This is a genomic window from Gellertiella sp. DMC107 (assembly GCF_056313605.1).
In genome coordinates this window covers 1-457,042 of record NZ_JBQUZZ010000004.1, presented here as the reverse complement: position 1 = coordinate 457,042, position 457,042 = coordinate 1, and the positions used below count along the sequence as shown (strand labels likewise).

Annotated in this window: 420 protein-coding genes, 3 tRNA genes, 1 pseudogene and 1 riboswitch (1 of these 425 cut by a window edge); of the genes and pseudogenes, 242 read left to right on the top strand and 182 right to left on the bottom strand. The window is 60.6% G+C overall.

The genetic code is table 11. From position 1 onward, the window contains the following. On the top strand, positions 1-37 hold the final stretch of the coding sequence (secB, locus tag ACT54B_RS15935) for a protein-export chaperone SecB (protein WP_476046147.1). 431 nt of this gene lie to the left of the window's left edge; 37 of the gene's 468 nt are visible here — the last part of the coding sequence; the start codon falls outside the window, past its left edge; the stop codon is at positions 35-37. A 65-nt stretch (positions 38-102) separates the two neighbouring features. Here the strand turns inward: secB and dnaQ are convergent, their stop codons facing one another. From dnaQ to ACT54B_RS15910, 5 genes are read right to left on the bottom strand one after another with little or no spacing between them, the layout of a single operon-like run. Next, positions 103-810, bottom strand: coding sequence for a DNA polymerase III subunit epsilon (gene dnaQ, locus ACT54B_RS15930; RefSeq protein WP_476046146.1), 708 nt, complete (start codon positions 808-810; stop codon positions 103-105). A 1-nt stretch (position 811) separates the two neighbouring features. Continuing rightward, positions 812-1,402, bottom strand: a complete 591-nt coding sequence (gene coaE / locus ACT54B_RS15925) for a dephospho-CoA kinase (protein WP_476046145.1) — start codon at positions 1,400-1,402, stop codon at positions 812-814. Between the two features lies 1 nt (position 1,403). Continuing rightward, entirely contained in the window at positions 1,404-2,276 is an 873-nt protein-coding gene (locus tag ACT54B_RS15920) for a shikimate dehydrogenase (RefSeq protein ID WP_476046144.1), read from the bottom strand. Then, entirely contained in the window at positions 2,269-2,865 is a 597-nt protein-coding gene (locus ACT54B_RS15915) for a Maf-like protein (RefSeq protein WP_476046143.1), read from the bottom strand. The genes ACT54B_RS15920 and ACT54B_RS15915 overlap by 8 nt, the downstream gene beginning before the upstream one ends. 26 nt (positions 2,866-2,891) lie before the next feature. Continuing rightward, positions 2,892-3,713: a pyruvate, water dikinase regulatory protein gene (locus ACT54B_RS15910; RefSeq protein ID WP_476046255.1), complete on the bottom strand. Its 822-nt coding sequence runs from the start codon at positions 3,711-3,713 to the stop codon at positions 2,892-2,894. A 404-nt stretch (positions 3,714-4,117) separates the two neighbouring features. Between ACT54B_RS15910 and hemE the strand changes: the two genes are divergently transcribed. The 8 genes from hemE (at position 4,118) to ACT54B_RS15870 (ending at position 12,826) form a co-directional block, all read left to right on the top strand. Continuing rightward, positions 4,118-5,152, top strand: coding sequence for a uroporphyrinogen decarboxylase (gene hemE / locus ACT54B_RS15905; protein WP_476046142.1), 1,035 nt, complete (start codon positions 4,118-4,120; stop codon positions 5,150-5,152). A gap of 6 nt (positions 5,153-5,158) precedes the next feature. Further along, positions 5,159-5,695 carry a protoporphyrinogen oxidase HemJ gene (gene hemJ / locus ACT54B_RS15900; protein ID WP_476046141.1) on the top strand — a complete coding sequence of 179 codons (537 nt, stop codon included), beginning with the start codon at positions 5,159-5,161 and terminating at the stop codon, positions 5,693-5,695. Positions 5,696-5,890: 195 nt separating this feature from the next. Further along, positions 5,891-7,156, top strand: coding sequence for a transcription termination factor Rho (gene rho / locus ACT54B_RS15895; RefSeq protein ID WP_476046140.1), 1,266 nt, complete (start codon positions 5,891-5,893; stop codon positions 7,154-7,156). A 71-nt stretch (positions 7,157-7,227) separates the two neighbouring features. After that, entirely contained in the window at positions 7,228-8,535 is a 1,308-nt protein-coding gene (gene mnmE / locus ACT54B_RS15890; RefSeq protein WP_476046139.1) for a tRNA uridine-5-carboxymethylaminomethyl(34) synthesis GTPase MnmE, read from the top strand. 69 nt (positions 8,536-8,604) lie between these two features. Further along, the gene (mnmG, locus tag ACT54B_RS15885; protein WP_476046253.1) at positions 8,605-10,467 is read left to right on the top strand and encodes a tRNA uridine-5-carboxymethylaminomethyl(34) synthesis enzyme MnmG; all 1,863 of its coding nucleotides are present in this window, start codon (positions 8,605-8,607) and stop codon (positions 10,465-10,467) included. A 24-nt stretch (positions 10,468-10,491) separates the two neighbouring features. Continuing rightward, positions 10,492-11,106 carry a 16S rRNA (guanine(527)-N(7))-methyltransferase RsmG gene (gene rsmG / locus ACT54B_RS15880; protein WP_476046138.1) on the top strand — a complete coding sequence of 205 codons (615 nt, stop codon included), beginning with the start codon at positions 10,492-10,494 and terminating at the stop codon, positions 11,104-11,106. 19 nt (positions 11,107-11,125) lie between these two features. Further along, entirely contained in the window at positions 11,126-11,920 is a 795-nt protein-coding gene (locus tag ACT54B_RS15875; protein WP_476046137.1) for a ParA family protein, read from the top strand. A 24-nt stretch (positions 11,921-11,944) separates the two neighbouring features. Beyond that, positions 11,945-12,826, top strand: coding sequence for a ParB/RepB/Spo0J family partition protein (locus tag ACT54B_RS15870; RefSeq protein WP_476046136.1), 882 nt, complete (start codon positions 11,945-11,947; stop codon positions 12,824-12,826). 14 nt (positions 12,827-12,840) lie between these two features. Here ACT54B_RS15870 and holA read toward each other — a convergent pair whose 3' ends face one another. The 3 genes from holA to leuS are packed head-to-tail and all read right to left on the bottom strand — an operon-like array spanning position 12,841 to position 17,032. After that, positions 12,841-13,887, bottom strand: a complete 1,047-nt coding sequence (holA, locus tag ACT54B_RS15865) for a DNA polymerase III subunit delta (protein WP_476046135.1) — start codon at positions 13,885-13,887, stop codon at positions 12,841-12,843. 3 nt (positions 13,888-13,890) lie between these two features. Beyond that, positions 13,891-14,412, bottom strand: a complete 522-nt coding sequence (locus ACT54B_RS15860) for a hypothetical protein (protein ID WP_476046134.1) — start codon at positions 14,410-14,412, stop codon at positions 13,891-13,893. Beyond that, complete coding sequence (gene leuS / locus ACT54B_RS15855; RefSeq protein ID WP_476046133.1) at positions 14,402-17,032, bottom strand: leucine--tRNA ligase; 2,631 nt, start codon at positions 17,030-17,032, stop codon at positions 14,402-14,404. Before leuS ends, ACT54B_RS15860 begins: the two co-directional genes overlap by 11 nt. Before the next feature lie 195 nt (positions 17,033-17,227). Between leuS and ACT54B_RS15850 the strand changes: the two genes are divergently transcribed. Both ACT54B_RS15850 and ACT54B_RS15845 read left to right on the top strand, forming a co-directional pair. Further along, a complete protein-coding gene (locus ACT54B_RS15850) occupies positions 17,228-17,887 on the top strand; it encodes a YggS family pyridoxal phosphate-dependent enzyme (RefSeq protein WP_476046132.1) in 660 nt (219 codons plus the stop codon). A gap of 187 nt (positions 17,888-18,074) precedes the next feature. Continuing rightward, the gene (locus ACT54B_RS15845; RefSeq protein WP_476046131.1) at positions 18,075-19,979 is read left to right on the top strand and encodes a propionyl-CoA synthetase; all 1,905 of its coding nucleotides are present in this window, start codon (positions 18,075-18,077) and stop codon (positions 19,977-19,979) included. An 83-nt stretch (positions 19,980-20,062) separates the two neighbouring features. Here ACT54B_RS15845 and ACT54B_RS15840 read toward each other — a convergent pair whose 3' ends face one another. Next, positions 20,063-20,767 carry a DUF1013 domain-containing protein gene (locus ACT54B_RS15840; RefSeq protein WP_476046130.1) on the bottom strand — a complete coding sequence of 235 codons (705 nt, stop codon included), beginning with the start codon at positions 20,765-20,767 and terminating at the stop codon, positions 20,063-20,065. A 295-nt stretch (positions 20,768-21,062) separates the two neighbouring features. On the opposite strand from ACT54B_RS15840, the gene acs reads away from it, so the two are divergent. Further along, the gene (gene acs, locus ACT54B_RS15835; RefSeq protein WP_476046129.1) at positions 21,063-23,012 is read left to right on the top strand and encodes an acetate--CoA ligase; all 1,950 of its coding nucleotides are present in this window, start codon (positions 21,063-21,065) and stop codon (positions 23,010-23,012) included. 85 nt (positions 23,013-23,097) lie between these two features. Here acs and ACT54B_RS15830 read toward each other — a convergent pair whose 3' ends face one another. Together ACT54B_RS15830 and ACT54B_RS15825 are read right to left on the bottom strand one after the other, a co-directional pair. Further along, positions 23,098-23,379 (bottom strand): excalibur calcium-binding domain-containing protein, encoded by a 282-nt coding sequence (locus ACT54B_RS15830; RefSeq protein ID WP_476046128.1) that lies wholly within the window; start codon positions 23,377-23,379, stop codon positions 23,098-23,100. A gap of 89 nt (positions 23,380-23,468) precedes the next feature. Then, a complete protein-coding gene (locus ACT54B_RS15825; RefSeq protein WP_476046126.1) occupies positions 23,469-23,693 on the bottom strand; it encodes a DUF1674 domain-containing protein in 225 nt (74 codons plus the stop codon). Between the two features lie 98 nt (positions 23,694-23,791). Here ACT54B_RS15825 and htpX point away from each other — a divergent pair, with 98 nt between their 5' ends. The 4 genes from htpX (at position 23,792) to purH (ending at position 29,637) form a co-directional block, all read left to right on the top strand. After that, positions 23,792-24,757 (top strand): zinc metalloprotease HtpX, encoded by a 966-nt coding sequence (gene htpX / locus ACT54B_RS15820; protein WP_476046125.1) that lies wholly within the window; start codon positions 23,792-23,794, stop codon positions 24,755-24,757. After that, positions 24,748-26,157, top strand: coding sequence for an RsmB/NOP family class I SAM-dependent RNA methyltransferase (locus tag ACT54B_RS15815; protein WP_476046252.1), 1,410 nt, complete (start codon positions 24,748-24,750; stop codon positions 26,155-26,157). Before htpX ends, ACT54B_RS15815 begins: the two co-directional genes overlap by 10 nt. Positions 26,158-26,257: 100 nt before the next feature. After that, positions 26,258-27,943, top strand: coding sequence for a heparinase II/III family protein (locus ACT54B_RS15810; RefSeq protein WP_476046250.1), 1,686 nt, complete (start codon positions 26,258-26,260; stop codon positions 27,941-27,943). A 77-nt stretch (positions 27,944-28,020) separates the two neighbouring features. Next, positions 28,021-29,637 (top strand): bifunctional phosphoribosylaminoimidazolecarboxamide formyltransferase/IMP cyclohydrolase, encoded by a 1,617-nt coding sequence (purH, locus tag ACT54B_RS15805; RefSeq protein WP_476046123.1) that lies wholly within the window; start codon positions 28,021-28,023, stop codon positions 29,635-29,637. A gap of 48 nt (positions 29,638-29,685) precedes the next feature. On the opposite strand, the gene ACT54B_RS15800 is transcribed toward purH, so the two are convergent. Beyond that, on the bottom strand, positions 29,686-31,080 hold the full coding sequence (locus ACT54B_RS15800; RefSeq protein ID WP_476046121.1) for an MFS transporter: 1,395 nt from the start codon (positions 31,078-31,080) through the stop codon (positions 29,686-29,688). A gap of 48 nt (positions 31,081-31,128) precedes the next feature. After that, complete coding sequence (locus ACT54B_RS15795; RefSeq protein WP_476046120.1) at positions 31,129-35,904, bottom strand: NAD-glutamate dehydrogenase; 4,776 nt, start codon at positions 35,902-35,904, stop codon at positions 31,129-31,131. Positions 35,905-36,173: 269 nt separating this feature from the next. On the opposite strand from ACT54B_RS15795, the gene pdxY reads away from it, so the two are divergent. Beyond that, positions 36,174-37,049, top strand: coding sequence for a pyridoxal kinase PdxY (pdxY, locus tag ACT54B_RS15790; RefSeq protein WP_476046119.1), 876 nt, complete (start codon positions 36,174-36,176; stop codon positions 37,047-37,049). A gap of 98 nt (positions 37,050-37,147) precedes the next feature. Continuing rightward, the gene (locus ACT54B_RS15785) at positions 37,148-37,789 is read left to right on the top strand and encodes a carbonic anhydrase (protein ID WP_476046117.1); all 642 of its coding nucleotides are present in this window, start codon (positions 37,148-37,150) and stop codon (positions 37,787-37,789) included. A gap of 60 nt (positions 37,790-37,849) precedes the next feature. Here the strand turns inward: ACT54B_RS15785 and ACT54B_RS15780 are convergent, their stop codons facing one another. The 3 genes from ACT54B_RS15780 to ACT54B_RS15770 form a co-directional block, all read right to left on the bottom strand. After that, positions 37,850-38,668 (bottom strand): lytic murein transglycosylase, encoded by an 819-nt coding sequence (locus ACT54B_RS15780; RefSeq protein ID WP_476046116.1) that lies wholly within the window; start codon positions 38,666-38,668, stop codon positions 37,850-37,852. Positions 38,669-38,816: 148 nt separating this feature from the next. Further along, the gene (locus tag ACT54B_RS15775) at positions 38,817-39,851 is read right to left on the bottom strand and encodes an aspartate-semialdehyde dehydrogenase (protein WP_476046115.1); all 1,035 of its coding nucleotides are present in this window, start codon (positions 39,849-39,851) and stop codon (positions 38,817-38,819) included. 290 nt (positions 39,852-40,141) lie between these two features. Beyond that, positions 40,142-41,068: a DUF535 family protein gene (locus ACT54B_RS15770; protein ID WP_476046114.1), complete on the bottom strand. Its 927-nt coding sequence runs from the start codon at positions 41,066-41,068 to the stop codon at positions 40,142-40,144. 321 nt (positions 41,069-41,389) lie between these two features. Between ACT54B_RS15770 and ACT54B_RS15765 the strand changes: the two genes are divergently transcribed. Beyond that, positions 41,390-43,312, top strand: a complete 1,923-nt coding sequence (locus ACT54B_RS15765) for an MFS transporter (protein ID WP_476046113.1) — start codon at positions 41,390-41,392, stop codon at positions 43,310-43,312. Between the two features lie 103 nt (positions 43,313-43,415). On the opposite strand, the gene ACT54B_RS15760 is transcribed toward ACT54B_RS15765, so the two are convergent. From ACT54B_RS15760 to ACT54B_RS15720, 9 genes are all read right to left on the bottom strand, one after another. Beyond that, positions 43,416-44,162: a phosphatase PAP2 family protein gene (locus tag ACT54B_RS15760; RefSeq protein WP_476046111.1), complete on the bottom strand. Its 747-nt coding sequence runs from the start codon at positions 44,160-44,162 to the stop codon at positions 43,416-43,418. Between the two features lie 108 nt (positions 44,163-44,270). Then, positions 44,271-45,383 (bottom strand): 3-isopropylmalate dehydrogenase, encoded by a 1,113-nt coding sequence (gene leuB / locus ACT54B_RS15755; RefSeq protein ID WP_476046109.1) that lies wholly within the window; start codon positions 45,381-45,383, stop codon positions 44,271-44,273. A 200-nt stretch (positions 45,384-45,583) separates the two neighbouring features. Further along, complete coding sequence (locus ACT54B_RS15750) at positions 45,584-54,076, bottom strand: glycoside hydrolase family 94 protein (RefSeq protein WP_476046108.1); 8,493 nt, start codon at positions 54,074-54,076, stop codon at positions 45,584-45,586. Positions 54,077-54,493: 417 nt separating this feature from the next. After that, on the bottom strand, positions 54,494-55,036 hold the full coding sequence (locus ACT54B_RS15745) for a YbhB/YbcL family Raf kinase inhibitor-like protein (protein ID WP_476046107.1): 543 nt from the start codon (positions 55,034-55,036) through the stop codon (positions 54,494-54,496). A gap of 33 nt (positions 55,037-55,069) precedes the next feature. Next, on the bottom strand, positions 55,070-55,690 hold the full coding sequence (locus tag ACT54B_RS15740) for a helix-turn-helix transcriptional regulator (RefSeq protein WP_476046106.1): 621 nt from the start codon (positions 55,688-55,690) through the stop codon (positions 55,070-55,072). 233 nt (positions 55,691-55,923) lie between these two features. After that, positions 55,924-57,537 carry a 5-guanidino-2-oxopentanoate decarboxylase gene (locus ACT54B_RS15735; RefSeq protein WP_476046105.1) on the bottom strand — a complete coding sequence of 538 codons (1,614 nt, stop codon included), beginning with the start codon at positions 57,535-57,537 and terminating at the stop codon, positions 55,924-55,926. Then, a complete protein-coding gene (locus ACT54B_RS15730; protein WP_476046103.1) occupies positions 57,534-58,724 on the bottom strand; it encodes a pyridoxal phosphate-dependent aminotransferase in 1,191 nt (396 codons plus the stop codon). The genes ACT54B_RS15735 and ACT54B_RS15730 overlap by 4 nt, the downstream gene beginning before the upstream one ends. A 55-nt stretch (positions 58,725-58,779) precedes the next feature. Next, entirely contained in the window at positions 58,780-59,415 is a 636-nt protein-coding gene (locus tag ACT54B_RS15725) for a TetR family transcriptional regulator C-terminal domain-containing protein (RefSeq protein ID WP_476046102.1), read from the bottom strand. Further along, positions 59,412-60,287 (bottom strand): dimethylarginine dimethylaminohydrolase family protein, encoded by an 876-nt coding sequence (locus tag ACT54B_RS15720; RefSeq protein WP_476046100.1) that lies wholly within the window; start codon positions 60,285-60,287, stop codon positions 59,412-59,414. The genes ACT54B_RS15725 and ACT54B_RS15720 overlap by 4 nt, the downstream gene beginning before the upstream one ends. Before the next feature lie 190 nt (positions 60,288-60,477). Here ACT54B_RS15720 and ACT54B_RS15715 point away from each other — a divergent pair, with 190 nt between their 5' ends. The 5 genes from ACT54B_RS15715 (at position 60,478) to ACT54B_RS15695 (ending at position 64,826) form a co-directional block, all read left to right on the top strand. Further along, a complete protein-coding gene (locus ACT54B_RS15715; protein WP_476046098.1) occupies positions 60,478-61,251 on the top strand; it encodes an ABC transporter ATP-binding protein in 774 nt (257 codons plus the stop codon). Positions 61,252-61,279: 28 nt separating this feature from the next. Next, positions 61,280-62,056 carry a transporter substrate-binding domain-containing protein gene (locus tag ACT54B_RS15710; protein WP_476046097.1) on the top strand — a complete coding sequence of 259 codons (777 nt, stop codon included), beginning with the start codon at positions 61,280-61,282 and terminating at the stop codon, positions 62,054-62,056. Positions 62,057-62,125: 69 nt separating this feature from the next. Then, entirely contained in the window at positions 62,126-62,851 is a 726-nt protein-coding gene (locus ACT54B_RS15705) for an ABC transporter permease (RefSeq protein WP_476046095.1), read from the top strand. A 1-nt stretch (position 62,852) separates the two neighbouring features. Next, the gene (locus ACT54B_RS15700; protein WP_476046093.1) at positions 62,853-63,662 is read left to right on the top strand and encodes an ABC transporter permease; all 810 of its coding nucleotides are present in this window, start codon (positions 62,853-62,855) and stop codon (positions 63,660-63,662) included. Next, positions 63,663-64,826 (top strand): M20 aminoacylase family protein, encoded by a 1,164-nt coding sequence (locus tag ACT54B_RS15695; protein ID WP_476046092.1) that lies wholly within the window; start codon positions 63,663-63,665, stop codon positions 64,824-64,826. Positions 64,827-64,898: 72 nt separating this feature from the next. Here ACT54B_RS15695 and ACT54B_RS15690 read toward each other — a convergent pair whose 3' ends face one another. Beyond that, the gene (locus ACT54B_RS15690; RefSeq protein WP_476046091.1) at positions 64,899-65,042 is read right to left on the bottom strand and encodes a hypothetical protein; all 144 of its coding nucleotides are present in this window, start codon (positions 65,040-65,042) and stop codon (positions 64,899-64,901) included. Between ACT54B_RS15690 and ACT54B_RS15685 the strand changes: the two genes are divergently transcribed. Continuing rightward, complete coding sequence (locus ACT54B_RS15685) at positions 65,032-65,163, top strand: hypothetical protein (RefSeq protein WP_476046089.1); 132 nt, start codon at positions 65,032-65,034, stop codon at positions 65,161-65,163. The two genes, ACT54B_RS15690 and ACT54B_RS15685, sit on opposite strands and share 11 nt — an antisense overlap. A gap of 309 nt (positions 65,164-65,472) precedes the next feature. Here the strand turns inward: ACT54B_RS15685 and ACT54B_RS15680 are convergent, their stop codons facing one another. Further along, positions 65,473-66,405 carry a DMT family transporter gene (locus tag ACT54B_RS15680; protein ID WP_476046087.1) on the bottom strand — a complete coding sequence of 311 codons (933 nt, stop codon included), beginning with the start codon at positions 66,403-66,405 and terminating at the stop codon, positions 65,473-65,475. Between the two features lie 150 nt (positions 66,406-66,555). On the opposite strand from ACT54B_RS15680, the gene ACT54B_RS15675 reads away from it, so the two are divergent. Further along, entirely contained in the window at positions 66,556-66,783 is a 228-nt protein-coding gene (locus ACT54B_RS15675) for a SlyX family protein (protein WP_476046085.1), read from the top strand. A 34-nt stretch (positions 66,784-66,817) separates the two neighbouring features. Here the strand turns inward: ACT54B_RS15675 and ACT54B_RS15670 are convergent, their stop codons facing one another. After that, positions 66,818-66,991: a hypothetical protein gene (locus ACT54B_RS15670; RefSeq protein ID WP_476046083.1), complete on the bottom strand. Its 174-nt coding sequence runs from the start codon at positions 66,989-66,991 to the stop codon at positions 66,818-66,820. A gap of 225 nt (positions 66,992-67,216) precedes the next feature. Here ACT54B_RS15670 and ACT54B_RS15665 point away from each other — a divergent pair, with 225 nt between their 5' ends. The 9 genes from ACT54B_RS15665 (at position 67,217) to ACT54B_RS15625 (ending at position 77,154) form a co-directional block, all read left to right on the top strand. Continuing rightward, positions 67,217-68,170, top strand: coding sequence for a sugar-binding transcriptional regulator (locus tag ACT54B_RS15665; protein ID WP_476046082.1), 954 nt, complete (start codon positions 67,217-67,219; stop codon positions 68,168-68,170). Positions 68,171-68,314: 144 nt separating this feature from the next. Further along, entirely contained in the window at positions 68,315-69,625 is a 1,311-nt protein-coding gene (locus ACT54B_RS15660) for an ABC transporter substrate-binding protein (RefSeq protein WP_476046080.1), read from the top strand. A 208-nt stretch (positions 69,626-69,833) separates the two neighbouring features. Beyond that, on the top strand, positions 69,834-70,706 hold the full coding sequence (locus ACT54B_RS15655; RefSeq protein WP_476046079.1) for a carbohydrate ABC transporter permease: 873 nt from the start codon (positions 69,834-69,836) through the stop codon (positions 70,704-70,706). Between the two features lie 3 nt (positions 70,707-70,709). Continuing rightward, on the top strand, positions 70,710-71,540 hold the full coding sequence (locus tag ACT54B_RS15650; protein WP_476046077.1) for a carbohydrate ABC transporter permease: 831 nt from the start codon (positions 70,710-70,712) through the stop codon (positions 71,538-71,540). Between the two features lie 11 nt (positions 71,541-71,551). Continuing rightward, positions 71,552-72,550, top strand: a complete 999-nt coding sequence (locus ACT54B_RS15645) for an ABC transporter ATP-binding protein (RefSeq protein ID WP_476046075.1) — start codon at positions 71,552-71,554, stop codon at positions 72,548-72,550. Beyond that, positions 72,547-73,323, top strand: coding sequence for an L-iditol 2-dehydrogenase (locus tag ACT54B_RS15640; RefSeq protein WP_476046074.1), 777 nt, complete (start codon positions 72,547-72,549; stop codon positions 73,321-73,323). The genes ACT54B_RS15645 and ACT54B_RS15640 overlap by 4 nt, the downstream gene beginning before the upstream one ends. A 26-nt stretch (positions 73,324-73,349) precedes the next feature. After that, entirely contained in the window at positions 73,350-74,837 is a 1,488-nt protein-coding gene (locus ACT54B_RS15635) for a mannitol dehydrogenase family protein (RefSeq protein ID WP_476046072.1), read from the top strand. A 30-nt stretch (positions 74,838-74,867) separates the two neighbouring features. Beyond that, positions 74,868-75,554, top strand: a complete 687-nt coding sequence (locus ACT54B_RS15630; protein WP_476046248.1) for an HAD family hydrolase — start codon at positions 74,868-74,870, stop codon at positions 75,552-75,554. Positions 75,555-75,576: 22 nt separating this feature from the next. Continuing rightward, the gene (locus ACT54B_RS15625) at positions 75,577-77,154 is read left to right on the top strand and encodes an FGGY family pentulose kinase (RefSeq protein WP_476046071.1); all 1,578 of its coding nucleotides are present in this window, start codon (positions 75,577-75,579) and stop codon (positions 77,152-77,154) included. Between the two features lie 229 nt (positions 77,155-77,383). On the opposite strand, the gene ACT54B_RS15620 is transcribed toward ACT54B_RS15625, so the two are convergent. Beyond that, positions 77,384-77,602, bottom strand: a complete 219-nt coding sequence (locus ACT54B_RS15620; RefSeq protein ID WP_476046070.1) for a hypothetical protein — start codon at positions 77,600-77,602, stop codon at positions 77,384-77,386. Between the two features lie 225 nt (positions 77,603-77,827). Between ACT54B_RS15620 and treY the strand changes: the two genes are divergently transcribed. From treY to ureG, 15 genes are all read left to right on the top strand, one after another. Next, positions 77,828-80,485, top strand: coding sequence for a malto-oligosyltrehalose synthase (gene treY, locus ACT54B_RS15615; RefSeq protein WP_476046068.1), 2,658 nt, complete (start codon positions 77,828-77,830; stop codon positions 80,483-80,485). A 77-nt stretch (positions 80,486-80,562) separates the two neighbouring features. Further along, positions 80,563-81,291 (top strand): SDR family NAD(P)-dependent oxidoreductase, encoded by a 729-nt coding sequence (locus tag ACT54B_RS15610; RefSeq protein WP_476046066.1) that lies wholly within the window; start codon positions 80,563-80,565, stop codon positions 81,289-81,291. Then, positions 81,257-81,463, top strand: a complete 207-nt coding sequence (locus ACT54B_RS15605) for a DUF2256 domain-containing protein (RefSeq protein WP_476046065.1) — start codon at positions 81,257-81,259, stop codon at positions 81,461-81,463. Before ACT54B_RS15610 ends, ACT54B_RS15605 begins: the two co-directional genes overlap by 35 nt. Next, a complete protein-coding gene (locus ACT54B_RS15600; protein ID WP_476046063.1) occupies positions 81,460-82,986 on the top strand; it encodes a cryptochrome/photolyase family protein in 1,527 nt (508 codons plus the stop codon). Before ACT54B_RS15605 ends, ACT54B_RS15600 begins: the two co-directional genes overlap by 4 nt. A gap of 152 nt (positions 82,987-83,138) precedes the next feature. Continuing rightward, positions 83,139-84,089 (top strand): helix-turn-helix domain-containing protein, encoded by a 951-nt coding sequence (locus tag ACT54B_RS15595; RefSeq protein ID WP_476046246.1) that lies wholly within the window; start codon positions 83,139-83,141, stop codon positions 84,087-84,089. Between the two features lie 236 nt (positions 84,090-84,325). Beyond that, positions 84,326-85,834 carry an aldehyde dehydrogenase gene (gene adh, locus ACT54B_RS15590; RefSeq protein ID WP_476046061.1) on the top strand — a complete coding sequence of 503 codons (1,509 nt, stop codon included), beginning with the start codon at positions 84,326-84,328 and terminating at the stop codon, positions 85,832-85,834. A gap of 64 nt (positions 85,835-85,898) precedes the next feature. Further along, positions 85,899-86,294, top strand: coding sequence for a DUF779 domain-containing protein (locus tag ACT54B_RS15585; protein WP_476046245.1), 396 nt, complete (start codon positions 85,899-85,901; stop codon positions 86,292-86,294). 164 nt (positions 86,295-86,458) lie between these two features. Next, entirely contained in the window at positions 86,459-87,454 is a 996-nt protein-coding gene (locus tag ACT54B_RS15580) for a YeiH family protein (protein WP_476046243.1), read from the top strand. Positions 87,455-87,623: 169 nt separating this feature from the next. Then, positions 87,624-88,454, top strand: coding sequence for an urease accessory protein UreD (locus ACT54B_RS15575; RefSeq protein WP_476046060.1), 831 nt, complete (start codon positions 87,624-87,626; stop codon positions 88,452-88,454). 9 nt (positions 88,455-88,463) lie between these two features. Next, entirely contained in the window at positions 88,464-88,766 is a 303-nt protein-coding gene (locus ACT54B_RS15570; protein ID WP_476046058.1) for an urease subunit gamma, read from the top strand. Positions 88,767-88,778: 12 nt separating this feature from the next. Further along, a complete protein-coding gene (locus ACT54B_RS15565; protein WP_476046056.1) occupies positions 88,779-89,084 on the top strand; it encodes an urease subunit beta in 306 nt (101 codons plus the stop codon). Position 89,085: 1 nt separating this feature from the next. Further along, the gene (gene ureC, locus ACT54B_RS15560) at positions 89,086-90,789 is read left to right on the top strand and encodes an urease subunit alpha (RefSeq protein WP_476046054.1); all 1,704 of its coding nucleotides are present in this window, start codon (positions 89,086-89,088) and stop codon (positions 90,787-90,789) included. Positions 90,790-90,793: 4 nt separating this feature from the next. Continuing rightward, on the top strand, positions 90,794-91,342 hold the full coding sequence (locus ACT54B_RS15555) for an urease accessory protein UreE (protein ID WP_476046052.1): 549 nt from the start codon (positions 90,794-90,796) through the stop codon (positions 91,340-91,342). Further along, a complete protein-coding gene (locus tag ACT54B_RS15550) occupies positions 91,332-91,979 on the top strand; it encodes an urease accessory protein UreF (RefSeq protein WP_476046050.1) in 648 nt (215 codons plus the stop codon). The genes ACT54B_RS15555 and ACT54B_RS15550 overlap by 11 nt, the downstream gene beginning before the upstream one ends. Next, positions 91,976-92,587, top strand: coding sequence for an urease accessory protein UreG (gene ureG / locus ACT54B_RS15545; RefSeq protein ID WP_476046048.1), 612 nt, complete (start codon positions 91,976-91,978; stop codon positions 92,585-92,587). The genes ACT54B_RS15550 and ureG overlap by 4 nt, the downstream gene beginning before the upstream one ends. A 262-nt stretch (positions 92,588-92,849) precedes the next feature. Here the strand turns inward: ureG and ACT54B_RS15540 are convergent, their stop codons facing one another. Continuing rightward, on the bottom strand, positions 92,850-94,079 hold the full coding sequence (locus tag ACT54B_RS15540; protein ID WP_476046047.1) for an MFS transporter: 1,230 nt from the start codon (positions 94,077-94,079) through the stop codon (positions 92,850-92,852). Between the two features lie 499 nt (positions 94,080-94,578). Between ACT54B_RS15540 and ACT54B_RS15535 the strand changes: the two genes are divergently transcribed. The 6 genes from ACT54B_RS15535 to ACT54B_RS15510 all read left to right on the top strand — a co-directional run bounded on the left by ACT54B_RS15535 (position 94,579) and on the right by ACT54B_RS15510 (position 100,694). Further along, on the top strand, positions 94,579-95,301 hold the full coding sequence (locus ACT54B_RS15535; RefSeq protein ID WP_476046045.1) for a FadR/GntR family transcriptional regulator: 723 nt from the start codon (positions 94,579-94,581) through the stop codon (positions 95,299-95,301). Then, positions 95,298-96,476 (top strand): PLP-dependent transferase, encoded by a 1,179-nt coding sequence (locus tag ACT54B_RS15530; protein ID WP_476046043.1) that lies wholly within the window; start codon positions 95,298-95,300, stop codon positions 96,474-96,476. Before ACT54B_RS15535 ends, ACT54B_RS15530 begins: the two co-directional genes overlap by 4 nt. A gap of 27 nt (positions 96,477-96,503) precedes the next feature. Then, entirely contained in the window at positions 96,504-97,766 is a 1,263-nt protein-coding gene (locus ACT54B_RS15525; RefSeq protein ID WP_476046041.1) for an ABC transporter substrate-binding protein, read from the top strand. Positions 97,767-97,856: 90 nt separating this feature from the next. Next, complete coding sequence (locus ACT54B_RS15520) at positions 97,857-98,777, top strand: carbohydrate ABC transporter permease (protein ID WP_476046241.1); 921 nt, start codon at positions 97,857-97,859, stop codon at positions 98,775-98,777. Positions 98,778-98,781: 4 nt separating this feature from the next. After that, entirely contained in the window at positions 98,782-99,615 is an 834-nt protein-coding gene (locus ACT54B_RS15515; protein ID WP_476046040.1) for a carbohydrate ABC transporter permease, read from the top strand. A gap of 11 nt (positions 99,616-99,626) precedes the next feature. Then, positions 99,627-100,694 (top strand): ABC transporter ATP-binding protein, encoded by a 1,068-nt coding sequence (locus ACT54B_RS15510; RefSeq protein WP_476046038.1) that lies wholly within the window; start codon positions 99,627-99,629, stop codon positions 100,692-100,694. Between the two features lie 21 nt (positions 100,695-100,715). Here the strand turns inward: ACT54B_RS15510 and ACT54B_RS15505 are convergent, their stop codons facing one another. Genes ACT54B_RS15505 through ACT54B_RS15495 form a run of 3 tightly spaced genes read right to left on the bottom strand, consistent with a single transcriptional unit; the run spans position 100,716 to position 102,763 of the window. Further along, positions 100,716-101,489 (bottom strand): sulfite exporter TauE/SafE family protein, encoded by a 774-nt coding sequence (locus ACT54B_RS15505; RefSeq protein ID WP_476046036.1) that lies wholly within the window; start codon positions 101,487-101,489, stop codon positions 100,716-100,718. Next, entirely contained in the window at positions 101,489-101,824 is a 336-nt protein-coding gene (locus tag ACT54B_RS15500) for a protein tyrosine phosphatase family protein (RefSeq protein ID WP_476046034.1), read from the bottom strand. The genes ACT54B_RS15505 and ACT54B_RS15500 overlap by 1 nt, the downstream gene beginning before the upstream one ends. 54 nt (positions 101,825-101,878) lie before the next feature. After that, positions 101,879-102,763: an MBL fold metallo-hydrolase gene (locus ACT54B_RS15495; protein ID WP_476046032.1), complete on the bottom strand. Its 885-nt coding sequence runs from the start codon at positions 102,761-102,763 to the stop codon at positions 101,879-101,881. 130 nt (positions 102,764-102,893) lie between these two features. Between ACT54B_RS15495 and ACT54B_RS15490 the strand changes: the two genes are divergently transcribed. The 4 genes from ACT54B_RS15490 to ACT54B_RS15475 all read left to right on the top strand — a co-directional run bounded on the left by ACT54B_RS15490 (position 102,894) and on the right by ACT54B_RS15475 (position 107,754). Continuing rightward, positions 102,894-103,217: an ArsR/SmtB family transcription factor gene (locus tag ACT54B_RS15490; protein WP_476046031.1), complete on the top strand. Its 324-nt coding sequence runs from the start codon at positions 102,894-102,896 to the stop codon at positions 103,215-103,217. Positions 103,218-103,325: 108 nt separating this feature from the next. Next, the gene (locus ACT54B_RS15485; protein WP_476046030.1) at positions 103,326-103,526 is read left to right on the top strand and encodes a YgaP family membrane protein; all 201 of its coding nucleotides are present in this window, start codon (positions 103,326-103,328) and stop codon (positions 103,524-103,526) included. A gap of 11 nt (positions 103,527-103,537) precedes the next feature. Beyond that, positions 103,538-104,509 carry an efflux RND transporter periplasmic adaptor subunit gene (locus tag ACT54B_RS15480; protein WP_476046029.1) on the top strand — a complete coding sequence of 324 codons (972 nt, stop codon included), beginning with the start codon at positions 103,538-103,540 and terminating at the stop codon, positions 104,507-104,509. Further along, positions 104,506-107,754, top strand: coding sequence for an efflux RND transporter permease subunit (locus ACT54B_RS15475; RefSeq protein WP_476046028.1), 3,249 nt, complete (start codon positions 104,506-104,508; stop codon positions 107,752-107,754). Before ACT54B_RS15480 ends, ACT54B_RS15475 begins: the two co-directional genes overlap by 4 nt. On the opposite strand, the gene ACT54B_RS15470 is transcribed toward ACT54B_RS15475, so the two are convergent. After that, positions 107,741-107,962: a hypothetical protein gene (locus ACT54B_RS15470; protein ID WP_476046026.1), complete on the bottom strand. Its 222-nt coding sequence runs from the start codon at positions 107,960-107,962 to the stop codon at positions 107,741-107,743. The genes ACT54B_RS15475 and ACT54B_RS15470 overlap by 14 nt on opposite strands. 203 nt (positions 107,963-108,165) lie before the next feature. Here ACT54B_RS15470 and ACT54B_RS15465 point away from each other — a divergent pair, with 203 nt between their 5' ends. Then, positions 108,166-110,235, top strand: a complete 2,070-nt coding sequence (locus ACT54B_RS15465; RefSeq protein WP_476046025.1) for a M13 family metallopeptidase — start codon at positions 108,166-108,168, stop codon at positions 110,233-110,235. Positions 110,236-110,339: 104 nt separating this feature from the next. Then, positions 110,340-110,867: a hypothetical protein gene (locus tag ACT54B_RS15460; RefSeq protein ID WP_476046023.1), complete on the top strand. Its 528-nt coding sequence runs from the start codon at positions 110,340-110,342 to the stop codon at positions 110,865-110,867. Positions 110,868-111,008: 141 nt separating this feature from the next. Here the strand turns inward: ACT54B_RS15460 and ACT54B_RS15455 are convergent, their stop codons facing one another. Then, complete coding sequence (locus ACT54B_RS15455) at positions 111,009-111,920, bottom strand: LysR family transcriptional regulator (protein WP_476046022.1); 912 nt, start codon at positions 111,918-111,920, stop codon at positions 111,009-111,011. Positions 111,921-112,019: 99 nt separating this feature from the next. Between ACT54B_RS15455 and ACT54B_RS15450 the strand changes: the two genes are divergently transcribed. Continuing rightward, positions 112,020-113,588 (top strand): proton-conducting transporter transmembrane domain-containing protein, encoded by a 1,569-nt coding sequence (locus ACT54B_RS15450; protein WP_476046021.1) that lies wholly within the window; start codon positions 112,020-112,022, stop codon positions 113,586-113,588. A 4-nt stretch (positions 113,589-113,592) separates the two neighbouring features. Further along, positions 113,593-116,004: a YbcC family protein gene (locus ACT54B_RS15445; RefSeq protein WP_476046020.1), complete on the top strand. Its 2,412-nt coding sequence runs from the start codon at positions 113,593-113,595 to the stop codon at positions 116,002-116,004. Between the two features lie 186 nt (positions 116,005-116,190). On the opposite strand, the gene lhpI is transcribed toward ACT54B_RS15445, so the two are convergent. The 4 genes from lhpI to ACT54B_RS15425 all read right to left on the bottom strand — a co-directional run bounded on the left by lhpI (position 116,191) and on the right by ACT54B_RS15425 (position 120,546). Continuing rightward, positions 116,191-117,870, bottom strand: coding sequence for a cis-3-hydroxy-L-proline dehydratase (gene lhpI, locus ACT54B_RS15440; protein ID WP_476046019.1), 1,680 nt, complete (start codon positions 117,868-117,870; stop codon positions 116,191-116,193). Between the two features lie 252 nt (positions 117,871-118,122). Beyond that, positions 118,123-119,478 (bottom strand): sensor histidine kinase, encoded by a 1,356-nt coding sequence (locus tag ACT54B_RS15435; RefSeq protein ID WP_476046017.1) that lies wholly within the window; start codon positions 119,476-119,478, stop codon positions 118,123-118,125. Beyond that, complete coding sequence (locus tag ACT54B_RS15430; protein WP_476046016.1) at positions 119,475-120,143, bottom strand: response regulator transcription factor; 669 nt, start codon at positions 120,141-120,143, stop codon at positions 119,475-119,477. The genes ACT54B_RS15435 and ACT54B_RS15430 overlap by 4 nt, the downstream gene beginning before the upstream one ends. Before the next feature lies 1 nt (position 120,144). After that, on the bottom strand, positions 120,145-120,546 hold the full coding sequence (locus ACT54B_RS15425) for a PepSY domain-containing protein (RefSeq protein WP_476046015.1): 402 nt from the start codon (positions 120,544-120,546) through the stop codon (positions 120,145-120,147). Between the two features lie 182 nt (positions 120,547-120,728). Between ACT54B_RS15425 and ACT54B_RS15420 the strand changes: the two genes are divergently transcribed. Both ACT54B_RS15420 and ACT54B_RS15415 read left to right on the top strand, forming a co-directional pair. Then, positions 120,729-124,778, top strand: a complete 4,050-nt coding sequence (locus ACT54B_RS15420) for a Pls/PosA family non-ribosomal peptide synthetase (RefSeq protein WP_476046013.1) — start codon at positions 120,729-120,731, stop codon at positions 124,776-124,778. Between the two features lie 16 nt (positions 124,779-124,794). After that, positions 124,795-125,370 carry a 4'-phosphopantetheinyl transferase family protein gene (locus tag ACT54B_RS15415; protein WP_476046012.1) on the top strand — a complete coding sequence of 192 codons (576 nt, stop codon included), beginning with the start codon at positions 124,795-124,797 and terminating at the stop codon, positions 125,368-125,370. A 146-nt stretch (positions 125,371-125,516) separates the two neighbouring features. Here the strand turns inward: ACT54B_RS15415 and ACT54B_RS15410 are convergent, their stop codons facing one another. After that, a complete protein-coding gene (locus ACT54B_RS15410) occupies positions 125,517-126,248 on the bottom strand; it encodes a GntR family transcriptional regulator (RefSeq protein ID WP_476046011.1) in 732 nt (243 codons plus the stop codon). 241 nt (positions 126,249-126,489) lie between these two features. On the opposite strand from ACT54B_RS15410, the gene ACT54B_RS15405 reads away from it, so the two are divergent. Together ACT54B_RS15405 and ACT54B_RS15400 are read left to right on the top strand one after the other, a co-directional pair. Further along, a complete protein-coding gene (locus ACT54B_RS15405) occupies positions 126,490-127,503 on the top strand; it encodes an SIS domain-containing protein (RefSeq protein ID WP_476046010.1) in 1,014 nt (337 codons plus the stop codon). Between the two features lie 99 nt (positions 127,504-127,602). After that, entirely contained in the window at positions 127,603-128,415 is an 813-nt protein-coding gene (locus ACT54B_RS15400) for a PfkB family carbohydrate kinase (RefSeq protein ID WP_476046008.1), read from the top strand. Between the two features lie 32 nt (positions 128,416-128,447). On the opposite strand, the gene ACT54B_RS15395 is transcribed toward ACT54B_RS15400, so the two are convergent. From ACT54B_RS15395 to ACT54B_RS15320, 16 genes are all read right to left on the bottom strand, one after another. After that, the gene (locus ACT54B_RS15395) at positions 128,448-129,194 is read right to left on the bottom strand and encodes an amino acid ABC transporter ATP-binding protein (RefSeq protein ID WP_476046007.1); all 747 of its coding nucleotides are present in this window, start codon (positions 129,192-129,194) and stop codon (positions 128,448-128,450) included. Between the two features lie 29 nt (positions 129,195-129,223). Beyond that, positions 129,224-130,195, bottom strand: coding sequence for an amino acid ABC transporter permease (locus ACT54B_RS15390; protein WP_476046006.1), 972 nt, complete (start codon positions 130,193-130,195; stop codon positions 129,224-129,226). Between the two features lie 22 nt (positions 130,196-130,217). After that, positions 130,218-131,498, bottom strand: a complete 1,281-nt coding sequence (locus ACT54B_RS15385; RefSeq protein ID WP_476046005.1) for an NAD(P)/FAD-dependent oxidoreductase — start codon at positions 131,496-131,498, stop codon at positions 130,218-130,220. Positions 131,499-131,562: 64 nt separating this feature from the next. Beyond that, positions 131,563-132,387 (bottom strand): transporter substrate-binding domain-containing protein, encoded by an 825-nt coding sequence (locus tag ACT54B_RS15380; RefSeq protein ID WP_476046004.1) that lies wholly within the window; start codon positions 132,385-132,387, stop codon positions 131,563-131,565. A gap of 215 nt (positions 132,388-132,602) precedes the next feature. Further along, positions 132,603-133,181, bottom strand: coding sequence for a YceI family protein (locus tag ACT54B_RS15375; protein ID WP_476046003.1), 579 nt, complete (start codon positions 133,179-133,181; stop codon positions 132,603-132,605). Between the two features lie 43 nt (positions 133,182-133,224). Further along, the gene (locus ACT54B_RS15370) at positions 133,225-133,986 is read right to left on the bottom strand and encodes a hypothetical protein (protein ID WP_476046001.1); all 762 of its coding nucleotides are present in this window, start codon (positions 133,984-133,986) and stop codon (positions 133,225-133,227) included. A gap of 332 nt (positions 133,987-134,318) precedes the next feature. Next, the gene (locus tag ACT54B_RS15365) at positions 134,319-135,956 is read right to left on the bottom strand and encodes a GMC family oxidoreductase (protein WP_476046000.1); all 1,638 of its coding nucleotides are present in this window, start codon (positions 135,954-135,956) and stop codon (positions 134,319-134,321) included. 65 nt (positions 135,957-136,021) lie between these two features. Continuing rightward, the gene (locus ACT54B_RS15360) at positions 136,022-137,521 is read right to left on the bottom strand and encodes an FGGY-family carbohydrate kinase (protein WP_476045999.1); all 1,500 of its coding nucleotides are present in this window, start codon (positions 137,519-137,521) and stop codon (positions 136,022-136,024) included. Continuing rightward, on the bottom strand, positions 137,511-138,359 hold the full coding sequence (locus ACT54B_RS15355; protein ID WP_476045998.1) for a class I fructose-bisphosphate aldolase: 849 nt from the start codon (positions 138,357-138,359) through the stop codon (positions 137,511-137,513). Before ACT54B_RS15355 ends, ACT54B_RS15360 begins: the two co-directional genes overlap by 11 nt. Beyond that, positions 138,356-140,077, bottom strand: a complete 1,722-nt coding sequence (locus ACT54B_RS15350; protein ID WP_476046239.1) for a glycerol-3-phosphate dehydrogenase/oxidase — start codon at positions 140,075-140,077, stop codon at positions 138,356-138,358. The genes ACT54B_RS15355 and ACT54B_RS15350 overlap by 4 nt, the downstream gene beginning before the upstream one ends. 75 nt (positions 140,078-140,152) lie before the next feature. Continuing rightward, positions 140,153-141,151 (bottom strand): aldo/keto reductase, encoded by a 999-nt coding sequence (locus tag ACT54B_RS15345; protein WP_476045997.1) that lies wholly within the window; start codon positions 141,149-141,151, stop codon positions 140,153-140,155. Continuing rightward, entirely contained in the window at positions 141,148-142,122 is a 975-nt protein-coding gene (locus tag ACT54B_RS15340; RefSeq protein ID WP_476045996.1) for a sugar-binding transcriptional regulator, read from the bottom strand. The genes ACT54B_RS15345 and ACT54B_RS15340 overlap by 4 nt, the downstream gene beginning before the upstream one ends. A gap of 32 nt (positions 142,123-142,154) precedes the next feature. After that, entirely contained in the window at positions 142,155-143,156 is a 1,002-nt protein-coding gene (locus ACT54B_RS15335; RefSeq protein ID WP_476045995.1) for an ABC transporter permease, read from the bottom strand. A gap of 12 nt (positions 143,157-143,168) precedes the next feature. Next, on the bottom strand, positions 143,169-144,689 hold the full coding sequence (locus tag ACT54B_RS15330; RefSeq protein WP_476045994.1) for a sugar ABC transporter ATP-binding protein: 1,521 nt from the start codon (positions 144,687-144,689) through the stop codon (positions 143,169-143,171). 85 nt (positions 144,690-144,774) lie between these two features. Then, a complete protein-coding gene (locus tag ACT54B_RS15325; RefSeq protein WP_476045992.1) occupies positions 144,775-145,782 on the bottom strand; it encodes a substrate-binding domain-containing protein in 1,008 nt (335 codons plus the stop codon). 189 nt (positions 145,783-145,971) lie between these two features. Then, entirely contained in the window at positions 145,972-147,801 is a 1,830-nt protein-coding gene (locus ACT54B_RS15320) for a HAMP domain-containing methyl-accepting chemotaxis protein (protein WP_476045990.1), read from the bottom strand. A 244-nt stretch (positions 147,802-148,045) separates the two neighbouring features. On the opposite strand from ACT54B_RS15320, the gene ACT54B_RS15315 reads away from it, so the two are divergent. Then, positions 148,046-148,489: an RrF2 family transcriptional regulator gene (locus tag ACT54B_RS15315; protein ID WP_476045989.1), complete on the top strand. Its 444-nt coding sequence runs from the start codon at positions 148,046-148,048 to the stop codon at positions 148,487-148,489. 145 nt (positions 148,490-148,634) lie between these two features. Here the strand turns inward: ACT54B_RS15315 and ACT54B_RS15310 are convergent. Next, a tRNA-Ser gene (locus tag ACT54B_RS15310) sits at positions 148,635-148,724 on the bottom strand. Between the two features lie 290 nt (positions 148,725-149,014). Between ACT54B_RS15310 and rplU the strand changes: the two genes are divergently transcribed. From rplU to ACT54B_RS15290, 4 genes are all read left to right on the top strand, one after another. Then, on the top strand, positions 149,015-149,332 hold the full coding sequence (rplU, locus tag ACT54B_RS15305; RefSeq protein WP_476045987.1) for a 50S ribosomal protein L21: 318 nt from the start codon (positions 149,015-149,017) through the stop codon (positions 149,330-149,332). 35 nt (positions 149,333-149,367) lie between these two features. Next, entirely contained in the window at positions 149,368-149,637 is a 270-nt protein-coding gene (gene rpmA, locus ACT54B_RS15300; protein WP_476045986.1) for a 50S ribosomal protein L27, read from the top strand. 130 nt (positions 149,638-149,767) lie between these two features. Then, positions 149,768-150,400 carry a GNAT family N-acetyltransferase gene (locus ACT54B_RS15295; protein WP_476046238.1) on the top strand — a complete coding sequence of 211 codons (633 nt, stop codon included), beginning with the start codon at positions 149,768-149,770 and terminating at the stop codon, positions 150,398-150,400. Beyond that, positions 150,397-150,975 carry a GNAT family N-acetyltransferase gene (locus ACT54B_RS15290; protein ID WP_476045984.1) on the top strand — a complete coding sequence of 193 codons (579 nt, stop codon included), beginning with the start codon at positions 150,397-150,399 and terminating at the stop codon, positions 150,973-150,975. The genes ACT54B_RS15295 and ACT54B_RS15290 overlap by 4 nt, the downstream gene beginning before the upstream one ends. Before the next feature lie 19 nt (positions 150,976-150,994). Here ACT54B_RS15290 and ACT54B_RS15285 read toward each other — a convergent pair whose 3' ends face one another. Next, complete coding sequence (locus ACT54B_RS15285) at positions 150,995-151,855, bottom strand: endonuclease/exonuclease/phosphatase family protein (protein WP_476045982.1); 861 nt, start codon at positions 151,853-151,855, stop codon at positions 150,995-150,997. An 84-nt stretch (positions 151,856-151,939) separates the two neighbouring features. Here ACT54B_RS15285 and obgE point away from each other — a divergent pair, with 84 nt between their 5' ends. From obgE to ACT54B_RS15235, 10 genes are all read left to right on the top strand, one after another. Continuing rightward, positions 151,940-153,010 (top strand): GTPase ObgE, encoded by a 1,071-nt coding sequence (gene obgE, locus ACT54B_RS15280; protein ID WP_476045981.1) that lies wholly within the window; start codon positions 151,940-151,942, stop codon positions 153,008-153,010. Between the two features lie 5 nt (positions 153,011-153,015). After that, on the top strand, positions 153,016-154,176 hold the full coding sequence (gene proB / locus ACT54B_RS15275; RefSeq protein WP_476045980.1) for a glutamate 5-kinase: 1,161 nt from the start codon (positions 153,016-153,018) through the stop codon (positions 154,174-154,176). Positions 154,177-154,210: 34 nt separating this feature from the next. Beyond that, on the top strand, positions 154,211-155,452 hold the full coding sequence (locus ACT54B_RS15270) for a glutamate-5-semialdehyde dehydrogenase (RefSeq protein WP_476046237.1): 1,242 nt from the start codon (positions 154,211-154,213) through the stop codon (positions 155,450-155,452). Beyond that, positions 155,452-156,084 (top strand): nicotinate-nucleotide adenylyltransferase, encoded by a 633-nt coding sequence (locus ACT54B_RS15265; protein ID WP_476045979.1) that lies wholly within the window; start codon positions 155,452-155,454, stop codon positions 156,082-156,084. Before ACT54B_RS15270 ends, ACT54B_RS15265 begins: the two co-directional genes overlap by 1 nt. A gap of 206 nt (positions 156,085-156,290) precedes the next feature. Then, positions 156,291-156,737: a ribosome silencing factor gene (rsfS, locus tag ACT54B_RS15260; RefSeq protein WP_476046236.1), complete on the top strand. Its 447-nt coding sequence runs from the start codon at positions 156,291-156,293 to the stop codon at positions 156,735-156,737. A 54-nt stretch (positions 156,738-156,791) separates the two neighbouring features. Beyond that, positions 156,792-157,274 (top strand): 23S rRNA (pseudouridine(1915)-N(3))-methyltransferase RlmH, encoded by a 483-nt coding sequence (rlmH, locus tag ACT54B_RS15255; protein WP_476045977.1) that lies wholly within the window; start codon positions 156,792-156,794, stop codon positions 157,272-157,274. A gap of 231 nt (positions 157,275-157,505) precedes the next feature. Next, the gene (locus ACT54B_RS15250; RefSeq protein WP_476046235.1) at positions 157,506-158,843 is read left to right on the top strand and encodes a murein hydrolase activator EnvC family protein; all 1,338 of its coding nucleotides are present in this window, start codon (positions 157,506-157,508) and stop codon (positions 158,841-158,843) included. Then, complete coding sequence (locus ACT54B_RS15245) at positions 158,833-160,155, top strand: S41 family peptidase (protein WP_476045976.1); 1,323 nt, start codon at positions 158,833-158,835, stop codon at positions 160,153-160,155. The genes ACT54B_RS15250 and ACT54B_RS15245 overlap by 11 nt, the downstream gene beginning before the upstream one ends. A gap of 123 nt (positions 160,156-160,278) precedes the next feature. Then, positions 160,279-161,508 carry a divergent polysaccharide deacetylase family protein gene (locus tag ACT54B_RS15240; protein ID WP_476045975.1) on the top strand — a complete coding sequence of 410 codons (1,230 nt, stop codon included), beginning with the start codon at positions 160,279-160,281 and terminating at the stop codon, positions 161,506-161,508. 18 nt (positions 161,509-161,526) lie between these two features. Next, positions 161,527-162,063 (top strand): RNA pyrophosphohydrolase, encoded by a 537-nt coding sequence (locus tag ACT54B_RS15235; protein WP_476045973.1) that lies wholly within the window; start codon positions 161,527-161,529, stop codon positions 162,061-162,063. A gap of 13 nt (positions 162,064-162,076) precedes the next feature. On the opposite strand, the gene ACT54B_RS15230 is transcribed toward ACT54B_RS15235, so the two are convergent. The 3 genes from ACT54B_RS15230 to ACT54B_RS15220 are packed head-to-tail and all read right to left on the bottom strand — an operon-like array spanning position 162,077 to position 167,854. Beyond that, the gene (locus tag ACT54B_RS15230; protein ID WP_476045972.1) at positions 162,077-165,412 is read right to left on the bottom strand and encodes an error-prone DNA polymerase; all 3,336 of its coding nucleotides are present in this window, start codon (positions 165,410-165,412) and stop codon (positions 162,077-162,079) included. Between the two features lie 11 nt (positions 165,413-165,423). Beyond that, positions 165,424-166,941, bottom strand: a complete 1,518-nt coding sequence (locus tag ACT54B_RS15225) for a Y-family DNA polymerase (RefSeq protein ID WP_476046234.1) — start codon at positions 166,939-166,941, stop codon at positions 165,424-165,426. After that, positions 166,892-167,854: a hypothetical protein gene (locus ACT54B_RS15220; RefSeq protein WP_476045970.1), complete on the bottom strand. Its 963-nt coding sequence runs from the start codon at positions 167,852-167,854 to the stop codon at positions 166,892-166,894. Before ACT54B_RS15220 ends, ACT54B_RS15225 begins: the two co-directional genes overlap by 50 nt. A 262-nt stretch (positions 167,855-168,116) precedes the next feature. Here ACT54B_RS15220 and ACT54B_RS15215 point away from each other — a divergent pair, with 262 nt between their 5' ends. Further along, positions 168,117-168,539: a metallopeptidase family protein gene (locus ACT54B_RS15215; protein ID WP_476045969.1), complete on the top strand. Its 423-nt coding sequence runs from the start codon at positions 168,117-168,119 to the stop codon at positions 168,537-168,539. A 23-nt stretch (positions 168,540-168,562) separates the two neighbouring features. On the opposite strand, the gene ACT54B_RS15210 is transcribed toward ACT54B_RS15215, so the two are convergent. Together ACT54B_RS15210 and ACT54B_RS15205 are read right to left on the bottom strand one after the other, a co-directional pair. Next, positions 168,563-168,769, bottom strand: a complete 207-nt coding sequence (locus ACT54B_RS15210; RefSeq protein WP_476045968.1) for a DUF1737 domain-containing protein — start codon at positions 168,767-168,769, stop codon at positions 168,563-168,565. Then, on the bottom strand, positions 168,766-169,677 hold the full coding sequence (locus tag ACT54B_RS15205) for an HpcH/HpaI aldolase/citrate lyase family protein (protein ID WP_476045966.1): 912 nt from the start codon (positions 169,675-169,677) through the stop codon (positions 168,766-168,768). Before ACT54B_RS15205 ends, ACT54B_RS15210 begins: the two co-directional genes overlap by 4 nt. Positions 169,678-169,790: 113 nt before the next feature. Between ACT54B_RS15205 and ACT54B_RS15200 the strand changes: the two genes are divergently transcribed. Beyond that, on the top strand, positions 169,791-170,027 hold the full coding sequence (locus ACT54B_RS15200) for a hypothetical protein (protein WP_476045965.1): 237 nt from the start codon (positions 169,791-169,793) through the stop codon (positions 170,025-170,027). A gap of 120 nt (positions 170,028-170,147) precedes the next feature. Further along, entirely contained in the window at positions 170,148-170,753 is a 606-nt protein-coding gene (leuD, locus tag ACT54B_RS15195; protein WP_476045964.1) for a 3-isopropylmalate dehydratase small subunit, read from the top strand. Positions 170,754-170,816: 63 nt separating this feature from the next. Here leuD and ACT54B_RS15190 read toward each other — a convergent pair whose 3' ends face one another. Both ACT54B_RS15190 and ACT54B_RS15185 read right to left on the bottom strand, forming a co-directional pair. Beyond that, on the bottom strand, positions 170,817-171,743 hold the full coding sequence (locus tag ACT54B_RS15190) for a pyridoxal-phosphate dependent enzyme (RefSeq protein ID WP_476045963.1): 927 nt from the start codon (positions 171,741-171,743) through the stop codon (positions 170,817-170,819). Between the two features lie 169 nt (positions 171,744-171,912). Beyond that, positions 171,913-173,670 (bottom strand): glucan ABC transporter ATP-binding protein/ permease, encoded by a 1,758-nt coding sequence (locus ACT54B_RS15185; protein WP_476045962.1) that lies wholly within the window; start codon positions 173,668-173,670, stop codon positions 171,913-171,915. A 459-nt stretch (positions 173,671-174,129) separates the two neighbouring features. Here ACT54B_RS15185 and pyc point away from each other — a divergent pair, with 459 nt between their 5' ends. Continuing rightward, positions 174,130-177,588 (top strand): pyruvate carboxylase, encoded by a 3,459-nt coding sequence (gene pyc / locus ACT54B_RS15180; protein ID WP_476045961.1) that lies wholly within the window; start codon positions 174,130-174,132, stop codon positions 177,586-177,588. A gap of 140 nt (positions 177,589-177,728) precedes the next feature. Continuing rightward, positions 177,729-178,919 carry an MFS transporter gene (locus ACT54B_RS15175; RefSeq protein WP_476045960.1) on the top strand — a complete coding sequence of 397 codons (1,191 nt, stop codon included), beginning with the start codon at positions 177,729-177,731 and terminating at the stop codon, positions 178,917-178,919. 4 nt (positions 178,920-178,923) lie between these two features. Here ACT54B_RS15175 and ACT54B_RS15170 read toward each other — a convergent pair whose 3' ends face one another. Beyond that, on the bottom strand, positions 178,924-181,203 hold the full coding sequence (locus tag ACT54B_RS15170; protein ID WP_476045958.1) for a xanthine dehydrogenase family protein molybdopterin-binding subunit: 2,280 nt from the start codon (positions 181,201-181,203) through the stop codon (positions 178,924-178,926). A gap of 2 nt (positions 181,204-181,205) precedes the next feature. Next, entirely contained in the window at positions 181,206-181,664 is a 459-nt protein-coding gene (locus ACT54B_RS15165; RefSeq protein WP_476045957.1) for a (2Fe-2S)-binding protein, read from the bottom strand. 64 nt (positions 181,665-181,728) lie between these two features. Here ACT54B_RS15165 and ACT54B_RS15160 point away from each other — a divergent pair, with 64 nt between their 5' ends. The 3 genes from ACT54B_RS15160 to hisC are packed head-to-tail and all read left to right on the top strand — an operon-like array spanning position 181,729 to position 184,727. After that, on the top strand, positions 181,729-182,328 hold the full coding sequence (locus ACT54B_RS15160; protein ID WP_476045956.1) for a TetR/AcrR family transcriptional regulator: 600 nt from the start codon (positions 181,729-181,731) through the stop codon (positions 182,326-182,328). Between the two features lie 59 nt (positions 182,329-182,387). After that, entirely contained in the window at positions 182,388-183,638 is a 1,251-nt protein-coding gene (gene ispG, locus ACT54B_RS15155; protein WP_476045955.1) for a flavodoxin-dependent (E)-4-hydroxy-3-methylbut-2-enyl-diphosphate synthase, read from the top strand. 3 nt (positions 183,639-183,641) lie between these two features. Then, positions 183,642-184,727 (top strand): histidinol-phosphate transaminase, encoded by a 1,086-nt coding sequence (gene hisC, locus ACT54B_RS15150; RefSeq protein WP_476045954.1) that lies wholly within the window; start codon positions 183,642-183,644, stop codon positions 184,725-184,727. On the opposite strand, the gene ACT54B_RS15145 is transcribed toward hisC, so the two are convergent. Together ACT54B_RS15145 and ACT54B_RS15140 are read right to left on the bottom strand one after the other, a co-directional pair. Then, positions 184,693-185,346: a LysE family translocator gene (locus ACT54B_RS15145; RefSeq protein WP_476045953.1), complete on the bottom strand. Its 654-nt coding sequence runs from the start codon at positions 185,344-185,346 to the stop codon at positions 184,693-184,695. The two genes, hisC and ACT54B_RS15145, sit on opposite strands and share 35 nt — an antisense overlap. A gap of 170 nt (positions 185,347-185,516) precedes the next feature. Further along, the gene (locus ACT54B_RS15140) at positions 185,517-186,425 is read right to left on the bottom strand and encodes a polyprenyl synthetase family protein (protein ID WP_476045952.1); all 909 of its coding nucleotides are present in this window, start codon (positions 186,423-186,425) and stop codon (positions 185,517-185,519) included. A 144-nt stretch (positions 186,426-186,569) separates the two neighbouring features. Between ACT54B_RS15140 and mtgA the strand changes: the two genes are divergently transcribed. From mtgA to ACT54B_RS15120, 4 genes are all read left to right on the top strand, one after another. After that, on the top strand, positions 186,570-187,316 hold the full coding sequence (gene mtgA / locus ACT54B_RS15135) for a monofunctional biosynthetic peptidoglycan transglycosylase (protein WP_476046233.1): 747 nt from the start codon (positions 186,570-186,572) through the stop codon (positions 187,314-187,316). A gap of 71 nt (positions 187,317-187,387) precedes the next feature. Beyond that, positions 187,388-188,035 (top strand): glutathione S-transferase family protein, encoded by a 648-nt coding sequence (locus ACT54B_RS15130; protein WP_476045951.1) that lies wholly within the window; start codon positions 187,388-187,390, stop codon positions 188,033-188,035. Between the two features lie 161 nt (positions 188,036-188,196). Next, positions 188,197-188,382 (top strand): 50S ribosomal protein L32, encoded by a 186-nt coding sequence (gene rpmF / locus ACT54B_RS15125; protein WP_476045950.1) that lies wholly within the window; start codon positions 188,197-188,199, stop codon positions 188,380-188,382. A 155-nt stretch (positions 188,383-188,537) separates the two neighbouring features. After that, positions 188,538-188,945, top strand: coding sequence for a hypothetical protein (locus ACT54B_RS15120; RefSeq protein WP_476045949.1), 408 nt, complete (start codon positions 188,538-188,540; stop codon positions 188,943-188,945). Positions 188,946-188,972: 27 nt separating this feature from the next. Here ACT54B_RS15120 and phaR read toward each other — a convergent pair whose 3' ends face one another. Beyond that, positions 188,973-189,548, bottom strand: a complete 576-nt coding sequence (phaR, locus tag ACT54B_RS15115; protein ID WP_476045948.1) for a polyhydroxyalkanoate synthesis repressor PhaR — start codon at positions 189,546-189,548, stop codon at positions 188,973-188,975. Between the two features lie 237 nt (positions 189,549-189,785). Here phaR and ACT54B_RS15110 point away from each other — a divergent pair, with 237 nt between their 5' ends. The 4 genes from ACT54B_RS15110 to ACT54B_RS15095 all read left to right on the top strand — a co-directional run bounded on the left by ACT54B_RS15110 (position 189,786) and on the right by ACT54B_RS15095 (position 196,062). Beyond that, the gene (locus ACT54B_RS15110; RefSeq protein ID WP_476045947.1) at positions 189,786-190,967 is read left to right on the top strand and encodes an acetyl-CoA C-acetyltransferase; all 1,182 of its coding nucleotides are present in this window, start codon (positions 189,786-189,788) and stop codon (positions 190,965-190,967) included. 90 nt (positions 190,968-191,057) lie between these two features. Beyond that, complete coding sequence (phbB, locus tag ACT54B_RS15105; protein ID WP_476045946.1) at positions 191,058-191,783, top strand: acetoacetyl-CoA reductase; 726 nt, start codon at positions 191,058-191,060, stop codon at positions 191,781-191,783. Positions 191,784-192,687: 904 nt separating this feature from the next. After that, the gene (locus ACT54B_RS15100) at positions 192,688-195,738 is read left to right on the top strand and encodes a helicase-related protein (RefSeq protein WP_476046232.1); all 3,051 of its coding nucleotides are present in this window, start codon (positions 192,688-192,690) and stop codon (positions 195,736-195,738) included. Positions 195,739-195,741: 3 nt separating this feature from the next. Next, entirely contained in the window at positions 195,742-196,062 is a 321-nt protein-coding gene (locus tag ACT54B_RS15095; RefSeq protein WP_476045944.1) for a S4 domain-containing protein, read from the top strand. Between the two features lie 12 nt (positions 196,063-196,074). Here the strand turns inward: ACT54B_RS15095 and mog are convergent, their stop codons facing one another. Beyond that, the gene (mog, locus tag ACT54B_RS15090; protein ID WP_476045943.1) at positions 196,075-196,596 is read right to left on the bottom strand and encodes a molybdopterin adenylyltransferase; all 522 of its coding nucleotides are present in this window, start codon (positions 196,594-196,596) and stop codon (positions 196,075-196,077) included. Positions 196,597-196,916: 320 nt separating this feature from the next. Here mog and fdxA point away from each other — a divergent pair, with 320 nt between their 5' ends. From fdxA to ACT54B_RS15075, 3 genes are all read left to right on the top strand, one after another. Continuing rightward, the gene (gene fdxA / locus ACT54B_RS15085; protein WP_476045941.1) at positions 196,917-197,258 is read left to right on the top strand and encodes a ferredoxin FdxA; all 342 of its coding nucleotides are present in this window, start codon (positions 196,917-196,919) and stop codon (positions 197,256-197,258) included. A gap of 392 nt (positions 197,259-197,650) precedes the next feature. Further along, positions 197,651-198,220: a CarD family transcriptional regulator gene (locus ACT54B_RS15080; RefSeq protein ID WP_476046231.1), complete on the top strand. Its 570-nt coding sequence runs from the start codon at positions 197,651-197,653 to the stop codon at positions 198,218-198,220. Positions 198,221-198,370: 150 nt separating this feature from the next. Further along, on the top strand, positions 198,371-199,234 hold the full coding sequence (locus tag ACT54B_RS15075; protein ID WP_476045940.1) for an RNA polymerase factor sigma-32: 864 nt from the start codon (positions 198,371-198,373) through the stop codon (positions 199,232-199,234). 10 nt (positions 199,235-199,244) lie between these two features. Here the strand turns inward: ACT54B_RS15075 and ACT54B_RS15070 are convergent, their stop codons facing one another. The 4 genes from ACT54B_RS15070 to thiB form a co-directional block, all read right to left on the bottom strand. Beyond that, complete coding sequence (locus ACT54B_RS15070) at positions 199,245-200,753, bottom strand: M48 family metalloprotease (RefSeq protein ID WP_476045938.1); 1,509 nt, start codon at positions 200,751-200,753, stop codon at positions 199,245-199,247. Positions 200,754-200,945: 192 nt separating this feature from the next. After that, positions 200,946-201,674, bottom strand: a complete 729-nt coding sequence (locus ACT54B_RS15065; protein ID WP_476045937.1) for a thiamine ABC transporter ATP-binding protein — start codon at positions 201,672-201,674, stop codon at positions 200,946-200,948. After that, a complete protein-coding gene (gene thiP, locus ACT54B_RS15060; protein WP_476045935.1) occupies positions 201,664-203,286 on the bottom strand; it encodes a thiamine/thiamine pyrophosphate ABC transporter permease in 1,623 nt (540 codons plus the stop codon). Before thiP ends, ACT54B_RS15065 begins: the two co-directional genes overlap by 11 nt. Continuing rightward, a complete protein-coding gene (gene thiB, locus ACT54B_RS15055; RefSeq protein ID WP_476046230.1) occupies positions 203,287-204,288 on the bottom strand; it encodes a thiamine ABC transporter substrate binding subunit in 1,002 nt (333 codons plus the stop codon). Positions 204,289-204,360: 72 nt separating this feature from the next. Then, positions 204,361-204,474, bottom strand: a riboswitch (TPP riboswitch). A 138-nt stretch (positions 204,475-204,612) separates the two neighbouring features. On the opposite strand from thiB, the gene ACT54B_RS15050 reads away from it, so the two are divergent. From ACT54B_RS15050 to ACT54B_RS15015, 8 genes are all read left to right on the top strand, one after another. Further along, entirely contained in the window at positions 204,613-205,263 is a 651-nt protein-coding gene (locus ACT54B_RS15050) for a thiamine diphosphokinase (RefSeq protein ID WP_476045934.1), read from the top strand. 3 nt (positions 205,264-205,266) lie between these two features. Next, positions 205,267-207,093: an ABC-F family ATP-binding cassette domain-containing protein gene (locus tag ACT54B_RS15045; protein WP_476045933.1), complete on the top strand. Its 1,827-nt coding sequence runs from the start codon at positions 205,267-205,269 to the stop codon at positions 207,091-207,093. A gap of 248 nt (positions 207,094-207,341) precedes the next feature. Continuing rightward, positions 207,342-209,717, top strand: coding sequence for a methyl-accepting chemotaxis protein (locus ACT54B_RS15040; RefSeq protein ID WP_476045932.1), 2,376 nt, complete (start codon positions 207,342-207,344; stop codon positions 209,715-209,717). Between the two features lie 182 nt (positions 209,718-209,899). Next, positions 209,900-210,739 carry an AAA family ATPase gene (locus tag ACT54B_RS15035; protein ID WP_476045930.1) on the top strand — a complete coding sequence of 280 codons (840 nt, stop codon included), beginning with the start codon at positions 209,900-209,902 and terminating at the stop codon, positions 210,737-210,739. 62 nt (positions 210,740-210,801) lie between these two features. After that, complete coding sequence (metA, locus tag ACT54B_RS15030) at positions 210,802-211,725, top strand: homoserine O-acetyltransferase MetA (RefSeq protein ID WP_476045929.1); 924 nt, start codon at positions 210,802-210,804, stop codon at positions 211,723-211,725. Continuing rightward, positions 211,722-212,174: an N-acetyltransferase family protein gene (locus tag ACT54B_RS15025; RefSeq protein WP_476045928.1), complete on the top strand. Its 453-nt coding sequence runs from the start codon at positions 211,722-211,724 to the stop codon at positions 212,172-212,174. Before metA ends, ACT54B_RS15025 begins: the two co-directional genes overlap by 4 nt. An 8-nt stretch (positions 212,175-212,182) precedes the next feature. Continuing rightward, the gene (locus ACT54B_RS15020; protein ID WP_476045927.1) at positions 212,183-213,367 is read left to right on the top strand and encodes a vWA domain-containing protein; all 1,185 of its coding nucleotides are present in this window, start codon (positions 212,183-212,185) and stop codon (positions 213,365-213,367) included. Positions 213,368-213,376: 9 nt separating this feature from the next. Continuing rightward, positions 213,377-214,393 (top strand): aldose epimerase family protein, encoded by a 1,017-nt coding sequence (locus ACT54B_RS15015; protein ID WP_476045925.1) that lies wholly within the window; start codon positions 213,377-213,379, stop codon positions 214,391-214,393. A 106-nt stretch (positions 214,394-214,499) separates the two neighbouring features. Here ACT54B_RS15015 and ACT54B_RS15010 read toward each other — a convergent pair. After that, positions 214,500-214,574 (bottom strand) — tRNA-Gly (locus ACT54B_RS15010). Positions 214,575-214,854: 280 nt separating this feature from the next. On the opposite strand from ACT54B_RS15010, the gene ACT54B_RS15005 reads away from it, so the two are divergent. The 4 genes from ACT54B_RS15005 (at position 214,855) to ACT54B_RS14990 (ending at position 217,405) form a co-directional block, all read left to right on the top strand. Beyond that, positions 214,855-215,364 carry a prolyl-tRNA synthetase associated domain-containing protein gene (locus tag ACT54B_RS15005; RefSeq protein WP_476045923.1) on the top strand — a complete coding sequence of 170 codons (510 nt, stop codon included), beginning with the start codon at positions 214,855-214,857 and terminating at the stop codon, positions 215,362-215,364. A gap of 57 nt (positions 215,365-215,421) precedes the next feature. Next, positions 215,422-216,381 carry a thioredoxin gene (gene trxA / locus ACT54B_RS15000; RefSeq protein WP_476045922.1) on the top strand — a complete coding sequence of 320 codons (960 nt, stop codon included), beginning with the start codon at positions 215,422-215,424 and terminating at the stop codon, positions 216,379-216,381. 163 nt (positions 216,382-216,544) lie between these two features. Then, a complete protein-coding gene (locus ACT54B_RS14995) occupies positions 216,545-217,207 on the top strand; it encodes an LON peptidase substrate-binding domain-containing protein (protein ID WP_476045920.1) in 663 nt (220 codons plus the stop codon). Between the two features lie 9 nt (positions 217,208-217,216). After that, positions 217,217-217,405 carry a Trm112 family protein gene (locus ACT54B_RS14990; RefSeq protein WP_476045919.1) on the top strand — a complete coding sequence of 63 codons (189 nt, stop codon included), beginning with the start codon at positions 217,217-217,219 and terminating at the stop codon, positions 217,403-217,405. A 17-nt stretch (positions 217,406-217,422) separates the two neighbouring features. On the opposite strand, the gene ACT54B_RS14985 is transcribed toward ACT54B_RS14990, so the two are convergent. Beyond that, on the bottom strand, positions 217,423-218,637 hold the full coding sequence (locus ACT54B_RS14985; protein WP_476045918.1) for a ubiquinone biosynthesis hydroxylase: 1,215 nt from the start codon (positions 218,635-218,637) through the stop codon (positions 217,423-217,425). Positions 218,638-218,723: 86 nt separating this feature from the next. Between ACT54B_RS14985 and tesB the strand changes: the two genes are divergently transcribed. From tesB to ACT54B_RS14960, 5 genes are all read left to right on the top strand, one after another. Then, positions 218,724-219,599, top strand: a complete 876-nt coding sequence (tesB, locus tag ACT54B_RS14980) for an acyl-CoA thioesterase II (RefSeq protein WP_476045916.1) — start codon at positions 218,724-218,726, stop codon at positions 219,597-219,599. A 320-nt stretch (positions 219,600-219,919) separates the two neighbouring features. Beyond that, positions 219,920-221,335 (top strand): ammonium transporter, encoded by a 1,416-nt coding sequence (locus ACT54B_RS14975; RefSeq protein WP_476045914.1) that lies wholly within the window; start codon positions 219,920-219,922, stop codon positions 221,333-221,335. A gap of 219 nt (positions 221,336-221,554) precedes the next feature. After that, a complete protein-coding gene (locus tag ACT54B_RS14970) occupies positions 221,555-224,242 on the top strand; it encodes an FtsK/SpoIIIE family DNA translocase (protein ID WP_476045913.1) in 2,688 nt (895 codons plus the stop codon). Positions 224,243-224,323: 81 nt separating this feature from the next. Then, complete coding sequence (locus ACT54B_RS14965; protein WP_476045911.1) at positions 224,324-225,007, top strand: outer membrane lipoprotein carrier protein LolA; 684 nt, start codon at positions 224,324-224,326, stop codon at positions 225,005-225,007. Positions 225,008-225,013: 6 nt separating this feature from the next. Beyond that, a complete protein-coding gene (locus ACT54B_RS14960; protein ID WP_476045910.1) occupies positions 225,014-225,823 on the top strand; it encodes an exodeoxyribonuclease III in 810 nt (269 codons plus the stop codon). Positions 225,824-225,828: 5 nt separating this feature from the next. On the opposite strand, the gene ACT54B_RS14955 is transcribed toward ACT54B_RS14960, so the two are convergent. After that, positions 225,829-226,284: a cyclic nucleotide-binding domain-containing protein gene (locus tag ACT54B_RS14955; protein ID WP_476045909.1), complete on the bottom strand. Its 456-nt coding sequence runs from the start codon at positions 226,282-226,284 to the stop codon at positions 225,829-225,831. Positions 226,285-226,293: 9 nt separating this feature from the next. Continuing rightward, on the bottom strand, positions 226,294-226,977 hold the full coding sequence (locus ACT54B_RS14950; RefSeq protein ID WP_476045907.1) for a response regulator transcription factor: 684 nt from the start codon (positions 226,975-226,977) through the stop codon (positions 226,294-226,296). Between the two features lie 143 nt (positions 226,978-227,120). On the opposite strand from ACT54B_RS14950, the gene ACT54B_RS14945 reads away from it, so the two are divergent. Next, positions 227,121-227,663, top strand: a complete 543-nt coding sequence (locus tag ACT54B_RS14945) for a L,D-transpeptidase family protein (RefSeq protein WP_476045905.1) — start codon at positions 227,121-227,123, stop codon at positions 227,661-227,663. 14 nt (positions 227,664-227,677) lie between these two features. Here ACT54B_RS14945 and ACT54B_RS14940 read toward each other — a convergent pair whose 3' ends face one another. The 12 genes from ACT54B_RS14940 to ffh form a co-directional block, all read right to left on the bottom strand. Then, a complete protein-coding gene (locus ACT54B_RS14940; RefSeq protein WP_476045904.1) occupies positions 227,678-228,619 on the bottom strand; it encodes an IS110 family RNA-guided transposase in 942 nt (313 codons plus the stop codon). Between the two features lie 255 nt (positions 228,620-228,874). After that, a complete protein-coding gene (leuC, locus tag ACT54B_RS14935) occupies positions 228,875-230,284 on the bottom strand; it encodes a 3-isopropylmalate dehydratase large subunit (RefSeq protein WP_476045902.1) in 1,410 nt (469 codons plus the stop codon). 69 nt (positions 230,285-230,353) lie between these two features. Next, positions 230,354-230,476, bottom strand: coding sequence for a hypothetical protein (locus ACT54B_RS14930; protein ID WP_476045901.1), 123 nt, complete (start codon positions 230,474-230,476; stop codon positions 230,354-230,356). Positions 230,477-230,527: 51 nt separating this feature from the next. Continuing rightward, a complete protein-coding gene (locus tag ACT54B_RS14925) occupies positions 230,528-231,166 on the bottom strand; it encodes a class I SAM-dependent DNA methyltransferase (RefSeq protein ID WP_476045900.1) in 639 nt (212 codons plus the stop codon). Further along, complete coding sequence (locus ACT54B_RS14920; protein ID WP_476045899.1) at positions 231,163-231,984, bottom strand: amino acid ABC transporter permease; 822 nt, start codon at positions 231,982-231,984, stop codon at positions 231,163-231,165. Before ACT54B_RS14920 ends, ACT54B_RS14925 begins: the two co-directional genes overlap by 4 nt. Positions 231,985-232,021: 37 nt before the next feature. After that, positions 232,022-232,819: a basic amino acid ABC transporter substrate-binding protein gene (locus ACT54B_RS14915; protein WP_476045898.1), complete on the bottom strand. Its 798-nt coding sequence runs from the start codon at positions 232,817-232,819 to the stop codon at positions 232,022-232,024. 145 nt (positions 232,820-232,964) lie between these two features. Beyond that, positions 232,965-233,456 carry a 50S ribosomal protein L19 gene (gene rplS, locus ACT54B_RS14910; RefSeq protein WP_183366582.1) on the bottom strand — a complete coding sequence of 164 codons (492 nt, stop codon included), beginning with the start codon at positions 233,454-233,456 and terminating at the stop codon, positions 232,965-232,967. Between the two features lie 186 nt (positions 233,457-233,642). Beyond that, on the bottom strand, positions 233,643-234,365 hold the full coding sequence (trmD, locus tag ACT54B_RS14905; protein WP_476045896.1) for a tRNA (guanosine(37)-N1)-methyltransferase TrmD: 723 nt from the start codon (positions 234,363-234,365) through the stop codon (positions 233,643-233,645). After that, complete coding sequence (rimM, locus tag ACT54B_RS14900) at positions 234,362-234,931, bottom strand: ribosome maturation factor RimM (protein ID WP_476045894.1); 570 nt, start codon at positions 234,929-234,931, stop codon at positions 234,362-234,364. The genes trmD and rimM overlap by 4 nt, the downstream gene beginning before the upstream one ends. Before the next feature lie 80 nt (positions 234,932-235,011). Continuing rightward, positions 235,012-235,374 (bottom strand): 30S ribosomal protein S16, encoded by a 363-nt coding sequence (gene rpsP, locus ACT54B_RS14895; RefSeq protein ID WP_476045893.1) that lies wholly within the window; start codon positions 235,372-235,374, stop codon positions 235,012-235,014. A gap of 39 nt (positions 235,375-235,413) precedes the next feature. Then, entirely contained in the window at positions 235,414-235,734 is a 321-nt protein-coding gene (locus ACT54B_RS14890; RefSeq protein WP_476045891.1) for a chorismate mutase, read from the bottom strand. Positions 235,735-235,745: 11 nt separating this feature from the next. Further along, positions 235,746-237,308 (bottom strand): signal recognition particle protein, encoded by a 1,563-nt coding sequence (gene ffh, locus ACT54B_RS14885; RefSeq protein ID WP_476045889.1) that lies wholly within the window; start codon positions 237,306-237,308, stop codon positions 235,746-235,748. 339 nt (positions 237,309-237,647) lie between these two features. Here ffh and ACT54B_RS14880 point away from each other — a divergent pair, with 339 nt between their 5' ends. The 7 genes from ACT54B_RS14880 to ACT54B_RS14850 all read left to right on the top strand — a co-directional run bounded on the left by ACT54B_RS14880 (position 237,648) and on the right by ACT54B_RS14850 (position 245,541). Beyond that, on the top strand, positions 237,648-238,664 hold the full coding sequence (locus ACT54B_RS14880; RefSeq protein ID WP_476045888.1) for an MBL fold metallo-hydrolase: 1,017 nt from the start codon (positions 237,648-237,650) through the stop codon (positions 238,662-238,664). A 78-nt stretch (positions 238,665-238,742) separates the two neighbouring features. Beyond that, positions 238,743-239,642 (top strand): diaminopimelate epimerase, encoded by a 900-nt coding sequence (gene dapF / locus ACT54B_RS14875; RefSeq protein WP_476045886.1) that lies wholly within the window; start codon positions 238,743-238,745, stop codon positions 239,640-239,642. Next, on the top strand, positions 239,639-240,904 hold the full coding sequence (gene mtaB / locus ACT54B_RS14870; RefSeq protein ID WP_476045884.1) for a tRNA (N(6)-L-threonylcarbamoyladenosine(37)-C(2))-methylthiotransferase MtaB: 1,266 nt from the start codon (positions 239,639-239,641) through the stop codon (positions 240,902-240,904). The genes dapF and mtaB overlap by 4 nt, the downstream gene beginning before the upstream one ends. A gap of 21 nt (positions 240,905-240,925) precedes the next feature. Continuing rightward, positions 240,926-242,230, top strand: a complete 1,305-nt coding sequence (gene ftsY / locus ACT54B_RS14865; RefSeq protein WP_476045882.1) for a signal recognition particle-docking protein FtsY — start codon at positions 240,926-240,928, stop codon at positions 242,228-242,230. A 511-nt stretch (positions 242,231-242,741) separates the two neighbouring features. After that, positions 242,742-244,214, top strand: coding sequence for a multicopper oxidase family protein (locus tag ACT54B_RS14860; RefSeq protein ID WP_476045881.1), 1,473 nt, complete (start codon positions 242,742-242,744; stop codon positions 244,212-244,214). A gap of 158 nt (positions 244,215-244,372) precedes the next feature. Continuing rightward, positions 244,373-244,957 (top strand): septation protein A, encoded by a 585-nt coding sequence (locus tag ACT54B_RS14855; RefSeq protein WP_476046229.1) that lies wholly within the window; start codon positions 244,373-244,375, stop codon positions 244,955-244,957. After that, positions 244,954-245,541, top strand: coding sequence for a DUF2585 domain-containing protein (locus tag ACT54B_RS14850; RefSeq protein ID WP_476045879.1), 588 nt, complete (start codon positions 244,954-244,956; stop codon positions 245,539-245,541). The genes ACT54B_RS14855 and ACT54B_RS14850 overlap by 4 nt, the downstream gene beginning before the upstream one ends. 3 nt (positions 245,542-245,544) lie before the next feature. Here ACT54B_RS14850 and ACT54B_RS14845 read toward each other — a convergent pair whose 3' ends face one another. From ACT54B_RS14845 to ccmA, 5 genes are read right to left on the bottom strand one after another with little or no spacing between them, the layout of a single operon-like run. After that, a complete protein-coding gene (locus tag ACT54B_RS14845; protein ID WP_476046228.1) occupies positions 245,545-246,141 on the bottom strand; it encodes a DsbE family thiol:disulfide interchange protein in 597 nt (198 codons plus the stop codon). Between the two features lie 11 nt (positions 246,142-246,152). After that, positions 246,153-246,329 carry a heme exporter protein CcmD gene (ccmD, locus tag ACT54B_RS14840; protein WP_476045878.1) on the bottom strand — a complete coding sequence of 59 codons (177 nt, stop codon included), beginning with the start codon at positions 246,327-246,329 and terminating at the stop codon, positions 246,153-246,155. A gap of 2 nt (positions 246,330-246,331) precedes the next feature. Further along, on the bottom strand, positions 246,332-247,093 hold the full coding sequence (locus ACT54B_RS14835; RefSeq protein ID WP_476045876.1) for a heme ABC transporter permease: 762 nt from the start codon (positions 247,091-247,093) through the stop codon (positions 246,332-246,334). A gap of 46 nt (positions 247,094-247,139) precedes the next feature. Then, entirely contained in the window at positions 247,140-247,799 is a 660-nt protein-coding gene (ccmB, locus tag ACT54B_RS14830) for a heme exporter protein CcmB (protein ID WP_476045875.1), read from the bottom strand. Then, entirely contained in the window at positions 247,796-248,440 is a 645-nt protein-coding gene (gene ccmA, locus ACT54B_RS14825) for a heme ABC exporter ATP-binding protein CcmA (protein ID WP_476045874.1), read from the bottom strand. The genes ccmB and ccmA overlap by 4 nt, the downstream gene beginning before the upstream one ends. A 259-nt stretch (positions 248,441-248,699) precedes the next feature. Between ccmA and acnA the strand changes: the two genes are divergently transcribed. The 3 genes from acnA to ACT54B_RS14810 all read left to right on the top strand — a co-directional run bounded on the left by acnA (position 248,700) and on the right by ACT54B_RS14810 (position 252,955). Continuing rightward, positions 248,700-251,390, top strand: a complete 2,691-nt coding sequence (gene acnA, locus ACT54B_RS14820) for an aconitate hydratase AcnA (RefSeq protein ID WP_476045873.1) — start codon at positions 248,700-248,702, stop codon at positions 251,388-251,390. Positions 251,391-251,586: 196 nt separating this feature from the next. After that, positions 251,587-252,330: a DUF1223 domain-containing protein gene (locus ACT54B_RS14815; protein ID WP_476045872.1), complete on the top strand. Its 744-nt coding sequence runs from the start codon at positions 251,587-251,589 to the stop codon at positions 252,328-252,330. Positions 252,331-252,556: 226 nt separating this feature from the next. Continuing rightward, the gene (locus ACT54B_RS14810) at positions 252,557-252,955 is read left to right on the top strand and encodes a DUF2794 domain-containing protein (protein WP_476045871.1); all 399 of its coding nucleotides are present in this window, start codon (positions 252,557-252,559) and stop codon (positions 252,953-252,955) included. A gap of 81 nt (positions 252,956-253,036) precedes the next feature. Here ACT54B_RS14810 and ACT54B_RS14805 read toward each other — a convergent pair whose 3' ends face one another. From ACT54B_RS14805 to ACT54B_RS14795, 3 genes are all read right to left on the bottom strand, one after another. Further along, the gene (locus ACT54B_RS14805; protein ID WP_476045869.1) at positions 253,037-253,777 is read right to left on the bottom strand and encodes a Bax inhibitor-1/YccA family protein; all 741 of its coding nucleotides are present in this window, start codon (positions 253,775-253,777) and stop codon (positions 253,037-253,039) included. A 141-nt stretch (positions 253,778-253,918) separates the two neighbouring features. Beyond that, complete coding sequence (locus tag ACT54B_RS14800) at positions 253,919-256,465, bottom strand: ABC transporter permease (RefSeq protein ID WP_476045868.1); 2,547 nt, start codon at positions 256,463-256,465, stop codon at positions 253,919-253,921. After that, positions 256,462-257,163 (bottom strand): ABC transporter ATP-binding protein, encoded by a 702-nt coding sequence (locus ACT54B_RS14795; RefSeq protein ID WP_476045867.1) that lies wholly within the window; start codon positions 257,161-257,163, stop codon positions 256,462-256,464. The genes ACT54B_RS14800 and ACT54B_RS14795 overlap by 4 nt, the downstream gene beginning before the upstream one ends. Before the next feature lie 102 nt (positions 257,164-257,265). Between ACT54B_RS14795 and ACT54B_RS14790 the strand changes: the two genes are divergently transcribed. From ACT54B_RS14790 to rlmN, 6 genes are all read left to right on the top strand, one after another. Further along, positions 257,266-257,877 carry an arylesterase gene (locus ACT54B_RS14790; protein WP_476046226.1) on the top strand — a complete coding sequence of 204 codons (612 nt, stop codon included), beginning with the start codon at positions 257,266-257,268 and terminating at the stop codon, positions 257,875-257,877. Between the two features lie 67 nt (positions 257,878-257,944). Next, positions 257,945-258,520: an RNA 2',3'-cyclic phosphodiesterase gene (gene thpR / locus ACT54B_RS14785; protein WP_476045865.1), complete on the top strand. Its 576-nt coding sequence runs from the start codon at positions 257,945-257,947 to the stop codon at positions 258,518-258,520. Then, positions 258,517-258,846, top strand: a complete 330-nt coding sequence (locus ACT54B_RS14780; RefSeq protein WP_476045863.1) for a 4a-hydroxytetrahydrobiopterin dehydratase — start codon at positions 258,517-258,519, stop codon at positions 258,844-258,846. The genes thpR and ACT54B_RS14780 overlap by 4 nt, the downstream gene beginning before the upstream one ends. A 99-nt stretch (positions 258,847-258,945) precedes the next feature. Further along, on the top strand, positions 258,946-259,332 hold the full coding sequence (locus ACT54B_RS14775) for a YkvA family protein (RefSeq protein WP_476045862.1): 387 nt from the start codon (positions 258,946-258,948) through the stop codon (positions 259,330-259,332). 232 nt (positions 259,333-259,564) lie between these two features. After that, complete coding sequence (locus tag ACT54B_RS14770; protein WP_476045861.1) at positions 259,565-260,068, top strand: invasion associated locus B family protein; 504 nt, start codon at positions 259,565-259,567, stop codon at positions 260,066-260,068. Positions 260,069-260,264: 196 nt separating this feature from the next. Continuing rightward, entirely contained in the window at positions 260,265-261,503 is a 1,239-nt protein-coding gene (gene rlmN, locus ACT54B_RS14765; RefSeq protein ID WP_476045859.1) for a dual-specificity RNA methyltransferase RlmN, read from the top strand. 21 nt (positions 261,504-261,524) lie between these two features. On the opposite strand, the gene ACT54B_RS14760 is transcribed toward rlmN, so the two are convergent. Both ACT54B_RS14760 and ACT54B_RS14755 read right to left on the bottom strand, forming a co-directional pair. Next, positions 261,525-262,166, bottom strand: a complete 642-nt coding sequence (locus ACT54B_RS14760) for a LysE family translocator (protein WP_476045857.1) — start codon at positions 262,164-262,166, stop codon at positions 261,525-261,527. A gap of 73 nt (positions 262,167-262,239) precedes the next feature. Further along, the gene (locus ACT54B_RS14755) at positions 262,240-263,085 is read right to left on the bottom strand and encodes an SDR family NAD(P)-dependent oxidoreductase (RefSeq protein ID WP_476045856.1); all 846 of its coding nucleotides are present in this window, start codon (positions 263,083-263,085) and stop codon (positions 262,240-262,242) included. Positions 263,086-263,251: 166 nt separating this feature from the next. On the opposite strand from ACT54B_RS14755, the gene ACT54B_RS14750 reads away from it, so the two are divergent. Further along, positions 263,252-264,475, top strand: a complete 1,224-nt coding sequence (locus ACT54B_RS14750; protein WP_476045855.1) for an argininosuccinate synthase — start codon at positions 263,252-263,254, stop codon at positions 264,473-264,475. 69 nt (positions 264,476-264,544) lie between these two features. Here the strand turns inward: ACT54B_RS14750 and ACT54B_RS14745 are convergent, their stop codons facing one another. Beyond that, entirely contained in the window at positions 264,545-265,753 is a 1,209-nt protein-coding gene (locus ACT54B_RS14745) for a multidrug effflux MFS transporter (protein ID WP_476045853.1), read from the bottom strand. Positions 265,754-265,984: 231 nt separating this feature from the next. On the opposite strand from ACT54B_RS14745, the gene ACT54B_RS14740 reads away from it, so the two are divergent. The 4 genes from ACT54B_RS14740 to ACT54B_RS14725 all read left to right on the top strand — a co-directional run bounded on the left by ACT54B_RS14740 (position 265,985) and on the right by ACT54B_RS14725 (position 272,415). Then, the gene (locus ACT54B_RS14740) at positions 265,985-268,042 is read left to right on the top strand and encodes a M3 family metallopeptidase (RefSeq protein WP_476045852.1); all 2,058 of its coding nucleotides are present in this window, start codon (positions 265,985-265,987) and stop codon (positions 268,040-268,042) included. 143 nt (positions 268,043-268,185) lie between these two features. Then, a complete protein-coding gene (locus tag ACT54B_RS14735; protein ID WP_476045851.1) occupies positions 268,186-269,748 on the top strand; it encodes an alkaline phosphatase D family protein in 1,563 nt (520 codons plus the stop codon). A gap of 156 nt (positions 269,749-269,904) precedes the next feature. Then, complete coding sequence (gene typA, locus ACT54B_RS14730) at positions 269,905-271,725, top strand: translational GTPase TypA (RefSeq protein WP_476045850.1); 1,821 nt, start codon at positions 269,905-269,907, stop codon at positions 271,723-271,725. Positions 271,726-271,908: 183 nt separating this feature from the next. Continuing rightward, positions 271,909-272,415: an N-acetyltransferase family protein gene (locus ACT54B_RS14725; protein WP_476045849.1), complete on the top strand. Its 507-nt coding sequence runs from the start codon at positions 271,909-271,911 to the stop codon at positions 272,413-272,415. A gap of 3 nt (positions 272,416-272,418) precedes the next feature. Here ACT54B_RS14725 and ACT54B_RS14720 read toward each other — a convergent pair whose 3' ends face one another. Then, on the bottom strand, positions 272,419-273,033 hold the full coding sequence (locus tag ACT54B_RS14720; RefSeq protein ID WP_476045848.1) for a hypothetical protein: 615 nt from the start codon (positions 273,031-273,033) through the stop codon (positions 272,419-272,421). A gap of 177 nt (positions 273,034-273,210) precedes the next feature. Between ACT54B_RS14720 and ppa the strand changes: the two genes are divergently transcribed. Further along, complete coding sequence (ppa, locus tag ACT54B_RS14715; protein ID WP_476046225.1) at positions 273,211-273,750, top strand: inorganic diphosphatase; 540 nt, start codon at positions 273,211-273,213, stop codon at positions 273,748-273,750. 1 nt (position 273,751) lies between these two features. Here ppa and ACT54B_RS14710 read toward each other — a convergent pair whose 3' ends face one another. After that, positions 273,752-274,060 (bottom strand): DUF167 family protein, encoded by a 309-nt coding sequence (locus ACT54B_RS14710; RefSeq protein ID WP_476045847.1) that lies wholly within the window; start codon positions 274,058-274,060, stop codon positions 273,752-273,754. Then, a complete protein-coding gene (locus ACT54B_RS14705) occupies positions 274,060-274,392 on the bottom strand; it encodes a YggT family protein (protein WP_476045846.1) in 333 nt (110 codons plus the stop codon). Before ACT54B_RS14705 ends, ACT54B_RS14710 begins: the two co-directional genes overlap by 1 nt. Positions 274,393-274,496: 104 nt before the next feature. On the opposite strand from ACT54B_RS14705, the gene ACT54B_RS14700 reads away from it, so the two are divergent. Next, positions 274,497-275,735, top strand: coding sequence for an MFS transporter (locus tag ACT54B_RS14700; RefSeq protein ID WP_476045845.1), 1,239 nt, complete (start codon positions 274,497-274,499; stop codon positions 275,733-275,735). On the opposite strand, the gene ACT54B_RS14695 is transcribed toward ACT54B_RS14700, so the two are convergent. The 6 genes from ACT54B_RS14695 to hemC all read right to left on the bottom strand — a co-directional run bounded on the left by ACT54B_RS14695 (position 275,717) and on the right by hemC (position 281,431). After that, complete coding sequence (locus tag ACT54B_RS14695) at positions 275,717-276,457, bottom strand: glutamine amidotransferase (protein ID WP_476045844.1); 741 nt, start codon at positions 276,455-276,457, stop codon at positions 275,717-275,719. The two genes, ACT54B_RS14700 and ACT54B_RS14695, sit on opposite strands and share 19 nt — an antisense overlap. Further along, positions 276,438-276,923 (bottom strand): tellurite resistance TerB family protein, encoded by a 486-nt coding sequence (locus ACT54B_RS14690; RefSeq protein WP_476045843.1) that lies wholly within the window; start codon positions 276,921-276,923, stop codon positions 276,438-276,440. The genes ACT54B_RS14695 and ACT54B_RS14690 overlap by 20 nt, the downstream gene beginning before the upstream one ends. 24 nt (positions 276,924-276,947) lie before the next feature. After that, positions 276,948-278,510, bottom strand: a complete 1,563-nt coding sequence (locus tag ACT54B_RS14685; protein ID WP_476045842.1) for a heme biosynthesis HemY N-terminal domain-containing protein — start codon at positions 278,508-278,510, stop codon at positions 276,948-276,950. A gap of 10 nt (positions 278,511-278,520) precedes the next feature. After that, the gene (locus ACT54B_RS14680) at positions 278,521-279,699 is read right to left on the bottom strand and encodes a COG4223 family protein (protein ID WP_476045841.1); all 1,179 of its coding nucleotides are present in this window, start codon (positions 279,697-279,699) and stop codon (positions 278,521-278,523) included. A gap of 86 nt (positions 279,700-279,785) precedes the next feature. Continuing rightward, positions 279,786-280,496, bottom strand: a complete 711-nt coding sequence (locus tag ACT54B_RS14675; protein ID WP_476045840.1) for a uroporphyrinogen-III synthase — start codon at positions 280,494-280,496, stop codon at positions 279,786-279,788. 5 nt (positions 280,497-280,501) lie between these two features. Continuing rightward, positions 280,502-281,431, bottom strand: a complete 930-nt coding sequence (gene hemC, locus ACT54B_RS14670) for a hydroxymethylbilane synthase (protein ID WP_476045839.1) — start codon at positions 281,429-281,431, stop codon at positions 280,502-280,504. Between the two features lie 72 nt (positions 281,432-281,503). On the opposite strand from hemC, the gene tsaD reads away from it, so the two are divergent. Genes tsaD through ACT54B_RS14645 form a run of 5 tightly spaced genes read left to right on the top strand, consistent with a single transcriptional unit; the run spans position 281,504 to position 284,995 of the window. Next, the gene (gene tsaD / locus ACT54B_RS14665; protein WP_476045838.1) at positions 281,504-282,598 is read left to right on the top strand and encodes a tRNA (adenosine(37)-N6)-threonylcarbamoyltransferase complex transferase subunit TsaD; all 1,095 of its coding nucleotides are present in this window, start codon (positions 281,504-281,506) and stop codon (positions 282,596-282,598) included. Continuing rightward, on the top strand, positions 282,595-283,581 hold the full coding sequence (locus tag ACT54B_RS14660; RefSeq protein ID WP_476045837.1) for an NAD(P)H-dependent glycerol-3-phosphate dehydrogenase: 987 nt from the start codon (positions 282,595-282,597) through the stop codon (positions 283,579-283,581). Before tsaD ends, ACT54B_RS14660 begins: the two co-directional genes overlap by 4 nt. Before the next feature lie 13 nt (positions 283,582-283,594). Continuing rightward, on the top strand, positions 283,595-283,888 hold the full coding sequence (locus ACT54B_RS14655) for a YciI-like protein (protein WP_476045836.1): 294 nt from the start codon (positions 283,595-283,597) through the stop codon (positions 283,886-283,888). Between the two features lies 1 nt (position 283,889). Then, positions 283,890-284,330 (top strand): EVE domain-containing protein, encoded by a 441-nt coding sequence (locus tag ACT54B_RS14650; RefSeq protein ID WP_476045835.1) that lies wholly within the window; start codon positions 283,890-283,892, stop codon positions 284,328-284,330. Next, a complete protein-coding gene (locus tag ACT54B_RS14645; RefSeq protein ID WP_476045834.1) occupies positions 284,327-284,995 on the top strand; it encodes a class I SAM-dependent methyltransferase in 669 nt (222 codons plus the stop codon). Before ACT54B_RS14650 ends, ACT54B_RS14645 begins: the two co-directional genes overlap by 4 nt. Here the strand turns inward: ACT54B_RS14645 and ACT54B_RS14640 are convergent. Continuing rightward, on the bottom strand, positions 284,992-285,357 hold the full coding sequence (locus tag ACT54B_RS14640) for a hypothetical protein (RefSeq protein ID WP_476045833.1): 366 nt from the start codon (positions 285,355-285,357) through the stop codon (positions 284,992-284,994). The two genes, ACT54B_RS14645 and ACT54B_RS14640, sit on opposite strands and share 4 nt — an antisense overlap. A gap of 441 nt (positions 285,358-285,798) precedes the next feature. Here ACT54B_RS14640 and sdhC point away from each other — a divergent pair, with 441 nt between their 5' ends. The 18 genes from sdhC to ACT54B_RS14550 all read left to right on the top strand — a co-directional run bounded on the left by sdhC (position 285,799) and on the right by ACT54B_RS14550 (position 303,660). Beyond that, the gene (gene sdhC, locus ACT54B_RS14635; RefSeq protein WP_476045832.1) at positions 285,799-286,191 is read left to right on the top strand and encodes a succinate dehydrogenase, cytochrome b556 subunit; all 393 of its coding nucleotides are present in this window, start codon (positions 285,799-285,801) and stop codon (positions 286,189-286,191) included. A gap of 11 nt (positions 286,192-286,202) precedes the next feature. Then, positions 286,203-286,583, top strand: coding sequence for a succinate dehydrogenase, hydrophobic membrane anchor protein (sdhD, locus tag ACT54B_RS14630; RefSeq protein ID WP_476045830.1), 381 nt, complete (start codon positions 286,203-286,205; stop codon positions 286,581-286,583). 5 nt (positions 286,584-286,588) lie between these two features. Continuing rightward, entirely contained in the window at positions 286,589-288,430 is a 1,842-nt protein-coding gene (gene sdhA, locus ACT54B_RS14625; protein WP_476045829.1) for a succinate dehydrogenase flavoprotein subunit, read from the top strand. A gap of 15 nt (positions 288,431-288,445) precedes the next feature. Further along, entirely contained in the window at positions 288,446-289,225 is a 780-nt protein-coding gene (locus ACT54B_RS14620) for a succinate dehydrogenase iron-sulfur subunit (RefSeq protein ID WP_476045828.1), read from the top strand. A 220-nt stretch (positions 289,226-289,445) separates the two neighbouring features. Further along, positions 289,446-289,982, top strand: a complete 537-nt coding sequence (locus tag ACT54B_RS14615) for an AprI/Inh family metalloprotease inhibitor (RefSeq protein ID WP_476045826.1) — start codon at positions 289,446-289,448, stop codon at positions 289,980-289,982. 154 nt (positions 289,983-290,136) lie between these two features. Further along, complete coding sequence (zapE, locus tag ACT54B_RS14610; RefSeq protein ID WP_476045824.1) at positions 290,137-291,315, top strand: cell division protein ZapE; 1,179 nt, start codon at positions 290,137-290,139, stop codon at positions 291,313-291,315. Between the two features lie 164 nt (positions 291,316-291,479). Next, complete coding sequence (gene mdh / locus ACT54B_RS14605; protein WP_476045822.1) at positions 291,480-292,442, top strand: malate dehydrogenase; 963 nt, start codon at positions 291,480-291,482, stop codon at positions 292,440-292,442. A 35-nt stretch (positions 292,443-292,477) separates the two neighbouring features. Beyond that, positions 292,478-293,671 (top strand): ADP-forming succinate--CoA ligase subunit beta, encoded by a 1,194-nt coding sequence (gene sucC, locus ACT54B_RS14600; RefSeq protein WP_476045820.1) that lies wholly within the window; start codon positions 292,478-292,480, stop codon positions 293,669-293,671. 18 nt (positions 293,672-293,689) lie between these two features. Further along, on the top strand, positions 293,690-294,592 hold the full coding sequence (gene sucD, locus ACT54B_RS14595) for a succinate--CoA ligase subunit alpha (protein ID WP_476045819.1): 903 nt from the start codon (positions 293,690-293,692) through the stop codon (positions 294,590-294,592). A gap of 244 nt (positions 294,593-294,836) precedes the next feature. Next, positions 294,837-297,833 carry a 2-oxoglutarate dehydrogenase E1 component gene (locus ACT54B_RS14590; RefSeq protein WP_476045817.1) on the top strand — a complete coding sequence of 999 codons (2,997 nt, stop codon included), beginning with the start codon at positions 294,837-294,839 and terminating at the stop codon, positions 297,831-297,833. 3 nt (positions 297,834-297,836) lie between these two features. Beyond that, positions 297,837-298,139, top strand: coding sequence for a YciI family protein (locus ACT54B_RS14585; protein WP_476045816.1), 303 nt, complete (start codon positions 297,837-297,839; stop codon positions 298,137-298,139). Positions 298,140-298,184: 45 nt separating this feature from the next. Then, the gene (odhB, locus tag ACT54B_RS14580) at positions 298,185-299,402 is read left to right on the top strand and encodes a 2-oxoglutarate dehydrogenase complex dihydrolipoyllysine-residue succinyltransferase (RefSeq protein WP_476045815.1); all 1,218 of its coding nucleotides are present in this window, start codon (positions 298,185-298,187) and stop codon (positions 299,400-299,402) included. A 70-nt stretch (positions 299,403-299,472) separates the two neighbouring features. Then, positions 299,473-299,859, top strand: a complete 387-nt coding sequence (locus ACT54B_RS14575; RefSeq protein ID WP_476045814.1) for an MAPEG family protein — start codon at positions 299,473-299,475, stop codon at positions 299,857-299,859. 3 nt (positions 299,860-299,862) lie between these two features. Beyond that, complete coding sequence (locus ACT54B_RS14570; RefSeq protein WP_476045812.1) at positions 299,863-300,360, top strand: hypothetical protein; 498 nt, start codon at positions 299,863-299,865, stop codon at positions 300,358-300,360. Beyond that, a complete protein-coding gene (locus ACT54B_RS14565) occupies positions 300,357-301,106 on the top strand; it encodes an SDR family oxidoreductase (RefSeq protein ID WP_476045810.1) in 750 nt (249 codons plus the stop codon). Before ACT54B_RS14570 ends, ACT54B_RS14565 begins: the two co-directional genes overlap by 4 nt. Before the next feature lie 20 nt (positions 301,107-301,126). Beyond that, complete coding sequence (gene lpdA, locus ACT54B_RS14560; protein WP_476045808.1) at positions 301,127-302,533, top strand: dihydrolipoyl dehydrogenase; 1,407 nt, start codon at positions 301,127-301,129, stop codon at positions 302,531-302,533. 130 nt (positions 302,534-302,663) lie between these two features. Continuing rightward, positions 302,664-303,143, top strand: coding sequence for a cytochrome b (locus tag ACT54B_RS14555; RefSeq protein WP_476045807.1), 480 nt, complete (start codon positions 302,664-302,666; stop codon positions 303,141-303,143). Positions 303,144-303,147: 4 nt separating this feature from the next. Beyond that, complete coding sequence (locus tag ACT54B_RS14550) at positions 303,148-303,660, top strand: DUF2867 domain-containing protein (protein ID WP_476045805.1); 513 nt, start codon at positions 303,148-303,150, stop codon at positions 303,658-303,660. Here ACT54B_RS14550 and ACT54B_RS14545 read toward each other — a convergent pair. Next, entirely contained in the window at positions 303,644-304,720 is a 1,077-nt protein-coding gene (locus tag ACT54B_RS14545) for a TraB/GumN family protein (protein ID WP_476045804.1), read from the bottom strand. The two genes, ACT54B_RS14550 and ACT54B_RS14545, sit on opposite strands and share 17 nt — an antisense overlap. Positions 304,721-304,800: 80 nt before the next feature. Next, positions 304,801-305,718 carry a tyrosine recombinase XerC gene (locus ACT54B_RS14540; RefSeq protein WP_476046223.1) on the bottom strand — a complete coding sequence of 306 codons (918 nt, stop codon included), beginning with the start codon at positions 305,716-305,718 and terminating at the stop codon, positions 304,801-304,803. A 154-nt stretch (positions 305,719-305,872) separates the two neighbouring features. Here ACT54B_RS14540 and ACT54B_RS14535 point away from each other — a divergent pair, with 154 nt between their 5' ends. The 8 genes from ACT54B_RS14535 (at position 305,873) to ACT54B_RS14500 (ending at position 314,941) form a co-directional block, all read left to right on the top strand. After that, positions 305,873-307,000 (top strand): AAA family ATPase, encoded by a 1,128-nt coding sequence (locus tag ACT54B_RS14535; protein ID WP_476045802.1) that lies wholly within the window; start codon positions 305,873-305,875, stop codon positions 306,998-307,000. Then, positions 306,997-309,213, top strand: a complete 2,217-nt coding sequence (locus ACT54B_RS14530; protein ID WP_476045800.1) for a primosomal protein N' — start codon at positions 306,997-306,999, stop codon at positions 309,211-309,213. The genes ACT54B_RS14535 and ACT54B_RS14530 overlap by 4 nt, the downstream gene beginning before the upstream one ends. A 106-nt stretch (positions 309,214-309,319) precedes the next feature. Beyond that, positions 309,320-309,706: an AGROH133_08824 family phage infection protein gene (locus tag ACT54B_RS14525; RefSeq protein ID WP_476045799.1), complete on the top strand. Its 387-nt coding sequence runs from the start codon at positions 309,320-309,322 to the stop codon at positions 309,704-309,706. 269 nt (positions 309,707-309,975) lie between these two features. Further along, a complete protein-coding gene (locus tag ACT54B_RS14520; protein WP_476045798.1) occupies positions 309,976-310,536 on the top strand; it encodes a F0F1 ATP synthase subunit delta in 561 nt (186 codons plus the stop codon). Beyond that, the gene (atpA, locus tag ACT54B_RS14515) at positions 310,536-312,065 is read left to right on the top strand and encodes a F0F1 ATP synthase subunit alpha (RefSeq protein WP_476045797.1); all 1,530 of its coding nucleotides are present in this window, start codon (positions 310,536-310,538) and stop codon (positions 312,063-312,065) included. The genes ACT54B_RS14520 and atpA overlap by 1 nt, the downstream gene beginning before the upstream one ends. Before the next feature lie 30 nt (positions 312,066-312,095). After that, positions 312,096-312,980, top strand: coding sequence for a F0F1 ATP synthase subunit gamma (locus ACT54B_RS14510; protein WP_476045796.1), 885 nt, complete (start codon positions 312,096-312,098; stop codon positions 312,978-312,980). Positions 312,981-313,003: 23 nt separating this feature from the next. Beyond that, positions 313,004-314,437, top strand: a complete 1,434-nt coding sequence (atpD, locus tag ACT54B_RS14505) for a F0F1 ATP synthase subunit beta (protein ID WP_476045795.1) — start codon at positions 313,004-313,006, stop codon at positions 314,435-314,437. A gap of 96 nt (positions 314,438-314,533) precedes the next feature. Further along, positions 314,534-314,941: a F0F1 ATP synthase subunit epsilon gene (locus tag ACT54B_RS14500; protein WP_476045794.1), complete on the top strand. Its 408-nt coding sequence runs from the start codon at positions 314,534-314,536 to the stop codon at positions 314,939-314,941. Positions 314,942-314,992: 51 nt separating this feature from the next. Here the strand turns inward: ACT54B_RS14500 and ACT54B_RS14495 are convergent, their stop codons facing one another. Beyond that, the gene (locus tag ACT54B_RS14495) at positions 314,993-315,913 is read right to left on the bottom strand and encodes a LysR substrate-binding domain-containing protein (protein ID WP_476045793.1); all 921 of its coding nucleotides are present in this window, start codon (positions 315,911-315,913) and stop codon (positions 314,993-314,995) included. A gap of 108 nt (positions 315,914-316,021) precedes the next feature. Here ACT54B_RS14495 and ACT54B_RS14490 point away from each other — a divergent pair, with 108 nt between their 5' ends. From ACT54B_RS14490 to ACT54B_RS14480, 3 genes are all read left to right on the top strand, one after another. Beyond that, positions 316,022-317,164: an iron-containing alcohol dehydrogenase gene (locus ACT54B_RS14490; protein ID WP_476045792.1), complete on the top strand. Its 1,143-nt coding sequence runs from the start codon at positions 316,022-316,024 to the stop codon at positions 317,162-317,164. A gap of 78 nt (positions 317,165-317,242) precedes the next feature. Continuing rightward, positions 317,243-318,739, top strand: coding sequence for an aldehyde dehydrogenase family protein (locus ACT54B_RS14485; RefSeq protein WP_476045791.1), 1,497 nt, complete (start codon positions 317,243-317,245; stop codon positions 318,737-318,739). An 11-nt stretch (positions 318,740-318,750) separates the two neighbouring features. Then, positions 318,751-319,875: a mandelate racemase/muconate lactonizing enzyme family protein gene (locus tag ACT54B_RS14480; protein ID WP_476045790.1), complete on the top strand. Its 1,125-nt coding sequence runs from the start codon at positions 318,751-318,753 to the stop codon at positions 319,873-319,875. A 34-nt stretch (positions 319,876-319,909) separates the two neighbouring features. Here the strand turns inward: ACT54B_RS14480 and ACT54B_RS14475 are convergent, their stop codons facing one another. From ACT54B_RS14475 to secA, 3 genes are all read right to left on the bottom strand, one after another. After that, entirely contained in the window at positions 319,910-321,187 is a 1,278-nt protein-coding gene (locus ACT54B_RS14475; protein WP_476045789.1) for a GNAT family N-acetyltransferase, read from the bottom strand. 2 nt (positions 321,188-321,189) lie between these two features. Continuing rightward, entirely contained in the window at positions 321,190-322,611 is a 1,422-nt protein-coding gene (locus ACT54B_RS14470; RefSeq protein ID WP_476045788.1) for a lipopolysaccharide biosynthesis protein, read from the bottom strand. Between the two features lie 168 nt (positions 322,612-322,779). After that, positions 322,780-325,497, bottom strand: a complete 2,718-nt coding sequence (gene secA, locus ACT54B_RS14465; RefSeq protein ID WP_476045787.1) for a preprotein translocase subunit SecA — start codon at positions 325,495-325,497, stop codon at positions 322,780-322,782. Between the two features lie 238 nt (positions 325,498-325,735). On the opposite strand from secA, the gene ACT54B_RS14460 reads away from it, so the two are divergent. The 6 genes from ACT54B_RS14460 (at position 325,736) to ACT54B_RS14435 (ending at position 329,920) form a co-directional block, all read left to right on the top strand. Then, positions 325,736-326,587, top strand: coding sequence for a peptidylprolyl isomerase (locus ACT54B_RS14460; protein WP_476045786.1), 852 nt, complete (start codon positions 325,736-325,738; stop codon positions 326,585-326,587). A gap of 122 nt (positions 326,588-326,709) precedes the next feature. Continuing rightward, positions 326,710-327,951 carry a bifunctional glutamate N-acetyltransferase/amino-acid acetyltransferase ArgJ gene (argJ, locus tag ACT54B_RS14455; RefSeq protein WP_476045785.1) on the top strand — a complete coding sequence of 414 codons (1,242 nt, stop codon included), beginning with the start codon at positions 326,710-326,712 and terminating at the stop codon, positions 327,949-327,951. Positions 327,952-327,959: 8 nt separating this feature from the next. Then, complete coding sequence (locus ACT54B_RS14450; protein WP_476045784.1) at positions 327,960-328,730, top strand: GNAT family N-acetyltransferase; 771 nt, start codon at positions 327,960-327,962, stop codon at positions 328,728-328,730. Between the two features lie 13 nt (positions 328,731-328,743). Beyond that, positions 328,744-329,157, top strand: coding sequence for an 8-oxo-dGTP diphosphatase MutT (mutT, locus tag ACT54B_RS14445; RefSeq protein WP_476045783.1), 414 nt, complete (start codon positions 328,744-328,746; stop codon positions 329,155-329,157). A 150-nt stretch (positions 329,158-329,307) separates the two neighbouring features. Continuing rightward, positions 329,308-329,658: a hypothetical protein gene (locus ACT54B_RS14440; protein WP_476046221.1), complete on the top strand. Its 351-nt coding sequence runs from the start codon at positions 329,308-329,310 to the stop codon at positions 329,656-329,658. A gap of 88 nt (positions 329,659-329,746) precedes the next feature. Beyond that, positions 329,747-329,920 (top strand): Flp family type IVb pilin, encoded by a 174-nt coding sequence (locus tag ACT54B_RS14435; protein ID WP_476045782.1) that lies wholly within the window; start codon positions 329,747-329,749, stop codon positions 329,918-329,920. Here ACT54B_RS14435 and ACT54B_RS14430 read toward each other — a convergent pair whose 3' ends face one another. Beyond that, positions 329,921-330,787: an SAM-dependent methyltransferase gene (locus ACT54B_RS14430; RefSeq protein WP_476045781.1), complete on the bottom strand. Its 867-nt coding sequence runs from the start codon at positions 330,785-330,787 to the stop codon at positions 329,921-329,923. It lies immediately after the preceding gene. Positions 330,788-330,911: 124 nt separating this feature from the next. Here ACT54B_RS14430 and ACT54B_RS14425 point away from each other — a divergent pair, with 124 nt between their 5' ends. The 4 genes from ACT54B_RS14425 to ACT54B_RS14410 are packed head-to-tail and all read left to right on the top strand — an operon-like array spanning position 330,912 to position 333,223. After that, the gene (locus ACT54B_RS14425) at positions 330,912-331,640 is read left to right on the top strand and encodes a ComF family protein (protein WP_476045780.1); all 729 of its coding nucleotides are present in this window, start codon (positions 330,912-330,914) and stop codon (positions 331,638-331,640) included. 43 nt (positions 331,641-331,683) lie between these two features. Then, on the top strand, positions 331,684-331,944 hold the full coding sequence (grxC, locus tag ACT54B_RS14420; protein WP_476045779.1) for a glutaredoxin 3: 261 nt from the start codon (positions 331,684-331,686) through the stop codon (positions 331,942-331,944). An 8-nt stretch (positions 331,945-331,952) separates the two neighbouring features. Further along, positions 331,953-332,798: a carbon-nitrogen hydrolase family protein gene (locus ACT54B_RS14415; RefSeq protein WP_476046219.1), complete on the top strand. Its 846-nt coding sequence runs from the start codon at positions 331,953-331,955 to the stop codon at positions 332,796-332,798. After that, positions 332,795-333,223, top strand: coding sequence for a DUF1178 family protein (locus tag ACT54B_RS14410; protein ID WP_476045778.1), 429 nt, complete (start codon positions 332,795-332,797; stop codon positions 333,221-333,223). The genes ACT54B_RS14415 and ACT54B_RS14410 overlap by 4 nt, the downstream gene beginning before the upstream one ends. 4 nt (positions 333,224-333,227) lie before the next feature. Here the strand turns inward: ACT54B_RS14410 and ubiG are convergent, their stop codons facing one another. The 8 genes from ubiG to ACT54B_RS14370 all read right to left on the bottom strand — a co-directional run bounded on the left by ubiG (position 333,228) and on the right by ACT54B_RS14370 (position 341,417). Continuing rightward, positions 333,228-333,980, bottom strand: coding sequence for a bifunctional 2-polyprenyl-6-hydroxyphenol methylase/3-demethylubiquinol 3-O-methyltransferase UbiG (gene ubiG / locus ACT54B_RS14405; protein ID WP_476045777.1), 753 nt, complete (start codon positions 333,978-333,980; stop codon positions 333,228-333,230). A gap of 98 nt (positions 333,981-334,078) precedes the next feature. Next, positions 334,079-334,309: a formate dehydrogenase subunit delta gene (locus tag ACT54B_RS14400; protein WP_476045776.1), complete on the bottom strand. Its 231-nt coding sequence runs from the start codon at positions 334,307-334,309 to the stop codon at positions 334,079-334,081. After that, on the bottom strand, positions 334,299-335,129 hold the full coding sequence (gene fdhD / locus ACT54B_RS14395; RefSeq protein ID WP_476045775.1) for a formate dehydrogenase accessory sulfurtransferase FdhD: 831 nt from the start codon (positions 335,127-335,129) through the stop codon (positions 334,299-334,301). The genes ACT54B_RS14400 and fdhD overlap by 11 nt, the downstream gene beginning before the upstream one ends. After that, positions 335,129-338,011, bottom strand: a complete 2,883-nt coding sequence (gene fdhF, locus ACT54B_RS14390) for a formate dehydrogenase subunit alpha (RefSeq protein WP_476045774.1) — start codon at positions 338,009-338,011, stop codon at positions 335,129-335,131. The genes fdhD and fdhF overlap by 1 nt, the downstream gene beginning before the upstream one ends. A 52-nt stretch (positions 338,012-338,063) precedes the next feature. Continuing rightward, positions 338,064-338,291: a DUF4287 domain-containing protein gene (locus tag ACT54B_RS14385; protein WP_476045773.1), complete on the bottom strand. Its 228-nt coding sequence runs from the start codon at positions 338,289-338,291 to the stop codon at positions 338,064-338,066. Beyond that, the gene (locus tag ACT54B_RS14380; RefSeq protein WP_476045772.1) at positions 338,288-339,844 is read right to left on the bottom strand and encodes a formate dehydrogenase beta subunit; all 1,557 of its coding nucleotides are present in this window, start codon (positions 339,842-339,844) and stop codon (positions 338,288-338,290) included. The genes ACT54B_RS14385 and ACT54B_RS14380 overlap by 4 nt, the downstream gene beginning before the upstream one ends. After that, positions 339,841-340,320, bottom strand: a complete 480-nt coding sequence (locus ACT54B_RS14375; protein WP_476045771.1) for a formate dehydrogenase subunit gamma — start codon at positions 340,318-340,320, stop codon at positions 339,841-339,843. The genes ACT54B_RS14380 and ACT54B_RS14375 overlap by 4 nt, the downstream gene beginning before the upstream one ends. 203 nt (positions 340,321-340,523) lie before the next feature. Beyond that, complete coding sequence (locus ACT54B_RS14370) at positions 340,524-341,417, bottom strand: LysR family transcriptional regulator (RefSeq protein ID WP_476045770.1); 894 nt, start codon at positions 341,415-341,417, stop codon at positions 340,524-340,526. Positions 341,418-341,531: 114 nt separating this feature from the next. On the opposite strand from ACT54B_RS14370, the gene ACT54B_RS14365 reads away from it, so the two are divergent. The 3 genes from ACT54B_RS14365 to dxr all read left to right on the top strand — a co-directional run bounded on the left by ACT54B_RS14365 (position 341,532) and on the right by dxr (position 344,400). Continuing rightward, entirely contained in the window at positions 341,532-341,894 is a 363-nt protein-coding gene (locus ACT54B_RS14365; protein WP_476045769.1) for a VOC family protein, read from the top strand. Positions 341,895-342,367: 473 nt separating this feature from the next. Next, the gene (locus ACT54B_RS14360) at positions 342,368-343,135 is read left to right on the top strand and encodes an SDR family NAD(P)-dependent oxidoreductase (RefSeq protein ID WP_476045768.1); all 768 of its coding nucleotides are present in this window, start codon (positions 342,368-342,370) and stop codon (positions 343,133-343,135) included. A gap of 80 nt (positions 343,136-343,215) precedes the next feature. Then, positions 343,216-344,400 carry a 1-deoxy-D-xylulose-5-phosphate reductoisomerase gene (gene dxr / locus ACT54B_RS14355; RefSeq protein WP_476045767.1) on the top strand — a complete coding sequence of 395 codons (1,185 nt, stop codon included), beginning with the start codon at positions 343,216-343,218 and terminating at the stop codon, positions 344,398-344,400. 57 nt (positions 344,401-344,457) lie between these two features. Here the strand turns inward: dxr and hemA are convergent, their stop codons facing one another. The 5 genes from hemA to ACT54B_RS14330 form a co-directional block, all read right to left on the bottom strand. Continuing rightward, a complete protein-coding gene (gene hemA, locus ACT54B_RS14350) occupies positions 344,458-345,672 on the bottom strand; it encodes a 5-aminolevulinate synthase (protein ID WP_476045766.1) in 1,215 nt (404 codons plus the stop codon). A gap of 246 nt (positions 345,673-345,918) precedes the next feature. Next, entirely contained in the window at positions 345,919-347,442 is a 1,524-nt protein-coding gene (locus ACT54B_RS14345; RefSeq protein ID WP_476045765.1) for a methyl-accepting chemotaxis protein, read from the bottom strand. A 228-nt stretch (positions 347,443-347,670) separates the two neighbouring features. Beyond that, positions 347,671-348,468: an FAD binding domain-containing protein gene (locus ACT54B_RS14340; RefSeq protein ID WP_476045764.1), complete on the bottom strand. Its 798-nt coding sequence runs from the start codon at positions 348,466-348,468 to the stop codon at positions 347,671-347,673. Positions 348,469-348,482: 14 nt separating this feature from the next. Beyond that, entirely contained in the window at positions 348,483-350,831 is a 2,349-nt protein-coding gene (locus ACT54B_RS14335; protein ID WP_476045763.1) for a xanthine dehydrogenase family protein molybdopterin-binding subunit, read from the bottom strand. A gap of 69 nt (positions 350,832-350,900) precedes the next feature. Beyond that, positions 350,901-351,389: a (2Fe-2S)-binding protein gene (locus ACT54B_RS14330; RefSeq protein WP_476045762.1), complete on the bottom strand. Its 489-nt coding sequence runs from the start codon at positions 351,387-351,389 to the stop codon at positions 350,901-350,903. 274 nt (positions 351,390-351,663) lie between these two features. On the opposite strand from ACT54B_RS14330, the gene ACT54B_RS14325 reads away from it, so the two are divergent. The 3 genes from ACT54B_RS14325 (at position 351,664) to ACT54B_RS14315 (ending at position 358,279) form a co-directional block, all read left to right on the top strand. Next, on the top strand, positions 351,664-351,924 hold the full coding sequence (locus ACT54B_RS14325; protein ID WP_183366468.1) for a glycine zipper domain-containing protein: 261 nt from the start codon (positions 351,664-351,666) through the stop codon (positions 351,922-351,924). Between the two features lie 179 nt (positions 351,925-352,103). Further along, positions 352,104-354,029, top strand: coding sequence for an autotransporter assembly complex protein TamA (locus tag ACT54B_RS14320; protein WP_476045761.1), 1,926 nt, complete (start codon positions 352,104-352,106; stop codon positions 354,027-354,029). Between the two features lie 74 nt (positions 354,030-354,103). Beyond that, on the top strand, positions 354,104-358,279 hold the full coding sequence (locus ACT54B_RS14315; RefSeq protein WP_476045760.1) for a translocation/assembly module TamB domain-containing protein: 4,176 nt from the start codon (positions 354,104-354,106) through the stop codon (positions 358,277-358,279). 13 nt (positions 358,280-358,292) lie between these two features. On the opposite strand, the gene ACT54B_RS14310 is transcribed toward ACT54B_RS14315, so the two are convergent. Further along, a complete protein-coding gene (locus tag ACT54B_RS14310) occupies positions 358,293-358,721 on the bottom strand; it encodes an Lrp/AsnC family transcriptional regulator (protein WP_476045759.1) in 429 nt (142 codons plus the stop codon). A 130-nt stretch (positions 358,722-358,851) separates the two neighbouring features. Here ACT54B_RS14310 and rocF point away from each other — a divergent pair, with 130 nt between their 5' ends. The 4 genes from rocF (at position 358,852) to ACT54B_RS14290 (ending at position 362,267) form a co-directional block, all read left to right on the top strand. Further along, positions 358,852-359,790: an arginase gene (rocF, locus tag ACT54B_RS14305; RefSeq protein WP_476045757.1), complete on the top strand. Its 939-nt coding sequence runs from the start codon at positions 358,852-358,854 to the stop codon at positions 359,788-359,790. Positions 359,791-360,004: 214 nt separating this feature from the next. After that, on the top strand, positions 360,005-360,484 hold the full coding sequence (locus ACT54B_RS14300; RefSeq protein WP_476045756.1) for a chemotaxis protein CheW: 480 nt from the start codon (positions 360,005-360,007) through the stop codon (positions 360,482-360,484). A gap of 10 nt (positions 360,485-360,494) precedes the next feature. Beyond that, a complete protein-coding gene (locus tag ACT54B_RS14295; protein WP_476045754.1) occupies positions 360,495-360,815 on the top strand; it encodes a hypothetical protein in 321 nt (106 codons plus the stop codon). A 330-nt stretch (positions 360,816-361,145) separates the two neighbouring features. Continuing rightward, the gene (locus ACT54B_RS14290; RefSeq protein WP_476045752.1) at positions 361,146-362,267 is read left to right on the top strand and encodes a Gfo/Idh/MocA family protein; all 1,122 of its coding nucleotides are present in this window, start codon (positions 361,146-361,148) and stop codon (positions 362,265-362,267) included. A 495-nt stretch (positions 362,268-362,762) separates the two neighbouring features. Here the strand turns inward: ACT54B_RS14290 and ACT54B_RS14285 are convergent, their stop codons facing one another. Continuing rightward, on the bottom strand, positions 362,763-363,923 hold the full coding sequence (locus tag ACT54B_RS14285; protein ID WP_476045751.1) for a M20 aminoacylase family protein: 1,161 nt from the start codon (positions 363,921-363,923) through the stop codon (positions 362,763-362,765). Positions 363,924-364,086: 163 nt separating this feature from the next. Between ACT54B_RS14285 and ACT54B_RS14280 the strand changes: the two genes are divergently transcribed. Both ACT54B_RS14280 and ACT54B_RS14275 read left to right on the top strand, forming a co-directional pair. Beyond that, complete coding sequence (locus ACT54B_RS14280) at positions 364,087-365,256, top strand: D-alanyl-D-alanine carboxypeptidase family protein (protein ID WP_476045750.1); 1,170 nt, start codon at positions 364,087-364,089, stop codon at positions 365,254-365,256. A 3-nt stretch (positions 365,257-365,259) separates the two neighbouring features. Next, complete coding sequence (locus ACT54B_RS14275; RefSeq protein ID WP_476045748.1) at positions 365,260-366,423, top strand: CobW family GTP-binding protein; 1,164 nt, start codon at positions 365,260-365,262, stop codon at positions 366,421-366,423. 3 nt (positions 366,424-366,426) lie between these two features. Here ACT54B_RS14275 and ACT54B_RS14270 read toward each other — a convergent pair whose 3' ends face one another. From ACT54B_RS14270 to ACT54B_RS14250, 5 genes are all read right to left on the bottom strand, one after another. Then, the gene (locus ACT54B_RS14270) at positions 366,427-366,672 is read right to left on the bottom strand and encodes a sulfurtransferase TusA family protein (protein WP_476045746.1); all 246 of its coding nucleotides are present in this window, start codon (positions 366,670-366,672) and stop codon (positions 366,427-366,429) included. After that, complete coding sequence (locus tag ACT54B_RS14265) at positions 366,669-367,913, bottom strand: L,D-transpeptidase family protein (RefSeq protein WP_476045745.1); 1,245 nt, start codon at positions 367,911-367,913, stop codon at positions 366,669-366,671. Before ACT54B_RS14265 ends, ACT54B_RS14270 begins: the two co-directional genes overlap by 4 nt. Positions 367,914-368,126: 213 nt before the next feature. Next, positions 368,127-369,080 (bottom strand): acetyl-CoA carboxylase carboxyltransferase subunit alpha, encoded by a 954-nt coding sequence (locus ACT54B_RS14260; RefSeq protein ID WP_476045744.1) that lies wholly within the window; start codon positions 369,078-369,080, stop codon positions 368,127-368,129. A 71-nt stretch (positions 369,081-369,151) separates the two neighbouring features. Further along, a complete protein-coding gene (gene xerD, locus ACT54B_RS14255; protein ID WP_476045743.1) occupies positions 369,152-370,105 on the bottom strand; it encodes a site-specific tyrosine recombinase XerD in 954 nt (317 codons plus the stop codon). A gap of 10 nt (positions 370,106-370,115) precedes the next feature. Then, a complete protein-coding gene (locus tag ACT54B_RS14250; RefSeq protein WP_476045742.1) occupies positions 370,116-370,277 on the bottom strand; it encodes a hypothetical protein in 162 nt (53 codons plus the stop codon). A gap of 155 nt (positions 370,278-370,432) precedes the next feature. Between ACT54B_RS14250 and ACT54B_RS14245 the strand changes: the two genes are divergently transcribed. The 5 genes from ACT54B_RS14245 (at position 370,433) to ACT54B_RS14225 (ending at position 374,327) form a co-directional block, all read left to right on the top strand. After that, positions 370,433-371,026, top strand: coding sequence for a shikimate kinase (locus ACT54B_RS14245; RefSeq protein WP_476045741.1), 594 nt, complete (start codon positions 370,433-370,435; stop codon positions 371,024-371,026). Beyond that, positions 371,023-372,150, top strand: a complete 1,128-nt coding sequence (aroB, locus tag ACT54B_RS14240) for a 3-dehydroquinate synthase (protein ID WP_476045740.1) — start codon at positions 371,023-371,025, stop codon at positions 372,148-372,150. Before ACT54B_RS14245 ends, aroB begins: the two co-directional genes overlap by 4 nt. Next, on the top strand, positions 372,147-373,466 hold the full coding sequence (locus tag ACT54B_RS14235; protein WP_476045739.1) for an HlyC/CorC family transporter: 1,320 nt from the start codon (positions 372,147-372,149) through the stop codon (positions 373,464-373,466). The genes aroB and ACT54B_RS14235 overlap by 4 nt, the downstream gene beginning before the upstream one ends. A 65-nt stretch (positions 373,467-373,531) precedes the next feature. Next, complete coding sequence (gene copM / locus ACT54B_RS14230; protein ID WP_476045737.1) at positions 373,532-373,963, top strand: CopM family metallochaperone; 432 nt, start codon at positions 373,532-373,534, stop codon at positions 373,961-373,963. A gap of 31 nt (positions 373,964-373,994) precedes the next feature. Further along, the gene (locus ACT54B_RS14225) at positions 373,995-374,327 is read left to right on the top strand and encodes a four-helix bundle copper-binding protein (RefSeq protein ID WP_476045736.1); all 333 of its coding nucleotides are present in this window, start codon (positions 373,995-373,997) and stop codon (positions 374,325-374,327) included. A gap of 3 nt (positions 374,328-374,330) precedes the next feature. Here ACT54B_RS14225 and ACT54B_RS14220 read toward each other — a convergent pair whose 3' ends face one another. Then, the gene (locus tag ACT54B_RS14220) at positions 374,331-374,615 is read right to left on the bottom strand and encodes a BolA family protein (protein ID WP_476045735.1); all 285 of its coding nucleotides are present in this window, start codon (positions 374,613-374,615) and stop codon (positions 374,331-374,333) included. A gap of 224 nt (positions 374,616-374,839) precedes the next feature. On the opposite strand from ACT54B_RS14220, the gene ACT54B_RS14215 reads away from it, so the two are divergent. The 4 genes from ACT54B_RS14215 (at position 374,840) to ACT54B_RS14200 (ending at position 379,540) form a co-directional block, all read left to right on the top strand. Next, positions 374,840-375,454, top strand: coding sequence for a J domain-containing protein (locus tag ACT54B_RS14215; protein ID WP_476045733.1), 615 nt, complete (start codon positions 374,840-374,842; stop codon positions 375,452-375,454). A gap of 79 nt (positions 375,455-375,533) precedes the next feature. Then, a complete protein-coding gene (cobS, locus tag ACT54B_RS14210; RefSeq protein ID WP_476045731.1) occupies positions 375,534-376,523 on the top strand; it encodes a cobaltochelatase subunit CobS in 990 nt (329 codons plus the stop codon). Positions 376,524-376,640: 117 nt separating this feature from the next. Continuing rightward, on the top strand, positions 376,641-378,536 hold the full coding sequence (gene cobT, locus ACT54B_RS14205) for a cobaltochelatase subunit CobT (RefSeq protein WP_476045729.1): 1,896 nt from the start codon (positions 376,641-376,643) through the stop codon (positions 378,534-378,536). Between the two features lie 71 nt (positions 378,537-378,607). Continuing rightward, on the top strand, positions 378,608-379,540 hold the full coding sequence (locus ACT54B_RS14200) for an esterase-like activity of phytase family protein (protein ID WP_476045727.1): 933 nt from the start codon (positions 378,608-378,610) through the stop codon (positions 379,538-379,540). Positions 379,541-379,596: 56 nt separating this feature from the next. Here the strand turns inward: ACT54B_RS14200 and ACT54B_RS14195 are convergent, their stop codons facing one another. Both ACT54B_RS14195 and rpmB read right to left on the bottom strand, forming a co-directional pair. Next, complete coding sequence (locus ACT54B_RS14195; protein WP_476045726.1) at positions 379,597-380,232, bottom strand: VUT family protein; 636 nt, start codon at positions 380,230-380,232, stop codon at positions 379,597-379,599. 111 nt (positions 380,233-380,343) lie between these two features. Beyond that, positions 380,344-380,634, bottom strand: coding sequence for a 50S ribosomal protein L28 (gene rpmB, locus ACT54B_RS14190; protein ID WP_476046218.1), 291 nt, complete (start codon positions 380,632-380,634; stop codon positions 380,344-380,346). 253 nt (positions 380,635-380,887) lie between these two features. On the opposite strand from rpmB, the gene ACT54B_RS14185 reads away from it, so the two are divergent. Next, positions 380,888-381,661 (top strand): DUF3108 domain-containing protein, encoded by a 774-nt coding sequence (locus ACT54B_RS14185; RefSeq protein WP_476045724.1) that lies wholly within the window; start codon positions 380,888-380,890, stop codon positions 381,659-381,661. 17 nt (positions 381,662-381,678) lie between these two features. Further along, positions 381,679-382,317 carry a lysoplasmalogenase family protein gene (locus tag ACT54B_RS14180; protein WP_476045722.1) on the top strand — a complete coding sequence of 213 codons (639 nt, stop codon included), beginning with the start codon at positions 381,679-381,681 and terminating at the stop codon, positions 382,315-382,317. Between the two features lie 11 nt (positions 382,318-382,328). Here ACT54B_RS14180 and ACT54B_RS14175 read toward each other — a convergent pair whose 3' ends face one another. Both ACT54B_RS14175 and gloB read right to left on the bottom strand, forming a co-directional pair. Next, a complete protein-coding gene (locus ACT54B_RS14175) occupies positions 382,329-382,769 on the bottom strand; it encodes a cupin domain-containing protein (RefSeq protein ID WP_476045721.1) in 441 nt (146 codons plus the stop codon). Positions 382,770-382,780: 11 nt separating this feature from the next. Beyond that, positions 382,781-383,551 (bottom strand): hydroxyacylglutathione hydrolase, encoded by a 771-nt coding sequence (gene gloB / locus ACT54B_RS14170; protein WP_476045719.1) that lies wholly within the window; start codon positions 383,549-383,551, stop codon positions 382,781-382,783. Between the two features lie 54 nt (positions 383,552-383,605). On the opposite strand from gloB, the pseudogene ACT54B_RS14165 reads away from it, so the two are divergent. Together ACT54B_RS14165 and ACT54B_RS14160 are read left to right on the top strand one after the other, a co-directional pair. Further along, positions 383,606-384,402, top strand: a pseudogene (locus tag ACT54B_RS14165) (class I SAM-dependent methyltransferase). Between the two features lie 84 nt (positions 384,403-384,486). Further along, positions 384,487-385,413 carry a prephenate/arogenate dehydrogenase family protein gene (locus tag ACT54B_RS14160; protein ID WP_476045717.1) on the top strand — a complete coding sequence of 309 codons (927 nt, stop codon included), beginning with the start codon at positions 384,487-384,489 and terminating at the stop codon, positions 385,411-385,413. 9 nt (positions 385,414-385,422) lie between these two features. On the opposite strand, the gene ACT54B_RS14155 is transcribed toward ACT54B_RS14160, so the two are convergent. Next, positions 385,423-386,445 (bottom strand): DUF2125 domain-containing protein, encoded by a 1,023-nt coding sequence (locus tag ACT54B_RS14155; protein ID WP_476045716.1) that lies wholly within the window; start codon positions 386,443-386,445, stop codon positions 385,423-385,425. Between the two features lie 253 nt (positions 386,446-386,698). Between ACT54B_RS14155 and ACT54B_RS14150 the strand changes: the two genes are divergently transcribed. Further along, positions 386,699-387,244, top strand: coding sequence for a gamma-glutamylcyclotransferase (locus ACT54B_RS14150; RefSeq protein ID WP_476045715.1), 546 nt, complete (start codon positions 386,699-386,701; stop codon positions 387,242-387,244). Here ACT54B_RS14150 and ACT54B_RS14145 read toward each other — a convergent pair. The 4 genes from ACT54B_RS14145 to ftsE form a co-directional block, all read right to left on the bottom strand. Then, positions 387,220-388,005, bottom strand: coding sequence for a lysophospholipid acyltransferase family protein (locus ACT54B_RS14145; RefSeq protein ID WP_476045714.1), 786 nt, complete (start codon positions 388,003-388,005; stop codon positions 387,220-387,222). The two genes, ACT54B_RS14150 and ACT54B_RS14145, sit on opposite strands and share 25 nt — an antisense overlap. Before the next feature lie 90 nt (positions 388,006-388,095). Next, on the bottom strand, positions 388,096-388,830 hold the full coding sequence (locus ACT54B_RS14140) for a YdcF family protein (protein ID WP_476045713.1): 735 nt from the start codon (positions 388,828-388,830) through the stop codon (positions 388,096-388,098). A gap of 106 nt (positions 388,831-388,936) precedes the next feature. Then, positions 388,937-389,884: a cell division protein FtsX gene (locus tag ACT54B_RS14135; protein ID WP_476045711.1), complete on the bottom strand. Its 948-nt coding sequence runs from the start codon at positions 389,882-389,884 to the stop codon at positions 388,937-388,939. Between the two features lie 55 nt (positions 389,885-389,939). After that, positions 389,940-390,599 carry a cell division ATP-binding protein FtsE gene (gene ftsE / locus ACT54B_RS14130; RefSeq protein ID WP_476045710.1) on the bottom strand — a complete coding sequence of 220 codons (660 nt, stop codon included), beginning with the start codon at positions 390,597-390,599 and terminating at the stop codon, positions 389,940-389,942. 227 nt (positions 390,600-390,826) lie between these two features. On the opposite strand from ftsE, the gene ACT54B_RS14125 reads away from it, so the two are divergent. The 3 genes from ACT54B_RS14125 (at position 390,827) to ACT54B_RS14115 (ending at position 392,619) form a co-directional block, all read left to right on the top strand. After that, positions 390,827-391,519: a hypothetical protein gene (locus ACT54B_RS14125; protein ID WP_476045708.1), complete on the top strand. Its 693-nt coding sequence runs from the start codon at positions 390,827-390,829 to the stop codon at positions 391,517-391,519. A gap of 59 nt (positions 391,520-391,578) precedes the next feature. Further along, a complete protein-coding gene (gene hpt / locus ACT54B_RS14120) occupies positions 391,579-392,121 on the top strand; it encodes a hypoxanthine phosphoribosyltransferase (RefSeq protein WP_476045706.1) in 543 nt (180 codons plus the stop codon). A 138-nt stretch (positions 392,122-392,259) separates the two neighbouring features. Further along, the gene (locus ACT54B_RS14115) at positions 392,260-392,619 is read left to right on the top strand and encodes a response regulator (RefSeq protein ID WP_476045704.1); all 360 of its coding nucleotides are present in this window, start codon (positions 392,260-392,262) and stop codon (positions 392,617-392,619) included. An 18-nt stretch (positions 392,620-392,637) separates the two neighbouring features. Here ACT54B_RS14115 and ACT54B_RS14110 read toward each other — a convergent pair whose 3' ends face one another. From ACT54B_RS14110 to argH, 4 genes are all read right to left on the bottom strand, one after another. After that, positions 392,638-395,139: a TIGR02302 family protein gene (locus tag ACT54B_RS14110; protein ID WP_476045703.1), complete on the bottom strand. Its 2,502-nt coding sequence runs from the start codon at positions 395,137-395,139 to the stop codon at positions 392,638-392,640. Positions 395,140-395,266: 127 nt separating this feature from the next. Continuing rightward, entirely contained in the window at positions 395,267-396,535 is a 1,269-nt protein-coding gene (gene lysA / locus ACT54B_RS14105; RefSeq protein WP_476045702.1) for a diaminopimelate decarboxylase, read from the bottom strand. 27 nt (positions 396,536-396,562) lie between these two features. After that, positions 396,563-396,757 carry an LPS translocon maturation chaperone LptM gene (gene lptM, locus ACT54B_RS14100; RefSeq protein WP_476045701.1) on the bottom strand — a complete coding sequence of 65 codons (195 nt, stop codon included), beginning with the start codon at positions 396,755-396,757 and terminating at the stop codon, positions 396,563-396,565. Between the two features lie 119 nt (positions 396,758-396,876). Further along, positions 396,877-398,280, bottom strand: a complete 1,404-nt coding sequence (argH, locus tag ACT54B_RS14095) for an argininosuccinate lyase (protein ID WP_476045700.1) — start codon at positions 398,278-398,280, stop codon at positions 396,877-396,879. A 24-nt stretch (positions 398,281-398,304) separates the two neighbouring features. Here argH and tlpA point away from each other — a divergent pair, with 24 nt between their 5' ends. Then, on the top strand, positions 398,305-398,979 hold the full coding sequence (gene tlpA, locus ACT54B_RS14090; RefSeq protein ID WP_476045698.1) for a thiol:disulfide interchange protein TlpA: 675 nt from the start codon (positions 398,305-398,307) through the stop codon (positions 398,977-398,979). Positions 398,980-398,997: 18 nt separating this feature from the next. On the opposite strand, the gene ACT54B_RS14085 is transcribed toward tlpA, so the two are convergent. The 7 genes from ACT54B_RS14085 to ACT54B_RS14055 all read right to left on the bottom strand — a co-directional run bounded on the left by ACT54B_RS14085 (position 398,998) and on the right by ACT54B_RS14055 (position 404,537). Further along, a complete protein-coding gene (locus ACT54B_RS14085) occupies positions 398,998-399,870 on the bottom strand; it encodes a 3-hydroxybutyryl-CoA dehydrogenase (protein WP_476045696.1) in 873 nt (290 codons plus the stop codon). Between the two features lie 143 nt (positions 399,871-400,013). Further along, positions 400,014-400,943, bottom strand: a complete 930-nt coding sequence (locus ACT54B_RS14080; protein WP_476045694.1) for an electron transfer flavoprotein subunit alpha/FixB family protein — start codon at positions 400,941-400,943, stop codon at positions 400,014-400,016. Between the two features lie 25 nt (positions 400,944-400,968). Next, a complete protein-coding gene (locus tag ACT54B_RS14075) occupies positions 400,969-401,718 on the bottom strand; it encodes an electron transfer flavoprotein subunit beta/FixA family protein (RefSeq protein WP_476045693.1) in 750 nt (249 codons plus the stop codon). 163 nt (positions 401,719-401,881) lie between these two features. Continuing rightward, complete coding sequence (locus ACT54B_RS14070; RefSeq protein ID WP_476045692.1) at positions 401,882-402,691, bottom strand: rhomboid family intramembrane serine protease; 810 nt, start codon at positions 402,689-402,691, stop codon at positions 401,882-401,884. 81 nt (positions 402,692-402,772) lie between these two features. Next, on the bottom strand, positions 402,773-403,351 hold the full coding sequence (locus ACT54B_RS14065) for a cob(I)yrinic acid a,c-diamide adenosyltransferase (protein WP_476045691.1): 579 nt from the start codon (positions 403,349-403,351) through the stop codon (positions 402,773-402,775). Between the two features lie 133 nt (positions 403,352-403,484). Continuing rightward, on the bottom strand, positions 403,485-403,682 hold the full coding sequence (locus ACT54B_RS14060) for a twin transmembrane helix small protein (RefSeq protein WP_476045690.1): 198 nt from the start codon (positions 403,680-403,682) through the stop codon (positions 403,485-403,487). A gap of 21 nt (positions 403,683-403,703) precedes the next feature. After that, the gene (locus tag ACT54B_RS14055; RefSeq protein ID WP_476045688.1) at positions 403,704-404,537 is read right to left on the bottom strand and encodes an SDR family oxidoreductase; all 834 of its coding nucleotides are present in this window, start codon (positions 404,535-404,537) and stop codon (positions 403,704-403,706) included. Positions 404,538-404,624: 87 nt separating this feature from the next. On the opposite strand from ACT54B_RS14055, the gene ACT54B_RS14050 reads away from it, so the two are divergent. Beyond that, entirely contained in the window at positions 404,625-405,524 is a 900-nt protein-coding gene (locus ACT54B_RS14050; RefSeq protein ID WP_476045686.1) for a YihY/virulence factor BrkB family protein, read from the top strand. Here ACT54B_RS14050 and gluQRS read toward each other — a convergent pair. After that, positions 405,495-406,394, bottom strand: a complete 900-nt coding sequence (gluQRS, locus tag ACT54B_RS14045) for a tRNA glutamyl-Q(34) synthetase GluQRS (RefSeq protein WP_476045685.1) — start codon at positions 406,392-406,394, stop codon at positions 405,495-405,497. The genes ACT54B_RS14050 and gluQRS overlap by 30 nt on opposite strands. A 22-nt stretch (positions 406,395-406,416) precedes the next feature. Between gluQRS and ACT54B_RS14040 the strand changes: the two genes are divergently transcribed. Continuing rightward, complete coding sequence (locus ACT54B_RS14040; RefSeq protein WP_476045684.1) at positions 406,417-407,070, top strand: DNA-3-methyladenine glycosylase family protein; 654 nt, start codon at positions 406,417-406,419, stop codon at positions 407,068-407,070. 113 nt (positions 407,071-407,183) lie between these two features. After that, positions 407,184-407,741: an HNH endonuclease gene (locus tag ACT54B_RS14035; protein WP_476045683.1), complete on the top strand. Its 558-nt coding sequence runs from the start codon at positions 407,184-407,186 to the stop codon at positions 407,739-407,741. Positions 407,742-407,745: 4 nt separating this feature from the next. Here ACT54B_RS14035 and ACT54B_RS14030 read toward each other — a convergent pair whose 3' ends face one another. Both ACT54B_RS14030 and ACT54B_RS14025 read right to left on the bottom strand, forming a co-directional pair. Next, positions 407,746-408,255: a disulfide bond formation protein B gene (locus ACT54B_RS14030; RefSeq protein WP_476045681.1), complete on the bottom strand. Its 510-nt coding sequence runs from the start codon at positions 408,253-408,255 to the stop codon at positions 407,746-407,748. 15 nt (positions 408,256-408,270) lie between these two features. Then, the gene (locus tag ACT54B_RS14025) at positions 408,271-408,861 is read right to left on the bottom strand and encodes a YqaA family protein (protein WP_476045680.1); all 591 of its coding nucleotides are present in this window, start codon (positions 408,859-408,861) and stop codon (positions 408,271-408,273) included. Positions 408,862-409,199: 338 nt separating this feature from the next. Here ACT54B_RS14025 and ACT54B_RS14020 point away from each other — a divergent pair. Then, positions 409,200-409,284: transfer RNA gene (locus ACT54B_RS14020), tRNA-Leu, on the top strand. Between the two features lie 220 nt (positions 409,285-409,504). Here ACT54B_RS14020 and ACT54B_RS14015 read toward each other — a convergent pair. The 8 genes from ACT54B_RS14015 to ACT54B_RS13980 form a co-directional block, all read right to left on the bottom strand. Next, entirely contained in the window at positions 409,505-410,194 is a 690-nt protein-coding gene (locus ACT54B_RS14015; protein ID WP_476045678.1) for a response regulator, read from the bottom strand. Beyond that, the gene (locus ACT54B_RS14010; protein ID WP_476045676.1) at positions 410,191-412,884 is read right to left on the bottom strand and encodes a DUF4118 domain-containing protein; all 2,694 of its coding nucleotides are present in this window, start codon (positions 412,882-412,884) and stop codon (positions 410,191-410,193) included. Before ACT54B_RS14010 ends, ACT54B_RS14015 begins: the two co-directional genes overlap by 4 nt. A gap of 9 nt (positions 412,885-412,893) precedes the next feature. Continuing rightward, positions 412,894-413,469 carry a potassium-transporting ATPase subunit KdpC gene (kdpC, locus tag ACT54B_RS14005; RefSeq protein ID WP_476045675.1) on the bottom strand — a complete coding sequence of 192 codons (576 nt, stop codon included), beginning with the start codon at positions 413,467-413,469 and terminating at the stop codon, positions 412,894-412,896. A gap of 2 nt (positions 413,470-413,471) precedes the next feature. Beyond that, positions 413,472-415,505, bottom strand: a complete 2,034-nt coding sequence (gene kdpB / locus ACT54B_RS14000) for a potassium-transporting ATPase subunit KdpB (RefSeq protein WP_476045674.1) — start codon at positions 415,503-415,505, stop codon at positions 413,472-413,474. An 18-nt stretch (positions 415,506-415,523) separates the two neighbouring features. Continuing rightward, entirely contained in the window at positions 415,524-417,233 is a 1,710-nt protein-coding gene (gene kdpA, locus ACT54B_RS13995; RefSeq protein WP_476045673.1) for a potassium-transporting ATPase subunit KdpA, read from the bottom strand. A 23-nt stretch (positions 417,234-417,256) separates the two neighbouring features. Beyond that, positions 417,257-417,343, bottom strand: coding sequence for a K(+)-transporting ATPase subunit F (kdpF, locus tag ACT54B_RS13990; protein ID WP_476046217.1), 87 nt, complete (start codon positions 417,341-417,343; stop codon positions 417,257-417,259). 462 nt (positions 417,344-417,805) lie between these two features. After that, complete coding sequence (locus ACT54B_RS13985; RefSeq protein WP_476045672.1) at positions 417,806-418,666, bottom strand: NAD(P)-dependent oxidoreductase; 861 nt, start codon at positions 418,664-418,666, stop codon at positions 417,806-417,808. A 25-nt stretch (positions 418,667-418,691) separates the two neighbouring features. Beyond that, positions 418,692-419,303, bottom strand: a complete 612-nt coding sequence (locus ACT54B_RS13980) for an FMN-dependent NADH-azoreductase (RefSeq protein WP_476045671.1) — start codon at positions 419,301-419,303, stop codon at positions 418,692-418,694. Here ACT54B_RS13980 and ACT54B_RS13975 point away from each other — a divergent pair. After that, on the top strand, positions 419,302-420,303 hold the full coding sequence (locus ACT54B_RS13975; RefSeq protein ID WP_476045670.1) for a LysR family transcriptional regulator: 1,002 nt from the start codon (positions 419,302-419,304) through the stop codon (positions 420,301-420,303). The genes ACT54B_RS13980 and ACT54B_RS13975 overlap by 2 nt on opposite strands. A 140-nt stretch (positions 420,304-420,443) precedes the next feature. Here the strand turns inward: ACT54B_RS13975 and ACT54B_RS13970 are convergent, their stop codons facing one another. The 9 genes from ACT54B_RS13970 to ACT54B_RS13930 all read right to left on the bottom strand — a co-directional run bounded on the left by ACT54B_RS13970 (position 420,444) and on the right by ACT54B_RS13930 (position 430,284). Next, positions 420,444-421,961 (bottom strand): M81 family metallopeptidase, encoded by a 1,518-nt coding sequence (locus ACT54B_RS13970; protein ID WP_476045669.1) that lies wholly within the window; start codon positions 421,959-421,961, stop codon positions 420,444-420,446. Between the two features lie 24 nt (positions 421,962-421,985). Further along, the gene (locus ACT54B_RS13965; protein WP_476045668.1) at positions 421,986-422,933 is read right to left on the bottom strand and encodes an ABC transporter ATP-binding protein; all 948 of its coding nucleotides are present in this window, start codon (positions 422,931-422,933) and stop codon (positions 421,986-421,988) included. Continuing rightward, positions 422,930-423,895 (bottom strand): ABC transporter ATP-binding protein, encoded by a 966-nt coding sequence (locus ACT54B_RS13960; protein ID WP_476045667.1) that lies wholly within the window; start codon positions 423,893-423,895, stop codon positions 422,930-422,932. Before ACT54B_RS13960 ends, ACT54B_RS13965 begins: the two co-directional genes overlap by 4 nt. After that, complete coding sequence (locus ACT54B_RS13955; RefSeq protein ID WP_476045666.1) at positions 423,892-424,773, bottom strand: ABC transporter permease; 882 nt, start codon at positions 424,771-424,773, stop codon at positions 423,892-423,894. The genes ACT54B_RS13960 and ACT54B_RS13955 overlap by 4 nt, the downstream gene beginning before the upstream one ends. After that, a complete protein-coding gene (locus ACT54B_RS13950) occupies positions 424,770-425,696 on the bottom strand; it encodes an ABC transporter permease (protein WP_476045664.1) in 927 nt (308 codons plus the stop codon). The genes ACT54B_RS13955 and ACT54B_RS13950 overlap by 4 nt, the downstream gene beginning before the upstream one ends. Before the next feature lie 25 nt (positions 425,697-425,721). Further along, on the bottom strand, positions 425,722-427,305 hold the full coding sequence (locus ACT54B_RS13945) for an ABC transporter substrate-binding protein (protein ID WP_476045662.1): 1,584 nt from the start codon (positions 427,303-427,305) through the stop codon (positions 425,722-425,724). A gap of 52 nt (positions 427,306-427,357) precedes the next feature. Then, positions 427,358-428,290: a MurR/RpiR family transcriptional regulator gene (locus tag ACT54B_RS13940; RefSeq protein ID WP_476045660.1), complete on the bottom strand. Its 933-nt coding sequence runs from the start codon at positions 428,288-428,290 to the stop codon at positions 427,358-427,360. Positions 428,291-428,459: 169 nt separating this feature from the next. Continuing rightward, positions 428,460-429,719 carry a DUF763 domain-containing protein gene (locus ACT54B_RS13935; RefSeq protein WP_476045658.1) on the bottom strand — a complete coding sequence of 420 codons (1,260 nt, stop codon included), beginning with the start codon at positions 429,717-429,719 and terminating at the stop codon, positions 428,460-428,462. 58 nt (positions 429,720-429,777) lie between these two features. Continuing rightward, on the bottom strand, positions 429,778-430,284 hold the full coding sequence (locus ACT54B_RS13930; protein ID WP_476045657.1) for an MgtC/SapB family protein: 507 nt from the start codon (positions 430,282-430,284) through the stop codon (positions 429,778-429,780). A gap of 281 nt (positions 430,285-430,565) precedes the next feature. Here ACT54B_RS13930 and ACT54B_RS13925 point away from each other — a divergent pair, with 281 nt between their 5' ends. After that, positions 430,566-430,922 (top strand): YciI family protein, encoded by a 357-nt coding sequence (locus ACT54B_RS13925; RefSeq protein WP_476045656.1) that lies wholly within the window; start codon positions 430,566-430,568, stop codon positions 430,920-430,922. Positions 430,923-430,925: 3 nt separating this feature from the next. Continuing rightward, a complete protein-coding gene (locus ACT54B_RS13920) occupies positions 430,926-432,164 on the top strand; it encodes an RNA polymerase sigma factor (RefSeq protein ID WP_476045654.1) in 1,239 nt (412 codons plus the stop codon). A gap of 40 nt (positions 432,165-432,204) precedes the next feature. Here the strand turns inward: ACT54B_RS13920 and ACT54B_RS13915 are convergent, their stop codons facing one another. Further along, positions 432,205-432,921 carry a GntR family transcriptional regulator gene (locus tag ACT54B_RS13915; RefSeq protein ID WP_476045653.1) on the bottom strand — a complete coding sequence of 239 codons (717 nt, stop codon included), beginning with the start codon at positions 432,919-432,921 and terminating at the stop codon, positions 432,205-432,207. Between the two features lie 206 nt (positions 432,922-433,127). On the opposite strand from ACT54B_RS13915, the gene ACT54B_RS13910 reads away from it, so the two are divergent. The 18 genes from ACT54B_RS13910 (at position 433,128) to clpB (ending at position 454,680) form a co-directional block, all read left to right on the top strand. Continuing rightward, positions 433,128-433,961, top strand: coding sequence for a transporter substrate-binding domain-containing protein (locus tag ACT54B_RS13910; protein ID WP_476045652.1), 834 nt, complete (start codon positions 433,128-433,130; stop codon positions 433,959-433,961). A 68-nt stretch (positions 433,962-434,029) separates the two neighbouring features. Then, the gene (locus ACT54B_RS13905) at positions 434,030-434,806 is read left to right on the top strand and encodes an amino acid ABC transporter ATP-binding protein (RefSeq protein ID WP_476045650.1); all 777 of its coding nucleotides are present in this window, start codon (positions 434,030-434,032) and stop codon (positions 434,804-434,806) included. 12 nt (positions 434,807-434,818) lie between these two features. Further along, a complete protein-coding gene (locus ACT54B_RS13900) occupies positions 434,819-435,481 on the top strand; it encodes an amino acid ABC transporter permease (protein ID WP_476045648.1) in 663 nt (220 codons plus the stop codon). A 10-nt stretch (positions 435,482-435,491) separates the two neighbouring features. After that, positions 435,492-436,157, top strand: coding sequence for an amino acid ABC transporter permease (locus ACT54B_RS13895; RefSeq protein WP_476045647.1), 666 nt, complete (start codon positions 435,492-435,494; stop codon positions 436,155-436,157). 25 nt (positions 436,158-436,182) lie between these two features. After that, on the top strand, positions 436,183-437,061 hold the full coding sequence (locus tag ACT54B_RS13890; protein ID WP_476045645.1) for a dihydrodipicolinate synthase family protein: 879 nt from the start codon (positions 436,183-436,185) through the stop codon (positions 437,059-437,061). A 24-nt stretch (positions 437,062-437,085) separates the two neighbouring features. Further along, positions 437,086-438,324 (top strand): NAD(P)/FAD-dependent oxidoreductase, encoded by a 1,239-nt coding sequence (locus tag ACT54B_RS13885; protein WP_476045644.1) that lies wholly within the window; start codon positions 437,086-437,088, stop codon positions 438,322-438,324. A 15-nt stretch (positions 438,325-438,339) separates the two neighbouring features. Continuing rightward, positions 438,340-439,824, top strand: coding sequence for an aldehyde dehydrogenase family protein (locus tag ACT54B_RS13880; protein WP_476045642.1), 1,485 nt, complete (start codon positions 438,340-438,342; stop codon positions 439,822-439,824). Beyond that, positions 439,824-440,864, top strand: coding sequence for a proline racemase family protein (locus ACT54B_RS13875; protein WP_476045640.1), 1,041 nt, complete (start codon positions 439,824-439,826; stop codon positions 440,862-440,864). The genes ACT54B_RS13880 and ACT54B_RS13875 overlap by 1 nt, the downstream gene beginning before the upstream one ends. Before the next feature lie 4 nt (positions 440,865-440,868). Then, positions 440,869-441,627 (top strand): SDR family NAD(P)-dependent oxidoreductase, encoded by a 759-nt coding sequence (locus ACT54B_RS13870; protein WP_476045639.1) that lies wholly within the window; start codon positions 440,869-440,871, stop codon positions 441,625-441,627. A 12-nt stretch (positions 441,628-441,639) separates the two neighbouring features. Further along, a complete protein-coding gene (locus tag ACT54B_RS13865; protein ID WP_476045638.1) occupies positions 441,640-442,395 on the top strand; it encodes an SDR family NAD(P)-dependent oxidoreductase in 756 nt (251 codons plus the stop codon). 14 nt (positions 442,396-442,409) lie between these two features. Continuing rightward, positions 442,410-443,429, top strand: coding sequence for an Ldh family oxidoreductase (locus ACT54B_RS13860; protein WP_476045636.1), 1,020 nt, complete (start codon positions 442,410-442,412; stop codon positions 443,427-443,429). 296 nt (positions 443,430-443,725) lie between these two features. Continuing rightward, complete coding sequence (locus ACT54B_RS13855) at positions 443,726-444,655, top strand: HD domain-containing phosphohydrolase (RefSeq protein ID WP_476045634.1); 930 nt, start codon at positions 443,726-443,728, stop codon at positions 444,653-444,655. 213 nt (positions 444,656-444,868) lie between these two features. Further along, positions 444,869-446,143 (top strand): aspartate kinase, encoded by a 1,275-nt coding sequence (locus tag ACT54B_RS13850; RefSeq protein WP_476045633.1) that lies wholly within the window; start codon positions 444,869-444,871, stop codon positions 446,141-446,143. A gap of 82 nt (positions 446,144-446,225) precedes the next feature. Beyond that, complete coding sequence (ptsP, locus tag ACT54B_RS13845) at positions 446,226-448,493, top strand: phosphoenolpyruvate--protein phosphotransferase (RefSeq protein WP_476045631.1); 2,268 nt, start codon at positions 446,226-446,228, stop codon at positions 448,491-448,493. Positions 448,494-448,529: 36 nt separating this feature from the next. Then, a complete protein-coding gene (gene prfA / locus ACT54B_RS13840; RefSeq protein WP_476045629.1) occupies positions 448,530-449,609 on the top strand; it encodes a peptide chain release factor 1 in 1,080 nt (359 codons plus the stop codon). Then, positions 449,606-450,508 carry a peptide chain release factor N(5)-glutamine methyltransferase gene (prmC, locus tag ACT54B_RS13835; protein ID WP_476045628.1) on the top strand — a complete coding sequence of 301 codons (903 nt, stop codon included), beginning with the start codon at positions 449,606-449,608 and terminating at the stop codon, positions 450,506-450,508. The genes prfA and prmC overlap by 4 nt, the downstream gene beginning before the upstream one ends. Positions 450,509-450,988: 480 nt before the next feature. Then, a complete protein-coding gene (locus tag ACT54B_RS13830; RefSeq protein WP_476045626.1) occupies positions 450,989-451,768 on the top strand; it encodes a DUF4167 domain-containing protein in 780 nt (259 codons plus the stop codon). A 305-nt stretch (positions 451,769-452,073) separates the two neighbouring features. Next, positions 452,074-454,680, top strand: a complete 2,607-nt coding sequence (clpB, locus tag ACT54B_RS13825) for an ATP-dependent chaperone ClpB (RefSeq protein ID WP_476045624.1) — start codon at positions 452,074-452,076, stop codon at positions 454,678-454,680. A 71-nt stretch (positions 454,681-454,751) separates the two neighbouring features. Here the strand turns inward: clpB and ACT54B_RS13820 are convergent, their stop codons facing one another. After that, the gene (locus tag ACT54B_RS13820) at positions 454,752-456,695 is read right to left on the bottom strand and encodes a M23 family metallopeptidase (RefSeq protein ID WP_476045623.1); all 1,944 of its coding nucleotides are present in this window, start codon (positions 456,693-456,695) and stop codon (positions 454,752-454,754) included. Positions 456,696-457,042: the final 347 nt, after the last annotated feature.

Here is a 457,042-nt window from a genome sequence, read left to right as displayed (position 1 = left end):
GGCCGAAGAACAGCAACGCGGTCAGGTCACGAACTGAGATTTTCGGTTTTCGTCCCTATGAAGCCCGGCCATGGCTGGGCTTTTTTGTTGAAGGCCGGCGATTTATTCGGTGCCGTAGCGCGACCAAATGGCCTTGGCGCCCATTTTCGCAATCATGGCTTCATGGGCTGCCGCTTCCTCAGTCGTGAGGCGTGAAGGCAGCGGGCGCGGCCTCACGAGCACATCGAGGCTGATGGACGCGTCTTCCTCGATGACGACGGTGGTCTTTTCCTCGGTCGATCCAAGGACCAGGGCAGTCTGTCGACCGCCAATCATCTCGATGTAAACTTCCGCCAGAAGCTCGGAGTCGAGAAGCGCGCCGTGTTTCGTCCGGTGTGAATTGTCTATCCCGTAGCGCCTGCACAGCGCATCCAGCGAATTCGGGCCCATCGGATTCTTGCGACGGGCGAGCTGGAGCGTATCGATCACCTGGTCAGGGGCAATGGGCGGAATTCCGAGCCGGGCAAATTCCGCATTGATGAAGCCCATATCGAAGCTGGCATTATGTGCGATCCACATCGCCCCTTCAAAGAAGCTTATGATCTCCTGTACGACATGGGCAAATACTGGCTTGTCCGCCAAGAACTCGTCTGAAATTCCATGGACCGCGAGCGCGTCCGGATGAACCTTCGTCCCTTCCGGATTGATATAAAGATGCAATGTGCGGCCCGTGGGAAAATGATTGACCAGTTCGATGCCGCCGATTTCAATTATGCGGTCCGATTTGCTGTCGAGGCCTGTGGTTTCGGTATCAAAAATGATCTCGCGCATGTCAGGCCTTTTCACGGGTTATCTTATCGAGGATCGTTTCCACCTGCTTCCGGGCGTATTCAATGCCCTGACCGGTGTCGATGACAAAATCGGCTCTGCGTCGCTTTTCGTGGTCGGGCAGCTGGCGGGAGAGAATAAGCTCGAATTTTTCGGCTGTCATGCCCAGTCTCGCAAGAACACGCCGCCGCTGTTCCTCGGGATCGCAGGAAACAACAATCACCTTGTCCACTCTTCCCTCGCCCCCGACTTCGAACAGCAGGGGAATATCCAGTACGATGACCGGCGCGCCTTTCTCCCGGTTTTCCTCTACGAAGCGGCGCTCCCGTTCCTGGACAAGGGGGTGAATGATGGCTTCCAGCGTCCTGAAGAGAGCTGGCTTTTCTGTGAGTTGCCTTGACAAGGCCTGGCGATCCACAACCCCATCGACAACCGCACCTGGAAACGCAGCGCGCATGGCAGGGACGGCTTCCCCCTTATAAAGGTCATGAACGACGCGGTCCGCGTCGTTGACCGAGACGCCGGCCTGCCGGAACAAATCCGCCGTCGTCGATTTGCCCATTCCGATCGATCCGGTGAGACCAAGGATCTTCATTTCAATGTGCTTCCATGTCCGCGACGATGAGTGCCCGCAGCTCCTCATCCACCTCGGGTTTCCGGCCGAACCAGATCTCGAATCCCGGTGCTGCCTGGTGCAGGAGCATTCCCAACCCGTCCACAACGGCACGACCCTGATCTATGGCCTGCCGAAGAATGGGCGTGATCAGCGGCACGTAAACTATGTCGGTTACGACCGCATTTTCCTGAAGCGGCGAAAAATCGATCGAAGGGGCAGGTTCTCCGTCCATGCCCAGGGACGTTGTGTTGACGAATAGCGAGGCGGAGCGCATCACCTCGGTCAAGGCATCCAGCGGATGGGCGTAGACGTGCGGACCGAACCTGTCACGCATCTCCTGCGCACGGGCCAGCGTTCGATTGACCACATGCACCTCATCGAATCCGCGATCCCGTACGGCCTGGATGACGGCCCGGGCTGCCCCACCGGCTCCAAGGATGACCGCACGTCGGGACAACCCCTGTGACGGCCGGTCCCATCCCGGATGCCGCTGATCGAGATTGGCGATGAATCCCCGGCCATCGGTGTTTGTCGCGTGAACCTCTCCGTTCTCAAGCCACAGTGTATTGGCGACACCCAACTCCTCCGCCAAATCATCCGGCCTGTCCGCCAGGCGGAAGGCGGATTCCTTGTGAGGAATGGTGACGTTTCCTCCTACATAGCCGGATTCTCCGGTTTTCAGGTCCCGCATGAATTTTTCGAAGTCGGCTGGCTCGACGGGGTGAGCGACATAGGACCCCTCTATGCCAAGGCGATTCAACCAGTATCCGTGGATCATAGGTGAGCGGGAATGCTTGACTGGATAGCCGGCAACAAAAGCATTCTTGGTTAATGTTTCACGTGAATCACGCATCGATCTCCCCCAGCTCTCGCAATTTGTTAAGAAGTGGCAAAAGGGGCAAGCCCAGAATGGTGAAGTAGTCTCCGTCTATCCGGGAGAAAAGCTGAACTCCCTCGCCTTCCAGCTGATAGGCGCCGACACTGGAAAGCACTTTCGGACCGACACGTTCAAGGTGCCGTGCGATGAACTCAGGTGTCAGTTCGCGCACGGTCAATTCCGCATGGGATACGTGGGTCCAGACAATGTCCTGATCGCGCACCAGGGCGACGGCACTGCTGAGGCGATGGGTTTTCCCGGAAAAGGATTGCAGATGAGCAGCCGCTTCCGCCAGATTTCCGGGCTTGTGATAGACCCGATGCCCAAGCGACAGCGTTTGATCCGAACCAATAATCAAGCAGCCCGGGTGGCGGGCAGAAACATCCCTGGCCTTGGCAATCGCCAAGGCTATTGCCACCCTATCGGGACTTGCTCCGTCTTTTTCCAACGGCGCTTCAATGGCCCGTTCGTCAATCCGTGCCGGATCCACCGAAAATGCCAGGCCTGCATTTTCCATCAACTGCCGACGGAAGGGGCTTCCGGAGGCAAGAACCAAAGTGTGCATTGTCGACCCTCCTGGTGGCACGCGCCTTAACGCAACTTCGGCCGCAGGGCAACGATGGCAGCAGCCGTCTCTTCGATGGACCGACGGGTGACATCAATCATGGGCCAGTTGTTTCTGGCGCAGACAGCGCGGGCATACTTCAATTCCTCGGTAATCGTTGCCCGGTCCGTATATTGTCCGCCATGAAAATCGCCGGTGGTGCCCAGCACCCGGTTTTCTCGAACCTGAGAGATGCGGTCCGATGTGGCCGTCAGGCAAACGATCAGGGGCTTGGTTGACTTCACCAGAGCCTCGGGCAATGGCACACCCGGCACCAGAGGGAGGTTGGCCGTGCGGATTCCGCGATTGGCCAGATAGATGCTGGTGGGTGTTTTCGAGGTACGGCTGATGCCAATGATGACGACATCCGCGTCGTCGTAATCATCGGAAAGCTGCCCGTCATCGTGATCCATGGTGAAATTGAGCGCTTCAATCCGGGCGAAGTAGTCCGCATTCATGCGATGCTGTGCGCCAACCCGCCGTCGGGATGGTGCGCCAAGATAAGCCTGGAAAATGTCCATGACCGGTTCGATCACATTGACACAGGGAACGCCCATTTCCCGACACTTCTGATCGAGGAAAACAGCCAGATCCTTGTCCACCACCGTGTAGAGGACAATGCCGGGCGTCGCATCGATTGCCTCCAAAACCGCCAAGAGCTGTTTCCTGTTACGGATCAGCGGATAGACATGTTCGATGGGATGACTTCCGGGAAACTGGGCCGAGGCAGCCCGTCCCGCGGAGATCAGAGTCTCTCCTGTTGAGTCAGAAATCAGGTGCAGATGAAAGAAGTTTTTTCTGTTCTCCACGCTATCATCCGCTCGCTGTTGAAAAACCGGGACAGACAGACGTAAATCGTGGCGACCCGAACCGGCAAGGGGAAAAACCGGCATTTATCCACATTTGGCGTTCCTGTGGCCGGATGACGAGCCGGGCTGTTCATACTGGGGACAAGCTTTCCCATGTCTGGAACGATGCACAATCCATCCACAGCTTCCGCACATATATAATTCTCTTTAAATATCTGAAATTCATGGAGAATTATTCCTATCCAAGCTGTATCCCAGATGTTCGCTTTTGTTCTTTCACAGCGGTTCGGCACTCATGCGTCAAATCGCACAAAGCGTGCATTGCTTTTAATCCTTGATACTCACCGACTCTAAGAAATAGAAACCAATTAATATCTCTTTGTTTTTTTATGGGAGCCTCAGCCTTGAGCCAGACACAACGGAAAATCCTCGAGGTCTTGAGCGGAAAGACACTGACGCCTCCGCCCATATGGCTGATGAGGCAAGCCGGACGTTATCTGCCCGAGTATCGGGCCACGCGGGCGAAGGCGGGTAGTTTTCTCGATCTTTGCTATTCGCCCGAATATGCAGTCGAGGTGACGATGCAGCCGATCCGGCGCTACGCCTTCGATGCGGCGATCCTGTTTTCCGATATTCTGGTGATCCCCGATGCCTTGAAACGGAACGTGAGGTTTACCGAAGGTCACGGTCCGGAGATGGATCCGATCGACGAAGACGGCATCCGCAAACTGGAAACAGGGACGGTCTTTTCTCATGTCGAACCGGTTTTCGAAACGGTTCGGCGGTTGAGAACCGAACTTCCCGAGGAAACCACGCTCCTGGGTTTCTGTGGGGCTCCCTGGACGGTAGCGACCTATATGATCGCGGGGCATGGGACGCCCGATCAGGCGCCCGCCCGGCTTTTCGCTTATCGGCATCCGCAGGCATTCCGGTCCTTGTTGGCCCTCCTCGCGGAAATTTCGGCCGAATACCTCATTCGTCAGATCGATGCCGGCGCGGATGCAGTCCAGATCTTCGATTCTTGGGCCGGCGTTCTCGGTGAGGCCGAATTCGCGGAATTTGCTGAAATTCCCGTGCGGCGGATGATTGACATTATCAGGGCGGCTCGCCCGCATGCCCGGATCATTGCCTTCGCCAAGGGTGCGGGAGTGATGCTCAGGGATTATCGTCGCAACACAGGCGCGGATGCGATCGGCCTTGATTGGTCCGTCCCCCTCTCCTTTGCCAGGGATCTGCAAAAAGAGGGACCGGTGCAGGGGAACCTCGACCCGATGCGCGTGGTTGCAGGGGGCAAAGCGCTGGAGGATGGCATAAATGCTGTCCTGGATGCTCTCGGTCACGGTCCCCTGATCTTCAATCTGGGCCACGGGATTACACCTCAGGCCGATCCGGAAAACGTGACGAAACTTGTGGAACAGGTTCGCCGCTTCAAGGGCTGATATGTGATGGAAAAAGAAACCGGACTGAAGGCAGGCAAAAAAGCGCAGATTCGTGCTGCGATCGCTCTCGCCGCCTTTGGCGGTCTTGGTGTCTTCCTCCTGTGGGGCGACCCCGGAACCGTCTATCCATGGATCAAGGCGTTCCATGTGATCGCTGTCATATCCTGGATGGCGGGCTTGCTCTATCTGCCCCGCCTGTTCATCTATCATACCGACGCCGAGCCAGGCTCTGTCCAGGCGGAGACGTTCAAGGTGATGGAACAGCGCCTGCTCAAGGTCATAATGCGGCCGGCCATGATATTCTCATGGATTTTCGGCTTGTATCTGGCGTGGACGGTTCATCATTTTCAGGGCGGCTGGCTTCATGCCAAATTGCTTGCCGTGGTCTTGCTGACCATTACCCACGAATTTCTGGCAAAATCCGCACAGGACTTTTTTCGGGACGAGATTACGAGAACTGCGCGGTTCTGGCGTCTGGTCAACGAGATTCCGACGGTTCTGATGATTATCATCGTGATTCTGGTGATCGTACAGCCTTTCTAGCCCGGACCGGATAGGTCTCGACACCGGGCATTGTTCTTTATCGCCGCACCCCCCTTGCGGCGCATGCGCCTTGTCGCTATTTTCCGGCCAACTCTTCTTCGCGGCATGTATGCATTCCGTTGTCTGTGGCCCTTGATCCGCAGACCGAATTCGTAAAACACGCCTTCCCCAAATTCCCAAAATCATGGTCTGTTTATGGCTGAAATGAAGCTTCAGGATCTTAAGAACAAGACTCCGACCGATCTTCTGGCATTCGCCGAATCGCTGGAAGTTGAAAATGCGAGCACGATGCGCAAGCAGGAGCTCATGTTTGCCATCTTGAAAATGCTGGCGAGCCAGGATGTCGAGATCATCGGCGAGGGCGTCGTTGAAGTCTTGCAGGATGGCTTCGGTTTCCTTCGCTCGGCCAATGCCAATTACCTGCCGGGTCCCGACGATATCTATATTTCGCCCTCGCAAATTCGCCGCTTCTCGCTGAAGACTGGCGATACGGTCGAGGGTCCCATCCGCGGCCCGAAGGAAGGCGAGCGTTATTTCGCCCTTCTGAAGGTGAACACCATCAATTTCGACGATCCGGAAAAGATCCGTCACAAGGTGCACTTCGACAACCTCACGCCGCTTTATCCGAACGAGCGTTTCAAGATGGAGCTGGATGTTCCCACATCCAAGGATCTTTCTGCGCGGGTTATCGATCTTGTCGCGCCCCTCGGCAAGGGACAGCGTGGCCTGATTGTCGCGCCGCCCCGTACGGGTAAGACCGTATTGCTGCAGAATATTGCGCATTCCATCACTGCCAATCATCCCGAGTGTTACCTCATCGTTCTTCTGATCGATGAGCGACCGGAAGAAGTGACCGACATGCAGCGGTCGGTTCGGGGTGAAGTGGTTTCCTCCACATTTGACGAACCTGCCGTGCGGCATGTTCAGGTTGCCGAGATGGTGATCGAGAAAGCTAAACGCCTGGTCGAACATGGCCGTGATGTCGTGATCCTGCTTGACTCGATTACCCGCCTCGGTCGTGCCTACAACACGGTGGTGCCGTCTTCCGGCAAGGTCTTGACCGGCGGCGTGGATGCAAATGCCTTGCAGCGTCCGAAACGCTTCTTCGGGGCGGCTCGAAATATCGAGGAAGGTGGGTCCCTTACCATTATCGCGACGGCCCTCATCGACACCGGAAGCCGAATGGACGAAGTGATCTTTGAAGAATTCAAGGGAACGGGCAACTCTGAAATCGTCCTGGATCGGAAGGTTGCCGACAAGCGAATCTTCCCGGCGATGGATATCCTCAAATCCGGTACCCGTAAGGAAGACCTTCTGGTTCCGCGCCAGGATCTTCAGAAGATTTTCGTCCTGCGCCGCATCCTTGCACCGATGGGTACGACAGATGCCATTGAGTTCCTGATCGATAAATTGAAGCAAACCAAAAATAACGGCGACTTCTTCGACTCCATGAATACGTAAGGTTAGCCGGATTCATTTGTGTGAACGGGCCCTTCAGGGCCCGTTTCTGTAAGGGAGCTCGGAACGCTGATATGAACACCATCTATGCCCTCTCAAGCGGATCCCTCCCCGCCGGCATTGCGGTTATCCGGATCAGTGGCCCCCTCTGCCGGGACATCTTGATGGACTTGACCGGCATCATCCCTTCCCCACGAAGCGCAGTTCTGAGAACGATTCGGGATCGAAACCAACAGTCTGTCGATGAGGGCTTGATCCTCTTCTTCCCCGGCCCAAACTCCTTTACAGGCGGAGATTGTGCCGAGCTTCACGTTCATGGAAGCAAAGCGGTTGTTGCCAAGATTCTTTCCCTGCTCTCCGACTACCCGACTGCCCGTCATGCCGAACCCGGGGAGTTCACCCGTCTCGCCCTTCAAGCGGGAAAGATGGATCTGGTAGAGGTGGAGGGCCTTTCAGACCTTCTTTCGGCTGAAACCGAAATGCAACGGCGCCTTGCCATAGAACTGAGCCAGGGTCATCTGTCCGCGCTCTATCTGTCCTGGATGCAGCAGCTCACCCAAGCGAGGGCCATGATCGAGGCCGAACTCGACTTTGCAGATGAGGAGGACATTCCGGGTTCCGTATCGGACCAGGTGTGGCCGCATCTTCAAGCCCTGGAAGAAGAGATCCTCAGACATCTTGCATTGGCAAAAGTCGGTGAAATCGTAAGAGACGGCCTCAAGGTCGTCCTTGTCGGCGCACCGAATTCCGGTAAGTCGAGCCTATTGAATGCGCTCTCCAAACGGGACGTCGCGATTGTAACGCCCATCGCTGGGACCACGAGGGATGCATTATCCGTCGATTTGGATATCGATGGTTATGCGGTCACGGTTACGGATACCGCTGGTTTGCGCGATACGGATGATATCGTCGAGATGGAAGGGATCAAAAGAGCCCACCGCGCGGCTGAGGCTGCCGATCTTGTCCTTTACCTGCACCCTTGCAATGAGGCCTGGGAAGAACCTGAGGTGCAGGCCAGAAAGTGTCTGCTTGTCGGAACGAAATCGGATTTGGCGACCGAACGCCTTGAGCACCCCTATGATGTCGTGATATCGACACTCACGGGTGACGGGATGGATCGACTGCTCGCCGCTCTTGTTGCGGATATCAAGATTATCGAATCCAGAAACTCGCTTGCTATCCCTACGAGAGAACGTCATGTAAGCCTCCTGAAAGAGGCAGTGCATTATATGTCGCTAGCCCGCGATAAAACATTGGCGGATCTTTCGCTGAGGGCGGAGTATCTGAGATTGGCGTCTCACAGGCTGGGCAGCATTACCGGATTTGTCAACACAGAGGCTCTTCTGGACGTGATTTTCTCTCGATTCTGCGTCGGAAAATGATGATTCACGTGAAACACAAGATTCGATTCGGACTCGAAACGGGCGTTTCACGTGAAACGGATGGATACCATGATGAATAGGCGATTTGATGTGATCATCGTAGGAGGTGGGCATGCAGGTTGCGAAGCTGCGGCCGCCGCTGCCCGTCTCGGATGTCAGACGGCTCTGGTGACACATAAGAGCGAAAACATAGGCGTTATGTCCTGCAATCCCGCCATTGGCGGCCTGGGAAAAGGGCATCTCGTCCGGGAAATTGACGCTTTCGATGGCCTCATGGGCCGTATTGCCGACCGCTCCGGTATACAGTTTCGAATGCTGAACAGACGCAAGGGTCCAGCGGTCCGTGGACCCCGCACGCAGGCGGATAGAAAGCTCTACAGGCTAGCAATGCAGCATGCGCTGCTGGAGACCGCCAATCTGGACATCCTGGAGGGCGATGCGAATGGCATCATCCTTGAGAATGGATCGGTGCGGGGCTTGCAATTGGCGGACGGACGCATCTTGGATAGCGCGGCCATCGTGATCACCACAGGGACCTTTCTAAATGGATTGATTCACATTGGAAACGAAAAAATCCCAGCTGGACGCATGGGAGAAGCACCTTCTATCGGCCTCTCGTCCAGCTTGGCGAGGCTGGGACTGCGTCTAGGACGGCTGAAGACGGGCACACCGGCACGCCTCCATCGGGACAGCATTCGATGGGCGTACTTGGAGATGCAGGACGCCGATGAGGATCCTGTTCCGTTTTCATTCCTGACGGACAAAATAACCGTACCGCAGGTGCAGTGTGGAATCACCCGAACGACGTCTGCAACCCACCGCATCATCTCGGACAATTTGAAATTCTCCGCGATGTATTCCGGCCAGATCGAGGGCGTGGGGCCCCGCTATTGTCCTTCAATCGAGGACAAAATTGTACGCTTCGGCGAACGAGATGGGCATCAGGTTTTCCTTGAGCCGGAAGGTCTGGACGATCCGACGGTTTACCCCAATGGTATTTCGACATCCCTGCCGGCTTCTGTTCAGGAAGCTTTTATTCACACCATCCCGGGTCTGGAAGAAGCCAAGATCCTGCAGCCTGGTTATGCCATCGAATATGATCATGTCGATCCGCGCGAGCTTGACAAGACATTGGCGGTTAAAAAGGCAAAAGGACTATTTCTCGCTGGTCAGATCAACGGAACAACCGGTTACGAGGAGGCCGCCGCCCAAGGCCTTGTCGCGGGATTGAATGCGGCGCTTTTTGCCTCCGATAAGGCACCCTTAGTTTTCAGCCGGACGAATTCCTACATCGGTGTGATGATTGATGATCTGACCAGCCGAGGCATCATGGAACCGTACCGGATGTTCACCTCTCGCGCAGAATATCGCCTGACGCTACGTGCCGACAATGCAGACCAGCGCCTGACGCCGCTGGCTATAGAGCTCGGATGTGTGTCCCGCGATCGTATCAAACGGTTCACGGAATTTCAGACCGAGATGGACCGCGCCCGCCAAGAGTTACAGCAGGAAACCATAACGCCCAATTCGGCACGCAAGAATGGTTTGCAACTGAATCTCGATGGTCAACGACGATCCGCCTATGATCTGCTCGCGCATCCGCAATGCTCCCGTGCGGCGCTACAAGAAATTTGGCCTTGGCTTAAACACCTGTCCCCCCATATTCTTGAGGCTCTCGAGATTGAATCAGGCTATGCCGTCTATCTACAACGGCAGGAACATGACATCCAACAGGTCAAGCGCGATGAGGCAGTCCTGATTCCATCGGATTTCGAGTATCGTGACATCGCCGGTCTTTCGAACGAGCTCAAGATGAAGCTGGAAAAGAATCGTCCGGTGGACTTGGCCCAAGCTTCGAAAATTGACGGGATGACACCTGCCGCGCTGACGCTCCTTCTCGCACTCTTGCGCCGCCATGCCGATGCGGCGTGATTCAATTCAGACGAGTCTCTTAGCATGCAACTAAACGGGCAGCGTGTTTCACGTGAAACACAGGAAAGACTAGAGCAATTCGAGAAGCTATTTCTCAAATGGGCCAGGACAATGAACCTTGTGGCGCCCTCTACCAAGCAACAGTTCTGGGACCGGCATATAGCCGATAGTGCCCAAATCTATCAGCTCTCCGCAGGCCCAAAGGTCTGGGCTGATTTGGGGAGCGGGGGAGGATTTCCTGGCATCATTACAGGAATTCTGCTTGCCGAGCTCGAAGATGGATGGGTGCATCTTATCGAGAGTAACCAGAAGAAAGCTGCCTTTCTCCGGCAAGCGATAAGAGAAACTGGTGCGCGCGCCACCATCCACGCGAAACGTATCGAAGAGGTCTATGAAGATATCCCGGCTGTCGATGCGATAAGCGCAAGGGCGATCGCTGATCTTGATACGCTGTGCGCTCTATCTCTGCCCTGGGTGCAGCGAAGTGAACAGACGACCTGCTTTTTTCACAAAGGCCGGGATTACCAAAATGAAATCAACAAAGCGCGTGGCCGATGGTCTTTCGATCTGGTAAAACATGAGAGCAAGGTCGAGGCAGATTCTGTTATTATGGAACTTCGCTCGCTTCGATCCCTCTGAACGGAACTCAGGTGAATTTATGCGCACCGAAAAAAACCGGATAATCACGATCGCAAATCAGAAAGGTGGGGTTGGCAAGACCACGACAGCCATCAATCTGGCGACCGCTCTTGCTGCTATCGGTGAACGAGTTCTGATCATCGATCTCGATCCGCAGGGTAACGCGAGCACCGGGCTGGGAATTGATCGCAAGAACCGTGTTCATTCGTCCTATGACGTGTTGATCGGCGCGTCGACTGTCGGGGAAACTGCAGTTCAGACGGCGGTTCCGAATCTCTTCATCATTCCGTCCACCATGGATCTGCTCGGCCTGGAAATGGAAATTGCCAGCCAGCCAGATCGTGTGTTCCGCCTGAAGCGCGCGCTGCAGGGAGATGAGGCGCAGAGCTTCAATTACATATTGGTGGATTGCCCCCCGTCCTTCAATTTGCTGACCATGAATGCAATGGCGGCGGCGCATTCCGTTCTTGTCCCCTTGCAATGTGAGTTTTTTGCACTTGAGGGGCTGAGTCAGCTGCTCGAAACGGTCAATCAAGTCAGACGAACCGTCAATCCGACCCTGGATATTCAGGGTATCGTGCTGACGATGTTCGACTCCCGAAACAACCTGGCACAGCAGGTCGTCAGTGATGTGCGTAGCCATCTGGGGGACAAGGTGTACCATACGCTGATCCCCCGAAATGTGCGGGTGTCGGAAGCGCCTTCCTATGGAAAGCCAGCAATACTTTACGATCTGAAGTGCGCCGGTAGTCAGGCCTATTTGCAGCTTGCTTCTGAAGTGATCCAGAGAGAACGGCAGAGAAAAGCCGCTTAAACTGTTGATATTGTGGAGTAAACAATGAACGACGATCTGTCTAAGCGCAGGCTGGGGCGTGGTCTGGCGGCCCTGATCGGGGAGATGGACCAGCCTATTCAGGCGGAGACCCCGCAAAGCGGGATCAATCCTGATCGTCTCGTTCCTATCGAATATATTGCGCGTAACCCGCGCAATCCTCGCCGGTATTTTGATGAGGCCGAACTGCAGGATCTGGCCTCATCGGTTCGCCAACACGGCATCGTTCAACCCGTCGTCGTTCGCACCCTATCGGCGAACCAGTATGAAATCATCGCCGGCGAACGGCGCTGGCGCGCTGCCCAGCTCGCAGGCTTCACCGAGGTACCCGTCATTGTGCGGGACGTTGACGACCGCACGGCGCTCGAAATCGCCATTGTGGAGAACGTTCAGCGAGCTGATCTGAATCCGCTTGAAGAAGCTCTGGGCTACGAGCAGCTTATCTCGGATCATGGTTATACCCAGAACGATTTGGGTGAGATTATTGGCAAGAGCAGAAGCCATGTGGCGAACAGCCTGCGGCTCCTCAAGCTGCCGGATCCCGTGAAAGACATGCTGGCTGATGGTTCGCTCTCCGCCGGGCACGCGCGTGCCTTGGTGTCGACTTCGGATCCTGCAGGCCTGGCCCGGACCATCGTCACGAAGGGACTTTCTGTCCGAGACGCGGAAAAGCTAGCGCAGAATGATATCAAGGGCTTGACCTCCGCGTCCGCCAAGGCGGGGCGAACCGAAAAGGACTCAGACACGCTGGCTCTTGAGCGAAGCCTGAGCGATGCTTTGGGTTTGGAGGTCACCATTGTGCATAAAGGGCAGGCTGGCAGCATCAAGATCGGGTATCGTACGCTTGAGCAGCTTGAAGATATCTGCCGGTTGCTGGAGCGTCGCTGAACGATTCGGTGGCGTTATGATCGCACTGCGGTGCGGGCCGATTGCAATGTGATCGATAGAAGCAGCTGCAAGGCAATGCTCTCTTCCAAAGCCTGTCGCTGGCGCGTTTGCAAAACCGCCATCTGCAACCTGTTCATCTCTCTTTGCAGGGCCTGAGCGGTCCAGTTTCGAAGCGCTCTCTCCAGAATCGGCTTTCGTTTGAAGTGGATGGAGCGGCCGAGCGTCTGCATGACTTGTGCGGGCTGAAGCTTCTTTTCTTCCATCTCTGCCCGCATCTGGTCCAAAAGCTGAAATTGCCTCAAGCATCCCTGAAGCACCAGAAAAATGGGGGTTTTCGACTGAGAGATTTTTTCCGCCGCATGGAGAAACTGATCCCGGTCGCCGCTGAGAACCGCATCTATGGCTTCATCGGCAGATATGGCGCTGGCATCGCCGATGATATCGCGGACATGCTGTTCCTCGATAACCTGCATTCCCCTGCAATAGAGGGAGAGTTTGCGGATTTCATTGCGCGACGCTATTCGATCGCCGCCGAGGCTGGACACGAGCAGTTCACGCGCGTCGGGTGTCAGGCGCAGGCCGCTCTCCGCCAGTTCGCTATCGACCAGACCATTCAGGGCGCGCAGATCGTCGGCGTAACAAGCGATACTCGCGATGCGCGGGCTGGCATCGGCAATCTTGCGCGTGCCTGTCCCTTTCTTCAGGTCGCCTGCTTCTACAAGGAGCATGCTATCCCCGGGCGGGTCATTCGACAGGATCTGCAACGCCTCTACGAGCGGTTTTTCGTTCATCGCCCCTTTAATCCAGACGAGGCGACTTCCACCAAACAGTCCAAGCGACTGCATTTCCTCAACGATTCGGCCGGGTTGGGTGGATAGGTCTGCCGCATCGAGCTTGATAAGGGAGAAGGGATCGCTCAAATCCACCCCGGACAAGGCGGCTAGTTCAGCCGCTCTTTCCGATACAAGGCCGCGGTCTGGGCCAAATATAACGAAGATACGACAGCCAAGGGGCTTCTTTCGAAGAAGCCCCTCAAACTCATGATTCTTGACTTCGACCATGGCTCAACGGGACAGCGCAGTGGCGACATCAGCCCTTATCAGTTCTGCCAGTTCGCGGCTTGCGCGGTCCTCGGCGTCGCGGACAGCCCTCTTGTTGGCAAATTCCTGTATGGAGTAGTCCACCAGAGCGACGGCAGAACGGCGCCCGGACTTCAGGACCTGACGGTCGCTTTCGCGGATGACGCTGTAGGTTGCAGATACAGTGACCTTCGCTGCCCGCGCTGTATCTGAAGAGTTGATCAGCAACAGTTTGGCCACGCTGCTGGTCACGGCCAAGTCGACGCTATAATCGGCTTTTTCCGGCTCCCCTGCCCCGCCCGACGTCAGGAATATCAAGCGGTTGCGAACTTCCTGTTCGACACGGGACGTGGCTTCGGAAAAGGAAATCGACGCAAGTTTCGCGGCAGTCTGGCCCTCGCTGTCGTATAGAGGGCGCACCTGGCACGCAGAAAGAAAGCCTGCGCCCAACAGAGCGAAGGCCACGAGCGCATAGCGCCGCACGGTCTTGTTTTCATTAAACGACAATGTTTACGATCCTCTGAGGAACGACGATGACTTTCTTCGGGGCCTTCCCGTCCAGTGCCTGCTGGACCGGTGCAAGAGCCAGAACGGCGGCTGTCACCGCATTCTGATCCGCATCACGCGCGATTGTCAATTCAGCCCTTTTCTTGCCATTGATCTGTACGGGAAGAACAATTTCGTTCTCGGCCACGAGCTTCTCATCGAAGGACGGCCATCCAGCCGTGGCTACCATCCCCGATTTCCCCAGAACTCGCCAGCACTCTTCGGCCAGATGGGGCGTCATCGGCGCGATCAACTGAACCAGGATCATGGCTGCGTCCCGAAGGGCGCTCGACAAGGCGGCACTTGCCTGGCCGCCGGCGGCTGTCGTCAGCGGAGCTGCCAAGGCATTGACCAATTCGTAGATCCGCGCGACGGCCTTGTTGAAGGCCAGCTTGTCATAGTCACCCTGAACGGCCTTCAGGGTCCTGTGAGCGGCCTGGGAGACGGCCAGCGCCTCGCCTTCGGTTCCCGCAGCGGCCGGTACCGCCGTCAGGGCAGGGGCTGCTTCCGAGATCAGACGCCACACGCGCTGGACGAAGCGGTGGGCGCCTTCAACGCCTGCTTCCGACCAGATGACATCGCGATCCGGAGGGCTGTCCGAAAGCACGAAGAAGCGGGCCGTATCAGCACCGTAGGAGGCGATGATATCATCGGGATCGACCACGTTCTTTTTCGACTTCGACATCTTCTCGATCGAGCCGATCTTTACTTCTTCGCCGGATTCCAGATGGAAGGCGCGACGCTTTCCGTCGGTTTCCTCGATGCGGAGTTCCGCCGGGGAAACCCATTCGCGCGTGAGGCCCTCGCCGCGGCTGTAAGTTTCATGCACCACCATGCCCTGGGTGAACAGGCCCTTGAAGGGCTCCTTCAGGTCCAGATGGCCGGTTGCCTGCATGGCGCGGGTGAAGAAGCGGGAATAGAGTAGGTGCAGGATCGCATGCTCGATGCCGCCGATATACTGGTCGACCGGCAGCCAGCTGTTTGCCGCATCCGGATCGGTCGGGTTCTTTTCCCAGGGTGCGGTGAAGCGCGCAAAATACCAGCTGGAATCGACGAAGGTGTCCATGGTGTCGGTTTCGCGCCGGGCATCCTTGCCGCAGCAGGGGCAGGCCACATGCCGCCACGTGGCGTGACGATCAAGCGGATTGCCGGGCTTGTCAAAATCGATGTCATCGGGAAGCTTCACCGGCAGGTCCTTCTTCGGAACCGGCACCACGCCGCAGACCTCGCAATGAATGACCGGGATCGGGCAGCCCCAGTAACGCTGGCGGGAAATCCCCCAGTCGCGCAGCCGGAAATTCACCTTCCGCTCGCCCTGCGGAGCGCCGCGCAGAATCTGCCCGGAAATGCGGCTGGCGACAACCTCAAAGGCTTCTTCGGTCGATAGCCCGTTGAGCTCGCGCGAATTGATCATCACCCCGTCGCCGTCATAGGCGACGTCACCAACCGCGAAGGTCGACGCATCGCCATCGCGCGGCATGACGACCGGGACGACCGGCAGGTCGTATTTGCGGGCGAAATCGAGGTCTCGCTGGTCTCCGGAAGGGCAGCCGAAGATGGCGCCGGTGCCGTAATCCATCAGCACGAAATTGGCGACATAGACCGGCAGCTCCCAAGCGGGATCGAGCGGATGGCGCACCTTCACGCCGGTGTCGATGCCCTTCTTCTCGGCAGTTTCGAGCGCGGCGAGAGAGGTGCCGGCGCGACGGCACTCGTCGCAGAACTGGCGAACGGCCTCGTTTGCCTCGGAAACCGTCTTGGCGAGCGGATGATCTGCGGCAATCGCCAGGAAGGAGGCGCCGTAAAGCGTATCCGGGCGGGTCGTATAGACCGTCACCTCGTCATGGTCTTTGGCGGCATCGCCTGCCACCACGTCCCAGCGGATGGTCATGCCTTCGGAGCGACCGATCCAGTTCTTCTGCATCAGCCGGACCTTTTCGGGCCACTGGTCAAGCGTTTCCAGTGAATCAAGCAGATCCTGGCTGAAATCGGTGATCTTGAAGAACCACTGGGTCAGCTCGCGCTGTTCCACCAGCGCCCCGGAGCGCCAGCCGCGGCCGTCGATCACCTGCTCATTGGCCAGAACCGTCATGTCCTCCGGGTCCCAGTTGACCTTGGAGTTCTTCCGGTAGACCAGACCCTTCTCGAGAAAGTCGAGGAAGAGATGCTGCTGGCGATGGTAGTAATCGACATCGCAAGTGGCGAATTCGCGCGACCAGTCGAGCGACAGGCCCATGCTTTTCAGCTGGCCGCGCATGGTGGCAATGTTCTCATAGGTCCAGGCCTTGGGATGAACCTTGTTCTTCATGGCCGCGTTTTCGGCGGGCATGCCGAACGCGTCCCAGCCCATCGGGTGCAGCACGTTATAGCCGCGGGCGCGCTTGTAGCGGGCTACCACGTCCCCCATCGCATAGTTGCGCACATGGCCCATATGGATGCGGCCAGATGGGTAGGGGAACATCTCGAGGACGTAATATTTCTCGCGCGGATCGTCGTTGCGGGTTTCGAAAACCTTGTCTTCGTTCCATTTCGCCTGCCAGCGGGGCTCGGCGTCGCGCGGATTGTAACGTTCGTTGGCCATGTCGAGAAAATTCCAGAAAATCAGGGATGAATTGGGGCTGACCTTCACCACGAAACCGCCCGAGCGTCAAGTTTTCCAGCCCTGCTGCGGCAAAGTTTGCCGCCTCGCCGGGCATAGCGAGGCTTGGCATCTGCACCGCTCAGGTTTACTCAAGCCCATAGAGATGATGCAAAGCATTCACCAGCGAGGCATGGCATGACGATCGAGGCGCGGCTCAGCGAAGTCAGGGCGAAAATTGCGGCAGCAGAAAAGGCTGCCGGCAGGGCAAGCGGATCGGCAAGGCTTGTGGCCGTGTCGAAGACCTTCGGTGCGGAAGAAATCCGCCCGGTGATTGCTGCAGGCCAGCGTGTTTTCGGGGAAAATCGGGTGCAGGAAAGCCAGGGCAAATGGCCCGAGCTCAAGGCCGAGCAGGCCGATATCGAACTTCATCTGATCGGGCCGCTGCAGTCCAACAAGGCGGCCGATGCGGTCGCCCTCTTCGATGTCATCGAAACCGTCGATCGCGAAAAGATTGCCCGGGCGCTGGCAGCGGAAATGAAGGCGCAAGCGCGCCCTCTGCCCGTCTATGTGCAGGTGAATACCGGTCTTGAGCCGCAGAAAGCCGGCATCCCACCGGAAGAGGCGGTTTCCTTTGCCGGATTCTGCAAGAACGAACTTGGCCTCAACGTCATCGGCTTCATGTGCATCCCCCCGGCGGAGGAAAACCCAGGGCCGCATTTCGCCCTGCTTGCCAGACTCGCAAAGGAAGCGGGTCTCGACAAGCTCTCGATGGGCATGTCTGGCGATTATGAAACGGCCATTGCCTTCGGTGCAACCAGCGTTCGGGTGGGATCTGCAATCTTCGGCGCCCGCTGAAAAGAGGGGAACGAGCCCTCCAATTGCGGCCAAAAAGGCTGAAAGGTAGGAGCTTTCCCCCGGTCCTGGCCTCCTCCCCTGCTTTAGTATGGCTTTCCCTTGCCTCCGTTTCGCCCCTAAATTCGCGCCGATTTCGCGGGGGGCAGCCCCTGCCTGAGCATTCGGGTCGAGGAACCGGGAGGAACATATGGACAGCCTTTACAACCAGACCTACAGCGCATGGAGTGCCGATCCCGAGGCCTACTGGAAGGCACAGGCGCAGGCGATTCACTGGACCCGCCCGCCGGAGGTGGTCTTCGATGCGGCCTCCGGCGTCTATGGACGCTGGTTCCCCGATGGCGAAACCAATACCTGCTACAACTGTCTGGATCGCCATGTGGAAGCCGGACGCGGCGATCAGAAGGCCGTTATCTACGACAGCCCCATGACCGGCGCCAAACAGTCCTTTACTTATGCGGAGGTTCTGCGCGAGGTAGAGGCGGTTGCCGCTGCGATTGCCGCGCTCGGCATCGGCAAGGGTGACCGCGTCATCATCTACATGCCGATGATCCCGCAGGCGGTGTTTTCGATGCTCGCCTGCGCCCGCCTTGGCGCGATCCATTCCGTCGTGTTCGGCGGCTTTGCCGCACATGAACTGGCAACCCGCATCGATGATTGCGCGGCAAAGCTCGTCATTTCCGCAAGCTGCGGCCTGGAGCCCGGCCGCACCGTTGCCTACAAGCCGCTGCTCGACCATGCAGTCGACATGGCGGTACACAAGCCGGAGCATTGTCTGATCTACCAGCGCGACCAGCTGCATGCGCCCCTCCACGCCGGCCGCGACGTGGATTTCGAAACGGCCGTCGAGGCCGAGCGCCAGAAGGGCATGCGCGTGCCTTGCGTGCCGGTCAAGGCCACCGATCCCCTCTATGTGCTCTATACCTCGGGCACGACGGGCCAGCCGAAGGGCGTCGTGCGAGACAATGGCGGCCACATGGTCGCACTCGCCTGGTCGATGAAGAACCTCTATGGCGTCAATCCCGGCGAGGTCTTCTGGGCTGCTTCCGACATCGGCTGGGTGGTCGGCCATTCCTACATCGTGTATGGCCCGCTTTTGACCGGCAATACGACGATCATCTTCGAAGGCAAGCCGGTCGGCACGCCTGATGCCGGTACCTTCTGGCGGGTGGTCTCCGAACACGACGTCAAGGCGCTTTTCACCGCACCGACTGCCTTCCGAGCCATTCGCCGGGACGATCCAGATGGCGAGTACGTGGCCAAATACGATCTCTCGCGTTTCCGCACGCTCTTTCTCGCCGGTGAACGGGCCGATCCGGAAACGATCAAATGGGCCGAGAAGATGCTCAATGTCCCGGTTATCGATCACTGGTGGCAGACGGAAACCGGCTGGCCCATGGCCTGCAATCCCGTCGGTCTCGGCCAGCTCCCGGTGAAATATGGCTCCCCATCGGTCACCGTTCCCGGCTACAAGATCGAGGTACTGGATGACGAGGGCCATCCGGTCGGTCCCGATACGCTCGGCAATGTCGTGGTAAAGCTGCCGCTGCCGCCCGGTTGCCTCGTCTCCTTCTGGAATGCGGACGAGCGCTTCCGCTCCTCCTGCCTCGAGGAGTTTCCCGGCTACTACAAGACCGCCGATGCCGGCTACATGGACAAGGACGGCTATCTCTTCATCATGGCGCGCACAGATGACATTATCAACTGCGCCGGCCATCGCCTGTCGACAGGTGCCATGGAAGAAGTCTGCGCCATGCATCCCGATGTGGCGGAATGCGCTGTCATCGGCATCGCCGACGAGCTGAAGGGCCAGATCCCCTGCGGCTTCCTGGTGCTGAAGAACAAGGTGACGCGCGATGCGGCGCTGATCAAGAAGGAGATCGTCAATCTGGTGCGCGACGAGATCGGCCCGGTGGCCGCCTTCAAGACGGTCATGATCGTCGATCGCCTGCCGAAGACCCGTTCCGGCAAGATCCTTCGCGGCACCATGCAGAAGATCGCCGATGGCCTGCCGTGGAAAATGCCCGCCACCATCGACGATCCCGCGATCCTCGACGAGATCACCGGCCATCTGAAGGCCCACGGGCACGGCTGATCGCCGATACCCTGCCCGTACTCGCTAGCCAAAGAAAAACCCCGCCGAAGCGGGGTTTTTTGATGTCTTCCCGTCAGGCGATCTCAGTAGAGATCGTCTTCTTCGTCTTCCACGGGACGGTCCGACTTCAGCGACTTCAGCTTGGCGAAAACCGCATCGGCGTCGATTTCCTTTTCCTCGTCCTGGCTGTAGTCGAAGCCGCCCTTCTCGGTCTCGTAGGCCGGCTGCAGGGTCGCGCCGAGCTCGGCAGCGGTCGGCAGCGGACGGCTCTTGGCGGCCTTTTCCACTTCCATGTCCAGATCGATCTGGCTGCAGAGGCCGAGCGTCACCGGGTCCATGGCGGTCAGATTGGCCGAGTTCCAGTGGCTGCGGTCACGGATCTGCTCGATCGTCGACTTGGTGGTGCCGACGAGACGGGAAATCTGGGCATCCTTCAGTTCGGGATGGTTGCGCACCAGCCAGAGAATGGCATTCGGACGATCCTGACGCTTGGATACGGGCGTGTAGCGGGGGCCCTTGCGCTTGGATTCCGGTACGCGGACCTTCGGCTCGGAGAGTTTCAGCTTGTGGTCCGGATTGGCTTCGCCGCGGGCGATTTCATCGCGCGAAAGCTGACCGGTGGAAATGGGGTCCAGGCCCTTGATGCCCTGCGCGGCTTCGCCATCGGCGATGGCCTTTACTTCCAGCGGGTGAAGCCTGCAGAACTGCGCGATCTGGTCAAACGACAGCGCCGTGTTGTCGACCAGCCAGATGGCGGTCGCCTTCGGCATGAGCAACTGTTGAGCCATGGATATAGTCCTTCTGTCCGTCCGCGCCGGGGCCGCGGGCCGTGGTGTCACCACACTGATTTCCGGGAAATGCGGAGGCTTATAAACGCAAACGGGTCAAATTGCAATTGTTTGAGCAATGCAATGCATGCATAACGTCGGCGGGTTTTCGGCCATTCGTTATTCCCCAGCCGGTGACCTTTGTCTAATTGCGAGGGCGGTGCATCGTGATATGGTCCGCTCGACAAATGCGAACCGGGGGGTGAGCCCATCAGGAATGGAGCCCGGTCGCCTGCTGTGCCAAGAGGAGGAGTTCATGGCGTCGAAGACGTATCCGGTCCTGAAGTCGGCCAAAGCCCAAGCCCTGATTGATAATGAAAAGTACCTCAAGTGGTACGAGGAAAGCATCGACGACCCGGAAAAATTCTGGGGCAAGCATGGCAAGCGCATCGACTGGTTCAAGCCCTATACGAAGGTGAAGAACACTTCTTTCAAGGGCAAGGCCCAGATCAAGTGGTTCGAGGATGGGCTGACCAACGTCTCCTACAACTGCATCGACCGTCACCTGAAGACCCACGGCAACCAGACCGCCATCATCTGGGAGGGGGACAACCCCTATATCGACAAGAAGATCACCTATAACGAGCTCTACGAGCATGTCTGCCGGCTGGCCAACGTGCTGAAAAAGATGGGCGTGAAGAAGGGTGACCGCGTCACCATCTACATGCCGATGATCCCGGAAGCCGCCTATGCCATGCTCGCCTGCGCCCGCATCGGCGCGATCCATTCCATCGTCTTCGGCGGCTTCTCGCCGGAAGCGCTGGCCGGACGCATCGTTGACTGCGAGTCGACCTTTGTCATCACCTGCGACGAAGGCGTGCGCGGCGGCAAGCCTGTGCCGCTCAAGGAAAACACCGATATCGCGATCGATCTCGCCGCCAAGCAATATGTGATCGTACATAATGTTCTGGTCGTGCGCCGCACGGGCGGCAAGATCGGCTGGGCACCGGGCCGCGACCATTGGTACCACCAGGAAATGGCGACCGTGAAGCCGCATTGCGAGCCGGTGAAGATGAAGGCCGAGGATCCGCTGTTCATCCTCTACACGTCCGGTTCGACCGGCAAGCCCAAGGGCGTGATGCATACGACCGGCGGCTATCTCGTCTATGCCTCGATGACCCATGAATATGTCTTCGACTATCATCAGGGCGATGTCTACTGGTGCACGGCGGATGTCGGCTGGGTTACCGGCCACTCCTACATCGTCTATGGGCCGCTGGCGAACTGCGCGACCACGGTCATGTTCGAAGGCATACCGACCTTCCCGGATCAGGGTCGCTTCTGGGAAGTGATCGACAAGCACAAGGTCAATATCTTCTACACCGCTCCCACCGCCATCCGGTCGCTGATGGGTGCCGGCGACGAATTCGTCAAGCGCTCCTCGCGTTCCACGCTTCGCCTACTGGGTTCGGTCGGCGAGCCGATCAATCCCGAAGCCTGGGAGTGGTACTATAACGTGGTCGGCGAGCAGAAGTGCCCCGTGGTCGATACCTGGTGGCAGACGGAAACGGGCGGTATCATGATCACGCCGCTGCCCGGCGCGACCGACCTCAAGCCCGGCTCGGCCACCCGTCCCTTCTTCGGCATCAAGCCGGAGCTGGTGGACAATGAAGGCAATGTGCTCGAAGGTGCGACCGACGGTAATCTCTGCATCACCGACAGCTGGCCGGGTCAGGCCCGCTCGGTCTATGGCGATCACGATCGTTTCGTGCAGACCTATTTCTCCACCTACAAGGGCAAGTACTTCACCGGTGACGGCTGCCGCCGGGATGAGGACGGCTATTACTGGATCACCGGCCGCGTGGATGACGTTCTGAACGTCTCCGGCCACCGCCTCGGCACGGCCGAAGTGGAATCGGCGCTCGTCTCCCACCATCTCGTCTCGGAAGCCGCCGTTGTCGGCTATCCGCATGCGATCAAGGGTCAGGGGATCTATTGTTACGTCACCCTGATGGAGGGTCACGAGCCGACCGATGCGCTCCGTCAGGAACTGGTAAAGCATGTTCGCACCGAAATCGGACCGATTGCCTCGCCGGACAAGATCCAGTTCGCGCCCGGCCTGCCGAAGACCCGCTCCGGCAAGATCATGCGCCGCATCCTGCGCAAGATCGCCGAAGACGATTTCGGCTCGCTCGGTGATACTTCGACCCTTGCCGATCCGGCCGTGGTCGATGACCTGATCGCCAACCGGCAGAACAAGGGTTAAAAAGCAGAACGGGCGCTTCGGCGCCCGTTCTTTTCTTCGAGGGAAGTGCCCCCGGAACTTTGCCTGGGCCCACTGCTCTTGCCGATTACAGATCGCAACCAATCTCGGCCTCTATTGCCTGAACTTCCGCGCGGCTGGAGCAGACCGTTTCACAGGGAATGCCGTCCTGATCGCGATCGGCGCCGTAATAGCCACCGCACCAAAGAACCACTGCGTCATAGCAAGTGCTGGCCGATTTGCAGGTCAGCCGCACCGGGAGAACCGCAGGGCTTTTTTCCGTCCATGGCGTTCCACGTGGAACATCACCAGCGAGTGCTCCATTACCGGATACAAGTAAAGCTAGCAGAAGTTTTGCGATGCGGTTCATGGCGCCCTCCGAGGTTCCCGGGAGCAAGCATAGAAAACTCGGATCGCGTGTCTACATACTAAATAACCGGTATGGTTGTGGTTGCCTGCTCAAAAATCGATGGCGCGGCCATTGATCTCCCAGTCGCCGAAACGGGACGGATCCGCACCGCCGCGCCCGCCATATTCGGTAGGAGGAGCAGCGGCCAATTCTGCAGCCCTGCGGGCAGCTGCCTCCTCAAGTGCCCGATGGGCGGCCGCGGGCAGCTCCTTCGGCGTTTCCGGGGCCGGATGGGGAATGGCGGTCGGGTTGTTGTCATTTCCTGCGGAAGACATGGACCTGCTCTTTGTTGAAATCTGCGTTACCGTCCCCCAGTTTATAGGGTAAAGCATGGCCAGGAAAGAGATGGTCTGGGCAAAAGGAGCTTCGTTCGATGAACCTCGTGCGTACCGCGATGCTGTTGGCCTTCATGACGGCGCTGTTCATGGGGGTAGGCTATCTGATCGGCGGCCAGAGCGGCATGATGATTGCGCTTCTCTTTGCCGCCGGCATGAATTTCTTTTCGTGGTGGAATTCCGACCGTATGGTTTTGTCGACCTATGGCGCCCGGGAAATCAATGAGGAAAATGCGCCGGAATTTTTCCAGATGATCCGGGATCTCTCGCAGAATGCCGGCCTTCCGATGCCCAAGGTCTTTCTCTATGACAGTCCGCAGCCGAATGCCTTCGCAACCGGGCGAAACCCGCAAAACGCGGCTGTTGCCGCATCAACCGGATTGCTTCAAATGCTGAAACCGGAAGAAGTCGCTGGCGTGATGGCCCATGAGCTGGCCCATATCCAGAACCGCGATACGCTGACGATGACCATCACTGCCACGCTGGCAGGGGCGATTTCCATGCTGGGCAATTTCGCGTTCCTGTTCGGCGGCAGCCGCGATGGCGAGAACCGCAGTCCGCTTGGCGGGCTTGGAGTGCTGGTGGCCGTCATCGTGGCCCCGCTTGCTGCCATGGTGGTGCAGATGGCGATCAGCCGCACGCGGGAATATTCTGCCGACCGTCGGGGCGCGGAAATCTGCGGCAATCCGCTGTGGCTGGCTTCTGCGCTGGGCAAAATCGCGCGGGGGAAGGAGCATTATCCCAATGCCGATGCGGAGCGGAACCCCGCCACCGCGCATATGTTCATCATCAATCCGCTCTCCGGTGAACGGATGGACAATCTCTTCTCCACGCATCCGGATACGGAAAACCGCATAGCTGCGCTGGAGCGCCTGGCTTCGGAGATGGGAAGCGCCTCGACGCCGCGGCCCCAGACTGCTAATCCCACCCGAAAAGCCCGCTCCGTGCCCGATACCGCATGGGGGCGCGGTGATCCTCAGCAGCCCAAAGGACCCTGGTCTTGACCACAGATAAGCATCGCTCCTCCCGTCGACCTGCCAGCTCCAAAGGGGAAAAGGCGAAGGGAGAGCGGGTTGCACCCCGTGCCTCCGCCAAACCAGGACTGGAAGCCCGGGCAGCGGCAGCAAAAATCCTTGCTGCAGTGGTCGATCGGAAAGTGTCTCTTGACGGTATGCTGGATGCCCAAAACGGCAATCCCGCCTATCGAGCCCTCTCCGAACAGGACAGGGCGCTGGTCCGCGCGATGCTCAACGCGACGTTGCGACACCTGCCGCGGATCGACGACGCCCTCTCGGCGATGCTGGAAAATCCGCTGCCCGAAGGCGCAAGGGCATTGCACCATGTCCTTGCAATCGGCGCTGCCCAGATCCTTTATCTGGATATTCCGGATCACTCTGCCGTCGATCTTGCGGTCGAACAGGCCAATGCCGACCCCAGAAACCGGCGGTTTGCCGGGCTGGTCAATGCGATCCTGCGTCGTTTCGGCCGTCAGAAGCAACAGATCCTCGATCGTATGGCGGCTGTCCCGTCCATACCCGCCTGGTTCTTCGACAGATTGTCAGAGGTGTATGGTTCCACCGAGGCCCAGCGGATTGCCGAGGCCCAGCTCACGCCCGCTTCAATTGACATTACCGTCAAATCCGACCCGGAGCAGTGGGCCAGCACACTGGGTGGCGTCGTGCTTCCGACCGGTAGCATACGCCTGAAACCCTTCGATCATCCCGTCCCGCTCCTGCCGGGTTTCGAGCAGGGCGAATGGTGGGTTCAAGATGCTGCCGCCACCCTGCCAGCTGCCATATTCGGCGATCTGAAAGGGCGTCGCGTCGCCGATCTCTGCGCAGCGCCTGGCGGAAAGACCGCGCAGCTTGTCCAGGCCGGGGCCATCGTGACGGCGCTCGACCAATCGGCAAGCCGCCTCAAACGACTGCGGACCAATCTCGACCGATTGAAGCTCGACGCTACGCTGGTCGAAGCGAACATGCTGGACTTCCAGCCTGATGAACCCTTCGACGCAGTCTTGCTGGATGCGCCTTGCTCTTCCACCGGCACCACCCGCCGCCATCCGGATGTGCTTTGGACCAAGGGTCCCGCAGACATAGAAAAGCTGGCACAACTTCAAGCAAGAATGCTCCGCCACGCCTGCGATCTCGTTCGCCCGGGAGGTACCATCGTATTCTCCAACTGTTCGCTCGATCCCTTGGAAGGGGAGGATATGGTGTCGAACCTGCTGGCGGAGAGGGCTGATCTGGAGCGCATACCGGTAGATCCTGCGGCATGGCCGGGACTTGAGGACGCAATCTCGCCCGATGGAGCATTCCGTACAACGCCGGCGATGCTCGCCGACCTCGAGGGTGTCGCCGGTGGCCTGGATGGCTTCTATGCCGTCGCTTTGCGGCGCCGATAAGGGAGCCAAATACGGCGGCGCAATTGATAAATTCAAATCATGCCTTGAAATGGTGGGTGCCCCCGCGCATTGTCCCGGGGCGGGAATCAACTGTGACGGCATGCGGATCTTATCAGGCGGACAACTTTATCGGGCATATCTAACGGAGGCAGCTCGTCGGTTCCGTCGACGCATGGCATTGTTTCAATTGCGTTATTTCCGCGGTGCCGGGCGAACGCCGGACCGTCTCATCGTGGCGCCGACGGATCTCCGTCCGATCGATGCTTATGTGGCAGAAGAAATTCTGGAGGGCCGGTATCCTCTTGCGGGCCGGCTTCTGGAAACGAATGGTACCTCCCCTTTCTTCCTGGAGCTGCCGACCCGTGCCTTTGCGCTTCGGTTGCACGCCTTCAGCTGGATACGCCATCTCCGTGCCATCAAGACCCCGCAGGCTTCGACCACGGCACGCTCTATTGTCAATCAATGGCTGTCGACCCATGGGCGGGTGATTGATGGGCTGGCTTGGGAACCCGAAATCGTCGCCTCGAGGGTGATTGCCTGGCTCAGCCATTCCCCGGTCTTGCTGAGCGGAGCGGACACCGTTTTCTATCGCCGCTTCTGCAGAAGCCTGGCCTATCAGGGCCGCTATCTGGAGCATATGTGCGCCAGCTGCGTGGACCCGGAAACCCGGTTTCGAATTCGCATTGCCCTTGCGATGCTGGTGCTTGCGGTTCCCTCCAGAGCGGCCCAGATCCGACGGGCTTCCGCGCGGCTCGATGACGAAATCGAGCGCCAGATTCTGCCCGATGGCGGACATGTCTCGCGCAATCCCCGCACGACGCTCGATCTGTTGCTGGATCTGCTGCCGCTGAGACAAACCTATATGAATCTCGGTCACGATATGCCGGCACGGCTGATATCGGGCATAGACCGGATGTATCCTGCCTTGCGGTTTTTCCGTCATCAAAGTGGGGACCTGGCGCTCTTCAACGGTGCGACGGCAACACTCGCCAATGAGATGATGGCGGTCCTCCGGTATGACGAAACAGCCGGGCAACCGTTCAAAGCCCTCCCTCATATGCATTATCAGCGAATGACGGCCGGTCAAACGGTCGTCATCGTCGATTCCGGGATGGCGTCCGATCTGGAAACGTCGCGCACGGCCCATGCGGGCTTTTTGTCCTTCGAAATGTCGGCCGGGAAGAACCGATTTATCATCAATGCCGGATCGCCGCGCTTTGCCAGCAACCATTATCGACAGCTGGCGCGGACGAGCGCTGCACATTCCACCGTCATTCTCAACGAAACGTCCTCGGGACGTCTTTCGCCTTCGCCCTATCTCGGGCCGGTGATGGCGGAGCACCCCGATCATATTCGGGTCCAGCGGGAGGAAAACGAAAGCGGCGACGATTGCCTGGGTCTCAGCCATGATGGATATGCCGGCCTGTTCGGGCTGGTTCACCATCGGCATTTGCGGCTGTCGAAAAGCGGGACCAGGCTGGGTGGGCGCGACTTTTTCCGAAGGCCCGACGGCGCAGTGCCTGGGCCGGAGGAGACAGCCATGGCTGTGGCCCGCTTTCACGTGCATCCCGCTATCGACCTCATTCAGGCCAGCCGGGATTCCGTCTTGCTGAAAGCTCCCGATGGGGAGGCCTGGCTTTTCTCTGTCGAAGGACAGGAAGTGTTGATTTCCGAAGATATCTTTTTTGCCGACGCCTCCGGCATTCGTGCGTCCGAGCAGCTCGAAGTCCATTTTCCGCTGAATGCGGGTGCCGAAATCGACTGGCAACTCCTTCGGCAGCGATAGGCCGGTTTCCTCTTTCCGCCCGGTGTGCTAGGCGACGCCAGACCAGCGTTGAAAGCGGCTAGCGGCAGGAGAGACCCATGGCCATTGCATCGAAAAAGATCCCCGCCCCGGATAAGGTGAAGATCCGCACAGCCCTTCTCTCGGTGTCGGACAAGACCGGCATCGTCGAGCTTGCCCGATCGCTTCATGAAATGGGCATCCGGCTTCTTTCCACCGGCGGCACCCATAAGGCGATAGCGGCCGAGGGCATTCCAGTCACCGATGTGTCGGAGATCACCGACTTCCCGGAAATCATGGACGGACGTGTGAAGACCCTGCATCCAAAGGTGCATGGCGGGCTCCTGGCCATCCGGGACGACGAGGAGCATCAGGCTGCCCTGAGGGAACATGGCATCGGGACGATCGATCTCCTTGCGATCAATCTCTATCCTTTCGAAGAGGTTCGCGCCAAAGGAGAGGACTATCCGACAACGGTCGAGAACATCGATATCGGCGGCCCAGCAATGTTGCGTGCGGCCGCCAAGAACCATGCCTATGTCACCGTTCTGACCGACCCCTCCGATTATCCGGCGCTGCTGCAGAGCCTCCGCTTCGACGATGGCTGCACCTCGTACGACTACCGCAAAAGCCAGGCTGCAAAAGCCTTCGCTCGTACCGCAGCTTATGATGCAGCCATCTCGAACTGGTTCGCTGACGCGCTCGATATCGAGACTCCGCGCTATCGCACCATCGGCGGCGTCCTGAAGGAAAAGATGCGCTATGGAGAAAACCCGCATCAAAGCGCCGGCTTCTATGTTACCGGGGAAAACCGGAAAGGCGTGGCGACCGCTACCCTGCTGCAAGGCAAGCAGCTCTCCTACAATAACATCAACGATACCGATGCCGCCTTCGAGCTGGTGTCCAGCTTCCTGCCGGAAAACGGTCCCGCCTGCGCCATCATCAAACACGCCAATCCTTGCGGTGTCGCGGTCGGCTCCACATTGGCCGATGCCTATCGCCGGGCACTTGCCTGCGACCCGACCTCCGCTTTCGGCGGGATCATCGCGCTGAACCAGATCCTCGACGCGGACGCTGCGGAGGAAATCATCAAGCTGTTTACAGAGGTCATCATCGCGCCGGAAGCGAGTGCGGAAGCGGCAGCCATCGTTGCACGCAAGCCGAATTTGCGGCTGCTTGTCACAGGCGGATTGCCCGACCCCCGCGAGCGCGGGCTTTCGGCAAAGACCGTGGCCGGTGGGCTTTTGGTCCAGACACGGGACAATGGCATTGTGGAGGATCTCGATTTGCGCGTCGTTACCAAGCGCCCGCCGAGCGAAGCCGAGATCGTCGACATGAAGTTCGCTTTCAAGGTGGCCAAGCACGTGAAGTCGAACGCGGTCGTCTATGCCAAAGACGGAACCACCGTCGGTATCGGCGCCGGGCAGATGAGCCGCGTTGATTCTGCACGGATTGCCGGCATCAAGGCGGAGGAAGCCGCCCGGCTCATGGGACTGGAAAAGCCCCTGACCATTGGTTCTGCCGTCGCGTCGGAAGCGTTCCTTCCCTTTCCGGATAGCCTCCTTTCCATGGTGGAAGCGGGCGCAACGGCCGTCATCCAGCCTGGCGGTTCCATGCGGGACGATGAGGTCATCCGGACCGCCGACGAGCATGGCATCGCCATGGTCTTCACCGGCATGCGTCATTTCCTGCATTGAGCAGAAGAGACTGTTTCAATCGGGAAAAGGCCGCGGTAGCGGCCTTTTTCACGTGTCGTCCGAAGCGGTCGCCGGATAGGGCGTCGTCATGAGGACCAGAAGGCCGGCGACGAGGAAGAAAAGCAACGTGGCCATGCCCATGCGGGCCGAAGCCGCTGCATAGGTGACGAGCGAAAAGGCGAGCGTGGCCATGAAGCTGGTTGCTCTACCCGAGAGCGCATATATGCCGAAATAACGCCCTGCCTCATTCAATGTCACGCTGCGCGCGAGGTAGGAGCGGGACGAGGCCTGCACGGGTCCGAAGGAAATTCCGATCAGTAGCCCATACAGAATATAGGCCTTTTCTGCTGCCGTGCCGAACACGCCGCCGTTATCCTCCATCGAGAGGGGAAGGAACCCAAAGAGCGTATAGCCTGGCCCGGTCGAAATCACGCCCAGTGTTGCGGCGATCAGCAGGAGAAGGCACACCATCACCACCCGTTTCGATCCTACACGGGCATCCAGCCAGCCGGCTATCATGTTGCCGAAGATTGCCACGACGTTCAACATGATGCCATAGAGCCCGATTTCCATCGTCGCCCAACCGAACATTCCGGCAGCGAACGTGCCGCCAAGGATCAACAGGCCATTGACGCCGTCCTGGTAAAGCATTCGCGCGATCAAGAAGCGTAAAATTCCCTTTCGGTGCTTTAGCTCGCCGAGCGTTTTCTTCAGCTCCAGGACGCCACGGGAAATGGCGGCCCGCATCGGAAGACCCTTTTGCGCGTCGGGGGTAAAGAAAAACATCGGCAGAATGAAAAGAAGATACCATCCGGCCGAGATCGGTCCGGTTATGCGCGCATCCTCTCCCGTCTTGGGGTCCAGCCCGAACAGCGGATCGCCGCCAAGCAGGGTTTTTCCTGTTTCGAGGCTCCCGGCCAGGAAGGCAACGACGAAAATCAGGACGATCATACCGCCCAGATAACCGAGACCCCAGGCAATGTTGGACAGTCGGCCGACTTCCTCCTTCGGAACCAGGCGCGGCATCATCGAGTCGTTGAAAACGATCGAGAATTCGGCAGCGATCGACGCCAGGATCATGGCGATTACCGGGACCACCAGCGGTGAACCCGGCGCTGCCTGCCAAAGGGCGCAGAGGCTCAGGATCTTGATCAGCGCAAATCCGGCAATCCACGGCTTCCTCGCCCCTGACTGATCGGCAATCGAGCCCAGAACGGGAGAAAAGATCGCGATGATTACCGAGGAAATCGTTGCCATGTTGCTCCACATGGCCTGCGCCCCGATCGGATCACTGGTCAATCGAGCGACAAAATAGGGTCCGAAGATGAAGGTGGTTACGACGGTAAAAAAGGGCTGGGCTGCCCAGTCGAACAGCATCCAGCCCCATATGCCCCGTCGAGGCACTTTGCTTACCGCCCCTGCCCCGTATGTAGCATCCGTCACGTCATGCCCCCGCATCGCTTAACCGGTGCGGGGACTGTGTCATTTCGCTCAGGTCAAAGCAAGGTCGGCGAGCAAGCCGGCCGCTACGGTCAATTTGGCGACGGACGGTTCGCCGCTGTCACTCACGGCCTTGAGTTCGGCGGACAACCGGGCTGTCCGGCCTATGTCGGCCTGCAGCCATGCATCCAGAGGTGCCTTGTCCTTGCGATGACCTGCCAGCGCACCGATCACGATCCGCTGCCGGGCGGCAGCAATCTGGTCACGGGCTCTGGTCAGCGCCATCGCTTCATAGGCGTCATTGGCAGTGACATGCGTTGCGGCAGACAGGAGGCGCCCGATATGGAACCGCTGTGAAGCCGACATGTAAATCTCGGAGGCTCGAGCCAGACTGTCGCCGGTCCGTTCGCAAATCTGCATGATCTCCGGAATGATGAGGAGCGCCCGCAATTCTGCCACTTCCGCGGCCAGTTGGGGTGGAATGCCCGCTGACACAAAGCCGGATTCCGTTTCGGCAATTTCTACCGAGAGATCTGCCGGCATGATGCCGCGCAAACTGGGCTTCAGGGCCTTCACCGCCTGAGCAAGTTTCAAACTCGCCTCCTGCATGGTCAAGCCAGCGGTGCCGTTCTTCAGAAGCAGTCGTGTCAGATCGGCGAAAACGGCGCCGATTTCGGCATAGAAGCGGTTCTGTGCCTCACCCGAAACCTGACCATCCAGCTTGTCCGCCTCATTCCAGAGCCGGGCAAAATCGAACCCTTCACGGGCAAGCATGGCAGCACGGACCACGTCGGGCGGCGAAGCACCGGCATTTTCGGCAAGATTGACGACAAAACCCGGCCCGCCACGGTTTATCACTTCATTGGCCAGCAAGGTGGCGATGATCTCCCGGCGCAGCCTGTGTCCGGCAATGTCCCGGGCATAGGTCTTTTGCATTTTGGCGGGGAAATACCGGGTCAGAACCGGATTGAAGATGGGATCATCCGGCAGTTCGCTTGCGATCAGCTGATCGAAAAGCACCAGCTTGGCATAGGAAAGCAAGACGCCGATCTCGGGTCGGGTCAGAGGCTTGCGGACGGCATAGCGTTCGGCGAATGTTGCGTCGTCCGGCAGCATTTCCACCTTGCGATTCAGCTGGCCCGCAGCTTCGAGCACATCCATCAGCCGCCCCAGTTCAGGACCGTTGGCCACTCCTTTTCGAGAGATCAGGGAAATTGCCAGCGATTGAAGGTAATTGTTCCTCAGAACGAGGGTCGCAACCTCATCGGTCATGGAGGCGAGAAGCTGGTTGCGCTTTTGCCGCGTCAGGCGTTCATCGCGCATCGCCGAAGCCAGCGCGATTTTGATGTTCACCTCGACGTCAGAGGAATTGACGCCGGCGGAATTGTCGATCGCATCGGAGTTGCACCGCCCGCCTGACAGGCAGTAGGCAATACGCCCCTTCTGCGTGACGCCCAGATTGGCACCCTCGCCGATCACTTTTGCCCGGACTTCGGTGCCGAGCACGCGGATGGGATCATTGGCTCGGTCGCCCACTTCCGCATCGGTTTCACCGGGGCCCTTTATGTAGGTTCCGATACCGCCAAACCAAAGCAGATCGACCTGGCTCTTCAAGATTGCGGTCATGATCTCGAATGGTGTCGCGATGGTCTTGTCGAGGCCAATGGCCGCGGCTGCCTCATTGGTCAGCTTGACCGATTTTTCCGAACGGGAGACGATCATGGCCCCCTTGGACAGAACGGCGCGATTGAAATCCTGCCAGCTCGAGCGCGGCAAGTTGAACATCCGCTGCCGTTCCGCAAAAGTGCGGGCCATATCCGGGTCGGGATCGATAAAGATGTCGCGATGGTCGAAGGCTGCGACCAGCCGGATCTTCGGCGAGAGCAGCATGCCATTGCCAAAGACGTCGCCAGACATGTCACCCACGCCGGCCACGGTGAACGGCGTGGTCTGGATATCGATATCCATCTCGCGGAAATGTCGCTTCACCGCCTCCCAGGCGCCGCGGGCGGTAATGCCCATCTTCTTGTGGTCATAGCCGGCAGAGCCGCCCGAAGCAAAGGCATCGTCAAGCCAGAAGCCGGCTTCCTGCGCCAGCGCATTCGCCGTATCGGAGAAGGTCGCGGTCCCCTTGTCGGCGGCAACGACGAAATAGGGGTCGTCACCGTCCAGCCGCACCGTATCCTTTGGCGGCACAACGTCCTGACCATCGATATTGTCGGTGATCGACAAGAGCGTACGAATGTAGGTCTTGTAGGCATTGGTGCCCGCGGCGAAGATTTCGTCGCGGCTGCCGCCCGCCGGCAACTGTTTCGGGAAAAAACCGCCCTTCGCACCCACCGGGACGATGACCGAGTTCTTTACCTGCTGCGCCTTGACCAGGCCAAGCACTTCGGTCCTGTAGTCCTGGGCGCGGTCCGACCAGCGCAAGCCGCCGCGAGCAACCTTGCCGAAGCGAAGATGCACCCCTTCGACCTCGACGCCATAGACGAAGATTTCGCGGAAGGGCCGTGGTTCCGGAAGGCCCTCGAGGAGATGGGGGTCGAGCTTGAACGCCAGCATCGGGTTCGGAGTGCCATCGGCGCGGCGTTGGAAATAGTTGGTTCGCAAGGTCGCCTGGATCAGGTTGACGTATCGGCGCAGAATACGGTCCTCGTCGAGGCTCGGTACGGCGGCCAGCGCCGCTTCGATCTCTTCCAGATGGTCCGCAGTGCGTTTGACGCGGCTCTTTTCCGACAGCTTCGGGTCCAGACGATCGTGAAACAGACGGAAGGTTGCATCAGCAATCGCCGGGTATTTAGCCAGAGTCTCAGCGATGTAATCCTGCGAATAAGGAATCCCGGCCTGCCGGAGATAGCGGGCCAGCGCCCGAAGAACCATTGTCTGTCGGGCGGTCAGACCTGCCAGGAGCACCAGCCGATTGAAGGTGTCATTGTCGATCCTACCATGGAAGGCATCCAGAAAGGCTTCCGTCAGTGCCCCGCCGTGGCGCTCCAGGTCGACCGGTTCGCCTGTTTTTGGCTCAAGCTCCATCACGTGGAGCACCACGCGCCCTTCCTTGCCATCCAAGCCCTTGCAATCGATATCGAATGTTCGTTCGCTGATGACGTTGAATCCCAGATGTTCCAGCAGCGGAACACGCCTGGACAGAGCCAGGTCGGTCTTGGCATGAAACAGCCTCAACGTCAGAAGCTTCGGGCTGTCCGGCCGAGGCTTGAAGGCGATGCTGACCGGAGAACCGGTGAAGCAAGCCACAATATGCTCGAGATCGGCGACGGTTTCCTCCGGCGTAAACGCCTCTTCGAAGGCCTGGCTGACGGAAATGCGGGGTGCATCCTCTCCGGCCAGAGACTCGAAACGCTCCGCCCATCGGGCCGTAATCTCCCGAATGGCCTGTTCCAGTTTGCCCTGCGGAATACGCGGTGTCTTTCCCCCGCTGCGGCCGATGATGAAGTGCACGCGCGCGACGCCCCCTTCCGGGAAAGCCGGATAGTAGGCAGAAACACGGCCGTCATAGATGGTCTTCAAATAGTGTCCGATGCGCTCGCGGACGGCGGAATTATATTCCTCGCGCGGGACGTAAACGAGCACGGAGACGAAGCGATCAAAATGGTCGATTCGGGGCAGAACCCGAACCCGCGGTCGATCCGACAGATCGTTGATCTGTTCGCAGAAGCCGGCCAGCTGGCCCGGTTCGATCTGGAAGAGGTCATCGCGGGGATAGGATTCCAGCGTGTTGGCCAGCAATCGGCCAGAATGGCTGGCAGGATCGAAGCCGAAATGGTCGATAACCTTCTCGACCTTGCGGCGCAGCAGGGGAATCTGGGCTGCCGATCCGGTATAGGCCGTGGATGTGAACAGGCCCACCACCCGCAATTCGCCGATCACGTTGCCCGCCTCATCGAAGCGCTTGATGCCGACATAATCCATGTACGCCCTGCGGTGGACGACCGACTTTACATTGGCTTTCGTGACGATGATGAATTCCGGTCCCTGCAAGAACTCCAGGATTTCCGGCGTGGTGGTCACCGCATCCTTGCCCTGACGGAGCACGAGTACATCCGGATCGGCGAGGATGCCGAGCCCGCGGCCCTTGCCGCGCTCGACCTTCGCCTTGGGACCCTTGCCCGAATAGATGTATTCGCGCATGCCGAGAAAGGTGAAGTTGTCGCGACGCAGCCATTCAAGGAAGGCAAGGGTCTCATCCCGCTCAGCCTTCCGGCGGCCCGCCTGATGGGCGCGGAGCTCATCCACTGCGGTTTCGAGCAGCGACAGCATGGGTTTCCAGTCGGCAATGGCGCTATGGACCTGTTGCAGAACATGTTCCACCCGCTTTACCAGCTCTGCCGCCTGCGCAGGCGTGACGGGGGCCAGATGCAGCTGGATGTGGCTGATGGCGCGGGATTTGTCGCCGTCCTTTTCGGGATCGAAGGCAGAAAGCGTTCCATCCTCCGCCTTCACGACAATCGGATGGACCGCCAGGAAAATATCACGATGGGTGGAGGTCACTTCACCCATGACCGAGTCATACAGAAACGGCATGTTGCGATCCGTGACGCTGAGAACCGAAACCGGAATACCCCCGGGTTCCACGCCCTCGACCGGTCCCATCACCACCCGTGCCTGGTTGCCGTCCCACTGGTCGACCTCGCGGGCCGCATGCCGGGCCGCTTCAGCCAGCATCTCCGGACCGAAGGCTTCCAGATCGTCATTGCTCGCATGGCCGAAGAGAATGCCGGGATCCAGGTGACGGCTTTCCGAAGCCGTAGAGAGCTTTCGGGCGTTTTCAACGAGCTTGTCACGTTTCGGATGATTGCGGGCTCCCATGGGGTCTCCTCCTAACCGGGAATCTGTCTGGGCATGGTTTCGCAGAATCACGCCTATGCACTAGACATAGCGGGCAGTTCGCGCATTTTTTGACCAAAATTTCGATTTTTTACCTTCTAAACTCCATTTTTCCGCGAATTTCTTAAAAAATAGCGCCTGGTTTTGAGATTTTGTTTAAATTGGCTCAGAATCGAGGGCGTCTTTGAGCGTTGACTTCGCCAAATGAATCGACGCATGTCACGGTCGGCATATCTCACCGGGAGAAGGACATGAGGGCGACGGACAAGGGTGCGGTCATCGCGATTTCCAGCCATGTCGTCCGCGGTTCCGTGGGCAACCGAGCCAGCGCCTTCGCGCTGGAGACCCTGGGTCATCCGGTCTGGTCCTTGCCGACCGTGGTTCTGCCCTGGCATCCCGGACATGGACCTTCGACCCGAATGGTTTTCGGGGCGGAAGAATTCGACCGCACCATCGATGATCTGCTGCGTGCGCCTTGGCGCGGGGAAGTTCGGGCGATCCTCTCCGGCTATCTTGCCAATGCCGATCAGGCGCGCTCGATAGCGCGACTGGTGGAGGGTCTGCGCAGCCAGAACCCCGATCTGTTCTATGCTTGCGATCCTGTAATGGGGGATCTTGGGGGGCTTTACATCGCGGAGGAAACCGCCCTGGCGATCCGGGACCTGCTTGTGCCGCTTGCCTCGCTTGCCACGCCCAACCGTTACGAGCTCGCCTGGATGTGCGGGAGCGCCCTGGAGACCAATGCCGCCATCATGGAGGCTGCCCTGTCGCTCGGGCCACCCCGTATGCTGGTCACATCCGCTGTACCGATGATGGCGGGCGGTACGGGCAATCTCTATCTCTCGGGCAAGACGGCCCTTCTCGCTGAAAACCGACTGGTCGAAAATGCGCCGAACGGACTTGGTGACCTGATCGCCGCGCTTTTTCTTTCCCGCCTTCTCGATGGCATGGAGGAAGAACGGGCACTGCAGCTGGCAACCGCATCTGTGTTCGAAATTCTGGCACGGACCGCAAAAACCGGTGGCGACGAACTGGCGCTCGAAACCCACGCCTCCAGTCTTTCCACGCCCATGGCGATGGTGCAGATGCGCAAGCTCTTTCATCCCGCGCAGAGGCGCAGGACCTGATCCCTCGATATTCCCGGTCTGTCCATGTCGCGTAAAGGCATGTGAATGAGGCGGTCCCGGAGTTGATCTTGCAGCCCCCTGAGGATAGGGTCCGGCCTATGCACACGTTCCCAGAATATCTCATCGATGGCTACCGGAACTTCATGACCGGTCGCTACAGCAGCGAACAGGAACGCTATCGGGTTCTCGCCGATAACGGACAGCAGCCCAAAACGCTGATGATTGCCTGCTGCGACTCACGGGCCGCGCCGGAAATGATTTTCGATGCAGGCCCCGGGGAGCTGTTTGTCGTCCGTAACGTCGCGAATATGGTTCCGCCCTATGAGCCGGACGGCACCTATCACTCCACGTCGGCTGCGTTGGAATTTGCTGTCCAATCCCTCCGGGTGAAGGATATCGTCGTCATGGGCCACGGGCGTTGCGGGGGTATCCGGGCCGCGCTCGATCCGAATGCGGAACCGCTGTCACCTGGCGATTTCATCGGCAAATGGATGGGTCTTGTCAGCGCTGCTGCGGAACAGATCCAGATGAATGACGTCATGACCGCTGCGGAGCGACAAACCGCACTGGAGCGGGTGTCCATCCGCAATTCCATCCGCAACCTGCGGACTTTTCCCTGCGTCAAGATCCTGGAGGAAAAGGGCAAGATCGGGCTGCATGGCGCCTGGTTTGATATTTCGACCGGTGAGCTCTGGGTCATGGATGGCAAGACCGGCGATTTTATCCGCCCAGCCATCTGACACTGCTGAAATGGAGCCGGCAGAGCCGGCGCCATTGTCAGATGCATCGGCCTTTACGGCTTATTCGCCGTCGATCTGCTGCCCGATATAGGCAATCGCCTGCTGGTAGACGCTCGCCGCATTCCACCCTTGCAACGCGCCGAAATTCGGCTCGCCCGGCTGATAGCCGGCTCCAGCTCGCCAGCCGTGGCCACGCAAGAAATTCGCGGTGGATGCGAGTGCATCTGCGCGCGATCCGGCAAGGTTGATGCGGCCATCACCATCGCCATCGACGCCATATTTAACCACGTTGAGCGGAAGGAACTGGGTCTGGCCGATTTCGCCATGTGCGGCGCCACGGGCATCGGGGCTGAGATTGCCCTGGGCGACGAGCTTAAGCGCCGCATAAAGCTGATCGGTGAAATAGGCGGAGCGGCGGCAATCATAGGCCAGCGTTGCCACGGCAGAAAGCGTGTGCTCCTTGCCCATATAGCTGCCGAACCCGGTTTCCATGCCCCAGATGGCGATCAGCGGTCCAGCAGGAACCCCATAAGCCCGTTCGATGGAGGCAAACAGCCCGGCATTCGCCCGCTTCACACCCTTGCCACGCGAAATGATCGTCTGGCCGCCGCGCTTCTTCATGAACTGGTCGAAAGAGAGCTTGAAACTCTTTTGTCCACGGTCTGCGCGAATTGTGCCCTTGTTATAGGTCACGTTCGCAAATGCCCGATCCAGGACCTTGGCGCTCACGCCATTGGCTGCGGCTTCCTGCTTGAACTCCTCCACCCATGCCGGAAAAGCCCCACCCGTACTGCTGCAGGCGGCTGCCATCGCCATGCCGGGAAGCAATCCGGACAAACCGGACGCGATCAATACTGCCTTCAAAATGCCCCTGTTCATCCTCGACCCCGTCTCAAGATATCCGTCGGTTGGAACATCCACTTCCTCGGCCAACCCCTCGTCAGCCACTCCGTCCGGAAACAAAAAGCTCCGCAATACCATGCTGGAATTGCGAAGCTTTTAACCAAAACTCTTTACCAAATGGTAATCATGCCGCCTGCTTGCGCGATTTGATCAATCCACGATTGATGAGAAGTTCGGCAATCTGCACGGCATTGAGTGCGGCCCCCTTGCGGAGGTTGTCCGAAACCACCCACATGTTCAGCCCGTTTTCCACCGTGGCGTCTTCACGGATACGGGAGATGTAGGTTGCATCCTCACCGGCACTCTCGTAGGGCGTGATGTAGCCGCCGTTCTCGCGCTTGTCGATGACCTGGCACCCGGGCGCCTCGCGCAGAATGTCCCGGGCCTGCTCGGCCGTGATCTCGTTTTCAAACTCGATGTTCACCGACTCGGAATGGCCGATGAAGACCGGAACGCGTACGGCGGTGCAGGTTACCTTGATCTTGGGATCGAGCATCTTCTTGGTTTCGGCAAGAACCTTCCACTCTTCCTTCGTATAGCCGTCTTCCATGAAGACATCGATATGGGGAATGACATTGAAGGCGATGCGCTTGGTAAACTTCTTGTTTTCGATCGGATCCGCAACGAACACCGCGCGGGTCTGGTTGAACAGTTCGTCCATGCCCTCCTTGCCGGCACCGGAGACCGACTGGTAGGTCGAGACGACAACCCGCTTTATCTTGGCAAAGTCATGAAGAGGCTTCAGCGCGACCACGAGCTGCGCGGTGGAGCAGTTGGGGTTTGCAATAATGTTCTTCTTGGTGAAGCCTTCAATCGCATCCGGATTCACTTCCGGAACAATGAGCGGCACCTCGGCGTCGTAACGCCAGGCGGAGGAGTTGTCGATCACGACGCACCCCTGTTGGCCGATCTTCGGAGACCACTTCTTGGAAACATCGCCGCCAGCGGACATCAAGCAGATGTCCGTATCGGAAAAATCGTAGTTTTCGAGGTTCTTTACCTTCAGCACCTTGTCGCCGAAGGAGACTTCCGTGCCCAGGGAGCGGGCAGACGCGAGCGCGACAACCTCATCGGCCGGGAACCCACGCTCGGAAAGGATATTGAGCATTTCGCGCCCGACATTGCCGGTGGCGCCTGCGATTGCGACTTTGAAACCCATGATACTCGCTCTCTTTCTGTCTCTCCTCTTCGGTTGGGAGGGGAAAGCGACAAGACAGAGTCTTACCGTTTTCCTTGTCCCCAGCCTTGCCGGGGAGAGAGCGGCGGGCCAGAGACGTCAGACGGTTTTCGTCGTCGTTTTGGCCGTTGTTTTGGAAGAAAAGGAAAAAACTAGCCCCATGCCGGCAGCGGCTGCCGGGCAATGTCCCTCTGCAAGGATCAGCATAGAGCGAGGCATGTCAGGAAATTTCCTTGTTCTGGACGAGGTGTTTAAGAATTTTTGTGTCCGAGTCAAGCGTCTTTCGGACGCTCCGGTTCAAGCAGGCGGCTGCCGCAGGCGAAGAATGCCTGTTTGGCTTCATCACGACGCTTGTTGCCGGGGTCGGCTTCGGCGGGGTCCTTTGCAGGCAGAATGAATCCGAAGGGCCTGCCTGCCTCCCCGCCGCGCTCCAGCCAGTAATCGTCATAATCGGTCAGCATCCGCGACCGACGCCGCTTGGCCCGGTAATTGATGGGATGGTTCTCGTTGCTGATGGCCAGCATGTGGTTGGCGCCAAGAGAGCGGGCGACACCGGCGGCTGTCAGAAGCATCGCGTCCTTGGGCCTCAATCCCCCTATGTCACGCGTGGCGCTGACAACGGCCGTTTTCGGGACTTCCTTGCCGGGGCCCTGCAGGCCGCCAATCGCCACGGTCGGCTGTCCGGAGGCATCTCGAGCGAGCAGAAAGGTGATCCGGCACAGGATGATGCCACTGGACGCGCTTTCAAAGCCGCACGTCCACTCCCCCTCATGTCGGGTGCCGCACTGGTCGGCACGCCGCATCCAGACACAATATTCGTCTTTCTTGCCTTTTACCCGGCCCAGTTCCTGGCTTTCGCCGGCCCAAAGCGCTTGCCAGACGCAGTGATCCAGCCGGGATGCGGCAAGCCGGTAGTGCTCTTCCAGCAACGCTTCCCTTTCGGGCAGACTTCTATCCAGGGCGAAATAGGCGCCAAAAGCCTTGCGAACCAGTTCCAGTGGCGGTTCGCCCAAACCCTGTCGTGCAGAAAACTCCTCGATGAAGCCGATCCAGCGTGTGGAAAGCCCATACTGCCAAAGCGACCTGAAGAAGAAAACGACGGTGTGCTTCCAGGTATTCCGGCGTGCGAGCCGTCCCGTGTAGTCCACTATTTTCAGAAAGCCCGCGCGGCTTGGATGGATTTCTGTTGACTGCGGCATGGCTGCTTCTGAAAGGGGGCCTCGGGAATGTATCCCGGATCAAGGCTCTTCGCTAAGGCAAAGGCCTCTTCCGGTCAAGGGAGCCAATCCCCGCAACCGCTTCGCGCGCGCGGCTCTTTTTGCATCTGCAAAATAGTCTTATCTCCCTGTTTGCACTGCAAAATATACGACTAAAGTCATAAGTCGAAAGCATCTCTGACTCTCATACCTCTTTTCTGTCAGTCTTTCGTTAAGCGTGCCACATCCTGAGGGACAGCTTTCTGGAGGAGCTGAGCGGGCCGCTCTTTCGCCCTGTCAAGGGCATCTGCGGAGGACAATTTAATGGCTTATACAGCTGCTGCGGGGTCACCGACCCGCCCTATGACTGCCGAGGAAAGGAAGGTCATTTTCGCTTCCTCGCTCGGTACCGTATTCGAATGGTATGACTTCTATCTCTATGGCTCACTGGCCACGTTCATCGGCGCTGCCTTCTTCGCCGAATTCCCTGAAGCAACGCGCAATATCTTTACGCTGCTTGCCTTTGCTGCGGGCTTCCTGGTGCGACCGTTCGGTGCGCTGGTCTTCGGTCGACTGGGCGACCTGGTCGGCCGCAAATACACGTTCCTCGTCACCATTTTGATCATGGGTCTGTCGACCTTCCTGGTCGGTCTGTTGCCCGGCTCGGCAACGATTGGCATCTGGGCTCCGGTCCTGCTGATCGGCCTGCGTCTTCTGCAGGGTCTGGCGCTGGGCGGGGAGTATGGCGGTGCCGCCACCTATGTGGCTGAACACGCACCCGATGGCCGTCGCGGCTTCTACACCTCCTGGATCCAGACGACTGCGACGCTCGGGCTCTTCCTGTCGCTCCTGATCATTCTGGGCATTCAGGTCGCCCTCGGCAAGACCGCCTTCGCGGACTGGGGCTGGCGCATTCCTTTCCTCGTTTCCTCCCTGCTTCTGGGCATCTCCGTCTGGATCCGCATGAAGATGAACGAGTCCCCCGCCTTCAAGAAGATGAAGGAAGAGGGCAAGCAGTCCAAAGCACCGATCTCGGAAGCCTTCGGTCAGTGGAAGAATGCCAAGATTGCCATTCTCGCCCTCTTCGGTGCTGTCGCCGGTCAGGCCGTCGTCTGGTATTCCGGTCAGTTCTACGCCCTGTTCTTCCTGACCAACGTGCTGAAGGTCGATGCGCAGGCCGCCAACATCATGGTTGCTATCGCCTTGGCCATCGGGACCATGTTCTTCGTGGTTTTCGGCTGGCTGTCCGACAAGATTGGCCGCAAGCCGATCATCCTGGCCGGCATGATCCTGGCCGCCGCCACCTACTTCCCCATCTTCCATGCCATGACACAGGCCGGTAACCCTGCGCTCTACAAGGCCCAGCAGACGCCCGCCACCGTGACTGCCGATCCGGCTGACTGCCACTTCCAGTTCAACCCAACCGGCACGGCCAAGTTCACCTCGTCCTGCGATATCGCAACGGACTTCCTGACGAAGAACTCGGTTCCCTACACCATCGTGCCCGCAGCAGCCGGTACGCCGGCCGTCGTGAAGATTGGCGAAACCTCGATCGACAGCTTCGACAGCGTCAAGGCTTCAGAGGAAGTCAAGGCACAGAACCCGGACTTCGATGCGGCCAAGATTGCCGACGCCGTCAAGGCCAAGACCGGCGGCTTCCAGAAGAAGATCAACATGGCCCTTCAGGCTGCCGGCTACCCGCTGGTGCGTGATCCTGCCAAGGTTGCCGAAGCCAAGCTGGCCGGCTTCATCGAAAAGAACCCGGAACTCGCCCTCGACATCGCTGCTATCCAGGCGACCGAGAAGACGATGGTTCCGACCGCCGCCGCGATCAAGGACAAGATCGTGACTGCTGAAGAAGCGGGTGCTGCCACCGAAATTCCGGTCTATACCATCCCCGGCGCCGGCGCCTTCAAGATGGTCTCCGATCCGGCCCAGGTGAACTCGACCATGATCGTGGCCCTCCTGACCATTCTGATGATCTATGTCACGATGGTTTACGGTCCGATTGCCGCCATGCTGGTGGAAATGTTCCCAACCCGCATTCGCTACACCGGCATGTCGCTGCCCTATCACATCGGCAACGGCTGGTTCGGCGGCCTGCTCCCGGCAACAGCCTTCGCGATGAGCGCTGCAAAGGGCGACATCTACTATGGCCTCTGGTATCCGGTCATCATTGCCGCTGTCTGCGCCGTGATCGGCCTGATCTTCCTCAAGGAAACGAAGAACAACGATATCAACGCCTGATCGCGGAACATCCGAACAGGCCGGGCAGCCCCAAGCTCCCGGCCTTGCCCGGCGCCAGAAGCGCCGGGTTTTTTGTTTCTGGAGCCCGGGTGATGGCGACGAGTCAAAGCCTGCTACCGGGAAGGCCGGTTCGAAACAGCAGACCGTAGCGGGCAAAAACAATGGCCGTCATCAGCGAGAACCAGACGCCGAAAGAATATCCGCTGATGACATCGCTGGGATAATGCGCCCCAACCAGAGTGCGGGTGGCTGCCAGGAAAAACCCGAGGAGAAGGAAAGGCACGCGAAAGGCCGGGAAGAGAATGGCCAGCGCCATCGCGAGCGCTCCGTCGGTGGTGGAATGACCGGACGGAAAGCTCTCGAAATCATAGTCATGGGCAAAAGGATGGAAGCTCATCGTGCCCAGATCGTCCATATGCATGGGCCGGGCGCGCCCAATTGCGCGCTTGGCAAGATTGGACAGCAGTCCGGATGCCGCGACGGAAATGAAGACGAAGAGCGACGCATGAACGATACGGATGGCCCGAAAGCGCGACACGCGAGCGGTCAGGCGAGGGCCGGCCAGATGCGATCCCACCCCGATAATCGCTGCCGAGACCAGAATCCAGCCGGATTTACCGGCATCCGTGATATCTGCGGCGAAGTCCCGGAGCCAGGCCGGCTCTGTCTTCACCCATTCCATGGCGCTGCGATCCACGAAGAACGCAGCGACCGTGATCAAGACCAAGGTGATGACCGTCCAGCGCTTCCAGGAGATTCTGGGATGATGCGGGGAGAAGCGTTTGTAACGGCGATCGAGCTTCTGTCTGAAGCCCGGAGCTATGCGCGACTGATGGCGATCGTTGGACATGGTGGCCTCCGGCAGAAGCCACCCATTGTTTCAGCAAAAATGGCGGCCTGATGGTAAGCGCGGCCCGCAGGACCGAAATCTTATCCTCAAGCCGCGCTGCTTCGTTCCTTAATTGGAAATTTTGGCGAATTCCGCAAGGATGGCATCGCCCATTTCCGTCGTACCGACCTTCCGGCAACCGTCGGCCATAATATCGCCGGTCCGGATGCCCTGGTCGAGCACGTTGGCAATCGCCTTTTCCAGGTTGTCGGCTTCCTTGACGAGGTTGAACGAATACCGAAGGCACATGGCGAAGGACGCGATCATCGCGATCGGGTTGGCAATGCCTTTGCCGGCAATATCCGGTGCAGAACCATGGACGGGTTCGTACAGCGCCTTGCGCTTTCCGGTTTTTGCATCCGGTGCGCCGAGCGATGCGGAAGGCAGCATGCCGAGCGAGCCGGTCAGCATGGCGGCTACGTCGGACAGCATGTCTCCGAACAGGTTGTCGGTAACAATTACGTCGAATTGCTTCGGCTGACGGACAAGCTGCATGCCCCCTGCATCGGCCAGCATATGTTCAAGCTGCACGTCCTGATATTTCGCCTTGTGCGTCTCTGTGACCACCTGGTTCCAGAGAACGCCCGACTTCATGACATTCCGCTTTTCCATCGAACAAACGCGGTTGCCGCGGGTACGGGCAAGTTCAAATGCTACCGAAGCGATACGTTCGATTTCATAGGTGTCGTAAACCTGGGTATCGATCCCGCGTTTCTGGCCGTTACCGAGATCGATGATCTCCTTGGGCTCTCCGAAATAGACGCCGCCCGTGAGCTCGCGAACGATAAGGATGTCGAGCCCTTCCACCAATTCTGGTTTCAGCGAGGAGGCGTTGGCGAGCGCCGGATAGCAAATGGCGGGACGCAGATTGGCAAACAGCTTGAGGTCCTTGCGCAGGCGCAGCAGGCCGGCTTCCGGGCGAACTTCATATGGCACCGCGTCCCACTTCGGGCCGCCGACAGCACCGAACAGAACCGCGTCCGCATTCATCGCCTTGTCCATGTCCGCTTCCGAGATCGCCGAACCATGGGCGTCATAGGCCGAACCGCCGACGAGACCTTCATCGGTGACGAAGCCTGCGGACATGGTCTCGTTCATGAAAGCGATGATCTTGCGGACTTCCGCCATGGCCTCGGGGCCGATGCCATCACCGGGAAGCAGAAAAAGCGAACGCGTCGTCATGGAAAACCCTCGTGCAGTGTGTTCAAGTATTGCCGGTTTCATAAACCCGCTACCCCGACTGTCAAGCGCGGAAAAGGGCGTAAAAGCCCAGAAAACCCCGGATTTCATCGCTGAAAGCCGAGGAGTGCCAAACAAAGGCCGGGACCGCGATTGGCGGTCCCGGCCTTTTGTCGGTTGTCATCTGGCGCCGATCTTGTTCCCTAAAGTTCGAAGCCGGCGGTGGGCTCCGCAAGCAATTCGCCGTTCACACGTATCTCGAGCGCATTCCCGCTTTGCACCATGGTGACGTGACAAGTCTTGCCTTCCAGGGAAAGCATGACGTCTACCTTGTCCCAACCCGACGGAAGAGCCGGCGTCAGCAGAACGCGGTTGCCCTTCAGGGAGATGCCGAGGATCCCTTCAACGCCTGCCCGGTAGAGCCATCCTGCGGATCCCGTATACCAGGTCCAGCCGCCCCGCCCCGTGAGGTCCCCGGCGCCATAGACATCGGCAGCAACCACATAAGGCTCTACCCTGTAGGCTTCGGCGGCTTCCCGCGTGAGCGCATGATTGATCGGATTGAGCATCGAAAAGCAGCGATACGCCTCATCGCCACGCCCCAACCGCGCGAGCGCCAGAACGGTCCATGTGGCGGCATGCGTGTACTGCCCGCCATTTTCGCGCACGCCCGGCGGATAGGCCTTGATATATCCGGGGTCGTGATCGGTGTTTTCAAAGGGCGGAGTGAAAAGGCGGATCAGGCCTGCTTCCGGATCGACCAACTGATCCAGAACCGCATCCATTGCCATCGCCTGCCGCTCAGGTTCGCCTATACCGGACAACACACTCCAGGACTGTGCAATAGAATCGATGCGGCATTCCTCGGATCGGGCGGACCCGAGGGGCGTTCCATCGTCAAACGTACCGCGCTGATAGTGTTCTCCGTCCCAGCCCGCAGTTTCAAGGGCTGTTTTCAAACGCGGCAGATGGCTGTTCCACCGCTCGGCGCGATCCCTGTCACCTCTCGCCTCTGCTTGCGAAACGAAACGTTGCAGGGTGCCCGCCAGAATCCAGCCGAGCCACGTGCTCGTGCCCTTCCCCTCGATTCCGACGCGGTTCATGCCATCATTCCAGTCGCCGCCCAGAATCAGCGGCAAACCATTCTCTCCGGTTCGCAGGACGGCAAGATCGAGGCCCCGGGCAGCATGTTCGTAGATCGATGCGCTTTCGCCGCTGATATCGGGCTTGTAGAAAGCGTCGTGCTGCCCCTCTTCAAGACGCGGCCCTGACAGGAACGGTACGGTTTCATCCAGCAGGCTCATATCCCCCGTAGCGGTGATATAATGGTCGACCGCGTAAGCCAGCCAGACAACATCGTCGGAGATCAGCGTTCGCACGCCCGCCCCCGTCTCCGGCAACCACCAGTGTTGAACGTCGCCTTCCGGAAATTGCCGAGCCGCCGCATTGAGGATCTGGGCCCGCGCAAGGGATGGCTTTTGCAGGATGAAAGCCAGCGTATCCTGCAACTGGTCCCGGAACCCGAAAGCACCGCTCGCCTGATAGAAAGCGGCACGGGCGCGAATGCGGCAAGCCAGGGCCTGATAGGGCAGCCATCCGTTGATCATCAGATCGAAGGCACGATCCGGCGTCTTTACGTTCAGCGTTCCGGTAAAGGTCTTCCAGTCCGCGTGAATCTCCTTCAGCGACTGTTCGAAATCCTTATGCCTTACCCGGTCCAGCACCGCTTTGGCTTCCTCTGCCGATCCGGCATCGCCGAGATAGATATAGAGGTCGCTGGTTTCGCCGGGCCGCAGGGTGACATCAAAGCAGAGAGCTGCCGCCGGATCGCCGTCGAAATCGGCATTGTTCGAGAGGGTATGGCCCTTCCGGACGGCATCCGGAGAATGAATGGCGCCCTTGCCGATGAATTCCCGTCGGCTTCCGGAGAAACCGGCTGCGCCGAGGCTGCCGGCGAGGAAGGCCGATCGCCCCGAATAGTCGATGCTGTAGGGGTTCGTTGCAAAAAGTGCGTCTGCCTGCCCGTCATGAGAGGTCATGACATAGGGTGCCGTCTTCTGGCCATTGTTGCCCAAAACCCATTCTGCATAGGCAAAAACCCGGAGCTGTCGCGGTGCAGAGGTCGGGTTGCTCATGCGAATCCGGGAAATCTTGACGGGCTCCGCCGGATCCACCACCTGCAGGACCTCAAGGCTCAATCCGCCCTTTTCCGTGAGGAAAACGCTGTATCCATGGCCGTGGCGCGCCTCGAAGACCTGGTCTTCATCGCGGGAGAGGGCGGCAAACGGCACCATCACGTCGCCGCTGTCCTGATCAAGCACGTAGAAGGCTTCCCCGGGGCGATTGACAACAGGATCGTTCGTCCAGGGTGTCAGCTGATAGTCCCGTGAGTTGGCGCTCCAGGTAAAGCCGCCGCCTTCAGCGGGAACATGGAAACCGAAGGTCCTGTTGGCGATCACATTGATCCACGGATGAGGGGTCGCCTGGCCTCCCTTCAGCCGGGTCACATATTCGGAACCATCCCGGTTGAAACCACCGAAGCCGTTCCAGAAATCGAGATCGCCGCGGTCTGGGACGGGAGTCACGGTGCTCGCAACGACGGGCGACAAGGTGAGCTCGGGCTTCCGGTCGGCGTCCGCTGCGGGCAGTGCCTTGACGGGCGGCGGTGCAAAGAGCGCCACGCTGCGGTTGATCTGGTCGGTGATCGTACCATTCGCCGCGTGGAAGACGGCGCGGGAGGCTGCAATCAGGGCCTGCCAGGTCGCATTGTCCATCAGGTCGCGTCGGACGGCAAAGATGTGCTGGCGCAGGCCATCTGCCTGACCGAGGCGGCGGAAATTCTCGCAGGCTGCATCAAGGGCATGCTGCATGTCCTGGGCATAGGAGGCGGCGCGCTCGTTGATGATGACGAGATCGACGGTGAGGCCTCTCGACCGCAGATACTCCTGCGCCATCAGTGCCTCGCGAGCGATGCCCAGATCCATCTCGTCGTTGATGCGCAGCGCAATGATCGGAAAATCTCCGGAAATCGCCAGCGGCCAGAGCGCCGACTGGGACGCCAGACCCGCCGCAACGGTGGCCGGATCGGCCCTCAGATGCATGTCGGGATAGACCACATAACGACCGAGCAGCTGGAATGCCGCCGCCTGCCGGGAATCCACGCCGATATGGCGCATCTGCACCTGGGCTCGTGTCCAGGCATGAATCATCTCATGGCTGAACGCGTCAGGATGCCGGTAGCGGTCGATGGCCATGTCGATTTCCGCGCGGCTGGGTGCGGCAATCGTCCAATAGATGAGGCTCACCTTCTTGCCCGCCGGTACGCGGATCACGCGGCGAATGGAGAGAATCGGATCCAGCGTAAACCCGTCCTTTCCGGACAGGCTGGCGCCCGGATCGAAGGCGGCGGCTTCGGCAAGACTGCGCCCGCGGCCGATAAAGCGGCGACGATCCGTCTCGAACTCCGTCGGTCGGGGCGAACCGGAATTGTCCACCACCAGATGGGCCACCCACATGTCGGGTTCGCTTGGATTGCGCTTGTTGCGTACGGCCCGAATCACATCGCCACGCTTGCCGATTTCCGTCTTGACGAACATGCGCGAGAACAGGGGGTGGGCGTTGTCGGCTTCATCCGTGGAAAGCACGGGCTCCATGTAGGACGTGACTTCGATGAACCGGTCTTCGGCACTCATGTTGATGAGTGTCAGGCGACGGCCCTCGGCATCATGCTCTGTCGCGACGATGCATTCGAGTTCGCTGGTCAGCCTGCCGACGGTTTTGGAGAATTCCGCCTTGTCGTCGCCGAAAATGACGCTCGCCTTCTCCCCGTCCATGGATTTGGGCGCCACGGTCGACGACCACCACTGGTTCGACGCGAGATCGCGCAGGAAGACGAAGTTGCCCCAGTTGTCTTCGGTGGGATCGGCCTTCCACCGGCTGACGGTTTGGCCGTTCCAGCGGGAATAGCCGGAACCCGTGGCCGTCAGCATAACCGAGTAGTGACCGTTTGACAGGAATACCAGTTCTCTTTCGCGGTTGGCGGGATCATCGACCGTGCGAATCTGCGGTCGTGCCAGGTCCGCCTGGCTCGACCCGGGCTTGGACGGCTCCTGTTTGGCGCTCATGACCTTGACTTCGCGCGGCGCTTTTTCCTCGATCAGCAGTTCCGCAGCCTCGATGACCGGATCCGAGTGGAAAAGTTCGCGCAGCATGCCATTGAAAACCACATTGGCAACCGCAGCAACGGACATGCCGTGGTGATGGGCCATGTAATTTCGGACTACCGCACACCGGCTTCCTTCCGGCACGCGGGTCGGGGTGAAATCCACCGCATCATGGAAGCCATAGGGACCCAGGGCGCCGAGCTTCCTCAGTTCGCGAAGGTTCGCGAGGGCGGCCTCCGGTGCATATTGGGAGGCGAGCAGGGAGGCATAGGGAGCGATCACGGCATTCTCGCCCAGTCCCCGCTTCAGTCCGAGGGTCGGAACCCCGAAATTCGTATACTGATAGGTGAGTTCATGGTCGCGCGCGTTGAACGCCGCTTCCGATATGCCCCAAGGCGTTCCCAGTCGTTTGCCGTGATTGATCTGTTCCTGCACCACCAGATTGTTCGTCTGGTTGAGGATGCCCCCCTGTCGTTCCTGCATGACGAGCGGCGGCATCAGATATTCGAACATGGAGCCCGACCAGGAAACCAGGGCACCGCGAGAACCGACCGGAACGACCTGACGGCCAAGTTTATACCAGTGCTCCGTCGGCAGGTCGCCTTTCGCAATGGCAAACAGGCTTGTCAGTCTGGCTTCGGAGGCGAGTAGGTCATAGCAGGCTTCGTCCAGTTCTCCGGTCTCGACCCGATATCCAATGGACAGCAGGCGCCGCTCTTTGCGGAAAAGGAAACTGAAATCCATTCCGAAAGCGATGCCGCGCGTCTTGTCGCGCAGGAAAGCCAGCCTTTGGCGCAGTGTCTCGATATGGGCAATATCGAAGGCGGAATCCTTTTCATGGGCTTCGCAGGTGGTGACCAGCGAGCGGGCCCATGCGGTGACCTCGCGGCTTTGGGCAGACCCGATCTCGTGATCGAGATTGGTGGTGAGCTTCTCGATATCCCGGGCGAGACCCAGCAAGGTTTGGATCTGGGTGGAGGCCGAAACCTTTTCTCGCCGGACCGCAGACAGAGCCGACTGGAAACTGTCGATACATTCGTCGAGGCGGCGCCTCAGGGGGCGAACCGTCTTGCGGTCGTCAGGCAGGTCCTTGAGCACTTCCTTCAGAACGCCCAGCACATCTGCCACGCCATCAATCTGCGCCTGCATATGGGCGGAGGGTGCCTCTTCCCACTCGCGCAGGGCGGATGAGATGGCCACCAGATGGCCAGCCAGGTTGCCGCTGTCCACGGCGGATACATAGCGGGGACCCAGCGTATTCAATGTGTCGGTCAGATACCAGTTCAGCAGATGGCCGCGAAACTTCTCCATCCGGTCGATGGTGGATACGGTCTGTTCGATCCGTTCGATCGTTTCGGCAAAAGAAATCCAGCCGAACTGGCGGGCGGAAAGGATCGAGAGAAGATATACGCCAATATTGGTGGGCGAGGTTCGCTCCGCGAGGACGGGATGGGGGATCTCCTGGAAATTGTCCGGAGGCAGAAAATTCTGCCGGGCATCCACGAAGGTTTCGAAATAGCGCCAGGTCCGCCGAGCGATCTTTCGCAGTTCTGCAGATACCTCTTCGGAGACGACGAGACGGTCTTCCGTCTCTGCGGTCTGGCTTACATACCAGGCCACCGCAGGCGAAACGATCCAAAGGAAGACGAAGGGCAAGGCAACCAGAAAGCTCTGGTGGCCAGGCATGGCTGCCAGCGCCAAGCCGAGAATGGCCATTGCCGGCGCCTGCCACATGCTTTTGTAATAGTCCAGGATGGAGCCCTGGGCGGCCGATTGAACGCTGGCTGCCGTCTTCCATTCCAGAAGATATTTCCGGCTGATGAAGAGCCGGTAGAGGGACCGCACGATGGCGTCCAGCATCTTCCAGGCCGAATCGGCAATGAAGACCACCCGTAGAGCGACCTGCGCATTCGCTGCCCGGATGTCCGACCAAACGGTATAGAGATGGGCGCGCGCGACAATGTCGCTCGACCGCGGAATCAGACCCGAGATCAGCGACAATGTGGGCGCGACGAAGAGGCAGAATATCAGCAGGGCCTGCCACACCAGGGCATGGAAAGGCTCAAGCAGGTACCATCCGCAAATCGACGCGATGAACCAGGCGATGGGGATCAGCGACCGCCGAAGATTGTCGATCATCTTCCAGCGACCAAGGGCGCTGACACCGCGCCCCAGTTCCAGGATGAAGGGCAGAAGCTGCCAGTCTCCACGCACCCAGCGGTGTTGGCGCGAGACCTCCACCTCGTAGCGCACGGGGAAATCCTCGACCAGCTCGACGTCTGTCACCAGCGCGCAACGGGCCATGGACCCTTCGAGAAGGTCATGGCTGAGGATGGTGTTTTCCTCGATGCGCCCTTTCAGGGCAGCCTCGAAGGCATCGACGTGATAAAGACCCTTCCCGGTAAAGGTGCCCTCACCGGTCAAGTCCTGATAGACGTCCGAGACGGTGAAGACATAGGGGTCCAGTCCCCGATTGATCGAGTAGATGCGTTGGAAAACGGAGGCATCCACACCCGTCGTCAGCGAGGCGGTGACCCGCGGCTGCAACAGGCCGTAGCCTTCGACCACGCGCTTGCTGACGGGGTCGATTTCCGGGCGGTTGATCGGATGATGCAATTTGCCAACGAGCTTTGTCACCGCATCGCGCATCAGGCGCGTATCGGAGTCCAGCGTCATGACATACTGGATGCCTTCCGGAATTTCGTTAGCTCCTGGAAGGAACGTCGTATCCCGGTCGCCTCGCAGCAGCAGGTTCAGCTCGTGCAGCTTGCCACGCTTGCGCTCCCACCCCATCCAGCAGCCTTCCTGCGGATTATAGAGGCGGCGGCGGTGCAGGAGGAAGAAGCGCTGCATGGGATCGCCGGCATAGCGTTGCCGCAGGATGTCGATCTGCTGGCGCGCATAGGCAAAGACCGCGAGATCGGCTTCCGTTTCTTCCTTCTGGCTATCCGGCCAGTCGCTGACCAGGGCGAAATGGATGGCGCCATGCGGATTGGAAAGATAGTGAACTTCCAGATTGCGAACGAGCTCATCGACGCTGTCGCGACTGGAGATCAGGCAGGGAACCACCAGCAGCGTGCGCGCATCCTCCGGAACGCCGTCCTTGAATTCGTAACCGATCAGGCGGACCGGGGGCACCAGAAAAGTCACCAGCGTATTGAACAGGCCGGTGGCTCCTTCCGAGGCGGGGAGGGCCAGGAGGGCGAGCAGAAGGATCATCGCTGCAAGAGAAAGGCCGGTCGTCGACAGGAACAGCCAGGCGCACAGGAGAGCGATAAGCGTGAATGCGATGACAGGGCCGCCGATCGCGAACCAGTCGAACTTGCGGAAATTGCGGATGGATCTCTGAAGAAGCGGCGTGCTGTAGCCGATTGCCTTCTCCAGCTTCTTGCGTTGCGTTCCGACCAGGAAATCACCGAGGTTGGACGGCCGGCTGTTCATGCCGATCGGACCCGCTTCGGCGGTCATCTCGCAGGCTTTTTCAGCAATGGCCAGCTCTGTCAGTCCGGAGCGTTTGGCCAAGCGTTCGATGGTCCGGCGGTATTTGTTGCGGGATCCGGAGTCGAGATCACCATAATCGGTGCGGGCAAAGAGCAGCCTGTCAACAGCGCTCACCTCCTCCACCCAGACAGCCCATTCCGTATCGTTGATGTGGCGAAGGCCCTTGATGATGTTGCCCATCGTCACATTGCCGGAAGAGAGGCGGTTATGCTCCGCCATCAGAACCTCTTCCGCATCCGTGCCAGCCCGTTCCAGCCGGTTCTCAAGCCATGCAATGGCAAGGCTCGACGTTTGCGATCCATCCCGGAGCCGGTAGAGGAACTGTGTGGCAAAGGTGTTATCCTCCGCCAGCTGCTCCAGACTGTTCAGGTAGGATTTGCAACGTTCGGCATCGGAAAGGCGGATCAGCTCGTCGGCCGCCTCGTTTGCTCGCCGGCGCATCTGGCGAGAGCGCTCGACCCGGATCGAAATTCGCCGCAGGTTTTCGATCAGCACGTAACGGACCATGGACGGGATGGCCCAAAGCTCGCCAATCTTCAATGTTTCGACGGACTGGTAGCCTTCGACAATCGCCGACAGTCCGTCGCGAGACACGGCACTGTGCGTGTGAGCCACATAGAGCCAGGCAATTGCCAGAGTCCTCGGAATGTCCTGACCCGCCACCCGGATGACCGGCAGTTCCCGATAGAAACGGCGGGGGAAATCGCGGCGTACCTCCTGAAGGGCCTCTTCCACGATATAGTGGTTGTCGAGCAGCCATTCCGCCGCGGGGGTGATCACTGCCCCCGCCGCGACATCCGACGCGGTGGAGCGATAGACGCGCAGGATTTCCCGGTCGTTTTCCTTGTGTCGCCGGAAGAAGTCGAAGGGCGTGTAGGCCGGAAGGTGCATTTCGCCCGTCCGCGCCATATCAGCTCCCAGTGCGTGCAATTCTTCCAGGGAAAGATATGTCGCCCTGATCGAACCGTTGTGATCGATCTGCTTTGCTTCGGACTCGCGATTGGAGGCGGCGTGCGGATTTTGAAGGGACATGAGTTCCGATTCTGACTGCAAAGAGAGTGATCAAACGGCCACGCCATAGCCCGACACCTGCATCAGCACAACATGCCAGGCCGCTCTGCCGCAGGCCTATGTGCATGTTCCGGCGATCGGGCCGGAAGGAAGCGCAAGCAAGCCGGGAAATGGCGTTCGTCTCATGCCATGTGCAGGGAACATGGCAATTTTGCGCCAGCCGGCCGGTCAAGGCGCGCTGAGGGAGATTGAAGCAGTTTGATGCGAAGTCAAGGGCGGAGGTAGGGGCTTCTCTACGCCAAAAACGGACCAATCGAACCGGCGGGGACATGGATCGCGGTGTCCGATCGATCGCCATAAGCAGTGGTGTCCAGGCAATCCGGAACCAGTTGGCTCCAGATTGTCTGCGTTCTGGCCCGGTGCGCGAGGGGCGGTCGCTTACTGGCCGTAAAGGACGGTCATCTTTGCCGTTTCCAGCGTATTTGCCCCCAGGTTGAAGCCTAGCATCGCGGCGGAAGCCTGGTTATCGATCGCCAGCCGATCCACCTTGAGGGCATGGAGCGTGAAGATGTAGTGATGAGGTTTACCCGGAGGGGGGCAGGCTCCGCCGTAGCCCGGCTGGCCGAAATCCGTTCGTCCTTCCACTGCCCCTTTCGGCAGTTTGTCGGTGCCGCTGGCGCCTTTCTCAAGATCCGTCACCTCTTCGGGTATATTGAACACGGTCCAGTGCCACCATCCGGAGCCGGTTGGAGCATCGGGATCATACACGGTCAAGGCAAAGCTTTTCGTGCCTTCCGGTGCCCCGCTCCAGGAAAGCGAGGGCGAAACATTGCCCCCCTTGCAGCCGAAGCCGTTCAAAACCTGCTCGGCAGACAACCTGCCACCTTCCTGCATGTCGCCCGAGGTCAGCTTCATTTCCGCATGGGCGTGACCCGCGCCAAGAACGGCAACCGTAAGTGCGGCGAGAATTGATTTTTGCATGGTCGTACTCCTTGTCTGTAGACAAGGAGATTTTTACGACGGGATCTCCGGCCTCGCGCGCCCAGACCGATCGATGTCGGCGCTGATTCGATCAAAATGCTTGTCCTTCATCCGAATCTCATGCGGCTGGAGACCGAAACGGTCTCGAAAACGGCTGGCAAAGCGAGACGGAGATTCGTAGCCGACGGACAGTGCGACAGCGGCGACAGACCATTCGGTGGACTGAAGCAGCGAAAGCGCCTGGGTCATTCTGACATCGATCAGGATATCCAGAAATGTCAGTCCTTCAGCGCGTAACCGGCGCCGCATGGTCGGTTCGCTGATTGCGAGTTGTGACGCGAGGTGGTCTGCCTTCCAATCCTGATCCGGCGAGGCTTCCAGGACGCGGCGCACCTGCTCGCCGAAGCTTGGCGCCGGCAAGACGCAAAGCCGCAATCCCTCTTCTGCCAACCAGGTGATCAGCTCCGCGACCATCAGGTCCAGAACGGTTGAGGGTATTTTCTGTGAACCCTGCAATGACCGTGTCAACCGCTCGAAGCTCTCTCTCAGTCCTTCCGACGGGGTATCCAGCCCGATCCGGGGCGGCATCGCCGGCGGGGACAGGCCAGCCGTTGCTTCGGCCCGGGCAAAACGGGTGCGATCAATACCGATCATGCGAGCCTGGTAAACGCCGTCCTCCGGCGGCCGGTTTTCGACATGCAGAGGCAAGCGATCCGGGAGGAGACCGATTCCGCCCGCGGGGATCGTCACACGAAAGCCCTCTCCCGATACGGTTTTCGCGCCTGACTCCACCAGCACGACAGCGGGGACAGGGCCAACAAGAGCGTGAAAATGAGCCCTTCGATGTTGGCGCACCGTGAGAAGCGGAAGGGGCGCAGGCGGGCTCGTCATCGTAGCGAGCCGATGATGTGTTCTTCACAAACCTCGATCAGGCTTGGACCAACCTGCGCTGCGGCATGCTGCAGGGCCGTCTTGAGATCTTCCATGCGATCCACTCGAACGGAAGGCAGACCATAGGCTTCGCCGATCTTGACGAAATCCGGTGCAGACGGTCTGACCCCTTCGGGCGTAATCCCGTTATCGATCATATAGGTTTCGATTTCCCGGTAGCCGTCATTGTTCCAGACAAGGAAAATGACCTGCGCTCCGGCATCGCGCGCCGACCCGATCTCGGCGAGGGTGAATTGCAGGCCTCCGTCGCCCGTCAGGCAGACGACGGGTGTGCCTGGCTCGGCAAGGGCTGCTCCGATCGCCGCGGGCGGGCCATACCCCAAGGCCCCGAAGCCCGTGGCAGCATTAAACCAGCCGCGCGGCCTGTCGGCGTCATAAAATAGATTGCCCGCATAGATGGCCTGGGTGGAATCCCCCACCAGAATCAGGCCGGGAAGCGCGGATCGGATGGCCTCGAGAAAGGCGACTTCCCGCTGCATCTTCGGACTTAATTCTGCGCGTGCCGCTGAGCGAAGCGCCTGGGCGATTGCAGAGCCTTCGCCGGCGTTTCGGGACGTCTCGAGCTTCGGCAGCAGGTCCTCTATCGCATTTTCGACCGTGGAGAGGATCGGGAGCCGGCTGTGACAATTGCGGGCCAGTTGAGCCGCGTCCACATCCACATGGATCAGGTTCGAGAGCGTCGGAAATCCGCCATCGACATAGACGTCGTAGTCCGTAGGGCCCAGCTGGGTTCCGAGAGCCAGCACCAGATCCGAAGCAGCAATCTGACGCCGGACAGAATGCAGGCTTGCACTTGCGGGCACCGCAAGGGGATGACCGGGCATGATGCCGCGGGCGTTGGCGGTCGTTATCACAGGCGCGTCCAGCCTTTCGGCGAGGAGGCGGATCTCCGATGCGGCAGAGGAAGCACCCCCGCCGACGAGGAGGACCGGTGCGCGTGACGCGTTGCAGAGCTGGGCGGCTTCATCGATGGCCTTCCTGTCCCCCCGGGGCTGCAGGGCGGGTGCCGGCTTCAAGGCCGGAACGGCAATGGATGCCGACATGACGTCGGTCGGCACTTCGATATGTACCGGTCCCGGTCGGCCAGAGCGAAGCAGCGTGAACGCGCGCGCCATGACATCGGGAAGGTCGGAGGGTTCGAGAAGCGTATGGGTCATCTGGCAGAAACTTGCCATCATGGCCCGCTGGTCCGGCAATTCGTGCAGCTTGCCCCGGCCATGCCCGAGGGACGCACGAGCATTCACACCCGAGATCACCAGCATCGGAACAGAATCCTGCTGGGCTTGCGCCATCGCTGTAATGGCGTTCGTCAGCCCCGGTCCGGTGATCAGCAGACAGACGCCGGGTTTCCCGCTGACGCGGGCATAGCCGTCTGCCATGAAGGCGGCTCCCTGCTCATGTCTGGGCGTGATATGCCGAATGGAGGAGGCTGCCAATCCACGGTAAAGCTCCACCGTGTGTACACCGGGTATGCCGAAAACCGTATCGACATCATTGGCTTCCAGAATATCGACCAGCACTTCACCGACGGTTTTCATGGCGGCGCTCATGCTCTTCTTGCCTCTCCTGCACACAATTGACGGGCCAGCTCCGCCATGCGGCGGGTTGCCTCCTGCAATCGTTCATCCGGAACGGTCAGAGAAATCCGGATGAAATCCGTAGCCTGGTTTCCAAAGGACGAACCCGGCATCACCGCCACATGCTGCTTTTCGAGAAGCTCCCAGGCGAAGGCTTCACCTGATAGACCGGTTGCCCCAACGTCCACGAGAATGAACATACCACCCTCGGGCATCATCGTTTTCAGCAGGGGCTCGCCGGACAAGGCCTGCTCGACGATTTTTGCGCGGCGATGATAGTTTTCACGCATGATCGCTGCCGTCTCGAAGCGCTGCGAGACCGCCATCGCCGTCATGTCGGAAATGAAGGGTTGAACGCCAAACAGCATCGTTTCGGATACGGGGAGGACCCGCTGGCAGAATTCTTCGGGACCGGCAGCCCAGCCGCTTCTGAAACCCGGAGCCGCGTGGGATTTCGAAATTGACGAGACGACAATTGTCCTCTCCGCCAGGTCCGGCTCATCGAAGGGCGAGGCAAAGGTTTGCCCGAAAATCAGTTCTTCATAGACTTCGTCGCAGACAATCCAGAGATTGTGGCGGCGACAGACTGCTCCGATGGCGCGGATCTCCTCCGCGCTGAGCACGGCGCCGGTCGGATTGTGGGGTGTGTTCAGAAGAAGTACCCGGCTGGCCGGTGTGATGGCCCGCTCCAGGTCGTCAGCCTGAAGATGAAAGCGGCGGGATGCGGAAAGCGGAACGGGGACAAGTCGGGCGCCCGTCGAGGCGACCACACCCTCGTAAGTGGCGTAGAGCGGATCGCCCACCAGCACATCATCGCCTGCCTCCACCAGGCCCAGCATCACCGCAAAAAGCGCAGTCTGGGTTCCGGGGAAGCAAAGAATGTTTTTCTCCGTCACATCGGGGCGGCGCTTGCGGTATTTTTCCGTCAGCGCTTTGAGGACAGCCGGCTCCCCTCGCCCGTTGGAATAGCGGGTGCGGCCCGCATGCATGGCGCGGGCGCATTCTTCGAGCAATGCCTGATCCGGCGGCAGGTCCGGCTCGCCGATCGTCAGTTCGATGATCTCCGCACCTGAGGCCGCTTTTGCCCGCGCTGCGGCGTGAACGGCCCACTTGCCGGAACCGAGATTGGAAAGGCGATCCGTGATCGAGGCGTAGCGCATGGCGTCAGTCCTTTTAATGAAGAGGATAAACCTGTTGTTACCCGCGAAAGGCGGTTTATCCCGAGAGGCTGCCTTCCGGCACGCCGAGAATGGTCTCCGCCGAACGGAGGACGATTTGGGCTGCTTCCCCTTCCGCGAAGAGGCCGCGCGCCACGGAGTGCTCGAGCCAGAGGCCATCGATCAAGCCATTGATGGCAATAGCCTTTGTCCGCCTGACAGGCGCGGGATCCATCCGGCCCTCCTCTTCCTGGAAGGCGGCAAGCATGCTTTCGAGCTTTTCCAGAAAAGCCAGATAATGTTCCTGGTGGATGGCACCGAAAGCGGGGTCCAGATTCACGTGGCCGATAAATGCGGCCCAGACGGCGAATGTCCGCGCATTGGTCACGCTGTCGTTGAGGTTGGCGGCGATGAAATTTCGCAACCGATCTCGGGCCGAGAGACCGCCTGCTTCTGCCGCGGCCTCCACGCTCTGCTGCATCTCGCGCATGAGTTCGCGATAGGCTTCCTGGACCATCTGGTCCTTGCTTTCGAAGTAATGCCGTATCAGTCCACCCGTGACCCCTGCCCTGGCCGCGATCTGGCGAACTGTTGCCGCCCGCAGGCCCTGTTCAGCGATCACGTCAAGCGTCGCATTGACCAAGTCGCGCCGGCGCTCGACTTCACCTGCCCGATGGAACGTCCGTCGGTTCATGCGGCCCGCCACACCGGACGAGTAAGGCAGGTGGGGCCACCCTCACAGGCAATGCAAAGCGCATCGGCGTCGAAGGTTTCGACCGCACAACCGGCAGCTTCCATGACCGCGCGCGTGCCGGGGAAGCCGGATACGGCAATGACCTGCCGCGGCTTGACGGGAAGCACATTCAGGTTGAGACCGGAACTTGCGGCGAACTCGTCTTCCGGTGCATGCAGCAGCGTGATGCCGAGGTCGCGCAGCATGAGGTAGAAGGCGGCCGGCATGAGCGGTGCGTGAACAAGCGCCAGATCGTCGGCCAGCGGGCTCATGACCGACATCAGGTGAAGACAGGCCGCCTCGCCGGCCCAGAGCGGCAGGTCGAACGTCAGAACGGTGACACCCAGCGGCTTCAGGATGTCCTGCACCTGATCGATGCCGTGCTGGTTCGAGCGGACGCCGCGACCGATGGCGAGAAGGTGCTCATTGACCCAGATGCAATCGCCGCCTTCGACGGTGCCCGGCTCTTCCAGCCTGCCAAGGATGGGGATGCCAGCCGCCCGATAGGCCGCTTCGTGCAGGGCAGGTTCACCCTTGCGCAGCGGCTTGCCCATGTTGAGAATAATGGCGCCCTTGTCTGTCATCAGCGAGGGATCATGGGTGAACATCGCATCGGCCATGCCATCACCCTGGTCCTCCAGCCACAGGATCTCCGCACCGGACTTTTCAACAAGCCGGGAAAATTCCTTATATTGTTCAATAGCTTTTGGACCATTGAAGGTTGGGCCATAGTGCCAGGTCTTTGGATCGGCAGACTGTAGGCTCGGCCCGGGCCGGCGCATGAGGACCCGCCTCAGGGTGGTTGCCATGGCTTGCGAACCGAACTTCGACATTCTGGACTGTTCCCTCTTTTGTGGATCATCAGCAGCACTTTGTGGCGGCCTGGTGCTATTATACGCTTGAATAATTTTCGGACAAGTGCAAAACTCCCCATCAACAGCTCTCCGGACCAGCGACGGAAGGGCCGAAACAAAAGCTGGGGAACAGAAAACGGGCGCTGGTGCCCGGCAAGGGATGGGAAACATGAACGGACCTGAACAGGCCATTCAGGTAACGGATCTCCATAAGCGTTTTGGTTCGCTTGAAGTGCTGAAGGGTATCTCCCTTAAGGCGGCTCAGGGGGATGTCATCGCCATAATTGGCGGTTCCGGATCGGGAAAGTCCACCTTTCTGCGGTGCATCAACCTTCTCGAGCTTCCGACTGCGGGCCAGGTCCGGGTGCATGGCGAAACCATCGAGATGAAGCCCGACGGGCAGGGCGGACTCGTTCCGGCAAACCGCAAGCAGGTTCAGCGCATCCGGTCCCGTCTCGCAATGGTGTTTCAGAGTTTCAATCTCTGGCAACACATGACCGTTCTTCAGAACGTCATCGAAGCGCCCGTCCATGTCCTCGGCGTAAGCAAGGACGAAGCCGTTGCAACGGCTGAAGCGCTTCTCAAAAGGGTAGGACTCTTCGAAAAGCGGGATGCCTATCCCGCTTTTCTGTCTGGCGGACAGCAGCAGCGCGCGGCGATCGCCCGGGCGCTGGCGGTGCAACCACTCGCCATGCTGTTTGACGAGCCTACATCAGCCCTCGACCCCGAACTGGTGGGCGAAGTGCTCACCGTTATCGGCGATCTCGCGCGTGAAAAACGCACCATGCTGCTTGTAACCCACGAGATGAAATTCGCCCGCGAGGTGTCCAATCATGTGGTCTTTCTGCACAATGGTCTCATCGAAGAACAGGGTCCGCCGGAGCAAATCTTCGGCGCACCCAAATCGGAACGACTGAAGAAATTCATCAGCTCCATTCATTGAAAAGCGAAAAAAGCAAAGGGGAAACACCATGAAAAAGACGCTTTCGATTCTCGCTGCTGCTCTGGCGTTCGGGCTTGCGGCTGGCGCCGCCCAAGCCGAGCAGGTCAAGGTTGGCTTTGCCGCGGAACCTTACCCGCCCTTCACCTCGCCGGATGCAAACGGCAACTGGGTAGGCTGGGAAGTGGATTTCCAGAAGGCAATCTGCGCGGAAGCCAAGCTTGACTGCGTCATCACGCCGGTCGCGTGGGACGGCATCATCCCGGCCCTGACATCCAAGAAAATCGACATGATCATCGGTTCCATGTCGATAACCGAGGAGCGCCTGAAGACGATCGACTTCTCGGACAAGTACTACAACACGCCTACCGTGGTCATCGGACCGAAGGACCAGAAGTTCGATGCGACGCCGGAAGGCCTCAAGGGCAAGATCATCGGCGTCCAGGTTTCCACGATTCACCAGGCCTATGCTCAGGCGCATTTCGGCTCCACGGCGGCCGAGATCAAGGAATATCAGACCCAGGACGAAGCAGACCAGGATCTTGCTGCAGGCCGGGTCGATGCGGTCCAGGCGGATTCCATCGCGCTCGATGCTTTCCTGAAGTCGGAAGCCGGTGGCTGCTGCGAAGTGAAGGGTGTCGTGGAGGATGATCCGTCCATCCTCGGTCTGGGCGTTGGCGTCGGCCTGCGCAAGGGCGAAACCGAGCTGAAGGACAAGATCAACGCCGCCATCAAGACCATTCGTGCCAACGGCACCTATGATAAGTTCTCGAAGGCCTATTTCGACTTCGACATTTACGGCAAGTAAGCCGCAGTCGGCGGGTGCGCGGCCTTTCGGGTCGCGCACCGTTTCACTCGATCAGGGATCTCCGTACTCGTGGCTGCCGCGACACAATCCTATCTCGATCTTCTCGCGCTCGACGCACCCGGTTGGGGCGGCGTCATGCTTGTCGGGTTCCTCCAGTCTCTGAAGCTCGCCTTCGGCGGCTATGGCCTCGGTTTGCTGATCGGCATAGGCGGTGCCTGCGGCAAGCTTTACGGTGGCCCCATTCTCCGAGATCTCATGGAGATCTACACGACACTGATCCGGGCAATCCCGGAACTCGTGCTGATGCTCCTGCTGTACTACGCGGGCACGGACGCGCTCAGCCAGCTGCTGGCTTTGGCGGGATATGGTTCCGTCGACATCAATGCGCTCACGGCCGGTATTTTCGTCATCGGCGTCGTTCAAGGTGCCTATGCGACCGAGGTATTCCGCGGCGCGATCAAAGCCGTCCCGATCGGCCAGATCGAGGCCGCCCGGGCATATGGCATGTCGCCGCTTCAGGTGCTTACCCGCATAACGCTGCCGGCAATGCTGCCGCACGCTCTTCCGGGCCTGGCCAATCTCTGGATGGTCGCCACCAAGGATACGGCGCTGCTTGCCGTCATCGGCTTCAGCGAATTGACCCTTGTCACCCGTCAGGCGGCCGGGTCGACCAAGGCCTATATGCTGTTCTTTCTGGCTGCGGGGGCCATCTACCTCGCCTGGACGCTGGTTTCCAGCGTGGTCATCCGCCTTATCGAGAAGCGGGCCATGCGTGGCCTGGTGAGGACGGCCTGACATGACGCAACCCGCTTCTTCTGCTCAAGACACGTCCGCCAAACGTAGCCTGTTCGAGCCGCACCGGCTTGTCCTTGCGGCGATTTTCGCTCTTCTGATCCTATGCATCGTGTGGTGCATGCGCTGGGACTGGTTGCCCCAATATGCGGGCAAGCTGGCCTATGGCGTCCTGCAGACCCTGATCATGCTGTTTGCCACGGCGATCGTCGGCTTCCTCTTCGCGGTACCCATCGGATTGGTGCAGGTGACCGGGCCACGGCCGCTTTCCTGGCTTGCCCTGACCTTTTGCACCATCATTCGAGGAACGCCCCTGCTTCTCCAGCTGTGGATGCTTTACTACGGCCTGGGATCCCTTTTCGCGCAGTATCCGGAAATCCGCCAATCCATATTCTGGCCCTATCTTCGTCAGGCATGGCCTTACGGCTTTACAGCCTTGATGATTTCCTTCGCTGCCTATGAGGGCGAGGTGATGCGCGGTGCTTTCAAGGGAGTTCCACGCGGTGAGCTGGAGGCTGCCGCCGCCTTCGGCATGAGTCCCTTCAAGCTCTTCTGGAGGATCTGGCTGCCGCGGGCCGTGCATCGCGCCCTTCCCACGCTTAACGGCGAGACAGTCCTTCAGCTCAAGGCAACTCCCCTGATCGCCACGATCACCGTGGTCGATGTCTATGGTGTCATTTCCAGGGTCCGGCAGGATACCTATCTGACCTACGAGCCCTTGCTTCTGCTGGCCCTGATCTATCTATGCCTGACGGGATTGCTGATTTATGGCTTCCGTCTGCTCGAAAACCGGATCCCCACACGTGGTGCCTGAATGAAAATGAACGCTACCAACAGCATGCCCGACCTCGTCGAGATCCGGCATCATCTGCATCAATATCCAGAAATCGGGTTGTCCGAGTTCAATACGTCGGATTTCATCGCCGAGCGTCTGGTCGAAATGGGTTACGAGGTCACGCGGGGCCTGGCGAAGACCGGTCTCGTGGCGACGCTGCGCAACGGTTCGTCCGGCCGATCAATCGGAATCCGCGCCGACATCGATGCCTTACCCATTCACGAGGAGACCGGGGCCGCCCATGCGTCGAAGATTCCCGGCATGATGCATGCCTGTGGGCACGACGGCCATACGACCATGCTTCTCGGGGCCGCTCGAATGCTTGCCGAACGCCGCAGGTTCGAGGGGACCATTCATCTGATTTTCCAGCCGGCGGAGGAAAATTTCGGAGGCGCGCGGATCATGGTGGAAGAAGGTCTTTTTGACCGCTTCCCCTGTGATGCCGTCTTTGCGCTCCACAATGATCCCTCGCTTCCCTTTGGCCATTTTGCCTTTCGGGAAGGACCGATCATGGCGGCGGTGGACGAGTGCAGGATCACCGTGAACGGCAAGGGTGGACATGGTGCCGAACCGCAGGATACGGCCGATCCGATCGTGGCAGGGGCTGCCATCGTGATGGCACTGCAAACGATCGTCTCACGAAATATCCATCCGATGGATCCGAGTGTCGTGACCATCGGCGCATTTCACGCCGGGTCCGCAAGCAATGTCATTCCGGAAAGAGCGGATCTTGTGGTCGGTATCCGGTCGTTCGATCCCAAGGTGCGCGATGAGCTGGAGCGGCGCATCACGCAAATTGCCAAGGCGCAGGCGGAAAGTTTCGGCCTGACGGCCACCGTCAGCTACGAGCGCAGCTATGATGCCACCATCAATCACAAGGCGGAGACGGATTTTGCCCGGTCCGTGGCGCAGGATTTCGCCGGTGCGGAAAAGGTGGGTGACATGGCGCGTCCTTCCATGGGGAGCGAGGATTTTGCCTATATGCTCAAGGAGCGGCCAGGGAGCTATTTCTTCCTCGGTGCCCAGAAGAGCCCCGACGATCCGCAATTGCATCATCCAAAATTCGACTTCAATGACGATCTGCTGCCAATCGGCGCGGCCTTCTGGGTGGAACTGGCCGAACGCTATCTCGCCGCCCGCTAAGAGATGAGCAAGAAAAAGGGCGCGGCCTGAAAAAGACCGCGCCCTTCTTACCAATCGCGAAGCAGGATGGGATCAGGGGAAGATACCGGCCACGGCTGCTGCAACAAACAGGAAAGCCGCAGCGATCAGGGCGACGTTGAGCGCAAACTGGATTTTCTGTCGGCCAGTCCGTACCGGTGTGTAAACGTGCTTATCGGAAAAATCGATGTTCGACATGTCGTCTCCTTCGAAGAGCGTGGTTCCGGAGATGCGTGCGGCTTTTCCGGATCAAGCCCTGTTTGATTTTCCGGCCGTGCGCCTTGACGCCAAGCCCTTCCAATTCACCAGTAAAGATTGAACCAACGGGCGCGTGCAATCATCTCGCGCAAGGTCGGTGCCCTCTCCCCAGGTTCCGATGGCTCGGCAGGCTTGCCGGACGTCGCCTCAATTCCGTCATCTTGGGAGCGGGCGCGCGTTTGCGGGCTTTCGAGATAACCCAATGTCATTCCACCGAAATAGAACATTGTGAAGTCCCCCTGACCGAGCGGCCGAAACCACTCAATGACACAATCATGACACAATTGGGCAGGGAGTCAACTATCTCTACCAATCAGATAGGGATTTAACAAAAGATTTACAGGATGTGTCTGGAAGCTAAGGGAAATTTTTATTTGCTGGAGGGGGCCGGCTTTCGAACAGAGCCGGCCTGGCTGTCCCTCAATTGCCGCTCCCGAAGCACGATATAGACGCCTGCGCCCACGATGAGGACGGCCCCTGCATAGACCGGCATATTCGGGACGTCGCCAAAGAAAATGTAGCCGAAGAGGATAGCCCAGAGCAGCAATGAATACTGCAGAGGCGCCAGCGTCGATGCATCCGCCAGCTTGAGCGACCGGTTCACGAGAACATGCGCGCCCATGGCCACAACCCCGAGCAGGCAGAGGAGGGCCGTATCGTTGACATCAGGCATTACCCAGAACGTGGGAGCAATGGCCAGCCCCGCGAGGAGGGCCGCGATAATCTGCCAGAAAACCAGCGTGGTATCTGCCGTGGCCCGCAAGCTTCGGCCGAGAACGATAAAGGCGGCAAATGTAAGAGGACCTATAATCGACACGAGGGTCGCCAAACCCAGTTCACGGCTTGAGGGTTGAAGGGCGATGACAACCCCGATGAAGCCGACAATGATGGCACTCCACCGTCTCCAGCCGACATGCTCTCCCAACAGGAGGGGAGCAATGGCCGCCACATAGATAGGGCAGGCGAGCCAGAAGGTCATGACGTCTGCCAGAGGAAACTGGGACACGGCATAGTAGAAGCAGAAGATCTCGAAGGTCGAGAAACAGACCCGCAGAGCCTGCAGCGCCGGCCTTTCCACTTGAACCAGCGTCCTCACACCCTGTTTGGCGATAAAGGGAAGCAACAAAGCAAGCGCGGCAACACTGCGGATCAGCAGAACCTCGCCGATTGAGTAGGTCGAAACGAGCATCTTGCCCATCGCATCATTGAGGGCAAAGAGGAACATGCCGAGAAGCATCAGAAAGATGCCGCTTCCTGCCCAAGCGGGGAGAAAACGTGACGAGGGAAGAGGGGGCGGGGCCATGACGGAAATCCAGATGCTTTTCGCCTGGCATGTTGCAGATTCCCGGCATTCCTGCCAGACCCGTTTCCGCAAGGCCTGCGGTTTTGCGCGCCCTGCGGCCAACGACCAGCGCAGGGCCGGCCCTGGCTCAAGATAAAGGAGACGTGATCCATGCGTGAAGAGAGGGGTGCCTCGACCAGTGAAGAGCGAATCCTGAAACTGGAAGAAACAGTGGCGCATCAGTCACGGATGATCGACGATTTGTCCGGTGAAATCGCCACCCAGTGGAAGCAGATCGAACAGTTGCGAACCAAGCTGGACCGATTGACCGAGCGCTTCCTCAGCCTGGAAGAACAGGCGCTGGAGGCGCCCGCCATCACCCGGCCGCCTCATTATTGAGGCAGTCAAGCCTTACGCCACAGGCCTTTTCCTCTCAGTGCAGCGAGGCTGGGACGTCGTCCTGCGAGAACAAAGCCTCTTCCAAAGCAGCAAGCACAACGCCGCTGAGATACTGGAACAGGCCGTCATCCTCTGCTTTGGGGGCGCTTTTGGGGGTGCGTTCGACCAAGCCGGTCAATTCGATCATGGAAAAACATTCTTCAAACATTTATTTTCTCCTAATTTAGAAACTTTTATCCAACCTGAAGCTTGTGCGTGGCTTGCGTTCAAGCACGGGCTCAAGCTTTTGCTTGTCAGTCCCCCAGGCCCGATGATTGCCATTGCCTCTGTAGCGTTACCCCCCTGAAGGCTTTCCATCGGCCGCCCATTTGACAGCGCAGCGGAAACTTGGCAGCACTGACACACCAAGAAAAAGACATCGAGGGTCAGTGGCATGGCAAGACGATCGGAGAGTTTGGGACGGCTGGACGATGCGGCCCGTGCCGGATGGCTCTACTATGTCGCCGGTCGCACCCAGGATGAGATTGCGGCAGCCATGGGGATCTCGCGTCAGTCTGCCCAAAGGCTGGTTTCGCTGGCGGTCGCCGAGAAGCTCATCAAGGTCAGGCTCGATCATCCTATTGCGGCCTGTCTGGAACTCGCCCGTCGGGTCAAGGAAAAATATGGCCTTCTGCAAGTCGAGGTCGTGCCCAGCGATCCGCAGTCCACATCGACAACGGTCGGCATATCGGAAGCCTGCGCGGCGGATATCGAACGCTGGCTCCGCAAGACCGAGCCCGTCATTCTTGCCATCGGTACGGGACGGACGCTGAAGGCTGCGGTGGACCAGCTGCCATCCATAGAATGTCCGCAGCACCGGATCGTGTCCCTCACAGGAAATATCGGGCCGGATGGCTCGGCCGCCTATTACAACGTGATCTTCAGCATGGCCGATGCCATCAAGGCCCGGCACTATCCCATGCCCCTGCCCGTCTTGGTTTCCTCGGCACAGGAACGTGAACTTCTGCATCAGCAGGCGCTCATGCGGTCGGCCCTCGAGCTGGCTTCCCAGGCGGACGTGACGTTCGTCGGGATCGGTGAACTGGGGACGGATGCTCCCCTCTGCGTGGATGGATTTCTGGACCCGGAAGAAATGCTCGCCCTGGTCAAGCAAGGGGCCAGCGGCGAGATCTGCGGCTGGATTTTTGATGGCGAAGGCCAACTTTTGCGCGATCCTGTCAACCAGCGCGTTGCATCGGTGCCGCTTCCCTCAAGCGATCAGGCCTCGGTGGTCGGGGTGGCCAAGGGACACCGCAAGCACGCCGCCATCAGGGGGGCACTTCTGGGGCGCCTGGTGAACAGTCTGATTACGGATGAGGCAACTGCCGAGTTTTTGCTCAATTCGTGAGCAAAAATTTTATTCCTGATATCAATGGTTTAGCTCTGTATTTCGGCAGTGCAGCATAAGACATGCGTTGACTTTGGCTGATGATTGATGAGTATTTGCTCTCGAGCGAAGCGAATGCTCAGTTACTCTTCTGGGAGGAAGACCATGAAATTGAAGACCATGCTGCTTGGCGCTGTCGCGGCGCTGGCCGTTTCCGCCGTTGCGCAGGCCGAAACCCTGACGATTGCAACCGTCAACAACGGCGACATGATCCGCATGCAGAAGCTGACCGACGACTTCACAAAGAAGAACCCGGATATTCAGCTGGAATGGGTAACGCTTGAAGAGAACGTTCTGCGCCAGAAGGTGACGACGGACATCGCCACCAAAGGCGGTCAGTTCGACATCATGACCATCGGCACCTATGAAGTTCCGATCTGGGCGAAGCAGGGATGGCTGCTGCCGCTCGAGAACCTCGGCGCCGATTATGACGTCGATGATCTGCTGCCGGCGATCCGTTCTGGCATTTCCATGGATGGCAAGCTCTATGCAGCGCCGTTCTATGGCGAAAGCTCAATGATCATGTACCGGAAGGACCTGTTCGAGAAGGCTGGCATCACCATGCCGGATGCTCCGACCTGGGACTTTGTCGCCGATGCGGCAAAGAAAATTACCGACAAGGACAACGAAGTCTACGGCATCTGCTTGCGTGGCAAAGCAGGCTGGGGCGAAAACATGGCGTTCCTGACGGCCACCGCCAATGCCTTCGGCGCGCGCTGGTTCGATGAGAAATGGGCCCCGCAGTTCGATCAGCCCGAATGGAAGAACACGCTGGACTTCTACGTCAAGCTGATGAACGAAGCTGGCCCTCCTGGCGCCTCGTCCAACGGCTTCAACGAGAACCTCGCCCTGTTCCAGTCCGGCAAGTGCGGCATGTGGATCGATGCGACGGTTGCGGCTTCTTTCGTGACCAATCCCAAGGACTCGAAGGTTGCGGACAAGGTGGGCTTCGCGCTCGCTCCGGATACCGGCCTCGGCAAGCGTGGCAACTGGCTGTGGGCATGGAACCTGGCAATCCCGGCAGGCACCCAGAAGGCTGAGGCTGCCGAAAAATTCGTCGCCTGGGCAACCAGCAAGGCTTACACCGAGCTCGTTGCTTCGAAGGAAGGCTGGGCAAACGTTCCTCCGGGCACGCGCACCTCGCTCTATAACAACCCGGAATACCAGAAGGCTGCTCCTTTCGCGAAGATGACGATCGACTCGATCAACTCTGCGGATCCGACCAAGCCGACCGTGAAGCCGGTTCCCTATGTGGGTGTTCAGTTCGTGGCGATCCCCGAGTTCCAGGGTATCGGTACCGCTGTCGGACAGCAGTTCTCCGCGGCTCTTGCCGGGCAGGTCACCGTCGATCAGGCACTTGCGAATGCCCAGCAGCTGACCGTTCGCGAAATGACCAAGGCCGGTTACATCAAGTAATTGCTCTGCAGCTCCCAAGTCCGGACAGGAAGCCCTACAAGCCTGTCCGGAAGGGCCGCCGGTCTACCACCCCCGGCGGCCCGGATTTCCGGCAACCGCAGGCCCCTCTCCGGTCCCTGTCGCTCGCGGTCCTTGTTTCCGGGATCGTGGAATGGAAGTCGGGCCAGCCCGATGGCGGGCGGAATATTCACCCAGGGAAAACACTCCGATGGCGACGCTCCATACACGCTCTCATGCCCGTCTCATGATCGCGCCTTCTGTCCTGCTGCTTTTCGGCTGGATGATCGTGCCGCTGGTCATGACGATCTACTTCTCCTTCCTCCGCTATAACCTGCTGATGCCGGGTATGGAGGAATTTGCCGGCATCATGAACTATCAGTTCTTCCTGACGGATCCGGCCTTCTTCACGGCGCTTGCCAATACGCTGATCCTTACGGGCGGTGTGCTTCTCATCACCGTCATCGGCGGTATCCTGCTCGCGCTCCTGCTCGATCAGCCCATGTTCGGCCAAGGCCTGGTACGCATTCTGGTGATCGCGCCCTTTTTTGTCATGCCGACCGTTTCCGCCCTGGTTTGGAAGAACATGTTCATGAATCCGGTCAACGGCCTCTTGGCTTCCGTCTGGAAGTTCTTCGGCCTCGTGCCGGTGGACTGGCTGGCTGAAGTTCCGCTCCTTTCCATCATCATCATTGTCGCCTGGCAATGGTTGCCCTTCTCGACGCTGATCCTGCTCACGGCGCTCCAGTCTCTCGACGAGGAACAGAAAGAGGCGGCGGAGATGGACGGCGCCGGATTCCTCTCTCGCTTCATCTATATCGTGCTGCCCCATATGGCGCGGGCGATCACGGTTGTAATCCTCATTCAGACCATCTTCCTGCTTTCGGTCTTTGCGGAAATACTCGTGACCACCAATGGCGGTCCCGGAATCCAGACCACCAACATCACCTATCTCGTCTATGCGCAGGCGCTCCTGCAGTTCGATATCGGCGGCGCGTCCGCCGGGGGTATCGTCGCCGTCGTGCTCGCCAACATCGTTGCCTTCTTCCTGATGCGGATGATCGGCAAGAATCTGGAGGCTTGAAGCATGGCTAGAAAAGTCTCTCCCCAGCGAAAGCTGATATTTACCGTCCTGGCCTGGACGGTCGCCTTCCTGCTCTTCTTTCCGATCCTTTGGACGGTACTGACCAGTTTCAAGTCCGAAGCGGAAGCCGTGGCCTCCCCGCCGTCCTTCCTCTTCTTCGACTGGACCACGGAAAACTATGCCGAGGTGCAGAGCCGGTCGGATTACTTCAAGCACTTCTTCAACTCGGTGGTGATTTCGCTCGGTTCGACGCTGCTGGGGCTGCTGATCGCGATTCCGGCGGCCTGGGCGATGGCCTTTTCCCCGACCAGACGCACAAAAGATGTGCTCATGTGGATGCTGTCTACCAAGATGATGCCGCCCGTCGGCGCGCTGATCCCTGTCTACCTGATCTTCCGCGATACGGGCTTCCTGGACAGTCGGGCCGGGCTGGTGATCGTGCTGATGCTGATCAACCTGCCGATCATCGTCTGGATGCTCTACACCTATTTCCGCGAAATACCGGGTGAAATCCTGGAGGCGGCCCGTATGGACGGTGCCTCCCTCGCCAAGGAAATTGTCTATGTCCTCGCACCCATGGCGGTACCGGGCATAGCGTCAACCGTGTTGCTCAACATCATCCTGTCGTGGAACGAAGCCTTCTGGACACTGAATCTGACCGCGTCCAAGGCCGCGCCGCTGACCACCTTCATCGCCTCCTATTCAAGCCCTGAAGGCCTCTTCTACGCCAAACTCTCCGCCGCCTCGACCATGGCGATCGCGCCGGTGCTCATCCTCGGCTGGTTCAGCCAGAAGCAACTGGTACGCGGACTTACCTTCGGCGCCGTCAAATAAGGAACAAGAACATGGGCAGCATTTCCCTCAAGAGCGTTTCCAAGGTCTTCGGAGAAGCCGCGGTCATTCCCTCGCTCGATCTCGAGATCAACCAGGGCGAATTTGTCGTCTTTGTAGGCCCCTCCGGCTGCGGCAAGTCCACGCTTCTTCGCCTGATTGCCGGGCTGGAAGATGTGAGCGGCGGACGGATCGACATCGACGGGGTCGATGCGACCAGCCTGCCGCCGGCGAAGCGTGGCCTGGCCATGGTCTTCCAATCCTACGCGCTCTATCCTCACATGAGCGTACGCTCCAACATCGCCTTTCCCCTCAAGATGGCCGGGATCGACAAGGCAGAAATCGACCGCAAGGTGGCGGATGCCGCCCGGGTTCTCAATCTCACGGACTATCTCGACCGCAAGCCCCGCCAGCTTTCGGGAGGCCAACGCCAGCGCGTGGCGATCGGGCGGGCCATCGTCCGCCAACCCTCTGCCTTTCTCTTCGACGAACCGCTGTCGAACCTCGACGCTGCTCTGCGCGTCAACATGCGGCTCGAAATTTCCGAACTGCATCAGCAGCTGAAGACAACAATGATTTATGTCACGCACGACCAGGTTGAAGCCATGACCATGGCCGACAAGATCGTGGTGCTGAACAAGGGGAGGGTGGAACAGGTCGGTTCGCCGCTGGATCTCTACCGCAATCCCGCCAATCTCTTCGTCGCCGGCTTCATCGGCTCGCCCCGCATGAACCTGATCAGCGGTGAGACAGCCCGCCAACGGGGCGCAGCGACCATCGGCATACGGCCTGAACACCTCGATCTCTCCACCACGGAAGGGGAGTGGAAGGGAACGGTTACGGTCTCGGAGCATCTCGGCTCCGATACGTTCCTGCATGTGGATGTGCCGGGCGTCGGACATGTCAATGTGCGAACCGGCGGCGAGATGCCGCTGAAGCATGGCGATACGCTCTATCTCACGCCCCAGGCCTCCAGACTTCACCGCTTCAACGAACAGGGGCTTGCCCAATGACCGGTCGCCTCCAGGGAAAATCCGCACTCATCACCGGCTCGGCCCGTGGCATCGGCCGAGCCTTTGCGGAGGCCTATGCCCGCGAGGGCGCCACGGTCGCGATTGCGGACATCAACCGCGACCGGGCCGAAGAAACGGCCGCCGCCATCGGTGTTGCCGCTTACGCGATAGAACTGGACGTGACCGACCAGGCCTCCATCGACCGGGCTATTGCCTCGGTGGAAGAGCGGACCGGCGGGCTCGATATCCTGATCAACAATGCCGCCCTTTTCGATCTCGCACCGATTGTCGAGATTTCCCGGGATAGTTTCGCAAAGCTCTATGCGATCAATGTTGCCGGCACGCTCTTCATGATGCAGGCAGCCGCAAAATCCATGATCGCCCGGGGCCAGGGTGGCAAGATCATCAATATGGCCAGCCAGGCGGGACGCCGCGGGGAGGCGCTGGTGGCTGTCTACTGCTCCACCAAGGCCGCTGTCATCAGCCTGACCCAATCTGCCGGGCTGGACCTGATCAAGCATCGCATCAACGTCAATGCCATTGCCCCTGGCGTGGTTGATGGAGAGCATTGGGATGGAGTGGATGCCCACTTCGCCAAATATGAAAACCGTCCGCTTGGGGAGAAAAAGCGCCTCGTTGGCGAGGCTGTCCCCTTCGGACGCATGGGCCGAGCCGAAGATCTGACCGGCATGGCAATTTTCCTTGCAACGCCCGAAGCCGATTACATCGTCGCCCAGACATATAATGTCGATGGCGGCAACTGGATGAGCTGAAGCGTAAAGTAGCCGGAGACCCTCGGATGACCGACACACTCTCACTCGCCAACCTCGACAAGATTGCTTCTCGTGCAGCCGTGCCCGCCTATCGGCGGGAGCAGCTGAAGGCCGGGATCCTGCATTTCGGCGTTGGCAATTTTCACCGGGCGCACCAGGCAGTCTATCTGGACAGCCTGTTCAACGCCGGCGATGATCTGGACTGGGCCATTCTCGGGGCGGGCACCATGCCTTCCGATGCTGCCATGCGCGAAAAGCTGGCTGCACAGGATTATCTGACAACGGTGGTCGAACAGGACGTGAATGTCATGGCGGCACGGGTCACCGGCGTCATGACGGATATGCTGCCTGTGGGCGATGCCGATGCCATCATCGCGGCTCTTGCCGATCCAGGTATCCGGATCGTGTCCCTGACGATCACCGAAGGCGGATATTTCATCGACGCTTCGGGCGCGTTCAACCCGTCTCATCCGGCGATTGCTGCCGACGCGGCAGCCCCGGACGAACCGAAAACCGTATTCGGCCTTATTCTGGCGGGCCTCCGCGCGCGTCGGCAGAAGGGCCTTGCCCCCTTCACCGTCATGAGTTGCGACAACATTCCCCATAATGGAAAGGTGACCCAGAATGCGGTTGCCGGTCTTGCGGCGCTGGTCGATCCCGCCCTTGCCGAATGGGTGCGGACCAGCGTTTCTTTTCCGAACTCCATGGTGGACCGTATCACCCCTGCTACGGGGACCCGCGAAATTGATGCCTTACGCGACCAGTTCGGCATTGCCGATCAATGGCCCGTCTTCTGCGAGGAGTTCAAGCAGTGGGTGATGGAAGACCGTTTTCCCTCGGGCAGGCCAGCGCTTGAAAAAGCAGGCGTCACCTTCGTACCGGATGTCTCCCCCTACGAGTTGATGAAGATCCGGATCCTCAATGGCGGCCATGCGGCAATCGCCTATCCGGCTGCGCTTCTCGATATCCATTTCGTGCATGAGGCCATGGACAATCCCCTGATCCGCTCGTTCCTGGCCAAGCTGGAACGGGAGGAAATCATCCCCGTCGTTCCGCCGGTCCCCGATACGGATCTCAACGACTATTATGCGCTGATCGAACGTCGTTTCTCCAATCCGAAGATCGGCGACACCATTCCTCGCCTTGCCCAGGACGGATCGAATCGGCAGCCCAAATTCATCCTTCCATCCACGGCAGACCGCCTGGCGCGTAACCAGCCGGTCACCGGGCTTTCCCTGGTGTCTGCGCTCTGGTGCCGTTATTTCGAGGGGCATTCCGACAGCGGCAAACCGATTGCGTTCAATGATGTGCATGCGGAGCGACTGCAGAAGGCGGCGCTCGCTTCGCGAAGCGATCCCAATCATTTCCTTGCGGAGGATGATATTTTTGGCGCGGTCGGCAGAGACGAACGTTTCCGTGCCGCCTTTGCCAGGAACCTGGCCACGCTGCGCAGTCACGGCACGGCGGAAACCCTCCAGCGATATCTTGACAACCGCCTTGCGGCTGCGGAGTGATGGCGAACCGAGCTTGAGCACCCCATGATCATGAGCCCCGCCATCGCCCCATCGAGACCCGAGAAACTGGTTATCTTCGATTGCGATGGCGTGCTGGTCGACAGCGAGCCCATTGCCATCTCGGTGCTCGTCGATTCCATGAACCGGCTGGGGGCCGATATCACCCAGACCGAAGCGTATCGGCAGTTTTTGGGGCGCAGCCTCGCGACCGTAACCGAATGCTTGCGGGACAAATACGGTCTGCATGCCGATCATCGGTTTCTCGAAGACATGCGCCAGGCGCTCTACAGCCGGTTTGTCGCGGAGCTCAAACCCATCGAGCACATGGCGGAAACGCTCGACGAGCTGAAGATGGCCCGCTGCGTCGCCTCTTCCAGCCAACCGGAACGGATCCGGCTGGCGCTCCAAACCACCGGCCTTTACGACCGGCTGGCCCCGCATCTCTTTTCGGCCAGCATGGTAACGCACGGCAAGCCTGCGCCGGACCTCTTTCTCTACGCAGCCCGCGAAATGGGATACGAGCCGAAGGATTGCCTTGTGGTTGAGGATAGTCCCGCAGGGGTTCAGGCCGCTCAGGCCGCCGGAATGAAAGTTCTCCTTTTCACGGGCGGCACCCATGCGCTTCAGGAAACCTATCGTCAGGAAATATCGCGCATTTCCCCCAATGCTTCGTTTGACGCGATGAGGGATTTACTCCACCTTATCGACGAGATTTGAGCGAGGGGCAGGATATTCATCAATGCGTGATCACCTCGTCGCGGTGGACATTGGCACGGCAAGCGCCCGTGCTGGGATCTTCGATCGATCGGGCCGGCTGATCGCGAAGGAGGCACACCCCATCCTCCTCTACAGACCTGACGCTCTCATTGCCGAACAGGACAGCGACGATATCTGGAACGCGGTTTGCCGGAGCGTGCGTTCGGCTCTTGCCGCAAGCGGCATCGGGTCGGAGCGGATCGCCGCGATCGGATTTGACGCCACCTGTTCTCTCGTTATCCGCAACCCCGCTGTTCCCTCTTCTCCTGGACAGTCTGGCCTGGATATCATCTGCTGGATGGATCATCGAGCCCGGGAGGAAGCGCAGGATCTTTCCAGGAATGGAGGCCCCGTCGTCGCCCTTTCGAGCGGCCTGCTTTGCCCGGAAATGGCGTTGCCCAAACTCCTCTGGTTAAAACGCCATCGACCCGATCTCTGGTCTTCAACCGAGGGGATATTCGATCTCGCCGACTATATGACCTTTCGGGCTACGGGTTCACGGGCCAGATCCCTCTCGACGCTCGTTTCCAAATGGGGATATGGGGCCACGGATGGCTGGCCTTTTGAATTCCTCGACCGTGCCGGTCTTGGAGATTTGCCGGAAAGAGCTGGGATCGACGGAACGGTGCTTCCGGTTGGAGCGTCCCCTGGAGTTCTCTCTCCGGAGGCAGCGGCGGCCCTAGGCCTTGATACCGGATGCCAGGGGTCCGCCGGAATGGTGGATGCCTATGCCGGAGCGCTGGGTTTGCTGGGCGCCATGGCAGAAAAGGAGCGGGACAGCAGTGTGGCGCTTGTCGCGGGAACGTCGTCCTGCCTGATTACCTTGCATCGCAGCGAGCCCGCCCCCCATCCAAGCCTCTGGGGTCCGTTCGCCGATGTGAGCCTGCCGGGGTCTTATCTCCGTGAGGGCGGTCAATCGGCGGCTGGCAGCCTGCTCGATCATATGGTCCAGATGCACCCGGCGGGAGGCGAACCTCGCAAGGACCTGCATGAGCGGATCATGACCCGGATCGGGGCAGCGCTTGCGGAGCACGGACCCGGCTACGGGCTGCCTCTCTGTGTCTTGCCTGATTTTCATGGAAACCGCGCGCCGGAAGCAGATCCCTTCGCTACCGGAACCATATCCGGTCTGACGCTCGATACGTCTTTCGAGTCCCTCTGCCGTCTTTACTGGCGGACGGTCATCTCGCTTGCTTGCGGGCTGCGGCATATTCTGGACGCCTTTGCTGCCACAGGCAGCATACCGGACCGGGTGATGATGGCGGGAGGGCATGTGCAGAATCCGCTTGTCGTGCAAGCCTATGCGGACATGATCGGTCTTCCTGTCCATGTGCCGCGGATGAAGGAGGCAATTCTTCTCGGCACCGCCATCAATTCGGCTGCGGCTGCTGGAATTTACCCCACGGTGGCGGCTGCGGCCAAGGCGATGACGGGGCCGAGCGACATCACCATGCCCCGTCCGGCAACCCGCCTGCATTATGACGCCGATTACAGCCGCTATCTGCTTCAGCTGCGCCACAGGACCGAATTGACGTCCCTGTTGCCCGACCCGGTCGGGTAACCGTGCATGCGGCCTTTATCGGTCCTGAACAAATCGCCGAAAAGGTGTGTTGACGATCGTGTTTCCCTGATGACCTAGCGTGTCAGGATTCTCCGTTTCCGTCTGGGCGGGATGTTCTCGTTGCAATTCCCTCCTTTTCGTCTCTCCGGAACCCTTGCGGCTGCGATTCTCTTCTGGAACGGGGGGTAGGTGGGCACTCATGATGGTCGTCCTTTCCTAAAACGTGGATTCAAAGATCGGTTCGGCGATTGGCGATGTGATCATGGTACTGTTCGCTCTGGATATGGCGATTATCGGCACCGCGATCTCCGGGATGACGCGCCTTATCCCGGTTGGACAGCACGCGGTTTTCCGGCAGAACGCCCTCTTTCAGGGTCGTCATCGCGCCGCTGCTATCGCCCTTGCCTTGCGAGCCGGGGCCTATGTGTTTTTTGTCTGCGTGCGCCATGAAAATCTCCTTTTCGATTGAAGCCGCACCATACTCGCGAAGCGAGCTATGGAATTGAAATCATGGATAAATATCTCCTCGAAAGAGAAAACCGGGAAAGGTCCGCATTGGTTCCGGCAGGAGAGGCAATCCATTTGCGGGAACCTAAAGGCGCTTTTGTTGTTTCCCGTTGCCCGCTTCGGCCTGCTGCAGGAGCACGCATTGACTTCGATCAGGACGCCATCCATGCAAAAACCGCTTTCCACCTATCGGCTGCAGTTCCGCAACGGCATGACGTTCCACAAGGCTGAGGGGTTGATCCCCTATTTCGAGGATCTCGGGATCACCCATCTTTACGCATCGCCGATCTTTCGCGCGATGGAGGGGTCAACGCACGGTTATGACGTGACAGATCCGAACGAGATCGATCCCGCTCTCGGGGGCAAGTCTGCTTTCCTCTCTCTGGTATCGGCCCTCAAGCGGCGCGGCATCGGACTGTTGCTGGATATTGTGCCGAACCATATGGCCGCGTCGTTGCAGAATCAGTGGTGGCGGGACGTTATCGAATGGGGGCACGCCAGCCGCCACGCAAAGATTTTCGATATAGACTGGGAGCAACCTCTCACCCTTCCCTTTCTCGGCAGCAGCTTTCCGGCCAGTGTGGAAGAAGGTCACGTGCGTATCGCCGCCGACCGGGAAAACGGCTGTATCGCTCTTGCCTATTTCGACGATCTCTATCCGCTCAATCCCGGAACCTATGGCGCCCTGTTCAAGGATTTGCCGGGAGACCCATCCGAGACCATCACCCTTCTTTCGCAGCAGGCCTCCGCAGAGGCGGAGGAAATTTTCCATGCCGCGATCAGGGCGCTGTTGACCGGTCCGGGCGGGGAGGGGCTGGAGGCCCACATCGCTCGCTTGTCGGAGGACAAAGCCTTCGTGAAACGCCTTCACGACTTGCAGAACTATCGTCTGATGGACTGGCGGGAAGCGGCCAAAGGCTTGAGCTACCGTCGATTTTTTGAAATCGCGGGTCTGGTCGGGGTTCGCGTGGAGGATCCTGCTATTTTCGAGCGCATCCATGCGACCGTCTTCGATCTTATGAGTCATGGCCTTGTCGACGGTCTGCGGATCGATCATGTGGATGGTCTGGCCGATCCGCTTTCCTATCTGCAGCAACTGCGGGATCGTATCGGTCCAGAGCCCTATCTGGTGGTGGAAAAAATTCTTGGTGCCGGCGAAACCGTTCCGACATCGTGGCCCGTGGATGGGACGACGGGCTACGAGTTCATCAGTGCCGTCGGCAGCCTGCTGGCAGATCGACCGGGTATCGAGACATTGGAGGCGGCCTATCGGCGTCTTTCGCCGAATGCACCCTCCGCCGAAGCCGGCATCCGTGAAGCAAAGCAATTGATGATGAATGTGAATTTCGCCGGGGAAATTCATAATCTGGCTCGCCGAGCCCAATATCTGCTTGCGCGTCACGGGGAGCAGGAACCTGCGATCGCCGATATTCTTTCGGCGTTGAAGGCGCTTCTCGAAGCCTTCTCCGTTTATCGGACCTACGGGACCAAAAGTCAGATGCCACCGGAAAGCATCGAACACCTGGAACGGGCGGCGACCCAATGCCGTCCGGCGCTTCAAGGCGCGGTGCGTGACTGTTTCGACCGCATGCTTGCCCTTCTCCTTACACCGTCCCCCGGCGAATTGGCCGGTGAGTTCCGTCTGCGCTTCCAGCAGCTCAGTGGGCCGCTGATGGCAAAATCGATGGAGGATACGTTCTTCTATCGTCACAACGCCTTCATCGCATTCAATGAAGTGGGGGGTGAAGTCTGGTCGGAAGGCCGGACCTGGCCCGATTTTCATGAGAAGATGCTCTATCGGTATCGCTGCGAGCCTTTCACGCTGAACGCGACATCGACCCATGATACCAAACGTGGTGAAGATGCCCGGGCGCGACTGCTCAGTCTTTCGGAAGATCCCGAATCCTGGCTGAAGGGTTTGGACAGGTGGAGCCGAACGCTCCGGAAACACGTGGCGGAATACGGGAAGATTGCGCCTGAGATGGATTGGCTTCTCTTCCAGGCCCTCGCCGGCTCCTGGCCCGCATCGCCGAGCCCGCGGGAGGACTTCGCCTTTGAAGACCTGCGTGTACGCATGCAGAACTTTCTGGAAAAGGCTGCCCGAGAGGCCAAGCAATTTTCAAATTGGGATCACGTCAATTCAGACTATGAGAATGGCCTGAAGATGGCCGTGGAATGGCTTCTCGGGCCGCAAGCGCTTGCCTTCCGGAATGATTTCAGCGAGACGCTCGCCCCGTTCATCCGCGCGGGTTGCCGCAATGCCCTGTCCCAGACGATCCTCAAGCTGACGGTTCCCGGCGTGCCGGATATTTATCAGGGAAGCGAGCAGGTGGATTTCAGCCTGGTGGATCCCGATAACCGCAGGACGCAGGATTTCACCCGTCTGCATGACGATCTCCGGCAAGGCCTTCAGGCTCGGGGGCCGGAGTGGACAGAGGAGGGATTGCGGAGCGGCGTGCTCAAGCAAGATGTGATCCGTCGTCTTCTCCATCTGCGGCGCCGCTTCAGCCAGCTTTTCATGCATGGCGACTATCAGCCGCTCTCCATCGAGGGGCAGAATCGCCATCATCTCCTTGCGTTCCTGCGCCGTCATGAGGAGAGAAGCCTGATCGTCGCCGTTCCCGTAAAGACCCTGCGCCTGGAGCAATCGGGAGCTCTCGATCCCGGTGAAGGGCGGACCCGTATCGTCTTGCCGGACGACCTTCTGGGACAATCTTTCAGCGACCTGTTGACGGGCCAGTCTGTTTCGCTTGCTCAAGCCGGCGATCATGTTTCGGGCTTCGCAGCGGCGGGTTATTCCGTCCTGGTCAGCCCGCCCGTCTGATCCGATCCGTGGCCACTGGTCTTCCGCCGCAACCCGCCTATATCCGAGTCCTGTCATGAAGGAACAAGGAGGGGACAGTGGGGGCAAAAACTCTGATTCTGGGTGCAACCGGTGGAATAGGCAGCGAGACGGCTCGTCGGTTGAAGCGAGCTGGCCACAATCTGCATCTGGTGGGCCGCTCGACGGAAAAGCTCGCCGCACTGGGTCAGGAGCTCGATGCGACGACGAGTGTGGCGGATATCGAGGATGCGGATGCTCTGGGCAGGGCGATTGCCGATGCGGGGAACACCCTGGCGGGTCTTGTCTACGCGATCGGCACCATCAATCTGAAGCCCCTCGGTCGTCTTTCAGCAGGAGACTTCGAGCGGGATTTCCGGGTGAATGCTCTGGGTGCTGCCTCGGCGGTTCAGGCGGCGCTGCGCGCTCTCAAGGCCTGCGAGGGCACCGGCTCGATCCTGTTTTTCTCCTCCGTGGCCGTGGGACAGGGCTTTGCCTCCCATGCATCCATTTCCATGGCCAAAGGGGCCGTGGAAGGTCTGACCCGTGCTCTTGCGGCCGAACTTGCTCCGAAGATCCGGGTGAATGCCATCGCGCCTTCGCTGACCAGGACGCCCCTTTCCGCGGGCCTTACGGCGCAGCCTGCCATGGCGCAGGCTTTGGGCCAGATGCATCCGTTGGGCCGTCTCGGCGAGGCGGACGATATTGCAGCGCTCGCGGCTTTTCTTCTCTCCCCCGACGCGGGCTGGATTACCGGACAGATCGTCGGCGTCGATGGCGGTCGCGCCACCTTGCGTACCAAAGGCTGATCGCATGCCGCCCATGAGGAAAAAATCCGATCTGCCCGAAAAGACCTGTGCCCTGTGCCGCAGACCCTTCCAGTGGCGGAAGAAATGGGCCCGTGTCTGGGAGGACGTCCGCTACTGCTCCGACGCCTGCCGCCGCGCATCGAAACAAACGCACAAGGGGCAGACGGCATGACCGGCACGCTCCGACTCGTACTGGGCGATCAGCTGACGCGCAGCCTCGCCTCGCTCGAAGATCTTGATCGCAAGACCGATGTCGTTCTGCTCGCCGAGGTGATGCAGGAAGCCACCTATGTTCCTCATCACAAGCAGAAAATCGCGTTTCTCTTCAGTGCCATGCGACATTTCGCGGCCGAATTGGCGGACGAAGGCATAAAGGTTCGCTACGTCCGCCTGGACGACGCGGCCAATACCCAATCGCTCGGTTGCGAGGTTCGCCGCGCACTCTCGGAACACGGACTTTCCGCCCTTGCCCTCACCGAGCCGGGCGAATGGCGCGTGCGAAACATGATGCTGCAATGGCGTCAGGATCTGGGTGTCCCGGTGACACTTCACGACGACGATCGGTTCTTCTGCTCGCGGGCGGAATTTTCTGCCTGGGCACGCGGCCGCAGACAGTATCGCATGGAGTATTTTTATCGCGAGATGCGCCGGAAAACCGGTCTGTTGATGGAGGGCGACACACCCGCCGATGGGCTGTGGAACTACGACAAGGAAAATCGCCATCCCCTTCCGGACCGGCTGTTCCTGCCCAAGCGGAAGCGCTTTGCGCCGGATGCGATCACGCGCGACGTGCTTGATCTCGTGGCGCAGCGGTTTCCTGATAATTTCGGCGAACTGGAACCCTTCGGCTGGGCCGTCACCCGTGCGGACGCCCTCGCGGCACTGGATCATTTCGTCAAGGATTGCCTGCGCGACTTCGGCACGTTCCAGGATGCACTGCAAAGCGGGGAAGATTTTCTGTATCACGGGCTGATCTCGCCCTATCTCAATGCCGGCCTGCTGACCGCCCATGAAGTCTGTCGGGTGGCAGAAGAGGCCTGGGCGACCGGCCAAGCCCCGATCAATGCGGTCGAGGGCTTTATCCGGCAGATCCTCGGATGGCGGGAATTCGTTCGCGGTCTATACTGGGAAAGAATGCCCGACTATGCGAAAACCAACTGGTTGGAAGCAGAACGTCCGCTGCCGGCCCTCTATTGGACCGGCAAAACCGATATGCACTGTCTGGCGGACTGTGTGCGGACGACGCGCGAACATGCTTATGCGCATCATATCCAACGACTGATGGTGCTCGGGAATTTTGCGCTTCTCGCAGGGATTTCCCCCCAGCAGGTCGAAGAATGGTATCTGCTTGTCTATGCGGATGCCTATGAATGGGTCGAACTGCCCAATGTGCATGGCATGGTGCTGTTTGCCGATGGCGGGGTCATGGCCTCCAAACCCTATGCGGCCTCCGGAGCCTATATCGACCGCATGTCGGATTATTGTGCTTCTTGCCGCTTTGATCCGAAACGGCGCACGGGGGAAGGATGCTGCCCGTTCACCCTGCTCTACTGGAACTTCCTGCTCAAGCATCGCGAACGCCTCGCTTCGAATCCGCGTATGGCGCTCACGCTCAAAAATCTCGATCGGCTGTCCTTTCGGGAGATCGCCGCTATCCGGGAGGAGGCGGAGCGCTTTCTCGTTGCCCTCGCCTGACGGCCGTGTCGCAGATCTGCGACAGTTTCGTGGAAGAAAATATTCGCGCCGCGCCGCGCAGCGGTTTAATTCGATTGCGCATGGGCGCGGCTTCGGTCAAGCTTTTCGCCAGTCTTGAACAACCGCGTTCTCGGGAGGAGCCGGTGCAGGATATGATTCAGCATGCGGAGCAGGTCTATTCTGCCGCTCATCAAAAATCGGCAGCTGCCAGCTCGCCGGTCGTCGCCTCCTGGCGGAGGTGCATGACCATGCACCGTCTGCAACCGGAAGAGCGGCGTGCGCCCCTGAGGCTGACCGACGCGGAGTTCCGTTTCGCCTGCGAGGCGTCGAGCCGATTGGTGGCTGAGGCGCGGGAGGAGCTCGACCGCCTGTTCTTGACCGTCGGAAAAGCGGGGTGCTGTCTCTTGCTGACAGACCGGCACGGGATCGCGCTCGAAAGGCGTGGTGCAAGGGCGGATGACGGTGAATTTCACGACCTCGGTCTCTGGACCGGTGCCGTCTGGACTGAAGCCAGCATGGGCACAAATGGCATCGGTACCGCGCTCGCCGACGAACGCGCCGTGACCATCAGCAGGGATCAGCATTTCTTTTCGGCCAATATCACCCTGAGCTGCACCACCGCCCCCATCCGGGATCATCGTGGTCAGCTTGCGGCCGCCCTGGATATCTCGACGTGCCGAGACGATGTGAACGATATGACGCTGGCGATCCTGTCCCAGGCGGTCCGTGATTCCGCAATGCGCATCGAAACCAGCCTCTTCCGCAGCGCCTTTCCCGGGGCACGCTTCCTCATGGTGCCCGAGGCGACCGGACCTGCGCCCGCCCTGCTTGCTGTCGATCGGGACGATGTGGTCATCGGCGCGACGCGGGCCGCGCGGCTTGCCTTGAAGCTGGACGATCAAAGGATCGCCCAAGGTCTTGCCGCCGCCGATGCCTTGCGCGAGGAGCGCTCTCCTTCGACCGCCGACCTCATCGAAGCGGAAAGGGCCGCTCTGCGCAGGGCCCTGACCCGCAGCAAGGGTAATGTATCGCAGGCGGCGCTGGCACTTGGCATGAGCAGAGCCACGCTGCACCGCAAGATGAAAAGGCTCAACCTGCACTAAGCCCCCCGGCTCGGATAAACGCACTGTACGGCACCGAATGCGGTGCCGTTTTTCGTTTCTGGCGACCGTTTTCTCCTTCCGAGATCCTGTTCGGCATGTGGTGGCGGGCGAAAACTGTCGCAACGCTGCAACAGGGTGCGTTGCGATATCGGCACCCCTCCCTATCGATCCGCAGCAACTCCGGTCACATTTTCCCCACCGGTTCATCCGAGCCAGTTTCCACGGGAGGAAAAACCATGCTGCATCAGAAAATCATCGAATCCCCTTTCAAGACCCGCTACGGCAATTTCATCGGTGGTGAATGGAAGGAGCCGGTTTCCGGCCGCTACTTCGACAATATTACGCCGGTCACCGGTGGCAAACTCTGCGAGATCCCGCGCTCTGACGAGCATGATATCAATGCGGCGCTCGATGCCGCCCATGCGGCGAAAGACAAATGGGGTCGTACCTCCACCACCGAGCGCTCCAACATCCTTCTCAAGATCGCGGACCGTATGGAAGCCAATCTGGAGCTCCTGGCCCGTGCGGAAACCTTCGACAACGGCAAGCCTATCCGCGAAACCATGGCTGCCGACATTCCCCTCGCAATCGATCATTTCCGCTATTTCGGGGCTTGCATTCGCGCCCAGGAAGGCACGATCGGCGAAGTGGACCATGAGACGATCGCCTATCATTTCCACGAACCGCTCGGGGTCGTCGGCCAGATCATTCCGTGGAATTTCCCGATCCTGATGGCCGCCTGGAAGGTTGCGCCCGCCCTTGCCGCCGGCAATTGCGTTGTGCTGAAGCCAGCCGAACAGACACCGGCTTCCATCCTCGTGCTGGCCGAACTGATTGCCGATCTCCTGCCTCCTGGTGTTCTCAACATCGTCAATGGCTTTGGCCTGGAAGCCGGCAAGCCGCTCGCGACCAGTCCGCGCATCGCCAAGATTGCCTTTACCGGTGAAACCTCCACGGGCCGGTTGATCATGCAGTATGCCAGCCAGAACCTCATTCCGGTCACGCTCGAGCTTGGCGGCAAAAGCCCGAATATCTTCTTCGCAGATGTCATGAACGAAGATGATGCCTTCTTCGACAAGGCGTTGGAAGGTTTTGCCATGTTTGCGCTCAACCAGGGCGAGGTCTGCACCTGCCCGAGCCGTGCCCTCATCCAGGAATCGATCTATGACCGTTTCATGGAGCGCGCAATCAAGCGCGTCGAGGCGATCCGTCAGGGCAATCCTTTGGACAGCGCGACCATGATCGGTGCGCAGGCCTCTTCCGAACAGCTCGAAAAAATTCTGGCCTATCTCGATATCGGTCGTCAGGAAGGCGCCGAAGTGCTGACCGGCGGTGCCCGCAACGATCTCGGGGGCGAACTCGCGGGCGGCTACTACGTCAAGCCGACCGTTTTCCGCGGCCATAACAAGATGCGGATCTTCCAGGAAGAAATCTTCGGGCCGGTCGTGTCCGTCACGACCTTCAAGACGGAAGCCGAAGCCCTCGAAATCGCCAATGATACGCTCTATGGGCTGGGCGCGGGCGTGTGGAGCCGCGATGCAAACCGCTGCTATAATTTCGGCCGCAATATCCAGGCCGGCCGCGTGTGGACGAACTGCTACCATGCTTATCCGGCTCACGCGGCTTTTGGCGGTTACAAGCAGTCCGGCATCGGCCGTGAAACTCACAAGATGATGCTCGATCACTATCAGCAGACCAAGAACATGCTGGTGAGCTACAGCCCCAATGCGCTGGGCTTCTTCTGATCGTCAACCTTGGCGGAGGCCGGTTTGGGCCGGCTTCCGCCTTGTCAAAGGGGGTATCATGCGGATCGAGGATACGGTCAACGGCGAGCCCCGCGTGCGGGCAACCGAAGCGGCGCTTGAATTCCTGCGCGACATACAGGCAGACCACCCTGATATTGTCTTCCATCAGTCGGGCGGTTGCTGCGACGGTTCCTCTCCGATGTGCTATCCGGCTTCGGAATACCGGATCGGGGAAACCGACGTGAAGCTCGGAGAGGTGGGGGGTGTACCCGTCTATATCAGTGCCAGTCAGTTCGCCGTCTGGCAGCATACCCAGTTGATTATCGATGTGGTACCCGGCCGGGGCGGCATGTTCTCCCTGGACAATGGCCGGGAGCGGCGTTTCCTGACCCGCTCTCGCCTGTTTGGCGGGAACGCCGCATGTGCGATCCCTGCAAATCGCCGCGCCGATCCCGATTGAACCGCAATCGCTGCGCGGAACTGGACCTAAGATCCTCCAAATCTGGCTGTAAGCGAAGCCGGATCGCGCTTCTAGTGTGTCGATACCCTTGACCGATCGCGAGCGTGACCATGGAACCGGCTCTGGACGACCGACCAGCAAAGCCCGCCGCCTCCAGGCTGGCCATGGCCATCGAACGCCACGGCCCCGGGCTTGCCGTGACCGGTGCTGTTGCCATGGCCGCCCAGTTCTTGGCGGAACATTATGGCGCGCCGGCCATGCTGATGGCGCTGCTCCTCGGTATTGCCTTTCACTTCCTGTCAGAGGAAGGACGCTGCGTCGCCGGTATCGAGCTTTCGGCGAAGAAGGTCCTGCGTATCGGAGTGGCGCTGCTTGGCATGCGTATCAGCATCGATCTCCTGATCCAGCTTGGTGCGGAGACCATCCTGCTTCTGGTGGCGGGGCTGGTGGCGACCATTCTGTTCGGTCTTCTGCTTTCGCGGCTGTTTCGTCTGGATTGGCGGCTCTCCCTGCTAACGGCCGGGGCCGTCGCCATTTGCGGTGCATCGGCTGCAATGGCCATTGCCGCGGTTCTGCCGCGCGGTCGGCATTCCGAGCGCAATCTGCTGGTCACGGTCCTCGGGGTGACGGTGATGAGCACGATAGCCATGATTGCCTATCCTATTCTGGCGCATCGCATCGGACTTTCAGACAGGGCCACGGGTATTTTTTTCGGCGGCACGATCCATGACGTGGCCCAGGTGGTCGGGGCCGGATTTTCCGTGTCCCAAACGGCTGGCGAGACGGCAACGCTGGTGAAACTCATTCGCGTGACCATGCTGGCTCCCGTCGTTTTATGCTTTTCGCTGGTGCTCCGGAACATGCCGGCAGATGATCCGGAGATTGCTGCGAAGCGTCCGCCGCTTCTGCCGGGTTTCGTTCTCGCCTTTCTGATTCTGGCGGCGATCAATTCTGCGGGCTGGATTCCGGGCGCGGTAAGCGCTGCCGGACTTGAGGTTTCCCGGTGGGCGCTGCTGGCCGGAATTGTGGCCGTCGGTATGAAAACGTCGCTGAAAAGTCTTTTTGAAGCCGGTCGCACCGCTATCGCTCTTATCGTTGCAGAGACCGTTTTTATTGCAATTTTCATCCTCGCGGGCCTTTTCTGGCTCGATCTCGGATAAAGGTGAAGCGAAACTCCCCCTAACTTTCGCTCGGTCTACCCGTTCGACGGTCTTTTTGCCTGTTTTGCCCTCTCGATGGCGGTCACTTTTCGAACCCAGCTGCGTCTTGCAATGATCGCTGAAATACGCTCACTTGTGCGCTGCAATAGTTTTTGGCGAGGGCAAGTCGGTGCAGGCAGGGCTGCAGAAAAGCGGGAAGGATGCGGCGGCTCAGTCCGTGCTCAATGCCCGGCTTCACGCGGAGCGAGCCCGCGGCGCGGTCCGCCTTTCCGTCGCTGAAACCGGTCTCAAACATCACCGGGAAGAGGGATCTCTGAAGATCCGGCTTCCATCCGGCACCAGCCAGGCCATTCTGATCAATACCGCAGGCGGGATTGCAGGGGGTGATCGCTATCTGGTGCAGACAGAGGCTGGCGATGGCGGCCGACTTACTGTTGCATCGCAAGCCGCCGAACGGGTTTATCGCTCGCTCGGTCCTCCGGCGCAGCTCTCTGTTTCGCACCGGGTGGGCAGCGGTGCGCGGCTTAGCTGGCTGCCGCAGGAAACCATCCTTTACGATGGAAGCGGCCTTTTCCGTCGCCTTGACGTGGATCTTGAGCGGAATTCCTTCTTCCTGGGGCTCGAAAGCACGGTGCTGGGGCGCCGGGAAAGCGGAGAGAAGATCCGCCATATCGATTTTCGTGAAGAGTGGACGGTGCGGCGCGAAGGCCGCCTGCTGCATAGCGAGCGTATGAAGATTGACGGTCTCCCACCCCGGGGCAGCGCCGAACTTCGGGATGCGGGCGCCTTTGCGACCCTCCTGCTTGTCGCTCCCGATGCCGAAATCTATCCGGAGCGGTGCCGGTCTCTTCTGGGCTCCGCTGGCGGAGTCTCTGCCTGGGACGGGCGTCTCGTTATCCGGATTCTGGAGGAGGACGGCTTTCGCCTGCGGAAGCGTCTGCTTGCGCTGCTGGCCGTGCTTCTCCCGCTTGCCGAAATTCCCCGTGTCTGGCTTCTCTGAGGATCTTTCATGCAATTGACGCCCCGTGAAAAAGACAAGCTTCTGGTCGCCATGGCGGCCATCGTGGCACGCCGTCGGCTGGAGCGCGGCGTGAAGCTCAACTTCCCCGAAGCCGTCGCGCTGATTACCGATTTCGTGGTGGAAGGCGCGCGCGACGGGTCCAGCGTCGCGGATCTCATGGAGCAGGCCGCCCATGTGATCAGCCGAGACCAGGTCATGCCGGGAATTGCCGAGATGATTCCAGAGGTTCAGGTTGAAGCCACCTTTCCTGACGGCACCAAGCTCGTCACCGTCCACAATCCGATCCGCTGAAGGAGCCCAACCATGATTCCCGGTGAAATCCTTACGCCCGAGGGCGAGATCGAACTGAATGTCGGAGCCGAGCGGACGGTGGTCGAGGTCGCCAATACCGGCGATCGCCCGATCCAGGTTGGCTCCCATTACCATTTCTTCGAGGTGAACGACGCTCTTGCTTTCGATCGCGCGGCGGCGCGCGGCAAGCGTCTGGACATTGCAGCGGGTACCGCGGTGCGATTCGAACCGGGGCAGCGCCGCGAGGTGACGCTCGTGCCGCTGGGCGGCAGGCGCGCCGTTTATGGTTTCCAGCAGAAGATTATGGGAGCGCTCTGAGATGGCGAGAATTTCCCGTGCCACCTATGCCCAGATGTATGGACCGACCGTCGGCGACAGGGTGCGCCTTGCCGATACGGCCCTGCTGATCGGTATCGAGAAGGATTATACGATCCCTGGCGAAGAAGTGAAGTTTGGCGGTGGCAAGGTGATCCGTGACGGCATGGGCCAGTCTCAGGCCACGCGCGCCGAAGGGGCGATGGATACGGTCATTACCAACGCCGTCATTCTCGATCATACCGGCATCGTCAAGGCGGATGTCGGGCTGAAGGATGGTCGCATCGCTGCCATCGGAAAGGCCGGAAATCCCGATACACAGGATGGCGTTACCATCGTCATCGGCCCTTCGACGGAAATCATTGCCGGCGAAGGCCGCATCCTGACCGCTGGCGGTATCGACAGCCATATTCACTTTATCGCGCCGCAACAGATCGAAGAGGCGCTCTATTCCGGGATCACCACCATGCTGGGTGGCGGAACGGGCCCTGCCCACGGGACCCTCGCCACCACCTGCACCGGCGCCTGGCATACCGAGCGCATGATCGAGGCGGCGGATGCGTTTCCCATGAATATCGGCTTTCTCGGCAAGGGCAATGCATCGCTGCCGGCCGCACTGGAGGAAATCATTCTTTCCGGGGCCTGCGGCCTGAAGCTCCACGAGGATTGGGGGACGACACCGGCAGCCATCGATTGCTGCCTGTCCGTTGCAGACGAGTATGACGTGCAGGTCGCGATCCATACCGACACCTTGAACGAATCCGGATTCGTGGAGGCTTCGATCGCGGCTTTCAAAGGCAGAACCATCCATACGTTTCATACGGAAGGGGCGGGGGGCGGTCATGCACCGGATATCATCCGCGTCGCCAGCCTGCCGAACGTGCTGCCCTCGTCCACCAATCCGACCCGACCCTACACGATCAACACGGTTGCGGAACATCTGGACATGCTGATGGTGTGCCATCACCTGTCGCCGCGCATAGCCGAAGATGTGGCCTTTGCCGAAAGCCGTATCCGCAAGGAAACGATCGCGGCAGAGGACATTCTTCACGATATCGGCGCGTTTTCCATGATCTCCTCCGACAGCCAGGCCATGGGCCGCGTGGGCGAAGTGATCATCCGATGCTGGCAGACGGCACACAAGATGAAAGTCCAGCGCGGGAGCCTGCCCGGCGACGGGGAGACGGACAATGCGCGCGCCAAGCGCTATGTGGCAAAATATACCATCAATCCCGCAATCGCCCATGGTATTTCCCATGAAGTCGGCTCGGTGGAAGTGGGAAAGCGCGCCGATCTGGTTCTCTGGAGTCCGGCCTTTTTCGGCATCAAGCCGGATTTCGTCCTCTTGGGGGGATCGATCGCCGCGGCGCCCATGGGCGATCCGAATGCGTCGATCCCGACGCCGCAGCCGGTCCATTACCGGCCCATGTTCGCTTCCTATGGCAAGCTGCGCACCAATTCCTCGGTAACCTTCGTTTCGGAAGCATCGATGGTGGCGGGCTTGCGCGACCGGCTGGGTACGGCAAAGGCCATGGTGGCTGTCAAGAACACGCGGAGCGGCATTTCCAAATCCTCGATGGCCTTGAACGGGGCGACGCCCTATATCGAAGTGAACCCGGAGACATACGAGGTGCGCGCCGATGGCGAGCTTCTCGTTTGCGAGCCGGCGGAAACGCTCCCCATGACCCAACGCTATTTCCTGTTCTGATCCGATGACCCTGACCGCAAGCAAGATTTTGAAAGCCGGCGAAACGCAGCAGCAGCCTGCCTATCGCGTGACCCTCGATTCTCAGGACCGGCATTTGCGCAGAAAGCGCCTTCAGCTCAATGACGGGACATCCGTTCTCGTTTCGCTGGAGAAGGCCGTGCAGCTCGCAGACGGAGATTGTCTGGTTCTGGACAATGGCCAGCTGATCGAGGTGAAAGCCGCTCATGAAGATCTTCTCGAGATTACCGCGGCCAATCCGCGGGCGCTTCTGGCTCTCGCCTGGCATATCGGCAACCGCCATCTGGAAGCGCAAATCGAGGAACGCCGAATCCTCATTCGCCCCGACCATGTGATCGCTCACATGCTCGAACATCAAGGTGCCCATGTTCACGAGGTGCGGGAAAGCTTTGCCCCGGAAAATGGTGCCTATCATCATGACATTGGTTTCGAGCATGATTTCTCCCTGACCGGCACAGCCGATCACCGGGGTCATTCGCACAGCCATTCGCCTGCTCATCACCTGCAAGACGACGATGACGGCGATGAGCATTGAGGACAAGGCTCCCCTTCTGCAACTCCTGACCTTTCTTTCCCCTTCCTTTCCGACGGGCGCTTTTGCCTATTCGCATGGGCTGGAACACGCTATCCTCTCGGGTGTGGTGAGCGACGAAGAAAGCCTTGGAGAGTGGATTGAAAGTCTGCTCGAACGCGGTTCGGCCTTCAATGACGCAGTTCTCATCGCCCTTGCGACGCCGGACAATCTCGATGACCTCAATCAGCTTGCGCTTTCGCTCTGCGCAAGCCGGGAACGCTATCTGGAGACGGCGGCCCTCGGAGCGAATTTTGCGGCTTCTGCCGCGATCTTGCTTCCTCTGTCCATGCCCGTGGAAGAGATCGCCTATCCCATGGCTGTGGCGTCCGCCGGAATGGCGGCCGGGATCGGCAAGGACATTCTGATCGCAGCCTATCTCCATGCATTCAGTGCCAATCTGGTATCGGTCGCCGTCCGGCTGGTGCCGGTCGGTCAGCGCGCCGGCCTGGCGGTGCTGGCGCGTCTGCTCCCCGTCATCTCCGCCGTCGCGGAGCGCGCCCTCGACGCCGATCTCGAGGATCTGGGCAGTGCCTGCTTCTTTGCCGACATGGCCTCTCTCCAGCATGAATTCCAGGAACCGAGGATTTTCCGCACATGACGAATGGACCACTTCGCGTCGGTATCGGCGGCCCGGTGGGCTCCGGCAAGACGACGCTCACGGAAAAGCTGTGCAAGGCACTGCGGGACCGGTACTCCGTCGCCGTCATCACCAATGATATCTACACGAAAGAAGATGCGTTGATCCTGAGCCGGCTTCAAGCCTTGCCGGAAGAACGGATCATGGGTGTTGAAACCGGTGGCTGTCCGCATACCGCGATCCGTGAGGATGCCTCCATCAACATCGCCGCGATCCAGGAGATGACGAAACGTTTCCCGGATCTGGATGTCATCTTCATCGAATCCGGCGGCGATAATCTGGCAGCCACCTTCTCGCCCGATCTCGTCGATCTCTCGCTCTACGTGATTTCTGTTTGTCAGGGGGAGAAGATCCCACGCAAGGGTGGACCGGCCATCACACGGTCGGACTTGCTTCTGATCAACAAGGCCGATCTTGCGCCCCATGTCATGGCCGACCTCTCGATAATGGAGGCGGACACGAAGCGGGTGCGCGGTTCCCGGCCCTATGTCTTTACGGATCTTCTGCGCCAGAAGGGTTTGGATGATGTGATTGCCTTCCTGGAACGGGAAGGCGGTCTTCAGGCGTAAGGGAAGCCTTGCAAATCCGTCATGAAGCCGATGTCGGGCTTTGCCTCTGGGCAGGGCGAACGGTCCGTGGTTTTCCGGGGTATCTCGCGTCCCGGTTTCGTTTGGGCTTGCCGCTTTAAGCCGGTGAGCCACCGTTGCCGGCGAGAGCGGCGAAATGTCGATCTTGACCGTCTCCTTGATATCTCCCGCGACCCGTAAACGGTTTTTGGCTTGAATGCCGGCGATCTCACGGGGTCCAAACGTCTCTGGATCAATGCCGGCCTCACACTGCGGCAGGCACTCCATCCCGATCCGTCATCGGCATCGGGCGGAACATCATGGCTATGGCGAATGCGCCGAGCCCGACCGCCCATGAACCGACATAAAGCCAGGTGTAGGTGGCAAAATTATCGTAAATCAGTCCGCCGGCGATCGGGCCCAGAGCCATGCCGAGACTGCCGGCCATCGACATGCCGCCAATGACGGAACCCATATGCCGAAGAGGGAAGTTTTCCCGCGCCAGAACCGCATAAAGAGGCATGACGCCCGCATAGATGAAACCGAAAATTGCCGCCGCGGCATAGAAGCCGGTCAGCCCGCCGGCGAGCACATAGCCGAGCGCACCGAAGGATTGGGCAAGCAATCCGAGCACCAAAATGTTCCGCGCGCCGAAGCGATCCCCCAGCAAGCCGAAGGCTATCCGTCCTCCCATGCCGGCAAGGCCCTCGATACTGTAGATCGTCACCGCTGCCATCATCGGAATGCCGCAGGTGACCGCATAGCTCACCGTATGGAAGATCGGGCCGGAATGGGTGGCGCAGCAGAAGAAATTCGTCAGGAGCAGGATGATGAATTGCGGCGTGCGAACGATCTCTGCCAAAGTCATGCCGGGAGCGGTAGACGGAAGGGCAGGGGTGTCGGCCTGCGGTTGCGAAACAGCCTCAAGCTGCGGTGGCCTGCGGACCAGAAAGGACAGAGGAATCATCACGCCGCCGGCGATGAGGGCAATGATCTGCATCGCGGTGCGCCAGTCGTGGAAGGATACCAGCCAGGCGGCAAAAGGCGATACGATCATCGGAGCCATGCCCAGGCCAGCGGATACCAGCGAAACCGCCAGGCTGCGGTGCGTGTCGAACCACCCCGTGACGCTGGCCATCATGGGGGTGATGATCGCCGCAGCGGCCAATCCCATGCACAAGCCGAAGAAAAACTGGAAGACGACAAGGGATGGCGACAGGCTGGCCAGGGCCATGCTCCCCGCCAGCAGCAGCGAGCCTGCGAGAACCACAGGCCGGGGGCCTATTCGATCTGACAGGAGACCGCTGGCAATGTTCCCGAATGCCATGGCAAGGAAGCCCACCGTCATGGCGGCGGATATCCCCGTCACCGACCATCCCGTCTCCCTGGAAATCGGCATCAGGAATACAGGCAGCGAAAAGAGCGAACCGATGACCATGCAGCCGAGCAAACCGCCCGCCGCCACCATGATCCAGCGATAGGAAATGAAGGGCATCGGTGCCTCCGCAGAGTTGTACGATTGAGGAACCGATCCTGCGCGCCTTTCGGGGGAAGGAAAAGCGATTAAAATTGATGATTGGTAAAAACAAATGGAAACGGCAGGTCGCGCGGCGCCGAGGGCCAGCGTGACTCGCCCTCGGGCTTCCGGGAAAAGCAGCCATTTCCGCAAAATGGCTTATTAAATTTCAAATTGTATGTCCGCTTCTGTGGCTCCACGCAATTACTTTCCCGTGCATTTTCAGAATGACGGGCAAGTATGAAATAAGTCAAATAAATCAGAAATATCCAGGCTCTTTGGGGCGCTCCGCGCTTGGCGGATGATCGTTTTCTGCGATGCGGACCGTCGTGCAAAGACCATGTATACGAAAAGCTCGTGACCGAAAATCAACCCAAGGTAATTTTCATCTGCCGATGTTGACAAGAGGCGAGGGGTGAATAATGCTAAGATGTCAGACCAATTTAAGAGGTTGACGTCAGCGGGGGGAGCAGAAGCGATGACGCTCGAAACAAGCGCCAGGCCTTACATCGAGCCTTTGCCGCCCATCGACAGGGCGCGGCAGGTCACCGAGGCTCTGGCGTCCTATATCGATCGGGCAAATCTGAAAGCGGGCGATCGCCTGCCTGCGGAACGGGAGCTGATGGCCGCCCTTGCCGTCGGCCGTTCCACGATCCGGGAAGCCATTCGTCATTTTCAGGCGTTGGGGGTGATAGAGAGCCGGAAAGGAAGCGGCACCTATCTGCTGAAGCCAATCACGACGGCGACGGTCCATATGCCTCTCTCCTTTGATGCCGCGCATCTGCGGGACGTCCTCCTCCAGACGCTGGAGGTGCGTCGGGGAATCGAGTGCGAGGCCGGGATGCGCGCCGCGCTTCGCCGCACGCCCGAGGATCTCACGATCATCGAGGAAAAACTGATCGAGATGGAAAGGGTTCATCTCCTGAAGGGAACAGCCGGGGAAGAGGACCTCGCTTTTCACCTGTCGATCTATGATGCGACGCATAATCCTCTCTTCCGGCAAATTCTCGAGCAGATGCGGGAAGCCTTCGAGCGATTCTGGGAAAAGCCCTTCAATCGGCCGGATTTTGCGAAGCGTTCGTTTCCTTTCCACCGGACGCTCTTCAACGCCATCGTGGCTCGCGACCCGGAAGCGGCGCGGGCGGAAACTCTCAAGATTCTCGACGTTGTCGAAGAAGACATCAAGGAAATGTCCCGATGAGCGATGGAGTTGATCCATTCGATTTCGCCTCCCTCACGGTGGCGCATGACGAAGCGAACGCCTTCGACGCGGTGGTTCCGCCGATCGTCCAGACGTCTCTCTTCACCTTCAAATCCTATGACGAAATGGTTTCCACCTATCGCGGGGAAATTCATCGGCCGGTCTACACCAGAGGGCTCAATCCAACCGTTCGTGCCTTCGAAGAGATGCTGGCAAAACTTGAGGGAGGAGAGGATGCGCTGGGTTTTGCCAGCGGCATGGCGGCCATTTCGTCGACCGTCCTGTCTTTCGTCGAGCCAGGCGACCGCATCGTTGCCGTCCGGCACTGCTATCCGGATGCCTTCCGGCTGTTTGGAACGCATCTGAAGCGCATGCGGATCGAGGTCACCTATGTGGATGGCCGTGACGAGGAAGCCGTGGACCGGGCTATGGCCGGAGCCAAGCTTCTGTATCTCGAAAGTCCGACGAGCTGGGTAATGGAGGCCCATGACGTGGGGGCGCTGGCCGCGATTGCCCGCCGCCACGGCGCTGTCAGCGTGATCGATAACAGCTGGGCGAGCCCCGTCTTTCAGCGGCCGCTCACCCTCGGCGTCGATCTGGTGCTTCATTCCGCGTCGAAATATCTCGGCGGTCACAGCGATGTGGTGGCGGGAGTCGTCGCGGGATCCAGGGAACTCGTGGGCCGCATCCGTTCCGAAGCCTATCCCTATCTGGGCGGCAAGCTCTCGCCCTTCGATGCCTGGTTGCTGATCCGCGGATTGCGCACTCTGCCGATCCGCATGAAGGCACACGAGGCGTCGGCGCTGGAGATTGCCAAACGGCTTCAGTCTCTGGATCTGGTCGATACGGTCTTTCATCCGGCGCTGGCAAACCGGCTGCCACCGGGGCTGACCGGCACATCCGGCCTCTTCTCCTTCACCTTCCGGGAGGGTGTGGATATCCGGACCTTTGCCGACAGGTTGCGCCTATTCCGCCTCGGCGTGAGCTGGGGCGGCCATGAGAGCCTGATCGTTCCGGGCGAGGTCGTGCTGCAGCAGAAAGCCCAACCGAATTCCGCCCATGCCTTTGGCATCAGCTCCCGATCCGTGCGGCTGCATGTCGGGCTCGAAGGGACGGAAGCCCTGTGGCGGGACATCGAGGAGGCGATGGCCGCGGCCACTTCAGCAGAAAAATAAAGTCAGAACCCAGAGGAGGAACTAAGCATGAAAAGATTTGTGACTGCCGCCCTGTTGACTGCCCTTATGGGGGGAACAGCCTTTGCCGACACGACGCTGAAGCTCGTCGAGGTGATCACCAGCCCCGAACGCACCGAAACCCTGAAGTCCATCGTCGCCAAGTTCGAAGCGGCCAATCCCGGAACGAAGGTGGAGATCATCTCCCTTCCCTGGGGCGAGGCCTTCCAGAAGTTTGCCACCATGGTTTCCGCAGGCGATGTTCCCGACGTCATGGAAATGCCGGACACATGGCTTTCGCTCTACGCCAATAATGGAATGCTGGAAAATCTAGAGCCTTATCTCGCCAAGTGGGACAAGACCTCCGATCTCAGCGATCGTGCGCTTGAGCTCGGCCGCGACGTCGACGACAAAGCCTATATGTTGCCCTACGGCTTCTACCTGCGTGCGATGTTCTACAACAAGAAGCTGCTCGAACAGGCCGGTGTGACAGAACCTCCCAAGACCCTCGATGGCTTCATGGAAGCGTCGAAAAAGGTGTCGGCCATTTCGGGCAAGTATGGCTATTGCCTTCGCGGCGGTCCTGGAGGTCTGAACGGCTGGGTCATGTTCGGCGCCAGCATGGCCGGCTCCAACCAGTTCTTCAAGGAAGACGGTACGTCGACTATGAACAGCGAAGGATGGGTCAAGGGCATTACCTATCTCATCGATCTCTACAAGAACGGCTATGCGCCCAAAGACAGCGTCAACTGGGGCTTCAACGAGATCGTAGCCGGATTCTATAGCGGCACCTGCGCTTTCCTGGATCAGGACCCGGATGCCTTGATTGCGATTGCCGAGCACATGAAACCGGAAGACTACGGCGTGATGACCATGCCGAAGGGCCCAGACGGAAAAACCTTCCCGACCATCGGCTATGCCGGGTGGTCGATGATGGCGAGCAGCCAGAACAAGGAGCTTTCCTGGAAGCTTCTGGCCACGCTGGAAGGGCCGGAGGGCAACATCGAGTGGAACAAGCGCACAGGTGCCTTGCCGGCTCTGAAATCCGCCGAGAAGGACCCCTTCTATGACAGCCCGCAGTTCAAGGGCTGGTTCGAGGAATTGTCCGACAAGGATGCGGTTCCCACCGTCATGCCCACCTATCTCGAGGAGTTCGCCTTCTTCAAGGATTCGCTGGTGATCAAGACATCGCAACAGGCGCTTCTGGGCGATATCACCCCCGAGGAACTGGCGAACCAGTGGGCGGACTACCTGACCAAGGCGCAACAGAAGCATCTTGCCAAGACCAAGTGATGCTTTCTCCCGGACAGGAGCAGAGCGCGCGTGAAGACGCGCGTTCTGCCCATCCGCGAGTGCCCTGATGCCACCGACGGAAACCAGGCCATGATTTCAGCACACGCCGACGACAGACGGCCGCTCCTGGAGCGGTTCGCCCAGTCCATGGAACCCTATCTCTACAGTGCTCCGGCGCTGATACTCATCGTCACCATCATGCTGGTGCCGCTTGCGCTGGGGATGTCCTATGCGTTTCGCGATATCCAGCTCCTCAATCCCTTCTCTGGCGGCTTTATCGGCCTCGACCATTTTCGGGCACTGGGCCAGGATCAGGATTTTTACCGCGCGCTTCGCAACACATTATGGTGGACGGGTGCATCGGTTTTCCTGCAGTTCGTTTTCGGGCTCATCCTCGCCCTGCTTCTGGACAAGCCCTTTGCCGGGCGGGGCCTCGCGCAGGCCCTGGTCTTCCTGCCCTGGGCGGTACCGAGTTTCCTCGCCGGTCTGAATTGGGCCTGGCTCTTCAATCCGGTGATCGGGCCGCTGCCGCACTGGCTTTATGCGCTCGGGCTTCTTTCGGAGCCGAACAATATTCTGTCCGATCCGGATCTTGCCATGTGGGGACCCATTGCAGCGAATGTCTGGTGGGGAATTCCATTCTTCGCGATCACGCTTCTGGCTGCCCTGCAGGCCATTCCCCGCGATCTCTATGAAGCAGCCTCGATCGATGGAGCAGGCCCGATGCAGCGGTTCCTTTCGATCACGCTTCCCTTCCTGGCCCCGACCATTGCCATAACCGTTCTTCTCCGCACCGTCTGGATCTCGAATTTTGCCGATCTCATCGTCGTGATGACCAATGGAGGCCCGGCAGACCGTACCCAGATCGTGGCGAGCTACATTTTCACGCAAGCCTTCAAGCGGCTGGACTTCGGTTATGCCTCCGCCATTGCTCTCGTGCTCCTGGCGCTGTTGCTGGCCTATTCGCTCCTGATCGTGCTGCTGCGGCAGACCTTGCTGAACAAGGGGTAAGCCGATGCGACCCTCCCGAATCCTCGCTGTCGTCGCCCACCGCCTGGCCATCCTGGCTTATGCCGCCTTTTCGCTTTTCCCGCTGTTCTGGTTGCTCAAGGTCTCGGTCACGCCGAACGAGCTTCTCTACAGCGAAGGCGTGAGGCTCTGGCCATCCCATGCGACGCTTGAACATTATACGTTCGTGCTGACCCACAGCGCGTTTCCCACCTTCTTCAAGAACAGCCTGACGGTGGCGGGAGCGACCGCCCTGATTGTCACCGTTCTGGCCGCCTTGGCGGGATACGCGCTTTCACGGTTTCACTTCCGGGGGAAGTTCTGGATCGTCGGCCTGATGCTCGTCACGCAGATGTTTCCGCTGGTCATGCTGGTTGCGCCGATCTTCAAGATGCTCTCTCCGCTCGGGCTGACCAATAGCCTGACCGGATTGGTGATCGTCTATTCGGCCTTTAACGTGCCATTCGCCACCTTTCTCATGCAGTCCTTCTTCGATGGTATTCCGAAAGACCTGGAAGAGGCGGCCATGATCGATGGCGCAACCCGCTTCGTTGCCTTTCGGGAGATCATCCTGCCCCTCACCCTGCCCGGCGTGGCTGCCACGCTCGGTTTTGTCTTCACCGCCGCCTGGAGCGAACTGCTGTTTGCGTTGATGCTTGTTTCAGGCAACGACGCGGCCACGTTCCCGGTCGGATTGCTTTCCTTCGTATCCAAATTCTCGGTGGATTTCGGACAGATGATGGCTGCGGGCGTCCTGGCGCTTATTCCAGCCTGCCTCTTCTTCCTGCTGATCCAGCGTTATCTCGTCCAGGGCCTCACCGCCGGCGCGGTCAAGGGCTAAGGAGTTTGTCCATGGCATCCATCGAAATTTCCGACATCCGCAAGACTTTCGGCGCCGTCGCAGTGCTGCACGGTGTCGATCTTACCATCAGGGATGGCGAATTCATTGTCCTCATCGGCCCTTCCGGCTGCGGCAAGTCCACGCTTCTGCGGATGATTGCCGGGCTGGAGGACGTGTCTTCGGGGGATCTGTTGATCGATGGCCGCAAGGTCAATCATCTGGCCCCCAAGGATCGTGACATCGCGATGGTCTTTCAATCCTATGCGCTCTATCCCCACATGAGTGTGAAGGATAACATGAGTTACAGTCTCCGCCTGCGCAAAACGCCCCGTGACCGGATCGCGGATGTCGTGGGCAAGGCGGCGACCAAACTTGGCCTCGATCCCCTGCTGGAGCGGCGGCCCAAGGCTCTTTCCGGCGGCCAGCGTCAACGCGTCGCGATGGGCCGGGCGATCGTTCGCCAACCAAAGGCCTTTCTCTTCGACGAGCCGCTTTCGAACCTGGATGCCCGATTGCGGGAACAGATGCGAGCAGAGATCAAGAAGCTTCATTCCGAACTCGGTGCAACATCGATCTATGTCACGCATGACCAAATCGAGGCGATGACCCTGGCCGACCGAATTGTCGCCATGCATGGTGGGGTCGTGCAGCAGGTTGGTTCGCCGCTTGAGCTTTATGATCGCCCCGCCAATCTTTTCGTGGCGGGGTTCATCGGTTCGCCTGGCATGAACTTTCTGGCAGGACGGTATGAAGCCGACGGTGTGAGTGCCCGGGTGGTCCTCCAGGACGGCCTGTCCATTCCGGTGAAACCGGGCGTTCTTTCTCCTGGAAGCGCGGTCACGCTCGGCATCCGGCCCGAGCACGTGACGCTGGGCGATAAGGACGGCATGAAGGCTCGGGTCGAGCTGGTGGAGCCCACCGGCTTCGGGATCATACTGCATGTCTCCCTCAATGGAGAACCGCTCAAGGTCTTCACCCTGGAGCGCACGGCGCTGGCCTATGCGGATGAGGTTTCGATCCGCTTTCCGGTCGCCCATGTCCACCTGTTCGGAGCGGACGAGCGGCGCATCGACAGTTGAAGCGAGGGAAAAAATCGTGCCTTACGCTGCAGCCGCGAGAAGGGCGCCACTGCTCTTCCACAAAACATAGGCGGCAACGATGAAGATGAGAGCGGCCAGAATGGAACTCAGGGCTTGCTTGTAGCGGGCCAGGCGGGTTGCCAGGGCAAGTCCCACCATGCCTCCCAGGGTGCCGCCTGCGATGAATTCTCCGGCAACCGGCCAATCCACCAGGCCGGAAAAGGCATAGTTCAAGGCCGTCGCCAACCCGAAGGTACCGACGGACAGAAGCGACGTGCCCACCGCATTGATCATGGGCATTCCCGTCGCCGCGATGAGAGCCGGGACAATCAGGAAGCCGCCGCCGATGCCAAAGAAGCCGGAGGCGCCTCCCGTGCCGAGCGCCAGAACGGCAGTGCGCAGGCAGGTGCGGCGGTCAGGGGGTATGTCTCTGCCTGCCGTCTTTCTCGGGCGCAGCATCAGCAGCCCGACGGCCACCATGACCAGGCCGAAAAGAAAGAGCAAAGCCTGGCCATCCATCATCTTGCCGAGGGTCGAGCCGGCCAGCGTGCCGGCGACACCCACGACCGCGAATGTGGCGCCGCATTTCCAGCGGACATGTCCCTTTGCCGCATGGGCAGCGAGATTGATATAGGCATTGACCGACACCGCCAGGGCGCTGGTGCCGATGGCGGTGTGCGGATCTCGAACGCCGACCGCATAGAGGAGAAGCGGCGTGGCGAGAATCGATCCGCCACCGCCGACAAGGCCGAGCGTGAATCCCACCAATCCTCCGGATGCGATCGCTTCAAGCATCAAACGCGCTTTGCGAAATCGTAAGCGGCGGCGCAGCGGTTGCCTGAGGCGCAATAGGCGAGAACAGGTCCTGACTGCGCTGCGAGGATCGTTTTCAGCTTACGGGCCTGATCCGGTGTCATCGAGCCCGGTACGACCGGAAAATAGACGGCTTCCATCCCGGCCCCTTCGGCTGCCGACTTGACGTCAGCGAAGGCCGGCTGATTGAATCCCTCATTGTCAGGACGCATGCAGATCAGCATCTTGTAGCCGCGTGTCGCAATATCGGCGGCCTGATCGGGCGTGATCTGACCGGTGACGTCGAAGGTGGAGTCGATCTTTCGAGTTGCTACCATTTTGGTTCTGTTCTCCGTGAGAAAGGCGATCAATCGCTTGAGCATCGGTTTATCCTAGAAGGCATTGAGCGGGACTTTGAGGTAGCGGGTGCCGTTGGCCTCCTCCTCGGGTAAGGCGCCCGCTTTCATGTTGACCTGTATCGAAGGAATGATGAGCTTCGGCATGGATAGGGTTCGGTCGCGCGCTGTGCGCATGGCGACGAAGTCATCCTCCGATATTCCGTTATGGACATGAATGTTTTCGGCACGCTCGGCCTCTACCGTCGTTTCCCAACGGATTTCCCGACCGCCCGGCGCATAATCGTGACACATGAAAAGGCGCGTTGTGGGCGGAAGCGCCAGTATGCGCTGGATCGAGCGGTAAAGGGCTCGCGCGTCGCCGCCTGGAAAATCGGCACGGGCGGTTCCTCCATCCGGCATGAAGAGCGTGTCGCCCACGAAGGCTGCATCGCCGATGAGATGGGTAACGCAGGCGGGTGTGTGCCCGGGCGTGTGCATCGCCAGACCGGTCAGCCCGCCAATCTGGTATGTGTCACCGTCACGAAACAGATGATCGAACTGGCTGCCATCGCGCTGGAATTCGGTGCCTTCATTGAAAATCTTGCCGAACGTTTCCTGAACCGTGCGAATTTGCTCCCCGATACCGATGCGGCCGCCAAGCTGCTGCTGGATGTAGGGTGCCGCCGACAGATGATCCGCATGGACATGGGTTTCGATCAGCCACTCCACGGCCAGCCCTTCGGTCTTGATGTAATTGATGATCCTGTCGGCAGAATGATAGCTGATCCTGCCTGAGGCATAATCGAAATCCAGGACCGAATCGATGACCGCAGCCGACCGGGAGTCGGGATCGCGGACCACATAGGAGACGCTGTTCGTCGCATCGTCGAAAAATGCCTCGACCAAAGGTTTGCGGGCGCTTTCATTAGCGAAGGGCATCGTCTTCTCCTTAATATACGATACTTCGTAGATACATATATGTTTCGATTTTCGGTTGTCAACTCCTTCCCTTTGCATAAGGCTTTGCGGTGACTTGCCTCCCACGAAGAAATAATATATATACGTATATATGAAGATAAATCCTGAACAAATGATCTCGGGTGCGGATATGGCCAGCGATCTGTTGAAGTCGCTGTCCAATCGCCATCGCCTGCTGATCCTGTGCCGCCTCACGGATGGAGAGCATTCGGTGGGCGAGCTCGCGGACTTTCTGGGCATCCGGGATTCCACGGTCTCGCAACATCTGGCGCTGCTTCGCCGCGACAAGATCATCACCGGACGTCGGGACGGCCAGACGATTTGGTACAAGATCGCCAGCGAACCGGCACGAGCGGTGGTGGCCACGCTTTACGAGGCATTCTGCGGCGGGGCCGATTGCCGTGCTGGCGCTTAGGACCGGCACAAGCGGGGGCCTGTCTCTTTCTCGTCGCAGGACCGCTTGACAAGAGCCTGCGCAAAACCTACGTATCTTCGTAAGTATGAAATTTAAGGAGCTACTCCCATGAACATCGATCGCGCCGTCATGATCTTTGCAGGCCTGATGATATTCGTTTCCCTGTTTCTCACGCACTTCGTGCATCCTGGCTTTGTGTGGTTTACGGGCTTTATCGGACTGAATCTCATCCAGTCTGCCTTTACCGGCTTCTGTCCCGCCGCCATCCTGTTCCGCAAACTCGGTCTTGCGCGCGCCTCTGCTTTTTAAGGATAAGACAAATGAAAAGCGCCCTTGTGTCCGGCCTGTTCTTCCTGGCCTTTTCCCTCCAGGCCACGAACGCTGCTGAAATCAATGTCCGTTCGGAAAAGATACCGGAAATGAAAGCCGTGTACGGGCAGGTCGAGGCGCGGGATGCGGTTCTTGCGCGTGCGCGCATTCCCGGCACATTGGTCGAGCTGGCCGTGACGGAAGGAGATGTGGTGGCCGCGGGCGATGTGATTGCCCGGATTCAGGACGATCGCAACGAGTTTCAGATCAAGGCTGTGGATGCTCAGCTTCTGGGCCTGAAGGCCTCTCTGGGCAATGCCCGTGCCGACCTGGAGAGGGCGCGGCAGTTGCTGAAAACCGGGACGACCACCGCTCAGCGCGTGGACCAGCTTCAAACGCAGGTTGACGTCACCGAAAACCAGATCCGGTCCGCGGAAGCCAGTCGCTCGGTGCTGGTAGAGCAGTCGGCTCAAGGCGCTGTCCTTGCGCCGGCCTCCGGAAAAGTTCTCAAGGTGCCCGTCACACGATCCGCGGTGGTCATGGCCGGAGAAACCGTCGCCACCATCGGTGGTGGCGGCTATTTCCTGCGGCTTGCTATTCCGGAGCGCCATGCGGCTTCGCTCAAGCAAGGCGCAGACATTTCCATTGATGCGGCGGGCAAGCCGCTCTCGGGCAAGCTTGCCAAGATCTATCCCGAAATCCTGTCCGGAAGGGTAACGGCGGATGTCGAAGTGCCAGACCTCTCGTCCGATTTTGTCGGCGCCCGTATTCTTGTGGAATTGCCTGTCGGAGAAAGGGAGGCCATCCTCCTCCCCAAGCCGGCTATTGTAACCCGCTCCGGTCTCGATTTCGTCACCGTGCTCGAAAACGGCAAACCTGTCGAACGCGCGGTTATCACCGGCCAGCATGAAGACCCGGATGGCGCAGAACGCATCGAAATCCTGACCGGCCTTTCCGACGGCGAAACGGTGATCCTGCCATGACCCAAGATTTGCGTCCCGACACCCCCCCGTCCACCGATACGGCGGACGAGGCCTTTGGCAATCTCGGCATTGCCGGAAATCTGACGCGGCTCTTCATCAAGTCGCCCCTGACGCCCCTTTTTCTCATTGCCGCCTTCGCCTTCGGACTGGTCGCCTTGCTCACGCTTCCCCGTGAGGAAGAGCCGCAGATTTCCGTACCGATGGTGGATATCATCGTCCCGGCCCCTGGCCTTAAGGCCACCGATGCCGAGAAGCTTATAACCGAACCGCTGGAAACCATCGTCAAGAGCATCAATGGCGTGGAGCACATCTACTCCCAGTCGATGGACAATCAGGTGATGGTCACGGCCCGGTTTCTGGTCGGTACGTCTGCCGATGCCGCGGTCCTGCGTGTTCATGACAGGGTAAGGGCCAATATGGATCGCATCCCGGTCGGCATTCCGGAACCTTGGATTGTCGGCCGCGGGATCGATGATGTTGCGATCGTCACGCTGACGCTTTCTCCGAAGTCGGGTGCCTCCGGGAAAGTAACGGCCAATGATCTGACGCGGGTGATCCGGGAAGTCCGCAACGAAGTTGCCAAGGTCGAGGATGTGGGCCTCACCTATGTGGTCGGCGAGACCGGCGAGGAGATCCGCATCTCGCCGCAACCGGAGAAGCTCGCTCTCTATGGCGTGACATTGCAGCAACTGGCGGGGAAGGTTGCCGGTGCGAATGCTGCTCTCCCCGCAGGCAAGGTTCGCGACAAGGGCCAGGAAATCGATCTGATGGCAGGGGAAACGCTTGTTTCGCCGCAGGAGATCGGCAATCTCCTGCTCACAGCACGCGATGGCCGCCCGGTCTATGTCCGCGACGTCGCCTCCATTTCGCTGATCACCGACAACAGCAATGCGCTGGTCTCCACCCTGCGCAAGAGCGGCGGCAATGGGGCTGAACGGGTTCCCTCCGTCACTCTGGCGATCGCAAAGCGCGCCGGGTCGAATGCCGTGGTTGTCGCGGAAGCTGTCCTGGAGCGGGTCGAGGCCATCGAAGGACGCCTTATTCCGGAGGATATGGCTGTCGAGGTAACCCGCAATTATGGCGAGACGGCAAATGAGAAGGCCAACGAGCTTCTCTATCATCTCGGCCTGGCGACGATTTCCATCATTGCGCTGGTCTGGCTTTCCATCGGTCGCCGGGAAGCCTTTGTCGTGGCGATCGTCATTCCTGTCACGATCCTCCTCACACTCTTTGCCTCGCGCCTCATGGGCTACACGCTCAACCGGGTTTCGCTGTTCGCCCTGATCTTTTCGATCGGCATTCTCGTCGATGATGCGATCGTGGTGATTGAGAATATTGCCCGGCATTGGGGGATGGCCGATGGGCGGACGCGCCGGCGCAGCGCGATCGAGGCGGTCGCCGAGGTCGGAAACCCAACCATCGTCGCCACGCTCACCGTGGTCGCGGCGCTGCTGCCCATGCTCTTCGTTTCCGGCATGATGGGCCCCTATATGAGCCCGATTCCTGCCAATGCGTCGGCTGCGATGATCTTTTCCTTTTTCGTGGCTGTCATCGTCACGCCCTGGCTGATGCTGAAAGTGGCCGGTCATGCACCGGTCCAGCATGGCCATGACGGGGAAGCAGGCGGTCGCCTCGGTGCCCTGTACAGTGCGGTTGCCCGTCCCATTCTCGCGTCCAAAGCAAGAAGCTGGGCCTTCCTGCTGGGGGTCGGTCTTCTCACCCTCGGCTCCCTGTCGCTGTTCTATACGAAGAGCGTGACCGTCAAATTGCTGCCTTTCGACAACAAGTCCGAGCTTTCCGTCACCGTCGATCTGCCCGAGGGGGCTTCTACGGAGGCTACGGATGCGGTCGCGCAGGCAATCGGCCGCATTGTGCTTGGCATGCCGGAAGTGGTGTCGGTGCAGACTCATGCCGGAACCGCCGCTCCCTTCAATTTCAACGGACTGGTGCGCCATGCCTATATGCGCGCTGCACCCAATCAGGGAGATGTTGCCATCAATCTCACTCCCAAAGGCGATCGGGAGCGTTCCAGCCATGAGATTGCCCTGGATATTCGCCAGAAAATCGCGAGCCTGAGCGTGCCGGCCGGCACCAGCCTCAAGGTGGTCGAACCGCCGCCCGGTCCACCGGTCATGGCGACTCTGCTCGCTGAAATCTACGGGCCGGATGCCGACACGCGCCGCAAAGTCGCGGCAAAGGTCGAACATGCTTTCCGGTCTGTTCCGTTTATCGTCGATGTGGACAATTCCTACGGTCAGCAAGCCCGCCGCAAACGTCTGACCATTTCCACGGACAATGCGGAATTCTATCATGTCGAGGAGGGAGACGTCTTCGATACGATCGCCATCCTCGCCAATGGCAAAACGATCGGCTATTCGCACCGGGGGGGAGGACGCCCGCCCATTCCGATCCGGCTGGAACGGAGCAAGAGCGAAACGGTACTGGACGAAGCCTTTCTCACGACGCCGATGCCCGCCAATGTCCTTCCGGGAGACAAGGGCGTGGTCGAGCTCGGCGATGTCGTGAAGCTTTCCGATGAAACCACATCGCTCCCCATCTTCCGCCACAATGGCGTCAGCGCGGAAATGGTCACGGCTGAACTCGCCGGTGCTTACGAGGCTCCCCTCTACGGCATGTTGGCGGTGCAGGACGCCATCGACAGCGAAGACTGGGCCGGCCTGCCTAAGCCGATCCTGTCGCTGCATGGCCAGCCCAAGGATGAAACCGTATCAACCCTTCTCTGGGATGGGGAATGGGAAGTGACCTGGGTGACCTTCCGGGACATGGGCGCAGCCTTCATGATCGCACTGCTGGGCATCTACATTCTTGTTGTCGGACAGTTCGGATCCTTCAAGCTTCCGCTTGTCATCCTCACTCCGGTTCCGTTGACCTTCATCGGTATATTGGGTGGGCACTGGCTGTTTGGAGCGCCCTTCTCTGCAACCTCGATGATCGGCTTCATTGCCCTCGCAGGCATTATCGTGCGGAATTCGATCCTGCTTGTCGATTTCGTCCGGCACGCAGACCGGTCGGAGAAGAGCTTCACGGACATTCTGATCGAAGCGGGGGCCATTCGCTTCAAGCCAATCCTTCTGACCGCGCTTGCGGCGATCATTGGCGCGGCGGTTATCCTGACCGATCCGATTTTCCAGGGATTGGCGATTTCGCTTCTGTTCGGCCTTGCATCCTCCACCTTGCTGACGGTCCTGGTCATACCGGCGATTTACCGTGTCATGCGCACCTGAGGCCGATTTGCCTGCCACCGAGCCGCCGCTTGGCGGCTCGATATTTTTCAACCGGTCGTCTGGCTTTTGCCAGCAAATCGGTTGACCGAAAGCTGGTCGCAAGGCTGTCGATTGAATATAATTCCGAATTTAAACGATTAACCGGACCTTGTTTGTCATATTTTTGATAATCGATCCTGTTCTTTAAATGGTCTATATTGATCTTCATCAATTAACTCTTCTATGCATGAATATATCTCAGATTGAAAACTGATTTTTCATTCGTCTTCCCTACCCGCGCGTGCGAGATATTGCCCCTATCTGTTTGATCCCGGATGAAACGCATGGTCATGCGGGACGGGCAGTTCCGCGGCTTCCTGCATCATTCCAGGCAGGCCGGAGACAGAATCCGGGATCGGCGAGGAATAAGCGATGAACGTCTGGCTCAAACAGGTCTTCGCATTGGCCGCGATATCCTGGGCAACAACGGTGCAGGCAGGGGACGGAGACATTCCGACCATCGGTCCGGACCAGCTTTCCTTTTCCGTCGACAATATGGACCTGTCCGCAGAACCGAGAACCAGCTTCTATCGCTATGCTTCTGGAAAGTGGCAGGACAGGGCGGTCCGGCCGACCGAAAGAGCGTCGATCGGAGCCTTCGATTTCATGTCGAAGCGTTTGGTGGCCCAGCTGAAAAACGTGATCGAGGATGCGGCCACGCGGTCGTCGACAGCACCCAAGGGAAGCCCCGTTCAGCAGGTTGGTGATTTCTATCGTTCCTACATGGATGTCGCCGCCGTCGATACAGGCGGCCTCGCGCCGCTCAAGGCGGAATTCGACAGGATCGATGCCATCTCCGATCTGCCTGGTCTGTCTGCCTATCTCGGGCACTTCGTCACCGTTACGGGCGAAGTGGCGCTGGCTGGCATGGTGCCATCTCAGGACCAGCTCGATTCGAAGAAGATTTCCCTCTACGTGGTCAGCGGGAGTCTTTTGCTGCCCTATGAAGAGCTTTATGCCAAGCCTCCCGGTTCGCCCCTCGACAAAGCCCTTCGGGCCAATCTCACGGACGTGCTGGTCGCTGCCGGCTATACGGCCGAGGAAGGGGCCCGACTGACCAACATGGCTGCCGACCTGGAGAGGGAGTTGCATGCCGGGCAATTGTCTCCCGTTCAGGCGATGGATCCCCGCATCAGCTACAATCCCACGACCGTGAAGAGTCTTCAGAAGGAGGCGCCGGAAGTGGATCTGGCCCGGATGGCCGAGGGCCTCGGGATCGTCCTTCCGGATGGTCTCATCAAGCAGGAACCGCACTATCTCGAGCATCTTTCCGGACTACTCCAGGACCGGCCGCTGCAGGACTTCAAAGACTACCTGAAGCTCAAGCTCATCGCGAAATTCAAGCCATTCCTGGGCAGCCGTTTCGAGGCCTCAACCGCCGGCCTGATGAAGATCATCTACGGAATCGACAAGATGCCTCCGCGGGAGGAGCAGGCTCAGGGCGCCCTTCAGCTGTTCATCGGCCAGCCTTTGTCCCAGCTCTATGTCAAAGCCTATTTTACGGAAGAAACACGGTCAAAAGCCGCAGATATGGTCGCGCGGATCCGCAAGGCCTTTTTGCAACGGTTGCAGACACGCAGCTGGCTTACCCAGGAAACCCGGGACGCCGCATTGGAAAAGCTCAATCTGTTGAGTTTCAAGATCGGATATCCGGAGACGTGGATCGATTTCAGTCATGTCGATATTCGGCCGGACGACCTTGTCGGGAATGTCATGCGGCTGACCGCATTCGATGTCGGTCGGTCGCTGGATATGATCGGCAAACCCTATGTACACGACGATTTCGGTAACAGCCGGCACACGCTGCCCATCATCATCAATGCGGCTTACGATAGCCAGATCAACGGTTTTGAGGTTCCGGCAGCCATTCTACAGCCCGCGGCTTTCGAAGCGGACAAGGATGCCGCAACCTATTTCTGCCGCTTGGGCGCGGTGCTGGGCCATGAAATGACCCACGGCTTCGATAGTCGGGGCCGCCACTTCGATGCGATCGGCAACATGCGCGACTGGTGGACGAAGGAAGATGCTGCGGCTTTCGATCGAGAGGCACACAAGCTCGTCGACCAGGCCGATCAGTTCGAGGTGTTGCCAGGCTTGAAGGCGAACGGTGCCTTGAATGTCACGGAAAACATGGCGGATGTCGGCGGCATCAACTTTGCGTATGCGGCACTCATGGATTACCTCAAGGAGAATCCTTCCGAGAACGTGAAGATCGACGGCCTTACGCCTGCCCAGCGCTGCTTCATCTCCTGGGCGCAGTTGTGGTCCACAAAGCAGACCGAACAATCCCTGGTGAGCCAGGTCATGGGTGACAGTCACGCGCCCAATCTCTATCGGGCGACGGCGCCGCTGAAACACGTGGATGCGTTTTATGATGCCTTTGGCATCAAGGCTGGAGATCCCGAATGGTTGCCACCGGAAAAGAGGGTGAACGCCTGGTGAGGCGTTTCCGGCGAGATGTCCGGCCCGCGATGCTGATCCCGCTTGTGCGGGACCGGGGCAGGTCAGGGTCAATCCGACGTTTGTCAGGCAAAGGAGTATAAGTCATGATCCGTGTCGATTGGGGAAAGAAGCTGGCGCTTGCGATCGTGCTGCTGGCGGCAGGCGCGGCCATGCCCGCCCATGCCCGTGTGGTGGGCGATGGCGAACTGCAAAACTACTGCGCGGAAGAGGCAATGGTCCGGATGAATATCGGTCGTGAACGGATCAACATGCTGCCGGCGGAAGTGATCAAGGGCAAGTACCATGTTTATGGCGAAGCAATGACGGATTCCCAGGGGCTGGTGGGATTTGAGTGCCGCTTTGGCAAGGACCGGGTTCTGCAGAGCTTCAAGAGCAATGCCAGTGCCAGCAAGCCAGCGGCACAATCGGCAGCTCCGGCAGGCGTGCCCAAGGCTGCGCTGGACAAGTGCATGTACACGTTCGGTGTCCCGGCAAAGGTGAAAATGGTAAGCCCTCTGAAACCCGGCTATTTTGAAATCATCATTCGGGCGAAGGATGGCAGCCGGCAGGTGGCCTGCACCGTGTACCAGGATGGACAGCAGATAGAAGACTGGGTTGAAATGAAACCCTGAACCCGAGGCAAAGATCCGCTCGCCTCATCTGGCGGGCGGACGGCTCCAGTGCCGGGAGCGTGAATGACGCCACCCCAAGCCCGTTCCTGCAGCAGACGGGGAGAAGGCGGCGTCACCCAAGGCATCCTTTCCCATTCCATTTCAGTCGGGTGAAGATCCGGGGCCAGCCTTGGATTGCGAGAAAGAGCCGTCGATCAGGGCGACAGCGACGGGGTTCGGAAAGCGGCGGGCCGTGGTGACGGCGTAGAAACGCTCCCGAACATGGGGCAGGCGTTCAAGCTCGACCAGGGAACCGAGCTCCAGCTCGCCCTTGACCACAATGGGTGGCAGGACCGCAAGGCCGAGGCCTTCCCGGGTCAGCAGACGCATCATCGCCATGTCTTCGACTTCCGCGACGATCTGCGGCTTGACCGCAAGACGGGCCGCAAGGGCATCGAATTGCTGACGCACACCGCTGTCCGCCGTCGGGAGAATCAGCGGATAGCCGGACAGCAGGCCGGCGAGTGTTTCATTCGGATCGACACGGTCTGGCTGACCGACCAGGCTGACCTCCTGTGTATCGATGAGGTGCGCGACAAAGGGCGTGGACGCATCGGCGGCGGGTGTCTGGTTGAGCAGGATAATATCCAGGTTCAGGCTTTCCAGTCCGGCAAGCAGGTCGGCGGTTCGGCCGGAACGCAAGACAATCTCCACATCCTCCCTTCCGATGACGGGCCGAAGAAACTCCAGCTGGAAGTTTCTCGACAGGGTGGAAAGCGCTCCGATCCGCAACGGCCTTCGAATTGTGCCGGTTCGCTTCAGGGTCTCCATAAGCTCGTCCCCGGCGGAGAAAATCCGGTCCGCATGATCCAGCGCGATTCGGCCTGCCTCCGTCAGGATCAGCTGTCGTCCTCGGCGCTCGAAGAGTGCATGGCCAAGCCGGTCCTCCAACTGCCTGATCTGAATCGACAGCGCCGATTGGGACAGGTTGAGCCGTTCGGCGGTGCGCGTGAGATTTCCATCATGCGCGACAGCCCGGAAATAGCGCAGGTGATGATAGTTCAGTTCGCTCATTCCATCTATTTTATAGAACGAAAACTGAATAACAATGAATTTTTTTTACAGAAACTGCGCTGCTAGAGGAAGGCTTCTCCTATCCACGAGGGCTTTCTCATGCTTCATACCATTCCGTTGCTGGCGCCGCTTCTTTACCTGATGACGGCACTCCTTGCCGCGGCCGGACCCTGGAAACGACCGCGTCGCATTCTGTCGATCGGCAATGGTCTGGCGGGGGCCGCCTTTCTGGTTGCGCTGGCCAGCCTGCTCGTTCTGGTATCGGAAGGGCCGGGAACAAGCCTGGCGCTCGGAAGCGGTGCATTCGCCCTTAGCCTCCGCCATGACCTGCTGAGCCAGGTGATGCTTCTTCTCGTGACCTTCATTGGCTGGATCGTGTTGCGTTACAGCGCGACCTATGTCGACGGCGAGGCAAGACAGGGCCCCTTCACAGCCTGGATGAACCTGACGCTGATGGCTGTCTCGCTGCTGATGCTGTCGGGGACGCTTCTGCTTTTTGTCGGAAGTTTCGTGGCAACCAGCCTCTGCCTGCATCAGCTGCTTGTTTTCTATGCCGATCGTCCCGCCGCGCGGAATGCCGCCCGCAAGAAGTTTCTTCTTTCGCGCGTGGCCGATGTGGCTTTGATTGCCTCAGCGCTGGTGATGGGTGTCGGCTACGGCACCAGCGACATTGCCAGCATAGCGGAGGCCGCAAAATCTGGCATCGAGCCCCCCGGCACGGATCTTGCGGTTGCCCTGCTCGGTCTCGCCGCCCTGCTGAAATCTGCCCAATTCCCCACGCATGGATGGTTGACGGAGGTTATGGAGACGCCAACGCCCGTATCGGCGCTCCTTCATGCCGGACTGGTGAATGCCGGCGGCTTTCTCCTGATCCGTTTTGCCGATGTGGTGCTGCTTTCTCCCGTCACGCTTGCGGCTCTCGTCATGATCGGGGCCTTCACGGCGGTGTTCGGCGGGCTCGTGATGCTCACCCAGAGCGCCGTCAAGACCTCGCTTGCCTGGTCCACCGTGGCGCAAATGGGCTTCATGATCCTGCAATGCGGCCTTGCCCTTTTTCCCATTGCACTGCTCCATATCGTTGCTCACTCCCTATACAAGGCCCATGCCTTCCTCTCCTCCGGAGCGGCCGTGGAAGCCGTGCATGCGGCACGTCGCCCGGGTCCCGTTGCGGTGCCCAACGCGCGCGCCGTCGCCCGGGCCTTCCTTCTGGCGCTCGTGATCTATGGTTTGGCAGGCCTGGCTTTCGGGTTCTGGCACAAGCCTCCGCAGGCCCTGGCGCTCGGCGCGATTCTCATATTCGGGGTTGCTTACCTCCTGGCGCAAGGCCTGGCCGACACAGCTCCCCGCGCGCTTGCCTGGCGAACCTCGCTCTATGGTCTTGCCGCTTCTATCGGCTATTTCGGGTTACAATGGCTCACCTACCGCATAACCGCAGGCACCGTTCCCCTGCCGCCCCAGCCGGGACCACTTGAATGGGCGCTGATTGCGCTTGCCGTTACCACATTCGGATTTGTAGCGGTCGCCCAATCCCTGTTTCCATTATGGGCCTATCACCCGGCCGCGGCAGGCCTGCGGGTGCATCTTCAGAACGGCCTTTACATCAATGCGCTCGTCGACCGGCTTCTCGGTCACTTCAACCTGATGCCTGTACCCGCCCAGAAGGACTGATGCCATGAACCAGATTCCTCAATTCGAGCTCACCACAGCACAGAAACTGTCTCAGGCTGCAGAAAATTCAGGTCGGGCCATTCCACCGGCCTGGCCCCTGCAGGCGACAGTGGCGGTCAATCCGTTCCTCGGTCAGTCGACCCTCACTCTTGCCGAAACCTCGGAACTGATCGGCCGTTTGAGCGGCACCGATCTTGCGCCGCCGCGCGCCTGGTTTGCTTCGCGGATCAAACGGGGTTTTATTGCCCGGCGGGACCTTGCGGCCGCTCTGGAGAGGAGGCCCGTTTCGGGTATCCGTTCGCCCGAGGATCTCGCATCGGCGGCGGAACAGGAGAAAGCGCTCCCCGGCCGGATACCCGATGTGGCCATGCTTGCCGCCCGGGTCAGCGGAATCGATTGGCCGCGGATTGTGGTGGAGCGGATCGGCGCCTTTGCTGCAGGGTTCTTCGATGAAGGGCAGGCGCTTTGGGCAGCCCCCCGCGCAAAGGGTGCCTATGCCGCCTGGCGGCTGTTCGCGATGCATGACCTGACGCCCGAAATCGCAGGTCTGAAAGGCTTTGCCGCTGAGGTAGCCGAGCTGCCGCTCGCCGCGGAAGACGCCCTGACGGAAGCGAGCCAGCGTCTGAGTCTCGGAGACTTGCCCGGAAGCTATTTTCATCAGCTTCTCCTGGATCTCGGCGGTTACGCCCAATATGCGAGGCAACTGCAATTCAGCGCGGAACGCGACGGCATCCGTGATCGGACGATCATCGAGCTTCTGGCAATCCGCCTTGCTTTCGAGGCGGCGCTATTCAGACTTTACGGGACCGCTATAGGGGAGGACTGGAAGGAGGCCGTCTTTGCGCATCGGGCGCCCTTGAGGCCCGGCCGCGATCGGCTCATCGACGCGGCCCTTCTCGAGGCCGCGGAAATTGCCGAAAGCAGGCAGCGGATCACCGCTCTCGAATGGGCCGGAATGTCGTCCAGGCTGACGAAAAACGCCGTGCAACAGCGGCCATTGGTCCAGGCGGCCTTCTGCATCGATGTCCGCTCGGAAGTATTCCGCAGGGCACTGGAAACCGTCGATACCGGTATCGAAACGAAGGGCTTTGCCGGTTTCTTCGGCATGGGCATCTCCCATCGCCCGGCAGGATCCGATATAGCCGAACACCGCCTGCCTGTCCTGCTGCCTGCCGCTCGATACACCTGCGAGGCCGTGCCGGAAAACCGGGAGAAGTCGGAGAGGTATCGGGCGAGAGCGGTGAGGGCTTTCGGCCGTTTTCGCCAGGCGGCAGTTTCGTCCTTTGCCTTCATCGAAGCGATGGGGCCGGTCTATGCAGCGAAGCTTATCGGTGAAACCTTCCCCTGGTCACGGCGACCGAAGCAGAGTGGACGGCCGATCCCGGCCGCGCAGACGATCCTCGCCGATCAGGTCGACATGGCGTTCGGCGTGTTGAAAGCCATGATGCTCACCCAGAATTTCGCGCGGATCGTGCTTCTGGCCGGGCATGGGGCAACGAGCGCCAACAACCCCTTTCTGAGCGCCTTGCAGTGCGGGGCCTGCGGCGGGCATGCCGGAGACGTGAATGCCCGTCTGCTGGCAAATCTTCTCAATGATCGGGCAGTGCGAGAGGGCCTGGCTGATCGCAGTATCCGGATTCCTGAGGATACCCTGTTCGTTGCCGCAGTGCATGACACCACGACGGACGAGGTCACGATGTTCGAGAATGGCGGCGATCTTGTCGCTCATGCGGAGGATTTGCAGCGCCTCAAGGACTGGCTGCATATTGCCGGGAGGCTGGCGCGCGCCGAACGCGCCAAGCGATTGCCGCGGGGTGCCGAAGCGCCTCCCCGCAACCGGAGCCGCGACTGGGCGGAAACGCGACCGGAATGGGGTCTTGCCGGTTGTACGGCCTTTATTGCGGGTCCTCGTGCTCTGACGCTGGGGCATTCGCTGGAGGGCAAGGCCTTCCTGCACGACTATGTCTGGCAACGGGACGAAGGTTTTCAGGTTCTCGAATTGATCCTCACCGCCCCGGTGATCGTGGCAAGCTGGATCAACCTGCAATATTTCGGATCGTCCGTTGCGCCGGGAATATTCGGGTCCGGCAACAAGCTTCTGCATAATGTCGTGGGTGGAATCGGCGTGCTGGAAGGCAATGGCGGACCGATGCGCACGGGCCTTCCGTGGCAGTCCGTCCATGACGGCGACCAGCTCGTTCATGAGCCGCTGCGCCTGGCGGTCTATGTCAATGCGCCCGCCTCAGCCATTCTGGACATTCTGGCACGCCATGCCAGTCTGCGCCAGCTGGCGGATAATGGATGGATCAGGCTGTACTGCATAAACGAGGAGGGAGGACCGACGCTGCGCTATGCCGGCCATCTCGCCTTCGAGGAGCAGCCCGCCGATCTCTCCGGCTCACCAGCCAGCCGATAGGCCGGGACGCAGGGCTCGCCCTGACGACATAGGATCTTGCCCGGAGCGGTTTCGCTGCCTTGGAGGCGGCCAGGGGTTCCGGGCAGCGTGATCGAAGAAAAGGGGGGTGGCCGCAGGAGGCTGCCCTCATGGGACCCCTTCTTCGAAAGGTCCCAAGAGGGAGCCGCGCGAGCGCGCGATCAGGGCTTATTCCAGGAGCCAGCCGGGGAGATCGTGCCCAGCAAATCCGGACAGGGCCGTTCGGGCGCAATCCGCAAGGCCCGCAAAGCGGACAGCGCGGCCCGAAAGGCCTGGACCATAATGGGCGTATTTGCCTGAATTGGTCATGACTGTCCGGGCGTGAATGGGGAATACGGGTTCCGATATGGAGCACCAGCAAATGTCGGAGACGACCTGAACGCCTGCATTGGTCAGTATTTGAAGCGTACCTTCGGCGCGCGCTTTCGCCACCACATCGCGGCCCGCGGTCACGATCGTGGCAATTTTCACCGGTTCGCCGCCCAGCGCATCGGCAAGGGCGCGGCATTCCTGCAGCGATGCATGCGGGCTGCCGATAGCAACGAGATCGACATTTTCAGGACCTGCATTCAGTTGCGACCAAGCGGCGATCATGTCCGCTCGACGCAGTGTGACATGATCCGCCTCCGTTGCGATCCTGTGCGCTTCGGGCGTCACGCCCTCAATGTGCAGCATGGGCGCGGCCGATGTTGTCCCGAAGGCGGCGCACAAGGCCTTCAGGTTCTCCGGACTAGGCTCAAGGGGGGCGAGTCCCCGCAGCAGCGGAAGCCGATCCGGCGACAACCTACCGGCCAGATAGCCGATCAAAGGCCAGAAGGAATCGTCGATCCGGGCAGGGGCCTCAATGTCGATGATCCGCTGCGCCTGCCTGTTCCGGTCCAGATAGACGCCGGAGCAAGGCGCCCGACCGGTCATGGCAATACAAAGATCGAGAAAATCCGGATGCTTCGCCGTCCGCGCGCCCAACACCGTGTTTGCATAAATCACGGCGTTGCTTTCCGCCCAGGCAATCATCTCTCCCGTTGAGGGCGCACTATCGAGCAGATAGGGGGCACAGGTGAAGGTGTTCCGGCACCCCATGCGCACATAGGCGTCCGCCAATCCTTGCGCCGGTCCGCCGAAAGCGTCCGGAACGCCCTGGTCGCGCCAGTTCGCATGGTCCACCGAAATCGCATTCATCGTCGTCGGTATCCGCACTTCAGCCCCCATATCCGCCATCTTTTCCGCAAAGATGAGATTGGCAGGGCTGGCATAGATGCATCCGTCAATATGGGCCTGAGAGACATCCACGAGGCTTTCCGCGCCCTGATTTTCTGCCATCGTGCAAATGATTTCCATGGCCAGTTGGGCTGCCTTGCCATCGCGGCCGTTCAGAATGGCCCGGTCTTCGTCGGAAAGGGACAGTGTCGATCCGCCGGGGCGGGACAGGGAAATCTCCAGATCGGCCGCTACCACCGATGTCGGGCGGATGCTGGCCGTCCCGGCTTTGGCCAAGCTTTGCCAATCCTCCTGCGATAAACGCAAGACCGGCATCGGCTTGCCGAACATGCGCCCCGCAATGAGCGCTCCCAGCGTAACGACATCCTCAGGCTGCGCAAAAACGACCGCAGCGGGTGCCAGTCCGTTGAGCGCCAGATCCAGCAGCACCCCGGAACCGGTGCACGAGCCCCGGCTGGAAGGCATCAGCAGCACGCATCCCGCAATGGATTGGCCGTTCAAGGGGTGGTGGACGTCGATGATCCTGCCTGTTGCCGGGTCGACGCCACCCCAGAAGCTCAGCGGTTCCTCTGTGGCCAGAATGGGTCCGGTGGCTTCACCGGCCAGGATTGCCAGGGATTGCGTTTTCATGATCGGGCACTTTCGGCATTGTTTGCTTGGCAAGGGATGGCCAAAGGGAGGTCCCGTCGGCTGCCATGACCATCCGTGCTGAGCGCGAGAATTTCAAGACCTGAAGCGGCCCGCCGCAACGACCGCAACGATCGGCGAACCGCCATCGTGCCGACAGAAGCGAGCAACGCGCTCTTGCGGGAACGGGAATGAGGGCAGGTTTCGTTCGCGGTGTCGTGGACAGGACCGGGTAAAACGCACGGCCGAGAGATTTCAGAGATTTGCCTGCCGGCGAAGTGTGGCCGTCACCTCCAGCCCGCCCGCTGTCGAGCGCCCGAATTCGAGCTTTCCGTTATAGGCGTCGACAAGGTCTTTGACGATGGCAAGACCGAAGCCGGAGCCGGCGACCGCTTCATCCAGCCGGCGACCGCGGGTTACGTGCTCGACACCCGTATCATCAGGCAAGCCCGGCCCGTCATCACGGATGACAAGGAGGATGTCCTGATCGGTGGCGATCAAGCGCACAAAGACCTCGCTTCTCGCCCATTTGCGTGCATTGTCGAGAATATTGCCGCAAATTTCCATATAGTCCGCTTCGTCCATCGGGAGGAGGAGGCTTTCGGGCGCCTCCAGGGAAAAGCTGAGCCCCGAATGCATTGCGATCCTCTGCATCGTCGCAACCAGTTGCCGTGTCGGGCCGACAATATCGATACTGTTCGAGGAGCGCGCAGCCGCAAGCCCGGCGCGGGCCTGCGCGATTGTCCGGCGCACATGTGCATCCATACGCATCACCTCGGCTCTCAGGGCATCCCCGATCGTCCCGTCGCCTTTCCGATCCAGTTCGCGCGCGATCGTATCGAGCACGGCGAGCGGTGTCTTCAGACCATGGGCGAGGTCGCCTGCGCGAGCGCGGGCCGACGTCAACTGCGTGTCGCGACGCACGATCAGAGCGTTGAGGTCATCGACAAGGGGCTGGATCTCGGATGGATAGTCGCCTTCTATGACCTGCGCCCGCCGGTCATGGACGGCTCCGAGCGCTGCGCGAAGCCGGTCGAGCGGCGCCAGGCCAAACCGCAGAAACATCCAGACCGCGCCCATCAGAGACAGGGCGAGCACAGCCAGCGACGGCGCCATCGCATACAGGAATTCCCGGCGAGCTTCTGCGATCTGTGTGTCTTCCAGGGCCACGAGGACGGTCACGGCCTGCTCGCCCGAAGCAGTGGCGAGAATGACCGTTTCCTGTTCGCCGATGAGGGTTCTGCCGTTGGGGCCTGAAAACGTGGCTTTCTCCCCTTTTGTCAGGGCAGCATTCCAGGCCAGCTGCTGATCCCAGAGCGACTGGGAACGGAGCTCGACCTGACCCTTTCTACCCATCTGCCAGTAGAAACCACCATAGGGCTGGGTGAAGCGCGGATCTTTCGGCTCTTCCGAAAGGGTGAGCTGATCATCGGGGCCGATATCCAGATTGCCGACCAGGATGCGCATCTGATCTTCGACGTCGAAAAGGGCCACCCGCTCCACCGTTCGGCCGACGATGAATTCCATGCCGATCGCTGCCAGCGCAAATGCCACCAGAAGGGCGGCAAGTGCCCAGTAGGTCAACCGCAGGCGCAGGGAGCGCGCGGTCACCGGCGTCCCTCGGCCGGCACAAAATAACCCTGGCCCCGTCTGTTTTCGATCGAAGGTCCATCGAGCTTTCGCCGTAGCCGCGCGATGACAACCTCCACCGCGTTGGAGTCCCGGTCGATGTCCTCTTCGTATATATGCGCGGAGATTTCCGCAGGCGAGAAGACCTTGCCGGGATGGTGCATGAGATAGGTCAACAGCCGGTATTCCAGCGGGGTGAGCGATATCGGCATTCCCTTATGGGTAACGGTGCGTAGCCGCGTATCGATTTCGATGTCTCCATTGGAAAGAACCGGCGACGACTGCCCGCCGGAGCGGCGCAGCAATGCGCGCACACGGGCGATCAGTTCCTCCATCCGAAATGGTTTGGTGAGGTAATCATCCGCGCCCGAATCGATGCCGTCCACCTTGTCCCGCCAGCTGTCGCGAGCCGTCAGGATCAGAACGGGCATGCCCCGGCCGTTTGCACGCCAGCGCTTCAAGACAGAAAAACCATCCATACGGGGCAGGCCCAGATCGAGTATGACGAGATCGAAATCCTCGGTATCGCCACGAAACCACGCATCCTCTCCATCCCTGGAATGGGTGACCGCATAATTCTGCGCGGTGAGGGTCCGGCGAAGATCATCGGCCAGCCGCTGTTCGTCTTCCACGATCAGAACCCGCACGTCACTTCCTCTCCATGATTTTCAGGCTTTTGCCATCTATCTCCAGCTCGGCGCGCCGGCCATCCGCTTTCAGCAGTCGGACATGATAGATCCATCGTCCCTTCTGACGCCTCAACTTGATCGAGACGACCTCGCCTGCGGACGCCCTGCGGGCAGCGTCAAGCACCGATTTCAGCGGTTGCACCTCATGGGCTGCAACGAGATTGCGCACCAGGTCGTGAAAAGACAATTTTTGTTGATGCGGCCGTCGGGGAAGGGACTTTCCGGGACCTGGCGTTTCCGTGGTTGAACCGCTGGTCGTTACGGCTGACGGTTGACGCGGCGCTATGACCCCGTTGGCGGCCTGGGTTCCGGAGCCAGCCGACAAGATCGCAATCGCGACGATGACACGGATAAACGGCATGCGACCCCTGCGCTGACGGACTGGCCTGTAGTCCTTGAACAGACCCTATCCTAGTTCCCGGAAACTTACAAAACGTCGTCACGGCGTGTCAGGCGAAGGTAATGGCGACTTCGGTATGACGCTATCCAGACGGGGAGCAGGTGGGTTGTCCACCCTGGCGCCCTCCTTTGGGACATGCGGCCATGAATCTCATCAACAGCAGCCATCGCTTTACCTCAGCCCTTTCACCCGCAGCCTCCTTACTGCTCGGCGATAGCAGGCCGGAACTGCTTCAGGACCTTGTTCTGGCAGACCTGTTCCGCGAAGGATTGGAAGCCGGACCGGACCGCCCCGTCTATGTGACGACGTCTCGGCGCTATACCTATCGCGAGATTGACGAGCAGGCTTCGGCGCTTGCCGCCGGCCTGCAGCAGAAGGGTGTGGGGCCTCGGGATGTCGTCGGGCTATGGTTCGGCCGCGGGGTTTCCCTTCTCATTGCGCAACTTGCCATCACGCGTGCAGGGGCAGCCTGGCTACCCTTTGACGCGGATACGCCGGTGGAACGGATCCGCGCCTGCCTGCTCGATGCCGATGCGAAGGGTATTGTCACCGATGCGCAGAAGGGATCGGATCTTGCCGTCACCGGACTTACCGTCTTCGTCGATCGTGATACGGCCTTGAAGGGCGCCGTACCGGCGGATCCGCGGCGTCTTGGGCTTACGCCCGATTGTCCGGCTTATTACATCTACACGTCCGGCTCGACCGGTGCCCCCAAAGGCATCGAAATCACGCACCGAAACATCTGCCACTTCCTGCTCGCGGCCCGTGCGACCTATGGCGTGAAAAGTTCGGACGTGATGTTCCAGGGCGCCTCCGTGGCATTCGATTTGTCCATGGAGGAGATCTGGTTGCCTTACGTCGTCGGAGCCGCACTTTTCGTGGCGGATCCTTCCCTGATGTCGGATATTCCTGCTTTGCCTGCGGTCTTGAAGGCCCATGGGGTGACCGTCATGGACACGGTGCCGACGCTTTTGTCGCTGTTCCCCGAGGATATTCCCTCACTTCGCATCATCATCCTCGGGGGCGAGGCTTGCCCGCCCTCCGTCGCCGCACGCTGGTGCCGACCGGGTCGCCGGATTTTCAACAGCTATGGCCCGACGGAAGCAACCGTCGTGGCAACCGTGTCCGAGATCAGGCCCGGGCAGGATGTGACCATCGGTCGCCCTATCCCGAACTACAGTTGCTATGTCGTCAACGAGGCGCTCGAACTCGTGGCTGAGGGAGAGGAAGGCGAGCTGCTGATCGGCGGCCCCGGCGTGGCGCGAGGTTATCTCAACCGGCCGGAGCTTACGGCCGACAAATTCGTCGCCAATCCCTTTCCGCTTTCCAGCCTCGATCCGGTCCTCTATCGGACCGGGGATGCGGTTTCTGTCGATGCCGACGGCAACCTGCGCTTCCATGGCCGTCTTGACGATCAGGTGAAAATCCGCGGCTTCCGCGTCGAACTCGGCGAAATCGAAAGCAGACTGGCGCTCATGCCCGGGGTGCAATCCGCGGCCGTTATCCTGAGAAAGGATGATGACATCGAAAGGCTTGTCGCCTTCATTGTCTCGCAGGAAAAGGGCGCCCTGGATATCAAGCTCCTTCGCGCCAATCTTGCGCGGGTTCTGCCCTCCTACATGGTGCCTGCCCGTATCGTCGAAATCGACCGGCTGCCCATGCTGATTTCCGGCAAGACGGACCGTCGAGCCCTGGCGGCTGTTCCATTGGCGCAAGACACCCCTGCAAACGAGGCGGAAGCCGAGCCGAGAACGCCCACGGAGAATGCCCTTCTGGCGGCTGCGATGACCGTCTTTCCGGGAACCGCAATTTCGATGGATGCGGATTTCTTTACGGATCTCGGCGGCCATTCGCTTCTTGCCGCCCGCTTCCTGTCTGCCGTTCGCCAGACGCCGGCATTTGCTGCCCTCGGCCTGCAGGATGTTTATCGGGATCGAACCATCCGCGCGATGGCAGCACGGCTGGATAGGGACGCCAGTGCCGCCTTTGCTCCGACGGATCTTTCCTTCGAACCGCCCCCGCTTCTGCGGCGTTTTCTTTGTGGTGCGGCCCAGGCTGCGGCGATGCCGTTGATCATCGGTCTGATGACCGCACAATTCCTCGGCACTTTTATCGCCTTTATCCTGCTCAATGACACATCGATTGGCTTCTTTGCCGAAATGGCCCTCGTTTCAGGGATCTATCTCGCCATCAATATTGTCACGGCCGCTCTCGCCATCGGTCTGAAATGGCTGATCATCGGGCGAACGAAACCGGGCCGCTACCCGCTGTGGGGCACCTATTATTACCGTTGGTGGCTGACCCAGCGGCTGACGTCGCTCATCCATATGAAATGGGTACAGGGAACCCCCCTTCTCAACCTGGTCCTCCGCCTTCTCGGTGCCCGGATCGGAAAGGACACGCTGCTTTACGAGGTCGAGGCGGGCGCGATTGACCTGCTGACCATCGGCAGGGGGGTGTCGATTGGTGGCCATTGCGGATTTGCCAATGCTCAGGTCATTGGAAACGAACTGATCATCGACAGGATCGATATCGGTGACGATGCCTATATCGGCTCGTCCTGCGTGATCGGAGGCGGCTCCCGCATCGGTGACAGTGCCGAATTGGGCGACTTGACGGCCATCGGCATGAATGCGGTCATCGGTGCCCGGGAGAAGTGGGATGGCTCACCGGCAAAACGTACCGGTATGGTCGATGTGGAAGCCCTCGACAGTCCGGCCGAAGCCACTGTTCTCCGTCGCATCTTCAATATCGCCCTCTACGCGCTGTCCATCCTGTCCATTCCGGCAATCGGCATCATTCCGCTGGTTCCTGCCTTCCTTTTCATCGATCATGCCGGCACCGTCGTCGAAACCGCAACAGGGATGGACTATCGCTGGTTTCTTCCCATCATCGCCATTCCTGCGGCCTTGACCCTCACCGTGGTGACCGTGGCGTTGATCGTGGCCATCCGCTGGGTCGTTCTTCCCCGCCTCGATGAGGGAACATACTCGGTTCACAGCGGCATGTATGTGCGCAAATGGATCGTTTCGCTCTGCTCCGAAGTCGCCCTGGAAACGCTGGGCTCCCTTTATGCCACGGTCTATATGCGCGCCTGGTACCGACTCATGGGGGCGAAGATCGGCAAGGGATCGGAAATTTCGACGAGCCTTTCCGGCCGTTACGATCTCGTGGAAATCGGTGCCAATTGCTTCATTGCCGATGAGGTTCTGCTCGGCGAGGAGGACATGCGCCGGGGTTGGATGTCGGTCAAGCGCGTCAAGACCGGCGACCATGTCTTCGTTGGCAACAGCGCCGTCGTGCCTGTTGGTACGGACATCCCCGAGCGCACTCTCATCGGCATCAAGTCCAAGCCGCCGGCAAACAGCGCCATGTCCTGCGGCGACACCTGGTTCGGAAGCCCCTCCATCAAGCTTCCGGTTCGGCAGACCTTCGATGGGGGCGCGGCGCGCACCTTTTCGCCCTCCCGCTGGCGCCAGCTCGGCCGCGGTCTTTTCGAAGCGTTCTTCAATCTCTCGGTTCCGACTGTGTCCATGATCACTCTCGGCACCCTGTCCATCGACGCCCTGTCCGGTCCGCTGGAGCGCGGCAGCTATGGGGAGGCGCTGGCGCTGCTGCCCCTGCTTGGCCTCGGCATGTCGCTGGCCATGACCTTGATCGTCCTTGTCTTGAAGTGGACGATGATGGGGACCTATCGCCCCCAGGCCAATCCGATGTGGTCATGGTTCTCGCTTCGCACCGAAGCAATCGCGGTCATGTATTCCGGCATGGCGGCCCGCATGCTGCTCGATTTTCTGCGCGGAACTCCCTTCTTGCCCTGGGTGCTTCGTCTTTTCGGTGCCCGCTTTGGTCGCGGCGTCTATCTGGATATGACGGACATTACAGAATTCGATTGTGTTTCCGTGGGCGATTTCGCGTCGGTGAACGGCTTCGCTGCCCTGCAAACCCATCTCTATGAAGATCGCGTGATGAAAATCGGGCGTGTATCGGTGGAGCAGGGCGCTACGGTCGGTCCGGGTTCCACGGTTCTTTACGATAGCCACGTCGGTGCCTTCGCAAGGTTGGGGCCCCTCACGATCGTGATGAAGGGCGAGCAGGTCCCATCCCATACCGAATGGCATGGCGCACCGGCCGTGCGTCAGGCGACGCTGTCCGGCCGGGAGATGCAGATTGCCAATGTCAGCCGGATGTGATGTCCGGAACAAGCGGATGCGAATAGAATTGCCGGAGACGACCGTGGAGGTGGCTCTGGAGCACGGGGAAGGGCGGCCGGCGCGAAGCCGCTCGCTCGGCTTGATGCGCGACCTGGTCGAACAGGCTAGTGAGCGTGGCTCCAGCCAATGGTCGATTGAGCATGACCGTCATGGAGCCCCCTATGCGGCAAGGGCAGGGGTCCGGCAACGGCCCTATATCAGCATCAGCCGGACGGATGGTCTGACTGCTGTTTGTGCCTCAAGCCGGCCGGTCGGACTGGATGTCGAGCGAATTTCCGATCACGCACTCGACCCTGCACTGGCCCGACATTTCTTCTCTCCAGCCGAGCAGGACTACCTGAATTCCTGCCCACCGAAAGAGCGGGTGGTTGCATTTTTCCGGATCTGGACGCTGAAGGAGGCCTTCGTCAAAGTCAGCGGCTTGGGTTTCCGGATCGAACCAGTCTCCTTCTCGGTTGCAAGCGCAGGCCGGTTGTCTCTCTCTATCCCGTCCCTTGAGCACGGCCGTTTCTCAAGGCTGCACAGCCTTATCCTGGAAACCGGTCATGCCCTCGCTCTTGCCGTCGTCTGACGCACCAGTGCGTAAGGGAGGAAACCCACGCGGAGACATCCGGGCGATCCGTCGCCGTAAAAAAGGCGCCGCAGATCGTGTGGTCGAGCGGAGGTCGAAAGGGTTTTGACGCGTCGGGGTATACCGGTCCGCTTCCTTCCGAGACGCTATTTTCGGACCAGACTGAAGGTGAAATGGCTGCCGCGATGGTAATCAATCGCATAGACGACCGGTTTGCCATCGGCGTTGAAACAGGTTTCCGTGATCAGCAGGGCCGGACCGAAATCTCTCAGATCATTCCGCTCGATCACATCTGCGGGAAGCATGACCGCAGTCACGGAGGCGGCCGACATCCGGGGGCGTTGGCGATAAACGTCGAGGATGCCGAGCAGCGAGCCGCTCCAGTCAATGTCGTAAAGGCGCGCGGGAACCAGGCTGCGCGGCACATAGTCGATGCAATACATGATGGGGGTATCGCCTTCGAGCCTGAGACGCTCGATGCGGATGACCCGGTCTCCGTCCTTGAGGCGCAGATGTCGACCGATCTCCGGTTCCGGCGTTTCCTCGGAAATGGACAGGACCTTGTTATGCGGGGTGTAGCCATATTGGCGCGCCATATCGGTGACGCTTTCGAAGACCGTAATCGGTCGGTCCACATGAACAGCAGACATGGCAGAGACAAAGCGGCCCTTGCCGTGTTCGACATAAATGATGCCGTCCTGCTCGAGAAGCTTCAGAGCCTCGCGCAACGCCGGTCGGGAGATCTTGAAACGGGTGGTGAGTTGGGCTTCGGTCGGCAGTTTGGCCCCTGGCTGCAGATCCTCTTCCCGAATGAGTTCGGCAATGCGGTCGCGAAGCTGGACCACCAGGGTTCGTGTATCGCGAAGGGGTTCCTCCAAGATGGCCTCTTTTCTCGTGTCCTCTCCTTCTTCTTGTCTGACGATTCCGCAAAGGTCAAGCAAGGATGGGCGCCACACGACCCCGTGAAACCGGGACTGAGGATTGCTCCGCCGCCATAATGGAGAAGGTACCCTTGACAAGAAAAGGTCTAGATGTCAGTTGTCTTACAACATAGGTTCGAATATGGCGGGCGGGGTTGGTTCCTCTTCGCGTCAACCTTGATCATGGAGACTGACGGTAATGCTGAATTTCGATGAAGAACGGTTTCTGCGCATCCAGAACGGCGCGGCAAATCTGGCGGAGCGCTTCGATCAGGTCGTTTCTGGGTGTCTGGAAAAGGGCGCAGAGAATGTATTCTTTCTGGGCACTGGCGGTGCCGCCATCCTGATGCAGCCGGCCTTCCAGCTCCTGCAGGGCCATTCCCGTTTCCCGGCCTATATGCATTCCACGGCGGAGCTGGAGATTGGAGGTTCCATCAATCTCACAGCACGTTCTCTTGTCGTCATTCCGTCGCTGTCGGGCACCACCAAGGAAAGCGTGGCCTTGCTGGAAAAGCTGAAGCAGACGGGCGCGACGGTACTGACCCTGGTCGGCCACGAGGAAACACCGTTGGGCAAGGGCGGAGACCATGTCTTCGTCAACTTCGCTGAAGACGATACGTCGTGCGAATCCTTTTATCTCCAGTCCCTGTTTGTCGCGCTCTCCATCATGAAACACCGCGGCGAGATTGCAGATCATGCGCGGATCGTTGCGGAGCTGCGGATGCTGCCGGCTCTGCTGCTGGAGGCCAAACGGGCCTTCGAGCCGAAAGCCGATGCCTTCGCCCGCATTCTGGCGGCCTCTGATTATCACATCATCACGGCGGCCGGGAATGTTTGGCCCGAAGCCCATTATTACGGAATGTGTATCCTGGAAGAAATGCAATGGATTCGGACCCGTCCGGTTCATGCATCCGACTTCTTCCACGGCACGCTGGAATTGCTGGAAAAGGATGTCAGCGTCGTTCTTTTCAAGGGCGAAGACGCCTATCGCCCGCTCGCAGACCGGGTTGAGCGTTTCGCCGCCCAATATACGGATCGGCTGACCGTGCTGGATACCGCAGACTGTGCCTTGCCCGGCCTTTCGCAGGATGTCCGGGCGCTTGCCTCACCCATCCTGCTTGCCACGCTGCTGGAACGGATCAGCGCTCATCTCGAGGTGATGCGCAACCATCCGCTCACAACCCGTCGCTATTACAAGCGCGTTGCCTATTGATCGCCCGGCCGACTTGCGCGAAGCGATAGACCCCCAACTTGGCCGCAACCATCTTCAAGGATGGTTGCGGCCCTCTCGTTCAACAAAGACAGAGGCACTATGTCCCGCTTTCGTTTTGCCACGGTGGGCGATAATTGCGTGGATCGATTCCAGCCACCCATTGCCCGAGCCCTGATTGGGGGAAATGCCCTGAACGTGGCCGTGCAGCTCGCGCTCATGGGGCATGACGTCAGCTATTTCGGGGCCGTGGGTCCCGACAAGGATGGCGTTCGCACCCGGGACGCGCTGCTGAGCAATGGGGTGGGTGTGGAGCGTTTGCGCCTCACCGACATCCACACCGCCTTTACCGATGTGATCGTGACCGAGACCGGAGACCGGATTTTCGCTCATGAAGACTTCGGCGCCTGCCGCGATTACGTGCCCGACGAATCCGACATGGCTCTGCTGCTGGGCATGGATCACGTGCATATCGGCTGGCTACGGGATGGCGGAGAAACCCGCAGGCGGCTTGCGGCGGCAGGGGTCAGTGTCTCCCAGGACGTTACCGTACAGAATGACGCCGTTCATCGTGGCGTGGCGGGCCTATCGATTGCCTTCGGCTCAGCGGGTGACAACGTGTCCAGCGCGGATGACATGCTGGAGGCGTTGCATGCCAACGGTGCGCGCATTGCCGTCGTTACGCGGGGCGCGCTGGGCTCCGTGGCCTTCGACGGGTCGAGCCGGGCCGAAACCGGGATAAAGGCCGTGGATGTGGTGGATACGACGGGTGCCGGAGACAGTTTCATTGCCGGCTTCCTGAGTGCTTACCGGGCCGGCTTTCCCTTACAACGGGCGCTTGAAGCGGGCCGCGACCGGGCGGCCCTGACCTGCTGCCATCTGGGCGGTTTCCCTCAGGACCTGCAACCGCTCTGAGCCTTTCGCGCAATCTGGTGCCGACGGGTGCCTCAGTGCAGGATCTGGCTGAGAAAGAGCCGGCTGCGGTCGCTCCTGGGATTTCCGAAAAACTCTTCCGGCGGCGCTTCTTCGACGATACATCCGCGATCCATGAAGATGACGCGGTCGGCAACCTGCCGCGCAAAGCCCATCTCATGGGTGACACAGATCATGGTCATGCCTTCTTCTGCCAGCGCCACCATGGTGTCCAGCACTTCCTTGACCATTTCAGGATCGAGCGCCGAGGTCGGTTCATCGAAGAGCATGACCTTCGGCGCCATGCAGAGTGCCCGTGCGATAGCCACACGCTGTTGCTGCCCGCCGGACAACTGACCGGGATATTTGTGTGCCTGATCGCCGATGCGCACCCGTTCCAGGAAATGCATGGCGATTTCGGTTGCCTGCCTTTTCGGCATGCGCCGGACCCAGACGGGCGCCAGAATGCAGTTCTCCAGGATTGTCAGGTGCGGGAAGACGTTGAAGTGCTGGAAGACCATACCGACTTCGCGCCGGATCGCGTCGACGTTCTTCTCGTTGTCGGTCAGCTCGACGCCGCCGACAAGGATCCGTCCCTCCTGATGGGTTTCCAGCCGATTGATGCAGCGGATCAGCGTGGATTTGCCGGAGCCGGACGGCCCGCAAATGACGATGCGTTCCTTGCGGGCGACATCCAGCCTGATGTCGTCGAGGGCATGAAACTGGCCGTACCATTTGTGCACGCCCGTCAGCTGGATTTCCCAATCGTCGGCTTTATTCATGATGTCTTGTCCTTGAAGCAGGGTCGGGCTCAGCGCGCGTTGAAGCGGCCGAAGCGCTCTTCGATGCGCGACTGTATGAATTCCAGCGCGATCGAGAGGATCCAGTAGATCATCGATGCGGTGATCAACATTTCGATATGGCGAAACTCGGTCTGGCCCTGAGTGCGGGCGAGGTACATGATTTCCCAGACCCCGACCACCGATACCAGGGAGGAATCCTTCAGCATCGCAATGAACTGGTTGCCCGTCGGCGGGATGATGACGCGCATGGCCTGCGGCAGGATGACGAGAAACATGGTCTGGTTGGGGCTCAGGCCCAGCGCGGTTGCCCCTTCCGTCTGGCCGCGAGGAATACTTTCGATTCCAGCGCGAAAAATCTCCGTCATATAGGCACCGTAACAAAGCGACAGCGCCAGAATGCCGGCCGGAACCGCACTGATCACATAGCCGATCTGGGGCAGGCCCAAATATATGATGTAGATCTGCATGAGCAGCGGCAGCCCCCGGAACAGCGAGGTGTAGAAGGTGGCCAGCCCATAGATCACACCGTTCTTCGACAATTTCGCCATGGCGCCGGCGAGGGCTATGCCCGTGGCGAGGATAATCGAAATTGCCGAAATATAGAGCGTGGTGACGACGCCTTGGGAGATCAGAAAGCCAATCTTCTTCGCAATGAATGCGAAGGAGAGGTTGAAGGAGTAAAAGAAGAGCATCAGCAAGACGAAGAGCTCGATCCATACGGCCACCACCTGCTGACGCCGGGGCAGAAGCCGGAACGCCCGCCAGTTTGCGAGCAGGAGCAGCGTGATGGCTACCGCGGAAAGCGCCGTAGCTGTCCGCGGGTGATCTGCAAGCCAGATCGTTGCGCCAGGAAACAGATAGCCGAGCCAGGCCGCGCTGATGCCGATGGAATAGAACAGGCCGGCGAGAAAGCCCAGCAGAAGGCAAGCACCGACACGCTGGCTGGCCTTGGGGTAGGTGAGGATCAGTCGTCCGAGCATGTATGGGGTCCCCCGGTCAGGATCAGGCGGCGCGTTCGCGCCACCAGTCCTGCACCTGTAATGTCCAGTAGGTGAGTTGCGCCGTGGCAAGCCCGGCCACGCCGCCAGCCCAGACCAGTCCGAAAGGCTTGAACAGGCGGTAGCGGTCAGATTGACCGAGAATGGCTTCCGCGACGAGCTTGCCGCCGATCGCCGTGGTGTTCAGTCCATGTCCGCCGAAAGCGGTACAATGCCACACGCCCGGCTGCTGCTCGCCGATCTGGGGCATGAGGTGACGGGCGTAAGCCATCAGGCCGGACCAGGCGAGCTCCGTCCTGAGGGCTGCGAGTTCGGGATAGGTACCGACCATTTCGCGCCGCAGCTCCGCGGCGAGCGCCTCCGGTGATGCGGCTCTGGTTGTGATGCGTCCGCCCCACAGGATGCGTTTCCCATCCTCGACGAGACGGTAGTAATCCCCAGCGCGGCGATTGTCGCCGACGGCATCGCCCGTTGCGATCACCTTGGAAATGAGATCCGGCGCTTCTTCTGTCAGCATGACATAGGTCGCGATCGGCAACATGGAGCGCCTTAGCCGGCTATTCAGATGACCCGTATAGCCTCCCGTGGTGAAGACGACGTGGCGGGCCCGGACCGAGCCCGCGGCGGTGCTGACGATCTTTTCCGGCGCGTCGAGCTGGCAAGCCGTTGCGGGCGACCCTTCGAAGATCCGGCCGCCGAGCCGCTCCATCTCCGCCGCGATGCCGCGGAGATAATTGAGGGGATGCATGTGGAAGGCATGCCCGTCGCGTAGCGCCTGAAAATAGCGGCGAGAGCGCAAGCGGGCGCGCACATCGTCCGTCTCCAGATAGTCCAGCGGATAGTCATAATCGCGGGCCATCTTATCGGCATAGGCCTTCAGCCCGTCACCGTCGTCATAGCGCAGAACACTCATGATCCCGAGACGCGGTCGCGCGCCGGCGATGTTCAGGCGGTCGATGGTGCTGCGCACATAGTCCATACCTTCGATCGAGAGACGATGAAGGGCCGCGGCGGCCTCGGGGCCTGCCCTTGCCGCAATTTCCTCGTTGCCTGTGGAGTAGCCGGGGCTGACGAATCCACCGTTACGGCCCGAAGCGCCGAAGCCCAAGCTTTCCTGTTCGAGCAGGATCACGGATTGCCCGCCTCTCGCGAGTTCGAGCGCGGTCGTCAGGCCGGCGAGCCCGCCGCCGATCACGACCGTGTCGCAATCATGACGTCCGGACAGGGCGGGGCGCCCGGTCGTTTCAGCCCGCGTGCGGGAATAATAGGTGTCTGGATAGCGCATGGAGGCTCCCTATGCTTTGAAGGCGGGCGGCGCGACCCTTTGAAGATCCCGCCGCCCGGGAGCTTCAGTCGGCACTATAATCCTTGCCGTACCATTTGGTGGTCAGGCTTGCGAGCGTGCCGTCCTTCTTCATGTCGGCAATGATGGCTCCGACTTTTGCCGTCCATTCCGCATCGCCCTTTTCCGCAATGACGACCAGCGGTTCGCGGAAGGCATATCCACCTTCCAGAATGCGAAGCGGGTATCCGTTCTTGATCGCGTTTTGAGCGGTCTGCTCCGGTGCGATGACGGCATCGACACGCACGCCGTCACCGAGGCGCAGATCGTCGAAAGGCAGCATCGAATCGGCAAATGTCCGGATTTCCCCGGGTTCGAGCTTGTACTCGACCGGCGGAAGACCGGGCGCATCGATCTGCAACTGGCGGCGAACGAAATCTTCTGACGTGGTCGCGGTCTCCACACCGATGACTTTCCCCTTCAGGTCTTCGACCCCCTTCGCCTTGCTGTCCTTGTGCACGACGTAGACGTAGGGGCTGTAATAGTAGATGCCAGCAAAATCGATGACCTGGGCACGCGCCTTGGTTGGCGTTACGGAGCCGACTCCAAGATCGTAGCGCCCCTGCCAGTGGCCGCCGGTCAACGTGGCCCAGTCGGGAGTCTCGAAACTGACGTCCACGCCGAGCCTCTTGCCGATCTCACGCGAGACATCAATGTCGAAACCCACCATTTCGTTATTGTCGTCGAGATAACTCTGGGGCGGCCAGCCGCTGTTGGTTGCGACAACCAGAGCCTTCTTTTCCATCACGCGGTCGAGCGTCTCTCCGGCTGAAGCCGTGGTGGCAATAGCGGTCACGGCCACTGCCGCCAGGAAACTGACTAAAGTCCTCATCCTTCCCTCCCAAGAATACTTGTTAGTCGTCTGACATCTATAGTTTGCAGTTTCATACAATCTTGTCAACACCGCTTCTCCGTTTCCGCCGCATGTGGGGCATCCCATCAAAGCGCGGCAGGCCACGCTGTCTGACGACGGCGTCCGCCGATCCGTGCAAACACGAAGGGCGGACCTGAGGCCCGCCCTTCGCAAAAGCTTGGTTTCCGCTAATCTTACTGCTTGATTGCTTCCACATCGATATCGAGGTTGACGTCCGGTCCAAGGCCGAACTCCGTCATTTTCGCCAGTCCGAAATCCGGGCCGCTGAATTTTCCGGTCGCGGAAAAGCCGGTTTTCACCACAGAAGCATCCCAGGGAAGCGGAGCTTCGGCATTGAACGTCACGTCGAGGGTCACCGGCTTGGTGGTCCCGACTATGGTGAGATCGCCGGTCACCTTTGCGGTCTTGTCGCCGGTCTTTTCGATGGCGGTGCTCTTGAAGGTAATCTGGGGGAATTCAGCCGCATTGAAGAAGTCAGGGCTCTTCAGGTGCTCGTCACGCTTGGCGTCGTTGGTGTCGATGCTGCCCGCATCCAGGGTAATCTCGACGCTGCTTTTGGTGACGTCGTCCTTGTCGAAGGAAATCGAACCGGACACCGTCTTGAAAATCCCGTGGGCGTTGGACCAGCCCGCATGGTTGGTCTTGAAGCCTACCCAGGCATGGGTGGGGTCGATGGCATAGGAATCGGCGGCAAGAACCGGCGTGGCGAGAAGAAGGGCCGACACGGCGCCGGTGAGGAGGGCAAATTTCATCCGTTTTTCTCCATGAGTGAGGATGGTGGGAAAGAGCAAAAGGTCAGACAAGCGGAGCGACCAGAATGGCGGCGAGGGCTGGCAGCGCTGCCAGAAGGCCGCCGATCACCGGTTTGAGCGCACGCGGCAGCCCGCCAAACCTTTCGCCATCGGTCGAGATCCATGCCGATACGGCGAGGGGAAGCGCGGCAAGTCCGAGGGCCATCAGATTGACGGAAGGTGCAAAAAGCATCGTGACGATCAGGGCCAGGGCGGACAGCACCAGCCAGGCGAGAAGCAAAGGCGCATCGGGCGTCAATGCGCTGTCTTCTCCCCGGAGATAGGCCGCGTAGGCGACCAGCAGCCAGCCGCCGGTCAGGGCGGCAAGCGAACCGGAAATCTGTGCCATTCCAATATATCCGCCCGTGACCGAAACCACCGCATTGGCGCTCATGACGAAAAGCAGGGCAATGACAGGCGAACCCGCGCCGGTCCGTGGCGAGCCCTCTGTTGTCCGCCATGCCGAACCGATGAAGGCAAAGAAAATGAGGATAGCCAGCACGACGAGAGCCTTTGCCGGCGCGGCCGCCAGGATGCGATATCCGATCCAGAAAGCGGGGAGCCCTGCAAGGGCCAGGACCCGCCCTGCGAAACCGAGACGGCTTGCGGGGGACCGCCTGAAGCCTAGCAGCAGAAACACAACCGAAAGGGCTGCCAAGGCAAAAGGCAGCTTCTGTTTGCCGGCAACCGGCGGGAAGACAGGGCTTCCCTCGACGAAGATCACAACAACCAGGGCCGCGGCGAGAAGCAGCGCACCGGCGACCATGCGACCCGCTCCTGAATGGCGGCTCGCCAGGCCCAGACAAACGCCCAAAATGAGGGGGACAAGGGCGGTCCAGAGGATCATGTTCTGGATCAAGCGGCGTTACTCCTTCGCATTTCGAATGGAGCGGACGGTACATATGGTAATATTTTACAACAAGATGACGACCCGGCCGTTCCGTTCACGAGCCTGTGAGAGCGCCCTGAATCGGCGAAGACATACTGTTCACATTTTGTGAACGTTTCAGTATTTAATCCGACTAATCACTTTACAGTGATCGTTGTCCTTCCTGGCTCTTCCACGCTCCGCGAAATCCGCAGCGATTAATTCGGCGTTTACGCCCGTGCCATCCGCGCTTCTCTGCGATCTTCGACAATCATGTCGGCAGCCTTCTCCGCGATCATGACGACGGGAGACGCCGTGTTTCCGGAAACGATTTTCGGCATGATCGACGCGTCAACGATCCTTAAGCCCCGCAGACCGCGGAAGCGAAGGCGCGGGTCGACCACGGCAATGTTGTCGGTGCCCATCCTGCATGTGCCGACGGGGTGGAAGATGGTTGTCGCGATGTCGCCGGCCTTGCGGATCAAATCGGTGTCGCTTTGAAATTCCGATCCCGGCAGGATCTCTTCCGGACGATGCGGCGCCAGGCGCCGGCTTTGCATCACGGCTCGCGCCTGACGGATCGCTGCAACGGCAACGGCGCGGTCATGGTCGGTCGACAGGTAATTCGGCCTGATCGCCGGCTGCAGAAGGGCGTCTTTCTCCGTGATGTGACAGGTGCCCACGCTGGTTGGGCGCAATTGGCAGACAGAAACGGTTATGGCCGGGAACGGATGCAGCGGATCCCCCAGACGATCCGTTGAAAGCGGTTGCACATGATATTCGATATCGGGCGTTTCCACCTCGGGGCTTGACCGGGTGAACATGCCGAACTGGCTGGGGGCCATGGACATCGGGCCGCTTCGGGAAAAGGCATATTGAGCGGCAATGCGCATCTTGCCGACAAGACTGTTTGCAAGCTGGTTCAGGGTTACGGCATTTCCCACACGGAAAACCGTGCGGATCTGCAAATGGTCCTGCAGGTTCTCGCCGACTGCCGGTTTGTCATGGTGTACGCCAATACCGAGAGAAGACAAAAGCGCCCCGTTGCCGATGCCCGAGAGCTCCAGGATCTTCGGGGAATTGATCGCGCCTGCCGCCAGAAGAACCTCTCCGGCTGCCATGGCAGACAGGGTTTCCGCACCCTGCCTGAAGGCCACGCCGGAAATGCGGTCCGCATCCAGGATCAGATGCTCCACGAGCGCATTCTTGATCAGCCGGAGGTTGGGTCTCTTCAATGCCGGGCGAAGAAAGCCACGGGCCGTGTTCCAGCGAATACCCTTGTGCTGGTTCACTTCGAAGAAGCCCGAGCCTTCATTGTTGCCATCGTTGAAATCTGCCCGGGGCTCTATTCCCAGTTCCCGCGCGCCTTCCTGCACCGCTTCGAGGATCGGCCAGCGCAGCCTCTGTCGGGAGACTTTCCAGGCGCCGCCGACACCGTGAAGTCCGCTGGCGCCCCCATGATGATCTTCGGACTTCATGAAATAGGGAAGCACATCGGACCAGCCCCACCCCGCATTGCCCAGGTCTCGCCAGCCATCATAATCCGCTGCCTGGCCGCGCATATAGATCATTCCATTCACGGAAGTGCACCCACCCAGCACTTTTCCGCGCGGATAGGCGAGGCTCCGACCGTTGAGGCCGGGCTCCTCGGCGGTGCGCATCATCCAGTCGGTGCGTGGATTGCCGATGCAGTACAGATAACCGACAGGGATCTGGACCCAGTGGTAGAGATCGGAGCCGCCCGCCTCAAGCAGTAGCACTTTGACGGAAGGATCCTCCGTCAACCGGGCTGCGAGAACGCAACCGGCCGTGCCTGCACCGATGATGATATAGTCGTAATGGCCGTCGAGCTTTTTCCGGTCGGGCATCGGAGAGTCCTTGGTTTGGCAGGCGCGGATGCGCCGGAGAGAAAGAGGGGAGGTTGGGGGAGCCCTCAGGGCCGCTGAAGCTCCTCCCAGAAACCTTTCATGCGGTCGGCAAGATCCAGGAAAAGCCGGTAACGCCGCTCGAAATGGGCGCTCATGGCGGGATCCGGCCGGTATTCCCTGACAACCCGGGTCATGCGGTCGACACCCTCCTCCAGCCCGGGGAAAAGGCCAGCCGCCACACCCGCGCCGATTGCCGCGCCAAGCGCCCCGGTTTCCCGCGCCTCGGCAACCCGGATGGGCATGGAGAGCACATCCGCCATGATCTGCGGCCAGACGGGACTGCGCGAGCCGCCGCCCGACATGACGGCGCTGTCGACCGCGAGCCCTGCATTCTTCAGGACCTCCACATGCCGGCGATGCTCGAAGGCCACGCCTTCGAAGATCGCGCGCAGCAGATGTCCCTCCCCGTGCCAGCCCGCGAGCCCGTAGTAGCCGCCCCGGAATTCCGCACCCAGCCGTGAACCGAAGAGGTAGGGATGAAACAGCGGATCGTCGCTCCGCGGCTCCACCGCTTCGACCGCCCGGTTGCAGCGCTCGAAGGCCTGCGGATCGTGGCTGCCGATCACCCGGTGCACATACCATTCGAGATTGGCGGCGGAGGTGGCGCTGGACTCGATGTTGATGTGGCGGCCCGGCCCGAAGGTGGAGGCCATGAAGATGGCCGGATCGCCCGCGGGCCTGTCGGCGAAGACCTGATTGATGCTCCAGGTACCGACGATGATCGACGCCTCACCCGGACGGCACACGCCCGAGCCCATGGCGCTCGACACCACATCGAAGAAACCGCCGATCACGGGCGTTCCCTCGTGCAGGCCCGTCAGGGAAGCCGCCTCGCGCGTCACCCGACCGACGATATCGCAGGGATCGACGGCAGGCTGGAACAGCGGCAGGGCCTCGCCGAGGCCGTAGAGTTCGAGGAGAGCCCTGTCCGGCCCCTCCTGATCGAAGGCGTAGAGGCCTGCACCGCTCAGGTCGGAAATATCGCTGGCGAGCCGTCCCGTCAGGCGGAAGTTCACATAATCCTTGCAGAACAGCACCGCGCCGGTCTGCCGGTAGATGTCCGGTCTGTGGCGCTTGATCCAGGCGAGCAGGGTCGGTGTCTGGGACGGCCAGGGCCGCTGGTGGCAGCGCGCCTGCAGGGCCTCGCCGTTTTCCCGGTCGATCTCCGCCGCAAGCCCCGCCGCCCGGCTGTCGAGGGACTGGATGCCGAGAAGTGGCTTGCGATCGTGATCGAGCAGGTAGAGCCCGTTTCCGTGGCCGGCGCAGCCGATGCCCAGAATGGCGGAGGGAGAAACGCCCGAACGGTGCAGCAGCACGCGGATCGCCTCGCATCCGTTCTCCCAGAGCTCGCCGAGGTTCCGCTCCACCTGTCCGGGCTCCGGATAGGCGGAGTGGCCGTCAATGGCATGGGATGCGATCTGCCGGCCCTCGCGGTCGAACAGCACCGCCTTGATGACGGTGTTTCCCGCATCGAGGCCGAGGAGATATCTGTCTTCACTGGCCACGATTGTAGATCTCCCACGCTTCTTCACCGGTTGCCCCGTCATGAATGATCGCCATCAGCGCCGCGACGACCGCCTTCGGATTGTCGTGCTGATAGATGTTGCGGCCATAGACCATGCCGTGAGCGCCCTGCTGCATCAAGGCCGCGGATTTGGAAAGCACGGTACGGAGATCTTCCTTGCCGCCGCCGCGCACCAGAACCGGGCAGCGGGCCGCCTCGACGACCCGGTGAAAATCGTCCGGATTGCTCGTCGGATCGGCCTTGATGATGTCCGCGCCCATTTCGGAGGCGAGACGCACCAGCGTCACGATCTTTTCGGCATCGCCATCCACCTGATAACCGCCGCGCACGTCGTTGGGCAGCATCACCAGGGGCTCGATCATCAGCGGCATGCCGAACCGGTGGCAATCGGCGCGCACGCGGCTGATGTTTTCCACGCATTGACGGAACAGCTCCGGCTCGTCGGGCACCATGAAGAGGTTGACCACCACGCAGGCCGCGTCCATTTCCAGCGCACCGATGATCGGGGCTTCGTCATTCTGCAGCTGCGACCACATCACGCGGTGGCGGCGGTCATTGTATGGGTTGCCCATGTCGATGCGCATCACCAGAGCCGGCTTGTCGCGCTCGGGGCGGGACTGGAGCAGGTCGGCCTGGCCATAGGCCATCTGGATCGCATCGGGACGGGCTTCGGCAAGGCGGCCGACGACACCGGCCATGTCTTCCAGACCGATCAGGAAGCTCGGTTCATTGCAGACACCGTGATCGATGGCGACATCGAGGCAGCGTCCGTTCCGGAACAGACGGTTCATGCGGGCTTTGGGTGACAGACGGATCATGGGCATAATTCCTTGCTGCGTGTTTGAAGACGGGCGGGGCTGACCCCGTGGAAATGTTCGAGTTCATCAAGAAGGGCCGCCTTCTCGGTGGCGGCCCGGCTTCCCGACCAGCCGAGTTCGCGGGCGGCGACATCCCTGATGGCATCGATGAGATCGAGATCGATGCGGCCGGAGATGGCGAGCGTGGTGCGCCTCAGCACGATGTCGGCAAGCGCGATCACCCGCTCCCGGCGGATGATCCAGGCGATTTCGGCGGCTGTGATGTCGAGGCCGGGATGAAGCGGCCGGTCGTCGGACCGGGTCGCCGCGAAGGCGAGAAGATCGAAGCCGAGCGTGCCATAGGCCTCCGCCACATGCCGAGCCCTGGCATCGCTGATGCCGTGTTCACGGCCGAGAAGGCGGGCGAGCGTCTCCACGTCGCCGGGGAAGTTGCGCCCCCCGCCGATCGCCCGGCTGTCCGTCGCGCCGACGCGGCTTCGACCGAGCAGTTGCAGGGCCTCGTCGGTCGCCTGCTCGGCAAAGGCGCGAAAGGTCGTCCATTTGCCGCCCACCATGCAGAGCTGGGGAATGTCCCCCTCCATGCGGTGCACGAAATGGCTCCGCGAGATGCGACCGGTAAAGGCGGCATCGCTGACCGGCAGCGGGCGAATGCCGCTGAAGGAGAAGACGATATCCTCGGTCTTCAGCGGAATGCCGGGAAAGACCGACTGGACGGCTTCCAGAATGTAATCCCGCTCTTCCGGTTCGCAGCGCACCCGGCGCGGCTGGTCGATCTTGATATCGGTGGAGCCGGCAAGAACCCGGCCGAGATAGGGGAAGAGGATGCAGACGCGGTTATCCGCATTCTCGAAGAAAATCATGTGACCCTTCAGCGCATCATGCAGGCGGGCGTTGTCGATGATGAGATGCGAGCCCTTGGTGCCGGAAACGAGGCGTGTCTGTGCACCCGTCCGTCCCGAGAGCGATGCGGCCGTAGTATCGATCCAGGCGCCGGTTGCGTTGACGATCACGCGGGGCCGCACGCAAAGCGGTGCGTCGATGCCCTCGCCGGTCAGTTCGAGGGCGCCGTCCTGGCGGCGGATCTCCGCATAATTGAGCGCAATCGCCTGCGGCGCATCCTTTTCCGTATCGAGGATCAGTTCGAGCGCCAGCCGCTCCGGATGGCTGATCCAGGCATCGTGATAGGTGGCCGAGCAGGTGATCGCACCCGTCAGGTCGGGCCACACGGCGAGCGTCTCCTGCCTGCCGCGAAAGACATGGCGGGGCATGAGCCGGCTGCGGCGGGTGACGAAATCATAGAGCGACAGACCAACCTTGATGGCAACCGCCCCTCTCCGGGTCGGCTGCCCCCCGGAACCGGCAAAGGATGCCGCGGCATTGAAGAGACCGCTGAAGGTGGAGAGGATCGGGATGGTCGTGGGCAGGGGGTGCACCATGTGCGGTGCGAGCTTCAGAAGCGCATCCCGCTCCTTGAGCGATTCCGCCACCAGCGAGAATTCGCCATTTTCCAGGTATCGCAATCCACCGTGGATCATCCGCGACGGGGCGGCGCTGCAGCCGGAGGCGAAATCCTGCCGCTCCACGAGCAGCACCCGCAGGCCCTGCAGGGCCAGGTCGCGATAGGTGGCGATGCCATTGATGCCGCCGCCGACGACCAGCACGTCGAAATCCCCGTCCTGACGGATGCGACCTATGGCATTTTCCCGGTAAGAGGGCATGGCAATCCCCATCGCCGGCTCGGCACCGGCGTTCACGTAGGTTTCTGGCTATGGTTTGAAGCGGTCCGGCGGGTACTAGCCGTCGAGATCGACGAGATGGCGCCCGACTGCGGCGGTGATCGCCGCATTATCCTCTTCGGAAAGCCTCAGGCGGGCGGAGGCGGCGTTTTCCCGGGCCTGCGCGGGATCGCGCGCACCGCAGAGGGAGAAGGTGATGCCGGGTCGCGAGACAGTCCAGGCGATGACGAGCTGCGGCACGGTGGCGCCGCAGCGGGCCGCGAGGGGGCGGATCTCGTCCATCAGCCGCGCCACCTTTTCCCGGTTGGCAAGGCTGAAGCGGGGATTGTCCCGGCGCTGGTCGTCGCCGGAGAACTTCCGCTCCGGACCCATCCGGCCGGACAGGAGGCCAAGCGCCAGCGAGGAATAGCTGAGCACCGATATGCCCTGCTCCATGCTGGGTCCGAGAAGACTGTCCTCGATGCGGCGCTGCACCATGGAATATTCCTCCTGGATGGCGTCCAGGCCACCGCAGACGATATAGGCGTCGAGATCCTCGGGCGAGACATTGCTGGCCCCGATGGAGCGGATCTTGCCCTGTGCCTTCAACCGCTCCAGTGCCGCCATGGTTTCGGAAACCGGGGTTGTCGGATCCTGCCAATGGGTCACGTAGTGATCGATATAATCGGTGCCGAGCCGCCGCAGGCTTTCCTCGACCTCATGGATGATCGAGGCCGCACCGAGATGGCGATGGACCGGTTTGCCATCCTGGTGAAAGAAGTAGTTGCCCCGGTCCGTATGCCAGACCAGCCCGCATTTGGTGACAAGGACCGCCTTGTCGCGCCGGCCACGAAGGGCCTTGCCGACAATGGTTTCCGCAAGGCCCATCCCATAGGCGGGTGCGGTGTCGATCAGGGAAATGCCCTCATCCATGGAGGCCTGGATTGCGGCGATGGATTGCGCCTCGTCGGTTCCGCCCCACATCCAGCCGCCGATGGCCCAGGTACCGAGCCCCACGACGGAAGCCTCGATGCCGCTGTTACCGATCGGGCGGGTGATCACGTCCTTGCCGTTCATTCCTGTCGTCCTCCGAATTCGTCCATGACCGCCCGGGCGACCGCCTCATCCACCACAAGCGAGGTGAGATAGGAGCCCCTGAGGGTCGCCGCCACGGGACGCGCCTTGAGCACGCCGGCCGCGACACCGATGATGGTCTTGCAATGGGAAAGCTCTCCCGGCTCTAGCGCCACGACGCGGGAGTTCAGATCGATATCCGCCACACGCCCTTCGGCGCTCAGCAGATGGGCCAGAAATTCGCCCGCCAGCCCCTTGCCGGTGCTCGAAAGACCGCCTCTGGCCTGGTCGGGCAACAGGTCGAAGTAACCGGATCCCGGCGCCTCGATGGATCCGACGCCGACCAGTGCCACGGTCGCAGACCGCGCGAGATCGAACACGTCCCGGATGGAGGCAACATTCATCAGCAGGTCGCGCTGGTCGCGATCTTCTGCAAAGAGCGGTGCGTGCACCAGCGAGGCGGTGCCGCCGAGCTTTTCGGCGAGCTGGGTGGCGAGGTGGTTCACGTCCGTATAGTGCTTGCCCTGGACCCCGCCGGTCAGCGGCACGATGCGCACGTCGAAGCGGCGATCGGCTTCCAGATTGTCCACCACGGCGCTGACGGCCTTGCCGCCGGTGATGGCGATGACATCGCCATCGCGGATCGTTTCGAGAAGATGCACCGCCGCCATGCGGCCCACCATCTGCAGCGTGGTTTCCGGATTGTCGGATACCGTCGGCGTGACGATTGACTGGGCAAGCCCGAACTGGCGGGAAAGATCGCCTTCCATATCCACCAGCCGCTGATAGGGGCTGGAAATGGCGATCTTCACCATGCCGGCCTTTCGCCCGGTGGCGATCAGGCGGTTCACCTTCGAATGGGAGAGGTTCAGCCGCTCGGCGATTTCGGACTGCTTCATCCCTTCGATGAAATGCAGCACGAGCACCGAATACATCTGCCTCTGCTGATCGAAATCGTCCCTGATGTCCAACATCTTCCCTGACACCTTCGTTCTGGTTGGCCTGATCACCGGCGGCGCCTGACGAGGTAGTGGTCGAAAAGGACCGCCCCGAGCAGGATGCTGCCGCGAATAATGTCCTGCCAGTAAACCGATACGTTGAGCAAGGCGAGAGAACTGGAAACCACCGAGAGAAGCACAGCCCCGAGGATGGCGCCGAAGATCGTTCCCGATCCGCCGGAGAGGCTGGCGCCGCCGATCACCGCTGCGGCGATCACGTTGAGCTCCATGCCGATCCCGAAGCTTGGCTGCGCAGAACCGAAGCGGGCCATGTAGATGATGCCTGCGAAGCCGCAGAGCGTGGAGCAGAGTGTCGTGGTGGCAAAGACCACCCGGCCGACGCGGATTCCCGAATAGGCTGCCGCCTTGGGATTGGAGCCGGTATAGAAGACCTTCCGGAAAGCGGTGGTGCGGCGCAGCAGAAGATCGAACACGAAAACCACGACGGCGAAGATGACCAGCACCAGCGGAATATTGAACAGCGTGCCCTGGCCGATGAACTTGAATTCCGGCGGCAGCGAGAAGAGCCCCAGCGGACGGCCACCCGTCGCCAGCAGGCAGACCCCGCGGGCAATCACCATCACGCCCAGCGAGACGATGAAGTGGTGCAGGCCGACCACGGTGACCAGAAAGCCCATGGCCATGCCGACCGCTGTGGTCAGCCCGATGGCAAGCGCCGCCGCCATCCAGGGGTCGACGCCCTGGAGAAACAGCCATCCCGCCACCACCATCGCCAGCGCCGTGACCGAGCCGACCGAAAGATCGATGCCGCCCGAGATCAGCAGGATGGTCATGCCGACCACCACGATGCTTTCCACCGCAAAGGCCATGGCCATGGCGCGGATGTTCTCGACCGTCAGGAAGTAGGGCGAGATCACCGACATCACGCAGAAAAGCGCAAGAATGATCAGAAGAAGTCCGGTTTCGCGGGCCTTCAGCGCCGATTCAAGCCAGGCGGGCATGCGGCCCCTGCCCTGGTCCGGTGCGGTTTGCGTCTCTGTCGCCAGCATGTCCTCTCCTCCTCAGGAATTTGCCGCCAAAAGGCCCGGATCGATCGATGCGAGATGCATGATCTTCTCCTCTGTCATGTCTTCACCCGTCACCTCGCCGGCGATCTGCCCCTCCCGGACGACGAGAATGCGATCGCTGACCCCGATCAGCTCGGGCAGCTCGGACGAGATCACCAGGATGCCCACGCCTTCGCGGGCGAGGTCGCGCAGCTGGCGATGGATTTCCGCCTTGGCGCCCACATCGACGCCGCGGGTCGGCTCGTCGAGAAAGATCACCCGTGGATCGACCGAGAGCATCTTGGCGAGCGCCACCTTCTGCTGGTTGCCGCCGGACAGGGTCGAGACCGGATCCTCGACGCTGTTGGCGCGAAGCTTCAGGCGGGCGCCCAGCCCCCGGGCGCGCTCCCGCTCCTGCCGCCGGCGGATGAAGCCGAACCGGTTGGCGATGAGCCCCGTATCGAGGGCAGAAATGTTTGCGGCGATCGGCAGCGTCAGGAACAGGCCATCGCCCTTGCGGTCTTCCGAAAGATAGACGATGCCTTCGCGAATGCTGTCGCGATAGTCGGAGAGCCGAAGGGTCCGGCCATTGAGGGCAATGTCGCCGCTTGCCCGGCCTTCCAGCCGGCAGATGGCCCGGACGATCTCGCTGCGGCCCGCGCCAATCAGCCCGGCAAGCCCGAGGATTTCTCCCTTGCGGAGATCGAAGCTGACATCCCGGACGCGTTTGCCGGCATTGAGGCGGCGGACCGTCAGCAGCGTCTCGCCGGTCCTTTCCGCTTCGGCCTGCTTCGCCGGATAGAGCGTGCTCAGGACCCGCCCGACCATGGCATTGACCACCTCTTCGCCGGAAATGTCGGCAATGGCCGCGGTCCGGATATGGCAGCCGTCCCGCATGATGGTGATGCGGTCGCAATGGGCGAAGATTTCTGCCATGCGGTGCGAGATATAGATGATGGCGATTCCCCGTTCCGCCAGGCGATGCATGATGCGGAACAAGATTTCCGCCTCGGCTTCGGTGAGCGCCGCCGTCGGCTCGTCGAGAATGAGAATGCGGCAGTCGAGCGTCAGCGCCTTGGCGATCTCGACGATCTGCTGCTGGGAAATGGAGAGGTCGCCCGCCCGGGCTGTCGGATCGATATCACCGAGTTCGCGCAGGATCTCGCGCGCCCGCCGGTTGAGATCCGCATAATTCATCATCAGGGCGGCGCTGGAATTGGTTTCGCTCATGAACATGTTTTCGGCGACCGAAATATCCGCGCAGAGCGCGATTTCCTGGTGCACGAAGCCGATGCCAAGGCGATGCGCGGCATTGGGAGAGGCAATCCGAACCGGCTTTCCATCGATCCGGATCTCGCCCGCATCCGGCTGGATGATGCCGTCGATGGCGTGCATCAGCGTGGATTTGCCGGCGCCGTTTTCCCCGGCAAGGGCGTGGATCTCGCCGCGGCGAAGTTCGAGTTCGGCGCCTCTGAGCGCCTGGACCGGACCGAAGGATTTGTGAAGGCCCGTGATTTTCAGGATGGGATCGCTCATCGGGGTTCCTCCCTCGGGTCGATGGGTGCGGTGCCGGTTTTCCCGGCGGCCAGAGCCGCCGGGATCATGAAAGGACGCAGGGGGGTCAGCGGCCCTTCATGTAGGCGTTCAGATCGAAGGCATCCGCATTGGCCTTGGTGATGACAGCAAAGCCATTGTCCATCGACGGGATCTGCATCGGGTTGAAGCCCGAAAGCTTGTAGTCGTTGAACGGATCGATCAGGTCGGGATGGGCGCCGAGGAAGGTGTTCATGAAGCCCATGAAGCCCTGCACACCCTGGTTCGGGTTGATGGCCATATGGATATTGCCGGCCTTGATGTGCTCGAGCGTGGTGGGGGTGATATCCGCATGGATGATCAGCACCTTCTTCTTGGCTTCCAGTACGGCGGACACGGCCCCTTCGGCCGAACCCGCTTCCGGAATCCACAGCGCGCCGAGATTGGGATTGGCCTGCAGCATCGCCAGCGTCGCCTGATAGGCGGCGTTGGAATCCTGGTTCGTCGCCTGACGGCCGACCAGCTTCATGCCCGGATGGGCCTTGCCCATATAGTCGACGAGGGCGGTGACGCGCAGGTCGTGATTGCTCTGGCCGGGATTTTCAAGCACGGCATATTCGCCGGTCTCGCCGAGCTGCTTGACGATTTCTTCCGCCGCGAATTTCGCCTCGGCCACGTTGTCCGAGGTGATATAGGCGGTGCGCTTGGACTTCGGGGAGTCCGCCGCGAAGGTCGTGACAGAAATGCCGCCGTCGATCGCCTTGTTGATCGGCTCGATGAAGGGATCGGCCTGCATGGGATGGAGAAGGATGCCCTTCGGCTTTTTCACCATGTCCTGCTCGAAGGATGCGATCTGCTTGGTGATGTCGTAGTCGGGCGTTCCGGAAAACACGGCTTCGCAGCCGAGCGCCTTGGCGGCCTGCTTGAAGCCTTCGAAGACCGGCACCCAATAGGGATGTGCCGAGACCATCACATTCATCACATAGGTTTCACCCGGTTCGCAGGCGAATTTTCCTGCTGCCTTGGCCGGCACGGCCAAGGTTGTTGCGGCAACGGCGATCGACAGGCCGGCAGCTTTCAAAAGCTTAATCAACATCATCCCCTCCCAGGAGCGCGAGTCATCTGAAATGCAATAAATTTCGTTATAGGATATTTATTGCATGACGGCGTTATAGCGGCGCCGGGAGGTATCCGTCAAGACGGATTGAAATATTTATTGGAACACGAATTTTATTTCAGATCGAGAACGCGAGCGGAGGGCAGGGTCGTTCTGCACCGACCCTTCTCACCCAGTGCGCCTCAAGGGCCGGTGGGTGATCTCGGCTTCCGACGTCACGGCGCGAAACTGCGAGACAAGAGAGGACAGAGCCTCGGCTTCCCCGGCCAACTGCCCGGCGGAGGCGGTGGATTGTTCGACCATGGCCGCGTTTTGCTGGGTGGACTGGTCGAGGTGGTTGACGGCCTGGCTGACTGCCAGAAGCCCCTCTGACTGTTCGCGTGCGGAGATGGTGATGGCATCCAGGTGGCGATGAATGTCGGCCACGAAGGTTTCGATGACTCCGAGGGATTTTCCTGTTTCCGAGACGAGGCGAACACCGCTATCCACCTCGGCCGTCGAGCCTCGGATCAAGGTCTTGATCTCCTTCGCAGCGCCGGCAGCCCGTTGAGCGAGTTCCCGCACCTCCTGCGCGACAACGGCAAAGCCTTTGCCCGCATCCCCTGCACGGGCCGCTTCGACACCGGCATTCAAAGCGAGGAGATTTGTCTGAAAGGCGATTTCGTCGATCACCGCGATGATGTTGGTGATCTGCGCCGACGAGCGTTCAATTCGATGCATGGCATCCACGGCCTGTGTGACCACGTTTGCCGACGACCGTGCCGCCCCATTGGCGTCGCTTGCGAGCTGGCGTGCCTGTTCGGTTCGCTGGGACGCGGACACGACATTTGCCGTAATCTGATCGAGAGCCGCGGCGGCCTCTTCAATCGAAGCCGCCTGTTTTTCCGTACGCCGGGACAGGTCAAGTGCGGCATCCGACATTTCCCGGGAGCCTGCATCGATGGAGCCTACGCTGCGCGAAACGGCAATCATCGTTTCTCCCAGCTGCCGCACGGAACTGTTGAAGTCCAGACGCAGGCGTTCGAACTCCTCGGCGAAAGGTTCATCCAGCTGAAAAGCGAGATCGCCGGTCGCCAGACGGGCGAGGCCATCGGCCAATCCCCGGGTCGCTTCCTGCAATCGGTCTCTTGCTTCTTCCTCCGCCCGTAGCGCGACCGCCTTCCGGTCGGCCTCAGCCCTTTCGCGCTGGATGGCCGCTTCCGCTTCCAGATGCCCGTTCCGGATGGCAGCGTTGCGGAACACCTCCACGGCTGCAGCCATATGGCCGATCTCGTCTCCGCGGGTGGCATAGCCAACCTGAACGGCCGTATTGCCCCCGGCAAGCTCATCCATGCTCCTGGTGATGGCAACGATCGGATTGGCGATTCCGCGCACGGAGAAAAGGGCGGCGGCTATCACGATGGAGAGAACCACGCCACCGAGCGCCATCGCAATCGTCTGGACGAGCGCGTAGACCCTTTCGGCCTCGATACCTGCCTCGGCCGTTCCGGCCATATTGGTATCAACCAATTGCTGAAGCAGTTCCATGAGTTGAGCGCCCTGTGGGGTCAGGACCCGATTGAACGTTTCCGTCGCCTGGTCCTTCTGTCCCCGCTTGACCTGTTCCATCACCGTCGTGGCGGACGCGGCATAGGCACCGAACTGGTTTTCTATCTTCTCCAGGATCTCGGTCTGCTGGGCGGCCCCCGGCAAGGCTCGGATTGCCTCGATGCCCGTCTTCACATTCGATACGGCGTTTTTCAGGATGTTGTCCTGCCCCAGAAGCCCGGCCGCTTTCGAGGCCAGGATGGCTCTGGAAAGCGCGAGCCGCAGCATCAGAAAATCCGTTTGCAGGCGAGAGGCGGTTCTGACGCCGGGAACCCAATGGCTCGTTAGATCCCGCGTCGCTCCATAGAGATCCCGGGTTCCCTTCAATGTCAGGAGGCTCGACCCCGCCACCGAACAGCCGATGAGGAGAAGGATGGAGATCAGGGTCATTTTTATGGACGGTCTGCGCATGGCATTTCCTCATACCTGTGCCGCGATGAAGGACTGTGCGGAAAAGGTGGGTTACAAGTGTTAAGAAATATATAAATTGAATAAAATAATCAAATTTATAGACGGAATCTATAAGTATTGCTCGAACTCCCCGTCACCTGTTCAGGCGGGACGATTTCACGGAGGGAGGGCTTGTCAGGGGAATGCCTATAGAGTTGAGGGTGCGGGTCGCTATAATGCGTGAAAGTCGCGGGGTAACGGATCGATGCTGACAAAGAAGGGGAAGTACGGCTTGAAGGCGCTGGTGCATCTGGCGCAACTCAAGCCGGGGGAAAGCAGCGTGGTCGCCGATATTGCTCTCCGAAACAACATTCCGAAAAAATTTCTGGATGCGATCCTGCTGGAACTCCGCAACAACGGCATCCTGAGATCGAAGAAGGGGGCGGGCGGCGGTTACAGCCTCGCCAAGGCGGCGTCAGACATTCGCATCGGCGAAGCCATTCGCGCACTGGATGGACCGCTCGCGCCCATCCTTTGCGCCAGCCGAACCGCCTATCAACCCTGTGATGATTGCTCTGACCCGGAGAGCTGTCAGGTGCGCTTGTCGATGACCATCGTTCGAGACGCCGTTTCCGAAATACTGGATAACATGTCCCTTGAGCAATTCACCCGCGCAGAAACCAGCCACACTTTCCCGTCCCTCACGTAAGGATGAGGATCCACGCGCGACAGGATCGATCGGAGGTGGTTTCGCCGAGGATGGACAGCCCGCCCGGACTTCCTGCGTCGCGCGGGACCATGGAAGTCCATGGACCTTCAAACGGCCCGCACCCGAATTCAAAACAGGAAAAGAATGGCGGAGAAGGAGGGATTTGAACCCCCGATACCCTTGCAGGTATGCCGCATTTCGAGTGCGGTGCATTCAACCACTCTGCCACTTCTCCGCAACACTGGTTGGCGCCGTATCGACGCGGGGTGCTACATAGCGGCGAAATTCTTCCCTTGCAAGGGCTTATCTTCACGCCACTGTCGCTTTTGCCTTGACAGGATAGACGCCTCCACGTAATTGGGCACGCGATGCAAAAGCCCCCTGGTGGGTTCCGCATTGCCCCTGCTCGTTTGCGGGGTTTCACCGGCGGCGCAGCCCAGATAGACGCACCGCCTCCAAACCGACTGGCAAAAAGACGGCCGCGGCGTATGCCGAAGAGCCGGAACGGACATGAAAGGATAAAAAATGTTCGCAGTCATCAAAACCGGCGGCAAGCAGTACCGCGTGGCAGCCAACGACGTGCTGACCATCGAAAAGCTGGAAGCCGATGCCGGTGCATCTGTAGAATTCACCGAAGTTCTGGTTGTTGGCGAAGGCGCCGATGCAGCCATTGGTGCGCCCTTCGTGGCTGGCGCCAAGGTTGTTGCCGAAGTGGTCGAGCAGACCCGCGGCAAGAAGGTCATCGCCTTCAAGAAGCGCCGCCGCCAGAATTCCAAGCGCTCGCGCGGCCATCGCCAGCATCACACGGTCGTCCGTATCACGGACATCGTGGCTGGCAAGTAATCCATCGCACCTGAGCACACAGAAGGAGATATCCCATGGCACACAAAAAAGCTGGCGGTTCTTCGCGCAACGGTCGCGATTCTGAATCCAAGCGCCTTGGCGTAAAGAAGTTCGGCGGCGAAGCCGTCGTTGCTGGCAACATCATCGTTCGCCAGCGTGGCACCCAGTGGCATCCGGGCCAGAACGTTGGCCTCGGCAAGGACTACACGATTTTTGCCCTTACGGCCGGTAACGTGAACTACCGTACGAAGGCCAATGGCCGCGTGTACGTGTCTGTAATGCCGAAAGCGGAAGCTGCGGAATAAAGCCGGAAGCAACAAGCAGCCGGCGTCTCATCGACCCGGCTGAACTTGGAACCAAGGTTCAGTCCTCCGAAAAGGGAGATGAGGCGCCAGCCCCATCTCCCTTTTTTCTTGCCCCAAGGAGGACATGACCATGCAAGACCTGATGTTGAGGGAGGGACCATCCCGGTCCCCCGAAGAGCGGTTGCGGCCAGACAGGCCAAGGACCGATTGCCCCGTCCTGCTTTCGGAGCGGCTCGTTCTGCGCGCGCCCCACACGGACGACATCGACGCCCTTGCCCATCTCGCCAATAATGCCAACGTCGCCACCATGGTCTCCCGTATGCCGCATCCCTACACGGCAAACGACGCCGCCGATTTCGTGCGACGCGCGAAAGCGGGCGTGATCGGCAAATGCGTCTATGCCATTACGCTCGGCGAGAACGGTCATTTTGTCGGTTGTTGCGGGATCGAACCCGTCGACGATTCCACGGTGGAAATCGGCTACTGGTTGGGCGAGCCGCACTGGAATCGCGGTTATATGACGGAAGCGGCCCAGGTGCTGATCGACATGGTGTTCCGCACCCGGATGGACATACAGTTCATCGACGCCCGCTGCCGGGTGACAAATGTCGGCTCGCGTCGGGTGATCCAGAAGTGCGGTTTCCAGTTCCAGGGCACGGGAATGGTTCCTTGCCAGGCGCTGGGCGCCATGGTTCCTGTGGAATGGTTCCGGCTGGATCGCAAGACCTGGATATCGTTGCGGACGTGGGGAGGAGCACGATGATCGCCCCCCGTACCTTCCAGGAATGCCCGGGTGGCTTTTCGCTGCCCTGGCTGGATCCGCTCGAGACGCCCCGGTTGAGGCTGAGGCCGCCTTTGCTGGAAGATGCAGAGGCGATTGCCGACAGTCTGAACCGCTTCTCGGTTGCGCGAATGCTGCCTTCGCTGCCCTTTCCCTATGACAGGCAGGATGCGTTGGAATGGCTGTTGCCCCGCGCATGCGGTGTCCAGCCCGGCTGGACGCTGGCCATTACCCAGACCGACCTGCTGGCCGGCATGGTGACCGTGGAGAAGATGGGCGGTCACTGGACGCTCGGCTACTGGCTCGCCCCGCAGTTCTGGGGGCGCCGCTACGCCAGCGAAGCCGTGCGGACCGTGGTGGAGGCCTTCTTTGCTCAGCAAAGCGGGGAGCCTTTGCTTGCCTCGGTGCTGACCGACAACCCAGCCTCCTTCGCGCTTCTTTCGCGCCTGGGTTTCAAGGTTACCGGCTGCCGCGAGGTATTTTGCCAAGCGCGCGTGGCGATGAAGACACTGATCGAGTTGCGGCTCGATCCGGCTGATCTTTCACCCCTCCCGTGAGGAAACGGGAGCTGGCCTGTCAGGCCAGCTCCATGAACAGCGGAAAATGATCGGAGCCGCGAACGCTATTGTCAACGAACGCGGTTTTCAGCCGGCCGGCGAGGCTTGCACTGACAAGGGCGTAGTCGAGCCAAAGCCGCTCTGTCTCGCCTGCCGGGCCTTCCCAACTGTAGCTGCCGGATGGCCTTTGCCCGAGAAATGCATGGGCATCGACGGGCAAGGTCCGGCGGGGGACGCGGCCGTAGAAGGGGTCTTTTGCGCCGAACAGGCTTTCATATTCCGGCGTTTCGGGCTGGAGGTTGAAATCTCCGAGGACGACATAGTCTTCCGGTGCGGGCGTGTCGGCCATCCCCATTTCTGCGGCCCCCGTGACGGCCACACCCTCGCCCGGTACGTCAGTCAACCAGCGTTTCAGGCATGCAATCTGCAGCAGGCGCTCTTCTGGAGAAACATGGTCAAGATGGACGGAGTAGACGCGGATCGGACCGGAGGGAGCGAGAATGATTGCTTCGAGTGCGGAGCGTTGAAGGTTCAGCCGCTCGTAGGTCCGGCTGCGCGGCAACATCAATCCACGAACGGACAGGATCGGATGGCGGGAAAAGATCATGTTGCCGAACTGCAGCCGGTGCTGAATCAGCCGCCCATCGCGTTCCTCCATGTTCAGAAGGATGTCCACGGGCGCATGAAAGGCGCTGAAATGGCGCGGAAGGCGCGCTTCGAGTCCCGCCACCATGTCGTCATATCCATTGCGGGCGAAGTTGCGCGTGACTTCCTGGAGAGCGATTATATCTGCGTCCCTGACGGCATCGGCAATGCGCTCGAGATCGTAGCGACCGTCGAGACCCACGCCGTACTGGACATTGTAGCCTGCAAATTTCACGATAATCTTTGACCTCCGCGGGGACGGGCTATATCGAGTAGCCTTCCTTAGCATGACACATCAAACCGAGCGAACGGCAAACCCATGAAATTTCTTGACGAAGCCAAGGTCTATATCCGCTCCGGCGATGGCGGGGCCGGCGCGGTTTCGTTCCGCCGCGAAAAATTCATCGAATTCGGCGGTCCGGATGGCGGCGATGGCGGCCGTGGCGGCGATGTCTGGGTGGAGGCGGTGAACGGCCTCAACACCCTTATCGATTTCCGCTTCCAGCAGCATTTCAAGGGCAAGACCGGCGTGCACGGCATGGGCCGCAACCGCACCGGCGCCAATGGCGAGGATGTGACGCTGAAGGTGCCGGTCGGCACCCAGATCTTCGAGGAAGATGCGGAAACGCTGATCTGCGACATGACGAAAGAAGGCCAGCGCTTCCGCCTTGCCAAGGGTGGCAATGGCGGCTTCGGCAATGCCCATTTCAAGACCTCGACCAACCAGGCGCCGAACTGGGCCAATCCGGGCCTTGAGGGCGAGGAAAAAACCATCTGGCTCAGGCTCAAGCTTATCGCCGATGCGGGCCTCGTCGGCCTGCCCAATGCGGGCAAGTCCACCTTTCTGGCCTCGGTCACGCGGGCCCGGCCGAAGATTGCCAATTATCCCTTCACCACGCTGCATCCGAATCTCGGCGTTGCGACCATCGATGGCCGCGAATTCGTGCTCGCCGATATTCCGGGCCTGATCGAGGGCGCGCATGAGGGTGTCGGCATCGGTGATCGCTTCCTCGGCCATGTGGAGCGCACCCGTGTGCTTCTGCACCTCGTTTCGGCGCAGGAAGAAAAGGTCGGCAAGGCCTACAAGACCGTCAAGAACGAACTCGAGGCCTATGGCGGTAACCTGATCGGCAAGTCTGAGATTGTCGCCCTGTCGCAAATCGACGTGCTTGACGAGAAGGAATTGAAGAAGAAGGCGAAGGAGCTGGAAAAAGCCTGCGGCCAGAAAGTCTTCGTGCTTTCCGCCATCACCGGCTCCGGCATGACCGAGACGCTGCGCGCCCTGAGGGACGTCATCGTCGAGGCCGGCCGTGACGAGGACCTCGCCCTTCCGACCAGACAGGCGCCTGCGCCGACGGACATGGAAGACGACGGCGAACAGGAGGACTGAGGGGCATGACGGCAAAGCGGAAGGCGCTCGCCAGCCACCGGCGCATCGTGATCAAGATCGGCTCGGCCTTGCTGGTCGATCGGCAGACGGGCCTGAAGACGGCCTGGCTTGAGGCCATGTGCAGCGATATTGCCCGGCTGAAGGCTGATGGCATCGATGTGCTGGTCGTCTCCTCGGGCGCAATCGCGCTTGGGCGCTCGGTGCTGAAGCTGCCCTCCGGACCGCTGAAGCTCGAGGAAAGCCAGGCGGCTGCCGCCGTCGGCCAGATCGCGCTGGCCCGCGCCTGGTCGGAAAGCCTCTCTCGCCATGACATCGTCGCCGGTCAGATCCTGCTGACGCTCGGCGACACGGAAGAGCGCCGCCGTTACCTCAATGCCCGCGAAACGCTGAACCAGCTCATGAAGATGGGCTCCGTGCCGATCATCAACGAGAATGATACGGTCGCTACCACCGAGATCCGCTATGGCGACAACGACCGGCTGGCTGCCCGCGTGGCGACCATGGCGGGCGCCGATCTCCTGGTGCTGCTGTCTGACATTGACGGCCTCTATACGGCTCCGCCTCATCTCGATCCTGAAGCCAAATTTCTGGAGATCATTCCGGCAATCACGCCTGAGATTGAGGCCATGGCCGGCGGTGCGGCCTCGGAACTGTCACGCGGCGGTATGCGCACCAAGATCGATGCGGGCAAGATCGCGACCAGCGCCGGCTGTGCTATGATCATCGCCTCGGGCAAGCCGGATCATCCGATCCGCGCCATAGAGGAAGGGGCCCGCTCCTCCTGGTTCGCACCCTCGGGAACGCCGGTTACGGCGCGCAAGACCTGGATTGCCGGCCAGCTGGCGCCTGCCGGCGAACTTCATGTGGATGCCGGGGCTGAACAGGCGCTGACGGCGGGCAAGAGCCTGCTTCCGGCGGGCATCCGCATCGTGCGCGGTGCCTTCGAGCGCGGCGACACGGTTTCGGTAATCGGCACGACGGGCATCGAAATTGCCCGCGGCCTTGCGGGCTATGACGCGGACGAGGCACGGTTGATTGCCGGCCGCAAGACAGGGGAAATCGAGGCGCTGCTCGGCTATTCCGGGCGGGCCGCGATGATCCATCGCGACGATCTGGTGATGACGGGTGTAAAGACCAAGGATGTGAAGGAGGCCCTCCGTGCTTGACAGAACCCAGCAGGAAGAGGGCATCGAGGCGGTCATGAAGCGCATGGGCGCGGCCGCAAGGGCGGCCAGCCATGCGCTTTCCATCGCCTCCACCGAGGCCAAGAATGCCGCGCTCTCCGCCATGGCCGACGCCATGGAGGCGAAGGCGGGCGATATTCTATCCGCCAACCGGCAGGATCTCGACCGGGCGGCAGGCTCCGGCCTATCCGCCTCCTTCATCGACCGCCTGACCCTTTCGGAGAAGAGCGTGAAGGCGATTGCCGATGGCATCCGGGCGATTGCCGGCCTTAAGGACCCGGTCGGCGAGGTGATCGCCGCCTGGGACCGGCCGAACGGCCTCCATATCGAGCGCGTGCGCACGCCGCTGGGCGTCATCGGCGTGATCTATGAAAGCCGGCCGAATGTCACGGCGGATGCGGGCGCGCTCTGCCTCAAGGCGGGCAATGCGGTGATCCTGCGCGGCGGCTCTGATTCGCTCCTTTCATCGCAGGCGATCCATGCCTGCCTGGTGGATGGCTTGAAGGCAGCCGGACTGCCGGAAGCGGCGATCCAGCTCGTGCCGGTCGCCGACCGCGCAGCGGTCGGCTTCATGCTCGGCGGTCTCGACAATTCGATCGACGTCATCGTGCCGCGTGGGGGAAAGAGCCTCGTTGCCCGCGTGCAGGCGGAAGCCCGCGTGCCGGTTTTTGCCCATCTCGAAGGCCTCTGCCACATCTATGTGGATGGCACTGCCGATCTCGACATGGCGAAACCGGTAGTGGTCAATGCCAAGATGCGTCGCACGGGCATCTGCGGTGCGGCCGAAACCCTGCTGGTCGACAGCGCGGTGATCGGCACGCATCTTACACCCCTGGTCGAGGCGCTTCTTGCCGCCGGTTGCGAGGTGCGTGCCTCCGCTGCCGTGCTGAAGGTCATTCCGGGGTTGAAACCCGCGACGGAGGAAGACTGGCGCACCGAATATCTCGACGCCATCATTTCCGTTGCGATCGTCGACGGGATTGGCGGGGCGATCCACCATATCAACACCTATTCCTCGCATCATACGGAAGCGGTGATTGCGGAAGATCCGGCCGTGGTGGAGCGCTTCTTCAACGAGATCGACAGCGCCATCCTCTTGCATAATGCCTCGACCCAGTTCGCCGATGGCGGCGAGTTCGGCATGGGGGCGGAAATCGGCATCGCGACCGGCAAGATGCATGCGCGCGGGCCTGTCGGCGTGGAACAGCTCACCTCCTTCAAGTACCGGGTGCGCGGCTCCGGGCAGATCCGTCCCTGATGGAGCCCGGCGACGGGCGCCTGGAGCGGCGCCACCTCCGCCTTCCCCATACGGAGCCCGGCATGGTCATCGGGCTCTTCGGCGGGTCCTTCAACCCGCCCCATGCGGGCCATCTGCTGGTTTCGGAAATCGCGTTGCGCAGCCTCAGGCTCGACCGTCTCTGGTGGATGGTGACGCCCGGCAATCCCTTGAAAAGCCGCCGCGAACTGAAGCCGCTTGCCGAGCGCATTGCCGCAAGCGAGGCGCTCGCCCGGGACCCGAAGATCGTCGTGACCGCCTTCGAGCACGGCTTTGGCGAAGCCTATACCGCCCGCGTGCTGGCCCGGCTGAAGGCGCTTCGCCCCGGCGTGCGCTTTGTCTGGATCATGGGCGCCGACAATCTGAAGACCTTCCACCACTGGCAGGACTGGGAGAAGATCGCCGCTACCTTCCCGATCGCCGTTATCGACCGTCCGGGCTCGACGCTCGCCTATCTCTCCTCGAAAATGGCCCAGCGCTTTCATCGCGCCCGTGTGGAAGAGAGCGATGCCGGTCTGCTGGGGCTGATGAAACCGCCGGCCTGGACGTTTCTGCACGGTCCTCGTTCTTCGCTGAGTTCAACCGCGATTCGACAGGGAAAGGATCGCGATTGACCGTTGCAAGCTTCGGTCCTGCTTGGCGGCGTAGGGTAAGTCTGGTCCGTTTGTTACCGCTGATTTACCCACCGGACCGGAGAAATGGTCCATAGCCTTGAAAAGGCAAAGGGTTAATGCCATTTTTACAGCTACGCCTCCGTGCGTCTGTCTGCGCACGAGACGTGATCTTGAGAGAAGAATGGCTCCGCTATGAGCCGACCCTCGTGCCTGTTCGGTCATCAAGGAAAGGAAAGACACTGACAACGGTACACACCAAGGGGAAAGCCGCTGGCACCTCCCCGAAGAGCAAGGAACGTGGCGCTGATGCTGCCGCCCATGCTCTGGAGCTGGTCCTCACAAGCCTCGAGGACTCCAAGGCTGAAGACATCGTCACCATCGACATTGCCGGAAAATCCGCGCTCGGAGACTACATGGTCGTTGCCTCCGGACGGTCGAGCCGACACGTGTCCGCAATCTGCGATCACCTGATCTCCGACATGAAGGAAGAAGGGTATGGCAACGCCCGCGTCGAAGGCCTCGAGGCCGGCGACTGGGTGCTGATTGACACGGGTGACATCATCATCCATGTGTTTCGCCCGGAAATCCGGGAGTTCTACAATCTGGAAAAGATGTGGGGCGCCCCTGATCTGGACGACGAAACACGGCATTGATCCGGCCCTGACCGCAGGCGGGCCTGGAAGGGGCCGCCTGAAGACGGGGTGGAGATGCGCATCACGCTGTTTGCCGTCGGGCGGCTGAAGGCCGGTCCCGAGAAGGATCTCGCGGGCCGCTATATCGAACGGTTCTCGAAAGCCGGTCCCGCCTGCGGTCTCGAACTCAAACGCGTGGTGGAAGTCAACGAAAGTCGTGCTTCCAGTGCCGAGACCCGCAAGCGCGAGGAAGCGGCCGAACTGGAAAAAGCGCTGCCCGAGGGCGCGCTTCTCGTGCTCCTCGACGAACGCGGCAAGGCGCTTGGCAGCGAGGATTTGGCCGAACGGCTGGGCCAGTGGCGCGATGGCGGCAAGCGCGATCTGATGATCGCGATCGGCGGGGCCGACGGCCTCGATCCGGCGCTTTACGACCGCGCCGATCTGGTTCTCAATCTCGGCAAGCTCACTTGGCCGCACCAGATCGTGCGCATCCTGATTGCCGAGCAGCTCTATCGGGCCGTGACCATCCTGACCGGCCATCCCTATCACCGCGTATGATGGGAGCGTCATCCTCCTGCAAGGCTCGTGGCTTTGAATGGCTTTTTGCCGCAAATCAGCTTAACCCAGCATGATGATGTCCAACCTGCGATCTTCCGCTGTTCCGATATGCCATAGCCATCCGCGCGTCGGAGGGCTTGCGGCCGGATTTGGGGCTGTAGCATGATCCCGGTTGGCACGCGCAACGGGGCAGGGCGAGGCCGCCTCGTCAGCTTGTGGCTCTGTGTCGGGATGATTCTGGCGGCAGCGCCTGCCGCGCTCAGCCAATCGGCGTCAGAGCCTTCGTCTTCCGCCGCTCAACCGGCCGCTGCCGCCGACGAAGCGAAGCTTCGCGAACAGCAGGCGAAGACCCGTAGCGAACTGGAAGCCATAGCCCGATCCCTCAAACTCTCGGACGAGAAGGTCAAGGGTCTCAAAGACAATATCAATGCCTTGCAGCAGACGAGTGCTGCCCTGCGGTCGAAGGTCATCGAATCTGCGGCGAGACGGCGTGAACTTGAAAGAACCATCGCCAAGGGGGAGAAACGACTGGCGGATCTGGAGGTCCGGCAGGACGGCATCCGGAATTCGCTGCGGGAGCGTCGGTCGGTGCTCGCCGAGGTCCTGGCGGCCCTGCAGCGCATGGGCCGAAATCCTCCGCCGGCCCTCCTGGTGACGCCGGAGGACGCTTTGGCGTCTGTCAGAAGCGCCATTCTTCTCGGTGCTGTCGTACCCGGCATGCGCAAGCAGACGGATGCCCTGCTGGCGGATCTCGATGCCCTCGCGAATATCCGTGCAGACATCCAGACGGAGAAGACCGCTCTTACGGCCGATATGCAGAACCGGCTTGAGGAAGAGCGCCGCATGGATCTGCTCATCGGCCGCAATGACGCGGTTTCTCAGAAGGACAGCGCCACAATCGAGGAAGAACGGAAGAAATCCGAAGAGCTTGCTGCGAAAGCAAAGAGCATGGACGACCTGATCTCTTCGCTGGAGCGCGACATAAGCTCGGCGCGCGAAGCCGCCGACGCTGCGCGAGAGGCTGCAGAACGGCAAAGCCGCATGAGCGAAGCCGAACGGCAGCAGGCCCGCGAGGCGGCCCTTGCCAATCCCGATCAAAACCGGATTGCGCCCGCCATTCCTTTCGGCTCGCTGAAAGGCAAGCTTGTCTTGCCGGTGAATGGCGAGACTGTGCGACATTATGGCGATGATGACGGAACGGGCCATCCGGCGCGCGGTATTGCGGTCGCTGCCTCCCCGGGCGCCCTGGTAACGGCGCCTGCCGACGGACATGTGGTGTTCGCCGGCCAGTTCCGAAGCTACGGGCAAATGATCATTATCAATGCCGGGGACGGCTATCATCTTGTCCTGACCGGCATGGATGCCATAAAAACGGCACAAGGAAAGTTCGTATTCGCAGGCGAACCACTCGCAGTCATGGGTGAAAAAAGAGTGGCCAGCGCAGCGGCATTGGCGCTGGAAACAGATCGCCCAACCCTTTACATTGAATTTCGGAAAGACGGAAAACCGGTTGATTCTCAATCGTGGTGGTCCGGCAAGCTGAGCGGAAAGGCAAACAATGATACGTAGGGCTTCCCTGGTAGTCGTCGGCGCATTGCTGGGCGCGACAGCCATGAGCGTGATTTACTCGGCCGGCGTTCCGGCGGAAGCGGCAGGCGCATCCACCTACAAGGAACTGTCGATCTTCGGCGACGTTTTCGAACGGGTTCGTGCGCAATATGTCACCCCGCCTCAGGAGGACAAGCTGATTGAGAACGCCATCAATGGCATGCTCTCGTCCCTTGACCCGCATTCGAGCTACATGAATGCGAAGGATGCGGAGGACATGCGCGCCCAGACCAAGGGCGAGTTTGGCGGTCTCGGCATCGAAGTGACGATGGACAACGATCTGGTCAAGGTCATTACCCCCATCGATGATACGCCTGCCGCACGCGCGGGCGTCCGTTCCGGCGACTACATTTCCGAGATCGACGGCAAGTCTGTTCGGGGTATGAAGCTCGAAGACGCCGTCGACAAGATGCGTGGTGCGGTCAATACGCCCATCAAGCTCTCCCTGATCCGCAAGGGTGAAGCAAAACCGATCGTGCTTACGATCGTCCGTGACATCATTCCTGTCCGGGCCGTCAAATTCCGCGTCGAAGGCGACGTAGGATATCTGCGCATCATCTCCTTCTCGGAGAAGACCTATGACGATCTGGAAAAGGCAATTCAGACCATCAAGAAGCAGGTTCCGGCCGACAAGCTGAAGGGCTATGTGCTCGACCTGCGCCTGAACCCGGGTGGTTTGCTCGATCAGGCCATCAATGTCAGCGATGCCTTCATGGAACAGGGCGAAGTGGTTTCCACGCGAGGCCGCAATCCGGAAGAAACCCGCCGGTTCAGCGCCGGACCCGGGGATCTGGGGGATGGAAAGCCGGTCATCGTACTGATCAACGGCGGTTCCGCCTCTGCTTCGGAAATCGTGGCCGGCGCCCTGCAGGATCAGCACCGGGCAACAATCCTCGGGACCCGATCCTTCGGCAAGGGCTCCGTGCAGACGATCATTCCGCTCGGCGACAATGGTCTTCTTCGTCTCACGACGGCGCTCTATTACACGCCGTCCGGCAAGTCGATACAGGGTACGGGGATCAGCCCCGACATCAAGGTGGAGCAGCCTCTTCCCGAAGACCTGAAGGACAAGCTTACCACTGCTGGCGAGTCGAGCCTTCCGGGGCACATCAAGGGTCAGAACGAAACGGACGAAGGCTCCGGTTCCTCCGCCTATGTTCCGCCGGAGCCCAAGGACGATGTGCAGCTCAATTATGCGCTTGACCTTTTGCGGGGCAAGAAGAGCGATCCGCACTTCCCGGCGGAAACCAGCAAGGCGGAAGTCGCTCAATAAGGACGAGAATGCAATGGCGCCGCGCTGCGGCGTCATTAGCCAAGCGCAGCGTTCGAACCGGATTTTCCGTCACCTCCGGGAGCGGAGTTCGGATTTTTCGGTGCGCCGGGATGGGGACTGGAATTGGGAAGCGATCTGAACACACCGCTGGGACAGAACAGGCGACCGCCGGAAGGCGGACGCGGGTTTGGCGGGCTGATGCGGGCGATCGGGCTGGTCGCCGTGCTGGGCGTGATCGGATTGTCGGCCTATGGATTGCGACCTCGCGAGCCCGCCCTCAAGACCGCTGCATCGCCCGAAATTACCGGGACGACACCGGAAAAGAAGACGGGCACCGCGCCAGATCCTGTGGCGGTCGTGGTGCCGGACGCCGACAAAGCTGCCCTGAACGGCATGCCGAAAAGCGGACCCCGGTCGGGCGCAAACGTCGTGCGCACCCTCACCGATGACGGGGTGCTGGTGACGAAATACACGCCCGGTCAGCGGACGCAGAACGGTGCCGTGTTGCTGGATGCGACCAGCGTGGGGCAGGACCCGCGGATGGCGACCATTCCCGCGGATGATCTGCTCGAAAAAACGGCTTTTGGGCCGCTTCCGATCATCAGCACCGACGGTTTGAGGCCAGTGGACCGTTATGCCCGGCCGTGGTCGGGTGCGCACGGTGTGCGAATTGCCATCGTGGTGGGCGGTCTGGGGCTCAGCCAGACGGGAACGCAAAATGCCATTCGCCAATTGCCTGACGAGGTGACGCTGGCCTTTGCCTCGAGCGGCAACAGCCTGACCCGATGGATGCAGGAGGCGCGCCGTTCGGGTCATGAAATTCTTCTTCAGGTGCCCTTCGAGCCCTTCGATTACCCGGACAATGATCCGGGTGCCGACACGCTGCTGACGTCGCTTTCTGCCGAGAAAAATCTCGCAAATCTGCATAAGGCCATGGGCAAGATCACCAATTATACCGGTGTGATGAACTATCTCGGTGGTCGCTTCCTCTCCGACCAGAAGGCAATGGATCCCGTGATGAAGGATATAGCGGCGCGTGGCTTGCTGTTCCTGGACGACGGAACGGCTGCCCGCTCTCTCAGCGGCCATTATGCGAAGGCGCTGAACATGCCCTTCGGTTTTGCCGATGTCTTGCTGGATCAGGATGTGGATGAGCAGTCGATCCTGACCAAGCTGGACGAACTTGAGCGTATCGCCCGGCGAAATGGGCAGGCGATTGGCGTTGCTTCGGCCTTCGACGAGAGCGTCGCTGCCATAGCGCAATGGAGCGAACAGGCCACCATGCGCGGCATCGAGATCGTGGGCGTATCGGCGATTGCCACCGAGAATACCGTGACGACGGCCGGAAACTGATCTTTGCCGGGGGATGAGATGACAAGGACAATCAGGGCAGAAGACCTGCCCTACCGCCCCTGCGTGGGCATCATGGTTCTCAATCGTGAGGGTTTGGTCTGGGCCGGCCGCCGCATTCCGGAAGGGAATTCGGAATATGACGGCTCGGCGGCTCTTTGGCAGATGCCCCAGGGCGGCATCGATGCGGAGGAGGACGCTCTGGAAGCGGCCTATCGCGAACTCTATGAAGAGACGGGTATCCGCACGGTCTCCCTGCTTGCCAGCGCACGCGACTGGATCCATTACGATCTGCCGCCGCATCTGATCGGTATCGGTCTCAAGGGAAAGTATCGCGGACAGACCCAACGCTGGTTTGCCTTTCGCTTCGAAGGGGATGAGACCGAGATTGCCATCAATCCACCGCCCGGCGGGCATATGGCGGAATTCGATGCCTGGGGTTGGAAGCCCATGCATGACCTTCCTGAGCTGATCGTGCCCTTCAAACGGGATGTCTATCGGAAAGTGGTTGCCGAGTTCGAGCATTTGCTGTCGCTTCCTGCCTCTTCGGAGGCTTGAGCGAGCCGGCGCGTCAGTGAAAATTCCTTCCCTTGGGCATGACCTGCCGGATATCGTTCACCAGTTCCGGCATTTCCTTCAACAATGTCCGAGCCTGGCTGGCCGGATTTTTCCGGAAGCGTTGCTCTTCCACAGGGCGCTTCACTTCATCGGCTCTTGCCAGTGTATCGATGGCGACCCTGTCCCGCGCAAGATCACTTAACTGTGCGGTCCGGTCGGTGATCGATGCGGCCACCACATGGATAACCCCATCCGCCTTCTGCACGCGGCCGCGTATTTCCACCAGCCGCGACCCCAGCACGACCGGACGATAGACAGCGAATACCTTCGGCCAAACAATCACATTGGCACTGGCGGTTTCGTCCTCCAGCGTCATGAAAATCACGCCCTTGGCCGAGCCCGGTCGCTGGCGCACGAGGACCAGCCCGGCAATGGATACCATGCGTCCGTGGGTGATGCGTTCCAGTGCATGGCAGGGCAGGACCCCATCCCTTTCCAGCGAAGGCCGAAGAAACTGTACGGGATGGGCTTCCAGCGACAGGGACAGGCTGCGGTAATCCTGGACCACCGCTTCTCCCGGCGACAGGGCCGGTATGATGACAGACGGTTCCGGCTGCAATTCCGTTGTTTCTCCGTTCTGAAGGGCGTGCTCGAAAAGCGGCAAATGCTCTGCCGCACTCTTTTCTTCAAGAGCCCGTACGGCCCAGAGGGCTTCGCGTCTTTCAAGACCCAGGGAACGGAAGGCATCCGCATCGGCCAGCTTTTCGATGGCCCCCCGGGACAGTCCGGATCGTAGCCACAGGTCCCGGACCGAACGATATCCCCCTTCCCGCGCGGCCACGAGCTGATCCATCTCCGGAGAGCTGAGACCCTTCACCTGCCGAAAGCCGAGGCGCACGGCTTTTGTCGTTTTTATCGCCCCGGCCATTTCCCGGTGTCGCCAGGCAAGGCGGCGGGGATCGAAGCGGGATTCTTCCAGCGTGCAGTCCCAGAAGGATTGGTTGATGTCGACGGGACGAATTTCCACACCATGATCCCGGGCATCGCGCACGATCTGGGCGGGCGCATAAAAGCCCATGGGCTGAGAATTGAGCAAAGCGGCGCAGAAAACATCGGGATACCAGGCCTTCATCCAGCAGGATGCATAGACAAGCAGCGCAAAAGAGGCGGCATGGCTCTCCGGAAAGCCATATTCGCCAAACCCTTCGATCTGCCGGAAGCAGCGTTCGGCGAACTCTGCTTCATAGCCTCTCGCCACCATGCCTTCGATCATCTTGATGCGGAAGGAGTGAATCGTGCCAACCCGGCGGAATGTCGCCATGGCGCGCCGGAGCTTGTCTGCTTCCGCAGGCTTGAAGCCTGCCGCCACGATGGCGATCTTCATCGCCTGTTCCTGGAAGAGGGGGACGCCAAGTGTCCGGTGCAACACGCTTTTCAGCTCATCCTTGGGATAGGTTACCTCCTCTTTTTTCTGCCGGCGCCGGAGATAGGGGTGGACCATGTCGCCCTGTATCGGTCCGGGGCGCACGATCGCCACTTCGATGACCAGGTCGTAAAAGCAGCGGGGTTTCAGCCGGGGCAGCATGCTCATCTGTGCGCGACTTTCGATCTGAAACACCCCGATCGTGTCGGCGCGGACGATCATGTCGTAGACATTTTCCTGTTCCTTCGGAATTTCCGCCAGCGAATAGCGCCTGCCATAGTGCAGCGCCAGCAGGTCCAGCCCACGTCGAAGGCAGGAGAGCATCCCGAGCGCCAGAACATCGATCTTGAGAAGGCCGAGCTGATCCAGATCATCCTTGTCCCATTCCACCATGGTGCGCCCCGGCATGGCCGTATTCATGATGGGAACGACCTCGTCCAGACGGGATCTTGTGATCAGGAAGCCGCCGACATGCTGGCCGAGATGACGGGGAAATCCCATCAGCATGGAAGCATAGCCCAGCACGCGCTGGGTGAGGGGGTCGGAGACATCGAGCCCTGCGGCCTTCGCTTCGCGGTCTGAAAGGTCATTGTTGGACCAGCCCCAGATGGAGCCGGCGAGAGCCGATTGGACATCTTCAGAAAGGCCGAAGGCCTTGGCGACTTCACGGCCCGCCATGCGGGCCCGATAGGTCGTGACCGTGGCCGCAAGGCCCGCATGCTCGCGACCATACTTGCGGTAAATATACTGGATCACATCTTCGCGCCGATCATGCTCGAAGTCCACGTCGATATCCGGCGGCTCCCGTCTCTCGGGGGAGATGAAACGCTCGAACAGAAGATCGGTCATTGCCGGGTCCACTTCCGTGATACCCAGACAGAAGCAGACGGTGGAATTGGCCGCCGAACCCCGCCCCTGGCAAAGAATGCTCTGCGAGCGCGCATAGCGGACGATATCGTGGACGGTCAGGAAGTAGGGTTCGTATTCCAGCTCCCGGATCATGGCGAGTTCATAGGCAATCTGTTCGTGAATCTTTTGTGGAATCCCTTCGGGATAGCGCCTTCGCGCTCCTTCATAGGTCAGCCGATAAAGGGTTTCGGGAAGAGTTTCTCCCGGAACGCTTTCATCGGGATATTCATGCTTCAGCTCGTCCAGATTGAAGTGGAGCTTTTGGGAAAGGGTCCAGCTCTGTGCCACGGCTTCAGGGCACAGACGGAAAAGCCGGGCCATTTCCCGGGCATCCTTCATATGGCGCTCGCCATTTGGCCGAAGCAGAAAGCCTGCCTCCGAAACAGGTACGTGATGGCGAATGGCCACGAGCACATCCGCAAGCGGGCGTCGTTCGGCCACATGACAGAGCGGTTGATTGGTGGCTATGAGGGGAATGTCGGCACTTCTGGCCGCCGTCATCGACACCTGCAGAATGCGCCGGTCGCATCCATCGTAGCGGGGCGTGAGCCCGAGATGGAGCCAGGAGCCGAAGATCCCGCGCAAGCGAGAGAGAAGCGAGAAAAAGCCTTCCGCTTCCACCTCCTCCGGCTTTGGAAGGAGAATGAGCGCCATATGCCGCCCAAAAGTCAGAAGGTCCTCTTCGAAAAGCGTGCAATCGCCCTTCTCGGAGCGCAGGTTGCCCTGGCTCAGCAACCGGCAGAGAGCCCCCCATCCTTCCCGGTTGGCGGGGTAGGCGAGCATGTCGGGTGTCTCGTCGGCAAAGACAAGCCGCGCTCCCGGGTGATAGCGCAAGCCCTCCTCCTTGGCGAGCGCATGGGCACGCACCACCCCTGCCACAGTATTGCGGTCTGCCAGCCCCAGTCCCGAAAGCCGGAGCGCCAGGGCCTGACGGGCCATCTCTTCCGGATGGGAAGCGCCCTCCAGAAAGGAGAAATTGCTTGAAGCCCCGAATTCGACGAAGGGCAGGGTGTCCACGACATGTCTCCTCAGGCAAAAAGGCCATGCATGAACCAGCGCGGGGAGACGGGCTCCTGTCCGTACAGGCCTTGCCGGTACAGCCAGTAACGGCGACCGCTTTCATCCTCGATCCGGTAATAGTCGCGGGTGAGCACGTCCTCACCCTCTATCCACCATTCTCCGCCGATCCGTTCCGGCCCTTCGGATTTCACAACGCGATGCATGGCTCGTCGCCAACGGAATTGAACCGGCGGTCCATCCGGTACTTCCGCCACCGCTTCCACGGGTTCCGGATACCGAAAAAGCCGGATGGGGCGGACAGGCCGGAAAGGTGCCGGGGCGGGCATTTCCTTCGGGCTTTCAAGCCCTTCCCGGGCGGATACGAGAAAGGATGATCTTTCCGGAAGGTGACTTTCCCGAAAGACCGGAATCATCAGACATTCCGGCCCGAAGCGAGCACTGGCCTGATCGATGAAATCGGCAAGGTTCTCGGCCATTTCGGGCGAACGCCCCAGATCCATCTGCCGGCTTTCCAGCGGTTCTGCATGGGAGACGGCCAGCCGGATGATTTCAAATCCATAGCCGGCATCGATATCCTCCTGAAGCGCCGTAAGGCGTCCGGCAAAAAGCGCTTCCATGCGTCGGGCGTCTCTCAACGGGCGCGAAGACCCGGCATGAACCCGGAAAACCGCGCCATCCACCCGGAAAAGGGAAAGTTCGAACAAACGCCCGCCCAGCCCGCGGCGTTCCAGAAGCGGCACGAGCGTCTTTGAAAGCTCTCCTGCCAGGAACAGCAAGTCTTCTTCGCGCGTCACGGGCTCGGAGAGACGGCGTTCCGCCGAGAGGCCGGCAACCGGAAGGCGGGGTGAAATGGGTTCATCCTCGCGCCCGAGCGCCTGATCGAGACGCAGGAGAGGCGTAGGCCCGAACCGACGGCAGAGAGGCGCTCGCGGCAGGGCCATCAGGCTGCCAACATCACGAAGCCCTGCTTTCAGCAAGCCCTCCACGACGGCAGGATTCAGGCGGAGGGCTTGGACAGGGAGTTTGGCAAGGCGATCCGCTCCGTTCTGGCGGGAAACGATGCGGGAGCCCGCGCTCTGACCTTGTTCGAAATGCGCGATGGCCCAGGAAAGCCCGGGGGTATCGGCAATGGCTGCCTTGACGTCCAGGCCCATTCCCGAAAGCCGCAGGGCCAGATCGTCGAGAAGCCCTTCCTCTCCCCCGAAGAGATGACTGCAGCCGGTAATGTCGAGAAAAAGCCCGTCATCGCCATCCCTGGCAACAAGGGGCGTGTATCGGCTGCACCAATCGGCCAGGGCGTGCAGGAATTGACGGTCTGCCTGCGGGTCCGATGCAACCGTATCGAGACCGGGGCACATGGCACGGGCTTCCGCAAGGCCCTGTCCTCTTTTGAGGCCTAAAGCGGAGGCCTTTTCATCCAGGGCCACAAGCCGCATGGTGTTGCGTTCACGCCCCGCGGCTACAAGGGGGGGACGGTCAGGAGGCGTGGCTGAACGCCACGACGGACCCCATCGCTTGCGCGCGATCCGGTCTGTCGACAGCCGGGGGAAGGCGAGCGCCAGGATTCGCTGGTCCGGCCGGGTTGCGGACAGGAGGGATGCTGGCATCGGGGAGGGCGAAAAGGCGTTCATGGGCGTTCCATTCGATGGCTGTGGCCGTGGAGAGGGGAGGCAAGGCCGGATCCGGACTTTTTTCCACCCGAAGTGCAAATCCCGGTGCGCCGATGGTGCCCTCCAAGGGGCGTCCATCCGGCAACCGGTAATATCCGGAGGCGGAAGGCGCCGCCTCCAGACGAAACAGCGTGCTGCCCGCCTCTTCCGCGCCGCCCTGACGCAACAGAAGAAGCAGGCTTCCCGCATGGCGGGCCCTAAGGCTGAGACGACGGCTTTCTCCCAGCCCGAAGCGCGGGGAATTGCCCATCATTTCAAGGATCACTGCCCGAAAAGCACGGCTGGCAAGGGCCGCTTCTGCAAGCCAGAGCGCGTCCTCCAGACGCTTTGGAAAAGCCTGAAGAAAGCGGACTGAAAAGAGCCCATGATCGGCCAGACCGGCCGCAAAGGGCTCGCCTGCTTCTCGGGCAACGCTCCGCTCTCCGATGAAGAGAAAGGCAGGCTCTGTGCCCCGCGCCTCCTCTTCCCGGGCCATGAAGGCACAGAAAGACAAAGCAAGCCCTGTAGACGCGCCGGCATTGCGCAGTTCGGTACTGCGGATTTCGGCCATGCCCGCTCTGGGCAAGCCGCCCGGAAGCGCTCCAGCCAGGGGAGGAATGGCAAAATTTGCGCGCTCCTTTCCGGTGTCTTCCCCGGAGCGGCGGGAAGCTTTGGTCGCGGACGCTTCCATACCCTCCGGATCGAGGGAAGCGACCGGCTTTCCTTCCATTCGGGCGATGGTTTCGCGCAAGGCGCAAAGTCTCTCCCGCGCCAGGGCCTCCTTCGCCATGACGTGCTCCTGTTTTCGATGACTGTTGACGGGGAACGTGGGCTATCTGCCGTTTGTTCCCTTTATGTTCTAATAGATTCCAGAAGCGGGCCGAAGAGTCAACGGTGCTTGGCGGCCTGGGCGGGAAGGGAAGCCGGGAAGAGAAATCTCCTCTCCGCCATTAACGCTACGGAAATATTGCCTTCCCGCCGCCTTATGCCGTGATCGCTTATACTCGAAAATTTTTCCGGATGGGCCTATATGGAAATTCCAAGGAGGCAGAATGGCCCGCATAGACCAGACCGAAGACTGGCGCGAAAAACATGCGCCGACACTCAGTACCTTCGAATCGCTTGCGATCGAGGCCTTTGGCCAGTTGCCGGAGGAATTCCGCCTGCTGACCGGCAATCTGGTCATCGAGGTGGAGGACTTTCCTTCAGATGACGTTTTCGAGGACATGGCGCTCGAAACACCCTTTGATCTGCTCGGACTCTTCGAGGGGCGGGGATTGACGGAGCGCTTCTCCATGGAAACCGGCGACATGCCCAACCGGGTCTTTCTCTACCGTCGACCGATCCTGGATTACTGGGCGGAAAATGACGAGACGCTGGGCGATATCATCACCCATGTGCTGATCCACGAGATCGGCCATCATTTCGGCCTGTCGGACGAGGACATAGAGCGGATCGAGGCGAGCGTGCCCTAGGCGCGCTCGCCATCGCCCCATTCCTAATAGTCGGACAGCTTGATGTCGGGCGTATAATCCTTGCCCGGTACATCCTTGACGACAGCCTGGCCGGCATAGGTCTTGCCGGCTTCCTGGTTGAAGGTCAGGCTGGGGGCGCCATGCAGTTCCCATCCGGCATTGAGCGCAGCGGTCACACGGTGACAGAAGGCGGAATCGTCGGGCCCCGTCAGAAAACGGTAGAGTTTCATGGGCTGTCCTTTCGTGAAGCGATGCGATCGGCAAGGGCGATGAGCTGCCCGGCCTGCTCAAGATGCAGGCGTTCGACCATGTGTCCGTCCATATTGATGACGCCGAGACCGGCTGCTGCCGGATCTGCAAAGGCCGAGACGATACGGCGAGCCTCTTCAAGTGCCTGCTCCGACGGACCAAAGCAGCGGTTTGCCGCTTCGATCTGGGCAGGATGAATGAGCATCTTTCCGTCGAAACCCATAGCCCGGCCCTGCTGACATTCCGCCTCGAAAGCGGGGAGGTCGCGGAAGTCGTTGGAGACGCTGTCCAGCGCGTCGAGGCCGTAGGCGCGGGCTGCCAGAAGAATCTGCATCATCCATGGGACGAGGTATTGCCGGCCCTTTTCCGGCAAGACGCCGGTATCCTTGCGCAAATCGTTGAGGCCGATGACGAAGGCTTCCAGTCGTGCATCCGGCGTATGGGCCGCCTCGGCAATCAGCGCGGCATTCAGAACCGCCCGGGGGGTCTCGATCATGGCCCAGATGCGCATGGCGTCCGCACCGTCGGCTTCGGAAAGCCTGTCTGCCACGTCGAGAATGACGCGGGGCGTTTCCACCTTCGGCAACAACACTGCATCCGGTCCGCAGGCCAGAACCGTTTCCAGATCCGCGCCCAGATGGATACTGTCGGCCGAATTGATCCGGATGACAAATTCCGCCTGCCTGTCTGACGGAAGGGCCCCGAAGAAGCGTTTCAGATTGTCCCGGGCCTCGTTCTTTTTCTCCTCTGCCACAGAATCCTCCAGATCGAGGATGAAAACATCGGCAGAAAGGGTCGCGGCCTTTTCCAGCGCCCGCAGATTGACGGCTGGAATGCTGAGCGCCGAGCGGCGGGGAACAAGCGGACGGGACGAACGGGTGATGCGCATGGCCCGTTTTGCCAAGCTTTCGAAGTCCGCGCAAGCCGCGCGATCAGGAAAGGCCTCCCCCTTGCGGACAGGCCATGCCGGGACCATATGGAACTTAACGAAAGGATTTTGTCATGCACGGTCTCCTCTCCCTTCTCTTTGCGGCCGGCAGTGTTGTGGTTCTCGGCTTTCTCGGTTTCGTAACGCTGTCTTTCGGGCTGGTTCTTGCGGCGATCCTGTCGCTGACCATGGCCGCGCGGGCGATGATGCCGCAGCCGAAGCCGGTCCATGTCCGTACCGAAGCCAAGCGTCCCGGTGAACGCGTCACCCGTATCTGGAACGACGGACGCGGGACCATCATCGACATGTGATCGTCGAGGCTTTTGCCGACCCGGCCTTTCCGGCCGGGAGACAAAAGATTCCCCTTCAAATTTCCGCGGAATTCCTCTATGGCCCAAGAGAATTCCTGAAACGCGTGAAGGCCCAGATCCATGGACAAGTTCGTCAAGCTCACCGGCGTTGCCGCGCCCCTTCCGGTCGTCAACATCGACACCGACATGATCATCCCCAAGGATTACCTGAAGACGATCAAGCGCACCGGTCTCGGCAAAGGTCTCTTCGCCGAAGCCCGTTACAAGGAAGACGGTTCGGAAAACCCGGATTTCGTGCTGAACAAGCCGGCCTATCGCAATGCGCAGATCCTGGTCGCCGGCGACAATTTCGGCTGCGGTTCCTCGCGCGAACACGCGCCGTGGGCGCTGCTCGACTTCGGCATCCGTTGCGTGATCTCCACGTCCTTCGCCGACATCTTCTACAACAACTGCTTCAAGAACGGCATCCTGCCGATCGTGGTCAGCCCGGAAAACCTGTCCAAGCTGATGGATGACGCCGAGCGCGGCTCGAATGCCGTGCTGACGGTTGACCTGGAAAGCCAGGAAATCACCGGTCCGGATGGCGGTCGTGTCTCCTTCGAGATCGACGCCTTCAAGCGTCACTGCCTGCTGAACGGCCTCGACGATATCGGCCTGACCCTTGAAAAGGGCGCTGCCATCGACCGCTTCGAAACGGCGAATGCCTCGTCCCATCCCTGGGCCTGATCCTTATCGTTCATAGCTGACAACAGTTCGCCCGCGATGGTTTCCATCGCGGGTTTTTCTGTCTCAAGACTGCTGCATTTCCTGCCAGGACCGGATCTTGTCGAGCGAGACCGCAATGCCTCCGCAGATAACGACCAGCGGGTTCTGGTAGCGAGAGAGCAGCTCCGCATGGACATCTGCGACGGCAAGGGCCGCTCCGCAGGCAGGTTCGACCAGTAGCCTGAACGCGTCGGCAAATTTCAGCAGGGCTGCCACCGCATCCGCATCCGTAACGGTAAGGCTGATGGTGGGATGGCTGCGGGCATCGTCAAAGGTTCGCTCGGCCACCCGTCTTGCGCCGAGCGAGGTGGCGATGGAGGTAATGGCCGGCAAGCTCACCCGTTCGCCTGCCTTCAGGCTTTCCGCCAGAGATGCGGCCCCTTCCGTTTCTACGGCCAGGAGAGGCACATGGCTCAGCCCATTGCGGCGCAGGCCTTCAATCATCCCGCTCATCAGTCCACCGCCGCCGACGCTTACCACCACGCAGTCGAAGGGCTTTCTTGACGCGACCACTTCATCGATCAGGCTGGCATGACCCTCCCAGAGCAAAGGATGATCGAAGGGATGCACATAGGCTGCTTCTTCCGCCTTTGCCGCTTCCCGAGCAAACTGGTCCGCCTCATCGAAGGCTGCGCCATGCACCGCCACCCGAGCGCCCACCCCCTCGATGCGGGCGCGTACATCCGCCCCCGTGGTTTCGGGGACGACAATCGTGACGGGAACGCCGAGCGCCCGGCCTGCATGGGCTGCGGCAATGCCGGCATTGCCTCCCGACGCGCAATAGATGGCGCGAGCGCCCGCCGCCACTTCCGCTTCACACAGCTTGCCGATGCCTCGGAGCTTGAAACTGCCCGAAGGCTGCAGAGCATCCATCTTCAGCAACAGAGGCCGGCCGGTTGCCGAATAGGTGGTTGAGGTTTCCAGAAGCGGGGTTTCGATGTGAAGGGGCATGCGCTTTGATCCTGTTGTGGCCGGACTGCTCAGCCCTTGTTGCCTGCCTGTCCTGCGTCGTCAACGGGTCTGCGCCTCATGCCGCCTGACCGTTTCCCCTTTCTGGCTGCCAAAAGCAGACCGCCCGCGCTTTGGGCGCGAGCGGCGAAGGAAAGGGAATAAGGATGGCTCAGGCCGCTTCGTGCGCCTTGCGCACTTCGTCATCGGTCAGGATGCCGCTTGCACGAAGCAGGGCCGCGAAGCGCCCATTGCTGTGGCTGAGTTCGTCGAAACCACCCATTTCGATAATTTTGCCATGATCCAGAAAGATCACCAGATCGGCCTCGCGCACGGTGGAAAGACGGTGGGCGATAATGAAGGTCGTGCGATCCTTGCGCAGATTGTCGATAGCCGATTTGACCCGGGCTTCGGTTTCCACGTCGAGGGCACTGGTCGCTTCGTCCAGAACGAGGATCGGGGCGTTCTTGAGGATGGCGCGGGCAATGGCAATGCGTTGCCGTTCGCCGCCCGAAAGCCGGTTGCCGCGCTCGCCCGCTTCCGTATCGAAGCCATTCAGGCGGCTTTCGATGAATTCGGCCGCGGCAGCCGCATCGGCTGCTGCCCTTACGGCCTCGTCATCCGCCTCTTCCTTGCCGAGCCGGATATTGTCGCGGATCGATCGGTTGAGCAGGCCCGCATCCTGGAACACGGTTGCGATGGATGCGCGAAGCGACTTGCGCGTGACGGTCGAAATATCCGTTCCATCGATCAGGATGGATCCGCTCTGCGGATCATAGACGCGCTGCAGCAGGTTGATGAGGGTGGTTTTGCCGGCACCGGTCGGTCCGACGATGGCAACCGTCTGGCCGGCCTTTACCTTGAAGGAAATATCGCGCACGCCCTGGGTCGCATTGGCGAAGTCGAAGCAGATATTGCGGAATTCCACATCGCCCCGCACCTTGTCGAGCGTGCTGGAATTGGCTGGTTCTTCCCGATCCTTCACGGCATCTTCCAGCTTGAAGAAGTCTTCGAGCTTCGAGCGGGCCTCGAAAATCTGGGTGGCGAAAGCCCGCATCTGGTCGAGACGGCCAACGAGAAGGCCTGCGAAGCCGATAAAGGCAATCACGTCACCCACCTTGATCTCCCCGTTCTGCACGAGGACCGTGCCGATGACGAGGATGATCATCATGGAAATGGTCGATGCCATGCGGTTCAGCGCGCTGGCCAGCGCCCACCAGTCCAGCACCGGAAGCTGGGCCGAAATGAGCTGGCTTGCGAAGGATTTCAGGGCCCGGGTTTCCGACTCTATGCGGTTGTAGCTGTGAATGACCGATACATTGGAGATCACGTCGCTCACATGAGAAAAGACCGTATGGTAATGCGCCTCGACGGAGGCCTGCCCTTCCTTGGTGCGGCTCATGACGACGCGGCCGATGATCCAGTAGAGAATGCCGAGCACGACCAGAACGATCGACAGACGGTAATCCATGCTGAAAGCAGTCGGGATCAGAAGGGCGAGCGCCACGGCCGTTGCCAGATGGGTGCGCATGAATTCCAGCCAGAGGCTGAACAGCGTTTCACAGGCCCGCAACAATGTGTGCAGTGCGTTCGAGGTGCCGCGCTGGTTATGCCAGGCAAGCGGCATGGAGATGATGCGGCCAAAAGCTTCGGTCAAAAGCGATGCGCGCCGCTCATGAGCGAGGCGGTCCGCTTCACGGGCCACGAGCACAAAGGCAATGGTATTGAAAACACCGAAGCCAGCCCAGGCCAGAAGCATGGGCGTCACCGTTTCGCGGGAGGAAATCGCATCGATGATGCGCCCGAACAAGATGGGTTCCGCAATGGTGATCACCGCCAGCACGATGTTGGCCGCAACGACAAGCGAAACCCTCATCCGGAAGGCGGAAAGGTAGCTCAAGGCGCGGGCATAGACCTGGAATAGCGACACAACGGATCCTTTCGCGTCTTTCTCCATTTGGGCGGCAGGGTACAGAAGCCTAGCTGAACTCAGGATTAACGGAGCACGGGCTCTGCTGCGCTGCGACATCGCGGCTGAACTACAGCGGAACGAGGCGTGCCTTGGCCGCGTCGAACCGGGAATAACAAGGCAAAAATTACCAGTGCCGATAAAAAATGTGTAAAAATGTCGTATCGCCGGATTTTGTTCTGTTTTTTGCAGTGCGGCGGCAGATTCCACCTTATTTTTGCATCCGCGAAGGCTGGAGCGCGGGTTTTTTCGAGTTCGAGCCGGTTTTTTCATCGAAATCCAGGAAGTGATCTTCCACCAAAGTCGTAATTGGACCCTTTGCGGTCGACAGGGGAAATTGACTTGGGGACGTGAGCCGCTAAGGAAGTGACGCTTGGGCTTCGCCCGGCGCCCTGAGGCTGACGTCGTGAGGAGATCGTCTTGTCCATATCGAAGATCCTGGTTGCCAACCGCTCCGAAATTGCCATCCGCGTTTTCCGCGCCGCCAACGAGCTCGGTATCAAGACCGTTGCGATCTGGGCGGAGGAAGACAAGCTGGCGCTTCACCGGTTCAAGGCCGATGAAAGCTATCAGGTGGGCCGCGGCCCGCATTTGTCCCGCGATCTCGGACCGATCGAAAGCTATCTTTCGATCGATGAGGTCATCCGGGTTGCCAAGCTGTCCGGCGCGGATGCGATCCACCCGGGTTACGGTCTTCTGTCCGAGAGCCCTGAATTCGTCGATGCCTGCAACGCCGCGGGCATTATTTTTATCGGCCCCAAGGGTGACACGATGCGCCGCCTCGGCAACAAGGTGGCTGCCCGCAACCTGGCCATCGAGGTGGGCGTGCCGGTCGTTCCTGCCACCGAGCCGCTTCCCGACGATATGGAAAAGGTTCGCCAGATGGCGGCGGATGTCGGCTATCCCGTGATGCTCAAGGCATCCTGGGGTGGGGGTGGCCGCGGCATGCGCGTCATCCGCTCCGAAGCCGATCTTGCCCGAGAGGTAACGGAAGCCAAGCGCGAGGCCATGGCTGCCTTCGGCAAGGATGAAGTCTATCTCGAGAAGCTCGTCGAAAATGCCCGCCATGTCGAAAGCCAGATCCTCGGCGATACCCATGGGAATGTCGTCCATCTTTTCGAACGCGATTGCTCGATCCAGCGCCGCAACCAGAAGGTCGTCGAGCGTGCGCCGGCGCCCTATCTGACCGAAGCGCAGCGGCAGGAGCTTGCCTCCTATTCGCTCAAGATCGCCAGGGCGACCAATTATATCGGTGCGGGCACCGTCGAATATCTGATGGATGCGGATACGGGCAAATTCTACTTCATCGAAGTCAACCCGCGCATTCAGGTCGAGCATACCGTGACCGAACAGGTGACCGGCATCGACATCGTCAAGGCCCAGATCCATATTCTGGATGGTTTTGCCATCGGCACGCCGGAATCCGGCGTGCCGGCGCAGGAGAACATCCGTCTCAACGGCCATGCCCTCCAGTGCCGCATTACGACCGAAGATCCCGAACAGAACTTCATTCCCGATTACGGCCGCATCACCGCTTATCGCGGCGCCACCGGTTTCGGTATCCGTCTCGATGGCGGTACGGCTTACTCGGGTGCCGTGATTACCCGCTACTATGATCCGCTGCTGGAGAAGGTCACCGCCTGGGCGCCGTCTCCCGAGGAAGCCATCCGCCGTATGGATCGCGCATTGCGCGAGTTCCGTATCCGCGGCGTTGCCACCAACCTCACCTTCCTCGAGGCGATCATCGGCCACCCGAAGTTCCGCGACAATTCCTACACGACGCGGTTCATCGACACGACGCCGGAACTCTTCGCCCAGGTGAAGCGTCAGGACCGCGCAACGAAACTTCTCACCTACATCGCCGATGTAACCGTCAACGGCCATCCGGAGGCCAAGGGCCGGCCGAAGCCGTCGGCGGATGCTGCCGCGCCCATCGTACCCTTCATCGAGGCGCCTGTCGTCGATGGTACCAAGCAGAAGCTCGATCGGCTGGGGCCGAAGGGCTTCGCGGATTGGATGCGCGCCCAGACCCAGGTGCTGATGACCGACACGACCATGCGCGACGGTCACCAGTCACTGCTGGCCACCCGCATGCGCACCTATGATATCGCGGCAATTGCCGGCACCTATGCCCGCGCGCTGCCGAACCTCCTCTCGCTCGAGTGCTGGGGCGGGGCCACCTTCGACGTGTCCATGCGCTTCCTGACCGAAGATCCGTGGGAGCGTCTGGCGCTGGTCCGCGAGGCGGCGCCGAACCTGCTGCTGCAGATGCTGCTGCGCGGGGCAAACGGTGTGGGCTACAAGAACTACCCGGACAATGTGGTGAAGTACTTCGTTCGCGAGGCAGCCAAGGGCGGGATCGATCTGTTCCGCGTCTTCGACTGCCTGAACTGGGTCGAGAACATGCGGGTCTCGATGGATGCGGTGGCGGAAGAGGGCAAGCTCTGCGAGGCCGCCATCTGCTATACGGGCGACATCCTCAATTCGGCCCGCCCGAAATATGACCTGAAATACTATACGAGCCTTGCTGCCGAACTGGAAAAGGCCGGTGCTCATATCATCGCCGTGAAGGACATGGCGGGTCTGCTGAAGCCGGCTGCCGCCAAGGTTCTCTTCAAGGCGTTGCGTGAGGCGACAAGTCTGCCGATCCATTTCCACACCCATGACACATCGGGCATCTCGGCGGCAACCGTGCTTGCGGCTGTCGAAGCGGGTGTGGATGCGGTCGATGCGGCCATGGACGCTTTCTCCGGCAACACCTCGCAGCCCTGCCTCGGATCCATCGTCGAGGCGCTTGCCGGTTCGGAGCGCGATCCTGGGCTGGATACGGAATGGATCCGCCGCATTTCCTTCTATTGGGAAGCTGTGCGCAATCAGTATGCGGCCTTCGAGAGCGATCTCAAGGGGCCGGCCTCGGAAGTCTACCTGCACGAAATGCCGGGCGGGCAGTTTACCAACCTCAAGGAACAGGCTCGTTCCCTCGGTCTCGAAACCCGCTGGCACGAGGTGGCGCAGGCCTATGCGGATGCCAACCAGATGTTCGGCGACATCGTGAAGGTGACGCCGTCTTCCAAGGTGGTCGGCGACATGGCGCTGATGATGGTCAGTCAGGACCTGACGGTCGGCGACGTGCTGAACCCGGCCAAGGATGTATCCTTCCCGGAATCGGTCGTCTCCATGCTCAAGGGCGACCTCGGCCAGCCACCGGCCGGATGGCCCGAAGACCTGCAGAAAAAGGCCCTTAAGGGTGAAAAAGCCTATACGGACCGCCCTGGCTCTCTGCTTGCCGATGCGGACCTCGATGCGGAGCGCAAGGCCATCGAGGAAAAGCTTGCCCGGGATGTGACGGATCAGGAGTTCGCCTCCTATCTGATGTATCCCAAGGTCTTCACCGACTTCGCCATGGCCGCCGAAACCTATGGGCCGGTCTCCGTGCTGCCGACGCCTTCCTACTTCTACGGTCTGCAGCCCGGCGACGAGCTCTTTGCGGATATCGAGAAGGGCAAGACCCTGGTCATCCTCAACCAGGCCATCACGCCGGTCGACGAAAAGGGCATGGTCACCGTCTTCTTCGAGCTGAACGGCCAGCCGCGTCGCATCAAGGTGCCGGACCGGACGCATGGCGCCGGTGGAAACGGGGTAAGGCGCAAGGCCGAACTCGGCAATGCCGCCCATCTCGGCGCGCCCATGCCGGGCGTCATTTCCACGGTTGCCGTGGCCGCCGGCCAGGCGGTCAAGGCGGGGGACGTTCTGCTCTCCATCGAAGCGATGAAGATGGAAACGGCCCTGCATGCGGAAAAGGACGGCACCATCGCAGAAGTCCTCGTCCGGGCCGGCGACCAGATCGACGCCAAGGATCTCCTGATCGTCTTCGGTTAAGAGGCGAGGCCGGCGGGAGACCGGCCTCGGACCTGCCTTGTAAGGTGCCGTTACAAATCGTGGTTGCTTACCCCTATAATTCGGGTTGAGAACTGAAACGTTTTAAATATGCTCCCGCGCACATTGCCCGGGAGCATTTCGTGTCCGATTCTACCTTGTCTTCTTCCACGCAAGCCCGTTCGTCCTTTTTTCCGCCGATCCGTCTTGCCGTTTCGCTGCTGTTCCTGATGAACGGTTTCATGGTGGGTGCCTGGGCGCCCAAAATTCCCGATTTTGCCGAGCGACTGCTCCTGAGCAAAAGCGAACTCGGGCTCATGATCCTTTTGCTGGGTGGTGGATCGCTTACGCTGATGCCCGTTTCCGGTGCGCTGATGGCGCGGTTCGGATCGGCGCGCGTGGCCAAGATCATGGCTGTTTTCCTGCTGCCGTCGCTCCTGCTGCTCACCTATGCGGGCAAGGTCTGGTTTGCGGCGGTCGCCATCTTCTGGTTCGGCGGCTTCATGGGTGCCATGGACGTCGCCATGAATACCAATGCCGTGGCGGTGGAAAAGGCCATGGGGCGGGCGATCATGTCTTCCTGCCATGCCTTCTGGAGCCTGGGCGGATTGATCGGTGCTTCGACAGGCGGTCTTCTGATCAGCTGGTTTGGCATTACCGCCCATGCCACCATTGCCACCGCCGCGTCCCTCCTGATGCTGGCGGTTGCCTGGCCGCTTGTTCTGAAGGATGCACCGACCCCGGCCGAGCATGCGGAGCGCAAGCGGGGCTTGCCACTTCAGCCGCTGCCCTGGATTTTCGGGTGCATGGCCTTGTTTTCCATGGTTCCCGAAGGCGCGGTTCTGGATTGGGGCGCCTTTTACGTGCGGCAGGAACTGGGAGCCGATCTGATCGTCTCGGGTTTCGCCTTCGCGGCCTTTTCAGGCACGATGGCCCTGATGCGCTTTCTCGGAGACCTCGTGCGCGACCGTTTCGGTGCGGTGACGACCCTCCGTGCCTCTGCGTTGCTGGCCTTGATCGGCATGCTGGCTGCGGGGCTCGCGACCAGTCCCTCTGTGGCGATCGCCGGCTTTGCACTGTGTGGCCTCGGCATTGCCAATATGGTGCCGATTGCCTTCTCGGCAGCCGGCAATATTCCGGGCATGGCGCCCGGTGTGGGCCTTTCCGTTGCGACCTTCATGGGCTATTCCGGCTTGCTGGCCGCCCCCTCCATCATCGGGTTTGCGGCCGAGCATTTCGGTTTTTCCCCGGTCTTCCTGTTTCTGCCGCTCCTCCTGATGATCGTGTTCCTGCTGGCGGGACTTGCCCGCCACGCCGATCGCATCCGGCAATAGACCGTCACACGAAGGCGACGGATTTGGAAAGCGGAAGCGTCCGGATACGATTTCCGGACAGACGAGCGACCGCATTTGCAAGAGCCGGCATCGAGGGCGGCGTACCGGGTTCCCCGGCGCCTCCCATGAAGCTGGAATCTTGCAGGAAGGCGATTTCGATCATCGGAGCCTGTTCGATGCGCAGGGCCGGATAGTCGGCAAAATTCAGTTGCTCGACCCCATCGGACCCGAATGATATTTCCTGGAACATGGCTGCGGAAAGCCCGAACAGGATACCCGACATCAATTGCGCCTCGAAAATCTTCGGGTCGAGGACCAGGCCTGGATCGGCTGCACACCAAACCTTCTCGACCCTTATTCCTGAGGCAGGATCACCGGAAATCTCCACGATTTCAGCCACATGAGTTCCGAAAGAGAGATTATAGGCAAGGCCTCGAGCCCTGCCGGCTGCGGGCGGGGTTTTCCAATCGGCCATTTCGGCAACCCGGTTCAACACGCCCAAGGCAGCTGGACTATCCTTGAGCAGACGGCGTCGCAGTTCGAGTGGATCGATTTTGCCAGCCAGGGCGATTTCATCGAGGAAACATTCCTGCATGAAGGCATTGAAGGAATAGCCGACCGATCGCCAGGAACCGACGGGAACGGGCAGATTCACTTTTCGTGCATCGATACGGTGGTTGTCGAAGGCATAGGGTTGGTTATAGGCGCCGTCCAGCATGGTATTGTCCGGGCCGGCAACCGGAACGGAAGGTGCGATACGCCCGATCATGCCGGCGACAACGGATTGGCTGGCGATGGAACCGGTCAGCGCGGAGGGCATGCCGTCCGGCCCCAGCGAGGCCCGGTAACGACCTATCGCCGCGGGCCGAAAAACGCCGTGTCCCATATCCTCTTCCCGCGTCCAGATTACCTTCACCGGCTTGCCCTCGGCCGCCATGGCGAGGCGGATCGCATAGTCTGAGAAATCCGGTTCGAGACGCCGTCCAAAGCCGCCGCCGAGAAGGGTCGTGTGCACTTCGACTTCGGCAGCCGGTTTGCCCGTGATGCGGCTGCCCACCATCTGGATGACGCTGGGGGACTGGTTGGGAGCCCAGACTGTCAGCTTGCCGTCCTTGAAAAGGGCGGTTGCATTCATGGGCTCCATGGGTGCATGGGCGAGATAGGGAACGCCATATTCTGCTTCGACAATCCTGTCCGCCGCTGCGGCGGCAAGCACTGCATCCGGATCGCCGAGGGTTCGAAGACTGAACGCGTCCTGCGTCTTGAACGCTTCCGAAAGGCTGGACACCACGGTGTTGGCATCAGGAATCGCGGTTGGCTTTTCCCACTCCACCTCGACGGCATCGGCGGCCTGGAAGGCGCGCCATGTGTTGTCTGCCAGAACCCCGAAACCGTGGCCATAGGGGCTCTCGATCTCCACGATCTGTACGACGCCCCGCATGGATCTGGCGGCGGTAGCATCCATCTTGACCATACGCTGACCGGGGAGGGGGGCCATGCGGATCGTGGCGTGCAGCATCTCGGGCAAGGAAACGTCGACACCATAAAGCGGGGCGCCCGTGACCTTGGCGCGCATGTCTTTCCGGGGCTGTGGTTTTCCAAGAAGAGACCAGGTCTCCCTGGGCTTGAGCGTCACATCCGATGGCGGCTTCAAACGTGCCGCGGCGCCAGCCAATTCGCCATAGGAAAGGCTGCGCCCGCTTGCCGGATGGCTGACACGTCCCTCAGCCGTCTTGAGATCCGCGCTGGAAACGCCAAACTTCTCCGCCGCCGCTGCCTTCAGCATTTCACGCGCCATGGCCCCCGCCCGCCGCATCGGTTCGAAGGCATCGATGGTGGATGACGAGCCCCCGGTGAACTGAAGGGCAAAGAGCTTTGAAAGAACGCCCATGGTCCCGCGCAGGGTTTCGGCAACAAAGCCTTCGTCGAAGCGGGGAACGGGGGCGCCTTCCGCCAGCGCCGCCTTGTTGTAATAAGCGGGCGCCGCCGGACCATGCTCCACCGTCAGCTGGTCGAGATTTACATCCAGCTCCTCCGCCACCAGCGCAGCCAGGGTGGTTGTCACGCCCTGGCCCATTTCGGCGCGGGGTACGATCACCGTAATGCGATTGTCGTGCGTGATCTTCAGATAGGCATTCAGGGTCGCCTCGTCCGGAAGAAGCTGTTTTTCCAGGGGATTGTCGAAGGGCTGGCTATATTTGTAATAGCCGAAGGCAACACCCCCCGCGACAGCAGCAGCACCGAACAGGAACGTGCGACGGGCAATTTTTCCAAAGCTTGCCATGATTATGCTCCTTCAACCTGGCCGGCAGCGCGATGAATGGCCGCGCGAATGCGCGGATAGGTGCCGCAACGGCAAAGATTGCCGGACATGGCTTCGTCTATGTCGGCATCGCTGGGTTTCGGGTTCTTCTCCAGAAGCGCGACCGCATTCATGATCTGGCCTGCCTGGCAATAGCCGCATTGAGCGACCTGTTCGTCGATCCAGGCCTGCTGAACGGGGTGCAGGTTTTCCCCTTTCGCCAGCCCGTCAATGGTCCGAATCTCGCCCGTCGCATCCTGAAGCGCGGTTTGGCAGGAACGTACCGCCTCTCCATCGAGAATCACCGTACAGGCACCGCACAATCCGGCGCCGCACCCGAATTTCGGCCCCTTGATATCCAGCACATCCCGTAGCGCCCACAGAAGCGGCATTTCGGGTTCGGCGTCGATCTCGACAGTTTTTCCGTTCACAGAGAGGCGCATGGGGGTATAAGCTCCTTCAGAAGATATATTTACATAATGACAAAAAATGTAAAAGTGTCAAACCATGAACATATCATCTGAAAACAATAGCGCCCGGCGTGAAGCGATTCTCGAAGCGGCCTTCCACTGCTTTGCGAATTATGGCTTCAAGCGAGTGTCGATGGATGACATCGCGGTGGCGGCGGGGCTGTCGAGGCCGGCCCTCTACAATCATTTCCGCAACAAGACGGAAATATTCCGGGCCTGCTTTTCTACCCTGGCCGGGCAAGTGGCGGATGACGCCGGGGTGGCCGCCCAAAAGGCTGTCGATCTCGCCGATGGCCTTCAAAAGCTTGTCGATATCGCTTTCATCGCGCCCCATAGAAATATTGGCCAGATGCCTCATGGGGAGGAGCTGCTGGGCATGAAGACGGATTTTGCCGCCGACCTGATGGATGACTGGTATCGCGCCGTGGAACGACATGCAGGGGCCGTGATCGATCGGTGGGCAGCGGGCGGCAAAGAGGGACTGGACGCGGAAACGGCTGCCCGGCTTTTCGTGCATGCTGTCGAGGGTATCAAGGCACGGTTCACATCCATCGATGCGGCGGAAGCGGACATGAAAGCCATGGTGAGGCTCTTCGCCGCTGCCTTCGATGCCGAAAAGCAAAGCCTCCAAACTTGACAATGGCCCAGCCATCCGCCACCTGAAAGGGCGTTTTGCTAGCTGCCGGGAGACCTCGCATGACCCCGAACAATTCACATGATCCGAAGCCGCGCCGTGCCACGGTCGCCGTGGATATCGGCGGGGTGATTGTCGGGGGCGGTGCGCCCGTCGTTGTGCAGTCGATGACCAACACGGATACGGCGGATGTGGACGCCACGGTCGCCCAGGTGGCTGCGCTGCACCGCGCCGGTTCTGAAATCGTGCGGATTACCGTCGACCGGGATGAGAGCGCCGCCGCTGTTCCGAGGATTCGCGACCGTCTTCTTCGCCTCGGCATGGATGTCCCTCTCGTCGGCGATTTTCATTACATCGGCCACAAGCTTCTGGCGGATCATCCCGCCTGTGCGGAGGCGCTGGCGAAATATCGCATCAATCCCGGCAATGTTGGCTTCAAGGAAAAGAAGGACAAGCAGTTCGGCGATATCATCGAAATGGCGATCCGGTACGACAAGCCGGTGCGCATCGGCGTCAACTGGGGCTCGCTCGACCAGGATCTGCTCACGCACCTGATGGACAGAAATGCGGCAGAAGGCTCGCCGCTCTCGGCACGCCAGGTCATGCATGAGGCCATCGTCCAGTCCGCCTTGATCTCGGCGCAGCTGGCCGAGGATATCGGACTTGCCCGCAACCGCATTATCCTGTCGGCCAAGGTCAGTCAGGTTCAGGATCTCATTGCGGTCTATTCGATGCTCGCCGAGCGGTCGAACCATGCCCTGCATCTGGGTCTTACCGAGGCCGGCATGGGATCCAAGGGGATCGTCGCGTCGTCCGCCGCCATGGGCTACGTGCTGCAGCAGGGCATTGGCGATACGATCCGGGTTTCGTTGACGCCTGAGCCCAATGGAGACCGCACCCGCGAGGTGCAGGTGGCGCAGGAACTGCTCCAGGTAATGGGCTTCCGCCAGTTCGTTCCGGTCGTGGCTGCCTGCCCCGGCTGCGGACGCACCACCTCAACCGTGTTCCAGGAGCTCGCGCAGCGCATTCAGGAGGATCTCCGGAAGAACATGCCCCTCTGGCGGGAGAAATATCCGGGTGTGGAAGCTTTGAACGTTGCCGTCATGGGCTGCATCGTGAACGGTCCGGGTGAAAGCAAGCATGCGGATATCGGCATTTCACTCCCCGGGACGGGCGAGAGCCCGGCCGCACCGGTGTTCATCGACGGCAAAAAGGCGCTGACGCTTCGCGGGCCGAATATCGCCAGCGAATTCGAAGCCCTCGTCATCGACTATATTGAAAAGCGCTTCGGTCAGCGAAGTGCGGCGGAATAAATCATGAGCAAATACTGGTCCCCGATCGTCAGCCAGCTCAAGCCCTATGTGGCCGGTGAGCAGCCCAAGATCGCCAACCTGATCAAGCTGAATACGAATGAAAATCCGTATGGCCCTTCCCCCAAAGCCCTTGCGGCGATCAGGGAAGCGGCCGACGACCGACTGAAGCTTTACCCCGACCCGGCATCCGTGGCGCTGCGGGAAAGCATTGCCCGATTGCATGAGGTGCCGATCGAGGATGTCTTCGTCGGGAACGGCTCCGACGAGGTGCTCGCGCATGTCTTCAACGCCTTGCTGAAGCATGACAAACCCTTGCTCTATCCTGATATTTCCTACAGCTTCTATCCCACATACAGTCTGCTGTACGGGATCGAGGCGGTCGAAATTCCCCTGACCGAAGACTTCCGGATCCGCTTTTCCGATTATGACCGGGATTGCGGCGCGATCATCTTTCCGAATCCGAATGCGCCGACTGGTATTGCCGTTGCCGCTGCGGAAATCGAGCGTCTCGCCCGCGCCAAGCCGGACACGGTCATCGTCGTCGATGAAGCTTATGTGGACTTCGGGGCCGAGACGGCAATTCCGTTAACCCGGCGCTATCCCAATATTCTGGTGGTACACACGCTTTCCAAGTCGCGCTCTCTGGCGGGATTGCGCGTGGGTTTCGCGATTGGCCAGCGGCCGCTGATCGATGCGCTGGAGCGGGTCAAGGACAGCTTCAACTCCTATCCGATCGACCGTCTCGCCCAGGCCGGTGCCGCTGCGGCGATCGATGACCTGGAATGGTTTGAACTTTGTCGTCGGAAAGTGATGGACAGCCGGGATCGGCTCGTTGCCGCGCTTCAGACGCTTGGTTTCGACGTCCTGCCTTCGAGCGCCAACTTCATTTTTGCGCGCCACCCGGACCGCGAGGGGGCAGAGCTGCAGGCGGAGCTTCGTGCGCGATCCGTGATCGTGCGGCATTTTGCCAAGCCCCGAATCGGCCCTTATCTGCGCATTTCCATCGGGACCGATGCGGAATGCGAGGCGTTGCTCTCTGCCCTTCGGGACATTCTCACCCGCAACAGCGCGTTGCAAGAGCGGTTGTAAGCATCGTCATTCCTGCATAGGTGAAGAACAGGGCCGCTGCCGCCTCGAAGAGCCGGCGGATCTGCAGATAGGCCCGATGAACCGCCGGGACCGAGAACAGCAGTGCGAAGCCCGAAAAAATCATCAGGCCAAGCAGCATGCAGCCACCGACGAAAAGGATGGTCCGGCTCGCGCTTTCTCCGGCCGGAATGGCAAGCGATGTCAGCATGATCCAGACCATGATCGCCTTGGGATTGGTCAGGTGCAGGCCATATCCCTTGGCATAGTGTCGGGGCAGGCTCCGCGCCGTCCGGCCTATTGCTCCGGGCAGGGCTCTTTGCCTCAGCGCCTTTTTCATAAGGCCGAAGGCGAGCCAGAAAAGATAACCGCTGCCAATGAGCTCCACCAGAAACAGGGCTTTTGGCTCCGCGCGGATCAGGGCGGAAATACCCAGCGTGGTCAGGCAGGCCCAGGTCATGGAGCCGGTCAATACGCCCAGGGCCAAGGCCAGACCGGCCTTTCGGCCTTCCCCTACAACCGTTTCGATGATGGTCACGATTGCAGGTCCGGGGGAGGCGGTCGCGGCCACATAGACGCCCCAGCCGGTGAGCAGGGAAGTAAGTTCTGGAGATAACGTCATCGGGTCACCCGATTGCAAGGATCGGGTCACTTTAGCGATGGAAAGACGCTGCTGTGCAGAGGCGAACTTGTCCTCCCGACAAGATCGGAAATCCATTCTGGGCTATAGATCGCCAGCTATGAATTTTCTGATCCGGCTTCGCCACGCCAAGCGGATAGGGGGCAGGCAGGCTAATTCTTTCGCTCGGCAACGAAGCGCGCCGCCTGAAGCAGGGTTCGGGCTTTCTCGCCATAGGGAGACAGAAGGGTTTCGGATTCTGCGATCAGCCTTTTCAGTGCCTGTCTCGCCCAGCTCTCCCCATGGAGGGAAACCAAGGTTCCCTTGCCGCGCGCGGCATCCTTACCCGTTGCCTTGCCCATGGTCGCGCTGTCCGCGGTGAGATCGAGCAAATCATCTGCAAGTTGAAAGGCCAGACCGATCTGTTCGCCAAACTGGCGCAGTCTGGTTCGGTCCTCCGCCGGCGCATTGGCCAGGATAGCCCCTGCTTCCGTCGCAAAACGGATGAGCGCCCCCGTCTTCATGGCTTGCAACATCCGAATGCCATCCTCATCGGGAGGGGTTCGTTCGGCCTCAAGGTCGAGCATCTGCCCGCCCGCCATACCGCCAATTCCAGACGCCCGGGAGAGGGCGAGCACGAGTTTGACCGCCGTTTCGGGCAGAAGTCCGGTCTCCGGGGCGCAGAGAATATCGAAGGCATAGGTCAAGAGGCTGTCGCCTGCCAGGATTGCCGTCGCCTCGTCATAGGCCTTGTGAACGGTTGGCTGCCCGCGGCGGAGATCGTCGTCGTCCATGGCCGGCAGGTCGTCATGAACCAGGGAGTAGCAATGCACGCATTCCAATGCAGCCGCGACCCGCAATGCGGCGGGACCTGGCGCGGAAAAGAGGGCTGCGCTTTCGATCACAAGGAAGGGCCGAAGACGCTTTCCTCCATTGAGAACGCCATGACGCATGGCGGCGCGCAAACGGTCAGGGCGGGCGATCTCATCCACACGGCAGTCCGAGGACAGCAGCTGATCAAGAAGCTGCTCGACCGCGCGCGCATGAACCTGCAGTTTCTGCTCAATGCCATTGGTGCTCATGGGCGCTGTTTGCCATGCAAGGCCCTGTGGATGCAATCGCTTCCTTAAACACATTTTGGCCTTTCCGGCCGGAAGGCTGGAATTGCGGAAACCTTGACGGTATGACTAGGGCCGGCGTGGGTGAGCGAGAGCATTTTGGGGATCATGGTGGACACCGTTCCGGATTTGGAGGCGGAATTGCCGGTTGTCGAGCGAAAGGCTCCGGCCGCAACGACCGTGCGCAGCCGTTTGCGGCTGGTCGCGAAGCTGGTGCTTGCCATCCTGATCCTACCCTATGCGCTCATCCTTCTCTATCTCGTGCCCTTCCTCCATCCTGTCTCTACCCTCATGATCGGCGATCTTGCGCTCTTCAAGGGCTATGACCGGCGGTGGGTCGCCTTCGACGATATTTCTCCGGTTCTGGTGCAGTCCGTGATGATGTCGGAAGATGGCCAGTTCTGCGCCCATAGCGGTGTCGACTGGACCCAGATGCGCGGCGTGGTCGATGATGCGCTGAAGGGTGTGCCGACCCGCGGTGCCAGCACCATCTCCATGCAGACATCCAAGAATCTTTTTCTCTGGAACGGCCGCTCCTTCCTGCGCAAGGGCATGGAAATCCCGTTGGCCATCGTTTCGGACTTTGTCTGGTCCAAACGCCGGATGATGGAGATCTATCTGAATATTGCGGAATGGGGCCCCGGGATTTATGGCATCGAGGCTGCGGCGCGCCATCATTTCAAAGTGCCGGCCGCCAAACTCAGTCGCCGTCAGGCCGCGCTCCTGGCCGTTTCCCTCCCCAATCCCTATACGAGGATTGCCAGCAAGCCAGGCCGAGGCCTGAAACGTCTCGCGGCGGTCATCGAACGCCGCGCGGCGGGCTCCGGCGATTACATCAAATGCCTTTATGACTGACTTCAATCCATTTCGTTGGTCTCGATATCGCAAGATGGTCTAGAACACCTGTCTGAAACCGGGAGATCATCATGCAGGACCTCGTTCTTTATATCGGCAACAAGAATTATTCTTCCTGGTCCATGCGGCCCTGGCTGGCCCTGACCGGATGCAATGTTCCCTTCTCCGAAGTTCTTGTTCCTTTCGACATGAAAGCCGGAAATCCCAAATTCAAGACGCTCTCTCCCGTCGGACGGGTTCCCGTTCTCCATCACGGACCTATTCGTGTCTGGGAATCGCTGGCCATCATCGAATATGTGGCCGAACTTTTTCCGGAAGCGGGGCTGTGGCCGAAGAATGTTGCCGAGCGGGCCGAAGCACGGTCGATTTCGATGGAAATGCTCAGCGGCTTCCATGCCCTGCGCGGTGCCTGCCCGATGAATATCCGGCGCAAGCCGGGCAAGATCGCCCTGCCAGAAGGCACACACGCGAATATAGAGCGCATCGAGACGATCTGGCGCGATTGTCGGGCGCGTTCAGGCGGACCCTTCCTGTTCGGCTCCTTTACCGCCGCAGACGCGATGTTCGCGCCTGTCGTCAACCGCTTCGAGGCTTATGAGCTTGTAACCGCGGCCGATACGCTGGAATACATGGCGGCCATGAAGGCCCATCCCGCCTGGCGCAAGTGGCAGGAGGCCGCCCTTCAGGAGACATGGTATGTCGAGGAAGACGAAGCCTGAGCGATAGAGCTTCGCGAAGATTCGGCAATTTGTGCTAAAAGGGCTGGCCAAACGGCGAACGAGCATGTATAAGCCGCGCAAATTTCCGAGATTGAACCGTGATCACGGCAGCCTCAACGGGCTGAGTAAAGCGGTTTTGCCCCGTCAAGTGGAGTACTCAAATGGCTGTACCGAAAAGAAAAACAAGCCCGTCGAAGCGCGGTATGCGCCGTTCTGCTGACGGTCTGAAGAACCCGACCTACGTCGAAGACAAGAACTCCGGCGAACTGCGCCGTCCGCACCATATCGATCTGAAGACCGGTATGTATCGCGGTCGCCAGGTTCTGACGCCGAAGGAAAACGCCTGATATCGGGCAATTGGCTTCACGCCGATGAAATTTGAAAAAGGCCGGTTTTTACCGGCCTTTTTCATTTGCTGCCTTTTCTTTTGCAAAGGGGAGTGGTTGTCTCTGCCGGCTGCGTCGCGCGGCGCCTAATCCTTGAGAAGACATGAGGTTTCTCGATGCTTGTTGCCATTCCGCTGATGATCGTGCCGTTCGCGCTCTACAACCTCGCCATGATCGGTCTCTTCGGCGGTGGCGGCATAGGCGGCCTGCAGGCCGCTCTGCTGCAGGTGGACATGCTCTCCGGTGCCGTCTGGACGCTAACCCTTGGAGATCTCTTTATCCTGATCGGCCTTGTCTTCTTTTTCCTGGAACTGATCAAATCCACCCGTAACTCTTCCGGATCGCTGATCAACCACATGCTGTCGCTGCTGGTTTTCGTCGCGTTCCTGGTGGAATTCCTGGCGGTGAGAGATGCTGCCACCCAGGTCTTTTTCATCCTGATGGTCATAGCCTTCATCGATGTCATCGGTGGCTTTGCGGTTTCGGTCCGCAGCGCAAGCCGGGATGTGTCCATCGGGCTTTAAGCGCTGCAGCGGCCGTCGAGGCGCGGATCAGAGATTATCCAGTTTGGTCTGAAGCGCGCGCAGCTGTTCCTTCAGCTCGTCAATATCCTTGGGGTCCGCCTTCTTGGTTTCCTTGGGCTGGGGCGGGGTCATGAAAGGGGAGAACATCTGCATGGCCTGATGGAACATTTCCGTGTTCCGCTTTACCTGCTCTTCCATCAACTGCATGGGTGCCTGAAGGTTCTTGGCAATCGGGCTGTCGCCAAAGGCGCGCGTCATCTGCTCTCTGATCTGAACCTGCTGCTCGTTGAAGGCCTTCATCGAGTGCTCAAGAAAGCTCGGGACGACCATCTGCATCTGGTCGCCATAATAGGAAATCAGCTGGCGCAGGAAGGAAATGGGCAGAAGCGTGTTTCCGGTCTTGGATTCCTGCTCGAAGATGATCTGGGTGAGCACCGAATGGGTGATGTCCTCTCCCGTCTTGGCATCCTGAACGATGAAATCTTCCCCCTTCTTTACCATCACGGCCAGATCGTCGAGGGTGACGTAAGTGCTTGTGCCAGTATTGTAGAGACGGCGGTTCGCATATTTCTTGATCGTGATCTGGCCTGTGTTTTTCGCCATTCCTGTCTCCCTGCCCCCTTACGCCGGACCTGTCCAGACGGGTTTCCTTTAAGACTTTATGCTCAAGAAATGGGCATGACAATAACTTTGTGCGATGCGGGAAATGCTTTTAAAAAATAGCAAAACCGCGACCAAAGCCTCGTATGCAAGTGGCCTCTCCCTTGCCGAAGACGTTTGACTCGCACCCCAAGCTTTGTCAGTTTCCTGTTAACGATGCATCATAAGCGAGGAGATCCCATGAGCAATCCATCCATCGTCATCGCCAGTGCCGCTCGCACGGCGGTCGGCTCGTTCAACGGCGCGCTCGGTTCGGTGCCGGCGCATGAGCTGGGCGCAGCCGTGGTCAAGGCCGTGCTCGAGCGTGCGGGCGTCGATGCAAAGGACGTCAACGAAGTCATTCTCGGGCAGGTCCTGCCGGCCGGTGAAGGACAGAACCCGGCCCGTCAAGCAGCGATGAAAGCCGGCGTGCCGCAGGAAGCCACAGCCTGGGGTGTCAACCAGCTTTGCGGTTCCGGTCTCCGGGCCGTGGCGCTGGGCATGCAGCAGATCGCTTCCGGAGACGCCTCGATCATCGTCGCAGGCGGACAGGAATCCATGTCCATGGCTCCGCATTGCGCGCATCTGCGCAATGGCACGAAAATGGGCGACATGAAGATGATCGATACGATGATCAAGGATGGCCTGACCGATGCCTTCCATGGCTATCACATGGGTATCACCGCGGAGAACGTCGCCCGTCAGTTCCAGCTGACCCGCGACGAGCAGGATCAATTTGCCCTGGCTTCCCAGAACAAGGCGGAGGCTGCCCAGAAGGCTGGCCGTTTCGCCGATGAAATCGTGCCCTTCGCCGTCAAGGGCCGCAAGGGCGACGTCATCGTCGATCAGGACGAATATATCCGCCACGGTGCCACACTGGAGAGCATGGCAAAGTTGCGCCCGGCCTTCGACAAGGAAGGCACCGTTACGGCTGGTAACGCCTCGGGCCTGAATGATGGGGCAGCGGCTGCGCTTCTGATGACCGAAGCAGAGGCTGCCCGTCGAGGAATCCAGCCGCTGGCCCGCATCGTTTCCTGGGCGACCGCTGGTGTCGACCCCAGCGTCATGGGAACGGGCCCCATCCCGGCCTCGCGCAAGGCGCTGGAAAGGGCTGGCTGGTCCATCAACGACCTCGATCTGGTCGAAGCCAACGAAGCCTTTGCGGCGCAGGCTTGTGCCGTCAACAAGGGCCTTGGCTGGAACCCCGATATCGTCAACGTGAACGGCGGTGCAATCGCCATTGGCCATCCGATCGGTGCGTCCGGTGCGCGCGTGATGAACACGCTGCTGTTCGAAATGAAGCGCCGCGGTGCGCGCAAAGGCCTTGCCACGCTCTGCATCGGCGGCGGCATGGGCGTTGCCATGTGCTTCGAAGCGCTCTGAGGCGCATTCGTTGTTTCATGGCGGACCGGGTTCCTGGGAGTGCCCGGTCCGCCTCACGATCCATAAACAATCAAGAAGTGGGGGAGTGGCATGACAAGAGTGGCATTGGTAACGGGGGGAACCCGAGGAATTGGAGCTGCCATTTCCGTGGCCCTGAAGAATGCGGGATACCGCGTCGCCGCGAATTACGCCGGCAATGACGAAAAGGCCAAGGCTTTCGAGACAGAGACCGGTATCAAGGTCTTCAAGTGGGACGTGTCCCAGTATCAGGCCTGCGCCGAGGGAATTGCCCGGGTGGAGGCCGAGCTGGGCCCGATCGATATTCTCGTCAACAATGCGGGCATAACCCGCGATGCCATGTTCCATAAAATGACGCCGGAACAGTGGGGTGAGGTAATTGGTACCAATCTCACCGGCCTCTTCAACATGACTCATCCGATCTGGAACGGCATGCGGGAGCGCAGTTTCGGACGGGTGATCAATATTTCGTCCATCAACGGTCAGAAGGGCCAGATGGGCCAGGCCAACTATTCTGCGGCCAAGGCGGGCGATCTCGGTTTCACCAAGGCGCTAGCCCAGGAAGGAGCGGCCAAGGGCATTACGGTGAATGCCATCTGCCCCGGATATATCGGAACGGAGATGGTTCGCGCCATTCCGGAAAAAGTCCTCAACGAGCGTATCATTCCGCAGATACCCGTTGGCCGGCTGGGGGAGCCCGAGGAAATCGCCCGTTGCGTGGTGTTTCTGGCTTCCGACGATGCGGGCTTTATCACCGGCTCCACGATTTCGGCGAATGGCGGTCAGTTCTTCGTCTGAACACCAGAACCTGGATGCGATTGGAAGGCGGCCTTCGGGCCGCCTTTTGTCTGTCCAAAAAGGTTAATTTCACCTCCGGAGAGGCCCCGAGACGAGGCGTTATCCACCGTTTCATATGGTTAACAAATTGTTTTTACACAACATATTGCGGTGAACAAATCGGGAAACCGGCGGTGTCGTTGATTCGTCAGCGATTCGTTCCAGCGCTGTTCCAAAGGTTAATCCCGGTTTGGAACAGGCCTTCTCCGCAGTTGCCTTTTCTCCCCAAATCCGCGCGCCAAAATCTTCTGATGGTTCTCGTTTCGGCACTCTCCCCGTCCGTTAACCCTTTTGGCGCCGGAAAGGCGAATGCCATGCGACGCCGAGCGCCGAAATGGTTAGCAATAACCCGTTGCTATACTACATATTGTGGAGAACAAATAGGGAAATGAGCGAGGTAAGCGATTCGTCTGTGATTCGTTCCGTTTTTGGACAATGTGTTAACGATGCTGGCGCGAACTCCGGTTTGCACCTGAAGTCTCATAGTTAACAGTATGTTAATCATCCGTTCCCGCTCCTGCGGAAAAGGTTAACGCTCGCAGAGCCAGAACGGACCTCGACCTGGGCGTTCGAAGCCCCGTTTTGTTCGTATCGCTTCGGTCAACACAACATGTAGTAGGGAACAAACAGAGAAAGCGAAGCGGTCAGCGATTCGTCGGCGATTCGTTCAGGGGCTGTTCCATTGGTTAATCGCGGGTCGCAAACGGGCATTTGCGACGAAGCTGAGCGGTTATCGGAACTTCTTTACCCGTAACCGGCCATAAGCCCTTGTGTTTGCGTCCCGAGAGCGCCATGTGTGCTTCACCCACGCCGGTCATGCCGGCTTTCGCCTGCCTGATGGAATGACATTTTGATCAAGCAACCGATGATCCTGAGCGGTCGCGGCGTTACCGCGGTCCTCGGCCCCACCAATACGGGCAAGACCCATTATGCCATCGAGCGCATGGTTGCGCACGGCACCGGCGTAATCGGTTTGCCTCTGCGCCTGTTGGCTCGCGAGGTCTACACGCGTGTGGTGGAGCGTGTGGGTGCCCAGAATGTGGCGCTGGTTACCGGGGAAGAGAAGATCGTTCCGCCGCAGGCCCGGTTTCAGGTCTGCACAGTCGAGGCCATGCCGCGGGAAACCCGCGCTGCCTTCGTCGCGATCGACGAGGTGCAGTTGGCCGGCGATCTGGAGCGGGGGCATATTTTCACCGATCGCATCCTGCATCTGCGAGGCCGGGATGAAACCCTGCTTCTGGGTGCGGGCACCATGCGGGGCATTCTCGAGCAATTGCTTCCGGGAATCACCGTGGTGGAGCGTCCGCGCCTCTCCCAGCTTGCCTATGCGGGCTCCAAGAAGATTACCCGGCTGCCCAAGCGCAGCGCCATCGTGGCTTTCTCCGCGGAGGAAGTCTATGCCATCGCAGAGTTGATCCGTCGTCAGCGCGGCGGGGCAGCGGTCGTACTGGGGGCGCTCAGCCCCCGAACCCGCAACGCTCAGGTCGGCCTCTACCAGGATGGCGATGTCGAGTATCTGGTCGCCACCGATGCAATCGGCATGGGCCTCAATCTCGATGTGGACCACGTTGCTTTTGCGCAGGACAGAAAGTTCGACGGATACCAGTTCCGCGACCTCAATCCGGGCGAGATCGGACAGATTGCGGGCCGTGCCGGCCGGCATGTGCGCGACGGCACTTTCGGAGTGACGGGCCGAGTCGATCCCTTCGACCCGGAACTGGTCGAGCGAATCGAAACCCACCATTTCGATCCCGTTCGCGTTCTGCAATGGCGCAGCAAGGAACTGGACTTCGCATCGATAAAGGCCCTGCGGGCCAGTCTGGAAGTGGCGCCGCCGGTCCAGGGTCTGACCCGTGCTTTGCCTGCGGTGGACCAGCAGGCGCTGGAACTGCTTGCGCGATACCCGGAGATTCAGGATATTGCGACCACTCCCGAAAGGGTAGAAAAACTGTGGGAAGCATGCGCGCTGCCCGATTATCGGCGCATTACTCCTGCCCAGCATGCGGAACTCATTGCCACTCTTTATTCGGATCTTGTCCGACATGGTGCGGTCAATGAAGATTACATGGCCGAGCAGGTGCTCCGCGCCGACAGGACGGAAGGCGAGATCGACACCTTGTCGGCCCGCATTGCGCAGATACGGACTTGGACCTATGTGTCCAATCGTCCTGGATGGCTTGCCGATCCGACACACTGGCAAGAAAAGACGCGGGAAATCGAAGATCGGTTGTCCGACGCGTTACATGAGAGGTTGACGAAACGCTTTGTTGATCGCAGGACATCTGTGCTCATGAAGCGCCTGAGAGAGAATGCGATGCTGGAAGCTGAAATCAGTGTGAATGGGGATGTCTTCGTGGAAGGACATCATGTCGGACAGTTGGCCGGGTTCCGGTTTTCTCCGGTCACGGCGTCCGATGGACCCGAAGCGAAAGCCGTCCAGGCGGCCGCCCAAAGGGCGCTTGCGCTCGAATTCGAAGCGCGGGCCGCACGGCTGCACGCCTCGGGCAATGGCGACCTGGCGCTGGGTGCCGATGGCTATGTTCGTTGGCTCGGCGAGCCGGTGGCCCGTCTTTCGGCCAGCGACCATGCGATGCGCCCCCGCGTGATCGTGCTGGCGGACGAACAGCTGACCGGCCCTGCCCGCGAACATGTGGCGGCCCGAATCGAGCGCTTCGTGAATCATCACATTTCCACGGTGCTGAAGCCGCTGGACGATATTTCCCGTGCAGAAGACCTGCAGGGGCTGGCAAAGGGGCTTGCCTTCCAGCTCGTGGAAAATCTCGGTGTTCTGTTCCGTCGCGACGTGACCGAAGATGTGAAATCGCTCGATCAGGATGCCCGTGCGTCCATGCGTCGTTACGGCGTCCGCTTCGGCGCCTATCACATCTTCATGCCGGCTCTTTTGAAGCCTGCCCCGGCGGAGCTGATCACGCTTCTGTGGGCACTGGCCAATGATGGCCTGGACAAGCCCGGCTATGGCGAGCTTATCCCGGCGCTCGCGGCCGGCCGCACTTCGGTTGTCACCGACCCGGGATTCGAACGGACGTTCTACAAGCTTGCCGGCTTCCGCTTCCTCGGAAAGCGGGCCGTCCGGATCGATATTCTGGAAAGACTGGCCGATATCATCCGTCCGCTTCTGCAGTGGAAGCCCGGCACCACGCCGCGTCCCGATGGCGCCTATGACGGCCGTCGGTTTACCAGCACGCCTGCCATGCTTTCCATTCTTGGCGCCACCCCGGATGACATGGAAGAAATCCTGAAGGGCCTCGGCTATCGTGCCGATTCCGTCAGTGCCGAAGAGGCTCATGCCCACCTCGCGACTCTGGCGCCTGCCGATACAGGCGCCGGCGCTGCTGCCGAGGAGGCTGCCAGTGCGGATCTGTCTTCGGAAGAGGCGCCTGCTGCCTCCGAATCCGAAGGGGAAGCCGCCGTTGCTTCCGAACAGCCGGCGGCAGCTGCCGAAAGCGAAGCCGTGGCTGGCGAACCCGACGTTGCTACCGCGGAGGCGGCACCGGCGGAGGTAAAGCCGGTGCTGTTGTGGCGTCCGGCCGGTCGTCAGGACAATCAGCGCGCGCCCAATACCGGCAACCGTCGTCCTCAGGGGCAGGGCCGCCGCTCGGGCGAAGGTGAGGCGCGGGCCGAACGCGGTCCCCGCCGCGACGAGAATCGTCGGAGCGGTGAAGGCAATCGCCAGGGCCGGGATCGGCCGCAAGGTCGCGACGAGCGGCCGCGCAACGAGCAGGGCCAGCATCAGGGCAAGCGCCCGGATGGGGATCGCAAGCCGCGTCCGGACCGGAATGATCGTGGCGCCCAGCCGCAGCGTTTCGAAGCCAGACCGCAGCGGAAGGAAAAGCCTGTCGATCCGGATTCACCCTTCGCCAAGCTCGCAGCGCTGAAGGAACAGATGAAGAAATAAGCTATGGACAAGGGCCGGGAACAGCCAGAGTCACCGGGGCGCCAGCGCCTTGACAAATGGCTGTTCTTTGCCCGCCTGGCAAAATCCCGCGCCATCGCGCAGAAATGGATCGTCGAGGAGATGGTCCTGGTGAATGGCGCTGTGGCGACACAGCCCAGCCTTCTCGTGAAAGCGGGTGATCGGATCGATCTCCTCAGCTGGAAAGGGATGACACGGCGGGAGCATGGAGTTTTCATGCGCCTGCCGGGCGATCGTCGCGGGCCTTACGAGGAAGCGCGGCTTCTTTATGAAGACCTCGGCTGGCGGGATGTCGAGGACATCTAGCTTTTCCTATCTTTAAGATTCCGGTCGAAAGCTGACGATGACCGCCGGATCGGTGTCGATCCGACCCGCTCCGATCAGGTCCAGGCAATAGGGAACTGCCGGGAAAACTGCATCGAGGCTCATGGCAATGGATCGAGGGCGCCCGGGCAGGTTGATGATCAGCGAACAGCCCCGCGTCCCAGCCGTTTGTCGGGAGAGAATGGCCGTGGGCACCTGTTCAAGGCTCTTGCGCCGGAGAAGTTCCCCGAAGCCCGGCAATTCTTTCTCCATCACCCGCTGCATGGCCTCGGGTGTCTGGTCGCGGGGCGAAGGACCCGTTCCGCCCGTCGTCAGCACCAGATCGGCTCTCTCCTCGTCACAGAGTTGAATGAGCGCCGCTGACACGGAATCGATGCCGTCCGGAACGATCCTGCGGATGATGTCGTAAGGAGAAACCACGGCGGCAGAAAGCCAGCCTTCAATTGCCGGGCCACTGATATCTTCGTAAAGCCCTTCGCTGGCGCGATCGGATACGGTGAGAATGGCTATTTTCATCTGCGGCTCCCTCCTTGAATCTGCTTTCTGGCTTTACCGCCAGCGGGGCTTTCCACGCAAGCACCGGGAGGGCGGCGACACGCTCCGGAACATGCGGGACAAAATGCCTCAGGCGACCCAAATCGCGGCTGTGATGGAATTTCATACTTGCTCTGTCTCAAATTTCGGAACGGAAAACCTTGCCACATCGGAGCAAAGCCGATACCTCACGCTACCGAACATGCCGTGTGGCCTTTCTCGGCCCGGCACCCTTGCATCGCCTGACCTGCCTGCCGGTTCTGCCTTCTCCCGCCGCCGGCCGGCGCTTTCTGGAGTTCAACATGACTTATGTCGTGACCGACAACTGCATTCGTTGCAAATATACGGACTGCGTCGAAGTATGCCCGGTTGACTGCTTCTATGAAGGCGAGAATTTCCTGGTCATCCACCCGGATGAATGCATCGATTGCGGTGTTTGCGAGCCCGAATGCCCCGCGGAAGCGATCAAGCCGGATACGGAATCGGGCCTCGACAAATGGCTCAAGATCAATGCGGACTATGCCCTTGTCTGGCCGAACATCACGCGCAAGCGCGATGCATTGCCTGAAGCAAAGGAAATGGATGGCGTTGAAGGCAAGTTCGAGAAATTCTTCTCGCCGAACCCGGGAACGGGTGATTCCTGATAATTTTGAAAGCCCAGATTGTGGGCTTTCGCCATATGGCTGCAGGTTGGTGTTCGAATCGCCGCGCCCTGTTCGTTTTTGATTTGCCTCGTGTCTGGCAAGGCACAGGCAAACCAAATTATTGATTTCCGCATATTTTTGTGTTAGGGTCCGGATACTGATCCACTTCGGGGCATTTGCTGCCCGCAACCATCACGAAAGTAAACGAAAGAAACCGAAATACGGGACCCAAGGCATGCCTGCGCTTGCCTGTACGGTTTTTTGTTTCGGTGCTGCCTTTTGTGCGGTTGCTGGAGCAGGAACTGGAGTCACCCGGCGGAAAGCCGCCTAATCCGGGCCTGACTGACCCGGCCCCGGCCATCCGGGAGCGTAACAGGGAGTTTTTGAATCGAATGACGACCCAGCAGAAAAAATCTTCGACGCGCCAGGGCTTCAAGACCGGTGAATCGATCGTCTATCCGGCCCATGGTGTCGGCACGATCACCGCTATCGAAGAGCAGGAAGTGGCGGGTATGAAGCTCGAGCTTTTTGTTATCGATTTTGAAAAGGACAAGATGCGGCTGAAGGTGCCAGTTGCCAAAGCCGTGAGCATTGGCATGCGCAAGCTTTCGGAAACCGATTTCGTGGAGCGCGCCCTGAAGGTCGTTCAAGGCAAGGCCCGCGTAAAGCGCACCATGTGGTCGCGCCGTGCGCAGGAATATGATGCCAAGATCAACTCCGGCGACCTGATTTCCATTGCTGAAGTGGTGCGCGATCTCTACCGCGCCGAGAACCAGCCGGAGCAGTCCTATTCGGAACGGCAGCTCTATGAGGCGGCCCTGGACCGCATGGCCCGCGAGATTGCCGCTGTGAACAAGATGTCCGAGACGGAAGCTGTTCGCCTCGTTGAAACTCACCTTGCCAAGGGTCCCAAGCGCGGCAAGGCAGTCGAAGAAGACGAAAGCCAGGAAGAGGCGGCCTAAGGCGCGTTTTCCTTCCCTCAAAAAACCCGGCCTCGGCCGGGTTTTTTTGTGAAACTTTTTATCACGCCGTTCGTTACAGCCCTGACCGATTGGAATTGTCCGGCGGCAAGCCCATCTGCCGGAACTCTCAGAGACGCCAGGAGACGGATGATGACCACGAATGCGGCAGATCGGACCATGATCAGGCATGCCATGGCAGCGCCCTACCTCAGCCGTGAGGAGGAAGCGCGTCTGGGAAGCCGCTGGCGCGGGTCGGACGACCAGAATGCGCTGAACCAGATTGTCGTGGCCCATATGCGTCTGGTTATCTCCATGGCCGGCAAGTTCCGTAATTTCGGATTGCCCGCAGCGGACCTCACGCAGGAAGGTTATGCAGGCCTGCTGGAGGCTGCGGCGCGGTTCGATCCGGAACGCGGGTTTCGCTTTTCCACCTATGCGTCCTGGTGGATCAAAGCCTCGATGCAGGACTATATCCTGCGCAACTGGTCTATTGTCCGGGGCGGTACAAGTTCCGGCCAGAAAGCGCTGTTCTTCAATCTGCGCCGGCTTCGAGCCAAGCTTGCTCGCGGCGACATTCAGCTCACCGCAGAAGCGGCGCATCAGGAAATTGCCCATGCCCTCGGCGTCGGTATAGCCGATGTGCAGCGAATGGACGCCCGTCTTTCGGGCGGGGACGTTCCTTTCGAGACCCCTTTGGGCTCCGGAGACGGTCAAAGTCTCTCCGATGTGCTTACAAGCGAGGAGCCGCTTCCGGACGAGCAGGCGGAAGCGCTGATCGACGGCGAGCGTCGTGTCGCCTGGCTGCGGTCTGCGCTGAAGCATCTCAACCGGCGTGAACTGGAGATCATACAGGCAAGACGTCTCAGCGACGACAGCGAGACGCTTGAGGCCCTGGGAGCGAAGCTCGGCATCTCGAAGGAACGGGTTCGCCAGATCGAGAGCCGTGCGCTTGAAAAGCTTCGCCTTGTCCTGACCCAGACCCAAGGCGGCAAGGAGAGGCGCGCTTATCTCTAGGCGTTTCGCCTCACTCGGTAATCAGCTTGACTTTCGAACCCGGCATCACAACCGATGTCGGGTTCAACGCATTGATCAGCTGGAAAAGTTCCAGCTTTCGATTTGTGCCCATCATCCGGTTTGCGAGTACGCCGATGGTTTCTCCGGGCTGAACAGTCACAACCCGTATCCGCAGCGGTTTCAACCCGGCCGATTCCTGGGGTGACATCTTCCTGAAGCTGTTGCGAAGCACGTTGGCGATGGAATCGAGCGAGGGGCTTCCCTTGGGAACGGCCGTCAGGAAGCGGAAGATCTGCGATCCGGTCCGGATGACGGTTACATCGAAATCCCACCGATCCGCGGCGGCGCGCGCCGTGGCAGCGGCCAGACCATTCAGGTTCAGCGGGCGGATGGTTTCCGGCTTCAATCCGGTTACCCAGCCACTGGCGATGTAATTCGTCAGGCTGCCATTGCTTGTGTCCGAGACACCGTCGAAACGGATCGCCGCCTCGCCGGGGCCGGTGGCAAGAACGGCTTCCACCTTGTTGTCGATCTGAAAGCCGTCCGGCACTTCGAAGCGAATGCCCAAGCCACCGTGCAGGAAGGTCTGGCCGCGGACATAGCCTTCCTGTGGACTGTCGCCGTAAAGAAGGCCTTCGATGCCGCTCAGATAATAATCCCGGCCCTTGTCGCCGACGGAGCCTTCCATCCCGAAGTTGCGGGCATGCGAGCGCGCAAGGTCAATCCGCTGCGGGGTGTTCGGATGGCTCGAGAGGAAGTCCAGGCTTTGGTCGTTTTCCGCGGTGGTCGACATGAAGCGCGCATAACGCGCCATGGAATCCAGGAACCGTGCCGCTGCGTAGGGATCGTAACCCGCCTCCCCAAGCATCCTGACACCGATGACGTCGGCTTGAAGCTCCTGATTGCGGGAGAAGGCCGCGAGCCGCATCTTGCCCCTTGCCAAAGCCTGCTTGCCGGCGATGTCGCTGGACAGAACTTCCGCGACGACCTGGCTCGCAATGACTTCCGCTTCCTCGCGTTTTTGCCGCTCTACGCCATGATTGGCGGTCACATGGGCCATTTCGTGCGACAGAACTGCGGCTACTTCCGAGGCGTCATTCGCCAGCGCGAGCAGGCCCCGTGTGACGTACAGATACCCGCCCGGCAGCGCAAAGGCATTGATGGCCGGAGAATCCAGAATGGTAATCTTGTAGGACTGGGTCGGATTTTCAGAGACCGCCGTCAAGGCGCCGACAATGCGAGCGACCAGTCGCTCCGTCTTGGCATCCCTGTATTCGCCCCCATAACTGGCCACGATCCGGGGGTGCTCCTTGGCGCCGACCTGGGCGTTGGGATCGTTCTTCTGCACCTCGTCCACGATTTGCGGGGTCGAGGAGGGGGAAACGGTGGGCTCGTAGGTCTGGCTGAGAATGGATTGGCAGCCTGTCAGCCAGGTCGTTGCCACCAGGATGGCCGCCGCAGAGGCCAGCCGACTCCGCCGCACGCCGGGGCGGCGTTCGCGTGCGGGTCCTGGGGCCATGCCGGCTAGCATCATCATCATCAGCTTCAATATGATCCTCGCGGGCGACGCCATCGCACTGGTGTCTGCAGCCTGCAAGACGTGAAATTCTGCTCTAACCGATTTTCGCCCTGTTTGCCTAGCTCTACCGAGCGTATTCCTGTTATGCAGCGTCGCCATAGTCGACCGGCTCTTCGTTCGAAATATGGCTGACTATGCGGGCTGCGCTCGATTTCCCAAAAAGGCCCGAAGCGGCTCCGGCGCCTGCGGTCCTCGAATGTCTGACCGGGGACCTGCAAAAATCACCTCTCCCTTTTCGATGAACACGACATCGTCCGACAGCCTTTCCACTTCATCCGGCAGATGGGTCACCAGCAGAACCATAATACCTGTCTCCCATTGCAGTTCCTTCAGCAACTCGCCCATCGAACGGCGCAGTTCCGGATCGAGGGCAGCGAAAGGCTCGTCCAGCAGAAGAAAAGGGCGCTTTCTCACCAGCGCGCGGGCAAAGGCCGCCCTTTGCCGCTCGCCCCCGGACAGGCTCTCCGGAAGACGCTTTTCATAGCCTGCGAGGCCGGTCCGGCTAAGCGCTTCGGAAATTGCGTCTCTGTCCTGATCCGTCAGGGACAGAGAGGGGCTGATGCCGAGCCCGATATTGGTCGCGATATCCAGATGCGCGAACAGATTATTGTCCTGAAAAACGAGAGAGACAGGCCGCTCGGACGGATGGAGCGACGTCACATCGGCACCATCCAGCAGAATATGCCCAGCGGCCGGAGTTTCGAAGCCGGCAATCAGGTGCAGCAGGGTCGTCTTGCCCGAACCCGATGCACCGGCAATGGTCGTGATCGCCCCATTGAGGGTCAATTCGAAGGAGAGGCGCTGGGTTCCCCGATAAAATGCGACCTCTGCGAGACGGAGACTGTGCGCGCTAACGGCCATGGGATTGGTTCCGGTCTTCTGCGGGGGTACCGCCGAGGGTGAGGAGGAGGCAGAGAAGGGCGAGCAGGAGGGCAATACCTGCCGCGTCGGCCGTGCGATAACTGCCCATACGGCTGTAAACCAACCAGGGCAGGGTGATCAGACGATCCGAACTGAACAGGGCAACGGCTCCGAGATCGCCGATGGAGAGGGCGGTGCCAAAGGAGAGCGCCATCGCCAATGGCTTGCGCAGAGCCGGCCAGTCGATCAACCGAAGGCGGGAAAAACCCGTTATGCCGAGGCTGGCTGAAAGCCGTCCTGTTCGCTGGCGGTGGGAAGACAGCGCAGGGTCGACAATCCGCAGCACGAAAGGAAAGGCCATCAGACCGTTGATCATCACGATCAACAGCGGCGCCACCGTTTCAACGGAAGCGGCACCAAAGATAAGAAACCATCCGGTCCCGAGGACCGTTGGCGGGAAAAGCAAGATAAGCGATGCAGTGGCGGGTCCCAGCCGGGCTATGCTTCGGACAAGGGGCGGATCGTTTCCCCTTTCCCATGCGGCAAGCCGGGCCAGGCTTATGGCACAAGCGAGAACAACCGCCAGCATTCCGGCCGGGATCGCTATGGCGAGGCTGGTGCCGAGTGCGCGGATAAATACCGGCTCCGTGATCAGCCGGATAAGATCGGCCTTCAGGCCTGCCATGGTCATGGCAACGAGCGGTAGAAGCAGAAACAGGGATCCAAGCAGCAGCACAATGCCGTCACCCAGGCGTTTCGAAAGGGGCTTGCCATCCGGTCGGCCCGCATGGATGGTCAGCGTCTGGCCCTCCGGGGAGGCCTTGTGGACAAAAGACAAGAGCGCCAGAAGCGCAGCAGTCAGGACAATCTGGATGAGCGCCAGCGTTACGGCACGGGGCGGATCGAAATCGAATCGCAATGCCTGGTAGATCGCCACTTCCAGCGTCGTGGCTGCCGGCCCCCCACCCAGCAGCAGAACGAGGGTGAAACTCGTCGCGGCCAGCATCAGCACCAGACCTGCCACACCCGGAATCTGCCGGCGTATCTCAGGCCACTCGATCAAGCGGAACACGTCGCGTGAGCCCAGACCGAGATTGCTCGCCAACAGCCAGTATTCGCCCGGGAGTCGTTCCAGTCCCGCCAGGATCAAACGGGCGCACAGGGGAAAATTGAAGAATACATGGGCCAGCAGAATGCCTGAAAGCCCGTATATGCTGATTGGCTCTGACAGGCCGAGGACCTTCAGGGCACTGTTGGCCCAGCCGTTTCGCCCCCACACCTCCAGCAAGCCCAAGGCGCCCGTGATGACGGGAAGCCCAAGCGGCAAGGCCAGCAGGCGCACCAGCCAAAGGCGGCCTGGAAATCGGGGCTGGCGCGCAAGGGCGCGAGCAAAGGGAATGGCGAGGGCGACCGACAAAACGGCCGAAAGCACGGCCTGAAGCAGCGTGAAGCGCAGTACGCCCCAGAGATAGGGATCGAACAAGGGCCGGTCCGCCGTCTTCAGCCCGGATTGCAGCAGGGAAAGCGTGGCAAGGCCCGCAAACACTGCCATACCGGCGAGAGCGAAGCCCCCGCCGGCATAGGCCCGAATCCTTTCACGGGCCGTCAGCATTTATTTCATGCTCATCGCGGCGAGCCATTCCTCGACCCAGGCCTTCCGGTTTCTGGCTACCTCTTCCGAAGACATCAGGAAGGTTTTCGACGGTTTTACCAGTTTCCCGAAAGCATCGGGCAGGGGCGTCGCGGTGGCTGAAACGGGCATCATCCAGTTTGTGGTGGGGATGATATCCTGGAAGGCCGGGGAAATCATGAAAGAGAGAAACGAGCGGGCCAAATCCTTGTCATGGGCGTTGCTCGTCATGCCTGCAACCTCGATCTGGATGTAATGCCCTTCTGCAAATTCAGCCGCCTGATAGCGTTCGGTCTTTTCTTCCACCATATGGTAGGCCGGCGAGGTCACGTAGGAGAAAACCATTGGCGCTTCGCCCTTGGTGAAAAGCCCATACGCTTCCGACCAGCCCGGCGTCACGGTCAATACGCGGCCCTTCAATTTGGCCCAGGCGTCCGGTGCCTTGTCGCCGTAGACGGACTTGACCCACAAAAGCAGGCCCAACCCAGGCGTGGACGTGCGGGGATCCTCGATGGCAATTTTCTGCGAGGGATCGCCTTCCACCAGGTCTTTCAAGCTTTTCGGCGGGTTCTTGACGGCATCGGTGTCGTAGATCACGGCGAAATGGCCGTAGTCATAGGGAACGAAAACATCGTCCTTGAAATCGCCCGGTACACTCGCCGCAGACGTATCGACTCCGCTTGCTTCGAAAAGGCCGGTTTCCTTCGCTTCGGCAACCAGATTTGTGTCCAGCCCCAGCACGATATCGGCCTTGCTGGCAGCGCCCTCGAGCTTGAGACGGGACAAAAGCGCCACCCCGTCGGCAACCGAGACGTAATTGACCGTGCAGTTGCAGGTCTTTTCGAAAGCTTCCTTGACCTTGGGACCGGGACCCCATTCGGAGGTAAAGCTCTCATAGGTATAGATGGTCAATTCCTTGTCCGCAGCCTTAGCCGGGGCTGAGGTCAGCGCTACCGCCAAGCTTGCGGTCAAAAGGCTGGTCATAAAACCGTTCATGTATGCCGTCATCGGCCTCTCCTCTCATCACATGTCGTCGTGGGGGAATGAAGGTGCCGATGCATGGCAACGTCTAATCCCTCCGCCGGTGCTAGCCGGATCAGGTTCCGCGGGTTGGCCAAAGCCTCTCAGCCTTCCGATCCCTTGGATAGGAAGGCACCCCGTTAGAGCGTCATGAGATCTATTCCGCCGCAGCCACCATGGCAAGAGGGTCCGTGCAGTCCTGCTGATACCGTCTCTGCTTCGATCCGCCCGTCTTCCGCCGGCATGGGGCCTTTTCCTCGACCGTAAACTTGTCTATCTGCTAGCGCCATGAACGAAACGTCTTTTGCCGTGTTGCTTGGTGGAACGCTGTCGCTCACCGACCGCGTGCGGGCGGCGGTGGCGGGATGCCGCGTGATTGCCGCCGATAGCGGGATTCGTCATGCCCGGGATCTCGGTCTTGTTCCCGAATTGTGGGTCGGCGACTTCGATTCCGCTCCCCCAGAAATGCTGGACCTGTGGCCCCATGTGGAGCGGCAGCCCTATCCCGCTGAAAAAGCCGTCACCGATGGCGAAATCGCGATCTCGGAAGCATTGGCGCGGGGAGCGACCCGCCTCGTCCTGGTCGGTGCGCTTCGCGGTGAACGTTCGGATCATGCGCTTCAGCATTACGTGCAGGCCACGGCCCTTGCCTCCGAAGGACGGTCCGTCTTCCTGACCTCCGGCGAGGAAGAGGCCTGGCCTCTGGTGCCCGGTACATTCTCCCTCGACCTGCCGGCAGGCAGTCTGTTTTCCGTCATCGGGTTCTGTGCGCTTCATGGTCTTTCGATCGCTGGAGCCCGTTATCCGCTCGATCAGTTCGACCTTTCCTTCGGGTCTTCCCGAACCGTTTCCAATGTGGCTGAAGGCCCGATCCATCTTTCGCTTCGCGGCGGATATGGATTGGTGCTTGCCCGACCCCAAGATTTCACGGGAGCCTGACCGATGGCGCCGCCAATCATCAAACTCGATAACATCTTCCTGAGCTTCGGGGGTGCGCCCCTGCTGAACGGAGCCGGTTTCCAACTGGAGCCGGGGGAGAGATTGTGCCTTGTGGGGCGAAACGGGTCGGGAAAATCGACGCTGATGAAAATCGCGGCGGGGCTGGTGGAGGCGCAGGCCGGCGAGGTTTTTCGACATCCTTCCGCCACCATCCGCTATCTCCATCAGGCACCCGATTTCGATGGCTTCGAAACCGTACAAGCCTATGCCGAAGCGGGTCTTGGCCCGGGGGACGATCCCTATCGCGTCACCTATCTGCTGGACCATCTCGGGCTGACCGGAGAGGAAAATCCCCATAACCTGTCGGGTGGCGAGGCGAGGCGGGCAGCTCTTGCACGCGTGCTCGCTCCCGAACCGGATGTACTTCTTCTCGATGAGCCCACCAACCATCTGGACCTTCCGACCATAGAATGGCTTGAAGGAGAACTGCAGAAAACCCGAAGCGCTCTCGTCCTCATTTCGCATGACCGCCGGTTCCTGGAGAAAGTATCGACAGCCACACTCTGGCTCGATCGGGGACAGTCAAGACGCCTGGACCGCGGGTTTGGCCATTTCGAAGCCTGGCGGGACCAGGTCCTCGAAGAGGAGGAACTGGAACAACACAAGCTCGGAAAGGCAATCGAACGGGAAGAACACTGGTTGCGCTACGGCGTGACGGCGCGCCGGAAGCGGAACATGCGCCGCCTGGGGGAGCTGCAGGACATGCGCGCCCGGCATCGCGGCCACAAGGGGCCGCAGGGCACCGTGCAGGCCAGCGTGGGAGAAGCCCGGGAATCCGGCAAGCTCGTGATCGAAGCGGAGCGCATCACGAAGTCCTATAGCGAAAGGGCCATCGTCCTGCCCTTTTCGATCCGTGTGCATCGCGGAGACCGCATTGGTCTCGTCGGTCCGAACGGCGCCGGAAAAACCACCCTGCTGAAGATGCTGACCGGACAACTGGAGCCCGATAGCGGCAGTCTGAAACTGGGTACGAATCTGGAAATTGCCACCCTGGATCAGCGACGGGAGGATCTCGATCTCAACGACACGCTGGCCCATTATCTCACGGACGGCCGCGGGGAAAACCTGCTGGTCAACGGTGAACAGCGGCATGTAACGGGGTATATGAAGGATTTCCTTTTCCAGCCCGAACAGGCCCGGACTCCGATCCGGGACCTGTCGGGCGGGGAACGGGCTCGCCTGATGCTGGCCCGTATTCTGGCGCGCCCGGCCAATCTTCTGATCCTCGACGAACCGACCAACGATCTCGATATCGAGACGCTCGATCTCTTGCAGGAAATCGTTGCCGGTTTTCCGGGAACGGTCATTCTGGTCAGTCACGATCGCGATTTTCTCGACCGGACGGTTACCTCCACGCTTGCGCCCGCCAATCCGGAAGCCCCCGACGGCCGCTGGATCGAGTATGCCGGTGGCTATACGGACATGCTTGCCCAGCGGAAGGTCGCGCAAGACGAGCGACGCAAGCAGGAGAAGGTCGAAAAAGACAAGGGTCCAGTCGCGCCAGCCTCGGGTTCCGAACCGGCCAAAGGCAAGGGTAAGCTTTCCTACAAGCAGAAATTCGCCCTCGAGAACCTGCCGAAGGATATGGAGCGCAATCAGGCCGCGATCTCGGCTTGCGAGGCCAAAATGGCGGATCCCGCACTCTTCAGCAAGAACCCGACCCTGTTCCATTCGCTGGCAGCCGAGCTGGAGGCGCTCCAGAAAAAACAATCTAGCATGGAAAATGAATGGCTAGAGCTTGAACTTCTGCGCGAAGAGCTTGAGGGATAATCGACGAAATACCCCATTTTTGCGGTATTTCTGCGGGTGTAATTGGTTTTATGACTAAACTTCATTTTTTATAAACATTGATGCAAATAATATTACTTTGATCGCATGAAGGCGATTGGCGACCGCCGTTGCCCTGTCCGTGCCAAAGGACTTCTTTCAGGACAAATCGATTTACCAGGTTCGACCGCGTATCGTCGCGGCGACCGCCGGAGGTATTCATGATCCTCAAGTCTGCTACTGCGAGGAATATGTTTGCGATCATAGCCACGGGTGTGGCTATTTCGATCGCGACTGCAGCGACCCTTTTCTGGCTCTCTTACACCGAGATCCGAAACCGCAGCGTATCCGAAATGGAGCATGTCGCCCGCGCAAGCGCTGCGAAGATCGAGACACGCTTCACCCAAGCGAAAATGCTTGCTTACAACCTTCGATCCGTTCTCTACGCGATGCGTGCGGCCGGCAATGCCTCTCGGGCCGACGCCGACACGATGCTGAAGACGCTGCTCGAGAATAACGAGCTGGCGGTCGGGGTCAGCACCGGCTGGGAACCCAATGCCTTTGATGGCAAGGACGCAGAGTTTGTCGGCAAGGAGGCGCATGACGCCACCGGCCGTTACATTCCCTATTTCGCCCGCTCCGGGGACAAGATCGTTCACGAGGCGCTGGTCGATTATGACAAGCCCGGACCCGGGGACTATTACCAGGTGCCAAAGGCAACCGGCAAAGACATGCTGACGGAGCCTTACATCTACCCGATCAACGGTCAGGACGTGCTGATGACTTCGGTCATGGTTCCCTTGGCGATCGACAGCAAGTTCGTGGGCGTGGTGGGTGTAGATACCAATCTGCAGACGCTGGCGGCCGATCTGGGCAAGATCAGGCCTTTCGAAGCCGGTTACGTCTCGTTGATCAGCGAAAAAGGTGCCGTGGTCAGCAATCCCGACAAGAATAGTCTGGGTAAGCCGCTGAAGGACTCGGGCCTCGATGCGGCCGGCCTGCAGCAGGTCATAGACAATCCCGGAGAGACTTTCGAAACACACCAGGCCGACGGGACCGTGGAACTCAGCGTGGCCATGCCCGTGCAGGTCATCGAAGGGTCGCAGTGGTATACGGTCGTGTCCGTACCGAAGAGTGCCCTTTTTGCCAAGTTGACCCGTCTGGCGTGGCTTTGCGGGCTTCTCATCATCGCCGGCGCCGTGGTGATGGTGCTCGTGGGGACGTTGCTGGCTGCTCGCTTCCGCAATCGGCTCACCAAGGTCATTTCCGCCACGACCCACATCGCGGGGGGCCAGACGGATGTCGAATTGAGTGAAATCGCCGTGGCGGACGAGATCGGAGAGCTGAACCGTTCTCTGGCTGTCCTGCGTGACGCAACGCTTGCGAAAATGCGGCTCGAGAGCGAGGCCGAAGAAACCCGGGCACAGACGGACGAAGAGCGCCGTCAACGTCAGGCCGAGTCCGCCGAACGGGATCGTCAGGTGCAGTTCGCCATGTCCGAGCTGGCCCGCGGTCTGGAGAAGCTTGCCGAAGGTGACATGACGTGGAGGCTGAACACCGCGTTTCACTCTTCGCTTGAGGCTATCCGGCAAGATTTCAACGCTTCGATGACCAAACTGGAAGCCGCGCTTCAGACCGTCCAGGTCAATGCGGCCGCCATACAGTCGGGATCTGCCGAAATCCGGTCCTCCTCCGACGAGCTTGCAAAACGCACCGAGCAGCAGGCTGCTTCGGTCGAAGAAACCGCTGCGGCACTGGAGGAAATCACCTCCTCCATCCGGGATGCCAGCCGCCGGGCGGAAGATGCCGGTCAGCTGGTTGACCGGACACGCGTGGGAGCCGAACGCTCGGGCGAGGTGGTGAAGAAAGCGGTCGTCGCCATGAGCGGGATCGAGAATTCCTCTCGCGAAATCTCGAACATCATCGGCGTGATCGATGAAATCGCTTTCCAGACCAACCTTCTGGCGCTCAATGCCGGCGTGGAAGCAGCCCGTGCGGGCGAAGCCGGCAAGGGTTTTGCGGTTGTTGCTCAGGAGGTGCGCGAACTTGCTCAACGCTCCGCCAATGCAGCGAAGGAAATCAAGGCGTTGATCACCAATTCCGGGCAGCAGGTGCAAACCGGGGTGGCTCTCGTCGGCGAAACGGGCGAGGCTCTGAACGAGATCGTCGCCCAGGTTCAGGACATCAACAAGCATGTGGCGTCCATCGTTCAGTCCACGCGTGAACAGTCGACGGCGCTGAACGAGATCAGTTCGGCGGTCAATACCATCGACCAGGGAACCCAGAAAAATGCCGCCATGGTGGAGGAGGCGACAGCTGCAAGCCATGCCTTGGCCTCGGAAGCGGCAGAATTGAACCACCTTCTCTCGCAGTTCCGGTTCGGAGAAAAGCGGACGGGCGGAGCCTCCAGCGAAGGCACCCACCGCCCGGCGGCGCCACGCGCGCAGGCTTCGTCTCCACCCCGGACAACGCTGTCCGCCAAACCGGCGCCGGCCGCTCCGGCCAGCCCGCCCGTGGCTTCACCCGCCAGGGCCCTTGGAAGCCGCCTCGCTTCGGCATTCGGCTCCAAGATCGGCGCCGCACCGGCTGCGGCTGCCCAGCAACAGCAGGACTGGGAAGAGTTCTGATCCGATCCTGAAGCGCATCTGCACAGGATGCCCGGCAGCTTGCTGCCGGGCATTTGCTGTTCTTGTCGCGAGACGGTCCCGGTTAAATGGGTGTTCCCGTTTCCTCCGCTTTGGAGTATGCGGAAACGCACTCAGGACAGCCACTGCGTCCGCGCCAAAGCCTCTTGCAAACAGGACCGCCCATGCAGTTTCACGGAACCGACGACTACATTGCCGACAAGGATCTCATGGTTGCCGTCAACGCCGCCATCCGCCTGGAGCGGCCCTTGCTGGTCAAGGGGGAGCCCGGGACCGGAAAGACCGAGCTCGCTCGTCAGATCGCGGCCGCGCTCGGTCTGGAACTTCTCGAATGGAACGTGAAGTCCACGACCAAGGCCCAGCAGGGCCTTTACGAATATGATGCGGTGTCAAGATTGCGGGACAGCCAGCTCGGAGACGAGCGCGTGCATGATGTGAGGAATTATCTCCGCAAAGGCAAATTGTGGCAGGCCTTCGAGGCGGAGCGGAGAGTCGTTCTCCTGATCGACGAGATCGACAAGGCCGATATCGAATTTCCGAACGATCTGCTGCAGGAACTGGATCGCATGGAATTCCACGTCTACGAAACGGGAGAAACCATCCGCACCCGGGAACGCCCGATCGTGATCATCACCTCGAACAACGAGAAGGAACTGCCGGACGCCTTTCTACGGCGTTGCTTCTTCCACTATATCCGGTTTCCGGACCCCGACACCCTCCGCCGCATCGTCGAGGTGCACTATCCGGGCATCAAGCAGGCGCTCGTTGCCGCTGCCTTGAAACGGTTCTATGAAATCCGCGAGGTTCCCGGTCTCAAGAAGAAACCGTCGACCTCCGAGGCGCTGGACTGGATCCGGCTTCTGGTCGCAGACGATCTGGACCCCGCAGATCTGTCTGCTGACAAAAAAACTGTCTTGCCAAAACTGCACGGCGCGCTTCTAAAAAACGAGCAGGATGTCCATCTGTTCGAGCGGCTTGCTTTCATGGCGCGCCGAGACTCCTGAAATCCGGCCGGATACGGCCGGGCGAACCCAACCTTTTTTCTTTACGGAAAGCCGAAGAAACCATGCCCATCAAGATTCCCGATACATTGCCCGCCTTCGACACCCTCGTTTCCGAGGGGGTGCGCGTAATGACCGAAACCGTTGCTATCCGCCAGGATATCCGGCCTTTGCAGATCGGGCTCTTGAACCTCATGCCGAACAAGATCCGCACCGAAGTGCAGATGGCCCGCCTTGTGGGGGCAACGCCCCTGCAGGTGGAGTTCTCGCTCGTTCGGGTGGGTGGCCACCGGGCAAAGAACACGTCCGAAGACCATCTTCTTTCCTTCTACCAGACGTGGGAAGAGGTGCGGGATCGGAAATTCGACGGCTTCATCATCACGGGCGCGCCGGTGGAAACGCTGCCCTATGAGGATGTCACCTACTGGGACGAAATGAAGGCCATCCTCGACTGGACGGAACGCAACGTGCATTCCACCCTGAATGTCTGCTGGGGTGCCATGGCGGCCATCTATCATTTCCATGGCGTGCCCAAGCACGCTCTGTCGCAGAAGGCCTTCGGAGTTTACCGTCACCGTATCCTCAATCCGGCCTCGGTCTATCTCACCGGTTTTTCGGATGATTTCCAGATTCCCGTGTCGCGCTGGACGGAAGTGCGGCGTGCGGACATCGAGAAAGCCGCTGGCCTGGAAATCTTGATGGAGTCCGATGAAATGGGGGTCTGCCTCGTGCAGGAAACCCGTGGAAAGCGCCTCTACATGTTCAACCATGTCGAGTATGATTCCACCTCGCTGGGCGAGGAATATTTCCGCGATATTTCCAATGGTACGCCCATCAAGGTTCCCCATAACTATTTCCCGGACGACAATCCCGAGCGGGCGCCGCTCAACCGCTGGCGCAGCCATGCGCATCTGTTGTTCGGGAACTGGATCAACGAAATCTACCAGACGACACCATACGATCCGGCGAAAATTGGGATGGACGGATGAGCATGACCCTTCTCGTGAGGCCCTTGGAAGCCGGAGACGAGGCCGCCTGGCGTCGGCTCTGGAAGGATTATCTCGCCTTCTATGAGACCGAATTGCCGGAGGCCCTATACGAACTCACCTGGAAGCGCCTGCTTTCGGGGTTGCCCAACGAGTATGCGGGCTTTCTCGCCCTGAGGGAGGGCAAGCCCGTCGGGCTTGCCCACTACCTCTTCCATCGCTCCTGCTGGCTGGAAAACAATGCCTGCTATCTTCAGGATCTGTATGCCGATCCGGAGGTTCGGGGCGCGGGCGTCGGAAGAAGCCTCATCGAAGCGGTTTACAAGAGGGCTGCCGAGGAGGGATCGAAGGAGGTCTACTGGATGACCCAGGAGTTTAACGCCACGGCCCGCACGCTCTATGATCGGCTGGCGGCGAAGACACCCTTCATCATCTACCAGAAAAACCTCTGAGCCGGGCGATGTATATTCCCTTCTTCCTGGAATTGAAGGCCAACCGGATTCCCGTCACGTTGCGGGAATATCTGGACCTTCTTTCCGGGCTGAAGGCGGGGCTTGTCGATGACGACATCGAGGCCTTCTATTATCTGGCCCGTACCGCCATGGTGAAGGACGAAAGCCATATCGACCGGTTCGACCGGGTTTTCTCCCATTACTTCAGGGGTGTGGAGGCAGTTTCCGGACAGGAGGGCGCAGAGGCACGTCCGCTGCCTGCCGACTGGTTGCGCAAGCTCGCCGAAAAGCATCTGTCGGAAGACGACAAGAAACTGGTCGAAGCGCTGGGTGGCTTCGATGCCCTGATGGAGACGCTCAGGCAGCGGCTCGAAGAGCAGAAGGGTCGCCATCAGGGTGGCTCGAAATGGATCGGCACGGCCGGCACATCGCCGTTCGGCGCCTATGGCTACAATCCGGAAGGGATCAGGATCGGGCAGGACGCCTCGCGCCATCGCCGGGCAGTCAAGGTTTGGGATCGGCGAGAGTTCCGGAACCTCGACGATTCGGTCGAACTGGGAACCCGCAATATCAAGGTTGCCCTGAAGCGCCTGCGCCGCTGGGTGCGAGAGGGAGCCGACGACGAACTGGATCTGGGGGGAACAATTCGCGCCACGGCGGAAAAGGGCTATTTGGACGTAAAAACTCGGCCCGAAAGGCGCAATGCCGTCAAGCTGCTGATGTTCTTCGATGTCGGCGGTTCGATGGATGATCACATCCGGACGGTGGAGGAACTGTTTTCCGCAGCGCGATCCGAATTCAAGCGCATGGATTACTTCTACTTCCACAATTGCCTCTATGAGGGCGTGTGGAAGGACAACCACCGCCGCCGCTCCGAGATGTTGCCGACGCTCGATCTGTTGCGAACCTATGGACCGGACTACCGGGTGATCCTCGTCGGAGACGCCTCGATGAGCCCCTATGAGATCACCCATGCGGGCGGTTCCGTCGAGCACTGGAACCGGGAGCCGGGAGCCCTCTGGGTCGAGAGACTGACGGACCACTTCCGCAGGGTTGCCTGGCTCAATCCGGTACCGGAGGCCCACTGGGGAACGACCCATTCCATCGGCTTGATCCACCGGCTGGTCGGCGGGCGGATGTTTCCCTTGACTTTGGGTGGCCTGGACAGGGCAGCCCGAGAATTATCACGCTAAGGAGTTTTCATGGTCGAGCGCCGCGTTTTCGGAACATTGCCATCCGGTGAAACGGTGGAGGAGGTGGTCATAAGCGGGGGAGGGCTGACGGCCTCGATCTTGACCTACGGCGCCCTGATCCGGGATTTGCGGCTGCAGGGCCATGCGCCATCGCTCGTTCTCGGCTTTGACAATTTTCCCGATTATCTCGCTCACTCCCCTTATTTTGGAGTGACACCCGGGCGCTGCGCCAATCGGGTTGCCCGTGGCACATGCGTGATCGACGGGACAAGGGTTCAGCTGGAGCGCAACGAAAAGGGGATCGGGCACCTCCACGGCGGCAGCGACGGGGTCGCCGTGCGCAACTGGACGATCGACAGCCTTTCAGCGGATAAGGTCACGCTCGCCATTCTCGATCCGGAAGGGCGGGCTGGATATCCGGGCAATTGCCGCATCCGGGCGACCTACCGGCTGATGGACGGAGGGGTTCTAGCCGTTCGTTACGAGGCGGAGACCGACAAGCCGACGCTCGCAAACCTTTGCCAGCACTCCTATTTCAATCTTGATGGATCTCGGGATGTGCTCGACCACGAGCTGATGATCGCGGCAGACCATTATTTGCCAGTCAATGACGAAACGATTCCCACGGGAGAGCGACGGGCCGTCGCTCAGACACCCTTCGATTTTCGGACGCCAAAGCCGGTCGGTCAGGAGAAAATCGATGGCAAACCGGTCGGTTACGACCACAATTTCTGTCTGAGCGCTGAAAGAACGGAGAAACGTCCCGTCGCGCAGCTTCGCAGCCCCTCATCGGGGGTGTCGATGCAAGTGGATACGACCGAACCGGGCGTCCAGTTCTACGCCGGCTGGAAAATGGAGGTTGCTGTCCCCGGTCTCGATGGTCGCCGTTACGGTCCCTATGCCGGGCTCTGCCTGGAAACCCAGATCTGGCCCGATGCCATCAATCATCCGGATTTTCCCAATGTCGTGCTTCGGCCTGGGGAACGGCTGGTGCAGGAAACGGACTATATTTTCCGAAAAGATTGAGAGAAGACAGAACCCGTTGCGGCAGGCGATTGCTGTCCGCAACGGCAGGGCTCACGGAGCTGCTTCGCGCTTCCTGCCACATGTACATGGATTTTCCTGGAGAATTTGGAGCGGGTGAGGCGATTCGAACGCCCGACCCCAACCTTGGCAAGGTTGTGCTCTACCCCTGAGCTACACCCGCTCAACAAAACGATCCCGGGGTAATCAGCGGACCGTTGCGGCGCCGTTTGTTGCGGCGACGGGGGCTATATGACCCAATCGTTTTTCATTTGCAACAGGGGAATCGGAATTTTTTCGAACTTTTTTTATCGGCTTTGTTCGCTTGTCGCGGAAGAGCCCGGCAATGCGGGCTTTTGGCCTTCATCGGTGCCATTGAAAAAATAGTGTGGCGCCGGTATCTCCCTTACAAAGCCTGCGGCAATGCCCTCCGCCTTGCCTTCAAAACCGATTTCGAGAGCGACATGAACGAAACGAAACCCAAGACCCGAGACGAACTTCTTCAATTTCTTCATGGCCTTGGCATCGAGGTGACGACTCGCGACCATGCCCCGGTCTTTACGGTTGCGGAAGCCGCCGCGCTGGCCCACGACATCCCGGGCGGTCATACGAAAAACCTCTTCGTCAAGGACAAGAAGGACCAGTTCTTCCTGCTGACCGTTGAGGAGAATGCGGTTGTGGATCTGAAGACGGTTCACACGGTCATTGGCGCGGCGAGCAAGGTTTCTTTCGGAAAGCCCGAGAAGCTGATGGAATTTCTGGGTGTCATCCCCGGGTCGGTCACGGTCCTCGGCGCCATCAACGATACGGCGCAGAACGTGACATTTATCCTCGATGAGGATCTGATGGCGTTCGACGTGATCAACTGCCATCCACTGTCCAACGATGCAACCACCTCGATTCGTCGGGACGATCTCCTTCGCTTCCTGGAGGCGACGGGCCACAAGCCGCTTGTCTTGAAAGTCACAGCCTGACATACGATCTTTCTCAGGCAGAAAGACCGCTAAAACCGGTCCTTACGGGAGAATGAGATGAACGGTTCGGATAATCCCTACAGCGCTTCCTTCGGCAACCAGATGACGGCTTCGGTCAATAGCGCGTCCTCGTCCGGCGGCGGCCATGTCAAGGATACGACGACCGCTGCGTTCAGCCGTGACGTGCTGGAAGAATCCCGCAAGCAGCCGGTTCTGGTGGATTTTTGGGCGCCCTGGTGCGGCCCTTGCAAGCAGCTGACCCCCGTGATCGAGCGCGTCGTCAACGACGCTGCCGGCCGGGTCAAGCTTGTCAAGCTGAACATCGACGATCATCCTGCCATTCCCGGCCAACTGGGTATCCAGTCCATTCCGGCCGTCATCGCCTTTGTGAATGGTCGCCCGGTCGACGGGTTCATGGGCGCCATTCCCGAAGGCCAGATCCGGCAGTTCATCGACAAGGTTGCAGGCCCCGCGGGAGCGGATGAAGCGGCAGAGATCGCAGCCCTTCTGGAGCAGGCCGAAACTCTCCTGGCCGCCGGGAATGTGGATGATGCCGGACAATTCTTCGGTGCCATCCTTCAAGCCGATCCTGAAAATGCGGGGGCGCTGGCCGGTATAGCGCAGTGCATGATTTCGGTCGGCGAACTGTCCCGCGCCCGCGAGCTGCTGGCGGGTGTTTCCGAAGAGATCGCAAAGGACGCCAAGATACAGGCAGCACAGAAGAAGCTCGACCAGATCGAGGAGGCGCGGAAATTCGGGGATCCTGCTGCCCTTGAGCATGAACTTGCGCTCAACCCGGATCACCATGAAGCCCGCATGAAGCTTGCCAAGGTAAGGAATGCCGAAGGGGCTCGCGACGAAGCCGCAGATCATCTGCTTTACATCATGAGAAAAGATCGCGCCTTCGATGATGACGGTGCGCGGCGCCAGCTCTTGTCTTTCTTCGATGTCTGGGGCCCCAAGGATCCCGCGACCCTTGCAGCGCGCCGCAAGCTTTCCTCCCTGCTGTTTGCGTAGCACTCGATCCGTTTTCCTGTCTTTTCGAAGAAGAATAGGCACGCAGGACGCTTGAGTTTCCCGGTCCCGGCACCAAATATTGCTTGGATGAAGCGGTGAAGTCTCTTGGCTTCCCGCGGATCGGCAGTGGATCGATCCGCAGACGAACGGGGTGAGGATTAAGATGCAAGTCGGCAATGCGCGCTATCTCAAACAGGAGGACATTCCGACGGTCATACCGGTCTTCCCTTTGACCGGCGCCCTGCTTTTGCCGGGCGGGCAGTTGCCGTTGAATATTTTCGAGCCGCGCTATCTGATGATGTTCGACGAGGCGATGGCCAGCCATCGGATCATTGGCATGGTTCAGCCTGCCTTCGGCGACAAGGGGATCGGCGGCGGCCTTTGCGAGGTCGGGTGCGCGGGTCGCATCACCTCCATCGCCGAGACGGGCGACGGGCGCTATATCGTGACATTGAGTGGAATCTGCCGCTTCCGTGTCATTCGGGAGGTAGAGCAGGGCAAACCCTATCGCAGTTTTGAAATTGCCCCCTTCTTGCGGGACCTTCAAACGGCCGCAGAAGAAGAAACGATCGATCGCAATGGTCTGCTGGCAGCGTTCCGGGCTTATCTGGAATCGAACAAGCTCGAGGCTGACTGGGAAAGCGTCGAACGGGCCAGCAATGTGACGCTGGTCACTTCGTTGTCCATGATGTCGCCTTTCGGCCCTGCCGAGAAGCAGGCGCTGCTGGAGGCTCCCGACATGAAGACACGCGCGGAAACCCTGATTGCGATTACGGAAATCGTGCTGGCACGGGGCTTTGGCGACAGCGATTCTGTTTTGCAGTGAGCGGTTCCGATGGATGACAAGGTTTCCCGCGTCGATCCCAAGCTACTCGAGTTGCTTGTGTGCCCATTGACGAAAGGCCGTCTCAGCTATGATCGGGATCGCAACGAGCTGGTTTCAAAGCTGGCACGCCTCGCCTATCCCATCCGCGACGGGGTACCGATCATGCTGATTTCCGAAGCGAGAAGCATCGAGGATTGATCCTCGATGCCGCGGCCTCAAAGAGGCTGGCCGTTCAGCAGGCGGGGGCTGGATGCGGAGGAGATGCCCGCCGCCTCACCGATGAAATAGGATTTCAGCTTGGGCAGCCGCTCTACCAGGCCGAGCCCGAAATCCCGGGCCATGCGAATAGGGGCGACATCGTTGGAAAACAGGCGATTCAGGACGTCGGTGGTTACGCCCATGCGGAAGGTATCGAAGCGCCTCCAGGCCTGATAGCGCTCGAGAACATTCATCGCCCCGATATCCAGGCCAAGCCGATCGGCCTCCACGATGGTTTCCGCCAGCGCAGCAACGTCCTTGAAGCCCAGATTGAGCCCCTGGCCCGATATGGGGTGAATGCCATGCGCGGCGTCGCCCGCAAGCGCAAAGCGCGGCTTGACAAAGTCCCGTGCCAAGGTCAGGCCGAGCGGGAAGGCCCGCTTGTCCCCCACGACCTTCAGATGTCCAAGCTTGTGTCCGAAACGGCGCTCCAGTTCGTCCTCGAAAATGAGGTCGTCGCTTGCGACCAAACGGTTGGCGTCTTCCGTCCGCTCCGTCCAGACGAGAGAGGAGCGATTGCCTCGCAGCGGCAGCGTGGCGAAGGGGCCGGCCGGTAGGAAATGCTCTTCCGCGGTTCCCTCGTGCGGGCGCTCATGTTCCACCGTCGTGACGATGCCGGACTGGCCGTAATCCCAGCGCACGGTCTTGATGCCTGCAAGGTCCCGCAGACGCGAGCGTACGCCGTCGCACGCCACGAGCAGGCGTGTTCTCACCTCCTCGCCATCCGAACGGATCACGCGCATGGCGGCTCCCTCGTTTGTAAAGGCGGTGGCGGTCGTCTCGTGCCTGATGGTAACGCCCAGGCGGTCGCAGACCTTTCTCAACGCGCCCACCATGGCGACATTCGGAACCATATGGGCGAAGGGCTGGCCGTCTTCCACCTCTCCGTCGAAGGTCAGGAAGACGGGTCTGACAGGATCGCCCACGCGGGAGTCGGTCACCACCATGCGGCGAATGGGCTCAGCCTCGGCTTCTATGTCCCCCCAGGCACCGAGCACTGCAAGCAAATGGGAGGCGGCTGCGATGATGGCCGAAGCCCGGTTATCCCGCTTCCATACCTCCGCTCCGGCGGCCTCATAAACCTCCACCTCCAGATGCGGCGCCGCCTGCTTGACCGCAGCGGCGACGGAAAGGCCTACATATCCACCGCCGACCACCAGCATATCGATCATGATGCCTCTCCTTTGTTCTTTCAGTCGCTTGCTTCTTCACTATAGAACAAGCCAATCCGTCTTCCTATCGCAGGAGCCAGTCCAAAATGTCGCGTGAACCGACCGCCATGCAAAATCTGCTCGACATCCTCGATCTCGAACTGATCGAGGAAAATCTCTATCGTGGCCGCAGTCCCGATGCCGGATGGCAACGGGTCTTCGGCGGGCAGGTGATCGCCCAGGCGCTCATGGCTGCGCATCGCTCGGTCGACCCGGACCGTTTCGTTCATTCGCTCCATGCCTATTTCCTGAGGCCGGGCGATCCGTCAATCCCGATCCTGTACCAAGTGGAACGTCTCAGAGACGGGACCAGTTTCACCACAAGGAGAGTGGTGGCCGTGCAGCATGGCAAGGCCATCTTTGCCATGTCCGCCTCGTTTCAGATCGACGAGCCCGGCTTCGACCACCAGCTTGCCATGCCGGACGTGACACCGCCGGAAAAGCTGATGGGCGAAACGGAAATGAAGACGATGTTTCTGAGCAATGCGCCGGAATCGGTGCGTCGCTACTGGACGCGCGAGCGCCCCGTGGAAATTCGGCCGACCTCACTGGTGCACTACGTATCGAAGGAAAAGCTCGAGCCATTTCAGGATGTCTGGGTCAGGACAACCGGCCCTGTTCCGGAAGACCGTGCCCTTCAGGCTGCCGTTCTGGCCTATCTTTCCGACATGACCCTCCTCGATACCTCCCTTTATGCGCATGGAACGTCGATCTTCGATCAGGATCTCCAGGTCGCCAGCATCGATCACGCGATGTGGTTTCACCGGCCGGCCACCTTCGACGACTGGCTGCTCTATACGCAGGATAGTCCCAGCGCTTCCGGTGCCCGCGGCATGACGCGCGGAAAGCTGTTCACCCGCTCCGGTCGCCTGATTGCCTCGATGGCGCAGGAGGGGCTGATACGGAAAAAGGCATCTGCTTAAAAAGGCATCAGATTTTCAAGACTGCACAAATAATGCGCAAAACTTGGGCGGGGCAGTGATCGAAAGATGGGCTGCCCCGTCGGTTTTTAGAGAATTTTCACCACCATGGTGCGCCGCAGCGAATCTGGCACGGGACTTGAATGTGTAGGGGCGGTGGGGCTGTCGCCGCTTGCGTAGCGCGGTCCCTGTCCGCTCCCGATGATCCGGGAATGGATGTTTGTGTGTAACGGCATCCCGCTCCGCCACTCCTTGCCGGCGGAGGGATGGTTCAGCGGCAGGGCCGCAGATGAGCTTGGAGGCGTCCAGTGAGGAGAATTTCAATGCCAGGTCTTCGTTTATCCCCGACCGTTGCCCGTCTTTCGGCGGCAGCTGCTGGGCTCGTACTTCCGGCAGTCGCATGGGCGCAGGACGCGGCAGCCACCGCTGCACCGGCTGCACCGGTGCCCGACAAGGGTGATACCACCTGGATGCTGATCTCGAGCATTCTCGTGCTGATGATGATCGTGCCGGGGCTGGGGCTGTTCTATGGCGGTCTTGTTCGTGCCAAGAACATGTTGTCCGTGCTGATGCAGGTGACGATGATCGGCGCCATTGCCATGATCGTCTGGGTCGCCTTCGGCTATTCGCTGGCCTTTACCGCCGGCGGCAGCCTCAACAGTTTCGTTGGCGGCTTCAGCAAGGCATTCCTCGCGGGCGTCGATCCCTCCAGCACCGTGGAAACCTTCAGCAAGGGCGTCGTCATTCCGGAGCTGACATTCATCGTCTTCCAGATGACCTTTGCGGCCATCACGCCGGCGCTGATCATCGGCGCCTTTGCGGAGCGCATCAAGTTTTCTGCTGCTCTTCTCTTCTCCACCCTCTGGCTGATCCTCGTCTATCTGCCCGTGGCCCATATGGTCTGGTTCTGGGGCGGCCCCAGCGCCTATGCGGATCCGGCCGGTCTGATCTATTCCTTCGGTGCGATCGATTTCGCTGGCGGCACGGTGGTGCACATCAATGCGGGTGTTGCCGGTCTCGTCGGTGCTTTCATGGTGGGCAAGCGAGTGGGCTACGGACGGGACATGATGGCACCCCATTCCCTCACCCTGACCCTCGTTGGCGCGGGACTTTTGTGGGTGGGCTGGTTCGGTTTCAATGCCGGTTCCAACCTCGAATCGAACGGCTATGCCGCGCTTGCGATGATCAACACCTTCGTGGCCACCGCTGCAGCGATGATTTCCTGGTCTGTCGTCGAGGCGGTCGCTCGTGGCAAGGCCTCGCTGCTCGGCGCGGTCTCGGGTGCGGTTGCCGGCCTGGTCGTCATCACGCCCGCAGCCGGTTTTGCCGGCCCGATGGGCGCGATCGTGATGGGCCTGATCGTTTCGCCCGTCTGCTACTTCTTCGTTTCGACCGTCAAGAACAAGTTCGGCTACGACGATACGGCTGACGTGTTCGGCGTTCACGGCGTAGGGGGCATTCTCGGTGCTCTCCTGACCGGTGTCTTCGTCAATCCTGCGCTCGGCGGTGCCGGTATCGTGGACTATTCCACCGCCGATTTCGCAGCGGGCTATCTCGGCACGGGTGCCCAGGTCCTCGCTCAGGCCAAGGGCGTGCTGGTCACCATTCTGTGGTCCGGCATCGGATCGGCCATACTCTATAAAATCGTGGACCTGGTGGTTGGTCTGCGCGTCAGCACCGAGTCGGAACGGGAAGGTCTCGACCTGTCCTCGCACGGCGAAGCTGCTTACCATTCCTGAAGTCGGCATCCTTGAGACCGATCTTCGGACCCCGGGTCGAAAGACCCGGGTTTTTTTATTTTCTGTTACCGGGAACGGGTTTCGGCCGCGCTTGCATGATGCATGGTTAATAGGGCTTTAACTCTCCCGGGTTTAGGTTGCGCTTTCATCGGCGACTCCCGCCTGCAGCAGGATTCGCCCGCACCGGACAGGGACAGTTCAAGGATCGGGAAGACAAGAATGAGCAGAAGCTATTCTGGAGCATCGGATGCGCGTGTCAGCCGCTTCTCGCTCTCCGCCTTTCTCTGGCGACAGACCCAGGTGCTGGGAGGATTGGCGCTTTTCTGCCTGCTGGCCCTTGGTGTGGCGGCTCTTGCCACCTGGAATGTCTCGGATCCCAGCCCGTCCTATGCAACCAGCAACCTGCCCACCAATATCATGGGATATACGGGCGCGGCCTTTGCTGACGTGGTCATGCAATTCCTCGGCCTCTCGGGAGTGACGGCGTTCTTGCCGGTTCTGTCCTGGTCCCTTGCCCTGGTCACGGGCCGACGGATTCACCGCATTCCCGCTCGCTTGGCCGCATGGCCCATTGCTGCCATCATCGGCGCTGCAGCGACCGGGTGCCTGCCGGCTCCCAAGACCTGGCCCATTCCCAATGGTATCGGCGGGGTGATGGGCGACATGATCCTGCGTTTCCCCGCTCTGTTCATCGGTTCTTATCCCACCGGCGTCTATGCGATTGTCCTCGGCATCATCCTGGGCGTTCCCGCCGTCGCGCTGATGCTGTTTGCCAGCGGCCTGATCGGCAATGGCGCGCCTTTCGATGAGGATGAGCCGGTGGTGCCCGTTCATGGCAAAGCCAAGACGGTCGGCGATGAAATGGATGACGACGAAAGGGAAGGCTTCGCCACCTTCGTCTTCGGTTGGGCAACCCACGCCTGGTATACATCACAGGCCCGAATCCGCCGGATGTTCGGGCTGTCTGCGCGGCGTCCGAAAGCCCAGCGCGGGATCGAGGAGCCCTATGATTTCAATGAAGATGAATTCACCTCGCTGAACGGCCCACGTGCTGTGCCGCGCAACGGCCCGGTGGGTGCCCGTGGACGTCTGGAGCCGACTCTCGAGCCGACGATGGACAGCGCTTCCCAGGCGTCGTCCCGTCGAATCATGACGGCGCCGCCGATCGCTGCAGAGGACGAGGACGATGACCTGCCCTTCGATGTCGATCTTCCCCGTCCGGCCGGCATCTTGCCCGATGACGACTTTGTCGCAGACGGGTCTTCGCGTGGTTCAGGCCGCGAGCGGCCGATTGCGGTTTCGCCCCAGGCCCGCAGGGCACCCCAGGCGCGGCCAGCGTCGGCCTCCGGCGGTTTCCGTCCGGGACCTGGCCGACCCGGCGTCTTCGAATTGCCGGATATCCGCCTGCTGGCGGAACCGCGCGCATCCGTGCGGGATCATTCCTTGAGCGAGGACGCGCTTGAACAGAATGCCCGTATGCTCGAAGGCGTGCTCGAAGATTTTGGTGTGAAGGGCGAAATTATCCATGTGCGCCCGGGACCGGTCGTGACACTTTACGAGCTGGAGCCAGCACCGGGGATCAAATCCTCGCGCGTCATCGGCCTTGCCGACGATATAGCCCGCTCGATGAGCGCCATTGCAGCGCGCGTTGCGGTTGTTCCGGGTCGCAATGCAATCGGCATCGAATTGCCGAACCAGACGCGCGAAACCGTATTCCTGCGCGAGCTCGTCGGTTCGAAGGATTTCGACGGCTCCAAGGCGAAACTCGCCATGGCATTGGGGAAGACGATCGGTGGGGAGCCGGTCATCGCCGATCTCGCCAAGATGCCGCATTTGCTGGTCGCGGGCACCACCGGCTCGGGCAAATCGGTTGCGATCAACACCATGATTCTGTCTCTCGTTTACCGGATGACCCCGGAGCAGTGCCGTCTCATCATGATCGATCCGAAAATGCTGGAGCTCTCCGTCTATGACGGCATTCCGCATCTTCTTTCTCCTGTCGTGACCGATCCGAAGAAGGCCGTTGTCGCGCTCAAGTGGACCGTCCGGGAGATGGAAGAGCGCTACAAGAAAATGTCGAAGATCGGCGTGCGCAATATTGATGGGTTCAATTCGCGTGTCGAGCAGGCGATTGCGCGGGGCGAAACCATTACCCGTACCGTTCAGACGGGCTTCGACCGGGAAACCGGGGAGGCCATGTACGAGACCGAGGAGTTCGATCTCCAGCCGATCCCCTATATCGTCGTCATCATCGATGAAATGGCCGATCTCATGATGGTGGCGGGCAAGGATATCGAAGGCGCCGTGCAGCGCCTGGCCCAGATGGCGCGCGCGGCGGGCATCCATGTCATCATGGCAACGCAGCGCCCCTCGGTGGATGTGATTACCGGCACGATCAAGGCGAATTTCCCGACCCGCATTTCCTTCCAGGTGACCTCCAAGATCGACAGCCGAACGATTCTCGGCGAACAGGGGGCGGAGCAACTGCTCGGCATGGGCGACATGCTCTACATGGCGGGTGGCGGGCGCATCCAGCGCGTGCACGGGCCCTTTGTCTCCGACCAGGAAGTCGAAGAAATCGTCTCCTACCTCAAGACGCAGGGCGCTCCGCAATATCTCGACGCCATCACGGCCGATGATGACGAGGACGGCGGCGGCTCGTCCGCCGGTGGAGCGAGCGGGGATAGCTTCGGCGATTCCGACGACCCCTATGACCAGGCGGTTGCCATCGTTCTCAGAGATGGAAAGGCGTCCACGTCCTACATCCAGCGCCGCCTCGGGATCGGTTACAACCGAGCCGCCTCCCTCATTGAACGAATGGAGCAGGAAGGTCTGATCGGCCCGGCCAACCATGCCGGCAAGCGGGAAATCCTCGTGCCCACCGAAGCGGATATCATCGAACGCTAGGCCCGCGCCTGTGGCCAGAGGCAACCGCCTTGAAGCCGCCGCGTTTTTCCGGCACTGAGCGTTTGATACAAGGAGAATTTCATGATCGACAACGGCAAGATGCCCGTACAGGGCACGGGTTCCGCAAGGGCTGGAACGGCCCTGACGCGCCGCACCTTCACAGGTCTGATGCTGACTGCGGCAGCCAGCCTTGTGCTTCCCCTGTCCTTTCCCTTGACCGCCGAGGCACAGCAGCTCTCCGCCTCAACCGCGCAGAAGATTGCCGATCATTTTTCTTCGGTGAAAACCATGCAGGGCGAATTCGTGCAGTTCGGTCCGCGGGGAGAGCAGACCGGCGGCAAGTTCTTCATCGAACGGCCGGGCAAGCTTCGCTTCAACTATGACGAACCCTCTCCCATGCGCGTCATCGCCGACGGTCGCAATGTGGTCATCGGCAACCAGAAGCTCAAGACGTGGGACATTTATCCGCTGTCCAAGACGCCGCTTACGCTGTTGCTTGCCGAAAAGATCGATCTTTCCAATGACATGGTGCGCAAGGTGAAGGAAGATCCCGACCTGACGACCATCGTGCTCGGCAACAAGACCATCTTTGGCGACTCATTGATCACCATGATGTTCGACACCAAGACCTATGACCTTCGCCAGTGGACGATTACCGATGCGCAGGCCAAGGAAACGTCCGTCATCATCATGAATGTCCAGACCGGGGTGCAGTTCGACGAGCGCGTCTTCCGGCTGCCGGAGGGTGCGGGCGTCCGCAACTGATCACGCATGACCTTCTCGCTGACCACCTGGAATATCAATTCCGTTCGTCTCCGGCTGCCCATCGTCGAGCAGTTTCTCGTCACCCGTCAGCCCGATGTGCTGTGCCTCCAGGAAACCAAGTGCCCTAACGAGCTGTTTCCCTTCGACGCCTTTCGTGCCCTGGGTTACGAGCATATCGAAGTGCATGGCCAAAAAGGCTATCACGGCGTTGCGGTGATTTCGAAATTCCCGCTATCGCAGGGCCATCGGCAAGACTATTGCGCGGTCGGCGATGCCCGCCATATTTCCGTATTCCTCGCCCCGCATGGCCGCTCCATCCGCCTGCACAACTTCTATGTGCCGGCAGGCGGCGACGAGCCGGATCGCACAATCAATGCCAAGTTCGGACACAAGCTTGATTTCGTCGAGGAGATGCGGGCACTGCGTGCCGATGCAGAGGCGGGCATTTCCTCGATCCTCGTGGGGGATCTCAACATCGCTCCTTTCGAGCATGACGTGTGGTCACATAAACAGATGCTGAAGATCATCAGCCATACGCCGGTGGAAACCGAAGGTCTGCTGACCGTGATGCGGGAAGGGAACTGGCTGGATCTGATGCGCCAGCATGTGCCGCATCATGAAAAGCTCTATACCTGGTGGAGCTACCGCGCGAAGGATTGGGCGGCTGCCGATCGCGGGCGCCGTCTCGATCATATCTGGTCGTCACCGGATCTGGGGCCGAGCCTGAAAGGCATCGAAGTCCTGAAGGAAGCCCGCGGTTGGGATCGGCCCTCCGACCATGTTCCGGTAACCGCCGTGTTCGATTTTGCCGTCTAGCTTTCCTAGCCGAAAACGGAGCGCAGCTTGGTCAGTTCGCTGACCAGCCCCTGGATATTCTCGCGGATGCGATCTTCGACCACCGCTGCAACTGCGGGATATTCCTCCATGAGGCGTTGGAAGAGCGGCCGCGGAATCCGGATTACTTCGCTGTCCTCCAGCGCCTGCGCCGTATATTTGCGCTCCACCAGGGTCACGAGTGCTAGCTCGGAGAGCAGCGTTCCCGGCCCGACTATCCCTTCGCTGCGGGGTTTTCCATTCTTCGCATGGGTCATCAGTTCGATCTTGCCCGAGGCGATCACATAGGCGCATTCCGCGGGCGATTTCTCGCGAAACAGGGTCATGCCGGCCAGCAGGGCCCGGCGCTCCGCACCGAAGCTTAACAGCCGTAGCTGATCCTCGTTCAGTCCCTTGAAGAGCGGCACGGATGAGAGCAGCCGGATGTCGTCATGGAGTGCCATGGTCTTGCCTCAGGGAATGATCTTGTAACCGCCGTTTTCCGTCACCAGAATCTCGGCATTCGATGGGTCCCGCTCGATTTTCTGCCGCAGCCGATAGACATGCGTTTCCAGCGTATGGGTTGTCACGCCTGAATTGTAGCCCCAGACTTCTTCCAGAAGAACGTCCCGCGTGACCACTTTCTGGCCTGCTCGATAAAGATAGCGAATGATCGCGGCTTCCTTTTCGGTAAGGCGGATTTTCTGGCCGCTCTCCGTCGTCAGAAGTTTCTGGCTGGGCTTGAAAACATAGGGCCCGATGTTGAAGGTCGCGTCCTCGCTCTGCTCATGTTGTCTGAGCTGCGTGCGGATTCTGGCCAGCAGGACCGCGAACCGGAATGGCTTGGCAATATAATCGTTTGCGCCCGCTTCAAGTCCGAGAATGGTATCCGCATCCGTATCGTGACCCGTCAGCATGATGATCGGTGCGCGGAAGCCGTTGCGGCGCAAGTCCTTGACGGCCTCGCGCCCATCCATATCCGGCAGTCCCACATCCATGATGACGAGATCGACACTCTGGCTGGCCGCCGTTTCCATCCCGGCTACGGCTGTTGCCTGCTGCAACACATTGAATTCTTCCTGAAGTGCGAGCTGGTCTACCAGCGTCTCCCGCAGATCGTTGTCGTCATCCACCAGCAGGATCGTGCGAGGGGCCATTACCGTCGTCTCCGTCATTCCACATGAAAGTCCTACGCCAAAATGCCCTTTTGGCAAGACTGGGGCCGATATAGGTGCCTGGTTGTCCTCTTTTAAGTCATGCGCGATAAGGATTTTCGAAGCTGTTCCTGCCGGGAGTCAACATGGCCTGCCGTCACACAAACAAGATATCCGTGATCGCGCTCAGACGAGCGCCGCGGACGAAAAGCCGTGCTATTCTGCAGTTCGGGTCGCTCACCATTCCCGCTGCCATCGGTCGATCGGGCCTGACGGGGCGAAAGCGGGAGGGCGATGGGGCGACGCCAATTGCCAGCATGCCCCTGATCAACGGATATGTCCGGCGAGACCGGGGACCGTTGCCGTCCACGCGGCTATCCCTTCACACGACCGGAAAGAACGATCTGTGGTGCGACCAGTCCTTCCACCCTTCCTATAATCGGCCGGTGAAGAGACCCTTTGCCGCTCGTCACGAAGACATGATGCGCGAGGACGAATTATACGACATTTGCCTTGTGCTCGACTGGAACATCCGGATGCGGCGGCAAGGGGCTGGATCGGCCATTTTCTTTCACCTGATCCGCCCCGGCTACGAGCCGACGGCAGGCTGTGTGGCAATCGCCCGGCGCGATATGCTGCGGCTCTTGCCGCATCTCAAAAGAGGAATCCGACTGCGCGTCCTTCCATGAAAAAAGCAACGGTATTATCCGTCAACCTGAGTTTTGCAGAAGTCTCGCATTCTTGCGTTGAGGATGATGAGGATTTTGCGGATGACGGCGACGATTGCGACCTTACCCGGCTTTCCTGCCTGGGTCAGTTTCTGAAAGAAGGCCCTGATTGCGGGATCGAACCGGATGGCCGGCAGGGCCGCCATGTAGAGGGCGTTGCGCACCGGCTTTCGACCTCCTGCGATCATGCGCTGCCCGCGCATCTGGCCGCTGTCGCGATTGAGCGGTGCTACGCCGACGAGCTTGGCGATCTCTCCCTTGCCGAGATGTCCAAGTTCCGGCAGTCCTGAAAGCAGGAAGCAGGCGGTCCGCATGCCGATCCCCTTCAGTGACATCAGGACCTCTGCCTTGGCGGCGAGATCGATATCGGCCTTCAGGCAGAGCTCCATCTCGCTGATCACCTCGTTGCGCTGGGCCGTCAGGAAAGCGAGGCTCTCCTCGATCCATCCTTGCAGCTTCTCGCAATCCTTCTCCCTGCGGTTCTTTCCCTGGACGATCATGTGGGAGAGCTGCCGGTAGCGCTGGACGAGCTCTTGCAGCAGGCTGTGATGAGACGAAGGCTTTGCAAGGAGCCTTGTTTCCATGCGCCGTGCATAGTCGGCAAGGATGAAGGCATCAATGTTATCGGTCTTGGAAAGCTGGCCGCATGCCCTGGCAAACTGCCGGACCTGTCCGGCATTGACCCTGGAGACCGGCAGTCCGGCTGCGAGAAGGGCTGCGACGAGCCGGCGCTCATAGCCGCCGGTCGGTTCAAGCACCAGCCTCCCAAGGTCTCCCAAAGGCGCAAGCAGTGCAAGAAACGCGGCAATGCCATCCGGGGTGTTCCCAAACGACGCCGTCTTCTTCTCCGGCAAAATGCAGATGTCGAATGACGATTTCGATATGTCTATGCCGACAAAATGGCTAGTATAGGACATGAGGCGCTAGTCTCCCTTATACGCGAGCGCGAAGCTCTCTCAACGGTTCGACGAAGCCTCGAAATGCGGGAAGGGTTCTGCTTTTTTACGAACGAAAAGTTCAGGGCCGGAAAGCCCAACCGCCTCCCGCATCGTCTCGACGGTGTTGCAACCACCTTCAAGACAAACAAGGCCGGAACATCATATCCGATGTTCCGGCCTTCAATGTATAAGGCCGGGGTTCCCCGGCCTTTTTCACCATCGTATGGCGCTGGATCATTTCCAGTCGCGGATATCAACGAAATGACCGGCGATCGCTGCGGCGGCGGCCATGGCAGGCGAGACGAGGTGGGTCCGGCCCTTGTAGCCCTGACGTCCTTCGAAGTTGCGGTTCGAGGTGGACGCGCAACGCTCGCCCGGCTTCAGGCGATCGTCGTTCATGGCCAGGCACATGGAGCAACCCGGCTCACGCCAGTCGAAGCCGGCTTCCTTGAAGATCTTGTCGAGCCCTTCAGCTTCCGCCTGCTCCTTGACAAGCCCGGAGCCCGGAACGACCATTGCCGATACGGTTGCCGCGACCTTCTTGCCTTCGATGACCTTCGCTGCAGCGCGCAGGTCTTCGATGCGGCCGTTGGTGCAGGAGCCGATAAAGACGCGGTCGATGGCGATATCGGTGATCTTGGTGCCCGGCTTCAGGCCCATATAGTCCAGCGCACGCCACTTGGAGGTACGCTTGTTCTCGTCCTGGATCTCGTCCGGGTTCGGAACCACGCCCTGAACCGACACCACGTCTTCCGGCGAGGAACCCCAGGATACGATCGGCGGCAGGTTGGCGGCATCGAGCACGACGACGCGGTCGAAATGGGCGCCTTCGTCGCTCTTCAGCGTCTTCCAGTAGGCGACCGCCTGATCCCAGGCTTCGCCCTTCGGCGCGCGGGGCTTGTCCTTGATATATTCGAAGGTCTTTTCGTCGGGCGCGATCAGACCGGCGCGGGCGCCGCCTTCGATCGTCATGTTGCAGACGGTCATGCGGCCTTCCATCGACAGCGAGCGGATGGCCTCACCGGCGAATTCGATCACGTGACCTGTGCCGCCGGCAGTGCCGATCTCGCCGATGATCGCAAGGATGATATCCTTGGCGGTCACGCCTTCCGGCAGCTGGCCATCGACACGCACCAGCATGTTCTTGGCCTTCTTCTGGATGAGCGTCTGGGTCGCGAGCACATGTTCCACCTCGGAGGTGCCGATGCCGTGTGCCAGCGCGCCAAATGCACCATGGGTGGAGGTGTGGCTGTCACCGCAAACGATCGTCATGCCGGGCAGTGTAAAGCCCTGTTCCGGACCCACGATATGGACGATGCCCTGACGCTTGTCCTTCTCCGAGTAATATTCGACGCCGAATTCGGCTGCGTTATTGGCCAGCGCCTCGACCTGAATGCGGCTTTCCTCGTTCTTGATGCCAATATGGCGATCCGGCGAGGTCGGTACATTGTGGTCGACCACGGCCAGGGTCTTCTGAGGCGCGCGAACCTTGCGGCCAGCCATGCGCAGGCCTTCGAAGGCCTGGGGGCTTGTCACTTCATGCACGAGGTGACGGTCGATATAGAGCAGACAGGTTCCGTCTTCCTGCTGATCGACCACGTGGTCAGCCCAGATCTTGTCATAGAGAGTGCTCGGTGCGCTCATGAGTTTTATCCATCTCTGTGAGAATAGGGGTATGCGAAAGCGCGGCAGGCATCCGCCGCCGGAACGGAATCAGCGCGCGTAGCCGTTGACCGCGCCCGCGCAGAACGCGAAAAACCGGGCCGGCAGGCGCTTGTGGTCCTGCAGGATGATGGTGGCAAACCGGTTGCGGGTCGCGAAAGGCGTCGTTTCCATGGACAGGCCTCATAGCAAGAAAAGCCCTCTCCAGCAATGAAAATCCGGGTCTCAGCGCGTCTTGCGTTTCAGCACATGGGCTTGCACGAGGACGTCCGGCTCGGCAATCGCAAAGGCGCGAAACAGGGGGCTTTGCTCCTGCACCGTCCAGTCCCGGGTGGCGCAGAGCGCCTCGATTTCGGCGCGGAACCCCTTGCTCTCGAACACGCTGTCCCTGACCGTGAAGATCAGGGTGCCGCCGGGCCTGGTGATGCGTGCCAATTCGCGCAGGGCGGCGGCGGGGGCATGACCTTCGGTAAACACCCCGGTCGAAAAGACCGCGCCATAGGCATGATCCTCGAAAGGCAGCGCGTCTCCCAGCGTGCCTTGCCGGAGATCGCGATAGGTTCCCCGTGCGCCTGCAAGGGAAAGCATCTCCGGCGCCATGTCCAGTCCATCGACATGGCGGTAGCCAAGCGCGGCGAGATAGGGCCCCGTCAGTCCCGTGCCGCATCCGGCGTCGAGAAGCGGCGCCTGCGGATCGGGCACATGACGGGCGATGAAGCCCGTGATGACGAAGGGCAGGCAATAACCGAGCGCCAGTGTTTCCCGGTCGTAGTCGGCGGCCCAGAGCGCGTAGGCTTTGGCCAGGTCTTCAGGGCCCGCGGCCGCGTAGACCTTTTCCAAACCCTCGCTCATCCGTTCCGTCATGCTGCATGCCTCCGCCGCATCCGTTTTTCGAATCCCCGCAGCATCAGGGAGAGGCCAATCGTAAGCGCCAGATAGACGCAGGCAATGATGGAATAGGTTTCGAAGAAACGGAAGGAGCCAGACGCATAGACCTTGCCCATCTGGGTAATGTCGGCAACACCGAGTACCGAGACCAGCGAACTGTCCTTCGTCATGGCAACGAAGTCATTGGAAAGCGGGGGAAAGATCACCCGGATCGCCTGCGGAAAGACGACCAGGCGGAAGCGCTGGCTGCCATTCAGTCCGAGCGCCTTGGCCGCTTCGATCTGTCCCTTGTCCACCGACTGGATTCCGGCGCGGAAGATCTCCGCGATAAAGGGCGAGTAACCGATGCCCAGAGCGATGATGGCTCTCCACATCAGCGAGACTTCCCGCACCATGAGCGGCTTCATGATGCCGTTTTCGATCAGGGGCGAGAGAACGAAATTATAACCCGCAACGAAAGCGGGCGCGCCGACGAAGGCAATGTAGAAAAGCAGTACCAGAACGGGAATGCCGCGGATCACTTCCACATAGAAGCGCGAGGCCTGCCTCAAGGCCGCATGCCGGGACAGGCCGAGGAGCGCAATCCCCAGGCCAAGGCCAAGCGCGATGACATAGCCGGCGATGGTCACGAAGATCGTGACGCCGACGCCGGTGATGACGGTCGTGAAAACCTGCGCATAGATGTCATTGATGGCGATAACCGTGGCAAGCACGATGCCGATCAGAATAAGGGCGAAAAGCCACCATGGCTTCTCGCCCTGTTCGGAGCTTCCGGGCAGAGTCTGGAAGCTCATGAGAGGGATCTTGAGGTGATCGGGTGCATGATGTCGATCACTGGCCCATCTTGTAATCGAGGAACCATTTCTTGTTCAGGGCGTCCATGGTGCCATCGGCCTTCATGGCTGCAATGGCCGCATTGACAGGGGCAACGAGATCCGATCCCTTCGGGAAGATGAACCCGAAGTCCTCGGTACCGAGCGGGCCGCCGATCAGCTTCAGTCCACCATTCGAGGCGTCCACATAGCCCTTGCCGGCCGTGCCGTCGGTCAACACCGTGTCCACGTCGCCGGCCTTGAGGGCCTGCACCGTGGCACCGAAGGTTTCGAACAGCTTGATGCGCGGGTTCTGCTCGTTGCCGTCGAGAATTTCATAGACAGCGGTATAGAAGGGGGTTGTGCCCGGCTGTGCCCCGACCAGGCCATCCTTGAACGCGGCAAAACTCTTGCCATCCGTAAAGCGGGTTTCGTCACCCCGAACGAGCATGAACTGCTCGGAGCGCATGTAGGGATCGGAGAAATCGACCTTCTCCTTGCGCTCTTCCTTGATGGTGATGCCGGTCATGCCGATGTTGTACTGGTTGTCCGAAACCGCCTGGATCATCGCATCCCAGCTGGTGTTCTGGTATTCAACCTTGAAATTCAGGCGTTTGGCGATCTCGTCCATGGCGTCGTATTCCCAGCCGATCTGCTTGCCCGACTTGGGGTCGATGAATTGCAGGGGCGGATAGGCATTTTCCGTGACGACGGTCACGGTCTTGCCCTTGAGGTCGGGAAGGTCTGCGGCGAGGGTTGCGAGCGGCGCGAGGGTGGCGAAGGCGAGGCCCGCCAGAACGGCGCGTCTGGAAAACATCTTTCTGATCTCCCGTTTTTTGTCTGGTTGGTCAGAAATTGTCACAGTTCACGGGAAACTGGCAAGAGCGCCATGGCTCGTTTCGTGCCAAAAACAAAAAAGGCGACCCTGAGGCCGCCTTCTTCGAGGAATAGCATTCCTGATCTTATTCGCCAGCAGCCTCGGCAGCGGCCTTCTCGGCGGCGAGCGCCTGGGCGGCTGCCACCTTTTCGGCTTCGATGCGTGCCTTTTCCTCGGCAACAGCGGCGCGCTCGGCGTCGTTGAGCTTGCGGGCGCGGGTACCGGTGTTTTCGGAGATGCGGGCTGCCTTGCCGCGCAGATCGCGCAGGTAGTAGAGCTTGGCGCGACGGACCTTACCGCGGCGAACGACTTCAACCCCTTCGACCAGCGGCGAGTAAACCGGGAATACGCGCTCGACGCCTTCGCCGTAGGAGATCTTGCGAACGGTGAAGCTTTCGTTGAGGCCGCCGCCGGAACGGGCGATGCAGACGCCTTCATAGGCCTGTACGCGGGTACGGTTGCCTTCCGTCACGCGGACGTTGACGCGGACGGTGTCGCCCGGAGAAAATTCGGGAAGGGTGCGCTTCTCGGCGATCTTGGCGGCCTGTTCGGCTTCCAGCTGCTGGATGATGTTCATCGGTCTAACCTTTCGATTTCTTCTGAAACAGCCAGAGCGCTCACGGTGGTCTTCGGCAACAGGGCCTCTTGACCATGCCCTTGAAGGACAGGAGCGGATACGCCATTCTTTGTTTGCTGGCAGACGGGGATTACCCCATTTCCGCGGGTGCCTTTACACCAAAAGAAGCGGCTTGTCACCCCGTTGTCAGGGCTTTTTGGCGTTTGCGTCGATCTGGCTGGCGGCAAGCAGGTCGGGGCGACGGGCGCGTGTGAGTTTCACCGCCTCCTCATGCCGCCAGCGGGCGATGGCGGCATGATTGCCCGATGTCAGGACGGCCGGGATGTCGCGACCCTCGAAAAGCTGCGGGCGCGTATAGTGGGGATGTTCCAGCAGATTGCCCTCGAAGCTTTCGTGCTCACCCGAAAGGGCATTGCCCATCACCCCCGGCAAGATCCGGACGACAGCATCGAGAAGCGTCAGGGCTGCGGGCTCCCCCCCGGAGAGGATATAGTCGCCGATGGAGATTTCCTCGAGGTTTCGGGCTTCGATCACCCGCTGGTCTATGCCTTCGAAACGGCCGCAAACGATGACGACACCCTGACCTGCGGCCAGCTCCCGGACGCGCTTCTGGGTGAGGGGACGCCCCCGGGGGCTCATCAGCAGGCGCGGGCGCGCGTCGTCGAGGCCGAGGCTGTCGATGGCCTTGGCAAGAATGTCCGGCTTCAGCACCATGCCGGCACCCCCGCCCGCGGGCGTGTCATCCACGGTGCGGTGTCTGTCGGTGGCAAAATCGCGGATCTGGACTGGATCCACGCTCCAGTCACCCCGCTCCAGCGCCTTGCCCGCAAGGGAGTGGCCGAGATGACCGGGAAACATTTCCGGATAGAGGGTGAGCACCGTTGCCCGGAACGGGACCGTGCCGGTCACTTGCGTGGATCCCCACCGGAAAGGGAGGGCGGAAGCCCGTCGGACGGACCTTCGACCAGACCGGCGGCAACCGGATCCACCAGCATCTTGCCGGCGTCGAGATCGATTTCCAGAACGGCCGCTTCGGAAAAGGGAATGAGTGCGGGCCGGCGGCCCTGCCCTTTCAGTTCGAGCAGGTCACCGGCGCCGAAATCATAGATGCCGCTGACATGTCCCCAGGAACGCCCTTCCGCATCCACGGCTTCCAACCCTTCGAGGTCGGCGAAATAGAATTCGTCTTCCTCAAGCTCCTCGTCCGGCAGGTTGGAGCGGTCGATGTAGAGATCCAGCCCGTTCAAGGCTTCGGCAGCATTGCGGTCATTGATGCCGCGGAAACGGACGACGACCACATTCTTGGCTTCCCGCATGTCGAGAATTTCGAAAACGCGGCCATCCATGGCGTGAAGATTGCCGTAATCACCCAGCGCCAGCGGATCATCGGTATAGGACTTCACCCTGACTTCGCCGCGCAGACCCTGGGCTGCACCCACGGTGGCAATCAGAACGGGATTCTCAAGTTTCGTCATGGGACGCATCCATCCGGCAGATCCATAGAAAACGGGCGGCATGATAGCATGCCGCCCGCAAATCAGACCGTCGAGGTCGATTATTCAGCAGCGGCTGCAGCGGCTTCTTCAGCCTTCTGTGCCTTTTCGGCAGCGCGTTCCAAGGCCTTCTTGCCCGGCTTGCCCTTGTCCGGGTTGGAGCGGGCAGCGCGCTTGGCAAGGCCAGCCTGGTCGAGGAAGCGCAGGACGCGGTCGGTCGGCTGGGCGCCGTTGTCGAGCCAATGCTTGACGCGGTCGGCGTCCAGCTCAACGCGCTTGTCGTCTTCCTTGCCGAGCATCGGGTTCCAGGAGCCGAGCTTCTCGATGAAGCGGCCGTCGCGGGGCGAACGGGCATCGGCAACGACGATGTGGTAGTAGGGGCGCTTCTTCGAACCACCACGGGCGAGACGGATTTTCAGGGACATGGCATTACTCCTTCAAGTGCTTTCCTGACCGCTTGGGCTTCAAGCGGGTTGTTGGGTCTGGCTGCTGTAATTGGCAGCAATGGCTTCATGGTGCCGGATGACTTCCTTGATAATGAAGTTCAGGAATTTCTCGGCAAAGTCCGGATCGAGATTCGCCTCGTTGGCAAGGCGTCGGAGCCGGGCAATCTGGTATTCCTCACGGGCGGGATCGGCCGGGGGGAGTTCGTGGGTGGCCTTCAGTACGCCGACGGCCTGGGTACAGCGGAAGCGTTCGGCAAGCATGTGCACAAGGGCCGCATCGATATTGTCGATGGACTGGCGGTAGCCCGCGAGCTGCTTCTTGACGTCTTCTGTCGGCATTGTTCTCCCCCTCACTTCTTCTTCGGCAGGCCCGGCAGGCCCGGCAATCCACCGCCGAGGCCCGGCAGTTTCGCGCCGCCGAGGCCGGGAAGGCCGCCCGGCAGACCCGGCATGGCACCCGGCTTCATCAGCCCGGAGGCTTCCGCCTGCTTGGCGAGCGCTTCGAGCTGCTTCGGATCCATGTTGGCGAGGTCGGGCATGCCGCCGCCCATCAGGCCCCCGAGGCCCATCTTGTTGGCAAGGCCGCCCATCATCTGCTTCATCATGCCGCCCTTGTTCTTGCCCATGAGCTTCATCATGTCGGCCATCTGGCGGTGCATTTTCAGCAGCTTGTTGATGTCGGCCGCATCGGTGCCGGAACCGGCGGCGATGCGCTTCTTGCGCGAATGCTTGAGAATGTCGGGATTGGCGCGCTCCGCCTTGGTCATCGAGGAGATGATGGCGAGCTGGCGCTTGAACAGGCTGTCGTCGAGGCCCGCGGCCGACATCTTGTCCTTCATGCCGGACATGCCCGGCATCAGGCCCATGATGCCACCCATGCCGCCCATCTTCTGCATCTGCTTCAACTGGTCGGCGAGGTCGTTCAGGTCGAACTTGCCCTTGGCCATCTTGGCAGCCATGGCGGCTGCCTTTTCGGCGTCGATGTTCTCGGCGGCCTTCTCGACCAGCGAGACGATGTCGCCCATGCCGAGAATGCGGTCGGCGATGCGGCGGGGATGAAACTCGTCGAGTTCGCCCATGCGCTCGCCGATACCGATGAGCTTGACCGGCTTGCCCGTCACGGCGCGCATGGAAAGCGCAGCACCGCCGCGGCCGTCGCCGTCCATGCGGGTGAGCACCAGACCGGTAATCCCGACGCGCTCGTCGAAGGAACGGGCGAGGTTTACGGCGTCCTGGCCGGTGAGGCTGTCCGCCACGAGCAGGATCTCATGCGGCTTGGCGCGCCGCTTGATCTCCGCCATTTCCTGCATCAGCGGCTCGTCGATATGGGTACGGCCGGCGGTGTCGAGGATGACCACGTCGTGGCCGCCGAGCTTCGCGGCCTGAACGGCGCGGCTGGCAATATCCTCCGGCGATTGCCCGGCAATGACCGGCAGCGTGTCGATGCTGGCCTGCACGCCGAGCTGGCGCAACTGTTCCTGGGCTGCCGGACGACGGGTGTCGAGCGAGGCCATCAGGACCTTCTTGCGCTCGCGGTTGACCAGCCGGTTGGCGATCTTGGCCGTCGTGGTCGTCTTGCCCGAGCCCTGGAGACCGACCATCATGATGACGACGGGGGCAGGGGCGTTGAGATCGATGCCGACGCCTTCGGAGCCCAGCATCTCGATCAGCTCGTCGTGAACGATCTTCACGACCATCTGGCCGGGCTTGATGCTCTTCAGGATTTCGGCGCCAACGGCCTTTTCCCGCACGCGATCGGTGAAGGAGCGCACCACTTCCAGCGCAACGTCGGCTTCCAGAAGAGCACGGCGAACCTCCCGCAGCGCGGCGGAAACATCGGCTTCCGAAAGGGCGCCACGGCCTGTCAGTCCATTCAGGATGGAACCAAGACGGTCCTGGAGGTTCTCAAACATCACTTCTTCCTTTGCCGTTTCTGGATGACCGGAAACGTTGGCATTCCGCCAGCGAAAAACAAGACGCAAAGCCGAATGACACCCGAGGGCGCATCGCGCTGTCGGATGTTGACCTCCGGGATCTGTTTATACCTTGAAGGGTCCCGGTCGGCGGCTTGGAGGCTTATGCTCTTCGCTGAATGGGGGCTTAAGACACGAAGAGCCGCGAAAAGTCAAGCGTTGGCGGCTGAAAAGGCGGATTTTCAGCGCTTTCCAAGCACTCGCCCCGGCGCGTGCTCCTTGAAATGCCGGCGGTTCTGCCTCACTTCAGCGGAAATGACCGCAGGAGAAGGACACTTCATGGCGAAACGCATCACGGCGCGCAACCCCTACTATACGGGTCCTGTGACCGATCACTTCGATGGCTTGCGCTTCTTCAATCCGGATGGTGTCGATCCCGGCACCTTCCGCGATCTCATGCGGTGGCAATTCGGCAGTGACAAGCGGTCTCGATGGCCAAAATGGCGGGAGAGCCCTTTCCGGAACATCAAGCCGCTGGAGCGTGTCGATGGGGACGGGCTGCGCGTGACGATGATCGGTCATGCCAGCCTCATGATCCAGGTGGCCGGTCTCAACATCCTCACCGATCCCGTCTGGTCGGAGCGGATGAGCCCGGTATCCTTCGCCGGTCCGAAGCGGGTCATGGCCCCCGGCCTTCCTTTCGAGGCGCTGCCGCCGATCCATCTGGTTATCGTCACGCACAACCATTACGATCATCTGGACATTCAAACGCTGAAACGCCTGCAGCGCCGCCACAAACCCCGTTTCGTCACGCCGCTCGGCAATGACCGGATCATTCGCAAGGCCATTCCGGATGCGGATATCGATGTGATGGACTGGGGCGACCGGCTGACCTTCAGCGATGGCCTGACGCTGCATGCCGAGCCCTGTCATCACTGGTCGGCGCGGGGTACATCGGACCGGCGGATGGCGCTTTGGGCAGCCTTCGTGCTGGAAACGCCGGCTGGCCGCATCTACCACATCGGCGATACGGGCTTTCACCAGGGCATCAACTACCGCGAGGCGCAGCGAAAATTCGGGGATTTCCGTCTGGCGATCCTGCCGATCGGCGCCTACGAGCCGCGCTGGTTCATGCGGGGACAGCACCAGAACCCGGAAGAGGCGGTGGAGGGCATGAAGCTCTGTCATGCCGCCTACGCGGTGGGACATCATTTCGGCACGGTGCAACTGACCAATGAACCCATCGACCAGCCGGTTGAGGACCTGATGAGGGCCCTGGACCAGGCAGGGGTGGACCGTCAGCGGTTTCGCGCCCTGTTTCCCGGCGAGTCTTTCGATGTGCCGTCTACCGCCTGAGGCGCAAGACTGGTAATCTCGGGCAAAGTCCGCCATAGAGGCGGCCTGACAGGGCAATCGGATTTCGTGGATTAAAGCATGGCAGACATGGTCCCCTTCGCGCGCATGAACGGACTTGGCAACAAGATCCTGGTTGTCGACATGCGCGGCCGTGCCGATCGGGTCACGCCGGAGGCGGCGATTGCCCTTGCCGGCGATCCCGCGACCAGTTTCGACCAGATCATGGCAATCCATGATCCTGTTTCCGAAGGAACCGATGCCTGGATCGATATCATCAATTGTGATGGCACCATGGCGCAGGCCTGCGGCAACGGCACCCGCTGCGTCGTGCAGGCGCTGGCCGCCGAAACGGGCCGCAAGAGCTTTACCTTCCATACCCGCGGCGGCATCCTGTTTGCCCGGGAGCATGAGGACGGGATGATTTCCGTCGATATGGGAAAGCCGGTCTTTGCGTGGGACAAGATTCCGCTTGCGGAAGAGTTTCACGATACGAGCCGCATCGAGCTTCAGATCGGCCCGATCGACGATCCGGTTCTGCATTCGCCGGCCGTAGCGTCCATGGGCAATCCGCACGCCACGTTTTGGGTTAAGGAGGACCCGATGTCCTTCGACCTGCCGCGGTTCGGGCCATTGCTCGAAAATCATCCCATTTTCCCCGAAAAGGCCAACATCACCCTGGCTCGGATCGATTCCGACCAGGAGATAACAACCCGCACCTGGGAAAGGGGCGCCGGGGAAACACTGGCCTGCGGCTCGGCCGCCTGTGCTGCTGCCGTCAATGCGGCGCGACTCGGCAAGACGGGTCGCAAGGTCACGGTCCATGTGGCAACCAGCCCCGTGACGATTCCGCTCGTCATCGAATGGCGGGAAAGCGATGGTCACGTGATCATGACCGGTCCAGCCGAATGGGAATGGTCCGGCATGCTCGATCCATCGACCGGCACATTCGCCCGCGATCCCGAGACCCTCGCCTCGTGAGCGGCATCGAGGTCATAACTTTCGGCTGCCGCCTGAATACCTATGAATCGGAAGTCATGCGGCGGGAGGCCGAAAAGGCAGGGCTGGGCGAAGCCATTCTCGTCAATACCTGTGCCGTGACCGGCGAGGCCGTCCGCCAGGCGCGGCAGGCGATCCGCCGGGCCCGTCGCGACAATCCCGGTACCCGCATCATCGTCACCGGGTGCGCCGCCCAGACCGAGGCGCATGGCTTTGCCGCGATGCCGGAAGTGGATCTCGTGCTCGGCAACGAGGAAAAGCTGCGGGCGGAAAGCTATGGACGGCTGCCCGATTTCGGTGTCTCTGCCGAGGAGAAGCTGCGCGTCAACGATATCATGAGCGTGACCGAAACGGCCCCCCAGCTGGTCGACCATATCGATGGCCATGTGCGGGCCTTCCTGCAGGTTCAGAACGGCTGCGATCATCGGTGCACATTCTGCATCATACCCTTCGGCCGGGGCAATTCCCGCTCGGTGCCCATGGGGGCGGTCGTGGATCAGGCGCGCCGCCTTGTGGAGGCAGGCTATCGGGAAGTGGTTCTCACGGGCGTCGATGCGACCAGCTATGGCGCCGATCTCCCGGGAAGACCCTCGCTGGGGCAGCTCGCCAAGGCTCTGCTGCGGCAGGTGCCCGATATCGAGCGTCTCCGGCTTTCCTCCATCGATAGCATCGAAGTGGACCGGGACCTTTTCGACCTTATTGCCGACGAGCCCCGGTTCATGCCGCATCTGCACCTCTCGCTGCAGCATGGAGACGACCTGATCCTGAAACGGATGAAGCGGCGGCACTCTTCAGCCGAGGCTCGGGCCTTCTGCGAACAGGCGCGCCGTCTGCGGCCCGGTATCGCCTTCGGCGCGGACATGATCGCGGGCTTTCCCACAGAAACGGAAGACATGTTCGCCAATGCCGTTCGCCATGCCGAAGAGTGCGGCATCGCCCAACTGCACGTGTTTCCCTATAGCCCTCGTCCGGGAACACCCGCGGCCCGAATGCCGCAGCTCGACCGGGCTCTGATCAAGGAGCGTGCTGCCCGGCTTCGTGCCGCAGGCGAGACCCTCGCCATGCATCATCTGGAGGGCATGGTAGGGTCCGTTCAGCGCATCCTGGTCGAGCGGAACGGCATGGCTCATACGGAAAACTTCACGCTTGCCGCTGCACCTGGGCTTGAGCCCCGGCGCTTGCTTGACGTGCGCGTTACCGGCCATAATGGCCGGCATCTCATCATCGATCCCATTGCCGCCTGAGGCGGCTGACAGGCAATTTCCATGGCGCTTGGTTTCATCAAGAAGATTTTCACCTTCGGCAAGGACGAGCCGGCAGTCACGCCGGGCGAAACTCTGCCACCGGTTACGCCGGAAACCGTCAATATCGAAGCTCTTGCCGAGGAGGCGGAAGCCGCACAACCGCCAGCGGACGCAGAAGACTCCAGCCCCGCCATTCCCGACGAGCCTCCACAGGAGTGGAGGGAGGTGGAGCTGCGCACCGAAGCCCAGCAGGACCGCGATCCCCAGGAAAGCCATGAGGATCATCCGCACGAGATCGCAGAAGAAAATTCCCCCTCCAACGACGCGCCACCGCAATTACCCAGGGGCTTCGCCCTCCACGAGGAGGAACAGGCGGCGGCAGCGCCGGCAGCCCCCGTGCCGAAGCTTTCCTGGTTCCAGCGGCTCAGGGAGGGTCTTTCCAGAACCTCCCAGCAACTGACCGGCCAGATTGCGGCGCTCTTTACCAAGCGCAAGCTCGATGAAGAGACGCTTGAAGAGCTGGAGGAACTGCTGATCCAGTCCGATCTGGGCGTGGAAACCGCCATGCGCATCACCGGCGCGCTGTCTTCCGAGCGCTACGGCAAGGATGTGACCGGCGAGGATGTGACCCGCATCATGGCTGCGGAGATTGGCAAGGTTCTGGCCCCGGTTGCCAGGCCGCTGAAGCTCGATCTCTCGCACAAGCCCCATGTCATCCTCGTGGTCGGCGTCAACGGTACGGGCAAGACGACGACAATCGGCAAGCTTGCCGCAAAGCTGGCGGGCGCGGGACTGAAGGTCACTCTCGCCGCAGGCGATACGTTCCGTGCAGCGGCGATCGAGCAGTTGAAGATCTGGGCGGAGCGAACGGGGTCCGATTTCATCGGCACCAAGCTCGGGGCCGATGCAGCAGGCCTCGCCTTCGATGCCTTCCAGCAGGCCAAGGCAAAGAAGAGCGACGTGCTGATCATCGATACGGCCGGTCGTTTGCAGAACAAGACCGAGCTGATGGCAGAACTGGAGAAGATCGTCCGCGTGCTGGGCAAGCTCGACCCCGATGCGCCCCATACCGTTCTCCAGACTCTCGATGCCACCACCGGCCAGAATGCCATGAACCAGGTGGAAATCTTCCGCAATGTGGCCGGCGTCAGCGGACTCATCATGACCAAGCTCGATGGCACGGCGCGAGGCGGGATCCTCGTTTCCATCGCAGCCAAGCACAAGTTGCCCGTCTACTTCATCGGGGTGGGGGAGGGCATCGACGACCTCGAGCCTTTCGAGGCCGAAGATTTTGCCAAGGCCATTGCCGGTATCGCGCATTCGTGATGCGGGGTGGACGTCCGCTTATGGACAAGCGGGTTCGGCTCGTCCATTTTTGGTTTGGTTCGACAGGGAATTGAACGTGTTCCGAAGGGTTTTGACCGGTCTGGCATTTCTGATCTTCGTCCTCTGGGGCGCGGCAGGGCATGCCATGGACTTGCACGCCGCTTCACCCTGTCCCTCCCACCTCTCCATGTCCGGGGGGATCGACGCAAAAGCGCCCGCGCACGCCTCCATGGACAGAACATTGGCCTTGCCCGAAGCTTCGCACCCATCCCCGCCTGACTGTTGTTCCGGCGCCGGTGCCTGCCGTATGGTGAATTGTGCCCCGGCTTTGGCGGTTCTTCCCGTGTCGGCGATGCGTTTCGTCTCGGACAATCATGTCTTTCGTCCTCTGGAAGGCCATCCGCTCGTGGGACGCAACGAGCCGCCCGCGCTTGGTCCTCCCCGACGCTCCTCTTTCGTGATCTGAAACCCCGCTCTCCGCGGCATTATTTCTATCCGAAGGACAATTTTCATGAAACGCAGGACCCTGCTCAAGGCCGGCCTTGCCGGCACGCTGCTATCTGCCATTCCTCTTCGTCCCAGCCTTGCAGCCAATTCACCTCCTCTCGAGCTGATCACCACGAAACGAACGCTTGACGTCAACGGCAAGGCAGCGACCGTTTTCGGCCTCGTCGGGCCTGATGGCCGACCGGGCCTTGTCCTCGATCAGGACGCGGGTTTCCGCGTTTCGTTGCGGAACGATCTCAAGGAGGAAACGCTTCTGCATTGGCACGGGCTCACACCGCCCTGGGAACAGGATGGTGTTCCGGACATGCCCGCACCCATGCTTCAGCCCGGAGAAACCCGTTCTTACGGGTTTCCGCTCGTATCGGCCGGCACGAACTGGATGCATGCCCATACGCTTCAGGAGCAGGCTCTGCTGGCCGCGCCCCTCATCGTTCGCTCGGCAGAGGATCGCGGAGCCGATGAACAGGATGTGGTGCTTTTCCTTCACGACTTCAGCTTCACCGCGCCGGAGGAATTGCTGGCCAATCTTTCCGGCGGCATGGGACATGGAAAGATGGGACATGGCGGGATGGATCCCGGAGCCATGGACCACTCGCACATGAATCACGACTCCATGTCCGGCGGAATGCAGTCGATGGAAGAGCAGATGGCCATGCCGATGGATCTGAACGACATCGAGTATGATGCCTATCTGGCCAATGATCGCACGCTTGACGATCCCGAGGTGATTGCGGTCGAAAAGGGCGGTCGGGTTCGCTTGCGGATCGTGAATGCAGCCACGTCCACGGCCTTCACGGTCGATCTCGGTGCCCTCGAAGGTGAATTGATCGCCGTCGACGGCCAACCGGTGCGGCCTCTCAAGGTTCGGCAGGTGCCTTTGACCATGGCGCAGCGTGCCGATATTCGGCTTACTCTGCCTGCTGAAGGGGAAAGTTTCCCCATTCTCGCCCTTCGCGAAGGAAGCGGCCACCGAACCGGTCTTGTGCTCGCCACGCCGGGCGCCGAAGTGCGTCGTCTTTCGCCGGTTCACGAGACGGTAAAGGGACCCGTCCTGACACTGGCCTTTGAAGAGACCCTGTCGTTCCAGGAGGGTCCGGGCTCTGCCGCGCCGCTTGCCGAAACGGAAGCCGCGCGACGCTTCGATGTGGGCCTGGTGGGCAATATGATGACCTATCGCTGGGGATTGGAGGGTGCCGACACTCTCGCGGCGGCGAAAGGGGAACGGATCGAGATCACCCTGACGAACCGGTCCATGATGGCTCATCCCATGCACCTGCACGGACATCATTTCCAGGTCGTCGCCCTCAACGGGCGCCGCCTGAAGGGGGCGCTTCGCGATACCTTGCTGCTGCCTCCGATGCAAAGTGCGACCATCGCCTTCGATGCTCTCAATCCGGGCAAATGGGCCTTCCACTGCCATCATCTCTATCACATGGTCTCCGGCATGATGGCTTTCGTCACCTATGAAGGCTTTTGAGGAGCCCAACCCGGCCTTGTGAGCGAGCATCATTCCATGCCATCTAGGCGTCGCGCCGTTCAGGCGCGGCGCGTACAGGATCAGAGATGAAACAGGACAATTCCCATACGAGCTCCGAGGCGACTTCGGCTCTATCCACGCCGAAAGAGGCTGCCGGCATGAAATTCCTCCTGGAACTCGGGCCGCTCCTCGTCTTCTTTTTCACAAATCTGAAGGGTGCCTGGCTGATTGAACGATTGCCCGCTCTCGCGGCCCTCGGCGGCCCTCTGTTCGTCGCCTCGGCTGCGTTCATGGTGGCGACGATCATCTCCCTCACCGTCTCCAAACTCGTCTACCGGCATCTGCCCCTGATGCCCCTCGTTTCCGGCGCCATCGTTTTGGTGTTCGGCGCTCTCGGCCTCTATCTTCAGAACGAAGTGTTCTTCAAGATGAAGGGCACGATCATCAATACGCTGTTTGGCGTGGCCCTTCTCGGCGGCCTGCTGTTCGGAAAATCCCTGCTCGGCCATGTTTTCAACTCCGCCTTCCAGCTGGATGACGAAGGATGGAAGAAGCTTACCTTGCGCTGGGGCGTGTTTTTCCTGTTCCTGGCGGTGCTGAACGAGGTGGTCTGGCGGAATTTCAGCGATGACACCTGGGTGGCCTTCAAGGTGTGGGGCACGATGCCGATCACCATCCTGTTTACCCTGTCTCAGATGCCGCTCATTCTCAAGCACAGCCTGGACGACAAGGACGCCGCATGAGTGAGACGGCCGTTTCCCGGGGGCAGCATGGTTTCACTCTCATGGCGGCCCTGGTCGCTCTCGCGCTGGCGATACAGATCGCGGCAGAGCGTTGGTTCGGCCGGCTGTGGATCTGCGCCTGTGGCGAGGTCAAGCTTTTCGAAGCATCGGTACATTCGGAAGGCAACTCGCAGCATATTGCCGACTGGTACAGTCCGAGCCATGTGGAGCACGGTTTTATCTTCTATGGGCTCGGATATCTGGTCCTGCGCCGGTTTCCCGCCTGGACATGGCTGGCTCTGGCGCTGACGCTGGAAAGCGCCTGGGAGATCCTGGAAAACACGCCCCTTATCATCGACCGCTACAGGGCAGCGACGATTTCCTACCATTATTACGGGGACAGTATCCTGAATTCGGCGATGGATACGCTGATGATGACGACCGGATTCTGGCTGGCTTCGCGTATGCCCGTGCGATGGACCGTCGGGCTCGCCCTTTTTGCCGAGCTTCTCACCCTGTTTCTTATCCGGGATAATCTGACACTGAATGTCCTGATGCTCATCCACCCGATCGAGGCGATCAAGAACTGGCAGGGCGGGCTCTGAAGCTCAGGAGCCGTATTTCTTCAGTGCCGCTTCCACGGCAGGATAGAAACCTTCCGCGAGACTTTTCTGGTCGAAGGGGCCGACACGCTTGTACAGGATGGTTCCGTCCGGGCCGACCAGATAGGTTTCCGGAATTCCATAGACACCCCAGTCGATCGCCGCTGCTCCCTTGGGGTCGATGCCAATGGCCGCATAAGGCGTGCCCAACTCCTTCAGGAAGAGAAGCGCTGCCTCCGTCTTGTCCTTGTAATTGATGCCGACCAGGTTCAGCCGCTTGTCTCGGGAAAGCTCGAGCAGGATCGGGTGTTCCTCACGGCATGGAATGCACCAGGAGGCGAAGACATTGACGACGGTCAGCTTGCCAGCGATGGCTGCGTCGGTCAGCGCCGGCAGTCCCGAGCCGTCCAGCGGCTGGAGAGCGAGGCTCGGGGCTTTGGTCCCGATCAGCGCCGACGGAATTTCGGAAATATCCTTGCCGTTGACATCCTGCTCATAGAGGATCTTTGCCGCTCCGGCCGCGATGATCCCGAAGACGATCAGGGGAATGAGCGCCAGCAACAGGCGGCCCTTTCCGGACCCCGTCTTCGGGTCCGCATCCATGTCGTTCTGCCTCATGACTTTGCCTCGCCTTCGGATCTCGCGGCCGAACGGCGGCGAATGCCTGCGGCTTCCAGTTCCTTCAGGGCTTTCTGTTGCGCCTTGCCGTCCAGGTAAGTCCAGACGGTCAGGATCAGCACCATCAGAGCCCCCGCCACGTAGGAGAGGTTCACATAAAAGGCGTGCGACATGGTCATGCCTCCCGGTTCGCCATGCGGGCGGCAAGCCGGCGTTGCGCCGACACGCGCCGGCGCCAGATCTCGTTGCGGATTGCCAGGAAGTGAAGCGTGAAGAAAAGCAGCGTGAAGGCAGCCGCCATGACGAGCAGCGGCCGCAGGAATTCCGGGTCGATGGCAGAGCCGCCCATGCGCATCACGCTGGCAGGCTGGTGCAGCGTGTTCCACCACTCGACCGAGAACTTGATGATCGGAATGTTCACGAAGCCGATCAGGATCAGCACGGCGGAGACCCGCGCCGCCCGGGCCGGGTCGTCGAAGGCCCGCATCAGCGCAATCAATCCCAGATACATCAGGAACAGCACGAAAACCGAGGTGAGCCGTGCATCCCACTCCCACCAGGTGCCCCACATGGGTTTGCCCCAGAGCGATCCGGTAACAAGGGCAAGCAGGGTGAAACCCGCACCGAGCGGCGCGGCGGCCTTGGCCGAAACATCGGCGAGCGGATGGCGCCAGACCAGCGTGCCGAGCGCCGAGGCCGCCATGATCGAATAGCACATCATCGACAGCCAGGCGGCCGGGACATGAACATACATGATCCGCACCGTTTCGCCCTGCTGATAATCGCCTTCGGTCGTGAAGGCGAGATAGAGCCCTACGGCAAACAGCAGCACGGTCGCTATGGCGAGGAAGGGCACGATCCGTGCGGTCAATCCGAGGAAGACCGTCGGATTGGCGAGATCGCTGAACTTCTTGATGGCAGGAATGGGTTCGCTCATGGGCCTTTCCTTATCGCGAACGCGGGGGCGCTGCAATTGATCAAGATCAATCTGAATTGCCGCGCAGCGCCAAGGCCGCTCCAAGCGGCCCGATAACCGCAAAGAAGAGCGTAATTGCGGCGAGGAAGGCAAAGGGCGGCAGGAATGGCGCCGGGTCTTCCACCGCCGCATAGGAGGCGCTGACACCGAAGATCAGCACGGGCACCGTCAGTGGCAGGATGAGGATCGAGACCAGGAGCCCACCCCGGGGCAGGGTGACGGCAACCGCCGCTCCGGCCGCGCCGATGAAGGTTATGGCGGGAGAGCCGACCAGAAGGGTTAGCATGACCGCCCCGATGGCCACTTCGTTCATGTTCATGAACAGGCCCAGCAAGGGCGAGGCAAGCACGAGCGGCAGTCCGGTCGCGGTCCAGTGGGCAAGGCACTTGATCAGGACCGTCAGCACCAGCGGCGTTTCCTGCATCAGCATCAGGTCCAGCGAGCCGTCATCGCGTTCCGCCTGGAAAAGGCGGTCAAGACCCAGTAGCGAAGCGAGCAGGGCGCCGATCCAGACGATGGCAGGGCCGATGCGGGAGAGGAGATTGAGATCGGGGCCGACGCCGAAAGGCACCACTGCCACCACGGTCGTGAAGAAGAGCACGCCGATGAGTGCGCCGCCGCCGGCCCGTATGGCAAGCTTCATGTCCCGGACGAAGAGCGACATCATGCGGCATGCTCCTCGGCATAGGTGAAACCCTTCATCTCGAGCCGCCGTGTATCGGCAAGGCCGAGCGGCTGGTGGGTGGCGGCCAGCACGAGACCTCCCTTTTCCAGATGCTTCGTCACGAGGCCGGCAAAGAGCTGGTCCGCCGCGACGTCGAGGGCAGCAGTCGGCTCGTCCAGAATCCAGACAGGACGATGGGCGATGAGGAGCTTGGCCATGGCAAAGCGCCGCTGCTGGCCGGCCGAGAGATAGCCGAAGGGCAGATGGGTGATGCCCGGAAGCCCGATGGCATCAGCCGCTTCCTCTATCTCCATTCCTCTTCCGCCGGGGAAATCCCCGAGCCAGTCTTTCCAGAAGGCGAGATTCTCCCGAACGGTCAGTTCCTGCTTCATTGCATTGCGGTGGCCGAGATAGTGGCTGGCCTCGCTTGCCCGACGGCCTGATTCGAGGTTTTCGCCCGATATCGTCACGCGCCCGGTCTCGGGCGTGATCAGGCCGGCCACCGTGCGCAACAGGGTGGACTTGCCGGAGCCGTTGCGGCCGGTCACCACCAGCGCCTCGCCGCTTCCCAAGGCAAAGGAAAGATTGGAGAAAAGCAGGTCGTCACCACGTCGGACGGAGAGGGTATCGGCGATCAGCCGCATGGGGCACGTCTACCTTTCGGAAACTGCGATTCTTTAAAAATGTCCGGATTGGACCTTCGTTCATCTGGCACCTATGTACGAAATTATTTATAAGGCACGCAACCACGCCAGCGGCCGGCGTGATTCTCATCCTTCCGCCGAACTTGGGGTCCTCCCTCACGTGCGGACAGCGGAAATGGTCGCACCCGCATCCTGATGTGCATCAAGTGCATGGGCGTTCGCACGACTGTGTTGGCTATCAGACGAAACGGGGTCACTCGTGTCCAAATCACTCGACAGCTTCAATTGCCGTTCGACGCTTACTGTGGATGGCAAGGAATACGTCTATTACAGCCTGCCCAAGGCTGAGGCGAACGGTCTTGCCGGCGTATCCAAGCTTCCCTACTCGATGAAGGTTCTTCTGGAGAACCTGCTGCGCAACGAAGACGGCCGGTCCGTGACCAAGGCCGACATCGAGAGCATTGCCGCCTGGCTGAACGACAAGGGCAAGGCCGAAGCGGAAATCGCCTATCGCCCGGCCCGCGTGCTGATGCAGGATTTCACCGGCGTGCCCGCCGTCGTCGATCTCGCCGCCATGCGCGATGCCATGGTGTCGCTCGGTGGCGATCCGGAGAAGATCAACCCGCTCGTTCCCGTTGACCTCGTCATCGACCATTCGGTCATTGTCGACGAATTCGGCACGCCGCAGGCCTTCGCCCGCAACGTCGAACTCGAATATCAGCGCAACGGCGAGCGTTATCGCTTCCTGAAGTGGGGCCAGCAGGCGTTCAAGAACTTCCGTGTGGTTCCCCCGGGCACGGGCATCTGTCACCAGGTCAACCTCGAATATCTCGGCCAGACGGTCTGGACCAAGGACGAGGATGGCGAGACCATCGCCTATCCCGATACCTGCGTCGGCACCGACAGCCACACGACCATGATCAACGGTCTTGGCGTTCTGGGCTGGGGCGTGGGCGGCATCGAGGCGGAAGCTGCCATGCTCGGCCAGCCGGTTTCCATGTTGCTGCCCGAAGTCATCGGCTTCCGCCTGACCGGCAAGCTCAAGGAAGGCGTGACCGCAACCGACCTCGTGCTGATGGTCGTGCAGATGCTGCGCAAGAAGGGCGTGGTCTCCAAGTTCGTCGAATTCTTCGGCCCCGGCCTCGACCACATGTCGCTCGCCGACCGTGCGACGATCGGCAACATGGGTCCGGAATATGGCGCGACCTGCGGCTTCTTCCCAGTCGATGGCGAAACCATCAACTACCTCACCATGTCGGGCCGCAAGAAGGACCGCATCGCGCTTGTCGAAGCCTATTCCAAGGCGCAGGGCATGTGGCGCGATAGCGATGGCTCGGACCTCGTCTTCACCGACACGCTCGAACTCGACCTGGGCGACGTGGTTCCGGCCATGGCCGGCCCGAAGCGCCCGGAAGGCCGCGTCGCGCTGGAGAATATCGCAGCCGGTTTCGCGACTGCGCTTGAAAACGACTACAAGAAGCCCGGCCAGCTTTCGAACCGCTATCCGGTCGAAGGCACGGATTTCGATCTCGGCCATGGCGACGTCACCATTGCCGCCATCACCTCCTGCACCAACACGTCCAACCCCTCGGTTCTGATCGCTGCCGGCCTGCTCGCCCGCAATGCGGTGGCCAAGGGCCTGAAGTCCAAGCCCTGGGTGAAGACCTCGCTGGCACCGGGATCGCAGGTCGTTGGCGAATATCTGGAAAAGTCTGGCCTGCAGAAGGATCTCGACGCCCTCGGCTTCAACCTGGTCGGCTTCGGCTGCACCACCTGCATCGGTAACTCCGGTCCGCTGCCGGCACCGGTCTCCAAGACCATCAACGACAAGGGCCTGATTGCTGCCGGCGTACTCTCCGGCAACCGCAACTTCGAAGGCCGCGTCTCGCCGGATGTGCAGGCGAACTATCTCGCCTCCCCTCCGCTCGTCGTCGCCTATGCCCTGGCGGGTACCGTCCAGAAGGACCTGACCCGCGAGCCGATCGGTGAAGACCAGAACGGCAACCCTGTCTATCTGAAGGACATCTGGCCGACCTCGCACGAGATCCAGGACTTCATCATGAAGTATGTGACCCGTGAGCTTTACGAAACGAAGTATGCCGACGTCTTCAAGGGCGATGCCAACTGGCAGGCGGTGAACGTGCCTGCTGGCCAGACCTATGCCTGGGAAGACAGCTCGACCTATGTGCAGAACCCGCCTTACTTCGTGGGCATGGGCAAGACCGGCGCCGGTGTCACCGATATCAAGGGTGCCCGCGTTCTTGGCCTCTTCGGGGACAAGATCACCACCGACCATATTTCCCCGGCCGGCTCGATCAAGGCTCAGTCTCCAGCTGGCGCCTACCTGATGGGCAATGGCGTCGGTGTCGCCGACTTCAACCAGTACGGCACGCGTCGTGGCAACCATGAGGTCATGATGCGCGGTACCTTTGCCAATATCCGCATCCGCAACCACATGCTCGGCCCGAACGGCAAGGAAGGTGGCTACACCATCCACTATCCGTCCAAGGAAGAGATGTCGATCTACGATGCGGCCATGCAGTACAAGGCCGAGGGCGTTCCGCTCGTCATCTTCGCCGGTGTCGAATATGGCAACGGTTCCTCGCGCGACTGGGCGGCCAAGGGCACCAACCTACTCGGCGTCCGCGCCGTGATCTCGCAGTCCTTCGAGCGCATCCATCGCTCCAACCTCGTCGGCATGGGCGTCATCCCGTTCTGTTTCGAGGAAGGCACGAACTGGCAGAGCCTCAACCTGAAGGGCGATGAACTCGTGACCATCGAAGGCCTCGAGAACATCAAGCCGCGCGAGAAGAAGATCGCCAAGATCACCTATGGTGACGGCACGGTGAAGGAGGTTCCGATCCTCTGCCGCATCGATACGCTCGATGAGGTCACCTATGTGAACAATGGCGGCATTCTGCAGACCGTTCTGCGCGATCTCGCAGCCTGAGCCCAGGTTTTGCAGTGAGCTGAAAAGGGGCTGGATCGGAAAGATCCGGCCCCTTTTTCCATCTCACCCGAACGTGACTTTTCGCAAGGCGTGGAAAGCTGTATGAGGCATGAAGGCTGGCAGGGATCGTCCCTTCTGGGTGCCCATGCCGACAGAAAGCCTATCGCCGTGCTTTCCTGCCTTCCGGAAAGGGACCATGAAAAGAACAGTCATGATGACATTGCTGATGGCAGTCCTGCCGTTCGCCTCGATGGCGAGCGCTGCGGACGCCGTGACGCCCAAGGGTGTTGTCGAGCTGTTTACTTCGCAGGGCTGTTCATCGTGCCCGAAGGCCGATGCCGCTTTCGAGAAGCTGGCGCATGACACCTCCGTCATCGCCCTTTCCTATCATGTTGATTACTGGAACTATCTCGGTTGGAAAGACACGTTGAGTACGCCGGAAAATACCCGTCGTCAGTATGACTATGCGGCGGGCCTGAAGCGATCGAACGTCTACACCCCCCAGGCCGTCGTCAATGGGCGCATGCATTTGAACGGGGGCGATCTACGCGGCATCGAGCAGCAGATCGGTGCATTGGCCAGCGACAGGCAGGCGCCCGATGTGCCGATTACCGTGACCCTCGACGATGATTGCATCCGCATCGGCATCGCGCCGGGTCGCGGAGACGCCCATGTGGTGATTGCCTATTTTACCCCGCGTCTCGATGTGCGCATCGAAAAGGGCGAAAACGCCGGCAAGACGATCTCCTACCATAATGTCGTTTCTTCCCTTGAAACGATCGGCATGTGGGAAGGGGATGAGCTGAAGATCCAGTTGCCGGTGGATATGCTGGGCAAGCCGGGCAAGGAGCGGGCTGCCATCCTGCTGCAGACGGAAGGCAGTGACGGTGCGCTCGGGCCGATCCGCGGTGGCGCCCTTGTGCCCATCCCCGCGAGCTGAAGGGCCGGTCCGGCCACGACTGGGCTGGGAAGGGTGAGGCCGGACCGGAACCGGTTCTGATACGCCAAACCGGCTTCTGATCCAATGACAGAGCATTGCGGCAGCCATTCGGCATGAATGGGGCATTTCCGAAAATGGGTGCCCGTTCGATGGCGACTTGCTTTTTGTCGTGTCTGAGGCAAACTGTCATACAGATGTCGTGAGACTTGGCGGACCAAGAGCGGCTATGGCTGATGATCTGAATTTCGAAGGGCGCGGCGCGGGCGGAGATGATTCCGCGCCCGTGGTCGTTGACCTCAGGGAGTACCGTCAGAGCCGGGATCCGATGCCGGTGACCTTTCACCGGCGCGAACTCGACATGATTCTCTGGATTTACGGTCGCATGGTAGGTGAAGGGGAGTGGAAGGACTATGCGATCGACCACTTGAAGGATCGGGCGGTTTTTTCCGTATTCAAGCGGTCGGGGGAAATGCCTCTGTACCGGATCGAAAAGAATCCGAAGCTTGCGGCAAAGCAGGGCGCCTATTCGGTCACCAATACCCATGGCCTCATCTTGAAGAGGGGGCATGACCTGAAGCAGGTGCTGAAGGTTTTCGACAAGGTCCTGAAGCTGGTCGATCCGTGAACCCCGGACCGGGACAGGCAATCTTCCCATGGAAAAGGCGGCCAAAGGCCGCCTTTTGTATTCGGTGCTGTCGCTCGCGGCTCAGTTACGGCTATTGCCGAGGAAGCGAAGCAGGAACAGGAAGAGGTTGACGAAGTCGAGGTAAAGCTGCAGGGCGCCCATGATCGCCTTGCGACCGGCCATGTCGGCACTGTCAGCCTCATAATAGGCTTCCTTGATCTTCTGGGTGTCCCAGGCAGTCAGGCCCGCGAAGACGAGCACGCCCACGACCGAGATGGCGAAGTTCAGCGCCGAGGATGCCAGGAAAATATTGACGACCGTGGCGATCAGCAGGCCGAACAGGCCCATGATCAGGAAGGAACCCATCGCCGAAAGGTTACGCTTCGTGGTATAACCGTAAAGAGAAAGCGCGCCGAAGGAGGCCGCTGTCACGAAGAAGGTCTGCACGATGCTCTGGCCGGTATAGACCACGAATATGGACGACAGGGACAGGCCCATAAGCGCTGCATAGATCCAGAAGGTGGTCTGGGCTGCCGAGACGCTCATGGAATGAATCCGGAAGCTCAGGAAGAACACCATGGCGAGCGGCGCGAGCATGACGACCCAGCGCAGCGGGCTTGCATAAATCGCCATGCCGAAGGCCGTCGGACCGTCAGGCCCGAAGGCCGCCGCAAAGGTGCCATAGGCCGCAATGCCAGTGATCGCCAGGCCAAGCGCCATCAGGTTGTAGACCTTCAGCATATAGCTGCGCAGGCCCTCATCGATTACCGCCCCCGTCTGGGCACCAGCCGTGCGGTTAGGGAAGTCGCGAAGATCAGCCATTTTATCCTCTTTGAAAGCTCCGGCGCGGTTTCATGATCGAAACGGCTTCTGGCGGAGCCACAGCATGTCTGATGGCAATATGAGGTGGTGTCGAAACACTTACAAGTGGTTTCGTTCCGATTCTCATGCGATGGGCAAAGACTACAGTTCTCGCAGATGCGGCGCGGCCCTCTGCCCCAGAATACGCCAGGTGCCGGCCAGGCCGATGCCCACGGTGATGCAGAGGCCGATGGCCAATGTCGCCGCCAGCGTGATGCCATCGATGGCAAAGGGCAGCTTCATGATGCGGCTGACCACATACCAGGCCGAAAATCCTCCGGACATGGCGGCGAACAGAGCCGTGGAAGCTCCGAGCAGTCCATATTCCAGGACATAGGTCCTGATCAGCATTCCGCGTGTGGCACCGAGCGTCTTCAGCACCACCGCATCATGCAACCGGGCCCGGTTGCCCGCGGCAAGGGCGCCTGACAGCACGAGAATGGAGGTGACGAGCGCAATGGCCGCCGCTGCCCGAATGGCATTGGCCAGACGGCCCGTAAGCTCAGCGACGGTGTCGAGTGCATCCTTGACCCTGATGGAAGTGACAGCGGGATAGCGAGCGGCGGCCTCCCGCATCAATTCACGCTCTTCGACAGCCGTCATGTTGGGTTTGGTAATCGTCGCAAGCCAGGCATGGGGGGCACCCTTGAGGGTGTTGGGCGAGAAGACCATGACGAAATTGATCGACATCCGGTCCCATTCCACCGTTCGCAGATTGGCGATGCGGGCGGTGACCGGGCGCCCGAGCACGTTGACCGTCACGGTATCGCCGCGCTTCAGCCCAAGCTGCCCTGCCTCTTCGGCGGAAAAGGAAACCAGCGGCTCACCGCTGTAGTCCCGGGGCCACCAGCTGCCTTCCCGTAAACGGGCATTGTTCGGGATGGCGTCCGCGTAGGTCACGCCGCGATCTCCGTTCAGAACCCATTTGCCCTCAGGCGCCACTGCAACCTTGGCGACGTCGGTTCCGTTGAGCGCAACGATACGACCGCGAAGCATCGGAACGGCGTTGATTTCGCCACCCGGCGCTTTTTCGGCGAGAAGCGATGCAAAGGCATCCTTCTCCCGGGATTGAATATCCAGAAAGAAAAAGTTCGGCGCCTTCTGGGCAAGCGCGCCTGTCAGCTGCGAGCGCAAATTGACATCGATCAGCGAAAGCCCCACCAGCAGCGCCAGACCGAGACCCAGAGAGAGGACGACCGGCCCGGTCAGAGCCCCCGGCCGATGAATATTGGCGATTGCCATGCGCAGAGAGGTGGAGCGAACCCGCGGAAACCGCCGCGCCAGGGTCTGCACCCCGCGCCCGACAAGGCGCAGGGCCGCAAATCCGATGGCTATGGCGACAAGGGCATTGAGGGCGATACGACGGTCTGCGGCCGTATAAATCGCCAAAGCAGCCAGGATCGCGAGGGCCGCTGCCAGCGAGAGCAGGTCACGCCATGCGGGCCAGCCTGCCGGTGCCGCATCGCCATCCCGAAACAGGGTAACGGCGGAGATGCGCCGTGCCGCGCCGAGGGGCAGGATGGAGAAAGCAACAGTGGTGATCAGTCCAAAGCCGGTTGCCAGGGCCAGAGCGGAGGGGAAGATGCGGAAACTGCTGTCTACCGGGAGGATGGTTTCCAGATAGGGCATGGCGAGGACGGGCGCGGCAATCCCGATCGCCAGTCCAATCCCGATCCCGATCAGGGAAACAAGCATGACCTGCAAGAAGTAGATCGAGGATATGAGACCCGCAGGTGCGCCAAGGCATTTGAAGGTGGCAATGGTGGAGTGGCGCGACTCCAGATAGGCGCGGACGGCATTGCCTATCCCGACCCCGCCGACAATCAGCGCGGTCAATCCCACGAGCGTGAGAAACTGGGTGAAGCGGTCGATGTTCTCTGCCAGCGATGGGGCCGCATTGCGACTGTTGCGAACCGACCAGCCAGCGTCGGGGAAGGCCCGGTCCGCTGCTTTTGCAAGGGCAACGGGATCGGTGCCCGCAGGAAGACGAAGACGATAAGCCTCCTTGGTCAAGCTTCCGACCTGTACAAGGCCTGTTTCCTTCAGAGCTTCGTCCGAGAGAAGCAGGCGAGGGGCAAAGCCGAAACCTTCAGAAACCGCATCCGGCTCATTATCGAGCAGGGCGGATATTCGCACCGGAATGTTCCCGAGCAGGACTTGATCGCCGACCCTGATGGCAAGCCTGTCGAGCAGGCCCTGTTGCGCCAGTGCACCGAACGTCCCTTTGGTATCCTTGGCCAGAAGGGTCCCCAGCTCGCCCGAGGGTTCCGTCTTCACGGTGCCATAAAGGGGATAGGCGTCATCGACGGCCTTGAGCTCGGCCAAGGCTTGATCGCTGCCATCCGCCTTGCGCACCATCGAGCGAAGCGTGGTGCTGTGGGACAGGGTCCCGTTCTTCACCAGCCAGTCCTGTTCGTCCGGCTTTGTCTGGCGGTTGGTCAATTCGAAGCGAATGTCGCCTGCCAACAGCTGCCTGCCTTCGGTTTCCATCGTTCGGCTGACCGTGGCCGAAATGGAGTTGATCGCGGCAATGGCTCCGGTTCCAAGGGCTATGCAGGCGATGAAGACGAGGAAGCCCCGAAGTCCGCCGCGCATTTCCCTGAGGGCGAAACGGAGCGCAAGTCCCATAGACCAGGCCGATGATCTCATGCCGGTTCCCTCTCGAGAACCGATTCTGCTGCAAGAATCTTGCCGGAGAGCATATGCACCTGGCGTTGACAGCGCGCGGCGAGGGCCGGGTCGTGGGTGACCAGAAGCATGGTCATGCCCCGTTCCTTCTGTTTGGAAAACAGCAGATCGGCAATCCTGCTACCCGTTTCGCCATCGAGATTGCCCGTGGGCTCGTCCGCGATGAGAAGCGTCGGTTCCGGCGCCAGTGCCCGTGCAATGGCCACCCTTTGCTGTTCCCCGCCGGATAGCTGGCCGGGATAATGGTGGAGGCGTTCGCCAAGGCCGACGGCAGCCAGTTCCTCCGCAGCCCGCGCGAAGGCATCGGGGGCTCCCGCCAGTTCCAGCGGCACTGCCACATTCTCCAGGGCCGTCATGTTGGGGATCAGATGAAAGGACTGGAAGACAATGCCGATTTTCCGCCCGCGAAACGCCGCCAGCGCATCTTCCGTCATGGCATGCAGGGCGGCACCGTCCACGTGGAGGGTTCCGCTGTCCAGGCGCTCCAGGCCCGCAAGGACCATCAGCAGGGTGGACTTACCCGACCCTGACGGTCCGACGATGCCCACCGCACTGCCTTTTTCCAGGGACAGATTGACCGATTTCAGGACATGAACCCGTGCGGCATCCCTTCCCAGAGTCAAATCCGCGTTTTTGAGTTCGATGATCGTTTCACTCATCCGGCAGCGGTCCTATATGTGTCTGAAGGCGGGCCCTGTTGGCACCTTCGCCTAGGTAAGGTGGTCTTCATGCAGTTTAAAGCGGTGATCCGAATTTGTTTGATGACGTTGTTGTTATGCGCCGGGTTTCAGCCGAGTGCGGCAAAAACGCTAAAAATAGTGGCCTTCGGGGACAGTCTTATGGCTGGCTATGAATTGCCGGCCGATCATGCCTATCCCGCCAAGCTGGAAGCGGCGCTGAAGGCTGAAGGCATTGACCTGCAGATCGAAAACGGAGCTGTTTCCGGCGACACAAGCGCCGATGGACTGGCTCGGCTGGAATGGACCGTCCCTGATGATACGGACGCCGTCTTGCTGGAACTCGGCGCCAACGATGCCTTGCGGGGTCTTTCTCCAGCCGAAACCCGCAGCAATCTCAAGGCCATGATCGGCCAACTCAAAAAACGCGGCATTGCGGTGATCCTGTTCGGCATGCTCGCACCGCCCAACATGGGCCAGGATTATGCAGCCGCCTTCAACCCGATCTATCCGGAACTTGCGAGGGATGAGGGGGTTTCCCTGTATCCCTTTTTTCTGGATGCGATCGTGATGGATGCGACGCTCAAGCTTTCCGACGGCATGCATCCCAACGAGAAGGGCGTGGAGCGGATGGTGGAAAAAACTCTGCCGGCGGTCAAATCCTTTGTGCAATCCCTAAAGCCACGCGCAAAGTAGGGATTGCACACTCTCACCATGCATGATTCGCTGCATGCGTACTGTATAGATTCGGGGAGGCCTCGATATGCCGAGACTGTTCACTGCCCTCGAAATCCCGCGCCAGGCGGCGCTCAGCCTCTCCCTTTTGCGCGGTGGTCTTCCCGGTGCCCGTTGGATCGATGTGGAAAATTACCATATCACGCTGCGGTTTTTCGGTGATGTGGATGGCCGCACCGCTGACGAGATCGTGGACCGGCTCGACCGCATCGACAGGCCCGAATTTCAGCTGAACCTGATGGGAACCGGATCGTTCGGCTCCAAGAAACCCCATTCGGTCTGGGCCGGTGTGACGCATAATCCGGAAATGTACGCGCTGCAGGCGGAAATCGAGCGCATCGGCCAGCGCATCGGCTTGCCGCCTGATCCTCGAAAGTTTTCTCCGCATGTGACGCTCGCCCGGTTGAAATCTTCCCGCGTCGACGATGTCGTGCACTACCTTCAGGAGCGCAGCAATTTTCTGACGGCGGCCTTTACCGTTTCCCGTTTCGTGCTTCTCTCATCACGCGAGTCGGTGGGCGGGGGACCCTACATCACCGAAGAAGTCTTCTCGTTGCGGGAGGTCTCTCACACGCCGACACCGGAGGCGACCCTGCATCCATGACCGTTCCCCGTTCCCGCACGCCTGAATATGCCATGCTCGATCTTCCGGCCATTCAGGCGGCGCTGGAGAGCCTGCCCGGCTGGTCGCTGACCGAGAATGGCCGCGCCCTGAAGCGGGCCTACCAGTTCAAGAATTTTGCCGATGCCTTCAGCTTCATGACGGAAGCGGCTCTTCTCGCGGAGAAGATCAACCATCATCCCGAATGGTCGAATGTCTATGGGAAAGTGGATGTGCTGCTGACGACCCATGCGACGGGCAGCATTACCGATTTCGATGTGCATATGGCGGTGATGATGAACCGCGCCGCAGCCAAGCGCGGGATCTGATCTGGCTCCCCCGCCCGCGGAATCATCTTTCCGGATTTGCAAAAACCACCCTGAAGCACCATATCTGCCTGCGGATAGTCACAGAAGGTGCCCAGTCCCATGGACGACATCAAATATGGCGAAATTCTTCTTCCGGGCGATGACGAGACGATCGGCCGCCGGGAAAAGACGGTGCGGCGGAAATTCTGGACGGTTCTGAAGAAGTCCGCCCGGCATATTCCCTTCGCGCGCGATGCCGTCGCGGCCTATTACTGCGCGACGGATCCGGCAACGCCGCGCCGGGTTAAGGGAATCCTTCTTGCGGCGCTTGCCTATTTCATCCTCCCGTTCGATGCCATTCCCGATATTTTCACGGTGATCGGATTTAGCGATGACCTGGCCGTGCTGACCACGGCGATCGCCATGGTCCGTGGCCATATGCGTGAGGATCACTACGCCTCGGCCGACCGGGCGCTCGCCGATCAGACCGAACCTTCCGGGCTGTGAGCCCAACTCTTGCCCCATTCATTGGCTTGAGAATGTCGACGTATGTTCCAGCCCTATCCGGACGTGGCGACAGGACAGGCTTTCTGGCTTCTTTCGAGACGCTTTAACGGAAAGTCGCGTGCGGGTTCACGTTTTGTTAAGGTGAATTAAGTCTAATTAAATGGAATCGGCTCATAGTTTCGGCTCCCCGTGCGGCTTTGCGCGAGGGTGGCCCCGTAACCGGCAGGAAATCATGTCTGTAAAACGTCTCGCAACTGCTCTCACCCTCGTCCTGGCCAGCGCAGGCGTAGCCTTTGCACAGGCGCCGACCCGCATCCAGCAGTTCAAGGCGTGGGGTGCCTATTCCTACAAGTCGAACGGTGGAACGGTGTGCTACGTGCTTTCGGTGCCGACCGCGAAGGAGCCCGCCAATGTGGACCATGGGGAAGTTTTCTTCATCGTTTCCCAGCGCCCCGGCCAGAACATCTCCTACGAGCCGCAGGCAATGATGGGCTATACGCTGAAGGAAGGATCCAAGGTGAATGTCCAGATCGACAACAAGACCTTCGTGATGTTTACCAAGGACAAGGCTGCCTGGGTGGAAAATGCGGCAGAAGAGCCGGCTCTGGTCATGGCGATGAAGACGGGCAAGGCCATGACGGTCAGCGCCCAGTCCCGAAAGGGCACGCCGACCAGCTACGCCTATTCCCTGCAGGGTATTTCCGCAGCGCTGAAGCAGATCGAAAGCTGCAAGTAAGCCGTCAAGGCATTCCCTCCTGAAAGGCCGGGCAACCGGCCTTTTTTCATGCCTGTGAGCCAGCGGGGATGACGCAGGCCAATTTTGATGCTAAAGCCCCTCGAAATCAGGGCAAAGCCCTTGTCCTCGAGCGGATGACGCCCCCGAGGATACACGTTGGTCCCCCTGGCGGACCGCAGTTTCTTGGAAAAAGCAGATGACCGTGACCGATATCCAGACCGGGACGTTTTCGCCCGCAACCCTCTCCGGACGGGCGGCCTACAGCCCCTTGCCGACGTTGATCGGCATGACTCGCGAAGACATGGCCGAGGCCCTGAGGGAGCGCGGTATTCCGGAGCGGCAGATCAAGATGCGCGTCAGCCAGATCTGGCACTGGCTCTATGTTCGCGGCATTTCGGACTTCGACCAGATGACGAATGTGGCGAAGGACATGCGCAGCATGTTGCGGGAGAATTTTTCCATCGGCCGCCCGGAGATCGTCGAGGAACAGATTTCCAATGACGGCACCCGGAAATGGCTGTTGCGCTATCCGCCTCGCGGCGCAGGACGGCCCGTCGAGGTGGAGACGGTCTACATTCCCGAAGAGGGTCGCGGGACGCTGTGCATCTCAAGCCAGGTCGGGTGCACGCTTACCTGTTCCTTCTGCCATACGGGGACGCAGAAACTGGTCCGCAATCTGACGGCGGAGGAAATTCTTTCCCAGCTTCTGCTGGCCAGGGACCGGCTCGGCGATTTCCCGGATCGGGATACGCCGGTGGGGGCGATGGTGCCGGCCGAAGGGCGCAAGATCACCAATATCGTCATGATGGGGATGGGCGAGCCGCTTTATAATTTCGAGGCGGTCAAAAAGGCGCTCCTGATTGCCTCCGACGGAGACGGGCTTTCCCTGTCCAAGCGTCGTATCACGCTTTCTACCTCCGGCGTGGTGCCGGAAATCTATCGCACCGGTGAGGAAATCGGTGTGATGCTGGCGATTTCGCTCCATGCGGTGCGCGATGACCTGCGCGACATCCTCGTGCCGATCAACAAGAAGTACCCCCTCAAGGAACTGATCGAGGCCTGCCGGGCCTATCCCGGTCTTTCTAATGCCCGTCGGATCACGTTCGAATATGTCATGCTGAAGGACATCAACGACAGTCTGGAAGACGCCAAGGGGCTGGTTCAGTTGCTCAAGGGCGTACCCGCGAAAATCAATCTCATTCCTTTCAATCCGTGGCCGGGCACGAACTATCAGTGCTCCGACTGGGAGCAGATCGAAAAGTTTGCCGATTTCATCAATAATGCCGGCTATGCCTCGCCGATCCGCACACCGCGGGGGCGGGATATCCTGGCGGCTTGCGGCCAGCTGAAATCCGAATCCGAGCGGATGAAGAAGACCGAGCGCATGGCCTTCGAAGCCATGATGATTGCCGGCCACGGCGAGGACGACGAGTAAATCCCGCGCCGACAGGCCGTCTTAACGGCTGTGGGTCATCAGGATCTTGACGGCGAAAAGGGAGAAGACACCGGCGAACGTATAGTCGATGGCGCGCAGGACCTTGCGGTTTCCCGTCAGCCAGGCGGAGAGCCTGTCTGCCGCCAGAACGATGCCGATGACGATCGGCAGGGATACGACGATGAACCAGAGGCCCAGGAAGAGCAGCTTTCCGGTCACGTGGGGATCATCGGCGCTGATGAACTGCGGCAGGAAGGTCATGAAGAAAATGATGATCTTCGGGTTCAGCAAATTGACCCAGAAACCGTTCAGTGCTGCCGAGGTGAGGGTCTCCTTCGGCCGGCTCATATCGGCGATGACGAAGTTGGATCCCTTGCGAACGGCCTGGATGGCCAGCCAGGCGAGATAGCCCGCTCCCCCCGTCTTCAGGATGGTAAAAGCCAGCGGTGACGCGACGATCAGCGCCGAAAGACCGAAAGCCACCAGGCAGGTATGAACGATGAGCCCCACATTGGTGCCTGCGATGACGGCAAGTCCGGCGCCGCGCCCATCCTTCAGGGCCCGGCCGATGGAGAGCGTCATGTCCGGCCCCGGCGTTGCGGCGAGAAGCGCGGAGGCTGCGGAGAAGGTCAGAAGCGTTGCAAGGGACGGGATGAATTCCATGGCACACCTGAAGGGAGATTTCCGCGACTGGTCCCACATTCCCGCCGGTCTGTAAAGCGCTTCTATTGTCCCTTCATCTCTTCAGAAAGGCCGTGAAACTGTCGGCATGATCCTTATGCCAGCGAGAAAGGGGTGGCCGGTTCTCGATGATATCATGCGCGGCCCAGTATATACGCTTCTCATCCAGCGGGCGGCTGACCTCGTTGTCCGGACAAAGTATGTAAAAATCACCCCGTGCCAGGCTTTCCAGCATGAAATCCACGGTTTGTTCGGGTGTCCACGCGCCCGCCGGCTTTTCCGTGCGCCCATTGGCGGTGAGCGGCGTGTAGACAAAGCCCGGAATCAGCAGGTGCGCCGACAGGGTCGCGCCCTCGCGATTGCGCAAGTCGTGTTCCAGGGCTTCGGTAAAAGCCTTTACGCCTGCCTTTGACACATTATAGGCCGGGTCGCCCGGGGGCGTGGTGATGCCCTGTTTCGACCCCGTGTTGATGATCATTCCGGGCTCACCATGCGCAAGCATCGACGGGCCGAAGGCGCGGCTTCCGTTGATCACGCCCATGAGATTGACGCCGAGAACCCGATCCCACCCATCCTGCGGCCCGAAAAGGCTGCTGCCGGGTTGGATGCCTGCATTGTTCATCAGCACGTGAACCTTGCCGAAACGGGCATGAACCGTGTCGCGGAGACCCTCCACGGAGGCCAGGCTGGCGACGTCGGTCTTTACGGCCAGGACGTCGTCATCCGTTCCGGCGTCCGCAGCGACGAGCATGCGGGCCTGCTCCAGCTGTGCCTCGGAAATATCGGCCAGGACCACTTTCATGCCGGACCGGGCGAAGGATCGGGCTGCAGCCAGGCCAATGCCGGACGCGGCGCCGGTGACGACAGCGGTATGGCCGGGACGGATTGCGGAATAGGGCATGGAACTCCTCCTGAGGGACATCAGGGGAATTATGGGGTCCGATGCCGACCTGTCAAACGTCAGGCGTGACCATTCCGCACTTGCGCCTTCCCGCAATCTCGCTAAAAGTGCCGCCGAAATTTGGCAACGGGCGGTCCATCCGTCCCCCTGTATACGGATCCTCACCATGGCATCGCACAAGCAAGTCAAGAAGGTCGTTCTGGCCTATTCCGGCGGTCTCGACACCTCGATCATCCTGAAGTGGCTCCAGACGGAGCTGGGCGCCGAGGTCGTGACCTTTACCGCCGATCTGGGGCAGGGCGAAGAGCTCGAGCCCGCACGCAAGAAGGCCGAGATGCTTGGCATCAAGGAAATCTACATCGAGGACGTTCGCGAGGAGTTCGTGCGGGATTTCGTCTTCCCGATGTTCCGCGCCAATGCCGTTTATGAAGGCGTTTATCTGCTGGGCACCTCCATTGCCCGTCCGCTGATCTCCAAGCATCTGATCGACATCGCTGCAAAGACCGGCGCCGACGCCATCGCGCATGGAGCTACCGGCAAGGGGAACGACCAGGTTCGCTTCGAGCTTTCCGCCTATGCGCTGAACCCCGATATCAAGATCATCGCACCCTGGCGGGACTGGTCGTTCAAGAGCCGCACCGACCTGCTCGATTTCGCCGAGAAGCACCAGATTCCCGTAGCCAAGGACAAAAAGGGCGAAGCGCCCTTCTCGGTCGATGCAAACTTGCTGCACTCGTCCTCCGAAGGCAAGGTTCTGGAAAACCCTGCCGTCGAAGCTCCGGAATATGTGCATATGCGCACCATCTCTCCGGAAGCCGCTCCCGACCAGGCAACCGTCATCAAGATCGGCTTCGAGCGGGGCGATGCGGTTTCGATCAATGGCGTGCGGATGAGCCCGGCAACCCTTCTCGCAAAGCTCAATGATTACGGTCGCGATAACGGCATCGGCCGCATCGATCTCGTCGAAAACCGCTTTGTGGGCATGAAGTCGCGCGGCGTCTATGAAACGCCCGGCGGCACCATCCTGCTTGCCGCCCATCGGGCGATCGAGTCGATCACCCTGGACCGGGGCGCCGCTCACCTGAAGGATGAGCTGATGCCGAAATATGCCGAACTGATTTATTACGGCTTCTGGTACTCGCCCGAGCGTGAAATGCTGCAGGCCCTCATCGACAAGAGCCAGGAACATGTGGAAGGTGAAGTGACGCTCAAGCTCTACAAGGGCAATGTCATGGTGGTTGGCCGCGAAAGCGAAAAGTCGCTCTATTCGGATGCGCTCGTGACCTTCGAAGACGACCAGGGTGCCTATGACCAGAAGGATGCGGCCGGCTTCATCAAGCTGAATGCCCTGCGTCTTCGCACGCTGGGCAAGCGCAACCGCAAGGGCTGATAACCTTCACCCGGTTTTTGTAAGCCACCCGTCCCCCGGACGGGTGGCTTTTTCATGGGTGGCCGATGGTCAACCAAAGCTCTTCGAACCCCGGCTGCGGCTGACGAGGACAAGGAGCGCATAATTGGCGACCGCCAGCAGCTCCATGGCGGGAATGATGAGACCAAAGGCTTGCAGCGGGGTGCCGATCCAGGCTGCGAGCGAGCCTGCGACAAAACCTCCGCCCATCTGGATGAAGCCCATCAGCGCAGATGCGGAGCCTGCTACTTCCGGGAAGGGAGCCAGGGTTGCCGTCACCACATGGGGGCTGATCATGGCGAGGCCGAAGGTGCAGAGCGCAACCGGAACCATGATGGTCAGATAATCCGGTGTCATGAAATGGGTGGATACCAGCATGGCGCAGGCCCCTGCCAGCGTGAAGCAGAGCCCTAGCAGGGCCGAACCATGGCCGCCGAGACGCGGCGCGGCGAACCGCAAGGCGACCGATCCAAGGAAATAGGATCCCGTTTGTGCGAGCATTCCAATGCCGAACTGGGTCGGGCTAAGCCCCACCATCCGGATCAGGATAAAGGGTAGCATGGTCGATTGGGCGTAAAGCGCCCCGATCGTTCCCATCAGGACAAGCGATCCGGAGGCGAAGCGGATATCGAGAAGCAGCCGCCCATAGGCGCGGGCAAGCCGGTCCGGCCGGGCGAGCGTGGGATCGGGTCTGGCGGTCTCCTTCAGGAGAAAGAAGACCGTCAGGGCTGCGATCACGCCGAAGGCCAACAGTGCCAGAAAGACCGACTGCCAGCCGAAGCTTGCCAGCAGCAAACCGCCCAGCGTCGGGGCAAGCGCGGGGCCGATGGCCAGCATGATCCCGATCGTGTTCATGATCCGGGCAGCCTCCTGGCCGGTAAACTGATCCCGCACGATGGCGCGCGCGACCGCTGCCCCGATAGAGGCCCCGATGCCTTGCACCAGACGGCCCGCCAGCAGCAGGCCGATACTGCCGGCGAAAGCGGCGATGATGCTGCCGGAGATGAAGATTGCCAGAAAAAGCAGCGTGGCCTTGCGTCGGCCGATGGCATCGGAGAGAGGCCCTCCGACCAGCTGGGCGATCGCGAAACCGGCGAAATAGAGGGACAGGCTCATCTTGATGGCGGATTCGGTCGTGGAGAAGACCTCCACCAGCCGGGGCATGGTGGGTGTATACATCGCCATTGCGATTGGGCCGAGCGCCGTCAGCAGCGCACCGATCAGACTCGTGCGCTTTTCGGTCATGGAGGATTGAGGCATGGTCTGTCTTGCGTGTTGCGGGGTCACGAGGCCAATCTGGGTCGGAAAGACTTTTGGTCAACCACCCTGCACGCCGCAGATCGGCTGGCAAGGTCCCTTCCAGCCAATTCAGGTTCGGCTGGCCCGAAAGACCGACGCTGAACGGTCCCGGCATCCCAAGTCCGGGCATAGGAAAGCGCGGTCTTGACCCTTATAAAGGGACAGGAATCACAGGCAGGAAGGATGATCGGCGTGTCCGAAAGCGTGAACAGGGAAATTTTCGTTTGGTCCGGCCTTCACGGACTTCCGCGTTTTGACAAGATCGCGATTGCTGACTTCAAGCCGGCCTTCGACGCAGCCTTCTCAGCGCATGATACCGAAATCGAAGCGATTGCCAGCCAGGCGGATGCCCCGACTTTCGGCAACACGATTGAGGCGCTCGAAGTGGCTGGCGACAGTCTGTCCCGGGTGTCTTCACTTTTCTGGAATCGGGCTGGCGCTCATACCAATAGCGATATCCAGGCACATGAGCGGGAGATTGCGCCGCTGATGTCCCGCCATTATTCGCGGATCGGCATGAATGCGGCGCTTTTTGCCCGGATTGATGCCCTCTGGGAACAGCGGGACAGCCTCGGGCTGGATAAAGAGCAGCGCCGCGTGCTGGAACGACACTGGAAGGGATTTGTGAAATCCGGCGCCAAACTCCCCGGCCCCCAGCAGGAGCGCCTTGCCGACATCAACGAAAAGCTTGCCGGGCTCGGTGCACGGTTCGGGCAGAATGTGCTTTCGGATGAGAAGAGCTGGTGCCTTTTTCTCGACAAGAGCGATGATCTGAGGGGCCTGCCTGATTTCCTTCTGGGAGCGATGCAGGGAGCGGCAACCGAAAGGGGAGAAGAGGGCAAACATGCGGTGACCCTTTCGCGGTCCATCATCGAACCCTTCCTGACATTTTGCCCCCATCGTGCCCTGCGCGAGCAGGCCTTCAAGGCCTGGGTGGCGCGCGGCGAACAATCCGGCGAAACGGACAATCGGCCTTTGATGACCGAAATGCTGGCATTGCGCGCGGAGAAGGCCCGCCTTCTGGGCTACGAAAACTATGCCGCGCTGAAGCTCGACGATACGATGGCGAAGACACCCGGTGCGGTAAACGGGCTGCTGAGGCAGGTTTGGGAAAAGGCTGTCGCCCGGGCGAAAGAGGAAGAGGCCGACCTTGAGGCGCTTTCCCGACGGGAGGGCCAAAACCATCCGATCATGCCGTGGGACTGGCGTTACTATGCGGAGAAACTGCGAGCCGAGCGCTTCAATTTTTCCGAGGCGGAGCTGAAGCCCTATCTTCAGCTGGAGCGGATCATCGAAGCCTGCTTCGATGTCGCCCACCGGCTGTTCGGCATTTCTGCACGCGAAGTGAAGGGGATAGAAGCCTATCACCCCGATGTCCGGACCTTCGAGATCCACGACGCATCCGGCAAACTGAAGGCCCTTTTCCTCGGGGATTACTTTGCGCGCGCCTCGAAACGCTCCGGCGCGTGGATGAGCGCTTTCCAGTCTCAGCACCGGATGCGCCTTGCCAGCGGTGCCGATGGCGAGATCCCGATCATCTACAATGTCTGCAATTTCGCCAAGCCTGCGGAAGGCCAGCCGGCCCTTCTTTCGCTCGACGACGCCCGCACCCTGTTCCATGAGTTCGGTCATGCCTTGCATGGCATGCTGTCCAACGTGCGCTATCCTTCCGTTTCTGGAACGTCCGTGTCGCGGGATTTCGTGGAGCTCCCCTCGCAGCTCTATGAACACTGGCTGACGGTTCCCGAAATCCTGTCGCGCTATGCGTTGCATGAAAAAACCGGCGAACCCATGCCCCAGGCGCTGCTGGACAAGGTGCTCTCTGCCCGGACGTTCAATTCCGGCTTTGCCACGGTCGAGTTCACGGCCTCTGCTTTGGTCGACATGGCCTTTCATACGATGGAACCGCCCAAAGACCCGATGGCCGTACAGGCAGCCGTTCTGAGCCAGATCGGTCTGCCGCATTCCATCACCATGCGTCACGCATCGCCCCACTTCCAGCATGTCTTTGCCGGGGATGGCTATTCCGCCGGTTACTATTCCTACATGTGGTCGGAAGTGCTGGACGCGGATGCCTTCTCCGCGTTTCAGGAAACCGGAGACGTCTTCAATCCCGACATGGCCAAGCGGCTTGCGGATCATGTCTATTCCGTCGGCGGTTCCATCGATCCGGAGGAAACCTACCGGGCTTTCCGCGGCAAGATGCCGAGCGCGGAAGCCATGCTGGTCAAGAAGGGGCTTGCGGCCTGAAACGCCAGGTTTCCCGTCGACGGTGTCACCGGGTCTTGGTCAAATTGTAGCCGTCGCGTCACACGCGCGGCATGCGGGTGTCACGCCCGTCTGCGACTCTCGGTTCGGGTTGGCTCTTCAGCCCGAACCGAGCGGATCGCGCAATGCTGACACGTCGAAACTTTCTTTTTGGAACCGGCGCCTTCGGGCTCTCCTCGGGGGCCGGGCTGGGCATGCCCTACTATGCCCGTCACCGCAGCGCGCCTGTCTTCAGCCACGGCGTGCAGTCAGGCGATGTCGATTTCCGGTCCGGGATGGTCTGGACACGGCTCGACCGGCCGGCACGGGTCGATATCGCGCTTTCCACGACCGAGAGCTTTTCCGATCCCTTGCATCTCCCGACTTTAACCGCCCATCCCGATCGCGACTTCACGATCAAGGCGCTGGCTGACGGCCTGCTGCCCGATCAGGATTATTTTTACCGGTTCCAGGCAAGCGACCTGCAATCCGGCTTCATTCAATCGGAGCCCGTCGTCGGGCGTTTCCGGACCGCACCGCTTCGCCGCCGGTCGGTGCGCTTCCTGTGGTCGGGCGATACGGCCGGCCAAGGTTACGGGATCGAAGAGACAGGCATGGCGACCTACCGGACCATGGCCCGGCACGAAGCCGACTTTTTCATCCATTCGGGCGACACGGTTTACGCGGACAATCCCATTCCCGACGAGATCGCCCTGAGAGACGGTACCGTCTGGAAGAACAGGATCGTGACAGACGAGAAGCGGGATGTTGCCCGCAGTCTCGACGAGTATCGCGGGCAGTGGAAATACAATCTGCTCGACCGCCATGTCAGACAGTTCAGCGCCGGTTGCGCCAGCTTCTACCAATGGGACGATCATGAGGTTTTGAACAACTGGTCTCCCTCTACCGATCTTTCCGGCGATGCCCGCTACCCGGAAAAGGACATTTCCGTCTATTCGCGCCGCGCTCGGCGTGCCTTCGAGGAGATGACTCCGATCCGATATGCGGTGCGCGAACCCGGCCGGATCTACGGGAAGATTTCGTATGGGCCGCTTCTCGATGTCTTTTTTCTCGATTTACGCTCGTATCGCGGGGCGAACAAGGATCCCCGTTCTTCCCAACTGCTTGGCAAGCAGCAGATCGACTGGCTCACGGCTTCGCTCGACGGGTCTCGCGCGCTATGGAAGGTCATGGCCTGCGACATGCCGATCGGGCTCGTCAACTGGGACGATTATGGCCGGCAGAAAGGCGCTGAAGCGGTTTCGGACGGGTATAATGGCGTCCCTGACGGGCGTGAACGGGAATTTGCCCGGCTGTTGCGCTTTCTGAAGGATCGGGACATTCGCAATACCGTCTGGTTGACGGCCGATGTCCATTACACCGCCGCCCACCACTACAGTCCCGAGCGGGCGAAGTTCCTTGATTTCCTGTCTTTCTGGGAATTTGTATCCGGACCGCTGCATGCCGGTACCTACGGACCGAAACCGCTCGACAAGACCTTCGGGCCGGAGGTTCGCTTTCTCAAGGCGGCCCCGGGTGGTGCGGAGAGCAACTTGCCGCCGTCGGCCGGCCTGCAATTCTTTGGCCGCGTGGACATCCACGGCCGAAGCGGCGAGATGACCGTCCGCCTCATGGATCGGGACGACCGGGAGCTCTGGTCCGCCACTCTGCCGCCCGACGACCGCCGCCCGACGATGCCGGTTTCCTGACCGCGCATGGACAGGACCGAATGGCCCGAAAGGCCGGTATTCAAGCATGATCCGCCCGCCCCCCTTTCGCATTTGCAAAAAACAGGCTATGAGCGCGCCAACTGAAATTGGCGCTTGCTCCCGATGATGCGCCCCAGCTCCAGAGAAGAATTCATTATGGCCATTCGCAACATCGCGATCATCGCGCACGTTGACCATGGGAAAACCACCCTTGTTGACGAACTTCTGAAACAGTCCGGTTCCTTCCGTGAAAACCAGCGCGTCGCCGAGCGCGTGATGGATTCCAACGACCTGGAAAAGGAACGCGGCATCACCATTCTCGCCAAGGCGACCTCGGTCGAATGGAAGGGAACCCGCATCAACATCGTCGACACGCCCGGACACGCCGATTTCGGTGGTGAGGTCGAGCGTATCCTCTCGATGGTGGACGGCGCCATCGTTCTCGTCGATGCGGCCGAAGGGCCGATGCCGCAGACCAAGTTCGTGGTCGGCAAGGCGCTGAAGGTCGGCCTCCGCCCCATCGTCGCGATCAACAAGATCGACCGCCCGGATGCGCGCGCCGATGAGGTCATCAATGAAGTCTTCGATCTCTTCGCAGCCCTCGACGCCACCGACGAACAGCTCGACTTCCCGATCCTCTACGGTTCGGGCCGCAACGGCTGGATGAACTACGAGCCGGAAGGTCCGCAGGATGAAGGCCTGGCGCCGCTGCTGGATCTCGTGCTGAAGCATGTGCCTGAGCCGAAGGTCGAAGAAGGTCCTTTCCGCATGATCGGCACGATCCTGGAAGCCAACAACTTCCTCGGTCGCATCATCACCGGCCGTATTGCCTCCGGGTCCATCAAGCCGAACCAGGCCGTCAAGGTGCTGGGGGCCGATGGCAAGCTGATCGAAAATGGCCGCATTTCCAAGATCCTGGCATTCCGCGGCATTGAGCGGACCGCGATCGAAGAAGCCCATGCAGGCGATATCGTGGCGATTGCCGGTCTCTCCAAGGGCACGGTTGCCGATACGTTCTGCGATCCCTCGGTGACCCAGCCGATGAAGGCCCAGCCGATCGATCCGCCGACGGTCACCATGTCCTTCATCGTCAACGATAGCCCGCTGGCGGGCACCGAAGGCGACAAGGTGACATCGCGTGTCATTCGCGACCGTCTGCTCAAGGAAGCGGAAGGCAATGTGGCCCTCAAGATCGAGGAAGCCGAGGACAAGGACAGCTTCTATGTGTCCGGTCGCGGCGAATTGCAGCTTGCCGTTCTGATCGAAACCATGCGTCGCGAGGGCTTTGAACTTGCCGTCTCCCGTCCGCGCGTCGTCATGCACAAGGATGAGGACGGCAACCTTCTCGAGCCGATCGAAGAAGTGCTGATTGACGTGGACGAGGAACATTCCGGCGTCGTCGTGCAGAAGATGTCCGAGCGCAAGGCCGAGATGGTCGAGCTGCGTCCGTCGGGCGGCAATCGCGTGCGTCTGGTCTTCTACGCGCCGACCCGTGGCCTGATCGGTTACCAGTCGGAGCTTCTGACCGATACCCGCGGCACGGCGATCATGAACCGCCTGTTCCACAGCTACCAGCCCTACAAGGGCGAGATCGGTGGCCGCGTGAACGGCGTTCTGCTTGCCAACGAAGCCGGTGAAGCCGTCGCCTATGCCCTCTTCAACCTCGAAGATCGCGGTCCGATGATCATCGATCCGGGCGAGAAGGTCTATATGGGCATGATCATCGGCATTCACTCCCGTGACAACGATCTGGAAGTGAACGTGCTGAAGGGCAAGAAGCTCACCAACATCCGCGCTGCCGGCAAGGACGAAGCCGTAAAACTGACTCCGCCGATCCGCATGACGCTGGAACGGGCGCTCTCCTGGATTCAGGACGACGAACTTGTGGAAGTCACGCCCAAGTCCATCCGCCTCCGGAAGATTTATCTGGACGCAAACGATCGCAAGCGCTTCGAAAAGCAGCGCGCAGCCATCTGATCGCTGTTTCTGCAGGACCCTCTCGAAAACCCCGGCCTTGCGGCCGGGGTTTTTGCTTGTGTGCGGGGGTTTTTACGCCTTGCCCTGCCTCTTAAAAAACCGTTAACTTCAGCGAGTGCTTCGAATATTCGAGATGGTTCGCAATGATTGCGGATCCGTCTGTCCAAGGGTCAGAGTTGCGTCATGAAGACCGTATCGATCGATGTCCGCCGTGCCGAGCCGCATGATGCGCGTGCCATTTCCGAGGCGCACCGGGCTTCCTGGCAGCATGCCTATGAAGGTCTCATCCCCCACAAGCCTTTGCGTGACATGATCGAGCGTCGGGGCGAGAGCTGGTGGCGCAAGGCAACCCAGGGACCGGCCACCCTTCTGGTCGCTGAAGTCGAGGGTGTGGTGGCAGGTTACGCGACACTCGGCCTCAACCGCGCCCGTGCACTGCCGCAGGAGGGCGAAGTCTATGAACTCTACCTTCGTCCGGAATATCAGGGCATCGGCCTCGGTCGGCTGCTCTTCGGGGAATGCCGGCGGCTGCTGAAATCGCTCGGCTGCAGTGGTCTCGTTGTCTGGTGCCTGGAAGACAGCGAACATGCGGATCGCTTTTTTCGCAATCAGGGCGGCCTCGACATTGCCGAGGGAATGGAGAATTTCGGCACCAGTGCGCTCAAGAAGATTGGGTATGTCTGGAGCTGACCGCTACTGCGCCGGCTGAGAGCCTGGAAGCGTGCTGCTGAATGTGGAGGAAAGCGGACCCTTATCCCCCTCGAAGACCGCCGTATCCACGCCGCAGGCGAAGCGGGAGGCCTTTTCATCCGCCACTTTTCGAGCAAGCTCGTTTGCATTCCGGTTCGCTAATGCGTCGACCATGCCAATCACGCAGCTGCGGTCGTCTGCGCGTGAAGCCACCCGGGCAATCACCAGAACCTGTCCCTTCAGGGCGTCAGAAGTCGCGCCCGTCTGCGGATCCGAATTCGCGATGAAAAAGCGGAGAACTGCCGCATACGGTTTCTTGTCCGCGATTCGCCATTCGATCGTATCGTTGACGCTGGCAAAAGCCGAAAAGGTCTCGAAGCCCTCGTCGGCATAAGCCTTGTTGACCGGGCCGTAGAAAAGGCTCGGCCGCAGGTCTCCTTCCTTGTAGAGGACGGGATAGCCCTTGAGACCGGGACAGCGGAGGATCACCCCGCCCTGATCTTCTTGCATGGTCTTGCACCGGTCGAGCGTCAGCTTGGTAAAAAGGCTGTCTGCCCCCTGGGCGACGGACGCGCACAGGAGGATGGTCATGGCCGGGATCACTCTTTTGAAGGTCATTTCACATCCCCGCAGTCTTTCCTCATCTTCCGCCAAAAGAGGAATGAGGCAAGGGGAAATGCCGGCTTTGCCAGCAAAACGGCCCGGTTCGGTGGTCACGATAGGTCTAAAGCCGTGTTGCGTTGCGGAATGAAATTGGATATTGCCGGCCATCCGAACCATCACACGGGGATCTACATGCGCATCGACGCCATTTCCATCGGCAAGAACCCGCCTCACGACGTCAACGTGATCGTTGAAGTCCCGGTCGGCGGTCATCCTATCAAGTATGAAATGGACAAGGACGCCGGTACGCTGGTGGTCGACCGTTTCCTGTATACGCCGATGACCTATCCGGGCAATTACGGCTTCGTTCCGCACACCTTGTCGGATGACGGCGACCCGATCGACGTTCTCATCTGCAATACCCGTCCGCTTATTCCCGGTTGCGTCATCAATGTTCGTCCCATCGGCGTCATGATGATGGAAGACAATTCCGGCAAGGACGAGAAGATCATTGCCGTGCCGTCCGACCACCTGACCAAGCGTTATGAAAAGGTGCGCAACTTCACCGATCTCCCCGAGATCACCCTGAAGCAGATCGAGCATTTCTTTGAGCACTACAAGGATCTGGAGCCCGGCAAGTGGGTCAAGATCTTCGGCTGGCATGGAGTTGACGAGGCGCAACGCCTGATCGCCGAGGCCGTCGAGCGCTGCAAGGCAAAGTCTGGAAAGTAAGCTAGAAAAACGCGCTTATCCTGCGCTTGAAATCCTCCGGATCGGTCTCGATGCGGAGGATTTTTTTGCGTGATGTTTCGCCGGAAACGAAGCTCAGCGCCGACTTCGGTATCCTGAAGGTCTTGGCGAGGAGTGCGACAAGCGCCTTGTTCGCCTTGCCATCTTCGGGGGGCACCGACACCCTGACTTTGAGCCAGAGGCTGCCATCGGCCGCTTTCTCCAGCCCTTCGACCAGATCGCGCCCGCCGGCGGGCGTCAGCCGAACCGAAAGGCGCACATGATCTGCCAGAACGGTGAAGGGTTGATCCATCAGCCCAGCGCGCTGAAGACGGCCGGCTGAACGCTCGTTCTCAGGAAGATCTGCAAGAACTGGATGAGGACGATCACCACAATCGGCGAGATATCGATGCCGTTCAGATTGGGCAGCCGGCGACGGATGGGAGCGAGAACCGGCTCTGTGACGGCGTAGAGAAACTGACCGATCGAAGCAATCGCCTGATTGCGGGGATTGATGACGTTGAATGCATAGAGCCAAGAGTAGACGGCGCTGGCGATCAATATCCAGAAGTAAATATCCAAAACCGTATAAATCAGCCAAAAAAGCGCGACCATGTGCGTCTCCGAATTTCCGTTTCTAGACATGTAGTCATTGCCGCCAAAGGGAGCAAGTGGGGCTCCCGTTCGATTGAAGAATCATGTTTAACAGGCAAAATTTCAAGAAAGGCACGAGAACCATGAGGGCAACAATGCAGACCCAGGATCGCTTTGCCGCCTTTCGTCATTCGGCCTATGCACGATTCTTCGTTGCCCGCTTTCTGGCGACTTTTGCCATCCAGATCATCAGCGTTTCCGTCGGATGGCAGATGTATGACGAAACGCGCAATACGCTGCTGCTCGGCATGATCGGATTGGTCCAGTTTCTGCCCTCGCTGCTTCTCCTGCTGATTACCGGTTCGGTGGTTGACCGCTACAATCGCCGCATGATCGTGGCTCTCTGTATGCTGCTCAGCGTGGCCTGCTGCGCCGCCCTGCTCGGCATTACGCTGGCTAAAGCCTTCTCTCCGCTGCCCGTATTCGCCGTTTTGATCGTTTTCGGGATCGAGCGGGCTTTCATGGCCCCTGCCGTTCAATCGCTCGCGCCAAACCTGATACCGGAAAAAGACCTCGCCAATGCCATTGCCTGGAACTCCTCTTCCTGGCAGGCGGCCTCCATTGTCGGGCCCGTCGCCGGGGGGCTTCTCTATGGGCTCAGCGCAGCCATAGCCTATAGCGTCGCGCTCCTGTTCCTTCTGGCGGCCTCAGCGCTGGTCTTTTCGATCCCCAAGCCTCCGCAACGGCGCTCGGCGGAGGCGGGCAGCTGGAGCACGGTTCTGGCCGGCTTCCGGTTCATTTCCTCCGAAAAAATCGTGCTGGGAGCCGTAACGCTGGATCTTTTTGCGGTCCTGCTCGGTGGAGCAGTGGCGCTGATGCCGGTTTTCGCGAGGGACATTCTTGTTCTCGGGCCCTGGGGGCTCGGTCTTCTGCGATCTGCGCCGGGAGCAGGCGCCATTGTGGTCGCTGCCCTGCTTGCGGCCTATCCCATCCGCCACCATGCCGGACGGCTCATGTTCGCTGGTGTGGCCTTGTTCGGCTTGGCGACCGTCCTCTTCGGCCTGTCTACCCATGTCTGGGTATCGATCGCGGCCCTGTTTGTCATGGGTGGGGCGGACATGGTTTCCGTTTATGTGCGGGAAACCCTGATCACGCTCTGGACGCCGGACGAAGTGCGCGGGCGGGTCAATGCCGTCAACATGGTTTTTGTCGGCGCTTCCAACGAGCTCGGCGAATTTCGCGCCGGCACGATGGCGCATCTCGTCGGCGCCGTGCCGGCCGTGGTGATTGGCGGTATCGGCACGCTGGCCGTGTCGTTCCTCTGGGCGGCCGGCTTTCCGAAGCTCCGTCGCATCGACAGCCTCGATGCACCCGATCACCTGGGTCGGGCCTGAGCGGACGCGAAGATCAGATCGAGGAAGGACGAGATCCACGTCCGGAGCGGTGCATCGTGCAGGAGACGGCCTTCCAGATGCTGTCGCCCCGACTGGGCGTTTGGCAAGACAAATCTGTGAGCACCATGAACCACCCAGCGCTGCATCATGGCGCGGGTCAGTTCGGCATGGAACTGAATTCCCCAGGCATTACGCCCGTATCGAAATGCCTGGTGGGGATAATGGGCGCCCGATGCCAGCAATTCAGCCCCGCGGGGCAGGTCGAAACCTTCCATGTGAAAGTGATAAACCTGCTCCGGCCAAGGCAGCAGCGCCCGTCCGGTCTCGGTAGGCGTGATGGGATACCAGCCAATTTCCGTAACCCCCTCGCTATGGGGCCGGACTTCTCCACCGAGATTGCGCACCAGCATCTGGGCGCCGAGGCAAATACCCAGGAAGGGCTTGTTCTCCCGGAGGGGAAGGGAAATCCAGTCGATCTCCCGTTTGACGTAATCGTGCGGATCGTTGGCGCTCATGGGGCCGCCGAAGACGATGGCGCCAGAATGGAAGGCGAGCGTTTCCGGAAGCGGGTCGCCCAATGCAGGCCGCCGGATGTCGAGCGGGAAACCCTTCTCTAGAAGCAACTGCCCGATGCGACCCGGGCTGCTGCGTTCCTGATGGAGCACGATCAAAACGGGCAGATTCTGCTGCAGGTGGGCTTGTTCAGACAGGCTTGATCTCATCGGGGCTGACATGTTCGGCGCGCAAAGCGGCTTTTTGCCGTTCCTCTATCCGGTCGCGGCCAGAGACGCCCAGCAAATCGGCAATACGCCACAGCGCGTGATCTTCCATTTCGCTGCGTTCGCCGTCAGCATAGACCATATCCCAAAGCAGGCCAATGAGGTGGCGGCGCTGCTCTTCGTCGAGATGCCGCTTCAATTCGGAGGTGAAGCGGTAATAGTCGACGGCCTCGCTGCCCGCCTCCCGGCCTGCTGCAATCAATGCATCGAGCTCCGATCCTTCAAGATCATACTGGTCGGCGAGGATCTGCTTCAGCTGATCCTGCTCGCTGTCGCGCACGATGCCATCCGCCTCCATGACCTGAATGCAAAGGGCCGCAACGGCAAGACGCGGGTCACCCGGTTCGAAGCTCGGCCGGTCGCCCGGCATGGCAAGCGTTTTCAAGAATTCCTGCAGTCTTTCGAACATGCCTGCGGTCCCCTTCACCGATCCTTAGAATAGCGGTTTGCGTTTTTTCGTGTCCAGGGGCCGCACGGCTCCGGCCCTTACGCCCGGATCGTCGGGCGCATGACCAAAGAACGGCACAACGGTCGGGTCCGTTCCCGGCGCAGACTTGTCGGCTCGGGGAGCCTGTGTTTCCTGCGTCGGCAAGCTTTGGGGCGGCTCTTCCCTGATCGTCGCGGAAACGTCGATTGCCGGTGTCTCCGGCTCCACAATCCGGGGTGCCGGCGGCGGGAGGTCGTCGAGCAGCAGCTGTGCCGCATCATCCTCGTTCTCGTAAGGAGGCTTCCAGACGAAGCCGCCCAATTCCCCCGCAGGAGACAGTGGGTGCCAGGTGTCGGAGACAACCCCATCCGCCACCCATGCGGGGTCGCGGGGAGCCCGCAAAGCCGCCGCAAGATAGTGGCGCATGCGCGCCTGGTCGCCGGTCTCCGCTTCTTCGATTTCCGCCAGAAGCATCAGGATGCCCTCGCGCGGATCGCGCTTCAGCGCTGCTTCCGCTTTCTCGCGCGCCTTGTCGAACTGGCGGGCCTCAAGAGCCGCTCGGGCCGTAGCGGCCAGCCCCACCGGATTGTCCGGCTTCAGGCTTTCCAGCTTTTCGGCGCGCTTGAGCCGGTCCAGGGCCGTATCGCCGCTCCGGGCGCGCAGATAGGTCTCTGCGATGTCCGGATGAGGCTCGATTTTCCAGACCTGCTCCAGAACGGCCGTGCCGCGCCGGAAATTGTCTTCCCGGAACCAGGCTTTGGCAGCAATGACCGCCGCCGGTACGAGCGCCGGTGCATATTTCAGGGCCTGCAACGCATCTTCCCGGGCAAGCTTGGGGTCCGAGGTCAGTCTCGACCCGGCACGCGCCGTCAGGAGGACAGCGCGCTCGCGCGTGGTGTCGCGTCCGCCGGCGCTGTGGGAGACTTTCTGTTTCTCCAGAATGTCGAGCGCCCGATCATAATCGCCCGCACGGGTCCGATATTCCAGGACAGCCTGGGACGCCCAGGGCAGATAGGGCGCACGCTCGACAGCCTGGGTGGCAAAATGCTCCGCTGCCTCACCCGCCCCTGCGCGCTTCGCCTCGATGAAAAGTCCCCGAAGACCCAGTTCCCGGGTTTCCGGATCCTCGGCCATGGCTTCGAACTTCCGTCGAGCGGCATCGTGGTCGCCCTTGATAAGGGCGGCCTGTGCTTCCAGCAAATGGATCAGCGGCTCCTGATCGGCACTCAGGAGGCCGCGCGTGCGCTCGGCCATCTTGCTGGCAAGGAGAGCATTGCCGGCCCCGGCAGCGATCAGCCCCGTGGAGAGCGCCTGATAGCCGCGATCCCGTTTGCGGGCCCGGAAATAGCGGGATGCCGCCTGCGGAGACGTCCAGACCAGCCGGACCAGCCACCAGATCATGAGAAAAAGGGCCATGACGGCAACGATCATCGCCGCGGCCACCATGAGGCTCATCTCGACCCGCTGGCCTTGCCACAGGATCATCATCTGGCCAGGGCGGTCTGCAAGCCAGGAAAAGCCCCAGGCAAGAGCAAGAACCAGGACAGCATAGGATATAAGTCTGATCATTCTTGGTCCCTCAGCCGGCCTGCAATGCGGATGTCTTGGTGCGCTCGACAAGAGCGCCGGTCAGTTCGTCGGACTTGATGCGATTGTCGAGCGATTGCTTGAAGGCAGCGGAGACGGCACGGCCCGCCTCCGGCAGGGCCTCCCACTCCAGTGCAGCTCCCTTGAAATCGCCATTCTTCAACTTGTCCTCCAGGCGGGCGAGGACAGCCCCTCCGTCGGTCCCTTCGACGTTTCCAACCGGGCGAATGCTGACAAGCGATCGGGCACTGTGAAGCAGGCGGTCGGTCCAGCCTTCGCCCGCCGCGGGCTGATTGATCGCCTCGACAATGGATGTTGCGACGGCATCGAAGCTCCGCACCAGCTCTGCCCTCGACGTTACACCAGCCGCGGCGAAGGGCTTCAGGCCCGAAACAGCCGGTTCGTCCGGCGCAAGGGCGGCAAAAGTTTCCAGTTCTGTGAGGAAGGGATCTCCCCGGTCGACGGCCGCTTTCAGATAGGTTGCAGCAATGGTGCGGGAAACCGCGGTCTCGCCGGGTCTCTGTGCCAGGGTCTTTTCGGCCTCCTTGAGGCGCGCCGAAAGATCAGACATCTTGCGGGTGGCTTCGGCCTCGCTCTGACCGGCCGCTTCCTCGAATTTTTTCAGCCGGCCTTCAAGCGCCTCCATTTTCGCCGAGACTTGCGGATCGGCGTTTCCGGATGCGACGGGTCGGTTTTCCAACGCGGCAATACGCTTTTCGAGGTCTCCGGTGGGCTGGACATCGGCTGGAATGGTGGCGAGTTGCTGTTTCAGCCCATCCACTTCGGCGCGCAGGGTCGCGATTTCTTCCCCCGTTCCGGACCCGCCCTTCTCTGCGCTGGCGGCCGGCAGGTAGCCGGCATATTGCATGCTGCCCGCTGCAGCGAGCGCGATGAGCCCGCCGAGAATTCCCGCGCCGATCATGGCCGGCATGGAGGGGGAGGGGTTGCGGACCGTTGCCTTTCCGGCTGGGGCGGACGTTTCGGGATCGGGACCCGGCGCAGCCGATGAGGGGCTTGTGCTGGTGGCCCTATCGGCCGTGGTCCGGTCCGCATCGTCTGGTGCGGAGCGTCCGGCCTCCGGTTCACTCGGTTCAGCCTTCAGATCCAGGATGTCTGCTTCATCGCCCTGTTGATCGCCGGTAGACCTGTCCTGAACCATGGCATTCCTCATGTCTTGAACTCTCCATGGGAAAGTAGAGGGTCAAGAGGGGGAAGAAAAGGCCCGTCAACGAAATAGCCCGGTTTCGGACCGCCAATTCAGACGCTTCCGAGCAGGGACAGCAAGGCGTCCTCGCTCGTCTCGGGAGCAATATGGATGCGGGAAGCCCATGGGCCGGGCAAGGCGGCGGCAATGGCCGGGCTTAGGCAATAGAAGGTCAATCCCCGCACATCCTCCTGCCGCTGCAAAAGCTGCACCATTCGCAAGGCGGCTTCCTTCGAGTAGAGCAGAACCGCGGTCTCCTCCGCCATCGCTGCGCTCACGCGCGGCGGATCATAGGCGATGGGTTCCATCCGGTAGGCGACCCACACACGCACCGGAATGTGTGCCGCATCCAGCCCCTGTTCGAGGGTCGGGCTGCGGGGCGTGCCGGCAACGTACAGGAGCGGGGACATACGCTGCTTGACGTGGGTGCGGATCAGCTCCGCCAGATCCGCACCATAGCCGGAGCCAACTTTTATCCGGGTGAAACCGGCGCCGCATGCGGCGCGCGCCGTAGCCTTGCCCACCGCAAAGACCGGTATGTCAGAAAAGCTGGAGATCATCGAAGGGTAGCGCGCGAAGGCGCGTATCCCTTCGGCGCTCGTCAATATGATTCCGCTGGGCGCCGGCATGGCACGCAACTCATCGGTGAGATCGAGGTGCTGCGCTGCAAAAAGAGGCAGGAGATGAGGTTCGTGTCCCTGTCTCTGCAGTTTTTCGGCGGTGCGCTGTCCCGCCGCCGCCGGGCGCGTCACCAGCACCCGCATGGCCTTCAGCTCCAGCTCGAAAAAAAGTCCGGTCCCGCCTTCTGGCGTATCTCTTCGCCGGCGCGAATGCCAATCAACTCTGCCTCGCCGCGCTTGCCTTCCGCTTCGATACGATGGGACTGCGATCCATCCGGGGTCAAAATCATGCCGGAGAAGCGAATATGGTCGTTACGGACGATTGCGTAGCCGGCTATCGGCGTCCTGCAGGAGCCGTCGAGTGCGGACAGAAAGGCGCGCTCGCAGGAGACCGCGTCAAAGGTCGCACGGTCGTTGATGGCGGAAAGCAGTGCATCGACCCGGCCATCGCCGATGCGGCTCTCGATGCAGATCGCTCCTTGCGCGGGCGCGGGCGGAAATTCTGCGGTGTCGAGAATCTCGGTCGGCACATCCTGCTTTCCGAGCCGCCGCAGGCCGGCGAGGGCAAGAAGGGTCGCGTCCACCTGGCCTTCGGCGAGCTTGCGCAGGCGCGTATCCACGAGGCCACGGAAAGTGATGACGTTGATATCCGGCCGCAGGCGGCGAATAAGCGCCTGACGCCGCAGGGACGAAGAGCCGATCGTGGCGCCCCGGGGAAGGTCCAGCAGTTTGGCGGCCGTCCGCCCGACAAAAGCGTCCCGTGCGTCCTCCCGGGGCAAATAGGCCGAGATATGCAGACCTTCGGGAAGTTTCGTCGGCATGTCCTTGGAGGAATGAACCGCAAAATCCAGGTCGCCAGCCAGCAGTTGCTCTTCCAGTTCCTCGGTAAAGAGCCCTTTTCCGCCGATTTCCGAGAGTGAGCGATCGGTAATCCTGTCTCCTTTTGTGGACAGGACAACGATTTCAAACCGGTCGGCAGGCAAACCATGGGCCGCGATCAGACGGTCACGGGTTTCATAGGCCTGAGCCAGCGCCAGGGGGCTGCCACGGGTTCCGATCCGGAAAGGTTTTGTTTGCATCCGCCTCGATCCATTGTTACCGGAGTTTCCACTAAACTCCTTTTCCGTTTACCGCAATCAATGAACGGGTTCATGCCGACCAAACTTGCCATATTGGGGATTGAAACGAGCTGCGACGAGACGGCGGCTTCCGTCGTGGTGCGCCATGAGAATGGCCGTGGGGAAATTCTCTCCAACGTGGTGCTGAGCCAGCTTGAGGAGCACAGCGTTTACGGAGGCGTCGTTCCGGAGATTGCAGCGCGTGCCCATGTGGAGGCACTCGACGCGCTGGTGGAAGAGGCTCTCCTGCAATCGGGGATGCCGCTTGCACAGATGGACGCGATCGCGTCGACATCCGGTCCGGGCCTGATCGGTGGACTGATCGTCGGATTGATGACGGGCAAGGCGATCGCCATGGCGACCGGCAAGCCGCTCTATGCCGTCAATCATCTGGAAGGGCATGCGCTGACCGCGCGCCTGACGGACAACATCGATTTTCCCTATCTGATGCTGCTGGTATCCGGCGGGCATACCCAGCTCATCCTGGTCAAGGGCGTCGGCGATTATGAGCGTTGGGGAACCACCATCGACGATGCGCTCGGCGAAGCCTTTGACAAGACCGCCAAACTGCTCGGGCTTCCCTATCCGGGAGGCCCCGCCGTCGAGCGCGCCGCAGCTACCGGCGACGAGCGGCGATTTGTCTTGCCGCGGCCTCTGGTCGGGGAGGCGCGACTGGATTTTTCCTTTTCCGGTCTCAAGACCGCCGTGCGCCAGGCGGCCACCGCCATCGAACCGCTCGGTGAACAAGACGTCGCCGATATCTGTGCGTCCTTCCAACATGCGGTTTCCCGGACCTTGAATGATCGTATCGGCCGAGGATTGGAGCGCTTTCGGGCGGTATTCGGCGACCACGCGAAGCCGGCCCTTGTTGTCGCCGGTGGCGTTGCGGCGAACCGGACCTTGCGGGCAACGCTCGACGGGCTCTGCCGGCAGCACGGGTTCCTCTTCCTCGCACCGCCGCATGTTCTTTGCACGGACAATGCAGCCATGATTGCCTGGGCTGGGCTGGAGCGGATGGCGGCAGGGCTTCCGGCCGATGCACTTGACGTGCAGCCGCGATCCCGTTGGCCGCTCGATACAAGTGCCGAGACACGGATCGGGCATGGGAAGAGGGGAGCAAAAGCATGACCCGCGAACGCTGCGTTGTGATCGGCGCCGGCGCCTTCGGTACGGCCCTTGCCAATATGATCGCCGGAAACGCGGTTATGGAAACCATCCTTCTGGGTCGCGATGCCAGCAAGATGTCCGATCTGGCGCGGCTGCTCCACCATGAAGAGGCTTTGCCCGGCGTTGCGCTCCATGGGGATCTGCAGTTCAGCGCCGATCCCAAGGTGCTGGCCACCGCGGCCCTCGTCCTGTTCGCCATGCCCTCCCAGGCACAGGCGTCCGCGAGCGTCGCCTACGGGCCTTTCCTGAAAGGCGAGGCGAGCATTGTTACCTGTGCCAAGGGTATCGACCGGAAGACGACACGTCTGTTGAGCCATGTGCTCGAGGAGCGTTTGCCCGGGCATCCGATTGCCGTGCTGTCCGGTCCGGGTTTTGCGGCCGACATCGCAAAAGGTCTGCCCACCGCCATGTCGCTTGCCGCCCGACGGCTCGAGCATGCGGAAGATCTTGCGCGCCTGATTTCCGGACCGACATTTCGTCTTTATGCGTCGGACGATCCGGTCGGCGTGCAACTGGGAGGCGCGCTCAAGAATGTTCTGGCGATTGCCTGCGGCATGGTCGAGGGCGCGGGACTTGGCGATTCGGCACGCGCTGCGCTGATATCGCGCGGTTTGGCCGAGATGTCCCGCCTTGCGGTCGCCATGGGTGGGCAGGCGGAGACCATGCGGGGCTTATCCGGATTGGGCGATCTTGTGCTGACGGCAACCAGCCATCAATCTCGAAACTTGCGTTTTGGGATCGCGCTTGGACAGGGCATCGGGGCAGACGCGCAAGGGGGGCGACTGGTCGAAGGCGCTTTTGCAGCGGCTGTCGCGTCCCGGCTCGCCGAGGGCTTCAAAATCGACATGCCGATAACCCAGGCCGTCGCCGCCATCATCGATGGACTTCTCGATATACCAACCGCGCTCGAACAATTGATGAGCCGGCCGATCACCACTGAATGAAGGATTGGATTCCATGCTCTTTGCTCTCCTTTGCACCGACAAGCCAGCGCATCTTTCCTTGCGCATGGAAACGAGGCCGGCTCATGTGGAATGGCTGAACGGTCTGAACGCCGCCGGGACTTTGAAGATGGCTGGCCCGTTCCTGGATGGCGATGGCAAGCCCTGTGGCAGCCTTGTTGTCGTTCAGGCGGAGACAATCGATGCAGCACAGGCGCTCGCCGCTGCAGATCCCTATGCCAAAGCGGGTCTCTTCCAATCCGTCGACATCAAGCCGTTCAACTGGGTCTTCAACAATCCTGAGGCATGACATGGCCTACTGGCTCTATAAATCCGAACCCTTCAAGTGGTCCTGGGATATGCAGAAGGCTGCCGGCGAGACGGGCACGGAATGGACCGGCGTTCGAAATTATCTCGCCCGGAACAACATGCGAGCCATGCGTATCGGTGACAAGGGGTTCTTCTACCATTCCAACGAGGGGCTGGAGATTGTCGGGATTACCGAGGTTTGCGCGCTTTCCCATCCGGATTCGACCGCTGAGGGCGATCTCCGGTGGGATTGTGTCGATATCCGGTCCGTCTGCGATATGCCCCGACCGGTTTCCCTGAAGGAAATCAAGGCCAATCCCCGGCTTTCGCAAATGTCGCTGGTGACCTCCATGCGGCTCTCGGTCCAGCCGGTGACGGAGGACGAATATGCCGAGGTCTGCCGCATGGGCGGACTGGACAATCCTCCGCGCTCCCCCGAATGAAAACCGATCCCCGGCAGTTTATCCTGCAGAATACCGATTTGCTGGCGCCACCGCATGTGCCGGAAATCCGCCTTCATCTGGCTACCGAAGTACACGAACTCTGGCACAAGACCGAAAGCGAACTTGAGGAGATCGGTCTGCCGCCTCCCTTCTGGGCTTTTGCCTGGGCGGGCGGGCAGGGCCTTGCCCGTTATGTGCTGGACCATCCGGAGCTGGTGAGAGGAAAAAGGGTCATCGATTTTGCAAGCGGTTCCGGCCTGGTCGGAATTGCTGCGGCCAAGGCCGGGGCTGCGCATGTCATGGCCGTGGATATCGATCCGTGGTCCGGCGACGCGGTGCGCCTCAATGCGACCGCCAATGCCGTGGACCTGGAATTCGACGGTGCTGATATCGTGGGTGACGATCTTCAGGCGGACATACTGCTTGCCGGCGACGTGTTTTATGATCGTGCCTTTGCCGCAGCGCTGGTGCCCTGGTTTATCAGCCTTCGCAAGAGCGGCATCACCGTCCTTGCCGGAGATCCGGGCCGCTCCTACCTGCCGCGAGCCCATCTGGAAGCGCTCGCGACATACGAAGTGCCCGTAACCCGCATTCTTGAAGACAGCGAAGTGAAACGAACGACCGTATGGTCTTTCGCGCCACAGGTGCCGTCCAAAGCGGCTTAGGGCCGTATGACGCACACGCCGTTTTCATAAGAACATGGATCTTTCGCGGCCTGCACGGAGATGATCTTGGCCTTGGGCGCGGGAAGCATGCGCTCCTTCTTGGCGCCCATGCCTTCGATATAGAAATAGGTGCCGACGCCCCGCACGCGAAGGGCCGATATGGAACCGGCAAAGGTACCCAGTCCAGGAACGATGGTTGGCAGCCCGTACCCTCCGCCATAGCTTGGCGGCAGATGATGGTGGTGATGGCGGTTCCAGCCATCGTGCCCCCCCTGATATCCCCAATCGCCTGCAGAGGCGCTGGAGGCGGAAAGCACTGTGGCCGTCATGGCCATGAGGAACCCCAAGCGACGCGAAACCATGCGCTTGTCCTTTCAGTTGGTTAACAAAAAGTTAACGGACATTACGCCGATCCTGTTCCGGATTCCATCGCAGAAACGATTATTTCACCGAACGTGGTTAAACAGAGGGCAGGCGGCTTTCAGGAGCCCGCAGGCCGCGATGCAGGCGGTCAGGATGTGCGGCATAATGTGCCGGAACGTCCGCTCGCAGCCCTTCGAATCTTGACCGGATCGCGAAGGGTATTAGTTCCAAAGTTTGATGGGTTGCGGCATTCCGTTCATGCGCGAATCGATTAAATTGAAAACACTCGGCAATTCCGCTTGCTGCACTGCAATGGCGTCGTTATGTGTCCTTGATGACGCACTGCACGCAAGATTGTTGCGCCCAGTTGAATCTTCCGGAATGCCGTTCCGATCACTGCGCCCGATCGGTGCGCTTTGAAAACGCCCTAGAGGTATCTGATGGCGAATGTCACGAATAACCGGCCCCTGTCGCCGCATCTGCAGATTTACCGGCTCATCCCAACCATGGCCATGTCCATATTGCACCGCATTACCGGCGGCGCGCTCTATGTCGGCACCCTCCTGGTGGTCTGGTGGCTGATCGCTGCCGCCTCGGGGGAGCAATACTATAGCTGGGTTATGTGGTTCATGGGCACCTGGTTCGGCCGGCTCGTGCTGTTCGGTTACACCTGGGCCCTGTTGCACCACCTGCTCGGCGGCCTGCGCCATCTGCTGTGGGATGCCGGTTACGGTTTCGAGAAAGAATTCTCCACGAAACTTGCCCGGGCCAACCTGATCGGCTCCATCGTCCTGACCCTGGCGGTCTGGATAATCGGTTACTCCATTCGCTGAGGACGAAGACCATGGATATGCGCACTCCCCTCGGCAAGGTACGTGGCCTCGGCTCCGCCAAGGACGGAACCGAACATTTCTGGCGCCAGCGCCTGACGGCGGTTTCAAACCTGTTCCTGATCGGCTTCTTCGTCGTTTTCATGGTGCTCTATGCCGGAGCGCCCTATCAGGAAATGGTGGCTGTTCTTCATAACCCCCTCGTTTCCATCGTCTGCGCTCTGGTCATCGTTTCGGTCACCGTGCACATGCGGCTCGGCATGCAGGTGATCATCGAGGATTACATTCACGTCGAACTGACCAAGATCGTACTTCTGATCCTCAACACATTCTTTGCGGTTCTCGTTGCCGGCGCTTCCCTGTTCGCCCTTCTGAAAATCGCTTTTGCAGGATAATCCCCATGGCATCGATCACTTCACCCGCCCAGAATGGCAAGGCTTACACTTATGTCGATCACGCCTATGACGTGATCGTCGTCGGCGCCGGGGGCGCGGGTTTGCGCGCAACGCTCGGCATGGCGGAGCAGGGCTTTCGCACCGCCTGCATTACCAAGGTTTTCCCGACCCGCTCGCACACGGTCGCGGCGCAGGGCGGGATTGCCGCTTCCCTGCAGAACATGACGCCCGACTGCTGGCAGTGGCATCTCTATGACACCGTCAAGGGCTCGGACTGGCTCGGTGACGTGGACGCCATGCAGTACCTCGCCATGGAGGCTCCAAAGGCTGTCTACGAACTCGAGCATTATGGCGTGCCCTTCTCGCGCAACGAAGAGGGAAAGATCTATCAGCGCCCGTTCGGCGGCCACATGCAGAATTACGGCGAAGGCCCGCCCGTGCAGCGCACCTGCGCCGCGGCCGACCGGACCGGCCATGCCATCCTGCACACCCTCTACGGACAGTCGCTGCGCAACAATGCGGAATTCTTCATCGAGTATTTCGCGCTCGACCTCATCATGTCGGACGACGGCCAGTGCACCGGCGTGGTGGCCTGGAACCTCGATGACGGCACGATCCACCGTTTCGCTGCCAAGATGGTGGTCCTGGCGACCGGCGGTTATGGTCGCGCCTATTTCTCGGCGACGTCCGCCCATACCTGCACCGGCGACGGCGGCGGCATGATCGCACGCGCCGGCCTGCCGTTGCAGGACATGGAGTTCGTGCAGTTCCATCCGACCGGCATTTACGGTGCGGGCTGTCTCATCACCGAGGGCGCCCGAGGCGAGGGCGGCTATCTCGTCAATTCCGAGGGCGAGCGCTTCATGGAGCGTTATGCCCCGTCGGCCAAGGACCTGGCGTCGCGCGATGTCGTGTCTCGCTGCATGACGATGGAAATCCGGGAAGGCCGTGGCGTCGGCAAGAACAAGGACCATATCTTCCTGCATCTCGACCATCTCGATCCGGCCGTTCTGCATGAACGCCTCCCGGGCATCTCGGAATCGGCCAAAATCTTCGCCGGCGTCGACGTGACCCGTGAGCCGATCCCGGTTCTGCCGACGGTTCACTACAATATGGGCGGCGTGCCGACCAATTACTGGGGCGAGGTGTTGAATGCCGACAGCCAGAATCCGGAGCGTATTGCGCCCGGCCTGATGGCCGTCGGGGAAGCGGGCTGTGCGTCGGTGCACGGGGCAAACCGCCTCGGCTCCAACTCGCTGATCGACCTGGTGGTCTTCGGGCGGGCTGCCGCAATCCGTGCCGGTCAGGTGATCGATCGCGCCGCTCCGGTTCCATCGCTGAACACTGCGTCCTGTGACAAGATCATGAGCCGCTTCGACAGGCTTCGTCATGCGTCCGGCTCCACGCCGACTGCGCTGCTGCGGGACAAGATGCAGCGGGCTATGCAGGAAGATGCGGCGGTGTTCCGCACCCAGGAATCGCTCGAAAGCGGCTGCCGCCGTCTCTCCGCGATCTGGAAGGAACTGCCGGACATCAAGGTGACCGACCGCTCGATGATCTGGAATTCCGATCTGGTGGAAACACTGGAACTGGAAAACCTGATGGCCAACGCCATCACCACGGTTTATGGCGCGGAAGCCCGCAAGGAAAGCCGTGGCGCCCATGCCCGTGAGGACTACAAGGATGGCCCGATGGGTGGACGCGACGACGAGAACTGGCGCAAGCATACGCTTGCCTGGGTCAGCGAGGCGGGTGACGTGAAGCTCGACTATCGCCCTGTTCACACCGACCTCATCGCTGACGGCATCGATCCCAAGAAGATCGCGCCGAAGGCCCGCGTTTACTGATCGGAGAAAGTCACGATGGTTGAACTCGCTCTCCCCAAGAATTCCCAGATCACCGAAGGCAAGGTATGGCCGAAGCCCGAGGGTGCAAAGAACGTGCGCGAATATCGCGTCTATCGCTGGAGCCCTGACGATGGTCAGAATCCGCGTATGGACACGTTCTATGTCGATATCGACGATTGCGGCCCGATGGTTCTCGATGGTCTCCTCTACATCAAGAACAATATCGACCCGACGCTGACGCTTCGCCGGTCCTGTCGCGAGGGCATTTGCGGCTCCTGCGCCATGAATATCGACGGCACCAATACCCTGGCCTGCACCAAGGGGATGGATGACATCACCGGAGCGGTGAAGATCTATCCCCTCCCGCACATGCCTGTGGTGAAGGATCTGGTTCCCGATCTGACCCATTTCTATGCACAGCACCGCTCCATCGAGCCTTGGCTGAAAACGGTTTCGCCGCCGCCTGCAAAGGAGTGGAAGCAGAGCCACGAGGACCGGCAGAAACTCGACGGTCTTTACGAGTGCATCCTGTGCGCCTGCTGCTCGACCTCGTGCCCGAGCTACTGGTGGAACGGTGACCGCTATCTCGGTCCGGCGGTGCTGCTGCAGGCCTATCGCTGGCTGATCGACAGCCGCGACGAAGCCAAGGGCGAGCGTCTCGACAACCTCGAAGATCCGTTCCGGCTCTATCGCTGCCATACCATCATGAACTGCGCACAGACCTGTCCCAAGGGGCTCAACCCGGCGAAGGCGATTGCGGAGATCAAGAAGATGATGGTGGAGCGCCGCGTCTGACTTCTCCAAGATCGGGGGAGCAAGCTCGGAGGTGCTCTTATGGCGTGTATCGCCCCTCCGTCGGGCTGCCAGTGTGGCGGACTGGCACAAGCGCATCGAGAAACACGCAAATCCTCTCTATGAAGGGTTAGCGGGTCCTTGATTATTATGGCGGACTTACGATATTCCGCCATGATTGCGTGCAAGGCTTGAAACAGTGGCGAACTGAGGAGCGGGATAAATGCGGTTTGGCAAGGCGACGGCAGGTTTGGTTGTGGTTCTCGCGCTGGCGGGTTGCCAGCGGACGGCAGACAGCGGCTTTGGTACGCAGGCCTCCCTTTCACCCGCTCCGCTGGCTGCGCAGCCTGTGACAGGCGTGCAGGCCACCCAGCTTCCCGCGCCGGGTTCTGCCGCAGCTCCGAACGGTCAGTTCCCGACTGCCCCCACCCAGCAGGCGTCTCTTCCCGGTGGTGCAACGGATGCAATGGCCGCCAGCGGACTCGACGTCAAAAAGGAAGCGATGGTGGGCAGCTGGCGCGTCGGGGGCGCCACGAGCTGCGACATGTTCCTCACGCTCACCAACCTTGGCAGCGGTTCCCGCGGGGGAACGCGCGGTTGTGCGGGCGAGCTGACCCAGATCCGCTCCTGGGAAGTGTCCGGCAAGCAGGTCCAGTTCAAGGACAGCAATGGCAACGTGATCGGAAGCGTCTACAAAACCGCGGAAAACCAGTTCAGCGGTTCCACCGCCTCGGGCCAGCCGCTGCAACTGAGCCGCTGATCTTGCAAAAGGCCCTTCGGGGCCTTTTCCTTTGATGGACCTCTCGTAACAGCCTGTTAAGGCACCCTGTGGTCCCATGCGACACAAGGGCCATGAGGTCCCGTTTCCCTGCCGCAACCTGCTCTGCTGACATCAAACTTCGGAACACAAACCCATGCAGCCCATGCCCGACTATGCCATCAGCGTCAGCGAAAAGCTGAAGGCGTTGACGGAGACAGGGGAACTGCGGGTCGATCCGGTGCAGCTGGGTATCGCGCTGAAGCTCGATGGCATTCTGCTGGAGCTTCGCGAGAAACGGGCGGCGGCCAAGACGAGCGCTCTGGGCTGGCTGTTTGCGGCCAAGCGAAAGAGGGGCGCTTCCGTGCGCGGTCTCTATGTTTACGGCTCGGTCGGCCGCGGCAAGACGATGCTCATGGATATGTTCTTTGCCATGGCGCCGGTCGAAAGGAAGAGGCGGGCGCATTTTCACGAGTTCATGGCCGATGTGCACGGGCGCATTCATGCGCACCGCCAAAAGTTGAAGAATGGCGAAACGAAGGAAACCGACCCGGTGCCTCCCGTGGCCGAGGAGCTTTATCGGGAAGCTCAGCTCCTTTGTTTCGACGAATTTACGGTGACCGACATTGCCGATGCGATGATCCTGTCCCGCCTGTTCTCTGCCCTTTTTGAGCGTGGCTGCGTGCTGGTTGCGACCTCCAATGTGGCGCCCGACGATCTCTATCGCGATGGTTTGAACCGGTCACTTTTCCTGCCCTTCGTGGATATTCTCAAGACTCATGTCGACGTCGCCACCCTCGACAGTCCGACGGATTACCGCATGGAAAAGCTCGAAAGCCTTCCCGTTTATCACGCTCCTCTTTCGCCGGAGGCAGACCGTCTGATGGATGAGGCCTGGAAGACGATGACAAGCGGCCATGCCGTCACCTCGCGCGATATTCCCATGAAGGGGCGCAACCTTCATGTTGCCCAGGCCTGCGGCCGGGTGGCTCGATTTTCCTTTGCAGATCTCTGCGAAGCGCCCCTTGGTGCCTCCGATTATCTGGCGCTGGCCGAGCATTTCGATGCGATCCTCATCGACCACGTGCCGCGGCTTGGGCCGGAAAAACGCAATGCAACCAAGCGCTTCATTATCATGGTCGACGCGTTCTACGATCACTCCGTGCGTCTGTTCCTTTCTGCCGCTGCGTGGCCGGAGCATCTTCTGACCGAGAAAAAGGGTGTGGAAGGCTTCGAATTCGACCGGACGATATCCCGACTTTTCGAAATGCGAAGCGCCGACTATCTGGCGCTCCACCGCTCCGATCGTGACAGAAATGCGTCGGCCGGGCATTGAATATCTTACGTGAACGTAAGATATTTATCTTCTAACCGATTGAAACTGCTTATGCCTAAAGAATCGATTGCCATTTTGATCGGGTAGGACTATGCCTTTTGCCCGAGGTGGCTTTCCCGTTCGCTCCGGAGGCCACAGTTTTGGCTCGCAAAGGAAGCACATCTATGGCGCGGAAAAAGATCGCATTGATTGGTTCGGGCATGATCGGCGGCACGCTGGCGCATCTCGCCAGCCTCAAGGAACTCGGGGACGTCGTTCTGTTCGATATCGCCGATGGCGTTCCCCAGGGCAAAGGCCTCGATATCGCCCAGTCGGGCCCGGTCGAGGGTTTCGACGTCAATCTCTCCGGTGCCAGTGACTATTCCGCCATCGAAGGCGCCGATGTCTGCATCGTCACCGCCGGTGTACCGCGCAAGCCCGGCATGAGCCGCGACGACCTGCTCGGCATCAACCTCAAGGTCATGGAACAGGTGGGTGCCGGCATCAAGAAATATGCCCCCAACGCCTTCGTGATCTGCATCACCAACCCGCTCGACGCCATGGTCTGGGCGCTGCAGAAGTTCTCCGGCCTGCCGAAGAACATGGTGGTCGGCATGGCTGGCGTGCTGGACAGCGGTCGCTTCCGCCATTTCCTCGCCTCCGAATTCAATGTCTCGGTTCAGGACGTCACCGCCTTCGTTCTCGGCGGTCATGGCGACACGATGGTGCCGCTCGCCCGTTACTCCACGGTTGCCGGCATTCCGCTGACCGATCTCGTGAAGATGGGCTGGTGCACCAAGGAGCGCCTGGAAGAAATCATCCAGCGTACCCGTGACGGCGGCGCCGAGATCGTCGGCCTGCTCAAGACCGGCTCTGCCTATTATGCGCCTGCCGCATCGGCGATCGAAATGGCCGAGGCCTTCCTCAAGGACAAGAAGCGCGTCCTGCCCTGCGCGGCCCATCTGTCCGGCCAGTATGGCGTGAAGGACATGTATGTCGGCGTGCCGACCGTCATCGGCGCGGGCGGCATCGAGCGCGTGATCGAAATCGATCTGAACAAGCAGGAGCAGGAAGCCTTCGACAAGTCGGTCGGAGCCGTGGCTGGCCTCTGCGAAGCCTGCATCAACATCCAGCCCTCGCTGAAGTAAGCCGGCTATCCGAAGAACAGATCGAAGGATTTCCCATGAATATTCATGAATATCAGGCCAAGGCTCTGCTGAAGAGCTGTGGTGCGCCGGTCGCCGATGGCGTGGCGATCTTCAAGGTGGAAGAAGCGGAGGCGGCTGCCAAGTCGCTTCCCGGTCCTCTCTATGTGGTCAAGAGCCAGATCCATGCCGGCGGTCGCGGCAAGGGCAAGTTCAAGGAGCTCGGTCCGGATGCGAAGGGCGGCGTTCGTCTTTCCAAGTCGATCGATGAAGTTGTCGCCAATGCCAAGGACATGCTCGGCAACACGCTCGTGACCGCCCAGACGGGCGAAGCCGGCAAGCAGGTCAACCGCCTCTACATCGAAGATGGCGCGGACATTGCGCGCGAGCTTTACTGCTCGCTGCTGGTCGACCGCTCGGTTGGTCGCGTTGCGTTCGTCGTCTCGACCGAAGGCGGCATGGATATCGAGGCGGTTGCCCATGATACGCCTGAGAAGATCCATACGATCGCGATCGATCCGGAAACCGGCGTGACCGCAGCGGATGTGGCGAAGATCTCCCAGGCGCTTGCGCTTCAGGGTGCCGCTGCAGAAGATGCGAAATCCCTCTTCCCGATCCTCTACAAGGCCTTCAACGAGAAGGACATGTCGCTCCTGGAAATCAACCCGCTGATCGTCATGAAGAATGATCGTCTGCGCGTTCTCGATGCCAAGGTATCTTTCGACGGCAATGCCCTCTTCCGCCACGACGACGTACGGGCGCTGCGCGACGAGACCGAGGAAGACAGCAAGGAAATCGAAGCCTCCAAGTGGGACCTCGCCTATGTCGCTCTCGACGGCAATATCGGCTGCATGGTGAACGGCGCCGGCCTGGCCATGGCGACCATGGACATCATCAAGCTGTATGGCAAGGAACCTGCGAACTTCTGTGACGTGGGTGGCGGCGCCGGCAAGGACAAGGTTGCTGCGGCCTTCAAGATCATCACGGCCGATCCCAAGGTCGAGGGCATCCTCGTCAACATCTTCGGCGGCATCATGAAGTGCGACGTCATCGCAGAGGGCGTGGTGGCAGCGGTTCAGGAAGTGGGGCTGAAGGTTCCGCTGGTGGTTCGTCTCGAAGGCACCAATGTCGAGCTTGGCAAGAAGATCCTCAACGAGTCCGGCCTTGCAATCACGGCGGCCGACGATCTCGACGATGCCGCCAAGAAGATCGTCGCGGCGATCAACGGCTAACGGAAGGACCGGAACGAAATGTCGATTCTTGTAAATAAGAACACCAAGGTTCTCGTTCAGGGCCTGACCGGCAAGACCGGGACTTTCCACACCGAACAGGCGCTTGCCTATTACGGCACGCAGATGGTCGGCGGTATCCATCCGAAGAAGGGTGGGGAAACCTGGACCGGCTCGAAGGGCGAAAGCCTGCCGATCTTTGCATCCGTCGCAGAGGGCAAGGAAAAGACGGGCGCAGACGCAACCGTCATCTACGTACCGCCGGCCGGTGCTGCCGATGCCATCATCGAGGCGATCGAAGCGGAAATTCCCTTCATCACCTGCATCACCGAAGGCATCCCGGTCATGGACATGGTCCGGGTCAAGGCCAAGCTCGACAAGTCGAAGTCGCGTCTGCTCGGCCCCAACTGCCCGGGTATCCTGACTCCTGAAGAATGCAAGATCGGCATCATGCCGGGCTCGATCTTCCGCAAGGGTTCGGTGGGTATCGTCTCGCGTTCGGGAACGCTGACCTATGAAGCCGTGTTCCAGACCACGAATGAGGGCCTCGGCCAGACGACCGCTGTCGGTATCGGCGGCGATCCGGTGAAGGGCACCGAATTCATCGACGTTCTGGAGCTTTTCCTCGCCGATGAAGCCACGAAGTCGATCATCATGATCGGCGAAATCGGCGGCTCGGCTGAAGAAGATGCGGCGCAGTTCCTCATCGATGAAGCCAAGAAGGGCCGCAAGAAGCCGATGGCCGGCTTCATCGCCGGTCGCACCGCGCCGAAGGGCCGCACCATGGGCCATGCGGGTGCCGTGGTTTCCGGCGGCAAGGGCGATGCGGAATCGAAGATTGCCGCGATGGAAGCAGCGGGCATCCGCGTGTCTCCTTCGCCGGCCCGTCTCGGCAAGACGCTGGTGGAAGTCCTCAAGGGCTGATCCCGCGACATGAACAATACCGGGCATGGGCGTCCAGAGCGGGCTCCCCTGTCCGGTATCGGCATTTTCGGATGGTGTGCTGCGCTGCAACAAGGCGGGACGATCATGCGAACAAAAGCCGGTTTTCGGTGGTGCGACGGGCGATGTCAGTCCGGCGCATGGGCAGGCCCGACGATGGACAGGACAGGGCCATCCGGGGGCGACCTCAACCAACCAAGGAGGCGGGCATTCCCCGCGAAACACCATGGCAAGGCAAGAAGCCAACGAGCAGTTTCAGATCACCTCGTTCCTCGACGGTGCGAATGCTGCCTATATTGACCAGCTCTATGCGCGCTATCAGGACAACCCCGCCTCGGTAGGCGAGGAATGGCAGGCGTTCTTCAAGGCGCTCGATGATAATCCGGCGGATGTGAAGAAGGCGGCCGAGGGTGCCTCCTGGCGTCGATCCAACTGGCCGCTGCCGCCGAAGAACGATCTGGTCTCCGCGCTGGATGGCGACTGGGGTACGGTCGAAAAGGAAATCGGCAAGAAGGTTCAGGCCAAGGCCGAAAACAAAGCTGCCGAAACCGGCGCTCCCGTGAACCCCGCCGACGTGCTGCAGGCAACGCGCGATTCCGTACGCGCCATCATGATGATCCGGGCGTTCCGCATGCGCGGTCACCTGCACGCCAATCTCGATCCGCTGGGCCTTGCCGCTCGCATCGAGGATTACAACGAGCTTTCTCCCTCGTCCTACGGGTTCGAAGAGAAGGATCTGGACCGCAAGATCTTTATCGACAACGTGCTGGGCCTCGAATATGCGACGGTCCGGGAGATGCTGGCGATCCTCGAGCGTACCTATTGCTCGACGCTCGGCGTGGAGTTCATGCATATCTCCAATCCGGAGGAAAAGGCCTGGATTCAGGAGCGTATCGAAGGCGCCGACAAGGGTGTCTTCTTTACGCCGCAGGGCAAGAAGGCCATTCTGCAGAAGCTGATTGAAGCCGAGGGCTTCGAGCAGTTCATCGACGTCAAATACAAGGGGACCAAGCGCTTCGGTCTCGACGGCGGCGAAAGCCTCATTCCGGCACTCGAGCAGATCATCAAGCGCGGTGGTTCCGAGGGCCTGATGGAAATCGTGTTCGGCATGGCGCATCGTGGCCGTCTCAACGTGCTGTCCCAGGTGATGAACAAGCCGCACCGGGCGATCTTCCACGAGTTCAAGGGCGGATCCTTCAAACCCGATGAGGTTGAGGGTTCCGGCGACGTGAAGTACCACCTCGGTGCTTCCTCCGATCGCGAATTCGATGGCAACAAGGTGCATCTGTCGCTGACGGCAAACCCGTCGCATCTGGAAATCGTCAATCCTGTTGTCATGGGCAAGGCGCGCGCCAAGCAGGACATGCTGGCCAAGGTTTTCGAAGGCGATATCATTCCGCTTCGCGAACGGGCCAAGGTCCTGCCGCTGCTGATTCATGGCGATGCCGCTTTTGCCGGCCAGGGCGTGGTGGCGGAAATCCTCGGTCTCTCGGGCCTTCGGGGTCACCGGGTTGCCGGAACCATGCATTTCATCATCAACAACCAGATCGGCTTCACGACGAATCCGGGCTTCTCCCGGTCTTCGCCCTATCCGTCCGATGTGGCCAAGATGATCGAAGCGCCGATCTTCCACGTCAATGGCGACGATCCGGAAGCGGTGGTCTATGCGGCCAAGGTCGCGACCGAATTCCGCATGAAGTTCCACAAGCCGGTCGTCGTGGACATGTTCTGCTACCGCCGCTTCGGCCATAATGAAGGCGACGAGCCTGCATTCACCCAGCCGAAGATGTACAAGGTCATCCGTGGCCACAAGCCGGTATCGCAGCTTTATGCGGACCGTCTGATTGCCGAAGGCCTGATCTCCGACGGCGAATATGAAAAGATGAAGGCCGACTGGCGTGCCCATCTCGAGCAGGAGTTCGAGGCCGGCCAGTCCTACAAGCCGAACAAGGCCGACTGGCTCGATGGCCAGTGGGCAGGTCTGCGCGTGGCCGACAATGCCGACGAACAGCGTCGCGGCAAGACAGCCGTTCCGATGAAGTCGTTGAAGGAAATCGGGCGTAAGATCTCCGAAGTGCCTGCCGGCTTCAACATTCACAAGACGCTGCAGCGCTTCATGGACAACCGCGCCCAGATGATCGCGACCGGAGAGGGAATCGACTGGGCCATGGCCGAGGCACTGGCCTTCGGCTCGCTCTGCCTCGACGGGGTCAAGATCCGCCTGTCGGGTCAGGATTGCGAACGCGGCACCTTCTCGCAGCGCCATTCCGTGCTTTACGATCAGGAGACCGAGGCCCGCTATATTCCGCTGGCCAATCTCTCGCCCACCCAGGCCCGCTACGAAGTCATCAACTCGATGCTCTCGGAAGAGGCCGTGCTGGGCTTCGAGTATGGTTACTCGCTGGCCCGTCCGAACGCGCTCACCCTATGGGAAGCCCAGTTCGGCGATTTCGCCAACGGCGCGCAGGTGGTGTTCGACCAGTTCGTCTCCTCGGGCGAACGTAAGTGGCTGCGCATGTCCGGTCTCGTCTGCCTGCTGCCGCATGGCTATGAAGGCCAGGGCCCGGAACATTCCTCCGCCCGCCTCGAGCGCTTCCTGCAGCTTTGCGCGGAAGACAACATGCAGGTCGCGAACTGCACGACGCCGGCCAACTACTTCCACATCCTGCGCCGCCAGATGAAGCGCGACTTCCGCAAGCCGCTGATCCTGATGACGCCGAAGTCGCTGTTGCGCCACAAGCGTGCGGTGTCGAGCCTTGCCGAGCTCGCTGGCGAAAGCTCGTTCCATCGCCTGCTCTGGGACGATGCGGAGGTGCTGAAGGACAGCCCGATCAAGCTCCAAAAAGACAACAAGATCCGCCGCGTGGTCATGTGCACCGGCAAGGTCTATTTCGATCTCTTTGAAGAGCGCGAGAAGCGGGGGATCGACGATGTCTATCTGCTGCGCATCGAGCAGCTTTATCCGTTCCCGGCCAAGGCGCTGATCAACGAACTCTCGCGGTTCCGTCATGCGGAAATGGTCTGGTGCCAGGAAGAGCCGAAGAACATGGGCGCCTGGTCGTTCATCGATCCTTATCTGGAATGGGTGCTGGCGCATATCGATGCCAAGTATCAGCGCGTGCGCTATACGGGCCGTCCTGCGGCTGCCTCTCCGGCAACGGGCCTGATGTCGAAGCATCTGGCGCAGCTCGCGGCCTTCCTCGAAGACGCGCTCGGGGGCTGATCCATGGCTTTCTTCATGCTGAAGCTCATTGGCCCGCGGCCCTCCTTTCCCGGTGATGCATCGGGCGAGGAGCTGGCCGCCATGGCGGAGCATTCGGTCTATTGGAAAGACAAGACGGAAGACCGGACAGCCATTGCTGTCGGTCCTGTCTTCGATCCGGCAGGCCCTTTCGGCATGGCGATCGTAGATTGTGCAGACGAGATGGCAGCGAAGGGGCTGGCGCAGGATGATCCCGTCATCCGGGCCGGCCTTGGCTTCCGTTACGACCTGTTCCCCATTCCATCCCTTATCCTCAGGCAGGCGTGAGGACGTCCGCCGCAACACGCTTTAACCCACTCAGGAACCTAAACCATGGCGACAGAAATCCGCGTTCCCACCCTTGGCGAGTCCGTCAGCGAAGCCACCGTCGGCAAGTGGTTCAAGAAGGTGGGCGATACGGTGAAAGCCGATGAGCCCCTGCTTGAGCTCGAAACCGACAAGGTTTCCATCGAAGTCCCCGCACCGGCAGCCGGAACGCTGGCGGAAATCACGGCCCAGGCCGGCGAGACCGTCGGTCTTGGCGCGCTTCTTGGCCAGATCGCCGCCGGTGCTGCCGCTGCCGCAGCCGCTCCGGCCGCCGCGCCCGCTCCTGCCGCCCAGCCTGCGGCTGCAACAGCCCCTGCACCGGCTGTATCCGCCATGCCGGCTGCTCCGGCAGCCGCCAAACTCATGGCGGACAACAATGTCTCTGCGGCCGATGTCGAAGGATCCGGCAAGAGAGGCCAGGTACTGAAGGGCGACGTGATCGCCGCTATCGCCAAGGGTCCGTCTGCGGCTGCACCTGCTCCCGTACCCGCCGCACCGCGCGCGCCTTCCGCCGTGGAAGATGCCGGTCGTGAAGAGCGCGTCAAGATGACCCGCCTGCGCCAGACCATTGCCAAGCGCCTCAAGGATGCACAGAACACGGCGGCCATGCTGACCACCTATAACGAGGTGGACATGAGCGCGGTCATGGACCTGCGCAACCGCTACAAGGATATCTTCGAAAAGAAGCATGGCGTGAAGCTGGGCTTCATGGGCTTTTTCACCAAGGCCGTCACCCATGCGCTGAAAGAAATTCCGGCGGTCAATGCCGAGATCGACGGCACCGACATCATCTACAAGAACTACTGCCATATTGGCGTTGCTGTGGGCACCGACAAGGGCCTCGTCGTTCCCATCGTTCGCGATGCGGACCAGATGTCGATCGCCGGCATCGAGAAGGATATCGGCCGTCTCGGCAAGCTTGCCCGTGACGGCGCGCTTTCCATGGCCGACATGCAGGGGGGAACCTTCACCATCTCGAACGGTGGTGTCTATGGCTCGTTGATGTCCTCTCCGATCCTGAACGCACCGCAGTCGGGGATTCTCGGCATGCACAAGATCCAGGATCGCCCGGTCGCCGTCGGCGGACAGGTTGTCATTCGTCCCATGATGTATCTGGCGCTCTCCTATGACCATCGTATCGTGGACGGCAAGGAAGCCGTTACCTTCCTGGTCCGGGTCAAGGAAAGCCTCGAGGATCCGGAACGTCTGGTTCTCGATCTCTGATTGATGGCTGGGGCGGCCGCTTCGCGTCCGCCCTAAGGCCTTTTCTCAAGCTTGGATGGAATGAGACGGAATGACCCCGGAACTGAATGTTCTCCTGCTCAGTGTTGCCCTCGCCTTCGTCTACCTCATCGTGCATGCCATGCTGTTGCGCGGGCAGATCGGCTATGACGACGTCAACCGGGATCATGACCCGGAACCCAACCTGCTGGCCGGGCGGGGCATTCGGGCCCTGCGCAATTTCCTTGAAACCTATCCGTTCTTTCTGGCGCTCATGCTGGCAACCTGGATGACGGGTCATTTCACTGCTCTGGGTCATGCCGGCGCGTGGCTATGGCTGGTTGCCCGCGCCTGCTATCTGCCCGCCTATATTTTCGGCCTGGGCCGGGTGCGTTCTGCCATCTGGATGGCTTCGCTGATCGGCCTTGCCCTGATGATGGCCGGCGCCTACGGATATTGATGGATGCGGCGCGCAGTCTCCATAGCCGGGCTGCTTCCGGCCATCGTTCTCAGCGGCGGTCCTGCAAGGGCTCTGGACTGTGTCCAGTCAGAGGCTGTCTACAAGGCTGACAAAGGCTCCTATACGCTTTCTTTCCGTCCCTTGACAGACAAGGCGGCAGCCGTGACCCATCGATTTGCCCTTTCTGACGGCAAGGTGACCCTCGATGGACTGGTGATGGATACGGAAGAGCCGGTCCGTACGGCGGCGCATATCGAAAAGGATTGTCCCGAAGGCGATGTGACCGGTGACGATATCCGCGCCTGCACGGGTTACGAGGGCTATGTCTATGCGATTAGCGAGACCGGCGGGATTGGCAATTTGCCTTCCGGAAACGAAAAGGCGGGCTCCCGTCTGCTGTTTGCGGGTCTCGGGCCGGTTCTTGCCGCATCGGCCCTTGCCGAGAAATGGAAACTTGCCAGCATTTCCGATTCCTTCCAGCTGACGGAGTGCAAACCATGAATCGACAGGTGTTGCTGATAACGGGCGGAAGTCGCGGCATCGGACGTGCCGTTGCAATCAAGGCGGCGCAACAGGGTTGGCAGGTGGCGGTCAATTACGCCGGCAACCGGAGTGCTGCCGAAAGTGTGGTGACGCAGATCCGCGAAGCGGGTGGGCAGGCTGAAGCCTTTCAGGCCGATGTCGGAGAACCCGCGGAAATCATGCATCTTTTTCATTCTGTGATCGAACGCTTCGGTCGCCTGGACGCTTTCGTGAACAATGCCGGTATTGTCGACCAGACCGCCCGGCTGGACGAGATGTCCGATGAAAGGCTGGAGCGTATGTTCCGGGTCAATACGCTGGGCGCGGTCGTCGCTGCCCGCGAAGCCGTTCGCCGGCTCTCCACCCGCCATGGCGGTGAGGGCGGCGCCATCGTCAACATTTCGTCGATGGCAGCCGTTATCGGCTCTCCTGCCCAGTATGTGGACTATGCCGCATCGAAGGGCGCAGTCGACACGCTGACCATAGGACTTGCCCGCGAGGTGGCTGCCGAGGGCGTGCGGGTCAATGCCATTCGACCCGGCATCATCGATACGGAAATTCATGCATCCGGCGGGCTGCCGAACCGGGCCCGGGACCTTGCCCCCGCCATTCCCATGCAAAGGGCGGGTACTGCGGACGAGGTCGCCGAGACCGTGCTCTTTCTACTTTCACCCCAGGCATCCTACATCACGGGTGCCATTCTCAATGTAAGCGGCGGCCGTTGACCGTCGAGGAGGCAAAATCCATGGCATATGATGTGGTTGTCATCGGCACCGGACCTGGAGGCTATGTCTGTGCGATCAAGGCAGCGCAGCTCGGCCTGAAAACCGCAGTCATCGAAAAACGTGCGACCCACGGCGGCACCTGCCTGAATGTGGGCTGCATTCCTTCAAAGGCGCTGCTGCATGCCTCCGAAATGTTTTCCCATGTCAATCACGGCATGGACAGTCTCGGCATCGAAGTATCCAAGCCCGGTCTCAACCTGGAAAAGATGATGGGCCACAAGGATTCCGTGGTGAAGGCCAACGTGGATGGCGTGTCTTTCCTGTTCAAGAAGAACAAGATCGAGACCTTCCATGGAACCGGCAAGATCGTGGCCCCCGGCAAAGTCTCCGTCACGAATGACAAGGGCGACGTTCAGGAAATCGAGGCAAAGAATATCGTGATTGCCACGGGCTCCGATGTGGCCGGTATTCCGGGCGTTCCGGTCGAAATCGACGAGAAGGTCATCGTTTCCTCCACGGGTGCAATCGCGCTGGACAAGGTGCCCGCATCGCTCGTCGTGGTCGGCGGCGGCGTTATCGGCCTCGAACTGGGTTCCGTCTGGTCCCGGCTTGGCGCAAAGGTCACCGTGGTCGAATATCTCGACACCATTCTCGGCGGCATGGATGCGGAGATTTCGAAGCAGTTCCAGCGGATCATGGGCAAGCAGGGCATCGAATTCAAGGTGGGCGCCAAGGTCACTGCGGTGGAAAAGGGTGCAAGCGGCGCCAAGGTTACCTTCGAACCCGTCAAGGGCGGCGAAGCGCAAACCATCGAGTCCGACGTGGTGCTGGTCGCGACCGGCCGCAAGCCTTACACCGCCGGTCTGGGCCTGGAAGAGGCCGGTGTGAAGCTCGACAATCGCGGGCGGGTGGAAATCGGCAATCACTACGAAACCAGCGTTGCCGGCATTTATGCCATCGGTGACGTGGTCAAAGGTCCGATGCTTGCGCACAAGGCAGAAGATGAAGGTGTGGCCCTGGCCGAAATTCTCGCTGGCCAACATGGTCACGTCAATTACGACGTGATCCCGGGTGTCGTCTATACGCAGCCCGAAGTGGCTTCCGTCGGCAGGACCGAGGAGGAGCTGAAGGCCGCAGGTGTCGCCTACAAGGTGGGGAAGTTTCCCTTTACGGCCAATGGCCGCGCCCGCGCCATGCAGGTAACCGACGGACTGGTCAAGATCCTTGCGGATCAGGCGACCGACCGGGTTCTCGGCGTGCATATTCTGGGTTTCGGCGCCGGCGAAATGATCCATGAGGCGGCCGTGCTCATGGAGTTCGGCGGCTCCTCCGAGGATCTGGCGCGCACATGCCACGCGCACCCCACCATGTCCGAGGCGGTCAAGGAGGCGGCGCTTGCCACCTTCTTCAAGCCCATCCACATGTGACCATGACAGCCAGTATTAAATTCTCGTAAATCGGCGCGGGCGGCTTTCTTTGGGAAGCCGCCCGTTCTATTGTCGGCTTCGATCAACTTAACTGATTGATAAAAGGCAAGAAATGGTTTCCTCAAGCCCCATGGCCTACACCCTTCCGCAAAAAGCCCTTCACTGGCTGATGGCTCTTCTGATTTTCTTCAATCTCATCTTCTCCGACGGCATTGAAGAATGGGACGAGGCGATGGACAGTGGCTCGGTGACTCCCGATCAGATTGCGGCGGCGAATATCCACGCTTATGTCGGTTTCGCGATCCTCGCGCTCGGCTTGCTGCGGCTTCTTCTTCGTCTGGTGCAAGGTGCACCGGATGCGCCTGCCGAGGAGCCGCCGGCGTTTCAGTTGGCCGCCAAGCTGGCCCACAGCGCCTTCTATCTGCTGTTCTTCGCCATGCCGGTGTTGGGCGCGCTGAAATATTACGCCGATGTCGATGTTGCCGGCTTCCTGCATGCCGGCCCGGTCAAGCTGGTGCTTTGGGTGCTGATCGTCGTGCACGTTCTGGCCGTTCCCGTTCATCGTCTGGTGTGGAAGTCCAACATCATGACGAGAATGACGACCGGTTGACCGGATGACCTCGGCCAGAACCGGACCTTACGCGGTCACCCCCGTTCTTCCGAACGGGGCTCTCGAGGGGGCGGATTGGGCGGATGCGGCCGAAATATGCCTTTCCTCCCCGGTTTCGAGCGCCGCAGAGGCCGCCTTGCATCTACTCGGCCCGATGCCGGGCTGGGCCAGGTCTCTGCTGGCCTTGCGCAACCGTCTGGCTGCCCTCGTCGGCCTGAAGCCGGCCTCCGCACAGGGCTCGGATGGGTCGGTGCCGATGATCGGCCCGTTTCCGGTGGTTCGGACCAGCCGGGAAGAAGTTGTGCTCGGTTTCGATGACTGGCATCTCGATTTTCGCGTCGTGGTCAGTCTTGCCGATGGGGAGCAGGGGAGCCAGAGGGTGCGGGCAACCACCCTGGTCAAACGGCACAATCTGGCCGGTCGCCTCTATCTCGCTGCGGTGATGCCTTTTCACAAGCTCATCGTTCGCTCGACCATGAAACGTGCAGTCGTCTCACGCGTCAATTCACGGCGGTGACGCGGAATCCCTTTGCGCGAAGCAGTTCTATCACGCCCTCCTTGCCGGGAAGGTGAAGCGCGCCCACAGCCATAAATGCCTTGCCTTTCGCCAGGATCGGGGACGCCCGGTCCGCCATCACATGGTTGCGGTCAACAATGATGCGCTGTTCGAAATTCGCATAGTCGTTCGTTTCTCCGAGCTTTTCTTTTGCTGCGAATTTCAGGGTCGGAACGATCATTCCGATATCGCCTGCCACATAAAGATCGACCATGGTCGCCGTGATGTCGTCCATCCGGGTGCCCAGTTCCAGCGTCTCGATCAGGGACTGCAAGTGAAACTTCATGGGAATGTCACCCATCGCGTTCAGTTGTTCCAGGGCGGTTTCCAGCCCTTCGAGCGTCTTTCCTGACGCCTTGGCGTCCTCTGCCAGTTTCTTGTCCAAGAACGAGCCACCACCGGCCTTGCGGGCCATTTCACAGGCGGGCAGGCTGACGAAACTTGCGATGATCCAGGGTTTCATCTTCTGAACGGCGGCCAGGGAAATGCCCCGGCTCTTCAGGCCCGCTTCCAACCGCGCGCTTTCCTCAGCCGGCAAAAGGCTGCTGATCGTGGTCTGGTCCGTGAACATGGTCAGTTCCGGATGGGCCAGAAGGGCTGCGGCCGCCTTGGTCTCGTCCAGCACTTCGGTGGATTCCACGATCACCGTTCCACTGTTTTCGAATGCCCCTTTTGCAGCCTTCGGCAGGGCAAGCACGCGCGGATCGGTCAGGTGCATGGTCCCCAGCAGATAGGATGCAGCGATCCCCTCCTTCTCGATCTTCCACAACAGGCCTTTGCCATTGGGAACGGCCGCGGCCTCCTTTCGCAGCGCCTCCAGTTGCCCTGGATTGCCGGAGAGCTCCGACAGAATGTTCTTTCCGGTGCAAGCGATCGTATCCGCGCGGGCCGGGGAGAGGGTAAACAGGGCAACGAAGAGAAGAACGAGAAGTGTAAAAGGCAGGCAGGCAACCGTCCAGAACACAAGGTTGGAAAGGGATGCGGGAAGCGTGATCCGCTTGGAGCTGATGGCAATCGTCATGATCTCTTCCGATTATGGATTGATCCCTGATTAACCCTGATGGCATTCCTTTTTGCTTAAGGAGGATGGTGAACGCATCCTTACGCCCGTGGGTGGGCGCGGTCGTATATATCCAGCAGGCGGGCAGCATCCACGCCCGTATAGATCTGGGTCGTGGAGAGGCTGGCATGGCCGAGCAGCTCCTGAATGCTGCGCAAGTCGCCCCCGCCTCCCAGCAGATGGGTGGCAAAGGAGTGGCGCAAGGCGTGTGGTGTTGCTGTGTCCGGCAGGCCGAGGGCACCGCGCAGCGTCTGCATGGCCCGCTGGATGATCGCCGGCTGCAGGGGGCCTCCCTTCTGGCCCCGGAAAAGGGGCTGATTCGGGGGCAGCGCCAGCGGGCAAAGACGCATATAATCCCGGACACCGAGAACCACCGTCTCGATCAGCGGAACGAGCCTTGTTTTTCCGCCCTTGCCGATGACGCGCAGGCTCGTGACCCCCTCTGGAAAATCGGCAGGCGTCAAGCCAAGCGCCTCCGAAATGCGCAGCCCGCATCCGTAGAGAAGCCCGAGCACGGCAGCGTCCCGCGCGGCAATCCATGGTTCGTCCCGCATCTGGGTCTCGAACCGGGTCACCTGAACGGCTTCGGAAGAGGAGAGGGGTTTGGGGAGACTTTTGGGCTGTTTCGGGGACCGGACGGCTCCGGCCGCCGCGCCATTCGCCAGGCCCTTCTTTTCCAGATGCCGGATGAAGGAGCGGATACCAGCCAGATTGCGTCCGAGCGTGCGGGATTCCGCACCGTCTTTGCGGCGGCTTGCCAGAAACGCGCGAAGATCTGCAACGCGCAAGGCGGCCATATGCCCGAATGTGGCCGGCTCGCCCAGATGCCGGGTCAGAAAAAGCAGAAACTGGCGCGTGTCGCGTTCATAGGCATCGATCGTAAGCCGGGACAACCGCCTTTCGAGGGAGAGTGTGTCCAGCCAGATTTCCCGTTCTGTCAAAAGGGCCGGATCGGCCATGATCAGAATTTCGTCCACCCATATACCCTTTCGCGCTCGCCGGCTGATTGTGGGGAGCCAGGGTTACCGAAGCCTTAAGGAGATCGGACGGCAGGTTCCTGTTCTGTACTTGTTTTCCCTTTGGAATTCGGCTGAATCGCGCTAGGAGAGACACATGCGCCTTCATTCTTTTGCCGTACACCGCTATCGCTCGCTGCATGCGATCCGGATGGATCTCGGGCCTGTCGAGGTGTTTTCGGGAGCGAATGGAGCGGGAAAATCAAATCTTTACAATGCGATGCGCCTTGTTCATTCGGCTGCATCCAACCGTCTGGCGGATGACCTGCTCGACGAAGGGGGGATGCATTCTGCCTTATGGAGCGGGGTTTGGACCAAGACCGAGAAACGACGCATCCGGCTGGACGTAACCTTGCGGGATGAGGAGACCGCGACGGATTACCGCTACCGGCTTGAGATCGGCCAGCCCCCACCCGTGTCTGCGGCCTTTTCCCATGAGCCCCATGTCAAGGAAGAGGAGTTGGCCGTAACGGTGGGCACCCGCCAGGTGAGCGTGATGATCCGGGATCGGGAGCATGTCCGCATGCGGGACGAGAAGGGTCGCATGACGGATTATGAAGGCGAGGTGCTGGCATCTGAGACTGCACTCGGCCTGCTGGCGGATGAGGGGCGCAGTCCGGAAGTGGCCTTGTTTCGCCGCCTTGTCGGTCGCTGGCGGTTTTATCACGGGTTTCGCACCGATCCGCAATCCCCCCTGCGCCAGCCGGGTCGCCCGGCCACGGCACCGACACTTGCGGAGGATGGGAGCAATCTGGCGGCCGTTCTCGCGACTGTTGCCCATATTGCCGGAGATCGCACGGAACTCGACCGCGCCGTTCACGACGCATTGGAAGGGGCGTCGCTGGTGATCCCGGAGCCCGTTACGGACGCCAGCTTTGCATTCCGCTTGCCTGAGTTTCCGCAACGGGTCTTTTCGGTTCGCGAACTGTCCGATGGGCAATTGCGGTTCCTTGCCCTTTGCGGGGCCCTGCTTGCCTATCGCTTGCCCCCCCTGATCGCACTCAATGAACCCGAAACGAGCCTGCATCCCGCTATGCTGAAACCCCTGGCCCGACTGATTGCCGGTGCAGCGGAGAAGACCCAGGTCTGGGTGGTCACCCACTCTCCGCTCCTGGCGCAGGAAATCGCCCTGCTCACGGGATGTCGCCCGAGGGTGGTCGAAAAAGTGGGGGGCGAAACCCGTATTGCGGGGCTTCTTCTGGATGGCAGCAGGGCGGACGAATGAGCAGGGCGACAGACGATCTTTTCGGGGGACCTGCTCCGGCACCCCTCCATCACGTCGTGCCGGTCATGGTTCCCATGCCGGCACCCAGACCCTATTCCTATGCCGTGCCTGCCGACATGCATCCGGTTCCGGGCTCTATCGTTCAGGTTCCGCTGGGACCCCGGCAGGTCTTCGGCGTTGTCTGGGACGGTGTTCCTGACGATCAGGTGGACCCGAAGAAACTGCGCGCCATCACCAAGCTGTTCGATTGCCCGCCGCTTGATGAAAGGCACCGCCGGTTTCTCGACTGGGTCGCCGCATACACGCTCTCTCCGCCTGGGCTGGTCGTCCGCATGGCTTTGCGGGCACCGGCCGGCTTTGAGCCGGAGCCGATGGTGGAGGGCCTGCGCTTCACCGGACAAAAGCCCGAGCGGCTGACGCCTTCACGCCAACGGGTGCTGGAGCTCGCCGAGGATGGCTTGTCCTGGACCCGTTCCGGGCTGGCCCATGCGGCCGGCGTCTCCACCAGTGTCGTCGATGGGCTGGCAACGCAGCGGGTGCTGGAACCCGTCTTCATCGCTCCGCCACCGGTCGTGCCGCCGCCTGATCCGGATTATACGGCATCGCGTCTGGAAGGGGCACAGGCGGACGCTGCTGCCGAACTCCTGTCCGAAGTGAAAGCGCAGGCATTCAGCGTTTCGCTGATGGACGGGATCACCGGCTCCGGCAAGACGGAAGTCTATTTCGAAGCCATTGCCGAAACCCTTCGGCAGGGAAGACAGGTGTTGATTCTCCTGCCGGAAATTGCGCTGACCGCGAGTTTCCTGGAGCGCTTTCAGGATCGGTTCGGTGCCAAGCCGGCCGAGTGGCATTCGGATCTTCCCCCGCGCACCCGGGAGCGGGTCTGGCGACAGGTATCGACAGGGGATGTCCGCGTGGTGGCCGGGGCTCGCTCCGCCCTTTTTCTGCCATTCGAGAATCTGGGCCTGATCATCGTGGATGAAGAGCACGATCCTGCCTACAAGCAGGAGGACCGGGTGTTTTACAATGCCCGCGACATGGCCGTGGTTCGTGCGCATATCGGTGCCTTTCCGGTGGTTCTCGTCTCGGCAACGCCTTCGGTAGAAAGCCAGGTCAATGGACTGTCGGGCCGCTATCGTACAATTCATCTTCCGGTCCGGTTCGGCGAAGCCGCACTTCCCGACCTTCATCTCGTGGACATGCGCCGCCATCCGCCGGAGAGGGGAGGCTTTCTTTCTCCGGTGCTCATCCGAGGCATCGGCAAGACGATCGCCAAGGGCGAACAGGCGCTTCTTTTCCTCAATCGCCGCGGTTACGCCCCGCTCACCCTGTGCCGGGTCTGCGGGCATCGTTTCCAGTGCCCTCAATGTTCGAGCTGGCTGGTGGAACACCGTTTCCGCGGTCAGATCCAATGTCATCAATGCGGCTATGCGGAAAAAACTCCGGATTGCTGCCCCGAATGCGGGACATTCGACCATCTGGTCGCCTGCGGTCCCGGCGTGGAGCGGATTGCGGAAGAGGTCGAAAAACACTTCCCCGATGCCCGCACGATCGTGCTTTCTTCTGATCTGCTGGGGGGCGTGAAAAGGCTCCGCCTGGAGCTCGAAGCCATCGCGAAAGGCGAGGCCGACATTGTCATCGGAACCCAGCTGGTCGCCAAGGGTCACAACTTTCCGCTGATGTCCCTTGTGGGGATCGTGGATGCGGATCTGGGGCTGGCCAATGGCGATCCCCGGGCTGCAGAGCGCACTTTCCAGCTTCTCTCGCAGGTCACCGGTCGCGCCGGACGTTCCGGGCTGAAAAGCCACGGTCTTCTTCAGACCTACCAGCCAAACCATCCGGTCATGCAAGCCATCGTTTCAGGGGATGCGAATGCCTTCTATGACCGGGAGATCGGCGAGCGGGAAAGGGCCGGCCTGCCGCCCTTCGGACGTCTGGCGTCCGTCATCGTGTCCGCTGACAACCGGGCAGATGCAGAGGCGCATGCCCGCGGGCTTCGCCTCGCAGCGCCGGCGGTTTCCGGAATTGCCGTTTTGGGTCCGGCTGAAGCGCCAATCGCCCTGATCCGGGGCCGGCATCGTTTCCGCCTCCTGGTCCATGGCCCGCGGCACGCGGACATGCAGGGCTTTCTCCGCGCCATGCTGGCCAAGGGGCCGAAGGAGCGCGGCTCGGTCCATGTGCAGCTTGATATCGACCCTCAGAGTTTTCTTTAGTCCGGTTCGTTCCCGAGCGGGCTATCGCATATCGAAAGGCCGGATTCCCTTTCCCGCCTCGGCGTGGCATAACCCGGCGGTTTGATCCTATCCTTGGGGGGAAAAGATGGAATTCACCTTGCCGACCGAGTGGGGCGAGCAGCTCGCCTTCGGCGCCGCGGCCTTTACGGCTTTGCTCGGTCTCATGATGCTGCTTGCGCCCGGCTTTTCCTTGCGCATTCTCGGTTTCGAGCGACCGGATCGGTCGACAGCGCCCTATTCGGAAATGCGCTCGAGCCTGGGAGGTGTCTATTTCGGCGCCGGGCTGTCCGCGATTCTCGTGGCTCAGCCTTTCGTCTACTTCAGCCTGGGCACCGCTTTCGCGGTCGCGGCCTTTGCGCGCATCATTTCCATTCTATCCGACCAAGGAAGTACGCTGCGAAATTATATATTCCTGGTTGTGCAAATCGTTTTGAGTGCCCTTCCACTCGGTTATTTCTTCGGTTTTCTGTAAGACCGGGCTTCCGCGTGCAGGCCTTGCGCCGTGGCCAAAGCCGTATCCGTTCGCAGCGAAAATGCCGACAGAAAGGGCCGTTTCGGGCATTTGAATGCTTTACGCGTGTTGCGAGTCCTGATCTCCTATGCTAGACGGACCGCGAATTACGGAAAGCGCAAGAAAGCGATCTTGTCTTTCTTGGGGAAAATTGAAGCGATTTCAAGGTGATACGACTACCTATAAAGGGTGGCCGGATTCCTGGATCAAAATCAGGGAAATTTGGGGCCGTGGCAGACACATCCCAGCTGAATTCTGGCGTCTCAGAACGCTATGCTTCCTCGCTGTTCGAGCTTGCGCTCGAGGCTGGATCCGTCGCTGAAACCGGCAAGGATCTGGATCGCGTCCAGGCCATGCTCGACGAGAGCGCGGACCTGAAGCGTCTGGTAGAAAGCCCCGTCTTTACCGCCGAGGATCAGTCCAGGGCGCTGGTCGCACTGGCCTCCAAGGCCGGTCTCGGCGCTCTCGCGACGAATTTCCTGAAGGTGGTTGCCGGCAACCGTCGTCTGTTTGCCCTCTCGGGCATGATCCGCTCCTACCGGGCGATTTCCGCCCGTCACCGGGGCGAAGTTTCTGCCGAGGTCACCTCGGCTCATGCGCTGACGCCAGCGCAGGAAAGCGAATTGAAGGCGGCGCTGAAGGGCGTCACCGGAAAGGACGTCACCGTGAATGTCACGGTTGATCCCTCGATTCTCGGTGGTCTGATCGTGAAGGTCGGCTCGCGTCAGATCGACACGTCGCTTCGCACCAAACTCTCTACCCTTAAGCTTGCACTGAAAGAGGTTGGCTGATGGATATCCGCGCCGCGGAAATTTCCGCAATTCTGAAAGATCAAATCAAAAATTTCGGCAAAGAGGCAGAAGTCTCGGAAGTCGGCCAGGTGCTCTCCGTCGGTGACGGTATCGCCCGCGTTTACGGTCTGGACAACGTCCAGGCTGGCGAAATGGTGGAATTCCCCGGCGGTATCCGCGGCATGGCGCTGAACCTCGAAGCCGACAATGTCGGCGTCGTTATCTTCGGCTCGGACCGCGACATCAAGGAAGGCGACACCGTCAAGCGGACTGGCGCCATCGTGGACGTGCCGGTCGGTCCGGAACTGCTTGGCCGCGTCGTCGACGCGCTCGGCAACCCGATCGACGGCAAGGGCCCGATCAATGCGACCCGCCGCGCCCGCGTGGACGTCAAGGCTCCCGGCATCATTCCCCGCAAGTCGGTGCATGAGCCGATGTCGACCGGCCTCAAGGCCATCGACGCCCTCATCCCGGTTGGCCGTGGCCAGCGCGAGCTCGTCATCGGCGACCGCCAGACCGGCAAGACCGCCATCATCCTGGACGCCTTCCTGAACCAGAAGCCGATCCACGACAACGGCCCGGAAAACGACAAGCTGTACTGCGTCTACGTGGCCATCGGCCAGAAGCGTTCGACCGTTGCACAGTTCGTGAAGGTTCTCGAAGAGCGTGGCGCTCTCAAGTACTCGATCGTTGTTGCCGCTACCGCGTCCGACGCCGCTCCGATGCAGTTCCTGGCTCCGTTTGCCGGCTGCGCCATGGGCGAATATTTCCGCGACAACGGCATGCATGCACTGATCGCCTATGACGACCTGTCCAAGCAGGCCGTTGCCTACCGCCAGATGTCGCTGCTGCTGCGCCGTCCGCCGGGCCGCGAAGCCTATCCGGGCGACGTCTTCTACCTGCATTCCCGCCTGCTTGAGCGTGCAGCAAAGCTGAACGACGACAACAAGGCCGGTTCGCTGACCGCTCTGCCGGTTATCGAAACCCAGGGCAACGACGTTTCGGCCTTCATTCCGACCAACGTGATCTCGATCACCGACGGCCAGATCTTCCTTGAAACGGACCTGTTCTACCAGGGTATCCGCCCGGCCGTGAACGTCGGTCTGTCGGTTTCCCGCGTGGGCTCCTCGGCCCAGATCAAGGCGATGAAGCAGGTTGCCGGCTCGATCAAGGGTGAACTTGCCCAGTATCGTGAAATGGCTGCCTTCGCGCAGTTCGGTTCGGACCTCGACGCTGCGACCCAGCGCCTGCTGAACCGCGGTGCCCGCCTGACCGAACTCCTGAAGCAGCCGCAGTTCTCGCCGCTGAAGACGGAAGAGCAGGTCGCAGTGATCTTCGCTGGCGTGAATGGCTACCTCGACAAGATCGCGGTGAACCAGGTTGGCAAGTTCGAACAGGGCCTGCTGTCCTATCTCCGCTCGGAAGGGGCTTCGATCCTCGAAACGATCCGCTCGGAAAAGGCTATCAGCGACGATACGAAGGCAAAGCTCAAGGCTGCGCTGGACTCGTTCGCCAAGTCTTTCGCCTGATCGGGTCTCCAGCCAAGGACGGAATAACGGATGCCTTCACTTAAGGATCTGAAAAACCGGATCGCCTCCGTCAAGGCGACGCAGAAGATCACCAAGGCGATGAAGATGGTCGCCGCGGCGAAGCTTCGGCGTGCGCAGGAGGCGGCCGAGGCCGCCCGGCCCTATTCGCAGCGCATGGGTGCTGTTCTCGCCAATATCGCCCAGGCGGTTGGCAGCGATGACAGCGCACCGCGTCTGATGACCGGTACGGGCAATGACAAGGTGCATCTGCTCGTCGTCTGCACGGCCGAACGCGGCCTGTGCGGCGGCTTCAACTCGCAGATCTCCCGCCTTGCCCGTGACCATGCCCGCAAGCTTCTGGCTGAAGGCAAGACGGTCAAGATCCTGACGGTGGGCAAGAAGGGCTTCGACAGCCTTCGGCGCGAATTCGCCAGCCTCATCATCGAGCGCATGGATCTGCGCGACGTGAAGCGTATCGGCTTTGAAAATGCCGATGCGATCGGCCGGCGAGTGATCGCCCTGTTCAACCAGGGTGAATTCGACGTCTGCACGCTGTTCTATTCCGAGTTCAAGTCGGTGATCTCGCAGATCCCGACCGCGCTCCAGCTCATTCCCGCAGCCGCGCCGGCCGCCACTTCCGCTTCCGCGGGGGCTGCCACCGCCGTTTACGAATATGAGCCCGACGCGGCCGCGATCCTCTCGGATCTGATCCCGCGCAACATTTCGGTCCAGATTTTCCGCGCGCTCCTCGAGAACGTGGCCGGTGAAATGGGCGCAAAGATGAGCGCGATGGACAACGCGACCCGCAATGCCGGTGAGATGATCAACAAGCTGACGCTTTCCTACAACCGCCAGCGTCAGGCGCAGATCACCAAGGAACTCATTGAAATCATTTCGGGCGCGGAAGCGCTCTAAAGGTCAAGGAAAAGGGTAGAAAAATGGCTAACCCGGTAAAAGGTTCGGCAGGCAAGGTGACCCAGGTCATCGGCGCCGTTGTGGACGTGGCGTTCGACGGTGAGCTGCCGCCCATTCTGAATGCGCTTGAAACCAACAATCTCGGCAACCGTCTGGTTCTCGAAGTCGCACAGCACCTCGGCGAAAACGTCGTGCGCACCATCGCCATGGACTCGACCGAAGGTCTGGTTCGCGGTCAGGAAGTCGTCGACACCGGCGCTCCGATCTCGGTTCCGGTCGGTGACGAAACGCTCGGCCGCATCATGAACGTTATCGGCGAACCGGTGGACGAAGCCGGCCCGCTGGCAACCTCCGCACGCCGCGCGATCCACCAGGCTGCGCCTGAATATGTCGAACAGTCGACCGAAGCACAGATCCTCGTAACGGGTATCAAGGTCGTGGACCTGCTCGCTCCCTACGCAAAGGGCGGCAAGATCGGTCTGTTCGGCGGCGCAGGCGTCGGCAAGACCGTTCTCATCATGGAACTGATCAACAACGTCGCCAAGGCGCACGGTGGTTACTCGGTGTTCGCAGGCGTGGGTGAGCGCACCCGTGAAGGCAACGACCTCTACCACGAAATGATCGAATCCGGCGTGAACAAGCATGGCGGCGGCGCAGGCTCCAAGGCCGCGCTCGTCTACGGCCAGATGAACGAACCGCCGGGCGCCCGCGCTCGCGTCGCTCTGACCGGTCTGACCGTTGCAGAACACTTCCGTGACCAGGGCCAGGACGTTCTGTTCTTCGTGGACAACATCTTCCGCTTCACCCAGGCAGGTTCGGAAGTGTCGGCACTTCTCGGCCGTATTCCTTCGGCCGTGGGCTATCAGCCGACGCTCGCGACCGACATGGGCGCGATGCAGGAACGCATCACCACCACGACCAAGGGCTCGATCACCTCGGTTCAGGCCATTTACGTTCCCGCCGACGACCTGACCGACCCGGCACCGGCAACCTCGTTCGCCCACCTGGACGCAACGACGGTTCTGTCCCGTTCGATCGCAGAAAAGGGTATCTACCCGGCTGTGGACCCGCTCGACTCCACGTCGCGCATGCTCGACCCGATGGTTGTCGGTGAAGAGCACTACGAAGTGGCCCGTAAGGTTCAGTCGACCCTGCAGCGCTACAAGGCTCTCCAGGACATCATCGCCATCCTCGGGATGGACGAACTGTCCGAAGAAGACAAGCTGGCCGTGGCCCGCGCCCGCAAGATCGAGCGCTTCCTGTCGCAGCCCTTCTTCGTGGCCGAAGTCTTCACCGGCTCGCCGGGCAAGCTGGTCGCTCTCGAAGACACCATCAAGGGCTTCAAGGGTCTGGTGAACGGCGAATACGATCACCTGCCGGAAGCTGCCTTCTACATGGTCGGCTCCATGGAAGAAGCGATCGAAAAGGCGAAGAAGCTGGCTGCCGAAGCCGCCTGATTTCTGCTTTGACGAAGGCGCGCGGTTTTTGTCCGCGCGCCCTTTCTACGCCAATCCCAAGGCGTGCCGAATTTGACCAATCGAAAGTGAACCGTCATGGCTGACAATTTCAATTTTGAGCTCGTGTCTCCGGAGCGGCTGCTTCTGTCCGAAAAGGTCACCGAAGTGGTTATTCCCGCCACCGAAGGCGAAATGACCGTTCTGGCCAACCACGCTCCCACCATGACCACCGTGAAGCCGGGCGTCGTATCGGTCAAGGATGCGGCCGGCAAGGTCAGCCGCTATGTGGTTTTCGGCGGTTTTGCCGATATTCTGCCGACCGGATGCACGCTCCTCGCCGAATCGGCGATTCCGCTGACCGAGATGAACAAGGCCGCGCTCGATGCCCGCATCGAAGCCGCCCGAGCTGACGTCGCGAATGCGTCGAACGACGAACACAAGTCCAGACTTGAGCAGTTCCTCAATGAACTGACGCAGTTGAACGGTATCGTCGTTCCGGCCTGATAGGGTCAACGAACATTAAGTGTATAAAAGCGGCCTTCAGGGCCGCTTTTTTCATTGGTCCCCGGGCTTGGCCAAAGCATCGTGCAAAGCTCTCACCGCGGGACTGACGTCTCGGGCTTTCGGCAGCCCGATGTAATAGCCGAAGCCGGTTCGAAGGCTTTCCGCCCCTAGCGCAACGAGCCGTCCTTCCTCCAGATGGGTGGCGATGAGGGCCCGGCTGCCTAGGGCCACCCCATCACCCGCCAAGGCCGCATTGATGGCGAGCGCGTAGGTGGAGAAGGAAAATCGTGGCGGCGGAACTGCATCCTTCGGAGGCGTTGCCAGCCTGCCGAACCATTGGCGGAACGAGATCCAGTGAGCATTGAATCGCTCATAGTCAATCAAACCCAGCGCGGCGATCTCATCGGCCGAGAGACGAGCGGCTTCCGCAGTTCGTTTTCCGAGGCAAAGGGGTGAGGCCACCGGCACAAGCTCTTCCTGGAAAAGCAAGGTCAGATGCCAGCGCGGGTGGTCACCGGTCGAATAGAGGATCACGAGATCGTTGTTTTCCGAGGCCAGTTCGGCTGGAGAGTCGGTCGTCATCAACCGAAGGCTGACAGTCGGATTTTCCTTGGCAAAGGCTCGGAGCCTTTCTCCCAGCCAGAGATGCGATACCGAGCCGCTTGCAGCCAGCGAGATCATTTCCGACCGCGCACTGCGAAAGGGCTCCAGGCTTTCCTCGAGATATTCCAGGGTCGAACGCACCCGGAGCGAGAGGCGCTCACCGGCAGGCGTCAGCGCAAGATTTTTGCCACGGCGGGAGAACAAGGGCGAACCAAGCTCATCCTCCAAGAGTTTGATACGCCGGCTGACGGCGGCTTGGGTAATGTTCAGGTCCCGGCCGGCCCGACTGAAATTCATGTGACGGCAGGCGGCGTCGAAAACACGAAAGGCTTCAAGGGGTATGCGATCGAGGAGTGATGAACCTGCCAAGCATGTCTCCATGATTTGAAGTTATCAAAATAGCCGAGAAATGAACCTATTTGAATAACTGAAATTGTCATGCACTCTTGCGGCAACCAAACGCACAAGAGATAGACCATGCAGTTTTCAACATCATTCATCCCGGAAATCCGTTTTGCCGCAGGCGCTGCCGATCAGTTGGCCTCCGCCGCTCTCGCCCTCACGGAGTGCCATCGCATCGCCATCGTCATGGATGGGTTTCTGGCCGCGTCGGGCCTCGGAGACCTGTTGATTGCCTCCCTGAAGGAAGGCGGCGCCGATGCGGTTGTCTATTCCAGCTTCTCCGGAGAACCGAAGCTCGCGCATGTGGAAGCGGCAAGCGAGCTGGCCCGGGGCGCCGATGTGATGATCGGCATCGGAGGCGGTTCGGCGCTCGACATTGCGAAGGTCGCCGCCTGCTGTGCGGCTTCGGGCGAAAATCCGATGCATTATGCCCTGGCAGCCAATCCGCTTCCCAAGAACCCCTTGAAGAAAATTCTCGTGCCCACGACAGCGGGAACCGGTTCCGAGACCTCGGCGACCTGCATCTTCGCCGGTCCGGATGGCAAGAAGCTCTGGGTCTGGGGGGCTGAGACCAAAGCAGATCTCGTCATCCTTGATCCGGCACTCACCGCTTCCTTGCCGGCAAACCTGACGGCCTGGTGCGGGCTCGATGCCTTCGTTCACGCCTTCGAGGCGTCCACCAACCGCAATACCCATGCGGGTGGCCAGTTCTATGGACACAAGGCGATGTCCCTCCTTGTGGACCACCTGGAAACGGCGATCCGGGAACCGGACAATCTCGAAGCCCGCGGCGCCGTGCTGCTCGGTTCGTGTTACGCCGGTATTGCCATCGACAATTGCGGGACGGCCATCGCGCATAATATCAGCCATGCGCTGGCGGGTCTCGCGCCCGTTCATCATGGTCTTGCAACGGCGCTGGGCTTCGAGCAGACGCTGTCCTGGCTTGTCGAAGCCGACACGCCGGAACTCCACGCAGCCGCCCGTTCCTGCGGCGCGGTGGATGCGGCGGCCTTGCCTGCACGGATCAGCGCCTGGATGGACCGCTGTGGCTTTATGCGTCAGCTGCCTGCGGCTTTCAGCGCATTCTCGCCGTCCGATCTTGCCCGCGAGATGAAAGCTCCCGAGAACCAGCCGATGCGCCGCTCGACTATCCGCGCGGTGCAGGACGAGGATCTCGACCGAATGGCCGCAGCGATGATGGGCCTGCCGAAGGCGTGACGGTAATCCGCATCCCATTCTGACAATCAAGGCGGCTGCCCGGAAGTGCTGCAGCCCCACAGCAAAAAAGAGGTTTGCATGAGCAAGGAATATAACCGCGCCTATTGGGAAAAGCTGGGCGCCGATCTCAAGATCGAGGGGCGTCATTTCATTCAGGGCGCTTTTGTGGCGTCCCAGTCCGGCGAGACTTTCACGCGCCCCCGGCCGATGGATGGCAAACCGGGCACGCCCTTGGCACGCGGGAATGCCGCGGATATCGATATCGCCGTCAAGGCGGCGCGCGCGAGCTTCGAAAGCGGTGTCTGGCGCCACAAGGAACCGCTCGAACGCAAGAAGATCATGCTGAAATGGGCGGATCTGATCCGCAGCCATGGCGAGGAACTCGCCATGCTGGAAACGCTCGACGTGGGCAAGCCGGTCATGGCCTCGCTGACGGTGGATGTTCGTCTCTGCGCCGACGGCATCCAGTATTATGCGGAAATGATCGACAAGATGTATGACGAGATCGCGCCGACAGGTCCGAAGGCGCGTGCACTGGTGCGCAAGGTGCCCCTCGGTGTCATCGGCGCGATCACGCCCTGGAACTATCCGATGATCATCGACGGCTGGAAGCTGGGCCCGGCCCTGGCCGCGGGCAATTCCGTGGTTCTGAAGCCAGCGGAACAATCCTCGCTTTCGGCGCTCAGGCTCGCCGCGCTCGCCAAGGAAGCGGGTCTGCCGGACGGTGTCCTCAACGTCGTCGTCGGCTATGGCGAAGAAACGGGCAAGCCGCTCGCGCTTCACATGGATGTCGACATGATCGCCTTTACGGGTTCGACCGAGGTGGGCAAGCTGATCATGGGCTATGCTGCGCAGTCCAATCTGAAGCGGGTGGCTCTGGAGCTCGGCGGCAAGTCGCCGATCATCGTCTTCGACGACGCGGATCTGGATGCGGCTGCCTCCGCTGCAGCCTGGGGCTGTTTCTACAATTCCGGCGAAACCTGCCATGCCTCCACCCGGCTGATCGTGCACCGCTCGATTCAGGAAAAACTGGTGGAGAAGATCCGCGAGGTCGCCGCCGGCATTACGCTCAACCATCCCTTCGAGCCGGATGCCGCCATCGGCGCGCTGATCGAGGAAGAGCATATGAAGAAGGTTCTCGGCATGATCGCGGATGGCGAGAGGGAAGGCGCCAAGCGGGCTTTCGGCGCCGAGCGCGCCCTGTCGGAAACGGGCGGCTTTTACGTTTCCCCCGGCGTATTCGTTGACGCCCATAACGACATGAAAATTGCCCGGCAGGAAATCTTCGGTCCCGTCCTGGTGTCCATACCCTTCGATACGGAGGAGGAAGCCCTGAAGATCGCCAATGACACGATCTACGGCCTCGCGGGCGCAGTCTTCACCACCAATATGGATCGGGCACATCGCGTTTCGGAAGGCATTCATGCCGGGACGGTCTGGATCAATACCTATGACATGTCGAACTTTGCCACGCCCTTCGGCGGGTTCAAGCAATCCGGATTTGGCCGTGACCGCTCTGTCCATGCGGTGGACAAGTATTGCGATTACAAGACCATCTGGCAGCAGTTCAACTGAGGCGGCGCGACATGAGCAAGATTACTGCAATCGAGATTACCCATCACCGCCTGCCGCTCGATCCGCCGTTCAAGGCGAGCTGGGACGGGCGGCCTCGTCGGCATTTCGACGCCACGATCGTGCGTGTTCGGGATGACGAGGGCCGTGAGGGCATAGGGTCCGGCGACCTGATGAAGGGCTTCGAAGGCCATGAAGAACTGTTCATCGGCCACGATCCTCGCCATCTGGAGCGTCACTACGAGGTTCTCTCCCATATCAATTTCCATTATGGCCGCTGCTGGCCGATGGATCTGGCGCTGTGGGACCTTGCCGGCAAGGTGACGGGTGAACCCGTCTGGCGCATGCTGGGCGGGCGAGCCGATCGGGTGCGGCTCTATGCCTCTTCGGGCGTCCTGCGCGAGCCCTCCGCCATGGCCGATCAGGCAGAGCGCTATATAGCCGAGGGCTTCCCGGCGATGAAAGTTCGCTTCACCTCTTCGTCTGGCGGACGAAATGGCTGGCGGGACGATGTGAAGGCGCTTGAAGCGGTTCGTGCCCGGGTCGGCGACCGGCTGGAACTGATGGTCGATTGCAACCAGGGTTGGCGAATGCCGTGGGATACCAATCTCTCCTGGACCTACAAGGACGCCCTCACCGTGGCCCGGGAGCTGGAACGGCTTGGGGTCTATTGGATGGAAGAACCGCTGCATCGCTCGGATCGCAAGGGCATGAAAGCTCTGCGCGAAACAACCGATATCCGTATTGCGGGCGGCGAAATGACCCGCGAACTCTACGAGTTCCGGGACATCATCGAGGAGCGTGCGTTCGATGTGATCCAGCCGGATGTGGCGCTGGTTGGCGGGATTACCGGATGCCGCCGGCTTGCCTATCAGGCACGCGAGGCAGGTATTCTCTTTACCCCGCATAGCTGGACGAACGGCATCGGTGTCCTTGCGAACGCGCATTTGACCGCCGGGGCTGGCGATGCGCCTTTCCTCGAATATCCTTACGATAATCCGGAATGGTCGGAGGATCGACGCGATTACCCGATGGCCGCACCGCTGCGACATCGGGACGGCTGGCTTGAGCTCGGCGAAGCGCCGGGGCTGGGCGTGGTACTGGATGAGGAGCGGCTGAAGGCGACCCGACTCGCCTGAAGGGACGACCTGGAATGCCGGTCGCGCGCGGGGCTCAGCGTCCCGCGAGCGACAGGATTTTCTGGCGAATGATCCGCGCCATATTCCGGGTGTTTCGGTAGAGGTGGAGCTGGGCAGATACCTGGCGCACGTCGCGGTCGCTGTTCTGTTTCAGACCCACCACCAACGTCCCCATGTCCTCGCGTTCCCGCCAGAAACGCGACATGATGGGATGATCCGGCACCGCGCAACTATCGCTTCTCACGATATTCGCGTCATCGAGATGCCAGTCGGTCAGGTCTTCCATGAGCAATTTGCCGGGAGAGTATTTGGCATAATCCTCATCATAGGCCGTCTTCCAGGTATAGGCTTCCCCTGAAACGATGAAGACGATCATGCTGGCAATGGCTTTGCCGTTGAGATTGAGCGTATGGACGCGGACGCAGTCGCCTTCGGCAAGATTGGTGATGGCTTCACGGGCAAAGGCGGCACGGTAACGATCCAGCACCATGGCTGTCCGCTTTGCGCCCTTCCAGCCTTTTGCCTCGAGAGCCAGAAACTCTTCCATGCGCACCCGGATATCGCCCGGTTGGCGGGCGACGTCATAATGCAGCCGGCCAAGCGCGCCGAGATTGGTGCGCTGACGCCGCATTTCGTGAATATGGTGCCGGGAAATGCTCTCGCGCAGATAGGTTGCGCCATCCTCATAGCTCTCCAGCATAGGCCGGAGATAGGGGCTCGTCACGGTAATGGGGAGGTTGCGGCTGATGGCGACTGCCTTGGCGAGCTGCACGAAATTTCCGTTGAGCCGCACGTCGGGAAACACCATGACCGACGGTAGGCCGCAGTCCGGGCGCGCGATGACATCAAAGAGGGCATCGATCGACTGCGCGGCATTTTCTGCGTCGACGAGCGGTGTTCCGAGAGGCCCGTAGTGATTGGCCCAGATGCGCATGATCGGCGCGCCGATCGAGAAACCGGGCCGTTCCACCGAATAGGGAAGGAGAAGGCGGGCCCGATGTCGGCCCCGGCTATTGTCACGCAGGATAGCCAGCCGGACCTGTTTCTCTTCCAGACGCGGCATGGCTGGCGCCAGAAAGCGTCCGGTGAAAAAGACGTTCGGCTCCATGGCGCGATTGCTCAGCCGGTCCATTTCATCCTGAAGATGATAGCCGGCGCGTGCGGGATAGAGACAAAGCTCCAGTCCCGGGACATCCGTCGGCATCTGCAGGTCGGGGGTGGGCAATGGGCTTTCCACGCCGGCCAGGCCGCCAACGAGACGGTTTGCCGAGCTATCCGGACTGTTCAACGATGAAGGTGGGTAGGACGGCATGATCAGGACACTTTCTGCGGGCGCGCCTGGCCCAGCGGATCTGCCAACACGAACAGGACGATCCCCAGCGCTTTCCTGACGGTTAGATGCAGGAGAAGCGCTTCGATCATCATGGCACCTGCCGCAGCCATCGCGGCGCCACTCAGGCCGTAGAGGGGAATCAGGAGCATGTTCAACCCGAGATTGGAGATGAGAACGACGGCGTAGAGCCAGGCACAGAGCTGTTGCTTGCCGGCCATCGTCAAGAGGACCTCACCGGGGCCGACCGATGCCTTGGAGAGGTAGCCCAGAAAAAGAATGGCCATCAGTGGATATCCGGCGGTGAAACCCGGTCCGAAAAGCGACAGGAGCAGTTTGCCGGCCACCAGCATCATGATGCCCACGGCCAGGGAAGGCCAGAACCCCCACCGCGCCATTTCGCCGGCAAAACGGGCAAGGGCGGTCTTGTCGCCTTCTGCCACGAGCGAGGCAAATCGGGGCGCTGCGGCGGCCTTCACGGAAAAGAAGACGAACTGCATCAGCGCCATGGTTTTGGCCGCGGCAAAATAGACACCGACTTCATCCGGTTCCAGATAAAGGCCCACAACCACCACGTCCGAATTGGTGAGCAGGTAACCAAAGCCTTCCACGAAGAAGATCGGCAGGGCGACCCGCAGCCATGCGCCGAGACTATAGGCCCTTTCCGTGCGCGGATACCGTTTTTCCATGCCGGTCGACACGGCGATGAGTTGCCCGATGCTGGTGACATAGGTGGCACCCAAGGTCGCAATCATGGCGGTGACTGCGGACGGCGCATAGCCCGCCTGAACGAGCGCGAACATGAAGACGAGGATGAGGATTGGACGGATGATGAAGGTGGGCGTCAGGGCCGTGAAGGACCAACCGTTCGCTCGCGCTGTGCCATCCAGCACATCACCCAGGGCGATCATGGGGAGGATGACAAGCGCAAGAAATATCGGAACGACGTAATAATCTTCAACGATCTGGCCGAAAAAATAGAGAATGACGAAGCCGGTTCCGGCTACCGCCGTGGCCAGCAACATCGAGAAGATCCTGGCCGTCACTGCAATCCCGAACAGCGATCCATGGGCACCTTCCGTGCGATACTGGGGTACGAAGCGCACCACCACGGAGTGGAAGCCGAGGCATGACAGATTGCCGATCAGGATCGTCAGAACCCAGACAAAGACGAAGATGCCATACTGGAATTCTCCCATGATCCGCGCCTGGATAATCTGGGAAAAGAAGGCAATGGCCGCACTCAGAACACGGATGACGAAGGCAATCAGCGCCATGCGCTGCGCGGCTGCATGTTCCCCGCTATCCGTTGCCAGCTTGCGCAGACGCAGAATGACTTCCTTTCCTCTCGGACGAAGAGGAGTGGGAAGACAGCGTTCAGCGGTGCTGAGAATATGAGTGATCAAAACGCAATACCCGGGCCCTGGGACTTTCGCCGATCCTGCACCTTCACGGGTTAAGAATCGGTTCACTATGACAGGTTGCGGGCAGATGGAGCCGAAGAATCGTGCCAAAATGACAAAACCCTCCCGGCAGGGAGGGTTTTGTGTGTGGAGTAGAGGCAGGCCGCGGGCTTAGGCGTAGGTTCCGTGGCAATGCTTGTATTTCTGTCCGGAGCCGCATGGGCATGGCTCGTTGCGGCTCACACGGCCCCAGGTTGAGGGATCGTTGGGGTCTCTATTCTCCGCATTCACGCCCGCTTCTTCGGCCATAAAGGCCGACTGACGGCCGGCGGTGAATTCATCCTCGCCTGTCGAGGCGTCGATATGATGCGCTTCCATGTCCGGCAGCGACGGCTCCGTCGGCTGTCGCATGATCTCGACCCGCATCAACTGGCTGACCACCGCACTGCGCAGATTGTTGAGCAGCGCCTGGAACAGCTCGAAAGCTTCCGCCTTGTATTCCTGCAGCGGATCGCGCTGGGCGTAACCGCGGAAGCCGATCACCGATCTGAGATGATCCAGATTGACGATGTGTTCACGCCACAGGTGGTCAAGGGTCTGAAGAACGACCTGACGCTCCACATAGGTCATGATTTCAGGGCCAAACCGCTCTGCCTTGTCCGCAGCCGCTTTTTCGGCGGCTTCGGTGATGCGGGCGCGGATGTCGTCCTCGGCAATGCCCTCTTCCTTCACCCAGTCTTCGATCGGAAGCTCGAGATTGAGGGTCTGCATGACAGCGGCGTGCAAACCCTTCGCATCCCACTGTTCCGCATAGGCGCGCTCGGGAATGTGCTGAATGACCAGCTCGTTGACCACATCGTGGCGCATGTCGCCGACATATTCGGAGATACTCGGCGCATCCATCAGTTCGATGCGCTGCTCGAAGATGACCTTGCGCTGATCGTTCAGGACGTCGTCATACTTCAGAAGGTTCTTTCGGATGTCGAAGTTGCGGGCTTCGACCTTTTTCTGCGCCCGTTCCAGCGCCTTGTTGATCCAGGGATGCACGATGGCTTCCCCTTCCTGGAGGCCGAGCTTCTGCAGCATGCCATCCATGCGGTCGGAACCGAAGATGCGCATCAGGTCATCCTGAAGCGACAAGTAGAATTTCGACCGGCCGGGATCGCCCTGACGACCCGAACGGCCGCGCAGCTGGTTGTCGATGCGCCGGCTTTCATGGCGTTCGGATGCGATAACGTAAAGACCGCCGGCTGCCAGCGCCTTTTCCTTCAGGGCCTTGACCTCGGCCGTCACGGCCGCTTCCCGGGCATCGCGCTCCGGGCCGGGTTCCATGCCTTCCAGCTCCCGTTCCAGACGCATTTCCAGATTGCCGCCCAACTGAATATCGGTCCCGCGGCCGGCCATGTTGGTCGCAATCGTCACGGCGCCGGGTACGCCCGCCTGGCTGACGATATAGGCTTCCTGTTCGTGGTAACGGGCGTTCAGGACCTGGAAATTCTGGAACCCGGCCTGCTTGAGCAGGGTGGCCAGCAGTTCCGATTTTTCGATCGAGGTGGTCCCGACCAGCACCGGCTGGCCCTTTTCATGGGCGGCCTGGATCTCGGTGATGATCGCCCGGTATTTCTCGTCCGCCGTGCGATAGACCTCGTCGTGATCGTCGATACGCTTGATCGGCAGATTGGTAGGCACTTCGACCACATCGAGGCCGTAAATGTTGGAAAACTCCTCCGCTTCTGTCGAGGCGGTCCCGGTCATGCCGGCGAGCTTTTCATACATGCGGAAGTAATTCTGGAAGGTGATCGAGGCCAGCGTCTGGTTTTCCGGCTGGATCGTTACCCGTTCCTTTGCCTCGAGGGCCTGGTGCTGGCCATCGGAGTAGCGGCGTCCCGGCATCATGCGGCCGGTAAACTCATCGATGATGACCACTTCGTCGTTACGGACGATGTAATCCTTGTCACGCTGGAAAAGCTTGTGAGCCTTCAAGGCATTGTTGATGTGATGAACGATCGCGACGTTTTCCACGTCATAGAGCGCATTGCCCTTGAGCAGACCCGCCTCGCGCAGCATGCCTTCGAGCTTTTCCGTGCCGCCTTCCGAGAAATTTGCCGAACGCTGTTTCTCGTCGATTTCGTAATCTTCGGCCGAAAGCCGCGGAATGAATGCGTCGATGGTGGTGTAAAGATCGGAACGATCGTCGAGCGGGCCGGAGATGATCAGCGGCGTCCGTGCCTCGTCGACCAGGATCGAGTCCACTTCGTCGACGATAGCATAATTATGGCCGCGCTGGACCATCTGGCTTCGCTCGTACTTCATGTTGTCACGAAGGTAATCGAAACCCAGCTCGTTGTTGGTCGCATAGGTAATGTCGCAGGCATAGGCCGCACGACGTTCCTCGTCAGACAGGCCATGGACGATCACACCGGTCGTCAGTCCGAGGAAGCTGTAAAGACGACCCATGGTGGCCGCGTCACGGCTGGCAAGATAGTCGTTCACGGTGACCACGTGAACACCCTTGCCCAAGAGGGCGTTCAGATAGACGGGAAGCGTGGCGACGAGGGTCTTGCCTTCGCCGGTCTTCATTTCGGCAATGGCGTTGTCGTTCAGGATCATGCCGCCGATCAGCTGCACATCGAAGGGTCGCATCTTCAGCACGCGCCGCGAAGCTTCGCGCACAACGGCAAAGGCAGGAATGAGCAGATCGTCAAGCGATTTTCCGTCGGCGATCATCTTGCGGAATTCGACAGTCTTCGCCGCCAGCTCCTGATCGGACAGTTTCTGCATCGCGGCTTCGAGCGTACCCACCGCCTGAGCTTTGGGCTGATAGGAACGGACCCGGCGATCATTGGCCGAACCGAACAATTTGCGGGCAAGGCCGCCAAAGCTGACCATCGAGTGGTCCTTTCTGTGAACTCTGTCCGAAGCGTTTGCGGCCGGCAGCCAAAAACTCGCCGGCTGCTGCAAAACGCCCGGAAACGTATCTGGACGCGGGGTTGCGTGACAGATAAGAGGGGGGTCGATTGATGTCAACGGATAGGCCGTACCAGAATGGCCACATTGTGGTGGTGAGGACGCTTTCCGGCCTGAAATCAGGAAGAATCGTTGCGCCGGTACACCAAAGGGTTTCTCAATGCCGCGTTATACTAAACTCGCCTCTCTCACATTTGCCGCTCTCATCGGCGTCGCACTCCCGGCCTTCGCCGAGGACAAGCCGGATGCCGTCATCGCCAAGGTCGGCGATCTCGAGATCCACCAGTCCGATCTGGACGTCGCCATCACCAATCTCGACCCGCAGCTTGCGCAGCTGCCGGACGAGCAGAAGAAGGTTGCGGCTCTGTCCGGCGCGATCGACGTCAAGCTCTTCGCCAAGGATGCTGCCGCCGAGAAGCTCGACCAGACCGAGGACTTCAAGGCGCGCATGAAGTACATTACCGAGCGCGAGCTGCATGGCGCCTATTTCAAGAAGCACGTCATCGACGTCGTGAAGCCGGAAGACATCAAGGCTCGGTACGAGAAGGAAATCGCTGCTCTTCCCAAGGAAGAGGAAATCCGTGCCCGCCATATTCTGGTGAAGACGGAAGAGGAAGCCAAGGCCGTGATCGCCGAGCTGGATGCCGGCAAGGATTTTGCCGCGCTGGCCAAGGAAAAGTCCACCGATCCGAACAAGGATGACGGGGGCGATCTCGGCTATTTCGGTAAGGGCCGGATGGTCAAGGAATTCGAGGCGGCAGCCTTTGCGCTTGAAAAGGGTGCCTATACGAAGACGCCGGTAAAGACCGATTTCGGGTGGCATGTCATCAAGATCGAAGACAAGCGTGTGGCCCCGCCGCCGGCTTTCGAGCAGGTCCAGCCTCAGATCCGCAACCTCGTGATGCGGGACAAGTATCTCGAACTTCTGGCCAAGGCCCGCGAGGCACAGGGCGTCGAGATCCTCGACGAAACCCTTCGCAAGGGTTACGAGGAAGCCAACAAGAAGCCGTAATTCCCGATGGGGGGAGGGGCCGACGTCCCGGTTGGCCTTTCCCCTTTTTGCATGGAATCACCCTTTGTTTCGAGCTCTGAGGCGCAGGGGCTCCCGCGCCCGTAAACTTGCAGGAATTGCCCATGTCCGGATCCGTGTCTCCCCTTGCACCGAAATCCTACCCCACCATGCCCGTGATCGAGGGCGTGCGAATGGCGACCGCTGCGGCTGGCATCAAATACCAGAACCGTACCGATGTTCTGATGATGGTGTTCGACAAGCCCGCTGCCGTCGCCGGTGTCTTCACCCGGTCCAAATGCCCTTCGGCTCCGGTGGACTTCTGCCGGCAGAACTTGCCGCATGGTCAGGCGCGGGCTGTGGTGGTGAATTCCGGCAATGCCAATGCCTTTACCGGCCTCAAGGGCCGCGCAGCCACGGAACTGACGGCGAAATCGGCCAGCGAGGCCGTCGGCTGTACGGTTGGTGACGTGTATCTGGCATCGACGGGTGTCATCGGCGAGCCGCTGGATGCAACGAAATTTGCCGGCGTGCTTGGAACCATGGCGCAGCAGGGACATGGCGATTTCTGGCTGGAAGCGGCCAAGGCGATCATGACGACGGATACCTATCCCAAAGTCGCGACCCGGACCGCTGAGATCGGCGGCGTCAACGTCACCATCAACGGCATAGCCAAGGGTGCGGGGATGATCGCACCCGATATGGCAACCATGCTTTCTTTCGTCGTTACCGATGCTGCAATCCCGTCCCCCGTATTGCAGTCGCTGCTGTCGGGTGGCGTTGGGGCCACCTTCAACGCCGTTACCGTCGACAGCGATACGTCGACCTCCGATACGCTGATGCTGTTTGCCACGGGCGCCGCGCAGGCGCGTGGTCAGGCGCCGATCTCGGATCCATCCGACGAGAGGCTCGCTGCATTCCGGGCCGCTCTCAACGATCTCCTGAAGGACCTCGCCCTCCAGGTTGTCCGCGACGGAGAAGGCGCCCGCAAGATGGTCGAAGTGACCGTTACCGGGGCCGAAAGCGATCAGGCTGCCAAGCGGATCGCCCTGTCCATCGCCAATTCTCCTTTGGTCAAGACGGCCGTGGCTGGCGAGGATGCCAATTGGGGCCGTGTGGTCATGGCTGTCGGAAAGGCCGGAGAAATGGCGGACCGGGATCGTCTGGCGATCTGGTTCGGGGATGTCCGGGTGGCGGTCAACGGAGAGCGTGACCCCGACTATTCGGAAGCAGCCACCACGGCTGTTATGGAGCAGGAAGATATCGCCATCCGTGTCGACCTGGGCCTTGGCCAGGGGCAGGCAACCGTCTGGACCTGCGACCTGACAAAGGAATATGTCGCCATCAACGGCGATTACAGGAGCTGATCAACCGCATGCTGGCGATGCTCACGCAAGGCAGTAACCTCCCGGCGGTCCGGCGGCTTGAGGCCGTCGGCTTTCGAGCGTGGCCTTCTGCCTTCGTTCATTATGACGGCAGCTGGCAGATCCGCATGACCACCGGGCACGCGTCCAAGCGCCTGAATTGTGTCGTTCCTCTCGATCCGTCCGATCACAAGGATATGGCGGAACGGCTGGAGCGGGCTGCAGCGCGCTTCGAGGCATCCGGGCAGGTCCTGACTGTGCGGCAGACACCTCTCGCGCCACCGCTGCTGATCGAACACTTGCGGGATAGCGGCTGGCGTCGTTTCGAAACCGTTGCCGTGATGACCCTCGATATCGAAAATGCCGATCTCCCGGGCACAATCGATCATGTTCCGCTACAGGATGCTGCGCGTTTTGCCGATGCCTGCGTGACGCTGGATGCCAGCGGCTCCGCGGATGCGTCCGTCGTCCTCGATATCCTCTCCCGAATTCGGCCGGTTTCGGGCTATTTCCTCATCGATGACGTCAATCGCGGTCCACGGGCCTGTGTTCTTTGCGTGCAGGACAATGATCTGGCCGGTATCCAGGCGCTGGCCGTCGCGCCGGACTGTCGGCGTGAAGGGCTGGCGACGGAACTGGTGAGTGCCGCCCTTCGCTGGGCGAAGCTTCGAGGGGCACGCACAGCCTGGCTTCAGGTATCCTCCACCAATCAGGCGGCCATCGGGCTTTATGAGCGACTGGGTTTTACCCGCGCCTATGAGTACCATTACTGGCGGAAATAGGATCGGGATTTTCATGGAAAAGGGCTCCCTCAAGATCGTGCTTGTCGCGGCCTGTGCGCTGATCGATACGGATGGTCGCATTCTGCTTGCCCAGCGTCCGAAGGGGAAATCCATGGAAGGCCTCTGGGAGTTCCCGGGCGGCAAGGTCGAAAATGGGGAAACGCCGGAGGAGACGCTCGTTCGGGAGTTGCAGGAGGAGCTCGGCATCACCACCAAGGTGGCCTGTCTCGCCCCTCTCACATTTGCCAGCCACAGCTACGAGACATTTCATCTCCTGATGCCTCTTTATGTGTGCCGTCGCTACGAGGGTACCCCCCGCGGCGTCGAGGGACAGGCGCTCAAATGGGTTCGTCCGCAAGCTTTGCGCGAATATCCCATGCCTCCTGCCGATGAGCCCCTGATCCCCGCATTGCTCGATTTGCTTTGATCAGGCGTCATCACGCGCGTCTTTTCCTGTGGATTCGGCTCTCTCGGGCCTGAATTCATGCGAGCGCAAACCTCTGTTAAGAGAGTGTTTAGGTCCATCTGACAATCATTATTTTCAACGCGCGAATGTATCGGTGCCGAGGTTATGATGATCAACGAGGATTTTTGGAGGGCCGTTCGCATGAAGGAACGCAGCTCGAACAATTCCCGTCGAACGGGGGCCTTGAATATAGCGCTGCTCTTCGGAACGGCCGCGATCGCACTCACGCTCATCATCACACCCATGCTTGCCGACAGGTCGACGGTCGCGCATGTGGCGGATGCCCCGATTGCCGATCCTTACGATAATATTCAGACGGGTTCGATCAAGCCGATCGGCGATGTGAATGCCCGTCCCGAGACCGAAAACGGCCGTCGATATGTTATTCGGCGGAGTATCCTGCAATCAGACCCGGGCGCGGTCTGCATCGTGCAGGGCTACAAATCCGGCGATGATTGCTGAGCGACTGCCTCGCGGCGGGCGGATGATCGATTGAACACAAGTGTTTCCGATGATCCCCACATCGGAAGCCTGGCATGAAAGCTGAACCATGAAACGTCTGTTCAAGGCCCTTGCCGCTGATCGTCAGGGCGCGACTGCCATCGAATATGGCCTGATTGCCGCGTTGATTGCCGTGGCAATCATTCCCGCTCTGCTGCTGTTTACAGACAAGTTCAAGGACACATACGATTATCTGACCACCGTTCTCGGCGGCACGCCCTGATCATCGGGCCTTCAGCGCATCGGAAAGGCGCGCCTGGGCGGAGCCCGGCTTCAGGGGCTTCTGCTGGCTTTCGTGCGGTGCCCATCCCGAAGCGTGGATGAACGAAAAGGTAGCCCGAATTCGTCCATCCGGATCGGCATAACGCTTGGCATAGAGCTCAGCGGCCCGGAGGAAGAAGTCTCGCGTCAGCGGTTTTCTGCTGCGCAGCCGCAAGGGATTGGTCATGCCCATATGGCGCAAATCCCGCATCAGTTCAAAGATCGAATCATAGCGTACGGTGCGAGTGTCCGTATCGACGACGGGAAGGGCAAATCCCGCGCGCTGCATCAACCCGCCCACATCGCGCACGTCAGGGAAGGGGATGACCCGGGGGCTCGCCCCGCCCAGGAGGCTGGCCTCGGTCTCAAGGAGAACATCCTTCAGTTCCGCCAGCGTTCCGGCGCCGGGCATCAGAGCCAGAAAAAGTCCGTCCGGCTTCAGCGCCCGCCGGGCCTGTATGAACAGGCCGGGCGTGTCATTGGTCAAATGGAGAGACATCGGCGACAGGATGAGGTTCACCGATTCCGGCGCCAGCCCGAGAAATTCAAGCGGCCGCTCCTCCACGGTCTGGGAGCCGGGCTGATAGGCCGAGGGCAATTCGATCCGTGTGAGATGGCCGACCTTGCCGGTTGCAAGGCAGGCTTCCGCGACCAGTCCGGTGGCTCCGTGCAGTTCCACGGCTTCATCGAAACGGCGTTCGACCACGGACAGGCGCTCGGCCATCTCTTCCGCCGCAAGATGAAGAAGGAAGTCCGCGCCTGCCAGGGGTCGGTCGAGCGCGCGCTTTCGACGCTGCACGATCAGGTCCGTATCGAAGAGAGCGTCCACGGTGGTGATTTCCCGATTGAGTTGGGCCTCGCCATGCCGGAGGAAAGGCCGTAATGTCAATCCTATGTGGGGATCAGCCGGCGGAAAACAACAGCCTGTTATAGACAGGTCCTGGCTTCGGTGGATGGCGAGGGCAGGCAGCATGCTGTTGGACGTCCTCTATCCACCCCTATGCCCGGGATGCGAATGCAGAACAGGATCGCATAGAGCGATATGCGGTCGGTGCTGGGCGTCGATCCGGTTTGTGGAAAGACCCTATTGTGCCGTGCTCGGCATTCCCTTCTCCTACGATCTCGGGGAGGGAAGCCTGTCGCCACAGGCACTGGCGACGCCTCCGGATTTTGATCGATTGCGGGTCGTGGCGGCGCATGAGGGGATCATCCGCTCCCTCGTGCATGCCCTGAAATATCGGGACCGGCTCGAGGTCGCCCCGATGATGGCGTCATGGATGGTGCGGGTTGGCGGTGACGAACTGGCTGCGGCCGATGCGGTTCTGCCCGTGCCCTTGCACAAACGCCGTCTTTTCATGCGACGCTACAATCAGTCCGCCGAGTTATCGCGCCTTGTTGCAAAGCTTGCGGGTGTCGAGCATCTCCCCGCCAGTCTTGTGCGCCGCCGCGCCACGGGGCGCCAGGTGGGCCTCAGCCGAAAGGCACGCAAACGCAATGTGGACGGGGCATTCCTGGTGCCGGAGGCCTGCCGCCACGCGATCCTCGGTCGCCGCATCGTGCTTGTTGACGACGTGTACACGACGGGGGCGACGGCGAATGCGGCCGCGAGGGCTCTCAAACGGGCGGGGGCAGCCGATGTCACTGTTTTGACCTTTGCAATGGCTTTCGCAAGGCCTATATGACGGTCATATAAAAGAACCACGAAACCTGTTTGCAGGAGCGATTATGGCAGAGGTGATCATATATACCCGGGACGGGTGCCCCTATTGCGTTCGTGCCAAGTCTTTGCTGGACCGCAAGGGCGCGGGATATCAGGAATTCAATGCCAGCAAGGACCCCGACATCCGCCAGGAGATGATCGCCCGCTCGGGCCGAAATACCTTTCCGCAGGTTTTCGTCAATGGTCAGCATCTGGGCGGCTGCGATGACATCCATGCGCTCGATGCGCAGGGCAAACTGGATCCGCTGCTGGCGAAGGGGGCCTGACAATGGCCATGTTCCGGGCTGCTGCGGTTCAGATGTGTTCCGGCGTCGACCCGCTCCGGAACATCGCAACCATGGAACGGCTGGTGCGCGATGCCGCGAGCCGGGGCGCCGTCTACGTGCAGACCCCCGAAATGACGGGCGCTCTCCAGCGCAATCGCAAGGAACTGGGGCTGATCCTTCGGGAAGAACACGCGGACCCGGTTGTGGGCGCAGCGGCTGCGCTGGCCCGCGAGCTTGAAATTTATCTCCACCTGGGTTCCACGGCCATCGATCGGGGCGATGGCATGTTGTCCAATCGAGGTTATCTGTTTTCCCCTGCAGGGGAAAAATTGCTGAGCTACGACAAGATCCATATGTTCGACGTGGATCTCCCCAACGGCGAGAGCTGGCGGGAAAGCGCCGTCTATTCGCCGGGATCCGAGGTCAAGACCGTCTCTCTTCCCATGGCGGAGCTTGGCTTTGCCATCTGCTACGACGTCCGTTTTCCCGAACTGTTCCGTGCACAGGCTGTCGAAGGTATCGAGGTCATGTCGCTGCCTGCTGCCTTCACCCGGCAGACAGGGGAGGCTCATTGGCACGTGCTGCTGCGGGCAAGGGCGATCGAGAATGGCCTTTTCGTCATCGCCGCCGCGCAAGGGGGCCTTCATGAAGATGGCCGCGAGACCTACGGTCATTCGATGATTGTCGATCCCTGGGGGAAGGTGCTTGCGGAAGCCGGACCGGATGGCGATGCGGTAATCGTTGCGGATATCGATCCATCGGCCGTCGCGGCAGCAAGGGCGCGTATACCCAATTTGAGGAATGCCCGCAGTTTCAGCCTCGCGCCTCGTGTGAAGGCAGGAGGCGCCGGTTGATCCGCTATACGCTGTGTTGCGACCAGGGGCATGATTTCGAGGGTTGGTTTTCGTCCAGCGAGGATTACGACCGACAGCAGAAGATGGGTCTCGTGGCCTGCCCCGCCTGCCATTCCCCGTCGGTTGAAAAAATGCTGATGGCGCCCTCCGTTGCGACCTCGCGAAAGAAGGAGCAGACACGCGCCTTCGCGCTCGAAGCGGCCCAGAGAGACGCCCTGTCCCGCCTGAAGCAGGTCGTCGCGGAGATCAAGGCCAATGCGGAGGATGTGGGTGAGCGATTTGCCGAGGAGGCGCGCCGGATCCATTATGGAGAAGCAGAGGCCCGTGGCATCATCGGTCAGGCCTCGGCAGAAGACGCCCATGCCCTGGTGGAAGAAGGGATCGAAATCGCTCCCCTTCCCGTGCTTCCTGATGACGTGAACTGAAGGATCAATCCGCCTTCGGCCGACGTGCGACCATCATGTAATTGACGTCCATGTCCCTGGAAAGGTTCCACTGGTTTGCCAGCGGATTGAAGAACACACCTGTCCGCGCGAAAACCTGCATGCCCGCCGATGACAAGGGTGCTTCGATTTCCTCCGGGCGGACCAGTTTATCATATTGATGGGTGCCCTTCGGCAGCCAGCGAAGCACATATTCCGCCCCGACAATGGCAAGAGCCATGGCTTTCATGGTGCGGTTGATGGTGGCGACAAACATCAGCCCGCCGGGGCGTACCATCTGCGCGCAGGTGGAGAGAAAAAACTCCACATCGGCCACATGCTCCACCACTTCCATGTTCATGACGACGTCAAAGGTTTCGCCAGCCGCCGCCAGCGCCTCTGCAGTCACCGCGCGATAATCGACCGCTACCCCGCTTTCGCGAGCATGGGTCGATGCAATTCCGATGTTCCGTTCCGATGGATCGGCGCCGACAACGTCCGCTCCCATTCGGGCTACGGGCTCGGAGAGAAGCCCGCCGCCGCAACCGATATCGAGAACGCGAAGACCGGCAAGAGGACGAGCCGAGCGGGGATCGCGACCGAATTCCTGGGCAATCGTGTCGCGCAGGTAGGCGAGACGCACGGGATTGAACTTGTGGAGCGGCTTGAACTTGCCGGTCGGATCCCACCATTCCGCAGCCATGGCGGAAAAGCGGTCCACCTCGGTCTGGTCGATGGTGCTTCGCGCGTTTTCAGCCATGGAGATCTCCTTCAATTCTGGAAAACTGAAGTTGTCTGCCCGGATGCAGAAGTCAAGGGCGGATCGCGAGGCAGGATGTCGCGCGATCCGTCACGGTATCAGGGCTGCGTGACCGGAGCCGGCTTGTTGATCTTCCTGGAGGCTTCGATCACCAGATCAGAGAGGCCGCTATTTCCCGCCTCGATCTTTTCGAAAAGCTGACGGCGCATGCGCGGTTCCCAGAACTTGTTGATATGGGTCGCTACGCCATCGGCAGCTTCTGCAGCCGGCTGGGACTTGAAGAAGGTGGCAATCTGGTTGGCCATGTAAACGAGCTTGTCATGCGACATCAGCGGATACTCCGGTATCGATACGGCTGTGATGAGTGAAGATTTCAAAATCCTCGCCGCGAACGACCGCGACAAGGGTGAGGCCTGCCTTTTCCGCCGTCTCGATGGCGAGTGCCGTGGGGGCGGATATGGCGACCAGGATGGAAGCGCCCAGGATCGCGGCCTTCTGAACCATTTCGACGGAAAGGCGGCTCGTTACCACCACCAGCCCTTCCGCGCCGGCATGCCCGCTTTGCAGCACCGCGCCCGCGAGCTTGTCGAGCGCATTGTGGCGGCCGACGTCCTCGCGCAGGGCGACGAGCCCCTTTCCCGGCACATAGAAACCGGCTCCATGGACCGCATGGGTCTGCCGGTGAAGCGGCTGGTTGCCATTGAGCGAGGCGATTGCATCCACCAGCACATCGGCTGTGATATGGAGCCGCACGGGACCCACATCGGGCACCGGACGAACCGCCTGTTCGATCGATTCGATGCCGCAAAGGCCGCAGCCGACAGGCCCGGCCATATGGCGGCGGCGAAGGCGCAGCGCATCGGCCGGATCGTCTCTCAGAGTGACCTGCACGTCGATGCCGGTCTCTTCGTCGAGGATCTCGATGGCTTCCACATCCGCACGGCTGGCGATGATGCCCTCCGTCAGGCTGAAGCCCAGGGCAAAGTCCTCAAGATCGGCAGGCGTTCCCATCATGACGGCATGGGTGGAGCCGCCATAGCTAAAGGCAATCGGCACTTCTTCCGGAACCGCGCGCAGGCCGCTCGTCACCACACCGCCCTTGCGGGCGATGCGGGTGACCATGCGGTGCGTGGCGCGGGGTTCGGACATTACTCCGCCGCTTCCAGCTTGCCGGCGATGCGGCGGGACTGGCGAGCCTGCTCGTCATATTCGCGCTGCCACTCGGACGGACCGTTCGAGGGCGAGACCTGCACCGCCGTCACCTTGTATTCCGGGCAGTTTGTCGCCCAGTCGGAGAAGTCCGTGGTGATGACGTTGGCCTGTGTCGTCGGGTGGTGGAAGGTCGTGTAGACCACGCCCGGTGCCACGCGGTCGGTGATCGTCGCGCGAAGCGAGGTCTCACCGGAACGGGAGGCGAGGCGGATCCAGTCGCCCTCCCGGATACCGCGCTGTTCGGCATCGTGCGGATGGATTTCCAGCACGTCTTCCGCATGCCAGGCGACGTTCTCCGTACGGCGGGTCTGGGCGCCCACATTGTACTGGCTGAGAATTCGACCCGTGGTCAGCAGCAGCGGGAAGCGCGGGCCGACCTTTTCGTCGGTGCCCACATATTCCGTGCGGATGAACTTGCCCTTGCCGCGAACGAAGCCGTTCACATGCATGATCGGCGAGCCTTCCGGATTCTTCTCGTTGAAGGGCCACTGAACCGAGCCGTTCTTGTCGAGATAATCATAGTTGACCCAGGCGAAGCTCGGCGTGGTGGCCGCGATTTCGTCCATGATCTGGCTCGGATGGGTGTAGTTCCAGGCAAGGCCCATGGCCTGGGCCAGCTTCTGGGTGACTTCCCAGTCCGCATAGCCGTTCTTCGGGGTCATCACCCGGCGAACGCGGTTGATGCGGCGTTCGGCATTGGTGAAGGTGCCGTCCTTCTCGAGGAAGGTCGAGCCCGGCAGGAAGACATGGGCGTAGTTTGCGGTTTCGTTGAGGAAGAGATCCTGAACGACGACGCATTCCATCGCGGCAAGGCCGGCAGCCACATGCTTGGTATCCGGATCGGACTGCAGGATGTCCTCACCCTGGATATAGATGCCCTTGAAGCTGCCTTCGACGGCGGCATCCAGCATGTTCGGAATGCGCAGGCCCGGCTCCTTGTTGAGCTCGACGCCCCACAGCTTTTCGAAGATCTCACGCGTCGCGTCGTCGGAGATGTGACGATAACCCGGCAGTTCGTGCGGGAAGGAACCCATGTCGCAGGAGCCCTGCACGTTGTTCTGGCCGCGCAGCGGGTTCACGCCCACGCCCTTGCGGCCGATATTGCCGGTCGCCATGGCCAGGTTTGCAATCGCCATGACGGTCGTGGACCCCTGGCTGTGCTCGGTGACGCCGAGACCGTAATAGATCGCGCCGTTTCCGCCGGTGGCATAGAGGCGTGCGGCACCGCGGATGAGCTGCGGATCGACACCCGTATAGGCTTCGACCGCTTCCGGGCTGCGCGAGGGATCGGAGACGAAGGACGCCCAGTCCTCGAATTCCGACCAGTCGCAACGCTCGCGGATGAAGGCTTCGTTATAGATGCCTTCGGTGACGATCACATGGGCGAGCGCCGTCATGACGGCCACGTTCGTGCCCGGCTTCAGCGGCAGGTGGTAGGCCGCCTTGATGTGGGGGCTTGCGTCGACCAGGTCGATGCGGCGCGGATCGATGACGATGAGCTTGGCGCCCTGACGCAGACGCTTCTTCAGGCGCGAGCCGAAGACCGGGTGACCCTGGGTCGGGTTCGCACCGATGACGATGACCACGTCGGAATCTTCGACCGAATCGAAGTTCTGCGTGCCCGCCGAAGTACCGAAGGCCTGGCCGAGACCGTAACCGGTCGGCGAGTGGCAGACGCGGGCACAGGTATCGACATTGTTGTTGCCGAAGCCCGAGCGGATCAGCTTCTGCACCAGGAAGGTCTCTTCGTTCGTGCAGCGCGACGATGTGATGCCGCCGATGGATTCACGGCCATACTGGTACTGGATGCGGCGGAATTCCGACGCCACATGGGCGAAAGCCTCTTCCCAGGTCACTTCGCGCCAGGGATCGGAGACCTTTTCGCGGATCATCGGGTTCAGGATGCGGTCGCGGTGCGTGGCGTAGCCATAGGCAAAGCGGCCCTTGACGCAGGAATGGCCGCGGTTTGCCTGGCCATCCTTCCAGGGCACCATGCGCACGAGCTCTTCGCCGCGCATTTCCGCCTTGAAGGAGCAGCCGACGCCGCAATAGGCGCAGGTGGTGACGGCGGAGTGTTCCGGCTGGCCGATCTCGATCACCGACTTTTCCGTCAGCGTCGCCGTCGGGCAGGCCTGCACGCAGGCGCCGCAGGAGACGCATTCCGATTCCAGGAAGCTCTCATGCATGCCGGGCGACACGCGGCTGCCGAAGCCACGGCCTTCGATGGTCAGCGCAAAAGTGCCCTGAACCTCTTCGCAGGCGCGGACGCAGCGCGAGCAGACGATGCACTTCGAGGGGTCGTAGGTGAAATAGGGGTTCGATTCGTCCTTCGGCATCCACTTGGCGTTGATCGCGCCATTGTTGCGGGCGCGGACGTGGTTGTCGCCCTCGTATCCGTAACGAACGTCACGCAGGCCGACGGCGCCGGCCATGTCCTGCAGTTCGCAATCGCCGTTGGCAGCGCAGGTCAGGCAGTCCAGCGGGTGGTCGGAGATGTAGAGCTCCATGACGCCCTTGCGGATGTCCTTGAGCTTGCCGGTCTGGGTGTGAACGATCATGCCCGGCGCCACCGGCGTGGTGCAGGAGGCGGGCGTACCGGCCCGGCCTTCGATTTCCACCAGACAGAGGCGGCAGGAGCCGAAGGCATCGACCATGTCGGTCGCGCAGAGCTTCGGAACCGAGATGCCGGCTTCCATCGAAGCGCGCATCACGGAAGTACCTTCGGGTACGGAAATGGAAACGCCGTCAATGGTGAGCGTCACCATGGATTCGGATTTGGAGGCCGGGGTACCGTAGTCGATTTCTTTGACGAGGGTCATCGGAACGTTCCTGTCGACGAAGAGGCCAGTGTGACCAAGCAAAAATGAGGGTTCATCCGTTCCCGCCTTTTTTGGCGTCGGCGAGAACATGTGCGACGATGGCATTGGCATGACCGTGACCCAGGCCGTGCGTCTCCTTGAGGAGGTTCACGATCTGCATGTGAGCCATGCCGGATTGTGCGCGAGCGATGTCCAACCAGTAGGCAATGGGATGCCCGTACTTCTTCTCGATGGAAGGAAAGTAGGAAGCAGGTCCCTTTACCTTGGCGTCATCGCTCATTCAGCGGCCTCCACCATCGGTGCCGGGCCGAAATCTTCCGGGAAGTGCGTCATGGCGCTCATGACCGGGTAGGGCGTGAAGCCACCCAGCGCGCAGAGCGAGCCGAACTTCATGGTGTTGCACAGATCGGTGAGAAGCGCCTTGTTCTTCTCGGGCTCGATGCCCTTGGCGATCTTGTCTGCGGTTTCCACGCCGCGGGTTGAGCCGATGCGGCACGGCGTGCACTTGCCGCAGCTTTCGACCGCACAGAATTCCATGGCGAAGCGTGCCTGTTTCAGCATGTCGGCCGTGTCGTCAAAGACGACGATGCCGGCATGGCCGATGAGGCCGTCCTTCGCTGCAAAGGCTTCATAGTCAAAGGGCGTATCGAACAGCGCACGGGGGAAGTAGGCGCCGAGCGGACCGCCCACCTGAACCGCCTTGACCGGCCGGCCCGATGCCGTGCCGCCGCCGATCTGGTCGACGATTTCGCCAAGCGTCAGGCCGAAGGCCACTTCATAGAGACCGCCATGCTTGACGTTGCCGGCAATCTGCAGCGGAATCGTACCGCGCGAGCGGCCTATGCCGAAATCGCGGTAGTAGGCAGCACCCTTCGCCATGATAACAGGTACGGATGCCAGCGAAATCACGTTGTTGATTACGGTCGGCTTGCCGAACAGGCCCTTGTGGGCCGGAAGCGGCGGCTTGGCACGGACAATGCCGCGCTTGCCTTCGAGCGAGTTCAGAAGCGCAGTTTCTTCCCCGCAGACATAGGCACCGGCGCCGACGCGCACTTCCATGTCGAAGCTGTTGGCCGAGCCGAGCACGGAAACGCCGAGCACGCCGGCGGCGCGCGCCGCGCCGATGGCTGCATTCATCGCTTCGATGGCATGCGGGTATTCCGAGCGGATGTAGATAAAGCCCTTGGTCGCACCGGTGGCGATGCCGGCAATCGTCATCCCCTCGATGACGACAAAGGGGTCACCTTCCATGATCATGCGATCGGCAAAGGTGCCGCTGTCGCCCTCGTCGGCATTGCAAACGATGTATTTGCGGTCATCGACCGCCTGAAGCACCGTGTTCCACTTGATGCCGGTAGGGAAGCCTGCGCCGCCGCGGCCGCGCAGACCCGAATCGGTCACTTCCTTGACGATGTCTGCCGGGGTCATGGCGACGGCACGCTTCAAGCCTTCCAGGCCACCATGCGCCTTGTAATCGTCGAGCGACAGCGGGTCCGTGATGCCGCAACGGGCGAAGGTCAGGCGCGTCTGGTTCTTGAGAAAGGGAATATCCTCCGTCCGACCGAGACAGAGGCCATGGGCCGCACCCTTTTCAAAGCCGGCGGCAAAGAGGCTGTCCACATCCGCCACCTTGACGGGGCCATAGGCGATGCGGCCTTCGGTCGTTTCCACCTCGACCATGGGTTCCAGCCAGTGCAGGCCGCGAGAGCCGTTCCGAACGATGGTGACGTCGAGATCCTTGGATTTGGCCACTTCCGCGATGCGGGCCGCCACCCTGTGGGCACCAAGTGCGACGGCCGCTGCGTCACGGGGAACAAAGATACGAATGGTCATTTGCGCGCCTCCTGGACCAGCTCGTCAATCGCCGCGCCGTCGAGGCGGCCGTAAATTTCGCCGTCCAGCATCGCGGCCGGCGCGCAGGAACAGAGGCCGAGACAGTAAACCGGCTCGAGGGTCACCGCGCCATCCAGCGTGGTTTCATGAAAACCGATGCCCAGCAGCTTCTGAACCCGTTCTGCCAGCGCATCCCCGCCAACCGACTGGCATGCCTCGGCACGACAGATCTTCAGCACGTGCCGGCCTGCCGGATGGTTGCGATAGTCGTGGTAAAAGGTCATCACCCCGTGCACTTCGGCGCGCGACAGGTTCAGCGCCTCGGCAATGACGGGAAGGCTTTCCTGCGGTACGAAGCCGAATTCGTCCTGAACTTCGTGCAGAATCGGCAAAAGCGGCCCCTCAAGGCCGATCAGGCGATCCACGATCGCCTGGGTGCGCTGGGTCAGATCGCCCGCTGCAACATTCAAGGTCATCAACACGTCTCCCAAGGGCTTGCGGCCTCTGACACACGGGGGGATGAGCCCTTGCGAAGACAGACGACCGTGCCGGATCTGAAAGGATTGGAACGGGGCAACGTGGCCGGAACTCTGTCGGACGCCGCTCGCATGCCTGAAGTGTCTCAGGCACCGGCTTTGCGGTCAATAAGGCAGTTCCGTCAATCGATAGTTTTTTTCTATTAAGCGCCGTTTTTCTCACTGAGCGCCCGGGCCTCGTGCAGAAGTGCCGAAACGAGTGGCGTATAGGGTTCCCGATGTGTCGCAATCAGGCCAACCACATGATTCGTATCCGGCTCGGTAATGGGGATTGAGTCTATTTCTTCCGGAAATCCAAAGGATTCAGCCGCATTTTGCGGCATGATGGAAGACCAGCGACCAGTTCGCAAATGGGAAAAAAGCACAATCATCGAGTTTGATTCGAGTGTCGGCTTCACCGTTACACCCGCTTCCGAAAAGTGCTGGTTAATGATGCGCCGGTTCTGCATATCGGGCGTCAATAGGCAAAGCCTAAGATCTGAAACATCTTTCCATGATACGGACTTGGCCCCGGAAAACCGGCCGTTTCGGGCTGTAATCAAATGGTATCTCTCGGCGTAGAGCGGGACGCTGGTAACCCGTCCCAGGGGCTCGTTCTCCAGATAGGTGATGCCGGCATCGATCTCCAGGTTTTCCAGCTGGCTCAGAACCTGCAGCGAAGTGCAGGACGATACCGAGATCGTGACGTCCGGGTGCTTCTCCTGAAAGGGGGCCGTGATTTGCTGGACCATGGACAGGGCGGTCGGGATGGCAGCGAGCCTGACATGGCCATGAAGACCCTTTCGCGCAGCCTGCATTTCCTGTCGCATGGTTCGCGCATCGCCCACGATCCGCCTGGCCCATTCCAGGACCCGCTGTCCTTCCGGCGTCAGGCCCTGAAAGCGCGACCCGCGGACGACCAGGCTCACGCCGAGCTGATCCTCGAGCTGTCGTACGGCTGCCGACAGTGTCGGCTGGGAAATGCCGAGTTCTTCCGCTGCACGGGCAAAGTGCCTTTCTCGCGCCAGCGCTATGAAGTATTCCAGTTTGTCGATCATGTTTTTATCGCCTCTTCGCGCCTATTGTGCCTTCAAGGGTCGGAGTGGGCAACAGAGCGAGGCGCCTCCGGCTCGCGATGTCCGACTCATCATGCTTGGAGGAAGGGGGGTGCCATGGAACTGGTCTCCATCGACCATATACAAATCGCAATTCCTGAAGGCGGCGAGGATCAGGCCCGATCTTTTTACAAGGATCTGCTCGGTTTTGAAGAAATGCCGAAACCTCCGGCTCTTCAGTCGCGCGGAGGGCTGTGGTTGGCCGCGGGACATATCAGGCTGCATCTCGGTGTGGATCAATTTTTTGTTCCCGCTCAGAAAGCACACCCGGCGTTTCTTGCGCGCGGTCTCGGCGGGTTCGAGGACAGTCTGACCAATGCGGGTCACAGGGTTGCAAGAGATGTACAGCTGGAATCGATTGATCGACTGTATGTCTTCGATCCGTTCGGAAACAGGATCGAGCTGATGGAGCGGCTATAAGCCCAGGCTGGCTCCGCGGCGAGACATATTTGCGGCTTTGGGATTGCTCGTTCATGGGCGAGGGTTAGTTTTTGATTTCCTGAAATGCGAATGCAGCAACAGCCCGGGGTAAGGCCTGGCGGCTATCTCGGAAGCTCCCGCAATCGTGAGGAACCGTCATGTCATACGATTGGAAAGGTGAGGATACTGCTCGGCGACAGGAATTCAGGGTTGCCGCCGTTGTCGCCCTCTGTGTGGTGTTGATGTTTGCGCTTGTTCCGCTTTTTCTTTGAATTCATTCTTCATAACCGGCCAGACGGTCGCTCGTGCGATTGGGTGTATTCCGGCGAATACCAACAGATTAAAGTAGTGCTTCTTGTTTATATGCTTGGTTTCGGAGGGAAAACTCGCTAGAGCTTTTCCCCGCAGAAGTGCGTTTCCCACCGGGCTGTGCGTTTCTGTTTATTCCATCATTTCCATCGCCCCGGATCATTATGCTCCACGCTTTCGAGATTGCCGGACGTTCTGCCGTAATCACGGGTGCGGCTCGCGGTATTGGCCGTGCTGTTGCGGAAGCATTTGTCCGCGCAGGCGCCACGGTGGTCATGCTCGATCGGGACGAGAAGCAAGGCGAGGAAACTCTTCGCTATATCGAGTCGCTTTACCCCGGCCAGGCCCGATTTGTGGCTGTCGATGTTGCAGATGAAGCGGATGTCCGGTCGGTAGCCGCGGATATTTGCAGGGAGCGAATTCCCGACATTCTCGTCAACAACGCCGGAATCGTCAGCAACACGCCTTTTGCCGAGCTGACGCATGGGCAGTGGAGCGAGGTGGTGAATATCAACCTGGGCGGCACTTTCCTGTGCATGCAGGCGTTTGGCGGGGCCATGGTGAAAGCCAAACGCGGCTCCATCATCAATATATCGTCCATATGTGGAGATGTGGCCGCGGTTCCCCAGTCGCAGACGGCCTATGATGCCAGCAAGGCGGGCGTCAACCAGCTGACCCGGTCCCTCGCTGCGGAATGGGCCCGCCATGGAGTTCGCGTGAACGCGGTCGCTCCGGGATATGTCGCCACCGATATGACGCTGGCGGGACGCAAGAACCAGATGTGTTACAAGACCTGGATCCGGATGACGCCCATGGCTCGTTTTGCCGAGCCCGAGGAAATTGCGACGGCTGTGGTCTTTCTCGCGTCGGATGCCGCGAGTTTCATCACCGGCACTGTACTTATGGCGGATGGCGGCTATACGGCGATCTGAGCAGGCCTGACGCTTCATGCCCCTGCTTGTTGCCTCGCCCCAAAGCCGTTAGAGGATGCCCAAGGCTCACAGGAATCTTCATGATGCACCGTTCCGGTTCTCCCCGCCGATTGAGTATTCTCGGTTCGACGGGCTCCATCGGTCAAAACACCCTTGATGTCGTCGCTCAGCTGGGCGGACGGAACAGCTTCGAGATTGAAGCCGTTACAGGCAACGGCAATGTCGGGCTGCTTGCGGAACAGGCGCGAACATTCGGCGCCCGCATGGCTGTTACCGCCAGCGAGCGACATTACCCTGCGCTCAAGGATGCGCTGGCCGGCACCAATATCGAGGTGGGAGCCGGGCCGGCAGCGCTGATCGAGGCTGCCTCGCGCCCGTCGGATATGGTCATGGCCGCGATTGTGGGAACGGCAGGCCTGGCGCCGACGCTGGCCGCAGCGCGCCGTGGGGCCGATATTGCTCTTGCCAACAAGGAGTGTCTGGTCACTGCCGGCTCGCTCTTCATCGATGCGGTGAAAGCGGGCGGCGGAAAGCTCTTGCCGGTGGACAGTGAGCATAATGCGATTTTCCAGGTTCTGGAGGAGCACCAGAGGCACGCGCTGGAGCGCATTATCCTTACGGCCTCGGGTGGCCCCTTCCGCACATGGAGTCTCGAGCAGATGGCCGATGTGACCGCAGAAACTGCGGCGCGGCATCCGAACTGGTCCATGGGCATGAAGATTTCGGTCGGTAGCGCCACGATGTTCAACAAGGCGCTCGAAATGATCGAAGCGAAGCATCTGTTCGATGTCAGCCCTGATCAGATCGAGGTGGTTGTTCATCCCCAGTCGGTGGTGCACAGCATGGTCGGCTACACGGATGGTTCGGTGCTCGCGCAGCTCGGCTGCCCCGATATGCGCACCGCGATCGGCTATGCGCTGGCCTATCCCAGCCGCCCGTCCCTCGCTGTCGAAAGGTTGGATTTCGCGCGGCTTTCCCGGCTGGACTTCGAAGCCCCGGACGAAGAGCGCTTTCCGGCGCTGCGTCTGGCGCGGCTCGCGCTTTCCCGCGGTGGAATGCAGAGCGCCGTCATGAATGCCGCAGAGGAAACCGCCTTCGAAGCCTTTGCGGAAGCCCGGATCGGATTTCTCGACATGGCCCGTATTGCGGAGGCTGTCATGGAGGACATGGCAGATTGCGGTCATCCCGAGGGAATGGACCATATATTCGAGACCGACCGTGAAGCCCGGTCGCGGGCGGCGCGACGCATATCTGCCGGGCTCTGATCCAAACGAAAAAAGCCGCCATCGAGGGCGGCCTTTCGATTGCTGATATGGGAAGTATCACGCCACTGCGCGCGCCAGGGCACAGCGTGACCACAGGCTGTGCAGGGCCGAGACCAGATGCTCCATGTCGCCATCGCTATGAAGCGGAGTGGGTGTGAAGCGCAGGCGCTCCGTCTTGCGCGGAACCGTGGGATAGTTGATCGGCTGGACGTATACGCCGTAGCTGTCCAGCAGAATATCGGAAATCCACTTGCACTTGGCTGCATCGCCCACCATCACCGGCACGATATGGCTGGGATTGCTGACGTGCGGGATGCCCTTCTGGTCGAGCATCTGGCGGAAGCGACGGACGCGCTCCTGGTGACGGGCGCGCTCGAACTGGGAGCCCTTGAGGTGCCGGATGGAGGCAACGGCTCCAGCGGCCAGGGCCGGCGGAAGGGCGGTCGTGAAGATGAAACCGGACGCGAAGGACCGGATGAAGTCGCAAATGGCTGTCGAGCCGGCGATATAGCCGCCCATGACGCCAAAGGCCTTGCCGAGCGTTCCTTCGATGATGGTGAGGCGGTCCATCAGGCCTTCGCGTTCGGCAATGCCGCCGCCGCGCGGACCATACATGCCGACGGCATGCACTTCGTCCAGATAGGTCATGGCGCCATACTTGTCGGCAAGGTCGCAGATGTCCTTGATCGGTGCGATGTCGCCATCCATGGAGTAGACCGATTCGAAAGCGATCAGCTTCGGTGCGTCGGGATCGGCCGCGGCCAGCTTGGCTTCGAGATCGGCTACATCATTATGCTTCCAGATGACCCGCTCGCACCGGCCATGCCTGATGCCCTCGATCATCGAGGCATGATTGAGCGAATCCGAGAAAATGATGAGACCGGGAATCTTCTGGCCCAGCGTGCCGAGCGTTGCCCAGTTCGATACATAGCCTGATGTAAAGATCAGGGCCGATTCTTTCCCGTGGAGGTCGGCGAGCTCACGCTCGAGGAGGACGTGGAAGTGATTGGTGCCCGAGATATTCCGGGTGCCTCCCGCACCCGCGCCACAGTGATCGATCGCCTCTTTCATCGCCTCGATCACGGCCGGATGTTGGCCCATGCCGAGGTAGTCGTTCGAACACCATACGGTTACTTCCGAGGCGCCGTCATGGGTGTGACGCGTGGCACGCGGGAAAGCGCCCCGATGGCGCTCCAGGTCGGCGAACACACGGTACCGGCCCTCGCTATGAAGACCTTCCAGTTCACCCTTGAAAAATGCCTCGAAATCCATGAAGTGCTCCAGACCCCTTATCCGGGAAGTTTCCCGGCATTAAAATCCTTTTGATTTCTGCCGCATTCGACGTCAACCCCCATCACCGGGATTTGAAGATGGTGCGGCAAAAGAACCGACTGTTCCGATTCTCGTGGAGAGGAACCTACACGCCTGAAGCGGTCTCAAACTTGATTCATATCAAGCAGCCGGACGCTTCTTGCATCCGGCCTGATTGTGAGGATCTCATCGAAGGGGAGAGGGCCTTCAGGCGGCCCTGAATATCCGGCTTGCGCCGTGCGACGCGGACGACTGGGCGCCCGCCGTTATGAACTGATGAAGCAGGGCGGAAATGCGACCGACTTCCTCGACGAGGGAATGGCTGGCCGCCGTCGATTCTTCGACCATCGCGGCATTTTGCTGCGTCGATTGATCCATCTGGTGGACCGACTGGCTGATTTCCTGCAGGGCGAGGGCCTGCTCGCGCGCGCCATCGACGATGTGCACGATGTGGCGATTGATCTCGCTGACCTGTTCCACGATGGTGGAGAGCGTGCGTCCCGTCTCGCCCACCAGCGAAACGCCGGATTTGACCTGCGCGCCAGAATTGGTGATCAACTCCTTGATCTCCTTGGCGGCTTTTGCCGAGCGTTGCGCGAGTTCGCGCACCTCCTGGGCAACGACCGCGAAGCCTTTTCCCGCTTCGCCCGCGCGCGCCGCTTCGACGCCCGCATTCAAGGCGAGAAGGTTGGTCTGGAAGGCGATGTCATCGATCACGCCGATGATGTTGGAGATCTCGCGCGACGAACCCTCGATGGCGCCCATGGCGGCCACGGCTTTCTCCATGACCTGCCCTGACAGTTCCGCCCCACTCTTGGCTCGTGCGACAAGCGCCCCGGCCTCTTCCGCCCGCCGGCTGGAATCCTTCACGGTCGTGGTGATCTCTTCGAGCGCTGCGGCCGTTTCCTCGATGGCGGCTGCCTGTTGCTCGGTACGCCGCGAGAGATCGTTGGCACCGTCCAGAAGTTCGGTGGCGCTTCCGCTGATTCCCTGGCAGGCGCCGCCGATGCCGGAAATGGTCTGGCACAATTCCTGAAGGGCCTGGTTGAAATCCTGCCGCAGGGGCTCATAGGCCTCCGGCAGGGTATCGTTGATCTGATATCCGATCTCCTTGGCGGCAATGGCTTTCATCGCGCGACCGAAGACATCCCGGACCATGCTGCGTTCCTGCTCGATGATCTCCTGCTGCGCCTTCTGCTTGGCCGCCTCAGCCTCATCGATGTAAACGGAGATGGCGAGATCCATATCCAGCAATACCGCCTTGACCAGAGACCCCAGCATGGCGCCAAGGGCTTCGGGCTTTGTGCTGCGCCCGCTGAACAGGCCCGCCTTGGGGCTATGCTCGTTGACGACCTCCTTGATCATGTGATCCAGGATAATGGCATATCCCCCGATATACCACCGCGGCTCCAGTCCGATGCGGGCATGCACGGAGCCGATCGTCTTCACCTTGCTTATATAATCTGCACTGAAATCGCCATTGGCGATGTTTTCCCAGTGACCCGCCTGGGCCGTCTTGGCGCGCGAAATATGATCGTCGGTTGCGAAGAACCGCTTGACTTCGGGCGTCTGACGCAGCTGCTGATAAAACTTGTCCAGCCCCTTCGGCAATTCGCGCAGGACAATCGGCTTCAAGGCGCGGATGTCCGCGCGCCCTGCGGCGTCAAGCTGCATAAAGTCGAGGCGTTTTTCGGCACTGGCATTCACGGCGGAGTCACTTACCACGGGCATTGACGGACGATCCTCTGAACCGGTCATTCTTGAAAGGCAGTGGGTTGGGACCTGCGTCATGCAGAGGGGAGCGTGCTTCATGCACCCCTAAAGAATAGTACAAAAAATAGCGGTCGTGCCTTAACGAACGCATAACGCAATCGTTAAAATCTGGCTGCATTATTGATTTATTTCAAAACGAAAAAGGCCGGATCCATAGGTGATCCGGCCTGATTCCGTATGGTTATCCTAGAGGGCCGATGCCACTGCTCGCTTGGCCATGACCTTTACCAGATTGGCCCGATACTCGGCACTGGCGTGGAGGTCCGACATGAGGTTTGCGGCGTCGATCGATACGCCTGCCAGCGCATCCGGGGACCAGCTTCCGCTCAGGGCCGTTTCCAGGCCCTCGTGCCGGAATACGCCATCCGCGCCGGCCCCTGTCACCGCGACCCGCACCGCTCCGCCGCGCCGGGCGACAAAGACCCCGGTCATGGCGTAGCGCGATGCCGGATTGGCAAATTTCGCATAGCCTGCCTTTTCCGGTGCTTCGAAACGGATCGCCGTGATGATTTCGCTTTCCTCCAGCGCGGTCGTGAAGAGACCCTGGAAGAAATCGCTGGCGGCAATCTCGCGGCGGTCCGTCACGATGGTGGCGTCGAGCGCGAGCATCGCTGACGGATAGTCGGCAGCCGGGTCATTGTTCGCGACCGATCCGCCGATCGTGCCCAGATGCCGCACATGCGGATCGCCGATGCCGCCCGCCAGGTGACTGAGGGCGGGGCACAAAGCCCTGACATCGGCAGACTGCGCGACTTCCGCATGGGTGACGGCCGCTCCGATGGTCACGATACGCCCCTGCACGGAAATTCCCTTCAGAGCCGCAATATGCCGCAGATCGACCAGGTCGCCCGGCGAAGCCAGGCGCTGCTTCATGGTTGCAATGAGCGTTTGCCCACCGGAGACGAATTTCGCGTCGTCATTGCCTCCGGCCAGATTGACCGCTTCCTCGACGGAGGAAGCGCGATGATAATGGGTCGCATACATGGCGTTCCTCCTCCTCAGCGGGTGGCGTTCAGGGCCGCCCACACTTTCTGGGGTGTGGCGGGCATGGACAGGTTATTGTTGCCGATGGCGTCGGTTATCGCGTTGATCACCGCAGGCGGAGATCCAATCGCCCCGGCTTCACCGCAGCCCTTGAGACCCAGCGGATTGCTGGGGGAGGGCGTGCACTGGTGAGAGACCTGGAAGGACGGCAGATCATCCGCGCGGGGCATGGCGTAATCCATGTAGGACGCCGTCAGAAGCTGACCGTTGGTCATGTCATAATGCACCCCTTCGAGCAGCGCCTGGCCCACGCCCTGGGCGATGCCGCCGTGAACCTGGCCTTCGACGATCATCGGATTGATGATGTTGCCAAAATCGTCTGCGGCAACGAACTGGACGATATGGGTCTTGCCCGTTTCCGGATCCACTTCCACTTCGCAGATGTAGCATCCGGCGGGGAAAGTGAAGTTAGACGGATCGTAGAAGGCACCTTCCTTCAGGCCCGGCTCCATGCCTGCCGGCAGGTTGTGTGCCGTATAAGCCGCAAGCGCCACCTGGAACCAGGGGAGAGACTTGTCGGTTCCTGCCACCTTCAGCGTGCCGTTTTCGACCACGATGTCGCTCTCGTCTGCCTCCATCAGATGGGCGGCGATCTTCTTGGCTTTTGCCTCCACCTTGTCGAGCGCCTTGGCGATGGCCGACATACCGACCGCCCCGGAGCGTGAACCATAGGTCCCCATCCCCATCTGCACCTTGTCCGTATCGCCATGCACGATCGAAACACTGTCGATCGAGACGCCGAGGCGATGCGCGACGAGCTGGGCGAAGGTCGTTTCATGGCCCTGTCCGTGGCTGTGCGATCCGGTCAGGACTTCAATGGTTCCCACCGCATTGACCCGCACTTCCGCGGATTCCCAAAGACCGACGCCGGCCCCGAGAGAGCCGACCGCTGCCGAGGGCGCAATGCCACAGGCCTCGATATAGCAGCTCATGCCGATGCCGCGCTTCATGCCACGCTTTTCGGACTCGGCACGGCGGGCCGGGAAACCATCCCAATCCGCGGCCTTCATCGCGGCATCCAGCGAGGCGGCATAATCACCGGCATCATAGGTGAGGATGACGGGCGTCTGGTAGGGGAAGGTGGTGATGAAGTTCTTGCGCCGCAATTCGGCTGGCGACACACCGAGCTCCCGGGCGGCAGTTTCCATCAGCCTTTCCAGTACATAGGTGGCTTCCGGGCGCCCTGCGCCACGATAGGCGTCGACAGGTGCGGTATTGGTATAGACCGCCCGCACATTCGCATGGATTGCCGGTATCACATACTGGCCGGAGAACAGCGTTGCATGCAGATAGGTCGGCGTTACCGAGGAAAACAGCGACATGTAGGCGCCGAGATTGGCGATCGTGTCGACCTTGAGGCCGAGGATGCGATGATCCTTGTCGAAAGCCATCTTTACTTTGGTGACGTGGTCACGCCCATGCGCATCGGTCAGGAAGGCCTCGGTGCGATCCGATGTCCACTTCACGGGCACACCGGTCTTTTTCGAAGCCCAGAGGCAGACGATCTCTTCCGGATAGATGTAGATCTTCGATCCGAACCCGCCGCCCACGTCCGGCGCGATCACCCGCAGCTTGTGTTCCGGGGCGACATTGTAGAACGCGCTCATGACCAGGCGCGCGACATGCGGGTTCTGGCTCGTCGTGTAGCAGGTATAGTGATCTTCGGCCTCGTCATAGATACCGAGCGCCGCCCGCGGCTCCATCGGGTTGGGGGCCAGGCGGTTGTTGACGATTTCCATTTCCGTCACATGGGCGGCGGCGGCAATAGCTGCGTCAGCCGCTGCCGAATCACCGATTTCCCAGTCGAAGATCAGGTTGTTCGGGGCTTCGGGATGCAGTTGGGGAGCGCCCGGCCCAAGCGTATCCACCGAGGAGATCACCGCCGGCAGTGTTTCGTAGTGCACGGTGACGGCTTCCGCTGCGTCGCGGGCTTCGCCGAGGCTGTCAGCCACCACGACGGCAACCGCATCGCCGACATAGCGGACCGTTTCGTCTGCAAGCGGGCGCCAGGCACCCATCTTCATCGGCGAACCGTCTTTCGAGTGGATCATCCAGCCGCAGATAAGGTTGCCGATCCCGTCGGCCTTCAGTTGCTTGCCGTCCAGAATTCCGATCACGCCGGGCATTTTCAGGGCGGCTGCGGTATCGAGGCCCTTGATCCGTGCATGCGCATGCGGGCTTCGGATAAAATAGGCATATTTCATGCCGGGTACGGTCATGTCGTCTGTGTACCGGCCCTTGCCGGTGAGGAAGCGCTTGTCCTCCTTGCGGGTTACGCGCGCGCCAATGCCTTCTACACCCATGATTTCCTCCCAATGGGGTATCTGGTGAACTGGTTCTCGCCCGGCTCTCGGCCGAGCCCGAATTTCGGATTACTCTGCCGCCTGCTTGGCACCGCCCATTTCGGCAGCGGCTGCAAGCACGGACTTGACGATATTGTGGTAACCCGTGCAGCGACAGATATTGCCTTCCAGGCCCGCACGCACGGTTTCTTCCGTCAGCCTGGTGCCATGGCGGTTGATCAGGTCGACCGCGGTCATCACCATGCCCGGTGTGCAAAAACCGCACTGAAGCCCGTGATTGTCCTTGAAGGCGGCCTGTACCGGGTGAAGCTCACCATTCGTCGCAAGCCCTTCGATCGTCGTGATCGTGGAGCCCGAGGCCTGCACGGCCAGGATAGAGCAGCTTTTCACAGACTTCCCATCCATATGCACCACGCATGCACCGCACTGGTTCGTGTCGCAGCCCACATGGGTGCCCGTCAGGGCCAGCTTTTCACGGATAAAATGCACGAGCAGCGTCCGATCCTCGCAGTCGCCGCTCACTGTCCGGCCATTCACCGTCAGTGTCACTTTCGCCATTGATGTTCCTCCTCGCGCCTCTCCCCGGCGCATGAAGCATCATTTGTCTTTTTTTCCCGCCTATCAACACTTACTTTTTTAAGGGTCAGATTTTTTATGGGCTCAATTGCAACGAACGGGAACTTTCACAGTCGGAGGTAGTTAAAGAGTCAACCGGCCATATTGCCCGGTCCGGTAGCTCATGTATGATTGTGATTGTCCTTGCTGCGGCAATATCGGGGGGCGGCTAAACCCGGAGTTGGCGTATCAGACTTTGAAACTTGGAGAGAGTTCTATGAAAAAGGCCATCGTTCTTCTGTTGGTTGGTTTGTCGGTAGCAAGCTGCTCGCAGACCGAAAAGGGTGCAGCTATCGGCGCCGCTGGCGGTGCGATCCTCGGCGGTGCAATCACCGGTGATGTCCGCGGTGCAGCCGTTGGTGCGGCTATCGGCGGCGTATCGGGGGCCGTCATCGGCCACGTGTCCGAGCAGCCGGGCCAGTGCTACTACCGTGACCGCTATGGTCGCCGTTACATCGACGATTGCCCGCGTTACTAATTCGCGAGCCTTTCAGGAAAATCCCGGGCCTAAAAACCCGGGATTTTTTCGTTTGTGCGGGAAATTTTCCCCTCAGGGTGCCGGACACGCATTTTTAATGATAAGAGGCAAGCCCCGGTTAACTATCAGGCAAGCCTTAGGGCGCATGATCGAGATCGTGTCACTTAGTAGTCTGGCGTATGCACAACCGTTCGTATGAAACGAAGCGACCTCTTGTCCGAAAGGTCAGGAAAGCAGTTCTGGTCCTCTCGGCCGGGACCGCGCTTCTATCGGTATACGTGCAGACCGCTTCCGCTTTCACTCTCTTCGGTCACAAATTTTTCGAAAGCGAGGATCCTGCCCAACAGGTGCTCGATCCGGTGCGCTACACGGTCACGCTCGATGCGCCGGGTGCGGACAAGGACCTGAAGGAGACGCTGGAGGCCGCCTCGCAGCTTGTCGCCGACAAGGACGAGCCGGTTTCGGGCGATCTCGGCGTCGCCATCAAGGCGCGCGACGACCGTGACCGCATCCTGGCAACCCTTTACGAGAATGCCCGATACGGTGCGGTGGTGACGGTTACCGTCAATGGCATCGAACTCTCGGCGTTGCCCCCGAACCCCGCCTTCGACCGGACCGCCCCCGTGCCCATTCATGTCCGTGTCGATCCCGGACCGCATTTTTCGCTCGGTCAGGTGGATTTGCGCGGCGATGCGGCGCGCTTTTCGCCGGACGCGCTTGGCCTGGGCGCCGGTGCAGATGCCGGCTCGCTTGCCATCATCAAGGCAGGTGAAAAGGCTGTTGCCGAGCTGAAGAAAGAGGGTCGGCCGCTTGCCCGGCTCACCGCCCGCGATGTGGTGGCCGACCACACGACCCATACGGTTGACGTAACCATCGCCGCAGAGGGCGGACCTGTCGCGCCGCTCGGGGAAACCAGCGTATCCGGCACGGAAACCGTCGATGCAGAATTCGTACGGGACTATTCGCTGCTCAACAGCGGAAGACCCTATACGCCCGCTGCCCTGTCCAAGGCATCGGAAAGGTTGCGTAAACTCGGGGTCTTCTCCAGCGTCACGATCCGGGAAGCGCAGTCGCTCGATGATGCTGGCCGCATACCGGTCGACATCAAGGTCTCGGAAGGCAAGCACCGTTATTTCGGGATCGGAGCGCAGTATTCCACCATCGACGGCTTTGGGGTGCAGGGTTACTGGGGGCACCGCAACCTCTTCGGCCGCGCCGAATCCCTGCGGGTCGAAGGGGCCGTGAGTCGCCTGGGCGAGACGACGGACGTACAACAGCTGGATTATTCTGCAGGCATTCTCTTCTCGAAGCCCGGCTTCATTTTGCCGACGATGACATTGAACGCCAGTCTGAAGGCCAAGATGGAGGCCCCGGAATCCTATGAGGCGAAGACGGTCACGGCGGCTGCCGGCCTGACTTACGAGCTCAACGACACGGACAAGATCACGGGCGGCGGCGAAGTCAGCTATTCGAAGACCGAGGACGCCTTCGGGGTCAACGACTATCTGACATTCTCCATACCGGTCGAATTCGAGCGCGATGCACGGGATGACAAGCTCAATCCCACATCCGGTTACAGGGCCATCGTCAATGCCAAGCCGAGCTACGAAGCGCTGGAAGGCAATGTCTTCTCGTCCTTCGAAGCTTCGGCCTCCGGCTATTATGGTTTTGGCGAAGAAGACAACGTGGTTCTGGCGGGGAAATTGTCCGCAGGCACGATCGTGGGCGGGGGTGATCTCGACAATATTCCGGTCAACCGGCGTTTCTACGCCGGGGGCGGCGGTTCCGTCCGTGGTTATTCCTATCAGCAGATCTCCCCCCGAAATGCCAAGGGTGAAGCGACCGGGGGGCGCTCCTACGTCCAGACTTCGCTCGAAGCGCGGGTGAATGTAACGGAAACGATCGGGGTGGTGCCCTTTATCGATGCGGCAACGGTTTCCGAGGAATCAGTCCCCGATTTCAGCGATATCCGGGCCGGCGCCGGCATCGGCCTCAGATATGCGACGCCGTTCGGTCCGATCCGCCTTGATGTTGCCGTTCCGCTCCAGTCTTATGAGGGGGGTAGTCGATACGGTATCTATGCCGGTATCGGCCAGGCTTTCTGATCCGATCGGCCCCGACCTAACCCGTCTCGCTGGCCGTGGATTCCCGTTTACCGCGCGGGGAAGTAGGTTCACGCATGACCAAATTGATTCGCATCCTCCGCTTTTTCCTCCGCAGTATCGGCCGTATCGTCCTCGGTTTGCTGGCGCTTTCGCTGGCGGCGATCGGCTATGTCGGCTTTACGGCTTCGGGCGCAAGTCTGTTGGCGGGCAAGGTTGCAGGTCTTCTTTCCAAGCCGGAACAGATCGTTTCTCTGGAAACTTCGTCCTCGCTGCTGGGCGGGCAATTTCGGGCGCCCGAGATTACAGTTGCCGACAGCAGGGGAGTTTATGCGCGCATAAGGGATCTGGAAATCGACTGGTCGCCCTCGGCCCTCCTTGGATTTTCCTTCGAAGCGGAGCGGGTAAGGGCAGGGCGGGTCGAATATCTGAGACCCCCTGTTCAGGATGCACCGGCAAAGCCGTCGGATGGAACGCCCTTCCGCTTGCCTGTTGCGATCAAGATTGCCACGCTCGACCTTCCCGATGTTTTCCTGGGCAAGGATGTTGCGGGGCGGGAATTTGCGCTCACGGCATCCGGCTCGGGCCGCGCGGACAATCAGGATATCGTCATTTCCCTCGCCGCGAACCGCAAGGATGCACCGGATGCCCGGGCGCTTGCCGATATTGCCTATGTTCCCGGGGAGAACCGCCTGACGCTCAAGGCCTCGGTGGACGAACCGAAAGACGGCATGATCGCGTCGATGCTGAAGCTGCCCGACAGGCCTGCGATGCACCTGACCGTCGATGGCGCCGGGCCGCTCTCCGACTGGCGCGGCAAGCTCTCGGCCGCGCTGGATGGATCGGAAGCCTTTTCCATGGACCTCGGTCATGAGGCGCTGGCCGATAAGGGGCACCGGCTGACCATCGAAGGTCGGGGACAAGCCCAGCCGTTGATGCCAGAAACGGTGCGTTCGCTCTTCGAGGGCCAAACCGATTTTGCCTTCGAGATCGATCTGGGAGAACGGGGTAGTCTCCAGATCCGGCGTGGCTCACTCACCTCTGCCAGCGTCCGGATCACCGCTGCCGGCGCTTACGACCCCGGTGGCGACAATTCCCTGACGGCCCATCTTGCGGGGACAGCGGGGCCGGTCGCGATCGCCATTCCGGCAGGCAAGGACGTGGCTCGCCTCTCCTTGCGCAGCGCCGACCTTTCGCTTTCCGGCAAGGCAGAGGCCGCCACGCTGGATGTCCGTGCGGACATCGAATTTGCCGATTTTCCGGGGTACCGGATCGATGAGGTGCAGGCTGCCGCTAGCAGCAAGGCGCTGGACCTTGCAGCGCGGACCGGTCCGCTGGATTTGACCCTTGGGTTTGAACGGGCCGCTTTTGCCGATCCAAACCTGCAGAGGCTTTTGCCGGGGCCGTTCCGTCTAGAAGCGCCGGTTGCGCTGGAGCCGGGCATTCTGTCGATCAGCAAGGCCACCGTGGAAAGCGCCCGGCTCGGTGGGACGCTGTCCGGCCAGTATCGACTTGCCGAACAGGATCTTACTGCGGATCTGAAGCTCTTCGCCTTGCCAGAAGTTCTCCCGGATGCGCTGTCAGCGAAAACCCGGGGGCGCATCGACGTTTCGGCGGGGCTTTCCTACGCAGCCGGGGGCGCTTTGACGGTGTCAGGCCTCGAGCTGGGCTCCGATATCCTCAAGGCCAAGGGAAATCTGTCGCTCGTCTCCGGGGTAATCGCGGCAGACCTCTCGGGCGAATTGCCCAATCTTTCGGCGATCCTGGGCGACGCGAAAGGGGCTGCTGCCTATGCGCTGACAGCGAGCGGTCCGATCGGGAGGCCCGATTTCAAGGCCACACTTTCCTCCGAAAATGCGGTTCTCTCGGGGCGCAAGCTCGACAGCCTCAGCCTGGTTGCGGAAGGCAATGCCGATCCCGGCGCACCGCGCGCCAAGATCGGCGCGGAGGGCAGACTGGCCGGCCAGCCGGTGTCCATCGATGCGGAAATCAAGACGGAGGCAGGCGTCATCAGCCTGCCCGTTCTCGAGGCAAAGGTGGGACCGAACCAGCTACAGGGCGCTTTGCGCCTGGGGCCTGATTACATGCCCGAAGGAGGCGTGACGTTCGATCTGCCCGATCTCGGACTCGTTGCAGCGCTGGGGGGACAGAAGGCATCGGGTGACCTCCAGGGAACCGCACGGTTTACGCGTCAAGGCAGTGTTTCCGGTGCAACCATCAACGCGGCTGGAAAAGGTCTGCAAAGGGACGGGCTGTCGATCCGCAATCCCCGGATCGCTCTCGATGTTTCGGATCTGAAATCGCTGGCGGCATCGGGGACTGTCGAGGCACAGGAGATTGCCCTCGGGGCAAATCGCTTGTCCGGCCTGCACCTTTCCTTCGACCGGGTGGGACAGGAGACCGCGTTCGATCTGAAGGCCGGTTATGATGGAAAGCCGCTGGTCCTTTCCGGTGCGGCGGAGGTGAAGCAGGGACGCACCCATATCAGCGTCAAGAAATTTGCCGCCGTACCGAAGGGCATCAGCCTGAAACTGGCCAAGGCTACCGACATCATGATCGACAAGGGCGTCGGTTCCCTTGCCGGACTGGTTATCGAGGCGGGTAAAGGCACTGTCCTTGTTTCGGGTACTGCGGGCCAGACGCTCAATCTGGCGGCTGACATAAAGGCCTTGCCCCTCGCCCTTGCGAATGCCGTGCAGCCATCGCTCAAGGCGGAGGGCTCGCTTTCCGGGAGCGTGAGCATCAAGGGGCAGGCCGCGTCCCCCGACATTGCCTATCGTCTGACCCTTGACCGTGCAGCCCTGGCCCAGACGCGCAGTGCCGGGATGCAGGCTTTCTCCATAAAGCTCGACGGAGAGATGCGCTCCGGACAGGTGCGCATCAACACGACCGCGTCCAATGCGGATGGTCTGTCCGTCAAAGGCGGTGGCACCGCCGCGGTGACCAGCACCCGGGCTCTCAATTTATCCTTTACCGGCAAGCTTCCGCTCAAGATCGCTTCCGCAATGCTGGCTTCCCAAGGCCTGGTGGTCGGTGGCAATGCAAATCTCGACATCAAGATTTCAGGCAGCATGGCCCAACCCGTTCTGGCGGGCAGGATCACATCCAGCGATGCCTCGCTCGTCGATGTCCGCCGCAACCTGACGATCCGGAATCTTGCGGTCGCGATCGATCTCGACCGGACCCGTGCCCAGATTTCGAAGCTGAGCGGAACGCTTTCGACCGGGGGAACGATTTCCGTCACCGGATCGGTAGGCATTCAACCCGGCAGCGATTTTCCGGCGGATCTGAAGATCGCGCTCGATCGGGCAGCCTATGTGGATGGAAAGATCGTCTCCACCGTCGTGGATGGCTCGCTCACGCTGACGGGGCCGCTGATGGGCGGGGCCAAGCTCGGCGGAAAGCTGACGCTGGGCCGGTCGGCGATCACCATCCCGCAAAAGCTTCCGGCCTCCCTGTCGCAGATCAATGTCAAGCACAAGAATGAGTCGCGTGCCGTTGCCGCGCAGAATTCGGATGTCATGTCCCGCACGGGCGGCGGCGGAAAGGGATCTTCTTCCTCGATTGCCCTGGATCTCGTGATTTCTGCGCCTCGCATTTTCGTGCAGGGCCGGGGGATCGATGCGGAACTGGGCGGGGATCTTACCTTGCAGGGAACCGCCAATGACCCGGTGGTCTCCGGCGGCTTCAAGATGAAGCGTGGCCGGCTGACCATTCTCAACCGCCGACTGGATTTCACGACCGGGACGATCGCATTCGGTGGCGATCTGACGCCGACACTGGATATGGCGGCACAGTCCGACACCGGCTCCACCACCGTGACCGTAACGATCAGCGGTCCGGCAAACGACCCCGCAGTCGCGTTTTCTTCAAACCCCGCCTTGCCGCAGGACGAGGTGCTGGCCCAATTGATCTTCAACCAGTCGCTGTCCCGCCTCTCCGTGTTGCAAATCGCCCAACTGGCCGATGCCGTGGCGCAGTTGGCCGGTGGTCGGTCCACCTCCCTGTTCCAGAGCCTTCGATCCAATCTCGGGATCGACGATCTGGACGTCAGTTCCGACGAGAGCGGACAGGCCAAGGTAAAGGCAGGAAAATACCTGAATGACCGGACCTATATTCAGGTCGAACAGGGGGCTAATTCGGGCAGCAAGGCGTCCATCAACCTGGATGTCGGCCGAGGCATCAAACTGAAAGGCGAAGCCGGATCGGATGGCGCCGGTGCGGCCGGAATCTTCTACGAGAAGGAATATTGAGCGCAGGATGTGGTCAGAACCCGGTCTTGCGCGTTCTGAGGAGAATGTTGGTTTCAGTGAGGTTGATACCTTCGATGAGACGAATGCGCCTCAATGTCTCATCGAAGGCGGCGAGATCCTGTTCCTCCAGCTCGGCAATGAAATCCCAGCGTCCATTGGTGGAGTGCAAGGCCCTGACCTGAGGCATACCCCGCAGCTGATCGGCCACGCGGTCTCCCATTTTCCCCAGGACCTCGATCATGATGATCGCGCGGACATTCGGAAGGCGTGTTTCCTGCCCGGTTCGAATTGTAAAAGCGGCAATCGTTCCATTCTCGACCATGCGGTCGATGCGCGCCGTCACCGTCGCTCGCGAGGCTCCTGTCATGGCAGCGAGGGACGAAACGGGTAGGCGCGCATTATGGCGCAGCGCGGCGAGCAAGGCGTGGTCGAGATCATCCATAAGCAATTTGCCAAATCTGACTTACAATTTGCGCATTATGCTCGAATAGTGAGCAATTTTCCATCTATTTGTAACGAACCAATTCGAATTAGAGTGCGCCTCTCCCGGTTCGCAAAAGAGGATTGCAGCAATGGCCCATCTCCACAGGAAGCCCATTACCCTGGTCGGTGTTCCGATGGAGGAAGGATCCGGACGCCGTGGCGCGGCCATGGGTCCTGCCGCCCTCAGAATAGCCGGTATCGACCGTGCACTTCAGGATCTGGGTTACGACGTCCGGGACCAGGGCGATATCCGCCCGGTTCCGGCACGAGACCTGCCTCTTCTGCCCCGTGCTCTGAACCTCCAGACGGTTGGAGCCTTCGTTCGGGAGCTGGAGGCGCAGACCTACGAGATTGCGGCAGGCGGCAGCCTCCCCATCCTGCTGGGGGGCGATCATGCACTTTCCATCGGCAGCGTCGCTGGCATGGCGCGCCATGCGGCGGAGGTGAACCGTCCGCTGTTCGTTCTCTGGCTCGACGCACACTCCGATTTCAATTCGCCGGAAACCTCGCCGTCCGGGAATATTCACGGCATGCCGGTTGCGCATTTCTGCGGACTGGCCGAATTTGCCCCGATCTTCCCGGCCGACAGGCCTTTCGTCGCGCCATCACGTGTCTATCAGGTCGGCATTCGTTCGGTCGATCCCAAGGAGCGGGAAATGATCCGTGAACACGGCGTCAACGTGTTCGACATGCGGGCCATCGACGAGAGCGGCATCGGGGCGATCATGACGCGGATCATCGACGATGTCCGGGCAGCAAACGGGTTGTTGCATGTCAGTTTCGACGTGGATTTTCTCGATCCCGAGCTGGCGCCGGGGGTCGGCACCACGGTTCCGGGTGGTGCCACCTTCCGTGAGGCTCATCTGATCATGGAGCTGCTCTGCGACAGTGGCTTGGTCTCGTCTCTTGATCTGGTCGAACTCAATCCATTCCTCGATGACAGAGGCAAGAGCGCCCGCATCCTCGTGGAAATGGCTGCGAGCCTTTTCGGCCGGCGGATCTTCGACCGACCCACCCGGGCGGCCTGACGTTACGGACGATTCCGGACAAGCCTCGCCGGGCCAAGCCCGTGCGAGGCTTTTCTGTTTGGGTTGGGTTCAGACTTGATCAATAAAATGATGATAATTCTAGCATCAGGCGTCCATGGCCAGATTGCTTTCCAGCAAAATGGAACCGGTGGGCAGGCTTAGTTGCAGGAAACGCGGCTCCGTGCCGAGCAATATTGTCTGGATGGAACTTTCGATGGCGACCATGATCAACTCGACCAATTTCGGTGGCGAAATGCTGGAAATCATAGCATTCCGGCTGCACGACCAGGAATTCTGCGTGCGAACCACCACCATCCGGGAAATTCGCGGCTGGGCTCCCTCGACCCCGATGCCGCATTCTCCGCCGGAAATCATCGGCGTGATGAATCTCCGGGGTTCGGTCATCCCGATCATCGACCTGGCCTACAAGCTCGGCATGAAGAGCACCGTCGCCAATGAACGGAGCGCCATCGTCGTTGCCGAAGTGCATTCCATGGTTGTGGGCATGCTGGTCGATCGGGTTTCCGATATTCTGACCATCCCGGCCAGTCAGGTCCAGCCCGTTCCGGAAGTCACCGCATCCTTTGACAAGACCTTCTGCGAAGGTGTCATTGCCAATGACAATGGCATGATCTGCTTCCTGAACCTGGCGAAAATGTTCAAGGGCAGCGAAGCCGACGATCTCGCCGCCTGAGGAACGTTTCGTGAAGGCCATTCTGATCGCCCTCGCTCTGAGCGCCGCATCCCAGTTGCCGGCCTATGCCGCCTGCACCGCAGAAGTCACCGAAACGGTGGCGGCGCTCGAAGACTCATCGTCCAGCCTGGAGCCGGGCGATGATTTCGGAACCCCCACGCAGCTCCAGATCATCCCGGGTGACCAGAGCTCTTTCATCTGCGGGCATGGCTCCTACTGCTACCCTTCGGGACCGATCGTGCTGAAGGGCTGCCGGATCGTGCCCGATCCCGATCCATCGGCCAGCGGCGATCCAGCCGAACCGATCATTTTCATGCTTCGGTCGGAGTGAGTCCCTGCGGCCAGCGGTTGCCCGCCTTGGTCCGTTGACCGGGCGCCGGCGAAAAGCGTCCGGCGATTTCTGGAAACGGTGACCTCAAGACCCCGATAGGCACGAAGGGCCGAACCCTGCGGATCCGTCTCCCTTAAGCCCGCTTAAGCTGCGGGCGCGGGGCGCGCGGAAGAGGGGTGGCGGCCATCGCGTCTGTGCCATCTTTACAAGGACATTCGCTGGCCCCAGAGTCCCTGTCCGGAGGGTTGACGATCCCCCGCTTGTCGATCTTCCTCGATCTTGGCGCCGGGAGAGCGCCTCCGGATCCCATCGAGAACAAGGACCGCTGAAATGAACAAGCCCAAGCTCAAGATCGGCCTGATCGGCACCGGGTTCATGGGCAAGGCCCATGTATTCGGCTTTGCTTCCGCACCGCGCGTGTTCGAACTGCCCTATGATCTCGAATTGCAAATGGTGGCCGATGTGACGCCGGAGGCCGCTGCCAAGGCTGCGCGCATGCTGGGCTTTGCCCGGGCGACCGCCGACTGGCGCGACATCGTCAACAATCCGGAAATCGACGTTGTCGATATCACCGCACCGAATGCCCTGCACAAGGACATGGCTTTGGCGGCGATTGCCGCGGGAAAGCATGTCTATTGCGAAAAGCCGCTCGCACCGCTGGCCGCCGATGCGCGCGAGATGGCCGATGCTGCCGAAGCGAAGGGCGTCAAGACGCAGGTTGGGTTCAACTATCTCTGCAATCCCATGCTGGGTCTTGCCAAGCAGATGATCGAGGCGGGTGAACTTGGAGATATTCGCGGCTATCGCGGCCTTCACGCCGAAGACTACATGGCGGATGCCGGCGGTCTCTACACATTTCGCCACGATCCGGCGGGTGGCGGTGCGCTGGCCGATATCGGTTCGCATGCGCTGGCAACCGCAGAATATCTCTGCGGCCCGATCACCCGTGTCATGGGCGATTGTGTCACCATGATTTCAGACCGTCCGGATGGCAGGGGTGGTCGCAAGACCGTATCGGTCGATGACGTCGGACGGGCCTTCCTGCGATTTGAAAATGGGGCGAACGGCTCCATCGAAGCCAACTGGATCGCCACGGGCAGAAAGATGCAGCACGATTTCGAAATTTGGGGCACGAAGGGGGCGCTCGCCTTCAGTCAGGAACATTTCAACGTGCTCCACTATTTCAACACTGCGGATGCGAAAGGCCGTCAGGGTTTTCGTCGGATCGAGGCAGGTCCCGACCATGCCCCCTACGGTCTCTTCTGCGTCGCTGCCGGCCACCAGCTGGGCTTCAACGACCTGAAGGCCATCGAGGTCGCCGGTTACGTGAACGCAATCGCCGGCCATGCGCCGGAGCCTTTCAATTTCCGCAAAGGCCTTCGGATCCAGACCCTTGTGGAAACCATCCATCTATCCTCGCGCGAGGAGCTTTGGATGGATGTCGGCCCGTGAAAACGGCGGCAGACCACAAAGCATGGGCCCTGCCGCTGCGACCGCAAGGCGCTTGCCTGCTGAAATCATAGAGAAATTGGTGTCCACGAGAGGATTCGAACCTCCGACCCCAGGATTCATACCACTTCGGCTTTCGCCGCCGCATCAGCGTTTGTGGTCTGGACTGTCCCTTCACCATGGGCATGAAGCCGTTAGGTGCCGCCCGTCCAGTCTCTACACACTTCCCCGAATTTCTTCAGGGCTTGGCTCGGGATTGGCATGCTGGAAGCCCAGCGAAGCGTTCCCCGACTTTGAGCGGATCGATTGAGCGGGTTTCCCCGAACAACCCCCAACTTAGGAATCCTGTGCTCTATCCTGCTGAGCTACGTGGACTTTCAGGATAATGCGCGACCTTCGATAGCGCATCCGCCCAGCCCCGGCAATATCAAACTTCCCGCTTGGGGAAGCACCGCCTGAGGATGAGGATGGGGTTGCCAGAGGATGGTTCCTCCCAGCTCAGGAGAGGCGGTTTTCCACGAGCTTCACCCAATAGGAAATCCCCAGGGGAATGATCTCGTCGTTGAAATCGTAATGGGGATTGTGAAGGTTTGCGCTTTCGCCGTTGCCGAGAAAGATGAAGGCCCCGGGCCGGGCGTTCAGCATGTAGGAAAAGTCTTCTCCACCCATCATCGGATCTGTTTCCGGATCGACCTTGTCCTCTCCGGAAATGGCCGTTGCTGCCGCGATCGCATGCCCCGTTTCCAGGGCGTGGTTGACGGTGACGGGATAGTTTCGAACATACCGCACCTCGGCTTCCGCCTGGTGGGCTGCAGCCAGTCCGGCGGCAATCTCGTTCAGTCGCTTTTCGGCAAGGTCACGCATTTCGGGTTTCAGAGTCCGTACCGTTCCTCCGAAGGTCGCCGTATCGGGAATGATGTTGCTGGCAAAGCCGGCATGGAACTTGGTGACGGAGACCACGATGGATTGCAGGGGGTCGGTATTCCGGGACGCAATGAGCTGCAGGCTGGACACCATCTGCGTGGCAATGGCGATCGGGTCCACCGTGCGATGCGGCTGCGCCGCGTGACCGCCCCGGCCCTTGACCGTGACCGTGAACTCGTCGGTCGATGCCATGATCGGGCCCTTGCGGATGGCGAATTCTCCGACGGGCAGGCCCGGGAGGTTGTGCAGGCCATAGACCTCGTCTATCGCGAATCGCTCCATCATCCCGTCTTGAACCATCAGGTTGCCGCCGCCGCCGCCTTCTTCCGCGGGCTGGAAGATCACGGCCACCTGGCCGGAGAAATTCCGGGTCTCGGCGAGGTACTTTGCCGCACCCAGCAACATGGCGGTATGCCCGTCATGGCCGCAGGCATGCATCTTTCCGGACACTTTCGATGCCCATTCCTTTCCGGTCTTCTCCTCCAGAGGCAAGGCGTCCATGTCAGCCCGGAGACCGATGGTCCGCTGTCCGGCCCGGTTGCCCCGGATAAGTCCCACGACCCCGGTTCTTCCGATACCCGTGACCACCTCGTCGCAACCGAATTCCTTCAGCTTTTCCGCAACAAAGGCGGCTGTCTGCACCACGTCGAACAAAAGCTCCGGCTGGCTGTGGATGTGGCGACGCCAACCGGTAACTTCGTCCTGGAGTTCTGCCGCGCGGTTCAAGATAGGCATTCGAAATCTTCCTGTCTGATCAAGGGCCTTAAATCCATGCCGCTTCCTGTGCATTGACATGCAAGGTTGACCGCATGACTTACCTTTGCCATTTCTACTCCCTATAGGCTAAATTCCATCGCCTGACGACAGATATACCCACAATTTGAGGATTGCCGTGTTTGTGACCAAGACCCCGCTGACGCATGGCCTTCGCCGTGCAGTGCTGGCCGTGACGCTTTTTGCCGCGAGCACCCTTCCGTTTGCTGCTGATGCCAACCCGCGGATCGTCGTGGATGCAGGCTCGCTCAAGGTGCTCGACCAGGAAATGGCCTTCCGCAAGTGGTACCCTGCCTCGCTCACCAAGCTGATGACGGCCTATGTGACCTTCCGTGCGGTCAAGGCCGGCGAGTTGCGGCTGGACAGTCTCGTGACCATGAGCAAGCGGGCGGCCGCCCAGCCGGCCAGCAAGATGTATTACAAGCCCGGACAACAGCTGACGCTGGACAGCGCGCTGAAGATCCTGCTGGTCAAGTCCGCCAATGATGTCGCCGTAGCCATTGCCGAAACGGTGGGAGGCTCGCAGGAAAATTTCGTCGCGCGCATGAACGCCGAAGCGGCCCGTATCGGCATGGGGAGTACCCGCTTCATCAATCCCAACGGCTTGCCGGGCAAGGGGCAGTACACGACGGCGCGCGACCTTGCCTTGCTGACCGTCCTGTTGAAACGGGAATTTCCTGAATATTCGGACTATTTCAAGCTGGAAGGTATCGATACGGGCAAGCGGCAGTACCCCAACTATAATCTGCTGATCGGTCGTTTCGAAGGGGCCGATGGCATGAAGACCGGTTTTATCTGCGCATCAGGTTTCAACCAGGTCACCTCTGCCACGCGCGAAGGGCGGACCATTATCTCCGTCGTTCTCGGCACGGAAAGTCTGGCGGCGCGTGCGGACATGTCCGCCGATCTTCTGCAGAAGGCCTTTGTCAGCCCGGGCGGCGGTCCGCGGATCGACCAGTTGGCGCCCGACGCGGACGCTGCCCTCGACGTGGCAGATATCAGTGCCGACATCTGCAGCAAGAAGGGCGCGCAGGTCCGCAGCGAAAGCCGCGACGAAGTGGGCCGGATGAAGCTGCTATCCCCCTATGTGCATGAAATGGATCACGAACCCGTTTTCGTCTTCGCGGGGCTCATTCCCGGTTCTGAGCCGGAAAAGGTGGCGGATACGAAGGGCAAGAACAAGGGTGGCAAGAACAAGGGCAAGACAAAAAAGACGGGTGGAAAAAGCCAGTCTACGTCCGACCTGAGCGATGCGGCGGTCCCCGTTCCCAAGCCAAAGCCTGTAAAGGGTTGATCCATGACACAGGCGCTGCGGAAAATCCCGGTCAGCATCGTCACCGGGTTTCTCGGAGCGGGCAAATCGACGCTGTTGAACCGCCTGCTCAAGGACCCGGAACTGCGCGATTGCGCGGTCATCATCAACGAGTTCGGCGAGGTGGGTATCGATCATCTTCTGGTCGAACAATCGAGCGATTCCATCGTCGAGCTGTCGGACGGCTGTCTCTGCTGCACCGTCCGCGGCGAGCTGATCGATACACTGGCCGATCTCGCCGACCGGATGCAGACGGGCCGTATCAAGCCCCTGCAGCGTGTGGTGATCGAGACGACCGGGCTGGCCGATCCGGCCCCCGTCATGCAGTCTGTCATGGGTAATCCTGTTCTCGGCGCTCTCTTCGGTCTCGAAGGCGTGATCACCGTCGTGGACGCGGTGAATGGCGAGACAACGCTGCGCCATCATCCAGAAGCCGTGAAGCAAGTGGCGGTTGCCGACCGATTGATCCTGACGAAGTCCGATCTTGCCAGCGCAGAAACAGTCGGCCGCCTGAAGGCTGCACTGACGACCTTCAACCCACGCGCAACCATACTCGATGTTTCAGATCCTGCCGCGGCGGCAGCCAGCCTGCTCGCAACCGGTCTTTATGATCCCGCAGGCAAGAGCGCGGATGTGCGACGCTGGCTGGGAGATGCGGATGACTCCCATAATCATCATCATGAGCATGAGCATGAGCATGAGCATGGGCATGGGCATGGGCATGGGCATGGGCATGGGCATCACCATCACCACCACGATGTCACCCGGCATAGCCAATCGATCCGTTCGTTTTCGATCTTTCACGACAGGCCTGTCTCTCCGATGGCCCTCGAGATGTTTGTCGATCTGCTCCGTTCGGCGCATGCAGACAAGCTGCTGCGCATGAAGGCCATCGTCCAGCTCACCGATAATCCGGACCGTCCGGTGGTGCTTCACGGTGTGCAGCAGATTTTCCATCCGCCCGTGCGGCTCCAAGGATGGCCGGATCCGGACGACAGGCGGACACGGCTCGTCCTGATCACACAGGATTTGCCGGAGGCGTTTGTCGCCGATCTGTTTGCCGCCTTTACCGGAACGCCCGGAATCGATCGGCCTGATCGGGCAGCATTGGAAGATAACCCGCTTTCCGTGTCGGGTATGAAATTCTGACCTTCAGCGGGCGTGCTTGCGGATATGGAAACGGTGCCCGTTTTCGGTTCGCATCTGCGCGACGAGAAGATGCCCGTCTTCCTGGCACAGGTGAGGGATATCGATGCCGGCGAGGGGATCGGTTGTTTCGACCATCAGGTCATCGCCCGGTTCAAGGGCGCGAAGCGCCTTGCGGGTGCGCAAGGCGGGTAGCGGACATTTCAGTCCCTTGAGATCGAGAAGGCGCGGCTCAGGCGCTTCTGGCTTCATTCGGAAGCCCAGAACTTCCAGAAGGGTTTCTTTGGCGGCTCGACTGCGGCGGTGGCGACCGGCGCGTTCGGATTGGGGGTGGGAACCGGTACCGAGGCCGTGGTTTCCTGGGATGTGCCTGCGACAGCGGCAGAGGCGGTCGCTGTGGTCGGCTTCGCTCCGGCAGAGGGTTTTGCAGCCGCCAGGGCCGCATTGGCGCTTGCGACATGGGCCTTGGTCTGCTTGGAATTTTGCCCGGACAACAGGGCCTGATATTCTTCCACCGATACCATCTTGCCAGCTTCGAGCGCTGTTCCCGTCGGTGCAAAGGCAAGCTCCCGTCCCTGACGGAGCTTGGCGACGACAGCCTTCCTTTCGGCTTCGGTCGGATCGTACCAAACCTTGTCTTCGTACTTTGCCAGGGCGGTATTATATTCCTGATCGTATTTGGAATTGTATTTCTGCAATGCGGCTGCCAGCGCCGGCGGCGTGGAGAGAGCCGGGCAGCTTCCCCGCGGGTTCAGCCCCTTGCCACCGGTGTCCTGGTTGAAGACATAGGTCTTGTTGCACACCGCGACCTCAGGCGGGCGCTTCGTGACTTCGAAATTGTCGTAGCCGACCTTCAGCATTTTCCAGAAATCGTAATGCGGGCTCATCCGATGCCGCGCCATATTCTCGGCGGTCATGCGGAAGGGAAGGGCTTGAAGCTGAATGGTTTTCTGACCGCCGCGAAATGCATCGCGGGCGAGGGCATAAATTTCCAGGACCTGTTCATCCGTCATCGAATAACAACCGGATGACGAGCAGGCTCCATGGATCATCAGATTGGTGCCATACCGGCCATTGGCCCGGTCAAAGGCATTCGGGAAGCCCGTATTGATGGCGAGATAATATTTCGAATTGGGATTGAGATTGGCCTGGCTCAGCTCGTAGAAACCTTCCGGTGCCTGACGGTCGCCTTCCTTCACCTTCGGTCCGAGCCGCCCCGACCAGGCGCAGATCCTGTAGCCGACAAGCTTTTCAAAACGCTGGTCGTTCCGCGCTTTCCAGATTTCCAGCTCGCCTTCTTCCTTGACGATGCGCAGCATGATCGGCGAGTTGCGCGACATGTTCTTCTTGCGCATGTCTTCGACGATCTTGCCCGAAAGCTGATACTCGACCTTGTTCGATACTTTGGAAAGATCGATGGATTCCAGGCTGTCGTTGCAGCCTGCCAGAAGGGGGGCAACGAGGCCCGCGAGGATAAGATACCGTATACGCATGCCGGATTGCCCGCGAAGTTCCTGAAATTGCTGGCCGAAGCTCGAACGAACGAACCATAGGCGCTTATGCTTCACAAATCCTTAACCAATCGCAGCAGGACTCTTCAAGTCCCTGCCTCCTTCACCGGCGAGGCCCGATTGCCCGCGCGCCGATGCCGGACACACCTTGCCCTCAATCGCGTCATGATTATGACGCAACGCGCTGCTGCCGCCTTAGAGATTGCGGCCGATCGACAGGAATTTCTGCCGGCGCTCCGCCCGTACGGCATCGCCCGAAACGGAGGACAGTTCCCCCAAAGCCTTGGCGATCACTTCGCCTGTCGCCTGGATCACCTGTTCCGGATCGCGATGGGCACCGCCCACCGGCTCCTTGATGATGCCGTCGATCACACCAAGTGCCTTCAGGTCTTCGGCAGTGATGCGCATATTCGTTGCAGCTTCCTTCGCGCGCGTGGAATCGCGCCACAGGATGGAGGCGGCGCCTTCGGGAGAAATCACGCTGTAGATGGAGTGCTCGAGCATGTAGACCCGATTGCCGGTTGCGATGGCAATCGCTCCTCCCGAGCCGCCTTCTCCGACGACGACCGAAATGATCGGGACGCGGATGTTGAGGCACATTTCCGTGGATCGGGCGATTGCTTCCGCCTGGCCGCGCTCTTCCGCCCCGACGCCCGGATAGGCCCCCGCCGTATCGACAAGGGTTACCACCGGAAGACCGAAGCGATCGGCCATTTCCATGACCCGGATGGCCTTGCGGTAGCCTTCGGGGCGGGCGCTGCCGAAATTGTGGCGGATGCGGGATTTGGTGTCATGGCCCTTTTCCTGGCCGATGATGGCCACTGACTGGCCCCGGAAGCGACCGAGCCCTGCCTGGATGGCGGCGTCTTCGCCGAAGCGGCGGTCGCCAGCCAGGGGCGTGAAGTCTTCGAAAAGAGCGTCGGCATAATCGACGAAATGCGGGCGCTGCGGATGACGGGCCACCTGGGTCTTCTGCCAGGCATTGAGCTGGGAATAGATGTCGCGCATGGCATCGCGGGCGCGCGCTTCAAGCCGCGTGATTTCTTCCGACGTATCGATGCTCTGATCTTCCTGAGCCAGCTTCTTCAACTCGTGGATCTTGCCCTCGAGGTCGGAGATGGGCTTTTCGAAATCGAGATAGTTATGCATGACAAACGTTTCCGATCGTGATCAGGGCCCGCCGGAGGTCCTTACCGGCCTTTCTTGCAGCAAAGGCTGCTCTAATCCTTGTTTTTGCCCTGTTTGGCAAGGGGGTGATGTGTCTGCACCAGCTGATGCAGCCTTTCTTCCTGTACATGGGTATAGATTTGTGTCGTTGAAATGTCCGAATGGCCGAGAAGCTCCTGTACCACGCGCAAATCCGCGCCATTGGCCAACAGGTGACTGGCGAAGGCATGGCGGATGACATGGGGCGACAGCACCGAGGCCGGCACACCCGCGCGGGCTGCAAGGGCTTTCAAGTCGCGAGCGAAGACCTGGCGCGGCAGATGTCCTTCTTTTCCTGCAGAGGGAAAGAGGAAGGGGCCAGCGTCCTCGATACCCTTCTCCTCCTCCAGGCGTCGCTTCATCTCTCCATAGGTTTTCAGGGCGGCGAGGGCCGTTCGGGAAAGCGGAACAAGCCTTTCCTTGTTGCCCTTGCCCCGCACCACCAGAAAGCGGCCCTCCCGATCCAGAACGCGGACCGGCAGGGACACGAGTTCGCTGACGCGCATTCCCGTTGCATAGAGTAACTCGACCAGGGCCAGCATGCGCACCCGATCGAAATGCCGCGCGTCCACAATGGTCGTTTCTTCGGCCGCCTGCGCCAGGAGGCGCTCCACTTCATCCATCCGAAGGGTCTTCGGCAAAGCCCGCGTCTTGCGGGGGCTGTCAAGCACACCGGTCGGGTCATCGGGCCGCAGGCCCTCCGCATAGAGAAACTTGTAGAACTGCCTGAGCGACGACAATTTGCGGGACTGGGAGGTTGCGGCCAGGCCGTCTGCTGCCAGCGACTGGAGATAGGCGCCGAGTTCGGCCGAGCTTGCCTCCGTAAAACGCCCGCCGCGCCGACGAATATAGGCATACGCGTCTTCAAGGTCCCGTCGATAGGCGGCCAGCGTATTGGCGGATGCGCCACGCTCGGCGCTCATCATTTCCAGAAAGCTTTCCAGATGGGCAAGGCCGAGATCTCGCATGGCGCTGGCCTCAGGGATTTGCGGTTTTCGGCGGGTTCAGCTTCTCCGAGGGGATGCGCACGGTCACCTCTCTTTCGCGCGGCACGACCAGCACCGACAGAGCAACGAGCGAGCCATAGACGACCGCTCCGATCAGGACCAGGACCGTCAGGAAGCGGAAGAGTGTGGGCATGTCGGCCATCCCGGGATGATTGGGTTCACGCCTTTATGGATAAGGCCATGCCGACTTGCAAGGACGGTGAAGCGGGCGATCTTTATTGGCGGCATGGCTTGACGCTCACCCCGCTTTTACAGATACGATCATGTACAAGAAATTTGGTCAGGCCGATGAGCGACTTCGCAACGATTCTTCCGGATACCCTGCGCGACAAAGCGCGCACCGCTCTGGGCAAACGCAATCTCATACTGATCGGCCTCATGGGGGCCGGAAAGTCCTCCGTCGGACGCATCGTCGCCAGCCAGCTCGGCATCGCCTTCATCGACACGGATAACGAGATCGAGCGGGTCTCCCGCATGACCATTCCGGAGCTTTTTGCCGCTTATGGTGAACAGGAGTTCCGGGCGCTCGAAGCGCGGGTGATCAAGCGCGTCCTGCGTGGCGGACCGCGCGTGGTGTCGACAGGGGGCGGCGCCTTCATCAACGAGCGCTCGCGCAAGTTCATCAAGAAGGGTGGCCTGTCCGTCTGGCTGAAGGCGGATCTCGATGTCCTGTGGGAGCGCGTGAACAAGCGTGATACCCGCCCCCTTCTGCGGACCGAAAACCCCAAGAAAACCCTCGAGGATCTGATGAACGCACGCTATCCGATCTATGCGGAAGCGGATCTGACGGTTCTTTCCCGCGATGTCCGCAAGGAAAAGATGGCGAACGAGATTCTCGCTGCCGTCGCGGGTGTTCCCTATGATGAAAGTGACGACGAATGACTGTCTCCGTTGAAGCCCTGACCCGCGTCCATGTTCCGCTCGGTGAGCGGGCCTATGACATTCTTATCGGTCCCGGCCTTGTTGCGCGGGCCGGAGAGGAAATCGCGGCCCGGATAAAGGGTCGGAAGGCTGCCATCGTGACCGATGAGAATGTCGCTGCCCATTATCTCGGCCCGCTCCGGGAAAGCCTGTCGGCAGCCGGCATTGCTTCGGAAGCCGTTATCCTGCCGGCCGGGGAAAAGACGAAGAGTTTCGAACCGCTTATGGAAGCCTGCGACCGGGTTCTGGCTGCGCGGATCGAGCGAAACGATGCGGTCATCGCTCTTGGCGGCGGTGTTATCGGCGACCTTGCGGGCTTCGTGGCGGGAATCGTGCGGCGCGGCGTGCGGTTCATCCAGATCCCCACCTCGCTTCTTGCCCAGGTCGACAGTTCTGTCGGGGGCAAGACGGGGATCAATTCGCGGCACGGAAAGAACCTGATCGGGGTTTTCAACCAGCCCGACCTCGTGCTGGCCGACGCGGATGTCCTGACTACCCTCAGCCCGCGGGAATTTCGTGCCGGTTATGCCGAAGTGGTGAAATACGGACTGATCGACAAGCCGGATTTCTTCGCCTGGCTCGAAGCGCACTGGCAGGATGTGTTCCGGGGCGGTGAGGCCCGTATCCGTGCGATTGCCACCTCCTGCCAGGCAAAATCGGATGTGGTCGTTGCCGATGAGCGGGAAACCGGTCAACGGGCGCTTCTGAACCTCGGACACACCTTCGGTCATGCACTGGAGGCTGCAACGGCCTATGACAGCCGCCGTCTCGTTCACGGCGAGGCCGTTGCCATCGGGATGGTTCTGGCGCATGAATTTTCTGCGCGGATGAATCTGGCCAGCCCCGACATTGCCCGCCGGGTTGAAGCGCATCTCAGGGCCGTGGGCCTGCCGGTTTCCATGACTGAAATTCCCGGGCAGCTGCCGGGGCCGGAACGGTTGATGGAGGCCATTGCCCAGGACAAGAAGGTGAAGGATGGCAAGCTCACTTTCATCCTGACACGCGGGCTCGGTCAGTCTTTCGTGGCCGATGATGTTGCGGCAAGCGAGGTTCAATCCTTCCTGACGGAGAAATATCCGGGATGAGCGGCTCGGCGCTGGTTTCCTTCCTGTCCGAATACTGGCTGACGGCGCTTTCGATCCTCGGCCTGCTGATGGCATCCGGCTTCTTTTCGGGAACGGAAACCGCGCTGACCGCCACCTCCCGTGCAAGAATGCACACGCTGGAAAGCAATGGCGAGGCGCGGGCCGGAATCGTCAACCGGCTGATCGACCGGCGGGACCGCCTGATCGGCGCACTGCTGATCGGCAACAGTGCGGTCAACATTCTCGCATCCTCCCTGACCACGAGCCTTTTTCTCAGCCTTTTTGGCGAATCCGGCGTTGTGATCGCCACACTGATCGTCACGGTTCTTGTCGTCGTTTTCTCGGAAGTTCTGCCGAAAAGCTGGGCCATCTCTTCACCGGACCGGTTTGCACTGGCGGTTGCGGTGCCGACCCGGATTTTCGTCGCGGTGGTCGGGCCGGTCTCGAGCGGCATCAATTATTTCGTGCGGCAAGTTCTCGGGCTTTTCGGCGTCACGCTTTCGAAGGAAAGCTCGATGTTGTCAGCCCATGAGGAACTTCGCGGCGCGGTCGACCTGCTGCACAGGGAAGGGTCGGTGGTCAAGGCGGACAGGGACCGCCTGGGGGGTGTGCTCGATCTGGGAGAGCTGGAAGTCTCCGACATCATGATCCACCGCACCTCGATGCGCGCGGTGAATGCCGACGACCGGCCGGAAGTGATCGTCAAGGCCATCCTGGAAAGCCCGTTTACCCGGATGCCGCTCTGGCGTGGGTCGATCGACAATATCATCGGGCTCGTTCACGCCAAGGATCTGCTGCGGGCGCTTGCGGAACCGGGTGTCGAACCGGAAAATCTCGATATCGTGAAGATCGCCCAGAAGCCCTGGTTCGTCCCCGATACCACCAATCTGAAAGACCAGCTCAACGCCTTTCTGCGCCGGAAGATGCATTTTGCGGTGGTGGTCGACGAGTATGGGGAAGTCCAGGGGATCGTGACGCTCGAGGATATTCTCGAGGAAATCGTCGGCGATATCGCGGACGAACACGATATCGAGATCCAGGGCGTGCGCCAGGAGGCGGACGGATCGATCGTCGTCGATGGATCCGTGCCGATCCGGGATCTCAACCGGGCGCTGGACTGGTCCTTGCCCGATGAGGAGGCCACCACCATCGCCGGTCTCGTCATCCACGAATCCATGACCATTCCCGAGGAACGGCAGGCATTCACCTTCCACGGCAAGCGGTTCATCATCATGAAGCGCGAGAAAAACCGGATCACCCGCCTGCGTATCCGTCCGGCCGAAGGCACCGAAACGGACGATCCGCCCCAGACCTGATCTCCCATACTTTATCGGAACCATGACGGGCTTGGCCGTGTTTCGCCTCCAAAGGAGGAATGGCCATGCTCGCTCTCAGGATTTTTGGACCCGCGGCTTTGAATGTAGGGCTTGCCCTTGCCGGCCCTGTTCAGGCGCAGGATGTCGCCTATCCGGAACAGTGCCGGGCCAATGCCATGGCCATGCCGGGCCACTTCAAGGGCGATGCTGCCAAAAGCCCCGAAATGTCTTCCGAAATGACGGACTATCAGCAGGCATTCGGGCTTGGCATGCGCGACATGAACACGAACATGATGGCCGGCATAATGCAGGACGACGCGGACCGGGCCTTCATTTGCGGGATGATCGCCCATCACATGGGGGCCATCGCCATGGCGGAAACGGAGCTTTCCCATGGCGACGACGCCGAAGCCCGCGATATGGCAAAGCGCATCATCGAGGCGCAAAAGGCCGAAATCGAGACCATGAAGGTTTGGCTCGGCAAGGCCTCCAAATAATCCCGACCTTGTTTTCCCGATGGAGAGCTCCATGAAGACCTATGAAGACCCCATGCAGGCCTGCATCGATGCCTGCCTCGCCTGCTATCGGGCGTGCCTGAGCGCGCAGATGCACCATTGTCTTACCGCCGGTGGCGCCCATGTGGAGCCGGCGCATTTCCGCTTGATGGTCGCCTGTGCGGAAATGTGTCGCGCCAGTGCGCATATCCTGATGACGGGGAGTGCGCTTCACATCCACAGTTGTCGCGCCTGTGCGGAAATCTGCGAAGCCTGTGCGGAAGATTGCGCCCGGCTGGACGGTATGGACGATTGTGTCAGAGCCTGTCTTGCCTGCGCTGAGCGCTGCCGCGACATGCAGGCCTGATGATCACCAGCGGACCGGTTCGCCGGGCGCTGACGGCTCGATGGCCAGCGCATGCAGTCCCTTGTCCAGCTCCGGCTTCAGCAATGCGGAAATGGTCCGATGCCGTTGAAGACGGGACATGCCGGCAAAGGCTGCCGAGATGATCCGGATTCGCAGGTGGCTTTCGCCCTGCCCATCAAAGCCGGGCTGGTGGCCGGCATGGAGATGGCTCTCGTTGATGACCTCCAGCCTTTCAGGCGACAGCGCCTGAAGAAGCCGGGTCCGGATGTCCTCCGTCATTGTACTCATGCGGTTACTCCACGGTGACCCTGGCCGGGCCTGAAGGGGACTGCTTCGCAGCCAAATAGTTTCACAAAGCCCGCAACATTCCTGTTTGTCAATTCTTGTTGTCCGGGTTTCCTGGCCCCATAATAAGGCTGTTCCCCGCGTCGCGCATTCGCGTCGCTCAGCACCCGATTTCCAGAGGGCGCATATTCCTGACCGGTTACCGATTGGGCGGTGCGCTAGACCGCATGAAACTCGACTCCAAGTATTTCGACCGTATCCGCACCCGGCGGAAGCGGGCAGAAGCCGCCGAGCCATCCGCGCCCATGTGCCAGTGGGACGGGTGCACGGAGAAGGGTGCCCACAGGGCGCCGGTCGGCCGCAACGCGGAAGGGTCCTTTTTCCTGTTCTGCTTCGAGCATGTGAAGGAATACAACAAGGGCTACAACTATTTCTCCGGCCTCTCCGACAGCGAAATCGCGCGATACCAGAAGGAAGCCATTACGGGTCACCGGCCTACCTGGACGGTGGGCGTCAACAGCGCGGCCCGGAGCTCTCCCCTCCATTCCGATATCCATTCGGCGCAGATGAACGGGCGTGTGAAGGATCCGTTCGGTTTCGTCCGTCAGACCCGTGCAGGCGAGGAAGCGCCGCGCCAGAGAAAGCTCAAGACTTTGGAGGCGAAAGCCTTCGATACATTGGGGCTGGCTGCCAATGCCACCGCCGCGGACATCAAGTCGCGCTACAAGGAGCTTGTAAAAAAGCATCACCCTGACGCAAATGGCGGAGACAGGGGCTCGGAAGAACGCTTTCGCGCCGTTATACAGGCGTATCAATTGTTAAAGCGGGAAGGTTTCTGCTAGACGCTTTCTGAAACACCTGCAAAAAAGTGACAAGAAGAGGCAAGACGGCGGGCAGTCTTCTGCTCGCCCTGGAGAGACGATGAGCAAAGTTGACCTTGAATATTCCAACCTGCCCGATACGACCGTTTCGGTCCGTGACGTCTTCGGGATCGATACCGATATTCGCGTGCCGGCCTATTCCGTTGGCGGCCCCTATGTGCCAGATCTTGATCCGGATTACCTTTTCGACCGCGAAACCACCCTCGCCATTCTTGCAGGCTTCGCCCATAACCGTCGCGTAATGGTGTCCGGTTTCCACGGTACAGGCAAATCCACCCATATCGAGCAGGTGGCGGCCCGCCTCAACTGGCCCTGCGTCCGCGTCAACCTCGACAGCCATGTCAGCCGTATCGACCTCGTCGGCAAGGATGCGATCGTCGTCAAGGATGGTCTTCAGGTCACCGAGTTCAAGGATGGCATCCTGCCCTGGGCCTATCAGCACAATGTGGCCCTGGTCTTCGACGAATATGACGCGGGCCGTCCGGACGTGATGTTCGTCATCCAGCGTGTCTTGGAAAGCTCGGGTCGCCTGACGCTCCTCGATCAGAGCCGGGTTATCCGTCCTCACCCCGCGTTCCGCCTTTTCGCAACGGCCAATACGGTCGGTCTCGGCGATACGACCGGCCTTTATCATGGCACGCAGCAGATCAACCAGGCCCAGATGGACCGCTGGTCGCTGGTGACCACACTGAACTACCTGCCGCATGAGAAGGAAGTCGACATCGTCTGTGCCAAGGTCAAGGGCTTTGCAGCCAGCGCCGGCCGCGATACCGTTTCCAAGATGGTCCGGGTTGCCGATCTTACCCGTGCGGCTTTCATGAACGGTGACCTTTCGACCGTCATGAGCCCGCGTACCGTCATCAGCTGGGCGGAGAATGCGGAAATCTTCGGCGATACGGCTTTCGCCTTCCGCGTTACCTTCCTCAACAAGTGCGACGAGCTGGAGCGGGCGCTGGTGGCCGAACAGTACCAGCGCGCCTTCGGCGTGGAGCTCAAGGAAAGCGCAGCGAATATTGTGCTGGGCGCCTGATCGTCCGGCTCGCGCATGCGGGCTGGAGGCGGGTTTATAGCGTTTGGGACAAACGGGATGAAGCCCCCGCAGGATATGTGAGGGGCCGGGATCCCGAAAGGCTTCAGGGCGGGACATATGGCAGGCCGTGGCGACAATATGAGAGCGAAACCGGGAGCCGCCGTGGATATGGAACCGGTGCGCCGGGCCATATCCGGGTGCGTGCGATCGGTTGCGGGGCGGACACCGGTGGAGGTCAGCTTCGCCAATGACCGTCCGGGCATGACCGGCAACGCCATCCGCCTTCCCGAACTCTCGCGACGTCCAACCGCTGCCGAGATCGCGGTCACCCGCGGGCTCGGCGACAGCATGGCCTTGCGGATCGCCTGTCATGACCAGAAGGTCCACAACAGCTTCGCTCCTCAGGGGGCGGAGGCCCGGGCGGTCTATGACGCCGTGGAACAGGCCCGCGTGGAGTCGATCGGGGCGTTGCGCATGGCCGGCATGGCGGAAAACCTGGCCGCCATGAATGCGGAGAAATATGCCAAGGCCAATTTCTCCGGAATCCAGCGTCAGCAGGATGCTCCCATCCAGGAAGCGCTTGCCATGCTCGTGCGCGAAAAGCTGACCGGGAGCAAGGCGCCTGAAAGCGCCGGGAAGGTTCTGGATCTCTGGCGCCCCTATATCGAGCAGAAGGCGGGCGGTCAGCTCGACAATCTTGCCGATGCACTGAACGACCAGCAGGCTTTCGCGCGAGTTGTCCGCAGCATCCTCTCCTCCATGAACATGGCGGACGACCTCTCTGACGAGCAGGACGAGGCGGAGGAAAACCAGCCGGAATCCGAGGAAGACCAGCCGCGCAGCCAGGAAGAGAACCAGGAAAACGCGGAAGATGAAGCCGGTAGCGAGCAGGCGCCGGCAGAAGAAAGCCAGTCCGCCGAGGAGCAGCTGGACGAAGGCGAAATGGACGGCGCGGAAATCTCCGAAGAGGAGCTTTCCGACGACGATCAGGACGATTCCGAAACGCCGGGCGAGACAAGACGACCTGCAAGCCCGTTCGATGATTTCAACGAGAAGGTCGACTACAAGATCTTCACCGAAGACTTCGACGAGGAAATCACCGCCGAGGAACTGTGCGACGAGGCGGAACTCGAGCGCCTCCGGGCTTTTCTGGACAAGCAGCTCTCCCATCTCCAGGGCGCTGTCGGCCGTCTGGCCAATCGCCTGCAGCGCCGCCTGATGGCGAAGCAGAACCGGTCGTGGGATTTCGATCTGGAAGAAGGTTATCTCGATACCGCGCGCCTGCCGCGCATGGTCATCGATCCCATGCAGCCGCTGTCCTTCAAGATGGAGCGGGATACGCAGTTTCGCGACACAGTCGTCACGCTGCTGATCGACAATTCCGGCTCCATGCGCGGTCGTCCGATCACCGTTGCGGCAACCTGCGCCGATATTCTCGCCCGCACGCTCGAACGCTGCGGAGTGAAGGTGGAGCTGCTTGGCTTCACCACCAAGGCATGGAAGGGTGGTCAGGCCCGCGAAAAGTGGCTCGCCTCTGCCAAGCCACCGGCACCGGGTCGACTGAACGATCTGCGCCACATCATTTACAAATCTGCCGATGCGCCGTGGCGTCGTGCCCGCCGCAATCTCGGGCTGATGATGCGCGAAGGCCTGCTGAAGGAAAACATCGACGGCGAAGCCCTGATGTGGGCACATAATCGCCTGATGCAACGGCGCGAGCAGAGACGCATCCTGATGATGATCTCGGATGGTGCGCCAGTCGATGACTCTACGCTGTCGGTCAATCCGGGGAACTATCTCGAACGGCATCTGCGCGCGGTGATCGAACAGATCGAAACCCGCTCGCCGGTCGAATTGCTCGCCATCGGCATCGGACATGATGTGACGCGCTATTATCGGCGAGCCGTCACCATCGTCGATGCGGACGAGCTGGCCGGCGCCATGACGGAACAGCTTGCCTCCCTGTTCGATGAGAAAACCGGCCGCGGCCAGAAGCAAGGGCGCTCTCGTTGAGCTCTCGGCGAGGATGGGGTCTGGCAGGGCCTGCCCTGCTCGCCCTGACCATGCTGCTCCCGGCCGGGCGAATGGCGTTAGCCGAGCCGGCCGAGGTGCGGGCGCGGCAAATCACCGAGTTTCGCCTGGGCAGCCAGGAAACCCGCTTCGGGAAGCTGACTTTTCTCGGCGGTCTGGTGCTGGATTCCAGCAATCCGCTTTTCGGCAGCCTGTCCTCCATCCGTCTCCGGCCCGATGGAAGGACCTTCATTTCCGTGCTCGATACCGGTCATTGGCTGACCGGGACGATCGAGAGGGACAGTCAGGGGCGCCTTGCCGGACTGTCAGCGGTCGAGATCATATCGATGAAAGATGATCAGGGCCGCATCGATGAGCAGAAATACAATATGGACAGTGAAGGCGTGGCGCTCCGGGGCGACCAGGTTCTGGTTTCCTTCGAGCGGCGCCATCGGGTCGATATCTATCCTGCTGCCGGCTTTTCCGACAGTTCTCCCGTGGGGCGACTTCCGATCCTCATCCCGTCCGAAGACCTGCGTGGCAATGGGAGCCTGGAAACCGTGACGGTGGCGCCTCCCGGAACACCGCTCGCAGGGGCAGCGGTGATCGTTGCCGAACGGAGTGTGGATCCGGAGGGAAATCTCTATGCGGCCGTCCTGGACGGTCCCTTCAAGGGGCGGTTCACCGTCGAGCCCTCCGACGGATTTGCCGTGTCCGATGGTGCCTTCCTGCCTTCAGGAGATCTGCTGCTGCTGGAGCGACGCTTCAACATAGCCACCGGTGCGGGATTTCGGATTCTCCGCTTCAAAGGGAAAGATATCCGGCCAGGAGCGCTCCTGCGGGGTGATGTCATCATCGATGCCGACATGCATGAGCAGATCGACAATATGGAAGGGCTGGATGCGGTCACAGCCGCGGACGGGACGATCCATCTCCTGCTGGTATCGGATGACAATCATTCCCTGTTCCAGCGCAGCCTGATGCTGGAATTCCAGTTGTCCGAATGAAAAAAGGCCCGCGTTCGACGCGGGCCGTTCGTTTCTCCAACGATCGCGATTGATTGTCAGCGGAGATCCGCCGCCGGCATTGGCCGGATAACGTTCATCAGCGCGCCGTAGGGCAGCAACATGACGAGTCCGACGGTGATCTTCGCCGCGAAGTCCCCCAGCGCCCAGGAGATCCAACGGGGTGCTTCGGCTGCAAAAATTCCGAGAACCGGTGCCTGTTCGATGGCAAAGCTGTCATTTGGCCCGATAAAGGAGAAGATGGCCGCGAAGGCGAAGGAGAAGAACATCGTCGTATCCAGTGCGGAACCGGCCAGCGAGCCCGCCAGCGGCGCATGCCACCAGCTCTGGCGGCGCAGACGGTTGAATACGGTGATGTCCAGAAGCTGCCCGATCAGGAAGGCCGAACCGGAGGCGACCGCGATGCGGTAGGGGGCGGTGAACAGCGACAGGAGGACACCTGCGACGAAGCCGACGAAGACCACCCGGCGCGCAACGGCCGGGCCAAACTGGCGGTTCGTGAGATCGGTCACCAGGAAGGCGACGGGATAGGTGAACGCACCCCAGGTGAGAATATCACCCAGCGCAATCCCGGCGAATGTACCGCTCAGCGGATACTGCACGAGAAAATTGGAGGAGACGACGACAATCGTCATCATCAGGGCATAGAAGATTACAAAGCGGTTCGCTTGCATTTTTTTATCCTGGGTGATGCCACCAGTTGGAGAAACGGGCCGGACAAGCAAAAGGCCTGACCGTAAAACGGGTCAAGCCTTCTGAAATCCGTATGGAAACGCTTTAGCCTGTTATGCGGCTTCAGCGGTCTTCTTCACGATCTGGCGACGCAGCAGGCGGGCGCGCATCGACAGTTCGGATTCGTCAGCCTTCAGCAGGAAGGCATCGAGGCCGCCGCGGTGTTCCACCGAGCGGAGAGCCGAGGCCGATACGCGAAGACGGAAACGCTGGCCGAGAGCATCGGAGATCAGCGTGACGTTGCAGAGGTTCGGCAGGAACCGGCGCTTGGTCTTGTTGTTGGCATGGCTGACGTTGTTGCCAAACTGAACACCCTTGCCAGTCAATTCGCAGCTGCGGGACATGGTACACCTATTGTTCTTGGCCATGGATCGGAACCCGGCAAAACCGGCGCGCAATCCAACAGGCAGGATTGGAAAGTTGCGGTTCCTATAGTCATGCCATCCGCAGCCGTCAAGCCAAACCTGTCGCCACCGGGAAGAAACCTTGAAAAAGCCGATGTTTTGTTGTCTGGACGGTTCGGGTTATAAGGGTAGGCGTCATATCGCAAGCGGGTTGACGACGGCAAAGACCACAATCTGGTCATGGTGGGTTCGAATGAAAAAAGCACATGCCTTCGCCCTGGGGGCGATTCTCTCCGGTCTTTTCGGAACCGGACTCGCCCAGGCGGCAACCGTGACGCAGGAAACGGAATATCGGATCGCCATCGGCGGGCTTCCTGTCGCCCGCGCCGTTTTCAACACCCATATCGACGAGAAGAAATATTCGATCTCAGGCCATGTAAACACGTCCGGCCTGGCCGACCTGATTGCCGATATCGATGCCAGGACATCGGTTACCGGCGTTTTCAGCGGGGGCGCTCTCAAGGCCAGAAAATATGACCTGACCTATTCCAGCGGCAAGAAGACCCGCATCTACAAGGTTAACTTCAATTCGGGACGCGTCGTCAGCAACTCGATCAGCCCCGAGCCCGTGCGGCCCGATGGATGGGTACCCGTGACCGCGCGTCATCTCCGTTCTGTGCTCGATCCGATTTCCGGCCTGATCTTTCCGGAGGGCCGCAAGGCTTGCCCGCGTTCTCTTCCGATCTTCGACGGCGAAACCCGCATGGATCTGGTGCTGGGCAAAAAAGGCGTAAAGCCCTTCAAGGCGGACGGTTATGAAGGGGAAGCCCTTGTCTGCAGCGTCCGTTTCGTTCCAAAGGGCGGATACCGCGAAGGCCGCAAGGACATAGAATATCTTCGCAATTCATCGCAGATGGAAATCTGGTTTGCGAGCGCTGGCAAGGCAAAACTCCTGGCGCCGGTCTTCGTCCGCATTCCCACACGGATCGGCATGCTTACCATCTCCGCGCGGCGGATCAGCAATTGATGACAGGCGGCGCTGCGGTGACGACAGCTGTGCTTCTGGTCTTCTCCCTGCTGCTGGCCACCTTGTATGCGTCGATGGATCGCGGTCTCTTCTGGGCTCAGCGCCTCGTGCCCAAGGCAGGCAGCGTCCTGCTCGTTGCGCTGGCAGTCGCCCTGGAGCAGGGCTCTCCGGTTCTGGTTTTGGCGCTCGTGCTGTCAGCCATCGGTGATGGAGCGCTTGTTTTCCCGGGGCGCCCTGCCTTTCTGGCCGGACTTGTCGCGTTTCTCTTGGCCCACCTCGCCTTTGCGCTCTGCATGATTGTCGCACCCGGTTGGCACGCCCAGCCGGTCCTGCTCTGGCAATGGGCCCTCATCATCCTGCCTGCCGGCGGGGCCGTGGCACTGCTGGCTGTGGTTTGGGACGGGGCCCGTGGCATGCGCGTGCCTGCCACGGCTTATGCCGCCGTCATTCTTTTCATGGTCACCTGCGCCGTGCTTTCCGCACGGCTGCCCATGATGGCCGGAGCCCTGCTTTTCTTCGCATCAGATGCCGTGCTTGCGCTGGAAACGTTCCGTATCGGCAAGGACGCTCCCGTGAGACGCTTCACGAAGCCGTTTGTGTGGTGGACCTATTATGCGGCGCAGTTGCTTCTGGCCTATGCGCTTCTCGATGGGTGAGAAGAGCTTGGTCAGGGAAGCGTGCTGCTGTCTGTCCCCGGTGACCAGGCGGGCGGCGCCATCTCGAAGGCATCGAAGGTAAATCCCGGCGCTACGGTGCAGCCGACGAGCGTATAGGCGCCCAGCGTTTCGGCCGATTGCCACTTGTTGGCCGGGATGATGGCCTGGGGGCGCTCGCCTTTCAGGATATCCGGCCCAAGCACGGTCGTTTCCACGGCGCCTCCATCGACGGCCGAACGGAGGATAAGGGGCGCCCCTGCATAATAATGCCAGACCTCCGCCGCATCCCTGACCCGGTGCCAGTGCGACCTTTGGCCAGCTTCCAGCAGGTAATAAATGGCGGTGGAATGCCCGCGCTCTTCCCCCGTCTCGTCGCGGAAAGTCTGGCGATACCATCCGCCTTCCGGATGGGGCTCCAGATCGAGCAGGGCTATGATATCCTTGGATTGCATGGCAACAACTTTCAGAACTGGTCTTTCCTGCGACGGATTTCGGCGAACACCTCTTCGTTCGAGGCCGTCGGCATTCCCAGCAGGTCCCGAATTGCCGGGTCGCCCGCCCGCAGGAATGGATTGGTTTCCTTTTCCAGCCCGATCGTGGTCGGACAGGTAAAGCGGCCCTCGGCACGCAAGGCCTCGATTTCCCCCGCCCGATCCTTCAGCCGGCGGTTCGTCGGGTCGATGGTCAGGGCGAAACGGGCATTGGACAGGGTGTATTCATGACCGAAATAGACCACGGTCTCATCAGGCAGGGCTGCCAGCTTCTGAAGGGAGGCCCACATGTCCGCCGCCGGGCGCTCGAACAGCCGGCCGCAACCGAGTGCGAACAGCGTATCCGCTGCAAAAAGAAGCTTGGCGTCGGGCAGATGGTAGCAGACATGGCCAGCCGTATGCCCCGGGGTTTCGATCACGCGGACGGTATTGTTGCCGAACAGGAAGGAGCTCCCGTCCGCAACAGTCCGATCAATTCCGGGTACTTTCTTCGCCTCTGCTGCGGGACCGATGATGGCAAGGCCGTAGCGTTCTTTCAGCGCCAGATTGGCTTCGACATGATCGGGGTGATGATGGGTGGTAAAGATGTGACTGATCTTCCAGCCGCGCCGTTCGGCGGCCGCCACGATGGGCAATTCTTCCGGCGCATCGATGCTGGCTGTCAGAAGGGTCTCGGGGTCATGCAAGAGAACGCCGAAATTATCGCTTCGACAGGGGAAAAGCTCTATATGCAGGGCTTCCATAAAGTGCGGGGCTCCAACAGATAATCTTATCTTTCCAATGTAGGGATTGTGGCCTTGAAGTCCACCCGCTCGCTGCTAACATCCCCGCAATGCACGCGGATATTGTCGACCTTCGCCAGTTTTATCACTCGGAGCTTGGCCTTATGGCCGAGCAGTCGATTGCGCTTGCGCTGTCCCAACTCTGGCCGCAACTGCCGGAAGAGCGGCTTGTCGGCTTTGGCTTCGCCGTGCCGTTCCTGGACCGGTTGCGGCCCCGGACCGAACGCACTTTCGCATTCATGCCCGCCGGGCAAGGCGCGATAAACTGGCCTACAGGTGAACTTTCCTCAACTGCGTTGGTTTTCGAAGAAGAGCTTCCGCTGCCGGATTCATCCATCGACCGCATTCTCATGGTGCATGCGCTCGAATATGCGGAAAACCCACGGGAATCGCTCAAGGAAATGTGGCGTGTGCTTGCGCCCGGCGGTCGCTTGGTCATCGTGGTGCCCAACCGGCGCGGTGTCTGGGCACAGCTCGATCATACGCCCTTCGGCAGCGGAAGGCCCTATTCCCGCGGTCAGCTCACGCGGCTGTTGCGGGAAACGAATTTTACCCCCGGGGCCAGCGCCGACGCTCTTCATTTTCCACCGACCCGGCTTTCCTGGCTGCTGCGTCTCCGGCGCGGCTTCGAACGGTGCGGGCGGGTGCTGTGGCCCGCCTTCTCGGGCGTGATCATCGTTGAAGCGCAGAAGCGGCTCTATCAGGGGCTTCCGGTGGCCGTCCGGAGTTCGCGCCGGGTCTTCATGCCGGTATTGGCGCCGCAGGGCGTCACAAGTGCCCGCCAAACCGCCGGTCCCGCTTCCAAGCCTTGATCCATCCCCTCGACAAAGCCCGGAAAGGGCATTATGCCCGACCCGCTTTCCTTTACTACAAGGCCTGTCATGGCGGGGGTTTTCATGGGCAGTCTGGCATTTGAACGCGTTGCCCTGATCGGCATCGGTCTCATCGGCTCATCGATCGCGCGTGAAATCCGCGAGCAGGGTCTTGCCGGTCATGTGACGATCTCGACGCGCAGCGCCGATACTCTGCGACGCGCTGAGGAGCTTGGGCTCGGGGATGCCTACTGCCTTTCGGCTGCCGATGCGGTCAAGGGTGCCGATCTGGTGATCGTTTCGGTTCCCGTTGGCGCGTCCGGCGCGGTTGCGCGGGAAATCGCCCCGCACCTGAAGCCCGGCGCCCTGGTTACGGATGTGGGGTCGACCAAGGCATCGGTTATCCAGCAGATGCAACCCTACATGCCTTCCCATGTTCATTTCATCCCGGGTCACCCCATCGCCGGTACGGAAAAATCCGGACCGGATGCCGGTTTCGTCGGTCTCTTCAAAGGACGCTGGTGCATCCTGACGCCGCTGGAAGGCACCGACCCGCAGGCGCTCCTTCTGCTCCGCGCCTTCTGGGAAGCCATGGGCTCCATGGTCGACGAGATGGATCCCCAGCATCACGACAAGGTGCTCGCCATCGTCTCGCACCTTCCCCACATCATCGCCTACAATATCGTGGGAACGGCCGACGACCTTGAAACCGTGACGGAGTCGGAAGTCATCAAGTATTCCGCGTCTGGTTTCAGAGACTTTACGCGACTGGCCGCCTCCGACCCGACCATGTGGCGGGACGTCTGCCTGCACAACAGGGATGCGATCCTTGAGATGCTGGCCCGCTTCTCCGAAGACCTCGCCTATCTTCAGCGGGCGATTCGATGGGGGGAGGGAGACAAGCTCTTCGATCTCTTTACCCGCACGCGCGCCATTCGCCGCTCCATCGTTCAGGCCGGTCAGGACGTGGATGCCCCCGACTTCGGTCGCCACGCACTCGATCCCAAATAGGGCGCTTCTTCAGACCGGTGGCAGTGCAATCCCCAGCGGAATGAAGCCGAGCATCACCTGGCCCTTGTCGAGAACGAGGTTGACGCGCACCGTCCCCTTGTCATCGGCCATCGCCTTCATGGCGCCCATGGCCGTGTGGATGTTATCCGCTGCATCGGGGACGGCTCCGGTCAATATGGTCTCGAAGTCTGAGAACTTCTCCGCCTCAAGCGACAGCCTGCCCGAAATCAGTCCCTGATCGTCAACCTCCAGCGGACCTGAAAGCGTGATGACCCGCCCGTCGCCGAAATCGACGACCATGCGCCGGATCTCCCCGCTGGCGGGATGGAGAATCTCCCGGTCCCGAATGCGGCCATCGAGAATGCCGGCCTTTCTTGCCAGAGTGACATCACCGCTCAGGCTGAAGGGGGGCAGCGTCGCTCCGGTCTGTGCGGGCAGCGCGAGTGTAACTGCTTCCGAAAGCAGGGCAGCGTCGAGATCCTCTCCGTTCTGACGGATGTGAAATTCGGCGTGACCCACTTTTGCGGCCAGTGCTTCTCCGCTTTCGGCCCCTGCAGGAAATGTCCAATCCAGCTTGTCGGCGACAAGCGAAGAACGCTCGATTCCGCCGATCTTCCATTGCAGGCTGGACTGAAGATTTGTCCAGTTGAGAGAGGTTTTCTCACCGGTCGGCAGTGTGGCCTCAAGCGGGCCATCCATTTCCCAGACCACGTGGAAGGGCTGGTATACCTGCGCGGCCGTGCGCAGCGCGACCGCATCGGCGCTGCCGCCCCGCTTCAGGTCGGCGATACCGGGCTTGGTACAAAAGATTTCAAAGCGGAAGGGAAATCCCCTGACGTCCAGTTGTCCGCATTCGACCTGCAGGCCGGCCGCCTGCTGTTTTTCCATCAAGCCGGAAAGGCGCGTCTTCATTTCCCCCGCACCGTAATACCAGGCCCCGGTATAAAGTGCGCAGACGGCCAGGATGCCGATGGCCAGGTTGCGAATCTTTCTCGATGCGCGGGACGTGGTCCCTGTCGTCCCTTCGGACATCTTCTCTTCCCCCGCCGATCTCATTTCTAGCGTTCGAACCGAAAATTTTGTGGCCGCGGCACCTAGGCTCCGACGCCTGCGACGCGATATGCATTAGACCATCAAGCCGAATTTCGACATAGCCCAAGCTTCGGTCTGAACGATTCGTGTCTTGCTGTCGCATTTCGGGTGGTCTGGGCTTCATCCGTGGCAAAAATACGGGTCATGGGTCGGTTTTCGATCTTCGGGAATATATGTGCAGGCGGATGCAGGAATGGATGAATTCTGGGTTTTCGGTTACGGTTCCCTGATGTGGAACCCGGGCTTTGCCTATCTTGAAAGTGTGCAAGGGCGTCTTCATGGATACCGGCGATCGCTCTGTGTCCGATCCTGGGTCCATCGCGGCACGAAGGACAGACCGGGGCTGGTTCTTGGACTGGATCGGGGAGGCTCCTGTCTCGGCATGGCCTTCCGGACCCATATCGAGGATGCCGAGGCGGTAACGGATTATCTGCGGAAAAGAGAATTGGTCACCCATGTCTATCTCGAGCGGACACTCCCGGTCCGGCTCGCCGATGGGAGACGCGTGAGAGCGCTGACCTACGTCATCGACCGGCAGCATATTCAGTATGCGGGTGGTCTCGATGCGGCCCACGCCGCCGAAGTGGTCGCCACCGCACGGGGGCAGTCAGGCCCGAACGATGCCTATTTGCTGAATACGCTCAGCCATCTTCGCGACATGGGCATCCGGGACCATTGGCTGGAAGAAGTCGGCGCGGCGGTGCAACGCCTGTCTCAGAGTTCCGCGCCCAGCTCCTGAAGGCGGTTTTCGGCCGTCGGGGGCAGCGGCACCTGCGGATTGTCACGGACCGTTTCGACCAGCAGACGGTCACTTTCTGCCTCCATCCGGTCGATCAGGGTCTGGTGAAAGACGTCCGGGTCGAGCCCCGGCTGGATCGGAGGGAGGATGGTGACCTTGAAATGACCGGGATATCTCTTGAACTTGCGGCGCGGCCAGAAAAGCCCCGGATGCATGACCACAGGTACGACCGGTACTTTCAGGTCACGGTAGATTCTGGCAATGCCATACTTGTAGTCTGGCGGCGCCCCCGGCGGGCGACGGGTGCCTTCCGGATAGATGATCAACTGGCGGCCGGCCGCCATTTCCTCGCTGGCCCGTTGCATGACTTCCAGCATGACCTTGCCCTTGGCGCCGCGATTGACCGGGATCATGCTCTGCTTCATCACATACCAGCCGAACAGCGGAATCCATGTGAGCTCCCGCTTGAGAATATAGACCGGGTCATCGAGCCAGGGCAGCAGGCCGAAGACATCCCAGAAGGACTGGTGTTTGGGGGCGAAGATATAGCCGCCGGCGGGAATGTTCTCCAGCCCCTCCACCTCGAAGGTGGTGCCGGCGATCTTTGCCATCAGCCAATTGTTGCTGCGTGCCCAGAATTTCGGAATTCCATAGGCCTTCTTGCGGGGCAACAGGAAATAGACGGGCGTGAAAACGATCATCTGGACGATGAGGTTGAGGTAAAAGACCGCATTGAACAGAACGGAACGGACAACGATCATCAAGGGTAGGGATCCCGCAAAACAGATACTCAGCGGTGCTACACGATATCGGCGTGCAGAAAAAGGCTTGAGAGGCGTATCGGAGGGAAATCAGTCGTCATTGCTCGGTTGCCGGGGCGCCTCGTGCGAGGCGGAAAATCCCATCCATCCGCGGACCCCGGTCGCGAGAATTTTCACATATTCGCTGAGCATCACGCGCAGCGTCGGCGGGTCGGCAAACCAGTTGCGGGTGCGCAGATTGGAGTTCACAACCGGATAGGGAATGAAATCCGTGACCGGATCCGCCCGTCGCAACTCGATCAGGCTTCTGGGCATATGGTAGTTGTTGGTGACCACGAGAACCTTCCGGTATCCATGGCTTCCAATCCACTGCACGGCTTCCGCAGCATTGCCAATCGTGTCCTTGGCCTCGTACCCGATATCCACGCAGCAGCGAAAAATACTGTTGGGGCTTCGCGTCATCCGGCGGATCTGTCCGGCCGTGGTCGATCGGTGCACGCCCGAGATCAGCAACCGTTTTCCCGCACCGCGCGCCAGAAGATCCAGGGCCTGGTTCAGCCTCTGGGAGCCGCCTGTGAGAACGACGATAGCATCTGCCTTTATGTCTGCCGGCGTGGACAAAGACGTGACCATATCGGCAAAATAGAGAAATCCGCCGAAGAACAGCCCGCCGGCAATCACGGTCACGACGCCCGTCCAGCGCAGGAAGCGCCTCAACAGGCTGCGATGCGGCCGATGGGGCGTGGACACGACAACGGCCTGCGGGCAGTGTCCCTGCCCGGCGCCATCAGCTGCCGCTATCTCGTCACGCTTCTGGTCAAACATCGCTCACGCCAACATCCGGTTTCCTGCTCGCGGCCGACGGAGATCCGGTTTCCTCCGGCCTGGTTTCATCCTATTTCGCCCTGTCGGCGCTTTCATGGCAGCTTTCCTAATCCGGCAGCATATCGGTCCGGGCTGGATCGGAGCGTATCAGGTCGATTTCGTGGATCGTTCGCATGACCGTGAGTCGTGCGGTCAGTGTTGTCAGCAAGGCGATAATGAGCATCGTGGCAAAAATGCCCAGATAGCCGGCGTAACCGACGGAAAAAGTGCCGAACAGGGCTGCAGCCTGGTCACTCTGCGGTGTTGCCAGGGAGCGGCTCTGCCAAAAACTCAGTGCAGCGAAGACCAGCGCCGCCAGCAGACTGCCTGCGGCAGACCCCTTGAGGCTGATTTTCAGAAAATGCTTCTGGAACTCCCGGCCCACGAAGGACGCCTCGGCACCCACGAAATGCAGGACTTCGACAATATGGCGGTTGCCGGCGAGCGCACCTCTCGTGGCGAAGATCACGGTCAGGATCATGGCACTGAAAACAAGCCCCATGATCGACAGCCCGATCAGAACCGTCGTGTGGGCCATCGAAACCAGGCGATCCACCCAGGTGCGGTGATCGTCGAGGCTCGCCTGCGGAATCTCGTCCTTCAGCATGGCTCGCATCGCCTCGAAATCGGGCGGGTTCTGCTCATCGATGGTGATGACGACCAGCCGCGGGACCGGCAATTCCTTGAGATCGAGATTGGGACCCAGCCAGGGCTCGAGCAAGCGCGCGGTGGCCGCATCGTCCATGATCTGGCCATCGCGGGTTCCCACAAAACTGAGCGCGATATCCCGGGCGCGGTTCAGCGCCTTGTCCATGTCGATTTTCTCGTCCGGCTTGATCTGGACGGTGATTTCCCGGGAGATCTGGCTTTGCCAGCTCGCGGCCGTCGCGCGCACCATGCTGACGCCGCCGAGGGTCAGGCAGGCAAGAAAGGCCATGATGGCGATCACCACGGCCAGCGCGTTGCTCTGGATGTTGGTGGGCGGGACGATCGGCCCCATGGGCCGGACGCGCATTTCCGGGCGTCGCTGTGGAGCGCTTTCCGGGGAGGGTTGCGGAGGTTTCGGGGCGTCATTCATAGAGATCGAGATGCCCCCCCGTCAAAATCATGCGTCTGGCGTCGACCTGATCCATGAGGGCGAGATCGTGCGTGGCAATGACCACGGCGGTCCCAAGCCGGTTCAGCTCCATGAACAGATTGAGAAGCCGTCGGGCCATAGGCGGGTCTACATTGCCAGTCGGTTCATCGGCCAGAAGAACCTCCGGCCGATCGATCAGCGCGCGGGCGATAGCGGCGCGCTGCTTCTCCCCGCCGGAGAGAACGGGCGGCAGGACATTGATGCGATCGCCGAGGCCAACCCACTTCAGCAGTTCGAGCACATCCGTCTTGTAGCTCATCTCGTCCTTGCCCCGGACGCGCAGTGGCAAGGCGACATTCTCGTAGGTGGTCAGATGATCCAGAAGGCGAAAATCCTGAAAGACGATACCGATCCGCCGGCGCAGCATGGGAAGTTCGGCGGGCGGGATGGCGTTCACGTCACGGCCGAAACTCCTGATCAGGCCGCGAGTCGGTTTCAGCGACATGAAGAGCAGGCGCAACAGGGTCGTCTTGCCTGCGCCGGACGGGCCAGTCAGAAACTGGAAGGAGCGTTTCGGTATGTCGAAAGTCAGGTCCCTGAGGATTTCCGGACCCATGCCATACCGCAAGCCGACATTTTCAAAGTGAATCAAGTGCGTGCCCTGCCGTTACGGGGTGCGGAAGCGGGGTTTAACGGATCAGTCATTAGTTAACAATTGTGGTTAATAAATCATGAAAATTGCGTCGGAAAGGCGCAGTCCCGGGAGCGTTTGCGATGCATTAACCATTAAAGTTTACGACTGGGCGGGATTCGTTTCAATGCCAGCCCGGGCCGTGCATCGAGGCGAAGAGCAGTCACCGAGATGACAAGGCCATAGCGATGAGCTCCTTCCGCCCCCGAACCCGCAGCAGCAAGGCCTATGATCTTCTGCCTCCCGAAAAGCCTCGTTCGGCGTTTCGGCCGGAGCATCTGACCCGTCCACCCGAGGTCGAGGATGCCGAGTTCATGGTCCTTGCGGAACCCAAGGGCGCTCGCCGGGTTCCAGGCCCTGCCTTCTCGATTGTGCCTCCTGGAAACGACAATGCTACAGCCCCGCGGGACCGGCGCGTCCGCAGCCCGCGCGAAACGCAGGTCGCGAGCGCGGGCTCGTCAAAGGTCTTCTCCGCGGGTGAGCGTTGGCTCGGGCGTCTCTCGGACAATATGTTCTCGGCCCTCGTTGCGCTGGTTTTTCTGCTCGTCTTCGCCTTTGCAGGGGGTTTCTCCGCGCTGGCCATGATGGGGCAGGGTCCGAACATCAGCCGGGTTGACATCACCCATGTCACCGCGCTGCCCAGGACCGTCAACGGCCTTCCCGTTCTCGTGATTTCCGGAATCATCGAAAATCATGGCGACGCCATGCTTTCGTCACCCAAGCTTCGGGCCGATGTCTATTCGGGCGGACAACTGGTTGCGACAACCCTGTTGCGAAGCCGGACGGGTGACATCCATGTCGGCGAAAGCCGCGGCTTCCAGCTCAAATTGCCGCAAGCCGGTGGAAAAGCGCCGGAAGTAAGGGTCCTGCTGGCGGAATAGGCTGTCTCCTGCAATCATGATTTGCTATCGCGGGATGTAGCCCTGCCAAGGAGAACCGCATGCCTGTCGTTCGTGGAAAGAATATCGAACCGCTCTTCACTCCCGAACAGATTGCCGAACGCAATCGAGACATGGCGGAGCGCATTGCTTCGGGGCCGGTAAAAGATCTGCTGGTCATTGCCGTGTTGAAGGGCTCTTTCATCTTTGCAGCCGATCTCATTCGCGCGCTCCATCACACCGGGCTTGCACCGGAAGTGGAATTCATCACGCTTTCGAGCTACGGCGCCGGCACCGAATCCCAGGGCGTCCGCATCGTCAAGGATATCGACAGTGACGTGAACGGACGCGATGTTCTGCTGATCGACGACATTCTCGAATCCGGCCGCACGCTTCTCTTCGCAAAGGAGTTGCTCTATTCGCGCGGCGCCCGCAACGTCACCATCGCAGTGCTTCTCGACAAGAGCGTGAAGCGGAAGGAAAAGCTCGAGGCAGATTATGTCGGCTTCGAATGCCCCGACTATTTCGTGGTCGGCTACGGGATGGATGTGGCCTATGCGTTCCGCGAGCTTCCCTTCGTGGGGGTCGTCACCGGCGACGCCTGATCTGCATCAATATGGGAAATTGCTTGAATTGGAAGAATACCGTTAACCATCCATTTGGTTAACCAAGGCCGTTTACGGCCCGAAAAGAAAAAAGGAGCCATGAAGGTCTGGTCAAAGACTAGCAGGGAGAATCTGCACATGGCCAGGATCCTCATCACCGAAGACGAAGAGTCCCTTCGCCGGTTCGTGGCTCGTGCGTTGCGCATGGATGGGCACGAAACCCACGAAGCCGCTGACGGCGCCGAAGGCCTGGAAATGCTTCAGGATGGCGGGTTCGACCTGCTGCTCTCCGATATCCGGATGCCGGTGATGGACGGAATCGAGCTTGCGCATCGGGCCGCGGACGCATTTCCCGGCATGAAGATCCTGCTGATGACCGGCTATGCCGAGCAGCGGGAGCGCGCCGATGACCTTCTGCAGAAAATCGTCGACGTGGTGCCCAAGCCTTTTGCGCTTCCGGACATTCGCCGCGCCGTGGCGCTGGCACTGGCCGCGTAAGGTCAGGCCTTCCGCGCCTCAATCCAGGTTCAGCAGTCGTTCCAGATATTGTCTGCCGGTGGGCGTCATCCCCCCGTCGCCCAGCTTGCGGCGAATGGCATCGAGAATATCCCGTGCCCGCTGCACATCGGTCGTATCGGGCAGTTTGTCGCCGCCATAATCGCCAAGCCCGTCATTGCCGTTCGAGCGACCAAGCGGATCTTTCATTCCGCCCGAGCCCGGACCGTTGCTGCTCATGCCGCTTCCCTGGCCCTTGCCTGCCATGGACTGCATCATTTCCTGGGCGCCTTTTCGCAGTGCTTCAAGCGCACGGCCCTGACTGTCGAGGGCCGGTTGCCCTTCGTTCCTGCCCAGCGCCTTGCCTGCGCCGTCCATTTCCTTGCCGGCGTCGCCAAGCCCCTTGTTCGGTTTCATACCGAGGCCCTTGAGACCTTCTCCGAGCTCCTGCAGCTGTTTTTGCAGATCCCGCTGGCGCTGCTGAAGTCCCTGCATGGCCTCTTTCTGCTTCTTGGTCATCGCGCCGGGGTCCGTTGCCTGGTCTCCGGAGAGCGGATCCAGCGGCTCATCCGCTCCCGGCATGCCCGGGTCGGTCTGCCATTGTTGTTGCTCCAGTTCCTGGTTGAGCTTGTAGGTGTCTTCCATCAGCTTCTGCTGGTCCCGCAGGATCTTGCCGAGCTTGTCCACCTGCTGCCGCGTGCGGTTTTCCGCCTCCGAGGGCTGGCGTTGCGTGCCGCCGGCCTGGAGGTTGTTCATCAGGCGTTGCATATCCGAAAGCAATTGCTGCGCCGCTTCCCGATTTCCGGAGCGGGCCATGTTTTCCAGCTGGTTCAACATCTTTTCGAGGTCTTGCTGGCGAATCACATTGCGGGCTTCCGCATTGGGTTGCTGGCCCGGCTTTTGCAGGTCCATCCGCTTGGCAAGCGCGTCCATGTACTCTTTCATGGCCTTGCGCAGATTGTCCATCAGCGCCTGGATCTCGCTATCGGGTGCATTGCGTTTCAGGGCATCGGCAAGCGCCTTCTGCGCATCCCGCACGGCCCGTTCTGCCATGGGCAGGTCGCCCCCGTCTATGCCCAGGGCAATGTCCCACAGATAGTCGGCCGCATCCTTTAGCGAGGCCTCGTCACGCGCAAGAGCCATGCGGGAACGGGCCGATTTCAGCAACAAGAAATGGCTGATCTTGGGCACGCTCTCTTCCGCCCGCAACAGGGCCGCATCGTTATACTCGATGGCACGGGGCAACTGGCGGATGTCCAGCGTGAAGACCTGCCGCTGCTCGGCGGTGGCGGCGGCCAGCGGTTCCGTGAAGCTGCGTGCAGGCAGGATCATGTCGATGGGGTCCGAACGGCCCGTCTGGCCTGCCGCATCCACAGCGACCAGTGATACCCGCACGCGCTTGCCGGCCAGCGGATGCTCGGTCAGATTCCGGCTTGTCACGCCCTTGACGTCGCCCGCCTTGCCGCCCGGCCGATCCAGGGGAAACTCTGGCAAGGGGTATAGCGGCTGCGCCTGCGGTGGCTGATCGAGCGGAACGATGTCTGCACGGGCGTTGTCGATGCCATAATCGTCATGCCCCTTGAAGCGGATTTCCAGAGCCCCAGTCACGGTTCGGCGCGGCTTGCCGTCGAAGGCGATGCGCGGTGGCTCGTCAGGGGTGAGGCGGATCATAAATTGTCTGTCGCCGACTGCCAGATCCCCCGCCGCATCCAGTTTGAGCTTATAAGCCTGTGCAGTCTCCGGTTTGACCTGGTCAGTCGTGCTCTTCGCCTTGAGCGGCGAGAGTGCAACGGGCTTTCCGCCGGTGGCAGACGTGAACGAAACGGTCGTTTGCGGGTCTTCGCCGCTGATGCGAACGGAGAGTTCAGAAAATTTCGGTACGGTAACAGCCTTTCCATTCGCGATCAGCGTCATGGCTGGTCTGTTCGTATAAGCAGGCGGCGTTACCCAGACATCCACACGGCTGGCCGCCACCAGCTCATCCGCCGCGCGATAGCGGAAGGCATCGCTTATCCGGCCCGATTGCCCGGAAACGGAATAGGCAGCGGCAATAGCGAAAACCAGGGCCGGAACCGCTCTCAGTCCGGAGGAATCGAAGCGGCTGATGTCCGGGCGGGGGGCGCCGCTCCGCAGCGCCTCTATCCGCGCTGCCATTTTCTCCCGGTGATGCTCGAAAAGAGCCCGGGCGAAGGGGGTATCCTCCACCAGCCTGTCCGACTGCATGGAAATGGCTTGATGAGGCAAGCCGTTGATCGCCTCCAGATGCCGGTCCACCTCCACCAGTCGTGGCATCCGCATCCGCAGCAGGGGCAGAAGGCTCGCAAGAAAGCCGAAGACGAGCAGGGCAGCGACACCCATGCGCGCCCAATCGGGAAGTGAGCGGAAAAGGCCGAACCAAGCAGCAGACAGGAAAAGCGAGAGGGCGCAGAGCGGAGCGACCAGAAGCGGCAGGAAACGCTCCGCGGCGAGAGCAATCCAGGCGAAAGCGCGCGCCGCAGCCAAGCGCTGCGAAAGCTGCCTCATCCCGTTACCGCCGTGTGATTCCGTCATCCTCTGGCCCTGACCGTATCTTCGGGCGCCAGTCGAAGCACCCGAACCTCCTCGGAAGATACCATTCTTTGTGGCAGAGGGGTGGAGACGAGGAAAGTTTTTATTCCAGCCAGTCCGGTACGGAATCCAGGCCGATGATCGCCTCGTAGGATGGACGCGGGCGGATTACATGGAACCGGTCCTCATGCACGAGCACTTCCGGGATCAGCCGGCGGGTGTTGTAGGTTCCGGATTGAACCGCGCCATAGGCCCCCGCCGAACCGACGGCCATCAGGTCGCCGGTCTTCGGCATGGCCATTTCCCGATCAAGGGCGAGGTAGTCGCCCGTCTCGCAGACCGGGCCGACGATATCGGCCTTGATGCGCGGGGCATTTGCCGCTGTCACGATCACGGGGCGTACCTCGTGATAGGCTTCATAGAGTGTCGGGCGGATCAGATCGTTCATGGCCGCATCGACGATCACGAACGTCTTCTCGCCGCCGTCCTTCACATAAATCACTTCCGTGACCAGAATTCCCGCATTGCCCACGATCAGGCGACCCGGCTCCGTGACAATCTTGCAGCCGAGGTCCTTCAGCTGGTTCTTGACGGTTGTCGCATAGGCATCGGGCAGCGGTGGCGGATTGTTGTCTTCGCGATAGGGAATGCCGAGACCCCCGCCGATATCCACATGTTCGATGTGGTGGCCATCGCCCCGCAGCACGTCGACCAGTTCCCGCAACAGCCTGAACGCATCATCGAAGGGGCGCAGCTCGGTGATCTGGCTGCCGATATGCATGTCAATGCCGGTGATCTGGATGCCGGGAAGCGTCGCGGCATGAGCATAGACCGCCCGGGCGCGTTCCCAGGAAATGCCGAACTTGTTTTCCTTCTTTCCCGTGGAGATCTTCGCATGGGTGCGGGCATCCACGTCGGGATTGATGCGGAAGGAAACGGGCGCCTTCTTGCCGAGGAGCATGGCGCGGCGATTGAGGACCTCGAGTTCCGGCTCCGATTCCACGTTAAAGCAATAGATGCCGGCAATCAGGGCCAGGTCCATCTCCGCAACGGTCTTTCCGACACCCGAGAACATGATCTTTTCTGCAGGGAAGCCCGCGGCAAGTGCACGGCGCAACTCGCCCTCCGAAACCACGTCGCAGCCCGCGCCCAGGCGCGCCAGCGTCTTCAGCACGGCCTGATTCGAGTTGGCTTTCATCGCATAGCAGGTCAGCGCATCCACATCGCCGAAGGCAGAGGTGAAGACCTTGTAGTGCCGTTCCAGAGTGGCGGTGGAGTAGCAATAAAAGGGCGTGCCGACCTGATCGGCAATGTCGGTGACCGGAACGTCTTCCGCATAGAGTACGCCGTCGCGATAATCGAAATGGTTCACGGAACTACAGGACCTGGCTTGCGGCTCTCAGAGGAGCGGATCGAGGATGAAAGGCTTGTTGGGCTGGGGCGGCACGACGGCGTCCTTCTTGCCATATTTGCTGTCGGCCTGCGCGGCAACGCTCGGCGGATCCAGGTCGCCCTTGCGACCGCAGGATGCGAGCGCCAGCGATGCGGCCAGAACCGTCACGAGCGGTATGAGCTTCAGCATTTTAACAGCCATCGGAGCCTCTTGCGGAAAAGAACTTGCAATCGCCAGAGCCAGGCGACCGGAACGGTTGCCGGTTCTACTGGAAAACGGGGCCGGGAGCAAAGTCTATCTGTCCGCCGGCTCCGCTTCGCTCAGAGCCGTGCACGCCAGCCGGCGATCTGGCGTCGGACCTCATCGGGCGCCGTGCCGCCGTAGCTTTTGCGAGAGGCGACGGAGGCCTCGACGGTCAGGACCGAGTATACGCCCTGGTCGATGACCGGATTGATGGCCTTCAGCTCCTCCAGCGTCAGCTCGGAAAGGGTGCATCCCCGCGCTTCCGCCGCAGCAACTGCGCGTCCGGTCACATGGTGTGCTTCACGGAACGGCAGCCCTGCCTCGCGGACCAGCCAGTCGGCCAGATCGGTCGCCGTCGAATAGCCGGAACCGGCCGCATCCTTCATCCGATCGGTACGGACAGTCAGGTCGCGAACCATTCCGGTCATGGCAGCGAGAGCGAGTTCAAGGCTTTCCGCAGCGTCGAAGACCTGTTCCTTGTCTTCCTGCATATCCTTGGAATAGGCGAGGGGCAGACCCTTCATCACCGTCAGCAGGGCGATCAGCGAGCCATTGATGCGACCGGTCTTCGCACGCACCAGCTCCGCCGCATCCGGATTTTTCTTTTGCGGCATGATGGAAGAGCCGGTCGAGAACGCATCGGACAGGCGCACGAAACCGAATTGCGGCGTGGTCCAGATCACGATTTCTTCGGCAAGACGGGACAGATGCATGGCGCTGATGGCTGCGACGGACAGGAATTCGAGGGCGAAATCCCGGTCGGACACGGTGTCGATGGAATTGCGCGTGGGCTCGCGGAAGCCCAGCGCTTCGGCGGTCATGTGGCGATCGATCGGATAGGGGGTGCCGGCGAGTGCGGCCGCTCCGATCGGGCTCTCGTCGAGATGCTCGATGGCGTGACGAACGCGGGCCCGGTCACGACCGAACATTTCGACATAGGCCATGCAGTGATGACCGAAGGTTACCGGCTGCGCGGTTTGCAGATGCGTGAAGCCCGGCATAACCGTATCCGCATGTTCTTCGGCGCGGTCGAGGAAGGCGGCGATGAGTTTGGTCATTGCCGCATCGGTGCGCTGCAACTCCGCCTTGACCCAGAGCCGGAAATCCAGGGCGACCTGGTCGTTGCGCGAGCGGGCCGTGTGGAGGCGTCCTGCAGCAGGCCCGATCAGGGTCGCCAGGCGCGCCTCTATGTTCATGTGAATGTCTTCAAGCTTCCGTGAGAAGGCAAAATTTCCGCTTTCGATCTCGCCGCGGATGGTGTTCAACCCAGAGACGATCGCGTCCCGGTCGCCATCCGAAATGATGCCTTGTTTTGCAAGCATCGTGGCATGCGCGATAGAGCCGCGGATATCTTCGGCGTAGAGCTTCTTGTCGAAGTCGATGGAGGCATTTATCTCCTCCATGATGGCATCGGGGCCGGACGCAAAGCGCCCGCCCCACATCTGATTGGAAGCCTGTGTATCGGAAGAGCCGTTTGCCATGCGCTTACCATCCTGGAGACTGAAATGACCGAGAAAAAGCCCTTTGGCCGCTCCCCTGCCTTCTTGATCGTGGCCGCCCTGGTGGCTGGCGGCCTTGCCGGTGTGGCAGGGATATACGTGAAGGGAATGGGTTCTGGCAATGCCGGGGAAGCCGCGAACGGTACGGTTGCCGAAGGCGAGGAATGCCAGATTGCCCCTGCACGCAAGACAGCCTTTGCCGCTGCAGCCAAGGGCGCGGTTGCAGCGATGACGCCGCTCGATCCGCCCCGTACGCTGCCTGGCCTCTCCTTCAAGGGGCCGGAGGGACGCAATGTCTCGCTGAAGGATTTCAGCGGCAAGACCGTGCTGCTCAATCTCTGGGCCACCTGGTGCTTCCCCTGCCGCGAGGAAATGCCGGCGCTTGACCGGCTTGAAAACCTTTCTGGCGGCAATGAATTCGAAGTGGTGGCTGTGAATATCGATACCGGCACGGACGAAAAGCCAAAGGCCTTTCTTTCCGAGACCGGCATCCAGCATCTCAAGCCGTACCGTGATGACAGTATGGGCATATTCAATGCGCTGAAAAAGGAAGGTCTGGCCGTCGGTCTTCCCGTCAGCCTGCTCATCGATGCGAAGGGCTGCGTGCTGGGTGCCATGAATGGGCCTGCGACCTGGGACGGCCCGGAGGCAAAGGCATTGATCGAGGCAGTCGGGAGCTGATGGCTCCCGACCTTAAGGTCAGCGGGTGGGAACGGGGTGTTCGCCCCGATAATCATAGAAGCCGCGGCCGGATTTGCGCCCGAGCCAGCCTGCTTCCACATATTTCACCAGCAGCGGGCAAGGGCGGTACTTGCTGTCCGCCAGGCCATCATGAAGCACCTGCATGATCGACAGGCAGGTATCGAGACCGATGAAATCGGCGAGCTGCAGCGGACCCATGGGATGATTGGCCCCAAGACGCATGGCGGTGTCGATCGCATCTACCGTGCCGACACCCTCATAGAGGGTGTAGATCGCTTCGTTGATCATGGGCAGCAGGATACGATTGACGATGAAGGCCGGGAAATCTTCGGCAACGGTGGTGGTCTTGTCCAGCGTGTGGACGAATTCCTGTGCTGAACGGAAGGTTCCTTCATCCGTTGCAATGCCACGCACCAGTTCGACCAGCTTCATGACCGGCACGGGATTCATGAAATGAATGCCCATGAAACGTTCGGCGCGGTCCGTCGAGGACGCAAGGCGGGTGATCGACAGCGACGAGGTATTCGTCGCAAGGATGGCTTCGGGCTTCAGGACGGGACAGACCTGTGCATAGATCTTGCGCTTGATGGCCTCGTCTTCGGTTGCCGCTTCGATGACCAGATCCGCATTGGCGAGATCGTTGACATCGGAAGAGGCGGTGATGTGTGCGAGGGCCTGCGTTCTGACGTCATCGGCCATCTTGCCGGACGAGACCTGGCGGGCAAGATTGCCGTTGATCGTTGCCAGAGCCGGTTCGATGCGCTCCTTGGAGACATCGTAAATATGAACCTTATAGCCCGCCACTGCGGAGACATGGGCAATGCCGCAGCCCATCTGACCTGCGCCGATGATGCCGATGTTCTTGATCATGTCGACCTCCTGAGGGCAGGCCAAACCTGCTCCGGACCAGAAATTTGCCGGGCTCGTTGCGAACCCGGCAAGAGTGATAGTCTTCTGTGCGTCGATTGACCAGCCCCCTCTTTCGAGAGAAGAGAGGGAGGTTAAGGACTGGCTTAGAGCGCCTTTTCGAGCTCCGGAAGAGCTTCGAAGATGTCGGCGACGAGACCATAATCGGCAACCTGGAAGATCGGTGCTTCCTCGTCCTTGTTGATCGCGACGATGACCTTCGAGTCCTTCATGCCGGCGAGGTGCTGGATCGCACCGGAAATGCCGCAGGCGATGTAGAGCTGCGGTGCGACGACCTTGCCGGTCTGGCCAACCTGCCAGTCGTTCGGGGCGTAGCCGGCGTCAACGGCAGCGCGGGAGGCGCCTACGGCCGCGCCGAGCTTGTCGGCAACCGGCAGGATCACTTCCTTGAACTTCTCGGCCGAACCGACGGCACGGCCACCGGATACGATGATCTTCGCGGAGGTCAGTTCCGGACGGTCGGACGAGGACAGGGCATCGGCCACATGCGAGGACAGGCCAGGATTGCCGGCGCCGCCGATCGTCTCGACCGAAGCCGAGCCGCCTTCGCCTGCGGAAGCGAAGGACGCGGTGCGCACGGTGATGACCTTCTTGGCATCCGTGGTCTGGACGGTCTGGATCGCATTGCCGGCATAGATCGGACGCTTGAAGGTGTCGGCCGAAACCACTTCGGTGATTTCAGAAACCTGCATGACGTCGAGGAGAGCGGCCACGCGCGGCATCACGTTCTTGGCAACCGAGGTGGCGGCGGCGATGAGCGTGTCGTAGGAGCCGGCGAGCGAGACGATGAGGGCCGCGAGCGGCTCGGCCAGGTTGTTGGCATAATCATCGCCATCGGCCACGAGAACCTTGGAAACGCCGGAAAGCTTGGCCGCAGCGGCAGCGGCCGCAGAAGCGCCCTTGCCGGCAACCAGCACGTGGATATCGCCGCCAATCTGCGAGGCCGCAGAAAGCGCCTTTACGGTCTGGTCGGAGACGGAGGTGTTGTCGTGTTCTGCGAGAAGCAGGATAGCCATTTTGAGTTTCTCCTATCCCTTGATCTTAGAGGACGCCGGCTTCGGTCTTGAGCTTTTCGACGAGCTCGGCAACCGACTTGACCTTGACGCCAGCCTTGCGGCCGCCGGGTTCTTCGGTCTTCAGCACCTTGAGGCGGGCAGCGGTCGACACGCCGAAATCAGCAGGGGTCTTCTTGTCGAGCGGCTTCTTCTTTGCCTTCATGATGTTCGGCAGCGAGGCATAGCGCGGCTCGTTGAGGCGCAGGTCGGTTGTCACGACGGCCGGAAGCTTGATGTCGATGGTCTGGAGACCGCCGTCCACTTCGCGAGTCACGGTTGCCTTGTCGGCACCGATCTCGACCTTGGAAGCAAACGTGCCCTGTGCCCAGCCGAGAAGGGCTGCGAGCATCTGGCCGGTCTGGTTGGCGTCGTCGTCGATCGCCTGCTTGCCGACGATGATCAGGCCGGGCTGTTCTGCCTCTGCCACGCCCTTCAGGAGCTTGGCGACGGCGAGCGGCTCGACGGCATCATCCGTCTCGACGAGGACGGCGCGGTCAGCGCCCATGGCGAGCGCGGTGCGCAGCGTTTCCTCGGCCTTGGCCGGACCGATGGAGACGACAACCACTTCCGTTGCCTTGCCGGCTTCCTTCAGACGCAGAGCTTCCTCAACCGAGATTTCGTCGAAGGGGTTCATCGACATCTTCACGTTGGCAAGCTCGACACCCGAACCATCCGGCTTCACGCGGATCTTGACGTTGTAATCGACGACGCGCTTCACGGGTACGAGGATTTTCATGAGGTCCTTCCTTCAAACTCTGTCGGCGGAAAAAATGCGCCACTGGGCACGATTTTGATGGTCGAATGGCGACATGGAACCGCGCTTTTCCTCCTCGACGCGAGACTTCGCCATGCCAGCCGCCAAATTCCGGGTTCGGATTTAAAGCGAGCGGCCTTCGGCGTCAACGTCCCCAGCGGTGAGGCGGAGGTGGTTCTTCCTGGTTTCCGGCGCTGGAACGGCCGTTCTCAATGCGACGCCAGGGCGTTACCGGAACCGGCTCTTCCGGAGCGGCCCGACCCCGGACAACGTCCCGGGCAAAGAGCGGTACGCCCGGCCGCCGCAGGACGAGGACCAGAAGCCCACCCGCGATGATGCCGCCCACATGCGCTGCGAAGGAGACGCTGTCACCATAGCCGGTGACGAGTTCGAAGAATTGTTGTCCCACCCAGAAGGCGAGCGGAATGAATGCGGGAAGGGGCACCGGTATGCCGAAGAAGACCAGCACCCAGAGCCGCACATGAGGGTGGAGCAGAGCATAGGCGACGACAACACCGGATATCGCTCCGGAAGCACCGATCAGCGGCGCCTGCGAATTTCCCGACAAAACGAGATGCAGCGCCGCACCGGCCGCTGCGCAGACCAGATAGAAGATCAGGAAACGGATGTGACCCAGAGCATCCTCCACATTGTCCCCGAAGATCCAGAGAAAAAGCATGTTGATGCCGATGTGGGTCACGCCGCCATGGATGAAGGAATAGGTGACGAAGGTGATCTCCGGTGGGACGAACCGAAGTTCCGGAGGCAGGATCGCCTCGTGCGTGACCAGGGCGGGGATGAAGCCGAACACGACCACGATCAGGTCCGCAAGCCATCCGAGAGCGGATGGCCACATCACAAGCCAGAGGATGACATTGAGTGCGATCAGGCACCGGGTCACGATGGGCGTCGAAATGTGCCGTAGCGCATTCGCGTCATGGATAGGAATGAGCATGCAAACCCTTCTGCGTCGCTTTGCCGCGGCATGTAACCAGAATGCAGGAGGGTGTGCCGGCTGGCAAGCCGGCTTTCCGGTTCAGCGGTTCTTCCCGGGAACCCAAAGAACGTCCGACCGACCAAGATCGTTCGCGTGGCGGGCGGCGACGAAAAGCAGATCGGACAGTCGGTTGAGATACTGGATGACGGCCGGGCCCACCACTTCCCCCTCTTCCTGCGACAGGGCCACCGCCAGTCTTTCCGCGCGGCGGGTGACCGTACGCGCGAGATGCAGATAAGCGGCGGCGGGCGAACCGCCGGGTAGGACGAAGGAGGTCAGCGGTTCGAGGTCGGCATTGAGCCTGTCAATATCCGCTTCCAGTCTTGCTACCTGCTGCGGAACGACACGCAAGGGCTCCCATCCCGGCTTTTCGCCCGTATCCGGCGTGGCCAGATCGGCGCCGAGATCGAAAAGGTCATTCTGGATGCTCTCCAATATGGCATCGAGCGCGGCATTTCCCCCGGTATGCAGACGGGCAATGCCGATGGTCGAATTGGCCTCGTCCACACTCCCGTAGGCCTCGACCCGCAGGTCGTGTTTCAGTCTGCGGGGGCCTGCGACGAGAGCCGTCGTGCCGTTGTCGCCGGTGCGGGTATAGATCTTGTTCAGCTTTACCATGGGATCGATCTCGGAAGGGGTCGGTCAGGTCTACGCTCTTCTGCCAGTGTTTCGGCCCGAGCATGAATCGCGGCCGCGGATCGGGCTTTGCCGGTTGCGGCGCTTGAGGGCGCAATTGACGCCCCGCAACGCCTCATCGTCCCCCGCCGGTCAGCCAGAGGGTCAGCATGATCAGGACGACGGCCACCGCTTGAAGGACGATACGCAGCTGCATGAGCTTGTTCGAAAGGTTGGCATTGCCTCCCTTCATCATGTTGAAAAGGCCTCTTGCGAGCACGATGGCGACAAGGCCCATCACGATGAGAGCGAGCACGGTTGTAAAACCGGACATGGACGTCCCTTTCAATTTGCGTCAGTCAAACCGGCGCAGGAGCCTGTAGAACAGGTCTGCTGGCAGCAGCTTTTTGAGGAAGTAGCCGCGTTTGGCCGGTGTGGTCACCAGATAATGAGGGCGCGGTCTGGCCGAGGTCAAGGCGTGGACCAGCACTTTGTGGACGGCCTCCGGACCGAGCTTGTAGCGGTTGACCGGTCCCGTTCCGTCCAGGCGGGCCAATTCGCGACGATAGGCCGCTGCATGAACGGACCCTTCCAGATCGATATTCTCCCGGATATGGGCAAGCGCATTGGCGGTGAAGCGTGACGTAATCGGTCCGGGTTCGATCAGGCTGACGAAGATGCCGCTTCCCTCCAGCTCCATGCGCAGGGTCAGGCTCAGCCCTTCCAGAGCGTATTTCGACGCGGTATAGGCGCCGCGCCAGCGGTAGGGCACCAGTCCAAGGATGGAAGAGCACTGGATGATGCGACCGCTTCCCGCCTTGCGCATGGCAGGGATGATCCGGCGGGTCAGATGATGCCAGCCGAAAAGATTGGTTTCGAACTGTTCGCGCAGCGCTTCGACCGGCAGATCTTCCACGGCGCCGGGCTGGCCATAGGCACCGTTGTTGAACAGTGCTTCGATTTGCCCGCCGGTGCGGGCCAGGACGTCATCGACAAGCCGGTCAATGCTGTCCCGGTCGCGGTAATCCATCAGGAATGTTTCAATGGAGTCTGCCTCCAGCGCGATCCGGTCCTCGGATTTCCGCACCGTTGCAAAAACCCGCCAGCCCTCGCCATGCAGCGCGCGGGCGCAATAGGCGCCGATCCCGCTGGACGCGCCGGTGACAATGATAGTCTTTCGATGATCCATGAGCTTCCTGTACAAATGCGGCGCGGCTTACCATATTGCCGGGGCAGCCCGCACGGGGCTTCCGGGCTGCCGCAAACCGGAGTTGGAATGCCGACCTTTATCCGAATCATATATCGCGTCGTCTATGATGCTCTTTACCATTTCACGGAAGACGATGGATGGGCGATGGCGAGCCATGTGGCGCTGTCCACGCTGCTTGCGCTGTTTCCCTTCCTGATCTTCGGGACGACCCTCGCGACATATCTTGGCGCGGACCGTTTTTCCGAAACGGCGGTTCATCTGATCTTCGATACCTGGCCGCCCAGCATTGCCAAGCCCATCTCCGACGAAGTTCGTCAGGTGCTGACCATTCCGCGCAGTGGACTTCTCACCATTTCCGTTCTGGCCGCTGCCTATTTTGCCTCGAACGGGGTCGAAGCGGTGAGGGTGTCGCTGAACCGGGCCTATCGCATCCTGGAAACCCGCCGGTGGTACACGACCCGACTCGTCAGCCTTTTCTGGGTTCTTGCAGCGGTCTTGTCGCTTGCGGCCATCAGTCTTTTTCTCGTTGTCGTGCCGGTTGCCCTCGGTTTCGCGGAGCAGCGGTTTCCCTGGCTCAAGGACATGCTTGCTGCGATCGCCAGCTGGCGGGTCTACGGAACGCTGATCGTTCTCAGTCTCGGCGTTACGATCGCCCATCTCTGGCTCCCGGCCGGGCGCCGGCGTATCAGGGATGTGCTGCCGGGTGTTCTTGTCACGTTGATTGCATGGACGGTGGGCGCAATTATTTTCGCCTATTACATATCCACCTTCGCCAATTATGCCCGCACCTATGCCGGTCTTGCCTCTCTCATGATCGCGCTGGTGTTTCTTTACATGTCCGCCGTGATTTTCATCATCGGGGCGGAAATCAATGCGGCCATGCTGAAGTATCGGGTGATGAACCGGTTTTTCTGGCGGGTTACGGGCCGGCCGCCGCTACTGGCCGACGAGGCGGCGGATATCTGACGGGGTCATGCCGGCTTCCCGCAGAGCGGACAGGGCGACGGAGCCGTTGCTTTTGGACAGCTTGTTGCCGTCTTCGTCGAGGATCAGGCGATGATGACGGTAGACCGGTTCGGGCAGGCCGAGGATTACCTGCAGCAATCGCTGCACGGACGTCGCATGGTAAAGATCGAGGCCACGGACCACGTGGGTAATCTGTTGCGCCGCATCGTCCACAACGACACAGAGCGCATAGCTGCCCGGGGCGTCGGAGCGCGAGAGGATCACGTCTCCCCAACGGGCGGGATCCGCAGGAATGCGCCTGATTTCCCCGGTGTCGGCCATTTCGAGCCAGCCGAGGTTTGCGCCCGCCAAAGCCATGGCACGGGTCATGTCGAGGCGGATCGAATGACGCTCCCCCCGCAGAAGCCGTTCCTCCCGCTCCGCCCAGGGCCGCAGTCGATCTCCATCCGGAAACAGGGGCGCACCATCCGGATCCCTGGGCCAAATCTGGCCGCGCCCTTCCGCGTCCCGGACAAGCGCCTTGACCTCGCCCCGGGTCTGGAAAGCAGGGTAGGTCAGGCCGAGCCGGTCGAGTTCGGCAAGGGCGGCGGCATAGTCTGCCAGATGATCGGACTGGCGACGGACCGGACCGTCCGAGGACAGACCGAGCCAGGCAAGATCGGCCAGCAATGCCTGTTCCAGTTCCGGCGTGCAGCGGGTCCGGTCGATATTCTCGACGCGCACGAGATAGTATCCGCCCATGCCGTCCGCCATATCCCGGTTGAGGAAGGCGGACAGTGCGTGGCCAAGATGCAATCGGCCGTTGGGGCTCGGTGCAAAGCGGAATCGGGCGGGTTGACGGTCTTCGGGTGGCATGATCCCTATTGCCATGTTTCGGACAGGGGAGGGAAGGGTGACAGGTGTTGAGGTGGCCGAGCCGGCGCAGAATTTTGCCGAGGAGATAGCGGCGCTCTGTGGGCTTGATCCCCGGTTCCACCCGATCGCTGCCGCGGCAGGTTCGCTTCCTGCCCGTCCCGGACGCCCCGGGTTCGAAGGACTGGCATCGACGGTTGTCGCCCAACTGGTTTCCCGGCAGAGCGCTGACGCCATCTGGCGCCGTCTGGTTCAGGCGACAGGTCCCTTTTCCCCGGCATCCTATCTTGCCGTAGCGCGAGGCGATGGACCCCGTCTGGGGTTGACGGCCGCAAAGGCGGATACGCTCGTGCGGATCGCGGAGGCAATCGTCAGCGGCCAGCTCGATCTGGACGCCGTTGCCCGGATGCCGGCCGAGCGAGCCGTGACCACGCTGATGGCGTTGAAGGGGATCGGACAGTGGACCGCCGAAGTCCACTTGCTCTTCAATGCAGGCCATCGCGATATTTTTCCGGCAGGCGATCTTGCGCTGCGGATTGCTGCAGGACAGGCGCTTCCCCTGGGGGAAAAGCCGGATGCGTCCTTGCTTCGCAGCGTTTCGGCCGGCTGGGCACCGCATCGTTCCGTCGCTGCGCGGCTGCTCTGGGCCTATTACGGGCGGATAATCCGGCCGGGCGGGGCGATTCTTCCATAAGGAAGCGAGCAGGTACGCAAAAGGCGTGTTTTTCTGGATATTTGGCTTCACAAGCCTGTCACAAGCGACTTAGTATAAGTTCCAGGAAAGCAGAATCGATCAGGAGCATGACCTTGACGATTGCAGTCTCGCCGCAGGCCTTGCCGGCACTGGTACTGAATGCTGACTACAGGCCGCTGAGTTATTATCCCTTGTCGTTGTGGTCCTGGCAGGACGCGATCAAGGCGGTCTTTCTTGACCGTGTGAACATCATCGCGGAATACGAGCATTCGGTTTCCTCGCCGAGTTTCTCGATGCGTCTTCCCAGCGTGGTCTGCCTGAAAACCTATGTTCAGCCCACCCGCAATCCGGCTTTTACCCGTTTCAACGTGTTCCTGAGGGACAAGTTCGAATGCCAATATTGCGGGTCCCCCGACGACCTGACTTTCGATCACGTCCTTCCGAGAGCCCATGGCGGGCAAACGACCTGGGAAAATGTTGTCGCCGCCTGCTCCCCCTGCAATCTGCGCAAGGGATCGAAACTGCCGCGGCAGGCCGGCATGTTTCCGGCACAGAAGCCCTATCAGCCGACAGTGCAGGATCTGCATAATAATGGGCGGCTTTTCCCGCCCAATTATCTGCATGAAAGCTGGATGGATTATCTTTACTGGGACAGCGAATTGCAGCCCTGAGGTTTCATGCCTGTGGCCGGGCGACGGCGCGGAAGGCCAATCCCGCCAGAAGGACGCTGGCGATCACATTCCAGCCGGCAAAGGACAGGCCGAGCACGCGCAGCGCAGCGTCCGTGCAGGAAGGTCCCTTGATGGCGTTCAGGTCGTTCAGGAGATTGCCGGCGTCCTGGGTTACGCCGCTCGCACTTGTCGCGCAGGTCGCCGGTCCCTCCCAGAAATGCCATTCGACGCCAGAGTGATAAATGCCCATTCCGGCGCCGACGACCATCATCACACCGACAAGCGCCAGCAGGCTGCGGGTCAACCAGGCAGGTCCCCCGATTGCTGCGTTGAGTGCCGCCAGCAGTGCCACCGGTATGCCGTAGTAATAGGGTTGCCGCTGCAGAAGGCAGAGCGCACAGGGTATGTACCCCCCCAGATGCTCGAATCCCAGGGCGGAGCCCACGGTTGCGGCCATGCCTGCGGCCAGCTGCAGTGCATGGGAAAGGCCGGGCTTGGCGGTCAGAATGGTCATGGCGGTCCTCTCCGTTCAGTGCGCCAGCATCTTATAGGCAACGAAGGCGGCAATCAGCAGCCCTGCGCCAACGGCTGCGATCGTTCCCAGCCGTTTCTCGATAAAAATGCGGATCGGCTCGCCATACACGCGCAGCAGCCAGGCGATGAGATAGAAACGGGCGCCCCGTGCGACAATCGCCGATACGATGAACAGCAGCAGATTGACATGGGCGACCCCCGACAGGATCGTCACCACTTTGATCGGAGGCAGATGGGCGAGACCCGACGTGACCAGGAGCAGTAGCACGGTGGAATAATCGACCGAGGTGCGAAGCTGCTCGAAGGCATCCAGCTTGCCATAGAATTCCAGTACGGGCTTGGCGAGTGCCTCGAAAGCGTAGTAGCCCAGATACCACCCGGCTATGCCACCCAGGACCGAAGCGACAGTTGCCACAAAGGCATAGCGCCAGGCCCGTTCCGGTCGGGCAAGGGCCATCGGCAGGAAGAGCACGTCCGCCGGTACCAGGAATACCGAGCTTTCCACAAAAGCGATAACGGCCAGCCAGATTTCCGCAGAGGGTCGGGCAGCGAGCGATAGGGTCCAGTCATAGAGGCGACGCAGCATGGCTTTCCGTTTCGTTGGAGCGGTCCGCTTTTTATGCGCCGCGCCGGCCGGTGTAAATGGTATGCATGGCCGCATGTCGGCAGAGAGGGCTGCACGGGCACGAAAGCGGGCAAAATCTTCCGATTGCCCCTTACCCTTTTCCCGCCGAGGCATCCTTTTTGCCGATGCAAGCCCGGGCGGCTCTGCCGCGCGATCCGCGGGACGTCTCCGCAGGAACGCATTCCCTCCTGCGGAATGAAAGGCTGGAAGGCTCCGCGGAAAGGCTTTTCGTTCCGCGTTTTGTCGTTGCAATTCGGGACGGGCATGCATTATATCGCCCTGTCTTGCCTTCGCAGAATGCCCCATTGGCGGAACTGGTAGACGCGCTCGACTCAAAATCGAGTTCCGAAAGGAGTGCTGGTTCGATTCCGGCATGGGGCACCACATCGCGATCCACGAACGTCCGGTACGGTCGGTAAACGTCTGAAAACGTCAACGAAATTTTGTGCAGGTGTCCTGACACATCACACTGGCAGCAACGTTTTGCGCAAAGATTTCTTGCCTGAGGCGAAGACCACACTTGTCTCCACGGTCCTCACGTGGCGTAAAGTCAGGCGCTGAAGCCTGTGTTCTCCTATCCGGCAAACGACGTTTCCTGTTTGCGCTAGTTCCCTTCTGAGAAGCGATAGCCCACGCCTGGTTCTGTCAGGATGAGCCGCGGCGTGCCCGGATCCCTTTCCACCTTGGACCGTAGCTGTCCTATGAAGACCCGGAGATATTGAAGGTCCTCCGCATGTGCCGGGCCCCAGACCGAGGTGAGGAGGGCGCGGTGGGTCATGACTTTTCCGGCATGACGCGCGAGAAGAACCAGCAGGTCATATTCCTTCGGCGTCAGGCGGATCGGGTTTTCGCCTCGGGATACGGTTCGATGGACGAGATCGATAAGAAGTCCGTCCGACTGGATGGTTTCGCTTACAGCGTCCGATGTCTTGCTGTGGCGAAGCCCGGTTCGAATGCGGGCCGTCAGCTCTCCGATGCCGAAGGGCTTTTCCACATAGTCGTCAGCCCCAAGATCGAGCGCGGCGATCTTTTCCGCTTCCCGGTCCCGTGCCGAGAGAATGATGATCGGAATCGCCGACCAGCCGCGCAGGCGGGATATCACATCCTTGCCGTCCATATCGGGCAATCCGAGATCGAGAATGATCAGGTCGGGAGACTGCGTGGACGCTTTTGAAAGAGCTTCCGTTCCGGTCGTGGCTTCGATGACGTCGTAGCCGGCAGCATTCAATGCCGGTCTCAGGAAACGCAGGATCTGTGGTTCGTCGTCCACGATCAGGATTCGGTGGCCGCTCATCTGTTTTCCCCTTCGAGGTCGGGCTGCGGTGGGATGGGCAAGCGGATCGTGAAGCGCGTGCCCCGTTTGCGGACTGCAGGGCTCGTCGCGGATATCGTGCCGCCCATGGCTTCGACAAAGCCTTTCGCAATCGCCAGGCCAAGACCGGTACCGATCACCCGGCCGTCGCTTTTGCCACCGCCGCGGAAAAATTTCTCGAAGACCTTTGCCAGCTCGCCTGCCGGAATGCCTTTACCCAGGTCGGTCACCGAAATCATGATGTCTGCCGCATCCGGTCGTGCATAGAGGATAATCGGCTCCCCTCCGCCATGCTTTACCGCATTGTCGATCAGGTTGAAGAGCACCTGCTGCAGGAGAACCGCATCACCCGTGATCAGCGGCATGCGACTGGCAATGCTGGTTTCGATCTTTGCCTCCGGATGGTTGCGCCGCCCCATCTCGGCAGCCTCGCGCACGACGTCCGAAGGGTCGATCCATTCGCGGGCCGGTTCTATCGTGCCTGCCTCGATGCGTGTCATGTCCAGCAGGTTCGAAACATAGCGGGCAAGGCGTGTGCCTTCCTCCTCGATGGTCTGCAGCATGTCGTCCCGGGTCTCGGGGCCCATATTGTCGCCGAACTGGCGAAGGCTGGTGATCGCCCCTGTGATCGTTGCCAGCGGCGTGCGCAGGTCATGGGAAATGGAAGACAGCAGCGCCGAGCGAAAACGTTCCCCGGCCAGCGCTGCCGTATGCTCCATGGCGGCCTTGGACAGGCGCGCCCGGTCGATGGCAACGGCCACCTGATGAATGACAGCGCCGAAGATCCGCTCGTCCGAACTGGAAAGCGGACCGGCAGCGATGCCATAGCCACAGACACCGACGACACCCTGCGGGGTTTCGAGCGGCCGAAACTGGAAGCTGCTCGACGGCAGCGTCCCTGTCCCGGAGCCCGCAGCCTCCCGCTTGTCATAGGCCCAGCGTGCTGCACCGGCATCGATGACTTCCACGGTCGTATCGGGGGGCCAGGCCGCATGCACGGAAAGCTCGCCACGCCTCGGCATGAGAATGACGGACGGGCGCTTGAGCATCAGGTTCAGCTGGGATACGGCCGCCCAGACAACCTCGTCGGCATCTGCCGTTGCGGAAATCTTGCTGGAAAACTCGTAGAGGGACTGCGTCACCCGCGCCCGTTCGCCGGCACTTCTGGCCTGATCGCGGACACGGGAGGCGATACCGCCTGCGATGACAGCCGCTATGATGAAGATGAAAAACGCGAAGACTTCGTGCGGAGCCGCGATGGTCAGCGTGCCGATGGGCCGGATAAAGCAGAAGTTATAGGCAAGGGCCGAGACGACGGCGGTGACGATCGCTGCCCGGTAGCCGTTGCGAATGGCGGCGATGACCACGGCCAGCAGATAGAGCAGCGAGACATTGGGGAGGGGCAGGAGGTTGTTCAGCGCCAGCCCGAGGAGCGTCGCGCCTGCGGTGCTGGCCGCAGACATGCCAAGGTCCTTGACCAGCTCGGAGCGTGTCTTCGTGCCGGTTTTCCGCGAATCCCGCCGTTCCGCCGCGGGCCGTTGCACCGCCACGAGATGGATTGAAACATTTTCGGCGCGCTTGATGAGATTGCCCGCAAGCGAGGGCTTCAGGAGGCGGGATAAGACATTGCGCCGGGTGACCCCGATCACGATCTGCGTTGCATGCTCGTTTCGGGCCAGCTTGAGGAGTGCCTCCACATAATCCTGTGCGATCAGCCTTTGTGTCTCTGCCCCGAGGCGGCTCGCAAGGTCGAGCGCTTCGTCAACAAAAGAAAGGGCCTTGCCTTCGACGGGCCGGTCCGGGCGTTCCACATGAACCACCGTCCAGCGTGCATTGAGACTGATAGCAAGCCGGCTTGCGGTCCGCACGACCGAAAGGGCCGTCTCGTCCGCCGCGATGCAGACAATCAGCCGTTCGGCGGTCGCCCAAGTCTCGTCAATCGCGTTTTGCCGGAGATAGTCGACCATCTGGTCGTCCACCCGATCTGCCGTGCGCCGCAGCGCCATTTCCCGGAGGGCCGTCAGATTGCCGGGGCGAAAGAACTTCTCGATTGCCCGTTTTGCGTTCTCTGGAACATAAACCTTTCCCTGCTTCAGCCGTTCAATCAGCTCTTCAGGCGGCAGGTCTATCAGCACGATGTCGTCGGCCGCATTGAGGATCCGATCCGGCACGGTTTCGCGCACCGCAATGCCGGTGATCTGGGACACCACGTCAGACAGGCTCTCCAGGTGCTGGATGTTCATCGCGGTCCAGATGTTAACACCCGCCTCCAGCAGTTCCTCGACATCCTGATAGCGTTTGGGATGGCGGCATTGCGGGGGATTGCTATGGGCCAGTTCATCGACGATCAGAATTGCCGGGCGGCGAGCGAGCGCGGCATCGAGATCGAACTCTTCGATCTGTTTCCCCCGGTAGTCCATGGCGCGGCGCGGCAGGATTTCGAGGCCGGAAAGCAGCGCTGCCGTCTCCGCCCTTCCGTGCGTTTCCACAAGACCGATGGCAATGTCGATCCCGTCCGTTTTCAGACGCATTGCGCGGGAAAGCATGGCGAATGTCTTGCCGACGCCGGGAGCTGCTCCGAGAAAGACGGTCAGCCGCCCGCGCTCCTCCCGCTTTGCCAGGGAAAGCAGGGCATCGGGATCGGGCCGGGTCTGTCTCGGAGCCTCTGTCATGTCCTCTGTTTACTGCTGCGCCCTGCGTTTATCGAGCGCCATATTGAGCGCCAGCACATTGACACGGGGTTCGCCGATGAAGCCAAGGGCGGGCCGGCTCGTGCTGGCCTCGACCAGCGCTGCGAGCTGCTGTTCCGGCAGCTGCCTCGCTTTTGCGACACGGGCGATCTGCAGTCGCGCAAAGGCTGGTGAAATGTCCGGATCGAGGCCCGACCCGGAAGCGGTCACCGCATCGGCAGGCACCGGTCCTTGCACCCCGACGGCTCCCATGGCCTCGATCTCGGTCTCGATCCTGTCTCGGAGTTTTGCCGATGTGGGGCCAAGGCTGGTTCCCCCTGACGACGCGGCATTATAGGGCCCTTCGGCGGTGGCCGAGGGGCGACCGTGAAAATAGCGGTCGCTGGAAAAAGACTGGCCGACCACAGCCGATCCCACCGGAGTTCCGTCGACGGCCACAAGGCTCCCCCGTGCCTGGTTCGGGACAAGGACGCCGGCTATCCCGGTTATCGCAAGTGGATAGCCGACGCCCAGAAGGGCGGTGAACAGGAGGATCATGGAAAGAGCAGGTCTCGCTTGATTGAGCATGATTACACCAGATGGAGGCTGTTGACGACGAGATCGACGATCTTGATGCCGGCAAAGGGAAGGATAAGGCCACCGAGACCGTAGACAGCCAGGTTGCGACGCAGGAGGGCCGCTGCCCCGACGGGCCGATAGCGCACGCCCTTCAGCGCAAGCGGGATCAGGGCAATGATGATCAGTGCGTTGAAGATGACAGCGGAGAGGATGGCCGAGCGCGGGGAGCCGAGGCCCATGATGTTGAGCGCGTTGAGCCCCGGATAGGCGGCGATGAAGAGTGCGGGAATGATCGCGAAATATTTCGCGACATCATTGGCAATGGAGAAGGTGGTCAGCGCGCCGCGGGTCATCAGCAGTTGCTTGCCGATTTCCACGATCTCGATCAGCTTGGTGGGCGACGAATCGAGGTCGACCATGTTGGCGGCTTCGCGAGCGGCCTGCGTTCCGGTCTGCATGGCAACGCCGACGTCGGCCTGGGCCAGTGCCGGGGCATCATTTGTCCCGTCGCCGCACATGGCGATCAGCTTCCCGCCCATCTGCTCCTTGCGGATATAGGCGAGCTTGTCCTCCGGTTTGGCTTCCGCCAGAAAGTCGTCGACGCCGGCTTCCGAGGCAATCGCCGCGGCGGTCAGCGGATTGTCTCCCGTGACCATGACGGTGCGAATGCCCATGGCCCGCATGGCCGCGAAACGCTCCTTGATGCCGGGCTTCACCACATCCTTCAGATGGATCACGCCGAGAATGCGCTCGCCGTCGCTAACGGCAAGCGGCGTGCCGCCGCTGCGGGCAACCTTCTCCACGCTCTCCCGGAAGCCGCGGGGTGCTTCGTTCTGCGAAAGGCCCGAGAACTTCAGTATGGAATCGACCGCTCCCTTGCGCAGGCGACGACCGCCCAGATCGACGCCCGAGAGGCGTGTTTCTGCGGCGAAGGGCACCACCGTTTCCGGCTGAGCGGGCTCCGGGAGGCCGAAATCGCTGCGGGCAAGCGCAACGATGGACCGGCCTTCCGGCGTTTCGTCGGCAAGGCTCGCGAGAAGCGAGGCTTCGGCGAGCTCTTTGGCTGATACGCCGGTAACAGGGAGAAATTCACTGGCCATGCGGTTGCCGAAGGTTATCGTACCGGTCTTGTCGAGCAGAAGCGTGTCGACATCGCCGGCCGCCTCTACGGCGCGGCCTGATATGGCAATCACATTGAAGCGCACAAGGCGATCCATGCCGGCAATGCCGATCGCGGAAAGCAGGCCGCCGATCGTGGTCGGGATCAGCGTGACTAAGAGTGCCGACAGCACGGTAACCGAGAGGATGGTCCCGGAATAGACGGCAAGGCCACCGAGCGTCACCACCGAAATCAGGAAGATGAGCGTGAGGCCGGAAAGAAGGATGGAAAGTGCGATCTCATTTGGCGTGCGCTGGCGTTCCGCACCCTCGATGAGCGCGATCATGCGGTCGAGGAAGGTGCCCCCTGGCGGAACGGTGATGCGGACCTTGATGGCATCCGACAGCACCTGCGTTCCCCCTGTCACCGCCGATCGGTCGCCGCCGGCCTCCCGGATAACAGGTGCGGATTCGCCGGTAATGGCGCTCTCGTTGACCGAGGCGATCCCTTCGACCACTTCGCCATCGCCGGGGATGAGATCTCCGGCCTCGACGACGACGATATCACCGACCTTCAGGCTCGATGCGCTGATGGCTTCGAGCAGGCTGCTGCCATCGACAGGCACGCGGTGGGCGATGAGGTCCGTCTTGGCACGACGAAGACTTTCGGCCTGCGCCTTCCCGCGGCCTTCGGCAACCGATTCTGCAAATGTCGCGAAGAAGACGGTGAACCACAGCCATGCGGCGATCTGCCCTGAAAAGAGGCCGGCCGAATGGTTGGTGGCAAGGTCGCGAAAGAAAAGCAGGGTCGTCAGCGCGGCCACGACCTCGGTCACGAAGATGACGGGGTTGCGGTAGAGCTTGCGCGGATCGAGCTTGCGAAGAGCTTCGCCGATCGCAGGGGCGATGATCGTCCGGTCGAGAAGCTGGCTGGTCTGGCGTTTCATGGTGTGAGCCTCTTCGGATCAGTAGGTCTGGCCGGCGAGCATCTGGATGTGCTCGACGATCGGCCCGAGTGCGAGCGCCGGGAAAAACTGCAGACCGCCGATGATCAGGATGATGGCGGCGAGCAGCCCGACGAAGAGTGGCGTGTGGGTGGCAAAGGTGCCGGCGGAGGGTGCAATCTTCGGCTTGGCTGCGAGCGATCCGGCAATTGCCATCACGGGTACCGCATAGGCGAAGCGGCCGAGCAGCATGGCGATGCCGAGCGTGGTGTTGTACCAGGGCGTATTGGCCGAAAGCCCGCCAAAGGCCGAGCCATTGTTGGCGGCCGCCGATGTATAGGCGTAGAGGATTTCCGAGAGCCCGTGCGGGCCGGCACCGCTCAGCGAGGCCAGCGCCACGGGCAGGATCGCGGATAGTGCGCTGAAGCCCAGGATTGCCAGCGGCAGAATGAGAATGGCGAGCATGGCAAGCTTCATCTCCCGGCCTTCGATCTTCTTGCCGAGAAGCTCCGGCGTGCGCCCGACCATGAGACCGGCGACGAAGACCGCGAGGATCGAAAAGACCAGCATGCCGTAGAGACCGGAGCCGACGCCGCCCGGCAGGACCTCACCGAGCTGCATGAAGAACATCGGAACCAGGCCGCCGAGCCCGGTGAAAGAACCGTGCATGCCGTTCACGCCCCCGTCGGAAATACCCGTCGTGACTGCGGCATAGGCGGCCGTCATGGCCTGGCCGAAGCGCACTTCCTTGCCTTCCATATTGCCGAGCGCCGGATCGACACCCAGGGCGGCGTGGATCGGGTTGCCGGCGCTTTCCGCGTGGTAGACGATCCCCGTGCCGATGATGAGAAACAGCATGATCGTCGCCACAAAAGCCCATCCCTGCCTGCGGTCACCCACCATCTGGCCGAAGGTGTAAAACAGCGCGGTGGTAATGCCGAGCATCGAAAGAATGTTCAGGTAATTCGAGTAGGCATTCGGATTTTCGAAGGGGTGCGCGGCGTTGACGTTCAGGAAGCCGCCACCATTGGTGCCGAGCTGCTTGATCGCTTCCTGGCTGGCGATCGGCCCCATGGCGAGCGTCTGTTGCGCACCCTCGAGCGTGGTGACGGTCACCGAGGCATCGAGCGTCTGCGGAAGACCGAGTGCGACGAAGGCAAGGGCTACGATGATCGCGAGCGGAAGCAGCACGTAAAGCGTGGCGCGCGTCATATCGACCCAGAAGTTGCCAAGCGTGGCCGCCGAGCCGCGGGCAAAGGCCCGGGTAAAAGCAATCGCCAGGGCCATGCCGGTTGCGCCGGAGAGGAAGTTCTGCACCGTCAGGCCCGCCATCTGGCTGAAGTGGCTGAGCGTGGTTTCGCCGCCATAGGCCTGCCAGTTCGTGTTGGTGACGAAGCTTACTGCGGTGTTGAAGGCAAGGTCGGGTTGAACGGCCCCGAAGCCCTGTGGATTGAGCGGCAGGTATGCCTGCAGCCTCAGCATCGCATAAAGCAGCAGGAACCCCGCCAGATTGAAGGCGAGCATGGAAAGAACATAGGCAAGCCAGCCCTGTTCTTTGTCGGGATTTACGCCGGCCACGGCATAGAAGCCGCTCTCGACGGGGCCGAGAACCGGGGAGAAAAAGGTCCGCTCACCCTGGAAAAGGCGAGCCATGTAAAGGCCGAGCGGCTTGACGGTCACAAGCGCAAGCCCGAACAGGAGGGCTATCTGCAGCCATCCGACGAGTGTCATGGGAAATACTCCGGGAAACAAGATCAGAAGCGCTCTGGATAGAGAAGGGTGACCACCAGGTAGACGCCGAGCGCCAGCGATACGGTAAGGCCGATCAGGGTTTCAGCCATGGCTCAGGCGCCGATGCGATTGAGCAAATGGGCGTAGATCGCGAAGAAGAGAAAGGCGCCACCGCCGAGGAGAAGGAAGGGAATATCCTGCATGGAAGTCTCCAGCTTTGATTTCGGAGCCCTCAGGATCTGCTTTTCGGCATCAGTCTTCGATGCGGAAGAACGGGCATCGGCATAAAGATTAGATAAAGAAAGGCTCCGGGTGAGCGCGGTTCATGAACAGGCAGTCGTTTGCATCGCCCGTTTTCGCGCGCACTCGCCTCCGTTTCGAACCGACAGATCCAAGCGGGCTGGGTTGGCAGCGGACGGTCTCTTGTTGCATTGGTTGTTAGGGAGCGAAGACGGCAGATTTGGATATGAAGGGTGGCGACATCTGGGGATCGCGCCACCCGTTGGGCCTGCGAAAGCTTTTTCCAGAAGGTGATCTTGGCGTTGCCCTGTCGGATGCTCCTTCTTTTTCTTTCAATAGAGGCGGGCGATGCCGGTCAAATGGTCTTTGCCGTAACCGGCCGCGATCGCTTCGTTCATCACCGCCCGCGCGGCTGTCGTTATCGGCAATCGGCCAGTGCTGGCGGCCTCTGCGTAGCCCAGATCCTTTTCGGCCAGTTCGACCGGAAACAGAGGAGTAAAGGCCTTCGCCAGGATCGAAGTCGCGGCGGCTCGCATTGCCGGACTTGCGACCGATGTCGCGCTGATGATCTCGAGCGCATGCCCGAGGGCAACCCCATTTGCCTCCAGCATTCCCGCCAATTCAGCCACGGCCGCAACCTGAATGCCCAAGAGGGCGTTGACGGCCAGCTTTATCGCTGTTCCTGCTCCAGCATCTCCCGCGTGGTGAACACCGGAGCCCATCGCCATGAGGCAGGGCGAAGCGTCCGCTAGGACTGCGGCATCACCGCCCGCCATGAAGATAAGCTGTCCTGCCTCTGCCTGTGGTAACGAGCCCGCGACAGGTGCATCGAGAAACCTTAAGCCTCGCGCTTTGGCAGCCCTCTCCAGATTCCGGATATGCCCCATGGTCAATGTCGAGGCTTCTATAGCAATCGCTCCCTGTTCCATGCCGGCAAGCGCCCCTGTTTCCATATCGAGCCAAACCGACGAGGAGGCGGTGTCATCCCTAACCATGGCGATGACAAGGTGAGCCTTTCTCACAGCCATATGCGGTGTTTCTGCCACAAGGGCGCCAAGGTTCTTCAGCGGCAGGGTTGGAGCAGGGTTGCGGTTCCAGACGGTCACCTGATGACCAGCCTGAAGCAGCCGTGCGGCCATGCGTGAACCCATGGCGCCCAGGCCAAGGAAGGCGATCTTCTTTCCGTCACTCATTGGATCTTATCCTTCCTGCATGCGCTCAGGTGGCATTTTGGAGCGGCACGATCGACTCGATCAGAGCTCTTGCGCGCACCTCTGCCGTATCGGCCTTGCCCACATTGAGACCTTCGACGGGAATGATGGTGACATCGGCAATTCCAATGAAGCCAAGGATGAAACGCAGGTACGGAGCGACGAAATTGGCAGATTGGAAGTCGCCCTCCGTGTATCCGTCAGCGCCATAGGCGATGACGACATAGGCTCGCTTCCCCTCCACCAAGCCCTTGAAAGATTGGCCGTCAAAACTGAATGTTCGCCCGATGCGGACGATCTGATCGATCCAGGCCTTGAGTGCGGAGGGAATTCCAAAATTGTACATGGGCACTGTGATGAGGAGCAGGTCCGCCGCCAGGATTTCATCGATCAGCACGGTCGACAATTCCTGTGCTGCCTTCTGGTCTTCATTCCAGTCAACAGGATTGGAGAAAAAAGCCCCAATCGCATCGACAGAAATATGGGGAATGACATCTGTGGTCAGGTCACGCCTGACGACGTGATCCGGGGCCAGTCTCGCAACGGTCTCGTCGCCTAAACGACGGGACCAGGAGCCATCATGGCGGCTGGATGCATCAATACGAAGCAGCGTTGTCATGGAAGTCCTCTCGAATGTTCAGTCTGCACGAGAAGACCCTAGTCATGCTCAAGATCGCGAAAAACGATGGATTTTTCACCTGTCTCGTGCAATATCTGCACGAATGAACCTGGTCGATCTTTCATTGCTTCTGGATGTCGCAAGGCTTCGCAGCTTCGCGGCGGTCGCACGCCTGCGCAATACCGACCCGTCATCGGTAAGTCGCGTCGTAGCAGGTATTGAGGAAAAGCTCGGAATCCGGGTTTTCGAGCGTAGCACGCGCCGCATGCAATTGACGGAGGCGGGCGATCTGTACCTGTCCCGGGTCGAGCCTATACTTGAGCAACTCGACAGTGCGCGAGAGGAGGCTCTTGCTATTCGGTCTGCTCCTCGCGGAACGCTGCGGCTGACCGCATCGGTGACGTTTGGACAGCAAATCATCGGGCCGCTGCTCCGCGAATTCCGGGAGACCTTTCCCGGCATCCGCGTTGAAGCCTTGTTTACCGATGTCATGGTCGATCTGATCGCAGACCGCATCGATCTTGCAGTACGGCTGGCGCCGCAGGTCTCTGGCGATCTGGTCGTGACGAAACTGTGCGATACCCGCTATATGGTCGTGGCGTCACCCTCTTACCTTACCTCGGTGTCGACACCCTCTCACCCACGTGATCTCGCGGGTCACAGGCTTGTTCTATTCCCTTTCCAGCCGTTCAGGAGCCGCTGGCTGTTTCGCGATAGCGACGGCATGGTTATGGAGCAGCCGGTGAACGGGGACTTGATCCTATCGCCGGCTAGCGCGCTTCGGGACGCAGCTCTTGCTGGACTGGGTGCCACATTATTGCCGGACTGGCTGGTTGCAGCGGATGTTGCGGCTGGAAGGCTGATCCACGTGTTGAACGACTGGGATGTGACGGCAACCAATTTCGAAACAGCCGCCTGGCTTGCATACCCGAGCCGTAGTTATCTGCCAGGAAAGACGCGGGCCATGATCGACTTCTTGAAGAGCCATATTGTCAAATGACGATCAACAAGCAGAGCTTTGAACCGGACGCGACGATGGCGTCCGCGGCTCGTGTCGCCTTCAATTGCCCAGGCCTTTTCATCCACCTGCCGTAAGGCGATGTGGTCACGAAGTTCGGGGCGGATTTCTCCGGCGGGTGGCTACGGGAGAGTATGCTGAAAGCCATCTCGGTCCAGAGGCCAGATCGGCCGTCTTACCCGCTCATAAGGTCGCAATTCCGCCCGGGGCGTAGCGAGAGCGCCGCTGTCGCAGACGATGACGCGCGAGGCGATGGGTTCGAAGGCGGCGCGGAAGTGCTGCATGGATTTTACCACAATAAAGCCGAGCTCCGAGGGCCCGATACCGAAAGCCTTCACCTGCTGCAAATCCAGCATCTGGCCGGGAATGGTCACGACGAGAATATCGATGCCACCGGTCCTGAGGACGGCAGTCGGACCGAAAGAATGGGTGATACCACCGAGAATCGGTCCATCGCCGGTGTAGACACCATCCGAGAGGCGGATGATCTGACCGGTGAGCGTCAGCGGTGCCCCTCCAAAAGACGGGTCGGTCTTGCCCCCAAGCTCAAGCGTTACGGTGTCGCCCTCGTTGTGCCGGTGCAGGAAGGCCGCTGCCTCGGGGTCTATCATCGGCGCAAGCGCTCCGTTTTGGGCTCCCGCCTCCAGAAGGGCGGCGAGCAGCGCCGTTGCGTCGCCGTAGGCGCCCGCGCCGGGATTGTCTGCATAGTCGGCAATGACCAGAGGCCCTGTCGCAGCGTCGTGATCAAGGGCCATGCGCGCTGCCTCTTCGGGGCTGAGGAAGGTGTTGGAAACGTTCTCGCGCTGGGCCCAGATGGTGTCGGCCAGTTGGCTGGCGATGGCATCGGCCCGCCCTGCGGCACCCTCAACAGCGGTGTCATAGGTCACGAGCACGGTCGGACCCGCGTCCGAAACGTCGGCCTCGGCGAAAGCGGCATTGATCGACACCGCAAGAATTCCGGGTTCTGCCTCGTGCTGCTTTGCCCGCTCGTAAAGGGCAGCGGTTTCCGGCACGTCGGTCCGGCCTGCATTGGCTTCGTCCAGCATGGGGATATGCGCGCGGATCGTCTTCGGCCTCGCCTTGCCCCGCATCACGTCGTCCAGCAAGCGCCCGGCATGCCGGCCCGTCTCGCGCATGTCCACATGCGGATAGGTTTTGTAGGAGACGTAGATGTCGGCGTTTTCCACCATGGCCGGCGTGGCGATCGCATGAAGATCGAGCGTCACCGCAATCGGCAGGTCCGGGCCGACGATGGCACGCAGGCGCGCAAGCAGTTCTCCCTCACCGTCCTCGCAGAAATCGGGCACCATGGCGCCATGCAACCCGAGAAGAATGCCGTCGAGTTCGTCCTTCTCCTCGCGCGCCGCATCGCAGATCAGCCCGGCGATGTGGTCGAAGGCCTCGCGGGAGACGCGGGCGCCGGGGGTCGCATGAGCCGAGACCACATGGCGGATGGACCATCCCGCCTCGCGTCCCGCATCGAGAAATCCGGCGATTTCGGTATTGACGTTGCCGAAGCGGTCGATTGCGGCCTGCCCGAGATCGAGCGTTTCACGCCTGAAGGCGGCCAGATCCGTGCTGCCTTTCTTGAAGGTGTTGCTTTCATGGACGAATTCGGCGGTGAGCACGCGGAAGGTCATGGCGAGGCGTGTCCTGTCTTGATGTCAGAGGGGATGGAAACAGGCGGTAGGGTGTTCGGCTTCGCCCGCCAGATGCGGGGTCTCGCGCCGGCAGATGTCACTTGCCCGGTTACAACGAGCCGCAAAGGCACAGCCGGGCGGCAGGTTGAAGGGCGAGGGGATTTCGCCACGAAGCGGCGCGATGTCGCGGCGGGCCGCGGGATCGGGCGCAAAGCTCGAATCCATCAGCGCGCGGGTGTAGGGGTGGCGCGGCACGGCCCGCGCGTGCGGCAGGACCTCGACCACGGATCCGAGATACATGACGACGATGCGGTCGCAGAAATAGCGCACCAGCCCGAGATCGTGCGAGATGAAGAGATAGGTGAGCCCCAGACGGTCGCGCAGCGCCGAGAGCAATTCGATGATCTGCGCCTGTATCGATACGTCGAGCGAGGCCGTCGGTTCGTCCAGAACGATGAAGTCGGGCTTCAGCGCGAGCGCCCGCGCAATACCAACGCGCTGGCGCTGGCCGCCGGAAAGCTGGTGGGGAAAGCGCGATGCGGTCGCGGCGGGAAGGCTGACGGCCTCCAGCATGTCGCCGATCTCGACCGGCGTCACCGATCGGCGGTGGATGGCGAAGGGTTCCGAAAGACTTTCCCCGACCGTATAGCGCGGGTCGAGCGAGGAATAGGGATCCTGGAAAACCATGGCCATGCGCCGCCGCGCCTCGCGCAGCCCCTTGCGATCAAGACCCGTCAGAGCCGTTCCGCCCAGCAGCACCTCGCCCGTCGTCGGCTCGATCAGCCGCAGGATGAGGCGTGCGAGCGTGGATTTTCCGCAGCCGGACTCGCCGACCACCCCGACCACCTCGCCCCGGCTTACCTGGAGGTCGACCTGGCGCACGGCCGTCATTTCACGCGGTTTCGCAAGCCAGCCGCCGCCGGTCACGAAGCGCTTGGTCAGACCTTTCACGATCAGCAGCGGTTCGGTCATGTCGCGTCACCTCCGGCGAAATGGCAAGCGGCCAAGCCTCCGCCCGGAACCGGCTTCAGCGCCGGTCGGTCGATGCGGCAGATATCGGCGGCGCGCGGACAGCGCGGATGAAAGCGACATGCGGCGGGAAAGCGGGCCGCCGAGGGCACGGTACCCGGAATGCCGTGCAGGCTTCCCGATTCCATACCCTCGCGCGGGATACAGCCGATAAGGGCCCGGCTGTAGGGATGAGCGGGCGCGACGAAGAGCGGCCCTACCGGCCGTTCCTCCGCGATCCGTCCCGCATAAAGCACGGTAACCCGGTCACAGGCCTGCGCGACCACGCCCATGTCGTGGGTGATCAGCAGGAGCGCGAGGTCCCGCTCGCGGACCAGGGTCGTCAGGATCTGGATGATCTGGGCCTGCACCGTCACGTCGAGGGCCGTGGTGGGCTCGTCTGCCACGATGAGGTCCGGGTCTCCGGCGAGCGCCATGGCAATGACGATGCGCTGTTTCATGCCGCCGGAAAGCTGATGCGGATAGGCATCGGCAACAGCCGCCGCTTCCGGGATGCGGAGCTGGACCATGAGATCGAGCGTGCGGGTCCGCGCCGCCTCGCGGGTCAAGCCGAGATGGAGTCGCGAGACGACGTCGATCTGTTCTCCGATGCGCTGAACCGGGTCGAGCGCGGTCATCGGGTTCTGCATCACGAAGCCGATCCGCTTGCCGCGGAGCCGGCGCAGCCCGGCGTCACCGAGGCTTGCCATGTCGATGCCGTCGAACAGAATTCGCCCGGAGGTGATCTTCCCGCCAATAAGCGGGAGAAGGCCGGTGATTGTCAGCGCCGTCAGCGATTTTCCCGATCCGCTTTCGCCCACCAGGCCAAGGATCTCGCCGCGCTCGAGGGTGACGCTGATATCGTCAAGAAGCGCAAGCGGGCCGATGCCTACCGACAGGCGGTCGAGCTGGAGGAGCGGGGTCATGCATCCCTCCGGAGCTTGTCGCGGATGTCCAGCGCCGCGATGAGGGAATCGCCGAACAGATTGATGGCGATCACGGTCGTCGCAACCGCGACGCCGGGAAAGATGATGATCCACGGTGCCTTGAAGAGCAGCGCCGACCCGGAGGACATCATGGAGCCCCAGCTCGGCAGCGGCGGCTGTGCGCCGAGCCCGAAAAAGCCAAGGGTCGCCTCGAGGATAATCGCGTCGCCGGTGGCAAGCATGGCACTGACGAGCACCGGCGCGAGTGCGTTCGGGATCAGGTGGCTAAACAGCAGGTGTCCATGGCCGGCGCCGAGGCTGCGGGCCGCCTCCACATAGGTTTCACCCTTCAGCATCAGGATCTGCGCCCGCGCCAGGCGGGCGAACTGCGCGAGATAGGCGACCGCGATCGCCGCCATCGTGCCGCCCACGCCGGGCCCGATGATCGCGACAAGGATGAGCGCAATCAGGATTTCCGGAAAGGACCAGCTGAGATCGACCACGGCCGTCACCATGCGATCGAAGAGACCACCGAAATAGCCTGCGGCGGCACCGATGGTCAGCCCAGCGAGCACGGAAATCAGGATGGAGATGCTGCTGACAGAGAGCGAGGTGCGCGCGCCGTGGAGCAGGCGGGTCAGGAGGTCTCGGCCGAACTCGTCCGTGCCGAGGAAATGGGCGGAGGACGGCTGCTGGAAGGCGTCCTTGAGCACCTGAACATCGTAGGCATAAGGCGTGAGCAGCGGTGCGAAGACCGCACCGAGGATGACGAGCAGCAGCCAGCATCCCGCGACCGCGCCGGACGGCCGGCTGAAGGCCCGCGCAAGGAAGTGCAGGCGGATGCGGCGGGCGGGCCGATCGGTCGAGGCGAGCGTCATGACAGTGCCCCCCGGACGCGGGGATCCATCGCCGCCTGAAGGAGATCGCCGAGGAGCGTGCCGAGCATGACCGCCATGGCAAGCATGAGGAGGCTTGCCTGCACAACGGGATAATCATGCTGGCTCAAAGCCTTGATCAGCAGCGTGCCGAGGCCGGGCCGTGCGAAGACGACTTCCACGGTCACGGCGCCGCCGAGGATCCAGCCGATGCGAAGCGCCAGGATGGTGACGACCGGGATCAGCGCATGGCGCAGGACGTGGCGAATCTGGATGGTCAATGGTGAAAGACCTTTCGCATGCAGCAGCAGCACGAAATCCCGGGTGGCGATGTCGATCATCGAAATTCGGGTTATGCGCGCGACGAGCGCCGTGCCCCCGAGCCCGATGGTGAGCACAGGCAGCACCAGCGAAGACCATGTGCGCGCGCCGGAGACCGGGAACCATCCGAGCCCGACGGAGAAGGCGAGAATGAGGAGCAGCCCCAGCCAGAAACTCGGCAGCGTCGAGCCGAAAAGAACCCCGCCCATGATCAGGCGGTCGATGAGCCGGTCCTTGTAGAGAGCCGCGATTACCCCGAGCGTGACACCAACCACGGAGGAAAAGGCAAGCGCCAGCCCGCCGAGGAGGAGGGAGTGCGGGAGCGCCTGCGCAATCAGATCGGCGACCGGGCGTCGTGCGACGATGGCAGTTCCGAGGTCCCCGGTCAGGAGCTTGCCGAGCCAGATCAAGTACTGGATCGGCAGGGGCCGGTCCAGGCCATAGCGGGTCATCATTTCGGCCCGCTGTTCGGGAGGCGCACCGACCTTGAGCAGGTTGTCGATCGGGTCCCCCGGAATGAAGTGGAGGATCAGAAATATGACGAGGGATACCGCGAGGAACACGGGAACGAGCATCAGCACGCGTCTAACGGCATAGGCCAGCATTGGTGTGTTCCTCGCGGCTTTCCGCCTATTCCTTGACTTCCATGTCCATGATGACGGTCGCGCCGACGGACGGGGAGTGGATCTCCGCCGGAAGCACCAGACGGTCCTTGTTGTAGGCGACCGATGTCACCGGCTGATAGATCGGCGCCATCGGGAACTGCGACAGCACGTATTCATGATAGGCCGTGAAATTCTTCACCCGCTCCTCCATGTTTTTGGAGCCGGTCATGGCCACCTTGCGCAGGTCCTCTGCCTTGGGATCGTTGAACATGGAGACGTTCGGATAACCCAGCCGGTCACCGCCGAAGAACCAGTCGATGATGTCGGCATTGTCCCAGTTGTAGGAACGGACCGCCAGCTGCTGGTTGCCGGTCTTGTACTGGTCGCGAATCGCCGAGCTGTCGAAGGTTGTTATTTCGCTGTCGATACCCACAGCCTTGAGTTCGGCCTGCACCACCTCCGTCAAACGGCGGAAGCTCGAATCGCTCTGGGTCCAGAGCGTCACCTTCAGCGGCTTGCCGTCCTTTTCGCGGACACCATCAGCGCCCTTCTTCCAGCCTGCTTCGTCGAGAAGCGCATTGGAACGATCCGGATCGTAGGAGATCTGGTACTTGGGGTCGACCTTGGATTCCGGCAGGGCCGAGATGAGGAAGGTATTCGCCACCTCGCCGACACCGCCATAGACCGAATCCAGAATTTCTTTCTGGTTGATCGCCCTTGCCGCTGCCTCGCGCACCTTGATATCGGTGAAGGGTTCCTTCGTGACGTTGATCGGCATATAGGCGACGTCCTGGCCGGGAAGCGTCACGACCTCGAGGCTGGCCTCCTTCTTCACTTCGCCGAGGAAATCCGTCGGCACGCCGAGCAGCATGTCCACGCCTCCGGACTTCAATTCCAGGAAGGCCGTCGAATCTTCCGCGATCTCGCGCAGCGTCAGCTTGGCGATCTTTGCCGGGCCACGGTTCTTTGCGAGGGGCGAAGCCCAGGCGTAATCGTCGTTGCGGACAAGGACCGTCTCCTGACCGATGGTGAAGCTCTCCATCTTGAACGGGCCGGTACCGTAGACTTCCGTCACGCCATAATTATCGCCGAGGGCCTTGAAGGACTTCGGCTCGATCACCGAAAGATAGCTGGAGGAGAAGTTGTAGAGGAGGTTGGGCTCGGGCCGCGACATCACGAATTTGACCGTGGAATCGTCAACCACTTCCACCTTCTGGATTGCTTCGGTCATGTAGGCATTTTCCGAAGCCTTGAAGAGCTCCAGCCAGTCCACGATGGTTTGTGCGTTGAAGGGCTCGCCATTGTGGAATTTCACACCCTTCTTGAGGTGAAACACCCAAGACATGCCGTCGGGCGCCTCTTCCCAGCTTTCGGCCAGCCACGGATGGAAGGACAGGTCCTTGTCCTGGGACACGAGACGATCGAAAATCAGCGTCGTGCCGATGTTAAGATTGTTCGCCTTGATCGGGTTGTAGGTCGGTGCGCCTACTTCATTCGTGGCCATGACGAAGACCGCTTCCTGGGCGGCGGCAAAGGAATGGGCAGCGAGAAGGGCACCCAGGCTTATGCCGGCGGCTGCAAGCGTTCTGCGAAATCTCAATGCGGTCATTGCTGTTCCTCTCTTTTTTGGTTTTCTGTTCGTCCGTAATTTCGTTTCCGGGTCATCGCTCCTGCTTCGCCTTTCGGCTCTGACCGGTGTGCCCGATGAAATCGCCATAAAGGGAGGAGATGCGTGCCATCCGCTCCTCGACTTCCGCTCCGAGTTCCCGAAAGACGCCGTTGACCAGGAGGCCGATGAGCGACGACATGGCCGAGGTGGTATCCCAGAAGTGGTTGAGGTCGGTCGGAACCGCGAAAAGCTCGCTTACGGCGCCCCGGCCCCAGTCGCAGTAGGGATCGGTTATGAGCGTGACGTGGATACCCGCGCGGTGGGCCTTCTCTGCAAGGTCGCGCGTGAGCCGGGAGTAACGGCGCCCGTCGATGAGGACGAGCGTCGTCTCGCGGGGGTCCGTCAGAAGCACTTCGCCGAAGTGGCCACCCGCCACATCGGCGAGATGCACGCCGGGGCGAAGATACTGCAGGTTATGAACCAACTCAGCGGCGTGGCCTCGTTCGGTCTGGAACCCTGCGACAAAGACGCTGCGGGAGCGAGCCAGGCGCTTGACAGCGGCATCGAATTCCGGTGTTGACGCCATTTCGTACACTGCGACCAGAGCTGCCATTTCCTTTTCGAGCGCCTGTGCGAGTTCCCCGTTTCCGGCCTTGCTGCGCTTGTGGAAATCCTGAAGGCGATCACCGATCAGCCATGCCTGATCCCCGAGTTCAGACTTCAGCACGCTCTTCAGATCTTTCATGCTGGCATAGCCGATCGAGCGGCAGAACCGGCCGATGGAGGCTTCCGACACGCCGATGCGGGCCGCAACTGTTGCCGCAGTTTCAAAGGGAAGCGACTGCAGATTGCTGACAAAATAGGAGGCAATGGCTCGCTCTGTCGGCGTGCCGTCCCTGGCCGATTGCGACAGGCGCTGCCTGAGGTCGCCCCCTGGAACGGTCCCCCCGCTCTCCGCACCGTCATTGTCTCTGGATCCAGTCAATGCCTCTCCTCCTGCGGTCGAGACTGACAGAAGACTTGTGAGGCGTCAATCTTGCAAGAAAACTAGAATTTGGGGGGGAAGCGTGCGCGGATTCCCCTGGTCGTCGCGGTCCTGTAACCGCGTCCAGATCAGGAGAACAGGCAAACCAAATTCGCCGGGAGCGGTGCTGTCAGCCTTGAGTGTGATCCGGCACGGGTGGCGGCTCGGGGCCGAACACCGACATTCCTCCGAATTCCGCCGAGTGACGGAATTCGCCGGCAATGATCTCTTTCAGATCAGGCCCGGTCACGTATTGCTCCAGTCTGCGGGCTTGGTCGTCAAGCCGGCGGATGGCCGCCAGTTCCTCCCCATATCCCAGCCGGGCTTTTGAGACCGCGCTTTTCATCACCCGGATCGTCTCGTCATAGACCTTGAGCGGTACAGGATAGGGATGACGGTCCTTTCCTCCATGGGCAAGCGAGAAACGGGCGGGGTCCGAGAAACGGCAGGGCGCTCCGTGCACGACTTCGGCGACCAGTGCCAGCGCGCTGACCGTCCGCGCTCCTACTTTCGGCGTCAGCAGAAGTTCGGCGAAATCCTTCGGTCCGCTTTCTGCCGCAGCCGCCAGGTTGCCATGAATTCTGCCGAGATTGACATCCTCCGCGCGCACGTCATGGTGATCGGGCATCACGAGATGCGGAAGCTCCATCTGCAGCTGCGACCGGGCGGGGCCGGTGTCTGGCGAAGTCAGCCTGTTGTATTCGGAGGCGATCCTGTCCGGTCCCATGTCAGCCAGCAATTCCAGCTGCGCGTTTCTTGAAGCCCCGGCGCGTTCATCGGCCAGATTCAGGATCTCGCCCTGTTCGCGACCCTCTATTGCAGCATGGGGAGAGGCCAGAAAATCCGTGATGTTCTCGGAAAGCCAGTGGTAGCGCCGGGCCTGCCGCAGGTCACCGTTCATGCCCTGCTGCACCACCGCCCACTTGCCGTCGCTCGTCGTTATGAAGCCGTGCAGATAGAGATCGAAGCCATCCTGCACCGCAGCGCTGTCGATTTTCGCCACCAGACGACTTGCCCTCGCAAGGGCCGCACCATCGAGGCCGGTGCGGTCTGCCACCGCCAGAAGTTCCGATGGGGTTTTTCTCGACTGCGCGCCCCGACCTCCACAGACATAGATGCCGAGGTCGTGGTTGCGTGCTGTCATTCCTCGCTTGAGGGCGCCCAGCACGCTCGTGGTTATGCCGGAGGAGTGCCAGTCCATGCCCATCACGGCGCCGAAGGACTGGAACCAGAAGGGGTGGGAAAGCCGACGCAGGAACTCGTCGCGCCCGTAATGAAGGACGATGGCCTCCGCCATGACCGAGCCGAGTTTCGTCATTCGCTCCCCGAGCCATGCCGGAACGCGCCCGCCATGAAGCGGCAGGTCTGCGCTTCCCGTTCTTTTGCTCATGCCCCTCCGCTCCCTGGCGTCGATCTGCCAGATATAGTCGCAACGGCCCTCTATTTCACTAGCGTGGATCGCTGTCCCCCGTTTGCGTATCCGATTTCGCCTGCTCCGGCACGACAAGCGGCACCACCGCTAGAATGATCAGGACAATCGCGGTGGAGAGCACGGCGGTCACCTCCATTCCGAGCCCCGCGATCACGCCGATCCCGGCCGTCGTCCAGATATTGGCAGCGGTTGTCAGGCCTTCCACTTCGCGTTTCGCCGAGCGGACGATGATCGCGCCTGCGCCGAGAAAACCTATCCCCTGGACTACCCCCTGCAGGACCCGCGACAGATCCCCTATCGCCATGCCGGTCTGGAGAGGACCCAGCACGAATAGCGCTGCGCCCACGGCAACCAGCATATGGGTCCGCAGACCGGCGCTTCTGCCCTTTCGCTCACGCTCGTAACCGAGCACACCGCCCAGCAGGGCCGCGATGATCAGGCGCACGGTGATACGGGTTATGGTCGACAGGTCCGGGACATCGGAGAACTCGTGCACGATTGTCGACCAGATTTCTTCTATCACCGTTCCACCTTCCTGCCTTGCGGAGTTGAACCTCCCCAGCGAACCACCTTACAGAAGATGTGGCGGTGAATACGGTCTGCAAGGGGGGTGACCTTGTCCCGTTGAGACAATCCGTTTCCAGGAGGCTGGCCCCTTGTGACAACTGCTCGGTTCGCCGGGCGCTTCTCTGCTGAAAAATATTGTTCTAGGCTCTGTCCGAATGGCAGCTCCACCCGCGTCAGTGTTGCAGAGCCGGATGAGCCGCCTCAGCAACAAGGAACAAGGGTAAGCCAATGCAATACATGCTGATGTTTTATGAGAACGATGCCGAGATCGCTGCACAGCGTGACCAAGCGGAACGTACCGGGCCCTATTGGGGCGCATGGAACGCCTATATCGGCGCCCTCTATGAAGCGGGTGTCATGATCAAGGGGGATGGGCTGATGCCCCCTTCCACGGCGACCACGGTGCGCATTCAGTCCGGCAATCGCCTGGTACAGGACGGGCCGGTGGCCACCACCAAGGAACAGCTGGCCGGTTACGTCGTGGTTGAGGTGCCCGATCTCGATGCCGCGCTCTCCTGGGCGGCGCGCTGCCCGGCGGCCTCCCATGGCGCAGTCGAAGTGCGACCCGTGCTCTCTGGGCCGGGCCAGGGCTAAGCCTTGGACGGCGCGCTTCACGAAAACGGGCGGCGGGCAGCGGAGAAGGCTGCCCGCACCTCTTATGGACGTCTGCTCGCCTATCTTGCCCGTCAGTGGCGGGACGTGGCCGCTGCCGAAGACGCCCTGTCCGAGGCCTTTGCCAAAGCGCTCCACATCTGGCCCAGCCGAGGAGTTCCCGCCAATCCCGATGCCTGGCTGATGGTCGCGGCGCGTAACCGTCTGCGCGATGGAGCGCGGGCGCAGAAAACACGCGAGCAAACGACCAGCAGCCTGCTGGTCCTCGCCCCGACAGAAACCGAGGACATGCCGTTGATTGGCGACAAGCGGCTGGAGCTGATGTTTGTATGCGCCCACCCGGCAATCGACGCTGCCGCGCGGACACCGCTGATGCTGCAAACCGTGCTGGGGCTCACGGCCGAGCGTATTGCCTCCTCCTTCCTTGTTTCGCCGGACACGATGGGCCGGCGGCTGAGCCGGGCCAAAGCGCGCATCAAGGACACGGGTATCGCCTTCGAAGTGCCAGAGGAGGATCAGCTGGATCAGCGTATGGACGATGTGCTCGAGGCCATATACGCCGCCTATGGGCAGGGCTGGGATAGCGCGGGTAGCGACGACCAGACGCGCAAGGGGCTGACCGAAGAAGCGATCTGGCTGGCGCGGGTTCTGGTGGAATTGCGGCCACAGGATGCGGAGGCTCTCGGGCTTCTGTCACTGATGCTGTTTTGCGAAAGCCGCAGCGTCGCGCGACGGGCGGAGGGGCGCTATGTGCCGTTGGTCGAGCAGGATACCGCGCTCTGGAACCTGCCGATGGCGCGTGAGGCTGAGGGCAGGTTGCGAGCGGCCGGATCGCTCAAGCAGCCAGGGCGTTTCCAGCTGGAGGCGGCAATTCAGTCGGTGCTGGTCCAGTCCCGCATGACGGGCGCGGATTTGCGTTTGCCGGCGTGGGCACTGCATCTGCAACTGGCGCAGAAGGCACCCACGATCGGCAATATGGTCGGACTGGCGGCTGCCACAGCCGAAGTGCATGGCCCGGAAGCGGGTCTTCGTGAACTCGCTCAGTTGCCCGAAGCCCTGACGGGAGACTACCAGCCGTTCTGGGCGCTCAAGGCGCATCTGCTCCAGCAGCTGGCCATTGACCGGCAAGCCATCGCAGCGGCGTTCTCGCGGGCCATAGGCTTGACGGAAGACAGCTCCGTCCGCGCCTATCTCATCGACAAGTCTTCGCGCCAGACTGCCTGACCAAGGGAACGGGAATGCACGATTTCTCGGGCTTGCGGTGTTATTCGGCCGCGCTCAGCGGCACGAGCGAGACGTCGGTCGTGTAGTTCTCGCGCATGAAGTTGATGAAGTTGTCCTGGAACTGGCGGGTGTGGGCATGGGCGAGTTCGTCGGCGCGCTCGACATCCTTGTCGCGAATTGCCTCCAGCATGAGGTTGTGCTCGTCCGTGAGCAGATAGCCTTCATGCGTACGCTCCAGATATTCGAAATGGAGATGCAGCATGCGCTGGCCCTGACCGAGAAGGCGCTCGTAGAAATTGGCCAGATAGCTGTTCTTGCCGGCATGGGCGATGGCCATGTGGAAGCGCTTGTTGGCCTCTGACATGGCAAGGTGATTGCCCGTCTTGACCGCCGCCTCGAATTCCTTCTGCCGCCGGGCGATGATCTTCAGGTCTGCATCCGTACGCAGTGCCGCCGCAAGGCGCGTGTTCATGCGCTGGGCAATGTCGAGCGCCTCGACATATTTCGGGAATGTCGCAACCTCTATGGGGGCGACGATGGTGGAGCGGTTGGCGAGCGTGACCACCAGTTCCTCCCCGGCCAGACGGATCAGTGCCTCCCGGACGGGTGAGCGCGACATGTCGAATCGCTCGGCGAGCGTCGTTTCATCAAGCAGTTGGCCGGGTGGCAGGGTCAGGGCCAGAATTTCGCTGCGCAGCGTGTCGTAGACGCTCTTCCAGCCCGTGCCACGGGCTCTTTTCTGCTCCAGCTCTTCCAATTCCCAAACCTCGATTGCGTATTCGGCGCACCATAGGGCCTCAAAAACAGCAAGTCGACAAGTTCTTTTTCCGTCTTGACATTGTCGACATGTTGGCGACATAAATTCGTCAGTCGACACTGAGCCGACATAATTTGACAAGATCGGTTGCAGCCGACGAGTGGAACGCACGGGTGCACTGGCGCTCGCCCAACGGAGGAAATGGCATGTTCTCGAAATTCTTGATGTCCGCGCTGAAGGCGCTCCCGGTCGTCGCGCTCGTCGCGGCCGGCTCCATGTCCACGGCACATGCTGCCGAGGGTGAAGGTTACTGGCAGGGTGTGCAGAAAGCAGGGGTTCTGCGTTGCGGCGCAGCGGTCGCGCCGCCCTACATCATGCGCGATCCGGCATCCGGCGAATATTCCGGCTTCTTTGCCGATCTCTGCCGCGAATTCGCCGATACGCTGAAGGTAAAGCCGGAATTCGTCGACACGACCTGGGACAACATCGTCGCCGGACTCCAGGCAGGCAAGTGGGACATGTCGCTGGCGCTGAACCGCACCCCGGTCCGCGCCATGGCCGTGCAGTTCTCGATCGCGGCGATGGAGTACCAGATCTCGCTCGCCTACAACAAGGAGAACCCGAAGATCCCGGCGGGTGCCTCGACCATCGCCGACATTGACAAGCCGGATGTCACGCTTGCCGTCATGTCCGGCACGGCGCAGGACAAGGCCATCTCGGCCGCGGTCAAGAATGCGCAGATCCTGCGCCTGCCCGGCAATGACGAGACCCGCCTCGCGGTCGTCTCCAAGCGCGCCGATATCCTCGTCGATGCGTCCGACACCAACCAGCTCTTCCTCCAGTCCAACCCGGATTGGGCCGTTGCGATGAACCCGACGCCGGCGCTCGCCAAGCAGGGCGTTGCCTTTGGCCTTCCCCTGTCTCTTTCAGCCGCCGACAAGGCCGTCGTCGACATCTTCCTGGAGGAAAAGGTTGCGACCGGCCATGTGGACGAGCTGATCCACAAGGCTGTCGACGAAGTCCTCAAGGGCGCCCAGTAAACCTCCCAAGCGCAACGGGGCCGGTCTTCCGGCCGGCCCTCATCCGCCATCGATTGCCGGGGATTGCCATGTCGACCGAGACTGCACCGCTTGTGAAAATCCAGTCGCTCCACAAGAGCTATGTATCGACCATCAAGGTCCTTCAGGGCCTGGATATCGAAATGAAGCCCGGCGAGCGGGTGGTCGTCATCGGGCCGAGCGGCGGCGGCAAGAGCACGCTGCTCCGGGTGATGATGGGTCTGGAGCAGATCGACAGCGGCGCGATCACCTTTGGCGGAAAGCCCTATATCTCGTCCGAAGGGCCGGGCAGGAAAACGCTGATCGATACGGATGTCCGCCGCCAGATCGGCATGGTCTTTCAGCATTATACCCTGTTTCCGCATCTGAGCGTGCTTGAAAACCTCATTCTGGCCCCCTGCAAGGTGCGCGGCGAGAAGAAGGCTTCCGCCATGGAGCGTGGCAAGGCGCTGCTCGAGCGTTTCGGCCTCGGTGCCAAGGCGACCGCCTATCCCGCACAGCTTTCCGGAGGACAGAAACAGCGCGTGGCGATTGCGCGCGCGCTGATGCTCGATCCGAAGCTGATGCTTTTCGATGAGGTCACCTCCGCCCTCGATCCGGAACTTGTTGCGGAAGTCGAGCAGGTCATCCTGCAGCTGGCCGGCCAGAACATGCCGATGATGATCGTGACGCATGACATGTGGTTCGCGAAGAACATCGCGTCCCGCGTGATCTTCTGCGCGGGCGGCGTGGTGGTGGAGGATGGGCCACCGGAACAGGTACTCGGCGCACCGCGCGAGGAGCGCACGAAGGAATTCATCGACCGCGTCTTCCACATCAAGCACTGAAGGCAGACCGTCATGAACTACACGTTCGATTTCAATGCCGTCTCGCTTGGACCTCTGATGCAGGGGCTCCTGGTGACAGTCGAGCTGACGGTTGCCGCCAACCTTATCGGCATCGTTCTCGGCTTTCCGCTGGCGCTGCTGCTGATGAGCCGCGTCGCCGTCCTGCGCTTGCCGGCCATGCTCTTCGTCGAGTTCTTCCGCTGCACGCCGGCCATCGTCCAGATCGTCTGGTTCTTCTATTGCGTGCCCATGCTGTTCAACGTGTTTCTCGGCTCGGTCACCATGGGCATCATGGCGCTGGGCCTGAACCTCATGGCCTTCAATGCGGAAGCCTATCGCGCCGCCATCCAGGCAGTACCCCGCGAACAGATCGATGCGGGTATTGCGCTGGGCCTCTCGCCGTTGCAACGCGTGCTCTACATCGTGTTGCCATCCGCCATCCGCGCCTCCATTCCGGTGCTGCTCACCAATGGCATCGGCATCTTCCAGCAGACGGCACTCGTGGCGATCGTCGCCGTACAGGACCTGATGTATCAGGCGAAGTCGCTCGCGACCGAAACCTATCGCCCCATCGAAACCTTCACCATCGCGGCGCTGATCTACTTCGCCGTCTCCTTCTCGATTTCGCAAATCGTCGGTTGGCTTGAACGCCGCCGCCAGATCCTGATGAGCTGAGGAGCGGGCCATGTCTCTCGATTTCCATGTGCTCGCCAAGTTCCAGACCGCGCTCGCTCTCGGCCTCTGGACAACGCTGAAGTTGACGCTCATCTGCATCGTGCTCGGCTGCTCGCTCGGCTTCCTTGTCGGGCTTGCCCGTTCGTCGAACAGCCTGATCCTGCGCACCGTTTCGGGCATCTACGTCGAATTCTTCCGCGGAACCCCGGTGCTGATCCAGCTGTTCTGGATCTTCTTCTGTCTGCCGCTGATTCTCGGCACGGAGCTTTCGAACCTCGCCTCGGGCATCATCGCGCTGACGCTTTACATGGGCGCGATCACGTCCGAGACCTTCCGCGCCTCGCTGAAATCCATCGGTCGCGAACAGCTGGATGCCTGCGTCGCGCTGGGCCTGCCGAAGCGGGTGCAGGTGGTGAATGTCATCCTGCCGCAGGCGGTGCTGCGCGCGATTCCGACACTGCTTTCCAACTGCGTCAGCCTCTTCAAGGAAAGCGCGCTGGTTTCCGCCGTCGGCATGGCGGACCTGATGTTCGTCGGTCAGAATATCTCGAACAATACCGCGCGGCCTGTCGAGGTTCTGACGGTCGTCGCACTCATCTACTTCGTGATCGCCTTCCCGCTGACGCGGGCCGTTTCCCTCATCGAGAGCCGCATTCTTGCCAAGCTCGCCATCTGATCCATTCCTGCAAGGAGCCCGTCCCATGAAACTCTCCGGCGTCATGCCCGCTCTCGTTACCCCGTTCGATGCCGCTGGCCAGATTGACTTCAAGGCCTTCGAAAAACTGCTCGTGCATCTGCGCGAAGCGGGCGTCACCGGCTGGGTGCCGAACGGCTCGACCGGCGAATACTTCTCTCAGTCGACCGAAGAGCGCCGCGAGGTGCTGCAGTTCGTTAAGGATTTCGCCAGGCCCGGCGAGCTCCTGATCGCCGGCACCAATGCGCCGGCCACCCGCGAAGTCATCGAGCAGACCGCCATGGCCAAGGAGATCGGCTATGACACCGTTCTTCTCGCGCCCCCCTTCTACACGCGCCCGACCCAGCAAGAACTGATCCGGCATTATGAAGCCGTGCTCGGCGCCGTCGACGTCAACCTCGTGCTCTACAGCTATCCGGCCAAGGATGGCTCGGACATTTCCTTCGAGCTGATGGACCATTTCGCCGACAATCCGCGCGTCATCGGCATCAAGGAAAGCTCGGGCGTTCTGCAGCGCGCGATCGACATTGCCAGCCGCTACGAGGGCAAGATCCAGCTCGTCTCCGGTTCCGACGACATCGCGCTCGACTTCATGTTCTGGGGTGCCGAAAGCTGGATTTGCGGCCCGTCCAACTGCATGGGCAAGGCTGTCTGCGATCTCGACCGTACCTACAAGTCCGGCGATCTCGGCAAGGCCCGCGACATGATGAAGGTGCTCTACCGCGCGATGAACATCCTGGAGAGCGGCAAGTTTGTCCAGAAGATCAAGTATGGCTGCGAGCTGCAGGGCATGCCGGTCGGCGAATGCCGCGCACCGCTCGGGCCCCTCACCGACGACGAAAAGGCAGAGTTCCGCGCTGCCATGGAACCGATCCTGAAGTGGTAATCTGAACCGGGAGGAGATACGGGCATGGCCACGATTGCCATCATCGGCGCAGGCGTCATCGGCACGACGATGGCCTATGACCTGCAAAAGCGGGGCCATTCCGTTACCCTCATCGAACGGGACGGGCCGGGCAAGGGCGCCAGCTATGGCAACATGGCATCGATTGCGGTCACCGAATTCATGCCCGCCTCCCGTCCGGCGATCTGGAAGCAGATGCCGGGCTGGATGCTCGATCCGGAAGGGCCGGTCCGTGTCCGGCCCTCCTACATGCCGAAGCTCGTTCCCTGGTTCCTGCGCTTCCTCGATGCGAGCCGGCCCTCCAAGCTGCGCAAGCTGGAGGAACAGGGCGCCGTGCTTTGCCACCGGGTACATGAGGATCTTGGCGCGCTGCTGAAAGAGACGGGCCTTGCGCACATGCTGAGTGCGGAAGGCTGCCTCAGCCTCTATGCCGACGAGGCGGAGTTCAAGGCGGACCGCGACCATGTCGAAATCCTCGAACGCTTCGGCTTCCGCCACGAAATCCTCGGCGCGAACGCCATCCGCGATCTCGAGCCGGCGCTGACGACTGGCATCGCCAAGGCCGTGCTCTTTCCGGACAATCGCTCGATCTCCGACCCCTACAAGCTCGTCGTCTCCCTTGCGGAGAAATTCCAGGCACTCGGCGGCACCATCGTGACAGGCGAGGTCGCGGGTTTTGAGACGGGCGAGGCGGGCGTCACCGCCATTCGCTTGCGCGACGGCCGCACCATCGCCTCAGACAAGACCGTGCTTGCGGCCGGTGTCTTCTCGGCGCGCATGGCGAGCGTGCTCGGTGAGCCGATGCCACTGGAAACGGAGCGCGGCTATCACACCCAGATCATGGATCCCGGCATTTCCATGCGCCATTCGATCATCTGGCCGGCCAAGGCCTTCATGGTCACGCCAACGGCGGGCGGTATCCGCGTCGGTGGTACGGTGGAAATGGCCGGGATCGAGGCTGCGCCCGATTATCGCCGCTCGAAAATCACCGTGAAGCGCGCGAAGGAAGCACTGCCCGGCCTGCAGGTGAAGGACTTCACCGAATGGATGGGCCATCGCCCGGCCTTCCCGGATACGGTTCCTGTCATGAGCGCGTCCGCGAAACACAAAGGCCTCTATTATGCCCTCGGCCACGGCCATCTCGGCCTCACCTATGCCGCCACCAATGCCCGGCTGATGGGCGACCTCATTTCCGGCATCACGCCGCCGGTCGATATGACGCCCTACCGCGCCGACCGGTTGTGAGACTTGGAGACTGCCATGCACGACATGCTTTACATCGACGGCCAGTGGACCGCCTCGCGCAGCCATGAATGGATCGATGCCATCAATCCGGCGACGGAAGAGGTCTTCCATCGCTTCAGCGCCGCGACGGGTGAAGATGTGGATCTCGCCGTCAAGGCGGCGCGGCGCGCCTTCGATCAGGATGGCTGGCCGAAGCTGTCCGGCGCCGAACGCGCAAAATATCTTCGCGCCATTGCGGCCGGCATCCGTGCCCGTCAGGCGGAGATCGCACGCATCGAAGTTCTGGACAATGGCAAGCCATTCCCGGAAGCCGATTGGGATATTGCCGACGCTGCCGGCTGCTTCGACTTCTATGCAGGACTGGCCGAAGCGTTCGATGCCCATTCGGTCGAAACCATTCCGCTCGGCGATGCCCGCTTCACCGCGAAGGCCGTAAAGGAGCCGCTCGGCGTTGTCGGTGCGATCATTCCCTGGAACTATCCCTTGCTGATGGCGGCATGGAAGGTGGCCCCGGCGCTTGCCGCCGGCTGCACCATGGTGCTGAAGCCGGCGGAAAACACGTCGCTCACCGCACTCGAACTCGCATCCATCGCGCACGAAGCCGGCCTGCCGAAGGGCGTGCTCAATGTGGTGACCGGATACGGCGCCGTCGCCGGTCAGGCCCTTGTCGATCACCCGCTGGTCGACAAGCTCGCCTTTACCGGCTCCGTGCCGACGGGCTCGAAGCTCATGGCCGCCGCTGCCCGCGACATCAAGCGTGTCAGCCTCGAACTCGGCGGCAAGTCGCCCTTCGTCGTCTTCGATGATGCCGATATCGACGAGGCCGTCGAATGGATCATGTTCGGCATCTTCTGGAACCAGGGCCAGGTCTGCTCCGCCACCTCCCGCGTGCTGGTGCAGCAGGGCATCTACGAGAAGCTGCTCGCGCGTCTGATCGAGGAGACGAAGAAGATCACCATCGGCAACGGGCTTGACGAGGGCGTGCTTCTCGGCCCGCTCGTCTCGGCGCGCCAGCATGCGAACGTGATCGCCGCCATCGAAAAGGCGAAGGCCGAGGGCGCGACCCTTGCCTGCGGCGGCAAGCGCCCCGACGGGTTCGACAAGGGCTATTACCTCGAGCCGACCATCCTCACCGACCTTCCGCTCGAAAGCGATGCCTGGCGCGAGGAAATCTTCGGACCCGTCGTCTGCATCCGCCCCTTCGAGACGGAGGAGGAGGCGATCCGGCTAGCGAATGACAGCCGCTTCGGCCTCGCTGCCGCCGTGATGTCGAAGGACGAGGCGCGCGCCGAGCGCGTGGCCTCCGCCTTCCGCGCCGGGATCGTCTGGATCAACTGCTCGCAGCCCACCTTCACCGAAGCACCCTGGGGCGGCTACAAGCAGTCCGGCATCGGCCTCGAGCTTGGGCGCTGGGGCTTCGAGAACTATCTCGAGACCAAGCAGATCACCCGGTTCAGAAGCGACGAGCCTTGGGGCTGGTACATCAAGGGAGAGGCGTGATGCAGTTTGACAACGCTCTCGACATCCTGCTCGTCCACTGCCAGGGCGAGATCGGCAAGGTCATCATCGGCGGCGCGCCCGAGATCCCCGGCGCGACCATGCTCGACAAGATGAACCACATCAATACGGTCGACGACAGCCTGCGCCGTTTCGTGACCTTCGAGCCACGCGCCCATGTGGCGATGTCGGTCAATCTCCTGACCGCTCCCACCCGGCCGGATGCGGATGCGGGCTTCATCGTGCTGCAGCCGGATCGTGCCCATCCCATGTCCGGCAGCAATTGCATCTGTGTCGTCACCGCGCTGATCGAAAGCGGGCGCGTGAAAGCGGTGGAACCGGAAACCCTCGTTCGCCTCGATACGCCCGCCGGTCTGGTGACGGCCCGTGCGCAGGTCAAGGATGGCCGTTGCATCGCCGTCAGCCTCGACAATGTCGCAAGCTTTGCCGAAGCGCTGGACTGCGAGATCGATACGCCGAAATGGGGCCGCATCCGGCTCGATATCGCCTTCGGGGGCGTTTATTACGCGCTTGTCGATGTTGGGCAGATCGGGCTTTCGATTGTCCCCGCAAATGCCCGCGCCCTTGCCGAGGCGGGCATCGAGCTGAAGGCGCTGCTCGCCGAACAGGTCAGAGTCAGACATCCCGTTCTCGAAGGGATCGACGAGATTGCCTATGTAATGTTCCGCGACAGAGAGCCGGATGGGGCGATCCGCACCTGCACGACGCTGAAACCCGGCCGTGTCGACCGCTCGCCCTGCGGAACGGGCAGCTCCGCCAATCTCGCCACGCTTCTTGCGCGCGGCGAGGTCAAGGCCGGAGACCGGCGTGTGTCCCGCTCCATCATCGGCGGCGAGTTCGTGGCCGAGGCGCTCGGCGTGACCGAGGTGGGCGGCAAGCCCGCCGTCTTCCCGCGCATCAGCGGCCGCGGCTATGTCTATGGCCGGGAGCAGTTGCGAATGGAGAAGGACGATCCGTTCCGCGAGGGTTTCGCGCTCTCCGATACATGGGGTCCGCAGGTCGGCGATCTCGCGAAAGGGTAAGAGCATGAGCCAGTCTCTCGCAGGCCAGACCATTCTCGTCACCGGCGCTTCGGGCGGCATCGGCCGCGCCATTGTCAAGGCGATTGCCGCAGAAGGCGCACGTCCGGTCATCCATTACGGACGTGACAAGACAGGTGCCGAGAGCCTGAATGCCGAGATCGGCGGCAAGGGCTTGATCGTTTCGGCCGATCTTTCCGCCGAGAACGGTGCGTTCGAACTCTGGGAGACGGCGCTTGCCGCCGCAGGCCGGATCACCGGGCTCGTCAACAATGCCGGCATTCTCAGCCGCGTTTCCGTTGAGGCGGACCCTGACGAATGGCATGCGGTCTGGCAACGGGACTTCCGCATCAATTTCTTCGCTGCGGCCGACCTGTCCAAGGAAGCGATCCGCCACTTCAGGGCAAATGGCGGCGGGCGGATCGTCAACATGGCAAGCCGTGCCGGCCAGCGTGGCTATGCGGCGGATGCCATGCCCTATGGGGCGAACAAGGCGGCGCTGATCAGCCTGACAAAATCCATCGCCCGTTCCTTCGGTCCCGACGGCGTCACGGCAATCGCCATTGCACCCGGCTGGGTGCGCACCGACATGGCCGATGACTTCGTGACGAAGAACGGCAAGCAGGCGGCGGTCGCCGATATCCCGATTGGCGAAATGGCCGAGCCGGATCATGTGGCCGATCTTGTCGCCTTCTGTTTCCGTCCCTCGCAGGCCTCGCTGAACGGCGCGACGCTGGACGTGAATGGCGGCAGCTACATTCGATAAGGGAGAATATCAATGCAACGTTTCGAGGGAAAAGTGGCGGTCGTGACCGGGGCCGGTGGTGGCATCGGTTCGGCGATTGCGAAGCGCCTGGCGTCCGAGGGCGCGCTTGTCGTGGTCACCGATGCGAATGAGGCCTTGGCGGAGCAAACCGTTTCCGCGATCCGCTCGGACGGGTTTGCTGCCGAAGCCATCATTGCCGATATCTCCCGGAAGGCGGACTGTGTCACGCTGATCGAGAAGAGCGCCGGGCTGAAAGGCCGGCTCGACGTTCTCGTCAACAATGCCGGGATCAACCGGCGCGGCAACCTGCTCTCGCTCACGGACGAGGACTGGGACCTGAGCTTTGCCGTCAACCTGACGTCGATGTTCCATCTGTGCCGGGCAGCCTTGCCGAAGATGATTGCTGCCGGGGGCGGCGCCATCGTCAACACGGCCTCGCAATGGGGTCTTTATCCCGCCCCGAACCACATTGCCTACAACACGACCAAGGCGGCCGTTGCCGCCTTCACCCAAAACCTTGCGCGCGACTATGCACCCGACAAGATCCGCGTCAACGCCGTTTGCCCCGGCGAAATTCATACACCCATGCTGGAAGCAGGCGTGACGCGCTCGGGCCGGACCATCGCCGATCTGGACAGGCTCGTCCCCTTTGGCCGTATCGGCAAGCCGGAAGAAGTCGCGGCCCTGGTTGCCTTCCTGGCATCGGATGAAGCACAATTCATCTGCGGTTCGCTGGTCGAAATTACGGGCGCCCAGGCCGTGGCTTGAGGAGAAGCACAATCATGCAGAATGCGCAGGATACGGTGACACTTTCGTTCGACGACCTGCGTGCACTGCTGAAACGCATCTTCCTGAAGCATGGCGCAAGCGAAACCGTGGCCGCCATTCTTGCCGATAATTGTGCCGCCTGCGAGCGGGACGGCTGCCATAGCCACGGCATTTTTCGCATCCCCGGCTATGTCCGCAATCTCGAAACCGGATGGGCAGACGGCAAGGCGGAACCCTCCGCCGAAGAGGTGGGCCCCTCCTTCCTGCGCATCGATGCCCGAAACGGCTTTGCGCAACCGGCTTTCGAGCTGTTTCGGCCAAGAATCGGCAGCATGATCGCGACAACCGGCATCGCTGTGGTGGCGATCCGCAATTCCCATCATTTCAGCGCGCTCTGGCCGGAACTCGAGGATTTTGCGCGGGACGGCATTGTGGGGCTCAGCGTAGTCACCGGCGCGAAAGTCGTGGTTCCGCCCGGCGGACGAAAACGCGTGCTCGGCACAAATCCCATCGCCTTTGCAACGCCGGTTTCGGGAGCCGATCCTGTCATCTTCGATTTTGCAACGAGCAACATGTCTCACGGGGATCTCAGGATTGCGGCGGGGGCAGGGCGCAAGGTGCCGATGGGGACAGGCGTCGATGGAGAAGGGCGACTCAGCGACGATCCGGCCGCCATTAACGAACGTGGCGGCATCCTCCCGTTCGGTGGACACAAGGGCGCCGCGCTGTCGTTCATGGTGGAGATACTCGCCTCCGCCCTTACGGGAGGACAGTTTGCCGCCGAGGTGGATTTTGCCGGATATCCCGGCGCCGACGCGCCGAAGACGGGCCAGCTCCTGATTTTCATCGATCCCCGGCGGGGCGGCAATGATCAGTTCGCCGAGCGTGTCGCACAGTTCATCGCCATGGTGCGTGATGCAGGGCAGGACCGCCTGCCATCGGAACAACGATATCAGAGACGGGCCAGGTCCTTGCAGGAGGGAATCCGTCTTGCATCGACCGATATTCGGCAGCTCAGACTGTTGGCGGAGTGAATAAGCCGGGGCGGGCAACGTCGGTGCTGGATGGCCCGGTCCCTGGCTCCAGGACGGCCGATTGCCGCTGGCCGGAGGTGCTGTCAGCCGTGGCGTGGACGCCGCCCTTATAGCTCTGCCCAGCCGCCTGAAGGCTCATTCATCAAATTCAGCAGCAGACCAATCCTGGACCGCTCATGCGTCTTCGGCGCGCCCCCGGTTGCTTTCGTTTGAATTTGTCCATCGAGAATTACTAATTTTTTACACACTCCGGGCTATGGTTGCGATTGGGCAATTTCTTTATTTTTGTGAGCACAATGACTGTTGTTCGAATACCCAAAAATCAGTTGCGCAAGGGCATGTATATCGAAGCCGTCGAATGTTCGGTTTCAGATTTTAGCAAACGGCGTTTCATTCTCGACGATGAGGACGATATCGAAGCCATAGCCGCAGCCCCGGCGGAATTTGTTTTCGTGAATACGTCCCGCGGTGCTGCATCGGGCGCTGCCATTTCCAAGCCCTCGTCGGACCGCATGCGGGAAGCCGACGAGGTGAAATTCCGGCGGGCGGCAGAGACGCTGAGCCGGGCGACCACCACGGTCAAGGCCGAGTTTGCCAGTCTTGTTTCCGGTGAGACGAAAAGCCTCGAAGACCTGACCCCCGTATCCAGGGAGCTGAAGGCCCGCATGGCGGAGGGGCCGGCCGTGCTGCTGGAGATGACCCGTCTGAAGACCAAGGACGAGGGAACATTCGTTCATTCGATCGCCGTGGGCGCTTTGATGACATCGGTCGGTCAGGCCATGGATTACGATGAGGCGACAATCAACCTCCTCGGGATAGCGGGTATCCTGCACGATTGCGGGAAGCTTCTCATTCCTTCCGTGATCCTGAACAAGCGCGGCAGCCTCACGGATGTCGAGCGCCAGATTATCCGCAACCATCCCGAACTCGGATATCAGCGTCTCCTGACCTATCCCGACATGCCGGAACTGGTTCTCGATATCTGCCGGTACCACCACGAGTTCCTGGACGGGAGCGGCTATCCGCATCGGCTCCGGGGCGATGCCCTGTCACCCTATGTGCGGATATCCACAATTTGCGACGTCTATGATGCCCTAACGAGTATTCGCCCTTACAAGAATGCCTGGAGCGGAAAACAGGCGATTGCCTGGATGTTTGAACAGGGCGACAAGTTTGACCGCAAGCTTCTTCTTCGCCTGGATGCGATCACCTCGTCGGATCCGTGACCTGCCGGCTGTCGGGCAGGGCTTCGAAAGCCGCTTCTTCGTGCTGCGGTCCTGCCTTTTCCATTGCGCCTAATCCCCGTTTTCGATAAGAGACCGCGCAACTTCCGTGCCCTTTCCGAAGTGCGCGGATCTTCGAAGTGCGGCACCCTTTCGGGGTGCCGTTTGTTTGGCCGCGCGCCTCGCCCGGAGGCGCCCTTCCTGTGGAATATGCCTATGGCACGCATCGTGATGAAATTCGGCGGCACTTCGGTGGCCAATCTGGAACGCATCCACAATGTAGCCCGTCACGTCAAACGGGAAGTGGATGCGGGGCACGAAGTCGCCGTGGTGGTTTCTGCGATGTCCGGCAAGACCAACGAACTGGTCGACTGGGTGCAGAACATGCCGAAGGTGACCGGGGCCGATACGCCTTTCTTCGATGCGCGCGAATATGATGCCATCGTCGCTTCGGGAGAACTGGTCACGGCGGGCCTGCTGGCGATCGCGCTTCAGTCCATGGGAATCAATGCCCGCTCCTGGCAGGGCTGGCAGATCCCGATCCGCACGGACAACGCCCATGGCGCCGCGCGTATTCTCGATATCGAAGGTGGCGAGATCATCCGGCGCATGGGCGAGGGCCAGGTGGCCGTTGTCGCGGGTTTCCAGGGTCTGGGACCGGACAACCGGGTCGCAACGCTCGGCCGCGGTGGGTCCGATACGTCGGCCGTGGCGATTGCCGCTGCCGTGAAGGCGGATCGCTGCGACATCTACACGGACGTGGACGGTGTCTACACCACGGACCCGCGGATCGAGCCCAAGGCGCGACGCCTCAAGAAGATCGCGTTCGAGGAAATGCTCGAAATGGCATCGCTCGGCGCAAAGGTCCTGCAGGTACGCTCGGTCGAGCTTGCCATGGTTCACAAGGTGCGCACCTTTGTGCGTTCAAGCTTCGAGGATCCCGATGCACCGGGCATGGGTGATCCCGTCAATCCGCCCGGTACGTTGATTTGCGACGAGGAAGAGATCGTGGAACAGGAAGTCGTAACCGGCATTGCCTATGCCAAGGATGAAGCCCAGATTTCGCTCCGGCGCCTTGCGGACCGCCCCGGCGTTTCCGCCGCGATTTTCGGCCCGCTGGCCGAGTCGCATATCAATGTCGACATGATCGTGCAGAACATCTCGGAAGATGGTTCGCGCACGGACATGACCTTTACGGTTCCCTCCGGCGATCTGGAGAAGGCCAAGAAGGTTCTCGCCGATAACAAGGACAAGATCGGCTATGACGTCGCGCAGAGCGAATCCGGTCTGGTGAAGGTTTCGGTGATCGGTATCGGCATGCGCAGCCATGCCGGCGTTGCCGCTTCCGCCTTCCGGGCGTTGGCCGAGAAGGGCATCAACATCAAGGCTATCACCACGTCTGAAATCAAGATCTCTATCCTGATCGACGGGCCTTATGCAGAACTCGCGGTCAGGACTTTGCATTCCTGCTACGGTCTCGATAAGAGTTGATTTGCCGGCCGGATTTCCGGTCGGATGATCCGGCTGCCAGTCGGCGGCCGGGTGGGGAACTCAGATCTTAGGAGCCTACGCGATGAGAGACCTGTCTGCGGGTCCGCGCGTTCTGCTCAAGCGGTTGCGCGAGTTGATGGCGGAACCGTTGGAGCCACAGGAGCGCCTCGACCGCATCGTACGCCAGATCGCCCAGAACATGGTCGCCGAGGTGTGCTCGGTCTATGTGCTTCGCGCAGATGGCGTGCTTGAGCTCTACGCGACCGAAGGTCTGAACAAGGGCGCCGTGCATCTGGCCCAGCTTCAGATGGGCCAGGGCCTTGTCGGCACCATCGCGGCTTCCGCCCAGCCGCTCAACCTTTCCGATGCCCAGTCGCATCCTGCCTATCGCTACCTGCCGGAGACAGGCGAAGAGGAATTTCATTCCTTCCTGGGGGTGCCGATCCTGCGCGCCGGCCGTTCGCTCGGCGTTCTCGTCGTCCAGAACAAGGCGATGCGGAACTATCGCGAGGACGAGGTCGAGGCGCTCGAGACCACCGCCATGGTGCTGGCCGAAATGGTCGCCACCGGCGAGCTGAAGAAAATCACGAAACCGGGCCTCGAGCTCGATCTGACGCGTCCCGTCACCATCGACGGGGACGGGTATAATGACGGGATCGGTCTCGGACACGTGGTTCTTCACGAGCCGCGCATCGTGGTCACCAATCTTCTCAACGAGGATACGGACAAGGAAATCTCGCGGCTTGCCGATGCAATGAGTTCCTTGCGCATATCCATCGATGACATGTTGTCACGCCGCGAAGTGTCGATGGAAGGCGAGCACCGGGAGGTCCTCGAAACCTATCGCATGTTTGCCCATGACCGAGGCTGGGTACGGCGCCTGGAAGAGGCGATCCGCAACGGCCTGACGGCGGAAGCGGCGGTCGAGAAGGTGCAGAGCGACACGCGGGCGCGGATGATGCGCCTGACCGACCCCTATTTGCGCGAGCGGATGCACGATCTCGACGATCTGGCCAACCGTCTCCTGCGTCAGCTGACCGATTATGGGTCGAAGGCTGCGGGCGCCTCTCTGCCGCATGATTCCATCATCGTCGCCCGGGCCATGGGCGCTGCCGAACTGCTCGATTATCCCCGCACGAACATTCGTGGTCTCGTCCTTGAGGAAGGGGCGATTACCAGCCACATCGTGATCGTTGCGCGCGCCATGGGCATTCCTGTCGTCGGCCAGGCCACGGGCGCCGTGGCGCTGGCGGAAAACGGCGATGCCGTCATCATCGATGGCGATGACGGCAAGGTTCATATCCGGCCGCTTGCCGACCTGCAGAAGAGCTATGAAGAAAAGGTGCGCTTCCGCGCCCGTCGTCAGGAGCAGTTCCGCGCGCTGCGCGACGTGGAGCCGGTCACCCGCGACGGTCAGCGCATCAGCTTGCTGATGAATGCGGGCCTGCTCGTCGATCTTCCCCAGCTGATCGAGAGCGGGGCAGAAGGGGTCGGGCTCTTCCGCACCGAACTGCAGTTCATGATCGCCTCGACGCTGCCCAAGCTCGAGGAACAGGAGGAATTCTACCGGAATGTCATCCGCCAGGCGGCGGGGCGGCCGGTTACCTTCCGCACGCTCGACATCGGCGGCGACAAGGTCGTGTCCTATTTCCGTTCGCAAGAGGAAGAAAATCCGGCGCTCGGCTGGCGGGCGATCCGCCTTTCGCTCGACCGGCCGGGCCTCCTGCGCACGCAGCTGCGGGCTCTTCTCAAGGCTTCCGCGGATGCGGACCTCAAGATGATGATTCCGATGGTAACGGAAGTGTCGGAAATCCGGAAGGTAAGGGATCTCTTCCAGAAGGAAGTCCAACATCTTTCCAAATTCGGCCATTCGCTGCCGAAGCGGCTTCAGTTCGGCGCCATGCTGGAAGTTCCCGCGCTGATGTGGCAGCTGGACGAACTGATGCAGGAGGTGGATTTCGTCTCCGTTGGATCGAACGATCTTTTCCAGTTCTCCATGGCGGTCGACCGCGGCAATGCCCGCGTTTCCGATCGCTTCGACATTCTCGGACGCCCATTCCTGCGCATTCTCAGGGATATCGTCCGGGCGAGCGAGCGCAACCAGACGCCGGTAACGCTGTGCGGGGAAATGGCAGGACGCCCGCTGTCCTCCATGGCCCTGTTCGGCCTGGGCTTCCGGTCGGTCTCCATGTCCCCGGCCGCCATCGGCCCCGTGAAGGCCATGTTGCTGGGGCTGGACGTGGGCAAGCTTGCCAATGTGATGGAAGCCGCCCTCAACGAGGTGAAGCCCAAGGTGCCTATGCGTGAAGTGCTGCAGCGCTTCGCCGAGGAAAACAACATTCCGCTCTGATTTGCGGTCATCATCCCATTTCTGGAGTTCAAAGCCTTGGCAAAACTGCCTGTAGAGAAAATGCGCGAGCTGGAACGCCGCTTCGGGGAGATCGAGGCGCGCATGTCTGCCGGGCCGGCAGCGGATGTCTATGTCAAGCTCGCTTCCGAATATTCCGAACTGCAACCCGTCGTCGGCAAAATCCGGCAGTATGAAAAGGCACTCGAGGAAAAGGCTGGCCTGGAAATCCTGCTCTCCGATCGCGATACGGACCGGGAAATGCGGGAGATGGCGCAGCTCGAACTGCCGGAGCTTGCTCAAACGCTCGAGGGGCTGGAAAAGGACATACAGATCCTGCTGCTGCCCAAGGATGCAGCGGATGAAAAGAGCGCGATCGTCGAAATTCGCGCAGGGACCGGAGGATCGGAAGCAGCCCTTTTCGCCGGCGACCTGTTCCGGATGTACGAACGCTTTGCCAGCGCCAATAACTGGCGGGTCGAGGTGCTCTCCGCATCGGAAGGCGAAGCCGGGGGATATAAGGAGATCATCGCCACGATCACGGGCAGGGGCGTGTTTTCGCGACTGAAATTCGAGTCCGGCGTGCATCGCGTCCAGCGGGTGCCGGAAACCGAAGCGAGCGGGCGCATCCATACGTCAGCGGCCACGGTTGCCGTACTTCCCGAAGCCGAAGAGATCGATATCGAAATTCGCCCGGAAGACATCCGCATCGACACGATGCGGTCCTCGGGTGCGGGCGGCCAGCATGTGAATACGACCGACTCTGCCGTGCGTATCACGCACTTGCCGACAGGCCTTGTCGTGACAAGCTCGGAAAAATCGCAGCATCAGAACCGTGCCAAAGCCATGCAGGTCCTGCGTTCCAGACTATACGACATCGAACGGCAGCGGGCAGAAAACGAACGCTCGGCCGACCGCAAGAGCCAGGTCGGGTCCGGTGACCGCTCGGAACGCATCCGCACATACAACTTTCCGCAGGGCCGGGTTACCGATCATCGGATCAATCTTACGCTCTACAAGCTGGATCGCATGATGATGGGCGAAATCGACGAGATCGTCGATGCGCTTCTGGCCGATTATCAGGCCGGGCAGCTCGCCCAGCTCGGCGAACAGCCGTGACAAGGCTTGGCGACCTGCTGGCGGGGACCAAGCGCCGGTTCGCGGCGGCAGGGCTGGAGGACGCAGGCCAGGATGCTCGTCTTCTGGTGTCCGGTATCCTCGGCCTGTCGACGACCGATCTGATCGTCTCCCCCGACCGCCCGCTTTCCGTCGAGGAAATCGAACGGGTGGAATCGGCCGTCGCCAGACGGCTCCGGCATGAGCCAGTTCACCGAATCCTTGGCCGTAGGGAATTTTTCGGGCTGGACCTTGCCCTCTCCCGCGAGACGCTCGAACCCCGGCCGGATACGGAAATTCTCGTGGAAAGGGCGCTGCCCTATCTTCAAAGGAAGGCAGGCTCACGCTTCGTCGATTTTGGGACGGGAACCGGAGCGATCGCCCTTGCGTTACTCTCCGCGTGCCCCGATGCCAGTGGAGTGGGCGTAGACCTTTCAGAAGACGCTCTCGTGACCGCCCTGGCCAATGCTAGAAAACTGGGGCTTGAGAGCCGCTTTTCCGCCGTCCGGAGCGATTGGGGCAGAGACGTCCAAGGCACATTCGACCTGATTGTCTCGAACCCGCCCTATATCGCCACCGATGTGGTGCGCGGCCTGGCACCGGAGGTTCGCCTTTTCGACCCGCTGCTCGCTCTCGATGGCGGCAGGGACGGGCTGGACGCCTATCGCAGTCTTGCGGAACAGGCCGGTTCCCTGCTCGGGCCCGGTGGCGTGGTTGCCCTGGAAATCGGTTACGACCAGAAAGACAGCGTCTCCGTTCTCTTTGTGCAGAAAGGCTTTCAGCTGCTTGAGGCGGCGCAGGATCTGGGGGGGCAGGATCGTGTTCTGGTCTTCCGGTGGGCAAGCGGAACGCCCGTGACCGAGCCTGGAGCCGGACAAAGGCCTGATGTGACGAATTGGTAATATTTTTCAGCGGGGCTGAGAAAGTGCTTGGATTTCCCTGCGAAGCGCGATAGTTTCCGGCCACGTACCGGGCAGACGGGGGTGGACGAGGTGTTCGTCCAGTTTCAGATCAGCCGAGGGGATGGTTTCCGACGTGAGACCGCGAGAGGCAGAAATCGCCGGGACGTGAACTCAGTAATCTTGACCTTCAGGCAGCGTGGTGGGCGCAAGCCACTTCCAAAGCCTTATGGCTCTTGATCCGTTTTGCGGAACGGGAGCCGGTGGGGCGGGCTTGCCACTCATGACAGTCTGCGCTGGACAATTTGCGTCCGGCCTGAAACGCCCGCTTGCCTGCCGATGCAATTTTGCTCGGAGGAAGGGGCGAAGGAAGATCCCGGTTTCCGCCAGGTTGCGGATGCGGGCGAATTGAATGCCTTGACCGAAGCGGGTTGGCCGCAAGGAAGGGCTGGTTATCACAACGAGAATACAGGTGAGCATTCGATGAGGCCAGGACAGCAGAACAAGCGCGGTCGCGGGCGTGGCAATAACGGCAATGGCGGTAACAACAATTTCAACCGCAAAGGCTCCAACCCGCTGACCCGCACTTTCGACAGCTCCGGTCCGGACGTGAAGATCCGTGGTACTGCCCAGCATATTGCGGAAAAATATGCAGCGCTTGCCCGCGACGCCCAGAGTGCCGGCGACCGCGTGATGGCTGAAAACTATCTGCAGCATGCGGAACATTACAATCGCATCATCGCAGCCGCCCAGGCCCAGATGCAGGAGCGCTTCCAGCGCGATGATCGTGGCGACTTCGGCGATCGGGACGAAGACGGCGATCAGGACGGTCTCGAGACCGGCGATGCGTCGGACGCCGGCGAGCAGGACGAACAGCCTTTGGTCCAGCAGCAGGCCCAGCCCCGCCAGAACAATCAGGACCGGGAACATCGCCGTGACCGGCGCGAGCGTCCGGAACGTCAGGATCGCCCTGATCGTCAGGAACGGCAGGACCGTGGCGACCGTCAGGAACGGGCAGAGCGCCCTCAGCCCGTGCAGGCCGCAGCGCCTGTGATCGACGATACCACCCCGCAGCCGGTGATCGAAGGCGTGCCGGCAGAGGTGGCCGTGGCCGAAGCGGAAGCCGGTGCGACCGGTGGGGAGCGGGCACCGCGTCGCCGCAATGCAGCCCCCCGTCCGCGTCGTCAGCCGCGGGCCGCAGCAGCAGAGGGTGGCGACGGGGAGCCAAAGGCCTCCGAACCGGTGCTTGCGGATTCCGAATAGGATTTCCCTGCTTTCGAATGGAAAACCCGGCCACACAGAGCCGGGTTTTTTTGTAGCCTAAGGGCAGATGTTCCCCTTGCAAAAAAAACGGTCGTTGCGCTTTCGCGCCGCCCTTCAAAGCCACAAATCAATTCCCATATGAATCATCGAAGGAGGCGCGGTCCGAACCGGACCTTGACCTCGGTCATACAAGAACGGGAGATTGTTCTGCAATCTGACGTTCGACGATCCGCCGGAATGGGGGTCGATCCGGAACCATCATCCGCGTGCCGATACGGGCGGGATGATCCTAGGAGGTAATGAGTATGAACATCGAGAAATATTCCGAGCGCGTGCGCGGCTTTTTGCAATCCGCCCAGACCTGGGCCCTTTCGGAGGGTCACCAGCAGTTCAGCCCGGAGCATGTGCTGAAGGTGCTGCTGGATGACGATCAGGGCATGGCGTCCTCGCTGATCGAGCGGGCAGGCGGCCGCGCCCGGGAAGCGCGCATCGGCAATGATGCGGCGCTCGCGAAACTGCCCAAGGTGAGCGGCGGAAACGGCCAGATCTATCTGTCCCAGCCCCTTGCCAAAGTGTTCTCCACCGCAGAAGACGCGGCGAAAAAGGCGGGTGACAGCTTTGTCACCGTGGAACGCCTGCTTTTGGCGCTGGCCATCGAAAGCACGTCGTCCACATCCTCCACCTTGAAAAAGGCGGGTATAACTGCGGCTGCGCTCAATCAGGTCATCAACGATATCCGCAAGGGCCGCACGGCCGATGGTGCCAATGCCGAACAGGGCTTCGATGCATTGAAGAAATACGCGCGGGATCTGACCGCAGAGGCCCGTGAAGGCAAGCTCGATCCGGTGATCGGGCGCGATGACGAAATTCGCCGTACGATCCAGGTTCTCTCCCGGCGTACGAAGAACAATCCCGTGCTGATCGGCGAACCGGGTGTCGGCAAGACGGCGATTGCCGAAGGCCTCGCCCTGCGCATCGTCAATGGCGACGTGCCGGAATCGTTGAAAGACAAGCGTCTGATGGCGCTCGACATGGGGGCCCTGATCGCGGGCGCCAAATATCGTGGCGAATTCGAAGAGCGCTTGAAGGCCGTTCTGTCGGAAGTACAGTCGGAAAACGGCGATGTGATCCTCTTCATCGACGAGATGCACACGCTGGTCGGCGCCGGCAAATCCGACGGGGCCATGGATGCTTCGAACCTGCTGAAGCCGGCACTGGCCCGTGGTGAGCTGCACTGCGTCGGCGCAACGACGCTTGATGAGTATCGCAAGCATGTCGAGAAGGATCCCGCCCTTGCCCGTCGCTTCCAGCCCGTCATGGTCGAAGAACCCACGGTCGAGGATACGATCTCCATCCTGCGCGGACTGAAGGAGAAATACGAACAGCACCACAAAGTTCGCATCTCCGACAGCGCTCTTGTGGCGGCCGCGACCCTGTCCAATCGCTACATCACCGACCGCTTCCTGCCGGACAAGGCGATTGACCTTATGGACGAAGCCGCGTCCCGGCTGCGCATGCAGGTGGATTCCAAGCCGGAAGAGCTCGATGAGCTCGACCGCCGCATCATCCAGCTGAAGATCGAGCGCGAGGCTTTGAAAAAGGAAAGCGATCAGGGTTCCCTCGACCGGCTGCAACGGCTCGAGAGCGAATTGACTGGTCTGGAAGAGCAGGCGGATGCCCTGACGGCGCGCTGGCAGGCAGAAAAGCAGAAGCTCGGTCTTGCGGCCGACCTGAAGGGTCGACTGGATGAAGCCCGTAACGATCTTGCCATTGCGCAGCGCAAGGGCGAGTTCCAGAAGGCTGGCGAGCTTGCCTATGGTGTCATTCCTGATCTGGAGCGGCAGCTTGCCGCCGCAGAAGCCCAGGATGGCCAGGGACAGGCCGGCATGGTGCAGGAGGTGGTGACGCCCGATGCCATCGCCCATGTCGTGTCCCGCTGGACGGGCATTCCCGTGGACAAGATGCTGGAAGGCGAACGGGACAAGCTTCTGCGGATGGAAGACGAGCTTGCAAAGTCTGTCGTGGGGCAGGGGGACGCGGTACAGGCCGTTTCCCGTGCCATCCGCCGGTCACGGGCCGGTCTTCAGGATCCGAACAAGCCGATCGGCTCGTTCATCTTCCTCGGCCCGACCGGTGTCGGCAAGACGGAACTGACCAAGGCGCTCGCCCGGTTCCTGTTCGACGACGAAACGGCCATGGTGCGCATGGACATGTCGGAATACATGGAAAAACACTCCGTGGCCCGGCTGATCGGCGCGCCTCCCGGCTATGTCGGCTATGAGGAAGGCGGGTCGCTGACCGAGGCTGTCCGTCGCCGTCCCTATCAGGTTGTCCTGTTCGACGAGATCGAGAAGGCGCATCCCGATGTGTTCAACGTGCTCTTGCAGGTGCTGGACGACGGCCGCCTGACGGATGGTCAGGGCCGGACCGTCGACTTCAAGAATACGCTGATCATCATGACGTCCAACCTGGGGGCCGAATATCTCACGGCTCTCGGGGAGAACGATGACAGCGAAGTGGCTCGCGAACAGGTCATGGGTGTGGTGAAGGCGGCTTTCAGGCCGGAATTCCTGAACCGCGTCGATGAAATCCTGCTGTTCCACCGGCTGCGTCGGAGCGAAATGGGGGCCATTGTCGACATCCAGCTGAAGCGGCTCGTTTCCTTGCTGGCTGAACGCAAGATTGTCATTGCCCTGGACGAAACGGCCCGCACCTGGCTGTCCGATCGCGGTTATGATCCGGTCTACGGCGCCCGGCCGCTGAAACGGGTGATCCAGAAGTTCGTACAGGATCCTCTGGCGGAGAAGATCCTTGCTGGCGATGTGCCGGATGGATCGACCGTGAAGGTTCGTGCCGGAAGCGACCGACTGTTGTTCACCATTTCGAACGGCTCGGTTGCGGAAGCCGCCTGACGGAACAGGATGAAAGCAAAAGCCCCGGAGCGATCCGGGGCTTTTCTGTCTTGCCGCGCTTATGGCAAGGCCTATTCGGCGTTGCTCGCCAGTTGTTCCTGCTTTCCACCCTTGGCGATCAGCGTGTCGATGCGCTTGCGCTCTTCCTGGAACTTTGCAAGAGCCGGTCCTTCCAGCGATTTGCCGCCCGGTAGCCGGATCTTGAGGGGGTCGACCTTTGTTCCATTGACGATCATTTCGTAATGGAGGTGAGGACCCGTGGATTCCCCTGTCGTTCCGACCCAGCCGATGATCTGTCCCTGATGAACTTTGGCGCCCTTCTTGACCCCCTTTGCGATCGCGCTCTGGTGGTTATAGGAGGACACATAGCCGTTGGCATGTCGTATCAATGTCTGGTTGCCATAGCCGCCCGAATCCCAGCCGGCCTTTTCCACGATGCCATCGCCGGCAGCAATGATGGGTGTTCCGGAGGGCGCAGCCCAATCCACACCCGTATGCATCTTCATGTAGCCCAGGATGGGGTGCCGCCGCATGCCGAAGGGCGATTTGAAGATCCCGTTTGGAACCGGTTTCCTCAACAGGAACTGCTTCAGACTTTTCCCTTCCTCGTTGTAATAGTCGATGCTGTCGTCCGAAGGATCCTGAAAGCGGTAGAGTCTGGCATCCGTGTCGCCGAACTTGGCATGCAGATAGAGGAGTTCCGAATTGGCGTCAGCCTTCCCGGTCTCGCGGTTCACCGAGAAGAAGGCCTGCAGGGCATCGGTCGTGCGCAGGCGTGCCTGGAAATCGACCGAGCTTGCCAGCAGCTTGATGACCTTGGACGTCATGGACTGGCCCATGCCGTAGGATAGCGCAGCCCTGTAGATACCGTCATAGACCCGGGGCAAATTATCGTCTGCCACCGTTGCCACGGCGTCGCCATCGAAGGCAGTCCGCACGGCGTCCAGCATCGGCGGTTCGGCCGCTTCTGCCAGGTGTTGCCGGTCATCGACGGCGACGGTGGCCAGATGCCCGCCATCCCGATAGAGGCTCGCGCGGATGATGGTGGCCTTCTCGCCCTTCTGCAGCAGACCGATACGGATCACATCTCCATCTTCCACCTCTGCGGAACTGCGAAGATCCGCGAAGGCCTGCGACACGATCTTGGCCTGATCTCCTGGATAGCCCGCTTCGATCATGGCGTCAGCGATGGCGGTATCGCGATGGATGGGGATGATATCGTCTGCAAATTCCGGACTTTGCGGGGTGACCGATTCCGGCTCCGCAGTGGACATGTTCTGCTCGATGACCTGCGCGGTAATGCCGGTCCCGAGATCGACATCATCTCCTTCTGCCGCGAACCGCTGCGGATCCACATAATAGAGCGCTGCCACCTGGGTATCGCCGTCGGTCAGAACGGAACCGTTGGTGCGCACGTTTTCTTCGATTTCTTCCCGACTCATGGGCTCCGCGAAGCCATAGCGCGATTTGCCGAGCGGAAAATCCTCGCTTTTGAGGCTGACTTCCGATTCCACGTCAGAACCATAGATCACGCCGGCGCGCGGGACCTCGGGTTCCTTTTCATCGGAAGACATCACTGCAAGCGGATCGAAGGCGGGATAGGTCTCCTGCGTGGGGTGGGCGGAGGCGAGTGACATCTTCACCAGCGCGAAAGGTTGCCGGCGGACCACTTCCTGATCGCCTTCCTTTACAAGCGTGGCAATTTCCAGAATTTTCCGGTCGGTCGCCCGGGGCGCAATTGTTGCGGGAATAAGACGGCCACCCTGTTTGGTCGTTTCGGTGCGTACCGCGGGCGCCGTCTTTGCATAGGCCTCGGCGGGGATGGCAAGTTTCTGGCGGCCGTCGAGCGCTGCGAACAGGGCGACGCCCATCAGGATGCTGCTGGTCAGACCGGTCAGGAAGGTTCCGGTCAACCAGCGAATGGAAATTTCCCGGCGATCTGGCGCCCGTCGTCCATCTGCCAGGATGGGCGGCGTATCTCCAAGCGATCGCTTCAATTGTGGATCTACAATCATCCAATCCGTCCAGCAGTCCCGTCCGTCATGTCACAGATCGCATGATGTGCCCCCTTCCGGGGAGCAAGTCAAATAGAAGGCCCGGGGGAGGCGACCTCACCGTCAGGGCAACGCGGAAAACCCGATCTTTCTGCCCTTTCTATAAGGCACATTTGCGGCAGCGGGCGTTTGGCCCTGATAAGGAGGCAGAACCGTATGGTTAACGCTTCATCAAAGGGCACATTTTTCCGCTCGCTCAGGCGCGTTGGAAATTAGCTCATTAATTCAACAACTTACAAATTTATATAATTTTTTTGACGGAATGGTGTTGACTGTTTTTGGTTGGTAGTTCTATAAGGCGATCACTG

Bases quoted from the DNA above. Each gene is read 5' to 3' on its own strand.
- ACT54B_RS14525 (WP_476045799.1), top strand. From the start codon at position 309,320: ATGGAATTCACCTTGCCGACCGAGTGGGGCGAGCAGCTCGCCTTCGGC.
- ACT54B_RS14185 (WP_476045724.1), top strand. From the start codon at position 380,888: ATGAAAAAAGCACATGCCTTCGCCCTGGGGGCGATTCTCTCCGGTCTT.
- rpsP (WP_476045893.1), bottom strand. From the start codon at position 235,374: ATGTCCCTGAAAATCCGTCTCGCCCGTGGTGGTTCGAAGAAGCGCCCC.
- ACT54B_RS15465 (WP_476046025.1), top strand. From the start codon at position 108,166: ATGAACGTCTGGCTCAAACAGGTCTTCGCATTGGCCGCGATATCCTGG.
- ACT54B_RS15480 (WP_476046029.1), top strand. From the start codon at position 103,538: ATGAAAAGCGCCCTTGTGTCCGGCCTGTTCTTCCTGGCCTTTTCCCTC.
- ACT54B_RS14945 (WP_476045905.1), top strand. From the start codon at position 227,121: ATGGCCTGCCGTCACACAAACAAGATATCCGTGATCGCGCTCAGACGA.
- ACT54B_RS15735 (WP_476046105.1), bottom strand. From the start codon at position 57,537: ATGAGCGCCGCCATGAAAACCGTCGGTGAAGTGCTGGTCGATATTCTG.
- argH (WP_476045700.1), bottom strand. From the start codon at position 398,280: ATGGCAAACGGCTCTTCCGATACACAGGCTTCCAATCAGATGTGGGGC.
- ACT54B_RS15345 (WP_476045997.1), bottom strand. From the start codon at position 141,151: ATGAACGGCAAGGACGTGATCACCCGCCCGATCGGTAACAGCGGCATC.
- ACT54B_RS13850 (WP_476045633.1), top strand. From the start codon at position 444,869: ATGGCACGCATCGTGATGAAATTCGGCGGCACTTCGGTGGCCAATCTG.
- proB (WP_476045980.1), top strand. From the start codon at position 153,016: ATGACGGCAAAGCGGAAGGCGCTCGCCAGCCACCGGCGCATCGTGATC.
- sdhC (WP_476045832.1), top strand. From the start codon at position 285,799: ATGGCGAATGTCACGAATAACCGGCCCCTGTCGCCGCATCTGCAGATT.
- ACT54B_RS14760 (WP_476045857.1), bottom strand. From the start codon at position 262,166: ATGGAATTCATCCCGTCCCTTGCAACGCTTCTGACCTTCTCCGCAGCC.
- rlmH (WP_476045977.1), top strand. From the start codon at position 156,792: ATGCGCATCACGCTGTTTGCCGTCGGGCGGCTGAAGGCCGGTCCCGAG.
- ACT54B_RS15420 (WP_476046013.1), top strand. From the start codon at position 120,729: ATGAATCTCATCAACAGCAGCCATCGCTTTACCTCAGCCCTTTCACCC.
- ACT54B_RS15795 (WP_476046120.1), bottom strand. From the start codon at position 35,904: ATGGGAGCCCGCAATCATCCGAAACGTGACAAGCTCGTTGAAAACGCC.
- tlpA (WP_476045698.1), top strand. From the start codon at position 398,305: ATGACCGAGAAAAAGCCCTTTGGCCGCTCCCCTGCCTTCTTGATCGTG.
- ACT54B_RS14930 (WP_476045901.1), bottom strand. From the start codon at position 230,476: ATGGAAACGACGCCTTTCGCGACCCGCAACCGGTTTGCCACCATCATC.
- ACT54B_RS15425 (WP_476046015.1), bottom strand. From the start codon at position 120,546: ATGCCGTTTATCCGTGTCATCGTCGCGATTGCGATCTTGTCGGCTGGC.
- ACT54B_RS15650 (WP_476046077.1), top strand. From the start codon at position 70,710: ATGGCTAGAAAAGTCTCTCCCCAGCGAAAGCTGATATTTACCGTCCTG.
- ACT54B_RS14320 (WP_476045761.1), top strand. From the start codon at position 352,104: ATGCACAACCGTTCGTATGAAACGAAGCGACCTCTTGTCCGAAAGGTC.
- ACT54B_RS14800 (WP_476045868.1), bottom strand. From the start codon at position 256,465: ATGAGATCATCGGCCTGGTCTATGGGACTTGCGCTCCGTTTCGCCCTC.
- typA (WP_476045850.1), top strand. From the start codon at position 269,905: ATGGCCATTCGCAACATCGCGATCATCGCGCACGTTGACCATGGGAAA.
- ACT54B_RS15685 (WP_476046089.1), top strand. From the start codon at position 65,032: ATGTTCGACATGTCGTCTCCTTCGAAGAGCGTGGTTCCGGAGATGCGT.
- ACT54B_RS14700 (WP_476045845.1), top strand. From the start codon at position 274,497: ATGCAGACCCAGGATCGCTTTGCCGCCTTTCGTCATTCGGCCTATGCA.
- ACT54B_RS15660 (WP_476046080.1), top strand. From the start codon at position 68,315: ATGAAATTGAAGACCATGCTGCTTGGCGCTGTCGCGGCGCTGGCCGTT.
- metA (WP_476045929.1), top strand. From the start codon at position 210,802: ATGCCCATCAAGATTCCCGATACATTGCCCGCCTTCGACACCCTCGTT.
- ACT54B_RS14890 (WP_476045891.1), bottom strand. From the start codon at position 235,734: ATGCCGACAGAAGACGTCAAGAAGCAGCTCGCGGGCTACCGCCAGTCC.
- ACT54B_RS14340 (WP_476045764.1), bottom strand. From the start codon at position 348,468: ATGTATGCGACCCATTATCATCGCGCTTCCTCCGTCGAGGAAGCGGTC.
- ACT54B_RS15050 (WP_476045934.1), top strand. From the start codon at position 204,613: ATGAACGAAACGTCTTTTGCCGTGTTGCTTGGTGGAACGCTGTCGCTC.
- ACT54B_RS15920 (WP_476046144.1), bottom strand. From the start codon at position 2,276: ATGCGTGATTCACGTGAAACATTAACCAAGAATGCTTTTGTTGCCGGC.
- ACT54B_RS14970 (WP_476045913.1), top strand. From the start codon at position 221,555: ATGAGCAGAAGCTATTCTGGAGCATCGGATGCGCGTGTCAGCCGCTTC.
- phaR (WP_476045948.1), bottom strand. From the start codon at position 189,548: ATGGCGAAAAACACAGGCCAGATCACGATCAAGAAATATGCGAACCGC.
- ACT54B_RS14055 (WP_476045688.1), bottom strand. From the start codon at position 404,537: ATGGATCATCGAAAGACTATCATTGTCACCGGCGCGTCCAGCGGGATC.
- ACT54B_RS15355 (WP_476045998.1), bottom strand. From the start codon at position 138,359: ATGATCCGTCTGTCACCCAAAGCCCGCATGAACCGTCTGTTCCGGAAC.
- thiP (WP_476045935.1), bottom strand. From the start codon at position 203,286: ATGCTGACGGCCCGTGAAAGGATTCGGGCCTATGCCGGCGGGGGCTTC.
- ACT54B_RS15605 (WP_476046065.1), top strand. From the start codon at position 81,257: ATGGCGGTCGCGCCACCTTGCGTACCAAAGGCTGATCGCATGCCGCCC.
- clpB (WP_476045624.1), top strand. From the start codon at position 452,074: ATGAACATCGAGAAATATTCCGAGCGCGTGCGCGGCTTTTTGCAATCC.
- ACT54B_RS15220 (WP_476045970.1), bottom strand. From the start codon at position 167,854: ATGGCGAAGGAGGCCCTGGCGCGGGAGAGACTTTGCGCCTTGCGCGAA.
- ACT54B_RS14615 (WP_476045826.1), top strand. From the start codon at position 289,446: ATGCGGTTTGGCAAGGCGACGGCAGGTTTGGTTGTGGTTCTCGCGCTG.
- ACT54B_RS15710 (WP_476046097.1), top strand. From the start codon at position 61,280: ATGAAAAAGACGCTTTCGATTCTCGCTGCTGCTCTGGCGTTCGGGCTT.
- ACT54B_RS14565 (WP_476045810.1), top strand. From the start codon at position 300,357: ATGAATCGACAGGTGTTGCTGATAACGGGCGGAAGTCGCGGCATCGGA.
- ptsP (WP_476045631.1), top strand. From the start codon at position 446,226: ATGAGAGACCTGTCTGCGGGTCCGCGCGTTCTGCTCAAGCGGTTGCGC.
- ACT54B_RS15045 (WP_476045933.1), top strand. From the start codon at position 205,267: ATGGCGCCGCCAATCATCAAACTCGATAACATCTTCCTGAGCTTCGGG.
- grxC (WP_476045779.1), top strand. From the start codon at position 331,684: ATGGCAGAGGTGATCATATATACCCGGGACGGGTGCCCCTATTGCGTT.
- ACT54B_RS14330 (WP_476045762.1), bottom strand. From the start codon at position 351,389: ATGGCGAAAGTGACACTGACGGTGAATGGCCGGACAGTGAGCGGCGAC.
- ACT54B_RS15210 (WP_476045968.1), bottom strand. From the start codon at position 168,769: ATGAAACTCTACCGTTTTCTGACGGGGCCCGACGATTCCGCCTTCTGT.
- ACT54B_RS14965 (WP_476045911.1), top strand. From the start codon at position 224,324: ATGATCGACAACGGCAAGATGCCCGTACAGGGCACGGGTTCCGCAAGG.
- ACT54B_RS14345 (WP_476045765.1), bottom strand. From the start codon at position 347,442: ATGCCCGTGGTAAGTGACTCCGCCGTGAATGCCAGTGCCGAAAAACGC.
- fdhD (WP_476045775.1), bottom strand. From the start codon at position 335,129: ATGTCCGAACCCCGCGCCACGCACCGCATGGTCACCCGCATCGCCCGC.
- ACT54B_RS14500 (WP_476045794.1), top strand. From the start codon at position 314,534: ATGGCTGACAATTTCAATTTTGAGCTCGTGTCTCCGGAGCGGCTGCTT.
- ACT54B_RS15625 (WP_476046071.1), top strand. From the start codon at position 75,577: ATGCGTGATCACCTCGTCGCGGTGGACATTGGCACGGCAAGCGCCCGT.
- ACT54B_RS15070 (WP_476045938.1), bottom strand. From the start codon at position 200,753: ATGGCCCCAGGACCCGCACGCGAACGCCGCCCCGGCGTGCGGCGGAGT.
- ccmD (WP_476045878.1), bottom strand. From the start codon at position 246,329: ATGTCGCACGCCTTTTATGTGAACCTCTCCTACGTGGCGGGGGCTCTG.
- rpmB (WP_476046218.1), bottom strand. From the start codon at position 380,634: ATGTCCCGCAGCTGCGAATTGACTGGCAAGGGTGTTCAGTTTGGCAAC.
- ACT54B_RS14110 (WP_476045703.1), bottom strand. From the start codon at position 395,139: ATGAGGCAGCTTTCGCAGCGCTTGGCTGCGGCGCGCGCTTTCGCCTGG.
- fdhF (WP_476045774.1), bottom strand. From the start codon at position 338,011: ATGACCCTCGTCAAAGAAATCGACTACGGTACCCCGGCCTCCAAATCC.
- kdpF (WP_476046217.1), bottom strand. From the start codon at position 417,343: ATGGCTGAAACCCTGATCGGCCTTACCGTATCGCTGGCGCTCGGCGTC.
- copM (WP_476045737.1), top strand. From the start codon at position 373,532: ATGCTCGCTCTCAGGATTTTTGGACCCGCGGCTTTGAATGTAGGGCTT.
- ACT54B_RS14545 (WP_476045804.1), bottom strand. From the start codon at position 304,720: ATGACGATTGCCATCAGCTCCAAGCGGATCACGCTTCCCGCATCCCTT.
- ACT54B_RS15095 (WP_476045944.1), top strand. From the start codon at position 195,742: ATGGACAAGGGCCGGGAACAGCCAGAGTCACCGGGGCGCCAGCGCCTT.
- ACT54B_RS14010 (WP_476045676.1), bottom strand. From the start codon at position 412,884: ATGACAGAGGCTCCGAGACAGACCCGGCCCGATCCCGATGCCCTGCTT.
- mutT (WP_476045783.1), top strand. From the start codon at position 328,744: ATGGAAAAGGGCTCCCTCAAGATCGTGCTTGTCGCGGCCTGTGCGCTG.
- ACT54B_RS14620 (WP_476045828.1), top strand. From the start codon at position 288,446: ATGGTTGAACTCGCTCTCCCCAAGAATTCCCAGATCACCGAAGGCAAG.
- ccmB (WP_476045875.1), bottom strand. From the start codon at position 247,799: ATGATGTCGCTCTTCGTCCGGGACATGAAGCTTGCCATACGGGCCGGC.
- ACT54B_RS14245 (WP_476045741.1), top strand. From the start codon at position 370,433: ATGAGCGACTTCGCAACGATTCTTCCGGATACCCTGCGCGACAAAGCG.
- mog (WP_476045943.1), bottom strand. From the start codon at position 196,596: ATGAAAATAGCCATTCTCACCGTATCCGATCGCGCCAGCGAAGGGCTT.
- ureC (WP_476046054.1), top strand. From the start codon at position 89,086: ATGGCGAGAATTTCCCGTGCCACCTATGCCCAGATGTATGGACCGACC.
- ACT54B_RS15675 (WP_476046085.1), top strand. From the start codon at position 66,556: ATGCGTGAAGAGAGGGGTGCCTCGACCAGTGAAGAGCGAATCCTGAAA.
- ACT54B_RS15005 (WP_476045923.1), top strand. From the start codon at position 214,855: ATGAACGAAACGAAACCCAAGACCCGAGACGAACTTCTTCAATTTCTT.
- obgE (WP_476045981.1), top strand. From the start codon at position 151,940: ATGAAATTTCTTGACGAAGCCAAGGTCTATATCCGCTCCGGCGATGGC.
- rpmF (WP_476045950.1), top strand. From the start codon at position 188,197: ATGGCTGTACCGAAAAGAAAAACAAGCCCGTCGAAGCGCGGTATGCGC.
- ACT54B_RS14835 (WP_476045876.1), bottom strand. From the start codon at position 247,093: ATGAGCGAACCCATTCCTGCCATCAAGAAGTTCAGCGATCTCGCCAAT.
- ACT54B_RS14775 (WP_476045862.1), top strand. From the start codon at position 258,946: ATGGACGACATCAAATATGGCGAAATTCTTCTTCCGGGCGATGACGAG.
- ACT54B_RS15130 (WP_476045951.1), top strand. From the start codon at position 187,388: ATGCAGGACCTCGTTCTTTATATCGGCAACAAGAATTATTCTTCCTGG.
- ACT54B_RS15460 (WP_476046023.1), top strand. From the start codon at position 110,340: ATGATCCGTGTCGATTGGGGAAAGAAGCTGGCGCTTGCGATCGTGCTG.
- ACT54B_RS15775 (WP_476046115.1), bottom strand. From the start codon at position 39,851: ATGGGTTTCAAAGTCGCAATCGCAGGCGCCACCGGCAATGTCGGGCGC.
- rplS (WP_183366582.1), bottom strand. From the start codon at position 233,456: ATGAACATCATCCAGCAGCTGGAAGCCGAACAGGCCGCCAAGATCGCC.
- ACT54B_RS15270 (WP_476046237.1), top strand. From the start codon at position 154,211: ATGAAGCGCATGGGCGCGGCCGCAAGGGCGGCCAGCCATGCGCTTTCC.
- rplU (WP_476045987.1), top strand. From the start codon at position 149,015: ATGTTCGCAGTCATCAAAACCGGCGGCAAGCAGTACCGCGTGGCAGCC.
- ACT54B_RS14690 (WP_476045843.1), bottom strand. From the start codon at position 276,923: ATGTTCGAAAGACTGCAGGAATTCTTGAAAACGCTTGCCATGCCGGGC.
- phbB (WP_476045946.1), top strand. From the start codon at position 191,058: ATGACAAGAGTGGCATTGGTAACGGGGGGAACCCGAGGAATTGGAGCT.
- cobS (WP_476045731.1), top strand. From the start codon at position 375,534: ATGAGCAAAGTTGACCTTGAATATTCCAACCTGCCCGATACGACCGTT.
- ACT54B_RS14685 (WP_476045842.1), bottom strand. From the start codon at position 278,510: ATGATCAGACTTATATCCTATGCTGTCCTGGTTCTTGCTCTTGCCTGG.
- ACT54B_RS15770 (WP_476046114.1), bottom strand. From the start codon at position 41,068: ATGCCGCAGTCAACAGAAATCCATCCAAGCCGCGCGGGCTTTCTGAAA.
- ffh (WP_476045889.1), bottom strand. From the start codon at position 237,308: ATGTTTGAGAACCTCCAGGACCGTCTTGGTTCCATCCTGAATGGACTG.
- ACT54B_RS13925 (WP_476045656.1), top strand. From the start codon at position 430,566: ATGCTGATGTTTTATGAGAACGATGCCGAGATCGCTGCACAGCGTGAC.
- ACT54B_RS15745 (WP_476046107.1), bottom strand. From the start codon at position 55,036: ATGCAAAAATCAATTCTCGCCGCACTTACGGTTGCCGTTCTTGGCGCG.
- ACT54B_RS15825 (WP_476046126.1), bottom strand. From the start codon at position 23,693: ATGTCTTCCGCAGGAAATGACAACAACCCGACCGCCATTCCCCATCCG.
- ACT54B_RS13830 (WP_476045626.1), top strand. From the start codon at position 450,989: ATGAGGCCAGGACAGCAGAACAAGCGCGGTCGCGGGCGTGGCAATAAC.
- ACT54B_RS14510 (WP_476045796.1), top strand. From the start codon at position 312,096: ATGCCTTCACTTAAGGATCTGAAAAACCGGATCGCCTCCGTCAAGGCG.
- ACT54B_RS14745 (WP_476045853.1), bottom strand. From the start codon at position 265,753: ATGCCTCAATCCTCCATGACCGAAAAGCGCACGAGTCTGATCGGTGCG.
- ACT54B_RS15760 (WP_476046111.1), bottom strand. From the start codon at position 44,162: ATGTCCAACGATCGCCATCAGTCGCGCATAGCTCCGGGCTTCAGACAG.
- ACT54B_RS14810 (WP_476045871.1), top strand. From the start codon at position 252,557: ATGGCTGATGATCTGAATTTCGAAGGGCGCGGCGCGGGCGGAGATGAT.
- ACT54B_RS15540 (WP_476046047.1), bottom strand. From the start codon at position 94,079: ATGCCCTTCATTTCCTATCGCTGGATCATGGTGGCGGCGGGCGGTTTG.
- ACT54B_RS14250 (WP_476045742.1), bottom strand. From the start codon at position 370,277: ATGCCCACACTCTTCCGCTTCCTGACGGTCCTGGTCCTGATCGGAGCG.
- ACT54B_RS14555 (WP_476045807.1), top strand. From the start codon at position 302,664: ATGGCCTACACCCTTCCGCAAAAAGCCCTTCACTGGCTGATGGCTCTT.
- hemJ (WP_476046141.1), top strand. From the start codon at position 5,159: ATGGAAAAAGAAACCGGACTGAAGGCAGGCAAAAAAGCGCAGATTCGT.
- holA (WP_476046135.1), bottom strand. From the start codon at position 13,887: ATGGTCGAAGTCAAGAATCATGAGTTTGAGGGGCTTCTTCGAAAGAAG.
- ACT54B_RS15025 (WP_476045928.1), top strand. From the start codon at position 211,722: ATGAGCATGACCCTTCTCGTGAGGCCCTTGGAAGCCGGAGACGAGGCC.
- ACT54B_RS14590 (WP_476045817.1), top strand. From the start codon at position 294,837: ATGGCAAGGCAAGAAGCCAACGAGCAGTTTCAGATCACCTCGTTCCTC.
- ACT54B_RS15515 (WP_476046040.1), top strand. From the start codon at position 98,782: ATGCGACCCTCCCGAATCCTCGCTGTCGTCGCCCACCGCCTGGCCATC.
- lptM (WP_476045701.1), bottom strand. From the start codon at position 396,757: ATGGCTGTTAAAATGCTGAAGCTCATACCGCTCGTGACGGTTCTGGCC.
- mnmE (WP_476046139.1), top strand. From the start codon at position 7,228: ATGAACACCATCTATGCCCTCTCAAGCGGATCCCTCCCCGCCGGCATT.
- ACT54B_RS15075 (WP_476045940.1), top strand. From the start codon at position 198,371: ATGACCACGAATGCGGCAGATCGGACCATGATCAGGCATGCCATGGCA.
- ACT54B_RS15415 (WP_476046012.1), top strand. From the start codon at position 124,795: ATGCGAATAGAATTGCCGGAGACGACCGTGGAGGTGGCTCTGGAGCAC.
- ACT54B_RS13935 (WP_476045658.1), bottom strand. From the start codon at position 429,719: ATGAGCAAAAGAACGGGAAGCGCAGACCTGCCGCTTCATGGCGGGCGC.
- ACT54B_RS14975 (WP_476045914.1), top strand. From the start codon at position 219,920: ATGCCAGGTCTTCGTTTATCCCCGACCGTTGCCCGTCTTTCGGCGGCA.
- ACT54B_RS15580 (WP_476046243.1), top strand. From the start codon at position 86,459: ATGGCCATCGAACGCCACGGCCCCGGGCTTGCCGTGACCGGTGCTGTT.
- pdxY (WP_476046119.1), top strand. From the start codon at position 36,174: ATGAGGGCGACGGACAAGGGTGCGGTCATCGCGATTTCCAGCCATGTC.
- ACT54B_RS14575 (WP_476045814.1), top strand. From the start codon at position 299,473: ATGACCCCGGAACTGAATGTTCTCCTGCTCAGTGTTGCCCTCGCCTTC.
- ACT54B_RS14795 (WP_476045867.1), bottom strand. From the start codon at position 257,163: ATGAGTGAAACGATCATCGAACTCAAAAACGCGGATTTGACTCTGGGA.
- ACT54B_RS14025 (WP_476045680.1), bottom strand. From the start codon at position 408,861: ATGCTGCGTCGCCTCTATGACTGGACCCTATCGCTCGCTGCCCGACCC.
- ACT54B_RS15915 (WP_476046143.1), bottom strand. From the start codon at position 2,865: ATGCACACTTTGGTTCTTGCCTCCGGAAGCCCCTTCCGTCGGCAGTTG.
- kdpA (WP_476045673.1), bottom strand. From the start codon at position 417,233: ATGACACTCGTCGGATGGCTGCAGATAGCCCTCCTGTTCGGGCTTGCG.
- ACT54B_RS14850 (WP_476045879.1), top strand. From the start codon at position 244,954: ATGAGTGAGACGGCCGTTTCCCGGGGGCAGCATGGTTTCACTCTCATG.
- hisC (WP_476045954.1), top strand. From the start codon at position 183,642: ATGAGCAAATACTGGTCCCCGATCGTCAGCCAGCTCAAGCCCTATGTG.
- ACT54B_RS14695 (WP_476045844.1), bottom strand. From the start codon at position 276,457: ATGAGATCAAGCCTGTCTGAACAAGCCCACCTGCAGCAGAATCTGCCC.
- sdhA (WP_476045829.1), top strand. From the start codon at position 286,589: ATGGCATCGATCACTTCACCCGCCCAGAATGGCAAGGCTTACACTTAT.
- ACT54B_RS14215 (WP_476045733.1), top strand. From the start codon at position 374,840: ATGAAACTCGACTCCAAGTATTTCGACCGTATCCGCACCCGGCGGAAG.
- ACT54B_RS14680 (WP_476045841.1), bottom strand. From the start codon at position 279,699: ATGAGGAATGCCATGGTTCAGGACAGGTCTACCGGCGATCAACAGGGC.
- ACT54B_RS15455 (WP_476046022.1), bottom strand. From the start codon at position 111,920: ATGAGCGAACTGAACTATCATCACCTGCGCTATTTCCGGGCTGTCGCG.
- atpA (WP_476045797.1), top strand. From the start codon at position 310,536: ATGGATATCCGCGCCGCGGAAATTTCCGCAATTCTGAAAGATCAAATC.
- aroB (WP_476045740.1), top strand. From the start codon at position 371,023: ATGACTGTCTCCGTTGAAGCCCTGACCCGCGTCCATGTTCCGCTCGGT.
- zapE (WP_476045824.1), top strand. From the start codon at position 290,137: ATGCAGCCCATGCCCGACTATGCCATCAGCGTCAGCGAAAAGCTGAAG.
- ACT54B_RS14485 (WP_476045791.1), top strand. From the start codon at position 317,243: ATGAGCAAGGAATATAACCGCGCCTATTGGGAAAAGCTGGGCGCCGAT.
- lhpI (WP_476046019.1), bottom strand. From the start codon at position 117,870: ATGAAAACGCAATCCCTGGCAATCCTGGCCGGTGAAGCCACCGGACCC.
- ACT54B_RS15600 (WP_476046063.1), top strand. From the start codon at position 81,460: ATGACCGGCACGCTCCGACTCGTACTGGGCGATCAGCTGACGCGCAGC.
- ACT54B_RS15635 (WP_476046072.1), top strand. From the start codon at position 73,350: ATGACCGACACACTCTCACTCGCCAACCTCGACAAGATTGCTTCTCGT.
- ACT54B_RS14075 (WP_476045693.1), bottom strand. From the start codon at position 401,718: ATGAAAATCCTCGTACCCGTGAAGCGCGTCGTCGATTACAACGTCAAG.
- ACT54B_RS14490 (WP_476045792.1), top strand. From the start codon at position 316,022: ATGCAGTTTTCAACATCATTCATCCCGGAAATCCGTTTTGCCGCAGGC.
- ACT54B_RS15400 (WP_476046008.1), top strand. From the start codon at position 127,603: ATGTCCCGCTTTCGTTTTGCCACGGTGGGCGATAATTGCGTGGATCGA.
- ACT54B_RS15840 (WP_476046130.1), bottom strand. From the start codon at position 20,767: ATGGCTCAACAGTTGCTCATGCCGAAGGCGACCGCCATCTGGCTGGTC.
- ACT54B_RS15875 (WP_476046137.1), top strand. From the start codon at position 11,126: ATGCGCACCGAAAAAAACCGGATAATCACGATCGCAAATCAGAAAGGT.
- ACT54B_RS14060 (WP_476045690.1), bottom strand. From the start codon at position 403,682: ATGTCCGGTTTTACAACCGTGCTCGCTCTCATCGTGATGGGCCTTGTC.
- htpX (WP_476046125.1), top strand. From the start codon at position 23,792: ATGAACCTCGTGCGTACCGCGATGCTGTTGGCCTTCATGACGGCGCTG.
- ACT54B_RS13955 (WP_476045666.1), bottom strand. From the start codon at position 424,773: ATGACGCTCGCCTCGACCGATCGGCCCGCCCGCCGCATCCGCCTGCAC.
- ACT54B_RS14140 (WP_476045713.1), bottom strand. From the start codon at position 388,830: ATGTTTGACCAGAAGCGTGACGAGATAGCGGCAGCTGATGGCGCCGGG.
- ACT54B_RS15380 (WP_476046004.1), bottom strand. From the start codon at position 132,387: ATGAGGACTTTAGTCAGTTTCCTGGCGGCAGTGGCCGTGACCGCTATT.
- ACT54B_RS14400 (WP_476045776.1), bottom strand. From the start codon at position 334,309: ATGTCGCATGACAAGCTCGTTTACATGGCCAACCAGATTGCCACCTTC.
- trxA (WP_476045922.1), top strand. From the start codon at position 215,422: ATGAACGGTTCGGATAATCCCTACAGCGCTTCCTTCGGCAACCAGATG.
- kdpC (WP_476045675.1), bottom strand. From the start codon at position 413,469: ATGCTCAATCAAGCGAGACCTGCTCTTTCCATGATCCTCCTGTTCACC.
- ACT54B_RS14145 (WP_476045714.1), bottom strand. From the start codon at position 388,005: ATGATCGTTGTCCGTTCCGTTCTGTTCAATGCGGTCTTTTACCTCAAC.
- ACT54B_RS15640 (WP_476046074.1), top strand. From the start codon at position 72,547: ATGACCGGTCGCCTCCAGGGAAAATCCGCACTCATCACCGGCTCGGCC.
- ACT54B_RS14955 (WP_476045909.1), bottom strand. From the start codon at position 226,284: ATGGCACTCCATGACGACATCCGGCTGCTCTCATCCGTGCCGCTCTTC.
- thpR (WP_476045865.1), top strand. From the start codon at position 257,945: ATGCCGAGACTGTTCACTGCCCTCGAAATCCCGCGCCAGGCGGCGCTC.
- ACT54B_RS14570 (WP_476045812.1), top strand. From the start codon at position 299,863: ATGCGGCGCGCAGTCTCCATAGCCGGGCTGCTTCCGGCCATCGTTCTC.
- ACT54B_RS14705 (WP_476045846.1), bottom strand. From the start codon at position 274,392: ATGTCTAGAAACGGAAATTCGGAGACGCACATGGTCGCGCTTTTTTGG.
- ACT54B_RS15525 (WP_476046041.1), top strand. From the start codon at position 96,504: ATGAAAAGATTTGTGACTGCCGCCCTGTTGACTGCCCTTATGGGGGGA.
- ACT54B_RS13905 (WP_476045650.1), top strand. From the start codon at position 434,030: ATGTCGACCGAGACTGCACCGCTTGTGAAAATCCAGTCGCTCCACAAG.
- ACT54B_RS15655 (WP_476046079.1), top strand. From the start codon at position 69,834: ATGGCGACGCTCCATACACGCTCTCATGCCCGTCTCATGATCGCGCCT.
- xerD (WP_476045743.1), bottom strand. From the start codon at position 370,105: ATGCGAGATCTCGGCCTTGCCCATCTGGAAAGCTTTCTGGAAATGATG.
- ACT54B_RS15720 (WP_476046100.1), bottom strand. From the start codon at position 60,287: ATGTCGAAGTTCGGTTCGCAAGCCATGGCAACCACCCTGAGGCGGGTC.
- ACT54B_RS13985 (WP_476045672.1), bottom strand. From the start codon at position 418,666: ATGAGTGACGGAAAGAAGATCGCCTTCCTTGGCCTGGGCGCCATGGGT.
- ACT54B_RS14655 (WP_476045836.1), top strand. From the start codon at position 283,595: ATGCTCTTTGCTCTCCTTTGCACCGACAAGCCAGCGCATCTTTCCTTG.
- ACT54B_RS14195 (WP_476045726.1), bottom strand. From the start codon at position 380,232: ATGCAAGCGAACCGCTTTGTAATCTTCTATGCCCTGATGATGACGATT.
- ACT54B_RS13965 (WP_476045668.1), bottom strand. From the start codon at position 422,933: ATGACCGAACCGCTGCTGATCGTGAAAGGTCTGACCAAGCGCTTCGTG.
- ACT54B_RS14645 (WP_476045834.1), top strand. From the start codon at position 284,327: ATGAAAACCGATCCCCGGCAGTTTATCCTGCAGAATACCGATTTGCTG.
- ACT54B_RS14085 (WP_476045696.1), bottom strand. From the start codon at position 399,870: ATGATCAAGAACATCGGCATCATCGGCGCAGGTCAGATGGGCTGCGGC.
- ACT54B_RS15830 (WP_476046128.1), bottom strand. From the start codon at position 23,379: ATGAACCGCATCGCAAAACTTCTGCTAGCTTTACTTGTATCCGGTAAT.
- adh (WP_476046061.1), top strand. From the start codon at position 84,326: ATGCTGCATCAGAAAATCATCGAATCCCCTTTCAAGACCCGCTACGGC.
- rimM (WP_476045894.1), bottom strand. From the start codon at position 234,931: ATGACGAAACTTGAGAATCCCGTTCTGATTGCCACCGTGGGTGCAGCC.
- ACT54B_RS14290 (WP_476045752.1), top strand. From the start codon at position 361,146: ATGAACAAGCCCAAGCTCAAGATCGGCCTGATCGGCACCGGGTTCATG.
- ACT54B_RS13945 (WP_476045662.1), bottom strand. From the start codon at position 427,305: ATGACCGCATTGAGATTTCGCAGAACGCTTGCAGCCGCCGGCATAAGC.
- kdpB (WP_476045674.1), bottom strand. From the start codon at position 415,505: ATGAAACGCCAGACCAGCCAGCTTCTCGACCGGACGATCATCGCCCCT.
- leuB (WP_476046109.1), bottom strand. From the start codon at position 45,383: ATGACGACGCGTTCGCTTTTTCTGCTTCCCGGTGATGGCATCGGCCCC.
- ACT54B_RS15320 (WP_476045990.1), bottom strand. From the start codon at position 147,801: ATGCGCAGACCGTCCATAAAAATGACCCTGATCTCCATCCTTCTCCTC.
- ACT54B_RS14200 (WP_476045727.1), top strand. From the start codon at position 378,608: ATGGCGTTAGCCGAGCCGGCCGAGGTGCGGGCGCGGCAAATCACCGAG.
- ACT54B_RS15715 (WP_476046098.1), top strand. From the start codon at position 60,478: ATGAACGGACCTGAACAGGCCATTCAGGTAACGGATCTCCATAAGCGT.
- ACT54B_RS15570 (WP_476046058.1), top strand. From the start codon at position 88,464: ATGCAATTGACGCCCCGTGAAAAAGACAAGCTTCTGGTCGCCATGGCG.
- ACT54B_RS14480 (WP_476045790.1), top strand. From the start codon at position 318,751: ATGAGCAAGATTACTGCAATCGAGATTACCCATCACCGCCTGCCGCTC.
- coaE (WP_476046145.1), bottom strand. From the start codon at position 1,402: ATGAAGATCCTTGGTCTCACCGGATCGATCGGAATGGGCAAATCGACG.
- ACT54B_RS14815 (WP_476045872.1), top strand. From the start codon at position 251,587: ATGAAAAGAACAGTCATGATGACATTGCTGATGGCAGTCCTGCCGTTC.
- rpmA (WP_476045986.1), top strand. From the start codon at position 149,368: ATGGCACACAAAAAAGCTGGCGGTTCTTCGCGCAACGGTCGCGATTCT.
- ACT54B_RS15505 (WP_476046036.1), bottom strand. From the start codon at position 101,489: ATGCTTGAAGCGATCGCATCCGGAGGATTGGTGGGATTCACGCTCGGC.
- ACT54B_RS14940 (WP_476045904.1), bottom strand. From the start codon at position 228,619: ATGTCCTATACTAGCCATTTTGTCGGCATAGACATATCGAAATCGTCA.
- ACT54B_RS15325 (WP_476045992.1), bottom strand. From the start codon at position 145,782: ATGTTGATTAAGCTTTTGAAAGCTGCCGGCCTGTCGATCGCCGTTGCC.
- cobT (WP_476045729.1), top strand. From the start codon at position 376,641: ATGGCAGGCCGTGGCGACAATATGAGAGCGAAACCGGGAGCCGCCGTG.
- ACT54B_RS15850 (WP_476046132.1), top strand. From the start codon at position 17,228: ATGACGATCGAGGCGCGGCTCAGCGAAGTCAGGGCGAAAATTGCGGCA.
- sdhD (WP_476045830.1), top strand. From the start codon at position 286,203: ATGGATATGCGCACTCCCCTCGGCAAGGTACGTGGCCTCGGCTCCGCC.
- ACT54B_RS14860 (WP_476045881.1), top strand. From the start codon at position 242,742: ATGAAACGCAGGACCCTGCTCAAGGCCGGCCTTGCCGGCACGCTGCTA.
- ACT54B_RS15080 (WP_476046231.1), top strand. From the start codon at position 197,651: ATGACGACCCAGCAGAAAAAATCTTCGACGCGCCAGGGCTTCAAGACC.
- argJ (WP_476045785.1), top strand. From the start codon at position 326,710: ATGTCCGGATCCGTGTCTCCCCTTGCACCGAAATCCTACCCCACCATG.
- ACT54B_RS13860 (WP_476045636.1), top strand. From the start codon at position 442,410: ATGCAGAATGCGCAGGATACGGTGACACTTTCGTTCGACGACCTGCGT.
- ACT54B_RS14710 (WP_476045847.1), bottom strand. From the start codon at position 274,060: ATGGATCAACCCTTCACCGTTCTGGCAGATCATGTGCGCCTTTCGGTT.
- ccmA (WP_476045874.1), bottom strand. From the start codon at position 248,440: ATGCGGCTGATCGCCGATACCCTCTCCGTCCGACGTGGTGACGACCTG.
- ACT54B_RS15470 (WP_476046026.1), bottom strand. From the start codon at position 107,962: ATGAAGATCAATATAGACCATTTAAAGAACAGGATCGATTATCAAAAA.
- ACT54B_RS15140 (WP_476045952.1), bottom strand. From the start codon at position 186,425: ATGAGCACCAATGGCATTGAGCAGAAACTGCAGGTTCATGCGCGCGCG.
- sucD (WP_476045819.1), top strand. From the start codon at position 293,690: ATGTCGATTCTTGTAAATAAGAACACCAAGGTTCTCGTTCAGGGCCTG.
- ACT54B_RS15405 (WP_476046010.1), top strand. From the start codon at position 126,490: ATGCTGAATTTCGATGAAGAACGGTTTCTGCGCATCCAGAACGGCGCG.
- ACT54B_RS13820 (WP_476045623.1), bottom strand. From the start codon at position 456,695: ATGATTGTAGATCCACAATTGAAGCGATCGCTTGGAGATACGCCGCCC.
- ACT54B_RS14925 (WP_476045900.1), bottom strand. From the start codon at position 231,166: ATGACGGAACGGATGAGCGAGGGTTTGGAAAAGGTCTACGCGGCCGCG.
- ACT54B_RS15520 (WP_476046241.1), top strand. From the start codon at position 97,857: ATGATTTCAGCACACGCCGACGACAGACGGCCGCTCCTGGAGCGGTTC.
- hpt (WP_476045706.1), top strand. From the start codon at position 391,579: ATGCCTGTCGTTCGTGGAAAGAATATCGAACCGCTCTTCACTCCCGAA.
- ACT54B_RS15165 (WP_476045957.1), bottom strand. From the start codon at position 181,664: ATGCGCCTCTCTGTGAACGGAAAAACTGTCGAGATCGACGCCGAACCC.
- gloB (WP_476045719.1), bottom strand. From the start codon at position 383,551: ATGGAAGCCCTGCATATAGAGCTTTTCCCCTGTCGAAGCGATAATTTC.
- ACT54B_RS13865 (WP_476045638.1), top strand. From the start codon at position 441,640: ATGCAACGTTTCGAGGGAAAAGTGGCGGTCGTGACCGGGGCCGGTGGT.
- ureG (WP_476046048.1), top strand. From the start codon at position 91,976: ATGACGAATGGACCACTTCGCGTCGGTATCGGCGGCCCGGTGGGCTCC.
- ACT54B_RS15350 (WP_476046239.1), bottom strand. From the start codon at position 140,077: ATGCCCTCTTACCGGGAAAATGCCATAGGTCGCATCCGTCAGGACGGG.
- ACT54B_RS14750 (WP_476045855.1), top strand. From the start codon at position 263,252: ATGGCATCGCACAAGCAAGTCAAGAAGGTCGTTCTGGCCTATTCCGGC.
- ACT54B_RS15160 (WP_476045956.1), top strand. From the start codon at position 181,729: ATGAACATATCATCTGAAAACAATAGCGCCCGGCGTGAAGCGATTCTC.
- ACT54B_RS14360 (WP_476045768.1), top strand. From the start codon at position 342,368: ATGCTCCACGCTTTCGAGATTGCCGGACGTTCTGCCGTAATCACGGGT.
- ACT54B_RS14725 (WP_476045849.1), top strand. From the start codon at position 271,909: ATGAAGACCGTATCGATCGATGTCCGCCGTGCCGAGCCGCATGATGCG.
- ACT54B_RS15100 (WP_476046232.1), top strand. From the start codon at position 192,688: ATGATCCTGAGCGGTCGCGGCGTTACCGCGGTCCTCGGCCCCACCAAT.
- ACT54B_RS14175 (WP_476045721.1), bottom strand. From the start codon at position 382,769: ATGCAATCCAAGGATATCATAGCCCTGCTCGATCTGGAGCCCCATCCG.
- ACT54B_RS15245 (WP_476045976.1), top strand. From the start codon at position 158,833: ATGATACGTAGGGCTTCCCTGGTAGTCGTCGGCGCATTGCTGGGCGCG.
- ACT54B_RS14015 (WP_476045678.1), bottom strand. From the start codon at position 410,194: ATGAGCGGCCACCGAATCCTGATCGTGGACGACGAACCACAGATCCTG.
- ACT54B_RS15365 (WP_476046000.1), bottom strand. From the start codon at position 135,956: ATGCCCGACCGGAAAAAGCTCGACGGCCATTACGACTATATCATCATC.
- ACT54B_RS13960 (WP_476045667.1), bottom strand. From the start codon at position 423,895: ATGACCCCGCTCCTCCAGCTCGACCGCCTGTCGGTAGGCATCGGCCCG.
- ACT54B_RS15510 (WP_476046038.1), top strand. From the start codon at position 99,627: ATGGCATCCATCGAAATTTCCGACATCCGCAAGACTTTCGGCGCCGTC.
- ACT54B_RS15670 (WP_476046083.1), bottom strand. From the start codon at position 66,991: ATGTTTGAAGAATGTTTTTCCATGATCGAATTGACCGGCTTGGTCGAA.
- ACT54B_RS14675 (WP_476045840.1), bottom strand. From the start codon at position 280,496: ATGCGGGTGCTGGTGACGCGCCCGGCGGCGGCGGGACAGCGCACCGCC.
- ACT54B_RS15550 (WP_476046050.1), top strand. From the start codon at position 91,332: ATGAGCATTGAGGACAAGGCTCCCCTTCTGCAACTCCTGACCTTTCTT.
- ACT54B_RS15015 (WP_476045925.1), top strand. From the start codon at position 213,377: ATGGTCGAGCGCCGCGTTTTCGGAACATTGCCATCCGGTGAAACGGTG.
- ACT54B_RS14315 (WP_476045760.1), top strand. From the start codon at position 354,104: ATGACCAAATTGATTCGCATCCTCCGCTTTTTCCTCCGCAGTATCGGC.
- ACT54B_RS15500 (WP_476046034.1), bottom strand. From the start codon at position 101,824: ATGGTAGCAACTCGAAAGATCGACTCCACCTTCGACGTCACCGGTCAG.
- tesB (WP_476045916.1), top strand. From the start codon at position 218,724: ATGTCGCGTGAACCGACCGCCATGCAAAATCTGCTCGACATCCTCGAT.
- ACT54B_RS15725 (WP_476046102.1), bottom strand. From the start codon at position 59,415: ATGAACCGACGGACGTTCCATCGGGCAGGTGAAGTCGAGCGCCGGCGC.
- ACT54B_RS14160 (WP_476045717.1), top strand. From the start codon at position 384,487: ATGGGCAGTCTGGCATTTGAACGCGTTGCCCTGATCGGCATCGGTCTC.
- ACT54B_RS15645 (WP_476046075.1), top strand. From the start codon at position 71,552: ATGGGCAGCATTTCCCTCAAGAGCGTTTCCAAGGTCTTCGGAGAAGCC.
- ACT54B_RS13890 (WP_476045645.1), top strand. From the start codon at position 436,183: ATGAAACTCTCCGGCGTCATGCCCGCTCTCGTTACCCCGTTCGATGCC.
- ACT54B_RS14265 (WP_476045745.1), bottom strand. From the start codon at position 367,913: ATGCGTATACGGTATCTTATCCTCGCGGGCCTCGTTGCCCCCCTTCTG.
- ACT54B_RS15695 (WP_476046092.1), top strand. From the start codon at position 63,663: ATGAAAATGAACGCTACCAACAGCATGCCCGACCTCGTCGAGATCCGG.
- ACT54B_RS15215 (WP_476045969.1), top strand. From the start codon at position 168,117: ATGGCCCGCATAGACCAGACCGAAGACTGGCGCGAAAAACATGCGCCG.
- ACT54B_RS14650 (WP_476045835.1), top strand. From the start codon at position 283,890: ATGGCCTACTGGCTCTATAAATCCGAACCCTTCAAGTGGTCCTGGGAT.
- ACT54B_RS15530 (WP_476046043.1), top strand. From the start codon at position 95,298: ATGAGCGATGGAGTTGATCCATTCGATTTCGCCTCCCTCACGGTGGCG.
- secA (WP_476045787.1), bottom strand. From the start codon at position 325,497: ATGGTCAGCTTTGGCGGCCTTGCCCGCAAATTGTTCGGTTCGGCCAAT.
- ACT54B_RS15330 (WP_476045994.1), bottom strand. From the start codon at position 144,689: ATGAGCGATCCCATCCTGAAAATCACGGGCCTTCACAAATCCTTCGGT.
- atpD (WP_476045795.1), top strand. From the start codon at position 313,004: ATGGCTAACCCGGTAAAAGGTTCGGCAGGCAAGGTGACCCAGGTCATC.
- gluQRS (WP_476045685.1), bottom strand. From the start codon at position 406,394: ATGGCAATAGGGATCATGCCACCCGAAGACCGTCAACCCGCCCGATTC.
- ACT54B_RS15555 (WP_476046052.1), top strand. From the start codon at position 90,794: ATGACCCTGACCGCAAGCAAGATTTTGAAAGCCGGCGAAACGCAGCAG.
- ACT54B_RS14805 (WP_476045869.1), bottom strand. From the start codon at position 253,777: ATGGCTGATCTTCGCGACTTCCCTAACCGCACGGCTGGTGCCCAGACG.
- ACT54B_RS14540 (WP_476046223.1), bottom strand. From the start codon at position 305,718: ATGGCCGATCCGGCCCTTTTGACAGAACGGGAAATCTGGCTGGACACA.
- ACT54B_RS13980 (WP_476045671.1), bottom strand. From the start codon at position 419,303: ATGACAACGCTGCTTCGTATTGATGCATCCAGCCGCCATGATGGCTCC.
- ACT54B_RS14880 (WP_476045888.1), top strand. From the start codon at position 237,648: ATGGCGAAACGCATCACGGCGCGCAACCCCTACTATACGGGTCCTGTG.
- ACT54B_RS13885 (WP_476045644.1), top strand. From the start codon at position 437,086: ATGGCCACGATTGCCATCATCGGCGCAGGCGTCATCGGCACGACGATG.
- ACT54B_RS14155 (WP_476045716.1), bottom strand. From the start codon at position 386,445: ATGTCCGAAGGGACGACAGGGACCACGTCCCGCGCATCGAGAAAGATT.
- ACT54B_RS15740 (WP_476046106.1), bottom strand. From the start codon at position 55,690: ATGATCGGTATTGATCGCACCCGTTTTGCCCGGGCCGAAGCAACGGCT.
- rho (WP_476046140.1), top strand. From the start codon at position 5,891: ATGGCTGAAATGAAGCTTCAGGATCTTAAGAACAAGACTCCGACCGAT.
- ACT54B_RS15145 (WP_476045953.1), bottom strand. From the start codon at position 185,346: ATGACGTTATCTCCAGAACTTACTTCCCTGCTCACCGGCTGGGGCGTC.
- ACT54B_RS14460 (WP_476045786.1), top strand. From the start codon at position 325,736: ATGCCGCGTTATACTAAACTCGCCTCTCTCACATTTGCCGCTCTCATC.
- ACT54B_RS15730 (WP_476046103.1), bottom strand. From the start codon at position 58,724: ATGCGCTACGCCTCGATCACGGATCGCCTTTCCAATCTCGGTTCCGGC.
- ppa (WP_476046225.1), top strand. From the start codon at position 273,211: ATGCGCATCGACGCCATTTCCATCGGCAAGAACCCGCCTCACGACGTC.
- ACT54B_RS15170 (WP_476045958.1), bottom strand. From the start codon at position 181,203: ATGGCAAGCTTTGGAAAAATTGCCCGTCGCACGTTCCTGTTCGGTGCT.
- ACT54B_RS14270 (WP_476045746.1), bottom strand. From the start codon at position 366,672: ATGAAGCCAGAAGCGCCTGAGCCGCGCCTTCTCGATCTCAAGGGACTG.
- ACT54B_RS15595 (WP_476046246.1), top strand. From the start codon at position 83,139: ATGATTCAGCATGCGGAGCAGGTCTATTCTGCCGCTCATCAAAAATCG.
- ACT54B_RS14260 (WP_476045744.1), bottom strand. From the start codon at position 369,080: ATGCATAACTATCTCGATTTCGAAAAGCCCATCTCCGACCTCGAGGGC.
- ACT54B_RS14080 (WP_476045694.1), bottom strand. From the start codon at position 400,943: ATGGCTATCCTGCTTCTCGCAGAACACGACAACACCTCCGTCTCCGAC.
- ACT54B_RS15630 (WP_476046248.1), top strand. From the start codon at position 74,868: ATGAGCCCCGCCATCGCCCCATCGAGACCCGAGAAACTGGTTATCTTC.
- ACT54B_RS14310 (WP_476045759.1), bottom strand. From the start codon at position 358,721: ATGGATGATCTCGACCACGCCTTGCTCGCCGCGCTGCGCCATAATGCG.
- ACT54B_RS14375 (WP_476045771.1), bottom strand. From the start codon at position 340,320: ATGACCTTGAATGTTGCAGCGGGCGATCTGACCCAGCGCACCCAGGCG.
- ACT54B_RS13880 (WP_476045642.1), top strand. From the start codon at position 438,340: ATGCACGACATGCTTTACATCGACGGCCAGTGGACCGCCTCGCGCAGC.
- ACT54B_RS14770 (WP_476045861.1), top strand. From the start codon at position 259,565: ATGTCTGTAAAACGTCTCGCAACTGCTCTCACCCTCGTCCTGGCCAGC.
- ACT54B_RS14335 (WP_476045763.1), bottom strand. From the start codon at position 350,831: ATGGGTGTAGAAGGCATTGGCGCGCGCGTAACCCGCAAGGAGGACAAG.
- ACT54B_RS15765 (WP_476046113.1), top strand. From the start codon at position 41,390: ATGGCTTATACAGCTGCTGCGGGGTCACCGACCCGCCCTATGACTGCC.
- ACT54B_RS15485 (WP_476046030.1), top strand. From the start codon at position 103,326: ATGAACATCGATCGCGCCGTCATGATCTTTGCAGGCCTGATGATATTC.
- ACT54B_RS14550 (WP_476045805.1), top strand. From the start codon at position 303,148: ATGACCTCGGCCAGAACCGGACCTTACGCGGTCACCCCCGTTCTTCCG.
- ACT54B_RS14660 (WP_476045837.1), top strand. From the start codon at position 282,595: ATGACCCGCGAACGCTGCGTTGTGATCGGCGCCGGCGCCTTCGGTACG.
- ACT54B_RS14790 (WP_476046226.1), top strand. From the start codon at position 257,266: ATGACGTTGTTGTTATGCGCCGGGTTTCAGCCGAGTGCGGCAAAAACG.
- ACT54B_RS15265 (WP_476045979.1), top strand. From the start codon at position 155,452: ATGGAGCCCGGCGACGGGCGCCTGGAGCGGCGCCACCTCCGCCTTCCC.
- ACT54B_RS15445 (WP_476046020.1), top strand. From the start codon at position 113,593: ATGAACCAGATTCCTCAATTCGAGCTCACCACAGCACAGAAACTGTCT.
- dnaQ (WP_476046146.1), bottom strand. From the start codon at position 810: ATGCGCGAGATCATTTTTGATACCGAAACCACAGGCCTCGACAGCAAA.
- leuC (WP_476045902.1), bottom strand. From the start codon at position 230,284: ATGAGCGCACCGAGCACTCTCTATGACAAGATCTGGGCTGACCACGTG.
- ACT54B_RS14415 (WP_476046219.1), top strand. From the start codon at position 331,953: ATGTTCCGGGCTGCTGCGGTTCAGATGTGTTCCGGCGTCGACCCGCTC.
- ACT54B_RS14115 (WP_476045704.1), top strand. From the start codon at position 392,260: ATGGCCAGGATCCTCATCACCGAAGACGAAGAGTCCCTTCGCCGGTTC.
- ACT54B_RS14275 (WP_476045748.1), top strand. From the start codon at position 365,260: ATGACACAGGCGCTGCGGAAAATCCCGGTCAGCATCGTCACCGGGTTT.
- ACT54B_RS14365 (WP_476045769.1), top strand. From the start codon at position 341,532: ATGGAACTGGTCTCCATCGACCATATACAAATCGCAATTCCTGAAGGC.
- mnmG (WP_476046253.1), top strand. From the start codon at position 8,605: ATGATGAATAGGCGATTTGATGTGATCATCGTAGGAGGTGGGCATGCA.
- ACT54B_RS14960 (WP_476045910.1), top strand. From the start codon at position 225,014: ATGACCTTCTCGCTGACCACCTGGAATATCAATTCCGTTCGTCTCCGG.
- ACT54B_RS14535 (WP_476045802.1), top strand. From the start codon at position 305,873: ATGCGCCTTCATTCTTTTGCCGTACACCGCTATCGCTCGCTGCATGCG.
- ACT54B_RS14915 (WP_476045898.1), bottom strand. From the start codon at position 232,819: ATGTTTTCCAGACGCGCCGTTCTGGCGGGCCTCGCCTTCGCCACCCTC.
- ACT54B_RS13875 (WP_476045640.1), top strand. From the start codon at position 439,824: ATGCAGTTTGACAACGCTCTCGACATCCTGCTCGTCCACTGCCAGGGC.
- tsaD (WP_476045838.1), top strand. From the start codon at position 281,504: ATGCCGACCAAACTTGCCATATTGGGGATTGAAACGAGCTGCGACGAG.
- ACT54B_RS15250 (WP_476046235.1), top strand. From the start codon at position 157,506: ATGATTCTGGCGGCAGCGCCTGCCGCGCTCAGCCAATCGGCGTCAGAG.
- ACT54B_RS13870 (WP_476045639.1), top strand. From the start codon at position 440,869: ATGAGCCAGTCTCTCGCAGGCCAGACCATTCTCGTCACCGGCGCTTCG.
- ACT54B_RS13970 (WP_476045669.1), bottom strand. From the start codon at position 421,961: ATGACCTTCCGCGTGCTCACCGCCGAATTCGTCCATGAAAGCAACACC.
- fdxA (WP_476045941.1), top strand. From the start codon at position 196,917: ATGACTTATGTCGTGACCGACAACTGCATTCGTTGCAAATATACGGAC.
- ACT54B_RS15020 (WP_476045927.1), top strand. From the start codon at position 212,183: ATGTATATTCCCTTCTTCCTGGAATTGAAGGCCAACCGGATTCCCGTC.
- ACT54B_RS15110 (WP_476045947.1), top strand. From the start codon at position 189,786: ATGAGCAATCCATCCATCGTCATCGCCAGTGCCGCTCGCACGGCGGTC.
- ACT54B_RS15475 (WP_476046028.1), top strand. From the start codon at position 104,506: ATGACCCAAGATTTGCGTCCCGACACCCCCCCGTCCACCGATACGGCG.
- ACT54B_RS15680 (WP_476046087.1), bottom strand. From the start codon at position 66,405: ATGGCCCCGCCCCCTCTTCCCTCGTCACGTTTTCTCCCCGCTTGGGCA.
- ACT54B_RS14370 (WP_476045770.1), bottom strand. From the start codon at position 341,417: ATGATCGACAAACTGGAATACTTCATAGCGCTGGCGCGAGAAAGGCAC.
- ACT54B_RS15780 (WP_476046116.1), bottom strand. From the start codon at position 38,668: ATGAACAGGGGCATTTTGAAGGCAGTATTGATCGCGTCCGGTTTGTCC.
- ACT54B_RS13900 (WP_476045648.1), top strand. From the start codon at position 434,819: ATGAACTACACGTTCGATTTCAATGCCGTCTCGCTTGGACCTCTGATG.
- ACT54B_RS15290 (WP_476045984.1), top strand. From the start codon at position 150,397: ATGATCGCCCCCCGTACCTTCCAGGAATGCCCGGGTGGCTTTTCGCTG.
- ACT54B_RS14735 (WP_476045851.1), top strand. From the start codon at position 268,186: ATGCTGACACGTCGAAACTTTCTTTTTGGAACCGGCGCCTTCGGGCTC.
- ACT54B_RS15065 (WP_476045937.1), bottom strand. From the start codon at position 201,674: ATGGCCGTTAGCGCGCACAGTCTCCGTCTCGCAGAGGTCGCATTTTAT.
- ACT54B_RS15390 (WP_476046006.1), bottom strand. From the start codon at position 130,195: ATGCTCGGACGACTGATCCTCACCTACCCCAAGGCCAGCCAGCGTGTC.
- ACT54B_RS15620 (WP_476046070.1), bottom strand. From the start codon at position 77,602: ATGGCGCACGCAGACAAAAAACACATAGGCCCCGGCTCGCAAGGCAAG.
- ACT54B_RS14325 (WP_183366468.1), top strand. From the start codon at position 351,664: ATGAAAAAGGCCATCGTTCTTCTGTTGGTTGGTTTGTCGGTAGCAAGC.
- ACT54B_RS15035 (WP_476045930.1), top strand. From the start codon at position 209,900: ATGCAGTTTCACGGAACCGACGACTACATTGCCGACAAGGATCTCATG.
- sucC (WP_476045820.1), top strand. From the start codon at position 292,478: ATGAATATTCATGAATATCAGGCCAAGGCTCTGCTGAAGAGCTGTGGT.
- ACT54B_RS14150 (WP_476045715.1), top strand. From the start codon at position 386,699: ATGGATGAATTCTGGGTTTTCGGTTACGGTTCCCTGATGTGGAACCCG.
- ACT54B_RS13855 (WP_476045634.1), top strand. From the start codon at position 443,726: ATGACTGTTGTTCGAATACCCAAAAATCAGTTGCGCAAGGGCATGTAT.
- ACT54B_RS14225 (WP_476045736.1), top strand. From the start codon at position 373,995: ATGAAGACCTATGAAGACCCCATGCAGGCCTGCATCGATGCCTGCCTC.
- ACT54B_RS15750 (WP_476046108.1), bottom strand. From the start codon at position 54,076: ATGTCCCTTCAAAATCCGCACGCCGCCTCCAATCGCGAGTCCGAAGCA.
- treY (WP_476046068.1), top strand. From the start codon at position 77,828: ATGCAAAAACCGCTTTCCACCTATCGGCTGCAGTTCCGCAACGGCATG.
- ACT54B_RS15205 (WP_476045966.1), bottom strand. From the start codon at position 169,677: ATGCGCATCACCCGTTCGTCCCGTCCGCTTGTTCCCCGCCGCTCGGCG.
- leuS (WP_476046133.1), bottom strand. From the start codon at position 17,032: ATGGCCAACGAACGTTACAATCCGCGCGACGCCGAGCCCCGCTGGCAG.
- ftsY (WP_476045882.1), top strand. From the start codon at position 240,926: ATGGCGCTTGGTTTCATCAAGAAGATTTTCACCTTCGGCAAGGACGAG.
- ACT54B_RS15450 (WP_476046021.1), top strand. From the start codon at position 112,020: ATGCTTCATACCATTCCGTTGCTGGCGCCGCTTCTTTACCTGATGACG.
- ACT54B_RS14030 (WP_476045681.1), bottom strand. From the start codon at position 408,255: ATGACCATTCTGACCGCCAAGCCCGGCCTTTCCCATGCACTGCAGCTG.
- ACT54B_RS14855 (WP_476046229.1), top strand. From the start codon at position 244,373: ATGAAATTCCTCCTGGAACTCGGGCCGCTCCTCGTCTTCTTTTTCACA.
- ACT54B_RS14985 (WP_476045918.1), bottom strand. From the start codon at position 218,637: ATGATCGATATGCTGGTGGTCGGCGGTGGATATGTAGGCCTTTCCGTC.
- ACT54B_RS14435 (WP_476045782.1), top strand. From the start codon at position 329,747: ATGAAACGTCTGTTCAAGGCCCTTGCCGCTGATCGTCAGGGCGCGACT.
- ACT54B_RS14920 (WP_476045899.1), bottom strand. From the start codon at position 231,984: ATGAGCTTCCAGACTCTGCCCGGAAGCTCCGAACAGGGCGAGAAGCCA.
- ACT54B_RS14450 (WP_476045784.1), top strand. From the start codon at position 327,960: ATGCTGGCGATGCTCACGCAAGGCAGTAACCTCCCGGCGGTCCGGCGG.
- ACT54B_RS14845 (WP_476046228.1), bottom strand. From the start codon at position 246,141: ATGGATGCGGACCCGAAGACGGGGTCCGGAAAGGGCCGCCTGTTGCTG.
- ACT54B_RS15190 (WP_476045963.1), bottom strand. From the start codon at position 171,743: ATGCCCCTTCACATCGAAACCCCGCTTCTGGAAACCTCAACCACCTAT.
- ACT54B_RS15120 (WP_476045949.1), top strand. From the start codon at position 188,538: ATGCTTGTTGCCATTCCGCTGATGATCGTGCCGTTCGCGCTCTACAAC.
- mdh (WP_476045822.1), top strand. From the start codon at position 291,480: ATGGCGCGGAAAAAGATCGCATTGATTGGTTCGGGCATGATCGGCGGC.
- ACT54B_RS14720 (WP_476045848.1), bottom strand. From the start codon at position 273,033: ATGACCTTCAAAAGAGTGATCCCGGCCATGACCATCCTCCTGTGCGCG.
- ACT54B_RS15665 (WP_476046082.1), top strand. From the start codon at position 67,217: ATGGCAAGACGATCGGAGAGTTTGGGACGGCTGGACGATGCGGCCCGT.
- ACT54B_RS15810 (WP_476046250.1), top strand. From the start codon at position 26,258: ATGCGGATCTTATCAGGCGGACAACTTTATCGGGCATATCTAACGGAG.
- ACT54B_RS15235 (WP_476045973.1), top strand. From the start codon at position 161,527: ATGACAAGGACAATCAGGGCAGAAGACCTGCCCTACCGCCCCTGCGTG.
- ACT54B_RS14220 (WP_476045735.1), bottom strand. From the start codon at position 374,615: ATGAGTACAATGACGGAGGACATCCGGACCCGGCTTCTTCAGGCGCTG.
- acs (WP_476046129.1), top strand. From the start codon at position 21,063: ATGGCGTCGAAGACGTATCCGGTCCTGAAGTCGGCCAAAGCCCAAGCC.
- rsmG (WP_476046138.1), top strand. From the start codon at position 10,492: ATGCAACTAAACGGGCAGCGTGTTTCACGTGAAACACAGGAAAGACTA.
- ACT54B_RS14065 (WP_476045691.1), bottom strand. From the start codon at position 403,351: ATGGTAAAGCTGAACAAGATCTATACCCGCACCGGCGACAACGGCACG.
- dapF (WP_476045886.1), top strand. From the start codon at position 238,743: ATGGCAGACATGGTCCCCTTCGCGCGCATGAACGGACTTGGCAACAAG.
- ACT54B_RS15335 (WP_476045995.1), bottom strand. From the start codon at position 143,156: ATGCTGGCGACAGAGACGCAAACCGCACCGGACCAGGGCAGGGGCCGC.
- ACT54B_RS14135 (WP_476045711.1), bottom strand. From the start codon at position 389,884: ATGCGCGTCCGGCCCATGGGGCCGATCGTCCCGCCCACCAACATCCAG.
- ACT54B_RS14755 (WP_476045856.1), bottom strand. From the start codon at position 263,085: ATGCCCTATTCCGCAATCCGTCCCGGCCATACCGCTGTCGTCACCGGC.
- ACT54B_RS15565 (WP_476046056.1), top strand. From the start codon at position 88,779: ATGATTCCCGGTGAAATCCTTACGCCCGAGGGCGAGATCGAACTGAAT.
- hemC (WP_476045839.1), bottom strand. From the start codon at position 281,431: ATGCAAACAAAACCTTTCCGGATCGGAACCCGTGGCAGCCCCCTGGCG.
- ACT54B_RS14995 (WP_476045920.1), top strand. From the start codon at position 216,545: ATGCAAGTCGGCAATGCGCGCTATCTCAAACAGGAGGACATTCCGACG.
- ACT54B_RS15490 (WP_476046031.1), top strand. From the start codon at position 102,894: ATGAAGATAAATCCTGAACAAATGATCTCGGGTGCGGATATGGCCAGC.
- ACT54B_RS15785 (WP_476046117.1), top strand. From the start codon at position 37,148: ATGCACACGTTCCCAGAATATCTCATCGATGGCTACCGGAACTTCATG.
- rocF (WP_476045757.1), top strand. From the start codon at position 358,852: ATGGCCCATCTCCACAGGAAGCCCATTACCCTGGTCGGTGTTCCGATG.
- ACT54B_RS13910 (WP_476045652.1), top strand. From the start codon at position 433,128: ATGTTCTCGAAATTCTTGATGTCCGCGCTGAAGGCGCTCCCGGTCGTC.
- ACT54B_RS14530 (WP_476045800.1), top strand. From the start codon at position 306,997: ATGAGCAGGGCGACAGACGATCTTTTCGGGGGACCTGCTCCGGCACCC.
- ACT54B_RS15870 (WP_476046136.1), top strand. From the start codon at position 11,945: ATGAACGACGATCTGTCTAAGCGCAGGCTGGGGCGTGGTCTGGCGGCC.
- ACT54B_RS15295 (WP_476046238.1), top strand. From the start codon at position 149,768: ATGCAAGACCTGATGTTGAGGGAGGGACCATCCCGGTCCCCCGAAGAG.
- ACT54B_RS14380 (WP_476045772.1), bottom strand. From the start codon at position 339,844: ATGACCATTCGTATCTTTGTTCCCCGTGACGCAGCGGCCGTCGCACTT.
- ACT54B_RS14990 (WP_476045919.1), top strand. From the start codon at position 217,217: ATGGATGACAAGGTTTCCCGCGTCGATCCCAAGCTACTCGAGTTGCTT.
- ACT54B_RS14475 (WP_476045789.1), bottom strand. From the start codon at position 321,187: ATGCCGTCCTACCCACCTTCATCGTTGAACAGTCCGGATAGCTCGGCA.
- ACT54B_RS13950 (WP_476045664.1), bottom strand. From the start codon at position 425,696: ATGCTGGCCTATGCCGTTAGACGCGTGCTGATGCTCGTTCCCGTGTTC.
- ACT54B_RS15690 (WP_476046091.1), bottom strand. From the start codon at position 65,042: ATGTCGAACATCGATTTTTCCGATAAGCACGTTTACACACCGGTACGG.
- ACT54B_RS15700 (WP_476046093.1), top strand. From the start codon at position 62,853: ATGACGCAACCCGCTTCTTCTGCTCAAGACACGTCCGCCAAACGTAGC.
- ACT54B_RS14385 (WP_476045773.1), bottom strand. From the start codon at position 338,291: ATGAGCGATGACGCCAAGGTAAAGGGACCTGCTTCCTACTTTCCTTCC.
- ACT54B_RS14585 (WP_476045816.1), top strand. From the start codon at position 297,837: ATGGCTTTCTTCATGCTGAAGCTCATTGGCCCGCGGCCCTCCTTTCCC.
- odhB (WP_476045815.1), top strand. From the start codon at position 298,185: ATGGCGACAGAAATCCGCGTTCCCACCCTTGGCGAGTCCGTCAGCGAA.
- ACT54B_RS14050 (WP_476045686.1), top strand. From the start codon at position 404,625: ATGCCGACCTTTATCCGAATCATATATCGCGTCGTCTATGATGCTCTT.
- ispG (WP_476045955.1), top strand. From the start codon at position 182,388: ATGACCCCGAACAATTCACATGATCCGAAGCCGCGCCGTGCCACGGTC.
- hemA (WP_476045766.1), bottom strand. From the start codon at position 345,672: ATGGATTTCGAGGCATTTTTCAAGGGTGAACTGGAAGGTCTTCATAGC.
- ubiG (WP_476045777.1), bottom strand. From the start codon at position 333,980: ATGGCTGAAAACGCGCGAAGCACCATCGACCAGACCGAGGTGGACCGC.
- ACT54B_RS15845 (WP_476046131.1), top strand. From the start codon at position 18,075: ATGGACAGCCTTTACAACCAGACCTACAGCGCATGGAGTGCCGATCCC.
- ACT54B_RS15375 (WP_476046003.1), bottom strand. From the start codon at position 133,181: ATGAAATTTGCCCTCCTCACCGGCGCCGTGTCGGCCCTTCTTCTCGCC.
- ACT54B_RS14125 (WP_476045708.1), top strand. From the start codon at position 390,827: ATGAGCTCCTTCCGCCCCCGAACCCGCAGCAGCAAGGCCTATGATCTT.
- ACT54B_RS14640 (WP_476045833.1), bottom strand. From the start codon at position 285,357: ATGGTTTCGCGTCGCTTGGGGTTCCTCATGGCCATGACGGCCACAGTG.
- lpdA (WP_476045808.1), top strand. From the start codon at position 301,127: ATGGCATATGATGTGGTTGTCATCGGCACCGGACCTGGAGGCTATGTC.
- ACT54B_RS14950 (WP_476045907.1), bottom strand. From the start codon at position 226,977: ATGGCCCCTCGCACGATCCTGCTGGTGGATGACGACAACGATCTGCGG.
- ACT54B_RS13975 (WP_476045670.1), top strand. From the start codon at position 419,302: ATGGAAGTCCTCTCGAATGTTCAGTCTGCACGAGAAGACCCTAGTCAT.
- rlmN (WP_476045859.1), top strand. From the start codon at position 260,265: ATGACCGTGACCGATATCCAGACCGGGACGTTTTCGCCCGCAACCCTC.
- ACT54B_RS15340 (WP_476045996.1), bottom strand. From the start codon at position 142,122: ATGTTGGACATCAGGGACGATTTCGATCAGCAGAGGCAGATGTATTCG.
- ACT54B_RS15385 (WP_476046005.1), bottom strand. From the start codon at position 131,498: ATGCGCTATCCAGACACCTATTATTCCCGCACGCGGGCTGAAACGACC.
- dxr (WP_476045767.1), top strand. From the start codon at position 343,216: ATGATGCACCGTTCCGGTTCTCCCCGCCGATTGAGTATTCTCGGTTCG.
- ACT54B_RS14780 (WP_476045863.1), top strand. From the start codon at position 258,517: ATGACCGTTCCCCGTTCCCGCACGCCTGAATATGCCATGCTCGATCTT.
- ACT54B_RS14300 (WP_476045756.1), top strand. From the start codon at position 360,005: ATGGCGACCATGATCAACTCGACCAATTTCGGTGGCGAAATGCTGGAA.
- ACT54B_RS15315 (WP_476045989.1), top strand. From the start codon at position 148,046: ATGCTGACAAAGAAGGGGAAGTACGGCTTGAAGGCGCTGGTGCATCTG.
- thiB (WP_476046230.1), bottom strand. From the start codon at position 204,288: ATGACCAGCCTTTTGACCGCAAGCTTGGCGGTAGCGCTGACCTCAGCC.
- ACT54B_RS15370 (WP_476046001.1), bottom strand. From the start codon at position 133,986: ATGGTCGCCGGTGCGCTGCTTCTCGCCGCGGCCCTGGTTGTTGTGATC.
- ACT54B_RS13895 (WP_476045647.1), top strand. From the start codon at position 435,492: ATGTCTCTCGATTTCCATGTGCTCGCCAAGTTCCAGACCGCGCTCGCT.
- ACT54B_RS14285 (WP_476045751.1), bottom strand. From the start codon at position 363,923: ATGCCTATCTTGAACCGCGCGGCAGAACTCCAGGACGAAGTTACCGGT.
- leuD (WP_476045964.1), top strand. From the start codon at position 170,148: ATGGACAAGTTCGTCAAGCTCACCGGCGTTGCCGCGCCCCTTCCGGTC.
- purH (WP_476046123.1), top strand. From the start codon at position 28,021: ATGGCCATTGCATCGAAAAAGATCCCCGCCCCGGATAAGGTGAAGATC.
- mtgA (WP_476046233.1), top strand. From the start codon at position 186,570: ATGGTGGACACCGTTCCGGATTTGGAGGCGGAATTGCCGGTTGTCGAG.
- ACT54B_RS15200 (WP_476045965.1), top strand. From the start codon at position 169,791: ATGCACGGTCTCCTCTCCCTTCTCTTTGCGGCCGGCAGTGTTGTGGTT.
- ACT54B_RS14070 (WP_476045692.1), bottom strand. From the start codon at position 402,691: ATGCTCATTCCTATCCATGACGCGAATGCGCTACGGCACATTTCGACG.
- ACT54B_RS14235 (WP_476045739.1), top strand. From the start codon at position 372,147: ATGAGCGGCTCGGCGCTGGTTTCCTTCCTGTCCGAATACTGGCTGACG.
- ACT54B_RS15040 (WP_476045932.1), top strand. From the start codon at position 207,342: ATGTTTGCGATCATAGCCACGGGTGTGGCTATTTCGATCGCGACTGCA.
- ACT54B_RS15495 (WP_476046032.1), bottom strand. From the start codon at position 102,763: ATGCCCTTCGCTAATGAAAGCGCCCGCAAACCTTTGGTCGAGGCATTT.
- ACT54B_RS15535 (WP_476046045.1), top strand. From the start codon at position 94,579: ATGACGCTCGAAACAAGCGCCAGGCCTTACATCGAGCCTTTGCCGCCC.
- ACT54B_RS15395 (WP_476046007.1), bottom strand. From the start codon at position 129,194: ATGAATAAAGCCGACGATTGGGAAATCCAGCTGACGGGCGTGCACAAA.
- ACT54B_RS14425 (WP_476045780.1), top strand. From the start codon at position 330,912: ATGGCGAGGGCAGGCAGCATGCTGTTGGACGTCCTCTATCCACCCCTA.